The 461373-nt window shown below is 72.0% G+C and carries 424 protein-coding genes, 4 tRNA genes, 3 pseudogenes and 1 riboswitch (2 of these 432 running past the window's edge); of the genes and pseudogenes, 266 read left to right on the top strand and 165 right to left on the bottom strand.

Going from position 1 to position 461373, the window contains the following annotated elements:
- Positions 1-223, top strand: partial view of an HU family DNA-binding protein gene (locus RAN62_RS03395; RefSeq protein WP_305782926.1) — the 3' end only. 578 nt of this gene lie to the left of the window's left edge; 223 of the gene's 801 nt are visible here — the last part of the coding sequence; its start codon lies off the left edge, out of view; the stop codon is at positions 221-223.
- 146 nt (positions 224-369) lie between these two features.
- Positions 370-816, top strand: a complete 447-nt coding sequence (locus tag RAN62_RS03390; protein WP_305782925.1) for a hypothetical protein — start codon at positions 370-372, stop codon at positions 814-816.
- Here RAN62_RS03390 and RAN62_RS03385 read toward each other — a convergent pair.
- Genes RAN62_RS03385 through cofC form a run of 4 tightly spaced genes read right to left on the bottom strand, consistent with a single transcriptional unit; the run spans position 773 to position 4905 of the window.
- Entirely contained in the window at positions 773-1666 is an 894-nt protein-coding gene (locus RAN62_RS03385; protein ID WP_305782924.1) for an NUDIX hydrolase, read from the bottom strand. The genes RAN62_RS03390 and RAN62_RS03385 overlap by 44 nt on opposite strands.
- Positions 1663-3984 (bottom strand): RNA degradosome polyphosphate kinase, encoded by a 2322-nt coding sequence (locus RAN62_RS03380; RefSeq protein ID WP_305782923.1) that lies wholly within the window; start codon positions 3982-3984, stop codon positions 1663-1665. Before RAN62_RS03380 ends, RAN62_RS03385 begins: the two co-directional genes overlap by 4 nt.
- A gap of 45 nt (positions 3985-4029) precedes the next feature.
- The gene (locus RAN62_RS03375; RefSeq protein ID WP_305782922.1) at positions 4030-4227 is read right to left on the bottom strand and encodes a cold-shock protein; all 198 of its coding nucleotides are present in this window, start codon (positions 4225-4227) and stop codon (positions 4030-4032) included.
- Positions 4228-4236: 9 nt separating this feature from the next.
- The gene (gene cofC / locus RAN62_RS03370) at positions 4237-4905 is read right to left on the bottom strand and encodes a 2-phospho-L-lactate guanylyltransferase (protein ID WP_305782921.1); all 669 of its coding nucleotides are present in this window, start codon (positions 4903-4905) and stop codon (positions 4237-4239) included.
- 112 nt (positions 4906-5017) lie between these two features.
- Between cofC and RAN62_RS03365 the strand changes: the two genes are divergently transcribed.
- From RAN62_RS03365 to RAN62_RS03350, 4 genes are read left to right on the top strand one after another with little or no spacing between them, the layout of a single operon-like run.
- The gene (locus RAN62_RS03365) at positions 5018-5770 is read left to right on the top strand and encodes a lysophospholipid acyltransferase family protein (protein ID WP_305782920.1); all 753 of its coding nucleotides are present in this window, start codon (positions 5018-5020) and stop codon (positions 5768-5770) included.
- A complete protein-coding gene (locus RAN62_RS03360) occupies positions 5767-6762 on the top strand; it encodes an NAD(P)H-dependent glycerol-3-phosphate dehydrogenase (protein ID WP_305782919.1) in 996 nt (331 codons plus the stop codon). The genes RAN62_RS03365 and RAN62_RS03360 overlap by 4 nt, the downstream gene beginning before the upstream one ends.
- Positions 6759-7862 (top strand): cystathionine gamma-lyase, encoded by a 1104-nt coding sequence (locus tag RAN62_RS03355; protein WP_305782918.1) that lies wholly within the window; start codon positions 6759-6761, stop codon positions 7860-7862. The genes RAN62_RS03360 and RAN62_RS03355 overlap by 4 nt, the downstream gene beginning before the upstream one ends.
- Positions 7859-8236, top strand: coding sequence for a hypothetical protein (locus tag RAN62_RS03350; RefSeq protein ID WP_305782917.1), 378 nt, complete (start codon positions 7859-7861; stop codon positions 8234-8236). The genes RAN62_RS03355 and RAN62_RS03350 overlap by 4 nt, the downstream gene beginning before the upstream one ends.
- Here RAN62_RS03350 and RAN62_RS03345 read toward each other — a convergent pair.
- Positions 8221-8829, bottom strand: coding sequence for a DUF3515 family protein (locus RAN62_RS03345; RefSeq protein WP_305782916.1), 609 nt, complete (start codon positions 8827-8829; stop codon positions 8221-8223). The two genes, RAN62_RS03350 and RAN62_RS03345, sit on opposite strands and share 16 nt — an antisense overlap.
- Positions 8830-8832: 3 nt before the next feature.
- Entirely contained in the window at positions 8833-9066 is a 234-nt protein-coding gene (locus RAN62_RS03340; protein ID WP_067505352.1) for an Lrp/AsnC ligand binding domain-containing protein, read from the bottom strand.
- 165 nt (positions 9067-9231) lie between these two features.
- On the opposite strand from RAN62_RS03340, the gene RAN62_RS03335 reads away from it, so the two are divergent.
- Positions 9232-10170 (top strand): thiamine-phosphate kinase, encoded by a 939-nt coding sequence (locus tag RAN62_RS03335; RefSeq protein ID WP_305782915.1) that lies wholly within the window; start codon positions 9232-9234, stop codon positions 10168-10170.
- 181 nt (positions 10171-10351) lie between these two features.
- The gene (locus RAN62_RS03330; RefSeq protein ID WP_305782914.1) at positions 10352-10813 is read left to right on the top strand and encodes a GNAT family N-acetyltransferase; all 462 of its coding nucleotides are present in this window, start codon (positions 10352-10354) and stop codon (positions 10811-10813) included.
- A 656-nt stretch (positions 10814-11469) separates the two neighbouring features.
- Here the strand turns inward: RAN62_RS03330 and rpmB are convergent.
- Positions 11470-11661, bottom strand: coding sequence for a 50S ribosomal protein L28 (gene rpmB, locus RAN62_RS03325; RefSeq protein WP_023561910.1), 192 nt, complete (start codon positions 11659-11661; stop codon positions 11470-11472).
- An 854-nt stretch (positions 11662-12515) separates the two neighbouring features.
- Here rpmB and RAN62_RS03320 point away from each other — a divergent pair.
- From RAN62_RS03320 to RAN62_RS03310, 3 genes are read left to right on the top strand one after another with little or no spacing between them, the layout of a single operon-like run.
- Entirely contained in the window at positions 12516-14150 is a 1635-nt protein-coding gene (locus RAN62_RS03320; protein WP_438874462.1) for a DAK2 domain-containing protein, read from the top strand.
- A 17-nt stretch (positions 14151-14167) separates the two neighbouring features.
- Positions 14168-16648: an ATP-dependent DNA helicase RecG gene (recG, locus tag RAN62_RS03315; protein WP_305782913.1), complete on the top strand. Its 2481-nt coding sequence runs from the start codon at positions 14168-14170 to the stop codon at positions 16646-16648.
- The gene (locus tag RAN62_RS03310; RefSeq protein WP_305782912.1) at positions 16645-16995 is read left to right on the top strand and encodes a DUF952 domain-containing protein; all 351 of its coding nucleotides are present in this window, start codon (positions 16645-16647) and stop codon (positions 16993-16995) included. The genes recG and RAN62_RS03310 overlap by 4 nt, the downstream gene beginning before the upstream one ends.
- A 289-nt stretch (positions 16996-17284) precedes the next feature.
- Here RAN62_RS03310 and RAN62_RS03305 read toward each other — a convergent pair whose 3' ends face one another.
- Positions 17285-18286, bottom strand: a complete 1002-nt coding sequence (locus RAN62_RS03305) for an LPXTG cell wall anchor domain-containing protein (RefSeq protein ID WP_305782911.1) — start codon at positions 18284-18286, stop codon at positions 17285-17287.
- Between the two features lie 355 nt (positions 18287-18641).
- Between RAN62_RS03305 and rsmD the strand changes: the two genes are divergently transcribed.
- The 9 genes from rsmD to mutM all read left to right on the top strand — a co-directional run bounded on the left by rsmD (position 18642) and on the right by mutM (position 25396).
- Positions 18642-19217, top strand: a complete 576-nt coding sequence (gene rsmD, locus RAN62_RS03300) for a 16S rRNA (guanine(966)-N(2))-methyltransferase RsmD (RefSeq protein WP_305782910.1) — start codon at positions 18642-18644, stop codon at positions 19215-19217.
- A complete protein-coding gene (coaD, locus tag RAN62_RS03295) occupies positions 19214-19693 on the top strand; it encodes a pantetheine-phosphate adenylyltransferase (protein ID WP_305782909.1) in 480 nt (159 codons plus the stop codon). Before rsmD ends, coaD begins: the two co-directional genes overlap by 4 nt.
- Positions 19694-19783: 90 nt before the next feature.
- Positions 19784-20281, top strand: coding sequence for an ATP synthase subunit B family protein (locus tag RAN62_RS03290; RefSeq protein WP_305782908.1), 498 nt, complete (start codon positions 19784-19786; stop codon positions 20279-20281).
- Between the two features lie 206 nt (positions 20282-20487).
- Positions 20488-21081 carry a YceD family protein gene (locus tag RAN62_RS03285; protein WP_305782907.1) on the top strand — a complete coding sequence of 198 codons (594 nt, stop codon included), beginning with the start codon at positions 20488-20490 and terminating at the stop codon, positions 21079-21081.
- A gap of 5 nt (positions 21082-21086) precedes the next feature.
- Entirely contained in the window at positions 21087-21260 is a 174-nt protein-coding gene (rpmF, locus tag RAN62_RS03280) for a 50S ribosomal protein L32 (protein ID WP_067505321.1), read from the top strand.
- A 127-nt stretch (positions 21261-21387) separates the two neighbouring features.
- The gene (locus RAN62_RS03275; protein WP_305783060.1) at positions 21388-22539 is read left to right on the top strand and encodes a phosphate acyltransferase PlsX; all 1152 of its coding nucleotides are present in this window, start codon (positions 21388-21390) and stop codon (positions 22537-22539) included.
- A complete protein-coding gene (gene rnc, locus RAN62_RS03270) occupies positions 22529-23362 on the top strand; it encodes a ribonuclease III (RefSeq protein ID WP_305782906.1) in 834 nt (277 codons plus the stop codon). The genes RAN62_RS03275 and rnc overlap by 11 nt, the downstream gene beginning before the upstream one ends.
- Positions 23359-24531, top strand: coding sequence for a putative hexosyltransferase (locus tag RAN62_RS03265; RefSeq protein WP_305782905.1), 1173 nt, complete (start codon positions 23359-23361; stop codon positions 24529-24531). The genes rnc and RAN62_RS03265 overlap by 4 nt, the downstream gene beginning before the upstream one ends.
- A gap of 10 nt (positions 24532-24541) precedes the next feature.
- Positions 24542-25396 carry a bifunctional DNA-formamidopyrimidine glycosylase/DNA-(apurinic or apyrimidinic site) lyase gene (gene mutM, locus RAN62_RS03260; protein WP_305782904.1) on the top strand — a complete coding sequence of 285 codons (855 nt, stop codon included), beginning with the start codon at positions 24542-24544 and terminating at the stop codon, positions 25394-25396.
- Here the strand turns inward: mutM and RAN62_RS03255 are convergent.
- On the bottom strand, positions 25332-25919 hold the full coding sequence (locus RAN62_RS03255; protein WP_305782903.1) for a putative glycoside hydrolase: 588 nt from the start codon (positions 25917-25919) through the stop codon (positions 25332-25334). The genes mutM and RAN62_RS03255 overlap by 65 nt on opposite strands.
- Entirely contained in the window at positions 25916-27412 is a 1497-nt protein-coding gene (locus RAN62_RS03250) for a DUF3492 domain-containing protein (RefSeq protein ID WP_305782902.1), read from the bottom strand. The genes RAN62_RS03255 and RAN62_RS03250 overlap by 4 nt, the downstream gene beginning before the upstream one ends.
- Positions 27413-27835: 423 nt before the next feature.
- On the opposite strand from RAN62_RS03250, the gene RAN62_RS03245 reads away from it, so the two are divergent.
- From RAN62_RS03245 to RAN62_RS03230, 4 genes are all read left to right on the top strand, one after another.
- The gene (locus RAN62_RS03245) at positions 27836-28042 is read left to right on the top strand and encodes a hypothetical protein (RefSeq protein ID WP_305782901.1); all 207 of its coding nucleotides are present in this window, start codon (positions 27836-27838) and stop codon (positions 28040-28042) included.
- A gap of 311 nt (positions 28043-28353) precedes the next feature.
- On the top strand, positions 28354-28548 hold the full coding sequence (locus RAN62_RS03240) for a hypothetical protein (RefSeq protein ID WP_305782900.1): 195 nt from the start codon (positions 28354-28356) through the stop codon (positions 28546-28548).
- A gap of 799 nt (positions 28549-29347) precedes the next feature.
- Positions 29348-32929, top strand: coding sequence for a chromosome segregation protein SMC (smc, locus tag RAN62_RS03235; RefSeq protein ID WP_305782899.1), 3582 nt, complete (start codon positions 29348-29350; stop codon positions 32927-32929).
- 19 nt (positions 32930-32948) lie between these two features.
- Complete coding sequence (locus RAN62_RS03230) at positions 32949-33572, top strand: HAD family hydrolase (protein WP_305782898.1); 624 nt, start codon at positions 32949-32951, stop codon at positions 33570-33572.
- On the opposite strand, the gene RAN62_RS03225 is transcribed toward RAN62_RS03230, so the two are convergent.
- Both RAN62_RS03225 and RAN62_RS41340 read right to left on the bottom strand, forming a co-directional pair.
- A complete protein-coding gene (locus tag RAN62_RS03225; RefSeq protein ID WP_305782897.1) occupies positions 33529-34938 on the bottom strand; it encodes an FAD-dependent monooxygenase in 1410 nt (469 codons plus the stop codon). The two genes, RAN62_RS03230 and RAN62_RS03225, sit on opposite strands and share 44 nt — an antisense overlap.
- A gap of 50 nt (positions 34939-34988) precedes the next feature.
- Positions 34989-36791, bottom strand: coding sequence for an alkaline phosphatase D family protein (locus RAN62_RS41340; protein WP_305782896.1), 1803 nt, complete (start codon positions 36789-36791; stop codon positions 34989-34991).
- 127 nt (positions 36792-36918) lie between these two features.
- On the opposite strand from RAN62_RS41340, the gene ftsY reads away from it, so the two are divergent.
- The 10 genes from ftsY to RAN62_RS03170 all read left to right on the top strand — a co-directional run bounded on the left by ftsY (position 36919) and on the right by RAN62_RS03170 (position 49363).
- On the top strand, positions 36919-38103 hold the full coding sequence (gene ftsY / locus RAN62_RS03215) for a signal recognition particle-docking protein FtsY (protein ID WP_305782895.1): 1185 nt from the start codon (positions 36919-36921) through the stop codon (positions 38101-38103).
- 24 nt (positions 38104-38127) lie between these two features.
- Complete coding sequence (locus tag RAN62_RS03210) at positions 38128-38940, top strand: phosphotransferase (RefSeq protein WP_305783059.1); 813 nt, start codon at positions 38128-38130, stop codon at positions 38938-38940.
- A 24-nt stretch (positions 38941-38964) separates the two neighbouring features.
- A complete protein-coding gene (locus RAN62_RS03205) occupies positions 38965-39447 on the top strand; it encodes a type II toxin-antitoxin system HicA family toxin (protein WP_369077135.1) in 483 nt (160 codons plus the stop codon).
- 236 nt (positions 39448-39683) lie between these two features.
- Positions 39684-41048 (top strand): ammonium transporter, encoded by a 1365-nt coding sequence (locus RAN62_RS03200; protein ID WP_305782894.1) that lies wholly within the window; start codon positions 39684-39686, stop codon positions 41046-41048.
- Between the two features lie 24 nt (positions 41049-41072).
- The gene (locus RAN62_RS03195; RefSeq protein WP_305782893.1) at positions 41073-41411 is read left to right on the top strand and encodes a P-II family nitrogen regulator; all 339 of its coding nucleotides are present in this window, start codon (positions 41073-41075) and stop codon (positions 41409-41411) included.
- Between the two features lie 6 nt (positions 41412-41417).
- Positions 41418-43682 carry a [protein-PII] uridylyltransferase gene (locus RAN62_RS03190; RefSeq protein ID WP_305782892.1) on the top strand — a complete coding sequence of 755 codons (2265 nt, stop codon included), beginning with the start codon at positions 41418-41420 and terminating at the stop codon, positions 43680-43682.
- Positions 43683-43877: 195 nt separating this feature from the next.
- Complete coding sequence (locus tag RAN62_RS03185; protein WP_305782891.1) at positions 43878-45086, top strand: AAA family ATPase; 1209 nt, start codon at positions 43878-43880, stop codon at positions 45084-45086.
- A gap of 88 nt (positions 45087-45174) precedes the next feature.
- Entirely contained in the window at positions 45175-45687 is a 513-nt protein-coding gene (locus RAN62_RS03180) for an RloB family protein (RefSeq protein ID WP_305782890.1), read from the top strand.
- 65 nt (positions 45688-45752) lie between these two features.
- Positions 45753-48263 carry a glycosyltransferase gene (locus RAN62_RS03175; protein ID WP_305782889.1) on the top strand — a complete coding sequence of 837 codons (2511 nt, stop codon included), beginning with the start codon at positions 45753-45755 and terminating at the stop codon, positions 48261-48263.
- 62 nt (positions 48264-48325) lie between these two features.
- Positions 48326-49363 (top strand): O-methyltransferase, encoded by a 1038-nt coding sequence (locus RAN62_RS03170; RefSeq protein ID WP_305782888.1) that lies wholly within the window; start codon positions 48326-48328, stop codon positions 49361-49363.
- A gap of 62 nt (positions 49364-49425) precedes the next feature.
- Here RAN62_RS03170 and RAN62_RS03165 read toward each other — a convergent pair whose 3' ends face one another.
- The 4 genes from RAN62_RS03165 to RAN62_RS03150 all read right to left on the bottom strand — a co-directional run bounded on the left by RAN62_RS03165 (position 49426) and on the right by RAN62_RS03150 (position 55131).
- Positions 49426-49914 carry a CAP domain-containing protein gene (locus RAN62_RS03165; RefSeq protein WP_305782887.1) on the bottom strand — a complete coding sequence of 163 codons (489 nt, stop codon included), beginning with the start codon at positions 49912-49914 and terminating at the stop codon, positions 49426-49428.
- A 236-nt stretch (positions 49915-50150) separates the two neighbouring features.
- A complete protein-coding gene (locus RAN62_RS03160) occupies positions 50151-52172 on the bottom strand; it encodes an acyltransferase family protein (RefSeq protein ID WP_305782886.1) in 2022 nt (673 codons plus the stop codon).
- On the bottom strand, positions 52169-53416 hold the full coding sequence (locus RAN62_RS03155; RefSeq protein ID WP_305782885.1) for a nucleotide sugar dehydrogenase: 1248 nt from the start codon (positions 53414-53416) through the stop codon (positions 52169-52171). Before RAN62_RS03155 ends, RAN62_RS03160 begins: the two co-directional genes overlap by 4 nt.
- Positions 53413-55131 (bottom strand): stealth family protein, encoded by a 1719-nt coding sequence (locus RAN62_RS03150; RefSeq protein ID WP_305782884.1) that lies wholly within the window; start codon positions 55129-55131, stop codon positions 53413-53415. Before RAN62_RS03150 ends, RAN62_RS03155 begins: the two co-directional genes overlap by 4 nt.
- A 212-nt stretch (positions 55132-55343) precedes the next feature.
- On the opposite strand from RAN62_RS03150, the gene RAN62_RS03145 reads away from it, so the two are divergent.
- The 6 genes from RAN62_RS03145 (at position 55344) to RAN62_RS03120 (ending at position 60129) form a co-directional block, all read left to right on the top strand.
- Entirely contained in the window at positions 55344-55583 is a 240-nt protein-coding gene (locus RAN62_RS03145) for a hypothetical protein (protein ID WP_305782883.1), read from the top strand.
- A 65-nt stretch (positions 55584-55648) separates the two neighbouring features.
- Positions 55649-57205 carry a signal recognition particle protein gene (gene ffh, locus RAN62_RS03140; RefSeq protein WP_305782882.1) on the top strand — a complete coding sequence of 519 codons (1557 nt, stop codon included), beginning with the start codon at positions 55649-55651 and terminating at the stop codon, positions 57203-57205.
- Positions 57206-57279: 74 nt separating this feature from the next.
- Entirely contained in the window at positions 57280-57759 is a 480-nt protein-coding gene (locus tag RAN62_RS03135) for a Uma2 family endonuclease (RefSeq protein WP_305782881.1), read from the top strand.
- Positions 57760-57835: 76 nt separating this feature from the next.
- Positions 57836-58465, top strand: a complete 630-nt coding sequence (locus RAN62_RS03130; protein ID WP_305782880.1) for a Uma2 family endonuclease — start codon at positions 57836-57838, stop codon at positions 58463-58465.
- Positions 58462-59043, top strand: a complete 582-nt coding sequence (locus tag RAN62_RS03125; RefSeq protein ID WP_305782879.1) for a Uma2 family endonuclease — start codon at positions 58462-58464, stop codon at positions 59041-59043. The genes RAN62_RS03130 and RAN62_RS03125 overlap by 4 nt, the downstream gene beginning before the upstream one ends.
- Before the next feature lie 9 nt (positions 59044-59052).
- Complete coding sequence (locus RAN62_RS03120; protein ID WP_305782878.1) at positions 59053-60129, top strand: amidohydrolase family protein; 1077 nt, start codon at positions 59053-59055, stop codon at positions 60127-60129.
- Here RAN62_RS03120 and RAN62_RS03115 read toward each other — a convergent pair.
- Positions 60122-61552 carry an outer membrane protein assembly factor BamB family protein gene (locus tag RAN62_RS03115; RefSeq protein ID WP_305782877.1) on the bottom strand — a complete coding sequence of 477 codons (1431 nt, stop codon included), beginning with the start codon at positions 61550-61552 and terminating at the stop codon, positions 60122-60124. The genes RAN62_RS03120 and RAN62_RS03115 overlap by 8 nt on opposite strands.
- Positions 61542-62048: a SigE family RNA polymerase sigma factor gene (locus tag RAN62_RS03110; protein WP_305782876.1), complete on the bottom strand. Its 507-nt coding sequence runs from the start codon at positions 62046-62048 to the stop codon at positions 61542-61544. The genes RAN62_RS03115 and RAN62_RS03110 overlap by 11 nt, the downstream gene beginning before the upstream one ends.
- Positions 62049-62126: 78 nt before the next feature.
- Between RAN62_RS03110 and proS the strand changes: the two genes are divergently transcribed.
- The 14 genes and pseudogenes from proS to RAN62_RS03040 form a co-directional block, all read left to right on the top strand.
- Entirely contained in the window at positions 62127-63533 is a 1407-nt protein-coding gene (gene proS / locus RAN62_RS03105) for a proline--tRNA ligase (protein ID WP_305782875.1), read from the top strand.
- The gene (locus RAN62_RS03100; RefSeq protein WP_305782874.1) at positions 63533-64189 is read left to right on the top strand and encodes a ribonuclease FAU-1 family protein; all 657 of its coding nucleotides are present in this window, start codon (positions 63533-63535) and stop codon (positions 64187-64189) included. The genes proS and RAN62_RS03100 overlap by 1 nt, the downstream gene beginning before the upstream one ends.
- A 151-nt stretch (positions 64190-64340) precedes the next feature.
- The gene (locus tag RAN62_RS03095) at positions 64341-64961 is read left to right on the top strand and encodes a hypothetical protein (RefSeq protein WP_305782873.1); all 621 of its coding nucleotides are present in this window, start codon (positions 64341-64343) and stop codon (positions 64959-64961) included.
- 174 nt (positions 64962-65135) lie between these two features.
- Positions 65136-65681, top strand: coding sequence for a 30S ribosomal protein S16 (gene rpsP, locus RAN62_RS03090; RefSeq protein WP_305783057.1), 546 nt, complete (start codon positions 65136-65138; stop codon positions 65679-65681).
- Entirely contained in the window at positions 65659-65916 is a 258-nt protein-coding gene (locus RAN62_RS03085; RefSeq protein WP_015624940.1) for an RNA-binding protein, read from the top strand. The genes rpsP and RAN62_RS03085 overlap by 23 nt, the downstream gene beginning before the upstream one ends.
- Positions 65917-65936: 20 nt before the next feature.
- Positions 65937-66509 carry a ribosome maturation factor RimM gene (gene rimM, locus RAN62_RS03080; RefSeq protein WP_305783056.1) on the top strand — a complete coding sequence of 191 codons (573 nt, stop codon included), beginning with the start codon at positions 65937-65939 and terminating at the stop codon, positions 66507-66509.
- Complete coding sequence (gene trmD / locus RAN62_RS03075) at positions 66509-67273, top strand: tRNA (guanosine(37)-N1)-methyltransferase TrmD (protein ID WP_305782872.1); 765 nt, start codon at positions 66509-66511, stop codon at positions 67271-67273. The genes rimM and trmD overlap by 1 nt, the downstream gene beginning before the upstream one ends.
- A gap of 123 nt (positions 67274-67396) precedes the next feature.
- Positions 67397-67756 (top strand): 50S ribosomal protein L19, encoded by a 360-nt coding sequence (gene rplS / locus RAN62_RS03070; protein WP_305782871.1) that lies wholly within the window; start codon positions 67397-67399, stop codon positions 67754-67756.
- Between the two features lie 229 nt (positions 67757-67985).
- Positions 67986-68870: a signal peptidase I gene (gene lepB, locus RAN62_RS03065; protein ID WP_305782870.1), complete on the top strand. Its 885-nt coding sequence runs from the start codon at positions 67986-67988 to the stop codon at positions 68868-68870.
- The gene (lepB, locus tag RAN62_RS03060; protein WP_305782869.1) at positions 68867-69514 is read left to right on the top strand and encodes a signal peptidase I; all 648 of its coding nucleotides are present in this window, start codon (positions 68867-68869) and stop codon (positions 69512-69514) included. The genes lepB (RAN62_RS03065) and lepB (RAN62_RS03060) overlap by 4 nt, the downstream gene beginning before the upstream one ends.
- Before the next feature lie 30 nt (positions 69515-69544).
- Positions 69545-69997, top strand: a complete 453-nt coding sequence (locus RAN62_RS03055; RefSeq protein ID WP_305782868.1) for an NUDIX hydrolase — start codon at positions 69545-69547, stop codon at positions 69995-69997.
- On the top strand, positions 69997-70821 hold the full coding sequence (locus tag RAN62_RS03050) for a ribonuclease HII (protein WP_305782867.1): 825 nt from the start codon (positions 69997-69999) through the stop codon (positions 70819-70821). The genes RAN62_RS03055 and RAN62_RS03050 overlap by 1 nt, the downstream gene beginning before the upstream one ends.
- Positions 70818-71141 carry a DUF2469 domain-containing protein gene (locus tag RAN62_RS03045; protein ID WP_067505225.1) on the top strand — a complete coding sequence of 108 codons (324 nt, stop codon included), beginning with the start codon at positions 70818-70820 and terminating at the stop codon, positions 71139-71141. Before RAN62_RS03050 ends, RAN62_RS03045 begins: the two co-directional genes overlap by 4 nt.
- Before the next feature lie 84 nt (positions 71142-71225).
- Positions 71226-71654: pseudogene (locus tag RAN62_RS03040) on the top strand (murein hydrolase activator EnvC family protein); the annotation flags it as partial.
- Here the strand turns inward: RAN62_RS03040 and RAN62_RS03035 are convergent.
- The 3 genes from RAN62_RS03035 to RAN62_RS03025 form a co-directional block, all read right to left on the bottom strand.
- Positions 71631-72815, bottom strand: a complete 1185-nt coding sequence (locus RAN62_RS03035; protein WP_305782866.1) for an aminotransferase class V-fold PLP-dependent enzyme — start codon at positions 72813-72815, stop codon at positions 71631-71633. The pseudogene RAN62_RS03040 and the gene RAN62_RS03035 sit on opposite strands and share 24 nt — an antisense overlap.
- Positions 72816-73053: 238 nt before the next feature.
- Entirely contained in the window at positions 73054-73932 is an 879-nt protein-coding gene (locus tag RAN62_RS03030; protein ID WP_305783055.1) for a tyrosine recombinase XerC, read from the bottom strand.
- A gap of 1603 nt (positions 73933-75535) precedes the next feature.
- Complete coding sequence (locus tag RAN62_RS03025; protein WP_305782865.1) at positions 75536-75808, bottom strand: hypothetical protein; 273 nt, start codon at positions 75806-75808, stop codon at positions 75536-75538.
- A gap of 671 nt (positions 75809-76479) precedes the next feature.
- On the opposite strand from RAN62_RS03025, the gene RAN62_RS03020 reads away from it, so the two are divergent.
- A complete protein-coding gene (locus RAN62_RS03020) occupies positions 76480-76665 on the top strand; it encodes a DNA-binding protein (RefSeq protein WP_305783054.1) in 186 nt (61 codons plus the stop codon).
- On the opposite strand, the gene RAN62_RS03015 is transcribed toward RAN62_RS03020, so the two are convergent.
- From RAN62_RS03015 to RAN62_RS03000, 4 genes are read right to left on the bottom strand one after another with little or no spacing between them, the layout of a single operon-like run.
- Positions 76666-77964 carry a DNA-processing protein DprA gene (locus RAN62_RS03015; RefSeq protein WP_305782864.1) on the bottom strand — a complete coding sequence of 433 codons (1299 nt, stop codon included), beginning with the start codon at positions 77962-77964 and terminating at the stop codon, positions 76666-76668.
- Entirely contained in the window at positions 77961-78086 is a 126-nt protein-coding gene (locus tag RAN62_RS03010; protein WP_305782863.1) for a hypothetical protein, read from the bottom strand. Before RAN62_RS03010 ends, RAN62_RS03015 begins: the two co-directional genes overlap by 4 nt.
- Positions 78064-79602: a YifB family Mg chelatase-like AAA ATPase gene (locus tag RAN62_RS03005; protein WP_305782862.1), complete on the bottom strand. Its 1539-nt coding sequence runs from the start codon at positions 79600-79602 to the stop codon at positions 78064-78066. Before RAN62_RS03005 ends, RAN62_RS03010 begins: the two co-directional genes overlap by 23 nt.
- Positions 79603-79962, bottom strand: coding sequence for a YraN family protein (locus RAN62_RS03000; protein WP_305782861.1), 360 nt, complete (start codon positions 79960-79962; stop codon positions 79603-79605).
- 146 nt (positions 79963-80108) lie between these two features.
- On the opposite strand from RAN62_RS03000, the gene RAN62_RS02995 reads away from it, so the two are divergent.
- The 8 genes from RAN62_RS02995 to RAN62_RS02960 all read left to right on the top strand — a co-directional run bounded on the left by RAN62_RS02995 (position 80109) and on the right by RAN62_RS02960 (position 88026).
- The gene (locus RAN62_RS02995) at positions 80109-80924 is read left to right on the top strand and encodes a hypothetical protein (RefSeq protein WP_305782860.1); all 816 of its coding nucleotides are present in this window, start codon (positions 80109-80111) and stop codon (positions 80922-80924) included.
- 281 nt (positions 80925-81205) lie between these two features.
- Positions 81206-82099 (top strand): 30S ribosomal protein S2, encoded by an 894-nt coding sequence (gene rpsB, locus RAN62_RS02990; RefSeq protein WP_305782859.1) that lies wholly within the window; start codon positions 81206-81208, stop codon positions 82097-82099.
- 72 nt (positions 82100-82171) lie between these two features.
- Positions 82172-83002 carry a translation elongation factor Ts gene (gene tsf / locus RAN62_RS02985; RefSeq protein ID WP_305782858.1) on the top strand — a complete coding sequence of 277 codons (831 nt, stop codon included), beginning with the start codon at positions 82172-82174 and terminating at the stop codon, positions 83000-83002.
- 103 nt (positions 83003-83105) lie between these two features.
- Entirely contained in the window at positions 83106-83870 is a 765-nt protein-coding gene (gene pyrH, locus RAN62_RS02980) for a UMP kinase (protein WP_305782857.1), read from the top strand.
- Between the two features lie 81 nt (positions 83871-83951).
- Positions 83952-84473 carry a ribosome recycling factor gene (gene frr / locus RAN62_RS02975; protein WP_305783053.1) on the top strand — a complete coding sequence of 174 codons (522 nt, stop codon included), beginning with the start codon at positions 83952-83954 and terminating at the stop codon, positions 84471-84473.
- Positions 84473-85573, top strand: coding sequence for a phosphatidate cytidylyltransferase (locus RAN62_RS02970; RefSeq protein WP_305782856.1), 1101 nt, complete (start codon positions 84473-84475; stop codon positions 85571-85573). The genes frr and RAN62_RS02970 overlap by 1 nt, the downstream gene beginning before the upstream one ends.
- Positions 85574-85607: 34 nt before the next feature.
- Positions 85608-86786 carry a dual-specificity RNA methyltransferase RlmN gene (gene rlmN, locus RAN62_RS02965; RefSeq protein ID WP_305782855.1) on the top strand — a complete coding sequence of 393 codons (1179 nt, stop codon included), beginning with the start codon at positions 85608-85610 and terminating at the stop codon, positions 86784-86786.
- A gap of 40 nt (positions 86787-86826) precedes the next feature.
- The gene (locus RAN62_RS02960) at positions 86827-88026 is read left to right on the top strand and encodes a DivIVA domain-containing protein (protein WP_305782854.1); all 1200 of its coding nucleotides are present in this window, start codon (positions 86827-86829) and stop codon (positions 88024-88026) included.
- Positions 88027-88083: 57 nt separating this feature from the next.
- Here the strand turns inward: RAN62_RS02960 and RAN62_RS02955 are convergent, their stop codons facing one another.
- Complete coding sequence (locus tag RAN62_RS02955) at positions 88084-88311, bottom strand: DUF2631 domain-containing protein (protein ID WP_305782853.1); 228 nt, start codon at positions 88309-88311, stop codon at positions 88084-88086.
- 130 nt (positions 88312-88441) lie between these two features.
- Here RAN62_RS02955 and RAN62_RS02950 point away from each other — a divergent pair, with 130 nt between their 5' ends.
- Positions 88442-90088, top strand: a complete 1647-nt coding sequence (locus tag RAN62_RS02950; protein WP_305782852.1) for a Rieske 2Fe-2S domain-containing protein — start codon at positions 88442-88444, stop codon at positions 90086-90088.
- A gap of 149 nt (positions 90089-90237) precedes the next feature.
- Here RAN62_RS02950 and RAN62_RS02945 read toward each other — a convergent pair whose 3' ends face one another.
- Positions 90238-91845, bottom strand: a complete 1608-nt coding sequence (locus tag RAN62_RS02945; RefSeq protein ID WP_305782851.1) for a phytoene desaturase family protein — start codon at positions 91843-91845, stop codon at positions 90238-90240.
- A 101-nt stretch (positions 91846-91946) separates the two neighbouring features.
- Between RAN62_RS02945 and RAN62_RS02940 the strand changes: the two genes are divergently transcribed.
- From RAN62_RS02940 to RAN62_RS02930, 3 genes are all read left to right on the top strand, one after another.
- On the top strand, positions 91947-94103 hold the full coding sequence (locus tag RAN62_RS02940) for an MMPL family transporter (protein ID WP_305782850.1): 2157 nt from the start codon (positions 91947-91949) through the stop codon (positions 94101-94103).
- 225 nt (positions 94104-94328) lie between these two features.
- Positions 94329-95147 carry a helix-turn-helix transcriptional regulator gene (locus tag RAN62_RS02935; RefSeq protein ID WP_305782849.1) on the top strand — a complete coding sequence of 273 codons (819 nt, stop codon included), beginning with the start codon at positions 94329-94331 and terminating at the stop codon, positions 95145-95147.
- Between the two features lie 32 nt (positions 95148-95179).
- Positions 95180-95653 (top strand): DUF3291 domain-containing protein, encoded by a 474-nt coding sequence (locus RAN62_RS02930; RefSeq protein ID WP_305782848.1) that lies wholly within the window; start codon positions 95180-95182, stop codon positions 95651-95653.
- A gap of 144 nt (positions 95654-95797) precedes the next feature.
- On the opposite strand, the gene RAN62_RS02925 is transcribed toward RAN62_RS02930, so the two are convergent.
- Positions 95798-96655, bottom strand: a complete 858-nt coding sequence (locus RAN62_RS02925; RefSeq protein WP_305782847.1) for a YhjD/YihY/BrkB family envelope integrity protein — start codon at positions 96653-96655, stop codon at positions 95798-95800.
- Positions 96656-96737: 82 nt separating this feature from the next.
- On the opposite strand from RAN62_RS02925, the gene RAN62_RS02920 reads away from it, so the two are divergent.
- From RAN62_RS02920 to ispG, 4 genes are read left to right on the top strand one after another with little or no spacing between them, the layout of a single operon-like run.
- Positions 96738-97229: a YcxB family protein gene (locus RAN62_RS02920; RefSeq protein WP_305782846.1), complete on the top strand. Its 492-nt coding sequence runs from the start codon at positions 96738-96740 to the stop codon at positions 97227-97229.
- A 29-nt stretch (positions 97230-97258) separates the two neighbouring features.
- Entirely contained in the window at positions 97259-98470 is a 1212-nt protein-coding gene (gene dxr, locus RAN62_RS02915; RefSeq protein WP_305783052.1) for a 1-deoxy-D-xylulose-5-phosphate reductoisomerase, read from the top strand.
- On the top strand, positions 98470-99711 hold the full coding sequence (locus RAN62_RS02910) for a M50 family metallopeptidase (protein WP_305782845.1): 1242 nt from the start codon (positions 98470-98472) through the stop codon (positions 99709-99711). Before dxr ends, RAN62_RS02910 begins: the two co-directional genes overlap by 1 nt.
- 29 nt (positions 99712-99740) lie before the next feature.
- Entirely contained in the window at positions 99741-100913 is a 1173-nt protein-coding gene (ispG, locus tag RAN62_RS02905; protein ID WP_305782844.1) for a flavodoxin-dependent (E)-4-hydroxy-3-methylbut-2-enyl-diphosphate synthase, read from the top strand.
- Between the two features lie 421 nt (positions 100914-101334).
- Here ispG and RAN62_RS02900 read toward each other — a convergent pair whose 3' ends face one another.
- Positions 101335-101928, bottom strand: a complete 594-nt coding sequence (locus RAN62_RS02900; protein WP_305782843.1) for a PadR family transcriptional regulator — start codon at positions 101926-101928, stop codon at positions 101335-101337.
- A 122-nt stretch (positions 101929-102050) separates the two neighbouring features.
- Here RAN62_RS02900 and RAN62_RS02895 point away from each other — a divergent pair, with 122 nt between their 5' ends.
- The gene (locus tag RAN62_RS02895; protein WP_305782842.1) at positions 102051-102890 is read left to right on the top strand and encodes a GNAT family N-acetyltransferase; all 840 of its coding nucleotides are present in this window, start codon (positions 102051-102053) and stop codon (positions 102888-102890) included.
- Here RAN62_RS02895 and RAN62_RS02890 read toward each other — a convergent pair.
- Together RAN62_RS02890 and RAN62_RS02885 are read right to left on the bottom strand one after the other, a co-directional pair.
- Positions 102887-103855, bottom strand: a complete 969-nt coding sequence (locus RAN62_RS02890) for an LLM class F420-dependent oxidoreductase (protein ID WP_305783051.1) — start codon at positions 103853-103855, stop codon at positions 102887-102889. The two genes, RAN62_RS02895 and RAN62_RS02890, sit on opposite strands and share 4 nt — an antisense overlap.
- A gap of 49 nt (positions 103856-103904) precedes the next feature.
- Positions 103905-104285 (bottom strand): VOC family protein, encoded by a 381-nt coding sequence (locus tag RAN62_RS02885; protein ID WP_305782841.1) that lies wholly within the window; start codon positions 104283-104285, stop codon positions 103905-103907.
- Between the two features lie 96 nt (positions 104286-104381).
- On the opposite strand from RAN62_RS02885, the gene RAN62_RS02880 reads away from it, so the two are divergent.
- Genes RAN62_RS02880 through RAN62_RS02870 form a run of 3 tightly spaced genes read left to right on the top strand, consistent with a single transcriptional unit; the run spans position 104382 to position 107733 of the window.
- Complete coding sequence (locus RAN62_RS02880; RefSeq protein ID WP_305782840.1) at positions 104382-104939, top strand: ABC transporter ATP-binding protein; 558 nt, start codon at positions 104382-104384, stop codon at positions 104937-104939.
- Positions 104936-107155 (top strand): YhgE/Pip family protein, encoded by a 2220-nt coding sequence (locus RAN62_RS02875; RefSeq protein WP_305782839.1) that lies wholly within the window; start codon positions 104936-104938, stop codon positions 107153-107155. The genes RAN62_RS02880 and RAN62_RS02875 overlap by 4 nt, the downstream gene beginning before the upstream one ends.
- A 5-nt stretch (positions 107156-107160) precedes the next feature.
- Complete coding sequence (locus RAN62_RS02870) at positions 107161-107733, top strand: TetR/AcrR family transcriptional regulator (protein WP_305782838.1); 573 nt, start codon at positions 107161-107163, stop codon at positions 107731-107733.
- Here RAN62_RS02870 and RAN62_RS02865 read toward each other — a convergent pair.
- From RAN62_RS02865 to RAN62_RS02845, 5 genes are all read right to left on the bottom strand, one after another.
- Positions 107730-108785, bottom strand: a complete 1056-nt coding sequence (locus RAN62_RS02865; RefSeq protein WP_305782837.1) for an ABC transporter permease — start codon at positions 108783-108785, stop codon at positions 107730-107732. The two genes, RAN62_RS02870 and RAN62_RS02865, sit on opposite strands and share 4 nt — an antisense overlap.
- The gene (locus RAN62_RS02860; RefSeq protein ID WP_305782836.1) at positions 108782-109672 is read right to left on the bottom strand and encodes an ABC transporter ATP-binding protein; all 891 of its coding nucleotides are present in this window, start codon (positions 109670-109672) and stop codon (positions 108782-108784) included. Before RAN62_RS02860 ends, RAN62_RS02865 begins: the two co-directional genes overlap by 4 nt.
- 132 nt (positions 109673-109804) lie before the next feature.
- Positions 109805-110458 (bottom strand): response regulator, encoded by a 654-nt coding sequence (locus tag RAN62_RS02855; protein ID WP_305782835.1) that lies wholly within the window; start codon positions 110456-110458, stop codon positions 109805-109807.
- On the bottom strand, positions 110455-111750 hold the full coding sequence (locus RAN62_RS02850) for a sensor histidine kinase (RefSeq protein ID WP_305782834.1): 1296 nt from the start codon (positions 111748-111750) through the stop codon (positions 110455-110457). The genes RAN62_RS02855 and RAN62_RS02850 overlap by 4 nt, the downstream gene beginning before the upstream one ends.
- Positions 111747-112409, bottom strand: a complete 663-nt coding sequence (locus RAN62_RS02845; protein ID WP_305782833.1) for a DUF998 domain-containing protein — start codon at positions 112407-112409, stop codon at positions 111747-111749. Before RAN62_RS02845 ends, RAN62_RS02850 begins: the two co-directional genes overlap by 4 nt.
- A gap of 304 nt (positions 112410-112713) precedes the next feature.
- Between RAN62_RS02845 and RAN62_RS02840 the strand changes: the two genes are divergently transcribed.
- Positions 112714-112944 carry a dihydrofolate reductase family protein gene (locus RAN62_RS02840; protein WP_305782832.1) on the top strand — a complete coding sequence of 77 codons (231 nt, stop codon included), beginning with the start codon at positions 112714-112716 and terminating at the stop codon, positions 112942-112944.
- 41 nt (positions 112945-112985) lie between these two features.
- Here RAN62_RS02840 and RAN62_RS02835 read toward each other — a convergent pair whose 3' ends face one another.
- The gene (locus tag RAN62_RS02835) at positions 112986-113384 is read right to left on the bottom strand and encodes a MerR family transcriptional regulator (RefSeq protein ID WP_305782831.1); all 399 of its coding nucleotides are present in this window, start codon (positions 113382-113384) and stop codon (positions 112986-112988) included.
- A gap of 755 nt (positions 113385-114139) precedes the next feature.
- Between RAN62_RS02835 and RAN62_RS02830 the strand changes: the two genes are divergently transcribed.
- From RAN62_RS02830 to RAN62_RS02800, 7 genes are all read left to right on the top strand, one after another.
- Complete coding sequence (locus tag RAN62_RS02830; RefSeq protein WP_305782830.1) at positions 114140-115663, top strand: amino acid permease; 1524 nt, start codon at positions 114140-114142, stop codon at positions 115661-115663.
- Between the two features lie 15 nt (positions 115664-115678).
- Complete coding sequence (locus RAN62_RS02825; RefSeq protein ID WP_305782829.1) at positions 115679-117025, top strand: glutamine synthetase family protein; 1347 nt, start codon at positions 115679-115681, stop codon at positions 117023-117025.
- A 2-nt stretch (positions 117026-117027) separates the two neighbouring features.
- Positions 117028-118389: an aldehyde dehydrogenase family protein gene (locus tag RAN62_RS02820; protein ID WP_305782828.1), complete on the top strand. Its 1362-nt coding sequence runs from the start codon at positions 117028-117030 to the stop codon at positions 118387-118389.
- 6 nt (positions 118390-118395) lie between these two features.
- Positions 118396-119160 (top strand): 3-oxoacyl-ACP reductase, encoded by a 765-nt coding sequence (locus RAN62_RS02815; RefSeq protein WP_305782827.1) that lies wholly within the window; start codon positions 118396-118398, stop codon positions 119158-119160.
- 363 nt (positions 119161-119523) lie between these two features.
- Positions 119524-120219 (top strand): gamma-glutamyl-gamma-aminobutyrate hydrolase family protein, encoded by a 696-nt coding sequence (locus RAN62_RS02810; RefSeq protein ID WP_305782826.1) that lies wholly within the window; start codon positions 119524-119526, stop codon positions 120217-120219.
- 191 nt (positions 120220-120410) lie between these two features.
- Positions 120411-121166 carry a gamma-glutamyl-gamma-aminobutyrate hydrolase family protein gene (locus tag RAN62_RS02805; protein WP_305782825.1) on the top strand — a complete coding sequence of 252 codons (756 nt, stop codon included), beginning with the start codon at positions 120411-120413 and terminating at the stop codon, positions 121164-121166.
- Positions 121167-121286: 120 nt separating this feature from the next.
- Positions 121287-124865, top strand: coding sequence for a SpoIIE family protein phosphatase (locus tag RAN62_RS02800; protein ID WP_305783050.1), 3579 nt, complete (start codon positions 121287-121289; stop codon positions 124863-124865).
- Here the strand turns inward: RAN62_RS02800 and RAN62_RS02795 are convergent.
- Positions 124852-125166, bottom strand: a complete 315-nt coding sequence (locus tag RAN62_RS02795; RefSeq protein WP_305782824.1) for an STAS domain-containing protein — start codon at positions 125164-125166, stop codon at positions 124852-124854. The genes RAN62_RS02800 and RAN62_RS02795 overlap by 14 nt on opposite strands.
- A gap of 89 nt (positions 125167-125255) precedes the next feature.
- Between RAN62_RS02795 and map the strand changes: the two genes are divergently transcribed.
- On the top strand, positions 125256-126113 hold the full coding sequence (gene map / locus RAN62_RS02790; RefSeq protein WP_305782823.1) for a type I methionyl aminopeptidase: 858 nt from the start codon (positions 125256-125258) through the stop codon (positions 126111-126113).
- Here map and RAN62_RS02785 read toward each other — a convergent pair.
- Together RAN62_RS02785 and RAN62_RS02780 are read right to left on the bottom strand one after the other, a co-directional pair.
- Positions 126110-126535 (bottom strand): ferritin-like domain-containing protein, encoded by a 426-nt coding sequence (locus RAN62_RS02785; RefSeq protein ID WP_305782822.1) that lies wholly within the window; start codon positions 126533-126535, stop codon positions 126110-126112. The two genes, map and RAN62_RS02785, sit on opposite strands and share 4 nt — an antisense overlap.
- Positions 126532-126978, bottom strand: coding sequence for a hypothetical protein (locus tag RAN62_RS02780; protein ID WP_305782821.1), 447 nt, complete (start codon positions 126976-126978; stop codon positions 126532-126534). The genes RAN62_RS02785 and RAN62_RS02780 overlap by 4 nt, the downstream gene beginning before the upstream one ends.
- A gap of 287 nt (positions 126979-127265) precedes the next feature.
- On the opposite strand from RAN62_RS02780, the gene rimP reads away from it, so the two are divergent.
- The 10 genes from rimP to truB all read left to right on the top strand — a co-directional run bounded on the left by rimP (position 127266) and on the right by truB (position 138231).
- Entirely contained in the window at positions 127266-127928 is a 663-nt protein-coding gene (gene rimP / locus RAN62_RS02775; protein WP_305782820.1) for a ribosome maturation factor RimP, read from the top strand.
- Positions 127925-128941, top strand: coding sequence for a transcription termination factor NusA (gene nusA, locus RAN62_RS02770; protein ID WP_305782819.1), 1017 nt, complete (start codon positions 127925-127927; stop codon positions 128939-128941). Before rimP ends, nusA begins: the two co-directional genes overlap by 4 nt.
- Positions 128919-129278, top strand: coding sequence for a YlxR family protein (locus RAN62_RS02765; RefSeq protein WP_305782818.1), 360 nt, complete (start codon positions 128919-128921; stop codon positions 129276-129278). The genes nusA and RAN62_RS02765 overlap by 23 nt, the downstream gene beginning before the upstream one ends.
- Positions 129279-129410: 132 nt before the next feature.
- Entirely contained in the window at positions 129411-132536 is a 3126-nt protein-coding gene (gene infB, locus RAN62_RS02760) for a translation initiation factor IF-2 (protein ID WP_305782817.1), read from the top strand.
- A gap of 70 nt (positions 132537-132606) precedes the next feature.
- Complete coding sequence (locus tag RAN62_RS02755; RefSeq protein ID WP_305782816.1) at positions 132607-133626, top strand: TRM11 family SAM-dependent methyltransferase; 1020 nt, start codon at positions 132607-132609, stop codon at positions 133624-133626.
- Positions 133627-133668: 42 nt separating this feature from the next.
- A complete protein-coding gene (locus RAN62_RS02750) occupies positions 133669-133962 on the top strand; it encodes a DUF503 domain-containing protein (protein WP_305782815.1) in 294 nt (97 codons plus the stop codon).
- A 111-nt stretch (positions 133963-134073) separates the two neighbouring features.
- The gene (gene rbfA / locus RAN62_RS02745) at positions 134074-134541 is read left to right on the top strand and encodes a 30S ribosome-binding factor RbfA (protein WP_305782814.1); all 468 of its coding nucleotides are present in this window, start codon (positions 134074-134076) and stop codon (positions 134539-134541) included.
- The gene (locus tag RAN62_RS02740) at positions 134538-135584 is read left to right on the top strand and encodes a DHH family phosphoesterase (protein ID WP_305782813.1); all 1047 of its coding nucleotides are present in this window, start codon (positions 134538-134540) and stop codon (positions 135582-135584) included. The genes rbfA and RAN62_RS02740 overlap by 4 nt, the downstream gene beginning before the upstream one ends.
- Before the next feature lie 419 nt (positions 135585-136003).
- A complete protein-coding gene (locus RAN62_RS02735; protein ID WP_305782812.1) occupies positions 136004-137326 on the top strand; it encodes an MATE family efflux transporter in 1323 nt (440 codons plus the stop codon).
- Between the two features lie 23 nt (positions 137327-137349).
- Complete coding sequence (truB, locus tag RAN62_RS02730) at positions 137350-138231, top strand: tRNA pseudouridine(55) synthase TruB (RefSeq protein ID WP_305782811.1); 882 nt, start codon at positions 137350-137352, stop codon at positions 138229-138231.
- Positions 138232-138578: 347 nt separating this feature from the next.
- Here truB and RAN62_RS02725 read toward each other — a convergent pair whose 3' ends face one another.
- Entirely contained in the window at positions 138579-138974 is a 396-nt protein-coding gene (locus RAN62_RS02725) for a response regulator (protein ID WP_305782810.1), read from the bottom strand.
- Complete coding sequence (locus RAN62_RS02720; RefSeq protein ID WP_305782809.1) at positions 138971-141841, bottom strand: hybrid sensor histidine kinase/response regulator; 2871 nt, start codon at positions 141839-141841, stop codon at positions 138971-138973. The genes RAN62_RS02725 and RAN62_RS02720 overlap by 4 nt, the downstream gene beginning before the upstream one ends.
- Positions 141842-141921: 80 nt before the next feature.
- Here RAN62_RS02720 and RAN62_RS02715 point away from each other — a divergent pair, with 80 nt between their 5' ends.
- The 6 genes from RAN62_RS02715 to dapB all read left to right on the top strand — a co-directional run bounded on the left by RAN62_RS02715 (position 141922) and on the right by dapB (position 148813).
- A complete protein-coding gene (locus tag RAN62_RS02715) occupies positions 141922-142845 on the top strand; it encodes a bifunctional riboflavin kinase/FAD synthetase (protein WP_305782808.1) in 924 nt (307 codons plus the stop codon).
- Positions 142846-142959: 114 nt separating this feature from the next.
- Positions 142960-143229 carry a 30S ribosomal protein S15 gene (gene rpsO, locus RAN62_RS02710; protein WP_305782807.1) on the top strand — a complete coding sequence of 90 codons (270 nt, stop codon included), beginning with the start codon at positions 142960-142962 and terminating at the stop codon, positions 143227-143229.
- Positions 143230-143426: 197 nt separating this feature from the next.
- Positions 143427-145757, top strand: a complete 2331-nt coding sequence (locus RAN62_RS02705; protein ID WP_305782806.1) for a polyribonucleotide nucleotidyltransferase — start codon at positions 143427-143429, stop codon at positions 145755-145757.
- A gap of 8 nt (positions 145758-145765) precedes the next feature.
- Positions 145766-147100, top strand: coding sequence for a M16 family metallopeptidase (locus RAN62_RS02700; RefSeq protein WP_305782805.1), 1335 nt, complete (start codon positions 145766-145768; stop codon positions 147098-147100).
- Positions 147101-147186: 86 nt separating this feature from the next.
- Positions 147187-148077, top strand: coding sequence for a phosphatase PAP2 family protein (locus tag RAN62_RS02695; RefSeq protein ID WP_305783049.1), 891 nt, complete (start codon positions 147187-147189; stop codon positions 148075-148077).
- Complete coding sequence (dapB, locus tag RAN62_RS02690) at positions 148061-148813, top strand: 4-hydroxy-tetrahydrodipicolinate reductase (RefSeq protein WP_305783048.1); 753 nt, start codon at positions 148061-148063, stop codon at positions 148811-148813. Before RAN62_RS02695 ends, dapB begins: the two co-directional genes overlap by 17 nt.
- Positions 148814-148843: 30 nt before the next feature.
- Here dapB and RAN62_RS02685 read toward each other — a convergent pair whose 3' ends face one another.
- Genes RAN62_RS02685 through RAN62_RS02670 form a run of 4 tightly spaced genes read right to left on the bottom strand, consistent with a single transcriptional unit; the run spans position 148844 to position 150603 of the window.
- Complete coding sequence (locus RAN62_RS02685) at positions 148844-149134, bottom strand: helix-turn-helix domain-containing protein (protein WP_305782804.1); 291 nt, start codon at positions 149132-149134, stop codon at positions 148844-148846.
- Positions 149131-149529, bottom strand: a complete 399-nt coding sequence (locus RAN62_RS02680) for a type II toxin-antitoxin system RelE/ParE family toxin (RefSeq protein ID WP_305782803.1) — start codon at positions 149527-149529, stop codon at positions 149131-149133. Before RAN62_RS02680 ends, RAN62_RS02685 begins: the two co-directional genes overlap by 4 nt.
- Positions 149530-149573: 44 nt before the next feature.
- Positions 149574-150131 carry a GNAT family N-acetyltransferase gene (locus RAN62_RS02675; RefSeq protein ID WP_305782802.1) on the bottom strand — a complete coding sequence of 186 codons (558 nt, stop codon included), beginning with the start codon at positions 150129-150131 and terminating at the stop codon, positions 149574-149576.
- A 10-nt stretch (positions 150132-150141) separates the two neighbouring features.
- A complete protein-coding gene (locus tag RAN62_RS02670; RefSeq protein WP_305782801.1) occupies positions 150142-150603 on the bottom strand; it encodes a GNAT family N-acetyltransferase in 462 nt (153 codons plus the stop codon).
- A gap of 56 nt (positions 150604-150659) precedes the next feature.
- Here RAN62_RS02670 and RAN62_RS02665 point away from each other — a divergent pair, with 56 nt between their 5' ends.
- The 6 genes from RAN62_RS02665 (at position 150660) to RAN62_RS02640 (ending at position 156946) form a co-directional block, all read left to right on the top strand.
- Complete coding sequence (locus RAN62_RS02665) at positions 150660-151874, top strand: winged helix-turn-helix domain-containing protein (protein ID WP_305782800.1); 1215 nt, start codon at positions 150660-150662, stop codon at positions 151872-151874.
- Between the two features lie 37 nt (positions 151875-151911).
- Positions 151912-152394 (top strand): DUF2752 domain-containing protein, encoded by a 483-nt coding sequence (locus RAN62_RS02660; RefSeq protein ID WP_305782799.1) that lies wholly within the window; start codon positions 151912-151914, stop codon positions 152392-152394.
- Between the two features lie 41 nt (positions 152395-152435).
- Positions 152436-153332, top strand: a complete 897-nt coding sequence (gene dapA / locus RAN62_RS02655) for a 4-hydroxy-tetrahydrodipicolinate synthase (protein WP_305782798.1) — start codon at positions 152436-152438, stop codon at positions 153330-153332.
- Positions 153333-153348: 16 nt separating this feature from the next.
- Positions 153349-155037: a ribonuclease J gene (locus tag RAN62_RS02650; protein WP_305782797.1), complete on the top strand. Its 1689-nt coding sequence runs from the start codon at positions 153349-153351 to the stop codon at positions 155035-155037.
- Positions 155038-155125: 88 nt separating this feature from the next.
- On the top strand, positions 155126-156445 hold the full coding sequence (locus RAN62_RS02645) for a S1 family peptidase (protein ID WP_305782796.1): 1320 nt from the start codon (positions 155126-155128) through the stop codon (positions 156443-156445).
- A gap of 132 nt (positions 156446-156577) precedes the next feature.
- Entirely contained in the window at positions 156578-156946 is a 369-nt protein-coding gene (locus tag RAN62_RS02640; RefSeq protein ID WP_305782795.1) for a DUF2784 domain-containing protein, read from the top strand.
- Here RAN62_RS02640 and RAN62_RS02635 read toward each other — a convergent pair.
- Positions 156930-157355, bottom strand: a complete 426-nt coding sequence (locus RAN62_RS02635; RefSeq protein WP_305782794.1) for a type III secretion system chaperone family protein — start codon at positions 157353-157355, stop codon at positions 156930-156932. The genes RAN62_RS02640 and RAN62_RS02635 overlap by 17 nt on opposite strands.
- 76 nt (positions 157356-157431) lie before the next feature.
- Between RAN62_RS02635 and RAN62_RS02630 the strand changes: the two genes are divergently transcribed.
- From RAN62_RS02630 to pspM, 7 genes are all read left to right on the top strand, one after another.
- Entirely contained in the window at positions 157432-159969 is a 2538-nt protein-coding gene (locus RAN62_RS02630) for an FtsK/SpoIIIE family DNA translocase (RefSeq protein WP_305782793.1), read from the top strand.
- A 26-nt stretch (positions 159970-159995) separates the two neighbouring features.
- The gene (rimO, locus tag RAN62_RS02625; RefSeq protein ID WP_305782792.1) at positions 159996-161474 is read left to right on the top strand and encodes a 30S ribosomal protein S12 methylthiotransferase RimO; all 1479 of its coding nucleotides are present in this window, start codon (positions 159996-159998) and stop codon (positions 161472-161474) included.
- On the top strand, positions 161471-162058 hold the full coding sequence (gene pgsA / locus RAN62_RS02620) for a CDP-diacylglycerol--glycerol-3-phosphate 3-phosphatidyltransferase (protein ID WP_305782791.1): 588 nt from the start codon (positions 161471-161473) through the stop codon (positions 162056-162058). The genes rimO and pgsA overlap by 4 nt, the downstream gene beginning before the upstream one ends.
- 28 nt (positions 162059-162086) lie before the next feature.
- Complete coding sequence (locus RAN62_RS02615; protein ID WP_305782790.1) at positions 162087-162581, top strand: CinA family protein; 495 nt, start codon at positions 162087-162089, stop codon at positions 162579-162581.
- A gap of 179 nt (positions 162582-162760) precedes the next feature.
- Positions 162761-163228 carry a helix-turn-helix domain-containing protein gene (locus tag RAN62_RS02610; protein WP_305782789.1) on the top strand — a complete coding sequence of 156 codons (468 nt, stop codon included), beginning with the start codon at positions 162761-162763 and terminating at the stop codon, positions 163226-163228.
- A 618-nt stretch (positions 163229-163846) separates the two neighbouring features.
- Positions 163847-164704: a PspA/IM30 family protein gene (locus RAN62_RS02605; protein WP_305782788.1), complete on the top strand. Its 858-nt coding sequence runs from the start codon at positions 163847-163849 to the stop codon at positions 164702-164704.
- Between the two features lie 29 nt (positions 164705-164733).
- Positions 164734-165498 carry a phage shock envelope stress response protein PspM gene (gene pspM, locus RAN62_RS02600; protein WP_305782787.1) on the top strand — a complete coding sequence of 255 codons (765 nt, stop codon included), beginning with the start codon at positions 164734-164736 and terminating at the stop codon, positions 165496-165498.
- A 179-nt stretch (positions 165499-165677) separates the two neighbouring features.
- Here pspM and RAN62_RS02595 read toward each other — a convergent pair whose 3' ends face one another.
- Positions 165678-166487 (bottom strand): SDR family oxidoreductase, encoded by an 810-nt coding sequence (locus RAN62_RS02595; protein WP_305782786.1) that lies wholly within the window; start codon positions 166485-166487, stop codon positions 165678-165680.
- An 88-nt stretch (positions 166488-166575) separates the two neighbouring features.
- On the opposite strand from RAN62_RS02595, the gene RAN62_RS02590 reads away from it, so the two are divergent.
- The gene (locus tag RAN62_RS02590) at positions 166576-167451 is read left to right on the top strand and encodes an AraC family transcriptional regulator (protein ID WP_305782785.1); all 876 of its coding nucleotides are present in this window, start codon (positions 166576-166578) and stop codon (positions 167449-167451) included.
- Here RAN62_RS02590 and RAN62_RS02585 read toward each other — a convergent pair.
- The 3 genes from RAN62_RS02585 to RAN62_RS02575 are packed head-to-tail and all read right to left on the bottom strand — an operon-like array spanning position 167419 to position 169510.
- Complete coding sequence (locus RAN62_RS02585) at positions 167419-167856, bottom strand: winged helix DNA-binding protein (RefSeq protein ID WP_305782784.1); 438 nt, start codon at positions 167854-167856, stop codon at positions 167419-167421. The two genes, RAN62_RS02590 and RAN62_RS02585, sit on opposite strands and share 33 nt — an antisense overlap.
- A 17-nt stretch (positions 167857-167873) precedes the next feature.
- Positions 167874-168695 (bottom strand): DNA-formamidopyrimidine glycosylase family protein, encoded by an 822-nt coding sequence (locus RAN62_RS02580; RefSeq protein ID WP_305782783.1) that lies wholly within the window; start codon positions 168693-168695, stop codon positions 167874-167876.
- Between the two features lie 29 nt (positions 168696-168724).
- Positions 168725-169510: an SAM hydrolase/SAM-dependent halogenase family protein gene (locus RAN62_RS02575; RefSeq protein ID WP_305782782.1), complete on the bottom strand. Its 786-nt coding sequence runs from the start codon at positions 169508-169510 to the stop codon at positions 168725-168727.
- 49 nt (positions 169511-169559) lie between these two features.
- On the opposite strand from RAN62_RS02575, the gene RAN62_RS02570 reads away from it, so the two are divergent.
- Positions 169560-170486: an LLM class F420-dependent oxidoreductase gene (locus RAN62_RS02570; RefSeq protein WP_305782781.1), complete on the top strand. Its 927-nt coding sequence runs from the start codon at positions 169560-169562 to the stop codon at positions 170484-170486.
- Between the two features lie 90 nt (positions 170487-170576).
- Positions 170577-171098, top strand: coding sequence for a GNAT family N-acetyltransferase (locus tag RAN62_RS02565; protein ID WP_305782780.1), 522 nt, complete (start codon positions 170577-170579; stop codon positions 171096-171098).
- Here the strand turns inward: RAN62_RS02565 and RAN62_RS02560 are convergent.
- A complete protein-coding gene (locus RAN62_RS02560; RefSeq protein ID WP_305782779.1) occupies positions 171070-171459 on the bottom strand; it encodes a hypothetical protein in 390 nt (129 codons plus the stop codon). The two genes, RAN62_RS02565 and RAN62_RS02560, sit on opposite strands and share 29 nt — an antisense overlap.
- A gap of 120 nt (positions 171460-171579) precedes the next feature.
- The gene (locus RAN62_RS02555; RefSeq protein WP_438874453.1) at positions 171580-176163 is read right to left on the bottom strand and encodes an ATP-dependent helicase; all 4584 of its coding nucleotides are present in this window, start codon (positions 176161-176163) and stop codon (positions 171580-171582) included.
- Positions 176164-176286: 123 nt separating this feature from the next.
- Here RAN62_RS02555 and RAN62_RS02550 point away from each other — a divergent pair, with 123 nt between their 5' ends.
- The 8 genes and pseudogenes from RAN62_RS02550 to RAN62_RS02515 all read left to right on the top strand — a co-directional run bounded on the left by RAN62_RS02550 (position 176287) and on the right by RAN62_RS02515 (position 184636).
- A complete protein-coding gene (locus RAN62_RS02550; protein ID WP_305782777.1) occupies positions 176287-177093 on the top strand; it encodes a DUF4397 domain-containing protein in 807 nt (268 codons plus the stop codon).
- A complete protein-coding gene (locus RAN62_RS02545) occupies positions 177090-177689 on the top strand; it encodes a class F sortase (RefSeq protein WP_305782776.1) in 600 nt (199 codons plus the stop codon). The genes RAN62_RS02550 and RAN62_RS02545 overlap by 4 nt, the downstream gene beginning before the upstream one ends.
- A 52-nt stretch (positions 177690-177741) precedes the next feature.
- Entirely contained in the window at positions 177742-179283 is a 1542-nt protein-coding gene (locus RAN62_RS02540) for a serine/threonine-protein kinase (protein WP_305782775.1), read from the top strand.
- A gap of 100 nt (positions 179284-179383) precedes the next feature.
- Positions 179384-180385, top strand: a pseudogene (locus tag RAN62_RS02535) (M28 family metallopeptidase); the annotation flags it as partial.
- Between the two features lie 149 nt (positions 180386-180534).
- A complete protein-coding gene (locus RAN62_RS02530; RefSeq protein WP_305782774.1) occupies positions 180535-181869 on the top strand; it encodes a hemolysin family protein in 1335 nt (444 codons plus the stop codon).
- Positions 181866-182921: a hemolysin family protein gene (locus RAN62_RS02525; protein WP_305782773.1), complete on the top strand. Its 1056-nt coding sequence runs from the start codon at positions 181866-181868 to the stop codon at positions 182919-182921. The genes RAN62_RS02530 and RAN62_RS02525 overlap by 4 nt, the downstream gene beginning before the upstream one ends.
- 125 nt (positions 182922-183046) lie before the next feature.
- A complete protein-coding gene (locus RAN62_RS02520; RefSeq protein WP_305782772.1) occupies positions 183047-183793 on the top strand; it encodes a sporulation protein in 747 nt (248 codons plus the stop codon).
- A gap of 390 nt (positions 183794-184183) precedes the next feature.
- Complete coding sequence (locus tag RAN62_RS02515) at positions 184184-184636, top strand: DoxX family protein (protein WP_305782771.1); 453 nt, start codon at positions 184184-184186, stop codon at positions 184634-184636.
- A gap of 28 nt (positions 184637-184664) precedes the next feature.
- Here RAN62_RS02515 and RAN62_RS02510 read toward each other — a convergent pair whose 3' ends face one another.
- The gene (locus tag RAN62_RS02510; protein ID WP_305782770.1) at positions 184665-185921 is read right to left on the bottom strand and encodes a bifunctional pyridoxamine 5'-phosphate oxidase family protein/GNAT family N-acetyltransferase; all 1257 of its coding nucleotides are present in this window, start codon (positions 185919-185921) and stop codon (positions 184665-184667) included.
- Between the two features lie 46 nt (positions 185922-185967).
- Here RAN62_RS02510 and RAN62_RS02505 point away from each other — a divergent pair, with 46 nt between their 5' ends.
- The 5 genes from RAN62_RS02505 to RAN62_RS02485 all read left to right on the top strand — a co-directional run bounded on the left by RAN62_RS02505 (position 185968) and on the right by RAN62_RS02485 (position 190860).
- Entirely contained in the window at positions 185968-187314 is a 1347-nt protein-coding gene (locus RAN62_RS02505) for an aminotransferase class I/II-fold pyridoxal phosphate-dependent enzyme (RefSeq protein ID WP_305782769.1), read from the top strand.
- A 154-nt stretch (positions 187315-187468) separates the two neighbouring features.
- A complete protein-coding gene (locus RAN62_RS02500; RefSeq protein ID WP_305782768.1) occupies positions 187469-188128 on the top strand; it encodes a UdgX family uracil-DNA binding protein in 660 nt (219 codons plus the stop codon).
- 139 nt (positions 188129-188267) lie between these two features.
- On the top strand, positions 188268-188468 hold the full coding sequence (locus RAN62_RS02495) for a DUF3046 domain-containing protein (RefSeq protein WP_305782767.1): 201 nt from the start codon (positions 188268-188270) through the stop codon (positions 188466-188468).
- 195 nt (positions 188469-188663) lie between these two features.
- The gene (gene recA / locus RAN62_RS02490; RefSeq protein ID WP_305782766.1) at positions 188664-189710 is read left to right on the top strand and encodes a recombinase RecA; all 1047 of its coding nucleotides are present in this window, start codon (positions 188664-188666) and stop codon (positions 189708-189710) included.
- Between the two features lie 442 nt (positions 189711-190152).
- Positions 190153-190860, top strand: coding sequence for a regulatory protein RecX (locus RAN62_RS02485; RefSeq protein WP_305783047.1), 708 nt, complete (start codon positions 190153-190155; stop codon positions 190858-190860).
- Between the two features lie 63 nt (positions 190861-190923).
- Here RAN62_RS02485 and rny read toward each other — a convergent pair whose 3' ends face one another.
- The 7 genes from rny to RAN62_RS02450 all read right to left on the bottom strand — a co-directional run bounded on the left by rny (position 190924) and on the right by RAN62_RS02450 (position 198346).
- Entirely contained in the window at positions 190924-192648 is a 1725-nt protein-coding gene (rny, locus tag RAN62_RS02480; protein WP_305782765.1) for a ribonuclease Y, read from the bottom strand.
- A gap of 592 nt (positions 192649-193240) precedes the next feature.
- A complete protein-coding gene (locus RAN62_RS02475; protein ID WP_305782764.1) occupies positions 193241-194116 on the bottom strand; it encodes a hypothetical protein in 876 nt (291 codons plus the stop codon).
- Between the two features lie 133 nt (positions 194117-194249).
- A complete protein-coding gene (locus RAN62_RS02470; protein WP_305782763.1) occupies positions 194250-194897 on the bottom strand; it encodes a hypothetical protein in 648 nt (215 codons plus the stop codon).
- Positions 194898-195007: 110 nt separating this feature from the next.
- The gene (locus RAN62_RS02465) at positions 195008-195898 is read right to left on the bottom strand and encodes an amino acid ABC transporter permease (protein WP_305782762.1); all 891 of its coding nucleotides are present in this window, start codon (positions 195896-195898) and stop codon (positions 195008-195010) included.
- Positions 195895-196569, bottom strand: coding sequence for an amino acid ABC transporter permease (locus tag RAN62_RS02460; RefSeq protein WP_305782761.1), 675 nt, complete (start codon positions 196567-196569; stop codon positions 195895-195897). The genes RAN62_RS02465 and RAN62_RS02460 overlap by 4 nt, the downstream gene beginning before the upstream one ends.
- A gap of 61 nt (positions 196570-196630) precedes the next feature.
- Positions 196631-197488: a glutamate ABC transporter substrate-binding protein gene (locus RAN62_RS02455; protein WP_305782760.1), complete on the bottom strand. Its 858-nt coding sequence runs from the start codon at positions 197486-197488 to the stop codon at positions 196631-196633.
- Positions 197489-197596: 108 nt separating this feature from the next.
- Positions 197597-198346 (bottom strand): amino acid ABC transporter ATP-binding protein, encoded by a 750-nt coding sequence (locus RAN62_RS02450; RefSeq protein WP_305782759.1) that lies wholly within the window; start codon positions 198344-198346, stop codon positions 197597-197599.
- A 140-nt stretch (positions 198347-198486) separates the two neighbouring features.
- Here RAN62_RS02450 and RAN62_RS02445 point away from each other — a divergent pair, with 140 nt between their 5' ends.
- Positions 198487-198957, top strand: a complete 471-nt coding sequence (locus RAN62_RS02445) for a hypothetical protein (RefSeq protein WP_305782758.1) — start codon at positions 198487-198489, stop codon at positions 198955-198957.
- 20 nt (positions 198958-198977) lie between these two features.
- On the top strand, positions 198978-200465 hold the full coding sequence (miaB, locus tag RAN62_RS02440) for a tRNA (N6-isopentenyl adenosine(37)-C2)-methylthiotransferase MiaB (protein WP_305782757.1): 1488 nt from the start codon (positions 198978-198980) through the stop codon (positions 200463-200465).
- A 50-nt stretch (positions 200466-200515) separates the two neighbouring features.
- On the opposite strand, the gene RAN62_RS02435 is transcribed toward miaB, so the two are convergent.
- On the bottom strand, positions 200516-201724 hold the full coding sequence (locus tag RAN62_RS02435; RefSeq protein WP_305782756.1) for a DUF349 domain-containing protein: 1209 nt from the start codon (positions 201722-201724) through the stop codon (positions 200516-200518).
- Positions 201725-201888: 164 nt separating this feature from the next.
- Between RAN62_RS02435 and miaA the strand changes: the two genes are divergently transcribed.
- The 3 genes from miaA to RAN62_RS02420 are packed head-to-tail and all read left to right on the top strand — an operon-like array spanning position 201889 to position 204451.
- Positions 201889-202821, top strand: a complete 933-nt coding sequence (miaA, locus tag RAN62_RS02430) for a tRNA (adenosine(37)-N6)-dimethylallyltransferase MiaA (RefSeq protein ID WP_305782755.1) — start codon at positions 201889-201891, stop codon at positions 202819-202821.
- An 8-nt stretch (positions 202822-202829) separates the two neighbouring features.
- Complete coding sequence (dapF, locus tag RAN62_RS02425; protein WP_305782754.1) at positions 202830-203663, top strand: diaminopimelate epimerase; 834 nt, start codon at positions 202830-202832, stop codon at positions 203661-203663.
- Complete coding sequence (locus RAN62_RS02420) at positions 203663-204451, top strand: glycerophosphodiester phosphodiesterase (RefSeq protein ID WP_305782753.1); 789 nt, start codon at positions 203663-203665, stop codon at positions 204449-204451. The genes dapF and RAN62_RS02420 overlap by 1 nt, the downstream gene beginning before the upstream one ends.
- Here RAN62_RS02420 and RAN62_RS02415 read toward each other — a convergent pair.
- Positions 204412-205872: an NAD-dependent malic enzyme gene (locus RAN62_RS02415; RefSeq protein WP_305782752.1), complete on the bottom strand. Its 1461-nt coding sequence runs from the start codon at positions 205870-205872 to the stop codon at positions 204412-204414. The genes RAN62_RS02420 and RAN62_RS02415 overlap by 40 nt on opposite strands.
- Before the next feature lie 124 nt (positions 205873-205996).
- On the opposite strand from RAN62_RS02415, the gene hflX reads away from it, so the two are divergent.
- Together hflX and RAN62_RS02405 are read left to right on the top strand one after the other, a co-directional pair.
- Positions 205997-207439 (top strand): GTPase HflX, encoded by a 1443-nt coding sequence (hflX, locus tag RAN62_RS02410; RefSeq protein ID WP_438874452.1) that lies wholly within the window; start codon positions 205997-205999, stop codon positions 207437-207439.
- Between the two features lie 204 nt (positions 207440-207643).
- Positions 207644-209929, top strand: coding sequence for a hypothetical protein (locus RAN62_RS02405; protein WP_305782750.1), 2286 nt, complete (start codon positions 207644-207646; stop codon positions 209927-209929).
- A gap of 420 nt (positions 209930-210349) precedes the next feature.
- Here RAN62_RS02405 and lexA read toward each other — a convergent pair whose 3' ends face one another.
- Positions 210350-211102: a transcriptional repressor LexA gene (gene lexA, locus RAN62_RS02400; RefSeq protein ID WP_305783046.1), complete on the bottom strand. Its 753-nt coding sequence runs from the start codon at positions 211100-211102 to the stop codon at positions 210350-210352.
- A gap of 371 nt (positions 211103-211473) precedes the next feature.
- Here lexA and RAN62_RS02395 point away from each other — a divergent pair, with 371 nt between their 5' ends.
- The 7 genes and pseudogenes from RAN62_RS02395 (at position 211474) to RAN62_RS02365 (ending at position 222798) form a co-directional block, all read left to right on the top strand.
- Positions 211474-211788 (top strand): LysM peptidoglycan-binding domain-containing protein, encoded by a 315-nt coding sequence (locus RAN62_RS02395; RefSeq protein ID WP_305782749.1) that lies wholly within the window; start codon positions 211474-211476, stop codon positions 211786-211788.
- A gap of 914 nt (positions 211789-212702) precedes the next feature.
- A pseudogene (nrdR, locus tag RAN62_RS02390) lies at positions 212703-213161 on the top strand (transcriptional regulator NrdR); the annotation flags it as partial.
- A 532-nt stretch (positions 213162-213693) separates the two neighbouring features.
- Positions 213694-216585, top strand: coding sequence for a vitamin B12-dependent ribonucleotide reductase (locus tag RAN62_RS02385; RefSeq protein ID WP_305782748.1), 2892 nt, complete (start codon positions 213694-213696; stop codon positions 216583-216585).
- A gap of 181 nt (positions 216586-216766) precedes the next feature.
- Positions 216767-218158 (top strand): site-specific integrase, encoded by a 1392-nt coding sequence (locus RAN62_RS02380; RefSeq protein WP_305782747.1) that lies wholly within the window; start codon positions 216767-216769, stop codon positions 218156-218158.
- Positions 218158-220014 (top strand): hypothetical protein, encoded by a 1857-nt coding sequence (locus tag RAN62_RS02375; RefSeq protein ID WP_305782746.1) that lies wholly within the window; start codon positions 218158-218160, stop codon positions 220012-220014. The genes RAN62_RS02380 and RAN62_RS02375 overlap by 1 nt, the downstream gene beginning before the upstream one ends.
- Positions 220007-222232 carry a hypothetical protein gene (locus RAN62_RS02370; RefSeq protein WP_305782745.1) on the top strand — a complete coding sequence of 742 codons (2226 nt, stop codon included), beginning with the start codon at positions 220007-220009 and terminating at the stop codon, positions 222230-222232. The genes RAN62_RS02375 and RAN62_RS02370 overlap by 8 nt, the downstream gene beginning before the upstream one ends.
- Positions 222229-222798, top strand: coding sequence for a hypothetical protein (locus RAN62_RS02365; protein ID WP_305782744.1), 570 nt, complete (start codon positions 222229-222231; stop codon positions 222796-222798). The genes RAN62_RS02370 and RAN62_RS02365 overlap by 4 nt, the downstream gene beginning before the upstream one ends.
- Here RAN62_RS02365 and RAN62_RS02360 read toward each other — a convergent pair.
- Positions 222762-223451 (bottom strand): SDR family NAD(P)-dependent oxidoreductase, encoded by a 690-nt coding sequence (locus tag RAN62_RS02360; RefSeq protein WP_305782743.1) that lies wholly within the window; start codon positions 223449-223451, stop codon positions 222762-222764. The genes RAN62_RS02365 and RAN62_RS02360 overlap by 37 nt on opposite strands.
- Positions 223448-224179: a class I SAM-dependent methyltransferase gene (locus tag RAN62_RS02355; RefSeq protein ID WP_305782742.1), complete on the bottom strand. Its 732-nt coding sequence runs from the start codon at positions 224177-224179 to the stop codon at positions 223448-223450. The genes RAN62_RS02360 and RAN62_RS02355 overlap by 4 nt, the downstream gene beginning before the upstream one ends.
- A 187-nt stretch (positions 224180-224366) precedes the next feature.
- Here RAN62_RS02355 and RAN62_RS02350 point away from each other — a divergent pair, with 187 nt between their 5' ends.
- Positions 224367-224906, top strand: coding sequence for a DUF6817 domain-containing protein (locus RAN62_RS02350; protein WP_305782741.1), 540 nt, complete (start codon positions 224367-224369; stop codon positions 224904-224906).
- A 316-nt stretch (positions 224907-225222) separates the two neighbouring features.
- On the opposite strand, the gene RAN62_RS02345 is transcribed toward RAN62_RS02350, so the two are convergent.
- A complete protein-coding gene (locus RAN62_RS02345) occupies positions 225223-225579 on the bottom strand; it encodes a nitroreductase family deazaflavin-dependent oxidoreductase (protein ID WP_305782740.1) in 357 nt (118 codons plus the stop codon).
- Between the two features lie 124 nt (positions 225580-225703).
- On the opposite strand from RAN62_RS02345, the gene RAN62_RS02340 reads away from it, so the two are divergent.
- The 8 genes from RAN62_RS02340 to RAN62_RS02305 are packed head-to-tail and all read left to right on the top strand — an operon-like array spanning position 225704 to position 233906.
- Positions 225704-226582: a hypothetical protein gene (locus RAN62_RS02340; RefSeq protein WP_438874451.1), complete on the top strand. Its 879-nt coding sequence runs from the start codon at positions 225704-225706 to the stop codon at positions 226580-226582.
- Positions 226582-227634, top strand: a complete 1053-nt coding sequence (locus RAN62_RS02335; RefSeq protein WP_305782739.1) for a glycosyltransferase — start codon at positions 226582-226584, stop codon at positions 227632-227634. The genes RAN62_RS02340 and RAN62_RS02335 overlap by 1 nt, the downstream gene beginning before the upstream one ends.
- Positions 227621-228574, top strand: coding sequence for a glycosyltransferase (locus tag RAN62_RS02330; protein WP_305782738.1), 954 nt, complete (start codon positions 227621-227623; stop codon positions 228572-228574). Before RAN62_RS02335 ends, RAN62_RS02330 begins: the two co-directional genes overlap by 14 nt.
- Positions 228574-229623 (top strand): glycosyltransferase, encoded by a 1050-nt coding sequence (locus RAN62_RS02325; protein ID WP_305783044.1) that lies wholly within the window; start codon positions 228574-228576, stop codon positions 229621-229623. Before RAN62_RS02330 ends, RAN62_RS02325 begins: the two co-directional genes overlap by 1 nt.
- The gene (locus RAN62_RS02320) at positions 229620-230819 is read left to right on the top strand and encodes a hypothetical protein (protein ID WP_305782737.1); all 1200 of its coding nucleotides are present in this window, start codon (positions 229620-229622) and stop codon (positions 230817-230819) included. The genes RAN62_RS02325 and RAN62_RS02320 overlap by 4 nt, the downstream gene beginning before the upstream one ends.
- The gene (locus tag RAN62_RS02315) at positions 230816-231991 is read left to right on the top strand and encodes a hypothetical protein (protein WP_305782736.1); all 1176 of its coding nucleotides are present in this window, start codon (positions 230816-230818) and stop codon (positions 231989-231991) included. The genes RAN62_RS02320 and RAN62_RS02315 overlap by 4 nt, the downstream gene beginning before the upstream one ends.
- Positions 231988-233331: a glycoside hydrolase family 55 protein gene (locus RAN62_RS02310; protein ID WP_305782735.1), complete on the top strand. Its 1344-nt coding sequence runs from the start codon at positions 231988-231990 to the stop codon at positions 233329-233331. Before RAN62_RS02315 ends, RAN62_RS02310 begins: the two co-directional genes overlap by 4 nt.
- Positions 233332-233390: 59 nt before the next feature.
- Entirely contained in the window at positions 233391-233906 is a 516-nt protein-coding gene (locus tag RAN62_RS02305; protein WP_305782734.1) for a TIGR03086 family metal-binding protein, read from the top strand.
- On the opposite strand, the gene RAN62_RS02300 is transcribed toward RAN62_RS02305, so the two are convergent.
- The gene (locus RAN62_RS02300; RefSeq protein ID WP_305782733.1) at positions 233903-235300 is read right to left on the bottom strand and encodes a sugar transferase; all 1398 of its coding nucleotides are present in this window, start codon (positions 235298-235300) and stop codon (positions 233903-233905) included. The two genes, RAN62_RS02305 and RAN62_RS02300, sit on opposite strands and share 4 nt — an antisense overlap.
- Positions 235301-235382: 82 nt before the next feature.
- Between RAN62_RS02300 and RAN62_RS02295 the strand changes: the two genes are divergently transcribed.
- The 5 genes from RAN62_RS02295 to RAN62_RS02275 all read left to right on the top strand — a co-directional run bounded on the left by RAN62_RS02295 (position 235383) and on the right by RAN62_RS02275 (position 240419).
- Entirely contained in the window at positions 235383-236423 is a 1041-nt protein-coding gene (locus tag RAN62_RS02295) for an LCP family protein (RefSeq protein WP_305782732.1), read from the top strand.
- A gap of 70 nt (positions 236424-236493) precedes the next feature.
- Complete coding sequence (locus RAN62_RS02290) at positions 236494-237276, top strand: hypothetical protein (RefSeq protein WP_305782731.1); 783 nt, start codon at positions 236494-236496, stop codon at positions 237274-237276.
- On the top strand, positions 237267-237638 hold the full coding sequence (locus RAN62_RS02285; protein WP_305782730.1) for a Shedu anti-phage system protein SduA domain-containing protein: 372 nt from the start codon (positions 237267-237269) through the stop codon (positions 237636-237638). Before RAN62_RS02290 ends, RAN62_RS02285 begins: the two co-directional genes overlap by 10 nt.
- Positions 237639-237746: 108 nt before the next feature.
- Positions 237747-239234, top strand: a complete 1488-nt coding sequence (locus RAN62_RS02280) for a peptide-N4-asparagine amidase (protein ID WP_305782729.1) — start codon at positions 237747-237749, stop codon at positions 239232-239234.
- A gap of 9 nt (positions 239235-239243) precedes the next feature.
- Entirely contained in the window at positions 239244-240419 is a 1176-nt protein-coding gene (locus RAN62_RS02275) for an MFS transporter (protein WP_305782728.1), read from the top strand.
- Here the strand turns inward: RAN62_RS02275 and RAN62_RS02270 are convergent.
- Positions 240388-241290 carry an alpha/beta fold hydrolase gene (locus RAN62_RS02270; protein WP_305782727.1) on the bottom strand — a complete coding sequence of 301 codons (903 nt, stop codon included), beginning with the start codon at positions 241288-241290 and terminating at the stop codon, positions 240388-240390. The two genes, RAN62_RS02275 and RAN62_RS02270, sit on opposite strands and share 32 nt — an antisense overlap.
- Before the next feature lie 41 nt (positions 241291-241331).
- On the opposite strand from RAN62_RS02270, the gene RAN62_RS02265 reads away from it, so the two are divergent.
- Positions 241332-241562, top strand: a complete 231-nt coding sequence (locus RAN62_RS02265; protein WP_305782726.1) for a DUF5522 domain-containing protein — start codon at positions 241332-241334, stop codon at positions 241560-241562.
- 62 nt (positions 241563-241624) lie between these two features.
- Here RAN62_RS02265 and RAN62_RS02260 read toward each other — a convergent pair whose 3' ends face one another.
- Entirely contained in the window at positions 241625-242344 is a 720-nt protein-coding gene (locus tag RAN62_RS02260; protein ID WP_305782725.1) for an iron-dependent transcriptional repressor DtxR, read from the bottom strand.
- Between the two features lie 298 nt (positions 242345-242642).
- Between RAN62_RS02260 and RAN62_RS02255 the strand changes: the two genes are divergently transcribed.
- The gene (locus RAN62_RS02255; protein WP_305782724.1) at positions 242643-243827 is read left to right on the top strand and encodes an acetoin utilization protein AcuC; all 1185 of its coding nucleotides are present in this window, start codon (positions 242643-242645) and stop codon (positions 243825-243827) included.
- Positions 243828-244001: 174 nt separating this feature from the next.
- Positions 244002-246548: a bifunctional acetate--CoA ligase family protein/GNAT family N-acetyltransferase gene (locus RAN62_RS02250; RefSeq protein ID WP_305782723.1), complete on the top strand. Its 2547-nt coding sequence runs from the start codon at positions 244002-244004 to the stop codon at positions 246546-246548.
- A gap of 463 nt (positions 246549-247011) precedes the next feature.
- On the opposite strand, the gene sigB is transcribed toward RAN62_RS02250, so the two are convergent.
- Positions 247012-248004 (bottom strand): RNA polymerase sigma factor SigB, encoded by a 993-nt coding sequence (gene sigB / locus RAN62_RS02245; protein WP_305782722.1) that lies wholly within the window; start codon positions 248002-248004, stop codon positions 247012-247014.
- Positions 248005-248214: 210 nt separating this feature from the next.
- Here sigB and RAN62_RS02240 point away from each other — a divergent pair, with 210 nt between their 5' ends.
- On the top strand, positions 248215-249000 hold the full coding sequence (locus RAN62_RS02240) for a sporulation protein (protein ID WP_305782721.1): 786 nt from the start codon (positions 248215-248217) through the stop codon (positions 248998-249000).
- On the opposite strand, the gene dtd is transcribed toward RAN62_RS02240, so the two are convergent.
- The 5 genes from dtd to RAN62_RS02215 are packed head-to-tail and all read right to left on the bottom strand — an operon-like array spanning position 248997 to position 251405.
- Positions 248997-249419 carry a D-aminoacyl-tRNA deacylase gene (gene dtd / locus RAN62_RS02235; protein WP_305782720.1) on the bottom strand — a complete coding sequence of 141 codons (423 nt, stop codon included), beginning with the start codon at positions 249417-249419 and terminating at the stop codon, positions 248997-248999. The genes RAN62_RS02240 and dtd overlap by 4 nt on opposite strands.
- Complete coding sequence (locus tag RAN62_RS02230; protein WP_305782719.1) at positions 249416-250051, bottom strand: phosphotransferase; 636 nt, start codon at positions 250049-250051, stop codon at positions 249416-249418. The genes dtd and RAN62_RS02230 overlap by 4 nt, the downstream gene beginning before the upstream one ends.
- A 19-nt stretch (positions 250052-250070) precedes the next feature.
- Entirely contained in the window at positions 250071-250409 is a 339-nt protein-coding gene (locus RAN62_RS02225; protein ID WP_305782718.1) for a hypothetical protein, read from the bottom strand.
- Between the two features lie 51 nt (positions 250410-250460).
- Positions 250461-251051 carry a Fic/DOC family protein gene (locus RAN62_RS02220; RefSeq protein WP_305782717.1) on the bottom strand — a complete coding sequence of 197 codons (591 nt, stop codon included), beginning with the start codon at positions 251049-251051 and terminating at the stop codon, positions 250461-250463.
- A gap of 24 nt (positions 251052-251075) precedes the next feature.
- Positions 251076-251405 (bottom strand): antitoxin VbhA family protein, encoded by a 330-nt coding sequence (locus RAN62_RS02215; RefSeq protein ID WP_305782716.1) that lies wholly within the window; start codon positions 251403-251405, stop codon positions 251076-251078.
- A gap of 75 nt (positions 251406-251480) precedes the next feature.
- Between RAN62_RS02215 and RAN62_RS02210 the strand changes: the two genes are divergently transcribed.
- Positions 251481-252056: an HhH-GPD-type base excision DNA repair protein gene (locus RAN62_RS02210; RefSeq protein ID WP_305782715.1), complete on the top strand. Its 576-nt coding sequence runs from the start codon at positions 251481-251483 to the stop codon at positions 252054-252056.
- Here RAN62_RS02210 and RAN62_RS02205 read toward each other — a convergent pair.
- Complete coding sequence (locus tag RAN62_RS02205; RefSeq protein WP_305782714.1) at positions 252013-254373, bottom strand: putative bifunctional diguanylate cyclase/phosphodiesterase; 2361 nt, start codon at positions 254371-254373, stop codon at positions 252013-252015. The genes RAN62_RS02210 and RAN62_RS02205 overlap by 44 nt on opposite strands.
- 102 nt (positions 254374-254475) lie before the next feature.
- Between RAN62_RS02205 and RAN62_RS02200 the strand changes: the two genes are divergently transcribed.
- On the top strand, positions 254476-254826 hold the full coding sequence (locus RAN62_RS02200; protein ID WP_305782713.1) for a DUF3099 domain-containing protein: 351 nt from the start codon (positions 254476-254478) through the stop codon (positions 254824-254826).
- Here the strand turns inward: RAN62_RS02200 and RAN62_RS02195 are convergent.
- Positions 254823-255704 carry a carbohydrate kinase family protein gene (locus RAN62_RS02195; RefSeq protein ID WP_305782712.1) on the bottom strand — a complete coding sequence of 294 codons (882 nt, stop codon included), beginning with the start codon at positions 255702-255704 and terminating at the stop codon, positions 254823-254825. The genes RAN62_RS02200 and RAN62_RS02195 overlap by 4 nt on opposite strands.
- Positions 255701-256648 carry a pseudouridine-5'-phosphate glycosidase gene (locus RAN62_RS02190; RefSeq protein WP_305783043.1) on the bottom strand — a complete coding sequence of 316 codons (948 nt, stop codon included), beginning with the start codon at positions 256646-256648 and terminating at the stop codon, positions 255701-255703. Before RAN62_RS02190 ends, RAN62_RS02195 begins: the two co-directional genes overlap by 4 nt.
- Positions 256649-256841: 193 nt before the next feature.
- Here RAN62_RS02190 and RAN62_RS02185 point away from each other — a divergent pair, with 193 nt between their 5' ends.
- From RAN62_RS02185 to RAN62_RS02175, 3 genes are all read left to right on the top strand, one after another.
- Positions 256842-257066, top strand: a complete 225-nt coding sequence (locus RAN62_RS02185; protein ID WP_305782711.1) for a DUF3039 domain-containing protein — start codon at positions 256842-256844, stop codon at positions 257064-257066.
- A 22-nt stretch (positions 257067-257088) separates the two neighbouring features.
- The gene (locus tag RAN62_RS02180; RefSeq protein ID WP_305782710.1) at positions 257089-257703 is read left to right on the top strand and encodes a trimeric intracellular cation channel family protein; all 615 of its coding nucleotides are present in this window, start codon (positions 257089-257091) and stop codon (positions 257701-257703) included.
- Between the two features lie 91 nt (positions 257704-257794).
- Complete coding sequence (locus tag RAN62_RS02175; protein WP_305782709.1) at positions 257795-259522, top strand: DEAD/DEAH box helicase; 1728 nt, start codon at positions 257795-257797, stop codon at positions 259520-259522.
- Between the two features lie 663 nt (positions 259523-260185).
- Here RAN62_RS02175 and RAN62_RS02170 read toward each other — a convergent pair.
- Both RAN62_RS02170 and RAN62_RS02165 read right to left on the bottom strand, forming a co-directional pair.
- Positions 260186-260425, bottom strand: a complete 240-nt coding sequence (locus tag RAN62_RS02170; RefSeq protein WP_263024831.1) for a DUF7455 domain-containing protein — start codon at positions 260423-260425, stop codon at positions 260186-260188.
- A gap of 753 nt (positions 260426-261178) precedes the next feature.
- Complete coding sequence (locus RAN62_RS02165) at positions 261179-262729, bottom strand: RNA polymerase sigma factor (protein ID WP_305782708.1); 1551 nt, start codon at positions 262727-262729, stop codon at positions 261179-261181.
- Positions 262730-262983: 254 nt separating this feature from the next.
- On the opposite strand from RAN62_RS02165, the gene RAN62_RS02160 reads away from it, so the two are divergent.
- The gene (locus RAN62_RS02160) at positions 262984-263802 is read left to right on the top strand and encodes an inositol monophosphatase family protein (protein WP_305782707.1); all 819 of its coding nucleotides are present in this window, start codon (positions 262984-262986) and stop codon (positions 263800-263802) included.
- A 135-nt stretch (positions 263803-263937) separates the two neighbouring features.
- Here RAN62_RS02160 and RAN62_RS02155 read toward each other — a convergent pair whose 3' ends face one another.
- The gene (locus RAN62_RS02155) at positions 263938-264486 is read right to left on the bottom strand and encodes a LytR C-terminal domain-containing protein (protein WP_305782706.1); all 549 of its coding nucleotides are present in this window, start codon (positions 264484-264486) and stop codon (positions 263938-263940) included.
- 390 nt (positions 264487-264876) lie between these two features.
- Between RAN62_RS02155 and RAN62_RS02150 the strand changes: the two genes are divergently transcribed.
- Together RAN62_RS02150 and RAN62_RS02145 are read left to right on the top strand one after the other, a co-directional pair.
- Entirely contained in the window at positions 264877-265173 is a 297-nt protein-coding gene (locus RAN62_RS02150; RefSeq protein WP_014446959.1) for a DUF4193 domain-containing protein, read from the top strand.
- A 143-nt stretch (positions 265174-265316) separates the two neighbouring features.
- Positions 265317-266291, top strand: coding sequence for a hypothetical protein (locus RAN62_RS02145; protein WP_438874450.1), 975 nt, complete (start codon positions 265317-265319; stop codon positions 266289-266291).
- Here RAN62_RS02145 and RAN62_RS02140 read toward each other — a convergent pair.
- On the bottom strand, positions 266288-266776 hold the full coding sequence (locus RAN62_RS02140) for a DUF3093 domain-containing protein (protein ID WP_305782705.1): 489 nt from the start codon (positions 266774-266776) through the stop codon (positions 266288-266290). The two genes, RAN62_RS02145 and RAN62_RS02140, sit on opposite strands and share 4 nt — an antisense overlap.
- Positions 266777-266868: 92 nt before the next feature.
- Here RAN62_RS02140 and dut point away from each other — a divergent pair, with 92 nt between their 5' ends.
- The 4 genes from dut to RAN62_RS02120 all read left to right on the top strand — a co-directional run bounded on the left by dut (position 266869) and on the right by RAN62_RS02120 (position 269360).
- The gene (dut, locus tag RAN62_RS02135; RefSeq protein WP_305782704.1) at positions 266869-267312 is read left to right on the top strand and encodes a dUTP diphosphatase; all 444 of its coding nucleotides are present in this window, start codon (positions 266869-266871) and stop codon (positions 267310-267312) included.
- A gap of 28 nt (positions 267313-267340) precedes the next feature.
- Complete coding sequence (locus RAN62_RS02130; protein ID WP_305782703.1) at positions 267341-268039, top strand: DUF3710 domain-containing protein; 699 nt, start codon at positions 267341-267343, stop codon at positions 268037-268039.
- 143 nt (positions 268040-268182) lie between these two features.
- A complete protein-coding gene (locus RAN62_RS02125) occupies positions 268183-268563 on the top strand; it encodes an OB-fold nucleic acid binding domain-containing protein (protein WP_305782702.1) in 381 nt (126 codons plus the stop codon).
- Positions 268560-269360: a DUF3159 domain-containing protein gene (locus RAN62_RS02120; protein ID WP_305782701.1), complete on the top strand. Its 801-nt coding sequence runs from the start codon at positions 268560-268562 to the stop codon at positions 269358-269360. Before RAN62_RS02125 ends, RAN62_RS02120 begins: the two co-directional genes overlap by 4 nt.
- A gap of 80 nt (positions 269361-269440) precedes the next feature.
- Here the strand turns inward: RAN62_RS02120 and RAN62_RS02115 are convergent, their stop codons facing one another.
- On the bottom strand, positions 269441-270115 hold the full coding sequence (locus tag RAN62_RS02115; RefSeq protein WP_305782700.1) for a potassium channel family protein: 675 nt from the start codon (positions 270113-270115) through the stop codon (positions 269441-269443).
- Position 270116: 1 nt separating this feature from the next.
- On the bottom strand, positions 270117-270782 hold the full coding sequence (locus RAN62_RS02110) for a potassium channel family protein (RefSeq protein WP_305782699.1): 666 nt from the start codon (positions 270780-270782) through the stop codon (positions 270117-270119).
- 115 nt (positions 270783-270897) lie between these two features.
- Here RAN62_RS02110 and RAN62_RS02105 point away from each other — a divergent pair, with 115 nt between their 5' ends.
- From RAN62_RS02105 to RAN62_RS02075, 7 genes are all read left to right on the top strand, one after another.
- On the top strand, positions 270898-272931 hold the full coding sequence (locus tag RAN62_RS02105; protein WP_305782698.1) for an APC family permease: 2034 nt from the start codon (positions 270898-270900) through the stop codon (positions 272929-272931).
- On the top strand, positions 272928-274157 hold the full coding sequence (locus RAN62_RS02100; RefSeq protein ID WP_305782697.1) for a class I SAM-dependent RNA methyltransferase: 1230 nt from the start codon (positions 272928-272930) through the stop codon (positions 274155-274157). The genes RAN62_RS02105 and RAN62_RS02100 overlap by 4 nt, the downstream gene beginning before the upstream one ends.
- Before the next feature lie 72 nt (positions 274158-274229).
- Positions 274230-276152, top strand: a complete 1923-nt coding sequence (dxs, locus tag RAN62_RS02095) for a 1-deoxy-D-xylulose-5-phosphate synthase (protein ID WP_305782696.1) — start codon at positions 274230-274232, stop codon at positions 276150-276152.
- A 164-nt stretch (positions 276153-276316) separates the two neighbouring features.
- Complete coding sequence (locus RAN62_RS02090) at positions 276317-277546, top strand: outer membrane protein assembly factor BamB family protein (RefSeq protein ID WP_305782695.1); 1230 nt, start codon at positions 276317-276319, stop codon at positions 277544-277546.
- Between the two features lie 2 nt (positions 277547-277548).
- Positions 277549-278859, top strand: coding sequence for an outer membrane protein assembly factor BamB family protein (locus RAN62_RS02085; RefSeq protein ID WP_305782694.1), 1311 nt, complete (start codon positions 277549-277551; stop codon positions 278857-278859).
- 92 nt (positions 278860-278951) lie between these two features.
- The gene (locus RAN62_RS02080) at positions 278952-279638 is read left to right on the top strand and encodes a response regulator transcription factor (protein WP_305782693.1); all 687 of its coding nucleotides are present in this window, start codon (positions 278952-278954) and stop codon (positions 279636-279638) included.
- Entirely contained in the window at positions 279635-280855 is a 1221-nt protein-coding gene (locus RAN62_RS02075) for a sensor histidine kinase (RefSeq protein WP_305782692.1), read from the top strand. The genes RAN62_RS02080 and RAN62_RS02075 overlap by 4 nt, the downstream gene beginning before the upstream one ends.
- Here RAN62_RS02075 and RAN62_RS02070 read toward each other — a convergent pair.
- The 5 genes from RAN62_RS02070 to RAN62_RS02050 all read right to left on the bottom strand — a co-directional run bounded on the left by RAN62_RS02070 (position 280852) and on the right by RAN62_RS02050 (position 287155).
- Entirely contained in the window at positions 280852-281562 is a 711-nt protein-coding gene (locus RAN62_RS02070; protein WP_305782691.1) for a DUF2637 domain-containing protein, read from the bottom strand. The two genes, RAN62_RS02075 and RAN62_RS02070, sit on opposite strands and share 4 nt — an antisense overlap.
- Positions 281563-281712: 150 nt before the next feature.
- Positions 281713-282456 (bottom strand): hypothetical protein, encoded by a 744-nt coding sequence (locus tag RAN62_RS02065; protein WP_305782690.1) that lies wholly within the window; start codon positions 282454-282456, stop codon positions 281713-281715.
- Between the two features lie 57 nt (positions 282457-282513).
- Positions 282514-284574, bottom strand: a complete 2061-nt coding sequence (locus RAN62_RS02060; RefSeq protein ID WP_438874461.1) for a 3-hydroxyacyl-CoA dehydrogenase NAD-binding domain-containing protein — start codon at positions 284572-284574, stop codon at positions 282514-282516.
- Between the two features lie 2 nt (positions 284575-284576).
- Complete coding sequence (locus RAN62_RS02055; protein WP_305782688.1) at positions 284577-285773, bottom strand: thiolase family protein; 1197 nt, start codon at positions 285771-285773, stop codon at positions 284577-284579.
- Positions 285774-285838: 65 nt separating this feature from the next.
- Positions 285839-287155 carry an HRDC domain-containing protein gene (locus tag RAN62_RS02050; RefSeq protein WP_305782687.1) on the bottom strand — a complete coding sequence of 439 codons (1317 nt, stop codon included), beginning with the start codon at positions 287153-287155 and terminating at the stop codon, positions 285839-285841.
- A 177-nt stretch (positions 287156-287332) separates the two neighbouring features.
- On the opposite strand from RAN62_RS02050, the gene RAN62_RS02045 reads away from it, so the two are divergent.
- Both RAN62_RS02045 and RAN62_RS02040 read left to right on the top strand, forming a co-directional pair.
- A complete protein-coding gene (locus tag RAN62_RS02045) occupies positions 287333-288331 on the top strand; it encodes a S1C family serine protease (protein ID WP_305782686.1) in 999 nt (332 codons plus the stop codon).
- Positions 288325-289032 carry a YdcF family protein gene (locus RAN62_RS02040; protein WP_305782685.1) on the top strand — a complete coding sequence of 236 codons (708 nt, stop codon included), beginning with the start codon at positions 288325-288327 and terminating at the stop codon, positions 289030-289032. The genes RAN62_RS02045 and RAN62_RS02040 overlap by 7 nt, the downstream gene beginning before the upstream one ends.
- Here RAN62_RS02040 and RAN62_RS02035 read toward each other — a convergent pair.
- Positions 289004-289573 carry a DUF3000 domain-containing protein gene (locus RAN62_RS02035; protein ID WP_305782684.1) on the bottom strand — a complete coding sequence of 190 codons (570 nt, stop codon included), beginning with the start codon at positions 289571-289573 and terminating at the stop codon, positions 289004-289006. The two genes, RAN62_RS02040 and RAN62_RS02035, sit on opposite strands and share 29 nt — an antisense overlap.
- A gap of 86 nt (positions 289574-289659) precedes the next feature.
- Here RAN62_RS02035 and hemE point away from each other — a divergent pair, with 86 nt between their 5' ends.
- On the top strand, positions 289660-290688 hold the full coding sequence (gene hemE, locus RAN62_RS02030; protein WP_305782683.1) for a uroporphyrinogen decarboxylase: 1029 nt from the start codon (positions 289660-289662) through the stop codon (positions 290686-290688).
- A gap of 1 nt (position 290689) precedes the next feature.
- Here the strand turns inward: hemE and RAN62_RS02025 are convergent, their stop codons facing one another.
- The 6 genes from RAN62_RS02025 to RAN62_RS02000 all read right to left on the bottom strand — a co-directional run bounded on the left by RAN62_RS02025 (position 290690) and on the right by RAN62_RS02000 (position 293721).
- A complete protein-coding gene (locus RAN62_RS02025) occupies positions 290690-291154 on the bottom strand; it encodes a dihydrofolate reductase (RefSeq protein ID WP_305782682.1) in 465 nt (154 codons plus the stop codon).
- Positions 291154-291951, bottom strand: coding sequence for a thymidylate synthase (locus RAN62_RS02020; protein ID WP_305782681.1), 798 nt, complete (start codon positions 291949-291951; stop codon positions 291154-291156). Before RAN62_RS02020 ends, RAN62_RS02025 begins: the two co-directional genes overlap by 1 nt.
- A 181-nt stretch (positions 291952-292132) precedes the next feature.
- On the bottom strand, positions 292133-292402 hold the full coding sequence (locus RAN62_RS02015) for a hypothetical protein (protein WP_305782680.1): 270 nt from the start codon (positions 292400-292402) through the stop codon (positions 292133-292135).
- A gap of 64 nt (positions 292403-292466) precedes the next feature.
- Positions 292467-292673, bottom strand: coding sequence for a DUF397 domain-containing protein (locus RAN62_RS02010; protein WP_305782679.1), 207 nt, complete (start codon positions 292671-292673; stop codon positions 292467-292469).
- Between the two features lie 85 nt (positions 292674-292758).
- Positions 292759-293364, bottom strand: coding sequence for an NAD(P)H:quinone oxidoreductase (gene wrbA, locus RAN62_RS02005; protein WP_305782678.1), 606 nt, complete (start codon positions 293362-293364; stop codon positions 292759-292761).
- A gap of 81 nt (positions 293365-293445) precedes the next feature.
- Positions 293446-293721, bottom strand: coding sequence for an isoamylase early set domain-containing protein (locus tag RAN62_RS02000; RefSeq protein WP_305782677.1), 276 nt, complete (start codon positions 293719-293721; stop codon positions 293446-293448).
- Between the two features lie 75 nt (positions 293722-293796).
- On the opposite strand from RAN62_RS02000, the gene RAN62_RS01995 reads away from it, so the two are divergent.
- Positions 293797-294240 carry a GNAT family N-acetyltransferase gene (locus RAN62_RS01995; RefSeq protein ID WP_305782676.1) on the top strand — a complete coding sequence of 148 codons (444 nt, stop codon included), beginning with the start codon at positions 293797-293799 and terminating at the stop codon, positions 294238-294240.
- A 125-nt stretch (positions 294241-294365) separates the two neighbouring features.
- Here RAN62_RS01995 and hemQ read toward each other — a convergent pair whose 3' ends face one another.
- Both hemQ and hemG read right to left on the bottom strand, forming a co-directional pair.
- Positions 294366-295073: a hydrogen peroxide-dependent heme synthase gene (gene hemQ / locus RAN62_RS01990; protein ID WP_305782675.1), complete on the bottom strand. Its 708-nt coding sequence runs from the start codon at positions 295071-295073 to the stop codon at positions 294366-294368.
- Positions 295070-296467 (bottom strand): protoporphyrinogen oxidase, encoded by a 1398-nt coding sequence (hemG, locus tag RAN62_RS01985; protein ID WP_438874449.1) that lies wholly within the window; start codon positions 296465-296467, stop codon positions 295070-295072. Before hemG ends, hemQ begins: the two co-directional genes overlap by 4 nt.
- A 161-nt stretch (positions 296468-296628) precedes the next feature.
- Here hemG and RAN62_RS01980 point away from each other — a divergent pair, with 161 nt between their 5' ends.
- A complete protein-coding gene (locus RAN62_RS01980; protein ID WP_305782674.1) occupies positions 296629-296811 on the top strand; it encodes a hypothetical protein in 183 nt (60 codons plus the stop codon).
- A gap of 213 nt (positions 296812-297024) precedes the next feature.
- On the opposite strand, the gene msrB is transcribed toward RAN62_RS01980, so the two are convergent.
- Positions 297025-297429 carry a peptide-methionine (R)-S-oxide reductase MsrB gene (gene msrB / locus RAN62_RS01975; RefSeq protein ID WP_305782673.1) on the bottom strand — a complete coding sequence of 135 codons (405 nt, stop codon included), beginning with the start codon at positions 297427-297429 and terminating at the stop codon, positions 297025-297027.
- 222 nt (positions 297430-297651) lie between these two features.
- On the opposite strand from msrB, the gene RAN62_RS01970 reads away from it, so the two are divergent.
- Both RAN62_RS01970 and ligD (RAN62_RS01965) read left to right on the top strand, forming a co-directional pair.
- Positions 297652-298164 (top strand): LPXTG cell wall anchor domain-containing protein, encoded by a 513-nt coding sequence (locus tag RAN62_RS01970; protein WP_305782672.1) that lies wholly within the window; start codon positions 297652-297654, stop codon positions 298162-298164.
- 75 nt (positions 298165-298239) lie between these two features.
- Positions 298240-299265, top strand: coding sequence for a non-homologous end-joining DNA ligase (gene ligD, locus RAN62_RS01965; RefSeq protein WP_305782671.1), 1026 nt, complete (start codon positions 298240-298242; stop codon positions 299263-299265).
- Here ligD (RAN62_RS01965) and RAN62_RS01960 read toward each other — a convergent pair.
- On the bottom strand, positions 299249-299701 hold the full coding sequence (locus RAN62_RS01960) for a GNAT family N-acetyltransferase (protein WP_305782670.1): 453 nt from the start codon (positions 299699-299701) through the stop codon (positions 299249-299251). The genes ligD (RAN62_RS01965) and RAN62_RS01960 overlap by 17 nt on opposite strands.
- Before the next feature lie 24 nt (positions 299702-299725).
- Here RAN62_RS01960 and RAN62_RS01955 point away from each other — a divergent pair, with 24 nt between their 5' ends.
- Positions 299726-300199 carry a potassium channel family protein gene (locus tag RAN62_RS01955; protein ID WP_305782669.1) on the top strand — a complete coding sequence of 158 codons (474 nt, stop codon included), beginning with the start codon at positions 299726-299728 and terminating at the stop codon, positions 300197-300199.
- 361 nt (positions 300200-300560) lie between these two features.
- Here the strand turns inward: RAN62_RS01955 and RAN62_RS01950 are convergent, their stop codons facing one another.
- On the bottom strand, positions 300561-302084 hold the full coding sequence (locus RAN62_RS01950) for an alpha/beta hydrolase (RefSeq protein ID WP_305783040.1): 1524 nt from the start codon (positions 302082-302084) through the stop codon (positions 300561-300563).
- A gap of 237 nt (positions 302085-302321) precedes the next feature.
- Positions 302322-303389 carry an ATP-dependent DNA ligase gene (locus tag RAN62_RS01945; protein ID WP_305782668.1) on the bottom strand — a complete coding sequence of 356 codons (1068 nt, stop codon included), beginning with the start codon at positions 303387-303389 and terminating at the stop codon, positions 302322-302324.
- Positions 303390-303733: 344 nt separating this feature from the next.
- Here RAN62_RS01945 and RAN62_RS01940 point away from each other — a divergent pair, with 344 nt between their 5' ends.
- Positions 303734-304690, top strand: a complete 957-nt coding sequence (locus RAN62_RS01940) for an SDR family NAD(P)-dependent oxidoreductase (RefSeq protein WP_305782667.1) — start codon at positions 303734-303736, stop codon at positions 304688-304690.
- Between the two features lie 167 nt (positions 304691-304857).
- Here the strand turns inward: RAN62_RS01940 and RAN62_RS01935 are convergent, their stop codons facing one another.
- Positions 304858-305517, bottom strand: coding sequence for an ABC transporter permease (locus RAN62_RS01935; protein ID WP_305782666.1), 660 nt, complete (start codon positions 305515-305517; stop codon positions 304858-304860).
- Between the two features lie 70 nt (positions 305518-305587).
- Here RAN62_RS01935 and RAN62_RS01930 point away from each other — a divergent pair, with 70 nt between their 5' ends.
- Entirely contained in the window at positions 305588-305851 is a 264-nt protein-coding gene (locus tag RAN62_RS01930; protein WP_305782665.1) for a hypothetical protein, read from the top strand.
- Between the two features lie 73 nt (positions 305852-305924).
- On the top strand, positions 305925-306188 hold the full coding sequence (locus tag RAN62_RS01925) for a hypothetical protein (RefSeq protein ID WP_305782664.1): 264 nt from the start codon (positions 305925-305927) through the stop codon (positions 306186-306188).
- Positions 306189-306475: 287 nt separating this feature from the next.
- Here the strand turns inward: RAN62_RS01925 and RAN62_RS01920 are convergent, their stop codons facing one another.
- The 5 genes from RAN62_RS01920 to RAN62_RS01900 form a co-directional block, all read right to left on the bottom strand.
- On the bottom strand, positions 306476-306868 hold the full coding sequence (locus RAN62_RS01920) for a DUF3037 domain-containing protein (protein WP_305782663.1): 393 nt from the start codon (positions 306866-306868) through the stop codon (positions 306476-306478).
- The gene (locus tag RAN62_RS01915) at positions 306865-307611 is read right to left on the bottom strand and encodes a HipA family kinase (protein WP_305782662.1); all 747 of its coding nucleotides are present in this window, start codon (positions 307609-307611) and stop codon (positions 306865-306867) included. Before RAN62_RS01915 ends, RAN62_RS01920 begins: the two co-directional genes overlap by 4 nt.
- A gap of 240 nt (positions 307612-307851) precedes the next feature.
- Positions 307852-308412 (bottom strand): ATP-binding transcription factor AbmR, encoded by a 561-nt coding sequence (abmR, locus tag RAN62_RS01910; RefSeq protein ID WP_305782661.1) that lies wholly within the window; start codon positions 308410-308412, stop codon positions 307852-307854.
- 243 nt (positions 308413-308655) lie between these two features.
- Positions 308656-310140 (bottom strand): deoxyguanosinetriphosphate triphosphohydrolase family protein, encoded by a 1485-nt coding sequence (locus RAN62_RS01905; RefSeq protein WP_305782660.1) that lies wholly within the window; start codon positions 310138-310140, stop codon positions 308656-308658.
- Positions 310141-310326: 186 nt separating this feature from the next.
- On the bottom strand, positions 310327-310905 hold the full coding sequence (locus tag RAN62_RS01900; protein ID WP_305782659.1) for an LURP-one-related family protein: 579 nt from the start codon (positions 310903-310905) through the stop codon (positions 310327-310329).
- 118 nt (positions 310906-311023) lie between these two features.
- Between RAN62_RS01900 and RAN62_RS01895 the strand changes: the two genes are divergently transcribed.
- Positions 311024-312133 (top strand): MBL fold metallo-hydrolase, encoded by a 1110-nt coding sequence (locus RAN62_RS01895; RefSeq protein ID WP_305782658.1) that lies wholly within the window; start codon positions 311024-311026, stop codon positions 312131-312133.
- Positions 312134-312380: 247 nt separating this feature from the next.
- Here RAN62_RS01895 and RAN62_RS01890 read toward each other — a convergent pair whose 3' ends face one another.
- The 3 genes from RAN62_RS01890 to RAN62_RS01880 all read right to left on the bottom strand — a co-directional run bounded on the left by RAN62_RS01890 (position 312381) and on the right by RAN62_RS01880 (position 314497).
- Positions 312381-312593, bottom strand: coding sequence for a hypothetical protein (locus tag RAN62_RS01890; protein WP_305782657.1), 213 nt, complete (start codon positions 312591-312593; stop codon positions 312381-312383).
- A gap of 151 nt (positions 312594-312744) precedes the next feature.
- Positions 312745-313650 (bottom strand): diacylglycerol/lipid kinase family protein, encoded by a 906-nt coding sequence (locus tag RAN62_RS01885; protein WP_305782656.1) that lies wholly within the window; start codon positions 313648-313650, stop codon positions 312745-312747.
- Positions 313651-313918: 268 nt separating this feature from the next.
- Positions 313919-314497: a GAF domain-containing protein gene (locus RAN62_RS01880; protein WP_305782655.1), complete on the bottom strand. Its 579-nt coding sequence runs from the start codon at positions 314495-314497 to the stop codon at positions 313919-313921.
- Between the two features lie 151 nt (positions 314498-314648).
- Here RAN62_RS01880 and RAN62_RS01875 point away from each other — a divergent pair, with 151 nt between their 5' ends.
- Together RAN62_RS01875 and RAN62_RS01870 are read left to right on the top strand one after the other, a co-directional pair.
- Complete coding sequence (locus RAN62_RS01875; RefSeq protein ID WP_305782654.1) at positions 314649-315560, top strand: PfkB family carbohydrate kinase; 912 nt, start codon at positions 314649-314651, stop codon at positions 315558-315560.
- Positions 315553-317832 (top strand): glycoside hydrolase family 65 protein, encoded by a 2280-nt coding sequence (locus tag RAN62_RS01870; RefSeq protein ID WP_305782653.1) that lies wholly within the window; start codon positions 315553-315555, stop codon positions 317830-317832. Before RAN62_RS01875 ends, RAN62_RS01870 begins: the two co-directional genes overlap by 8 nt.
- Here RAN62_RS01870 and RAN62_RS01865 read toward each other — a convergent pair.
- Entirely contained in the window at positions 317792-318613 is an 822-nt protein-coding gene (locus RAN62_RS01865) for a CBS domain-containing protein (protein ID WP_369077134.1), read from the bottom strand. The two genes, RAN62_RS01870 and RAN62_RS01865, sit on opposite strands and share 41 nt — an antisense overlap.
- Before the next feature lie 93 nt (positions 318614-318706).
- Complete coding sequence (gene bioD, locus RAN62_RS01860) at positions 318707-319438, bottom strand: dethiobiotin synthase (RefSeq protein ID WP_305783039.1); 732 nt, start codon at positions 319436-319438, stop codon at positions 318707-318709.
- 313 nt (positions 319439-319751) lie between these two features.
- On the opposite strand from bioD, the gene RAN62_RS01855 reads away from it, so the two are divergent.
- Entirely contained in the window at positions 319752-320192 is a 441-nt protein-coding gene (locus RAN62_RS01855) for a hypothetical protein (RefSeq protein ID WP_305782652.1), read from the top strand.
- Between the two features lie 377 nt (positions 320193-320569).
- Positions 320570-321121, top strand: coding sequence for a GNAT family N-acetyltransferase (locus RAN62_RS01850; protein ID WP_305783038.1), 552 nt, complete (start codon positions 320570-320572; stop codon positions 321119-321121).
- 248 nt (positions 321122-321369) lie between these two features.
- On the opposite strand, the gene RAN62_RS01845 is transcribed toward RAN62_RS01850, so the two are convergent.
- The 3 genes from RAN62_RS01845 to RAN62_RS01835 form a co-directional block, all read right to left on the bottom strand.
- Complete coding sequence (locus RAN62_RS01845; protein ID WP_305782651.1) at positions 321370-322440, bottom strand: GNAT family N-acetyltransferase; 1071 nt, start codon at positions 322438-322440, stop codon at positions 321370-321372.
- Between the two features lie 91 nt (positions 322441-322531).
- On the bottom strand, positions 322532-323341 hold the full coding sequence (locus RAN62_RS01840) for an ACT domain-containing protein (RefSeq protein ID WP_305782650.1): 810 nt from the start codon (positions 323339-323341) through the stop codon (positions 322532-322534).
- Between the two features lie 150 nt (positions 323342-323491).
- A complete protein-coding gene (locus RAN62_RS01835) occupies positions 323492-324508 on the bottom strand; it encodes a LacI family DNA-binding transcriptional regulator (RefSeq protein WP_305782649.1) in 1017 nt (338 codons plus the stop codon).
- A 311-nt stretch (positions 324509-324819) separates the two neighbouring features.
- Between RAN62_RS01835 and RAN62_RS01830 the strand changes: the two genes are divergently transcribed.
- The 10 genes from RAN62_RS01830 to RAN62_RS01785 all read left to right on the top strand — a co-directional run bounded on the left by RAN62_RS01830 (position 324820) and on the right by RAN62_RS01785 (position 337133).
- On the top strand, positions 324820-325524 hold the full coding sequence (locus tag RAN62_RS01830; protein ID WP_438874460.1) for a pyrimidine reductase family protein: 705 nt from the start codon (positions 324820-324822) through the stop codon (positions 325522-325524).
- 24 nt (positions 325525-325548) lie between these two features.
- Entirely contained in the window at positions 325549-327315 is a 1767-nt protein-coding gene (locus tag RAN62_RS01825; RefSeq protein WP_305782647.1) for an ATP-binding protein, read from the top strand.
- Positions 327316-327324: 9 nt separating this feature from the next.
- On the top strand, positions 327325-328476 hold the full coding sequence (locus RAN62_RS01820; protein WP_305782646.1) for an exonuclease SbcCD subunit D: 1152 nt from the start codon (positions 327325-327327) through the stop codon (positions 328474-328476).
- Positions 328473-330962: an AAA family ATPase gene (locus RAN62_RS01815; protein ID WP_305782645.1), complete on the top strand. Its 2490-nt coding sequence runs from the start codon at positions 328473-328475 to the stop codon at positions 330960-330962. Before RAN62_RS01820 ends, RAN62_RS01815 begins: the two co-directional genes overlap by 4 nt.
- A 79-nt stretch (positions 330963-331041) precedes the next feature.
- Entirely contained in the window at positions 331042-332019 is a 978-nt protein-coding gene (locus RAN62_RS01810; RefSeq protein WP_305782644.1) for a hypothetical protein, read from the top strand.
- Between the two features lie 467 nt (positions 332020-332486).
- Positions 332487-333164 (top strand): sigma-70 family RNA polymerase sigma factor, encoded by a 678-nt coding sequence (locus RAN62_RS01805; protein WP_305782643.1) that lies wholly within the window; start codon positions 332487-332489, stop codon positions 333162-333164.
- Positions 333164-333946 (top strand): anti-sigma factor family protein, encoded by a 783-nt coding sequence (locus RAN62_RS01800; protein WP_305782642.1) that lies wholly within the window; start codon positions 333164-333166, stop codon positions 333944-333946. Before RAN62_RS01805 ends, RAN62_RS01800 begins: the two co-directional genes overlap by 1 nt.
- Before the next feature lie 254 nt (positions 333947-334200).
- A complete protein-coding gene (locus RAN62_RS01795) occupies positions 334201-334920 on the top strand; it encodes a COG4315 family predicted lipoprotein (protein WP_369077132.1) in 720 nt (239 codons plus the stop codon).
- Positions 334921-335055: 135 nt separating this feature from the next.
- On the top strand, positions 335056-335838 hold the full coding sequence (locus RAN62_RS01790) for a DUF4142 domain-containing protein (protein WP_305782640.1): 783 nt from the start codon (positions 335056-335058) through the stop codon (positions 335836-335838).
- Positions 335839-335921: 83 nt separating this feature from the next.
- Positions 335922-337133 carry a Pecanex-like protein 1 gene (locus RAN62_RS01785; RefSeq protein ID WP_305782639.1) on the top strand — a complete coding sequence of 404 codons (1212 nt, stop codon included), beginning with the start codon at positions 335922-335924 and terminating at the stop codon, positions 337131-337133.
- A gap of 358 nt (positions 337134-337491) precedes the next feature.
- Here RAN62_RS01785 and RAN62_RS01780 read toward each other — a convergent pair whose 3' ends face one another.
- Entirely contained in the window at positions 337492-337626 is a 135-nt protein-coding gene (locus tag RAN62_RS01780; protein WP_305782638.1) for a hypothetical protein, read from the bottom strand.
- Between the two features lie 223 nt (positions 337627-337849).
- Complete coding sequence (locus RAN62_RS01775) at positions 337850-340924, bottom strand: putative bifunctional diguanylate cyclase/phosphodiesterase (protein ID WP_305782637.1); 3075 nt, start codon at positions 340922-340924, stop codon at positions 337850-337852.
- Between the two features lie 80 nt (positions 340925-341004).
- Between RAN62_RS01775 and RAN62_RS01770 the strand changes: the two genes are divergently transcribed.
- From RAN62_RS01770 to RAN62_RS01740, 7 genes are all read left to right on the top strand, one after another.
- Positions 341005-341649 carry a class I SAM-dependent methyltransferase gene (locus tag RAN62_RS01770; protein WP_305782636.1) on the top strand — a complete coding sequence of 215 codons (645 nt, stop codon included), beginning with the start codon at positions 341005-341007 and terminating at the stop codon, positions 341647-341649.
- An 88-nt stretch (positions 341650-341737) separates the two neighbouring features.
- Positions 341738-342970 (top strand): NRAMP family divalent metal transporter, encoded by a 1233-nt coding sequence (locus RAN62_RS01765; protein WP_305782635.1) that lies wholly within the window; start codon positions 341738-341740, stop codon positions 342968-342970.
- A 4-nt stretch (positions 342971-342974) separates the two neighbouring features.
- Positions 342975-343736, top strand: coding sequence for a LamB/YcsF family protein (locus RAN62_RS01760; protein ID WP_305782634.1), 762 nt, complete (start codon positions 342975-342977; stop codon positions 343734-343736).
- Complete coding sequence (locus tag RAN62_RS01755; protein WP_305782633.1) at positions 343733-344476, top strand: putative hydro-lyase; 744 nt, start codon at positions 343733-343735, stop codon at positions 344474-344476. The genes RAN62_RS01760 and RAN62_RS01755 overlap by 4 nt, the downstream gene beginning before the upstream one ends.
- Positions 344473-345084 carry a 5-oxoprolinase subunit B family protein gene (locus RAN62_RS01750; protein WP_305782632.1) on the top strand — a complete coding sequence of 204 codons (612 nt, stop codon included), beginning with the start codon at positions 344473-344475 and terminating at the stop codon, positions 345082-345084. Before RAN62_RS01755 ends, RAN62_RS01750 begins: the two co-directional genes overlap by 4 nt.
- A 5-nt stretch (positions 345085-345089) precedes the next feature.
- The gene (locus RAN62_RS01745; protein ID WP_305783037.1) at positions 345090-345929 is read left to right on the top strand and encodes a 5-oxoprolinase subunit C family protein; all 840 of its coding nucleotides are present in this window, start codon (positions 345090-345092) and stop codon (positions 345927-345929) included.
- Positions 345930-345933: 4 nt separating this feature from the next.
- On the top strand, positions 345934-346578 hold the full coding sequence (locus tag RAN62_RS01740; protein WP_305782631.1) for a GntR family transcriptional regulator: 645 nt from the start codon (positions 345934-345936) through the stop codon (positions 346576-346578).
- On the opposite strand, the gene RAN62_RS01735 is transcribed toward RAN62_RS01740, so the two are convergent.
- From RAN62_RS01735 to RAN62_RS01720, 4 genes are all read right to left on the bottom strand, one after another.
- Positions 346533-347303: an HAD family hydrolase gene (locus RAN62_RS01735; protein ID WP_305782630.1), complete on the bottom strand. Its 771-nt coding sequence runs from the start codon at positions 347301-347303 to the stop codon at positions 346533-346535. The two genes, RAN62_RS01740 and RAN62_RS01735, sit on opposite strands and share 46 nt — an antisense overlap.
- On the bottom strand, positions 347303-348055 hold the full coding sequence (locus tag RAN62_RS01730; protein ID WP_305782629.1) for an ROK family protein: 753 nt from the start codon (positions 348053-348055) through the stop codon (positions 347303-347305). The genes RAN62_RS01735 and RAN62_RS01730 overlap by 1 nt, the downstream gene beginning before the upstream one ends.
- Positions 348056-348078: 23 nt before the next feature.
- Positions 348079-348996, bottom strand: coding sequence for a DNA-3-methyladenine glycosylase family protein (locus tag RAN62_RS01725; RefSeq protein WP_438874448.1), 918 nt, complete (start codon positions 348994-348996; stop codon positions 348079-348081).
- A 344-nt stretch (positions 348997-349340) separates the two neighbouring features.
- Complete coding sequence (locus tag RAN62_RS01720) at positions 349341-350420, bottom strand: NAD-dependent epimerase/dehydratase family protein (protein ID WP_305782628.1); 1080 nt, start codon at positions 350418-350420, stop codon at positions 349341-349343.
- Positions 350421-350479: 59 nt separating this feature from the next.
- Between RAN62_RS01720 and RAN62_RS01715 the strand changes: the two genes are divergently transcribed.
- The 6 genes from RAN62_RS01715 (at position 350480) to RAN62_RS01690 (ending at position 357255) form a co-directional block, all read left to right on the top strand.
- Positions 350480-350959, top strand: a complete 480-nt coding sequence (locus RAN62_RS01715) for a 2Fe-2S iron-sulfur cluster-binding protein (protein ID WP_305782627.1) — start codon at positions 350480-350482, stop codon at positions 350957-350959.
- Positions 350956-351921: an FAD binding domain-containing protein gene (locus RAN62_RS01710; RefSeq protein ID WP_305782626.1), complete on the top strand. Its 966-nt coding sequence runs from the start codon at positions 350956-350958 to the stop codon at positions 351919-351921. The genes RAN62_RS01715 and RAN62_RS01710 overlap by 4 nt, the downstream gene beginning before the upstream one ends.
- The gene (locus RAN62_RS01705) at positions 351918-353984 is read left to right on the top strand and encodes a xanthine dehydrogenase family protein molybdopterin-binding subunit (protein ID WP_305782625.1); all 2067 of its coding nucleotides are present in this window, start codon (positions 351918-351920) and stop codon (positions 353982-353984) included. Before RAN62_RS01710 ends, RAN62_RS01705 begins: the two co-directional genes overlap by 4 nt.
- A gap of 591 nt (positions 353985-354575) precedes the next feature.
- Complete coding sequence (locus RAN62_RS01700; RefSeq protein WP_305782624.1) at positions 354576-354923, top strand: histone-like nucleoid-structuring protein Lsr2; 348 nt, start codon at positions 354576-354578, stop codon at positions 354921-354923.
- 779 nt (positions 354924-355702) lie between these two features.
- The gene (locus tag RAN62_RS01695) at positions 355703-356107 is read left to right on the top strand and encodes a hypothetical protein (RefSeq protein ID WP_305782623.1); all 405 of its coding nucleotides are present in this window, start codon (positions 355703-355705) and stop codon (positions 356105-356107) included.
- Positions 356104-357255, top strand: coding sequence for a hypothetical protein (locus RAN62_RS01690; RefSeq protein WP_305782622.1), 1152 nt, complete (start codon positions 356104-356106; stop codon positions 357253-357255). Before RAN62_RS01695 ends, RAN62_RS01690 begins: the two co-directional genes overlap by 4 nt.
- On the opposite strand, the gene RAN62_RS01685 is transcribed toward RAN62_RS01690, so the two are convergent.
- Complete coding sequence (locus RAN62_RS01685) at positions 357256-357546, bottom strand: hypothetical protein (protein WP_305782621.1); 291 nt, start codon at positions 357544-357546, stop codon at positions 357256-357258.
- A 74-nt stretch (positions 357547-357620) separates the two neighbouring features.
- On the opposite strand from RAN62_RS01685, the gene RAN62_RS01680 reads away from it, so the two are divergent.
- Together RAN62_RS01680 and RAN62_RS01675 are read left to right on the top strand one after the other, a co-directional pair.
- Positions 357621-358430 carry a GNAT family N-acetyltransferase gene (locus tag RAN62_RS01680; protein ID WP_305782620.1) on the top strand — a complete coding sequence of 270 codons (810 nt, stop codon included), beginning with the start codon at positions 357621-357623 and terminating at the stop codon, positions 358428-358430.
- Between the two features lie 5 nt (positions 358431-358435).
- Positions 358436-360034: an AMP-binding protein gene (locus tag RAN62_RS01675; protein WP_305782619.1), complete on the top strand. Its 1599-nt coding sequence runs from the start codon at positions 358436-358438 to the stop codon at positions 360032-360034.
- On the opposite strand, the gene RAN62_RS01670 is transcribed toward RAN62_RS01675, so the two are convergent.
- Positions 360021-360296 carry a DUF1905 domain-containing protein gene (locus RAN62_RS01670; protein ID WP_305782618.1) on the bottom strand — a complete coding sequence of 92 codons (276 nt, stop codon included), beginning with the start codon at positions 360294-360296 and terminating at the stop codon, positions 360021-360023. The genes RAN62_RS01675 and RAN62_RS01670 overlap by 14 nt on opposite strands.
- Before the next feature lie 192 nt (positions 360297-360488).
- Here RAN62_RS01670 and RAN62_RS01665 point away from each other — a divergent pair, with 192 nt between their 5' ends.
- The 5 genes from RAN62_RS01665 to RAN62_RS01645 all read left to right on the top strand — a co-directional run bounded on the left by RAN62_RS01665 (position 360489) and on the right by RAN62_RS01645 (position 364889).
- Positions 360489-361238 (top strand): sugar isomerase domain-containing protein, encoded by a 750-nt coding sequence (locus RAN62_RS01665; RefSeq protein ID WP_305783035.1) that lies wholly within the window; start codon positions 360489-360491, stop codon positions 361236-361238.
- A gap of 33 nt (positions 361239-361271) precedes the next feature.
- Complete coding sequence (locus tag RAN62_RS01660; protein ID WP_305782617.1) at positions 361272-362435, top strand: glycosyl hydrolase; 1164 nt, start codon at positions 361272-361274, stop codon at positions 362433-362435.
- A 99-nt stretch (positions 362436-362534) separates the two neighbouring features.
- Positions 362535-363053: a hypothetical protein gene (locus tag RAN62_RS01655; RefSeq protein WP_305782616.1), complete on the top strand. Its 519-nt coding sequence runs from the start codon at positions 362535-362537 to the stop codon at positions 363051-363053.
- Positions 363050-364144: a sensor histidine kinase gene (locus RAN62_RS01650; protein ID WP_305782615.1), complete on the top strand. Its 1095-nt coding sequence runs from the start codon at positions 363050-363052 to the stop codon at positions 364142-364144. The genes RAN62_RS01655 and RAN62_RS01650 overlap by 4 nt, the downstream gene beginning before the upstream one ends.
- 25 nt (positions 364145-364169) lie before the next feature.
- Positions 364170-364889 carry a response regulator gene (locus RAN62_RS01645; protein ID WP_305782614.1) on the top strand — a complete coding sequence of 240 codons (720 nt, stop codon included), beginning with the start codon at positions 364170-364172 and terminating at the stop codon, positions 364887-364889.
- Positions 364890-364988: 99 nt separating this feature from the next.
- Here RAN62_RS01645 and RAN62_RS01640 read toward each other — a convergent pair whose 3' ends face one another.
- Positions 364989-365939, bottom strand: coding sequence for an NAD(P)/FAD-dependent oxidoreductase (locus tag RAN62_RS01640; protein WP_305782613.1), 951 nt, complete (start codon positions 365937-365939; stop codon positions 364989-364991).
- Positions 365940-366003: 64 nt separating this feature from the next.
- Between RAN62_RS01640 and RAN62_RS01635 the strand changes: the two genes are divergently transcribed.
- A complete protein-coding gene (locus tag RAN62_RS01635; RefSeq protein WP_305782612.1) occupies positions 366004-366504 on the top strand; it encodes a GNAT family N-acetyltransferase in 501 nt (166 codons plus the stop codon).
- A 24-nt stretch (positions 366505-366528) separates the two neighbouring features.
- Here RAN62_RS01635 and RAN62_RS01630 read toward each other — a convergent pair whose 3' ends face one another.
- Positions 366529-367224, bottom strand: coding sequence for a helix-turn-helix transcriptional regulator (locus tag RAN62_RS01630; RefSeq protein ID WP_305782611.1), 696 nt, complete (start codon positions 367222-367224; stop codon positions 366529-366531).
- A 131-nt stretch (positions 367225-367355) separates the two neighbouring features.
- On the opposite strand from RAN62_RS01630, the gene RAN62_RS01625 reads away from it, so the two are divergent.
- Positions 367356-367709, top strand: coding sequence for a hypothetical protein (locus tag RAN62_RS01625; protein ID WP_305782610.1), 354 nt, complete (start codon positions 367356-367358; stop codon positions 367707-367709).
- A gap of 77 nt (positions 367710-367786) precedes the next feature.
- Here RAN62_RS01625 and RAN62_RS01620 read toward each other — a convergent pair whose 3' ends face one another.
- Positions 367787-368773: a TAXI family TRAP transporter solute-binding subunit gene (locus RAN62_RS01620; RefSeq protein WP_305782609.1), complete on the bottom strand. Its 987-nt coding sequence runs from the start codon at positions 368771-368773 to the stop codon at positions 367787-367789.
- Positions 368770-370803, bottom strand: coding sequence for a TRAP transporter permease (locus RAN62_RS01615; RefSeq protein ID WP_305782608.1), 2034 nt, complete (start codon positions 370801-370803; stop codon positions 368770-368772). Before RAN62_RS01615 ends, RAN62_RS01620 begins: the two co-directional genes overlap by 4 nt.
- 94 nt (positions 370804-370897) lie before the next feature.
- Between RAN62_RS01615 and RAN62_RS01610 the strand changes: the two genes are divergently transcribed.
- Both RAN62_RS01610 and RAN62_RS01605 read left to right on the top strand, forming a co-directional pair.
- The gene (locus RAN62_RS01610) at positions 370898-371728 is read left to right on the top strand and encodes a CDP-alcohol phosphatidyltransferase family protein (protein ID WP_305782607.1); all 831 of its coding nucleotides are present in this window, start codon (positions 370898-370900) and stop codon (positions 371726-371728) included.
- A 53-nt stretch (positions 371729-371781) separates the two neighbouring features.
- Positions 371782-373437 carry an AMP-binding protein gene (locus RAN62_RS01605; protein WP_305782606.1) on the top strand — a complete coding sequence of 552 codons (1656 nt, stop codon included), beginning with the start codon at positions 371782-371784 and terminating at the stop codon, positions 373435-373437.
- A 4-nt stretch (positions 373438-373441) separates the two neighbouring features.
- Here RAN62_RS01605 and RAN62_RS01600 read toward each other — a convergent pair whose 3' ends face one another.
- The 4 genes from RAN62_RS01600 to RAN62_RS01585 all read right to left on the bottom strand — a co-directional run bounded on the left by RAN62_RS01600 (position 373442) and on the right by RAN62_RS01585 (position 376969).
- Entirely contained in the window at positions 373442-374170 is a 729-nt protein-coding gene (locus tag RAN62_RS01600; protein ID WP_305782605.1) for a class I SAM-dependent methyltransferase, read from the bottom strand.
- Between the two features lie 2 nt (positions 374171-374172).
- Positions 374173-374952, bottom strand: coding sequence for an LLM class F420-dependent oxidoreductase (locus RAN62_RS01595; protein WP_305782604.1), 780 nt, complete (start codon positions 374950-374952; stop codon positions 374173-374175).
- Positions 374953-375095: 143 nt separating this feature from the next.
- On the bottom strand, positions 375096-375731 hold the full coding sequence (locus RAN62_RS01590) for a response regulator transcription factor (protein WP_305782603.1): 636 nt from the start codon (positions 375729-375731) through the stop codon (positions 375096-375098).
- The gene (locus RAN62_RS01585; RefSeq protein ID WP_305782602.1) at positions 375683-376969 is read right to left on the bottom strand and encodes a sensor histidine kinase; all 1287 of its coding nucleotides are present in this window, start codon (positions 376967-376969) and stop codon (positions 375683-375685) included. Before RAN62_RS01585 ends, RAN62_RS01590 begins: the two co-directional genes overlap by 49 nt.
- 109 nt (positions 376970-377078) lie before the next feature.
- On the opposite strand from RAN62_RS01585, the gene RAN62_RS01580 reads away from it, so the two are divergent.
- Positions 377079-378089: a fatty acid desaturase family protein gene (locus RAN62_RS01580; protein WP_305782601.1), complete on the top strand. Its 1011-nt coding sequence runs from the start codon at positions 377079-377081 to the stop codon at positions 378087-378089.
- 123 nt (positions 378090-378212) lie between these two features.
- Here RAN62_RS01580 and RAN62_RS01575 read toward each other — a convergent pair whose 3' ends face one another.
- Both RAN62_RS01575 and RAN62_RS01570 read right to left on the bottom strand, forming a co-directional pair.
- Positions 378213-379295 carry a hypothetical protein gene (locus tag RAN62_RS01575; protein ID WP_305782600.1) on the bottom strand — a complete coding sequence of 361 codons (1083 nt, stop codon included), beginning with the start codon at positions 379293-379295 and terminating at the stop codon, positions 378213-378215.
- A 120-nt stretch (positions 379296-379415) separates the two neighbouring features.
- Entirely contained in the window at positions 379416-380474 is a 1059-nt protein-coding gene (locus RAN62_RS01570; RefSeq protein ID WP_305782599.1) for a WD40/YVTN/BNR-like repeat-containing protein, read from the bottom strand.
- 113 nt (positions 380475-380587) lie between these two features.
- Here RAN62_RS01570 and RAN62_RS01565 point away from each other — a divergent pair, with 113 nt between their 5' ends.
- From RAN62_RS01565 to RAN62_RS01550, 4 genes are all read left to right on the top strand, one after another.
- Positions 380588-381178: an antibiotic biosynthesis monooxygenase gene (locus tag RAN62_RS01565; RefSeq protein WP_305782598.1), complete on the top strand. Its 591-nt coding sequence runs from the start codon at positions 380588-380590 to the stop codon at positions 381176-381178.
- 103 nt (positions 381179-381281) lie between these two features.
- Positions 381282-383999, top strand: coding sequence for a diguanylate cyclase domain-containing protein (locus tag RAN62_RS01560; protein WP_305782597.1), 2718 nt, complete (start codon positions 381282-381284; stop codon positions 383997-383999).
- 543 nt (positions 384000-384542) lie between these two features.
- Positions 384543-385502: a non-homologous end-joining DNA ligase gene (gene ligD, locus RAN62_RS01555; RefSeq protein ID WP_305782596.1), complete on the top strand. Its 960-nt coding sequence runs from the start codon at positions 384543-384545 to the stop codon at positions 385500-385502.
- Between the two features lie 120 nt (positions 385503-385622).
- Entirely contained in the window at positions 385623-389147 is a 3525-nt protein-coding gene (locus RAN62_RS01550) for a S8 family serine peptidase (RefSeq protein WP_305782595.1), read from the top strand.
- Here RAN62_RS01550 and RAN62_RS01545 read toward each other — a convergent pair.
- Positions 389135-390127 carry a helix-turn-helix domain-containing protein gene (locus RAN62_RS01545; RefSeq protein WP_305782594.1) on the bottom strand — a complete coding sequence of 331 codons (993 nt, stop codon included), beginning with the start codon at positions 390125-390127 and terminating at the stop codon, positions 389135-389137. The two genes, RAN62_RS01550 and RAN62_RS01545, sit on opposite strands and share 13 nt — an antisense overlap.
- 166 nt (positions 390128-390293) lie before the next feature.
- Here RAN62_RS01545 and RAN62_RS01540 point away from each other — a divergent pair, with 166 nt between their 5' ends.
- Positions 390294-391211, top strand: a complete 918-nt coding sequence (locus tag RAN62_RS01540; protein ID WP_305782593.1) for a hypothetical protein — start codon at positions 390294-390296, stop codon at positions 391209-391211.
- Here the strand turns inward: RAN62_RS01540 and RAN62_RS01535 are convergent.
- A complete protein-coding gene (locus RAN62_RS01535) occupies positions 391204-391722 on the bottom strand; it encodes a hypothetical protein (protein WP_305782592.1) in 519 nt (172 codons plus the stop codon). The genes RAN62_RS01540 and RAN62_RS01535 overlap by 8 nt on opposite strands.
- Before the next feature lie 167 nt (positions 391723-391889).
- Between RAN62_RS01535 and RAN62_RS01530 the strand changes: the two genes are divergently transcribed.
- Together RAN62_RS01530 and RAN62_RS01525 are read left to right on the top strand one after the other, a co-directional pair.
- A complete protein-coding gene (locus RAN62_RS01530) occupies positions 391890-394001 on the top strand; it encodes an MMPL family transporter (RefSeq protein ID WP_305782591.1) in 2112 nt (703 codons plus the stop codon).
- A 10-nt stretch (positions 394002-394011) separates the two neighbouring features.
- On the top strand, positions 394012-394695 hold the full coding sequence (locus tag RAN62_RS01525; RefSeq protein ID WP_305782590.1) for a carbonic anhydrase: 684 nt from the start codon (positions 394012-394014) through the stop codon (positions 394693-394695).
- 568 nt (positions 394696-395263) lie between these two features.
- On the opposite strand, the gene RAN62_RS01520 is transcribed toward RAN62_RS01525, so the two are convergent.
- From RAN62_RS01520 to RAN62_RS01510, 3 genes are all read right to left on the bottom strand, one after another.
- Positions 395264-396049, bottom strand: coding sequence for a MerR family transcriptional regulator (locus RAN62_RS01520; RefSeq protein ID WP_305782589.1), 786 nt, complete (start codon positions 396047-396049; stop codon positions 395264-395266).
- Between the two features lie 63 nt (positions 396050-396112).
- Positions 396113-397240 (bottom strand): serine hydrolase domain-containing protein, encoded by a 1128-nt coding sequence (locus RAN62_RS01515; protein WP_305782588.1) that lies wholly within the window; start codon positions 397238-397240, stop codon positions 396113-396115.
- Positions 397241-397356: 116 nt separating this feature from the next.
- Positions 397357-398175: a DUF2268 domain-containing putative Zn-dependent protease gene (locus tag RAN62_RS01510; RefSeq protein ID WP_305782587.1), complete on the bottom strand. Its 819-nt coding sequence runs from the start codon at positions 398173-398175 to the stop codon at positions 397357-397359.
- 158 nt (positions 398176-398333) lie between these two features.
- On the opposite strand from RAN62_RS01510, the gene RAN62_RS01505 reads away from it, so the two are divergent.
- Both RAN62_RS01505 and RAN62_RS01500 read left to right on the top strand, forming a co-directional pair.
- Positions 398334-400013: a peroxidase family protein gene (locus RAN62_RS01505; protein WP_305782586.1), complete on the top strand. Its 1680-nt coding sequence runs from the start codon at positions 398334-398336 to the stop codon at positions 400011-400013.
- 128 nt (positions 400014-400141) lie between these two features.
- A complete protein-coding gene (locus tag RAN62_RS01500) occupies positions 400142-400834 on the top strand; it encodes a hypothetical protein (RefSeq protein WP_305782585.1) in 693 nt (230 codons plus the stop codon).
- An 88-nt stretch (positions 400835-400922) separates the two neighbouring features.
- On the opposite strand, the gene RAN62_RS01495 is transcribed toward RAN62_RS01500, so the two are convergent.
- Positions 400923-403037, bottom strand: coding sequence for an IPT/TIG domain-containing protein (locus RAN62_RS01495; RefSeq protein ID WP_305782584.1), 2115 nt, complete (start codon positions 403035-403037; stop codon positions 400923-400925).
- 284 nt (positions 403038-403321) lie between these two features.
- On the opposite strand from RAN62_RS01495, the gene RAN62_RS01490 reads away from it, so the two are divergent.
- Both RAN62_RS01490 and RAN62_RS01485 read left to right on the top strand, forming a co-directional pair.
- Positions 403322-404326: a glycoside hydrolase family 3 N-terminal domain-containing protein gene (locus RAN62_RS01490; protein WP_305782583.1), complete on the top strand. Its 1005-nt coding sequence runs from the start codon at positions 403322-403324 to the stop codon at positions 404324-404326.
- A 34-nt stretch (positions 404327-404360) separates the two neighbouring features.
- Positions 404361-405005, top strand: a complete 645-nt coding sequence (locus RAN62_RS01485) for a SanA/YdcF family protein (protein WP_305782582.1) — start codon at positions 404361-404363, stop codon at positions 405003-405005.
- A gap of 32 nt (positions 405006-405037) precedes the next feature.
- Here the strand turns inward: RAN62_RS01485 and RAN62_RS01480 are convergent, their stop codons facing one another.
- Entirely contained in the window at positions 405038-406666 is a 1629-nt protein-coding gene (locus RAN62_RS01480) for a CocE/NonD family hydrolase (protein ID WP_305782581.1), read from the bottom strand.
- 52 nt (positions 406667-406718) lie between these two features.
- Between RAN62_RS01480 and RAN62_RS01475 the strand changes: the two genes are divergently transcribed.
- From RAN62_RS01475 to RAN62_RS01460, 4 genes are all read left to right on the top strand, one after another.
- Positions 406719-407360 (top strand): TetR/AcrR family transcriptional regulator, encoded by a 642-nt coding sequence (locus tag RAN62_RS01475; protein ID WP_305782580.1) that lies wholly within the window; start codon positions 406719-406721, stop codon positions 407358-407360.
- 26 nt (positions 407361-407386) lie between these two features.
- Positions 407387-407462 (top strand) — tRNA-Gly (locus RAN62_RS01470).
- Between the two features lie 72 nt (positions 407463-407534).
- Positions 407535-408464 (top strand): NADP-dependent oxidoreductase, encoded by a 930-nt coding sequence (locus RAN62_RS01465; protein ID WP_305782579.1) that lies wholly within the window; start codon positions 407535-407537, stop codon positions 408462-408464.
- 41 nt (positions 408465-408505) lie between these two features.
- The gene (locus RAN62_RS01460) at positions 408506-409333 is read left to right on the top strand and encodes an SDR family NAD(P)-dependent oxidoreductase (protein WP_305783034.1); all 828 of its coding nucleotides are present in this window, start codon (positions 408506-408508) and stop codon (positions 409331-409333) included.
- Here the strand turns inward: RAN62_RS01460 and RAN62_RS01455 are convergent.
- Together RAN62_RS01455 and RAN62_RS01450 are read right to left on the bottom strand one after the other, a co-directional pair.
- Entirely contained in the window at positions 409309-409968 is a 660-nt protein-coding gene (locus RAN62_RS01455; RefSeq protein WP_305782578.1) for a response regulator, read from the bottom strand. The two genes, RAN62_RS01460 and RAN62_RS01455, sit on opposite strands and share 25 nt — an antisense overlap.
- Entirely contained in the window at positions 409965-411086 is a 1122-nt protein-coding gene (locus RAN62_RS01450; RefSeq protein ID WP_305782577.1) for a sensor histidine kinase, read from the bottom strand. The genes RAN62_RS01455 and RAN62_RS01450 overlap by 4 nt, the downstream gene beginning before the upstream one ends.
- A 587-nt stretch (positions 411087-411673) precedes the next feature.
- On the opposite strand from RAN62_RS01450, the gene RAN62_RS01445 reads away from it, so the two are divergent.
- From RAN62_RS01445 to RAN62_RS01435, 3 genes are all read left to right on the top strand, one after another.
- Complete coding sequence (locus RAN62_RS01445; protein WP_305783033.1) at positions 411674-417961, top strand: RHS repeat-associated core domain-containing protein; 6288 nt, start codon at positions 411674-411676, stop codon at positions 417959-417961.
- 18 nt (positions 417962-417979) lie between these two features.
- The gene (locus tag RAN62_RS01440) at positions 417980-418705 is read left to right on the top strand and encodes a HEAT repeat domain-containing protein (protein WP_305782576.1); all 726 of its coding nucleotides are present in this window, start codon (positions 417980-417982) and stop codon (positions 418703-418705) included.
- Between the two features lie 257 nt (positions 418706-418962).
- Entirely contained in the window at positions 418963-425292 is a 6330-nt protein-coding gene (locus RAN62_RS01435) for an NIDO-like domain-containing protein (RefSeq protein ID WP_305782575.1), read from the top strand.
- A 186-nt stretch (positions 425293-425478) separates the two neighbouring features.
- Here the strand turns inward: RAN62_RS01435 and RAN62_RS01430 are convergent.
- From RAN62_RS01430 to RAN62_RS01420, 3 genes are all read right to left on the bottom strand, one after another.
- A tRNA-Val gene (locus RAN62_RS01430) sits at positions 425479-425553 on the bottom strand.
- Positions 425554-425567: 14 nt separating this feature from the next.
- Positions 425568-425638: transfer RNA gene (locus RAN62_RS01425), tRNA-Cys, on the bottom strand.
- A gap of 39 nt (positions 425639-425677) precedes the next feature.
- Positions 425678-425750 (bottom strand) — tRNA-Gly (locus tag RAN62_RS01420).
- Positions 425751-425969: 219 nt separating this feature from the next.
- On the opposite strand from RAN62_RS01420, the gene RAN62_RS01415 reads away from it, so the two are divergent.
- Complete coding sequence (locus RAN62_RS01415) at positions 425970-427157, top strand: GNAT family N-acetyltransferase (protein ID WP_305782574.1); 1188 nt, start codon at positions 425970-425972, stop codon at positions 427155-427157.
- Positions 427158-427306: 149 nt separating this feature from the next.
- Here the strand turns inward: RAN62_RS01415 and RAN62_RS01410 are convergent, their stop codons facing one another.
- Genes RAN62_RS01410 through RAN62_RS01395 form a run of 4 tightly spaced genes read right to left on the bottom strand, consistent with a single transcriptional unit; the run spans position 427307 to position 430476 of the window.
- The gene (locus RAN62_RS01410) at positions 427307-428056 is read right to left on the bottom strand and encodes an FAD:protein FMN transferase (RefSeq protein WP_305782573.1); all 750 of its coding nucleotides are present in this window, start codon (positions 428054-428056) and stop codon (positions 427307-427309) included.
- A 9-nt stretch (positions 428057-428065) separates the two neighbouring features.
- Positions 428066-428437, bottom strand: coding sequence for a hypothetical protein (locus RAN62_RS01405; RefSeq protein WP_305782572.1), 372 nt, complete (start codon positions 428435-428437; stop codon positions 428066-428068).
- Positions 428434-428964, bottom strand: a complete 531-nt coding sequence (locus RAN62_RS01400) for an FMN-binding protein (RefSeq protein ID WP_305782571.1) — start codon at positions 428962-428964, stop codon at positions 428434-428436. The genes RAN62_RS01405 and RAN62_RS01400 overlap by 4 nt, the downstream gene beginning before the upstream one ends.
- A 27-nt stretch (positions 428965-428991) precedes the next feature.
- Positions 428992-430476, bottom strand: coding sequence for a ferredoxin reductase family protein (locus RAN62_RS01395; RefSeq protein WP_305782570.1), 1485 nt, complete (start codon positions 430474-430476; stop codon positions 428992-428994).
- A gap of 359 nt (positions 430477-430835) precedes the next feature.
- Here RAN62_RS01395 and cbiE point away from each other — a divergent pair, with 359 nt between their 5' ends.
- From cbiE to RAN62_RS01380, 3 genes are read left to right on the top strand one after another with little or no spacing between them, the layout of a single operon-like run.
- Positions 430836-432044: a precorrin-6y C5,15-methyltransferase (decarboxylating) subunit CbiE gene (gene cbiE / locus RAN62_RS01390; protein ID WP_305782569.1), complete on the top strand. Its 1209-nt coding sequence runs from the start codon at positions 430836-430838 to the stop codon at positions 432042-432044.
- Positions 432041-432784, top strand: a complete 744-nt coding sequence (gene cobM, locus RAN62_RS01385) for a precorrin-4 C(11)-methyltransferase (RefSeq protein WP_305782568.1) — start codon at positions 432041-432043, stop codon at positions 432782-432784. Before cbiE ends, cobM begins: the two co-directional genes overlap by 4 nt.
- A complete protein-coding gene (locus tag RAN62_RS01380; RefSeq protein WP_305782567.1) occupies positions 432781-433515 on the top strand; it encodes a cobalt-precorrin-6A reductase in 735 nt (244 codons plus the stop codon). Before cobM ends, RAN62_RS01380 begins: the two co-directional genes overlap by 4 nt.
- A 51-nt stretch (positions 433516-433566) precedes the next feature.
- Here RAN62_RS01380 and RAN62_RS01375 read toward each other — a convergent pair whose 3' ends face one another.
- The 3 genes from RAN62_RS01375 to RAN62_RS01365 are packed head-to-tail and all read right to left on the bottom strand — an operon-like array spanning position 433567 to position 437457.
- Entirely contained in the window at positions 433567-435234 is a 1668-nt protein-coding gene (locus RAN62_RS01375; RefSeq protein ID WP_305782566.1) for a precorrin-2 C(20)-methyltransferase, read from the bottom strand.
- Between the two features lie 26 nt (positions 435235-435260).
- Positions 435261-435878, bottom strand: coding sequence for a precorrin-8X methylmutase (locus RAN62_RS01370; protein WP_305782565.1), 618 nt, complete (start codon positions 435876-435878; stop codon positions 435261-435263).
- Between the two features lies 1 nt (position 435879).
- A complete protein-coding gene (locus tag RAN62_RS01365) occupies positions 435880-437457 on the bottom strand; it encodes a ferredoxin-like domain-containing protein (protein ID WP_305782564.1) in 1578 nt (525 codons plus the stop codon).
- Positions 437458-437585: 128 nt separating this feature from the next.
- Positions 437586-437660, top strand: a riboswitch (cobalamin riboswitch).
- 49 nt (positions 437661-437709) lie between these two features.
- Between RAN62_RS01365 and cobN the strand changes: the two genes are divergently transcribed.
- The gene (cobN, locus tag RAN62_RS01360) at positions 437710-441258 is read left to right on the top strand and encodes a cobaltochelatase subunit CobN (RefSeq protein ID WP_305782563.1); all 3549 of its coding nucleotides are present in this window, start codon (positions 437710-437712) and stop codon (positions 441256-441258) included.
- 152 nt (positions 441259-441410) lie between these two features.
- On the opposite strand, the gene cobF is transcribed toward cobN, so the two are convergent.
- The gene (cobF, locus tag RAN62_RS01355; protein WP_305782562.1) at positions 441411-442169 is read right to left on the bottom strand and encodes a precorrin-6A synthase (deacetylating); all 759 of its coding nucleotides are present in this window, start codon (positions 442167-442169) and stop codon (positions 441411-441413) included.
- Between the two features lie 167 nt (positions 442170-442336).
- Here cobF and RAN62_RS01350 point away from each other — a divergent pair, with 167 nt between their 5' ends.
- Positions 442337-442639 carry a DUF1905 domain-containing protein gene (locus RAN62_RS01350; RefSeq protein WP_305782561.1) on the top strand — a complete coding sequence of 101 codons (303 nt, stop codon included), beginning with the start codon at positions 442337-442339 and terminating at the stop codon, positions 442637-442639.
- Positions 442640-442659: 20 nt separating this feature from the next.
- Here the strand turns inward: RAN62_RS01350 and dinB are convergent, their stop codons facing one another.
- Entirely contained in the window at positions 442660-443850 is a 1191-nt protein-coding gene (gene dinB / locus RAN62_RS01345; RefSeq protein WP_305782560.1) for a DNA polymerase IV, read from the bottom strand.
- Positions 443851-443980: 130 nt separating this feature from the next.
- Here dinB and RAN62_RS01340 point away from each other — a divergent pair, with 130 nt between their 5' ends.
- The gene (locus tag RAN62_RS01340; protein ID WP_305782559.1) at positions 443981-444397 is read left to right on the top strand and encodes a cupin domain-containing protein; all 417 of its coding nucleotides are present in this window, start codon (positions 443981-443983) and stop codon (positions 444395-444397) included.
- A 341-nt stretch (positions 444398-444738) separates the two neighbouring features.
- Positions 444739-445137 carry an Hsp20/alpha crystallin family protein gene (locus RAN62_RS01335; protein ID WP_305782558.1) on the top strand — a complete coding sequence of 133 codons (399 nt, stop codon included), beginning with the start codon at positions 444739-444741 and terminating at the stop codon, positions 445135-445137.
- Between the two features lie 309 nt (positions 445138-445446).
- Here RAN62_RS01335 and RAN62_RS01330 read toward each other — a convergent pair whose 3' ends face one another.
- On the bottom strand, positions 445447-446202 hold the full coding sequence (locus RAN62_RS01330) for a tetratricopeptide repeat protein (RefSeq protein ID WP_305782557.1): 756 nt from the start codon (positions 446200-446202) through the stop codon (positions 445447-445449).
- A gap of 96 nt (positions 446203-446298) precedes the next feature.
- Between RAN62_RS01330 and RAN62_RS01325 the strand changes: the two genes are divergently transcribed.
- The 5 genes from RAN62_RS01325 (at position 446299) to RAN62_RS01305 (ending at position 450399) form a co-directional block, all read left to right on the top strand.
- Complete coding sequence (locus RAN62_RS01325) at positions 446299-446670, top strand: hypothetical protein (protein ID WP_305782556.1); 372 nt, start codon at positions 446299-446301, stop codon at positions 446668-446670.
- A 163-nt stretch (positions 446671-446833) separates the two neighbouring features.
- Complete coding sequence (locus tag RAN62_RS01320; RefSeq protein WP_305782555.1) at positions 446834-447508, top strand: DUF6766 family protein; 675 nt, start codon at positions 446834-446836, stop codon at positions 447506-447508.
- 191 nt (positions 447509-447699) lie between these two features.
- Entirely contained in the window at positions 447700-448659 is a 960-nt protein-coding gene (locus RAN62_RS01315) for a hypothetical protein (protein WP_305782554.1), read from the top strand.
- A gap of 29 nt (positions 448660-448688) precedes the next feature.
- Positions 448689-449450, top strand: coding sequence for a GNAT family N-acetyltransferase (locus RAN62_RS01310; RefSeq protein WP_305782553.1), 762 nt, complete (start codon positions 448689-448691; stop codon positions 449448-449450).
- Positions 449451-449493: 43 nt separating this feature from the next.
- Positions 449494-450399 carry a TIGR03619 family F420-dependent LLM class oxidoreductase gene (locus tag RAN62_RS01305; RefSeq protein WP_305782552.1) on the top strand — a complete coding sequence of 302 codons (906 nt, stop codon included), beginning with the start codon at positions 449494-449496 and terminating at the stop codon, positions 450397-450399.
- A 47-nt stretch (positions 450400-450446) separates the two neighbouring features.
- Here RAN62_RS01305 and RAN62_RS01300 read toward each other — a convergent pair whose 3' ends face one another.
- The 6 genes from RAN62_RS01300 to RAN62_RS01275 all read right to left on the bottom strand — a co-directional run bounded on the left by RAN62_RS01300 (position 450447) and on the right by RAN62_RS01275 (position 457215).
- Positions 450447-451649: a glycoside hydrolase family 64 protein gene (locus RAN62_RS01300; protein ID WP_369077131.1), complete on the bottom strand. Its 1203-nt coding sequence runs from the start codon at positions 451647-451649 to the stop codon at positions 450447-450449.
- Between the two features lie 314 nt (positions 451650-451963).
- The gene (locus RAN62_RS01295) at positions 451964-452611 is read right to left on the bottom strand and encodes an SDR family oxidoreductase (protein WP_305782551.1); all 648 of its coding nucleotides are present in this window, start codon (positions 452609-452611) and stop codon (positions 451964-451966) included.
- A gap of 4 nt (positions 452612-452615) precedes the next feature.
- A complete protein-coding gene (locus RAN62_RS01290) occupies positions 452616-453341 on the bottom strand; it encodes a hypothetical protein (RefSeq protein ID WP_305782550.1) in 726 nt (241 codons plus the stop codon).
- A 90-nt stretch (positions 453342-453431) separates the two neighbouring features.
- Complete coding sequence (locus RAN62_RS01285; protein ID WP_369077130.1) at positions 453432-454514, bottom strand: LacI family DNA-binding transcriptional regulator; 1083 nt, start codon at positions 454512-454514, stop codon at positions 453432-453434.
- A 98-nt stretch (positions 454515-454612) separates the two neighbouring features.
- A complete protein-coding gene (locus RAN62_RS01280) occupies positions 454613-455455 on the bottom strand; it encodes a DUF1996 domain-containing protein (protein WP_305782549.1) in 843 nt (280 codons plus the stop codon).
- A 77-nt stretch (positions 455456-455532) separates the two neighbouring features.
- On the bottom strand, positions 455533-457215 hold the full coding sequence (locus RAN62_RS01275; RefSeq protein ID WP_305782548.1) for a discoidin domain-containing protein: 1683 nt from the start codon (positions 457213-457215) through the stop codon (positions 455533-455535).
- A 218-nt stretch (positions 457216-457433) separates the two neighbouring features.
- Here RAN62_RS01275 and RAN62_RS01270 point away from each other — a divergent pair, with 218 nt between their 5' ends.
- The 3 genes from RAN62_RS01270 to RAN62_RS01260 all read left to right on the top strand — a co-directional run bounded on the left by RAN62_RS01270 (position 457434) and on the right by RAN62_RS01260 (position 459770).
- Positions 457434-458366, top strand: a complete 933-nt coding sequence (locus RAN62_RS01270; RefSeq protein ID WP_305782547.1) for an ABC transporter substrate-binding protein — start codon at positions 457434-457436, stop codon at positions 458364-458366.
- Entirely contained in the window at positions 458363-459289 is a 927-nt protein-coding gene (locus RAN62_RS01265; protein WP_305782546.1) for a substrate-binding domain-containing protein, read from the top strand. Before RAN62_RS01270 ends, RAN62_RS01265 begins: the two co-directional genes overlap by 4 nt.
- A 115-nt stretch (positions 459290-459404) precedes the next feature.
- Positions 459405-459770, top strand: coding sequence for an Rdx family protein (locus RAN62_RS01260; protein ID WP_305782545.1), 366 nt, complete (start codon positions 459405-459407; stop codon positions 459768-459770).
- A gap of 43 nt (positions 459771-459813) precedes the next feature.
- On the opposite strand, the gene RAN62_RS01255 is transcribed toward RAN62_RS01260, so the two are convergent.
- The gene (locus RAN62_RS01255; RefSeq protein WP_305782544.1) at positions 459814-459981 is read right to left on the bottom strand and encodes a hypothetical protein; all 168 of its coding nucleotides are present in this window, start codon (positions 459979-459981) and stop codon (positions 459814-459816) included.
- Between the two features lie 295 nt (positions 459982-460276).
- Between RAN62_RS01255 and RAN62_RS01250 the strand changes: the two genes are divergently transcribed.
- Positions 460277-461233 carry a Mom family adenine methylcarbamoylation protein gene (locus RAN62_RS01250; protein ID WP_305782543.1) on the top strand — a complete coding sequence of 319 codons (957 nt, stop codon included), beginning with the start codon at positions 460277-460279 and terminating at the stop codon, positions 461231-461233.
- Here the strand turns inward: RAN62_RS01250 and RAN62_RS01245 are convergent.
- Positions 461222-461373 carry the 3' end of a PfkB family carbohydrate kinase gene (locus RAN62_RS01245; RefSeq protein WP_305782542.1) on the bottom strand. The gene runs 1414 nt beyond the window's last position, so only the last 152 of its 1566 coding nucleotides appear in the window; its start codon lies off the right edge, out of view — the gene reads right to left on this strand; it ends in the stop codon at positions 461222-461224. The genes RAN62_RS01250 and RAN62_RS01245 overlap by 12 nt on opposite strands.

Raw genomic sequence — 461373 nt, 5'->3', positions numbered from 1 at the left:
CACCGCCACGAAGGCCGCCGCGGCCAAGAAGACCGCGGCGACCAAGTCGGCACCGGCGAAGTCCGCGGCCACCAAGTCGACGACGACTGCGGCCAAGAAGACCACCGCGACCAAGTCGGCCCCGGCCAAGAAGACGGCGACCGCCACCAAGGCCACCGCCACCAAGGCGGCCCCGGCCAAGAAGGCGACCGCCCGCAAGTCCGCGGCGAGCAAGACCCGCTGAGCAAGGCCCGCTGAGCGGGATCGGCTGAGCGAGACCCGCTGAGACCGCCTCAGCGGGCCCCGTAGCGACGAAAGGCGTCCACCCCAGGGTGGACGCCTTTCGCGTGTTCCGGCGGCACTACGGCCGCTGTGTCTACCGTCCGCAGCATGGAGACCAACAGCCGCCCGCGCGGCCTGGTGGGCCGGGCCCTGCTCGCGGCCGTCCTCTTCGCCGTCGCCGTGGTGCCGGCCTGGGCCCTGGGCGACGCCGCCGAGCGGTGGACCGGCTGGGCCCTGCTGGACTGGCTCGTCACGTGCCTGCTGACCGGCGCGGCCGTGGGCTGCATGGCACCGCACGGCTCCTACCGCCGGCGGGACGCGGTGCTCGGGCTCGTCCCGCTCTACGGCTGGTATCTGGTCGCCGTCCTCTCCTGGCGGCTGGCCCTGCTTCCGTTGCGTGACTGGGAGCCGCGTGCGGACGAGCTGTGGCGGGCGCGCTGGCTGACCGGTGACCTGGTGGGTCACTGGCGCACCGACACGGTGCCCCCGCCGGCCCCGAGGAGCCGGCCGGTCAGATCTGGCTCAGCCCCGCGAGCCGGTCGCCCGACCAGGTGAGCACCCAGCCGCCGCCCTTGGGCGTCTTGTAGGGCGCGCTGTCCGGCTCGTCGCGCAACTGCGCCAGGACGCCCGGGATCACCTTGCCCTGGCTGCAAATCGCGGCGCGGTCGCCCGTACGCAGATCATGCAGGCGGGTCGTCGCGGCCTTGACCGACTCGGCGACCCGCTCCGGGGTGACCTCGCCGTCGGGCGGCTCGGCGAAGGCGGCGTCCTCCTCGACCGGCAGGCCGAGCGCCGCGCCCAGTGGTTCCAGCGTCTGCCGGCAGCGCAGGGGCGTGGCCGCGTGCAGCCGCCGCGGCTCGAACAGAGCAGCCACCGCGCGGATCGTCTCGGCCTCGGCCCGGCCGCGTTCGTCGATCGGGCGCAGGACGTCGTCCCCGGCGAAGTGCTTCCGCTTGCCGGCGTGGGCGTGCCGGATCAGCAGCGTCACGCCGGTCACCGGAGGCAGCGTCGTAACGTGATCGACGAGGTCGCGGTCGACCTGATAGGTCAGCCGGGCCACCGCGTCGGCCGGCGACAGCCACACCACCGCGTCGACCTCGGTCGGATCCATCGGGTCGGCGGCCGGGCCGTCATCGGCGCGCATCAGCCAGAAGTCGACGGTCTTGGGCACGCCGTTGGGCATCGTGTAGGCCACCTGCGGCAGCCGCAGCTGCGGCTCGGCCCGGACGCCGGTCTCCTCCAGCACCTCGCGGACCGCGGCGACGAGCGTGTGCTCGGAACCGTCGAGCTTGCCCTTGGGCAGGACCCAGTCCCGCAGGTACGGCCGGTGGACGACGCAGATCTCGAAACTGTCACCCGCGGGACGCCAGACGACGCCGCCCGCGGTCCGGACTGGTTTGGTCACGCGGGCCGGACCGCCTTGCCGAGTGTCTGGCGCAACAGAGCCTCCTGGAGGTGGACGTGCGGGTCGCTGGGCGTCGACGCGCGGCGGTGCCAGGTGCCGTCGCCGGACAGGTCCCAGGCCTCGCTGTCGTCGCTCATCGACAACTCCAGCACATTGCGCAGGTCGTCCTGCGCGGAGGGCAGGGTCACGCGCACCAGCGCCTCGACGCGGCGGTCGAGGTTGCGGTGCATGAGGTCGGCCGAGCCGATCCAGTATTCGGCGTCGTCGCCGGCGCCGAACCGGAAGACCCGCGAGTGCTCGAGGAAGCGGCCGACGATCGAGCGCACCCGGATGTTCTCCGACAGGCCCGGCACGCCGGGACGCAGCGCGCACATGCCCCGGATGATCAGGTCGACCTGCACGCCGTCCTGCGAGGCGCGGTAGAGCGCGTCGATGCTCTCCTCGTCGACGAGCGAGTTCACCTTGAACTGCACGAGCCCCCGGCCACCGGCCCGGGCGATGCGCGCCTGCTCCTCGATGCGCTCGATGAGCCCCTTGCGGACGCCGTGCGGCGCCACGAGCAGCCGGCGGAAGTTGGTCTGGCGCGAATAGCCGGTCAGGACGTTGAACAGGTCGGTGACGTCGGCTCCCACCTCGGGGTCGGCCGTCAGCATGCCGAAGTCCTCGTACAGGCGGGCGGTCTTGGGGTGGTAGTTGCCCGTCCCGATGTGGCAGTAGCGCCGGATCTGGTTGCCCTCCTGCCGCACGACCAGGGCGGTCTTGCAGTGCGTCTTGAGGCCGACCAGGCCGTAGACGACGTGGCAGCCGGCCCGCTCGAGGGTGCGCGCCCAGCCGATGTTGGCGACCTCGTCGAAGCGGGCCTTGACCTCAACCAGCACGACCACCTGCTTGCCCGCGGCGGCCGCGTCGACCAGGGCGTCGACGATCGGGGAGTCGCCGCTGGTGCGGTAGAGCGTCTGCTTGATGGCCAGCACGTTGGGGTCGGCGGCGGCCTGCTCGATGAAGCGCTGCACGCTCGTCGAGAACGAGTGGTAGGGGTGGTGCACAAGGATGTCGCACTCGCGCAGCCGGTTGAAGACGCTGCGGGGCACCTCGCCGTCGGCCAGCTGCGGGTGGGTCGCCGGGACGAAGGGGCGGTCCTTGAGGTCGTCGCGGTCGCAGTCGGCGAAGACCTGCCACAGGGCCGAGAGATCGAGCAGCCCCGGCACCCGCAGGACGTCCTCGTCGTTCATGTCCAGCTCGCCGGCGAGCAGGTCGAGCACGTGGTCGCTGATCGAGGCGGCGACCTCCAGGCGTACGGGCGGGCCGAACCGCCGCTGCGCCAGCTCGCGCTCCAGGGCCTGCAGCAGGTCCTCGTCGCGGTCCTCGTCGACCTCGACCTCGGCGTTGCGGGTGACCCGGAAGACGTGCCACTCCAGCAGCTGCATGCCGGAGAACAACTGATCCAGGTGTACGGCGATGAGCTCCTCGACCGGCAGGAAGCGCACGCCCCGGCTGTCGTTCTGCACCACGACGAAGCGCGGCACGTTGTTGGGCACCTTGATCCGGGCGAACCGCTCGCTGGCCGCGTCGTCGGGGTCGCGCAGCACCACGGCGAGGTTGAGCGACCGGCTCGAGATGTAGGGGAACGGATGCGCCGGGTCCACGGCCAGCGGGGTGAGGACGGGGAAGACCTGCTCGCGGAAGTAGGTCCGGAGGCGCTCGCGGTCGGCGGCGTCGAGCTCGGCCCACTTGACGATCTCGATGCCTTCGGCCGACAGCTTGGGCCGGACCTCCTCGCCGAAGCAGGCGGCGTGCCGGGTGACCAGGTCGGCGGCGCGCTCGGTGATCATCTCGAGCTGGTTGCGCAGCGAGACCCGGTCGCCGCCGCGCATCGGCAGCCCGGCCTTGAGCCGCCGCTTCAGACCGGCGACCCGCACCATGTAGAACTCGTCGAGGTTGCTCGCGAAGATGGCGAGGAACTTGGCCCGCTCGAGCAGCGGGGTGCCCGGGTCCTCGGCCAGGGCGAGCACCCGCGCGTTGAAGTCGAGCCAGGACAGCTCCCGGTTGAGGAAGCGGTCCTCGGGCAGCTCGGGGCGGTCCGACTCCTCGTCGATGCCGCTGGAGCCTTCCCAGAACTCGGCGCCCGGCACCACGTCACCGCGCTCGGTGGCGGGCAGCTCGCCGGCGGGGGCCGGGGTGGCGGACACGGGCTCGATCGCGCTGGGCAAGTCCATCTCCTTTTCCGCCACCGCCGCACCGCTCAGCTGCTCCTCACGGGGGAGGAACCTGCCGTTGGGGCCGCGACGGCGTGAGGGGTTCCGGTGCGGGGTGGTCATGAATCCATCATTCCCCGTTCGAGGTGAACAGGAAATGAACGAAGCTCATGAGATTCCGGGAAGTTGGACCTTGGTCACAGTGGTGTCGTCGCTGGTGGTCACGGCGACCCGCTGCCCGAGGCGGAGCAGGCGCAGCCCGGAGGCCCGGAAGGCCTCGGCCCCGAACGTCAGCTCCGTGCCGTCGTCCAGCAGCAACGTGCCGGTGTGGTCCCGCGGATCGAACGTCGCAATCGTCCCCTGCATGCCATGACGCTACAAGGACGGGCCCGCGCTCACCGGAGAAGCGCTGCACTCCGTGACGAGTCCGAGATCACGTAGCAGCGCGCAGGTGTGAGCGCCGGCCCCCAGGGTCAGCACGGTCCGCAGATCGGCCGCGGTGTCGACGTCCTGGCGCAGCCCCGGCCACGGCCCGCCGAGCTCCGTGGCGCCCGACGCGGCGTGGGCGCGGGCGGAGCCGGGACCGAAGCGGGGATCGAGCGCGGCGCCCGCCCCGGCCGTCAGCAGCACCGTCCCGGTGCCGGCGGCGTCCGGCAGGAAGGAGCGCCCCGGGCCCGCGGCCAGCAGCGCCGCACCCAGCTCCTCGGGCCGCAGCGCGGGCAGGTCGCCGGTGAGCACCGCCCGTCGCCGGCCCGGCCCGGCGACGGCGTCGGCCCCGAAGCGCATGGCGGCGTTGAGGTCGCCGCCGGGATCGGGCACCACCCGGGCACCCAGGGCGTGCACGGCGGCGGTGACGCGCGGGTCCGCGGTCACCACGAGCACCTCACCGACCTGGGCGCAGGCCGTGACGGCCGTCACGGTGTCCAGGACCATGGCCAGCGCCAGCTCCTCGTGACGGGTCTCGGCCACCGCGCCGCGTAGTCTGCTCTTGGCCGTGGTGAGGCGCTTGACGGGTACGACCGCCGTCCAGTCCGCTCCTGACACGATCACCATCCTGCCACCGGCGCTCCCGGTTCGTCCGGCGCCGGACCCGCCCTGGCTCACCCGGGCGCGGGCAGGCATGATTTCGACCGGGTGTGGCAGACGAGGAGGCACGGTGGCGCAGCGCAAACTCGGGTTCTGGCGGCGGCTGGCGGTGTGCCTGGTCGTCCCCACGATGCGGGTCTGGACGAAGCCCCGCTGGAGCGGCATGGAGAACATGCCGGCGGGCGGCGGCTTCATCGTCACGCCCAACCACGTGTCGCAGTTCGACCCGCTCGTGGTGGCGCACTACCTTTACGCGTCCGGCCGCTGGCCGCGGTTCCTGGCCAAGGCGAGCATCTGGAAGATCCCGGTGGTCGGCTTCCTGCTCGACAAGACGTTCCAGATCCCGGTCGTGCGGGGCAGCGTCGAGGCCGCCAAGTCGCTCGACTCCTCGATCCAGGCCCTGCGCGAGGGCGGCGTCGTCGTCATCTATCCGGAGGGCACGACGACCCGTGACCCCGACCTGTGGCCGATGCGCGGCAAGACCGGCGCCGCCCGGCTGGCGCTGGCGACCGGCGCCCCGGTGGTGCCGATGGCCCAGTGGGGCTCGCAGCGGATCCACGACGTGCGCACCGGCAAGATCTCCTTCAAGCCGCGCGTGCCGGTCAGCGTCGTCGCGGGCAAGCCGGTCGACCTGAGCCGCTGGGAGGGCGAGGCGCCGACCCGCGCCGTGCTCGAGCAGATGACCGAGGCCCTGCAGTTCGCCACCCGCGACCTGCTCGCCGAGCTGCGCGCCGAGCCCGTGCCCGGCGGCGAGCTGTGGAACAGGCCCGCCCGCCGGTCCGGTGGCGAGTCCGCCGGCGGTTCGACGGAGCTGCCGGCATGACGCGCGCGGCGATGCTGGGCGCCGGGGCCTGGGGCACGGCGTTCGCGAAGATCCTGGCCGAGGCCGGCTCCGACGTCACCATGTGGGCCCGCCGCGAGCCGGTCGCCGCGGGCATCCGTGAGCGGCACGTCAACGAGGTCTCGCTGCCGGGGGTGAAGCTGCCCACCCGCGTCACGGCCACCAGCGACCTCGGCGAGGCCGTGGCGGGCGCGGAGTTCGTCTTCCTGGCCGTGCCGTCGCAGACCCTGCGCGGCAACCTCGCCGACTGGGCGCCGCACCTGCCCGGCGACGCGACGCTCATCTCGCTCATGAAGGGCATCGAGCTCGGCACCACCAAGCGGATGAGCCAGGTCATCGTGGAGACGGCGGGCGTCGACCCGGACCGCGTGGTCGTCGTGTCCGGCCCCAACCTGGCGCCCGAGATCGCCGCCGAGCAGCCCGCCGCCACGGTGGTCGCCGGCACCGACCCGGGCCGGGCCCAGGCCGTGCAGCAGAGCATCGCGCTGCCCTACATCCGGCCCTACACCAGCGACGACGTCATCGGCTGCGAGATCGGCGGCGCGGTCAAGAACGTCATCGCGCTGGCCTACGGCATGGCCTCCGCGATGGGCCTGGGCGACAACACCAAGGCGTCGCTCATCACCCGCGGCCTGGCCGAGACCACCCGGCTGGGCGTGGCCCTGGGCGCCGACCCGATGACCTTCGCCGGGCTGGCCGGGCTCGGCGACCTGGTCGCCACCTGCTCGTCGCCGTTGTCCCGTAACCACACGTTCGGCGAGCACCTGGGCCGCGGCGAGTCCCTCGAGGAAGCGCAGCGGGCCACCAAGCAGACCGCCGAGGGCGTCAAGAGCTGCCTCGCGATCCGGGACCTCGCCCGGGCGCACGGCGTCGAGATGCCGATCACCGAACAGGTCGAGCGCGTGTGCCACGAGGGTGTGGACCCGCGCGTCGCCGTGAAACTGCTGATGGGCCGGGAGATGAAGCCGGAGTGAGTGACAAGGGCGATGGCACGCTGGTCGTGCACGCGGGGCTGCCCGAGCCGGTGCCGGGCGAGCCGTTCCTGCCGGGGCCGGTGTTCGCGGCGCCCTATCACCTGGACCCGGTGACCGGGCCCACCGAGAACGGCTACGGCCGCCCCGACAACCCGACGCGACGCGCGCTGGAGTCGGCGATCGGCGAGCTGGAGGGCGGGGCCGTGCGGGCCTTCGCCACCGGGCAGGCCGCGATCACGGCGCTGTTGCTGTCGGTGCTGAAATCGGGCGACACCGTGGCGCTGCCCGCGGACGGCTACTTCACCGTGCGGGCGTTCGCCGAGGGGACACTGCGGGACCTGGGCGTCAGCACCGTTCTCGTGCCCACCGCCGGGCCCTGTCCGAGCTTCGACGGCGTACGGCTGGTGCTGCTGGAGACCCCGGCCAACCCGGGCCTGGACGTGTGCGACCTGGCCGCCGTGTCGGCCGCCGCCCACGCCGCCGGTGCGCTTGTCGCCGTGGACAACACGACCGCGACGCCGCTCGGGCAGCGGCCGCTGGACCTGGGCGCCGACCTCGTGGTGGCGTCCGGCACCAAGGCGCTGACCGGGCACTCCGACGTGCTGCTGGGCTATGTCGCCGCGCGGGACGAGGAGCTGCTCACCGGGGTCACGACGTGGCGGGCGCAGACGGGCGGCGTGCCGGGGGCGTTCGACTGCTGGCTGGCCCACCGGTCGCTGGCCACGCTCGACCTGCGGCTCGCCCGGCAGACCGCCAACGCGGCCGCCGTGACGGCGCTGCTGGCCGGTCGCGACGACGTGACCGGGGTGCGGTGGCCGGGGCTGGAGACCGATCCCTCGTACGAGATCGCGCGCGCCCAGATGCGCCGCGTCCCCGGCATCGTGTCGTTCGACCTGGGCAGCGCCGAGCGGGTCGCCGCGTTCCTGGGTGCGTCGGAGCTCGTGTTCGCGGCCACGTCCTTCGGCGGCCTGCACACCACGGCCGACCGCCGGGCGCAGTGGGGCGACGACACGCCGCCCGGGTTCGTCCGGCTCTCGTGCGGGATCGAGGACGAGGCCGACCTGCTGGCCGACCTCACCAAGGCGCTGGACGCCGCGTGACCGCTGAGTGGGGCAGTTTCACGGGGGCTCAGGTCGAGGCGCTGGCTCAGGGGGAGAGCTTCTTCCTGGCCCCGGGCGAGCGGGAGTGCCCGGCGTGCGGCAAGCAGGCGGTCCGCGCCTATGTGACGGCGCCGGAGAACGCCAAGCGGCCCACCCTGGTCTCGTACGTGTGGTGCACCGCGTGCCACCGCTTCGTCGGCACCCGGGCCAAGCACCCGGCGGGCCTGATCTTCTCCGACCCGCTGGCCGGGCTCTCCGTCGCCGAGCGGCGTGAACTGGAGGGGAGCCTGGTCGGCTTCCTGGAGCACCTCGACCGGTTGTGGGACGACGGGGTGCTGCCCCAGACCTTCACGGCCGATCAGACGCAGCCGTAGGGGACGCCGCTGGTGCGGGACTTGACGGTCTCGACGATCGGGGTGGAGAACTCGTTGGCCCACTGGGCCGGCTGCTCGTACACCTTGGGCACCGTGACCTGGACGGCAACCTCGCGGTCCATGGTGGTGAAGACGGTCGCGGCGCTCTGCTGATCGGCGAACCAGCAGACCTGGTCCATGTTCATGAGCTCGGTGTCCATGGGGACGCAGCCCCGGGTGTCCGTCATCGACACACAGGTGACCGGCTGGGTGACCCCGCAGGCGACGGTGACGGGCGGCTCCCCGTAGGCGGCGTTCTGCTCGGGGCCGGCACTGACCTGGCGGCTGCCCAGGTCACGCAGCTGGTTCGGCAGCTGGGAGGTCACCGCGAGGCAGACCTCCTTCTGCCGCGCCGAGAGCGCGGGCGCCGCCATCGGCACCGGGGTGCTGGGCAGGACGGACGGCTGGGTGGCCGACGGCTGGGCGGCCGGCTCCTTGTCGTCCGGCGTGAAGGCGGACACCGCGAAGAACGCGACGAGCACCGCCACGGGCACGGCGACCACCGTCGCCCAGAGAGCCGCGCTGCGGGCCGTCCGGTCCTTCTCCTCGGTCATGGATCAGAGGTTTACCACGGAGCAGGTGACGGTCCTCGTGATGCCCGGCACGTACTGGATTTTGCTCACAATCATCCGGCCGAGCTCGTCGACCGTGTGCCCCTCGGCCAGGACCACGACGTCGTACGGGCCGGTGACCGCGTCCACGCGCACGACGCCCTGAATTTTGTCGATCGCCGCGGCCACGTCACGGGCCTTTCCGACCTCCGTCTGGATGAGGATGTATGCCTGGACCACGACTGACTCCTATCCGCAGCGACGGCGACCCTCCGGCGCGGTGCCTTCCCCGGCGGCGCCGGGACCCTCCGGCGCCGGAGACTCGAACGTGAAACTACAGTACGGAACGCCATCCTTGCGGCGCGCATCGCTGGCCCGGTTCGCCCGGAAAGGAATGATCATCACGTGAGCATCGCTGAAGCCGGCGAGTTCGGCCTGATCACGCGGGTCGTCAACCGCCTCGGCGGCGGCCCGGCGGTCCTGCTCGGCCCCGGCGACGACGCCGCCCTGGTCGCGGCGCCCGACTCCCGGGTCGTCGCCTCCACCGACGTGCTGGTCGAGGGCCGCCACTTCCGGCGCGACTGGTGCGGCGCCGCCGACGTCGGCCACCGCGCCGCCGCCGCCAACCTCGCCGACATCGCCGCCATGGGCGCCCGCCCGACCGCGCTGCTCGTCGCCCTGTGCGTCCCGCCGGACCTCGACGTGGCCTGGGCGGAGGAGCTCGCCGACGGCCTGTCGGACGAGGCCGCCCGGGTGGGCGCGAGCGTCGTCGGCGGCGACATGTCCGCCAGCCCCACGCTGACGATCGCCGTCACCGCGCTCGGCGACCTCGGGGGGCGCGCGCCGGTGCTCCGGTCCGGCGCGCAGCCGGGAGACCTGGTCGCACTGGCCGGGCGTACGGGCTATGCGGCGGCTGGTTACACGGTGCTCTCGCGCGGGTTCCGTACGCCCAAGCTGCTCGTCGAGGCGTACCGGCGACCGGAGGTCCCCTACGCCGCCGGCCCCGAAGCCGCCGACCTGGGCGCGACGTCCCTCATCGACGTGTCCGACGGCCTCCTCCAAGATCTGGGCCACGTCGCCACGGCCAGCGTCGTGGGCATCGACCTGCACCGGGAGGCGTTCGCCGTGCCGACCCAGATGCGGGACGCCGCGTCCGCGCTCGGCGTCGACCCCTATGTGTGGCTGCTCGCCGGGGGCGACGACCACGCGCTGGCCGCGACGTTCCCGGCGGGGACGGCGCTGCCCGAGGGGTGGCGGGCCGTCGGCAGCGTCCATGACGGGACCGGGGTGACCGTCGACGGGAAGCCTTGGCAGGGTGGGCTGGGCTGGGATCACTTCCGCTGATCGGGTTCCTGTTCCGCTCTTCCGTCTCCGTCCCGCGCCTCATCTGTCTTCTCGGCCTCTTTCGCCTTCTTAGCCCCTTCCCCCTTCTCGGCCTCTTCTGCGTTTTCTCCCGGCGGCCGATTCGTGGGGGTGCTCACGGGTGGGCGCGGGCGGATCGCCCGGTCGGCTAGCGTGGGTGGACGTGGAGAAGATCAACATCCGCGAGGCCCGCTACGACGAGCCCGCGGCCCAGGCCCTCGTCACCCTCGCGATGGCCGAGCTCAGCAAGAGGTACGGCGGCAGCGGCGACGACACCCCCGTCGACCCGGCCGACTTCACGTCCCCGACGGGCGCCTTCCTCGTGGCCAGCGACGAGTCGGGCCGGCTGCTCGGCTGCGCCGGCTGGCGTACCCACGGCAAGGACGCCGAGCTCAAGCGCATGTTCACCATCGAAGCCGCCCGCGGCCGAGGCGTGGCCCGCCAGGTCCTCGCCGCCATCGAGGACTCGGCCCGCCGGCGCGGCTATGAGCGGGTGATCCTCGAGACGGGCGACAAACAGCCCGAGGCCATCGCCCTGTACGAGAAGTGCGGCTACGAGCGCATCGAGGACTTTGGCTACTACCAGGGTGAGGAAGGCGTACTCTCCTACGCCAAGCGCCTCTGACCAGCCCCCGTCCGGCGACGCCGAAGCGCTGGGGTCGGCGGCGCATCGAGCCGCAGCGCAGTAAGTAGTGCCGGACCCGCCATCTGCCGGGCTGTCGGCGCGGTGGGCGGGCCGAAGCCGAGGTCGGGACGGGCCGCACCACGCTCGGCGTGGGTGGTGCCCTCGACGCGCGGCAGCGTGTTCGGCGTGCGGGGGCGTGCTGCCGTGGCGACGGCGCGCTGGCGTGCTGCGGGATGCTCAGCGTGTGGCGAAGAGCTCGGCTTGCGGCCCCCGCTCGGCGCCGAGCGGCGTGCTGGCGTAGTGCGGCGCGGCTGGCGTGGGGCGGTGTGCTGGCGTAGTGCGGCGCGGCTGGCGTGGGGCGGTGTGCTGGCGTAGTGCGGCGCGGCTGGCGTGGGGCGGCGCGCCGGTGTGGGGCAGCGCGCCGGCTTGCGGCGGTGTGCTCGGCGGACGTGGCGCCGTCGGGCAGCCGGCAACACACATAGCCGTCGAGTGGCCGGCAACACACGTAGCCGCCGGGTCACGGGGACCCGGCGGCTACGGTGGTGTCTTGGCCGGACCGGCACCGGGGACCGTCGCTCGCGGGCGACGCTCCGCCGGACTGGTGTCAGGCGTGCGGTCGGGCTGGCGTCACGGGGAGGTGACGCGAGCGGCGACCGTCAGGCGCGGACGACCTTGCCGGCCTTGATGCACGAGGTGCAGACCTTGAGCTTCTTGGTGTTGCCGCCACCGGCCGGGGTGCGCACCGACTGGATGTTCGGGTTCCAGCGGCGGTTGGTCCGCCGGTGCGAGTGGGACACGTTGTGGCCGAAGCCCGGTCCCTTGCCACAGACGTCGCACACGCTAGCCACGGGGTACTCCAAGGATTGATACGCCGGCCAACGGAACACGACGGCCGGCTGCGAACTGAGGGTGCCCCGGACACACTGCGACCGGGCAACCCAGCCAGGTTACCCGATGCCCCGCCCCGACAGCCAATCGCCCCGGGCGGGCCCGGCGGCACCCGGCAAATGTCGGTGGGCGTTAGTAGGCTTTTCGCGTGCTGGAGACCCTGGATGCCGCCGCGGTGCGCCGCTGGTGCGGTGCTGGGCTGGCCGCGCTCCGGGCCCACCAGCGCGAGATCGACGAGCTCAACGTTTATCCGGTCCCCGACGGCGACACCGGCACCAACCTCGTCCTCACCCTGACTTCCGCCCAGGAAGCCCTCGAGGCCGCCGACACGGACACGGATACCGACACCGACACGAACACCGGCGCAGACCGGGACGGTGTGGTGGGCGCAGCCGACATCGACGGCTCGGCCGGCACGAGCAGCACGGCGAGCCTCGACGGCTGGGAGAGCGCGAACCGCTCGGCAAGCTCTGACGGCCCGGGCAGCGCGAACCGCTCGGCAAGCTCCGACGGCCTGGGCAGCGCGAACCGCTCGGCAAGTCCCATCGGCCCGGTCGACGCGCACAGCTCGACGGTCGCGGACGGGGAAAGCGGCACTGCCGAGACTGAAGCGGATGGCGCCGTCGAGGCTGGGACGGTCCACGCCGATCAGGCGAGCAGTGGTGTGGCCAGGGCCGGGGCTGGAGGGGCCGGCGCCGATCGGGTGAGCAGCGGTGCGATAGGGGCCGGAGCGGCCGGGGCCGACGGCGTGATCAGCGGTGAGATCGTGGCCGGTCGCGAGGCCGGGGTGCGGGGCGCGGCCCTGGGGCGGGTGATGCGGCGCATGGCTCGGGGTGCGCTGCTCGGGGCCCGGGGGAATTCCGGCGTCATCGTGTCGCAGATTCTGCGCGGGATGGCGGACGCGTTCGCGGAGAAGGCTTCGGTGCGCGGCGCGGAGCTGGCGCGGGCGCTGCGGAAGGCGAGTGAGGCGGCCTACGCGGCGGTGGCCCGGCCGGTCGAGGGCACCGTGCTCTCCGTGGTGGCGGCCGCGGCCGAGGGGGCCAGCCGGATCAAGTCGGACGACCTGCTGACCGTCGCGCGCGCCGCGGCGAAGTCGGCGGCGGAGGCGCTGGCCCGGACTCCGCAGCAGCTTCCCGTGCTGGCGCGGGCCGGAGTGGTCGACGCCGGTGGCCGGGGGCTCGTGGTTCTCCTCGAAGCGCTCGTCGAGGCTCTCAGCGCCGGCTCGGGCCCCGACAAAGCCGAGAAACCGGACAGCACGCCGCATGCGCAGGCCGACGAGAAGCTGTGCGGGCAGGCCAACGAGAAGCCGTGCGCGCAGGCCGGCGAGGAGTCGCGCGGGCAGGGCGGCGAGGAGTCGCGCGTGGAGGCCGGCGAGGAGTCGCGCGGGCAAGGCGACGAGCCACACACACCGGCCGGCGAATCGCACACCATCGGCGCCCCGACGCCCAGCGCCCCAGCGGACGATGAGCACGCCCACCCCGGAGACGACGAGCGCGCCCACCCCGAACGCGACAGAGACGAGCACGCCACCCCCGGCTACGAGGTGCAATATCTGCTCGACGCCGAGCCCGACGCCGTCGCCACGTTGCGGATCGTGCTCGACGGGCTCGGGAACTCGCTGGTGATCGTCGGGACGGGCGACGGGGAGCCGCCGACCTGGAACGTTCATGTGCATGTCGATGACATCGGGGCGGCGATCGAGGCCGGGATCCGGGCCGGTCGGCCGCACCGGATCTCGGTGATGCCGTTGTCGGCGCATCAGCGCGAGGAGCGCCCGGGCCGGGGTGCGGTTGTGGTCGCGGCGGGGGAGGGGCTGGCCCGGCTGTTCCGGGCGGAGGGCGCGGTCGTCGTCGAGCGGAACCCGTCCATCGCCGAGATGCTGACGGCCATCGCGGCCACCGGGGCGAATCGTGTGGTGCTGCTGCCCAACGACGCCAACACGCACGCGGTCGCGACGGCCGCCGCGCGGGAGGCGACGAGCGGTCCTCGGGACGGGGGCGGACCCGGGGAGGTGCGGGTCAGTGTCGTACCCACGCGGTCGCCGGTGCAGGCGCTGGCTGCCCTGGCCGTACGCGATGAGCAGCGCCGCTTCGACGACGACGTCATCGCGATGGCCGAGGCCGCCGGGGCGTGCCGCTACGGCGAGGTGACGACGGCCGCGCGGGAGGCGTTGACCGTGGCGGGCCGGTGCCGGCCGGGTGACCTGATCGGGCTGGTGGACAGTGAGGTGAATCTCATCGGCGGCGGTCTCGAGGAGGTGTGTCGCCGGCTGCTCGACCGGATGCTCGGAGGCGGCGGCGAGCTCGTGACGCTCGTGCTCGGGGCCGACGCGCCCGCGAGCCTCGAGCCGGCGTTGCGGGCGCATGTCGCCGAGGCGTGGCCCTTCGTGGAAGTGCAGTGTTATGCGGGTGGTCAGCCCCGCTATCACCTGCTGGCGGGCGTGGAATGACCGACGGCTGGAGTGAGATGACAGACGCGACCATGGCCACCGCGACGGCCGGACAAGCGACCGGGAAAGGACGAGCCGCCGACAAAGCCCAGTCCGCAGACATCGCCGAGTCCGCAGACATCGCCCGGGCCCCCGAAGAACCGCCGGCCGCCGAAAAAGCACAACCGGGCGAAAAAACCCGGGCCACCAAGAAAACGCCGGCCGCGGGAAAGACGCCAACAGCCGAGAAGACGCGAACAGCCGGCAAGACGCCAACGGCCGGCAAGACGACGACAGCCGGAAAGGCGACGGCCGCGGACCAGGGCGCCACCCCGACCACCGTCGACACCCCGCTCCGCAAGGTGCTCGGCGACCGCACCGCGAAGGCCCTCGCCGACCACCTCGACCTGCACACCGCGGGCGACCTGATCTATCACTTCCCCCGCCGCTACGACGAGCGCGGCGAGCACACCGACCTGCGCGAGCTGCAGATCGGCGAGCAGGTCACCATCCTGGCCCAGGTCAAGAACCGGACCGTACGCCCGATGCGCCAGCGCCGCGGCACCATGCTCGAGATCACCATCGGCGACGGGTCCGGGGCGACGCTGACGTGCACGTTCTTCAACCAGGCGTGGCGGGAGCGGGAGCTGACGACCGGCCGCTGGGGTCTCTTCGCCGGGAAGGTGACCGATTTCCGGGGCAAGCGGCAGCTCAACGGCCCCGCCTACCAGCTGTTGCGGGCCGACGCGACGCAGGACGAGGCGGCCGAGGAGATCGAGGAGTTCGCCGGGGCGCTGATCCCGGTCTATCCGGCGGCGGCCGCCGTGCCGACGTGGACGATCGCGAAGTGCGTACGGACGGTGCTCGACACGTTCCGGGCGCCGGACGATCCGTTGCCCGGAACGGTGCGCGCCAACCGGAACCTCATCGGCATCGGCAAGGCGCTGCACGAGATCCACCGGCCGACTTCCCAGGAGGATCTCTACCGGGCGAAGCACCGGCTCAAGTGGGACGAGGCGTTCGCCGTGCAGGTGACGCTCGCCCAGCGGCGGGCGCGGGCGGCGGCGGATCCGGGGCGGGCGCGGCCGCGGAGACCGGACGGGATCCTGGCGGCGTTCGATGCCGCGCTGCCCTACGAGCTCACCGAGGGGCAGGCGCGGGTCGGGGAGGAGATCGCCGCCGATCTCGGCGCGGCGCACCCCATGCATCGCCTGCTGCAGGGGGAGGTCGGTTCGGGCAAGACCCTGGTGGCCGTACGCGCGATGTTGCAAGTGGTCGACGCCGGCGGCCAGGCGGCGTTGCTGGCGCCGACGGAGGTCCTTGCCACGCAGCACCAGCGCAGCATCAGTGCCCAGCTCGGCGCGCTCGGACGGGCCGGGGAGCTCGACGGTGACCCGCGCGGGACCCAGGTGACGCTGGTCACGGGTTCGCTCGGGGCGAAGGGCCGCCGCGCCGCGCTGGCCAAGGTGGCCGACGGCACCGCCGGGATCGTCGTGGGGACGCACGCCCTGCTGTACGAGGGGGTCGACTTCCACGATCTCGGCCTGGTGGTCGTGGACGAGCAGCACCGGTTCGGTGTCGAGCAGCGGGACGCGTTGCGGGCCAAGGCGGCCACCCCGCCGCACGTACTCGTGATGACCGCCACGCCGATCCCGCGGACGGTCGCGATGACCGTGTACGGAGATCTCGAGACCTCGACGCTCTCCCAGTTGCCGCGCGGCCGGTCGCCGATCGCGTCGCATGTCGTCCCGCCCGAGCGGCCGGACTTCCTGGCCCGGGCGTGGGAGCGGGTGAAGGAAGAGGTGAAGAAGGGCCACCAGGCGTACGTGGTCTGCCCGCGCATCGGTGACGCCGACGGGGCCGAGGACGACGGGGAGCCGCCGAAGGACGACGAGCCGTCCCGGCGGCCGCCGCTCGCCGTGCTGGAGGTGGCGCCGATCCTCGAGGAGGGTCCGCTGCACGGGCTGCGGATCGGGGTGCTGCACGGCCGGCTGCCCGCGGAGGAGAAGGACGCCGTGATGCGCCGCTTCGCCGCGGCCGAGCTGGACGTGCTGGTCGCCACCACCGTGATCGAGGTCGGCGTGGACGTCCCCAACTCCACCGTCATGATCATTATGGACGCCGACCGCTTCGGCGTCTCCCAGCTGCACCAGCTGCGCGGTCGCGTCGGCCGCGGCTCGGCGCCGGGTGTGTGCCTCCTGGTCTCCGAGGCCCCCGAGGGTACGCCGGCCCGCGAGCGACTGGCGGCCGTGGCGTCGACGACCGACGGCTTCAAACTGGCCGAGCTGGATCTCGAACAGCGCCGCGAGGGCGACGTGCTCGGGGCCTCGCAGTCCGGCAAGCACAGCCACCTGCGGCTGCTCTCGCTGTTGCGGGACAGCAACCTCATCCGCGACGCCCGGGCCGAGGCGGCCGAGCTGGTGGGCGACGATCCCGACCTGACCCGTTACCCGGCGCTGGCGGCCTCGGTCGCGGCGCTGGTCGACGAGGACCGAGCCGAATACTTGGAGAAGGGTTGATCCTGCACTTCTGCCCGCGGGCCGACTGGGAACGGGCCGCCGAGACGGGCACCTACCGCGCGGAGTCCCTGGAGAGTCAGGGCTTCATCCACCTGTCCACCCCGGAGCAGGTGGCCGTTCCCGCCAACCTGCTGGCCCGGGGCCGCACCGACCTGGTGCTGCTGGTTCTACGGGAGGAACTGTTGCCGGTCCCTCCGGTCTGGGAGGACGGCGACCCGCCGGATCCCTCGGGCACGCAGTTCCCGCACCTCTACGCGCCGATCCCGGTGGCCGCAGTCGCCGCCGTCCACGACTGGCAACCCGGCCCGGACGGCACGTTCACGGCGCCCACCAACCTGACGCCCTGAGTCCAACCGCCCGCCCTGAGCCGCAGCAAAGCGGCGGCGACGCCCACCAGCCTGACGCCCCGACCCGCGGCGAAAGCGGCAAGCGGCGTCCACCTGCCTCACGCTCGGGTGGAATCGAAGAATCGCGCCGCTTCCCTCGAGCAGGGCGACGAAAAGCGAGCGGGGCGAAGAAAAGCGCGCAGGGCAACGAAGCGCGCCGGGCAACGAAAAGCGCGCAGGGCAACGAAGCGCGCCGGGCAACGAAAAGCGCGCCGGCGCAAACGAGCCGGCGCGCGTCTCAGGTGGTGTGTCAGGCGGTGAACTTCACCTTGCGGCGACGCGCCACGACGAAGAGCGCGATGCCCGCGCCGAGCAGGACGACCGCGCCGACCGCGATGCTGCCGGCGGCCGCACCCGTGAGGGGCAGGGTCGGCTCGTCGCTGTCGCCACCGCCGGAGCCGGCGGTGTCACAGTCCTCGGGCTGCTCGTACGTGATGGTGGCGGCCTCGTCCTCGTAGCCCTCGGGCGTGGCGGTGATCTCCATGCCGTCGGTGGCCGGGAGCTCCACCTTGGTCGTTTCGCCGACCTTGCCGGTGATGGTCTTGGTGACCCCGGTGCTGGTCTCGAACGTCACCTTGACGGCCTTGGGCCAGTCCTTCGGCACCGTGATGCCCAGCGTGACCGAGTCACAGTCGGCCTCGTAGACGAACTCCGGCTCCTCGGCGGGCGCCGACGGCTCGGAGCTGGCCGGGGTCGACGCCGACGGGCTGGTGGTCGGGGTGGCGGGCTGGGACGGCGCCGGCTTGGTCGGGGTGGAAGCCGACGGGGCCGGGGACTCCGGGGCCGGCTCCGAGGCGGACGCCGACGGCACCGGGGCGCCCTCCTCCGGCGCGCACTTCTCGGTCGGCTTGGTCTCCGAGCCGCTGTCGCCCTTGGTGACGTCCTCGCGGTCCTGGTAGTCCCAGAACGCGGTGATCGCCAGCTCGGCCTTCTGGGCGGAGGCCGGCAGCTGCTGGACGCCCTCGAGCGAGCCCGGCGCCTTGGGCTCGACGGCGTCCTTGAGGATGCCGGTGATGGTGCTGCCCTCGGTCAGCTTGACGTCGGTGAGCTTGGCCTCGAGGTTGTTCTGGCTGTTGAAGGCGGTCCAGGTGACCTGCCAGGTGCCGTCCTCGTTCACGCACGCGTCGGAGGGCTTGAGGGTCGTGTGGTGGGCGCTCGCGGGGCCGGCGAGGAACGCCACGCCCGTCAGGCCGAGCAGGGTGCCGGCGGCGATGGAAGCCGTGCGGCGCAGGGGGGAATTGCGGAGGATCACGCCTTCTCCTGTGGTGAGGACCGAGGGGAACGGCGCGGGGTCGGCGGCATGCCGGCGCGCGACAGGGGGGCTGTCAGCGCGGGCCGGCGACGATACCTCCCCGCATCGTCGTACCGACAGCGTTTCGTCGGCGGCACAGGGACCATAGCGAGCCGGGCCGATCCGTTGAACCCCGAAGCTGGCTCCGAGCTGACTGTTATGTATTTGAGATCTTCGTTGGACGGAACGCTTGTGTGCTGCTGCTCAACGTGGTTTTCGGGGCACGAAGAGGAGGGAAAAGTTCACTCTCCGGTGAGGCGCCGGGGGTGGTGAAGTAGCGTCGCAGCGTGCTGTCCGAACAACTCACCACGGCGCGATGACGCGCATCATCGCCGGGACGCACGGCGGCCGCCGGCTGGCCGCTCCGCCCGGTGCGCAGACCCGGCCCACATCGGACCGGGTGCGGGAGGCCTACTTCAGCGCCCTCGGCACCATGACCGATCTCGACGGTGCCCGGGTCGCCGATCTCTATGCCGGCTCCGGGGCGATCGGGCTCGAGGCCCTGTCCCGCGGGGCGGCTCATGCGCTGCTCGTCGAGTCCGACGCCAAGGCGGCCCGGGCCATCCGGGACAACATCGTCGCGCTCCGCGCCGGCAACGCCGCACGCCTGGTCACCGGCAAGGTGCTCACGCTGCTCGCGGCGCCCCCGGAGGGCGGGCCCTACGACGTCGTCTTCGCCGATCCGCCGTACGCGGTCGGCGACGACGAGGTCGAGGAGGTGCAGCTGAGCCTCGTGGCCCACGGGTGGCTGGCGGACGACGCGGTGGTGACCTTCGAGCGATCGTCCCGCACGTCGGTCAAGGGTGAGCCATTGAGCTGGGTGGACGGTCTCACAGCCGACCGCAGCCGGAAGTACGGCGAGACCACTCTTTGGTACGGTCGCCGATCATGAGACGTGCGGTCTGTCCCGGTTCCTTCGATCCGGTCACCAACGGGCACCTCGACATCGTCGGGCGCGCGAGCCGGCTCTTCGACGAGGTCATCGTCGGCGTCCTGATCAACCACTCCAAGACCGGCCTGTTCACCATCGAGGAGCGCATCGAGATGCTCCGCGAGGCCTCGGCCCCGTACCCGAACGTGCGGGTCGAGTCCTTCCATGGCCTGCTGGTGGACTTCTGCCGGGCCCAAGGGGCGGCCGTGGTGATCAAGGGTCTGCGCGCGGTGAGCGACTTCGACTACGAATTGCAGATGGCGCAGATGAACATCGGGCTCTCCGGCGTGGAGACGCTGTTCATGCCGACGAACCCGCTTTATTCGTTCCTCTCGTCCAGCCTGGTGAAGGACGTCGTCAAGTGGGGCGGCGACGCGTCGTCCTACGTGCCCGACTTCGTCCGGGAGCGGCTCGTGACGAGACTGCGGCAAAACTGACGGCGTGGCCTTCGCCGTCCGGTTGCCCGGTTCGGCATTACCGTGATCGGACCACTCACCGTGAGTGGCAGCTGACAGGAGTGAGGCGCCGTGGATCCGCTCGACCGCATCGACGAGATCATCTCCTTGGTGGAGCAGGCGAGGGCGGTCCCGATGTCCCGGACCAACTTCATGTTCGACCGGGCCGAGATGGTCGCGCTCCTGGACGAGCTGCGCTCGGAGCTGCCCGGTGACCTGCGCCGGGCGGTCGCGCTGCTGGAGGAGCGGGACAAGATCATCGACGCCGGCAAGCGCGAGGCCGACCGGATCGTCAGCGAGGGCGAGACCGAGCACGCCCGGCTGGTGTCGGTCAACGAGATCACCGTCTCGGCCGAGCACGAGGGTGCCCGGATCATCGCCGAGGCGCGGTCCGAGGCGCAGCGGCTGCGCGAGGAGGTCGACGACTACGTCGACACCGCGCTGGCCAACTTCGAGCAGTTCCTCACCCGGGCGCTGGCGTCGATAGAGCGTGGCCGGGACAAGATGCACGCGCTGCGCGAGATCGGCACCTTCCAGGGCGAGGAGAACGAGCGCCCGCTGCCCTTCTGAGCGGCGCCGGCCCGCCTCTCGCACGGCCGTGCCGGCCGGGGTGTGGCGCTGACCTCGCCGCGCCGGAACGGGTGATTTGTCCGGTGCGGGACGCGGTAGTCTTGGTCCCTCGCTCCGGGTGCGGCCCGCCATCCGGGGCGATTCGACGTCACCCCCGCTGCTCAGGTAACCTTTCCTGTCGGCCTACCCATGGCTGAGAGTTCACGATGCCCAAGATTTCGCAGAACCACCTCGATCCCAGGATGCCGCTGGTCGTCGACACGACGAAGCTCCCGCGCCAGCCTGGGGCGACGCGTGCCCTGAAGCGGGTCATCCCGGCACCGGCGGACCTCGGCCTGGAGTTGATCTCGGTGCCCGAGGGCTCCGACGTCGAGCTCGATCTGAGCCTCACGTCGGTGTCCGAGGGTGTTTACGTCAGCGGCAGGGTCCGCGGCTCACTCCAGGGTGAGTGCGGGCGCTGCCTCAACGAGATCGCGCAGTCGTTCGACGTCCCGATCGCGGAGCTCTACGCCTATGCGGAGAGCACCACGGAGGAGACGACGGACGAGGACGAGGTGGGCCGGATGCAGGGCGACCTGATCGACCTGGAGCCGGCGGTGCGGGACGCGGTGGTGCTGACACTGCCGACCAACCCGGTCTGCCGGCCGGACTGCCCAGGGTTGTGCCCCGACTGCGGGGTGCACTTCGACGACCTCCCGGCCGACCACAGTCACGAGGACGTCGACCCCAGGTGGGCCGCTTTGCGCAACCTGTCAGCTGAGGCGGCTTCGCCGCTCGACCAGCGTCATTCTGAGGAGTAGGTACCGTGGCCGTCCCCAAGCGCAAGATGTCGCGCAGCAACACCCGGTCCCGCCGGGCGAACTGGAAGGCGACCGCGGTGCAGACCGTGGAGTGCCCCCAGTGCAAGTCGCCGCACCTGCCGCACACCGCGTGCGGGGTCTGCGGCACCTACAACGGCCGTCAGGTCGTCGAGGTCTGAGCCTCGCGGAGTGACGCGCCCGATCAGCGGGCGGGTCGAGCCCGGGCCGCGGCGATCGTCCGGTGCCCCGGACCCGGCGGAGGGCGGCCACCAGGCCGGCACCGTCCGGGCCCCGGGCACCGCGCGGATCGCCGTCGACCTCCTCGGCGGGGACCAAGCTCCCGCCGTCGTGGTTGACGGCGCTCTGCGCGCCGCTCAGGCCGACCCCGCCCTTCAGTTGTTGCTCGTCGGCCCGCCCGAGGCCGCCGAGCTGGTTCTCGCTGCCCTGCCGCCGGAGCAGCACGCCCGCGTGCGCGTCCAGCCGGTGGCGCCCGCCCCGGACGACCTCGACGGACACGCCGCCGGACGCTCGGCGCACGCCCCCGCGGTCGGCCGCGCCCGGCAGTTCGCCGAGCCCGGGGTCCGCGCGGCCGTGAACGCCGTCGCGGCCGGTCTCGCCGACGCCGTCGTCTCCGCCGGCGACACCGGCGCCGTGGTCACCTCGGCCGCCATCACGCTCGGCCGCCTGATCGGCGTCCGCCGTCCCCCGCTCGCCGCGGTGCTGCCCAGCGCTGCCGGCCGGATCGTGCTGCTGGACGTCGGCTCCTCCGTCGATCCCGACGAGCACACCCTCGCGACCCACGCCCGGCTGGGCGCCGCCTATGCGCAGGCCGTGCACGGCATCGCCGCCCCGCGCGTGGGCCTGCTCACCATCGGCACCGAGCCCGGCAAGGGCGATCGGCTGCGCCGGGCCGCCCCCGAGCTCTTCGAGGAGATCGAGCTGCCCGCCGGCGCCCGCTACACCGGGCTGGTCGAGGGCAACGACGTGGTCACCGGCGCGGTCGCCGACGTCGTGGTGACCGACGGATTCGCCGGCAATGTGCTGCTCAAGGGGCTCGAGACCGCGTACGCGACGCTCGGCCCCCCGCCCTCCGATCCGCCCCGCAAGCCCCCGCCCCGAGCCGCCGTGCTGCTCGGCGTCGGCGGGCTCGTCGTCGTGTGCCACGGCGCCGCGAGCGGGCGGGACATGGCCGCGGGCATCGCCCTCGCCGCGACCCTCCACCGCATCGGCACGGTCGAGAAGGTCGCGAGCCTGGTCCGCGAGGAAGCGTCGGAAGCACCCGCGAAGGCCGCGAGCCCGGACGACGCCGATCGCAAGCCCGGTAAAACGCCCGGCGACATGCCCGGCGAAACGCCCGGCGAAACGGCCGGCGACACGACCGGCGGCGCGAAAGACATCGAGACCGTCGACAGGACCGAAGGAGAAGCACAAGTGCAAGAGGTGGTGCATGAGCAGTAACGACAAGCGGCGGGTACGCCCCTCGACCGAGCCGCTCGAGGAGGCGTTCGGCGTCCCCCTCGAGCCCGGCCTGCTCGAGCGCGCCCTCACCCACCGCTCGTACGCGTACGAGAACGGTGGCCTGCCCACCAACGAGCGCCTGGAGTTCCTGGGCGACTCGGTGCTCGGCGTGGTCATCACGTCGGCGCTCTTCCACAACCACCCTGATCTGCCCGAGGGCCAGCTGGCGAAGCTGCGCGCGAGCGTCGTGAACATGCACGCCCTCGCCGACGTCGCCCGGACCCTCGGACCGCAGGGGCTGGGCCCGCACCTGCTGCTGGGCAAGGGCGAGGAGACGACCGGCGGCCGGGACAAGGCGAGCATCCTGGCCGACACCCTGGAGGCGCTGCTCGGGGCGATCTATCTCGAGCACGGCCTGGACCTGGCCGGCGAGGTGATCCACCGGCTGTTCGACCCGCTGATGGCGGAGTCGGCCGGGCGCGGGGCCGCCCTCGACTGGAAGACCAGCCTGCAGGAGCTGACGGCCGCGCTCGGCCTGGGCGTGCCCGATTACGTGATCGACGACGCCGGGCCCGACCACGCCAAGACCTTCACCGCCTGGGTGATCGTCGCGGGCGAGCGCTACGGCGGCTCCGACGGCCGCAGCAAGAAGCAGGCCGAGCAGCGCGCCGCCGCGGCCGCCTGGCGCACCCTCACCGAGCGGGCCGAGTCGGAGACCCCGCCCCCCGCGGTGGCCGGTGGCGGCCACGCCGACTCCCCGAACGGATCGGTTCACGACACCGCGAACAAGGACGACAAAGCCGAAAGCGCAGCCGAGGGGTGAGCACCACGGCGGCCGACGCCCCCACGGCCACCACGTCCGACCGTCTCTGGGAGCTCGCCGGCCGCTGGCGGGGAGCCGGCGTCGCCGTCGGCATCCTCGCGCTGACCCGGGTGGTCCAGCTGCTCCTGCTCGTCGGGCTCGACCGGGCGACGGCCGAGCCCACGGGACTGCGCGCCAACCTGCTCATCTGGGACGGCGGCTGGTTCCTGCGGGCGGCGCAGGGCTATCCGGACGGCTACACGTACGGACCGACGGGCGCCATGGAAGGCAATGAGCTGGCCTTCTTCCCGCTCTACCCGACGCTCATCCGGATCCTGTCCGCGCTGGGCTTCAACCCGGGCAGCTCGGCGCTCGCCGTCAGCTGGCTCGCGTCGGCCGGGGCTGCCGTCGCCCTGCACCTGCTGGGCACGAGCCTGTTCAAAAGTCGCCGGGCCGGCTGGGCACTGGTCGGCATCTGCTGCGGGGCTCCGATGTCCGTCGTGCTCTCCATGGCGTACACGGAAAGTCTCTTCCTCGCCCTGCTGGCGGGCATGCTGGTGGCCGCGCACCGCAAGGTGTGGTGGGCCGCCGGCCTGCTCGGTCTCGGCTGTGCGCTGACCCGCCCGACCGGTGCCGCCGCCGCGGTCGCCCTGGCCGTCGCCGCCTACCTGGCGGTCCGCGCCGGTGAGCGGAAGGCGCCTCCGCTGCTGGCGGCGGGGGTCGCGCTTGCGGGCGTCCCGGCCTATCTGGGCTGGGTCGGCTGGCGGGTCGGCGAGTGGGACGCGTGGTTCAAGATCCAGACCGCCGGCTGGGGTACGTCCACCGACCTCGGCCGCAGCACGGTGACGTTCCTGGCCGACACGCTGACCGTGGCCGACGGCTGGGTGCCGATGAGCGTGGCTTTGATCCTGCTCGCGGCGCTGGTGGCGGCGGGAGTGGCGCTGGCGGGCCGGCCGTGGCTGCCGCTGGGCGTCTACGGGGTCGTGGCGATGGTGCTCGTCTACGGCCAGGCCGGCTATTACCACTCCAAGCCGCGGCTGCTGCTGCCCGTACTCTTGACGCTGCTGCCGGCCGTGGCCGCCGCGGCCCGGGCGCGTCCCCGCGTGGCGATCCTGGCGATCAGCGCGTGGGCCCTCTTCGGCCTCTGGTACGGCGCCTATCTGGTAGCAGTCTGGCCCTACACGATCTGAGCAGGAGCACATGCCTGAGCTTCCCGAGGTCGAGACCGTCCGCATGGGTCTGGACAAGTGGGTCACCGGCCGTCGCGTCGCGGCCGTGGAGGTGCACCACCCCCGGGCGATCCGCCGCCACCTGCCCGGCGACGCCCACTTCGCCGCCGTCCTCGCCGGACGCACGATCACCGGCACCCGGCGCCGGGGCAAATATCTCTGGCTGCCGCTCGACTCGGGCGACGCCGTCATCGCGCACCTCGGCATGAGCGGCCAGCTGCTCATGCAGCCGCCGGAGGCGCCGGACGAGAAGCACCTGCGGGTCCGGTTCGCCTTCGCCGACGACGGGCCGGAGCTGCGCTTCGTCGACCAGCGCACGTTCGGCGGGCTGTCCGTGTCGGAGGGTGGCGCCGAGCTGCCGGACGAGATCGCGCACATCGCCCGCGACCCGATGGATCCGCTCTTCGACGACGACCTGTTCGTCGAGCGGATGCGGGCCAAGCACACCGAGGTCAAGCGCGCGCTGCTGGACCAGACGCTGATCTCGGGCGTCGGCAACATCTATGCCGACGAGGCACTGTGGCGGGTCCAGCTGCACGGCGCCCGCCCGACGGACGCGCTGAGCAAGCCGGTCGTGCGGCGGCTGCTCGGGCACGTCCGCGACATCCTGGGCGAGGCGATCAAGGCGGGCGGGACGAGCTTCGACGCGCTCTATGTCAACGTCAACGGGGAGTCCGGCTACTTCGACCGGTCCCTCGACGCGTACGGGCGGGAGGGGCTGCCGTGCCACCGCTGTGGCACGGCGATGCGCCGCGAGCAGTTCATGAACCGGTCGTCGTACAGCTGTCCGCGGTGCCAGCCACGGCCCCGGAAGTCGCTGCGGTGACATAGGGGCTGGCGTCGGTGGCCAGCCCGAAGCCCGCGCCCCGGCGGCCCATCAGGCGGCGGGCGGCCGTGAGCAGCTCGACCGGGACGCCGTGCACGAGGTGTCCGTCGCCCGGGCGTACGCCGTCGCCCGCCCAGCCCTGATAGGCCGACCACGGCCCGTCGAAGGTGCAGATCTTCACGCCCAGGTCCCGGTAGAGCGGATGGGTGGGCACGCCCGGGTTGAGCACGATCCGGTGCAGGCCGCGGCGGGCCGCCAGGCGCACGGTCAGGGCCACCGGGCCGACGCCGCCCGAGCCGGCCGGCGCCCGGTCCAGGAACAGGCCCTCGGCGCCTTCCTCCCGCCACGCGTCCACGTCGGCGAGGACGTCGGCAAGCGATCGCCCGCCCCAGTCCAGGTCGACGCGGCCGAGGCGCTGGTGCCGGTTCCGGCGGCGGCCCGGCCGGTCCTGGATGAGCCACGTGTCGCCGTCGAGGGCGAGGCCGGGCGACGGGTGGGCGTACGGGGGGAAAAGGGTCCTCACGGGGATCCTCCGGGTGTCAGGGTTTCCTGGGCCAGCCATCGCAGGGTCGCCGGCTCGGTCTCGCGCGGGGCGGGAACAGCCAGCGGCAGCTCGTAGGTGGGCGCGGGGGGCGCGGTCGCCAGGTCGGTGTAGAGCGCGCCGTACGCACGCACGACCCGGTCGGTGGTGAAGTAGGCGAGCGCCCGGCGCCGGGCCGCGTCGCCCAGGGCCCGCCGGCGGGCGGGGGCCTTCAGCAGGGAGACGCAGGCGCCGGCGAGCGTTTCCGGATCGTCCTCCGGTACGACCACCCCGGCATCGCCCAGCGTCTCGGCGACCGGTCCGACGTCGACTCCCACGACCGCGCGACCGGACATCATGGCTTCGATCAGCCGGTACGGGGGGTCGGCCGGCCCGGGCAGGTGGACGACCAGGTGACCCGTGGCGTACCGGGCGCGCGGGTCGGCCGGGATCGGGTGCATCCGGACGGCGCGCCCGAGTCCTGTGCGGTCGATCAGCTCGGCGGCGTGGTCCTCGTGCGTCGAGCCGACGCCGACCAGGTGCAGCACGGTGCCCGGGACGGCGGTGGAGATCCGGGCGAAGGCGTCCAGCAGCTTGGGCAGCCCGCTGTCCGGCGCGCCGTTGCCGGCCCAGACGATCGAGGGGACCGTACGGGCCTCCGGCGCGCTCGGGAAGTCGCGCGGGTCGACGCCGGCGGGCACGGGCACCAGCCGCCCGGGCTCGGCGCCGTGCCGCAGCGCCCACGCGTGGTGGAACTCGCTGAGCGGCGCGATCAGTCCGGCCTCGGCATAGCCCGTACGCGCGACGGCCCGCCGGAAGCGCCGCAGCACCGTCTGCACGGCGGGGGAGAGCCGCTCCTCACTGGACCGGGGCCGGCTCACGGGCGCCCGGGCCTCGGTGAGCAGCAGCGGCGTGCCGGTGCGCCACCGCGCGGCGAGGGCGGCGAGCAGAGGCGTCGTACCGCCCACGCAGTGGATCAGGTCGGTCTCCGGCACCGGTACGGCCAGTGCCCGCGCGGCGTGCCGGAGCAGGGTCACCGCGGTCCGGGCGTCCCGCACGCTCAGCTTGGGCAGCCGCTCACCGTCCTCGGTGGCCCGCCCGGCCTTCCACGCGTCGAGCAGCACGTCGGCCAGCGGCACCGAGTGCAGCGGCGGCGCCTTCTCGGCCAGACTGGCCAGGGCGGCCAGGCCCCGGGCGAAGTCCTCGTCACGCCGCTCGGCCAGGCCCCGGCACAGCAGCACGGCGGCCGCGACGGCGTTCTCGTCCCGGTGGCTCTTCGGCGTGTCCCGGGGCAGGACGACGCAGCCGGCCGACGCGACGTGCGGGGGCAGCGGATAGGCGGGCCCGCCGAGCGGCTCGCGGTCGGACACCGTCACGAGGTCGAAGCGGTGGCCGGCGAGACCGTCGACGAGGGTCCGGCACCAGCCGGCGAGGGCGTCCCGGCGGAACGGGTAGCCGCCCCCGGTGAGCAGACAGATGCGCATGCCGCTCAGCACCGCGGGAACGTCGGGGGCGATATCACGATGGCTGCAACGAAGCAGCGGCGAAAAGTTACGGGAAGCCGGAGGTTTATGCTCCGTTAAAGGGTATTTATACCGATTTGCGGGCGGGGGATTTCACCCGTTCCGGCCCTTGCCCGGGCGGCGTCCCTGTCCGACGGCCCGCGGCGGGCGGGCCGCGGGGATGCCGGGCACCCCGCCACTGGCGCCCGGCATCCTCCAGGGGGATCGGCGAGCCGATCGTCGTCACGGTAAGCAGCCGGACGTTCACCGGCCAATCGGCGAAAGGAAGACCTAAGCCAGGCTTCAGGCCCGCCTCCATCGGCCGGGTTCCACCCTTCGTAGGGCATCCGCCGACGCTCGGGCCGTTCGGGCCCGCGGGGCGCGGTTCCGGCCGGGACTTGCGGTACCTCTGAGGGCATGCCCGACCCGAAGCACCTCGAGCTCCTCCTCGACTGCGACCGCTACCTCGACCGCCAGCAGGTGCTCCTCGACCGGCTCGCCGGCGACGACCGGCTGGCCCCGCTCCTCGCCGCCATGGACGCGGCCTTCGACCAGCTGCTCCAGGCCGTGACGGAGGGCTGGCGCACGGCGTGTGCCCAGGCCGAGCCACCCCGGAAGGCGTAAACCCCTTGATCCAACCGGGGGTTCCGTGCCAGGGTGGCGAGATTCACTGGAGTGCGGGGGCCGGCGCGGGGGCCACGGCTTGACGAGGCCTGGACATGGGCGCACCATAGAAGTGTCGCCAGTCGCGCCCATCTGCGTTCATGTCTCGTGAGCGCGGGTAAATCTGCATCTCGTGCACTGTCTTGAGGGCAGATCTCTGTGCCTACGCGTGTCCGTGGGCTCGGAAGTGCTAAGCCACTGTGCGCGCGTTTGGCCGGATTGACACGGCAGCGCTCAAGACAAAGAGACGCAGCGTCTCACAAGGAGAAGTCATGGCGAAGGCCCTCTACGGCCACGTAGGTGCGGCGCCCGATCGGCGCCTGCTCGACGAGGTCACCCGACTGCGTTCCAGGGTGCAGGCTCTGGAGTTCGAGGTCACCCGCCTCCGGGCGGAGAACGATCGTCTCGAGGCGGCGTCCGCCGACTCCGACGATCTGCGGCTGCTGAGCGAGCCCGCCCTCACCTGAGCTCCCCCGGGCGCCGCCTGACCACCGCGCGGCGCTCACCTTCCACCCCTCGGAACAGCAGAACACCAGCGCGCCTCCACCGACCGTGGCGGCGCGCAGCTTTTTGCCCGAAACCGTGCAAGCCCGGAAGTGCGCGAGCGCGGGATCGGCCGCTCCTGGAGGCTTTCGAGCCCGGAGTCGGCCGCGTCCAGTGATCCGTGAGCCCGGGATCGATCGCGCCCGGAAGTCCGCCGGCCCGGGGCCGGCCGCCCGGAAGTCCGCCGGCCCGGGGCCGGCCGCCCGGAAGTCCACCGGCCGGGGGCCGGCCGCCCGGAAAGCCGCAGGCCCGAGGCCCCGCGGGGCCGGAGCCCGGCTGGCGGGCCCGACGCGCGGCCGGCCCGGGCGCCGGGTCTTCGCCAGGTGCTCATTCGTCTGACCTTCGTCCCTCGGGAATGAGTTGCCCCGGTGTGCCCAAGGCGGGCCCGGTCCAAGCACCCCTCTCGATACCCGGCACCCCGAGGCCAGCCCCGGCGTTCGCCGCGCCGCCCGGCGGGCCGGCCCGGGGCGGCGTCCCACCAGGCGAGTCGCCCATGATCCGGGCGCCGGGGAAACGGCGCGGCGGACGTGCCAAATATCGGCCCGGCGATCGCGCACCGCATCGATGGCGTCGCTGTCGGGCGAGATCCCGGCGTCGTCGCGCGCGACAACCGGATGAAAAGCCTCACCAGGGCCGTAACCGGACGCGCGGCGTGCGCGCACATGCGGGGAACGGGCGGGTAACCTGCTGGCACGAGCCAACCCGCGCGACCCTCGGAGATCCGTGCACCTCAAGACCTTGACGGCCAAGGGCTTCAAGTCCTTCGCCTCCGCCACGACGCTGCGGCTGGAGCCGGGCATCACCTGCGTGGTGGGCCCCAACGGCTCCGGCAAGTCCAACGTCGTCGACGCCATCGCCTGGGTGCTCGGTGAGCAGGGGGCCAAGGCGCTGCGCGGCGGCAAGATGGAGGACGTCATCTTCGCCGGCACGGCCGGGCGGGCCCCGCTGGGCCGGGCCGAGGTGACGCTGACGATCGACAACAACGACGGCGCCCTGCCGATCGACTACACCGAGGTGTCGATCACGCGCCGGATGTTCCGCGACGGCGCCAGCGAGTACGAGATCAACGGCAACTCGTGCCGGCTGCTCGACATCCAGGAGCTGCTGAGCGACTCCGGCATCGGCCGCGAGATGCACATCATCGTCGGCCAGGGCCGGCTCGACGCGATGCTGCACGCCAAGCCCGAGGACCGCCGCGCCTTCATCGAGGAGGCCGCCGGCGTCCTCAAGCACCGCAAGCGCAAAGAGAAGGCGATCCGCAAGCTCGACGCGATGCAGACCAACCTCAACCGGCTCAACGACCTGACGGCCGAGCTGCGCCGCCAGCTCAAGCCGCTGGGGAAGCAGGCCGAGGTGGCACGCCGGGCGGCGGGCATCCAGGCCGACCTGCGCGACGCCCGGCTCCGGCTGCTCGCCGACGACCTGCACACGCTGCGGACCACCCTGGACAAGGAGATCGCCGACGAGTCGGCGATGCGCGAGCGCCGCCAGCAGGTCGAGGACGAGAATCGCGAAGTTCAGCGGATGCTCGCCGACCTCGAGTCGGCCCACGCCGACGACGCGCCGCTGCTGCAGGCCGCGCAGGACACCTGGTACAAGCTGTCCGCGCTGCAGGAGCGCTTCCGGTCCACCGAGCAGCTGGCCGCCGAGCGCCACCGGCACCTCTCCGCCGCCTCCGACGACGAGCGCCCCGGGCGCGACCCCGAGCAGCTGGCGGCTGAGGCGGAACGGGTCCGGGAGCAGGAGGAGGAGCTCCGCGAGGCGCTGACCGAGGACCAGATGCGGCTGGCCGAGGCGGTCGAGCACCGCCAGGAGCTGGAGCGTCAGCTGGCCGCGGCCGAGGGCGCGTTGCGTACCGCGGCGAAGGCGATCGCCGACCGGCGGGAGGGCCTCGCCAAGCTCACGGGGCAGGTGAACGCGGCCCGCGCCCGGACCGGGAGCGCCGCGGAGGAGATCGAGCGGCTCGCGGCGGCGCACACCGACGCCCTGATGCGGGCCGAGGCGGCGCAGGCCGAGGTCGACGCCGTGGCCGAGGTGTCCACCGAGGCCGACCGGGACAACGTGGAGCTCGACGCCCGGCACGCCGAGGCCGTCGCCGCCCACGACCGGGCCGCCGCCGTGGTCAAGGAGCTGTCCGACGCCGAGCGCGCCGCGGAGAAGGACGCCGCGAGCTGGAAGGCCCGCGAGGAGGCCCTCGCCCTCGGCCTCAAGCGCAAGGACGGCGCCGGCGCGCTGCTGGGAAAGGCGGACCAGGTTCCCGGCCTGCTGGGCAGCCTCGCCTCGATGCTCACCGTCCGCCCCGGGCACGAGGCCGCGCTGGCCGCGGCGCTGGGCGCGCTGGCCGACGCGGTCGCGCTCAGCGGCGTGGACGAGGCCGTCGAGGCCATGCGTACGCTCAAGATCGCCGACGCCGGCCGGGCCGCCCTGGTCGTGGCGTCCCCCGCGTCGCCCGGCATGCAGGGCACGCTCGACGCCCTCCGGCCGCAACTGCCCGAGGGTGCGATCTGGGCCCCGGATGTCATCGAGTGTCCGGAGTCGATCCGTCCCGCGCTCAACCGGGCCCTGCGCGACGTCGTCCTCGTCCCCGACCTGGCCGCGGCGACGCAGCTGGTCGCGGGCAACGCCGAGCTGCGCGCGGTCACGCCGGACGGCGACGTCCTCGGGGCCCACGCCGCGGCCGGTGGCTCGGGCAAGGCGACCAGCTACATCGAGGTGCAGGCGGCCGTCGACGAGGCGCACGCCAACCGCGAGACGGCCGAGGAGCAGATCGGCGTCCTCAAGGCCCAGCTGGCCGACGCGCGGGCCGAGGTGGCCGAGCGCAAGGAGGCCGTGAACGTCGCGGCCGCCGCCAAGCGGGCCGCCGAGGGCGAGCGCAACGCCGCCGCCCGCCGCCTCGCCGAGCTGGGCGCCGCCGCCCGGTCGGCCAAGGCGGAGTCGGAGCGGCTGGGAGCGTCCCGGCAGAAGGCGGAGGGCAACCGCGACCGGGATCTCTCCGGGCTGGCCGAGCTGGAGGAGCGGCTGCGGCTGGCCGAGGCGACCCCGATCGACGAGGAGCCGTCCACCGAGGAACGCGACCAGCTCGCCGCCATGGTGCCGCAGGCCCGGCAGAACGAGATGGAGGTGCGGCTGGCCGTCCGGACGGCGGAGGAGCGGGTCTCGTCCATCGCCGGCCGCGCCGACTCGCTGCTGCGCCAGGCCAACGCCGAGCGGCAGGCCCGCGAGCGAGCCGCCGCCCGCAAGGCCGCCCGGGCGCGGGGAGCCGAGATCGCGCGAGCCGTCGCCCTGGGCGCGGCCGCGGCGCTGACCCGGGTGCAGGTCTCGCTGGCGGCCGCGGTCGAGGTCCGCGACGAGCTGGCCCGCGCGCGTACGGCCCGGGAGGCCGAGCTGTCCGAGGTCCGCGCGACGGCCAAGCGCCTGGTCGCCGAGCTGGAGCGGCTCACGAACGAGGTGCACCGCGACGAGGTCGCCCGGGCCGAGCAGCGGATGCGCATCGAGCAGCTCGAGGCCAAGGCGGCCGAGGACTTCTCGCTCGACGTCGAGACGCTGGTCGCCGAGTACGGTCCGGCGCAGCTCGTGCCCCCGACGGCCGCCGAGACCGCGCAGGCGGAGAAGGACGGCAAAGAGCCGCCGGAGCCGTACCCCTTCCACCGCCCCACGCAGGAGAAGCGCGCCAACAAGGCCGAGCGCGACCTGGCCCTGCTCGGCAAGGTCAACCCGCTGGCGCTGGAGGAGTTCGCGGCGCTGGAGGAGCGCTTCAAGTTCCTCTCCGACCAGCTCGAAGATCTCAAGGCCACCCGCCGCGACCTGCTCACCGTGGTCAAGGACGTCGACGACCGGATCCTCGAGGTCTTCACGTCGGCGTTCGAGGACACGGCCCGCGAGTTCCAGACCGTCTTCCAGGTGCTCTTCCCGGGCGGCGAGGGCCGGCTCGTGCTGACCGACCCGGAGGACATGCTCACCACCGGCGTCGAGGTGGAGGCCCGGCCGCCGGGCAAGAAGATCAAGCGGCTGTCGCTGCTGTCCGGCGGCGAGCGCTCGCTGACCGCGGTCGCCATGCTGTGCGCGATCTTCCGGGCCCGCCCCAGCCCCTTCTACATCATGGACGAGGTCGAGGCGGCCCTCGACGACGTCAACCTGGGCCGGCTCATCACCCTCTTCCAGCAGCTCCGCGAGAAGAGCCAGCTGCTGATCATCACGCACCAGAAGCGCACGATGGAGGTCGCCGACGCCCTCTACGGCGTGACCATGCGCTCGGGTGTGACCCAGGTGATCAGCCAGCGCCTCAACCGGTCGGACGAGGACTGACGTTTGTAGTCTTGCGGGCATGCTGCGTCAACCTGCCCGGGCTCTGTTGATCGACCTCGACGGCGTGCTGCGCCGGTGGGACCCGTCCGTCGCGGCGGGCGTCGAGGAGTCGTACGGGCTCGAGGCGGGCGTGCTGGCGCGCACGGCGTTCGACTGGGAGCTGCTGCGGCCGGCGGTCGCGGCGGAGATGACCGACGCCGAGTGGATGTACCTGGTCGCGCAGCGCCTGCCGCTCGACGACGACACCGCGGCGGCCGCCGTCGCCGCCTGGCAGGAGCATCGGGGCACGGTCGACGAGGAGGTGCTGGGCTTCGTCCGGGAGGTGCGCGCGGCCGGCCGCAAGGTGGGGCTGGCCACCAACGCGACCGACCGGCTCCGGGGCGACCTCGACGCGCTCGGGCTGACGGACGAGTTCGACGCCGTGGTCAGCTCCTCCGAGCTGAAGGTCCACAAGCCGGCGCCGGAGTTCTTCGCACGGGCGTGCTCTTTGCTGGGGGAGCAGCCGCCCTGGGTGCTCTTCGTGGACGACGACGACCGGGTGATCCGGGGCGCCCGGGCCGCGAAGCTGCTGGGTTTCCGCTGGTCGGGGCCGCAGGACTTCACTTATCTGCGGAAGGCGCTGGGTCTCCGAACCAGCGTGTGAGGGCGGCGTCGAGCTCCCGCTGATCGTCTCCGGCCCAGGCGACGTGGCCGTCGGGGCGCAGGAGCAGGGTGCGCCCATCGCCGGTCATGACGTCGACGCGGTCAGCCCAGGCGGATGCCGACAGCCGGCCGAGCAGGAGGCCACGGCCGGCGTGCATCCGGTCGTACAGGCGGCCGTCTTCGAGCGGGATGTCCGGCATCCGCCGGCCGACGAGCGGGTCCTCGGCGCCGAAGTCGTAGTGGATGTCGATCGCGGCGGTCCGCTCGATCAGGAACCGGTTGACCGCCTCGATGTCCATCAGCTCGGTCAGGAGGCGGCGCACGGCCGAGGGCCCCGGCTCGGTCGAGAGCAGCTCGGCCTGGGCCCGGCTGAGAGACAGGACGTTCTCGGCGACCGGGCGGCGCTCGATCTCGTAGGTGTCGAGGAGGTCGATGTGGCCGGCGACCGCCGCGGCGAGCTTCCAGCCGAGGTTGAACGCGTCCTGGAGGCCGAGGTTGAGCCCCTGGCCGCCGGTCGGCGGGTGGACGTGCGCCGCGTCGCCGGCCAGGAACACGCGGCCCGTCCGGTAGCTGTCGGCCAGCCGCGTGGCGTCGCCGAAGCGGGACGTCCAGCGCGGGTCGTGCACGCCGAAGTCCGTACCGGCGTGGGCTCGAAGTTGACGTGCGACCTCGGCCACGGTCGGCGGCGCCGGGGTGTCGGCCACGCCCGCCGCGGGCACCACGAACCGGTGATAGCCGTCCGCGGCCGGGACCACGCCGAAGCCGCGCTGGGTCTTGCGGACCTCGGTCACGACGGCCGTCACGTCCTCCGCCGACGCCGTGATCCTGGCCTCACCCAGCAGCCACTCGTGGCGGGCGGGCTCGCCGGGGAAGCCGACGCCGAGCAGCTTGCGCACGGTGCTGCGGCCGCCGTCGCAGCCGATGAGGTAGCTCGCGCGCAGGCGGGTGCCGTCGGCCAGCTCGGCTGTCACGCCCTCGTCGTCCTGGGCCAGGCCGGTGAGCTCGCTCTCGTAGCGGACCTTCACCCCCAGGCTCTCGGCGTGCTCGCCCAGCAGGCGCTCGGTGGTTTCTTGCGGGATGCCCAGCAGGTACGGGTGAGCGGTGTCGATCGGGCCGGTCAGCGGCTTGACGATCCCGGCGAAGCCGCCCAGCGGGTACTGCTTGCCCTCGGCGAGGAACCGGCCGAGCAGTCCGCGCTGGTCCATGATCTCGATGCTGCGCACGTGGAGACCGAGCGAGCCCGAGTGCCTGTCCCGCTTCGGATCCTTCTCCAGGACCAGCACGCCGACCCCGTGGAGCCGGAGCTCCGCCGCGAGCATCGTGCCGGTCGGGCCGCCGCCGCACATGATGACGTCAGTGTCACGCATGGGGGCATTGTGCGAGGTCACCCGGGCCTTGCCGCAAGGCCCCCACCCGCTTATATGGTGGAGGTGGCGGGATCGTCGAGGCGCAGGTCGGCGACGGTGAAGAGGTGGCCGTCCTTGGCCGTGCCCTCCACGCGCACGTCGGCGCGCGGGCCCTCGGTGCGCAGCGTGCTGATCGCGTTGCCGAAATAGGGGCCGGCCAGGCGCCGCCACCGCAGCGAGGGCGCCGGCACGCCGGTCGAGCGGGCCAGGCCCCGCATCCCCTTGGCCGCGGCCCGGGACCAGCTGAAACGCATGAGCGGGCGCATGAAGGCCGGCACCTGGTTGTGGATCGGCGAGCAGGTCAGCTGGTGGACCGGGGTGCGGACGGTCGGGCCGAGGTCGGCGCGGGCGACGTAGGAGTGATGGACGTCGCCGGACAGCACGTTGATCGTCGCCGGCGCGGCGTAGGCGCCCCCGGCCCCGACACGGCCCCCGGCCGTGCCCTCGCCCCCGCCGCGTTCCTCGGCGGTGCCCTCGCCGCCGCGGCCCTCGCCGCCGCCGCGGCCCTCGCCGCCGCCGCGGCCCTCGGCGGTGCCTTCGCCCAGGCGGCGGAAGAGCTCGGTGAGCGCCTCGAAGGAGCGGGTGAAGGCGGCCCAGTGCTCGAGGTCGAACGCCCGGCGCAGCTTCTCGGCGTACTCCGCGCGGCGCGGGCCCCGGGAATCGGCCTGGAACTCGTTCCACGCCTCGACGTGGTGGATGGCCGGCGGCATCAGCCAGGGCAGGGACGAGCCGATCACCAGGTGGTCGTAGTCGCCGTGGGCCTGGTCGAGGAACCAGCCCCACTCCGCGGCCGGGAGCATCTCGCGGCGGCCCGGCGTGAGGACGCGGTTGCAGCGGTTGTCCAGCATGACGAGGCGCGTGCGGCCGACGTCGAGGGCGAAACTCCACTGGTACGGCCGGTCGGTGTTCTCCGCGGACTCCGGCGCGTCGACCCCGAGCCCGAAGTCGCGCAGCAGCTCGGTGGCGTCCTCGACGGCGGTGATCTTCGCGAGCAGCGGGTCGGCGGCCAGCGCATCCGGGCTCAGGTTGCCGAGGTGCTGATAGACCCAGTAGGACGCCAGGCCGCTGGAGATGCGCTCGCGCCACCACGGCTCGGCCGACATGTCCCGCCGCCAGGCCGCCGAGGTGTTCCAGTCGTCGATGATCTCGTGGTCGTCGAAGATCATGACGCTCGGCACGGTCGCCAGCAGCCAGCGCACCTCGGGGTCGCGCCACGACTCGAGATAGAGCTTCGTGTACTCGTCGAACGACACCACCTCGTCGGCCGGCCCGTCCTGCCCGGCCTCGCGGCGGCGGCGCAGGAACTTGCGGACCTTGGCCGACGTGTTGTCCGCATAGACCTGGTCGCCCAGCAGCGCGATGAGGTCCGGACGCAGCCGCGGGTCGCGGGGGTCGGTCATCAGGCGCCGGGCGTACGCGTCCAGCGCGTCCGGTGGCAACTTGCGCCCCGTGGCCTGCGGGGTCGCCTCCCGGCACGAGCCGAAGATCACGCTCACCGGCCGATCGGCGTCGGCGGCGGGCCGGGTCACGATCAGGCTCGGCGGATAGGGCGAGTCACCGAGGGGCCACACCCGGCGGTCGTCGAGATGCACCTCGTAATCCGTGGCGGCGCCCCGGGGCAGGCCCTCGACGACCACGATCGCGTAGTGGTGCCCGTACACGGAAAAGGTGCGCGCGGAGCCGGCGCCCCCCTCGGCGGCCGTCACCCGGACGGTGGCCGGGGCCGTGGTCTCGACCCAGACGGTCGCGCGGTCACCCACGACGCGCCGCAGGACCGGCCCGATCAGCAGGTGGGCGGGTGCGGCAGAACTCACGTTCCCATCGTTCCGCAGCGCCGGGTGCTCCGCCAGGGCGGTTTCCGGCACCTCTTGATCACAGCGGGTGGCCTTCGACACCCCGGGTGGCCCCACGCGTCCCGCGCGCATCTGTCAGGATTTCGGCATGGAATACGTCGTCGCCTCTCTGATCCTGCTGGCGGTGCTGATCGTCGGGGCCGTCGGCCTCGTCGTCCCGCGCTTCCGCCGGCGTGAGCTGCCGCCCGGCGAGCAGGGCGGAGGCACCACGACGCTCGAGCGGCCGCCGGTCGCGCCGCCGGTCACCGAGGACTCCCCTCCGACCGTCCTGCCGCCGGTCGCCCCGCCCCCGGTCGCCGAGCCGCCCGTGCTCGAGGAGCCGGGCGTGGTCCTCGAGACGCCCGAGCCCACCGCCGGCCGCCTGGTCCGGCTGCGGGCCCGGCTCAGCCGCTCGCAGAACGTCTTCGGCAAGGGCCTGCTCGCCGTCCTCTCCCGCGACCACCTCGACGAGGACGCGTGGGAGGAGATCGAGGACAGCCTCATCACCGCCGACGTCGGCGTCGAGGCGACCCAGGTCATCGTCGAGCGGCTGCGCGAGCGGGTGCGGGTGCTCGGCACGCGTACGGTCTCCGAGGTCCGCGCGCAGCTCGTCGAGGAGCTGACGGCGGCCCTCGACCCCGCGATGGACCGCAGCCTCCGGACGACCCCGCACGAGGGGCGCCCGGCGGTCGTGCTGGTCGTCGGCGTCAACGGCGCGGGCAAGACCACGACGTGCGGGAAGATCGCGCGGGTGCTGGTGGCCGACGGGCGTACGGTCGTGCTGGGCGCCGCCGACACCTTCCGCGCCGCCGCCGCCGAGCAGCTCGCCACCTGGGGTGAGCGCGTCGGCGCCGAGACCGTCCGTGGCCCCGAGGGCGGCGACCCCGCCAGCGTGGCCTTCGACGCCGTCAAGCGGGGCATCGAGACCGGCGTGGACACCGTGCTCGTCGACACTGCCGGCCGCCTGCAGAACAAGGTCGGCCTCATGGACGAGCTCGGCAAGGTCAAGCGGGTCGTCGAGAAGCACGGCCCGGTCGACGAGACGCTGCTCATCCTCGACGCCACCACCGGGCAGAACGGCCTCCAGCAGGCCAAGGTCTTCACCGAGGCGGTGGATGTCACGGGCGTGGTGCTGACCAAGCTCGACGGCACGGCCAAGGGTGGCATCGTCATCGCCGTCCAGCGCCAGCTCGGCATCCCGGTCAAGCTGGTCGGCCTGGGCGAGGGCCCGGACGACCTGGCCCCCTTCGAGCCGGGCGCCTTCGTCGAGGCCCTGGTGGGCTCGGACGCGTAGGCTCGGCATGTCCACCGACGACGACTGGGGAGGTCGTGCGTGACGCAGGAGCCCGTCCGGGAGATTCCTCTGCACGGCGGGAACGTCAGCACGGTCTCCAAGGTCGGCGACACCGTCCGCCGCAACGTGGGGCCGTGGACGCCCGCCGTCCACGCGCTGCTCAATCATCTGCAGCGGGTCGGCTTCACCGGGTCGCCGCACGTCCTCGGCATGGACGAGCGCAACCGCGAGGTCCTGTCATATCTCGACGGTGAGTGCGGGGAGTACCCGCTCGCCCCGCACTGGACCACCGACGAGGCGCTGGTCACGGTGGCCACGATGCTGCGCATGTTCCACGACGCGCAGTACGGCTTCCAGCCCCCGCCCAACGCGGTCTGGCGCAGCTTCGGCCCGCCCCCGCCGGATACCGAGGTCATCTGCCACCACGACGCCGCCCCGCACAACGTGGTCTGGCGCCCCGACGGCACCCTCGCCCTGATCGACTTCGACCTGGCGTCCCCGGGCGCCCGGATCTACGACGTGGCCTACGCCGCGTGGACGTGGGTGCCGCTCTTCAGCGACCGCGACTCCTACACGCTGGGCTGGAAGCGCCCCAACCGGCCCCGGCGCCTCCGGCTCTTCGCGGACGCCTACGGGCTGATCCCGCGCGACCGCCACCGGCTGGTCCGCACCATAAGGAAGCGCATCGTCGACCACGTCGAGGGCATCCGCCGCATGGCCGCGGCCGGCGACCCGGCCTTCGTCCGCATCGTGCACAAGGGCCACCTCCGCCGCCCGATGCGCGACCTCCGCCTCCTCGACTACGAGCGCCACACCTTGGAGTACGCCCTCCGCTGAGCGTTTGCCGTCTTGTCGCCGCGCATGGTGAGGGCGCTTCCGAGCAGGAGGCGCTCGACGATCTCCACGAGGCGCTCACCGCGCTCGTCGAGGAGTTCGGCGTGCGCGGGAGTTGTCCATCACCGTCGCTGCGTGATGCCGCCGGTTCCCTCACCCGGGCTTCGCATTGTCCGAGCGCTGGAGTCGCACGGGTTCGAGATGGCGCGCGTCCGAGGCAGTCACCATGTCGCGCGCCATCTCCACGGGCGCGGCACCTTGGCCCCGGTGCACGCCGGGCGTCCGCCTTCGAGTACGCCCCCGGGCTGTAGCGCGGCGCCTTGGGGCCGCCCGCAGCAGCCCATCGGCACACGGTCGAGTGGCGGGCTTTTGATCTTCGGGAGCTTGGATCACGCACGTGGCCCGGTGGGGCTCCGCGTTCTGGACGCGTCAGCGGCCAGCGGAGTCGTGCCGGGCACCTCGGCGGGAGCGACGGTCTGCAAGTGCCACCCCGCTACGACATCGTCTTGATGAATGTGATCTGTCTGGTGCCGACGCCCTCCTGGGCCATTTGTGGCGTTTCCATCAGCATTGTCGGCGCTCCTGTGAGAGTTTCTTCACACGTACGAAACAACCGGTCACGCGCTGGAAATCGCGCGTAGACCGTGGGTGAAACAGCTGACCGGGAGGCTCCTCGCACACACCGGTCGACCGGCGCGATGCTGCCCTGTGGACCGTGAGGAAGACATATTCCGAGAGGAGGCAGCGTGGAGATCAACGCCAGCAATACCGTCTGGTTGCTCGTGTCGTCTGCGCTCGTTTTGCTCATGACCCCGGGTCTGGCGCTGTTCTACGGTGGCCTCAACCGGTCCAAGGGCACACTCAACATGATGATGATGAGCTTCAGCAGTATCGGGCTCATCTCCGTACTCTGGATGCTCTACGGGTTCACGCTCGCCTTCGGCAGCAACGACTCGGACGGATTCAACAAGTTCCTCGGCTCCTTCACCCAGTACGCGGGCACCGGCACCAGCTGGCTGCCGGACATGTGGGGCGAGACCGGCATCCCGGTCTACGTGTTCATGGTCTTCCAGATGATGTTCGCCGTCATCACGGTGGCCCTGATCAGCGGCGCCCTGTCCGACCGCCTCAAGTTCGGCGGCTGGATCCTCTTCGCGTTCGGCTGGTTCACGCTGGTCTACGTCCCGGTCGCGCACTGGGTCTGGGGCGGCGGCTGGATCGGCGCGGGCGTGCACGCGCTCGACTTCGCCGGTGGCACCGCGGTGCACATCAACGCGGGTGCCGCGGCGCTCGGCCTCGTGCTCGTGCTCGGCAAGCGCATCGGCTGGCCGCGGGAGAACATGCGCCCGCACAACGTGCCGTTCGTCGCGCTCGGCGCCGGTCTGCTGTGGTTCGGCTGGTTCGGCTTCAACGCCGGCTCCGAGCTGACCGTCGACAGCGTCACCGGGGTCGCCTTCGTCAACACCCAGGTCGCCACGGCCGCCGCGCTGCTGGGCTGGATCATCGTCGAGTGGCTGCGGGACGGGAAGCCGACCCTGGTCGGTGCCTCCTCCGGCGCGGTCGCCGGCCTGGTCGCGATCACCCCGGCCTGTGGCTTCATCGCCCCGCTGGCCGCGGCCCTGCTGGGCATCGTCGCCGGTGTGGTCTGCGCCCTCGCGGTCGGCCTCAAGTACAAGCTGGGCTACGACGACTCGCTCGACGTGGTCGGCGTCCACTTCGTCGGCGGCTGGATCGGCTCGCTGTGGCTCGGCCTCTTCGCCGACAACGGCGTCAACTCGGCCATCAGCGACGTGCTCGGCGCGGACAACGGCCTGTTCTTCGGCGGCGGCGCCACGCAGCTCGGCCGGCAGTTCGTCGCCAGCCTGGCCGTGACCGTCTACTCCCTGGTCATCGCCGCGGTGCTCGGGCTCGTCCTCAAGGCCGTCAAGCTGCTGCGGTCGTCCGACGAGGCCGAGGTCGGCGGCATCGACATCGCCGACCACGGCGAGACCGCGTACGACTTCACGCCCGCCGGCGGCAACGGCGGCGCCTTCGCGATGGCCGGCCTGGGCTCGGGCAAGGCGGTCGACGCGGACGGCAAGGCCGATGTCAGCCAGAAGGTTGCCGGTTAGATTCTCGCCATGGAGGGTTTGAGCATGAAGCTGGTAACCGCGGTCATCAAGCCGTACCAGCTCGACGCGGTGAAGGAAGCGCTGCACGCCCTGGGCGTCGCCGGCCTCACCGTGAGCGAGGTGCAAGGCTACGGCCGGCAGAAGGGGCACACCGAGGTCTACCGGGGTGCCGAGTACACGGTGGAGTTCCTGCCGAAGATCAAGGTCGAGGTCGTCACCGACGAGATCGACGTGGAGAAGGTCGTGGACGCGGTCATCACCGCGGCCCGCACCGGCAAGATCGGTGACGGCAAGGTGTGGGTCACCAGCGTCGACGACGTGGTCCGTGTGCGCACGGGCGAGCGCGGACTCGACGCGCTGTAAGCAACGATGAGTTACACAGTGAGCGAGCCTTCGGCCGCACCCCGGGTGCCGGTCGGGGGCTCGCTCGCCGAGTTGCGGGAACACATCGGCGCCGCCGCCCGTCTGCGCCGCGCCGCGTCGCTGGACGACTGGCTGCGATCCATCTTCCCGAGCCACCTGCCGGGCGTCAGCCTCGTCGCCGTGGGCGGGCTCGGCCGGCGCGACTGCGCGCCCTACAGCGACCTCGACCTGGTCCTGCTGCACAACGGCACGGCCGGCATCGACCGCATCGCCTCCGGCCTGTGGTACCCCATCTGGGACGCCCGGCTCGGCCTGGACCATTCGGTACGCACGATCCCCGAGGCGCTGTCCGTGGCCGTCGACGACGTCAAGGTCGCCCTCGGACTGCTCGACGCGCGGCACGTGGCCGGCGACAAGGCGCTGTCGGCCGAGCTCGTCGCCGCGACCGGGGACCAGTGGCGGCGGACGGCCGTACGGCTGCTGCCGCAGTTGAAAGAGATCTCCCAGACGCGCTGGGCCACCCACGGCGAGCTGGCGTTCCTGCTGGAAGGCGACCTGAAGGAAGCCGCCGGCGGCCTCCGCGACCTGACCATCCTGCGGGGCATGGGCCGCGCCGGGATCGCCGACACCATGCGCCCCGCGGTGCGCGCCGCCGACCTGCGGCTGCTGGACACCCGGGACGCCCTGCACCTGGCTGTGGGCCGGCGCGTCGACCGGCTCGTCGCCCAGGAACGCGGCACCGTCGCCGAGCTGCTCGACCTGGACGACGGGGACGCCCTGCTGCGCCGGGTCGCCGGGGACGCGCGGACCATCGCCCACGCCCTCGACGACGCCTGGCGCGCCGCCGACCGCCTGCGCAGCGGCCGCCGCGGCCTGTCCCCGGCCGGCAAGTCCGTGCGGCGGCCGGTCGCCCGGGACGTGGTCGAGCACGACGGGGAGCTGGTCCTGGCGCGGACGGCCATCGGGCCCACCCCGGACCCGACATTGTCCTTGCGCGTGGCGGCCGCTGCGGCGACCGTACGGCTGCCCATCGCCCGTGCCACCGCCGAATGGCTCGCGACCTTCTCGCCGCCGCTGTCCGCCCCGTGGCCCCCGGCGGCCCGGGCGGCGCTGGTGTCGCTGCTGGGATCCGGCCCCGGCTTGCTGCCGACCTGGGAGACCTGCGACAGGTACGGGCTCATCGACGCGTGGCTGCCCGAGTGGGCGCGGATGCGGAGCCTGCCCCAGCACCACCCCATCCACCGGTTCACGCTCGACCGGCATCTCGTGCAGGCGGCGTACGAGGCCAGCTCCTTCGCCCGGGAGGTGGACCGGCCGGACCTGCTGCTGATCGGCGCCTTCCTGCACGACGTCGGCAAGGGACTCCCCGGGGACCACAGCACGGTCGGCGCCCCGATCGCCGCGTCGATCGCCACGCGCATCGGCCTGCCGCCCGCCGACGTGGCGGTGATCTCGTCGCTGGTCCGGCTCCACCTGCTGCTGCCCGACGTGGCGACCCGGCGTGACCTGAGCGACCCGATGACGATCTCGTCCGTGGCCGCCGAGGTGGGCGACGCCACGACGCTGGACCTCCTGCACGCCCTGGCCCGCGCCGACGCCCACGCCACCGGCCCGGCCGCCTGGTCGGACTGGAAGGAACGGCTGATGGCCCAGCTGGTCAGCCGGGTCCACACCGCGCTGGACACGGGCGCCCTGCCGGCCCCGCCGCAGCCGGACCCCGAGCTGCTGTCCGGCGACCTCCCGGCCCTCCACCTGGACGGCGACCGGGTGGCCGTGGCAACCGCCGATCGCCGCGGACTGCTGGGCTCGGTGGCGGCCTGCCTCGCCATGCACCGCCTCGACGTCCTGTCGGCCGACGCGTCCACGGTGGACGGCCGGGCGATCGTCGAATTCGTGACCCAGCCCCGCTACGGCTCCCCGGCCGACCCGATCGCCCTGGCCGCCGACCTCCGCCGCGTGGCCGCCGGCGACGTGTCTGTGACACAACGGTTGCGCGCCCGGCCGCCCCTGGGCCGCGAAGCCGCCGCCCCGCGCGTGGTCTGGCTGCGCGAGGTGGCAACGGACGCCGTGGTCCTGGAACTGCGCGCGGCCGACTCGGCGGGTCTGCTCTACCGGGTCGCGACGGCCCTGGACGAGGCGGGCGCACAGGTCCGCGCGGCCCGCATCTCGACCCTGGGCGGCGACGTGGTGGACGCCTTCTACCTGGAAGGCGCCTGGGCCGGCCCCGCCGACCGCGACCGCGTGGAAGCCGCGGTGCTCGCCGCCGTGTGAGGCTGCTCTTGGAGGTGCCTTGGGGGCCTCGATCGTGGTTTACTCGCATGGAAGAGCTTCTGGCTGTCCGTGGGAGGGGGTTGGGCCCCGATGTTGCAGAGCTTCCGGTTTGCGAACCATCGATCGTTCGCCGACGAGCAGCAGCTCAATCTGACGCCGGCTTACACCCAGCCGGAGTCCAGGGTCACGGTGCCCGTGGCCGGCATCTTCGGCGCGAATGCCTCGGGGAAGTCGAATGCGCTGGACGCCCTGTCCTTCATGCGGCGACTGGTCCTCCAGTCGGACAGGGCGGTGGAGCCCGGGCTGGCGTCATCGCTGACCAGGGAGCCTTTCCGGCTCGACCCGGAGGTCGCCGTCTCGCCTTCGCGCTATGTCGTCGATCTGAGCCTGGACGGTGTCCGGCACACGTACGGCTTCACCCTCGATGACGAGCGCATCGTCGAGGAGTGGTTGTACCACTACCCGTTCAAGAAGAAGCGTCGTGTCTTCGAACGCGACGGTGACTCCTTCGCCTGGGGCGAGGAAACCCGGAAGGACCCCGGCCTCGAGCGCATCTCGGCCATCACCGCTCCGGCCGCATTGTTCGTCTCCACGATCGCTCGCTTCGCTCCCAAGGCGCAGCCCGGTGGCGGCCTTCAGTCGCTGCACGACGTCTACAAGTGGTTCATGCGAGCCGTCACGAGGGATCGGCCGGGGCTGAACGCCGGGAACCTGCTGTCGCTGGGAAGCCGGTGGGCCGCCGAGACGAATGAGCGGCGTGCCGCCATCATCGAGCTGCTCAAGGCGGCGGATGTGGGGATTGTCGACGTCCTGCTGCTGGACGAGCCGGCTTACGACGGGCTGGGCCTGCTCGTCGGGCGTGACTCCCTCGGGGCGCCGGTCTTCGAGCCGAACAGTCCGCGCCGGTCGCTTCAGTTCGCGCATCGCGGCCCGTCGGGTCAGGTCCTGCTCGGCCTCCTCGACGAGTCGACGGGGACGCAGCAGCTTTTCGAGCTGGCGATGGACGCGACGACGGTGCTCGGTCTCGGCAGCACTCTGACGATCGACGAGATCGATGCCAGTCTGCATCCCATGCTGACCGCGAAGCTCATCGACCTGTTCCAGAGTCCGCGCACCAATCCGCTCGGCAGCCAGCTGATCTTCACCAGCCATGACGCAACGCTGCTGGGGACCTTCGACACCGAGGAGATCCTGGCCCGGGACGAGATCTGGTTCACCGAGAAGGCGAAGAACGGCACCTCCACGCTGTATCCGCTGACGGACTTCAAGCCGCGGCGAGAGGGGGAGAACCGACAGCGGCGCTACCTCAACGGAAACTACGGTGGCGTCCCGGAGTTGTCCTGGGCTCCCTTCGAGCGGGCCGTGGCGGCGCGAGAGGCGGCGAGCGGGGATGGCCAGGAGTAGCCGGCCGGGGCGTCGGCGACTCGACCCGGGTGCGGGGCGGGAAACCGATCTCCGGCGGCGGTCGCCGAGCCGCGATCAGCGGGCCAGCGTGCTGGTCGGCACCAACGGCAAGGTGACCGAGCGGTCCTACTTCTCCGGGGTCAAGGAGCTCGGCTGGATCACGGCGGGCCGGGTCGTGGTCGCTTATGAGCACGGGTCACCGATCGACGCCGTCAGGGCCGTCGGCCGCAGGAAGGCGGACAACGACTTCGACCATGCCTGGGTCGTCTGCGACGTCGACGACTTCGATACGGCGGCTGCCGACAGGGAGGCGCAGAAGCGGGACGTCCGGCTCGCGTGGAGCAATCCCTGCTTCGAGGTCTGGCTTCTTCTGCACCTCACCGGTCATACGGCCCATCTGGAGAGCGCGGGGAAGGCGTGCGAGCGGGTCGGCAAGGTGCTGGGCCGCGGCTGGGACAAGTCGAGGTTCGACTTCGCGGACTTCGAGGGCGGTGTGGCCGACGCGGTGAAGCGGGCGCGGGCGTTGGCGGCCGCGCCGGGCGGGAATCCGTCGACGGATGTGTGGCGGGTGCTGGAAGAGCTGGGATATCCGAGGCCGTGACCTCGGGCGGGGCGCTGGCGTTGGCCTAGTGACCATGCCAGGGCTATGAAGAGGTTGTTGCCGCGATGGGGGAACCAGCCGGTCTGCTCGACGATTATCTGCGGATTGCCCGGCACCATGTGCAGCGGGCGGTTCCGGCCATCGCCGTGCGGTTGCGGTCGCTGGAGATGCGGCGGTTGCAGGGGTACACGGCGCTGCGGGGGACCGGGGCGAGTTACGACGAGTTGATCGCGGCGGCTCGGGCGGCTGATGTGCCGTGGTTGCGGGGGTTGCCCGGTGGGGTGCGGCCTTCGGTCATCTCGGGGCTGGCGCAGACGCTGGCTCTGCAGGACATGCTGCCGACCGACCGTACGGACGCCCTCGCCCTTTATGAGCTGCTGCGGCTGGGGCTCGGGGCGGACGCCGTGCCCGGGTCGCATCAAGGGTTGCACGCGCAGCTGACGTTGGCGTGGCGCGGGGCGGACGCCGCGCGGGTGCTGCTCGGGGCGTACCGGTCGATGAGCCCGGCGGTGCGGCAGGACCTGGAGCTGGACGTCGCCAATCCGTTCGTGCACGCGGACCAGCCCGTGGCGCCGTGGCTGGCGCGGTTTCAGCGGCTCATGCCGCGGCCCTGTCCGGCGCTGGGGCCCGGCGACGGGAGTGAGCCCTTCGACCGGCTGACCACGTCGGCCGAGGCGGCGCCGGTGGAGGAGCCGCAGCGGATCTCGGTGATCGTGACGGCCTTCCATCCGGGGGAAGGGCTGATCACGGCCGTACGCAGCATTCTGGCCCAGTCGTGGCGGAACACCGAGATCATCATTGTGGACGACGCGTCGCCGGCGGAGTTCGACGAGGTGCTGGGGCGGGCGGTGGCGCTCGGGCCGCGGGTGCGGCTCGTGAAGCAGCCGGTCAACCAGGGCACCTATGCGGCGCGGAACGCGGGGCTGGACGCGGCCGGGGGCGAGTTCGTGACGTTCCAGGACTCGGACGACTGGTCGCATCCGCGGCGGCTGGAGCTGCAGGTGCGGCCGCTGCTGTCGGGGTCGCGCGTGGTGGCGACGACCAGTGACGGGCTCGGGGTCACCGACGAGCTGCTGCTCACCCGGCCGGCCGTACGGACGGGGCGGTTCAATCCGTCGTCGCTGCTCTTTCGGCGGGCGCTCGTCATGGACCGGATCGGCTACTTCGACACCGTGCGCAAGGCGGCGGACTCGGAGTACATCGGACGGATCCGGGCGGTGTACGGCGAACGGGCCGTCTGCCACGTCGAGTCGGAGCCGCTCGCGCTGATCCGGCTGTCGCACGGCTCGTTGTCGCGCTCTGAGATCCGGGCCTACTGGATGCATCCGGCGCGGGTGGCGTACTCGTCGGCCTATCAGCAGTGGCACAGCCGCGTCGCCGCGCGGACCGCCGGGCCCTACCGGCCGAAGGACGGCAGTGAGCGGCCGTTCGCGGCGCCGGACCATCTGCGGTACGCCCGGGACCAGGCGCCGGCGCGGCCGGAGTTCGACGTGGTGTTCGCCGGGGACTGGCGCTTCCTGCAGGGGGCGCAGCTCGGGGCGATCGAGGAGATGCGCGCGCTCGCCGACCGGGGGCTGCGGGTGGCCGTCCTGCACATGGAGTCGTTGCGGCCCATGGCCCGGCGGCGCTATCCGCTCTGCGAGCCCGTGCAGGAGCTGGTCAACGCGGGCCGGGTCACGCAGATCCTGCCCGGCGACGAGAACAGGGCGGCGCTGCTGATCGTGCGGCAGGCGGCGGTGCTGCAGTTCGCGGAGGGCGAGGAGTGCCTGCTGCGGCCGCGGCAGCTGCTGCTCGTCGCGGACCAGGCCCCGGTACGGCGCGACGGCTTCGACAACCGGTACGACGTGGCCGCCTGCACGCGCGTCGCCGAGCAGCTCTTCGGCGTGACGCCGGTGTGGTGCCCGCAGGACCCCGAGATCCGCGCGGTGCTGCGGGCCTACCGGCCGGCGGTGGAGCTGACCCCGTACGACCTGCCGGCCGTCGTCGGCACGGACCGCTACTCGGCCGTGCGGCGCGGGGCGGCCCCGGACGCGCCCGTGGCCGGCACCGACCTGTGCGACCAGGGCGTCTGGCCCAAGGACACGCGGGAGGCGCTGACCGTCCACGACCTGCTCGACGGCGTGGACGTGCGGCTGCGGCTGCCGGACTGGCCGCGTACGGACGTGGTCCTCGGCGGGCCGCGCTCCCACCTGGTCTTCGAGGCCACCGACCTGGACCTGCGGACGTTCCTGCACCAGCTCGACTTCTACCTGCACTTCCCGCACCCGGAGGCGGTCGAGACCTTCTCGCGGCCGGCGCTGGAGGCGGCCGGGCAGGGCGTGATCGTGCTGACGCCGGAACGGCACGCGGCGGTCTTCGGCGACGCCGCTGTCTACTGTGCGCCCGAGGAGGTCGCCAAGGTGCTGCGGCGCTACACGAGCGACCGGGCGCTCTACACCGAGCAGAGCCGCCGCTCCCGCGAGGTGGTAGCCAAGGCCCACCACCCCCAGCTGTACGTGGACCGGATCGCGTCCCTCGTGCACGCCCCACGTCCGGCGGCGCCGGTGCAGCGCATGCCCGAGCCCGCCCCCGCGTAACGACAGTGCCCCCGCAGCGTTAGCCCTAGGTTCTCGTAACGGCTTACAACGGAGGTCTTGGAATGAGCGACCTGACGCGGTTCGGCGGCCGGGTGGCCGTACGGCTGCAGAGCCTGACCCGTCCGCAGGCCGTGGTCCTCATGGCAGCGCTGGCGCTCGTCGCCGGCACCTGCGTGGCGGCCGCGACGGGCCGGGACGGCCTCGCCACCTCGCTCGTCGCGGTGCTGTTGCTGGTGGTGCTGCTGGGGATCCTGCACCTGTCGCGCTGGATGACGGGGCTGCACCGGGCGAACCAGGCGGCGAGCCGCGACCTGCGCACGGTCGTCGAGCAGATGCAGCGCCGGGTGGTGGCGACCGTCGAGAAGGAGCGGCTCAGCGCGGGCGACCGGCACCAGGAGCTGAAGGGGACCGTCACGCGCGGGCTCCGGCAGCACAGCCACGGCACCGATCTGCTGCTGCGTGGGCAGAGCCGGGAGATCGAGGCGATGTTCCAGCTGTTCGCCGACTTCACGCCGCGGGCGCCCATGCCGTCGTCGGGTGACTTCGCGCTCAACCCGTCGGACCTGCTCGACCTGCTGCACATCGTGCGGCTCCGGCGCCCGGGGCTGGTGCTCGAGCTGGGCAGCGGCACGTCGACGGTGTGGCTCGCGTACGCGCTGGAGCAGGCCGGCGGCCGGCTGGTCTCGCTGGACCACGACCCCGAGTACGCCGCGCGGACCCGGGACCTGCTCGACGCGCACGGGCTCGCGGCGGTCGCCGAGGTGCGCACCGCGCCGCTGACCGAGCTGAGCGCCGACGGGCGGACCTATCCCTGGTACGACATCGAGCAGCTCGCGGATCTGCACGACATCGACCTCGTGCTCATCGACGGCCCGCCCGCCGCGACCGGTCCCGACGCCCGCTACCCGGCCATGCACGCGCTCGAGAGCCGGCTGGCGCCGGTGGCGACGGTCGTGCTGGACGACGCGAACCGCACGGACGAGCAGGAAGCGGTCCGGCGGTGGACCGAGCGGATCGGCGGGCTGACCGTCGAGCCGCGGATGCTCGGGCGGCACGCGGTGCTCTCGTACACCCGGAGCGGAGCTCCCGTCAGCGCGTGAAAAAACGACCGGCCGGCATGCGGGGGCATGCCGGCCGGTCAGGGGGAGAGAGAAGCTTCAGATCAACGCGAGCCGAACTCCTGCGTGTAGTACGGCGTGCCGTTGGCGGAGTAGATGACGCCGACGGCGAACGACTTGGCGCCGCAGTCGAGCAGGTTCTTGCGGTGACCCGGGGACTTCATCCACGCGTTGACGACCTCGGCGGCGGTGCGGTAGCCCCAGGCGATGTTCTCGCTGCGCGGCGCGGTGTAGCCGGCGGCCTTGACGCGGGTGATGAAGGACGAGTTGCGGGCGCCGGTGTGGCTGAAGTTGCCGGTGGTGGCCATGTACTTGCTGTGGCCGCGGGCGGCGAAGAGCAGCTGCGAGTTGACCGGGAGGGCCTTGCAGCCGGCCTTGACCCGCTGGGCGTTCGAGAGGCTCGCGACCTGCGTCTGCAGCGTCGAGGTGGAGACGACCGCGGCCTGGGCGGGCGCGGCGAACATCAGGGCGATGAACGCGGCGGCGGGGAACAGCGCGAGAGTGGCGAGGCGACGGACCAGGGTCTTCTGCACGGGTCACTTCCTTCGTTGTCTCCGTCCCGGCGCATCTCGCTGGGTACGCCTATCCCTTCGTCGGTGGGCGGAGCGCTCTGACGCCGTTTCAGGTGCCTTGGAGTGAGTGCTGAGTTGCCGATCGGGTGCCTGCCCGAGCCGGGTTGCGGCTCGGTTCGCGGGGCGGTTGCGGAAGTGGTGCAAACAGCAGCGGCGGCCCGTTTTCACGGGCCGCCGCAGTGTGTTCCGGGTCTTTTCTAGCGGAGTTCCTCCGCCAGGAGAGGGGCGAGCAGCTTGCTGTACGCGGTCGTGACGTGATGCTGGTCCTTGTAGACGAGCAGGTTGCCGACCACCGCCGGGCAGAACGTGTCCGTGCAGAACCAGGGCGACGGGTCGACCACCGTGGCGCCCTCCGCCCGGACGGTCGCCATGACGAGGTCCCGCCGCTGCTGCTTGGCGATCGCCTGGTCCCGGGCGCGGCCGCAGGCGGCGGGGTCGTCCGGGTGCGCGGACAGGCACTCGGGGGTGTTACCGGCCATCCACGGGGTGTCGTTGACGAAGTACACCCGGGTGCCGTCGGCTTTCACCGCGCGCACGGATTTGCGCCAGCCGGCGACCCAGGCCTCCTCCTGCGTGCCGCTCACGCCCAGCAGCTCGCTGTTGGGATAGGTGGAGGCGAGCACGACCTTCGCCGGGCGCAGGGAACGTACGTAGTCCAGGGCGTCGCGGCGCCACCGGACGCACTCGGTGAACTCGCGCTTGAGCTCGGGCAGGAAGATCAGGCTGTCGGCGACCGTGCACGCGCTCTTGCTGACGACGACGAGCTTCCAGTGCTCGCGCAGCGCCGCCTCCTCCAGCGCCGGGAACCAGTGGCCCGCGTGCGAGTCGCCCATGAGCACGACCGTGGTGGGCGAGGCGAGGTCGCCGTACGCGCAGGGCTTCTTGACCTCCGCGTCGTCGAACCCGCCGGAGCAGCCCTCGCGATAGAAGCGGGGCTTGTCCTTGGCCGCCTTGGCCAGCGTCGGCGTCAGGTTCTCCGGGACGGCCCGGTCCGTCGCGCCGAGCAACGTCCGCAGATTCGTGGTCGTCACCGCCGGGGCGGCGTAGGTGCTGGGACCGTTCAGGCGTCCGGCGGCGGTGGTGATGCCCACGCACAGGGTGGCGCACAGCACCGAGATGCCGAACCCCGCCGCCAGCCCGCGCCACGGGCGGTTGCGCGCCATGTGCCGGACCGGGTTCTCGACGAGCGCGAACGTCAGCGCGGCCAGGATCAGGGCACCCAGCGCGGCGAGGACGTTCTCCCCCAGGGCCAGGGGCCGGCCGAGCGCGAAGGGCGCGATGAGCAGCACGGGCCAGTGCCACAGGTACCAGGAGTAGGACAGCCGGCCCACGGCCTGGAAGGGGGCGAGACCGAGGACGCCGGCGGGACGGCCGGTGCCGCCCGCGATCACGGCCGCCGTTCCCAGTACGGGCAGCAGGGCCGCGTACCCGGGGAAGGGGGTCTGTGCCGTGTAACAGACCGCGGCCGTGACGATCGCGGCCAGGCCGAGTGGCACGCACCACCGGGGGAGCTTGACGGCGCCCAGCGCGAGGAGCGCGCCGACGCCGAGCTCCCAGGCGCGGGTGTGGATGCCGAAGTACGCCCAGCCGGCGCTCGCCTGCGTCTGCCACACCGAGATCGCGAACGAGCCGGCCGTGAGCAGGCTCAGAGCGACGCCTCGGTGCTTCTTCAGCAGCAGGATCAGAAGCGGCCAGATCACGTAGAACTGCTCTTCGACCGCGAGCGACCAGAAGTGCTGCAGCGGCGACGGGTCCGCCTCCGCCTGCAGATAGTCGGTGCCGATCGCCGCGAGCCGGTAGTTCATCGCGTAGATCGAGGTGTGCAGCGCGTCCGACAGGATCCCGGTCAGGCGCAGCGGCGGCAGCCACAGCGCGGCCGCCGCGACCGTCGCCACGACCACCAGCGCGGAGGCGGGCAGCAGCCGTAGCGCGCGCCGGGCGTAGAAGCGCGGGAGCGAGATGGTGCCGCTGCTGGTCGCCTCGCGCAGCAGCAGACCGGTGATCAGGAAGCCGGAGATGACGAAGAAGACGTCGACCCCGACATAGCCGCCGGAGACGATCGGCAGACCGCAGTGGTACGCGACGACGAGGAGCACCGCGACCGCGCGCAGCCCCTCGATGTCCCGGCGGTGTCGCGCCGGGGCCGCTGTGTGCTTCCCGCCGCCGCCGGGCCGGTGCCGGCGTTGGGCGGGCGCGGACGTGGTCATCGTGTCGGTCACAGGCGGTGGGCCTCCCGCGTGCTGGTGACGCCCCGCGTGTCGAAGAAGCGCTTGGCCAGGCCGGCCAGGTGGTCGGCGTCGTAGTCGCGGTGGTGCGTCACGAGGATCACCAGGTCGGCGGCCGCGGCGGCACCCTCGAGGTCGTCGGTGCGCGGGACGTTCCACTCGGTCACGTACGGGTCGTGGAAGGTCAGCTCCGCCCCGAGCGACGCGAGCTGGCGGGCCAGCGGCGTGGCGGGCGACTCGCGCTGGTCGGCGATGTTCGGCTTGTACGTGACCCCGAGCAGCAGGATCTTCGCCCCGTGGACGGCTACGCCGTCGGCGTTCAGCAGGTTCTGCGCGCGCCGGGCGACGTACGCGGGCATGGTGGCGTTGATCTCCTGCGCGAGCTCCACGAACCGGAACGGGTAGCCGAGCTTGCTGCGCACGTTGTGGCTCAGGTAGTTCGGGTCGATCGGGATGCAGTGGCCGCCCACGCCCGGGCCCGGGTAGAACGCCTGGAAGCCGAACGGCTTGGTGGACGCCGCGTGGATCACGTCCCAGAGGTCGATGTCCAGCTCGTGGCAGAACCGCGCCATCTCGTTGACCAGCGCGATGTTCACGTGCCGGTAGGTGTTCTCGAGCAGCTTCGCCGTCTCCGCCTCGCGGGTGCCCCGGGTGCGCACGACGGTCTGGATGAACCGCCCGTAGAACTCGGCCACCCGGTCGGTGCACGCGGGCGTGAAGCCGCCGACGACCTTGGGTGTGTTGTGCGCCCCGAACCGCTCGTTGCCCGGGTCGATCCGCTCGGGCGAGAACGCCAGGTGGAAGTCGATGCCCGCGGTCAGGCCGGACAGCTTCTCGAGCAGCGGGCGGACGACGTCGTCGGTCGTGCCCGGGTAGGTGGTCGACTCCAGCACGACGAGCATGCCCGGCCGCAGGTTGCGCCCGACCGCCTCGGTGGCGCCGGTGACCGCGCGCAAGTCCGGGCCGTCGCCTTCGGACAGCGGCGTGGGGACGCAGATGACGGCCGTACGGGCCTGGGCGATCAGGCTTTCGTCGGTGGTCGCCCGGAACCCGCCGGCGGTCATCTCCGCGACATCGGCGTCGGACAGGTCGTCGACGTGGGAACGGCCGGCGTTCAGGGAATCGGCGACGCGGGCGTTCACGTCGAAGCCGAGCACGGTCAGGCCGGCCCGGGTGGCCTGCTGGGCGAGCGGCAGCCCGACGTATCCCAGGCCGAGGATGACGGCGTCGAAGCTCACGGGACTTTCTCCTTCTTCGTGGTCTGGGCGGGCACTGCTCGCACGGCGGCGGCCCGTTTCTCGTACGGGCTCGCGAAGGGCAGATAGGCGGGAAGGAACTCGCCGAGCAGGGCGCCCTGCTCGAGGGCGACGGCCGCGTCGGAGTCGGTGTCGTTGAGACAGAACGTGTCCAGGTCGCGGTGGCGCAGCAGCCGGGCGAGGCGCAGGGGCGTCGTCGGGTTGGCCAGGTCCGCGTACGTGTACTCGATCGTCCCGGGCGCGGCCTTGCCGGTCAGGTAGGCGTAGTACTGCTGCAGCGACGAGAGCAGCGCGATGTCGTCCGGGTGCCGGAACTGGTGGCCGGCGGTGGCGGTCACGTTCTCGGCGAACCGCTCCTCGATCTCGCGCAGCAGGCTGATCCGCGAGGGGTGCGGCGTGTGCATCATCTTGCGGGTCAGCACCCGGCCGAACGCCGCGCGGATGAGCTCGCGGTTGTTCTTGCCGGCCGAGTCGGCGGGCGGGTCGTCGGGCCGCCGCGGCGCCGAGTCCACCTGCGCCTTCGACGGGAAGAAGCGGGTCAGCCCGCCGGGCGTGAAGAACAGCTCCGGCGAGACCGGCCGGCCGAAGAACACGTCGTCGTTGAGATAGAGGAAGTGCTCGCTGAGCCCCTCGATCCGGTGCAGCCGCGATTCGATGGCCTGCGAGTTGAAGGTCGGCAGCCGCCCGGTGTCCCCGAAGATCTCCCGATGGCTGACCACGGTCAGGCCGGGGTGCTCGGTGTCGAGCCAGTCCGGCACCTGGTCCATGGTGACCAGCCAGATGTGGTTGACCCACGGCGCGAAGCAGTGCAGCGAGCGCAGCGAGTAGCGCAGCTCGTCGCGGGAGGCGAAGCGCGAGTCGTTGTGCGCGAGCCGGCTCGCCTCCTCCAGCCAGCCGTTCTCCGCGAGGGCCTGGGCCTTCGCCGCGCGCCAGGCCGGGTCCGCGCCGTCGACCCACGTGTAGACCACGTCGATCGGGAACATGATGCGGTCCGGCGCCGGCTCGGTGAGGCTTCGCCTGGTCCGGTACGCCGTCAGGTCGTGCGGCGACGCGAACGCGCCGAACGTGGGCTCGGGCGCGTGCACCTCGGGATCGTCGAGCGCGATGACGTCGGCCACGGGGTTGACCCGGGGGCCTTTCAGCACGCCGTCCTCCTCGACCCAGAACTCGACCTCGCAGCTCAGGTCGCGGCCGAGCAGGAGGCTGCCGTGGGGGTCGGTGACGGGCCGGCAGACGCGCAGGATCTTCGCCGCTTTGAGCTTCGCTGTGCGGGGCTTGACGGATTCGATCAAGCTCTCGCCCGTCAGCGCTCTAATCGCTGCCGGACGATCTTTCATGTGCACTGCCACGGCGGTGGGGCGCAGAGCACGGGTCGGGACGCGGAACCAGTCGATGCCGGCCGCGTCGAGGGCGGCGGTGACGCGGTCGAGGTTCTGACGGCGTACGGAGGTGGGGCTGGCGTAGGGGTCCCGGTGAGCTGTCACCCACCCGCGGCCGGTCCGCACCCGCATGGTCGGTGCATCGGGCTTGGCCCGCATCAGCGGGAGCCGGGGCGGATGGGACAGGGGCACCAGCCGCCGGGCGACGGCCAGGCGCCGCTGCTCGGGGACGCGGGGGAGCACCCGCTTCTGCACGCTCTTGAGGACGCGGGACCGCATGGTCCACGGGGCCAGTCGCAGGATCCGCCGCAAGGGCACGAGCTCGTCCTTCCGCCGGGTGTCGCATTTCCAGTGCCTCAACGGCGCGATATACCGGATGGTTGCGGTGCATGCCTTTACCTGCGGTATACGGCATTTGTCCCGTGTCGCGCCGGTCATTGGCGTGTCGCCACCCCTACGGGTCCGCCCCGATGCTTCGTTTGCGTCAGCGGCGCATGCTGGTTTCATCGCTTTTCGCTGAGGGGGATGGCATGGGCAAGGCAGTGGCGTACCTGGTGGCCTTCGCCGCCGGGCTGATCCTGGTCGGCTGGGCCGCGGCGGCCGTTCTGCAGTGGCTGATCGGCGGGATCGCGTACCTGATCGTGGGTGCGGTCGTGGTCGGCGGGGCGGTCTGGGTCTACGGCAAGGCCAAGAAGGGCCTGGAGCCCGGGACGCGCAACCAGCGGCGGATCGAGGCGGCCGTGAAGACGTACCGGATGCGGAACCGGTAGGGCTCGTTGCGTCAAGCTAGGCTTGGGGGCGTTTCCCACCCTCGCTATCAACGGGAAGAAGTGCCGTGTTTGACACCTTGAGCGACCGCCTCTCCGGGATCTTCACCAAGCTCCGGGGCAAGGGCCGGCTCACCGACGCCGACATCGACGCCACCGCGCGCGAGATCCGCCTCGCGCTGCTCGAGGCGGACGTCGCGCTGCCGGTGGTCAAGTCGTTCATCGCGAACCTCAAGGAGCGCGCCCGCGGCGCCGAGGTCTCGCAGGCGCTCAACCCGGCCCAGCAGATCATCAAGATCGTCCACGAGGAGCTCATCAACGTCCTCGGCGGCGAGGGGCGGCGGCTGCAGTTCGCCAAGCAGCCGCCGACGGTGATCATGCTCGCCGGGCTCCAGGGCTCCGGCAAGACCACGCTGGCGGGCAAGCTGTCGCGCTGGCTCAAGGGGCAGAGCCACCAGGTCCTGCTCGTGGCGGCCGACCTGCAGCGCCCCAACGCCGTCAACCAGCTGCAGGTCCTCGCGGGCCGGGCCGGCGTCGACGTCTACGCCCCGCAGCCCGGCAACGGCGTGGGCGACCCGGTGCAGGTCGCGCGCGACTCCATCGAGCACGCGAAGCGCACCGCCAAGGACATCGTCATCGTCGACACCGCCGGCCGCCTCGGCATCGACGCCGAGATGATGCAGCAGGCCCGCGACATCCGCGACGCGGTCGACCCCGACGAGGTCATCTTCGTCATCGACGCCATGGTCGGCCAGGACGCGGTCAGCACCGCCGAGGCCTTCCGCGACGGCGTCGGCATCACCGGCGTGGTCCTGTCGAAGCTCGACGGCGACGCCCGCGGTGGTGCCGCCCTGTCGGTCCGGCACGTCACGGGCGAGCCGATCCTCTTCGCGTCCACCGGTGAGAAGCTGGAGGACTTCGACGTCTTCCACCCCGACCGGATGGCCAGCCGCATCCTCGGCATGGGCGACGTCCTGACCCTCATCGAGCAGGCCGAGCAGGCCTTCGACGAGGATCAGAAGGAGAAGATGACCTCCAAGCTGCTCGGGGGCGAGCAGTTCACCCTGGAGGACTTCCTCGACCAGCTCATCGCCGTGCGCCGGATGGGCCCGATCGCCAACATCCTCGGCATGATGCCCGGCATGGGCCAGATGAAGGACCAGCTGGCCGAGCTCGACGACAGCCACTTCGACCGGGTCACCGCGATCATCCGCTCGATGACCCCGGGCGAGCGCACCAACCCCAAGATCATCAACGGCTCCCGCCGGGCCCGCATCGCCCGCGGTTCCGGCGTCACCGTCATGGACGTCAACCAGCTGCTCAACCGCTTCACCGAAGCGCAGAAGATGATGAAGCAGATGAGCGGCATGATGGGCCTCCCGGGCGGCCGCCGCAAGGCCACCAAGAGCCCCAAGAACAAGCGCAAGGGCACCAAGGGCGGCAACCGTCCCCGCGTCGGCGGCGCCGGGATGCCCGCCGGCTTCCCGGGCGGCATGCCGCAGCTGCCGCCGGGGCTGGACCCGAGCGCGCTGGCCGGGGGGCAGGGGCTGCCGCCGGGCTTCAAGCTGCCGAAACTCGACTTCAACAAGCTGTCCAACCCCAAGAAGGACGACGGCAAGCAGTAGTCACCATGACAGCTGACAAGTAGCGGCATGTCTCGTAGCGTGGGCGGCAGTTCGCATCCTTCCAGGAGGAGTCTGTGACTGCCGCTCCGCACTTTCCGGACGACGTGCCCCCGCCGCCTCCGGTGCACCAGTACATGGCCCGCGCGGTGGCCAACGCGCTCGAGACGAACGCGCCCGACGACGTCTTCGTCAACGGCCGGACGTCCGTCATGACGAGCGCCGGGACCGAGCTGATCCCCGACGTGACCGTGCTGCGGCTCGACCGTGCCGACCGGACGCCGGCGTTCCCCGAGGACGTTCTGCTGGTGATCGAAGTCGGCTCGAGCGGCTCGAGGGGCAAGGACTACTCCGAGGCCGGCATCCCGCTGTACTGGGTGATCGATCCGTTGCCCGGCCGGGTGACTTTCACCGGGTTCGAGCTGGGCGCCGACGGTGCCTATCGGCGGGGGCGCACCCATGTCGGCCTGGTCAGCCGCGAGCGGCCGTGGCCGGTCCTGCTCGACCTCGACGCGTGGACCGCGCGACGGGATCAGGTGCGGTCGCGCGGGCGCTAGTCAAGATGACAGGTGACGGGTTGCTTCATGTCTAGTATGCTGGGCGGCAGTTCGCATCCTTTCCAGGGAGGAACCCGTGACTGCCGTTCCGCTGTATGTGCCCGATGGCCTTGACCTGACGCCCCTGCTCGGCCGCGACGACCTGACGTTCGATGACGTGAAGAACCTTCCCGAAGACTTCCGTTACGAGCTTCGGGACGGGCGGCTCGTCCTCCTGCCGACCCCCTTCTACATTCACCAGCGCATCGCCTACGAGACTGTTGCCGCGCTCGATGCCAACGCGCCGGATGACGTCGCTGTCAGCCCCGAGATCTCGGTCTTCGTCGACGGCAGCGAGTTGCGTCCGGACGGGGCGGTCATCGACATCGGCGGAGTCGCTCGGATACCGGTGTTCGCCGCGGACGTTCGGCTCGTCATCGAGGTCGTGTCCACCGGCTCGAGCGAGTCGGCCGGTTCGCGCGAGGACAACTGTGGCTACAAGGCCGGCCGCTACGCCGAGGCCGGCATCCCGCTCTACTGGGTGATCGACCCGCTGGGCGAGCGCGTCACCTTCACCGAGTTCGTCCTCAGTGCCGACGGCAGCTATCGGAGGGGCCCGGCCCTGAGCGAGCTCGTCGAGCTCGATCGTCCGTGGCCCGTGACGCTCGACCTCCCGGTGTGGACGGCCTACCGGGACAAGGTGAGCACTCCGCGGAGGCGGCGGTGAGGGACACCGATCCGTTCGACCGGCGGCAGTGGACGCTCGCCGAGACCGCCAACATCGCCGGGGACATCGGGTACGAGTTGTGGGACGGCCAGCTGAGAGTGCCGTCTCCGTCGACCTTCACGGGCATTTGCGAGGACATTGTCATCGGGCTGTCGGCGCACTGCCCGCCCGGGCACTCGCCTTGTCGCGTCGGCTACTGGCCCGGCGACGGGAGCGCCGCGAGGCCGGACATCGTGGTGGTCCCGTGGGAGAGTTCGCGGTATGACGCCGGGTGCCTCGGGCGCGCGTTGCTGGGCGTCGATGTGCGCGGCTCCGGGCGGGGCAACGATCCGAGGTCCTATGCGCGGGCCGGCTTGGGGCGATATCTGGTCGTGGATCCCTTCGATCCGGCGGGCGCGACCGTCACGGACTTCCGGCTGGCGGGCGACGGGAGTTGCCGTGAGCTGCAGCGTACGCACGGCGTCTTCGTGACGGCGGACCCTTATCCGGTGTCGCTCGACCTGCCCTACTTCTCGGCGGTGCGCTGGCGGGCCGTGGTGGAGGGGTGTGCGGCAGCGGTGCGGCCCGCGATCCGGTAGGACTGACGCATGGCTTTGCATGTGCGTGGGGTCGTGCTGCCCGAGGGTGAGACGCGGGACCTGTGGCTCGTCGGGGACCGGGTGACGTTCGAGCCGGTGCGGGACGCGGAGACCGTGGCCGACGGCGGGTGGGTGGTGCCGGGGCTGGTGGACGCGCACTGTCACCTGGGGATCCGGTACGGGGCGGCGCCGATCGAGAGCGTCGACGAGGCGCGCGAGCTGGCGGGGCAGGATCGGGCGGCCGGGGTGCTGGCGATCCGGGACGCGGGATCACCTTTTCCCTATCCGGAGCTGGACGACGAGCCGGAGATTCCGCGGCTCGTGCGGGCCGGGCGGCACGTGGCGCCGCAGCGGCGCTATCTGCGGGACATCGGGATCGAGGTGGCCGCCGAGCAGGTGGCCGAGACCGTCACCGCGCAGGCGAAGGCCGGGACCGGCTGGGTGAAGCTGGTCGGTGACTGGATCGACCGGGCCGCCGGGGATCTCGCGCCGTCGTGGGATCCGGCGACCATGGCCGCGGCGGTCGAGGCCGCGCACGCCGCGGGGGCGCGGGCGGCCGTGCACACGTTCTCCGAGGAGGGCGTGGCGCTGATGGTGCGGGCCGGGGTGGACTCGGTCGAGCACGGGACCGGGCTGTCGCTCGACCTCGTCGACGAGATGGCGCGGCGCGGGACGGCGCTGGTGCCCACAATGATCAACATTCGGACGTTCGGGACGATCGCCGACCAGGCGCGGCCCAAGTTCCCCGGGTACGCGGACCACATGCTGGCGCTCCGGGACAGGTTCCCGTCCGTCGTCGCCGCGGCGCACGAGGCGGGCGTACCCCTCTATGTCGGCACCGACGCGGGCGGCAGCATCCGGCACGGTCTGGCCGCCGAGGAGATGCTCCTGCTGCACGAGGCCGGCATCCCGGCCGTGGACGTGCTGGCCGCGGCGTCGTGGAAGGCCCGGGAGTGGCTCGGCTTCCCGGGGCTGGTCGAGGGCGGGCTCGCGGACCTCGTCGTCTATGCCGAAGATCCGCGAGCCGACCTGCGCGTGGTGCGTCACCCCCGGCGCATCGTCCTCAAAGGCCGCGTCGTCAGGTAGGCGGCAGTTGGAAGATGCTCAATGACGTGGAGCCGGGGCAGATCAGCCGATACCCCGCGGGGAAGCAGCCGGCCCCCGGGACCGGGATGCTGCCGAGCAGCTGGCGCTGCCCGGAGCGGAAGACGACCCGGGTGACCGGGCCGCCCGCCGTGGCCGGCAGGGCCAGGACGGACCGGTCGGACTCGTCGTAGGAGGCGAGCGGTCCCGGCTCGGTCGCCACGAACCCGCCCGGCTGGAGGCGGAAGAGGGCGGTGCCCGCGTCGGTGGTCACGGCGAGGCCGCCGACGAGGATGCCGCCCGCCATGCCCGTCACCCGGCCCGGCAGGGGAGCGGACCAGTCCGGCGCGTTGGCGGCAGTGTCCAGGGTGTAGTCGACAGCGGTCACCTGGCCGGCGCCCGCGGCGTCCTCGTCGGCGACGCACAGCCGGTGCTGGCCGCAGCCGTGCATGGACTGGAACGTGCGGCCCGCGTCGCCGGTCCAGACGAGCTTGCTCTCCCCGGAGGCGTCGAGCTTGGTCATGACGATCTCGTAGCGGTCGCCCGGGCGCAGGATGAACAGCCGGCCGTCCCAGGCCGCGTACGCCTCGGTGCCGACGAGGGGTTCGGCGAGCGGCTGGTCGAACACGCGGTCGCCGGTCTCCGGTTCGAGGGCGACGACCCGGCCGCCGATGATCGTGACCGCCTGGGGACTGGGCTGCACGGGCCCGATCGATCCGGAGGCCGGCTTGCTCTGGCGGTCCCACGCGGTCACCGGCAGCAGCGGGACGCCGGGGCCCGGGTCACCCGGCGTGGTCCACATGACCTTGCCGGTGCCGACGGCCAGACCCGTGATCAGGCCCGACTGCCGGTCGCGATGGACGGCGTACTGGCTGAAGAGGGCAAGGTCCGCAGGGGACGCCACGGCGAAGTCCCAGCGCGTCGTCCCGGTGCCGGGGTCGAGGCCCCAGACGTGGTAGCCGGTGCTCTGGCGGGCGCCGGCGACCAGGGTGCCCTCGAGCGTATAGGCGCCGTCGAGGTCGCCGGTGACCGCGGTGGCGCGCATCGGGCCCGCGGCGGGCCGGTCGAGGGGAGCCGCGAAGAGACGTACCGTGCCGGCTGTGTCCTGCCACACGGTGTAGGCGCTGTTGCCGAGCAGGACTGTCTTCGCGGCGCGCGCCTGGCCTCCGTACTCGACAGGTTGGCCGGCCCGCGGAAGAGCGCGGGCGGTCGTCGTGGCCGTGGGGGCCGGTCTGGCCGGGGTCTGGGGGCGCAGGAACCACGCGGTGCCGCCGCCGACCAGGCAGACGGCCAGGGCGGCCGCGGCCATCGAGCGGGAACGGGTGCGCCGGGTGCCGCGCCGGCGGGCGGCGGCGGGGGAGGCCAGCGGCACGGTGTCGGCCTCGCCCCGGAGCTCGGCGAAGACTTGGTCGAGGTCAGCGGACATTACGGACTCCTTCCCGGTCGGTGAGCAGGGCGGCGGCGAGGGTCGTGCGGCCCCGGGACAGCCAGGACTTGACCGTGCCCTCCGCGGCGCCCAGCTCCCGGGCGATGTCGGCCACGGACCGGTCCAGCAGGTAGTGCAGCGCCAGGGCCCGGCGCTGGTCGGCCGGCAGCTCGCGCATTGCCCGGACCAGCAGCACCGTGTTCTCCGAGGGCGGGCCGACCGGGGGCAGCGGCGCGGCGGCCGCCTCCCGGGCCCGCCGGACGCCGATGCGCCGCCACCGGTCCGACGACAGCCGGTTGACCACCAGCCGCAGCCAGGCCTCCGGGTCGTCGTAGGCCGCGAGCCGGCGCCAGCGCTGCCAGGCCCGGGCGTACGCCTCCTGCACCAGATCCTGTGCTTCCCCCGCGTCGCCGGTCAGCCCGTACGCGTAGCGCGTCAGCCGCCGGGACGTGTCGCGGTAGAACGCGTCGAACGCGTCCGCCCGGGTCTCCGTCATGTGCACCGCCCTTCGCCAAGGGGACACGGGATGCCCACGCGGTCGGTTGCGGCCGGGCCCGGACTAGGATGCCTCCTCATGGCGCGCGTGCTCACTCCCCGGGCGGAAGACTTCCCCCGCTGGTACCAGGACCTGATCAACAAGGCCCGGCTGGCCGACAACGGCCCGGTGCGGGGCACGATGGTCATCCGGCCGGCGGCGTACGCGATCTGGGAGCGGATGCAGGCGGAGATGGACGCCCGCATCAAGGAGGCGGAGGCGCAGAACGCGTACTTCCCGCTCTTCATCCCGCAGAGCTACCTGAGCCGCGAGGCCGAGCACGTCGAGGGCTTCGCGCCGGAGCTGGCGGTCGTCACCCACGCCGGCGGCAAGGAGCTGGCCGAGCCGATCGTGGTCCGGCCCACCAGCGAGACGGTCTTCGGCGAGTTCATGGCCAAGTGGATCGACTCCTACCGGGACCTGCCGCTGCTGCTCAACCAGTGGGCCAACGTCGTGCGCTGGGAGCTGCGGCCGCGCACGTTCCTGCGGACCACCGAGTTCCTCTGGCAGGAGGGGCACACCGCGCACGCGACGCAGGCCGACGCCCGGGACTACGCGCGGCGCATCCTGCACGACGTCTACCAGGACTTCATGGTCAACCTGATGGCGCTGCCGGTCGTACCGGGGCGCAAGACCAGCCGCGAGCGCTTCGCCGGCGCGATCAACACCATGACCCTCGAGGCCATGATGGGCGACGGCAAGGCCCTGCAGATGGGCACGTCGCACGAGCTGGGACAGAACTTCGCCAAGGCGTTCGACATCACCTACACGTCGCAGGCCGGCGGGGTCGAGCACGCGTGGACGACGTCGTGGGGCAGCACCACCCGCATGATCGGCGGGCTGATCATGGTGCACGGCGACGACAACGGGCTGCGGCTGCCGCCCGCGCTCGCCCCGGTGCAGGCCCAGATCATGGTGATCAAGGCCGGCGAGGGTGTGCAGGAGGCGGCGGTCAAGCTGCGCGACGAGCTCAAGGCGGCCGGCGTACGGGTCAAGGTCGACGACCGGGCCGACATCCCGTTCGGCCGCCGGGCCGTCGACGCCGAGCTGCAGGGCATTCCCGTACGCGTGGAGGTGGGCCCGCGCGACCTGGCCGCCGGTAACGCCGTGGTCGCCCGCCGCACCGACGGCACCAAGTCGCCGATCGCGCTCGGTGAGGTCGTCAGCGACGTGGTCGCCGCATTGAAGGCCGACCAGCAGCGGCTCTACGACGCCGCCCTGCAGCACCGCGAGGACAAGACCGTCGAGGTCAAGACCCTGGGCGACGCCATCGAGGCCGCGCAGACCGGCTGGGCGCGGATCCCGTGGTCGGCGGTCGGCGCCGAGGGCGAGGCCGAGGCCAACGGCAAGGCGGTGACCGTGCGCTGCCTGGTCAACCCGGACGGCTCGGTGCCCGAGTCGGAGGACGAACCGGGCGTGCAGGCGATCCTGGCCCGCGCCTACTGATGACCTTCGCGCCCGGACGGACCGTCCTCTACCGCAACATCGACGGGCCGCGCCTGGCCACGGTGCGGCCCTGCCGGGTGGTCTCCGACGACGAGCGCGGGCTGCTGCTGTGGCTGGCCCGCGGCTCGGCGATCGTCCTGGAGGTGGCCGGCGACGACCGCGGCATCCGGGACATGCCGTTCACCGAGTGGGTGACCCTGCCGCACAAGGTGGTCCCGGCGACGTGGCAGGGGCCGGGGCTGCTCAAGTTCCTGCCGCCCGGCGCGGACTACTCGGTCTGGTTCTTCCGCGACGAGCAGGACCGCTTCCAGAACTGGTACGTCAACCTGGAGGCACCCGCGCTCCGGTGGGACGACGGGGAGGTCGCCGGGGTCGACACGATCGACTACGACCTGGACATCGTCGTGGCGCCCGACCGGTCGTGGGCGTGGAAGGACGAGGACGAGCTGGCCGAGCGGCTCGCCCTGCCCGAGCACTACTGGGTGCGCGACGAGGCCGCGCTGTGGGCGTCGGGGCGGGGCGTGATCAAGCAGATCGAGGCGGGCGAATTCCCGTTCGACGGGACGTGGACGGACTTCACGCCGGACCCGTCGTGGGGGCCGTTCGAGTCGCTGCCGCCGGGGTGGGACCGGCCCGCGGAGCCCCGCTCCTTCTGAGGAGTCCCGCTCGTTCCGAACGGGGAGTCCTGCTCCTTCTAACGGGGAGTCTTGCTCCTTCCGGACGGGGAGTCTTGCTCCTTCCGGACGGGGAGTCTTGCTCCTTCCGGACGGGGCGGCGAACTGAGGCGTTGATCTCTACGCTGCCCCGGTGACCGTTATGGCTCCCCTCGCGCCGCCTGTCTGGGACCCTGGTCCCCGCAAGCCCCGGCTGATCCTGTTCGCGCTGTCCCTGCTGGTGACGATCGCCACGACGGCGTACTCGGTCTGGTGGGTCTACGACTTCGTCGGCATCCGGCACCAGGCCCGCGCCGATGCGTGCCCGTCCCTCGATCTCGCGCCGATCGCCGCCGCGGTGGACGCCGTCGAGCTGAGCAAGCAGAACTACGTGGCCGCGGCGGACGACGGGTCGCGGGAGCTCGCCTGCACCTTCACGATCGCGTCGGGCGGTGTCGCCGTCGTGGTCGCGCAGTGGTACCGCAACGCCCCGGCCGCTCAGGTGCGCCACAGCCAGCATCGCACCGGCCAGTTCAAGAGCATCTACGACGAGACCGTCGTCCGGGACGTGCCGGCCGGCCAGGAGGCGTTCGGCAGCCACGACCCCGAGGGCGACACGCTCACCTACCGGGTCGAGGCCCGCGACCACAACCTGCTCGTGAGCGTGGCCGTCGCCCTCCGCGCCCCGGCTGGCGGCTGGAGCCGCGGCGTCTACGAGAAGCCCTTCGCCACGCTCGCCGCCGCCGCGGCGGCCGCGCTCACCGAGCTGGGATGACGCTTTCCCGGCCCGGTTGGGAAGAAGCGCTCCCCATCTGGCAGAATGGACGACTGGTATACGGCATCCGAGGCGCCCTCTAACCCCTCTGGTGCCGGTCCACGAGACTTCGGCCCCACTCCCCACGTGGGTTCCGTCCGGCTCACCCACGTCGTCATCTGGAGCGAAACAACCGTGGCCGTTAAGATCCGGCTCCTGCGGATGGGCAAGATCCGCAACCCGCAGTACCGCATCGTCGTCGCCGACTCGCGCACCAAGCGTGACGGCCGCGCCATCGAGTACGTCGGCATCTACCAGCCGAAGCACGACCCCTCGGTGATCGAGGTCAAGAGCGAGCGCGTGCAGTACTGGCTCTCGGTCGGCGCGCAGCCGAGCGAGGCCGTGCAGCGCATCCTGGAGAAGACCGGCGACTGGCAGCAGTTCAAGGGTCTCCCCGCCCCGCCGCCGCTGCTCGTGGCGCCGGAGAAGGCGAACCGTCAGGCCGCCTACGAGGCCGAGGCCAAGGCCGCCGCCGGCGTTGCCGACACCCCGGCCAAGGCGCAGACCCCGAAGAAGTCGAAGGCCGACAAGCCGGCCGCCGACGACAAGACCCCGGCCGCGCCCGAGGTTGCCGCCGACCGCCCGACCGACACCAAGGCTGTCGACCCGGCGGAGCCCAACCGCGAGGCCGTCGCCGAGGACGCGAAGGACCCGGCCGGTGCCGGCGCCGACGCGAGCTGACGGGGCGCTCCGGCCCGCGCTGGAGCACCTCGTCAAGGGCATCGTCGACAACCCGGACGACGTCCGGGTGCGGATGGTCGACTCGCGCCGCGGCAAGCGGCTCGAGGTCCGCGTCCACCCCGAGGACCTGGGAACGGTCATCGGGCGGGGCGGGCGCACGGCCAAGGCGCTGCGTCAGGTCATCGGGTCGATCGGTGGGCGCGGCATCCGCGTCGACATCGTCGACGCCTACTGATCGGCTGCTGTCACACGATGCTGCTGGTAGTCGGTCACATCGGTAAGCCCCACGGCATTCGTGGGGAGGTCCTGGTGACAGTCCGGACCGATGAGCCAGAGGCGAGATTCGTCGCCGGGGCGGTGTTCCACACGGAGGTCCAGCGCGACCGCCGGGTGACCACCGGCCCGGCGGTCGCCGCCGCTGCCGAGCCCGGCGTGCGCTATCAGGTGCCGCCGACGCTGACGCTCGAGTCGCTGCGCTGGCACCAGGGCCGGGTCATCGCCCAGTTCGAGGGCGTCCACGACCGCAACATCGCCGAGGAGCTGCGCGGCGTGCTGCTCCAGGTCGACAGCGCCGAGGTGGCCGCGCCGTCCGACCCCGACGAGTTCCACGACCATCAGCTGATCGGGCTCGCGGTCGTCGACCCGGAGGGCACCGAGCTGGGCACGGTCGACCGGATCGATCACGCCCCCGCCTCCGACCTCATCGTTCTGAAGAAGGCGGGCGGCGGCACGGCCCTCATCCCCTTCGTCACGGCCATGATCCCCACGGTCGACCTCCGCGCCGGCCGGATCGTGGCCGATCTGCCCGAGGGACTGCTGGATCTGTAGTGCGCGTCGACGTCGTCTCGATCTTTCCCGAGTACTTCGCCCCCCTGGACCTGTCGCTGATCGGCAAGGCCCGGGGCGCGGGCACGCTCGACCTCCACGTGCACGATCTGCGCACCTGGACCTTCGACGTCCACCGGACCGTGGACGACTCGCCGTACGGGGGCGGGCCGGGCATGGTCATGCGCCCGGAGCCGTGGGCCGCTGCTCTGGTGGCCGTCGCGTCGCCCGGTGCGACGCTGGTGGTGCCGTCGCCGGTGGGCAAGCCGTTCACTCAGGCGGACGCGGCCGCGCTGGCGACTCTTGATCATCTCGTCTTCGCCTGCGGGCGCTACGAGGGCATCGACCAGCGGGTCATCGACGCGGCCGCCGAGCGGATGCCCGTACGGGAGATCTCGCTCGGTGACTACGTGCTGTTCGGCGGCGAGGTCGCGGTCATCGTCGTCATGGAGGCGGTCACGCGGCTGCTGCCCGGGGTGCTCGGCAACGCGGAGTCGCTCACCGAGGAGTCGCACGGGGACGGGCTGCTCGAGGCCCCCGTCTACACCAAGCCGGCCGTGTGGGAGGGCCGCGAGGTGCCCGACGTGCTGCGGTCGGGTGATCACGGGCGGATCGCGCGGTGGCGGCGTACGCAATCTCTGCTGCGGACCGCGACCCGGCGGCCGGACCTCTTCGCGGCCTATCCGCCGGAGAAGCTCGACAAGAAGGACCGGGCGGCGATCGAGGACGCCGGATTTCGGGTCCCGGGCCCGGGTGTGGCAAAGTAGGGAGGTTGCCGTTCGTCCCCCACGCCGTGGGCGGGCGGGCGAGGATCTCCCCGCCGGGGAATCAGCAGTACCCATTCGCGCATCGAACTCCCGGTGCGCTTTGAGGAACACGAGGATGCAGCGATGAACACGCTGGACGCTCTCGACGCCCAGTCGCAGCGCACCGACATTCCCGACTTCCGGGCCGGTGACACGCTCAAGGTCTACGCCCGGGTCGTGGAGGGCAACCGCTCCCGCGTCCAGGTCTTCCAGGGCGTCGTGATCAGCCGTCAGGGCGGTGGCCTGCGCGAGACCTTCAAGATCCGCAAGATCAGCTTCGGCGTCGGGGTCGAGCGGACCTACCCGCTCAACAGCCCGGTGATCGACAAGATCGAGGTCGTGACCCGCGGTGACGTGCGTCGCGCCAAGCTCTACTACCTGCGCGAGCTCCGCGGCAAGAAGGCCAAGATCAAGGAGCTGCGCGAGAAGCAGACCGTCAGCTGAACTCCTTCGCGGTCCGAGCCGTAACTTCACTCGGACTGACGTTTTGTGCGCGGGCTGGCTAGGCTTGCGCACGTGACGGATGGGAATCAGTGCCGGTGGGGCATTCGCCCCGCCGGTGGGCCATTCGCACTACCGCCCGACCTGTTCCCCGCGGGGGACTGCGGGCGGTAGTGCTGTATCCGGGCTCGAATCGCCTGGACGGCGGCGGGAGAGACGTAGCGTGGAACCGATGCAGGGGTACCGGGGCTCCTCCTCCGGGCGGCGCCGTGGCCGGGTGCTCCGCCGCAAGGAGATGCCGCTGTGGCAGGAGCTTCCGCTGCTGCTGGTGGTGGCGTTCTGCCTGGCCGTGCTGATCCGCACCTTCCTGGTCCAGGCCTTCTTCATCCCCTCCGGGTCGATGGAGAACACCCTGCTCATCCAGGACCGGGTCCTGGTCAACAAGGTCGTCTACGACATCCGGGACCCGCAGCGCGGCGAGATCGTCGTCTTCCGGGGCACGGACAACTGGGCCCCCGAGCAGCCCGCCACGCCGCTGGACAACTCGTTCGGCGCCAAGCTCGGCCGCACGATCGGCGACCTGGTCGGCGTCTCCCGGCCGGGTGAGCGCGACTTCATCAAGCGGGTCATCGGCGTGGCCGGCGACAAGGTCGCCTGCTGCGACTCCGAGGGCCGGATCACCGTCAATGGCGTGCCGATCGACGAGCCGTACGTCGAGGAGAATTCCCCGCTCGACCAGCCGCCCAACCCGCGCCAGTGCAGCAGCCGCCGCTTCACCGAGGTCGTCGTCCCTGAGGGTGAGATGTTCGTCATGGGTGACCACCGGCTGGTCTCCCAGGACGCCCGCTGTCAGGGCCCGGTCCCGGTCGAGAACGTGATCGGCCGCGCCTTCGTCGTGGTGTGGCCCACGAGCCGCTTCACCAGCCTTTCCGTCCCCGACGTGTGGAAGGCCTACGACGCCGAGCACCCGGTCAGCGCGGCCCCGCTCGGCGGCCGCCGGGAGTCCGAGCCCGACCCGGGCACCACCGCGGCGGTCTTCCCGATGCTGTTGACCGTGGGTCTCTCCGCGCGTTCCGGACTGTCTTTGAGCCCGCGGCGACGTAGGCTCCGATCGTGATTGACGAGCAGACCGGCGAGCAGCGCCGTGGGTCCTTCTGGCGCGAGCTCCCGATCCTGGTGGGCGTGGCCATCCTCGTGGCGGTCCTGGTGCGGGCCTTCGTCCTGCAGACCTTCTACATCCCGTCCCCGTCGATGGAGCACACCCTCAACGTCTGGGACAGGGTGCTCGTCAACAAGCTCGTCTACGACTTCCGTGACCCGCACCGCGGCGAGATCGTCGTCTTCAAGGCGCCCACCGACTGGCAGAGCGGCGGCACCGAGGGCGAGGACTTCATCAAGCGCATCATCGGCGTCGGCGGCGACCACGTGATGTGCTGCGACGCCCAGCAGCGCCTGGTGATCAACGGGCACTCGCTCGACGAGCCCTACGTCTACACCGACGACGCGGGCAACCAGGACCCGGTGGCCGACGAGAAGTTCGACATCACCGTGCCCGCGGGCCGGCTCTGGGTCATGGGTGACCACCGCTCGCAGTCCGGCGACTCACTCGAGCACTGGGAGCAGACCGAGGACATCAACGAGGCCACCATCGAGGCGGACTCCATCGTCGGCCGGGCCTTCACCGTCTTCTGGCCGGTCAACCGCGCGACGTGGCTGTCCGTGCCCGAGGGCTTCGACAGCATCCCCGACGCCGCCAAATAAGATCGTCTTTCGCGCAATAAGCTGGCGGACGTGACACACATCGAACGACGGGCCGCGCGCGTGCTCCTGGTCGATGCGGACGATCGCGTGCTGCTGCTCCACGGCAGCGACCCGGCCCGGCCCGGCCACTTCTGGTGGTTCACGCCGGGCGGCGGGCTCGACGCCGGGGAGACGCCGGCCGAGGGCGCCGCGCGTGAGTTGTTCGAGGAGACCGGCCTGCGTGTCGACCCGGCCGCGCTGGGGTCGCCGGTGCACGACGAGGTGACGTCCTTCAGCTACGACGGGCGCGACTACCGGCAGACCCAGGAGTTCTTCCTGCACCGCGTGCAGAGCTGGGAGGTCGACACGGCCGGCTTCGACGCCGACGAGCGGGCCACGATCACCGAGCATCGCTGGTGGACCCTGGCTTCGCTGGCTGCTACGGATGAGCGGATCTTCCCGGTGGATCTGGTCCCGCTTCTGACTCCGCTGGTGGTGCGCTGATGCTGGCGCCGCCTCGCACCGTCGTCCGCCGCGAGGGCGGGCTCTATGCGCTGGAGCGGGCCCTGCAGCGGCGTGGCTTCCGTCACGTCGCCGGGGCCGATGAGGCCGGCCGGGGTGCCTGCGCCGGGCCGCTGGTCGCCGGGGCCGTGATCCTGCCCGAGGGCAAGCGCGGCGAGGTTCCCGGGCTGGCCGACTCCAAGCTGCTGACCCCGGCCGCCCGCGAGCGGGTCTACGACGAGGTGGTCGCCCGGGCGCTCACCTGGTCCGTCGTGATCATCCCGGCCACCGAGGTGGACGCCCGCGGCCTGCACGTCTGCAACCTCGCCGCAATGCGCCGGGCCCTCGCGTCGCTGCACACCCGCCCGGAGTACGTGCTGACCGACGGCTTCCCGGTCGACGGTCTCGGTGCCCCCGGGCTGGCGGTGTGGAAGGGCGACCGGGTCGCGGCCTGCGTCGCGGCGGCCAGCGTGCTCGCCAAGGTCACCCGGGACAGGCTGATGGTCGAGCTGGACGACAAGTTCCCCGACTACGGCTTCGCGGTGCACAAGGGCTACATCACCGAGGAGCACAGCACGGCGCTGACCCGGCACGGACCCTGCGCCGAGCACCGGTTCTCCTATGTCAACGTGGCCGCGGCGTCGGGCCGGAAGAACGTCCCCCCGCGGGCCCGGCGTCCCGTTTCGGCATCTTCGCGCAGCTCTTCCGCCGAGCCGCTGATGCTCTGGCCCGGCAGTGGGGGTACCGTCGGCGTGGCGTCCGGCGAGGAGCCTCGGCCGCCGGTGCCGGTGGGGGAAGATGAGGCCATGGAGGGCGAGAAGCGATGAGCGCAGAGGATCTCGAGAAGTACGAGACCGAGATGGAGCTGCAGCTCTACCGGGAGTACCGCGACATCGTCCGCCAGTTCTCCTACGTGGTGGAGACGGAGCGCCGCTTCTACCTGGCCAACCAGGTGGATCTGCACGTGCGCAACTCCGACGGCGAGGTGTACTTCGAGGTCGAGATGCACGACGCGTGGGTCTGGGACATGTACAGGCCGGCGCGCTTCGTCAAGAACGTGCGGGTGATGACGTTCAAGGACGTCAACGTCGAGGAGCTGGAGAAGCCGGACATCTCGTTGCCGGACGAGCCCGGTTTCGGGGGCTGAGAGTTATCCACAGATCGCCGTTGTCCACAGGGGCAGCGGCGATCTTTCTTTGTCCGGCGCAATCTGGCGGGCATGAGTTGGCTGCTGTCTCTCGTTCTCGCCTTCGGCTGGCCCTTGACGCCGGTCTCCGTGACGCGGCATTTCGAGCCACCCCCGGCCCCGTGGCTGGCCGGGCATCGCGGAGTGGATCTCGCGGCGGAGCCGGGCGCTGTCGTGCGGTCCGCCGGGGCGGGCACGGTGGTCTTTGCGGGGCAGGTGGCCGGGCGCGGCGTGGTGAGCGTTCGGCACGCCTCGGGGCTGCGGACGACGTACGAGCCGGTTCTGGCCGAGGTGCGTGCCGGCGATCCGGTTCACACGGGCAGCCGGCTGGGCACGCTCGCGGCTGGGCACGCGGGCTGCCCGGTGGCGGCGTGCCTGCACTGGGGGCTGCGGCGCGGTGCGGACTATCTCGACCCGTTGACGTTGCTCGGGGCCGGGCCGGTGCGGCTGTTACCCGTCCTTGAGGAGGGCGGGGAGGCGGTCGGCCAGGCGGTCGTACTCGTCGGGGCGGTTGTAGACCTGGGCGCTCAGCCGCAGCCAGCCGCGGCCGCCCCACGAGTTGAGGGCGACCTCGGTCGCCAGCTTGTCGGCGATGCGTCCGCGCAGGGCGTGCGCTTCCGGCCGGGTCGTCGCCACGCCGCTGGGCAGCGGCACGATCCGCATGGCGGCCTCGGGCGCGCCCGGGTCCGGCAGGTCGGCCGGGTCCAGGCCGAGGGCTTCGCCGACGACCTTTTGCCCGTACGCGGCCAGCGCGGCATTGTGGCGCCGCACAGCGCTCTCACCGAGGGTGCGCAGCGTGAAGAGTCCCGTGGGAGCGGCGAGCCACGCGGTGTAGTCCAGCGTGCCCTGATACTCGACGCTGAGCGGGAAGCCGGACTCCTGCTCCCACGACACGACCAGTGGCTCGATGCGCCGGCGCCACGGTGCCGCCACGGCGAGGAGCGCGGTGCCGCGCGGGGCAAAGGCCCACTTGTGCAGGTTGCCGACCCAGAAGTCCGCCCCGATCCGGTCCACCTCGACCGGCAGCATGCCCGGCACGTGCGCCGCGTCCACCAGCACCGGAATCTCGTGCTCCCGGGCCGCCGCCACGATCTGCGCCACGGGCAGCACGCGCGCCGTGGGCGAGGTGAGCTGGTCCACGATCACCAGCTTCGTCTTGCCGGGGCGCAGGGCGTTGCGGACCCGGGCGACCACTTCGGCGTCCGAGGCCGGCAGGGGCAGGGCGACCGTCCGCGCCGTCGCCCCGGACCGGCGGCACTGGCGCTTGGCGGCGAGCTCGTTGGCGCCGTACCCGTGATCGGTGAGCAGCACCTCGTCGCCCGGGCTGAGCCGCACCGACTGCAGCACGAGCGACACCCCGGACGTCGCGTTGGGCACGAGCGCGCTGCCCTCCGGGTCCGCCCCGAGAAACTGCGCGATGTGCCGTCGCGTGTGGACGATCCGGTCCATGATCCCCGGCGACTCGAAGAAGGTCATGGGGTTGCGCTCGGTCTCGTCGCGCAGCCGCTGCTGGGCCCGCTGGACGCCGATCGGGACCGCGCCGAAGGAGCCGTGGTTCAGATAGGCGGTGCCGGGGTCGAGCGAGAAGAGGAGGCGGGCTCCGGGAAGGGGCGGGGGCGGGTCACCGGCGCTCACGCTGCGATCGTACGGCACGGGGGAGGGCGGAATCGGTGTCTTGTCCCTCCTCCGCGTCGCTCCGGCGTTCTCCTCGTGCCGCCTGGAGCTTGTCCTGTTGTCGCGTGTCGGGTGGTCAGGCGCGGAGGTGAGCCCGGTGTTCAGGCGCGGGGTGGGTCTGGTGTTCAGGCGCCGGGGTGAGCCTGGCGTCCAAGCGCGGGGCGGGCTTGGCGTTCAAAGCGCGGGGCGGGCCTGGTGTTCAGGCGCGGGGGTGAGCCTGGTTGAAGGCGGCGCGGAGGCGTTCGGTGGAGACGTGGGTGTAGATCTGGGTGCTCGACAGCGAGGAGTGCCCGAGCAGCTCCTGCACCGCGCGCAGGTCGGCGCCCCCGTCGAGCAGATGGGTGGCGGCCGAGTGGCGCAGGTCGTGCGGGCTGGTGTGGGGCAGTCCCGCCGCCCGGGCCGCCGCGGCGACGATCCGGCGCACGACCGTCTGCTGCAGACGGCCGCCCCGGGCGCCGAGGAAGAGCGCGTCACCGCTCGCGGGCTGGGCCAGCCGCGGGCGGCCGTGGCGGAGCCAGTCGTCGAGGGCATGCTGGGCGGGCACCCCGTAGGGCACGGCGCGTTCCTTGGCGCCCTTGCCGAGCACGCGGACCACGCGGCGAGCCTCGTCCACGTCGGCGGTGTCGAGGCCGCACAGCTCACTCACGCGGATGCCGGTGGCGTAGAGCAGCTCGAGCACGGCCCGGTCGCGCGCCCCGTGCGGATCGGCCGTGGTCACGACCAGCTCCGCCGCCTGCTCGGCCCGCAACACGGACGGCAGATCCCGGTGGGCCTTGGGGCTCGCCAGCTGCGCCCCCACGTCCGACGCACAGAGCCCGGCCCGATGCGCCCACCCCGTGAACGTCCGCGCCGCCGCCGCCCGCCGCGCCTGCGAAGTCCGCGCGGCCCCGCCCGCCATCCGCCGCGCCAGCCAGCCCCGCAGCACGCCGATGTCCAGATCCCCCGGCGTCGCACACCCCACCCCGGCGGCATGCCCAAGCAGCGACACGACGTCGCCCACATAGGCCCGCACAGTGTGCGCCGACCTGTTCTCCACCCGCGCCAGGTGCACCCCGAAATCATCCACGGCCTGGCGCATGGCAGCGGGCAGCCCCTCATGAGCCCCACGAGAACTCTCCACACCCCCATCATGGCCCCCCACCCCACCCACCGCCGGTCCCCGCCTGCCGACCGCCACCCCCGAGCCGCCCATCACCCGCCGCTGGGTTGCCGTCGTCCGCTTGCCCGAGTCGCCCGCCGTCGCGCGCTTTCCCGGGTCACCCGCCGCCGGGTCGCCGTCGCCCGCTTGCCCGAGTCGCCCGCCGTCGCGCGCTTTCCCGGGTCACCCGCCGCCGGGTCGCCGTCGGGTCGCCCGCCGCTGGCTGCCAACCGAGCCGCGCGCCGCTGGTTGCCGCCTGCTCGTTGCCGATCGCCGGACTGAGGCGCGCGCCGGCTGCCGACTGTGCCGCGTGCCGCTGGTTGCCGGGTCGGGGCGCTGGTCGTGATCCCTGGGCCGAGCCGCTTGCCGTATTTCCCGAGTCGCGTCGCCGCGCTCCTGCAGTGCCGATCGTGTTGGGACGGCGGTCGGATGGCGCGGTCCGGCGATATGCCACACCGATTGGTCCCTACACGTGGCAACCTCGTCCGGCTCGCCGGGTCAATGTCCGGCGGCTGGTTCGGCCCGCCGGGTCGGCGTGGGACGGCCTCTTTGGCCTGCCCGGGTCGGCGTGGGACGGCCATTTTGGGCTGGCCGGGTCGGCGTGGGACGGCCTTTTTGGGCTGGCCGGGTCGACTTGCGTCAGCTCGTTCGGCCCCTCATTGAGGTGGGTGCCCATCGCTGCCCTCGCTCGAAGCTGCCTTGATTCCGTGGTGTCCTGCCGAATTTGCTGTCATCTCGATGGGCGTACTGGCGCTGGCTCGCGGGTGATGAGACCGGGGCGCTGTCTTACGCGGACCGCGGTTGATGGCGCTTCGGCGGGGCGGGGCAGGCCCGAAGAATTTTGTCCCAGCGGGGCCAGATCAGGGACACCTTCTGAGCGCGCCAGAAAAGGGAAGCGCATCCGAGAAGGGCAAAGCGCGCCCGAGAATGCGAGAACCGTTCGGGAAGGGCGTGCAGATGTAGGGGGAGTCGCTGAGGGCGGCGCCATTTTCGGCGGGTCGTCCCATCCCTGAAGAGCACGTCGATTCACCTGATCGAGTGATTTGCCGCCGAGGCAGCAGTAGGGGCTTCCCGCGTTTCAAGGGTCGCGGCCGGTGGTGCGGCCGGGGGAGGTGCGCCGATGGAGCCGGGTGGAAGCGGCGCAGTTGGCCGGTTCCGTGGACCCGTGGGGGCGTTGGAGGCGGAGCCCCGGCGAAGTTGTCGCGGCTGGGTGGGGGTGTGGGGGCGGGGCGGGTCCAGGCGATGAAGCGGGACCACAGGTCGGCCGGGGCGGGGTTGAGGTCGGCGATGGCGACGGCGAGGTGGCCGTGCATGTAGACCGTCAGGCTCGAGGGGGACTTGCGGTACTCGGCCAATAGTCGGGCTTTTGCCTGGTCACAGGGCCAGGGTTTGCGGCAGGCCGCGCAATCCCAGCCTGGTGGGACTCCGATGTGTGCGGCCGGCGGCGGCTGGTTGGTGGTGGTGTCGACCATGGGTGGCCCCCAGTTCGGTGACGGCGGGTGCTGTGTGCGTAGCGGCAACGGAAAGCCGGGCGACGTGGTGTTCAGAGGTCGGGTTCCGGGGTGGGCGGGTGGGAGCGGCATGGGGGTCGGGGTGTTGGGGGCTTGACGGCGGGCGGGTCGGTGATGGAGGCGGGGTAGGTGTGCTCGGCGCGGACGGCGGCGAGGAATTCGGTGGGGCGGTGGGGGCGGGGTGGGCCGGCGGGCTTGGTGGTGCGGGGGTGGGGCTTGCCGCGGGGCGGGCGGGTCAGGACGGCGGTCGGGCTGTAGACGGTGGACTGCGGGCGGAGCTCCGGCGAGAACGTCCAGGTGGTCATCGTCGGAGGATCGGGGCCGGCCGGCGGCGCGGGTGGGAGCCGGCCGGGCAGCCGGGCGCTCGGCTGCCCGGGGAATGGCGGCAGGGGATAGGGCTCGTCGGCCCCGGGCGAGAGCGTCGGCATGGCGCCGTGGGGGAAGGCGCCGGGGCGTTGCGGCCGGTCAGGTGGGAAGTCTCGCGAGGCCGGGGTGGTCGCCCCGGGGGCGGGTGACGGCATGCGGCCTGGGCTGGGCGGCGACGGCTCGGGCGACTTCTCGGTGGGGGAGTGTGAAGGTGCCTGGTTCGACGCTGGTGGAATGGGCAGCGTGGAGCTTTGCATCGGCCCGGACGCGGGCGGCTCGGAACCGGGAGCCGGGGGCGGCGGGCCGTCGACCGGCTTCGCGGAAGTGTCGGGGACGGGCCGTTGAGGAAAGGGATCGCCGGGATGGCGGGTGTCTTGGGTGGATCGGGGACACGGGGCCGGGAGGCCGCACACGCAGAGCCGCCAGAGGGCGCGCCAGTCTCGTTTGTGGACGGCGTGAATGCGGTGCATGGGCGGATCGGCTCCCTGGTCATGCGGGGTAGTCATGCGACGACAGTAGTTGACGGAAAGCTAGCTGTCTTTCACCGAGTTGACCCATGACCAATAGTCATACGCCTACGGTCGATCATGTGGCTAAAGCAATCAAACTCATGGGCGCTCATGAGATCCGGGTCCGGCTCGGCGGAGTGAGCCGGCAGCGGGCTTACCAGATCACCAGCCGGGCCGATTTCCCCGAACCGGTGGCGGACCTCGCGCAGGGCAAGGTCTGGCTGACCGAGGACGTCGAGGCGTGGATGAAGGTCCATCGCCGCGACGTCGACGAATCCGACGACTGATCATTCCCGCTCCTCCGGAGCCGCGGGCAGTTCCTTCGGGCCCGGCGGCGATTTCCGCGTGCCCGCCGTGAGCTCGGCCAGCGGAAACAACGCCGCCGGGGCGGACAGTGCGGCCGTGCGGGACTCGGCGGTGCGTGCGGCTTTCGTGAGGGCGAATCCGTCGTCACGGCGTACGACCAAGCCTTTGATCTCCAGCAAGGTCAGCCGCTGCAGGACCGTGCGCAGCCGCACCCCGGCCCGCGCGGCCAGCTCCTCCGGGCCCGCCGTGCCGCGGTCCGGCACGGCCTCCAGGATTAGGGCGCTCTCCTCGTCGAGCTCGTCCCGGGCGTGGGTGCGGGCCCGGGCCGGCTCCGCGTAGTACTCGCCGATGCGGCCCACCTCGTCCAGCACCTGGGCCGCGTTGGTGACGACGCGCGTGCCGGGGCAGGCGCGGAGCAGCTCGTGGCAGCCGACCGACATCGCCGACGTGACCGGGCCGGGGACGATCAGCGCCGGTCGGTTGAGCGCCAGGACGCGGCCCATCGTCTGGACCGCGCCGCTGCGGGCGGCCGCCTCGACGAGGACCGTGCCTGCCGTGGCGGCGGCGATGACGCGGTTGCGGATCAGGAAGCGGTGCCGCAGCGGGTCCGCGCCCGGCAGCCACTCGCTCATCAACAGGCCGGCCTCGGCGATGCGCTCGAACATCGCGGTGTTGCTCACCGGGTACGGCCGGTCGACTCCACAGGCGAGCACGGCGATCGTGAGCCCGCCTGCCGCGAGCGTCGTCCGATGGGCCGCCGCGTCGATGCCCGTGGCGCCGCCCGAGACCACCGTCCAGCCCTGGTCGGCGAGGCCGAAGGCGATGTCCATGGTCACGTGCAACCCGTACGCGGTGGCCGCCCGCGCCCCGACCACGGACACCGACCGCTCGAGGGCCGCCCCGAGGGAGTGCTCGCCGCGGACCCAGATGCAGAGCGGCGGGCGTACGTCGCGGTGGACCCTGTCCTTCCGCCCGAACTCCAGGGTCGCCAGTGACTCGACCCGGTCCGGCCACTCGGGGTCGCCGGGCACCACGACCCGGGCACCGAGCCGGCGCGTGTGCTCGAGCGCCCGCTCGGCCATCCGGATCGGATCGTCCTTCTGCAGGCGGGGGCGCGCCACGGTGGCCAGGGCCGGGGTCGCGAACTGCCCGGCCCGCAGCGCGGCCAGCGTCGCCGGCGCACCGTGCTGCTGGACCAGCTCCCAGACCCTGCGGTGACCCGGCTCCACGAGCCACGTCAGCGCCACCCGGGCCAGGCGGTCGTCGTCCTCGGCGCTCATGCCGCACGGTCCGCGGGCTTCTCGGGGGCCGGCCGGCGGATGCCCATGTCGCGGTCGGTGCGGCGGGCGAGCAACCGGTCGACGATCGGGCGCAGGCGGTCAGGGGCGGATTTGCCGGTCATGGGCGTCTCCCATTCTGAGTTGGGCGGCCTCGGCGACGTCGGCGGCGCCGGGGGTGTCTCGTCCGTCGAGGTCCGCGATGGTCCAGGCCAGGCGCAGCACGCGGTCGAACCCACGTGCCGACAGGGCGCCGCTCTCCAAGCCGCGCCGGAGGCTCGCGGTGGCCTCGGCCTCGAGCCGCCACGGCGGACGCCGTAAGAAGGGGCCGGGCACGTCGGCGTTGACCTGCCAGCCCTCGCCCGACCAGCGGGCGGCAGCCGCCGCACGGGCCTTGGCCACCCGGGCGGCCACCGCCGCGGACGGCTCGGCCGGACCCGTCGCGGTCAGGAGCTGAGCGGCGCCCAGCGAGGCGAGCTTGATGTGGATGTCGATGCGGTCCAGCAGGGGGCCGGTGAGCTTGCCCAGGTAGCGGCGCCGTGCCCCGGGGGAGCACTGGCAGTATTGGTCGCCGGCCGGGCTCGCGCACGGGCACGGATTGGCCGCGAGCACGAGCTGCACCCGGGCGGGATATTCGGTGCTGCCGCGGGCACGGGCCAGGATGACCCGGCCGCTCTCCAGCGGCTGGCGCAGGGCCTGCAAGGTTCGGGCGGCGAACTCGGGCGCCTCGTCGAGAAACAGGACGCCCCGATGGGCGAGGGACAGCGCACCCGGCCGGGCGAGGCCGGGACCGCCGCCGACGAGGGCGGCGAGGCTGGCGCTGTGGTGCGGCGCCTCGAAGGGCGGGCGCCGGACGAGGGCACCCTCGGGCGGCAGCACGCCGGCGATAGATCGGAGTGCGGTCACCTCGAGGGCGGCGGCGTCGTCCAGCTCGGGCAGGATCGAGGGCAGCCGCTCGGCGAGCATCGTCTTGCCGGCGCCGGGCGGGCCGACCAGGGCCAGGTGGTGACCGCCGGCCGCGGCGACCTCCAGGGCGATCCGGCCGAGCTCCTGACCCGCGACGTCGGCCAGGTCGGGGCCGCCGGGCGGGGGTGGGCCGGCCTCCGGCGGCGGCACCAGCAGCAGGTCGTTGCCCCGGAGGAAGCCGATGAGCCGGCGCAGCGTGTCCACGGCACCGACGGCGATGCCCGGCACGACGGCCGCCTCCCGGGCGTTGGCCCGCGGGACCACGACACGGCGGATGCCCGCGTCGGCGGCGGCCGCCACCATGGGCAGCACGCCCCGGACGGCCCGCACCGCCCCGTCGAGGCCCAGCTCCCCGAGGAAGACGACGCCGTCGAGGGCCTTGAGCGGCAGCTCGCCCGCCCCGGCCAGCAGGGCGATGGCGATGCTGAGGTCGAACGCGCTGCCGAATTTCGGGAGCATCGCCGGGAGGAGGTTGACGGTGATGCGCCGGTTGGGCCAGCCCTCGCCGGAGTTGAGGATCGCGGCGCGGACGCGGTCGCGGGCCTCGTGCAGTGCGGTGTCGGGCAGCCCGGTCAGGACGACCGCGGGCAGGCCCTGGGACAGGTCGGCCTCGACCTCGACCAGGTGACCGGTCACGCCGACCAGGCCGACGCACAGGACTCGGGCGTAGCTCATCTAGAACGCCGATCGCAGGTGGTCGATCCGCGCGGCCCCCCGGCGCTGGAGGAGCACCGCCACGACGTCGAAGCGCACCTCGCGGGCGCGCTCCGGGTTCGCGGTGAACCAGTGGGCGGCCAGCCGGCGCAGGCGGGTCACCTTGGCCGGGCCGATCGCCTCCGCGGGAGTGCCGAAGGTCTCCCCACGCCGGGTCTTGACCTCGCAGAACACCAGGTCGTCGCCGTCACGCAGGATCAGGTCGATCTCGCCGTCGGCACACCGCCAGTTGCGGTCCACCAGCTCGAACCCTTGCGCCAGGAGGTGCCGCTCGGCGAGCCGTTCCCCGTACGCACCGACCGCTCGTCTCTCGTTCGTCATGGCCGCAGACGATGGCCGATCGGCGCCCCGGGCGGCGGGCGCCCTGTGGACAGAGCCCTACTGTGGATGACGCCGGGGTCGCCCAGGTGGGGCGAGTACCGTTGAGCGGTGGCATGACGTGCGGATGTGACCTACGGTGCTGATTCGTGGACGGACATCGCCGTTATGCCGAGGACCCCGAGCCGAGCTTGTACGCGGGGCGCCCGTCGCCCGAGACGACCGGCTCGCACGCCGCCCCGTCACCCGGCGGCAGCGCCTGGGACTTCGGCGTGCACGAGCGGCCCAGCGGCGCTTTCCGGCTGCCCGAGCAGCGGCCGGCGGCGTACCCGTCGCCCGATCCCGTGACGTCGACCGGGAGCCACGCGACGTCCCCCGCCGACTCCGGCGTGCTGCGCGTCCCCGTGCGCGGCCCGGAATATCCGGCGGTGCGCCCGGCCGGCAGCACTCCCGCCCCACCGGCGTACACCCCGCCGCCCGCCTACACCCCGCCGACGCCGGCGGCGTCGCCCGCGCCCGCCTACACCCAGCCCGCGCCCGCCCACACCCCGCCCGCGCCGGCCGATGCGCCACCTGCCGCCACTCCCGCGCCGGCCCCGGAGCCGGCGGGCTACAACGATCCGACAAGCATGGTCCCGCTGGCCGCCCGCCCCACGGGTACGCCCGAAGCCGTCTACAACTCCCGCCGCCCGCTATCGGCGGTTCTGTTCGCGATCGCCACGCTCGTCCTTCTCGTCCCGGCTGTCCGCCTTCTGGTCCAAGCGACTTTCGTGGACGATCCGGCCGCCCGCGGCGTCGTCCCGGCGGTGCTGCTCGTGCTCGGACTGCCCCTCACGGGCACCGGTCTCTACTCGCTCGCCGCCGGCGGCAAGGTCAACGGGCGGGACGCCTGGCTCCGGCCTCCGATCGCGTACCTGCCGGTGGGCCTGCTGCTCCTGGTCGCCGCCGGGCTGGCCGTGGCCTGAGGCAATCCGGCGAGAAGGTACGGAAGAGGGCGTAACCGAGCCCACGTCCCGCCCGGAAGCGAGCCACCCCGCCCACGGCGTATGCTTGTCCCCGGCGACCGCCCCGCGCGGTCGACCTCGCGCGCCCTCTGCAAGGTTCCCGCTCGCCTCGAGATCGGGTCTTGCGGCGGCGGCCCTCCCTGGTCCTGATCATCTCGGGTCCACCCTGGGCCGGCGACCGGGCGCCAGGACGCCCACCGCCGGTGAGCGTGACAACCAGGGATGACAGGGAGCAATTCACCATGGCCGTCGTGACCATGCGCCAGCTGCTGGAGAGCGGTGTCCACTTCGGGCACCAGACCCGGCGCTGGAACCCGAAGATGAAGCGCTTCATCTTCACCGAGCGCAACGGTATCTACATCATCGACCTGCGCCAGACCCTCGACTACATCGAGAAGGCGTACAGCTTCGTCCGCGACACCGTCGCCGAGGGCGGCTCGATCCTCTTCGTCGGCACCAAGAAGCAGGCGCAGGAGGCGATCGCCGAGCAGGCGACCCGCGTGGGCCAGCCGTACGTGAACCACCGCTGGCTGGGTGGCATGCTGACCAACTTCCAGACGGTCTACAAGCGGCTGCAGCGCATGAAGGAGCTCGAGGCCCTGGGTGACCTGAGTGGCACCGCCACCGGGTACACCAAGAAGGAGACCCTGCAGCTCTCGCGCGAGAAGATCAAGCTCACCAAGACCCTCGGTGGTCTGCGTGACATGACCAAGACGCCGTCGGCGATCTGGGTCGTGGACACCAAGAAGGAGCACATCGCCGTCGACGAGGCCCGCAAGCTGGGCATCCCCGTCATCGCGGTGCTCGACACCAACTGCGACCCCGACGAGGTCGACTTCCCGATCCCGGGCAACGACGACGCGATCCGCTCGGCCGAGCTGCTGACCAAGGTCGTCGCCGCCGCCGTCGCCGAGGGCCTGATCTCGCGTTCCGGCCGCAACCGCGGTGACGCCGACGCCAAGCCCGAGCAGACGGTCGCCGCCGGCGAGCCGCTGCCCGAGTGGGAGCGCGACCTCTACGAGGGCGCCGAGAAGAAGGCCGCCGACGGCGAGCCCGCCGCTGTCGCGGCCACCCCCGAGGTGCCCGCCACCGCCGAGGCCCCCGCCGCCGAGCCGGTCGCGACCGCCGCAGAGTAAGTCCTGCCGGAAGCCGGCCGCCGCGAGGCGGCCGGCCCCCCAGATCACGACTTCAGAGGATCAGAGAGAGTCATGGCCAACTACACCGCCGCGGACGTGAAGAAGCTCCGCGACCTCACCGGCGCCGGCATGATGGACTGCAAGAAGGCCCTCGACGAGTCGGACGGCGACTTCGACAAGGCCGTCGAGTTCCTGCGCATCAAGGGCGCGAAGGACGTCGGCAAGCGGGCCGGCCGCACCGCGGCCAACGGCATCGTCAGCCACTCCGGCAAGGCGCTGCTCGAACTCAACTGCGAGACCGACTTCGTCGCCAAGACGCCCGACTTCGTGGCGCTGGGCCAGACGCTGGTCGAGCACGGCGCGAAGAACAAGGTCGCCGACGCCGCCGCGCTGCTCGCCTCCACGCTCTCCGACGGCCGCGCCGTCGCCGACGTGATCCAGGAGTTCTCCGCGAAGATCGGCGAGAAGATCGTCATCAACCGCTTCGCCGAGGTCGAGGGCAACGTCGCGGTCTACCTGCACCGCAAGGCGCAGGACCTGCCGCCGCAGGTCGGCGTCCTGGTCGAGTACAAGGGCAAGGACGACGAGGCCGGCGAGGACGACGCCCGCGCGGTCGGCATGCAGATCGCCGCCATGCGGCCGAAGTTCCTCACCCGCGAGGAGGTCCCCGCCGAGACGGTCGCCAACGAGCGCCGCATCGCCGAGGAGACCGCCCGCGAGGAGGGCAAGCCGGAGCAGGCGCTGCCGAAGATCGTCGAGGGCCGGGTCAACTCCTTCTTCAAGGACTTCGTCCTGCTGGAGCAGCCGTCGGTCACCGACAACAAGAAGACGGTCAAGCAGGTCGCGACCGAGGCCGGCATCGAGGTCACGCGCTTCGTCCGGTTCGAGGTCGGCCAGGAGTAATCCAGGCCCTCACGCACTGCGCGGGAGGTCGGGTGCTGGACAGGCGCCCGGCCTCCCCGTCACATAAGGTCTCGGAAGTAGCGTTGGAGAAGGCGGGGTCCGCATGACGATGGTGAGCGAGCAGACTGCCTCGGCCGAGGAAGTCCCGGTCCCGCGGCCCGAGCGGCCCCGGCGAGTCGTCCTGAAGCTGTCGGGCGAGGTCTTCGGCGGCGGTGGCGTCGGCGTCGACCCCGACGTGGTGCAGGGTCTCGCGCGCCAGATCGCCACGGTCACCCGGCGCGGCGTGCAGGTCGCCGTGGTCGTCGGCGGCGGCAACTTCTTCCGCGGGGCCGAGCTGCAGAAGCGCGGCATGGACCGCAACCGGGCCGACTACATGGGCATGCTGGGCACCGTCATGAACGCCCTCGCCCTGCAGGACTTCCTGGAGAAGGAGGGCATCGAGACGCGGGTGCAGACCGCGATCACGATGGCCCAGGTCGCCGAGCCGTACATCCCGCTGCGGGCCATCCGGCACCTCGAGAAGGGCCGTGTCGTGATCTTCGGCGCCGGCGCGGGCATGCCTTACTTCTCCACCGACACCGTCACCGCCCAGCGCGCGCTCGAGATCCACGCCGATCTCGTGCTGATGAGCAAGAACGGCGTCGACGGCGTCTACACCGCGGACCCGCGCACCGACCCCGGGGCCCGCAAGATCGACCACATCACCTTCGCCGGCGTGCTCCAGCAGGGCCTGCGCGTCGCCGATCAGGCCGCGTTCAGCCTCTGCGAGGAGAACGGTCTGCCGATGCTCGTCTTCGGGGCCCAGGGCGACGACACTATCGTCCGTGCCGTCAGTGGCGAGAAGATCGGCACCTTGATCACCGCGTGACGTCCTTTCCGTGAAGGACCTGAGAAGCAAGGAGGCGACGGAGTGGAGATCGACGAGATCCTCTTCGAGGCCGAAGAGAAGATGGAGAGCGCGGTCGAGCACGCCAAGGAGGAGTTCGCCGCGATCCGTACGGGCCGTGCCACGCCGGCGATGTTCTCCAAGATCGTCGTCGACTACTACGGCGCCCCGACCCCCGTGCCGCAGATGGCGTCGATCGGCATCCCCGAGCCGCGCATGGTGATCGTGAAGCCCTACGACGCCTCGCAGATCGGGGCGATCGAGCGCGCGATCCGCGACTCCGACCTGGGCGTCAACCCCAACAACGAGGGCACCCAGCTGCGGATCCACCTGCCGCAGATGACCGAGGAACGGCGCCGCGACATGGTGAAGCTCGCGCGCGGCAAGTCCGAGGAAGGGCGCGTGGCGATCCGCAACGTGCGCCGCAAGGCCAAGGAGCAGATCGACCGCTCGGTCAAGGACGGCGAGGTCGGCGAGGACGACGGGCGCCGGGCCGAGAAGGAGCTCGACGACACCACCGCCAAGTACGTCGCCGTGGTCGACGACCTGGTCAAGCACAAGGAAGCCGAGCTGCTCGAGGTCTGATGTCGTACCTCGAGCCCCGCGGCGGGCACCCCTCAGCCGGCGGCCGGGCGCCGGGATCTCCCGGCGCCTCCGGTCCGGAGGGTTTCGCCCCCGACGCGAGGTTTGACCGGTCCGCCGGTGTGGAAAGCACCGGTGCACCTGTCGCGGAGCCGGCGTGGGCTGCCCCCACCGCGGCGACCTCGACGTCCCAGGCGGAGTGGGAGTTGACGACAGCCGAGGCGACCGCGCGCCGGGGCCCGGGCAAGCGGCGCGCCGGGCGTGACGGCCGGCCCGCGCCCGCGAAGCCGGCCGGCAAGGCGGGCCGCAACCTGCCCGCCGCCATCGGCGTGGGCGTCGGCCTGGTGCTGGTCGTCTTCGCCTCCCTGTTCCTGTGGAAGCCGGCGTTCCTCGGTGTGATCGCCGTCGCGTCCGGCGTCGGCGTCTGGGAGATGGTCCGCGCCCTGCGCGTCGCCGGGCCCCGGCCGCCCCTGGTCCCGCTGCTCGGCGGCGCGGTGCTGATGACCGGCCTGGCCTGGTACGGCGGACCCGACGCCCTCCAGCTCGGCCTGCTCGCGACGCTGCTGGCCGCGCTCGTGTGGCGCTTCAGCGAGCACAAGGACGGCTTCCGGCGCGACCTGGGTGCCGCGGCGCTCATCGCCGTGTACGTACCCTTCCTGCTCGGCTTCGGCGTACTGCTCGTGCTGCCGGAGGACGGCCCGCAGCGGGTGCTCTGCACGCTGCTCGCGATCGTGCTTTCCGACACAGGTGGCTACGCGGCCGGCGTCTTCCTGGGCAAGCACCCGATGGCCCCCACGATCAGCCCCAAGAAGTCCTGGGAGGGCTTCGGCGGCTCGGTCGTCGGCGCCGGGGTGGGCGGTGCGCTGCTGCTGCACTTCCTGCTCGACGTGCCGTTCCAGTGGGGTGCACTGTTCGGGGCGGTGATCGCGGTGGTGGCCGTACTCGGCGATCTGGCCGAGTCGATGCTCAAGCGCGACATCAAGATCAAGGACATGAGCAACCTGCTGCCCGGGCACGGCGGGCTGATGGATCGCCTCGATTCCATCCTCTTCGCTGTCCCCGCGGCGTACCTGCTGCTCTCCCTCATCGCGCCGCCGGGGTAGGCATGCGCAGCCGACGTGGGAGACTGGAGAGGCCATGACGATTCTTCCGGTCATCCCGACCAGCCCCGACGCCCCCGACGCGGTTGCCACGCGCCGCCGCCCCGCCATGCCGCCGCGCCATTTCGCCGATCTCGACTCGGCCGGGCGCAAGGCGGCCGTGACCGAGCTGGGCCTGCCCGCCTTCCGGGCCAAGCAGCTCTCCACGCACTATTACGGGCGGCTGGTGCGCGATCCGGAGGCGATGACCGACCTGCCCGCCGCCGCCCGCGCGCAGATCGCCGGCGACCTGTTCCCTCCGCTGCTCACCCCGCAGCGCGAGCTGGCCTGCGACGACGGCGCGACCCGCAAGACGCTCTGGCGCCTGCACGACAACGCGCTGGTCGAGAGCGTCCTCATGGGCTATCCCGACCGGGTCACCGCGTGCGTGTCGAGCCAGGCCGGCTGCGGCATGGCGTGCCCGTTCTGCGCCACCGGCCAGGCCGGCCTCACCCGCAACCTCTCCGTGGCCGAGATCGTCGACCAGGTCGTCTATCTGGCCGGCGTGGCCGCCTCCGGCGCGGTCACCGGCTCCCCGCCGCGGCTGTCCCGGGTCGTGTTCATGGGCATGGGCGAGCCGCTCGCCAACTACCCCCGGGTGATCGAGGCCGTGCGCCGCATCACCGCGCCCGCGCCGGAGGGCCTCGGGCTCTCACAACGGCACATCACCGTCTCCACCGTGGGTCTCGTGCCCGCTATGCGCCGTTTGATCGCCGAAGAGCTGCAGGTGACCCTTGCGTTGTCCCTGCACGCCCCCGATGATGATCTGCGCGATGAACTGGTGCCCGTCAACCAGCGCTGGAAGGTGGCCGAGGTGCTCGATGCCGCGTTCGACTACGCGGCGCAGACCGGTCGCCGGATCTCCATCGAATACGCCCTGATCAGGGACGTAAACGATCAGCCTTGGCGCGCCGACCTGCTTGGCAGGCTGCTGCACGGCAAGCTGGCGCATGTGAACCTGATCCCGCTCAACCCCACGCCGGGCAGCAAGTGGGACGCCAGCCCCAAGCCGGTCGAGCGGGAGTTCGTCCGCCGGCTGCGCGAGGCCGGCGTGGCCACCACGGTCCGCGACACCCGGGGCCGCGAGATCGACGGTGCGTGCGGCCAGCTGGCCGCGAGTGAGCTGACGACGGTGGACGCGGGAAGCCCCGCCGCCGACGCGGAGGTGGCACGATGACTGGGCTCGAGTCCCAGCGGATGCGAATTTGGGAGACGTTGTGACGAGTCAGGGGCAGCGTTTCCGCCGTCGCGCCCTGCGCCGCGGCTACAAGGTCGACGAGGTCGACGCCTTTCTCGACCGGGTCGAGGCGACCCTCGCCGGCGAGCAGTCGGGCGCGCCCGTCGGGGCCCAGGAGGTGCACGACGTCGTCTTCCGCGTGCGCTTCGGGGGCTACGACGAGTGGCAGGTCGACCTCCACCTGGACCGGGTCGAGCGCCAGCTGGCCGAGTTCGAGGACCGCGGCGGCCGCCCGGCCGACAGTCGCATGTCCGAGCCGATGCGCGCCCCCGAGCCGATGCGGTCCGACCCGATGCCCCCGGCGCGGGGCGGCATGGCCGAGCCGATGCCTCCCTCGCGCGGCGGCATGGCCGAGCGCATGAACCCCGACCGGATGAGCCAGGCCCTCGGCCGCTCCGGCCCGCCCGTGGCCCCGCCGACCGAGCGGCTCCCGGCCCCGGTGCGCGACCAGTTCGCCGACGACCGCTACGGCCGCGAGGACCCGTACGGTCAGGGCGGCGGCCAGCAGTACGGCGGCCAGCAGCAGCAGTACGGCGGCGGCCGGGACGAGCAGTACCCGCCGCGGGACGACCGTTACGGTCACGATCCGTACATCCAGGAAGACCGCCTGCAGCCGCAGCAGATGCCGCCGCGGCCGCAGATGCAGCAGCCCGACCCCTACGGACGCTACGAGGAGCAGGGCTACGGCCAGCCCCCGCAGCCGCCGCGTCCCGGTCCGGGCGGGCCGGGCCAGCAGGGTTACGACACGGGCGGCTACGACCAGTTCGAGCCGGGCCGGCACGGCAAGACCGACATGACCGCCGAGATCCGCATGCCCGACCGTGATCGCGGCTTCGGCGGCCCCGCCCCGATGAGCGGCGCCCCGCAGATGGGTGGCGGCCCGCAGATGGGCGGCGGCCCCGGCCCGGGCCCCGGCCCCGGCGGCAGCCCCGAGGTCTATCACGTCGACCAGCTACGCCGCACGTTCCAGCCGCGGCGCTTCGGCAGCGGCTACGACCCGATGCAGGTCGATCGGCTCTTCGAGAGCATCCTGCAGGCGATGACGGGCCGCGGGCCGATGCCGGTGCCGGAGAACGAGCTCGATACCCTGCAGTTCGGGCTGGTGCCGGGCGGCTACTTCGAGGCCGAGGTGGACGCCGCGCTGCGCGAGGTCAAGGACATCCTGCTGCGCCGCCGCTGACAGACACGCGAAAGCCCGCTTCCTCACCGAGGGAGCGGGCTTTCGCGTACCCGAAGATTATTGGTCGTTGGGCTTGAGGCCGTTGCGCCGCAGGACGATGTCGGCGAGCAGCGCCACGAGCAGGCCGGCGGCCAGCAGGATCAGCCACAGGTTCTCGGTGTTGCCCTCGTGGTTGCCCCACAGCATCAGGAGCAGGACGGCCGCCGAGATGATGGCGCCCCGCCGCCAGCTCTTGCGGTTGCCCGGCTTGAGCTGGTCAGGTGCGTAAACCGGCTCTTCGGCCACGACTCGGTCCTCCCGGAAGAACGATCACTCAAGGGTCTCAGTGTCGCACGCCGCCCCCGCCCCGGACGCTGTCACCCCTCACCTTGTACCTTCGATGCCGTCGGAAACACCGCGGGACAGGAGCTAAACGGTGCGGATCACGGGCACTGGCCACGCCAGCATGCGGATCGACACGAGCGCGGGGAGCATTCTCTGCGACCCGTGGGTCAACCCGGCGTTCTTCGCGTCGTGGTTCCCCTTCCCGGACAACTCGCAGCTCGACTGGGAGACGCTGGGTGACGTCGATTACCTCTACGTCTCGCACCTGCACCGGGACCACTTCGATGCGGCGCACCTGAAGCGCTACATCAACAAGAAGGCGACGGTGCTCCTCCCGGAGTACCCGACCAGCCAGCTCGAGGACGAGCTGCGGGAGCTGGGCTTCACGAGCTTCCTGCGCACCAAGTCGGACGAGGTGCACGAGCTCGACGGCGGCCTCAAGATCATGATCCAGGCGCTGATCAGCCCGACCGACGGCCCGATCGGCGACTCGTCGCTGTGGGTCGAGCACGAGGGCATCCGCGTCCTCAACCAGAACGACGCCCGCCCGTCGGACCTGTCGCGCTTCGCCGAGCTGGGCCACGTGCACGCGCACATGCTGCAGTTCTCCGGCGCCATCTGGTACCCGATGGTCTACGAGCTGCCCAGCGCCGCGAAGACCGCCTTCGGCAAGCAGAAGCGCGACCGCCAGTTCGACCGGACGTGGCGTTACATCGACGACCTCAAGGCCGACCACGTCTTCCCGATCGCCGGGCCCCCGTGCTTCCTCGACGACGAGCTGTGGCAGTTCAACGACATCCACGGTGACGAGGGCAACATCTTCCCCGACCAGTCGGTGTTCCTGACCGAATATGCCAAGGTCGGCGGCACCAACGGCGTCGTCCTGCTCCCCGGCAGTGTTTCTGAACTCACGCTTCACGCGGCCGGCGCGGAGACAATCACCGGCGTGCCCGTCCACGACGGCACCGAGCCGCCCGTCGGCGGCGCCCCCGAGGTGGTCCGCACGTCGATCGAGACCACCCACCCGACCCCGGTCGACGAGTTCTTCGCCAACAAGAAGGCCCACCTCGAGGAGATGCGCGAGCGCAAGGCGCCGATCATCGCCGCCGAGAAGGCATCGTGGCGGCACCCCGAGATCGACGTGCTGGGCGAGCTCAAGAAGCGCATCGAGCCGCTGCTCGAGGAGTCGATCTACATGGCCAAGGGCGTCGGCGGCCCGGTCCGCTTCGACCTGGTCAGCTATGACGGCGACGCGGTCGAGTCGATCCTGGTCGACTTCCCCAACAAGCAGGTCCGCCCGGCCGCCGACGAGAAGGTGCGCTACCGCTTCCGCATGCAGCGCGAGCTCATCGAGCACCTGATCTTCATCAACGAGGGCGACTGGGTGAACTCGGTCTTCCTCTCGTGCCGCTTCTCGGCCGCGCGCATCGGCCAGTACAACGAGTTCGTCTACGCCTTCTTCAAGTGCCTCAGCGAGGAGCGCCTCCAGTACGCCGAGGGCTGGTACGACGAGCACGAGAAGGCCGTCGACGCCGAGGACATCCACATGGGCGACTGGACGGTGCAGCGGCGGTGCCCGCACCTGAAGGCGGACCTGAGCCGGTTCGGCATCGTCGAGGGCAACCAGCTGACGTGCCAGCTGCACGGGTGGAAGTTCGACCTGCCGAGCGGGCGGTGCCTCACCAGCGTGGGCCACAAGATCCGCGCGGAGAAGATAGCGGCCGAGGCGAAGAGCTAGATCGGCGAGGCTTTCCCGCCGTCAGCGGCTCACGGTCACACCGCCCATCGCGCGCCGGCCACTTGAGCATGTCGGCGGTGGCTGTGTCCGTCGCCGGGCCGGGCGGCGGCGGACATGGGCTGGTCGGTGGGCGGGTTCGCCGGGGTCTGTCAGTGGGCGGCGGGGAGGCCGAGGTCGGCGAGGATGCGCTGGGCGGCGTTGTGGCCGGCGGCGCCGATGACGCTGCCGGCGGGGTGGGTTCCGGCGGAGCCGGCGTAGAGGCCGTCGAGGCCGGTGGCGTAGGGCATGCGCTCGTCGAAGGCGACCGTGTTGTCGACGTGGTGGATGTGGCCGCCGGTGATGCCGAAGTGGCGCTCGATGCCGGGCGGGGTGAGGGGCATGGTGTCGGCGACCAGGGCGGAGGTGCCCGGGGCGTATCTGTCACAGATCTCCAGGAGCTTTGTCACATAGCCGGGCAGCGCCTCCTCCCACGTGGTGCCGGCCGGGGCGTAGGGGACCGACTGCACGAACAGCGCCGACGAGTGGTGCCCGGCGTCGTCCTGGAGGGACGGGTCGACGGTGGTGTGGAGGTACCACTCGATGGTCGGCTCGTCGGGCAGCCGGCCCGCCTGCACGTCGGCCCACATCGCGCGGAGGGCGGCCATGGGGGAGTCGCCCTCGGTGGTGCCCGCGAGACCCGCGGAGCCGGGCAGCAGGTGGATCGTCGACCCGAACGGGGACGGCGCCTCCTCCGGCAGGCACGAGAAGTGCGGGAGCCCCGTGAGCGCGAGGTTGAGCTTGAGGGTGGTGCCGGGGCGGCGTACGGCTGTCATGCGGTCGACGAGCCCGGCCGGCAGCGCGCCGTCGGGGACGAGGGACATCAGCTGGTAGGGGTCGCAGGCGCCCAGGACGACCCGGGCCTCGATCGATCGCCCGTCGGCGAGGACCACGCCGCCGGCTGTCCGGTTGTCGACGGTGACGCTCGCCACGGGTGCGCCGGTGACGATCCGGGCGCCGGCCGCGCGGGCCGCGGTGGCGAAAGTGGCGGCGACGGTGCCCATGCCGCCCGCCGCGATCATCCACGTGCCGTCGGCGCCGGGGAGGCGGCACATGTTGTGGACCAGGAAGTTGTGCCCCGTGCCGGGGTCGTCGGGGCCGGCGTTGAGGCCCGAGAGTCCGTCGGTCACCGCGTACATGCTGGTCAGTAGTTCGCTCTTGAAGCCGAACCGGGCCAGGTAGTCCGCGACGGAGCCCCGCACGAGATCGACGAAGGTGCTCTGCAGCTGCGGGCGGATGTGCCGGTCGGCGATCTCCTCGACGGAACCGGGCTCGGCGAGCCACGCGGGGGCCAGGTCGGAGCGCAGCGCGGCGATCTCGACCCGCAGCGCGTCGTCGGCCGCGATGTCGCGCGGCGAGAAGAACCGCTCCATCTGGGCCCGGGTGGCCTCGCGGTCGGTGCCGAAGAGCAGGTAGGGCGCGCCGGGGCCGCCGGGTGTCGGCAGGAAATAGTGCGGGTCGCGGCGCAGCACCGGGATGTCGACGTCGAGGACGCGCAGCAGCTCGGGCGGCATGAGGCCGAGCAGGTAGGACCCGGTGGACTGGCCGAGGCCGGGCACCTTGGCGAACGGGCGCTCGGTGCGCGTGGCGCCGCCCAGCACGTCCGCGGCCTCCAGGACGACCACGGACAGGCCGGCGCGGGCGAGCAGCACCGCGGAGACCAGGCCGTTGTGGCCCGATCCGATGATCACTACGTCAGCACGCGACGGCAGAGCGTTCATGCTGGCCGACTTTAGCGCGTCCGGGGCGGCTTGCAATTCCGGCATTTCGGGCTGTGGACAACGATTCGCGTTCGAAGGCGGGAACCGGGTAAGACAGACGGGTGTTCGAACGATGGGGCAACATCGTCCTCCGGACGCGATGGTGGATCATCGCGGCCGGGCTGGCGCTCGTGGTCGCCGGAGCCACCTGGGGCGCCGGCGTCTTCGGTGCGCTCACCGGCGGCGGCTACGACGACCCGGACAGCGAGTCCAACCGGGCCGCGGCCGCGATCGCCGAGCAGCTGGGCACCCGCGACCCGGAGCTGGTCGTCCTCTGGTCCGCCCCGGGTCCGGTCGACTCCCCGCAGGTCCGCGAGGCCGTGGCCGCAGCGGTCGCGCGCATCCGGGCGCAGAGCGACGTCGAGCAGGTCGCCAGCTATCTCGACCCGGGCGCCTCCCCGGCGTTCGTCAGCACCGACAAGCGGGCGACCTATGCGGCCGTCTATCTGCGCGCCCGCGACGAGGACGGGCAGACCGAGGCGCTGCACCGGATCGAGCCGGCCTTCGCCGCGGCCGGGCTGCGGACCCAGGTCGGCGGTCTGGTGGCGTTCTCCGACGAGGCCGCCACTCAGACGGAGAAGGACATCACGCGCGCGGAGATCTTCTCGCTCCCGGTGCTGCTGGTCCTGCTCGTGCTCATCTTCCGGGGCCTCATCGCCGCCCTGTCGCCACTGGTCATCGGCGGCATCGCCATTCTCGGGGCGTTCGTGGCGGTGCGGGCGCTGACATATGTCACCGACATCAGTGTCTTCGCGATCAACGTGATCACCCTGCTCGGACTCGGCATGGCGGTCGACTACTCGCTGTTCGTGGTCAGCCGGTTCCGGGAGGAGCTCGCGGGCGGGGCCGATGTTCCGGTCGCCGTGCGGACGACGGTCGCCACCGCCGGGCGTACGGTCATGGTGTCAGGTCTCACGATCGTGCTCGCGCTGTCGAGTCTGCTGATCTTCCCGCAGCCGTTCCTGGGCGGCATGGCGATCGGTGGCATGGCCGCCGTGCTGGTCGCGATGCTGGCGGCGCTGACCGTCCTGCCCGCCTCGCTCGCCCTGCTCGGCCGGCGCATCGACAAGCTGCGCATCCCCTGGCCGGGGCGCGCCGCCCGCGGTGCCGTCGGAGGCGAGGCGTGGGCCCGCGTCGCCCACTCCGTCATGCGCCGGCCGGTGCTCTATGTCGTGGGCGTGCTCGCCGTGCTGGTGGCGTTCGCGGCGCCGTTCCTGCGGGTGGAGTTCGGAGGCTTCGACGAGCGGGTGCTGCCACCGGGCAGCGAGGCGCGGGTGGTCGGTGCGACGCTCGACACCCGGTTCCCGGGCGGCGGGTCCGATCCGATCAATGTTGTCGTTCAGGGGACGGCGGGCGACCTTGCCGATCGGGTCGCGGCACTGCCCGACGTGACGGGTGCGGCCGTGACCGCGCAGCGCGGGGACGCGACGCTCATCACGGTGACATATGCGGAGGGGCTCTCCGGGGCGGAGTCGCGCGATGTGGTCGCCGGGATCCGCGGGCTGAGCCGGCCGGCGGGGACCGAGGTGCTGGTCGGGGGCCGGCCCGCGATCGACCTCGACCTGCTGGAAAGCCTCTCCGACCGGCTGCCGTGGATGGCGCTCATCATGGCGGTGGCGACGATGCTGCTGCTCTTCCTGGCGTTCGGCTCGGTGCTGCTCCCGGTCAAGGCCGTCCTGATGAACGCGGTGTCGATCGGCGCGTCCTTCGGCGTCGTCGTGTGGATCTTCCAGGAGGGTCACTTCGAGGGGCTGCTGCGCTACGAGTCGACCGGCTTCATCGAGCCGAGCAACATGATCCTCGTGCTGGCGGTGCTGTTCGGGCTGGCCACCGACTACGAGGTGTTCCTGCTGTCCCGCGTGCGCGAGGAGTGGGACCGCACGGGCGACAACACGACGGCGGTCGCCACAGGTCTGCAGCGCACCGGCGGCATCATCACCGCGGCGGCGCTGCTGTTGATCACGGTGGTGGCGGGCTTCGCCACGGGCGGTGTGACCGTCATCAAGACGATCGGCGTCGGGATGATCGTGGCCATCGTCATCGACGCGACGCTGGTGCGGGCGCTGCTGGTACCGGCAACGATGCGGCTGCTCGGGCGGTGGAACTGGTGGGCGCCGGGGGTGCTGGGTCGCTTCTACGCGCGGCACGGCATTCACGAGACCGAACGGGCGGTGCGGGAGGACGAGCGCTCCCGGGAGTCGGCTCGCGCGGTGCCTTAGGTAGGCGCGCGATTTGCGGCGAGCACTTCTTCGAGGCGGCTCGCTGTGGGTCGTGGGTTGGCGTGCGGTTTGTGGCGGGCGCTTGAGTGGGCGGGCGAAGCGAGGGGTGCGGGTTGCTTGAGTGAGTGAGGCGAGGGGTCCTGGTCGGTTGAGTCAGGTGGGCGGGAGATGGCGGGGCGGGGTTGAGGTTCTAGTGCCAAGTTGTGTTGGCAATACGATGGCGGGGTGACTGGTCCGGAGTTCCTCGGCGGCCTGGAGGCTGTGGCGAGTTTGGCTGACCGGGTTCGGCGGCAGGCGTACCGGTTCGTGGTGGATGCGGGTGCGGCGGTGGGCCGGGACGAGGTTGCCGAGGCGCTGGGGGTGGGGCGGACGCTGGCTGCCTTCCACCTGGACAAGCTGGTGAGCGCCGGGCTGCTCGAGACGTCTTATGCGCGGCGGTCGGGGCGGACCGGGCCGGGGGCCGGGCGGCCGGCGAAGTTGTATCGGCCGGCCGCGGGTGAGCATGCCGTCAGTGTGCCGCCGCGGGCTTATCGGGGCGCGGGCGAGCTGCTCGCGGAGGCGATCGAGGAGGCCGGGGTCGAGGAGACGCTTTACCGGGTGGCGGAGCGGCACGGCCGGCAAGCGGGGGCCGGCGCGACTGACGCCGGTGACGCCGCTGAGGGGCGGGGTCGGCAAGCGGGCGATGGCGGCGGGCCGGTACGGCGACGGGGAGAGTCTGAAGCCGGCGACCTGGGCGGTGCGGCGGTGCGGGGTGGTTCGCGCGGGGCGGACGGGGATGCGCGCCGGCGGGTGGGGGAGCTGCTGGCGGAGCAGGGGTATGGGCCCGTGTGGGCCGGGGCGGACCGGGTTGAGCTGCGTAATTGTCCGTTTCATCGGCTGGCGGAGCAGTTCCCGCCGGTGGTCTGCGGGATGAATCTGGCGTTGGTGAGCGGGCTGCTGGCGGGGAACGGCCTGGCCGGCGAGTGGGTGGCCCGGATGGACGCCGCTCCGGGGCGGTGCTGCGTGACGGTCGAGGGCGTCGCTTCTAAAAACAATTCTGATTGACGTTAGGTCATGGCTCTGGTGTGCTGGCGGGCATGAGCGCCTTTCACCTGGCCCAGTTGAACACCGCTCGCCTGCGTGCCCCGGTCGACGATCCTTCGATCGCCGAGTTCGTCGCGGGGGTCGCGCTGATGAACGCGCTGGCGGACCGGTCGCCCGGCTTCGTGTGGCGGCTGGCCGAGGGCGAGTCGGGGTACGACGCCACGTTCGAGGTTCCGGGGCTGCCCGGCACGATCCTCACCTACTCGCTGTGGGAGTCGGTGGAGGACCTCCGGGCGTACGTTTATCAGAGCGCCCACCTCGATTATCTGCGCCGCCGCCGGGACTGGTTCGTGCCGCACGAGCACCGCGAGTCGATGGTGCTGTGGTGGACGCCGGCCGGCCGGATTCCGCCCGTGGCCGAGGGGCTCGCGCGGCTCGAGCGGCTTCGGGCCGAGGGGGCGACGCCGGCGGCGTTCACGTTTCGCCGCTTGTTCCCGGCGCCGGTGCTGGAGCCCACCGTTCCCTGACGTGGCCTCCAGCTGCGGGGACTGATGAGCCTGCCGGTGGTCACTCGGACCGACACCCCGTCCCCGCCCGCGTCGGCGCGCAGGAGGCCTGGGTCCCAGCGCAAGCGCCCGCGCGTACCCCGGCCGGTGACGGGAAGAAAGGGGTCAGACGGCGGGCACCGGGTCGGGGTCGGGTTGCTCGGCGAGGTGGCGGGTGCGGCGGGCGCGCTGGTAGGTGCTGGCGCTCCGGGTGGCGGCGTAGCCGGCCAGGATGATGACGTGGAAGAGGTAGAGCCAGAGGCCGACGGCGACCACGCCACCGATCTCGGTGAAGCCGCCGAAGGGGACGCCCAGGTCCAGGGGCAGCGAGCAGAAGAGCACGAAGCCGTGCAGGAAGCCGGACAGGTTCGCGGCGGTGAAGGAGCCGACCAGGACGGTGGACAGCCACTCGGGGCGGCCCGGGGCGATGCCTCGGTAGACCCAGATGACGACCGGGGTGAGGACCAGCCACGCGGCCAGGAACGACAGGACCACGCCGAGGACGGAGTACCAGCCGCCGCGGACCCAGAGGCCACTGGTCACGGGAAGGGCCAGGAAGAGGCTGAGCAGCAGGGCCGGGGCGGCCGCGAGCAGCGGGAGCCACAGGATGCGGCCGCGCCAGCCGACCAGGGACTCGCCCGGTTCGCGGAGGGAGACGAAGGCGCGGCGGAGGCCCTCGCCGTAGAAGGTGGCGGGGAGGAGGCTGGCCACGGCGAGCCAGGGGGTCAGGTGCAGGCCGGCGTCGATCAGGGCGGCCAGGGCCTGGGGCGCCCCGATGGCGTCGGGGAGGGCGTCGATGGTGTGGCCGGTCAGGCGGCGTACGCGGTCCGCGCCGGCGATGAGGCCGGTGAGCCAGATGGCGAGCAGGGCCACCGGGACTACGGCGATTCCGGCGTAAAAGGTGACCGCGGCGGCGTGCAGGGCCAGGTCCCGGCCCCGTAACGGGCGGAAGGCGGTGGCCAGGAGCCGGCGGAGGGTTCGCATGGGTGTCTCATACCCAGCGGAGCACTACGATCCCGCACGGCGACGGTTCCTGATCTTGTGACCCGCGAACGGGGAGACACGGATGTCACTGACCTACACGGCGGCCTTCGACGAGCGATCGCTCACGGCGGCCGTCAAGCAGCTGCTGCGGACCGTGGTGCGGTCCATCTACGTCCTGGCGGCCCTGGCCGTCGCCTTCGGCCTGCTCGAGGGGATCAGGGGGAACTCCGGTCTGGCCGTGGGCTGTTTCGTCGCGGCGATCGTGGTCGTCGTCATCTTCCCGCGGTCGATGCTCCGCCGCTCCGTCGAGCTCAACATGCGCAGCGTCGGCCGGCCCACGACGTACGACTTCGGGCCCGCCGGCATCGGCACCCGCAACGAGCTCTACCAGACGCTGTGGTCCTGGGTCGCCATCACGACCGTGGACGAGCGGCCCGGATATCTCGTCGTCCGCCTGCACACGACGCAGAGCCTGCTCGTACCGACCGCGGGTCTGAGCCCGGAGCAGCTGGCCACCCTCCGGGCGATCCTCGCCGCACGGGGCGCCGGGGCCGTCGCGGAAAGGCAAGGCTGAGCGCGGCGGGGGTGCGCGCGTCCGGGATGATGGCGGGCATGCGTGAGCTCGTCCTGCTCGGTTCGACCGGGTCCATCGGCACCCAGGCCATCGACATCGTCCAGCGGAACCCGGACCGGTTCCGGGTGGTCGCCGTCGGCGCGGGCGGGGGGAACGTCGAGTTGCTCGCCGCGCAGGCGCTCGGGCTGGGGGTCGACGTCGTCGGGGTGGCGAAGGCGAGTGCCGTGCAGGATCTGCAGCTGGCTTTCTACGCCGAGGCGCAGAAGCGGGGCTGGGCGACCGGGGACTTCAAGCTGCCCAAGATCGTGGCGGGCCCGGACGCGATGACGGAGCTCGCCCAGTGGCCCTGTGACGTGGTGCTGAACGGCGTCGTGGGCAGCCTGGGACTCGCGCCCACGCTGGCGGCGCTGCGCTCCGGACGTACGCTGGCGCTGGCGAACAAGGAGTCGCTCGTCGCCGGCGGCCCGCTCGTGAAGGCCGCGGTGCAGCGGCCGGGGCAGATCGTCCCCGTCGATTCCGAGCACTCGGCGCTGGCGCAGGGTCTGCGGGGCGGGACCGAGCGGGAGGTACGCCGCCTCGTGCTGACCGCGAGCGGGGGAGCGTTCCGCGACCGGCGGCGCGAGGAACTCGTGAACGTGACGCCGGAGGAGGCGCTCAAGCACCCGACGTGGGACATGGGGCCGGTTGTCACGATCAACTCGGCCACCATGGTGAACAAGGGGCTCGAGGTGATCGAGGCGCACGAGCTGTTCGGCGTGGCGTACGACGACATCGAGGTGATGGTGCACCCGCAGTCGGTGCTGCACTCGCTCGTGGAGTTCACCGACGGGTCGACGCTCGCGCAGGCCAGCCCGCCGGACATGCGGCTGCCGATCGCGCTCGCGCTGGCCTGGCCGGAGCGGGTGCCCGGCGCCGCGGCCGGGGTGGACTGGACGCTCGCGCACAACTGGGAGCTGCGGCCGCTGGACACCGAGGCGTTCCCGGCCGTCGAGCTGGCCAAGGAGGCCGGCCGCACGGGACGCTGCCGGCCGGCCGTCTACAACGCCGCCAACGAGGAGTGTGTGGCCGCCTTCGCGTCCGGTCGGCTACCTTTCCTGGGCATCGTCGACACTCTGGCGGCGGTGCTCGCGGCGGCCCCCGAGTTCGGCGAACCGGGTACCGTCGAGGAGGTGCTGGCCGCGGAGGAATGGGCGCGCGCCCAGGCCCGGCGGATGATCGCGACTGCGGCTGAAGGAGCCTGATGCTGTACTGGTTGGGGACGGCGGCGTTCGCGCTCGCGATCCTGATCTCGGTGAGCCTGCACGAGCTGGGGCACATGATCACCGCCAAGCGGTTCGGCATGAAGGTCACCAAGTACTTCGTGGGCTTCGGCCCGACGATCTTCTCCTTCCACCGCGGTGAGACGGAGTACGGCCTCAAGGCCATCCCGCTCGGCGGCTTCTGCAAGATCGTCGGGATGACGCCGCAGGACGACGACGTCGAGCCGCAGGACCAGCCGCGGGCGATGTGGCGCTTCCCGGTGTGGAAGCGGACGATCGTGATGTCCGCGGGCTCGATCACCCACTTCATCCTGGCCGTGGTGGCCACGTGGTTCGCCGCCGTCTTCGTCGGCCTGCCCAACCCGGACCTGCCGCAGACCACCGACGAATACCGCGCCCTGCCCGCCCGGGTCAACGTCGCCGACTGCATCTCGGCCGGCGGCGCCGCGTGCGCGGCCACCGACCCGAAGGCGCCCGCCGCGATCGCGGGCCTGCGGGACGGCGACGTCATCACCCAGATCGGGAGCACCCCGATCCAGAACTACGGCCAGCTCACCGAGGTCATCCGGGAGCAGCCCGCCGGCCCGGTCACGGTCGCTTACACCCGCGACGGTACGCCCGGCAGCGTCAGCGTCGACCTCGTCACCGCGTCCCGCCCGCCCCTCGACAATCCCGACGGCACGCCCGTCCAGGTGTCGGTGGCCGGCGTGTCGCAGGACATCGACATGCCGGCGTCGGTCACCTACGGCCCGGTCGCCGGGGTGGGCGCGAGCTTCGACTACGGCTGGGACCTGGTCAAGGCGTCCTTCGCGGCGCTGGGCCGGATCCCGGAGAAGGTCCCCGCGCTGTGGCACTCGATCACCGGCGCCGAGCGTGACCCCGACACCCCGATCAGCGTCGTGGGCGCCAGCCGGCTCGGCGGCGAGGCGATCGAGCAGGGCGTGCCGCAGATCTTCCTGCTGATCTTCATCTCGCTGAACGTCTTCATCGGCCTCTTCAACCTGCTGCCGCTGCTGCCGGTTGACGGTGGTCACATCGCCATCGCGTGGTACGAGAAAGTGCGCTCCTGGATCTACGCTTGGCGCAAGAAGCCCGACCCCGGGCGCGTGGACTACTACAAGCTCATGCCGTTGACCTACGCCGTCATCCTGATCGGTGGCGCGTTCACCGTGCTGACCATCACCGCCGACGTCGTCAACCCGATCTCGATCTTCTCCCGGTAAGAGAGAGCTTCCTCCCAGGTGAGTGAGAAATGACCGCAATCAGTCTCGGTATGCCGGCCGTCCCCCCGCCGCCGCTGGCCCCCCGCCGGCAGAGCCGTCAGATCAATGTCGGCGGCGTGCTGGTCGGCGGCGGCGCCCCGGTCAGCGTGCAGTCGATGACCACCACGCTCACGTCCGACGTCAACGCGACCCTGCAGCAGATCGCCGAGCTCACGGCGTCGGGCTGCCAGATCGTCCGCGTCGCCGTGCCGTCCCAGGACGACGTCGAGGCGCTGCCCGCGATCGCCAAGAAGTCGCAGATCCCGGTGATCGCCGACATCCACTTCCAGCCGAAGTACGTCTTCGCGGCCATCGACGCCGGCTGTGCGGCCGTCCGGGTCAACCCGGGCAACATCCGCCAGTTCGACGACAAGGTCAAGGAGATCGCCAAGGCGGCCGGCGACGCGGGTGTGCCCATCCGCATCGGCGTCAACGCGGGCTCGCTCGACAAGCGCCTGCTGGAGAAGTACGGCAAGGCGACGGCCGAGGCGCTCGTCGAGTCGGCGCTGTGGGAGTGCTCGCTGTTCGAGGAGCACGGGTTCCGCGACATCAAGATCTCGGTCAAGCACAACGACCCGGTCGTCATGATCCGGGCCTACCGGCAGCTCGCCGAGCAGTGCGACTACCCGCTGCACCTGGGCGTCACCGAGGCCGGGCCGGCGTTCCAGGGCACGATCAAGAGCGCGGTGGCGTTCGGGGCGCTGCTCGCCGAGGGCATCGGCGACACCATCCGGGTCTCGCTGTCGGCGCCGCCGGTCGAGGAGATCAAGGTCGGTCAGCAGATCCTCGAGTCGCTGGGGCTGCGCGAGCGCGGGCTCGAGATCGTGTCGTGCCCGTCGTGCGGTCGCGCGCAGGTGGACGTCTACACGCTCGCCGAGCAGGTGACGGCGGCGCTGGACGGCTTCCCCGTGCCGCTGCGCGTCGCCGTCATGGGCTGTGTGGTGAACGGGCCGGGCGAGGCGCGCGAGGCGGACCTGGGGGTCGCGTCGGGCAACGGCAAGGGGCAGATCTTCGTCAAGGGTCAGGTCATCAAGACGGTGCCCGAGTCGATCATCGTGGAGACGCTGGTCGAGGAGGCGCTGCGGCTGGCCGACGAGATGGGCGCCGAGCTGCCGGACGAGCTGCGCGAGCTGATGCCCGGCCCGCAGGTCACGGTCCACTGACGCGGCGGCGAGAGCTGACCTGACGGCGCGCGCGACGAAAGCTGATGCAACGGCGCGCGCCGAAAGCTGACGCAGGGGTGCGCGCTGGGAAAGCTGACGCGGCGGCGCGCGGGAGCTGACGGCCGCACGCGCGCGAAGTGCAGACGTAAGCACGAACGGCCCCGGCTCGAGATCTTCCGAGATCCGAGCCGGGGCCGTCGTGTGTTGGGGGCGGGGAGCCACGTGAGCTGTCGGCACCAGGCGGGCGCCGGGCGGGTGAGTGGGCAGCTGCGCCCGGCGCTCGCGGCACAGGCTCGCACCGGCAGCGCCTCGCGCGGCAGCCAGCTAGCCCCGGGGTTGCTTCTGTCCGGCTGGTTGCCCGTACTTGAGAAGCAGCAGGGCCACCTGCAAGCGGAGGAAAGCCGCGAACCGCACCGCCGCCTCAGCTCTCGTCGGCCAGGACGCCGTAGAGCTTGCGCTTCGTCTCGTTGAGGATCTCGAGCGCCCGCTGGCGCTGCTCGGGCGTGCCGTTGAAGCCGACCTGGCGCAGCGCGTCCATGATGCCGACGGCCGCGTCGCGGAAGTCGGCGGCCTGGGACATGGTGTCCTCGCTGAACTGGGCCCACGGCGGGTTCTCGGCCGCGGTCTGCGCCTCGGGCCGCCCGTCCTCGGTGAGCGAGAAGCGCTTCCGCCCGCCGGTCGGCTCGGCCACGATCATGCCCTCGTCCTCCAGCAGTTGCAGCGTCGGATAGACCGACCCCGGGCTGGGGCGCCAGATGCCGCCGGTGCGGCTCTCCAGCTCTTGAATCATTTCGTAGCCGTGCATCGGGCGCTCCAGCAGCAGCGCCAGGACGGCCGGCCGGACGTTGGGCCGGCTGCCGCGGCCACCGCGGCGCCCGTGTCGGTGACCAGGGTTGGCCGGGCCCTGATGGCCGCCGAAGCCCCCGAAGCCGCCGAAACCGCCCGGCCCGCCGAACGGGAAACCGCCCCGTCCGTAAGCCGCTTCCTTCAGGTGACGCAGGTGTTCGTACCGCATGATGTTCTCCATTCGATCGTCGATAGTTAGACGATATATCGGCAACGTGTCGGGCGCAAGGTTTTTCGGAAGGGTCGGGTGCGCGGGGTGTCGGAGGCCCGACATCTGGCAATCTGTTACGTGTGCTGACGGTGCCCATTCGCCAACTCGGGGAGTCCGAGCGGAGCACGGTGGAGCGGATCCTCGACGAGGACCCGTACGCCGGTGCGCAGATCGCCGAGCGGATCGCGGCCCACGGCCTCAACTGGTGGCGGTCCGACGGGCGGGTCTACGGCTACGGCCCGGGCCGCCGCGTCGAGTCGATCGTCTGGTCGGGCGCCCACCTGGTGCCGGTGCGCACCACGCCGGCGGCGGTCGAGGCGTTCGCCGACCTGCTCGGCGCCGATCCCCGGATCTGCTCGTCCATCATCGGGCGCTCGGAGGCGGTCCTCGACCTGTGGAACAGGCTCTCGGTGCACTGGGGGCCGGCCCGCGACGTCCGCCCGGACCAGCCGCTGCTGGTCGCCGAGCGCGAGGCGCCCGTCGCGCCGGACCCGTCGGTGCGCCTGGTGCAGCCGCACGAGGTCGATCAGCTCTTCCCGGCGGCCGTCGCCATGTACACCGAGGAGGTCGGCGTCTCCCCGCTCATGGACGACGGCGGCCGCGGCTACCGGCGGCGGATCGCCGAGCTGGTCAAGGGCAAGCGGGCGTACGCCCGGTTCGACGGCGACCGGGTCATCTTCAAGGCGGAGCTGGCCATCGTGACCCGGCGCACCACCCAGGTGCAGGGCGTCTGGGTCGACCCGGCCTATCGCGGCCGGGGCCTGGCGGCCGGGGCGATGGCGACCGTGGTGCAGGACGCGCTGCGCCGGGTCGCGCCGACGGTCAGCCTCTATGTCAACGACTACAACACCGCGGCCCGCCGGGTGTACGCACGCTGCGGTTTCGTGCAGCAGGGCAGCTTCGCGACCGTTTTGTTCTAACGGGCCGGGCCGAGCTTGCCCAGAACGTCCCGCAGCGTCGCCGACCCGCCGCGTTCCAGCTCCGGCGTCGGCAGCAGTGCCATCACGGGTACGCCGACGCCCGCCTCGGCATAACGGGCCACGCGCTTGCGGCACTCCTCGGGCGACCCGTGGACGACCAGCTCGTCGACGACCTCGTCCGGGATGGCGGCCAGGGCGCCCCGCCGATCGCCCGCCGCCCACGCCTGCCACATCGGGCCGAGCTCCGACTCGCGGCCCAGCCAGCGATGGAACGCGGCGTAGGCGGGCACGGTCAGATAGGCGGCGATCAGGCGGCGGGCGGCGTTCCGGGCGTACGCCCGATCCTCGGTCGGGCAGACGAAGATGCGCGCCACGACCTCGAAGCCGGCCGGGGCGGGCTTGATCTCCGACAGTGCCCGGGACACGTCGGTGGCGGCGAGCCAGTTGAGGATCACACCGTCGGCGTGCGTGGCGGCGAGGCGCAACATGCCCGGGCGCAGGGCGGCGAGCAGCAGGCGGGGCGGGAGCGACGGGGGCCGCTCGAGCCGGAAGCGCCGGATGCGGAACGTCTCGTACTCCGCGTCGACGGTCTCGCCGGCCAGGGCGCTGCGCAGGAACGTCAGCATGTCGCGGCTGCGGGCCCACGGCTTCTCGAACTCCGCCGCGTTCCAGTCGCCGACGACCACGGGCGACGACGCGCCGATGCCCAGGCTGAACCGGCCCAGCGCGGCGTCGGCCAGGGCGGCGGCCGTCATCGCGAGCAGGCCCGGCCCGCGGGTGAAGACGGGGGTGATCGCCGTGCCCAGCCGTGCGCGGGGCTGCCACACCGAGGCGAGCGTGAGCGGCGTGAACGCGTCACTGCCGCTGACCTCGCTCGACCACAGATCGGTGAACCCGGCCTCGGTCAGCGTGGCGAGCAGCGCCGCGTGCTCGCTCAGCGGTACGCCACCCAGCGGAACGGTCATGCCCCATCGCGTCACCATGCCGAGATCCTGCCCGTGCGGTCGACGACGGTCAATGATTCGCCCACGTGCGAGAACTGAGCGCGAGGCGATAACCATCATGATCCCGTACGGTCACCGCCCACCGATCCCAGTACGGCCCCTGGGACACCACTGTCCCGCCGTACGCGACGAGCCGGGCGACCAGATCGTCCGGCGCCGGCTCGCCCAGGTAGAGCACGAGCAGATCCTCCTCGGACGGCGCCGGTGTCCCGCCCAGCACCAGCTCCAGGTGCCACGCGGCGTCGGGCGCGCCGACCATGAGCAGGTCGTGTTCGCCGGGGGCCGACGCCGTGCCTCGATGGAGCACCTCCAGCCCGAGCCCCTCGACGTAGAAGCGTTCGGCGGCGGCCAGGTCGGTGCACGGTCGCGCGATGCGCAGATGCGGAGTCATGGCGTCCATGGTGAGGTGCGCCACCGCGCGCGTCGATCGACAAGCGTGCGGGGTATGTTTTTGAACTGACCAGTCAGTTTAAAGTAGGTGGGCGTCATGCCGGTTCTCCACGCGACCGGGGCGGGCGTCAAGCACCGCCGCCGGTGGCTCTTCCGCGATCTCGACGTCGACGTCGACGCCGGTGAGGTGGCCGCGATCGTCGGCCCGCCGGGCAGCGGGCGCACCACGGTGCTGCTCGCGCTGGCCCAGCGCTTCCAGCTGAGCGCGGGCCGGGTGGACGTGACGGGACGCGTCGCGCTCGGGCACGTCCCCGGCGTCTCCGAGCCCGAACCCGTGCTGACGGTGGCCGAGCATGTCCGGGAGCGCTTTCTGCTGTCCGGGCGCAAACCGGCCGAAGTGGACCTTCTTCAGCTCAAGCCCGACGCGAAGGGCTTCGAGCTGAGCCCGTACGAGAGGCAGGTCCTGGGGTTGATCCTGGCCGGCATCGCGGAGCCCGACCTGATCGCGCTCGACGGGGTCGACGACGGTCTGGACGCGGCCGAGCGGGCCGCCCTGTGGGAACAAATCAGACAGTTGAGCGCCGCGGTGATCGTGACGGCGCGCGAGATCGACGCCGACGTCGCCACCGTGGTGCGGCTGGGAGGGGCACAATGAGGAGCTTCCGGCTGGCGGGCTTCGAGCTCCGCCGCTTCCTCCGCGGCCGCCTCCCCGCGGCCGCCCTCGCCGTCCTCTGCGTCGTGCCGCTGCTCTACGGCGCCCTCTACCTGTACGCGTTCTGGGACCCCTACGGCCGCCTCAACCACATCCCCGCCGCGCTCGTCATCGAGGACAAGCCGGCCACCGCGACCGACGGCACGCAGGTCCACGCCGGTCAGGACCTCGCCGACGAGCTGATCGAGCGGGAGGTCTTCGACTGGCACGTGACCGACGAGCGCGGCGCCGAGGCGGGCCTGGCCGACGGCAGCTACCAGCTCTCCCTGCGCATCCCGGGCGGCTTCTCCGCCAACCTCACCACCGGGCCCGACGAGCACGCCCAGCCCCGGGCGGCGGAGTTGCTGGTGGTCAACGACGACGCGACGAACTACCTGTCCGGCATCTTCTCCAAGACCGCCTTCGAGGAGGTACGGGCGGCAGCCGCGCAGTCCGCGCAGAGCGGCTACTTCGACAAGATGCTCATCGGCTTCACCGACGCCCAGTCCCAGACCGAGAAGGCCGCCGACGGCGCGCACAAGATCGACAGTGGCCTGACCGACGCCGAGTCCGGGGCGGGCCGGCTCAACGACGGGCTCGATGACGCGGAGTCCGGCGCCGACCGGCTCGCGAACGGTCTGGGCGACGCGGAGTCCGGCGCCGGTCAGTTGTCGAGTGGTCTCGGGACCGCGGCCGCGGGCGCCGACGATCTCGCGGACGGCCTGGTCGCGCTCCAGGCCGGAACGGCCCAGCTCGTCACCGGTACGCGGCAGGCGGCGACCGGCGGCCGGCAACTCGCCACCGCCGTCGACCAGGCGGCCGACCGCATCGAGCCGGTGCTGCGCGACAACGCCCAGGCGATCCAGGACGCCGCTCGCGAAGTCGCCGAGGGGGCCGATCTGCTCGCCCGCAACGTGGGGCGGCTCGACGACGCCGCGGACGACGCGGTCCGCAACGCGACGCGGCTGCAGGACTATCTGGCCGGCCTGCCCGACGAGACGCCCGGCATCGAGCAGGCGCGGGCGGATGCCGCTCAGCTCGTGGCGGCGGCCCGGCGGGTGCGTACGGCGGTCGACGACTCGGATCTCGCCGCGCTCAGCAAGCGGCTCAGCGCCGTGGCCGCCGACGCCCGGAAGGTGGCCGCCGCCGCGCCGCACCTGGCCGACGACGTCGCCGCCGCCCGGTCACAAGTGGACAAGCTCGCGTCCGGCCTCGGGCAGCTGGCCACCGGCGCGCAGCAAGTGAACCAGGGCGCGGCGGACGCGTCGGCCGGCGCCTCCAGTTTGCGCGGCGGCATCTTCCGGCTGGCGTCCGGCGCCCGGGAACTCGATTCGGGGCTGGGCACTCTGAGCGCCGGTGGTGCGCAACTCGCGGGCGGGCTGGGCTCGCTCTCCGCCGGGGGGAAGGATCTTGCCGGAGGGCTCAGCGACCTGCAGTCCGGCGCGGCCAAGCTGGCCTCGGGGCTCAGCGACGGCGCCGACCAGCTGCCCTCGTACGGCGACGATCCCTCGCAGCGCGCGGACCTGCTCGGCGACCCGGTGCGGCTCGACCGGACCGTACGCCACCCGGCGGCCACGTACGGGGTCGGCTTCGCGCCCTACTTCCTCAGCCTGGCCCTGTGGGTCGGTGCGATGATCACGTTCATGGTGCTGCGCCCGTTCAACCGGCGCTACCTGGTCTCGGGCACGCCGGCGTACCGGGTCGCGCTGGCCGGCCTGCTGCCCGCCGTCGCCGTCGGGCTGGTCCAGGCCACGCTGCTCTTCGCCGTCGTGGTGTTCGGGCTGGGGCTGAACCCGGTATCGCCGGTCATCACGCTCGGGCTGCTGATGCTGACCGCCACGGCGTTCGCCGCGATCATGCAACTGCTCGGTGCGGCGGTCGGACCGGCGGGACGGATCCTCGCCCTGGCGCTGCTCATGCTCCAACTGACGTCCTCGGGCGGCACCTACCCCGTGGAGACGTCGCCCGGCTTCTTCCAGGCGATCCACCCGCTGCTGCCGATGACCTGGACCGTCGGGGCGTTGCGGCACACGATCGACGGGGGTCCGGCGGGTACGGTGTGGGCGGGCCTGGTGGCGCTGCTGGCGTACGGTCTCGGGGCGCTTGCCCTGACGATCGTGGTGGCGCACCGCAAGCGCCGTCTGACCCCGTCCGCCCTGCACCCGGAGCTGGTGATCTGACAACCGTGGGACGCCGAGAAGCCACCCGGCAGAAGCTGTACGAAGCGGCCGTCGAGCTGATCGCGGAGCAGGGCTTCTCGGCGACCACCGTGGACGACATCGCCCTGCGGGCCGGGGTGGCCAAGGGCACCGTCTACTACAACTTCGCCTCCAAGACCGCGCTCTTCGAGGAGCTGCTGCGGCACGGCATCGGGCTGCTCACGGCGGCCTTCCGGGAGGCGGTGGCCGGCCTGCCGCCCCGGGAGGCGGTCGGCGCGCTGGTCCGGGCCGAGCTGGAGTACATCCGGCGCTACCGGGCCTTCGCGCAGCTGCTGCTCTCGGAGATGTGGCGGACCAACCGTGAGTGGCAGCAGACCCTCGTGTTGCTGCGCGAGCAGGCGATCGGGGTGATCGCCGAGACCGTCCGGGCCGGCGTCGACTCGGGCGACCTGCCGGCCGACCTCGACGTGCGGGTGGCCAGCTCGGCCCTCTTCGGCGTGGGGCTCGTCGTGGCGGTGGACTGGCTGGTCTTCCAGCCCGACCGCCCGATCGAGGACGTCGAGAAGAGCCTGCTGGCCATCCTGCACCGGCGTGTCTAGCTTCGCGCCAGCGCCGTCTTGAACGAGGTGCGGCCGTTGGTGCGCAGCAGCGAGCCCTCGTAGATCCGGGACCCCAGGGCGAGGAACACCGCCGCCGTGGCCGCGAGGATTACCAGCGCCACGATCGGCTCCCACACCGCCGCGTCGCCCCGGAAGAGCCGGATCGGCATGGCCATCGGCGACGACAGCGGGACGTAGGACAGGATCCGGATCACCGCGTCGTTGTCGCTGAGGAAGACCACCGCGAACATCGGCAGCATGACGATCATCTGCAGCGGCGTGGACGTGCCGGCCAGGTCCTCCTGCCGGGCGGCGAGCGCGCCGACGCCGGCCCACAGCGTCGCCAGCATGACGAAGCCGAGGATGAAGAACGGCAGGAACCAGGCGATCGTGGGCCCGAGCCGCCCCACCACCTCGGTGTCCATGTCCCCGACGCGGACGCCGACGATCGCCACGATCGCGATGAGCGCGATCTGCCCGAAGGCGAGCAGCGTCATCGCCGCCACCTTGCCCGCGAGCAGCGCCCGGACCGGCACGCTGGACACGAGGATCTCCACGATCCGGGTCTGCTTCTCCTCGGTCACACTCTGCGCGATCTGCATGCCGAAGGTGAACGACGTGATGAAGAACAGGAAGGCCAGCGCGAACGGCACCAGGTAGTCGAGGGCCGGATCGATCGCCTCCGGGTCGAGCAGCTGGACGGGCGGCGCCACGCTGAGCGCGCCCACCACGTCGGACGGCGCGTCGTCCATGGCGAGCACCCGGGGCCCGGAGACCACGGCGGCGGCCACGTCCCCGTCGCGGACCAGCTTCTCGGCCGCGGCGTCGTCAGGCACCGCGGTCACCTCGAAGTCGGCGCTCTGCAGCGGGGCCACGGCGGCCGGCAGGGAGACGGCCACCTTCGTCGGGCCGCCGTTCAGCAGGCTCGGGATCACGAAGCTGCCGATGGTGACGATGAGGAAGAAGGCCGTACTGAAGAGGAAGGTCTTGTCGCGCAGCTTGACGCGCACCTCGCGGGCGGCGACCAGCTTGGCGGCCTCGAACGTGGTCACTGGTTGACCTCCCGGAAGATCTCGGTGAGCGACGGGGTGACGGGTCCGAACGCGCGGACCGGACCCTTGGCGAGCGCGGCGCGCAGCACGGCCTGGTCGTCCTCGCCGGCCCTCAGGTCGAACACGGCGACCGGGCCGTCGAGGTCGACGAGCGTCACGCCGGGGTGGTCCCGCAGCCAGCCCGCGTCCCCGGCCACCTCGAGGCGGTAACGGGGGAGGGCATGGTCGGCCCGGATCTGCGTACGGCTGCCGGCCGCCCGGATCGTCCCGTCCGCGATGATGACCAGGTCGTCGCAGAGCCGCTCGACCACGTCCAGCTGGTGGCTGGAGAAGAGCACGGGGGCGCCGGCCGCCGCCCGGTCGCGCAGCACGGCCAGCACGACCTCGACGGCGAGCGGGTCGAGGCCGGAGAACGGCTCGTCGAGCACCAGCACCTCGGGGTCGTGCACCAGCGCCGCCGCGATCTGCACGCGCTGCTGGTTGCCGAGCGACAACTTCTCGACCTGCTCGCCGGCGCGCTCGGCCAGCCCGAGCCGCTCGAGCAGGGACTCGGTGGAGCCGCGGGCGGCCGCGGCCGACATGCCGTGCAGCCGGCCCAGATAGACAACCTGGTCGAGGATGGACATCTTCGGGTAGAGGCCGCGCTCCTCCGGCATGTAGCCGAAGCGCTGCCGCACCTCCCGGGTCAGCGGCGCGCCCTGCCAGGTGATCTCGCCGGCGTCCGCGGCCAGCACCCCGAGCATGATCCGCATGGTCGTGGTCTTGCCGGCGCCGTTCGCCCCGACGAACCCGGTCATCCGGCCCGCCACCACGTCGAACGAGATCTTCTTGAGCACCTGCCGATCCCCGAAGCTGCGGCTGACTTCGTCGACACTCAGCACGCTCATGCGCTCGTCCCTCGCCTGCTTCTGTCCTGCCGGGCGGCGGCCCCGCTCTTCCGCGACGTTGTCATGTCCACCACGCTAGGGGCCCGAACGGGCGCGCGCGTCGGGCTCGCGAAGGACCGCCGGCGTCCTCCGTCAGGAGGACCCCGGCCGCACCACCCCCAGCTCGTAGGCGAGGACCACGGCCTGCGTACGGTCCCGGGCGCCGATCTTCATCAACACCCGGCTGACATGGGTCTTCACGGTCGTCTCGCCCAGGCGCAGAGCCTCCGCGATCTCGGCGTTCGTGCAGCCCCGGGCCAGCAGCACGAACACCTCGTGCTCGCGCGGCGTCAACTCCGTGACCCGCGCCTTCTCCGCCCGATGCAGGTCCACGGTGGCGAACGCCTCGATCACCCGGCGCGTGATCTGCGGCGCGAGCAGGGCGTCCCCGCCGGCCACGACCCGGACGGCCTCGGTGAGCGCCTCGGGCGTCCCGTTCTTGAGCAGGAAACCGGACGCCCCCGCCTGCAGCGCCGCGAAAAGATAGTCGTCCCGGTCGAACGTCGTCAGAATCAGCACCGCCGGCCCGTGCGCCGCCGTGATCTCCCGGGTGGCCGCGAGCCCGTCGACGCCCGGCATCTCGACGTCCATGAGCACCACGTCCGGCGCCAGCCGCCCGGCCAGGTCGACGGCCTGCCGCCCGTCCGACGCCTCGCCGACGACCTGAATGTCGTCCTCGCTCTCCAGAATGACCCGGAACCCCGTCCGCACCAGAGCATGATCGTCCGCCAGCAGCACCCGGATCACGCTGTCACCGCCGCCTGGTCGAGGGGCAGCCGGGCGCGGACCCGGAAGCCGCCACCGGTGCGCCGGCCCGTCTCGAGCGTCCCGTCGTGCACCGCGACCCGCTCGCGCATCCCCGTCAGCCCCATCCCGGCGCCTCCCGCGGCGTCCGGCCCGGGACCGCGCCCGTCGTCGGCCACGTCGACCTCCAGCTCGCCGGCCAGATAGCGCACCCGGATGTCCAGGGTGGAGGCGTGCGCGTGCTTGAGCGTGTTCGTCACCGCCTCCTGCACAATCCGGTAGGCGGCCTGCGACACCGAAGCCGGCACCGGCGCCTCGTCGCCGTAGACGCCGTAGCTGACGTGGAGGCCGGCGGCCCGGACGCTCTCGGCCAGATCGGCGACCCGCTCGACGCCGGCTGCCGTCGCCGTCTCTCGCTCCTCCCGGGAGGCGCGCTTCTCCTCCTCCTGGGACGCGCGCAGGGCGCCGAGCATCTTCCGCAGCTCGCCCACCGCGGTCCGGGCGCCCTCCTCGACGGAGGTCAGCGCGGTGCTCGCCAGGTCGGCGTCCTTGCGGAGCACCCGGCGGGCCGCCGACGCCTGAATGCCCATCACGGACACATGATGGGCGACCACGTCGTGCAGCTCCCGCGCGATCCGCAACCGCTCGTCCAGCAGCGCGCGCTCCCCGGCCTCCCGCTGCGCCTCGACCAGCGCGGCCGACTGCTGCTCGACCACGTGCTGCCGGTAGCGCGACTGCCACACCGCCTCGCCGAACAGGTAGCCGAAGCCGAAGAACGCCGCGTTGACCAGCATGCTGCTGATCAGGTTGGCGATCAGCGGGGACAACTCGCCCGACCCGTGCTCGGGCGTGTGGTCCGCCACGTCCCGCCAGGAGATGATCCAGCTGATCGCCAGGTACGCGAACATGGCCACGACGATGACGATCCGGATGATCCTCGACCGCCGGTGGTCGCGCCCCCAGACGCCGAGCGTGTAGATCGCGGTCACGAGGGCGACCGACGCGGCGCTCTGCTCCTGGACATAGCGCAGCTGCGCCCCGATGAAGAGCGTGGCGACGGCGATCGCCACCACGTCCGGGTAGCGCCGCCGCACGCACAACGGCAGGCTGATGGCCAGCCCCCAGGCGATCTGCTCCGGCACGCTCGGGACGTCGAGGCTGCCCATGATGCCGACGCTGCGGGAGACATAGCCGTTCAGGACTGCGGCCGCCGCCACGGCCAGGCCGATCACGACGTCGATGCGCTGCTGCCGGGCGGTGGGCGGGGGCGGCTTCCACTGGTCGGCGGGGGTCATGACTCGACTCTCGCATGATCACGAGGACGCGGGCGACCCCCGATCGGCCCGGCCGGCAGGCTCGCGACCAGCGCGGTGCCGGTCAGCCAGGCCACGGCGACCACCAGGGCCACCCGCTCCAGCGCCGCACCGAGCGGATGGCGCCCGGCGATCAGCATCGTGAGCGCCAGCGCCGCACCCACCGGCACGATGACGACGCCCGACACCGCCGCCAGCCGTCGCTGCACCGGGCCCGTGCGATGGTCGATCACGGTCAGTCCCATGGCCCCGGCCAGCAGGACCAGGCCCACGATGCTGGCCCCGCCGTGCACGAGATCGGTCAGCGAGGCCCGCTCGTAAGGCGGCAGCGGGCACCCCACCGAGCACGGCACCGCCGCGGACGTCGCCGCCAGCCCCGCCGCGACCCCGAGCACCGGCCCCGCGAACCGCACCACCGGCCCGACCGCCCCGGCCAGCAGCGCCACCCCGCACGCCACGCCGAAGAACCCCCACCGGTAGGTGGCGGCGAACGGCAGCCCCGCCACGGCGGCCTCGCTGACATAGCCGGTGAGCCACGACCCGGGCGCCGCCACCAGCGCGACGAGCATGGTCACGGCGCCGGCGGGCACCAGACAGGCGGCCCCGGCAGCGAACCTGCGACGGTGATCATGATTGAGCACGCGATCAAGGCTAGGGCGCGTCTGGCGGATCACGGCGTCGCCGAGGCGAGGCCCAGGTTTCGCGTCGCAAGTGGGGTGGGTGGTCCGATACCGGGGTTGTATCGGGCCGCCCGCACCGCGCAGCGAGGCGGAAGCTGGGTCCGCCGCAGGCCGTCGTGATCCGCCAGACGTGCCCTGGGGGCGCGTCGGTGACAGGACCCCTGGTTATCCACAGCCGCGAGTTATCCACAGCGGGCGGCGATGAGTTTCGGTTCTTGTGGTGGCCTGAGTGGCGGAACCGAGGAAACGACCGGAGGAGGACATCGTGGCCACTACCTACACCGTCGACGTGTTCAGCAGCCTGGACGGGTTCGGCGGGGCGAGCTGCGGGGATTGGGGCGGTTACTGGTGCAAGCAGGGCCCGGAGCTGCTCGCGCGCCGCAAGAGTCAGTACGAGTCGCCGCAGCGCATGGTGTTCGGCGCCAACACCTACCGGGCGTTCACGCAGCTGCTCGACGCCGGCACCGAACGCTCGACGGCCGGACGCTGCAGCTGAGCTATCGACCGACCCTGCACTGACGGCGGCCGCGCCTCGCCCTAAGGGGCGGGAGTGGAGCGGCTGGTGCGGGGAGCGGGGTAGTACGTGGGGCGGGCGATGTCCGGCTGGGTGCCGGTCGGGAGGTCGGCGTCGTCCTCGGGGCTCACGGTGCCGCCGAGTTCCTCGATGTGGCGGTGGGCGGCGGCGAGGCGGTCCTCGAGGGTGACGATGCGGCAGGCCGCGGTCATCGGGAGGCCCTCGTCGAGGAGCTGGCGGGCGCGGCCGGCCAGCTGGAGCTGGTGGCGGGAGTAGCGGCGGTGGCCGCCGAGGGAGCGCTCCGGCTCGATCAGGCCGGCGGCGCCGAGGCTGCGGAGGAAGGCCGGGGTGACGCCGATCAGCTCGGCGGCGCGGCCCATCGTGTAGGCGGGGTAGTCGTTGTCGTCGAGGGCACTGCTCATGCTGCTGCTTCCCGGTGAGCGAGACGGCGGGCGAGGCGAGGGGGAACGGAACGGCGGGTGCGGCGAGGAGGACGAGACGGCGGGTGCGGCGAGGGGCGGAAGGCGAGACGGCGGGAGACCGAAGGCGAGACGGCGGGCGAGGCGCGAGAGGGGAGACGGGAGGGCGGGAGACGCAGTCCAAGGCCCCGGCGGGTCACCGGGGCCTTGGCTTTTCAGTTCTGCTGCCGGCCGTCGCCGGCGTGTGGTCAGTCCGCCTGCGTGCCGCTAGCGGATGGCCAAGTGATGGGCATCGGCTGCGATCACCTCTCGTCGGGTCGGGGACGGTCTGATTTCGCTTCGCTGCGGTATCTCGTCCTCCTTAGCCAACTCGGCGTCCGGGCCTGCCGGTGAACGTTCCACCGACTCCACGAATGCTATGCCGATCAAGACACGATTTCTAGCCTCGACACTGTAGATTTTCTGGGCTTTTCCGGACAGTCTGACGTTTTCCCTCCATGGGGGGCGATGGCGCGGGGCGGGCGCTTGGCCTGTGAGAGAGGTGACCGCGCCCCGCGCCGCCGTGGGCCTGCCGAGGGCCCGTACGCCAGGGGAGCCCGGCGTCAGCATGTCCCTGAGTGTGCGGTTCTGTCCCGGCCACCGGCAACGCAATTAACGCTCTGCATTGACTCTCGTAACACTCCGGCGAGATCATCACCGGATCACGTGGCGTGTGTCACAGCCACGGGTGTCGAAGCCCCTCGGCAAGGGAGCTCAGCATGAGTGCCGAACCCGCGTCCCACACCGACGAAGAACGCCTGGCTCAACTCGGCTACCAGCAGGAACTGCACCGCCGCCTGTCCGGCTTCTCCAACTTCGCCGTCTCCTTCTCGATCATCTCGATCCTCGCCGGCGCCATCACCTCGTACGGCATCGCCATGACCGCGGGCGGACCGCTCGCCATCACGCTCGGCTGGCTCTTCGTCGGCGTCATGGTGACCTTCGTCGCGCTGGCCATGGCGGAGGTGTGCTCGGCCTATCCCACGGCCGGCGCGCTCTACTGGTGGGCCGCCGCGCTCGCGAAACGCAACAAGGCCGCGTGGGCCTGGTTCGTGGGGTGGTTCAACTTCCTGGGCGAGGTCGCCGTCACCGCCGCCATCGACTTCGGCGCGGCGATCACCACGTCGGCGTTCCTCAGCCTGACCTTCGACATGGAGGTCACCACCGGCCGTACGTTCCTGATCTTCCTGGTCATCATCGTCGTGCACGGGCTGCTCAACACGTTCGGCGTCAACCTGGTCCGGCTGCTCTCCGACGTGAGCGCCTGGTGGCACCTGGTCGGCGTCGCGGTGATCGTCGTCGTGCTCGCGGTGGTGCCCGACAACCACAAGCCGATCTCCGAGGTCTTCTTCGAGGTACGCAACGAGACCGGCTTCACGTTCGGCGGCGCGGCCGCCTATGCGGTGCTCATCGGATTGCTGATGGCCCAGTACACGTACACCGGGTATGACGCCTCCGCGCACGTGGCGGAGGAGACCCACGACGCCGCGCGGGCAGCTCCCCGGGGGATCGTGATGTCGGTGGTGGTCTCCGTGATCGCCGGCTTCGTGCTGCTCTTCGCGATCACGTGGTCGATCCAGGATTACGACGCCGAGCGGACGACCGAGCTCGGCCTGCCGCCGGCGCAGATCTTCATCGACGCGGCCGGCCACGACACGGGCACGTTCCTGCTGCTCATCTGCATGGTGGCGCAGTGGTTCTGCGGGATGGCGTCGGTCACGGCCAATTCCCGGATGGCGTATGCCTTCGCCCGCGACGGCGCGCTGCCCGGCTCGCGGTTGTGGAAGCAGGTCAACCCCCGCACCGGTACGCCCACCAACTCCATCTGGCTCTGCGTGACGATCAGCACGATCCTGGTGCTGCCCTCGCTGTGGAACACGACGGCCTACCTGGCGGCGACGTCCATCGCGGTCATCGGGCTCTACATCGCGTACGTGGGACCCGTCTTCCTGCGCCGCATGAGTCCCGACTTCCGGCCGGGCCCGTGGAGCCTGGGCCGGTGGAGCGCCCCGATCGGCTGGATCGCGATCGCCTGGGTCGTCGTCATCTGCGTGCTCTTCGTCCTGCCGACCGCCAGTCCCGTGACGGCGTCGACGTTCAACTACACGATCGTCGCCGTGGCGGTCGTGCTCGGCGCGGCCACGATCTGGTGGTTCGCGAGCGCCCGCAAGTGGTTCACCGGCCCGAAGCAGAACCTGATCGAGAAGGCAGCGCACGGCGAGCAGACGATGCCGGACGCCTGAGATAGGACTGAACCCATGGATCTCGAGGACCTGGACGTCGCGGTCGGCAGCGGCAGCATCGACACGGTCGTGCTGGCGCTGACCGACATGCAGGGGCGGTTGCAGGGCAAGCGGCTGCACGGGCGCTACTTCATGGACGAGGTGGTGACCGGCGGCAGCGAGGGCTGCAACTATCTGCTGGCGGTGGACGTCGACATGAACACGGTCGACGGCTATGCGATGTCGTCCTGGTCGAGCGGCTACGGCGACTTCGTCATGAAGCCCGACTTCTCGACGCTGCGCGCGGTGCCGTGGCAGCCCGGCACGGCCATGGTCCTCGCCGATCTGGAGACCACCGGCGGGGAGCCCGTCTATGCCTCGCCCCGGCAGATCCTGCGCCGCCAGCTCGACCGGCTGGCGGCGCACGGCCTGACCGCCTTCGCCGGCACCGAGCTGGAGTTCGTCCTCTTCAAGGACAGCTACGAGGACGCGCTGACGAAGAACTACCGCGGCCTGACGCCGGCCAACCAGTACAACGTGGACTACTCGCTGCTCGGCACCGCCCGGGTTGAGCCGCTGCTGCGGCGCATCCGCAACGAGATGGCCGGGGCGGGCCTGGTGCCGGAGAGCGCCAAGGGGGAGTGCAACCTCGGCCAGCACGAGATCGCGTTCCGCTACGCCGACGCGCTCACCGCGGCCGACCACCATGTCGTCTACAAGAACGGCGCCAAGGAGATCGCGGCGCAGGAGGGCATGGCGCTCACCTTCATGGCGAAGCCGAACGAGCGCGAGGGCAACTCGTGCCACATTCACTTCTCGCTGCGCGGGGAGGACGGGCAGTCGGCGATGCTCGGGGACGGCCCGGCGCACCTGTCCGTGACCGGGCAGCGGGTGCTCGCCGGGCTGCTCGCCACGATGCGGGAGTTCAGCCTGCTCTTCGCACCCAACATCAACTCGTACAAGCGTTACCAGCCCGGCTCGTTCGCCCCGACGGCGCTGCGCTGGGGCGTCGACAACCGCACGTGTGCGCTGCGGATCGCCGGCCACGGCCAGGGCATGCGCGTCGAGAACCGGGTGCCCGGCGGCGACGTCAACCCCTACCTGGCGATCGCGGCGCTGGTCGCGGGGGCGCTCCACGGGATCGAGCGCGAGCTCAGCCTGGAGGACGAGTTCCACGGCAACGCGTACGACGACAGCACCGCCCCGCGCGTGCCGACGACTCTGCGTGACGCGCTCGGCCTGTGGGAGCGCGGCGGAGTGGCGGCCGAGGCGTTCGGGCCCGAAGTGGTCGCCCACTACGCGAACATGGCCCGGGTGGAGCTGACCGCCTTCGACGCCGCCGTCACCGACTGGGAGCTGCGCCGCGGCTTCGAGAGAATGTGATCATGGACAGCTATGACGTGATCGCCCCGGCGACCGGGGCGGTGCTCACCAGCGTGCCGATGGCCGGGTCGGCCGAAACAGATGCGGCCGTCGCGGCGGCGGAGCGGGCTTTCCCGGCGTGGCGGGCGGTGGCCCCGGGCGACCGGGCGCGGCTGCTGCGCCGGTTCGCCGCGGTGGTGGACGAGCACATCGAGGAGCTCGCCCAGCTGGAGGTACGCAACTCCGGCCACACCATCGGCAACGCGCGCTGGGAGGCGGGCAACGTCCGGGACGTGCTCGACTACTACGCGGGCGCGCCGGAGCGGCTGTCCGGGCGGCAGATCCCGGTGGCCGGCGGGCTGGACGTGACGTTCCACGAGCCGCTCGGTGTGGTCGGGATCATCGTGCCGTGGAACTTCCCGATGCCGATCGCGGGCTGGGGGTTCGCCCCGGCGCTCGCGGCCGGCAACACGGTGGTGCTCAAGCCGGCCGAGCTGACCCCGCTGACCGCCGTACGCCTGGCCGGGCTGGCCCTCGAAGCGGGACTGCCCGAGGGCGTGTTCACGGTGCTGCCGGGCCGGGGTGACGTGGTCGGGCGGCGGTTCGTGACGCATCCGGGCGTACGCAAGGTGTGCTTCACGGGGTCCACCGCCGTGGGCAAGTCGATCATGGCGGGGTGCGCCGAGCGGGTGAAGCGGGTGACCCTGGAGCTCGGCGGCAAGAGTGCCAACATCGTCTTCGCCGACGCCGACCTGGAGAAGGCCGCGGCGACGGCACCCGCCGGCGTCTTCGACAACGCGGGCCAGGACTGCTGCGCGCGGTCGCGGCTGCTCGTCCAGGAGTCCGTGTACGACCGCTTCCTCGAACTGCTCGAACCGGCCGTCAAGGCGTTCCGCGTGGAGGACCCGGCGCTCGAGTCCGCGCAGATGGGCCCGCTGATCTCCGCGGCGCACCGGTCCCGCGTCGAGGGCTACACCGCGGGCGCCGACGTGGCGTTCACCGGCAGCGCGCCCGAGGGGGAGGGCTGGTGGTTCCCGCCGACCGTGCTCCTCGCGCACGACCCCGGCGACCGGCACTGGCGCGAGGAGGTCTTCGGGCCGGTCGTGTCGGTGCTGCGGTTCCGCGACGAGGCCGAGGCGGTCGCGCTGGCCAACGACACCGAGTACGGCCTGTCCGGCTCGATCTGGACCCGGGACGTCGGCCGGGCGCTGCGGGTGTCGCGCGGGGTCGACAGCGGCAACCTCAGTGTCAACTCGCACTCGTCGGTGCGCTACTGGACGCCGTTCGGCGGGATGAAGCAGTCCGGCTTCGGCCGGGAGCTCGGCCCCGACGCGGTGCTCGGCTTCACCGACGTCAAGAACGTCTTCATCTCGACAGAGGAGTAACCGCCAGTGGAGCGTTTGCAGGATCGGGTCGCGGTCATCACCGGCGCCGGGAGCGGCATCGGGCTGGCCACCGCCCGCCGGTTCGCCGCCGAGGGCGCGAAGGTCGTGGCCGTCGACATCTCGGCCGACGCGGGCAAGGCGGCCGCCGACGAGGTGGGCGGCGAGTTCGTGGCGTGCGACGTCAGCGACGAGGAGCAGGTGCGCGCGCTCTTCGACGGGGTCGCCGAGCGCCACGGGCGCGTCGACATCGCGTTCAACAACGCCGGCATCTCGCCGCCCGAAGACGACTCGATCCTGACGACCGGCATCGAGGCGTGGGAGCGGGTGCTCAAGGTCAACACGACGAGCGTCTTCTTCTGCTGCAAGTACGCGATCCCGCACATGCGGCGGCAGGGCAAGGGCTCGATCATCAACACGGCGTCGTTCGTGGCGCTGCTCGGGGCGGCGACGTCGCAGATCGCCTACACGGCCAGCAAGGGCGGCGTGCTCGCGATGACCCGGGAGCTGGGCGTGCAGTTCGCCCGCGAGGGCATCCGGATCAACGCGCTGTGCCCCGGGCCGGTGGCGACGCCGCTGCTCATGGAGCTCTTCGCCAAAGACCCCGAGCGGGCGGCCCGGCGCCTGGTGCACGTACCCATGGGCCGCTTCGCCGAGCCGGAGGAGATCGCCGCCGCGGTCGCCTTCCTCGCCAGCGACGACGCGTCGTTCATGACCGCGTCCCAGTTCGTCGTCGACGGAGGTATCACGGGGGCCTACGTCACGCCTCTATAGAGACGTGCCACTTTCGACGGTTGCGCGAAACATGTGTTTAGTCCCCGCCGGGCGCGGGCACCGATCTTCGTACGCCCCCTGGCCGGGGGCGCAGGGTCGGATCTCCGCTGGTAGACGCTTCGAACGCTGTATCGGCGGAATGCATCGACTCAGCTGATGGCCTCGCCTTCGGCTCGGCGGCACCGCGCCCTTGAGCTGGTGGCTTGGACACCCAAAGATCCGCGAAGAACCCCACTTCGCGGATCTTGGGCGCCCAAACCACCAGCGGCGCAGTGCGGCGCGGCGTCTGCCCCTCGGGGCGGCGCCGCGAGCCTTGTCCGGTCGGGCGTTTCGCCGGGCCGCGGAAGAGATTAGGTTGGCCGGATGCGTCCCGTGATCGGCATCACCACCTATGTGGAGCAGGCGAGCTGGGGAGTGTGGCACGACCTGCCCACCGCCCTGCTCCCGTACGACTACGTGCGGGCCGTGACGACCGCCGGCGGCCGGGCCGTGCTGCTCCCGCCGGACGACCTCGACGCGGACGTGCTGGACGTGCTCGACGGCCTGGTGCTCTCCGGCGGCGCCGACCTCGACCCCGCCCTCTACGGCGCCGAGCCCGAGCCGCTCACCGTCACGCGACCCGAGCGCGACGCCGCCGAGGTGCTGCTGGCCCGCACGGCGCTCGAACGGGACCTGCCGGTGCTGGGCGTCTGCCGCGGCATGCAGCTCCTCGCCGTCGGGGCGGGCGGCCGGCTGCACCAGCACCTGCCGGACACGCTCGGCCACGAGAGCCACCGGCCGGCCCCCGGTGTGTACGGGGAGCAGGAGGTCACCTTCGAGCCGGGCAGCCGGATCGCGGCGCTGATGGGCGGTGACCGGTCGGTGCACTGCTACCACCATCAGGGGGTGGCCGACGCGGGCTCGCTCCTCGTGACCGGCCGGACGCCCGACGGCCTGCCCGAAGCCGTCGAAGATCCGGCCAAGGTGTTCGCCCTTGGCGTCCAGTGGCACCCTGAAGTGGTACGGGACAAACGCATCTTCGGCGCCCTGGTCGCCGCGGCGGGCCACTCCAGCGGGTGAACCGTCCGGAAATCGGAACAATAAGGGTCCTTGCGCCGCTTGTCCCCGTACAGGCGCGACGCAGCGCCACCACCCCCCAGCCGCATCGGATCCCCGGCCGTCTCCCGGCCCGGGGCCGGAGGCCGTCCGTCCTCAGAACCCGGGCGTCCCGGCCGATGACGGAGATCTGAACGAAGGAGGACCGCGATCCCATGCGCAGGCCTTTGATCGGACTGACCGCGTACGCGCAGCAGGTCCAGTACAACGGCAACGACCTGATGGCGGGCATGCTGCCCATGTCCTACGTCAAGGCCGTGCACGCCACCGGCGGACGCGCCGTGCTCATCACCCCGGACGACCCCGGCACCGACGTGATCGAGTCCCTCGACGGCATGGTCTTCGCCGGCGGCGGCGACATGGACCCCGCCCTGTGGGGTGCCGAGCCGCACCCAGCCACCGAGATCGACGCCGTCCGCGACACCTCGGAGATCATGCTCATGCGGGCCGCGCTCGAGGCCGATCTCCCGGTCCTCGGCGTCTGCCGCGGCATGCAGGTGATGGCCGTCGCCACGGGCGGCTCGCTGCACCAGCACCTGCCCGACCTGGTCGGCCACGAGCGGCACCGGGCCGCCGCGGGCACGGACCCGCTGGCCGCGGGCGCCGCGGACTTCGGCCGGCACGACGTCGAGCTCCAGCAGAACTCCCGGGCCGCCGCCCTGCTCGGCGACCGCCTCACGGTGAACTCCTTCCACCACCAGGCCGTCGACGACCCGGGCGCCTTCACGATCAGCGGCTGGTGCCCCGACGACCGGGTGGCCGAGATCATCGAGGGGCGGGAGCACGACTTCGCGCTCGGCGTCCAGTGGCACCCCGAGCGCACCGGCGATCTCCGCGTCTTCGCCGCCCTCGTCCAGGCGGCCGCCCAGCGCTCCGGTCTGGCCCACACCCCGGCGGCCCGGGCAGCGTAAGCTCCGGTCGGCAGCGAGCGGGCCCGAGTCGCGCGGTGCTCGCCGGAGCCGAGCGAGGAGGATGCATTGGGCGGGGGCCTGCCGGAGCGGCTGAGGGGCGCGTTCGAGCGCGGCGGCGAGATGGGCGGCCGCATGCGCGATCTCGACTGGACCGCCTCCCCGCTCGGTGACCCGGCCGGGTGGCCGCCCGAGCTGATCGGCGCCGTCGGCACGATGCTCGCGTCCAAGGCGCAGATCGTCCTCTTCTGGGGCCCGGACTACACCGCGCTCTACAACGACGCCTACATCACCACCATGGGCACCAAGCACCCGCAGCACCTGGGCCGCCCGGGCCGGGAGCTGTGGGCCGAGACGTGGGAGCTGCTCGAAAACCTCTTCGCCGGCGTGGTCGCGGGCGACGAGGCGTTCTGGGCGGCGGAGCACCCATTCCTGCTCGAACGGCACGGGTTCCTCGAGGAGACCTGGTTCGACATCTCGTACGACCCGATCCGGCTCGCGGACGGGTCGGTGGGCGGGGTGTTCTGCATCGTCAGCGACAAGACGAGCCGGGTGCTCGCCGACCGGCGGGTGCGCACGCTGGGCCGGCTCGGGTCGGGCCTGTCCGGCTCGGACGGCCAGGGCGGTCTCGGTGCTCGCGCGGCCCGGTTGCTCGGGGAGAACCCGGGCGACGTCCCGTTCGCGGCGCTCTATCTGAATGATCCGGCCGGCGGCCACGAGCCCGGCCTGGCCGGCGTGTGCGGGGCCCCGGCGGCGGACTGCCGGCCGTTCACCGGCGACCTGCGGAGTACGGTCACCGCCGTCATGCGCTCGGGCGAGCCGGCCCCGATCCCCCTTGACCGGGTGGTCGGCGGGAACCTGGCGGCGACCGAGGCCCTGGTGCTGCCGGTCGGCTCGGGCCTGAACACCGTCGGCGCGCTCGTCGTGGCGATCAACCCGCGGCTGTCCCTCGACGACGGCTACCGCGACTTCCTGCGGCTCGCCGCGTCGCAGATCGCCCAGGCGGTGGCGGGCGCCCGCGCGTACGAGCAGGAACGCAAGCGGGCCGCGGAGCTGGCGGCGCTGGACGCGGCGAAGACCAACTTCTTCTCGAACGTGAGCCACGAGTTCCGTACCCCGCTGACCTTGATCCTCGGTCCGCTGGAGGAGCTGCTCGACACCCCCGGCCTGGGCGACGACCTGCTCGAGCGGCTGCTGCCCATGCACCGCAACGGGCTGCGCCTGCTCAAGCTGGTCAACACGGTGCTCGACTTCTCGCGGCTGGAGTCGGGCCGGCTGCGCGCCGCCTACCGGCCGACCGACCTCGCCGACTACACCGCGCGGCTGGCCGGCACCTTCCGGTCCGCGACCGAGCGGGCCGGGCTGACGCTCGAGGTGCGGACGCCGCCGCTCTCCGCGCCCGTGCACGTCGACCGGGAGATGTGGGAGAAGATCGTCTTCAACCTGCTCTCCAACGCCGTCAAGTTCACCCCGGCCGGCGGCATCACCGTGCGGCTGGGCGAGCGGCACGGCTCGGCGGTGCTCGAGGTGAGCGACACCGGCATCGGCGTCGGGCCCGGCGAGCAGCGGTTGCTCTTCGACCGTTTCCACCGGGTCACCGGGGCCTGGTCCCGCAGCCACGAGGGTACGGGCATCGGCCTCGCCCTGGTCCGCGAGCTGGCCGAGCTGCACGGTGGCACCGCGTCCGCGGCGAGCGAGCCCGGCCGCGGCAGCACCTTCACCGTGACCGTCCCCCTGGGCACCGCGCACCTGCCGGCCGACCGGATCGTGGCCGGCACCGGGGCGGCCCGGCCCGACGACCAGGCCCGCCTCTATGTGGAGGAGGCGCACTGGTGGCTCGGGGACGTCACGCCCGAGCCGCGGGGCGGGGCCGACGAGCCGGGCCAGGTGCGTCAGGGGCGCCGGGGCCGGGTGCTGCTCGCCGACGACAACGCGGACCTGCGCGACCACGTGGCCCGGCTGCTGCGCCCGCACTTCGACGTCGTCGCCGCGGCCGACGGGCAGGAGGCGCTCGACCGGGCCCGCCGCGACCAGTTCGACCTGGTGCTGACCGATGTCATGATGCCGCGGCTGGACGGCTTCGGGCTGATCCGGGCGTTGCGCGCGGACGAGCGTACGCGGGATGTGCCGATCCTGGTCCTGTCCGCCCGGGCCGGGGAGGAGTCCTCGGTCGAGGGGCTGTCGGTCGGGGCCGACGACTATCTCGTCAAGCCCTTCTCGGCGCGCGACCTGACGGCCCGGGTGCGCGCGAACCTGGAGCTCGGCCAGCTGCGCCGGCAGATCATCAGCCGCCTGCGCGGGCTGGTCGACGCGGCGGCCGCGGTCAACACGGTACGCACGACCGACCAGGTGCTCGACGTGGCGGCCCGGCACGTGCGCGCGATGACGTCGGCCGGCCGGGTGATCGTGACCGTCCCGGGGGCGCGCGCCGAAGTGGACGGGGGCGCCCCGGCGGACGTACCCCCGGATGCGGTGTTGCCGTTGCCCGGCACCTCGGGTGAGCGGCTCGGCGAGCTCAGCGTCTGGTCCGGTCCCGACGGTGCGGCCGAGCCGGCGGTGCTCACCCAGCTCGCCCGGCTGATCGGCCTGCGGCTGGAGAACGCCCGGCTCTACGAGGCCGAGCACCGCATCGCCAGCACGCTCCAGCACAGCCTGTTGCCGCAGTCGCTGCCCCGGGTGCCGGGGGCCATCGTCGCCACCCGTTATCTGCCGGGCAGCTCCGAGGCCGAGGTCGGCGGTGACTGGTACGACGTCATCGCCGCCCCGGACGACCAGTTGTTCCTGGTCATCGGCGATGTGGTGGGCAAGGGCGTGCAGGCGGCGGCGGGCATGGGGCAGCTGCGCAACGCGCTCCGGGCGTACATCCTGGAGGGTTTCGACCCCGGCGAGGCCCTGACCCGCCTCAACCGGCTGGTCGACAACCTGGGCCGTCGGCAGTTCGCCACCGTGGTGTGCGTGCGCTTCGACCCGCGCAGCCGGGAGCTGAAGTTCTCGTCGGCGGGTCACCCCGCACCGATCGTCGTGGCGAACGGCGACACCGCTTTCCTGTACGAGTCGGCGCTCGGCCCGCCGATCGGCGCGCTGGGCGACTCGCGCTATCCGACCCGCGGCACCGAGCTGGCGCCGGGCGGCCGGCTGCTGCTCTACACCGACGGGCTGGTCGAGGACCGCCGGCAGGGCATCGACATCGGCCTCGCCGAGGTGCGCACCGACCTGGCCAAGCCGGCCGACCACGTCGAGGACCTGCTGGACAACCTGCTCGGCAAGGCGGCCCGGCGGCCCCGGCGCGACGACATCGCCCTGCTGGCGCTGCAGGCCACCGAGCCGCGCGAGTTCCTGCTGCGACTGCCCGCGGACCCGACCCGGCTGAGCGTGCTGCGGCGCCGGCTGGAGGACTTCCTGACCGCGGCCGGCGTCCCCGAGAACGACATCTTCGACCTGATGGTGGCGGTCTCCGAGGCCGCGGCCAACGCCATCGAGCACCCCATCGCCCCGGCCGAGCCGATGATCACCGTCGAGGTGTCGCTCCACGAGGACGAGGTGACGGCGACCGTACGCGACACGGGCAGCTGGCGGCCGGCGAGCGGGCCGGGCTTCCGGGGCCGCGGGCTGGCGCTGATCGGGGCGCTGTCCGAGCTGGAGGTCGTCCGCTCCGAGCACGGCACGGCGGTGACCCTGCGGCGCCGGCTCAGCCGGTCGTGAGCCAGGGCTGGGTGCTCAGGCCGGAGATGTCGAGCACCCGGCGGACCTGGGGGGAGGGGACCACGGTCAGCGCGCCCGGGTAGCGCTCGGCCAGCCGGATCAGCGCATGGATCGCGGCCGAGTCGAAGAAGGTGACGCCGCGCAGGTCGAGCGTCACGGCCCCCGGGCGGTCGCCGGTGGCAGCCTGGAACATGGCGTCGGCGGTCGACATGTCGACCTCGCCCGTCACCACCACGGTGAGGTGTCCGTCCGCCACCGTCGTGGTCGCCGAGAAGGGTGCCTCGGGGCCGTCTTGATCCACGCTGACACGATTACACAGGCGCCCAGGAGCGGCAACAACCGGTGTGCGGTCCCGGCCGGGCCGCCCGGGCGCGGAGCTAGTCTGGCGGTATGACCGTTCGCGCCCCGCTGACCCCGGGAAAAGTCTCGCCCTGGCGGTCGGTGCCGTCCTCGATCGCCCGTCCCGAATACGTCGGCAAGAAGCGCCCGAAAGAGTGGCGCGGCTCGCACGTGCAGACGCCGGAGACGATCGAGAAGATGCGCGTCGCGGGCCGGCTCGCGGCCCAGGCCACCCAGCTCGCCGGGGAGCACTGCAAGCCCGGCGTGACCACGGACGAGATCGACCGGGTGGTGCACGAGTTCCTGATCGACCACGGTGCCTACCCGTCGACGCTGGGCTACAAGGGCTTCCCGAAGTCGTCGTGCACGTCGCTCAACGAGGTCATCTGTCACGGCATCCCGGACACCACGGTGCTCTCCGACGGCGACATCATCAACGTCGACGTCACCGCCTTCATCGGGGGTGTGCACGGGGACACCGACGCCACCTTCCTGGTCGGGGAGGTGAGCGAGGAGGCCCGTCTGCTCGTCGAGCGGACCCACGAGGCGATGATGCGCGGCATCCGGGCGGTGGCGCCGGGCCGGCCGATCAACGCCGTCGGGCGGGTCATCGAGGCCTACGCGAAGCGCTTCGGCTACGGCGTGGTGCGCGACTTCACCGGGCACGGCATCGGCGAGACCTTTCACAGCGGGCTCTACATCCCGCACTACGACAACCCGCGGCTCGACACGGTCATGGAGCCCGGGATGACCTTCACCATCGAGCCGATGATCACCCTGGGCACCCACGAGTGGGAGATGTGGCGCGACGGCTGGACCGTCGTGACCAAGGACCGCAAGTGGACGGCGCAGTTCGAGCACACGCTCGTGGTGACCGACGACGGCTACGAGATCCTGACGCTGCCCTAGGAGGGGCGCCCGGGCCAGGTCAGTGTCACCGGGCTGGCCTGGTCGAGGCGGCGCCAGCGGGTGGCCTGCACGGCGGCGTCGGTCAGCGCGCTCAGGGCCGTCGACCGGTCGCCGCCCTCGGCGACGGGCAGCACGGCCCGCCACGCCTGGGCGACGCCGTCCTCCACCTGGGTCGCCAGCTTCCGGGCGCTCGCCGGGTCGGTCACCGGGAAGGGCAGCTCGTAACCGGCCGGGGCGGGCGCGGTGCTCGCCTTGAGCGCGGCCAGCTTCGCCACGAGCAGGTCGCGGCGGGCGCGGTGCTTCTCCTGGGCGGCGCGGGCCTCGGTCCGCTCGGCCTCGGCGGTCAGCTTGACGCCGAGGACTCCGTACGCGTAGATCGCCGCCTCCTCGGCCGCGAGGGCCGCCGCCAGCTCGGCGCTCACCGGAGGGCCTCCGCGTGCGTTGCGCGGGCGGCCGCGATCGAGCCCACCAGGGCGGCCCGCGTCGCCGGGGCTTGCAGACAGGCGGCGACGGCGGTCTTGTGCGCCGCCTGCTCGGCTTTGCGCAATGTGGCGAGCGTCTCGGCGCCGGCCGGAGCGCTCGAGGCCGCCGCCGACGTGGGGAGGGCCACACCGATCAGCTGCGCCAGCGCCGTCGCGTGCTCCCGATGGTCCCCGGCGAGCGGGGCGAGACGCCCGGCCTGGGTGGGATCGGTCACCACGGCCCGGTCGTACGCCCCCGCGAGCGCGAGTGCCTCGTCGAGCACGGGCTGCAACGGGTCCGGGGGCGGGACGGGCTCGGGGTCGTCGCGGAAGAGGCCGCACCCCGCGAGGCTCGTGACACCGGCGGTCCCCGCGGCGGCGGCGAGGAGCTGACGTCTGTTCATCAAGGCTAGTCAACACTATCGGCGCATGAAGTCACACGCACGGTGTCGCCGGGAGGCGTACCCGCGTCGTGAGCTGGACCGATGTCCCGGCGGGAGCGACCGCCGGGGGTGCTCGCGGGCTCCCCCGGGGGCCGGAATCGGTGCGGCGGCGGCCGGGCCCTTCGCGCGGCGCGTTACGCTCTGCGTCAGCCGCCGGGGAGATGGCCCCGGTGGCATGCCGGTGTTCCCGGCGAATTCCCGGCGGGCGCCTTTCACCCGCCGCAGGTGAGACAGAAGGGTTGGGCCCGATGACGCAGCGTGGTCGCGCCGGCGCCCGGCCGGTGAACCGCCGTCCCGGCAGCGGCCGGGGGCGGGCGGAGGACAGCGCGCCGCAGCAGCCCACGGCGCCCCGCATCGACCTGGTCGCCGCCCGCGCCCGGGTCCGCGAGGTGATCGAGCCCGTGATCGTCGCCGCCGGTTACGACCTGGAGGACGTCAGTCTGTCCCGGGCCGGCCGCCGGCACGTGGTGCGGGTGCTGGTGGACGGCGACGGCGGCATCAGCCTCGACGACGTGGCGATCGTCTCGCGGGCCGTCTCGGACGCGCTCGACGCGGCCGAGGAGACCGGCGGCGAGGTCCTCGCCGGCGAATACCAGCTGGAGGTGGGCTCGCCCGGCGTCGACCGGCCGCTGACCCTGCCCCGGCACTGGCGGCGCAACGTGACCCGGCTGGTCACGGCCGACGTCGCGGGCCGGTCGCTGACCGGCCGCGTCACCTCCGCGGACGAGACCGGTGTGGTGCTCGACGTGGACGGGAAGACCCAGGAGATCGCGTGGGGCGACCTCGGCCCCGGCAAGGTGCAGATCGAGTTCAAGCGGCTCGACGAGGCGGTCTTCGCGGACGAGGACGACGACGCGGACGACGACGAAACCGACGACGACGACGAGGATGGGGAGGGCGAGGACAAGTGAACATCGACCTCGCGGCGCTGCGCGCCCTGGAGCGCGAGCGGGAGATCCCGTTCGACACGATCCTCGCGGCGATCGAGACCGCGCTGCTCACGGCCTACCGGCACACGGACGGGGCCGAGGCCCACGCCCGGGTGGAGATCGACCGCAAGAACGGCGCGGCCCTGGTCTTCGCCCAGGAGCTGGACGCCGACGGCGCGATCGTGCGCGAGTGGGACGACACGCCGCACGACTTCGGCCGCATCGCCGCCATGACCGCCAAGCAGGTCATCCTGCAGCGGCTGCGCGAGGCGACCGACGAGGCCCACTTCGGGGAGTACGCCGGCCGCGACGGTGACCTGGTCACCGGCATCGTGCAGGCCGACGCCGCCCGGGCCGAGAAGGGCATCGTCATCGTCGACCTGGGCAAGCTCGAGGCCGTGCTGCCGCAGGCCGAGCAGGTGCCGGGGGAGGCCTACGACCACGGGTCCCGGATCCGGGCGATCGTGGTGCACGTGGCCAAGGGCTTCCGCGGCCCCCAGATCACCCTCTCCCGGTCGCACCCGGCGCTGGTCAAGAAGCTCTTCGCGCTCGAGGTGCCGGAGATCGCCGACGGCGTGGTCGAGATCGCGGCGATCGCCCGTGAGGCAGGTCACCGTACGAAGATCGCGGTCCGCTCGACGGTGGCCGGCGTCAATGCCAAGGGCGCCTGCATCGGACCGATGGGCCAGCGCGTCCGGGCCGTGATGAGCGAGCTGCACGGCGAGAAGATCGACATCATCGACTGGTCGGACGACCCCGCGCAGTTCGTCGGAAATGCCCTCTCACCTGCGAAGGCGTTGCGGGTGGAGGTCGTCGACCTGGCCTCGCGGACGGCCCGGGTGACCGTGCCGGACTTCCAGCTGTCGCTCGCGATCGGCCGGGAGGGGCAGAACGCCCGGCTGGCCGCGCGGCTGACCGGCTGGCGCATCGACATCCGCCCCGACAACGAGCCGGCCTCGGCCGCGGAGCGGGATGCCGCCGAGACCGGAAGCTGACCGGATACGCGAAAGCCGCGTCCGAGGAGTAGACTTTTCTGAGGCCGGTCCGGTGCGCACCTGCATCGGTTGTCGCATGCGCGCTCCGGCCTCCCATCTGCTGCGGTTCGTTGCGGTGGAAGCGGGGGATTCCCTCCGGCTTCAGCCTGATCCGGACCGCCGGCTGCCGGGGCGGGGTGCACATTTGCACCCCGATCCGGCTTGCTTCGCGCAAGCGGAGCGGCGACGCGCCTTCGGGCGTGCGTTGCGTCTCTCCGGCGTTGCTGACACCGGGCAGCTTGCCGAGCACATCCGTGCGGCCCCGCCGCACGGAACAACCGATGACGAGGCGTCGTAGCCCCGTCACGACCCAGCAAGGTAGGACGACCGACATGAGCACACGATGAAGTCCCTGAAATGACCAGGCTTCTAGTGCACGAGTGAGGTCGCTGCGGGTTCGCACTCGCACGGCCTCGAAGTGAGGAGTGCAGTGCCAGGAAAGGCCCGCGTACACGAGCTCGCCAAGGAGCTCGGGGTCGACAGCAAGACCGTTCTCGCCAAGCTCAAGGAGATGGGCGAGTTCGTCAAGTCCGCATCCAGCACGGTCGAGGCCCCCGTGGCCCGGCGGCTGCGAGTCAACTTCGACGCCCAGTCCGGCGGTGGCGCCCCCGCGGCGTCCGCCCCCGCGCCCTCGGCGCCGAGCACCGGGAGCCCCGCGCCCAGCGCGCCGCGTCCCAACCCCATGACGGCCCGGCCGCAGCCGCCGCGCCGTCCCACCCCTCCTCCGGCTCCGGGAGCGCCCAGCACGTCCGCGCCCTCGGCTCCGGCTCCCACGCCCGGCCCCGCCGCGGCGCCCCGCCCCGGTCCGGCCCGTCCGGGTCCCCGGCCGGGTCCCGTCGCGAAGCCGGCGAGTGCCCACGACATCGAGGTGGCGGCCGCCGAGGCCCGCGCCTCGGCGCTGAAGGCCGAGCAGGAGGCCGCGGTCAAGGCCGCCCAGGCCGCCCGCACCCGTGACGCCGAGCGCCGGGCGCAGCAGCCCCCGGCCGACGGCGGCGCGGGCACCCCGGGTGCCCCGGCCCGTCCGGCTCCGGGTGGTCCGCGCCCGGGTCCCGGTGCGGTTCCGCCGCGTCCGGGTTCGCCCGCGGCCAACCGCACGGCTCAGCCGGGCACGCCCGCGCCGGGTCGTCCCGGTCCGGGTGGTCCGCGTCCGGGTCCGGCCCGCGGTCCGGGCAACAACCCCTTCGGCGTCTCCGGTGGCGGCGGTCGTCCGTCCCCCGCGTCGATGCCGCGTCCCAACCAGGCCGGCAGCGGCGGTCCCCGGCCCAACCCGGCCGGCATGCCCCCGCGGCCGAGTCCCGCGTCCATGCCCCCGCGGCCCAGCCCCTCGTCCATGCCGTCGCAGCGTCCGGCTCGTCCGGGTGGCCCCGGCACGGGTCGTCCGGGTGGTCCTGGTGGTGGCGGCGGCCGTGGCGGTGCCGGTGGCGGCTTCCGTCCCGGCGGCGGCGCCGGCGGTGGCGGTGGCTACCGCGGCGGTCCCGGTGGTGGCGGCGGTGGCGGTGGCTACCGTGGCGGCCCCGGCGGCGGTGGCGGCGGTGCCGGTGGCGGTTTCCGTCCCGGTGGCGGCGGTCCCGTCGGTGCCGGTGGCGGCGGTCGCCCGGGTGGCGGCGGTCGTGGCCGTGGCGGCGGTGCCGCGGGTGCCTTCGGGCGTCCCGGTGGCCGGCCGACCCGCGGTCGCAAGTCGAAGAAGCAGCGGCGTCAAGAGTTCGACAACCTGTCGGCTCCGCAGATGAGCTCGGGTGCTCCGCGCGGTCAGGGTCAGGAGATCCGGCTGTCGCGTGGCGCCTCGCTGTCCGACTTCGCCGACAAGATCAACGCGAACCCCGGCTCGCTGGTCCAGGAGATGTTCAACCTGGGCGAGATGGTGACGGCGACGCAGTCGTGCTCCGACGACACGCTGCTGCTGCTCGGCGAGCACCTGGGCTTCGACGTGCAGATCGTCAGCCCCGAGGACGAGGACCGCGAGCTGCTCGCGCAGTTCAACATCGACCTCGACGCCGCGGTCGACGAGGACCGTCTCGTCACCCGGCCGCCGGTCGTGACCGTCATGGGTCACGTCGACCACGGTAAGACGAAGCTGCTCGACGCGATCCGCAAGACCAACGTGGTCGCCGGCGAGGCGGGTGGCATCACCCAGCACATCGGCGCCTACCAGGTCGGCTACGAGCACAACGGCGAGGAGCGGGCGATCACGTTCCTGGACACCCCGGGTCACGAGGCGTTCACCGCCATGCGTGCCCGTGGCGCCCAGGCGACGGACATCGTCATCCTGGTCGTGGCGGCCGACGACGGCGTCATGCCGCAGACGGTGGAGGCCCTCAACCACGCCAAGGCGGCCGAGGTGCCGATCGTGGTCGCGGTCAACAAGGTCGACAAGCCGGACGCCAACCCGGAGAAGGTCCGCCAGCAGCTGGCCGACTACGGGCTCCTCGCCGAGGAGTACGGCGGCGACACGATGTTCGTCAACGTCGCGGCGAAGCCCGGCATCGGCATCGACGACCTCCTCGAGGCCGTCCTGCTGACCGCCGACGCGTCGCTGGAGCTCACCGCCCCGACCGACGGCCCCGCCCAGGGTGTCGTGGTCGAGTCGCACCTCGACAAGGGCCGCGGTGCGGTCGCCACCGTCCTGGTGCAGAAGGGCACGCTCCGGGCCGGCGACTCGATCGTGGCGGGCGGCGCGCACGGCCGCGTCCGCGCCATGCTCGACGAGAACGGCAACAACGTCGCCGAGGCCGAGCCGGCCCGTCCGGTCCTGGTCCTGGGTCTGACGTCGGTGCCGGGCGCGGGCGACACGTTCCTCGCCGCCGAGGACGACCGCACGGTGCGGCAGATCGCCGAGCAGCGGCAGGCCCGCCGCCGCGCGGCGAGCTTCGCCAACTCGCGTGGCCGGGCGACGCTCGAGACGCTCATGGAGCAGCTCAAGGAGGGCGAGAAGACCTCGCTCACGCTGCTCATCAAGGGCGACTCCTCCGGTTCGGTGGAGGCTCTCGAGGACGCGCTGTTCAAGATCGAGATTCCGGACGAGATCCAGCTCAAGGTCATCCACCGCGGCGTCGGTGCGATCACCGAGAGCGACGTCAACCTGGCGTCGGCCTCGTCGGAGCAGATCGCGACGATCATCGGCTTCAACGTCCGGGCCAGCAACAAGGTCAAGGAGCTGGCCGACCGCGCCGGCGTGGAGATCCGCTACTACAGCGTGATCTACCAGGCCATCGAGGAGATCGAGGCGGCGCTCAAGGGCCTGCTCAAGCCGGAGTACGAAGAGGTCGAGCAGGGCACGGCGGAGATCCGCGAGATCTTCCGCTCGTCCAAGATCGGTCTCATCGCCGGTACGATCGTGCGCTCGGGTCTCATCAAGCGCAACGCCAAGGCCCGGGTCCTGCGCGACGGGGTCGTGGTGGCGGAAAACGTCACCATCAACTCGCTGCGCCGGTTCAAGGACGACGCCACGGAGGTCCGCGAGGGCTTCGAGTGTGGTGTGACGTTCTCGGGCTTCGGCACGCCGCAGATCGGCGACGTCTTCGAGACGTTCGAGATGCGGGAGAAGCCGCGCGCCTGATGACGCGAGGCTGAGACAAGCGGCGGCCCCCGGTGCGACAGCACCGGGGGCCGTTGTCTTTACTACTCAGATGTCCCGCTACGCCCTGCTGCTCGCCCCCTCCGCCAACCGCGTCTACGCCGATCAGGCCGGCCGCCTCACCCGCGCGGAGCTCGCCGCCTTCTCCGGGGCGCTGACCACGCCGCTCACGGACGTCGCGGAGGCGACCATCGGCGGCGTCGGCTACGTGACCTTCGAGGGCGTGCTGGAGCCCCGGGACGTCGCGCTGCTGTCGAACCTCTCCTCGGGCTACGCGCTCTTCGAGCTGCTGCCCGACGAGCTGCTGCGCCCGGTCACGCTGACCCCGCTGGCCCGCTACGACAGCGACCTGATCACGATCCCCAAGTACGCGGGCAAGACCAACGAGCAGTTCACCAAGCTCGTGCTCAATCTCGCGCTGCTGGCCTCCGCGTCGGCCGGGCGCATGCTCAATGCCCGGCTCACCGTCTGCGACCCGCTGGCCGGGCGCGGGACGACGCTCAACCAGGCCCTGATGTACGGCTACGACGGGCTCGGCATCGAGATCGACGGCAAGGACGTGGAGGCGTACAAGCTGTTCCTGCAGACCTGGCTCAAGCGCAAGCGGCTCAAGCACACCGCCGACCTGGTGCCCGTGCGGCGGCAGGGACGCCGGGCGGCGCGGCGGCTCGAGGTGACGCTGGCGGCCAGCAAGGAAGATCACAAGGCCGGCGACATCCAGAAGGTCACGCTGATCCAGGCCGACACCACCCAGCTCGACGGACTGCTCCGGCCGAACTGCGCGGACGTCATCGTGGCGGACCTCCCGTACGGCGTCGCGCACGGCAGCTACGACGACGCCGGCGGCATCCGGCGCAGCCCGCTCGACCTGCTCGAGCGCGCGGTGCCCGAGTGGGTGACGTTGCTGCGTCCCGGCGGCGCCATGGGGCTGTCGTGGAACACCAAGGTCGCGAAGCGGGAGCTGGCCGAGGACATCCTGCGGGCCAACGGGCTCGAGCCGGTCGCCCACGAGGACCTGAGCCACCGCGTCGACCAGGGCATCGAGCGCGACGTCATCGTGGCCCGCGCGTAACTCAGGTGTTCGCGTGCGTCGCCGGGCGTACGCTGCTCGCTGATGTACACCGAGACTGCGATCTTCGACCTGCTCCTGCCGGGTGACTCGCGCACCTTGAAGCAGAAGCGCTCCTATGTCCGGCCCATCCTCGCGATGCTGAAGAAGTTCGAGGTCAGCGCGGCCGAGGTGGGCATGCACGACCTCTACGGGCGGGCCCAGATCGGGGTCGCCGTGGTGGCCGCCGAGCCCGCCCAGGCCCGGGCCGTCGTCGACACCTGTGAGAACCAGGTCGCCGGGCGTCCCGAGATCGAGCTGCTGTCGGTCAAGCGGCGGCTGTACGGCGACGAGGACTAGGGACAGCCCTGGGGTCGGGGGCGCGTTCGGGGCCCGGGCTGCCTGGGTAGGCTTCGGGAGTTGGGCGGGGGAACCGGATCCCCGCAGGCACGGTTGTCGGAGGTGGGCGTTATGTCGGACCCGGCCAAGACGCGGCGGCACGCGGAGCGGGTGAAGGAGCTGGTGGCCTCGCTGGTGCGCGAGCTCAAGGACCCCCGCCTCGGCATGCTGACCGTGACGGACGCCCGGATCACCGGGGACCTGCGTGACGCGCAGGTGTTCTACACCGTCCTCGGCGACCCGACCGAGCAGGCCTCGACGGCGGCGGCGCTGGAGAGCGCCAAGGGCATGCTGCGCAGCCGGGTGGGCCACGCCCTCGGGCTGCGGCATTCGCCGAGCCTCACGTTCGTCCTGGACAACGTGCAGGACCACGCCAAGGAGATCGACGACCTGCTGGCGGCGGCGCGGCACCGGGACGCCGAGGTGCAGCGGCTGGCGGCGGGCAAGCAGTACGCGGGCGACGCCGACCCCTACAAGAGCGACGCCGACGAGGACGAGGACGACGCGGACGAGCGGGTGGGCGCCGAGGAGAATCGGTGACCGACACGGTCGCCGGCCCCTCCCTCGCCGCCGGGCCCGGGATCGCCGAGGACGACTGGGCCGCCGCCGTGGCGGCGGTCCGGGGTCTCGCCCCCGATGCCCGGGTTCAGCTCGTCTGTCACGTGAACCCGGACGGGGACGCGCTCGGCAGCATGCTCGGTTTCGGGCTGGGCCTGCGCGCACTCGGCGTCCGCGAGCTGCGGGCGTCCTTCCCGGGCCCGTTCGACGTCCCCGGCCCCTTTGCCGGCATGCCCGGCCTGGAGCTGCTGGTGCCCGAGGCCGAGGCGTACGCCGAGCCCGACCTGCTGCTGGTCTTCGACGTGGCGGCGGAGTCCCGGATGGGTCCCCTCGCCGCCCGGCTCGCCGGTCCCGGCACCTGCGTGGTGCTGGACCATCACGCCACGAACACCGGCTTCGGTGACGTGCGTCTCGTCGACCCGTTCGCGGCGGCCACCTCGGTGGTGGCGGTGGAGCTGCTCGACCGGCTGGGCGTCCCGCTCGACCGGGAGATCGCGGAGTGCCTCTACATCGCGCTCACCACGGACACGGGCTCGTTCCGCTTCGACATGACCACCCCGCGGGTGCACGAGCTGGCGGCGCGGCTGCTGGCGACGGGGCTGCGGCCGGGGGACATCTCGCGGCGGGTCTTCGACACCCGGCCCTTCGGGGCGACGAAACTGTTCGCCGACGCGCTCGCCCGGGCCGAGCTGGAGCCGGGGGCCGTGGGCGGCCTGGGGCTCGTGTGGACGTACGCGACGCTCGACGACCTGGCCCGGCACGGCCAGCAGCCGTACGTGCTGGACGCCCTGATCGACCCGGTCCGCTGCGTGGCGGAGGCCGACGTGTCGGTCGTCGTGAAGCAGACCGGCCCCGAGGAGTGGGCCGTCTCGCTGCGCAGCAAGGGGGCGGTCGACGTCAGCGCGGTCGCCATGGCGCTCGGCGGCGGCGGGCACCGGCTCGCGGCGGGCTTCACCGGGCACGGCACGCCGGACGACGTGATGGCCACCGTCCGGGCCCAACTGGATCAACGCTCGGTAACCTAGTCGTTACATTAAGTGGCGGCAGGTCGGCCCCCTGGGCTGGTCTGCCGCCATTTTTGCGTCCCGAGTCGTGAGACCGACTGCGCAGGGACCGGGATTGAACGATAGTTTGGGTGAACGGAAGTTAGGTTTTTGCACGGTCACAACCCTGGCCGGCGGTGAAGACCTCGAGCCGCGCTTCTCGCGCCGCGCCGCGCGCCACCGCCCGGAAACCCCGGGCCGGTCCCGCGGGGCCCGCTCGACCCGATCCTGTCCAGGAAGGACCCTTGTCATGGCCGCGAAGCCCAAGCCCCCGCCGTCCGACGACCCGCGCGAGCAGGCCCGCCGCGCCCTGCAGACCTCGCTCGACACGCGTCAGTAAGGTTCGGTAACCACCGAGCTGCGTTGCGCTCCTTACGGTCGGGCGGGCATCATGAGCACTCATGAGCCCGTCCGCCGCGAGGACCGCCGACGCCACGCTGACCCGCCGCATCGCCGGCCTCGCCCTGCCCGCGCTGGTGGTGCTGGCCGCCGAGCCGCTCTACGTGCTGGTCGACACCGCGGTCGTCGGTCACCTGGGCCGCCTTCCGCTGGCCGCGGTCGCTGTCGGCGGCACGGTCATGTCGCTGGCCGTGTGGTTCGGGACACTGATGGCGTACGGGACGACCGGTCGCGCCGCGCGCCGGTTCGGGGCCGGCGACCGTACGGGTGCGGTGTCCGAAGGCGTCCAAGCCTCCTGGCTGGCGCTGATCACGGCGCTCGTGCTGGTGGTCCTGGCGCAGGTGTTCGCCGGTCCGCTGGCCCGCGCGCTCGCGAGTGACCCCGAAGCCGCCCGCTCCGCCGAGACGTGGCTGCGCATCGCCGTCCTCGGCGTGCCCGGCCTGCTGCTCGCCGCGGCGGGCAACGGCTGGATGCGCGGCGTGCAGGACACCCGGCGCCCGCTGTGGTTCGTGCTCGGCGCCAACGTGCTGTCGGCCGCCCTGTGCCCGCTGCTCGTCTACGGCGCCGGCTGGGGCCTCGAGGGCTCGGCCGTCGCCAACGTGGTCGCCCAGACGGTGTCCGGCGGCCTCTTCCTGTGGGCCGTCGTCCGCGAGCGCGCGCCCCTGCGCCCGGTCCCCGCCGTCATCGGCAACCAGCTCGTCCTGGGCCGCGACCTGCTCATCCGCGGCGCGGCGTTCCAGGCGTGCTGGCTGTCCGCGACCGCGGTGGCGGCCCGCTTCGGCGTCGCCGCCGTCGGCGCCCACCAGATCGCCCTCCAGCTGTGGTTCTTCGCCGCCCTGGCCCTCGACGCGGTCGCCATCGCCGCCCAGTCGCTGGTCGGTGCGGCCCTCGGCGCCGGCGACATCACCGCCGCCCGGGAGGTCGCCCGCCGCGTCACCCTCGTGGGTGGCATCGCCGGAGTGGCCTTCGCCGGGCTCGCAGCAGCCGGCGCCGGCGTGATCCCGCAGCTCTTCACCAGCGACGCCGCCGTGCACGACCAGGCCGCCGTCGTGTGGCCGTGGTTCGTGGCGATGCTGCCCTTCGCCGGCGTGGTCTACGCGCTCGACGGGGTGCTGATCGGGGCGGGCGACGTCGGCTATCTGCGCACGATGACGCTGATCGGGGCGCTGGGCGGCTTCCTGCCGCTGATCTGGCTCGCGCACGCCTTCGCCTGGGGGCTGCCCGGCATCTGGGCCGGGCTGGCGGCGTTCACCCTCGTCCGGCTGGTGGCGCTGCTCATCCGGTGGCGCGGATCCCGCTGGGCGGTGGTGGGCGTCGCCCGCTGAGCGGCGTCTGGTTGGCTGGGGCGGTGAACGTCGACGGTCTCATCGTTGTGGACAAGCCGGCCGGGATGACCTCCCATGACGTGGTCGCCCGGATCCGGCGGCTGGCCAAGACCCGCCGCGTCGGGCACGGGGGCACCCTCGACCCGATGGCCACGGGCGTGCTCGTCATCGGCGTCAACCGGGCGACCCGCCTGCTCACCTATGTGATCGGGTCCCGCAAGAGCTACGCGGCGACCATCCGCCTCGGCCAGTCGACGATCACCGACGACGCGGAGGGCGACGTCACGGCGACCTCCCCGACCGCCGAGGTGACCGACGACGCCATCCGGGCCGGTCTCGCCGCCCAGACCGGGGAGATCGACCAGGTGCCCAGCGCGGTCAGCGCGATCAAAATCAACGGCGAACGGGCGTACAAGCGGGTCCGCGACGGCGAACAGGTCGAGCTCGCCGCCCGCCGCGTCACCGTCTCGCGCCTCGACATCCTCGCCGTCCGCCGCGACGCCGGCCTCATCGACGTGGACGTGGAGGTCGACTGCTCCAGCGGCACCTACATCCGGGCGATCGCGCGAGACCTGGGCGCCACGCTCGCGGTGGGCGGCCACTTGACTGCCCTCCGGCGTACGGCGGTGGGCGACCTGACCCTCGCCGCGGCGGCCACGTTGCCGGAGCTGGAGGAGCGCGCCCCGGACGTGATCAGCTTGCCGATGAGCGAAGCGGCCCGGCGCGCTTTCCCGGCGCGCGAGGCCACGCCGGACGAGGCCCGCGTGCTGAGCCACGGCGGCCCGCTGGCGCCGGTGGGCATCGAGGGCCCGTACGCGGTCTTCGCCCCGGACGGCGATCTGCTGGCCATCGTGTCGGAGCGCGAGGGCCGGGCGCGGGCCGAGATCGTCCTCGCCCCGGCCTGACTTGGTGGCCCGCTGTCGCCGGGCAGCCGCTGTCGGCCCGGACTCGGAGCGCGCCACCGCTTCGGATCCGGCCGTCACGGGGAGCGTCATTGCCGCGTCACACCCGATGCACAACGTCTGCTGCGACCGGTCCGAACTCGCTTTCGGCTGGGGATCGCCTCAGGGCTTCGCCCAACTCCTCGCCGGCTGCCAGCAGCCGGGCATCGAGGAACACCAAAGGCAGGCGATTGCCTGGCTCGAGGGATGGTAGGCACAGCGCTGCGAGCGGCGCGGTCACGCCGTCTCGTTCGATACGACACGGCCTCAGATCCGAGTCTCCGGAAGGGGCGGCACCCGCAGGCTCGTCCTCAGCGCTTCTGGAGGTATTCGGCGACGACGGCGACCAGGTCGGCGGCGGCGTAGGGCTTGTCGAGGAAGCCGTCGCAGCCGGCTTCGACCGCGGCGGCCCGGTCCTGGGGGAGGACGCTCGCGGTGACGGCGACGACCACGGGCTTGCGGCGGTCGGCGGCGATGCGGCCGGTGGCGAGGTCGCCGGCGAGGGTGAGGCCGTTGCCGTCGGGGAGGTTCATGTCGAGGAGGACCAGGTCGACGTCGGCGGTGTCGAGCTGGGTGCGGGCCGCCGCGAGGCTGTTCGCGTCGATGATCTCGGCGTCGCGGACGGCGGCGACCTCGGCGCGGGCCAGGACCGCCTTGACCAGGGTGCGGTTCAGTTCCTCGTCCTCGACCAGCAGGATGCGGCTCACAAATTCTCCTCAGCGACGGGCGAGTCGGCGGCGTGCGATTCAGCGGCGTGCGATTCAGCGGCGGGCGGCGAAGCAGCAGGCTGCGAAGCGGCGGGCGGCGAAGCGGCGGCGGATGGCAAAGGTGACCCGGCGGAGGGCGGCGACGCGGTGGGCGGCGAAGCAGCGGGTGCCCCGGCGGCGGGTGACAAAGGCGAAGCGGCGGCGGGTGACGAAGGCGACCCGGCGGCGGGTGACGAAGGCGACAAGGGCGGTGGCGAAGGCGGGTCGGTCGCGGGGACGCCCAGCAGCGGCGCCAGTTTCTCCGCCCCGGCGCCCCCGGCCATGGCGGTGGCCACGACGCCGCCCGCCATGGCCGTGGCGACCAGGGATGCTTCGCCGGCGGTCGCGGCCAGGCCGAGGACCGGGGTCTGGCGGGTGGCCGGGTCCTGTTCCATGGCGGCGAGCATGCTGAAGCCGTCGGCGGCCGGCGACTGGATGTCGCAGACGATCAGGTCGAACTGGCCCTCGCGGCTGCGGGCGAGCCCGTCCCGCCCGTCCGCCACGGCGACCACGTCGGCGCCCCCGGCGCGCAGGCCGTCCTCGATGGCGCGGCGGACGGCGTCGTCGTGATCCACGACCAGGACGCGGGGGACGGGGCGCTTGGCGACCGTACGGGCGAGGGCGCTCAGCATCGCGGCCGGCTCGACCGGCTTGACGAAGTAGTCGCTCGCGCCCAGGGCCAGGCCGGCCTGGCGCTCGTCGATGATGGTGGCGAAGAACACCGGGATGTCCGCCAGCCGGGCGTCGGCCTTGAGCCGCCGGATGACCTCGAAGCCGTCGATGCCGGGCAGGGCCACGTCGAGGACGATCGCGTCGGGCGGGTGGGCGCCGGCGGCGGTGAGCCCGGCCTCGCCCGTGCCGGCTACGTCGATCTGGTAGCCGGCGTGCTCCAGCTGGGTGCGCAACAGCTCGGCGGCTTGCGGGTCGTCCTCCACGAGCAGGATCCGGGCGCCGTCGCCGCGGCCGTCGGCGGTCACCGCTTCGACGACGGGTGCGGCCGGCAGCCGTACGGTGAAGGCACTGCCCGCACCCGGCGCCGACACCAGTGAGATCTCGCCGCCGTGGGCCTCGGCCAGGCGCTTGGTGAGCGCGAGCCCGAGGCCGGTGCCCGCGCGGGCCCGCTCCGGATCGCCGACCTGCTGGAACTCCTCGAAGACCCGGGCGTGGTCGGCGGGCTCGATGCCGACGCCGGTGTCCGCGACCGTGACGGTGACGCGGTCTCTGTCGAGCGCGGTGGTGACCGTGATCCGGCCGCCCTCGGGCGTGAACTTGATGGCGTTGGAGAGCAGGTTCTCGACGATCTGCCGGAAGCGCACCCGGTCGGCGTTCGCCGTGACCTGGGCCAGCTCGGTGACGACGGTCAGGTGCTTGGTGGCGAGCAGCGGCGAGAGCCCGGTGAGCAGCTCCTGGATCGCGGCGTCGGCGCGCAGCGGGGCGAGGCGCAGCTCCAGCCGGCCCGCTTCGACCTTGGCCAGGTCGAGGATGTCGTTGATCAGCCCGAGCAGGTGGCGGCCGCTGGTGTGGATGTGCTCGGCCCACTCGGCGGGCACCCGGCGCCGGTCGCCCTCCGGCTCCTCCTGCCGCATGAGGTCGCTGAAGCCGATGATGGCGTTCAGAGGCGTACGCAGCTCGTGGCTCATGTTGGCCAGGAACGCGCTCTTCGCCGCGCTGGCCCGGGTGAGCGCCTCCACCGACGCGCTCAGCTCGGCGGCGAGCCGGCGCTGGGCCGCGACGACCGCCTGCCGCTCGGCCAGGATGCCCGCCTCCCCGCCCAGCAGCGCGAAGAGTCGCAGGTCGTCGTCGTCGAAGAGGGTCCGGTGCCGGTTGAACAGCAGCACGGCCCCCTCGGCGTCGGGCGGGACGGGCATGCCGACCACGGTCACGAAGTCGTCGCCGAGGTCGTCGCCGTAGTGCTCGACCAGCGCCTCGCCGCCCTCGCGGAGCCGGGCGGGCCGGCCGCGGCGGATCAGCGCGGTGACCTCCGGCAGGCTCAGCTCCTGGGGGGTCGCCAGCGGCGGACCGGAGTACGCGGCCGTGGCGAGCATCCCGTCGGGGCGCGGCATGAGCACGGCCACGGCATCGGCGCCCGTCTGCACGCGCATGATCGCCGCGTACGTCTGCCAGACCTCCTCGGGCGACTCGACCTCGGCCCGCAGCAGCCGCTCGGTGACCGACTGGGCGGCCATGGCGGAGAACGCCCGGCGCAGCCACTTGGGCGGGGCGAAGGCGACGATGTAGCCGGCCGCGCAGACCAGGGCCAGGATCCGGTACGCGGTGATGTAGCTCTCGTCCAGCGGATGCGTCACGGCCAGCACCAGGACGACCAGCATGGTCACGGACGTCAGGGCGGTCGCTGCCGCGACGGACAGCCGGACGCGGTTGGCGCCCGTCCGGCGGCGGGCCTTGCTCAGCAGCAGGTAGCCGGCCGTGAGCTCCACCAGCACATAACCCGTGACCGACACGATCCACTGCCGGTTCGGGATCGGCTGCGGCGCCAGGATCAGCGGGCCCGCGGTGAAGACGGAGATGCCCAGGGCGCCCCACTCCTGCCAGGCCGGCACCGAGCGGAGCCGGGAGGCGAGGCGCAGCGTGAGGTAGGGCTGGGCGAAGAGCAGCACAACCGCGACCAGGATCACGCGGTAAGGAACCTGGACGGCGAGGCTGACCAGAACGAGCGTGAACCAGACCGCGCTGGGCAGGAACAAAAGGGTCACGTCGCGCTGCAGCGGGTCACGTCGTCGCAGGTAGCCGTACAGGGCGCGCAGAAATAGCACGGCGAACACGCAGCCCGCCGCGACGAGATCCAGGGGCAGCTCGTCGTCTCCCATATCGGGATCAACTGTAGCGTTTCAGGCAGTCGGGGTGGCCGATACTCTTACGCGTGGTCGACGCACAGGGGAGGCGTGCAATGCAGCGGTGGCGCGGCTACGAAGCGGTGCCGGGCGATCTGGGGCGGTCGGTGGTCACCATCGGCGTCTTCGACGGGGTGCACCGGGGTCACCAGGCCATCATCGGGCACACCGTGAAGCGGGCGAAGGACCTCGGGCTGCACTCGGTCGTGGTGACGTTCGACCCGCACCCCGCGGAGGTGGTCCGGCCGGGGTCGCACCCGGCGGTCCTGACCGAGCCCGTACGCAAGGCGGAGCTCATCGCGGAGCTGGGGGTCGACGCGCTCTGCGTGGTGCCGTTCACCCCGGCCTTCTCGCAGCTGGGCGCCGAGGAGTTCGTGCACGACGTGCTGGTCGAGGCCCTGCACGCCGCCGTGGTGGTGGAGGGCGACAACTTCCGCTTCGGGCACAGGGCGGCCGGCGACATGGCGCTGCTGGCCAAGCTCGGGCACACGTTCGGCTTCACGGTCGAGGAGGCGCCACTGGTGGCCGGCGAGGGGCTGGTCTACTCGTCGACGTACATCCGGAGTTGTGTCGACGCCGGGGACGTGAAGGCCGCGGCCGCCGCGCTCGGCCGGCCGCACCGGGTCAACGGCGTGGTGGTCCGGGGCGACCAGCGCGGCCGGGAGCTGGGCTTCCCGACGGCCAACCTGATGACCCACCGCTATGCGGCGATCCCGGCCGACGGGGTCTACGCGGGCTGGCTGCTGCGCGACGGCGAGCGGCTGATGACGGCCGTGTCGGTGGGGACCAATCCGACCTTCTCGGGCCGGGAACGGCGGGTGGAGGCGTACGCCCTCGATTTCGACGGTGACCTCTACGGCGAGCGGGTGGCCGTCGATTTCGTGGCCCACCAGCGTGGCCAGCTGACATTCACCGACATCCCGGCCTTGATCGAGCAGATGACCAAGGACGTCGCGGAGACGAGGACGCTGCTCTCCTGAGGGGCTGGTAGGGTTGTCGAGTATCGGAGTGTCCGATCGACGACCCTGCGTGCCTGCCCGACGCCGCGGGTGCAGGAGTTCGCTTTCACCCGGCAACACAGAAGTACGGAGAACATGGCGCTCGATCAAGAGACCAAGACCAAGATCATCGGTGAGTACCAGGCCGCGGAGGGCGACACCGGCTCTCCCGAGGTCCAGATCGCGATGCTCACCAAGCGGATCGCCGACCTGACCGAGCACCTCAAGGTGCACAAGCACGACCACCACAGCCGTCGTGGTCTGCTGCTGCTCGTCGGCCGTCGCCGCCGCCTGCTCAACTACGTCCAGAAGAAGGACGTCCAGCGTTACCGCTCGCTCATCGAGCGGCTCGGCCTGCGCCGATAGCTTCACCCGGGGGAGCGGCTTCTGGTCGCTCCCCCGCTGTACAACCCACGGACCCGCGCGGCCGCAGTAACTGACGGCACCGGTCCTCGGTAGTGGTTCCCGGAACCCGATTTCCGGGCACTTCGATCGAAGACCGGCCACCGCTGCAACCGCGCTGTAGAGACCGCCGGGTCCTCGACGAAGGAGTTCCGCACCACATGACAGAGCAGAAGACCGCTCTCGGCACCGAATCCCGCACCGCCGTCATCGACAACGGATCGTTCGGCACCCGGGAGATCACCTTCTCCACCGGCCGGCTGGCCAAGCAGGCCGGCGGCTCGGTCGTCGTCCAGCTGGGCGAGACGACCGTCCTCTCGACCACCACGGCCAGCAAGGCGCCGAAGGAGCACTTCGACTTCTTCCCGCTGACGGTCGACGTCGAGGAGCGCATGTACGCCGCGGGCCGCATCCCCGGCTCGTTCTTCCGCCGCGAGGGCCGGCCCAGCGAGGACGCGATCCTCACCTGCCGCCTGATCGACCGGCCGCTGCGCCCGTCGTTCACCAAGGGCCTGCGCAACGAGGTCCAGGTCGTCGAGACCGTCCTCGCGCTGGACCCGGCGCACCCCTACGACGTCGTCGCCATGAACGGCGCCTCGATGTCGACCAAGCTCTCCGGCCTGCCGTTCAGTGGCCCGGTCGGCTCGACCCGCGTCGCCTACATCGAGGGCCAGTGGGTCGCCTTCCCGACCATCGAGGAGCTCGAGCGGGCCGTCTTCGACATGGTCGTCGCCGGCCGCGTCACCGAGGACGGCGACGTCGCGATCATGATGGTCGAGGCCGAGGCCACCCCGCAGGCGGTCAAGCTGATCGCCGCCGGTGCCACCGCCCCGACCGAGGAGATCGTGGCGAGCGGTCTCGAGGCCGCCAAGCCCGCCCTCCGCGAGCTGTGCCGCGCGCAGAGCGAGCTGGCCGAGGTCGCCGCCAAGCCGGTGCAGGAGTTCCCGGTCTTCCTGGACTACCAGGACGACGTGTTCACCGCCGTCACCGAGGCCGTCCGCGAGGAGACCGCCGAGGCGCTCAAGATCGCCGGCAAGCAGGAGCGCGAGGAGGCCCTCGACCGGGTCAAGGCCAAGGCGCACGAGCTGCTCGACGAGCGGTTCGAGGGCCGGGAGAAGGAGATCTCCGCCGCCTTCCGCTCGGTCACCAAGAGCGAGGTGCGCCAGCGCGTGCTGCGCGAGCAGGTCCGCATCGACGGCCGCGGCCCGCGCGACATCCGCCCGCTGTCGGCCGAGGTCGGCATCCTGCCCCGGGTCCACGGCTCGGCGCTGTTCGAGCGGGGCGAGACCCAGATCATGGGCGTCACCACGCTGAACATGCTGCGCATGGAGCAGGCCCTGGACACCCTCGCCCCCGAGAAGTCCAAGCGCTACATGCACAACTACAACTTCCCGCCCTACTCGACCGGTGAGACCGGCCGGGTGGGCTCGCCGAAGCGCCGCGAGATCGGCCACGGCGCGCTGGCCGAGCGGGCCCTCGTGCCCGTGCTGCCCTCGCGCGAGGAGTTCCCGTACGCGATCCGCCAGGTCTCCGAGGCCCTGGGCTCCAACGGCTCGACGTCGATGGGCTCGGTCTGCGCCTCGACGCTGGCCCTGCTGTCCGCCGGTGTCCCGCTGAAGGCGCCGGTCGCCGGCATCGCCATGGGCCTCATCTCCGACGAGGTCGACGGCAAGACCGAGTACGTCGCGCTGACCGACATCCTCGGCGCCGAGGACGCGTTCGGCGACATGGACTTCAAGGTCGCCGGCACCAGCGAGTTCGTCACCGCGCTGCAGCTCGACACCAAGCTCGACGGCATCCCGTCCGACGTGCTGGCCGCCGCCCTGCAGCAGGCGCACGACGCCCGCGCCACGATCCTCGGCGTCATGGCCGCGGCGATCGAGGGCCCGGCGTCGATGAGCGAGTACGCCCCGCGCGTCACCAGCGTCAAGATCCCGGTCGACAAGATCGGCATGGTCATCGGCCCGAAGGGCCAGACGATCAACGCGATCCAGGACGAGACCGGCGCCGACATCTCGATCGAGGACGACGGCACGATCTACGTCGGCGCGACCAACGGCCCGTCGGCCGACGCCGCGGTGGAGCGCATCAACGCCATCGCCAACCCGACGCTGCCCAAGGTCGGCGACAAGTTCCTCGGCACGGTGGTGAAGACGGCCGCGTTCGGCGCGTTCATCTCGCTGCTGCCCGGCCGCGACGGCCTGCTGCACATCTCCAAGGTGGGCGACGGCAAGCGCGTCGAGAAGGTCGAGGACTTCCTCAACGTCGGCGACAAGGTCGAGGTCTCGATCGCGGACATCGACAACCGCGGCAAGATCTACCTCGACAAGGTCCGCCCCGAGGGCGAGGAGGCCCCGGCGGCCGCCCCGGCCGCGGCCGGTGGCGACAAGCCCCGCGAGGAGCGCGCTCCCCGCGGCGACCGTGAGGGTGGCGACGCCCCGCGCCGGCGGCGCTCGCGTCCGTCGGGTGACCGTGGCGGCGACCGTAGCTGACGCCACGCATGACAACGAGTAACAACCGCGGGCCGGCCGAGAGGCCGGCCCGCGTTTCTACCAAGGCCCTGGGCGACGGCGTCAAGCGTTCCGTCCTGCCCAGTGGTCTGCGCGTCATCACGGAGACGATCCCGACCACGCGCAGCGCCGCGCTGGGCATCTGGGTGGGGGTCGGCTCGCGGGACGAATCGGCCACGCTGTCCGGCGCGTCGCACTTCCTCGAGCACCTGCTCTTCAAGGGCACCGAGCGGCGCTCGGCCCTGGACATCTCCGCGGAGATCGAGGCGGTCGGCGGCGAGACCAACGCGTTCACCACCAAGGAGTACACGTGCTACTACGCGCGGGTGCTCGACGCGGACCTGCCGCTCGCCATCGACGTACTCTGTGACGCCGTGGCGCACTCGGTCATGGATCCCGCCGACGTGGAGACCGAGCGCGGCGTCATCCTCGAAGAGATCGCCATGCACGACGACGAGCCCGGCGACGAGGTGCACGACGTCTTCACCGAGGCGATCTTCGGGGCGGACACCCCGCTGGGGCGGTTGATCTCGGGCACCGAGGAGACCATCACGCCGATGACGCGGGAGCAGATCCACCGGTTCTACCGCAGCCGCTACAAGGCGCCGCAGATCGTCGTGACGGCGGCCGGCAACCTCGAGCACGCGACCGTGGTCCGGCTCGTGCGGCGGGCGCTGGCCGGAAGTCCGCTGGACACGCCCGGGGCGCCGGCTGCCGTGCGTACCGGGAAAGCGGCCCGGGTGAAACGGCCCGTCACCGTCGTCCGCAACCAGGACACCGAGCAGGCGCATCTGGTCCTCGGCACCGCCGGCCTGCACCGCGACGACGAACGGCGCTTCGCGCTCGGCGTGCTCAACAACGTGCTCGGCGGCGGCATGTCCAGCCGGCTCTTCCAGGAGATCCGGGAGAAGCGCGGCCTGGCCTACTCGGTCTACTCCTACGGCACGCAGTACGCCGACGGCGGCCTCTTCGGCGTCTATGCGGGCTGTGCACCGGGCAAGGCCGAGGAGGTCCTGGCGCTGATCCGCGCCGAGCTCGCCACGGTGGCCCGCGACGGGATCACCGCCGAGGAGCTCGTGCGGGGCAAGGGCATGGTCAAGGGCGCCTATGTGCTCGGGCTCGAGGACACCGGCTCGCGGATGAGCCGGCTGGCCAAGTCGGAGCTGCTCTACGGCGACTTCATGGACGTCGACGACATGCTGGCCAAGGTCGACGCCGTCACGCTCGGCGACGTCAACGCGCTCGCGGCGGACCTGCTCGCCCGCCCGATGTCGCTGGCCGTGGTCGGGCCCTTCGCCGACGACGCCTTTTCGCCCGCTGGCTAGCCTGGAGTGTTGTGACCATCGAAAGCCCCCCGGCGCCCGATGTGGATGTGAGCCCGGCCGACCGGCGCAAGCGGCGCATCATCGGCATGGCCGTCTTCGCGGTCGTCTTCGCGGTCGGCACGTACTTCATCGGCGTGCCGACCAGCGACCCGCTCATCGCCTTCGGCTGGCTCTGGCTGGCGACCATCGCGTGGCGCAACTATCTGCCCTGGAAGCAGCACCTGCTCTTCCTGCGCGACTGGCTGCCCATCTCGCTGCTGCTGGTCGTCTACAACGTCTCGCGCTCGTTCGCCGACGACTTCTTCGACCCGCACGTCACCGAGATGATCCACGCCGACATCGACATGTTCGGCTGGTTCACCGGCGGCCAGGTCCCGACCACGTGGCTGCAGGAGCACCTCTACCACCCCGGCGTCGTCCAGTGGTGGGAGGTCGTGGTCACTTTGGTGTACGTCTCCCACTTCCTGACCGTCCCGACGGTGGCCGTGATCCTCTGGGTCCGCACCCGCTTCCAGTGGGCCCGGTTCATCCGGCGGTGGTTCACGCTGTGCGTGTTCGGCCTGATCACCTATTTCCTCTACCCAGCCGCGCCGCCGTGGTGGGCGGGGGAGCGGGGCTACCTCAACGCCCCGGTCGAGCGCATCTCCACGAACGGCTGGGACGCCATCGGCCTGCACGGCGCCGGCAACACCCTCAACGCCCTGCAGGTCGAGCAGTCCAACCCGGTCGCCGCGATGCCGTCGCTGCACACCGCGTGGGCCATGATGGCGGTCGCCTTCTTCCTGCCCATGGTGCGCCGGCGCTGGTGGCCCCTGCTGCTCGCCTATCCGCTGGCGATGACCTTCACGCTGGTCTACACGGGCGAGCACTACGTGATCGACGTGCTGGTCGGCTGGGCGTACGTGGCGGCGGTCTTCGTGGTCGTCGGCCTGGTCGAACGCCGCTGGTTCCGTCCACTAGATTTGCCGCGTGACTGAAAACCTCCGCGTCGGCGTCATCGGATACCAGGGCCGCATGGGCTCCGAGGCGTGCAAGGCGATCTCGGCCGCCCCCGACCTCTCCCTGGTCGCCACGATCGGCCGCGGCGACGACCTGACGGCGGCGGCCGGGGCCGACGTGGTGGTCGACCTCAGCACCCCCGACGCGGTCATGGACAACCTGCGCTGGTCGGTGGCCCAAGGAATCCACGCGGTGATCGGCGTGAGCGGCTTCACCACCGCGCGCCTCGCATCCGTCGCCGATCTGCTCGCCTCCGCGCCGAAGGTCGGCGTGCTGATCGCCCCCAACTTCGGCATCGGCGCGGTGCTGATGATGCAGTTCGCCGAGCGCGCGGCCCGCTTCTTCGACTCCGCCGAGATCATCGAGCAGCACCACCCGCGCAAGCTCGACGCCCCCAGCGGCACGGCCACCCACACGGCCAGGCTGATCGGCGCCGCCCGCGCCGCGGCGGGCCTGGGCCCGATGCCGGACGCCACTCAGGCGGAGATGGCCGGCGCCCGGGGGACGGAGATCGACGGGGTGCGCGTCCACGCCGTCCGGGCGGCGGGCCTGGTGGCCCACCAGGAGGTCCTCTTCGGTACGGCCGGAGAGACGCTGACCATCCGGCACGACAGCCTGGACCGCGCGTCGTTCATGCCGGGCGTCCTGCTGGCCGTCCGCAACGTGGCGTCCCGCCCCGGCCTGACCGTCGGCCTGGACCCGCTGCTCGACTAGGACACGCCCTAGCTTCTCGGCACCCGCCGGTCAGGCGGCAACCGAGTTGTGGGGACGGAAGACGATGTCGAGCTCCGCGTCCAACGCCGCTGCCAGGCGGGCCAGCAAAGGCACGGTCGGTGTGGCTCCGCCGGACTCCAGGCGGGAGAGCTGTGGCTGTGTCATGCCGGCCCGCTCCGCGAGGTCGGCCTGCGTCATGGCGAGTTCGATGCGCCGGTCGTGGACCATCTGACCAAGCAGCAGTGCCGCCCGGGCTTCCTCATAGGCGGCGTTGTGCTCATCAGCGCCGGAGCGCTGCCAACGGGTATGACGCGTGCTCATCGTCCGGTCCCTCCGATCTCCCAGTGCCATTTCCGCTCATAGGTCTCAGTCGCCGGAGCGTGGGCTTCATGCCCTGATTCACACTCCTGCTGAGCGGCGATTGCCCGCGCCACCTCGCCGCGTTCGATTTGCCGAGTCTTGCGGAACACCGTCAGCAACACAGCTCGTGCCCCGGGAGCCAGCCAGTAGCTGATCCGGACGGCAGAACGGTCCAAATGGAATCGCAACTCGCGCGTCTTGCCGCTGAGATGTCGCGAGTATGGCTCCCCGAGCGTCTCGGCCCGGTCGGCGAAGATGTCCGCCATGGCCTCGACCTTCGCATAGTCCTTGAGCCTCAAAGTATCGAGCCATTCCCGCACCTCGGGTTCCAGCTCGATGTCGTAACGGGCACTCACCCAGCCCAGGATATACCGTGCCTGGTATAACGGCCAGGTCGTTGTCAGGCGAGGGCGACGTGGAGGCGGAGCTGGTTGACGAGCATGTCGTCGACGTCGAGGGCCCGGCCGGCGCCATCGGGCTGCCAGCCGGAGCCGGTCAGGAACTTCTGGGTGGACTGGTCGGCTTCGTAGGCCCAGGCGACCGCCGACGTGAAGCCGTCCTCGCGCCACAGGTCGACCGTGGCGGCCAGCAGGCGGCTGCCGTGGCCGCGGCGGCCCCAGCGCGGCTCGACCAGGAAGTCGGTCACGGCGGCGACGGTGTCGGCGAGGGGCGGCTCCTCGGGGGCCAGGGCCTGCTCGTCGGCCGGGCCGGAGGCCGCGAAGCCGACCACCGTCTGCTCCGACTCGCTCTGCTCGACCGCGATGAGCACCCGGTGGCGCGGGGACGGCGGCTGCTCGATCGCGAGGCTCCAGCCCCGGGTCAGGTACGCCTCGTCGAGGTTCTCGAGCACGTGCGGCGGGAACATCCGGCGGTAGGCCGTGCGCCAGGTGGAGAGCTGGATGCGGGCGATCTCCGAGGCCTCGGAGGGGCGGGCGGGGCGGACGAAGCCGAGAGCCATGCCCGGCAGCCTACAGAGGCTTGACGTAACGCAGCTCACGCAGTCGGACCGCCGTGCCGTGCGGCGTCCAGAAGTCACTCTCGCCGTCGTGGGTCATGCCCTGGCGCTCGTAGAAGCGGCGCGCCCGCACGTTGTCCTCCAGCACCCAGAGTCGCATGGTGCAGGTCATTTCCCGGGCGACGGCGTCGAAGAGCGCCTTGCCCGTCCCCTTGCCCCACTCCGACTCGTCCACATAGAGGGAGAGCAGCTCGCCGTCGTCCTTGTACGAGGAGTTGCCCACGATGACGCCGTCCCGCAGGGCGAGCAGAGTCGGATAAAGATGCTCCCGACGGCGGGCGGCCATCTGCACGGGGTCCATGGCGGCCAGGTAGTCGTCGGGGACGATGCCGGCGTAAGCCACTTGCCACGTGCGGGCGTGCATCTCACAGGTGGCTTCGATCTCGTCGTCGGCCATGGGGCGAATCTCGAACATGGCCGCCATCCTGCCCGGCCGGAAAATGTCGTACCACTGATATAACGTCCGGCTCGATGGGCGTACCCGAGAACCTCAGTGTCGCGCAGGCTCGCCGGATCGTGCTGGCCGCGCAGGGCTTCACCGACCCCGCTCCCGGCGGGGCCACCGATCTGCGCCATCTGCGCCGGGTGCTGCGGCGGCTGCACCTGATCCAGATGGACTCGGTCAATGTGCTCCAGCGGGCCCACTTCATGCCGCTCTACAGCCGGCTCGGGCCCTATCCGGCCGGGCTGCTCGATCGCGCCGCCTATCGGCACCCGCGGGAGCTCTTCGAGTTCTGGGGGCACGAGGCGTCGCTGATCCGCGTCGATCTGCAGCCGCTGTTCCGCTGGCGGATGGCCCGGGCCCGCGACTATGCCTGGGGCGGCATGGTGCGGATCGCCCGGGAGCAGCCCGAGCTGATCGAGCGGGTGCTCGGCGAGGTGCGCGACCGGGGGCCGATCACGGCCGCGGAGATCGAGCACGACGTGCCCCGGAGCAAGGACAACTGGGGCTGGAACTGGTCGGCGGTCAAGCAGGCGCTCGAGTGGCTCTTCTTCACGGGTGAGATCAGCGCGTCGGAGCGTACGACCTCGTTCGCTCGTCGTTACGACCTCACGTCGCGGGTGCTGCCGGCCGCGATCATGAACGCGCCGACGCCGTCGCCCCAGGACTCGTTCCGGGCGCTGGTCGAGCTGTCGGCGCGGGCGCTGGGGGTGGCCGCCGAGGCGGAGCTGCGGGACTATTTCCGGCTGCCGGTCGACGGGTTCAAGCAGGCCGTGCGGGAGCTCGTCGAGGACAAGGTGCTGCTTCCGGTGACGGTCCGGGGCTGGAAGCCGCCGGTCTATCTGCACCACGAGGCGAGACTGCCGCGCCGGGTCAACGCGTCCGCGCTGATCAGCCCGTTCGACCCGCTGGTGTGGGAGCGGGGGCGGACCGAGCGGCTGTTCGGCATGAACTACCGCATCGAGATCTACGTGCCGGCGGCCCAGCGGCTGTACGGCTACTACGTCCTTCCGTTCCTGCAGGGCGACGCGCTGACGGCCCGGCTCGACCTCAAAGCCGATCGCAAGGCGGGCGTGCTCCGCATCCCGGCGGCGTGGCTGGAGCCCGAGGGCGACGAGGACGGGACGGCGGGGGCGCTGGCGGTCGAGTTGCAGCGGCTGGCGGGCTGGCTGGGGCTCGACGCGATCGAGGCGCCCGAGCGGGGCGACCTGGCGCCCGCGCTCACCGCGGCCCTCAAATCGTGATCTTCGCCGGTGGGAGCGCCGGTGTAGCCTCGCAGTCATGACCGCGGGTTACCAGCCCTATTTCGAGCCGCAGGGCGACCGGTTCAGCCGTTTCCTGCAGCGCAAGTGGCACGAGTCCCCGGTCTGGCTGGCCCCGGCCGCCGCCCTGGTCTGCATGGCCGGCGCGGTCGGCTACACCTATGCCACCCACCCCGCCGACGCCGAGCCCGGTGCGGCCCCCTCGTGCCTGCTGAAATACGTCACCGGCTTCATCTGCCCGGGCTGCGGCGGCACCCGCGCCGCGTGGTACCTGCTGCACGGCGACCTCCCGGCGGCCGCCCGCCATCACGCGCTGTTCGTGTTCGCGGTGCCCTTCCTGCTCTGGATGTACGTCGCCTGGGCCGGCCGCCGCGTCTTCGGCTGGAACCTGCCCCAGCTGACCCTCTCGCCCCGGGTGCTCGGCACGTTCATCGCGGTGTGGGGCGTCTGGAGCGTGCTCCGCAATCTCCCGTGGGCGCCGTTCACCTACCTCTACGTCTGAGCCCGGGAGCGTCCCCGCGCCTCGTCCGATAAGTTGTCCTCATGACGCACGACCCCGTACGGCCCTTCGGGCGCTTGGTGACCGCCATGGTGACCCCCTTCACCGCGGACGGCTCCCTCGACCTCGACGCGGCCGGCTCGCTGGCGGAATGGCTCGTCGACGAGCAGGGCCACGACGCGCTCGTGATCAGTGGCACCGGCGGGGAGTCGCCCACGACCAGTGACGCCGAGAAGGAGGCGCTGCTGCGGGTCGTGGGGGAGGCCGTCGGCGACCGGGCCCGGATCCTGGCCGGCGTGGGCACCAACAACACCGCGCACACCGTGGAGCTGGCGCGCACCGCCGAGAAGGCCGGGGCGCACGGGCTGCTGGTCGTCACGCCCTACTACAACAAGCCCCCGCAGGCGGGGCTGGTGAGCCACTTCACCACCGTGGCCGACGCGACCGGGCTGCCCGTGCTGCTTTATGACATTCCGCATCGTTCCGGCGTGCCGATCCAGACCGAGACTCTCGTACGCCTGGCCGAGCACCCGAACATCGTGGGCGTGAAGGACGCGAAGGGCGACATCGCCGCCACCTCGGACGTGCTGCGGCGCACCGATCTCGCGTACTACTCGGGCGAGGACTCCGCCACGCTGCCGCTCCTGTCGATCGGGGCGGTCGGTGTCGTGGGCACCTCGACGCACTTCGCGGGCCCGCAGACCAAGGAGATGATCCTGGCGTACGAGCGCGGCGACGTCGCCGGGGCGCTCGCGCTGCACCGGCAGCTGCTGCCGCTCTACACCGGGATCTTCCGCACGCAGGGCACGATCCTCGTCAAGGCGGGCCTGCGCGCCCTGGGCCGCCCGGCCGGTCCCGTGCGGCCGCCGCTGGTCGACGCCACCGACGCGGAGCTGGACCAACTGCGCCGGGACGCCTCGGCGGCCGGCGTGGACCTCTGACAACGGAAAGAAACACATGAGCCAAGCGCACGTCGAGCTGAGCCCGCCCCCGCCACTGCCCGAGGGCGCCCTGCGCGTCATACCGCTCGGCGGTCTCGGCGCCATCGGCCGCAACATGACCGTCTACGAGTACGACGGCAAGCTGCTGGTCGTCGACTGCGGCGTGCTGTTCCCCGACGTGGAGCAGCCCGGCGTCGACCTCATCCTGCCCGACTTCGCGCCCATCCTGGACCGGCTGGACCAGGTGCAGGCGATCGTGCTCACCCACGGGCACGAGGACCACATCGGCGCGGTGCCCTATCTGCTCGCCCACAAGCCGGACATCCCGCTGGTGGGCTCGGAGTTCACGCTCGCGCTGGTGGAGGCCAAGCTGGCCGAGCGCCGGCTCGACCCCTACACCCTGACGGTACGCGAGGGGCAGGTCGAGCGGCTCGGACCGTTCGAGTGCGAGTTCTTCGCCGTGAACCACTCGATCCCGGACGCGCTCGCGGTGGCCGTGCGTACGCCGGCGGGGCTGGTCCTGCACACGGGTGACTTCAAGATGGACCAGGTGCCGCTGGACGGGCGGATCACCGACCTGGCCGGCTTCGCGCGGCTCGGGGCGGAGGGCGTCGACCTGCTGCTCTCCGACTCGACGAACGCGGAGATCCCCGGGTTCGTCTCGCCGGAGCGTGACATCGGCCCGGTGCTCAACGCGATCTTCGGCAAGGCCCGCGGGCGCATCATCGTGGCCAGCTTCGCGTCGCACGTCCACCGGGTGCAGCAGGTCTTCGACGCCGCGTACGAGTACGACCGCAAGGTGGCCCTCATCGGCCGCTCGATGGTCCGCAACATGGGCATCGCGCGCGACCTGGGCCTGCTCAACGTGCCGGACGGCATCCTGGTCAGCCTGGACGAGGCCACGCACCTGCCGGGCGACGAAGTCGTCTTCATGTCGACCGGGTCGCAGGGCGAGCCGATGAGCGCGCTCGGCCGCATGTCCACCGGTGACCACCGCCACATCACCATCGAGTCCGGCGACACGGTCGTGCTGGCCAGCTCGCTGGTGCCGGGCAACGAGACCAGCGTCTACCGAGTGATCAACCAGCTGGCCCGGGCCGGCGCCACGGTGGTCCACAAGGAGACGGCGAAGGTGCACGTGTCGGGTCACGCGCCCGCCGGCGAGCTGCTCTACCTGCTCAACGTGGTGCGTCCGAGCAACCTGATGCCCGTACACGGGGAATGGCGGCACCTGCGCGCCCACGCCCAGCTGGGCATCGATTCCGGGGTCGCGCCGGACCGGGTCGTGCTCTGCGAGGACGGCGACGTGGTGGACCTGGTCGAGGGGCACGCGCGGCACGTGGGCCGGGTCAAGAACCGCTATGTGTACGTGGACGGCCTCGCCGTGGGTGACGTCAGCGAGTCGCTGCTGACCGAGCGGCGCATCCTCGGCGACGGCGGGTTCATCTCGGCGACCGTGGTGATCGACTCGGTCACCGGCAAGGTCGTCGGGGAGCCGTCGGTCATGGCGAAGGGCTTCTCCGAGGACCCCGAGGCCTTCAATCCGGTGATTCCGCTTCTCACCGCCGCGCTGCACCGCTCGGCCGAGGAAGGCATCACCGACACGCACCAGTTGCAGCAGGTCGTGCGGCGTACGGTGGGTCGCTGGGTCAACGACGCGTACCGTCGCCGGCCGATGATCGTACCGACCGTCGTCGAGGTCTGACCGCGTTCTTTGAACTCTTCGCCGCTCCCCCTCGTATCGATGGGCACGGCACCGCCCCCACGGTGCCGCGATGCGAGGGGAGTAGCGAATGCAGCGCAGAACGGTCGTCGCGATCGCGGCGACGGTGACGGCAGCGGGCGCGGCGGTGGCCTTCACCCTGCCGTCCATGGCGGGCACCAACGACTCGGCCGGCGGCGCCTCGCCGCAGGCGACGGGCGCGGTGGCCCCGCAGCTGCTGGACGCGATGAAGCGGGACCTGGGTCTCGACGCGAGCGACGCCACCGCCCGCATCAAGCGCTCGGCGTGGGCCAGCGGGGTGTCGGCCCAGCTGCGCAGCCAGACCGGTGACGCGTACGGCGGCTCCTGGCTGGCCAAGGACGGCACCACGCTGAACATCGCGATCACCGACCCCGGGCTCGCCGACGTCGTCAAGGCCACGGGCGCGGTGCCCAAGGTGGTCGCGCGCAGCGTCGCCCAGCTCGACCAGGCCAAGAAGGCCCTCGACGCGACCGCGGTGAAGTCCGACCAGGACCTCCCCGGCTGGTACGTCGACGTGGCCGCCAACAAGGTCGTCATCCAGGCCCTCAAGAACGACGACGACCACGCCTGGGAGCTGGCCGAGGACGCCGGGCTGCCGAAGTCGGCCGTGGACGTGGTGACCGTCACGTCGGCGCCCCGCACCCTCGCCGCCGACGTGATCGGCGCCCAGCCCTACTTCGTCGACCTCGGCGGCGGCCAGCAGGCCCGCTGCTCGATCGGCTTCGCGGTCGAGGGCGGCTTCGCCACCGCCGGCCACTGCGGCGCCGAGGGCACCCCGACCATCGACTTCGAGGGCGACGCCCAGGGCGAGGTCGCCGCGTCGGTCTTCCCGGGCAACGCCGACATGGGCTTCGTCCGCACCGAGGCCGACGTCCCGCTGCAGCCCTTCGTCGACGACTTCGACGGCAACGCCCTCCCCGTGGCGGGCAGCACCGAGGCCCCGGTCGGCGCGGCGGTCTGCCGCTCCGGCTCCACCACCGGCACCCGCTGCGGCACGATCCTCGCCAAGAACCAGACGGTCAACTACCCGGAGGGCGCGGTCACCGGCCTCACCCGTACGGACGTCTGCGCCGAGGGCGGCGACTCCGGCGGCCCGTGGCTCTCGGGCGACCAGGCCCAGGGCGTCACGTCCGGCGGCTCGGGCGACTGCACGGTCGGCGGCGAAACCTTCTTCCAGCCGATCACCGAGATCCTCGAGACCAACAACCTGACGCTGCTCACCACGACCGCGGGCGGCACGGGCGGCGGCGCTGCCCCGGCCCCGACCGCCACGGCGACCACCGAGCCGCCCGTCGAGGCCACCGAGCCCCCGGCCGACAACAGCAACCAGGGCGGCCACCACCGCCGCGGCCACCGCCACCACGACTGACCCCACCCGGCCGGCCCTGGCCGGCCCGCGACGTGCTGCCCGCGCGAGTCATCCTCCGGCTCACGCGGGCAGCGCTGCATCTGAGTACGGCAACTCAGCCCGCCCCCGCCCCGGCTGGCTACCGTGGGACGCGTGTTCTACGAAGCCGTGATCTGGTTCGCCGTCGGGGCGCACTTCGCTTTTCTGGTGTTCGGCGTCTTCGGCGGGTTTCTCGCCTGGCGCTGGCCGAGGATCCTGTGGGTGCAGATCGTCGCCGCGGCGTGGCTGCTGGTCATTGTGGTTTTCGGGCTCTACTGCCCGCTCACCTGGCTCGAGGACCGCGGCCGCGAGAAGCTGGGGAGGCCGGCGCTCGAGGGCGGCTTCCTCGACAATCATGTGGCGGGCGTCTTCTACCCCCACGGGTACGAGTGGGTGGCCCAGATCGTCGTCGCGGTGCTGATCATCGTGTCGTGGGCCGGGTTCGCGCTGCGGCGGCGGCGCAAGGTCACGGCTGCTGCTTGAGCTCCTGGACGGCCTCGGCCAGCTCGATGCCCGTGGCGATGCCGCAGACCATCACCTGGTCGAGCTGCTCGGGCGTGACGCCGTGCTCGAAGTCGGCGCCGACCTCGCCGATGACGCGGACGATGCCGTCGTCGCCGGTGTGGACGTAGGCCTTGGGCCAGAGCCGGTCGTGGTTCCACGCGTTGCAGAAAGCGTAGAGCCGGGGCACGTCGTCGGTGGTGAAGCCGGCGTGGGTGAGGACTCTCACCTGGAAGATCTCCTCCTCGCGGCCCAGCCGGAAGAAGTAGATCAGGCACCCCTGCCAGTTGCCGCCGATGTCACCGTCCTCGTCGACGAAGTGCGCGAACTCGCGCGCCTTGAGGGCGTCGACGATCATGTCGTGGCTCAGCGGCTGCAGCACGGCGGACATGCCACTGATCGTAGTCATTCCGAAAAGCCGGTGCGGCGCGCGTCCCCACCGGCGCGTCCCGGTTACGGTATGGGGCATGGCCAGCCGTACTCCTCCGGCGAGCCGGGGCCGTACCGGCGCGTCGAAGGGCGGCGCCGCGACGACGCGTGCCCGTCAGGCCGCGCCGCGCAAGGCCGCCGCTCCCCGTAAGACCACGACCGCCCCGCGCGCCCGTGCCAAGAGCGCCACCCGGGCCCGGCCCACCGTCGGCGCCACGGTGGGCCGCGGCGCCGGTTTCCTGTGGATGAGCGTCGCCGGCAGCGTGGGCTGGCTGGCCCGCGGTGTCGGCACGAGCGCCCGGGAGATGGATCCCGAGCACCGGCGCGACGGGGCCGGGCTGTTCATGCTCGGCCTGTCGATCCTCATCGGCGTCGCGGTGTGGGCCGGCTCCGCCGGACCGGTCGGGACCTGGCTGGCCGATGCCCTGCACCTGTTCTTCGGCGGCCTGGCTGCTCTGCTCCCGCTCCTTTTCCTGTACGGCGCCATCCGGCTGATGCGCAAGCCGGCCGACCCGGAGCACCGGGGCCGGACCGTGGTGGGCTGGGCGGCGCTGCTGATCGCCACGGCGGCGCTGCTGCACGTGGCCCAGCAGCCGACCAACGACATCGGGCTGGACAGTGCCGGGGGACTGCTCGGCTACGGCGTCGGCGCGCTGCTGATCCGCGCGGTGACCGCCTGGGTGGCCGTACCCCTGCTGGTCCTGCTCTTCGTCTTCGGTCTCCTGGTCATCACCGCCACGCCGATCAACAAGATCCCGGAGCGTGTCCTGCTCCTGGGCGACGTGCTGCTGGGCCGGTCGACGACCCGCGCGCCGCTGCCCGGGGCCGACCCGGCGCTGCCCGACCTGGACGCACCGCTCGACGCGCCGCCGAAGACCCGCCGTCCCGCTCGTCGCCGGCAGGCCGCCCTGGTCGACGACGCCGACGAGGCCGACGGCTCGCTGGCCGACATCGGACTGGCGCCCGAGCCCGCCGAGAGCGAGATCCTGCACGACACGTTGTCGCTGAGCCCGGCCAAGCTGCCCAAGGCCCGCAAGGTCGCGCCGCCGCCCGAGCACTCGCCGGCGCCGGTCGCGGCCGAGCAGCTGGAGATCAAGCCGGTGCCCGGGGAGTACCGCCCGGCGCCCGCGGCGATGCTCGGCCAGGGCACCGCCCCGAAGTCGCGCAGCCGCGCCAACGACGAGATCATGGCCGCGCTGACCGGCGTGTTCGAGCAGTTCAACGTCGACGCGCAGGTCACCGGGTTCACCCGGGGCCCGACGGTCACGCGGTACGAGGTCGAGGTCGGGCCCGGCGTCAAGGTCGAGCGGATCACGCAGCTGTCGCGCAACATCGCGTACGCGGTCAAGTCGCCCGACGTCCGCATCCTCTCGCCGATCCCGGGCAAGAGCGCGGTCGGCGTCGAGATCCCGAACACCGACCCGGAAAATGTCTCCCTCGGCGACGTCCTGCGGTCGCGGGCGGCGCAGGCGGATCACCACCCGATGCTCGTGGCGCTGGGCAAGGACATCGAGGGCGGGTTCGTCGTCGCCAACCTGGCCAAGATGCCGCACATTCTCATCGCGGGCGCCACCGGAGCCGGCAAGTCCAGCTGCCTCAACTCGCTGCTGGTCTCGCTGCTGACCCGGGCCACCCCGGACGAGGTGCGGCTGCTGCTGGTCGACCCGAAGCGGGTGGAGATGACCGCGTACGAGGGAATTCCGCACCTCGTCACGCCGATCGTCACCAATCCGAAGAAGGCGGCCGACGCGCTCGAGTGGGTCGTGCGCGAGATGGACATGCGCTATGACGACCTCGCGGCCAACGGGGTCCGGCACATCGACGACTTCAACCGCAAGGTGCGTACGGGCGAGATCGTCGCGCCGCCCGGCAGCGAGCGCGTGATGAAGCCGTACCCCTATCTGCTCGTGATCGTCGACGAGCTGGCCGACCTCATGATGGTCGCCCCGCGCGACGTCGAGGACTCGGTGGTGCGCATCACGCAGCTCGCCCGCGCGGCCGGCATCCACCTGGTCCTGGCCACCCAGCGGCCGTCGGTCGACGTCGTGACCGGTCTGATCAAGGCCAACGTGCCGTCCCGGCTGGCCTTCGCGACCAGCTCGCTGGCCGACTCGCGGGTCATCCTCGACCAGCCCGGCGCCGAGAAGCTGCTCGGCCGGGGCGACGGGCTCTTCCTGCCGATGGGCGCCTCCAAGCCGACCCGCATCCAGGGCGCCTGGGTCGACGAGGCGGAGATCGCCAACGTCGTCAAGTTCTGCAAGGACCAGCGCGAGGCCGAGTTCACGCCCGGCGTCACCGAGGCGCCGGCCGGCAAGAAGAAGGAGATCGACGAGGAGATCGGCGACGACCTCGATGTGCTGCTCCAGGCGATCGAGCTGGTCGTGACCTCGCAGTTCGGCTCGACGTCGATGCTGCAGCGCAAGCTGCGGGTCGGCTTCGCCAAGGCCGGGCGGCTCATGGACCTCATGGAGACCCGGGGCATCGTCGGCCCCTCCGAGGGGTCCAAGGCCCGCGAGGTGTTGATCAAGCCGGACGAGCTGGAGGAGACGCTCGCCACCCTCCGACTCGACGACTGAGCGATGCATGCCGGTAACCTTGTCGGGTGTCCGTGACTCCTTCCCCCCGCCGTGTCGCCCTGCTCACCCTCGGTTGCGCCCGTAACGAGGTCGATTCCGAGGAGCTGGCGGCCCGCCTCGACGCGGGCGGCTGGCAGGTCAGCACGGATGCCGAGGGCGCCGACGTGGTGGTCGTCAACACCTGCGGCTTCGTCGAGAAGGCGAAGCAGGACTCCATCGAGACCCTGCTCGCCGCGGCCGACACCGGCGCCAAGGTGATCGCGGCCGGCTGCATGGCCGAGCGCTACGGTCAGGAGCTGGCCGAGAGCCTGCCCGAGGCCGAGGCGGTGCTGGGCTTCGACGACTACACCGACATCGCCGCCCGCCTCGACGGGGTGATGGCCGGCGAGAAGTTCGTCTCGCACACCCCGCGCGACCGCCGCGAGCTGCTCCCGCTGACCCCGGTCAAGCGTCAGGCGGCCAAGGTGGTCGTGCCCGGTCACGCCACGGTCGACGAGCACACCCCGGCCCACCTGCGCAAGGTGCTGCGCCGCCGGCTGGACACCGGCCCGGTCGCCAGCCTGAAGCTCGCGAGCGGCTGCGACCGGCGGTGCTCGTTCTGCGCCATTCCGTCGTTCCGGGGCGCCTTCGTCTCCCGCGACCCGCAGGAGCTGCTGGCCGAGGCTGAGTGGCTGGCGACGACCGGCGTGCGCGAGCTGGTGCTGGTCAGTGAGAACAGCACGTCGTACGGGAAGGATCTGGGCGACCCCCGCGCGCTGGAGAAGCTTCTCCCGCAGCTCGCCGCGGTCAGCGGCATCGTCCGGGTGCGCGCGAGCTATCTCCAGCCGGCCGAGACGCGGCCCGGGCTGGTGGAGGTCATCGCGACCACGCCGGGCGTCGCGCCCTACTTCGACCTGTCGTTCCAGCACTCCAGCGAGCCCGTCCTGCGCCGGATGCGCCGCTTCGGCTCCACCGAGCGCTTCCTGGAGCTGCTCGCCTCGGCCCGCGCCCTGGCGCCCGCGGCCGGCGCGCGCAGCAACTTCATCGTGGGCTTCCCCGGCGAGACCGAGGAGGAGTTCGAGGAGCTCGTCCGCTTCCTGTCGGAGGCGCGGCTCGACGCGATCGGCCTCTTCGACTACAGCGACGAGGACGGCACCGAGGCCGCGGGCATGGACCGCAAGGTGGACGAGGACACCCTCAAGCGGCGGTACGCCGAGATCAGCGACCTGGCCGACGAGCTGGTCGCCCAGCGGGCCGAGGAGCGGCTGGGCGCGCTGGTCGAGGTGATGGTCGACACGGTCGAGGGCGCCGAGGTCGAGGGCCGGGCCGAGCACCAGGCGCCCGAGGTCGACGGCTCGACGACGCTGGTGGCCGGGGACGCCGGGGTCGACCTGGCGGCGCTGCGCCCCGGCGACTTCGTGCGGGCCCGGGTCACGGCCACCGAGGGCGTCGACCTCGTGGCCGTGCCGGTGGAGATGATCTCGGCCGCCCCCGTGGTCCGCACCGCCGCCGCGGCGACGTCGTGACCGACGAGCCGGTGCCGGTCGCCGCGCCGCGCGAGGCCCCGCTGCACAACCCGGCGAACCTCCTCACGGCCGTCCGCATCGTGCTCGTGCCCGTCTTCGTGCTGTTCGTCGTCTTCTCGGAGATGACGCACCCCGCGTGGCGGATCGCCGCCTGTCTCGTGTTCCTCGTCGCCTCCGCCACCGACTTCGCCGACGGCTGGATCGCCCGGCGCTACTCGCTGGTGACCTCGGTCGGCAAGGTGGCGGACCCGATCGCGGACAAGGCGCTGACCGGCAGCGCGCTGGTGCTGCTCTCGCTCTACGGCGAGCTGTCCTGGTGGATCACCGGCCTGATCCTCGTCCGCGAGTGGGGCGTCACGCTGCTGCGCTTCTGGGTGATCCGCTACGGCATCATCCCCGCGAGCCGCGGCGGCAAGCTCAAGACCGCCCTGCAGATCGCCGCGATCGCGTGGTTCCTGTGGCCGATGCCCTCGCCGCTCGACGTGATCGGCCCCATCCTGATGCTTGGGGCGCTGCTCATCACCGTGATCACCGGCATCGACTACGTGCTCCAGGCGCTACGGCTGCGCCGATCGCAGGGTTGATCGCCGCGAGGGCGGTTATTCGATCTCCGTGACCGAGGGAAAGATCGTGAACGAGGACGTGGCCGCCGCCGCGGCGGTGCACCTGCTGGTCGAGCGCCGGGAGACCGTGGCGACGGCCGAGTCGCTGACCGGGGGGCTGCTCGCGACCACCTTCGTGGAGATCCCGGGGGTGAGCGCGGTGTTCCGGGGCGGGCTCGTCGTCTACGCCACCGACCTCAAGCACACGCTGGCCGGCGTGCCGGAGGAGCTGCTCGACGAACGCGGGCCGGTGGACCGGGACGTGGCCCGGGCGCTCGCCCAGGGGGTGCGCGAGCGCTGCGACGCCGACTGGGGGCTCGCCACCACCGGGGTCGCCGGGCCCGAGCCGCAGGACGGCAAACCCGTGGGGATGGTCTTCGTGGCAGTGGCGGGCGCCACTTCCACGACGGTCAAGGAGCTTTCGCTGAGCGGCTCCCGGGCGGAGATCCGGCACGCGACGATGCTCGAGGTGCTCGACCTATTTGCCTCTGAGCTGCGTAAATAAAGATCGGGAACAGGTTCGCGGCGTTTCGTGTTCGTGCCGTGCAGTGATCATCGTCGGCGGCCGCCCGGGCCGCGCCGCCCGAGAATTCGGCGGGGCGGGATGTCGGCGTGGCTCGCATTGGGTACGGTTGCGGGAAGCCTCCGGCGGTTGCCGGTGGCCCCGCCGCAGGAGGAGGTGCCATGGTCCTGCTACGCCGGGTTATCGGTGACGCACTTCGGGCGCGCCGGCAGGGACAGCACCGCACGCTGCGTGAGGTGTCGACCGCCGCCAACGTCAGCCTGGGATATCTCTCCGAGATCGAACGTGGCCAGAAGGAAGCATCCAGCGAGCTGCTCGCGGCCATCTGCGAGGCGCTGGGCGCCCGGCTCTCGGAGCTGCTCGGCGAGGTGAGCAGCACGCTCCAGCTCGCCGAGGGCATGGAGGGTGTGCTCGTGCCGGTGGAGCCGTCGCCGGTTCCCGCCCAGGAGGCCAAGCAGTCCTCGGGTGCGATGCGCGCCGCCGCGTCCGCTCCCGCCGGGGAGACCGCTCCGGTGCGCCAGGTCGCGACCGACGGCAAGGTGTCCGTGTCCGTCCACCAGGAGACCCCGCTCAAGGCCACGCTGCGCGCGACGCGCAAGCGCGATCGGGGCGTCGTCTACGCGGCCTGATCATCGTCGTTCCGTCCGGCCGGTCCGGGGCTTTGCCGCCCCGGGGCGGCCGTTCGCGTTCAAGCGGTGCGCTCGGCGTTCGCCGCGTGGCGCTTCCCGCGTGGCGTGGCGCTTCCCGCGTGGCGTGGCGCTTCCCGCGTGGCGTGGCGCTTCCCGCGTGGCGTGCCGCTTCCCGCGTGGCGTGCCGCTTCCCGCGTGGCGTGCCGCTTCCCGCGTGGCGTGCCGCTTCCCGCGCGCCGCTTCCCGCGAGGCGTGGCGTGGCGCGTGCGTCGGGCGGGCCTTTTGCGCTGCGTCGCTGTTCGTGCCCTTTCTGCTGCATCGACGCTTGCGTTTTTCGCGGTGCGCCGCCGCTCGTGCCTTTTGCGCCGTCGCGGCGCATTTGACCGCTGGGCCCCGGCGGATCGATCGCCGGGCCGGGCCGGGCGGGCGTCGCAGATACCGGCTCGCGCGCGTAACCTCGACGGTGGGGGATCGCTCCGGGTGACCCTGAGTTCCCCCCGAGGTCACGTGACGGCGGTGGCGGAGAGCTGACACGATGGAGCCCGCGCCATCGTGAAGACCCCTCGGGCCGCGTCGGTGGCGCAAGTCGAGCAGCGACATTGAGGGGATACCGCGGATATGGCGAACCCGTTCGTCAAGGGCTGGCGTTACATGATGGCGCTCTTCGGCGCGAAGATCGACGAGTACGCCGATCCCAAGGTGCAGATCCAGCAGGCCATCGAGGACGCCCAGCGGCAGCACCAGGCGCTCGTGCAGCAGGCCGCCGCCGTGATCGGCAACCAGCGTCAGCTGGAGATGAAGCTGTCGCGGCAGATGGGCGAGGTCGAGAAGCTGCAGGGCATGGCGCGGCAGGCGCTGGTCCTGGCCGACCGGGCGCGCGAGGGCGGTGACGAGTCCGAGGCCCAGAAATACGAGTCGACGGCCCAGACCCTCGCCACCCAGCTCGTCTCGGGCGAGCAGGCCATGGAGGACCTCAAGACGCTGCACGACCAGGCGCTCAGCGCGGCCGGTCAGGCGCGCAAGGCGGTCGAGAACAACGCGATGGTGCTCCAGCAGCGCATCGCCGAGCGTTCGCGCCTGCTGAGCCAGCTCGAGCAGGCGAAGATGCAGGAGACCGTCGCCAAGTCGCTCGAGTCGATGTCCTCGCTCGCCGCGCCGGGCAACACGCCGTCGCTCGATGAGGTGCGCGACAAGATCGAGACGCGCTACGCGAACGCCATGGGCCGCGCGGAGCTCGCCGCCAACTCGGTCGAGGGCCGCATGCTCGAGGTGCAGAAGTCGAGCCTCGACCTGGCCGGCTCGTCCCGCCTCGAGCAGATCCGGGCCAGCATGGCCGGCGACAAGCTCGGCGCGTCCCCGGCCCAGCCCGCCGTCGAGCAGGCCGCGCCGGCCGCCGACCCGGCCAGCGTCGCCCGGCTCGACGAGATCCGGGCCAGCATGAACAACAAGCGCGGCGACACCACCGCCGCGGGCTGAGGCCGGCAACGCTGAGGGGGAGGGGCACGGTGGACGAGCGGACCCGGTACTTCCGGCAGCTCAAGCGTCTGCGTGGGGCGGCCCGCCGATGGAGCGTCATCGGCGGCGGCCTGACCGCGGCGACCGCGGTGCTCACCCCCTATGCGGGGATCGGCATAGCCGACGCCGCCTGGGCCGCCGGCGCGGGCACGTCCGTGATGCTGGCCTGGTGGCGCTGGCGCGACCACCGGGAGCTGGCCGCCATCGAGCCGCCTCCACCCCCACCCGCGCTGCAACCGGGCGACCGGCTGCTCGCCGCCGTCGAGCGCTTCCCGGCCGGCCGCCAGGTCGTCCAGGAGGTGCGCCGCCAGCGCAACCGCCACGCCGTCCGCGGCTCGGCCGTCGCGCAGGCCTGGGACCGGCTCGACCGCGCCTCCACCACCATGGTCGGCCTGGCCGGCCGGCTCACCGGGCCGGGCGAGGCCGCCGTCCTCGAGGCTGCCACCGCCGAGCAGTGGCTCCGCGACCTCGGCCAGCGCGTCGCCGCCGTCGAGCGGGCCCTGCCCCTGACGCCGCCCGACCAGCGGGCCGGGCTGCAGGAGTCGCACGAGAGCCTGGCCGCGCAGTTCACCGAGGGCGTGACCGCCTTCGAGAACCTGGTCGCCTCGGCCGCGTCCTACGTCGCCGAGGACGGGCATCCGGTCGCCGCGGCGCAGCACCCGGCGCTCACCAGCTTGATCGACGCGACCGACCGGCTGCGCGGGATCGCCGAGGGCCTGTCCGAGCTGCGCCGCCCGCAGACCCCGGCCGCCTGAGCGAAGACCGCCTGCGAACCCGGCCGCCGGAGGGAGATCGCCCGCAGACCCCGGCCGGGCGAGCGAAGACCGCCCGCGAACCCGGCCGCCGGAGCGGAGATCGCCCGCAGACCCCGGCCGGGCGAGCGAAGACCGCCCGCAAACCCCGGCCGCCTGAGCAAAACCGCGCGAAGACCGGCTCACGCCAGGCCGAACTGGGCCTTGATGCCGGGGAGGAAGTCGGCGTCGCGGGCCGCTTCCCGGGCCGCGATCATCTGCTCGCCGTCCGGGCCGGCGGCATAGCGGAGCTGATCGGAGCCGTCCGTGACCGCCCGGAAGACGACCTCCGCGATCGCCGAAGGCTCCGAGCCGTCCGCGACCAGCGGGCCCAGCGCGCCGAGCACATTGTGCACGAGCGGCTGGTACTCGGGGATCGCCGGCTCGTTGCTGAAGTCGAGCGACCGCCCGCCGAAGTCCGTCTTGATCCCGCCCGGCTCGACGATCTTCACCCGGATGCCGATCGCCCCGAGCTCGTAGGCCAGGGACTCCGACAAGCCCTCGACCGCGAATTTCGTACCGTGATAGAGCGTGCCCAGCGGGAAGGCCAGCCGCCCGCCGATCGAGGAGACGTTGACGACGACGCCGCTGCCGTTCGCGCGGAAGTGCGGCAGGACCGCCTGGATCGTCGCCAGCGGGCCGAGCACGTTCACGCCGAACTGCCGCTCGACCGTTTCCCAGGAGGTCGACTCCAGCGGCCCGTACGCGCCGTAGCCCGCGTTGTTGACGATCGCGTCGATCCGTCCGAAGCGCGCGATCCCCGCCTCGACCGCCGCGTGGATCGACGGGATGTCCTGCACGTCGAGCCGCGTGACCAGCACGTTGGGCGCGTCGAAGAGCGGCGCGGGCGTCCGCATGGTGGCGACGACGTTCCAGCCCCGGTCGGCGAAGAGCTGGGCGGTGGCCCGGCCGAGGCCGCTGGAGGTTCCGGTGATGAGCACTGTCTGAGTCATAAACAAATCCTCGATCCCGGGCGGGACAGACCCTAGATCGTTCCGTGCAGGCTCTTGCCCGATCCGCTCAATGAGCCATACTCGGCCCGTGGACGCCCTGACCGAGCTGCGTGACCTGATTCCCCGGCTGGCCGGGAGCGCCCCGCGCGGCAGCTGGCTGCCCGGCTCCCTGGTGTCGGCCGTCACCACCGAGACCCAGCCCTACTGCTCCAATTTCGAGCCGCTCTTCGCCCTCGTCGTCGCCGGGGAGAAGCGCCTGTCCCTGGCGGGCAACGAGTTCCGCTACGGCGCCGGCGAGTACCTCATCTTCTCGATGGAGCTGGCCGTCTCCGCCCAGGTGACCCGGGCCGACCCGTTCCTGGCGGCCGGGGTGCGGCTGCGCCCCGAGCTCGTCGCCGAGCTGCTGCTCGAGGCGCCGGAGCCGGACCCGCGCGCCCCGGCGGGCCCCGGCGCCGGGGTCGCCGGGGCCGACGAGGAGCTGCTGGACGCCGTACGCCGGCTGTTGCGTCTGGTCGAACGGCCGCGCGACTTCGCCGTCCTGGCCGCGAGCCTCGAGCGGGAGATCCACTGGCGGCTGCTCACCGGTCCGCTGGGCGGGCTGGTGCGGCAGGTCGGGCGGGCGGACGACCGGTACGTGCTGGTGCGCCGGGCCGCGCGGTGGATGGAGGAGCACTTCGACCGGGCCATCCGCGTCGACGACCTGGCCCGGCACGCGGGCGTCAGCGTCGCCACGCTGAACCGGCACTTCCGGGAGGTCACCACGATGAGCCCGGTGCAGTACCAGAAGCAGCTGCGCCTGCAACGGGCCCGGATCCGGCTGGCGGCCGCGCCCGGGGACGTCGCCGCGATCGGGCACGAGGTCGGTTACGAGAGCCCGTCGCAGTTCAGCCGCGAGTACCGCCGGCTCTTCGGCTTCTCCCCGAGCCAGACGTCAGCCGGACGTGTTCCGGATCATGCGCTGTAGCACCCGTACGGTGGTCTCGTAGTCCGCGTCGTCGATGCCCTCGTGGATCGCCGCCCGGATCTCCGGCGCGTGACTGCGCATGTCGAGCCGCGCCCGCTCGCCCGCGTCGGTGATCGTCAGCCGCCCCACCCCGTCGACCGCCAGCCATCCGCGCTCGACCAGCACCTCCGCCTCGGCCCCGAGATCGTCCTCCCGGCGCAGATAGGTGCTCATCGCCCGGGTCAGCTCGGCGACCGTCATGCCTCGCCCGTCCGGTGAGATGTCGTGCGGCGAGAGGTTTCGCAGCAGCCAGAACTGCGGCTGGGTGCAGCCGAGCTCCGCCTGCCGCGCCCGGATGAAGGCGATCACCGATTCGTACGCGAGCCCGGTCCAGTACGCGACGGGCTCGGCCGCCAGAGAAGTCATGCGCCGACCGTAGGAACTCAACTCCGGTTGAGGTCAAGCCGCGACTCCGCAGCTGGCTGCTCCGGCTGGCAGTGCGGGCACCAGTACGTGACCCGGTCGTCGAGCTCCGCCTTCTGGATCGCGGCACCGCAGCGGCGGCACGGCTGGGCGCGCCGCCCGTACACATAGCTGGTCTGGCCGCGCCGCAGGGAGCCGGTGGTGGTCTGCGTCCAGCGCCCGCGGTTGGAGGCCACCAGCTTCTGGGCGAGCTTGACCGTGCCCGCGAGGTTCTTGACGTCGCGGACCGGGGTCCAGGGCCAGAGGCCGCGCAGAAACAGCGTCTCGGCCTTGTAGAGGTTGCCGACGCCGGCCAGGTTGCGCTGGTCGAGGAGGGCCTCGGCGATCGTCCGGCCGGGGTCGGCCTCGATCCGGCGTACGGCCTCGTCGGCGTCCCAGTCCGCGCCCAGCAGGTCGGGGCCGAGATGCCCGACCAGCGTGTCCTCCTGGGCCGTGGGCAGCAGCGCCACCTCGTGGATGTGATAGCCGACCGCCACCGACCGCGCCGTGCGCAGCACCACCCGGATCAGGTGCGCGGGACGGGTGAAACGCTCACCCGGACGGTACGCCCGCCACGCCCCCTCCATCCGCAGGTGCGAGTGCAGCGTGAGCGGCTCCTCGCCGTCCTTCGTCAGGCGCAGCAGGAGGTGCTTGCCGCGGCTGGCCGACTCGGCCACGGTCCAGCCCGTCAGGTCGGTCGTCGCGAGCTTGGGCACGCGGAAGTCGGAACCGGTCAGCACGTCGCCGGTCAGCGACTTCTCGAGCACGCGGGCCGTGTTCCAGACGGTGTCACCTTCGGGCATGGCTCACCTGTTCCCCCGGCGGACGGCGGCTAACGCTCCGCAATGCGGACGACGTCACCCGGCGTCACGGAGAGGACCACCACGGCCCGGCCGCCGTTGACCGCGACGGCGACGCGACCGGCGGAGTCCTCGTAGACGATCAGCTCGCCCGGCCCGACGTCGCCGAACGTCTGGCCGCGGCGGGCCTTGACCCCGCCCACCACCAGCTCCGGGCCGAGCCCGCTGAGCATCGCGCCGCCCGCGGCCAGCTGCACGTTGCCGAACCGGTCCACGGTCACCACCTCGGCCTCGACCCAGCCGTCGCCGACCGCCACGACCGGGTCGGGCAGCCGGACCACGGACTTCGGGTCGACCGCCCGGCCGGCCTCGGTCAGCGGCGCCCCGAGCGCGAGCCGCGCGGCGACCGGCGAGAAGATGTCGCGCCCGTGGAAGGTGCGCGAGACGTCGCCGAGGAACCAGTCGGTGTTGGTGAGCTCGACCACCTCGTCGAGCCCGCCCAGCGCCTCGGCGGCCCAGACGAGCAGGCCGTTGTCGGGACCCACGAGCAGGCTGCCGGGCGTACGGACGGCGATGCCCCGGCGCTCGGTGCCGACGCCCGGGTCGACGACCGCGACGTGCACCGAGGGCGGCAGGTGCGGGGCGGTCTGGGCCAGCACGGCGGCGCCCCGGGCGACGTCGGCCGGCGGGACGTGATGCGTGACGTCGATGACCCGCAGCTCCGGCGCCAGGCGGGCGATCACGCCGTGGCAGGCCGCCACGAACCCGTCGAAGGTGCCGTAGTCCGTGGTGAGGCTGATCCATCCATACGCGCCCATGAGCCCTACGGTACTGCCCGCGCTCCGGCCGTCTGGCAGAGTTGATCTTATGCGTCTCGTCATCTTCACCGAGCCCCAGCAGGGCGCCACCTACGACACCCTGCGGCGGCTGGCCGTGGCCGCGGAGGACGCCGGCTACGACGGCTTCTTCCGCTCCGACCACTACCTGACCATGGGTGGCGACGGGCTGCCCGGACCCACCGACGCGTGGGTCACGCTCGCCGGCCTCGCCCTGCAGACCTCCCGCATCCGCCTCGGCACGCTGGTCACCTCGGCGACCTTCCGCCACCCGGGCCCGCTCGCGATCAGCGTCGCGCAGGTCGACGAGATGAGCGGCGGCCGCGTCGAGTTCGGCCTCGGCGGCGGCTGGTTCGAGGCCGAGCACACCGCCTACGGCATCCCCTTCCCGTCCGTCGGCGAGCGCTTCGACCGGCTCGAGGAGCAGCTCGAGATCATCACGAACCTGTGGACCACGCCGGAGGGCGACACCTACAGCTACGAAGGCAAGCACTACCAGGTCGTCGACTCGCCCGGCCTGCCCAAGCCGGTGCAGAACCCGCGCCCGCCGGTCATCGTCGGCGGCCACGGCAAGAAGCGCACCCCCGCGCTGGCCGCCCGCTACGCGCAGGAGTTCAACACCCCGTTCGCCAAGATCGAAGACCTCCCTGCCCTGTACGGCCGGGTCCGCGCGGCCTGCGCCGAAGCCGGCCGGGACCAGCTGCCCGTCTTCTCGGCCGCCGCCGTCCTCTGTGTCGGCAAGGACGACGCCGAGGTCGCCCGCCGCGCCGCCGCGATCGGCCGTGAAGTGGAGGAGATGCGCGAGAACGGCGGCATCGTCGGCACGCCGTCCGAGGTCGTCGACACGCTGGGCCGCTACGCCGGAGTCGGCGCCGAGCGCGTCTACCTGCAGACGCTCGACCTCGCCGACCTCGACCACATCGAGCTCGTCGCCTCCGCGGTCATGCCGCAGCTGTGACTCCTCCCGGGGGAAGGGTAGCAGCGCCCTTCCCCGTTCGGGTGCTTTCCTTCCGGGACGGTTCCTGTTCCGGGACGTAAAGTCGGACCCGTGCGGATTGTCACTGATCGTCTGACCCTGCGCCGCCCGGCCGACTCGGACCTCGATGCCGTGTACGCGATCCACCACGATCCCCGCGCCTGCCACCACAACCCCTCCGACCTGCTCGACCGCCGGGCCGACGCCGAGCACCTGCTGCGCCGCTGGGACGAGCACTGGCAGCGGCACGGCTTCGGCTACTGGACGGTGATGCGCCACGACCCGGCCGGCCCGATCGGCTTCTGCGGCCTGAAGATCGTCCGCTTCCGCGGCCGCGAGGTTCTCAACCTCTTCTACCGCCTCGACCCCGCCGCCTGGGGCGCCGGCTACGCCACCGAAGCCGCCACCGCCGTCGTCGCCTGGGCCGGTGACCACCTCCCGGACTGGCCGGTCCTGGCCCGCGTCCGCCCCGCCAACCTCGCCTCCCAGCGCGTGGCGCAGCGCGCGGGCCTGACCCGCGACCCCGCCCAGGACGAGCCGGGCGAGGACGGCCCCGACTGGATGTTCACCCTCCGCTGGGACCGTCACCCCTGACCTCGCGCCGAGACGGGCCGGCCTCAGGCCGCGGCGCCGGCCCGCCGTCCCGGTCGCGCAGCATCTGCTCCCACGCCGCCAGCTCGGCCTTCTCCACGCCACTGACCCAGCGCAGGGCGGTCAGCCCGATCCCGCTGACCGACGCGAAGATCAACGCCCCGCCGAGCGCCTCGGCCGCCTTGTGCCACCGGTCCTCACCGCCGACGCTCAATCCCAGGAACCACAGCGCAACGAACACCCCGGCCACAGCGGCGATCAGATGCGCGATGCGATGCCGGAACCGAGCGTGCCGGAGGCCTGCGACGGCGGAATGCTCCTCAACGCTCCGGCCGCCGCCGGCGGTGTGCTGCTCGATGCCCATGACGTCCTCCCCGGGTCGGCGCGTCGCCCCTTCCCGCAGCCTGCGCGCGAAGCCGCGGTGAGCCCATCCGGCAACTCCCTGAAGCGTGCCGGGGGCGGGGGTGAAAGCGCTCCCACCGGCTCACCCTCGCAGGCGCAACCCCCGCGGCGTCGCGCGGAAGCCGGCTGCCGACAGCGCGTCCCGCAGCGGCGACGCCAGCACCGACTCGCCGTCGGCCCGTTCGACGGACATCGCGCCCAATGCGCCCGAGCGGACCGACCCCGCCAGCGCCTGCCCGGCCGCGACCAGCGCCTCGGTGTCGTCCGTGTAGGACAGCAGCGTCTTGCCGCCGCGCTCGACATAGAGGATGAGGTCTCCGCCGACCAGGACGACCAGGGCTCCCGCCTTGCGGCCGGCGCGGTGACCGGTGGCGGGGGCGGTCTCGCCCGTGCCGTTGTCCACCACACGGTCCGGCCAGGGGAGGGCCGCGCCATACGGGTTGGCGGGGTCGGTCGAGGCGAGGACCACGGCGGTCGTGCCCGTACGTTTCGCCAGCTCGGCCGGCTCGGACAGCGCCCGCAGCCGGTCGACCGCCCCGGGCACCGCGAACTGCGCCGCGCCCAGCCCCTCGACGAAGTAGCCGCGCCGGGCCGCCCCGCGCTCCTCCAGCGCGCTGAGCACCGGGTAGACCGCCGCGAACCCGCCCGTGACGCCCTCGGCCAGCACGGCGCCGCGGGTCACGACGCCGTGCCGCTCCAGCAGGAGGTCGGCGGTCGCGGCGGCGCGGCGGGTCGGGTCGAGGTCGCGGTCGGGCAGCCGGGACCAGCGGCCGACCATCTGGGGCGGACCCGAGCGGGCGGGCATGACGGGCCGGCCGGGCCTGCGATAACGGGTGCGGGCCGGGGCCGCCTTCGCCTTGTGGGCGCCGCTGCCGCCGAGCAGGGCCCGCAGCGGCGCGATCGTGTCGTTGGTGAGGTGGCCGGCCCACACGAGGTCCCAGACCACGGCGGCCAGGGCACTGTCGTCGGTGGAGTGCACACGGTCGGAGAGGCTGCGGAAGAAGAGCGCCTGCCCGTCGCCGAGCGTGTCGAGCACGGCCTGGTGCAGGGGCGTCAGGGCCAGCTCCTCGTCGGGCGCCGGGAGCAACAGCGGCGCAGTGTCCGCATAGGCCAGCGTGACCCAGCCGTCGCCGCCGGAGATGCTGCCCGAGCCCGCCCACAGCACCTCGCCGCCGGCGCACAGCTCGTCGAGCTGCGGCGGGGCGTAGTCGGCGACCCGGGCGGGCAGGATGAGGCGCTCCCACGCGGATGCCGGGGCGGCCACCCCCTGCAGCTGCTCCAGGGAGGCGGCGAGCGCGTCGACGCCGCGGGCGTTGCCGCCGATCTGGTGCCACCGGGGCAGGAAGGCGGCCAGCACACGCGGCGCCACCGGCTCGATCTCGCGGCGCAGGGCGGCCAGCGACCGGCGGCGCAGGAGCCGGAGGACCTCGGCGTCGCACCACTCGCTGCCGGCGCCGCCGGGGGAGAACTCGCCCGACACCACGCGGCCGGTGGCGCTCAGCCGCTTGAGGGCCTGCTCCACCACGAACACGCCCAGCCCGAACCGCGCTGCGCAGGTCGCCGCCGCGAACGGCCCGTGCGTGCGGGCATAGCGCGCCACCAGATCGCCGAGGGGGTCGGCCACCGGTTCCAGGTACGCCTCCGGCACCCCCACCGGCAACGCCACGCCCAGCGCGTCGCGGTAGCGCCCGGCGTCCTCGACCCCGATCCAGCGCTCCTCGCCGGCGACGCGGATCAGCAGCGCGCGCCGCGACGCGGACAGCTCCTCCATCCAGGACAGGTCGACCGAGCGCGCGGTCAGGTCGGCGGGCGACAAGTCGCCGAGGAGGCGCAGCAGCTCGGCCGCGTCCTCGGCGTCGCGGGGCGCCCGCTGCGTGGTGAGCCACTGGAGCTGACTCTCGCTCTCGGTGACGACCGCCGGGTCGAGCAGCTCGCGGAGGTCGACGCGGCCCAGCAGCTCGCCGAGCAGGGTCGAGTCGAGGGCCAGGGCGGCGGCGCGGCGCTCGGCCAGCGGCGCGTCGCCCTCGTAGAGGAACGCCCCGACATAGCCGAACAGCAGCGACCGGGCGAACGGCGACGGGCGCGGGGTCTCGGCCTCGACCAGGCGGACCTTGCGGCCGGCGATCTCGCGCATGAGCCCGACCAGCCCCGGCACGTCGAAGACGTCCTGCAGGCACTCGCGGGCGGCCTCGAGCGTGACCGGGAAGTCGGCGAACTCGCGGGCCACGTCGAGCAGCTGCGCCGAGCGCTGGCGCTGCTGCCACAGGGGCTGGCGGCGCTTGGGGTCGCGGCGGGGCAGCAACAGCGACCGGGCCGCGCACTCGCGGAACCGGGAGGCGAACAGCGCCGAGGTGCCCACCGACTCCTCGACGATCTGGGCGATCTCCTCGGGGTCGAACGCCACGAGGTCGGCGCCGGGCGGCTCCTCGGCGGTGTCCGGCAGGCGCACCACGATGCCGTCGTCCGAGGGCATGACCTGGCCGTCCACGCCGTAGCGCTCGCCGAGTCGCCGGCCGATGGCCAGGGCCCAGGGTGCGTTGACCTTGGCGCCGAGCACGCAGTGCACGGTCATGCGCCAGTCGCCCAGCTCGTCGCGGAACCGCTCGACCACGATCGTCCGGTCGTCGGGGAGGTTGCGGGTCGCCTCGCGCTGCTCCCGCACGTACGCCACGAGGTTGTTGGCGGCCCACTCGTCCAAGCCGGACTCGCGCAGCGACCCCACGGCGGCGTCGTCGCCGGCCCGCACCAGCCCCCGCAGCCGGGCGCCGATCGCGCGGCCCAGCTCGACCGGGCGGCCGAGGGCGTCACCCTTCCAGAACGGCATCCGCGCGGGCGCCCCGGGCGCGGGCGACACCAGCACCCGGTCGGGCGTGATGTCCTCGATGCGCCAGGAGGTCGAGCCGAGCAGGAAGACGTCGCCGACCCGGGACTCGTAGACCATCTCCTCGTCGAGCTCGCCGACGCGCGACGCCTTCTCCGAGCCGGCCAGGAACACGCCGAACATGCCGCGGTCGGGGATCGTGCCGCCGCTGGTGACGGCGAGTCGCTGCGCGCCGGGGCGGCCGGTCAGCACGTCGCTCGTGCGGTCCCAGACGAGGCGCGGGCGCAGCTCGGCGAAGGCGGTCGACGGGTAGCGCCCCGACAGCATGTCCAGCACGGCGTGCAGGGCGGAGTCGGGCAGCTCGGCATAGGGCGCGGCCCGGCGCACCAGGCCGGCCAGCTCGTTGACCTGCCACTCGTCGAGGGAGACCATGGCCACGACCTGCTGGGCCAGCACGTCGAGCGGGTTGCGGGGATAGCGCAGCTCCTCGATCGCGCCCTCGCCCATCCGCTCGGCGACGACCGCGCAGGAGACCAGGTCGCCGCGGTGCTTCGGGAAGACCACGCCGCGCGACACGGCCCCGACCTGGTGGCCGGCCCGGCCGATGCGCTGGAGCCCGGCCGACACCGACGGGGGCGCCTCGATCTGCACGACCAGGTCGACCGACCCCATGTCGATGCCCAGCTCGAGGCTGGAGGTGGCGACCACGGCCGGCAGCTGCCCGCTCTTGAGCGCCTCCTCGATCTGCTTCCGCTCCTCGCGCGACACGCTGCCGTGGTGCGCCCGCGCGACGACCGGCGGCGCCCCGCCCGCCTCGCCCGACTGCGCCATGACCTGAGCCGGCGGCCGTTTCGCCGGGATCGCGCCGGGCCCGCCGGCGGCCGCGGCCCCGGGAACCGCGCCGGAGGCTGCCTCGGCCCGCTCCAGCGCCAGCTCGTTGAGCCGCGCGCACAACCGCTCGGCCCCGCGGCGCGAGTTGGTGAACACGATCGTCGACCGATGGTCCTGGATGAGGTCGAGCACCCGCTCCTCGACCGCGGGCCAGATCGACGGCGAGTGCCGCCCCGCCCCGGGGTCGTCCGCGTCAAGCTCGGGCTGCTCGTCGAGCCGGGTCATGTCCTCGACCGGGACGGTCACCTCGACCTCGATGGTCTTGGCCGACTTGGGCTGCACGATCTCGACATCCTGCGCGCCGCCGAGGAACCGGGCCGTGTCCTCGATCGGGCGCACGGTCGCGGACAGGCCCACCCGCTGCGCCGGCTTGGCCAGCAGCTGGTCGAGCCGCTCGAGCGAGAGCGCCAGGTGCGCCCCGCGCTTGGTGGCGGCGACGGCGTGCACCTCGTCGATGATCACCGTCTCGACGCCGCGCAGGGACTCGCGGGCGGCCGAGGTGAGGATGAGGAAGAGCGACTCCGGCGTCGTGATCAGGATGTCGGGCGGCGTGCGGGTGAAGGCCCGCCGCTCGTCGGCCGGGGTGTCGCCGGTGCGCATGCCCACGGTGATGTCGGGCGGCGGCACGCCGAGCCGGCCCGACGCCTGCCGGATGCCGGTCAGGGGGGCCCGCAGGTTGCGCTCGACGTCGACGGCCAGCGCCTTGAGCGGGCTCACATAGAGCACGCGGCACCGGTGTTTCGGCTCCTCCGGCGCGGGCTCGTGGGCCAGCCGGTCGAGCGACCAGAGGAAGGCGGCCAGCGTCTTGCCGGAGCCGGTGGGCGCGACCACGAGGGCGTTGCGCCCCGCCCCGATGGCCTGCCACGCGCCGGCCTGGGCGGCGGTGGGCGCGGCGAAGGCGGCGCGGAACCACTCGCGGGTGGCCACACCGAACTGCTCCAGCACGTCCTGCATGACACCCATGGTGCCCCCGGGGTACGACAAAAATCGCGGATCGACCCGTCCGGACGGACCATGGTGTCGAACCATCGACGGTGGGCACATTGATGTATCGAAAATTGCCCCCGGGGAGGCGCCGTGATCAGGAGATATGCCCTCATAGTGCCGGTTGTGCTGGCCGCTGTGACGCTCGCCGCCACGCCCGCCCGGGCGGCCGGGGCCGGGTATGTCCGGCTCGCCCACCTCTCGCCGGACACGCCCGCTGTCGACGTCTATCTGCGGTCCGAGTCCGGCGCGACCGAGCCCCAGCGCTTCGACGGCGTCGCGTACGGCGCGCTGTCCGACTACATGCGGATGCCCGCCGGGACGTACACGGTGGCCATGCGCAAGGCGGGTGCCGCGGCGAGCACCCCGCCCGTCATCACGACGCAGGTCACGGTCGCGGACGGCGGCGCCTACACCGTCGCGGGCGTCGGGCGCTATGCCGATCTGGGCCTGCGGGTGCTCGACGACGACCTCGACCTGCCCGCGGCGGGCACTTCCAAGATCAGGATCATTCAGGCCTCCGTACGCGCCCCCGTGCTGGACGTGGCCGGCGCGGACGGCCGCCGGATCGCCGACGGTGTGCCCTTCGCCACGACCACCGGCTACCGCCAGGTCGACCCCGGGCGCTGGACGGTTCGCGTGAAGCCCACCGGCGGCGGCTCGCCGAGCGACCTGCCGTGCACGCTCGGCGCGGGCAACGTCTACTCGCTGCTGGTGCTCGACGACGGCAAGGGCGGCCTGGAGCCCGAGCTGCACATCGACGCCGCGCGACAGGGTGGAGTGCCCCAGGGCGGCGTGGCCACGGGCGGTGGCGGCACGGCTCCCGCCCCGACCGGCTGGGCGCTCGGAGTGGTGGTCGCCATCGCCGGACTGCTCGCGGTGCGGCGTCGTACCCGATGAGGCACTTGCTCTCGGCGGCAGTGGTGCTTCTCACGGTCAGCCTGGCCGGCGCGGCGTCGCCCCCACGGACCGAGCCGGTCGCTGTGCGCGAGGCGGCTGCCGCGGTGGTCGTACCGGGAAAATGGCCGGACCCCTTCCGGGAAAGTGAGCGAACGCTCAGCGGTCCGCCCACCCGCCTGCGCGTTCCGGCGGCGGGCATCGACACCGCGCTGGAGCGGCTGCACCTCGGCGCCGACGGCGAGCTCGTGCCGCCCACCGGCAACGACCGGGCCGGCTGGTACGCGGACGGCACCGCACCCGGCGACGTCGGCCCGGCCGTCCTGGCGGGACACGTCGACTCGCGCCGCGGGCCGGCCGTGTTCTTCCGGCTGAAGGAGCTGCGGCCGGGCGACACCGTCGAGGTGACTCGCGGTGACGAGCAGGTCCGCTTCACCGTCACGGGCAGTGCCTGGTATCCGAAGTCACGCTTCCCGGCCGCCCGGGTCTACGGCCCCACACCCGACCGGCAGCTGCGGCTCATCACGTGCGGCGGGAGCTTCGACCGCGGCGCCCGGTCCTATCGGGAGAACCTTGTCGTGTACGCGGTGGCCGGGTGATCGAGCTACCGATGGTGATCGGATCGGATCTACGCTGGCCGAGGGGGTGCGGATGACAGACAGGCAGACGCTCGTCGCGGGACGCTACCTCCTGCTCGACCTGGTCGGCGCCGGGGGCATGGGCCGCGTGTGGCTCGCCCGGGACGAGATGCTGCACCGCGAGGTCGCCGTCAAGGAGATCGTCCCGCCCGCCTGGATGACCCCTGCCGAGCAGGCCCGGCTGCGCGAGCTCACGCTGCGCGAGGCCCGGAGCGCGGCCCGCATCGACCACCCGCACGTGGTCAAGATCTACGACGTGGTGCACACGGGCGACCAGCCGTGGATCGTCATGGAATACGTGCCGTCCCGCTCGCTCTACGACATCATCGGCCGGGACGGCCCGCTGCCGCCGGAGGAGGTCATCCGGATCGGCACCGCCGTCCTCGAAGCGATCACGGCCGCGCACAGCGCCGGGGTGCTCCACCGCGACATCAAGCCGCACAACGTCCTCATCGGGCCGGGCGGCCGGGTCGTGCTCACCGACTTCGGCCTCGCCACGTTCGCCGACGACGGCGCGGTGACCGGCCCGGGCCCGGTCGTCGCCTCGCCGCACTACGTCGCCCCCGAGCGGGCCAAGGACGGGACGTTCACCCGCGAGTCCGATCTCTGGTCGTTCGGCGCGACGCTCTACGCGGCGGTCGAGGGCCGGTCCCCGTACGCCCGGGACAGCGCGATGGCCACGCTCACCGCGCTGGCGACCGAGCCGCCCGACCCCTTCGTCCGCGCCGGTCCGCTCGCGCCCGTGCTGACCGGGCTGCTCCGGCGCGACCCGGCCGACCGCCTCACCGCGCCGGAGGTGGCGCGGCTGCTGCGTACGCCCTCGGTGGGCCGGGCCTCCGTGCCCTCGCCACCGCCGCCGCCGGGACGCCGGGCCTGGAAACGGCCGGTGCTGGCCGGGGCGCTCGTGCTCGCGCTGCTCGGAGTGGCCGCCGGCGTCTTCCTGCGCGACGGCGGCGAGCGGGAGCAGGCGGCGCCGGTGGTGACGTCGGTCCCACCCTCGGGCACCGGCGGGGGCGGCGGCGGCTTCAGCCCGGTGGCCTGCCCGGGCGACGCGCCGGCCGGCCTGCCCACGACCCCGCAGCGCGGCGCGGACCAGCTGCGCAAAGGCTGGTCGCTGCTGGAAGGCTGGTCCTACTTCAGCCGCGACGGCTTCCGGATCGCGGTGCCCGACGGCTGGACCTACGAGACGGTCGGCACGACGATCTGCTTCCGCGACCCGGCGAGCCCGCGCGTGCTGAGCGTCGACGCCTCCCGCAACCCCCAGGGCGACCCGGTCAAGGCCTGCCGCGAGGAGGTGTCCCGGCTGCGGGGCGCCGGCGCGCTGCCCGGCTATCGGCAATATCGCCTCGACCGCGTCGGGTCGCTCACCCGGGCCGCGGACTGGGAGTACGCCTACGACGATCCCCGCACCGGGACCCGGATGCACGCCATGACGCGGTGGGTGGCGTCGGGCGGGGAGGGCTATGCGTACGGGCTGCTGGCGCGCGATCTCGACTGGCCGGCCACGTTCGCGACCTGGGGGATGATCGTCAGCACCTTCTCGACCGGCATCTGAGCGATCCGTCCCGGAGCGAGCCGCCCCTGGGCGGTCTTCCCTGGGCGGTATGTCCCGGCCGGGATTAGGCATCGACGGGCATCGTTGTGATGCTCGGGGCATGAGATCTCTCGTCCTCGCCGGTGCGGCCGCGCTCACGCTGACCGCCACCGCGGCAGTTCCCGCCTCGGCCGCGCTCGCCGCCCCCTCCCCGGCCGCGCCCGCCGCTTCCTCCGCCCGGGCCGCCGTCGCCGCTCCCGACATCGCCGTCGCCAGTGTCCAGGCTCACCTCACCCGGTTCCAGTCGATCGCGACGGCCAACGGCGGCAACCGCGCGCACGGCCGGCCCGGCTATCTCGCCTCCGTGACCTACGTCAAGGGCCTGCTGGACGCCGCCGGCTTCCAGACCCGCCAGCAGAGCTTCACGTACGGGGGAGCGACCGGCTACAACCTGATCGCCGACTGGCCCGGGGGCGACACGGCCGACACGCTCATGATCGGCTCGCACCTCGACAGCGTCACCGCGGGTCCGGGTATCAACGACAACGGCACCGGCTCCGCGGCGAACCTCGAGGTGGCCCTGGCCGTGGCGCGCACCGGCTTCACGCCCGCCCGGCACCTGCGCTTCGGCTGGTGGGGTGCGGAGGAGCTCGGGCTGCGCGGCTCGACGGCCTACGTCAACTCGCTCACCACGGCCCAGAAGCGGCAGATCACCGGCTACCTCAACTTCGACATGGTCGGATCGCCCAACCCCGGCTACTTCCTCTACGACGGGGACAATTCCGACGGTACGGGCGCCGGGGCCGGACCCGCGGGCTCGGCGGAGATCGAGGACGTGCTGGAGGCGTACTTCTCGTCGATCAATGTCCCCACCCGGGGGACCGACTTCGACGGCCGCAGTGACTACGGTCCGTTCATCTCGGCGGGGATCCCGGCGGGCGGCATCTTCACCGGGGCCGAGGGCCGCAAGACCGCGGCTCAGGTCCAGCTGTGGGGTGGCACACAGGCGGCCTTCGACCCGTGTTACCACCGGTCGTGCGACACCACCGCCAACGTGAGCGCCACGGCCCTCAACCGCAGCTCGGACGCCATCGCGAACGCCGTCTGGACCCTCGCCCAGAGCTGACCGTGACCGCCTGGTCCGCCCGCTGTGAAGATCGTTGTCTCACAGCGGGCACTCAGCGGACGCTGGTATTTTCTTCGGATGATTGGCAGTAGACGGCCGGGTACGGCCCGGCCCCTCGTCACTGATCCGCCTGCCCCCGTCACGCCATGTTGATCCTGGTAGGCCTCCTGCTCGTCATTCTCGTCACCGCGATCACGGGCTATTTCGTCGCCCAGGAGTTCGGTTACGTCGCGGTCGACCGCGGCAAGCTGCGCGCCGAGGCCGATCGCGGCGACAAGGCCGCGGAGCGCGCGCTCCAGGTGACCGAGCGACTCTCCTTCGTCCTCTCCGGCGCCCAGCTGGGCATCACGGTGACGGCCCTCATCGTCGGTTACCTCGCCGAGCCCTATCTCGGCGAGGGCTTCGCCGAGCTGCTCGGCCTGACCGGCCTGCCCGAGGGCGTCACGGCGGCCATCTCGGTGGTGCTGGCCCTGCTCATCGCCACCGTCGTGCAGATGGTCCTCGGCGAGCTGGCCCCCAAGAATTTCGCCATCGCCCGCCCCGAGGTGCTCGCCAAGGCGCTCGGCCGCTCGACGCTGATCTACCTGGCCGTCTTCGGCCCGATCATCAAGCTCTTCGACAAGGCCGCGGCCAAGCTGCTGCGCCGCATCGGCATCGAGCCGATCGAGGAGCTGCCCGAGGGCGCCACCGAGGAGGACCTCGAGCAGATCATCGCCGAGTCCCGCGCCGAGGGGCACCTCGACCCGGAGCTGTCCGCGCTGCTCGACCGCGGCCTCGACTTCCGGGGCCGGTCGGCCTCCGAGGTCATGGTGCCGCGGGTCGACGTGCACACGGTCAAGTCGACCGACACCGCCCAGCGGGTGGTCGAGCTGCTCGACACGGGCCGCTCGCGGTTCCCGGTGCGGGGCGGCGACGGGGTGGACGAGATCGTGGGCGTCGTCGGGATCGCGGACGTGCTGGGCGTACCCCCGAAGGAAAGGGCGACCCGGCAGGTGGGCGACCTGTGCGCGCCGCCGCTGCTGGTCCCGGCCTCGCTGCACCTGCCCGCGGTGCTCGACCGGCTGCGCGGCGGTCACCGGCAGCTCGCCATCGTCGTCGACGAGTACGGCGGCTTCGCCGGCATCATCACCCTCGAGGACATCGCCGAGGAGCTCGTCGGCCCGATCCGTGACGAGGACGACCTGCCCGAGCCCGCGCCGGCCCGGCAGGACGACGGCTCGTGGATCGTCCCGGCTCGCTGGCGCATCGACGAGGTCGCCGACGCGACCGGCGTCGACCTGCCCGAGGACGACGACTACGACACCGTGTCGGGCCTGGTCATGAGCCACCTCGGCCGGGTGCCGCAGGTGGGCGACGCGGTCGCGCTCGACTCGGGGGCCGGTCTCGCCGTGCTCTCCGTCGACCGGCACGTGCCGCAGTCCGTCCGCGTCACACCCGCCCCCGCCTCCGCGGTCCCGGCGGCCGAGGGGAGCGACCGATGAGCACCACGTGGGCCGTCGCCTGCTCCCTGCTGCTGCTCGCGGGCAACGGCTTCTTCGTCGCGGCCGAGTTCGCGCTGGTGGCGAGCAAGCGCTACCGCCTCGAGCACGCCGCGGCCGAGGGCAGCCGCGCCGCCAAGGCCGCCCTCGACGGCAGCCGCGAGCTGTCGATCATGCTGGCCGGCGCGCAGCTCGGCATCACCCTCTGCTCGCTGGGCCTGGGCGCCCTCGCCGAGCCGTCCATCGAGCACCTGCTGCACCCGCTGCTGCACGGGGTGGGCCTGCCGGACGTCCCGAGCGAGATCATCGCCTTCCTGGTCGCGCTGATCGTGGTCACCTTCCTGCACCTGGTGGTCGGCGAGATGATGCCCAAGAGCTGGGCCATCACCGACCCCGAGCGCTCGGCGACGATCCTGGCGCTGCCGTTCCGCGGCTTCGTCGCGCTGGTCCGCCCGGCCCTCATCGCGCTGAACTGGCTGGCCAACGCGGCGCTGAGCCCCTTCGGCGTGCACCCGCAGGACCAGCTGGCCCAGGCGCACGGCCCCGAGGAGATGAACATCCTCCTCGAGCGCTCCCGGGCCGAGGGCACCATCGAGGCCGAACAGAGCGAGCTGCTGACCAGCATGCTCAAGCTGCAGGAGACCACCATCGACCAGGTCCTCATCACCGACGACCACCTGGTCACGGTGCCGGTCACGGCCAGCGCCCTGGACATCGAGGCGGCGTCGCTGGCCAGCGGCCGGTCGCGCATGGCCGTCCTCGGCGCCGGGGGCGACGTGGTCGGCGTCGTCCACGTGCGCGAGGCCGTCCGGGCCACCACCGCGGACTCCGCGGTGACCGCGGCGCAGCTCATGGACCCGTCCTTCGTCCTCGCCGGCGGCGTCACGGTCACCGACGCGGTCACCCGGATGCGAGCGGCCCGCGCGCAGCTCGCCATGGTGACGCGCGACGGGAAGCGGGTCGGCTTCGTGGCGCTGGAGGACCTGCTCGAGCAGGTCATCGGCGAGTTCGACGACGAGACCGATCCGGTGCCGGTCGGGCGCCGGATGCGCTGAGTTCTTGCGTTCCTCGCGGCCCGGTGCGTTCTCGCGCGCCGGGCCGCTTTCCGCCCCACGGGGCGGCGTTGTGCCGGACAATTCGGTCAGGATTGCCGGAGCGGGCGGGCGGGAAGGGTTGCGGGATGGACTTCGAGACGGTGCTGCGCACGTTCCACCTGGGCGGGCCCCAGGTCAGCACGGTGCTCGCGACGGCCGAGACCTACCCGGGCACGCCGCTGATGGGCGCGGTCCGGCTCCAGGGCGGCGACTACGACCTCGCCGTCGACACGATCGCGGTCGGGCTGGTCACGCGGGTCGAGGCCGAGGACGGCGATGCGCTGCTCGAGTTCCACCGGGCCTGGGTGGCGGCCGGCTTCACGCTGGCGGCGGGCGAGCACCAGGACATCCCGTTCACGATCACGCCGCCGTGGGAGACGCCGCTCACCCACGCGTACGGGCATCGGCTCGCCGGCATGTCCCTGGCCCTGCGCACCGAGGTCGAGGCGGAGGACGAGGTCGACCGGGAGGACGCCGCCCTGCTGACCGTCCACCCGCTGCCGGCCCAGGAACTGGTGCTCACCGCGCTCACCGACGCGGGCTTCCACTTCCGGCACGCCGACGTCGAGCGGGGGGCGATCTATGGCGTACGCCTGGAGCTGCCCTTCTACCAGGAGATCGAGTTCACGCCGCCGGCTCGCTGGGCGCGCGCACTGGACGAGCTGGAGCTCACGTTCGTCGCCGACGGGGCGGGCGTCGAGGTGATCCTCGAGTACGAGAAGCACGGCGGGCTGTTCCGGGCGCCCCAGGACTCGTACGCCCGGTTCCGGCTGGACCACGGCTGCTCGGCGGCCGACGCTGCCGCGGCCCTGCACGGTGCCCTGCCTGCCTAGAGGACTTTCGCCGCCTCGCGGAGATCGCTGATCGCATGCCGCACCCGGGGCCGAGCACCGGATCGTGCTGCCGTGGCTGACCTTCCCGGCGGTCGTCGGCTCGGACGTCGCCGGCGCGGGGTGAAGGTCAGCGGGCCTGGAAGCTCGTGGTGCTCATTCCGTGATCCCAGCCTCTGGGACGCCCAGCAAATGCACAGCGCTTCCCGGCTCGCGCGGCGCCCTGCTGCCGACACGCCGCCCGAGCAGCCGCCCTAACGTGCCGGAAATCGAAGAACGACGCCCAGCTCGGATCGTCATTTCTATTAACAAACGTCTATGCCTTGTGGTTGCAGCTTCAACATTTTAGCGTCGGTCGAAGTACGTCTCTTCCCCGTCGCCGCAAGGAGAACCATGGACAACCACAAGCTCGCCGCCCCGGTCTGGTCGCTGTTCCGGGTGGTGATCGGTCTTCTCTTCACCTTCCACGGCGCGGCGACCGTCCTCGGCCTCTTCGGCGGGTCGCCGGCCACGGGCCAGGCCGTCGAGGTGGGCGTGTGGCCGAACTGGTACGCCGGCGTCATCCAGCTCGTCTGCGGCATCCTTGTCATGCTCGGCCTCGTCACCCGCCCGGCCGCGATCCTGGCCTCCGGCTCGATGGCCTACGCCTACTTCGTCGTCCACCAGCCCGAAGCCCTCACCCCCAACCAGAACGGCGGCGTCGGCCCCGCCCTCTACGCCTGGACCTTCCTGATCATCGCCGTCCTCGGCCCCGGCCCCTGGTCCCTCGACGCCCTCCTGCGCCGCCGCACCGGAGCCGCTCCGGCCCACGCCCCCGCCCCCGCAACGGAAACCGCCAGCGCCTGACGGCGCCAGCCCTCTACCGACGCGTCTCCTACTCCGAAGCGCCCCCTCCCGCGGCCAGGCGTGCCTCCAGCCGCTCGCGGGCGCCCGGCCACTCCTCGCGCGTCATCGCGAACAGCACCGAGTCCCGCCACGTGCCGTCCGGTCGCAGCCGGTGCCGGCGGATCAGCCCGTCGCGGCTCGCGCCCAGCCGGGCGATCGCCCGCTGCGATCGCTCGTTGCGAATGTCCGTGTACCAGAACACCCGCTCCGCGCCCAGCTGCTCGAAGGCCCGCTCGAGCAGCAGCAGCTTCGCCTCCGTGTTGACACCCGTCCGCCACCACCGGCGCCCCAGGACCGTGTGACCGATGCCGAGTGCGCGCCGGGCCGGGTCGATGTCGTGATAGCTGGTCATGCCCAGCACCTCGCCGGTGTGCGGGTCGCATTGGGCCCAGGCGACCCGCTGCCCGGCCCAGCGCTCCCGCTCGGCCTGCTCGACCAGCTCCGCCATCGCCGCCCGCTCCTGCGGCCGCGGCGACGGCAGGAACTGCCACACCTCGTCGTCGGCCAGCGCCGTCAGCAGACCGTCCACGTGCGACGGCGCGAGCGGCTCCAGCGCCACGTGGCGCCCGCGCAGAGGCGCCGCCGTGTGCCACGGGGAGGCCGGCGCCCCCGCCAGATAGAACGGTGTCGGCTGCCTCACCCCGGCGGCCGGCCCGGGGGGACCGGCGACCGTCCGCATCGGAAGCACGCCCGCCCAGTGCGGCAGCCCCTCGTCCTCGGGCTCGTCGATGACGTCTCCCGCGCGTACGCGTACCGAAACCTCGGTCAACGGCAGAGCCAGGACCGCCGTGCTCGCCATCTCGCGGGTTGTGGGTGGGCGGCTCTCGGCCGCCCGGCCCGGGCCGGTCTTCTCCACCAGAGCCGTCATGGCGGCACTCTTCTCGGTGTCGTTCGTCACGAGCCGGGCGGTGCCCAGGGCGACCAGCGACCTGTAGTTCGCACTGTGGTTGAACTGCGATCGCGCGAACACCAGCCCGTCGAGCAGCGTCACCGAGACGCACACGGAGGCGCCGCCCTCGCGCGCGATCAGCCCCAGCCGGCCGCCGGTGGAGGCGTGCAGATAGAGGGTCTCGCCGACGCGGACGTGCAGGGTGGGCAGCGCCCGGGGCTGGCCGTCGACGACGAAGGCGACGGAACAGTCGTAGGCCTCGTCCAGGATGGCGTGTGCCCGCGCGCGGTCGTAGTGCATGCGGCCCCGGTTGCGCGTCGCGGTGGTGCGGGAGGTGGGCTCGTAGAGATCGGTCACCGGAGCCTCCTTGTCAAAGGCTTTGTGCTAGTACAGAATCGTTCGTGTGGCAGAACAATATCAGGTCTCGGGCACGACCGCCGCCTCGATCGCGGCGAGCATCGAGGCGGGGGTCCTCAGCGGCGACTTCGCCCACGGGGAGAAGCTGCCGGCGATCCGCCTGCTGGCCCACGGCCTGCGGGTCAGTCCGGCCACGGTGGCGAAGGCCTACCAGGAGCTGCGGCAGCGCGGCATCCTGGAGGCGGCCGGGCGCAGCGGCACCCGGGTGCGCCAGCGCCCGCCGGTCGCCAGCCCGCGCTCGGCGCTGCGCATCGCCGCCCCGCCGGGCACGCTCGACCTTTCTTCCGGCGATCCCGACGTGCGTCTCATGGCGCCGCTCGGCCCCTACCTGCGGGAGGTCGCGGCCGAGCTGCGGGAGCCGGGCGACTATTCGGTGGGTGGCGTGCTGCCCGAGCTGGAGTCGGCGGCGCGAGCCCGGCTGGCGGCCGACGGCGTCCCGGTCGGCGACGGGCCGATCGCGCTCACCAACGGCGCTCTCGACGCGATGGAGTGCCTGCTCGTGACGCATCTGCGTCCCGGTGACACGGTCGCCGTCGAGGACCCGGGCTGGGCCAATCTCCTCGATCTCGTCGCCGCGCTGGGCCTGACGGCCGTGCCGCTCGAGGTCGACGACGAGGGCCCGACCACCGACGGTCTGGCGTCGGCGCTGCTGGCGGGCGTGCGCGCCGTCATCATCACCGCCCGCGCGCAGAATCCGACCGGGGCCGCCGTCACCGCCGAGCGCGCCGCGATGCTCCGGCTGCTGCTCACCGTGCACCCCGGCGTGCTGCTGATCGAGGACGACCACGCCGCCGAGCTGGCGGGTGTGCCGCTGCACTGCCTCGGCGGCACGACGGCGCGCTGGGCGTTCGTCCGATCGGCCTCCAAGCCCTTCGGCCCCGACCTGCGCATGGCCGTCGTGGCCGGCGACGCGACGACCATGGGCCGGCTGACCGGCCGCCAGCGCATCACCACCGGCTGGGTGTCGACGATGCTGCAGAGCCTGCTCCTGCGTCTGTGGCAGGCCGAGACCGTGGCCGAGCGCATCATCGCGGCCGGCGCGAGCTACGACCGGCGACGCCGAGCTCTGCGGGCGGCGCTCTCCGCCCGGGGAGTCCGGGCCCACGGCGCCACCGGCATCAACATCTGGGTACGTGTGGAGGACGAGACCCGCACCGTCACCGAGCTGCGGGACCGGGGCTACGCGGTGGCGCAGGGTGCCCTTTTCCGGCACGGGTCCCCTCCGGGCGTACGCGTGACCGTCAGCCGCCTCGACGACGCGGACGTGGAGCCGTTGGCCGACGCCCTCGCCGCCGCCGTCCTACCCGCCGGACCGGGGCTTTCGGGGAGGTGACCGGGCGCCCGCCCTGGTGACCGTGCCGTGCGCGGTCGCCGGTAGCCCCGTGTCTTCGCGACGTCGGCTCCCGGGCGACGTTCGGGGGCGGGTCGTACCCGATCGTGGGAGTCCGCCGGGCGTGGGTGCCGCGTGAGGGGGTAGACCGTGGGGCATGCCCAGGACCGAGGCGCCCATCGGCGCGCAGCATTTCGTTCCGGCCGACGCGCACGGGCTCGACGAGCTCAAGGCGGCCGCGGTGCACTGCCAGGGGTGTGAGCTCTTCGAGCCCGCGACCCAGACGGTGTTCGGCCGCGGGGCCGCCGACGCCCGGGTGGTGTTCGTCGGCGAGCAGCCCGGCGACGTGGAGGACCAGCAGGGCCTGCCGTTCGTCGGCCCGGCCGGCCGGCTGCTGCGCGAGGCGGTGGACGACGCGGGCATCGACCCGGGCAACGTCTACATCACCAACGCGGTGAAGCACTTCCGCTTCGAGCTGCGCGGCAAGCGGCGCATCCACCAGAGCCCCGGGCCCACGCACATCACGGCGTGCCGCCCGTGGCTGGTGGCCGAGTTCGCGCAGCTGCGCCCCGAGCTCGTCGTCGTGCTCGGGGCCACGGCGGCCAAGGCGCTGCTCGGCCCGTCGTTCCGGGTGACGCGGTCGCGCGGTCAGCTCATGCCGTGGCCCGCGTCCGCCCAGCATCCCGAGGACTTCCCGGTGGCCGAGGTGCAGGCGCTCGCCACGATCCACCCGTCCGCCGTGCTCCGGGCGGACGACCGCGATGCCGCGTACGCGGGACTGGTCGACGATCTGAAAGTGGCCGCCACGGTGCTCTAGTGTCCCGGCTCACCCCTTGTCCTGCCGGTCGTCGGAGGTGCTGTTCCGTCGTCGTCGCAGCACAGTGACGCACATCTCATCGATGGGGCCGCCGGTCCACGGATCGGGGCCGGCGGGCGGCCCGGAGTAGGCTTCACGGGTGCGGTTGACGGACTTCTGGCAGCGTCTTGAGCAGGCATTCGGTGGCGCTTACGCGCGCAGCATCGCGGCCGACCACTCGTTCGCGGACCTCGAGGGACGGACGATCGATCAGGCCATTGCGGACGGTGTCGACACGGTGACGGTGTGGCGAGCTGTGGTCGCCGCGTACCCCGATCGGGTGCCTGCGCGCCTGCGCTGAGCCGGTTTTTCGTACGTTTGTTCGGCGTGTCGCTCGATCGTCGTACAGGTGTTCGGCTATTGTCCTCAGCGGCGTGGTCATCCACAGGCCGCCACCGGGCGGCCGATTCTTGTCAGACCCAGCGTCTAGCGTGACCGCGTGGTGAAAAGCTCATCGGCGAAGACGCCTGCGAAGTCGAGTACAGGGGTGGCGGACATGGTGGCAGGACCTGACCGGGAGAAGGCTCTCGATCTGGCGTTGGCCCAGATCGACAAGCAGTTCGGCAAGGGCTCGGTGATGCGGCTGGGGGAGCGGCCGGTGGTGCAGACCGCCGTCATCCCCACCGGCTCCATCGCCCTCGATGTGGCGCTCGGCGTCGGCGGTCTCCCGCGCGGCCGCGTCATCGAGGTCTACGGGCCGGAGTCCAGCGGTAAGACGACGGTGGCCCTGCACGCGGTGGCCAACGCCCAGCGCAACGGCGGCATCGCGGCGTTCATCGACGCGGAGCACGCGCTCGACCCGGAATACGCCCGGGCCCTCGGCGTCGACACCGACGCCCTGCTGGTGTCCCAGCCCGACACCGGTGAGCAGGCGCTCGAGATCGCGGACATGCTGATCCGCTCCGGCGCGCTCGACATCATCGTCATCGACTCCGTGGCGGCCCTCGTGCCCCGCGCCGAGATCGAGGGCGAGATGGGCGACAGTCACGTCGGTCTGCAGGCCCGCCTCATGAGCCAGGCCCTGCGGAAGATCACCGGCATTCTCAACAACTCGGGCACCACGGCGATCTTCATCAACCAGCTCCGCGAGAAGATCGGCGTGATGTTCGGCTCGCCCGAGACCACGACCGGTGGCCGCGCGCTGAAGTTCTACGCCTCGGTCCGTCTCGACGTGCGCCGCATCGAGAGCCTCAAGGACGGCACCGACGTCGTGGGCAACCGCACCCGCGTCAAGGTCGTGAAGAACAAGGTGGCCGCGCCGTTCAAGCAGGCCGAGTTCGACATCATGTACGGCAAGGGCATCTCCCGCGAGGGCTCGCTCATCGACGTCGGCGTCGAGCAGAGCATCATCCGCAAGTCCGGCGCCTGGTACACCTACGACGGTGACCAGCTGGGCCAGGGCAAGGAGAAGGCGCGCGAGTTCATGAAGGAGAACCCGGACGTCGCCGCCGAGATCGAGAAGAAGATCCTGGAGAAGCTCGGCGTGGGCCAGACCACCGGCGACGCCGCGGGCGGCCCGGAGCTCCCCCCGGTCGACTTCTGACAGGTCCCCGTCCCGCGTGACGGATGGTCGATGCCCGGCCGCGGGTGACGCGGGGCCGGGCGCGAGGCGATGAGGAGGCGCTCCTTCGGTGGCGGGGCGACGTGGTGCACGGGCCGGGCGCGGCTGGGACGCGATCCCCGACCGCCCGGCCGACGGGGACGACCCTGGTGGCGGGCCCCGGCGTGGTGCTTCCCGGCGCGGCAACGCCGGCGCGGCGCGGCGCCGGGGTTCCCCGGAGGGCACCGACCCGTGGGCCGCGGCCGGCGACGACCTGGCCGCGACCGAGGACGCCGATCTCTGGGCGGGTGACCCCTTCGACACCTCGCCCGACCGGGACGCCACGCCCACTTGGTCCGAGGGGGACGGCTCGCGTGGCCGGTCCGTAGGGGACGCCGCGCCCGGCCGGTCCGTGGGTGACGGCTCGCCCGGCCGGTCCGGCGGGGTGCGCTCGCTTCCCTGGTCCAACGCGGATGGCGGAGCCGGCGGTCGTGGTGCGGGCGGTGCCGGGTCGCGTGACTCGGGCTCGCGCTGGGATTCGGGCTCGGGGGATGCGGCCGGGCGGTCCTCCGGACGACGCGGGCGTGGCGACAAGCGGGAGAAGCGCGAGAAGGAGCCCGATCCCCGGCCCGAGTCGGAGATCGCCCGGGAGATCTGTCTGCGGCAGCTGGCCGTGCGGCCCCGGACGCGGGCCGAGCTGGCCAAGGCGCTCGCCAAGAAGGAGATCTCCGACGAGGTGATCGCCGAGGTGCTCGACCGCTACGACGAGGTCGGCATCATCGACGACGCCGCGTTCGCCCGGGCGTGGGTGTCGAGCCGGCACCACGGCCGGGGGCTGGCCCGGCGCGCCCTCGCCAACGAGCTCCGCCAGCGCGGGGTCGACGCCGAGGTGGCCACCGAGGCCCTCGAAACCGTGGACGACGACGCCGAGGCGGCCGCCGCCCGGGCTCTCGTCGACCGCAAGCTGCGCACCGCCACGGGCACGCCCGACCAGATCTTCCGCCGGCTCGTCGGCATGCTGGCGCGCAAGGGCTACCCGGCGGGCACGGCCTTCCGCGCGGTCAAGGAGGCCCTCGCCGCCCGCGACGAGGAAGCCGCCGAGTTCGCCGACCAGATCGACGCCGACGCCCTCACCGACCAGCAGACCGACTGACCAACCACCGCGCCCCGGCTCGCCACGCTCGGTTCGCCGCGCTCGGCCCGCTCGTCGCGGCGGTCAGCGGGCCATTTCGGTCACGCGGGACTCGCGGACGACGGTGACGCGGATCTGGCCGGGGTAGGTCAGCTCTTCCTCGATCTGCTTGGCCACGTCGCGGGCGAGGACGGCGGCGCCGATGTCGTCGACGTCGTCGGGGCGGACCATGACGCGGATCTCGCGGCCGGCCTGCATGGCGAAGACCTTGTCGACGCCGGGCTTGGTGCCGGCGATCTCCTCGATGCGCTCGAGCCGCTTCACGTACGCCTCGAGGCTCTCCCGCCGCGCACCCGGCCGGCCCCCGGAGCACGCGTCCGCCGCCTGCGTCAGCACGGCCTCGATCGTCTGCGGCGGCACCTCGTTGTGATGCGCCTCGATGGCGTGGACCACGTCCTCGGACTCGCCGTACTTGCGGGCCAGGTCGGCGCCGATGAGCGCGTGGCTGCCCTCGACCTCGTGGGTGAGCGCCTTGCCGATGTCGTGCAGGAACGCCGACCGCTTCATCGTCGGGACGTCGAGGCCCAGCTCGGCGGCCATGATGCCGGCGATGTGGGCGGTCTCGACGAGGTGCTTGAGGACGTTCTGGCCGTAGCTGGTGCGGTAGCGCAGCCGGCCCAGCAGCGTGACCAGCTGGGGGTGCAGGTCGGTGATACCGACGTCGACGAGGGCTTCCTCGGCGGCGCGCTCGCAGAGGACGTCGACCTCGTTCTTGGCGGTCTCGTAGACCTCCTCGATGCGGTGCGGGTGGATGCGGCCGTCGAGGACGAGCTTCTCGAGGGTGAGCCGGCCGACCTCGCGGCGCACCGGGTCGAAGCAGGAGAGCAGCACCGCCTCGGGGGTGTCGTCGATGATGAGGTTGACGCCGGTCACCGACTCGAAGGCCCGGATGTTGCGGCCCTCGCGGCCGATGATGCGGCCCTTCATCTCGTCGCTGGGCAGGTGCAGGACGCTGACCACGCTCTCGGAGGTCTGCTCGCTGGCGATGCGCTGGATGGCGTCGACGACGATGTGCCGGGCGCGCGTGTCGGCGGTGGTCTTCGCCTCGCTCTCGATGTCCCGGACCAGGATGGCGGCCTCGCGCTTGGCCGACGACTCGATGCTCTCGATCAGCTCGGTGCGGGCCTGCTCGGCGCTCAGGCCGGCGACCCGTTCCAGCTCCCGCCGGCGCTGCTCGACCGCCTCGGCCAGCTCGTCCTCGCGCCGGGTCAGGGCGGACTCGCGCTTGGTCAGGTCGGCGTCGAGGGCGGCCAGCCGGCGCTCGCGCTCGACGAGACGCTCAACCTCCTCGGCGTGCAGGCGCTCGCGCTCGTCGATGCGGGCGGCGCGGCGCTCGACCTCGGCCGCCTGCTCCTTGGCGGTGGCGTTGAGCAGCGAGACCTCGCGTTCGCCGCTGCGCCGGGCGGCGGCGCGGACCTGCTCGGCGTCGGCCTCGGCCTGCCGGTGGGCATGCTCGAGGATCGTGTCGGCCTCCTCGTGCGCCGACTCGAGGACCCGCCTGGCCTCGGCCCGCGCGGCGGACGCCTCGGCCTTGGCGGCGGCGGCCTCCGCCCGTACGGACGCGGCCTTGGCATTGGCGTCGTCGACCTTGGCCTTCGCGGCGTGCAGCGTCTGCTCGCGGCTGCGCTCGTCGGCCGACCGGGTCTCCTGCAGCTGGCGCAGGGCCCGTTGGCCGAGGAAGATGCCTGCCGCCACGAAGGCGGCGAGAACGACGACAGCCAGTACGAGCACCCAGTCGAGGGGCGACATCTCGCCGTTTCTCCCTTCGCCGCGCCGCATGGGGATGCGGTGCCGGTTCGTTGTCCCGCGTGGCGGGCCCACGGCGAAGCGGGCGCGCGGTGCGCGGGTAGGGATGCCCGACCAAAGGCGGCTGACCACGGGTACGGTCCAGCGCCGGCAACGGGTGCCGCGGGCCGCCCCTGGGGGTGGCGGCCATGACATCGTCGTCGGCGAGGACCGCGGATGCTGCTGCGCCGGACGCCCGCGCGGTCAGCGGACGGCCGGTATGGGGACACGGCTGCTCGATCGGCCCGCCCGGGGCGGCGCCGACGCCAGTCGAAACCGAGGAGGAGCGGCGACGGACCCTTCTGTGGTCGTGACGAAGCCCGGGCCGGGGCGAGCTGACGGCGATGGTGTCGCCGGGCTCACTGTCCGAAGCCGGAAGTGATGCCGAAAAGTAATGCGATCTATGTTGTGCGCTTAGCCTGCGATGGTCGAACAAACCTTGGTAACGCGAGGCTAGGTCGCGAGAGCCGCTTCGGTCAAGGACTCATGATTCGCCCGGTGATGGGACGTACGGCACAGACCCACTCACGCCCAGCTCAGGACGCCAGGGGGCAATTCAGGCGTAGCGGGCCCAGACGTCGCGGATGGGCTCCCACTTCTGGCCGATGCCTTCCTTCCAGTACGCCAGCAGGTATCCGGCCACGGGAGTGCCGGCGTCGTCCCACCAGATCCCAGCCACCGTGCGACCGGAGACCTGATAGGCGTACTCCACGTAGTTGCCGTTCGTCCGTCCGGAGGGTGCGGCCTTCGGCCCGGCCTCGGCGGCGCCCGGGGTGAGGGTCCGCGCGTCGATGTTCTGCTTGAGCGTCGTGTCGCGGGCGGCGTCCCGCTCGGCCACGGTCGCGTACTCGACGAAGATCACACTCATGGCGTCCATCTCGCACCGGACGCGCGCCTTCTCGCCCCGGTTCAGCGCGGGACCGCCCTTCTCACCGTCGCGGGCGCAGCCTGAGAGATGCGGCAGCCAGCCCTGCGCCATCGGGGTGAGCCCGGCGGTGAACTTCGGCCCGTTGATCGCGATCTGGTTCTGCTCGTAGACGCCCGCCGGCCCCGTCGCCACCGGCGCGGGTGCGGCAGAGGCCGGAGCAGCGTCGGGAGCCGTGGCGCGACCGAGGAACCAGCCGCCCGTACCGAAAAGGAGGAGCCCTGCCGCCAGGCCCGCGAGGGCCGGGATGAGGAACCGGCCCCGGGGCTGCTTGGGTGTCGGCTCGATGCGCGGGCCGCTGTAACCGGCGCCGAAGCCGAAGGGGTCGGCGGGCGGGAGGCCGTATTGATCGACAGGCCCGGGAGAGGCGCCGCCCGAGACCGGGGAAGCGCCGCCGCCGGACGTGGGATAGGGCTCGCCGCTGGTGGGGGAGGCGTGGAAGGGCCCGTAGGCCGGGCCCGGCCGAGGCGCGTCGTGCGGTCCGCCGCCGTGGTCCGTCTCGTTCACCGGACCCATCCCCTCCGACCAGTGTTCTCGTGGCCTCGGGCACGGGCCACGACGTTGCACGCTACCAGCCGGCAGCGAACGGTGACGATGAGCGGACGGCGGACCCGGCACCCGGGCCCGCCGTCGTCGTGGATCAGGCCGGGCGCCGCCGCGAGACCAGGATGAGGCCCACGCCGCCCGCGACGATCACGAGGCCGGTGCCGGCGATGGCGGCCACGTTCGTCCCGGTGATCGGCAGGCTGGGCACGTCGGCCGCAGCAACTCCGGCACCGCGGGTCAGGGAGCTGCTCACGGCCGTTCCGGCGCCGCCACCCGTACCAGGATCAGCGTCCCCGGTGGGAGAGCCCCCGGCAGGGGAGCCGGTGGTGGGGGACGAGGCCGGGTCGATCGGTACGGCCGGGTTGCCGCCACCGCCGCCGGGCAGCTCACCCGGCTTCTCCGGCGGGCCCGCACCAGGGTCCGGGTCCGGTGCCGGTTCCTCTGTGGTCGGGTCCGGGTCGGGCGCCGGTTCCTCGGTCGTCGGGTCGGGATCCGGCTCGTCGGTCGTCGGATCCGGCGCGGGCTCGTCCGTGGTGGGCTCCGGAACGGGATCGGCCGGAGCGGAAGGCTCGTCGTCCGCTCCAGTAGCGTCCGGGCTGGCAGAGGGCGAGGCCGCGGCAGGCAAGGCGGCCGAGACAGGTGCGCCACCCGCGAAGGCGGCCATACCCACAGCGGCGGCGACAACTCCGAGACGCACCGCCATGCGCACACTGCGCCGGCGGGCAAGGTGATTGGTCAGCATGATCCTCCCCGTGTGATCGGGGCACGCTACCTAAGATCAGCGACGAGGATCTGTCCCGGGCTGACAAAAAGGACATACGGCCGGCCGGGCGTCCGGCCGGCCGTACGAGGTCAGCCCTGCGGCTCCACCACGGCGCCCGCGCCGGCCGGGACCGGTGTGCCGGGGGAGGCCTTGATGCGCGGCGCGCGGCCCGTCCGCCGGGTGCGCCGCTCCAGGAAGCCGGCGAAGAACGTCAGCGACGCGTTCAGCACGATGTAGATGATCGCCGCGACGATCGCCGCCGGGACCACGTTGCCGAAGTTCGCGCCGAGGGTGTTGACGCCGTTCTGGATCAGCTCGGTGTAGCCGATGATGTAGCCGAGCGCGGTGTCCTTCACGAGCACCACGAGCTGGCTCACGATCACCGGCAGCATCGCGCGCGCCGCCTGGGGGACGAGGATCTCGCGCATCACCTGGTTCTTGCGCATGCCGATCGCGTACGCGGCCTCGCTCTGGCCCCGCGGCACGGCCTTGATCCCGGCGCGGAAGGCCTCCGCCAGCACCGATCCGTTGTAGAGCGTGAGCCCGATCACGACCGCCCAGAACGGCGGCATGGGCTGCTCGGTGAGGAACGGGATGCCGAAGAAGATGAAGAAGATCATCAGCAGCAGCGGCACGGCCCGGAAGAACTCGACCACGATGCCCGACGGGATGCTCAGCCACCGGTGGTCCGACAGCCGCCCGACGGCGAAGACCACGCCGAACACCAGCGAGAGCACCATCGCGACGGCGGCTGCCTTCACCGTGCTCCACAGGCCCGGCAACACGTACGCGGTCCAGGTCTCGCTCTCGGTGAACGGCTCCCACAGCGGGCCGTCCCAGATGCCGTTCTCGTCGAACTGCCGGTAGATCCACCAGAGCAGCAGCACCAGGCCGATGCCGAACACGACGGTCAGCACCGCGTTACGGGCCTTGGCGCGGGGCCCCGGGTGGTCGTAGAGGACGCTGTCCGTGGTGCTCATCGCTTCACCGCCAGTCGGTTCGACAGCCATCCGAAGAAGTAGCCGGTGGGGATCAGGACGACGGCGAAGGTGCCGGCGAAGACCAGGAAGATCGGGATGACCGCATCACCGTTCGCGTTGATCAGGTCCTTCATGGCCGTCGAGGACTCCATGAGGCCGATCGTGCCGACGATCGTGGAGTTCTTGCAGAGGGCGATGAGGATGCTGCCCAACGGGGCGATCACCGCGCGGCCGGCCTGCGGCAGCACGATCAGGCGCAGGGTTTGCAGGAAGGACATGCCGATCGCGCGGGCCGCCTCGGCCTGGCCCACCGGCACGGTGTTGATGCCGGAGCGGATGGCCTCGCAGACGAACGCCGCGGTGTAGACCGACAGGCCGACCACGCCCAGCCAGAAGTTGTTCAGGTCGATGTCGTCGGCCAGCTCCAGCCCCAGCGCGGAGTAGAGGCCGAAGTAGCAGAAGAAGATGATCAGCGTCAGCGGCGTGTTCCGGAAGACGTTGACCCAGCCCGTGCCGAAGGCCCGCAGCACCGGTACGGGCGACACGCGCATCCCCGCGAGCAGCACACCGAGCACTCCCGAGCCGATCGCCGCCGCGACGGTCAGCTTCAGGATCCAGAGGAACCCGGTCGTGTAGGTCTCGATGTTGTCCGGATCGGTGAAGACGTCCATCGCGCTTCTCTCATGAGGAGGGCGGGACCGGCGTCCTGCCGGCCCCGCCCTGGAAACTCGGTCAGCTGCAGTTCGTCAGCTTGGTGACGTCGAGCTCCGGCGCCGCGGTGCCGCTCTTGCCGAGCGTGGCGTCCCAGGCGGCCTTGTACGAGCCGTCGGTCGCGGCCGTCTTCAGGATCTCGTTGATCTTGTTGCAGCCCTCGGTGTCGTCCTTCTTGACGCCGATGCCGTAGGGCTCGTCGCTGAACTTCTTGCCGACCACCTTGAACTTGCCCGCGTACTGGTCCTGGGCGGCGTACCCGGCGAGGATGATGTCGTCGGTCGTGACCGCGTCGACCGTGCCGTCGGCGAGCGCCTGCACGCACTTGGAGTAGGAGTCGAACTGCTGGAGCTTGGCGTCCTTGTAGTCCGTCTGGATCCGCTTGGCCGGCGTGGAGCCGGTGACCGAGCAGACCTTCTTGCCGGCCAGCGTCTCGGGGCCGGTGATCGTCGAGGCGGTCGGGACCAGCAGGTCCTGCCCGGCGATGTAGTAGGGGCCGCCGAAGTTGACGACCTTCTTGCGCTCGTCGTTGATCGTGTAGGTCGCGACGACCACGTCGACCTGGCCCTGCTGGATGAAGGGCTCGCGGTTGGCGGAGACCGTCGTCTTGTACTCGATGCCGGACTCCGGCACGCCGAGGCCCTTGGCGATGATCTTCGCGATCTCGATGTCGAAGCCGGTGTAGGCGGTGCCGGTCTGCAGGCCGAGGCCGGGCTGGTCGTTCTTGACGCCGAAGACCAGCTTCTTGTCGCTGCTCGCCTTGCCGACGATGCCCTGGGCCGAGCCGGAGCCGCTGTCGTCCCCGTCGCCGCCGCAGGCCGCCGCGGACAGGGCCAGGGCGAACGCCCCGGCGATGGCCGCCATTCGAGTGAAACGCATGGTCCTGCTCCTCCTGGTGGTGCGAATACAGCAATCAACGGAAAATCGTCTGTGGACTCTCACGGCTGTCGCCGGGTGAGATGCGGCCGGTATGCGTCCGGATACCGCTCAGTGCGTGAGGATCTTCGACAGGAAGTCCTTGGCCCGGTCGCTCCTCGGGTTGGCGAAGAACTCCTCCGGCTCGGCCTGCTCGACCAGCTGCCCGTCGGCCATGAAGACGACGCGGTTGGCGGCGTGCCGCGCGAAGCCCATCTCGTGGGTGACGACGACCATGGTCATGCCCTCGCGGGCCAGGGACGTCATCACGTCGAGGACCTCGCCGACCATCTCGGGGTCGAGCGCGCTGGTCGGCTCGTCGAAGAGCAGGGCCTTGGGCTGCATGGCCAGCGCGCGGGCGATCGCGACCCGCTGCTGCTGGCCGCCCGACAGCTGCGCCGGGAACTTCTCCGCCTGGCTGGCGATGCCGACCCGCTCGAGCAGGCCCATCGCGCGGTCCCGGACCGCCGCCGGCTTCTCCTTGCGCACCTTGACCGGGCCCAGCATCACGTTCTGCAGGATGGTCTTGTGCGCGAAGAGGTTGAACGACTGGAACACCATGCCGACCTCGCTGCGCAGCCGCGCGAGCGACTTGCCCTCGGCCGGCAGCGGCCGCCCGTCGAAGGTGATGGTGCCCGCGTCGATCGGCTCGAGGCGGTTGATCGCGCGGCACAGCGTCGACTTGCCGGAGCCCGACGGTCCGATCACGACGACCACCTCGCCGCGCGCGACGGACAGGTCGACGTCCCGCAGGACGTGCAACGGGCCGAAATGCTTGTTGACGCCTTCGAGGACGATGAGTGGCTCGCTCGTCGTCGTCACCGTCTGACCACCGTCCCGTCTGTGCCGTTCACTCGGATGGGGCCACTCTAGGGGGCCGCAAGTATCGGAACGCGCCGAGAATGGTCACGGAGGGGTAACACCGCAAGTGCGCACCGGAAGGGATGTCCACGATGAGCGGTATGGACGCTGAGCCCGCCGACGGCCTGTGGAGTTGGTGCTTCGCCGCGGAGCTGGAGGTCACGGCCGTGTGCGCCGCCGTCGCCGAGGTGCTGCGCCGGCCTGTGGCGACCCTGGGCGCCCTGGTCGACGACGCGGTTCTCTGCGACGTGTGGCACACCAGCGGTGACTTCCCGACCGAGCTGGAGTGTTTCCTCGCGCCCTCGGACGTGCCCGAAAGTGCCGTCGCGAGCGCCGTTGCCGTCCGCCTCGGCACCGACGTCCTGTTCGCGGACGACACGCTCAATCCCACCCGGTATGTCCGGGCCGGCGCGGACGGCACGCTGCGGCCGGTGCATGTCGACGAGACCGAGACCGATGACGGTACGGAACGACGCCACGCCCGCCCGTGCACAGGCAGCGACCCGGCGTGTGCCCTCGCCCCGGGCTGTTCACGATCCAGCTGGAAGCCCGAGCGACCGGCCGCCGCCTAGGGTCTACCCTTCAAATTGCTATGACTGACTTTGCTCCCGCGGCCGCCCGCACCTACGACGTGCGCACGTACGGCTGCCAGATGAACGTGCACGACAGCGAGCGCATCTCCGGCCTCATGGAGGACGCGGGCTACATCCGCGCCGCCGACGCCGACGCGGCCGACGTCGTGGTCTTCAACACGTGCGCGGTCCGGGAGAACGCCGACAACCGCCTCTACGGCAACCTCGGCCACCTGCGCCCCACCAAGCTCAAGAACCCGGGCATGCAGATCGCCGTGGGCGGCTGCCTGGCGCAGAAGGACCGCGGCGACATCGTCAAGAAGGCGCCGTGGGTCGACGTGGTCTTCGGCACGCACAACATCGGGTCCTTGCCGGCGCTGCTCGAGCGGGCCCGGCACAACCAGGAGGCCGAGGTCGAGATCCTCGAGAGCCTCGAGGTGTTCCCGTCGACGCTGCCCACCAAGCGCGAGTCCACGTACGCGGGCTGGGTCTCGATCTCCGTGGGCTGCAACAACACCTGCACCTTCTGCATCGTTCCGTCGCTGCGCGGCAAGGAGAAGGACCGCCGCCCGGGCGAGATCCTCGCCGAGGTCGAGGCGCTCGCCGCCCAGGGCGTGCTCGAGGTCACCCTCCTCGGGCAGAACGTCAACTCCTACGGCGTCGAGTTCGGCGACCGGCTCGCCTTCGGCAAGCTGCTGCGCGCCACCGGCACGATCGAGGGCCTCGAGCGGGTGCGCTTCACCAGCCCGCACCCCAAGGACTTCACCGACGACGTGATCGCCGCCATGGCCGAGACGCCCAACGTCTGCCACTCGCTGCACATGCCGCTGCAGTCCGGCTCCGACCGCGTGCTCAAGGCGATGCGCCGCAGCTACCGCTCGGAGAAGTACCTCGGCATCATCGACAAGGTCCGCGCCGCGATGCCCGACGCCGCGATCACCACCGACATCATCGTCGGCTTCCCCGGCGAGACCGAGGAAGACTTCGAGCAGACCCTCGAGGTCGTCCGCCGCGCCCGCTTCTCCAGCGCCTTCACGTTCCAATACTCCAAGCGCCCCGGCACCCCCGCCGCGACCATGGACGAGCAGCTGCCCAAGCAGGTCGTCCAGGAGCGCTACGAGCGGCTGATCGCCCTCCTCGAGGAGATCAGCTGGGCGGAGAACAAGCGCCTGGTCGGCGAGCGGGTCGAGGTCCTGGTCGCGGTGGGCGAGGGCCGCAAGGACGAGCGCACGGGCCGCCTGAGCGGCCGCGCCCGCGACGGCCGCCTGGTCCACTTCGCCGTCGGCGACACCGCCCCACGTCCCGGCGACATCATCGAGACCACCATCACGTACGCCGCCCCGCACCACCTCAACGCCGACGGCGCCCCGCTCTCCCACCGCCGCACCCGCGCGGGCGACGCCTGGGAAGCCGGCCACACCCCGAAATTCCCCGGCGTCTCCCTGGGCCTCCCCACCATCGGCGTCCCGGCCCCCCTCCCGGCCGCCGACGGCTGCGGCATCGGCTGACCGCACGAAAAAGGGCCCCCACGAGGGGGCCCTTCATCGTCTGACCGGTGTCAGTGCGCCTGCTCGGCCAGCGCCAGGAACTGCCTCTTCGTGGCGAGCGCCTGCTCGGCCTCCTTGATGCGGCGCTTGTCGCCGGCGGCCTGGGCGCGGGCCAGCTTCTCCTCGGCCTCGGCGACCTGGTCGCGCATCTGGCGCAGGAGCGGGTTGTCCTCCGGCGCGGTCTTGCGCCACGCGGAGTCCATCGCGACGCGGATGCGCTCCTCGGCGGCCCGCCAGCGGCGGTCCAGGGAAGCGGCCGACTCGCGGGGCACGCGGCCGGCGTCGTGCCAGGCGGCCTGGAGGTCGCGGAGCTTGTTCTGGGCGCCGCGCGGGTCGGCGTCGACGTCGAGCGCCTCGACCTCGGCCAGGACGGCCTGCTTCTTCTCGAGGTTGCCCTTGTACTCCGCGTCGCGGGCCGAGAAGACCTCGCTGCGGCGGGTGAAGAAGGCGTCCTGGGCGGCCCGGAAGCGTTCCCAGAGGCGCTGCTCGGCCTCCTTGGCCGCGCGGGGCGCCGCCTTCCACTCGGTCATGAGGTCCTTGAGCCGGGTGGCCGTGGGGCCCCACTCGCTGGACGTGGAGAGCGTCTCCGCCTCCTTGACCAGCTCCTCCTTGGCGGTCTGCGCCTGTTTGCGCTGACCGTCGAGGGTGGCGAAGTGCGCGCCGCGGCGGCGGGTGAAGCCGTCACGGGCGGCGGCGAAGCGCTTCCACAGCTCGCCGTCGGTCTTCTTGTCGACGCCGCGGATCGTCTTCCACTCGTCGAGGATCTCCTTGAGCCGGTCGCCCGCGCTCTTCCAGCCGGTCGCCTCGGCGGCGATCGTCTCGGCCTCCTCGACCAGCGCCGTCTTGCGGGCCAGGGCCTCGGTGCGGGCCAGCTCGCGGGCGGCCTTGGCCTCGTCCGCCTTGGCGTCGGCGAGCGTGGTCAGCGCGTCGAGCCGGGCGGCGAGCCCGTCGATGTCGCCGACCACGTGGGCCTCGTCGAGCGTCGTCCGCAGCCGTTTGACACTGCTCAGCGAGTGCGCCGCGTCGGCGGCGCCGGACTTCAGCCGGGCCTCCACCAGGTCCACCTCGGTGACCAGGTCGGCGAAGCGCCGCGCGAAGTGAGCCAGGCCCTCCTCCGGCGTGCCCGCCTGCCAGGAGCCGACGACCTTGTCGCCCTCGGCTGTCTTGACGTAGACGGTGCCGTCGGCGTCCACGCGCCCGAAGGTCGTCCAGTCGTTCATGAGCCCATCCTCGTCTTCCCGGTGTCTCGGGCTCCGTCGCCCGTACGCACCGCCATGGCGCAGTCGAATGCCATCATTCCATCGGCATTCTTTCTCGCGCATTGTCACAGGTCCAACCCGGTCAGGGGGAAGCCGCGGAAGATGACCGTGACCAGCCCGTTACGGTGGCTTGCGTGCCATTGCTCCCTTCTCCCGGCGTCGTCGCCGTCGTCGGCCCCACCGCGGCGGGCAAGACCGCCCTCAGTCTCGCCCTGGCCGAGGCCCTGGGCGGCGAGGTCGTGAACGCCGACTCCATGCAGCTCTACCGCGGGATGGACATCGGCACCGCCAAGCTGCCGCTCGACGAGCGCGCGGGCGTTCCGCACCACGTCCTCGACATCTGGGACGTGACCGAGCCCGCCAGTGTGGCCGAGTACCAGCGGGTCGCGCGGGCCGCCGTCGACGAGATCCTGGCGCGGGGGCGCGTACCCCTGCTGGTGGGGGGTTCGGGGTTGTACGTCCGGGCAGTGCTCGAGGAATTCGAGTTTCCCGGCACGGATCCCGCCATCCGGGAACGGCTCGAGGCGGAACTGGCGGTCGCCGGCGCGGAGACGATGCACGAGCGCCTGCGCACCCACGATCCGGAGGCCGCCGCGAAGATCCTGCCGACGAACGGACGGCGGATCGTGCGCGCGCTGGAGGTGATCGAGATGACGGGCGCCACGTTCACCGCGCACCTGCCCGCGCCGACGCCGCACTATCCCTCCGTACAGATCGGGGTGGACCGGGACACGACGGACCTGGACGCGCGCATCGCTCAGCGGGTGGACCTCATGTGGGCGCAGGGTCTGCTCGACGAGGTGCGTGAGCTGGACAAAGCCGGTCTGCGGGAGGGACGCACGGCGAGCCGGGCGCTGGGCTATCAGCAGGCGCTCGCGCAGATCGACGGAAACATGACAGAAGCCGAGGCCAAGGACGACACCGTACGCGGCACCCGCCGGTTCGTCCGCCGCCAGCGCTCGTGGTTCCGCCGCGATCCGCGCGTCGTCTGGCTCGACGCCGCAGGCCCCGACGTTGTCCACAGGGCGTTGGCGGCCGTTCGCGCCGCTGGGGAATGATGGACCGCGTGTTGTTCACCAAGGGCCATGGCACCGGCAACGACTTCGTCATCCTCCCCGACCCCGACGGCGCGCTCGAGCTGACTCCGGAGCTCGTCGCGGCGCTCTGCGACCGGCACCGCGGCATCGGCGCCGACGGCGTGCTCCGCGTCGTGCGCAGCGCCAAGCACCCCGAGGGGGCCGGCTTCGCGGCCGAGGCCGAGTGGTTCATGGACTACTGGAACGCGGACGGGTCGCTCGCCGAGATGTGCGGCAACGGCGTGCGCGTCTTCACGCGCTATCTGGTGACCCACGAGCTGGCGTCCTTCGGCCCCGGCGGCCTGCCGATCGCCACGCGGTCCGGCGTCGTGGTCGCGGTCGCCGACGGCGACCTCATCTCCGTGCACATGCGCACCCCTGAGGTGTACGCGGCCGGCACCGCGACCGTGGGCCCGCTGACCCTGCCCGGCATCGCCGTCAACTGCGGCAACCCGCATCTCGTCGCCGCCCTGCACGACGGGGTGCGCCTCGACTCCCTCGATCTGCACCTGGCGCCCGGCTTCGACCCGGTCGTCTTCCCCGAGGGGGTCAACGTCGAGTTCACCACCCCGGGTGACGCCGTGGCGGGCGCCGACCTGCACGTGCACATGCGGGTCTACGAGCGGGGCTCCGCCGAGACCCTGTCCTGTGGCTCCGGCGCCCTCGCGGTCGGTGCCGTGGCGCTGCGCAACGCCGGGCTCCCGACCGGCCGCGTCGCCGTCGACGTGCCCGGCGGCCGGCTGCTCGTGACCGCCGACGCCGAGGGGCGGTGGTGGCTGGCGGGGCCCGCGGTGCTCGTGGCGACCGGGGAGGTCACCCTCTGATGCCGCTCGATCGCCAGCCGGCCGGTGACACCGCGCACCGACCGGCGCTGCACCGCGTGGCACATCGCGGCTACTCGGCCGTGGCGCCCGAAAATACGCTGCCCGCCCTGACCGCGGGAGTGCTCGCCGGGGCGACGTTCATCGAGTTCGACGTGCGGACGACCGCGGACGGCGTCCCCGTGGTCATCCACGACCGCACCGTCGACCGCACCACCGACGGCTCGGGCAAGGTGTGGGAGCTGACGTCGGAGGAGATCGCCGCCCTCGACGCGGGGGCGTGGTTCTCCGCGTCCTACGCGGGTGTCGGCGTGCCGCGGCTGACCGACGTCCTCGACGCCCTCGCACCCGCCGAGGCGGAGCTGCTCCTGGAGATCAAGCCGCCCGCGACGCTGGACGAGGTCAAGAACATCCTGGGCCTGGTCGCCGACGCGGGCCTGATCGAGCGCACGGTCGTGCAGAGCTTCGATCCCGAGGTCGTGCGGCTGGTGCCTCCGGACGTGCGTCGCGGGCTGCTGCGCGACAAGTTCGACACTTCACAGCTCGAGGTCGCTCGGGAACTCGGCGTCAGTTACGTCAACCCGTCGATGAACGCGGTCCTGGGCTCGCCGTCCACCGTCGCGGCGTTGAACGACGCGGGCGTGCGGGTCATGCCGTGGACCGCGAACGACATGACCCTCTGGCCCGACCTGATCAGCGCCGGTGTGGCCGGTTTGATCACCGACCGCACCGGCGAGCTGACCGGGTGGGCTCAGAACGTCTCGGCGGGAGCCTCCGCGAGCTCCGCCTGAGGCGCGGCGGCCTCGTTGTGCGGCGCCGGGGTGCCCTTGACGGTCGCGCGGATCGCCGCGGCCACCGCCGGGGTCACCCGGGCGTCGAACACGCTCGGGATGATGACGGTCGGGTTGATCTTGTCCTCGCCGACCACGTTCGCGATGGCCATGGCGGCCGCGAGCGCCATCTCCTCGGTGAACTCCTCGGCGCTCACGTCGAGCATGCCGCGGAAGACGCCGGGGAAGGCCAGCACGTTGTTGATCTGGTTCGGCTGGTCGGAGCGGCCCGTGGCGACCACCGCGGCGTGCTTGCGGGCCTCCCGCGGGTCGACCTCCGGGTCGGGGTTGGCCAGCGCGAAGACGATCGACTTCTCGGCCATCCGCGCGATGTCGTCGCCGGTGAGCAGGTTCGGGGCGCTCACGCCGATGAAGACGTCCGCGCCCACGATCGCGCCCGGCAGGTCGCCCGAGTAGTTGTCGCGGTTCGTGTTCTCGGCCAGCCACTGCCAGGTGTCGTTGAGGTCGTCCATCCCGCGGTGCAGGGCGCCCTTCCGGTCGTACGCGATGATGTCGCCCACGCCCTGGCGCAGCAGCAGCTTCATGATCGCGGTGCCGGCCGCCCCCGCCCCGGAGACGACCACCTTGACGTCGGCGAGGTTCTTGCCGACCACGCGCAGGGCGTTCGTCAGGGCGGCGAGCACACAGATGGCCGTACCGTGCTGGTCGTCGTGGAAGACCGGGATGTCCAGCAGCTCGCGCAGCCGCGTCTCGATCTCGAAGCACCGCGGCGCGGCGATGTCCTCGAGGTTGATGCCGCCGTAGGCGGGCGCGATCGCCCGGACGATGTTGACGATCTCGTCGGTGTCCTGCGTGTCGAGCACCACCGGCCACGCGTCCACGCCGCCGAACCGCTTGAACAGCGCCGCCTTGCCCTCCATGACCGGCATCGCGGCGGCCGGGCCGATGTTGCCCAGGCCCAGGACGGCCGAGCCGTCGCTGACCACGGCGACCGTGTTGCGCTTGATGGTGAGGCGGCGGGCGTCGGCCGGGTTCTCCGCGATCGCCATGCAGACGCGGGCGACACCCGGCGTGTACGCCCGGGAGAGCTCGTCACGGTTGCGCAGGGCGACCTTCGAGGAGACCTCGATCTTGCCGCCGAGGTGCAGCAGGAAGGTCCGGTCGGAGACCTTGCGGACGTCGACGCCGTCCTGCTCCTCCAGGCTCTTGACGACCTGGTCGGCGTGGCTCGAGTCGGCGGTGTCGCACGTGAGGTCGACGAGCACGCGGCCCGGGTCGGAGTCCACCACGTCGAGGGCCGTCACGATCGCGCCGGCCTCGCCGACGCAGGTGGTGAGCCGGCCGATCGCGGACGCGTCGGCGGTCACAGCGATACGGATCGTGATCGAGAATCCTGCGCTGGGCAGGCGGGTGGTCACCACGGGAGTCCCTCCGTCGTTGGCGGGTGAATCCTCGCATTCTCGCCCCTGGCGGAATGTCGCATCCAGCGCGGTGGTTACTGAAGAGTCAAGCACTCAATCGAGAACGCTCGGCCCGCTTTTATGGATGCGCCCGGGAGCCCGGCGTGCCACCATCGGGCTGAGGAGGTCACTTTTGCGAACTGAGCTTTTCGAACCCGACGTAACGACAGGTGAGCTGGAGCTCGAGGAACGGCACTCGCTGCGGCGCGTGGCCGGGCTCTCGACCGAGCTCACGGACATCACCGAGGTCGAGTACAGGCAGCTGCGGCTCGAGCGCGTCGTCCTGGTCGGCGTCTGGACCGAGGGCAGCGTGGCCGAGGCGGAGAACTCGCTCAGCGAGCTCGCCCAGCTGGCCGAGACCGCCGGCTCCCAGGTGCTCGAGGGCCTCATCCAGCGCCGCTCGCGGCCCGACTCCGCCACCTTCATCGGCCGGGGCAAGGTCGAGGAGCTGCGTGACGTGGTCCTCTCGACCGGCGCCGACACCGTGATCTGCGACGGCGAGCTGTCGCCGTCCCAGCTGCGCAACCTCGAGCAGCAGACGAAGGTCAAGGTCGTCGACCGCACGGCGCTGATCCTCGACATCTTCGCCCAGCACGCGAAGAGCAAGGAAGGCAAGGCCCAGGTCGAGCTGGCCCAGCTGCAGTACCTGCTCCCGCGACTCCGCGGCTGGGGTGAGTCGCTGTCCCGCCAGGGCGGTGGCGCCGGCGGCGGGGCGGGCGGCGGCGTGGGCACGCGTGGTCCCGGTGAGACCAAGCTGGAGACCGACCGGCGCCGGATCAACCACCGCATCGCCAAGCTGCGGCGCGAGATCAAGGCCATGCGGACCGTACGCCAGACCAAGCGCTCGCGGCGGCAGACCAACGGGGTCCCCGCCGTGGCCATCGCGGGCTACACCAACGCCGGCAAGTCGAGCCTGCTCAACCGGCTGACCCAGGCGGGCGTGCTGGTCGAGGACGCGCTCTTCGCCACCCTCGACCCGACCACCCGCCGGACGGCCGCCGAGGACGGGCGCGTGTTCACGCTCTCCGACACGGTCGGGTTCGTGCGGCACCTGCCCCACCAGATCGTCGAGGCTTTCCGGTCGACGCTGGAGGAGGTCGCGTACGCGGACCTGGTCGTCCACGTGCTCGACGGCTCGCACCCCGATCCCGAGGGTCAGGTGTCGGCCGTGCGCGAGGTGCTCGGCGAGGTGGGTGCCGACCGCATCCCCGAGCTGCTCGTGGTCAACAAGGTCGACGCGGCCGACGAGGAGACGCTGCTGCGCCTCAAGCGGACCTGGCCGGACGCTGTCTTCGTGTCGGCGCACTCGGGTCAGGGCATCGCCGGGCTGCACGCGGCGATCGCCGAGCGGCTGCCGCGGCCGGCGGTGGACCTGCGGGTGCTGCTGCCGTACGACCGGGGTGACCTGGTGGCCCGGATCCACCGGCGGGGTCAGGTGCTCGACACCCGGCACACCGAGGTCGGGACCGAGCTGCGGGTCCGGATCGACGAGGCGCTGGCCGCCGATCTGGAGAACTACCGGATCTGAGCGGCCGCTGCCGTGGATCCTCGCGGCGGCGTCGGCTCCACTGTGGATATGAGGGCTACTGTGCGTTTCGCTGACACGCGCGCTATGTGACATCGACTCGCACAGTGGCCGCTTCCACCCGTTCCGTGCCTGCGTGGGCGCCGTTCCGCCAGCCTTGATCCACGCGTAACACCGATACTCGGCAGCGCATGCGACACTGATCGGATGCGGCGTCTCGTGTTCCCGATCATCGTGGCCTCCGGCCTCGTGATCGTGGGTGCCGGCCCCGCCTCCGCCGAGGACGCGTCCACGACGTCCACGGCGAAGGCAGCGGCCGGCAAGAAGGTGTGCAAGGTCACTGATCCGCTGCTCAACGAGCTGTCCGGGATCGTCGCGACCGACGACGGCTACATCGCCGTCAACGACAGCTCGCAGTCTGACGAGAAGAAGAAGATCTTCCTGCTCAGCAGCAAGTGCGCGATCAAGGACTCGGTCTCCTTCAGCGGTGACGGGCCCGGGGACACCGAGGACATGGTCCTGTCCCCGGACGGCGAGACCCTGTGGATCGCCGACACCGGCGACAACGCCATCCGCAACGACGAGCTCGAGCCGCGCCCCACGATCGCCCTGTGGAGCATGCCGGCCGACCTCTCCGCCAAGCCCAAGATCCACCGTCTGGCCTACCCGTCGGGCGACAAGCACGACGCCGAGACGCTGCTCCTCGACGGCGACGGCAAGCCGCTCATCATCACCAAGGAAGTCTCCGGCGCGGCCCAGATCTACAAGCCGACCGCCGCCCTCAAGACGAACAACAAGGAGGGCGTCCCGCTCGCGAAGGTCGGGTCGGTCGAGCTCCCGCGCACGGACACCGCCGGCACCCCGTTCGCCAAGCTCGCCCAGAGCGTCGCCACGGGCGGCGCGATCGCCCCCGGCGGCGGCAAGGTGGTCATCCGGTCCTACCTCGCCGCGTACGAGTGGGACGTCAAGGGCGGCGACGTCGTGGCCTCCCTCAAAAGCAAGCCGCGCGCGACCGGGCTCCCCAACGAGCCCTTCGGCGAGGCGATCTCCTACACGCCCGACGGCAAGAACTTCGTCACGGTCTCCGACCTGGGCAGCTTCACCAGCGACCCGCCGGACAACTACATCCTCCGCTACACCCCGGCCACCGAGGTCGTGAAGGCCGCGGCGGACAAGGGCGGCACGGGCGGCGGCGACGGCAAGAGCTGGTACTCCGACCTCACCCTCTCCGACATCACCTGGCTCGTCGCCGGCGTCGGCATCATCGGCCTCCTGCTGGTGGGCGCGGGCGTGCTCGGCATCGTCCGGCACCGCAAGAAGCACCCGGCCGAGGCGCCGTCCGCCCTCAAGGAAGCCGACGACGACCTCCTGGGCAGCCCGAAGCCGGCCGACGCCGCGACCGAGCTGCTGACCGTGGGCGGGCCGCCCGCCGGCACGTACGGCGCGGCGGCCTCCGGCCCGGTCTACGGCGCGAAGCAACAGGGCAAGGGCGTCTACGGCGGCGGACCCGGTGGCGGGCCCGCGGCCGGTGGCCCCGGGTCCGGTGGTCCGGGCGGGCGTCCGGGCGCTGCTCAGCCGGGTCGTCCGGCGGGTGCTGCTCAGCCGGGTCGTCCGGCGGGCGCCGCTCCGGCTGGTCGTCCCGGTGGCGCGGCTGCCGGCGCTGCTCAGCCGGGCCGTCCGGGTGGGGCGCAGTCCGGCCGTCCGGGTGGGGCCGCGGGTGCCGCCCGTCCTGCCGGGCCGGGCGGTGCTGCGCAAGGCGGTCGTCCCGGTGGGGGAGCCGCTCCGGTTCGCCCGGGTGGCGGGGCCGGTCAGCCCGGTCGTCCCGCCGGCGGTCCGCAGGGTCGTCCCGGCGGCGGTCCTCAGGGGCGCCCGGGTGGTGGCTCGGGCGGCGGTCAGCAGGGTCGTCCCGCCGGTGGTCCGGGCGGTGGTCCTCAGGGCCGTCCCGCCGGTGGCCCCGGTGGTGCCGGCGGTGGCCAGCAGGGTCGTCCGGCTGGTGGCGCGGGTGGCGGCCAGCAGGGCCGTCCGGCCGGTGGTCCTCAGGGTCGTCCCGGTGGTGGTCAGCAGGGTCGTCCGCAGGGTGGGCAGGGCCGGCCCGACGGCGGGCAGCAAGGTCGTCCCGCCGGGGGTCAGCAGGGTCGGCCCGCCGGTGGCCAGCCCGGTCGTCCCGCCGGTGGTCAGCAAGGTCGCCCGGCCGGCGGTCAGCAGCCCGGGCAGGGTGGTGGCCAGCCCGGCCGTGGCGCCGCGACTCCGCCGCCCAGCCGGGGTGGTCAGCAGCCCGGCGGCCGCCAGCCCCGCCCGGGAGGCGGCGTCTACGGCGGCAACCCGCAGGGCGGCGGCGGTGGTCGTCAGGCGTCCGGCTCGGCTCGCCCGTCCGGCTTCGTCGGCGGCGGCCCGGCCGGCGGCGGCCCGGCCGGGAACGGCCAGCGTCCCGGGCCGGCCAACCCGCCCCGCCGCCCCGGCGACGACCCGAACCAGGGCCGCAACCCTCGCTGACCTCCCGGTCCGCTTCCGTCGGCTCGCTCGTCACGTTCCGCCGGTCCGCTCGCCGCGATCCGCTTTTGCTGGTCCGCTCGCCGCGGTCTGCGTTCGCCGGTCCGCTCGCCGCGGTCTGCGTTCGCCGGTCCGCTCGCCGCGGTCTGCGTTCGCCGGTCCGCTCGCCGCGATCCGCGTCCGTCGGCCCGCTCGTCAGGATCCGCTTCTCCCGGATCGTGACCGGCTCCGCTCCAGACGCGTTGGGCGCTGCTTCTCCAGCAGCGCCCAACGTCATGTCCGGTCACCTTGGTCTACGCCTGCGGTGCATCCGGCCACCCCGGCCTTCGCTGCCGTGGTGGGGTCGCACCTGGCGGAGGGACACCGTGTGACGAAGGGCCCCTGGTGCGAAAGGGCGTTGCGGAGGGGCCCCGTGGTGAGGGGTCAGACGCGGCGGAGGACGGCGACCACGCGGCCCATGACGACGGCGTCGTCGCCGGGGATGGGGTCGAAGGCGGGGTTGGCCGGCATCAGCCAGACGTGGCCGTCGCGCTGGCGGTAGCTCTTGACCGTGGCCTCGCCGTCGATCATGGCGGCCACGATGTCGCCGACGTTGGCGGTGGGCTGCTGGCGGACGACGACCCAGTCGCCGTTGCAGATGGCGGCGTCGATCATCGAGTCGCCCTTGACCTCGAGCATGAAGACCTCGCCCTCGCCCACGAGCTCGCGGGGCAGCGGGAAGAACTCCTCGACGGCCTGCTCGGCGAGGATCGGGCCACCGGCGGCGATCCGGCCGACCAGCGGCACGTAGGCCGGGGCGGGCCGGGCCGAGCGCAGTGCCTCGTCGTCGACCAGGTCGCTGGGGGAGCGGACGTCTACCGCGCGCGGACGGTTGGGGTCGCGGCGGAGGAAGCCCTTCTTCTCCAGCTCCTTCAGCTGGTAGGCCACGCTGGACGGCGAGACGAGCCCGACGGCCTCGCCGATCTCGCGGACGCTCGGCGGGTAGCCGTAGCGCTCCACCCAGTCCTTGATGAACTCCAGGATGCGCCGCTGCCGGGCGGTCAGGTCGGCGCTGACGAGGTCGGGGAACTGGCTGACCACCGGGGTGACCGAGCGCAGCTGCGGCGCGTCGGCGCTGCGCGCCCGGGCGGGGGTGCGCCGGCGCACGGCCGCCTTGGCCCCGGCGGCTTCCGTCATGGCGTCCTGCTGTTGCCGGCTCGTCCGATCGTCGGTCGACACGTCGCGGCCCTTCCTGTCGGCCAGTGCCCATGGGCACGTGGTGCTCTCGCGGAGCCGGACAGTGGCCGTGGGGATGACGCAATGCCCGGCTGACCCCTCTTGGCGAGGATCTCCAGCGCGATCCGGACCCACGCGATGGTCCTGGACGGCCCGGAAACCCTCGTGCACGACCGTATAGGCGCGGTGCGACATTTTCAAACATCTGTACGACTTTCCTGCGGCGTGTCGCTCGGAAGTGCTCGACTTCCGTACGCCTGTTCTGATAGACCATCGGACAGGCGTTCGATCGAACGCGTGTCCTATCCGCAGTCCCGGAGAAGGTGAATGCCGTGGTAGCCACCGGTGTGCGTCCCCGGCCCGCCCCGTTGCGGCTGACCCGGCGCGGCCGCGTCGTCCTCCTGAGCCTCTTCCTCGCGGCTTGGTGCTCGGCCAGTGCCGTGTTGTGGGCCACTGCCTCCCGGGCCGACGAGGTGCCCCGCCCCGGCCCGTCGGTCGTGGTGCACGAGGGCGACTCGCTGTGGTCCATCGCCGAGCGGGTGGCGCCCGGCCGCCCCGCGAGCGAGGTCGTGTCCGACATCGAGCGGCTCAACGGACTGAGTGACCCGCTCCTGCGGCCCGGCCAGAGCCTCGTCCTCCCCGGTTGATGAGCGCCCGCCAATCCCTGTTGCCCCGCCGCGCCCCGCCCCGTCGCGCCCGGCCCCGCCTGGTCGCGCCCCGCCCCGCCCCGTCGCGCCCGGCCCCGCCCCGTCGCGCCACGCGTCGCCACGCGTCGCCCCGCCGCGCCATGCGCCGCGTCTCCCCGCCACGCCCTACGCCGCGCCGCCACGCCCTGCGCCGCCCTGCGTCGCGCCGCCACGCCATGCGCCGCCACGCCATGCCATGCCGCCCTGCGTCGCGCCGCCACGCCATGCGACGCCACGCGACGCCACGCCATGCGACGCCACGCTATGCGTCGCTGCGCCTCGCCACGTGCCTCGCGGTTGCGCTACGCCTCGCGTGCCGTGCGACGTGCGCCGTTGTCGGCGTTCTTGGGACGGGAGGGGTGCATGATCACTTTTGGGTGGCCGGTGTCCCCTTCGCGGAGGAGTTCTGTCCCGCCCGGGCCCGCGATCCGGGCCCGATGTCCGACCCTGGTGACCATCCCCACGCCGGCGTCGCGGGGGCCCGTGCGGTTCGTCCGGCGGCGACCGATTCATCCATGGCGATCATGGCGTCCGGCCGCCAAACGTGATGTGGATCAAGGACTTCGGGTGCTGCCCGTGACTGCCGTGGCACCCGTCGTGTCGAGCCGAAAAATACGGCGCGCCGACGCGCCGGTGAACTTGCGTCGGCGTACGCATCGGCCTAACGTCGACCCCAACATCTAGTAGTTACAAGGGTGTAAGTCGTCCACAGGTTGGGGTCTCGGCCCTTCGTCATCCACAGGCTCGTCCACAGCTCCGAGGCGGAAAACGATCACCTCGGACTGCGGTTCGGCGTGCCCGGATCACGGAGGCAGACCGTGTTTCACCGCCCGGGAACGGCGCCCTGGTGACGTTCGGGGGACGGGGGGATTGCCGTGCGGTGTCCGTACTGCCGGCACGCGGATTCGCGGGTCGTCGACTCGCGGGAGGCCGACGACGGCCAGCTGATCCGCCGCCGCCGCTCGTGCCCCGAGTGTGGCAAGCGTTTCACGACGGTTGAGGAGGCCGTGCTCGCCGTGGTCAAGCGCAGCGGCGTCACCGAGCCCTTCAGCCGCACGAAGATCATGAGTGGCGTGCGCAAGGCGTGCCAGGGGCGGCCCGTGGACGAGGACTCGATCGCGCTGCTCGCGCAGAAGGTCGAGGAGACGGTCCGGGCCAAGGGCGCCGCCGAGATCCCCAGCCACGAGGTCGGCCTGGCCATCCTCGTGCCGCTGCGGGAGCTCGACCAGGTCGCCTATCTGCGGTTCGCCAGCGTCTACAAGTCGTTCGACTCGCTCGACGAGTTCGAGCGCGAGATCACCGAGCTGCGCGCGGCCCGCACGAAGCAGACCGGCGCGAGCGAGGCCGCCGGCAAATCCGTGAGCGAGGCCGCCAGTAAGCACGCGAGCGAGGCCGCCGGCAAATCCGTGAGCGAGGCCGCCAGTAAGCACGCGAGCGAGGCCGCCGGCAAGGACACGAGCGAGGCCGCCGGCAAAGCCGCGAGCGAGGCCGGAAACAGAGGCGAGACCGCCGAGAGGCACATCGTCAGCACCAGGTCCGGGGGCAGCCGGGCGCCGCGGGTCACCGACCGGGCGCCCTGACCGGGCGAGCCGGCCGGGCGGAGGCGCACCGGTCGGCGAGCGGGCCGTGACCAGCACGGGACACGGGCCGTGAAACACCAACCGCCGGGAGCGCGCTGCGGGTCACGACGACCGCGGGCTGCCCGATCCCGGCAAGCGACACCTGCACCACCAGCGCGTGTACTGCACCGCCGCCACGGGGCGCCGCGCGGTTCCGGGACGCTTCGGGCGTACCGGGAGAAGAAGACGGCTGGAATGAATGGGATCGCGGTGGGGAAGCCGTGATCGTCGAGGGGGAGCACACACCATGGCCGGAGACGGCGTGACAGCAGGACGGCAGCGGAACCGCGCGGCCGCGAACAACGGCTCGGCAGTCGGGGGGCTGCGGGTCGAGCGGGTCTGGACCACCGAGGGTGTCCACCCCTACGACGAGGTCGAGTGGGAGTCCCGCGACGTCGTCATGACGAACTGGCGGGACGGCTCGATCAACTTCGAGCAGCGCGGTGTCGAGTACCCGTCGTTCTGGAGCGTCAACGCCGCCAACATCGTCACCACCAAGTACTTCCGGGGCGCGGTCGGCTCGCCGGAGCGGGAGCGCTCGCTCAAGCAGCTCATCGACCGGGTGGTGCACACCTACCGCAAGGCCGGCGAGGAGCACAGCTACTTCGCGACGCCCGCCGACGCCGAGCTGTTCGAGCACGAGCTGACCTGGATGCTGCTGCACCAGGTGTTCAGCTTCAACTCGCCGGTGTGGTTCAACGTCGGCACGAAGTCGCCGCAGCAGGTCAGCGCGTGCTTCATTCTGTCCGTGGACGACTCGATGGACTCGATCCTGGACTGGTACAAGGAAGAGGGCCTGATCTTCAAGGGCGGCTCCGGCTCCGGGGTCAACCTCTCCCGCATCCGCTCCTCCAAGGAGCTGCTCTCCTCCGGCGGCACCGCCAGCGGCCCGGTCAGCTTCATGCGCGGCGCCGACGCGAGCGCCGGGACGATCAAGTCCGGTGGCGCGACCCGCCGCGCCGCGAAGATGGTCATCCTCGACGTCGACCACCCCGACATCGAGGAGTTCGTCATCACGAAGGCCCGCGAAGAGGACAAGATCCGCGCCCTCCGCGACGCCGGCTTCGACATGGACCTGGGCGGCAGCGACATCGTGTCGGTGCAGTACCAGAACGCCAACAACTCGGTGCGCGTCAGCGACGAGTTCATGCGCGCGGTCGAGGAGGGCACCACCTTCGACCTGCGCGGCCGCCTGCACGGCGAGGTCATCGAGAGCATCGACGCGCGGCACCTCTTCACCGAGATCGCCAAGGCCGCGTGGGAGTGCGCCGACCCCGGCCTGCAGTACGACGACACGATCAACGACTGGCACACCAACCCCGAGACCGGCCGCATCACCGCGTCCAACCCGTGCTCGGAGTACATGTCGCTGGACGACTCGTCCTGCAACCTGGCCTCGCTCAACCTGCTCAAGTTCCTCAACGCGGACGGCAGCTTCCAGGTCGAGAAGTTCGTCAAGAGCGTCGAGTTCGTGATCACCGCCATGGAGATCTCGATCGCGTTCGCCGACTTCCCGACCCCGAAGATCGGCGAGACCACGCGGGCCTACCGCCAGCTCGGCATCGGGTACGCGAACCTGGGCGCGCTGCTCATGGCCAGTGGCCTGCCGTACGACTCGGAGGGCGGCCGCAGCGTCGCCGCCGGTATCACCTCGCTGATGACGGGCGTCGCGTACCGCCGCTCGGCCGAGATCGCCGGCGTCGTGGGCCCGTACGAGGGCTATGCGCGCAACGCCGAGGCGCACAAGCGCGTCATGCGCAAGCACGCCGCCGCCAACGACGAGATCCGCCCGAACGGCCCGGTGGCCGGTGCGCTCGTCAAGGAGGCCACGAAGCAGTGGCAGGACGGCATCAAGATCGGTGAGAAGAACGGCTGGCGCAACGCGCAGGCCTCGGTCCTCGCGCCGACCGGCACCATCGGCCTGATGATGGACTGCGACACCACCGGCGTCGAGCCCGACCTGGCCCTGGTCAAGTTCAAGAAGCTCGTCGGCGGCGGCTCGATGCAGATCGTCAACCAGACGGTCCCGCGGGCGCTGCGCAGCCTGGGCTACCCGGAGGAGCAGGTCGAGGCGATCGTCGAGCACATCGCCGACCACGGCAACGTGCAGGACGCGCCCGGCCTCAAGCCGGAGCACTACGCGGTCTTCGACTGCGCGATGGGCGAGCGCTCGATCGCGCCGATGGGCCACGTGCGCATGATGGCCGCGGTGCAGCCGTTCATCTCGGGCGCCATCTCCAAGACGATCAACATGCCGGAGTCGGCGACCGTCGAGGACATCGAGAACGTCCACTTCCAGGGCTGGAAGCTGGGCCTCAAGGCGCTCGCGATCTACCGCGACAACTGCAAGGTCGGCCAGCCCCTCTCGGTCGCCAAGCCGAACAAGGCCGCCGCTCCCGTCGAGGAGAAGGCCGAGGCCGAGAAGGCCGTCGAGAAGGTCATCGAGTACCGTCCGGTGCGCAAGCGCCTGCCCAAGAAGCGCCCGTCGGAGACGGTGTCCTTCTCGGTCGCCGGCGCCGAGGGCTACCTCACCGCGTCGTCCTACCCGGACGACGGCCTCGGCGAGGTCTTCCTCAAGATGTCGAAGCAGGGCTCGACCCTGGCCGGCGTCATGGACGCCTTCTCCGTCGCGATCTCGATAGGGCTGCAGTACGGCGTCCCGCTGGAGACGTACGTCAGCAAGTTCACCAACATGCGCTTCGAGCCGGCCGGCATGACCGACGACCCGGACGTCCGCATGGCGTCCTCGGTGATGGACTACATCTTCCGTCGCCTGGCGCTGGACTTCCTGCCCTACGACACCCGCGCCGAGCTCGGCATCTTCACCGCCAAGGAGCGCGCGGCCCAGGTCCAGGCCGAGGCGGCCGAGGTCGCCGGCGTCGACCTGGCCGGCATGGCCGCGTCGGCCCCGGTCTCCGCCCCGGTGGGTGCCGCGAGCGCCCCGGCCGCCGAGGTCCCGGCCCCGGTGGACGCCGAGAAGGAGGCGCCCAAGAGCGCCCACTCCTCGACCGAGCTCCTCGAGCTGGTCCTCGGCACCTCCGCCGACGCCCCGCTCTGCTTCACCTGCGGCACCAAGATGCGCCCCGCGGGCAGCTGCTACGTCTGCGAGGGCTGCGGCTCGACCTCCGGCTGCAGCTGAGTGTGACCATTCTCAGCGTGTCCCCTCCAGGGGCACGTTGAGATCCGCGAGTCATCGGCGAGTCTGACCAAAGGGATGTCCCCCGGGCACTACTGTCCGGGGGACTTTTCCGTTGCTCAGGCCGCGGACACGACCTGGGTTCGGCAGGCAACGACACCTGACCGGAGGAGGACCCACGCCCGTGCCGCACACCATCAAGGTCAACGAACCCATCGAGTACGACCCAGCCGTCGTGGCCGCCGTTCTCGGCGAGAACGCCCTGCCCGTCGACGTGACCGACCGAGTTCTCGCGCCGTTCATCACCGTTAACGGCCGTATCCACACCCCGACCAGCAACTTTCTGCGCCACCACTGCACCGTCCGGCCGAACCTCGCTACCGCCCGTCGCCTCGCCTCCGACCTCGCCGGCTGGCTCGACTACCTCTGCAACACCCGTGGCCTGCACCCTTACGAGGACAGCCGCGACCCCGTCCTCGCCGCCACCGAGGACCACTTCGCCGCCTACTACCGCCAGCGCCAGTACGGCACCGACGACGAGGCCCGGCTCACCTCCGGTGGCTGGGCCCACGCAGCGTCCGTGATCAAGCGCTTCTACGAGTACGCCCAACGCCGCTACCAGCACCTACCGCCGTTCGAGATCATCACGGTCACCCGGCGAGACGGCGGCACGGGCACCACGATCGCCAAGTACCAACCGCGCCGCCGCAACACCGGTTCGGCCGGCCTCCCCATCACACCCGAGTACGCCCAGTACCTGCTCATGGGCGCGCTCCGCACCGACCTCGACGGCAACCAGGACCCCTACCTCGGTGCCGACCGCGACCACGCAATCTTCGCGCTCGGCCTGGCCACCGGCGTCCGCCGCAACAACCTCGCCAACATCACCGTCTACGAGATCCCGCAGGTGAGCAGGCTCCCACTCACCACGATGCGCGTCGCCGACCACATCACCAAGGGCGACGCCGGTGGTGACGCTCTCGTGTTCACCCACCACCTCGCCGCGGTCCGGGAGTACCTCGACGGCGCACGCGCCGACCTGGTCGCCCGCACGACCTACCGCCCGGCTCAGCCGCTGCACATCGAATCGGCCGACTCCACCACGGTCCGCTACCGGACCGCGGACGAGCCCGGCACGGTCGCGAGCAAGCGATGGATCGACGCCGACGCGGACTTCCGCCGGCGCCTTGTCACGCCCGAGGGCGCGAGCCCGGTCCTGTTCTTGAACGAGTACACCGGCGAGCCGCTCGCCTACCGCAGCCTCCAGCACGCCATCGAAACGGCGCGCACCTTCGTCCGCGAACGCATCGACCGCGACTTCCCGGAGAACTACAGAATCCACGACCTCCGGCATACCTATGCCGTTCATCTCACCGTCGCGATCTACCGAGGCGTCGTCGCGGACATCGTCGAAAAGCAACGACGCGAAGACTGGAAGGTCGACCACATCGCCGCCGCCGTCGAACTCGTCAAGTTCTCCCTCGGCCACGCCAGCGAACAGTCCACCCGCCTCTACACCCAAACCGCTCACCGGTTCCTCAGCATTCCGGTCGACCACTTCCTCGGACGGTTCTGATGGCACACGCAACCCGCGGCCACCGCAGCGGCACGTACGAGATCGAGCGCATCAACAAGGTCGACAAGCGACGGCTGTCCATCACCTTCCAGCATGCTGCCGCCTACCAGCCGCAAGTCGTCACGCTGCACGTCGACCACACTCCCGCCGCTGAGCAAATGCTGCAGGCCATGGCCGACTCGATCAAGGTCGGCGACAACGGAGACGCGGACTCCGCGTGGGAGTCCTCAGTGACACTCACGAACAACGTCTTCAACGCGACGACAATGCTCCGACGGCTCTATGAAGAGGGATTCGAGACCTTCGCCGATGCTCGGCTCGACGTGGCGACACTTCGTTCGCTCTACGATCCGTTGAACAGCAACCGTAAGCGGTCCGCTTGCTGGCTCTTGGCGCGCACAGTTCGGGACAACCACCCGAATGGTGTCGCCATCAGCCGCGCCTTGAAGAACAGCCGCTTCCAGGCCGAGGAATCCACGCCGTTCATCTATGACGATGCGGTCAGCGACGCCATCGAGGCAGCGGCTAAGGCCGTCTACACCGAATACTTCGCTGCTCAGCGGGAGATCTTCGAGCGCCTCGGGTACGACGTGACCGGTCGCGGCTGGCTCCGCGTCCCGACCCAGGAACTCATTGACTGGGCTGAACGCGCACACCCTGACGTCTCCCGGCCCGGCGCTCCGCAACCATCGCTCGCCGCGCCCTACGAGCAGCAGATCGCCTGGGCCCTGACCCACCCGCGCATGTTCGGCTACATCAAGTACAACCGGACCAGCCCGCTCCGAGGACCGCAGATCAAGGCAATCGGCCGCGCGCTCTACCCGGACAACATCCTCATCACCGCCGCGCTGATCCTGCACTGCCTCGGCGAGAACAGCGGCTTCAACGCCTCCGTCCTGCTGCAGAAAGACGCCGACACCCTCACCTACCTGGGCAGCGACCACGCGCTCGAACACAACGTCAAGGCCCGCAACCACTCCGAGGACACCCGGCCCACCCGCCTGACCTCGATCTACACCGCGGGCGGGGTCGTCGAGACGATGACCGGCCTCACCCGCCTCGCACGATTTTCCCGGCGCGACCTGACCACTTCCGCCGGCACCCCGGCGGCCGTCGTCGACCGCATCTACGTCGAACACGCCTCCGAACCAGTCGAAGCGCAGGTCATTAACGAGTTTCGGCGCATCAACGCCTGGAAGTCGCCGGCCTTCGACAAACACTGGGACGAAGCCACGGCCGGCCCGCGCAGTGAAGTCTCCCTCCGACTGTCGGCGCTGCGCTATGTCGCCCAGCGCCGCGCGATGGGGGAGGGCCTCACGGCGGACGTCCACGGCCACACGCCGAGCACGAAACTGCACTACACCGCGCACGTGCTGCCCGACCACGTCTTCAACAAGCACGCCACGGCAGCACAGAACGCGTTCCACGACGATGCCGTCGCCGGATTCACCGTCGTCGCCGACGCCTCCGAAGGACCCGCCGCTGACCTGGCAGCCGTCGACCCTGGCAAGGTGATGGACGTCGAGATCGGCGTCTGCACCTCCGGCGGTAACGCCCCGGACGGCTCCGGCCGCCGCTGTGATCTGGGCATCGTCGCCTGCTTCACCTGCCCCAACGGCTACCGCACCGTCGACCACGTTCCGGGTCTGCTCGCCGCCGTCGAACTCGGCGACATCATCGAACGCAACGACCCCGTCGAATGGGAGCAAGGACAAGCCTCCCACCTGCGGTTCTACGCCCAAGCGTGCCTCGACAAGTTCCCGCCCATGGTGGTCGGCAACATCAAACGATCCACCGATCTCGTCCCTCACATCCTGACCGTCACCGGCATGTACATGGAGATGCGCCATGGCTGAGGTCCTGCCACTCTTCCCGCTCGACTGGGGCCGCAGTGCCAGCCTGTTGTTCCGCGACGACGAGCGACTCAACGACCTGATCCCCGGCGGGGAGGACCTCGAACGCGTTGTCCTGTTCAGCGAAGACGTCTGGGACCTCGCCGGTCACCGCACCTGGAAGGACAAGTCCGGGGCGATGACCCGCATCAACTTCACCGCGGTCGCCGAGCGCTGGCGTGACGCCGCGAAGGAGATGGCGGTGCTGCAGATGAACCCTGCTCTCGCCATCGACCGTGCCGACAACCCGATGGCTCAGACCTGGCCCAACGTGCAGGAGCCGGTCGCGCCCGTCACCGCGCAGGGCAACATCAAGATGCTCGGCCATGCCCTCACGATCATCGACCAGCAGCACATCACCCGGTTCGACAGCGACGACTGGGCACGACTGGTAGTCCTGCTGGTCCAGCCCCAGAGCGTCAAGGAGAAACAGGCCGGCAGCACCCTGTCCAACGCCACGGGCCGCGGCCGGGCTCAGCAACTCATCACCCTTTGGCAGGTCACCGAGATCGCCAACCGGTCCGGCTTGCTGGGCGACGCCCCGCCGTTCGACGGCCGCGAAACCGTCGAACTGTTCGGAGGCCGTACCAAGCAAAACGCGGTCCGCCCACACGAAGGTGTCGGCCACGCCCTCGGCTTCGTGGCATGGGTCTTCGACCACATCGCCGAGGACATCGTTGCCCACATCGAGTGGTGGACCGAGAACGCCAGCGCCGAACCGCCGATGAGCAGGCAAGACACCTTCGAGGCCATGCTCGACCTGACGGCCCGCATCGCGCACGAGAACAGCGGGAAGATCCCCGGCTCCCGCAACCTCAACGGCGGGCTCACCCTGGCACACGCCCCGCTGGCACGGCTGCTCGGCGTCTACGACGCCGACGAGGCATATCTCGCCGGACGGTGGACCATGTCGCAACTGCGCGACACCGTCCAACTGACCGCCACGCTCAGCCCCTGCCCTCTACCCGTCGGCGAACTGCCCAGCCGCACCGGCGAACGGATCGCCTGGACCGAACGGCTGATCGCCTCCAAGGAGAGCCTCGACATCTGGCAGCGACGCCTCGTCTACTACGCGATGTACTACCTCGCCGCCACCGTCATGCTGCGCGACAGCCAGTTGTCCGTCCTGCCCTTCGACCCGCTGAAAACTCAGGAGTTCACCCGGCCGGACGGCAGCACCTACATCAAGCACACCCTGTCGGCCTACAAGACCAAGAACCGGCACGCCGCCGTCCCCACCAGCGTCGTGGTCAACGGCCGCGTCGCCCGCATCATCGCCCTACTCCATCGGCTGCAGCGAGCACTCGGCTACGAACCTCGCCGCAGCGACACCACCGGAGTGCCCTTCCTGTTCGACCAGCTCCTCGCCACGCCGCTGGGCAAGAGAAGCCATGGGATGGCCCGTGACGGCCTCTACCTCGACCTCAGTTTCCTCAAAATGCTCAAGGAAGGAGCCCGGGAACTCTACGACCGCGGTGTCACCAAGCGATCCCTCGACGACATCGACATCTCCATGCGAAACGTCCGCATCACCAGCGCGCAGGCATACGCCGTCCGCGAGCATGGCCAAGCCCTCGCCGCCGCCTTCGGCCAGTGGGACACCGCCGCCGTCGCCCGCGGCTACGTCGGTGACGTCTACAAACTGATCACACCGATCGACCCCGACGAGGCCACCGACCTCGTCCACCAGGACGCCGGCCGCCGGCTGCACCGCGCCTACACCCACCGGCCCGAACTCACCGGCAAGGGGCAGGCACGCCTCGACCAGACCATCGAGACGAACCGGGCCGCGTTGTCCAACCCGCAGCCGCTGACGCCAGCCAGGCTCAAGACGCTGGGCAAACGCAACCGCAACATCGAGCAAGGTCCCTTGACGCTCTGCCTCTACCAGATCGAAGGCGCCCTCTGCGGCGGCAAGGGCAAGCCCGACTTCCGGCTCTGCCTGCCCGGCCAATGCCGCAACTCCGTCATGGCCCCCGCAGACCGGGCCCGCTACGAACTCATGCGCCGCCAGCATCTCGCGCTCAAGTCCGATGTCCTGCGCCGGGCCGCGGACAAGATGCACGACGCCAACCCCGACATCGCCGCGGAGTTCGCCGACACCACCGACGACGAACTGCAGGACATCATCACGGCACACATCGACGAGTACATCCGAGCCGCACTGGAAGACAGGGCATGAGCAGCGACGACATAGCAGCCCTCACCCGCGTCGCCGCCCGTATCGAGGCCGGCGAGGACCTGACCACCGACCTCATGGGCCAGGAAGGCGTACCCGTTGCGCTGCGCCTGGTCATCGCCGCGGTCACCCTCGCCGCGGCGGACATGCCGGTCAACAAGAAGTCCATCACCACGATCGCCCCCGCAGCCCGATCAGCGACTTACCGCGACCATGCCGACCTGCTCGATCAGGCCAAAGCCGTCGTCCCCGCCCTCGTCCAGGCGCAACTCGGCTTGGCCGGCGCCAAAGTTTCCGCCGCCGACCTCGCGCGGCAACTGGAAGCCGCCCACGCGACCATCGAGAAGGAACGCCGCCTCCGCGAGGAGGCCGAGGAACGGCTCAAGCACGTCGCCGCGTACGCCCGCGAGCTGCATTGGCAGCTCAAGCCGGAATACGAAGCCCGGCTGCGGGAACGAGAGGAGAAGGTCCGCTACCTCCACCTCGTGCCCGGCGAGCCAGACGAGAATGAGCCGGGTATCGGCGAGGGGGCTCACCAGCGAAGGTCAGCGCCCTCCAAGGAGATGTAGCGCGGTGACGTGGTGTCGGAGCTGTCCAGCAGATGACCGAGCCGGACGGCAGCCTCGTGGGACGACGTGTCCGCGTCGCCGGCTCCCATAGCGGTGGTGAGGCTGCCCGGATGGACAGCCCAGCACCGTACGCGACCGGCAAGTTCCTGAGCGAGGGCAACCGTCAGCATGTTCTGAGCGGCCTTGGAGATGCGGTACGCGTAGCTGGTCCGTCGGCCGGCGAAGTCGCCCGCGGCCTGCGCAGCCAGCGAACCGAGCCGGGACGACACGTTGATGATCAGCGGCGCGGGTGCGGCCAGCAGCATTGGCAGCAGGGCCTGAGTCAGGCGCATCGGACCCGCGACGTTGACGTCAACGGCGTCCAGGATCGTCTGGGAGTCGCAGTCCTCCAGCGGGCGGGCTGGTGCTCCGATGCCAGCGTTGTTGATCAGCGCGTCGATCGGCCGTCCGTGGACAGCCGCCATGAGGGCCTCGCTCACCGGGTCCCGGACGTCATGCAGAACAGGTTCAACGCCGGCCCGCTTGATCGACACGGCTGCGGACTCTGAACGGACACAGGCCACGACGTTCCAACTTTGGTCGGCGAGATGCTCGGTCAGGGCCGCGCCGAGCCCTCGACTGCTGCCGGTGACCACTGCCAACCGGGTGGTCACCGGAGTACCAGCAGGTCGAGGGCATCGACGACCGGGCCAGACTCGGTTCGTGCGGCCTCCTGCAGACGGACTACGCCCGCCGCATAGGCTTCATCGCTGATTAACTGCAGGGGCGTATGCGCCTCGCGCTGCAGAGCGGCGGCGGCATCGGTCACTGACGGGGCGGTCACTTGCGGGACCGGTTCGCAGCCGGTCGTCGCGAAGCCGGCGGTGGCGAACGCAGCCTCGACCCCGGGGATGCTCGGGTAGCGGTCCAGCACGGCGACAGCTTCCGGGAAAAAGCGGAACAGGTTGATCGCTTCATGCCGGCCGGCGAACGCGGAGCGGATCAACACCGGTGCGCCCGGCTTCAGCACCCGCCGGATTTCGCGGGCGGCGGCTTCCAGGTCGGGAACGTGGTGGATCACGGTGGAGAGCCAGACCCCGTCGAGGCTTGCATCCGGGAAAGGGATGTCGTCGGCCGCTCCGGCCACGACCGGCTGGAACATCGCCCGCTCCCGCATCGCTGCCGACGGCTCGACCGCCAGGACCTCGACGCTGGGCCACCAGGTGCAGAAGGCCCGCGCCCAACTGCCGGTGCCGCATCCGAGGTCGAGCAGGCGCGCCCCGGTGCGGGGCTCGAAGTGCCGGCCGATCGCGGCACGCCAGGTAGCGAGGTCATCATCTCGCAGGTGCCGGGTCTCCTCGAACGCCGCTGCGTCCACGTTGTCGTATGCGATGAGGGCCATGCGCCGACCCAACCCGGCCGACCACGCGGTGAGCAAGGCTGAGTGCACCGGTTCACATCGATCGAGGGCTCCGGGCGCGTGAAGACACCGGCGTCCTCGCACGTCAGCGAATCGCGGGGACGCACTGTGATTTATCAGGCAGCGCCCGGAGCACCCTGTGCGCGTCGATGCGCTTAGGGTCACGCCTATGACCTTCGGCAGCGCGGCGCGGGCGTTTCTGCGAGAGCACGGCACGGAAGCGGTCGAGCATCCGGGAGGCACTCTCTACTCCCACCTGTGCCGGGTCGAACAGCGTCTCGCGGCGGCCAGTGCTGCCCCATACGTGCAACTGGCCGGTCTCACCCACGCTGCCTACAGCACGGATGGTTTCGACCTGGCGCTCATCCCTTGGACCGATCGAGACCTGCTCCGAGCCGTGATCGGATCGGAAGCCGAGGAACTCGTTTACCTGTACGGGGCTTGTGACCGTGACCGCACGTGGCACGCTTTGGCCACCACCTCCACCGTGCATGATCGCTTTACCGGGCAGAAGAGGGTCCTCGAATCGCATCTCATCGTGCCGTTCGTGGATCTGAGCATCGTCAACGAACTCGACGTGATCGAGCAGAATCCGGCGTTGCTTGTCAACCACGGCGACTACTTCCGCGACCTCTTCGATCGCTGGGCGCCACTGACGTCGCCCAAGGTGGCCGATGAGATTCAGCGGCTGATGGGATCGCGTCAGTGAACTGGATGGCCTGACGAGCCTCGGCGCTGGGCATGGCCGGTAGCGCTCAGTTCGGGCACGGATCTACGCGCTGGTTGATTCTCGGCGGCATCTTGCAGGGTTCGTCCGCATGTCTTGCTTCCGTGAGGCGCAAGGGGACAGTATGCTGGGGAACGCCGACTCGGTGATCAAGGCCGCGACTTCCGTCATGGAGGGACATGCGCCGCACCGGAGGGGACCCCAAAATCCGGGGGACACCCCAAGATCGGTCAGGTACAGCTGATCCGAGCACGAACCGATGCCCCCGTCCGAGCGATCGGACGGGGGCATCGCCCGTTCACAGCAGAATCTCGACCAGGGGACTGCCGGCGAGCCAGGCGGTCAGACCTTCCCGCGCCCAGGACTGGCCCGGGACGATCTCGCCGAGGATCCGCTCGCGCTCGGCGGGATCGGTCACCGGCCTTGCCCGTACGGGCAGATCGTGGCCGGCCAGGTGCAGGGTGAAGGCCGGCTCGGCGAGCAGGTTGGCGTACCAGTCGCGGGAGCCCGGGCTGCCGGTCAGCCAGTAGCGCCCGTCCGCCCGGTAGCGCCACGTCTCGATCCGGCGGGGGTGGCCGGTCCGCCGTCCGGTGGTGGTGATCTCCACTGTCTGTTGCCGGTCCAGGGCCTGTCGCGCCTCATCCGTCACCGTCATGTGATCAGGCTGCGACCTCAACCGCACTCGAGGTCAAGGACGGCCGTATTTTGCCTGGTGGGTGACGCAAACCTCAAAGACCGCGGGACGCGAACGTGAGAGCCGCGCTGATATCGTGCCCCGCGTGACTGACGACGCGGCCCGCGACCGGGCGCCCCTGCCCGACGGCGGGAACGTGTACGGCCACCCCGCGTCGGCGCCCCCGGTGTCCGGTTCGCCCTATCCGGGGCAGGCCAGCGGCTCGCCCTATCAGACGAGCGGGTCACCTTATGGCAACCCGTACGGCCAGGATCAGTACGGCCTGGACGTCGCCCCCATGTCGGGCGGCGGTCCCGCGTACCCGCCGGCGATGCGCCGCATCGAGCCCTCGCCGCCCCCGCAGCGCGGCAAGCTGATCGTCGGCGCCGTGGCCGGCCTGGTCGCCGGGCTGCTGGTCGGCGGGGTCGGGGCGTTCTTCATCGGGCGGGCCACCGCGGGCGACAGCGACCCGGCTCCCGCGGCCGCGCAGCAGCCCGCGATCGTGGCGCAGGCGGCCGAGGCCAACAAGGCGAAGTTCGCGGGCGACGCCGACCTGGCCGCGCTCGGCGAGCCGTGGCTGGCCGACGTGAGCGGCTGCGCGGGCGACGCGGACAGCGGCGGCCCGAAGCTGGGCGACGGTCAGAAGACCCACGTGCTCTGCCGTTACGGCGGGATCTACCTGCACTTCGTCGCCTACGAGTCGGCCGATGCGAAGGCCGCCGACATGGGCTACCGGCAGCGGGTGGCGCTCAACTCGGCGGGCATCCTGCCGGGCGCGGAGCAGCCCGCGCGCAAGCTCGGCGGCGTGACCGGGGTGTCCGGCAACTACGTGGAGTACGCGACGAAGTCCGGCAAGGACCCGGCGCTCTGCGGCATCTACTGGAACCGGGACAACACCGAGGCCGCCGTCTACATGGACGTGATTTGCGACAGCCTGGGCGGCAAGTGGGATCCGCTGCGAGCCGTGTGGGAGCGGCACAGCTGATGGCCGATCTGCTCGCCGGCCGCCGGGTGGCGGTCGTGCACGAGTGGTTCAGCGCGGTGGGTGGCTCGGAGAACGTCTTCCTGGCCATCGCCGACCTGATCCCGCACGCCGAGCGGCACGTCCTGTGGGCGGAGCCCGACGCGCCCGCCGCGGACCTGCACGAGACGTGGCTCGCGCGCACCCCGCTGCGCCGGAGCAAGGCCCTCGCCCTCCCGCTCATGCCGCTGGCCTGGCGCACCACGAAGATCGACGCCGAGGTGGTCATCTCCTCGAGCCACGCCTTCGCGCACACCGTGAACGCGGGCGACGCGCGGCACCTCAGCTATGTGCACACGCCCGCCCGTTATGTATGGAGTCCCGACTTCGACGGCCGCGGCGCCAACCCGTTGTTGAACCTTCCCCGCAAGTGGCTGCAGCACGCGGACGTCAGCCAGAGCAGGCACGTCCACGCCTATGCGGCCAACTCACGGGAGGTCCAGGAGCGCATCCGCCGCTTCTGGAAGCGCGACGCCACGGTCGTCAACCCGCCGGTCGACGTCGACTTCTACCGCACGGAGAAGACGGGCGACGACTACCTGCTCGGCGTCGGGCGCTGGATCCCGTACAAGCGCTTCGACCTGATGATCGACATCGCCGAGGCGGCGGGCCTGCCCCTGATCCTGGCCGGCGGCGGCCCGGAAGAAGCGGCGCTCAGGGCCAAGGGCCGGAATGTCCAGTTCGAGGTGCACCCGACCAAGGCCAGGCTGCGCGAGCTCTACGCCGGAGCGAAGGCCCTGCTCTTCCCGGCCCACGAGGACTTCGGCATCGTCCCGGTCGAAGCCCAGGCCGCCGGCACCCCGGTCGTCGGGCTGGACCGTGGCGGCCTGCGCGAGACCGTCGTCCCCGGCGAGACCGGCTTCCTGGCCGACACGACCGATCCGCGCGTCTACGCCGGCCTGGTGACCGCGACCAAGGACCTGGACCCGCGGCGCATCCGTGAGCACGCGGCGACCTTCGGCCACGACCGTTTCGCCGCGCGCATGACCGAGTGGATCGGCGATGCCGTCCGATAAGACCACCGTCCTCGACGCGAGCGGCGTCGGCCCCGGCGGCATCACCCGCGTCCTCACCGAACTGGTCCGCCACTGGCCGGCCGGCCACGAGCTGCGCGTGATCGCGGCCCCGGAGAGCTGGGAAGGCGAGGCCGTGAGCCGCCAGTCCGGCGGCCGGGAACGTACCATCGCCGCGGCGACCGCCGCCCTGCGCAAGGAGACCCGCGGCCGCGTGCTGTCGCTGAGCCCGTCCCTCGCGATCGCCGGCGCCCGTCTGCCGGTCACCACGATCGTCCACGACCTGGCCTTCCGGCTCTGGCCGCGCGGCCTTTCCCGGGCCGTGCGCGAATATCGCCGGATCAGCTACGCCACCGCGATCCGCCGGTCGGCCGCGCTGCTCAGCGTCAGCGCGCGCACCCAGCACGACCTGCTCGGCCTGTACGAAGCCGCGTCCGCCGTCTGGCACCCGGGCAGTGACCTGGCCCTCCCTGGCACCCCGCCGCCGGGCCTGCCGGACAACTACGTCGTCGTCACCGGACACGCGGCGCACAAGGGCGTCGAGCTGGCCCTCGAAGCGATCCGCGCCTTCCCGCAGTACAGCCTGGTGGTCCTCACCGGCGACAGCCAGCGGTACCCGGATCAGGACCGTGTCGTTCAGCTGGGCCGCCTGGACGACGCGACCTACGCCGCCACTGTCGCGGGGGCGCGGGCCTTCCTCATGCCGAGCCACTTCGAGGGCTTCGGGCTGCCCGCCGCCGAGGCCTTGGCCCTGGGCGTCCCCACGATCATCTCGCCGGACCCGGCGCTGCACGAGGCGACGGCGGGCGCCGCGACCCGGATGCGGAGCTGGACGGCCGAGGCGCTGGTCGAAGCCCTCCACAGCCTCGACGCGCCACCGAGGCGCGGCGTGAGGACCTGGAAAGAAGCCACCGACGAGCTCGTCGAACGGCTGTGGTCGTGATGCGCATCGCCATGATCCACGCCTCCTTCGCGGTCCGCGGCGGCGCCGAGCTCTACGTCGGCGACCTCACCCAGAGCTTGATCGAACGCGGTCACGACGTGCGGATCTTCACGGCCGGCGACCACCCGCGCCTGTCCGCCCGGATCCGGCACAAGGCGGCCGTACACCTGGGGGATCTCGCCGATCCGACCGGCCTGGGCCCGGAGGACCTGCGCGACTTCGCGCCCGACGTCGTCCACGTGCACAACTGGCAGGGCCTCGGCGTGCGGGCGGTGGCCCGGATCGCGCGCGCCTATCCGACCGTGCACACCGTGCACGACTACGCCATCGTCGACCCGAACAACGCCATGCTCAGCCTGGGCAAGTCGCGGATCCTCGACGCCCTGCTGCGGGCCCGCTCGGCGTGGATCCTGCGCAAGTTCCACAACCTCACGCTCCTGTACGCCACCGAGCGCGCCCGCACCGCAGTGAGCAAAGGCACCCGCAAGCCCGCCCACCGTCTCGTGCCCCTCGCCGTGAGCCTCGACTGGGGCCGTCGCCCGTGGCCGCCCGGCGATCCGTCGACCTTCCTCTATCTCGGCGCCCTCGGGGTCCACAAGGGAGTCGACCTGCTCCTGGACGCCTGGGACGGCCGCGGGACGCTGCTCGTGGCCGGCGACGGGCCCCTGCGCCCGCTGGTCGAGCAGCCCCGCCCCGGCGTCGAGTATCTGGGCCGGCTGGACGAGGCCGGCAAGCGCGCGGCGTTCGAGCGGGCGGGGTGGCTGGTGTTCCCGAGCCGCCACGTGGAGACGTACGGGCTGGTGTGTGCCGAGGCCCTGCTCGCGGGCCGGCCGATCATCGCCGGGTCGCACGCGCCGCCGCCGATGGCCTCGGAGACGTCCAGCCTGCTCTACACCGGCGTCGACGGCCTGCGCGACACATTGCACCGCGCGGCCGCCATGCCCGCCGCCGAATACGCGGCGCTCGCGGTGTCGGCGGCGGCGGACGGCCGGAAACTCGACTGGGACGATCACGTCAGCGCGATCCTGGCTGCTTACGAGGTGCGATGAGCGACCGCCGCTGGGACCGGCTCTGCGAGTACGGCCTCCTCTTCATCCTCGTGACCAGCACCGCCCCGCTGCTGTTCTCCGGCCTCTCCTGGCTGGCCTTCGGCGGACGGTCCTGGGTGTTCAGCCTGGCCGGCGCGGCCGTGACGGTGCTGCTGGCCGTGGCGATCGTGCTGCGCCGCGGCGGCGACCTGCCGATCTTCTGGGCGCTGATCGGGCTGGCCGGGGGCGCGGTGGCCGCGATCTGGAGCCTGATCGGCAACGCCCACCACGGCGCCGCGCAGACGCTCACCGGGCTGCGGCTGCTCCTCGTCCCGGTGGCGTTCGTGGTGATCGTCGCCGCCCTGACCCCCGGGGCGGTGTCCCGGCTGCTCACCGTCCTGTCCGGCATGCTCGTCCTGAACGCGGCCGCGGGCGTGGCCGAGCTCGTCATCGGGCCGGCGACGCTGGTGGAGTGGGGGTTCAGCCCCGACTACAACGTGCGCTACATCGACGGCGTCTTCCGCGTGCCGGGCCTGACCGAGGTCAACGCGGAGCTGGGCCTGCTGGCCGGGGCGTTCCTGCTCGGCTACGTGCTGTGCTGGTTCACCCCCGGCGCCCGCCCGCGCGGCTGGCTGCGGCACGTCGCCGCCGTCGCCGCGGTGGGCAGCCTGGCCATGAGTACGAGCCGGTCCGGCGCCCTGCTCGTCGTCGGCGGCCTGGCCGGCGCGCTGATGCTGCCCCGGGCCCGCTCGCGGATCCGCCGGCTGCTCGCCATCGGTCTCGCCGGGGTGACCGCGGCCGGCGTGGCGGCCGTCTTCGTGCTGATCGGCGCGGGCAACTCGGACAGCCTCTTCCAGCGGTTCGAGGTCTGGGGCGACCTGCTCGGCTCGGTGCCCCTGGCCGGCGACGGCATCGGTGCGGCGGGCGGCGCGAGCTACTCGCGGGTGGCCGAGTCGGCGCCGCGGTTCGTCGACAACTACTTCATCAACATCGGGCTGCAGTTCGGGCCGATCGTGATGGTGCTGCTCCTGCTCCTCACCGTCCTCACGCTGGTGCTGCTGGTCCGCGAGTCGGGCCGGCGACCCGAGCTGATCATGCCGATCGGCCTGCTCGCCGGGCTGGCGTGCGCGTCGCTGACCTTGGACACGTGGGAGTTCAAGTCGGCGATGCTCACACTGATCCTTTTCGGCGCCCACGGGTTGCGGCCAGCGAAGTGAGGAAGCTCCAGGAGTCGCAGCTCTCCGTCCAGGCGCTGACCCGGCTGGCCAGCGTCGGCGTGTTCCTGCTCGCCTCCTGGGCGGACGGCGGGCACGTCGCGCTGATCGCTTTCCAGGGTGCGCTGCTCGCCATCCCGTACACCCTGGTCGAAGCCCTGGTGGGCCGCCCGCAGTCGGCGGGCGTCGTGCCGCGCGAGTGGGACTCGGAGCGGTGGGCTCTGCGGGCCGCGACGACGGTCACGCTGCCGGTCGCAGCGATCGCGTACGTGTCAATGTCCATCGCGCTGCCGCAGAGCAGCGTCCTCGACCGGCTCCTGGTCATTGTCCCCGTCCTGCTGCAGCTGCCGATCGAGGCGCTCTTCTGGTCGATGGCGGCGACCCGGACGCGCCGCCGGGCCAACCTGGTGCCGCAGACAGTGGCCGCCGGCACGCTGGTCACCGCGGCGATCCTCGCCCTCACCGGCGCACGGCTGGAGATCGCCGCGGTCCCGGCCCAGCTGGTCGTGCTCGCCTGGGCCCTGGCATCGCTGCGCCCGGGGAACGCCCCCGGCCCGATCGCCGCGATCCGCCCGGGGATCAGCTACTGCGTCGCCGCCGGGGTCGACCTCGCGTACGTCATCGCCCTGCCCGCGGTCGCCGGAGCCCTGGCCGGCCCGGAGGCGATCGTCGTGCTGCGCGCCATGGACCTGGCGTTCGGGCCGTTCCACGTGGCGCTCGCCGCGAGCACGCGCGAGGACATCGTGGCGGGGCGGGACGCGCGCTTCCGCACGAAGGTCCGCGCGCTCACCGTCGTCCTGTGGGCGGGCATCGCGGCGGTCGTGCTCGCGAGCCCGTGGGTGCGGGGACTGCTGGCCGGCGAGCTGGAGGCGGCGAGCTTCACGGCGGTGGCGCTCTATTGCGCGTACAAGGGGGCGGTCATGGTCTCGACCTGGCTCTCGACCCGGCACATGATCCGGGCGGCGCCGCGGACCTACCTGGTGTCGGCGATCGGCTCCCGGGCGATCGCCTTCGCCGGCCTGGCCCTCGCGTTGCTCTGGGTGAGCGTCGCCGAAGACCTGTTCCTCCAGCTGGCGGTGGCGGAAGCGCTGGTGGTGGCGTGGTTCGCCGGGCGGATGCGGAGCACGGCGTCGGCTACGCTCGTCCCTTTGCGTCACCCCCAGGAGACACCATGAACCCGCTGCCGCCCGGCTCGCGCTGGGCCAACCTGCCCCGCCGCCGGGCGATCGCCTCGGTGGGGGCGCTCATCGCGGGCGCCGGGGTGGTCGGCGCGGGTGCCGCGGCCTACGGCTCGTCGCCGGCCGACCGCGACTTCAACGTACGCGACTACGGCGCCACCGGCGACGGCAAGTCCGACGACACGAAGAGCCTGCAGAAGGCGCTCGACGCCGCGGCCGGCACCGGTGGCATCGTCTTCTTCCCGCCGGGCACCTATGTGACCGGCCGGCTGATCCTGCCCTCGCGCGTGCACCTGCGCGGCAGCGGCGGCGACGCCACGACACTGCGACTCGCCCGGGGCGCCAACTCCGCCATCCTCGAGTCGGACCGCTTCGAGCAGGAGTCGGCGGCCGGCAGCGACGCGGGCATCTCCGGCTTCAGCATCCGCGACCTCACCCTCGACGGCAACGCCGCACAGGACAACCCGGTCGGCGTCGGCCTGCGCATCTACGGCTACGGCTACGAGCTGGCCGACGTGACTGTCTTCAATTGCGGCGCCGACGGGGTGGTCAGCGCCTGGGGCACCGCCGGCGACCTGCCCGCCCCCTCGCATCAGATGGAGTCGCGCGTCACCGGGCTGCGCACCCACGACAACGGCGGCCACGGCGTCAACTTCGCCGGCCCGCACGACTCGATGTTCCTCAACTGCCTGTCCTTCCAGAACGCCGGGACCGGCTTCCACATGAACGGCAACGGCTACGGCACCCTGATGGTCAACTGCCACGCCTGGGGCGTCCGGCAGGACATCTCCTTCGAGCTGGCCGCCTCGGGCATCGGCTGCGTCAACTGCTACGCCGACCTGGACGGCGGCATCGGCGTCCGCATCTCGCGCAACGACTGCCGCTGGGTGGCCGGCTACGTCCAGGGCGCCAACCACGCCGGGGACACGCCGGAGATCGGCATCCAGTTCGTGCCGGGCGCCAAACCCGAGGAGCCCGCCTCGGCGACCATCGACACCCTGATCCGCAACTGCGCCACCGCCGCGGTCGACTTCGGCGCCGAGCGCGGCCTGTCCAGCATCCGCGCCACCCTCTCGCAGCCCGGCGTGGCCGGAGTCGCCGGCAGCGGCCGCGGCTGGATCGGCCAGCCCGCCGGCAACACCCAGGTCGAGATCACGCACGGCCTCGGCCACCCCAAGAACCTCGTCGTCCGCCCCGCCTTCGACCTCCGCGTCCAGGACACCCCGGCCGCCCCGGCGGACGGCCAGGTCCGCCTCTTCGCCCGCGACAACGACGGCGAGACCCAGCTCTGCGTACGCTTTCCCAACGGCGAGGTCCGCGTCCTCGCCGCCGAGTGACAATCCCTGGACGCGAGCCCGCGGGCCGGTAGGCTCGGCGCACCGACAAAGGAGTCCGGATGCGGGGACACGAGCTCATCGGCAAGGCCGCGGAGACGGCGACCGGGGTCGTCCGCGGGATCGCGCCCGGCCAGCTCGACCGGCCGACGCCGTGCGCGGAGTTCAGCGTGGGTGGGCTGCTCGGCCACCTCGGCGGAACGGTGCCCTACATGACGGGCCTCGCGGGTGCCGCCCCGGCGGAGGGCGACCTGGAGAGCAAGATCACCCAGCTGCGCGCCGCGTGGTCGGACCCCGAGGCGTGGGCGGGCGAGATCGAGCTGGGCGGTCAGCGGATGCCCGCCACGATGGTCGGCGGCATGGCCGTCACCGAGCTGGTCGTGCACGGCTGGGATCTCGCCACGGCCACCGGCCAGTCGCCCGAGTGGGATCCGGAGGTGCTGACGTTCGTGCACGACGCGGTGGCCGGGACCGCGGACCTGGGCCGGCGGATGGGCGCCTACGGCGATCGGGTCGAGGTGCCGGCGACGGCGAGCACACTGGACCGCATTCTGGGCCTGACTGGCCGCAGACCTTAGCGCCCGCCGCCGCGGAGGACTTCGAGAACCGTACGGACGATGACCTTGACGTCGAGCCAGAGGGACCAGTTCTCGATGTAGTAGTTGTCGAAGCGGGCCCGGTCGGAGATCGGCGTGTCGCCGCGCAGACCGCTGACCTGGGCCAGGCCCGTCAGGCCGACCGGCATCCGGTGGCGCATCGCATAGTCGGGGTAGTCGGCGGAGAACTGGTCGACGAAGTGGGGGCGCTCGGGGCGGGGGCCGACGACCGTCATGTCGCCGCGGAGGATGTTCCAGAGCTGGGGCAGCTCGTCGAGGGACGTGCGGCGCAGGAAGCGGCCGGCCGGGCCCACGCGCGGGTCGGCGGCGACGGACCAGGTGGTCTGCGCCTCGGTCTCGTCGGCCGGGCGCATCGAGCGGAACTTCAGCAGCTGGAAGGGCCGGCCGTAGCGGCCGATGCGCTCCTGGCGGAAGAGGATGCCGGGCCCGCCCTCCAGCCGCACCGCGAGCGCGCAGAGCAGCATGACCGGGCTGAGCAGAATCAGCGCCAGCCCCGCCGCGGTGACGTCGAAGACCCGCTTCACGAAGAACTGCGGGCCGGTCAGCGACGGGCGGTTGACCCGGCTGACCGGGATCGCGCCGATGTGGTCGGGGATGCCGTGGCGGGCGTGGAACTCGCGCAGGCGCGGCACCACCCACAGGTCGCAGCCGGCGAGGCCGGGATGGCGGGCGATGCGGAGCAGCTCGTCGTCGTCGCACTCGACGTCGGCGATGAGCAGCACCTCGCACCTGGTCAGCCGGACGATCTCGGGCAGCTCGCCGAGCGCGCCGAGGAGCGGACGGCTGTCGCCGCCGACGAAACCGGCGAAGTGGAGGCCGTACTGGGGATAGCGGCGCAGCAGACGGGCCAGCTCGGTGGCGATCGGGCCGTCGCCGACGACGACCGCGGAGTGCTCGACCCAGCGCCGCCGGCGGGCGACCACGACGGCCGTGCGGGTGAGGGCGCGGCCGATCAGGACGAGGACGGCCGACACCGCGATGAGGCGCAGGAAACCGACCACGTACGCCACCGAGTCGTGTCGCTCCGCCGCCACGATCGCGACGACCGCGGCGGCCGCCAGGAGGCGCACGCACAGCAGCGGCAGCTCGTCCAGGAAGCTGACGTGCCGCCGTCCCGCATAGAGCCCGGCCAACGCGAACGCGGCCACCGTGACCAGAGCGGCGGCGATCAGGCCCTTCCAGTAGTCCCGGTTCCACGTGAGCGGCACGAGGTACGCGGCGAGGTCGACCGGCAGGGTGAGCATCCAGGCCCGCAACGCCCGGGTACGGGACGCCCGCGCCGATGCCACGTACGGCAGCACGGCAGTCGACGCCGACCGTTGCCGCGGCACCACCGTGCGTACCCGCTGTTCCATCACTTCCCCCGTAAAACCCCTGCTGGCGGGCCTGAGCATACGGTGAACATGAATGTTTGCCCAGGCCGGTACCATCTCCGCCATGGCCGTGGACGTGAAGACCGCTCCGGATCCGGCGCCGCCCCGCAAGAAGCGGCGCCGGCGGCTCGTCGTCGTCATCGTCGCCGTGGTCCTCGTGGTGCTGGCCGGGGGCGGCGCGCTGGCGGCCACGCTCTACGCCCGGGACATCGACAACGACATCCAGCGGGTGCAGGCGTTCGACCAGGTGCCCGAGGCGGAGCGCCCGGTCAAGGAGCAGGCGGCCGGCGACGCCATGAACTTCCTGGTGCTCGGCAGCGACACCCGCGACCCCGAGTCGACCGGCGGCTCCCGCTCGGACACGATCATCCTGATGCACCTGCCGGCGGACCGCTCCGGCGCGCAGCTGGTGTCCATCCCGCGCGACACGTGGACCCACATCCCGAAGAGCGCCGACGGGCAGCACGGCAACACCAATGCCAAGATCAACGCGGCGTACGCATGGGGTGGCACGCCGCTCATGGTGCGTACCGTGGAGAACTACACCGGGGTGCGCATCGACCACGTCGTGATGGTCGACTTCGCGGGCTTCAAGGACATCGTGGACGCCCTCGGCGGCGTGGACATCGACGTGGAGACCGCGTTCACGTCGACGCACTCGCTCAACAAGGACAGCGTCCGCGAGTTCGAGGCCGGCCCGCAGACCATGGACGGCGCCACCGCGCTCGACTACGCCCGCGAGCGCTACGCCTTCAAGGACGGCGACTTCGCCCGCATCCGTCACCAGCAGCAGGTGATCAAGGCCATCCTCAACAAGGCGGCCTCCGGCGGCACCCTGACCAACCCGGCCAAACTCAACTCGTTCCTGCGCGCCACGGCCGACGCGGTCAGCGTGGACGAGACGCTCAACATCTTCGGCATGGCCGGCGACCTGCGCCACCTGCGCAGCGACAGCCTGACCTTCTACACGAGCCCCACCACGGGCACGGGCACCCGCGGCGACCAGAGCGTCGTCCTCCCCGACAAGCCCAAGGCCGAACAATTCTTCGCCGCCGTCAAGCGCGACGACGTGGCCGAGATCAAAGCCACCGGCACCGTCAAGTAGCTTTCTCTCACGCTGCACAGGCAGTCGTGTCAGACCTCGATGAGAGGCTCCCGGCATGCCTGGACCTCGCGTGCGCGTCCGATCCGACTTCGCCCTGCGCCTGCTGCTCGAGAAAATCGTCGAGTTCGGCCTTCCCGGCCATGTCCGCAACCTCGTCGAAGACGCACAGAGGCACATGGGTGACCGCAGCCCCTATCGCGGCGGCCGGACGCTCACCGACCTGTTGCGCCAGGCTCATGCCGCAGCCCGGGTCGAGGCCGACCATGACACCGCCGAACGGCTGGAGGATGCCCTCTCGTACGCGACCAACGTCATGCTCGCCCCGGATCTGGAGATCAAGTATCAGCTGCTCGGCGGCGCCCGCGGTCGATACGCAGCCATGTTGACCACGGTCATGTCGCACTCGATGACGTTCGTCACCGACCAGGTTCGCACGTATCTTGATGATCACCCGCAGGTGAGCCGTGATGAGCTCGCGGCTGTGCTTGACGAGACGAAGCGTCTGATCGTTACCGAGGTGGCCGGGGCGGCCGGGGTGTTCGAACTCGGTCGGGGCATGAAGGAGCAAGCGACCTGGATGACGGAGGTGCTGCTCGACCGCTTGCACACCGGCGGTCCCGGTGTCGGCGTCATGCCGGGCCGCGAGGCCTCGGCGGAGGAACTGGCCGAGGTTGTCTTGCTGCGGGCCCGGCGTCACGCGCTCCGGGAACTCGAAATCGTTGTCCTCAACCGGCACAGCAGCGAGCGTGACCTGCAGATGGCACTGGAGAAGAACCTCTGGATCTTCGGCGGGACGCAGTTGGCGGACAACTCGGGCCGCGGCGGCTCAGCCGGGGGATCGAGGTGGATCTGACGCTGCTTCGGCCGGACGGCACCGTATACGTGGTCGAGCTGAAGCGAGCCGCCGTTCCGCTGCTCACTCATCAGCGGGGCCGGTGGGTGCCGACCAGCGAGGTGCATCGGGCGGTGGCGCAGGCGATGAACTACCTCGTGGTTCTGGACGAGGATCGTCCCCGCCTCGCTGAGCAGGGTATCGACGTGCGACGGGCCTCGGCTGCAGTGATCATCGGCCATCCGTCATTCGAGGCGGAGGCGAGTGAGGAAGAGGTCGATGCGGCGCTGCGTGTCTACAACAGTCACCTTTCTCGGATCGAGGTGGTGACCTACAAGCAGGTGACGAGCCGGGCCGATCAGGTACTGCGGTTGTCGGACTGAGGACGGGCCTGCCCGGATGCGGCTGGATCTCCTCGTCGGCGGGCGCGTAACGTGCTCGCAACGCGGGAGGGGCTGGTGTGATCTTCGATATTTGCGATAGTGAATGCCGTGCAGATCCTCGCAGCCGCCGCGGCGGTGCTCACCCTGATCGGCGGGCCGACGCCGCCCGCCGAGTTCGGCAGTGACTGGGACGATCCCCGGACCGCCGCCCCGCCCGTCGCCGCCCCGCCCGCCCCGGCGTGCGAGTCGACCATTGTGGACACGGAGTTCCGTGACTTCACCCCTTACACCTCGACCTACGAGCCGACCTGCCGTGGCCCCTGGCAGAAGGTGGTGCTGCGGCTCGAGGGCTCGGTCGCCGGCCGCCAGTACGACCGGCTGGGCTACCTGGAGATCGGCGGGGTCACCGTCTTCAAGACCTCGACGCCCGAGCCCTCCCCGGCCGGCATCGCGTGGTCGGTCGAGAAGGACGTCACCGAGTACGCCGCCCTGCTCACCAAGCCGCAGCCGGTCGAGATGCTGATCGGCAACGTGGTCGACGACACGTACACCGGTGTGCTCGACGTGAAGGTGTCGCTGACGTTCTATCGGGGCGCTGCGAAGGCCCGGCCCGACATCCTGCCCGTCTCGCAGGCGGTGCCGCGCAACACCGAGAAGCTTTTCGCCGACGTGTACGCCACGGGCTCCGGTGGTGGCTGCGAGGAGTTCTGGTACCTGACCGTCCCGTCGGACGTCGCGTACTCCTGTCTCGCCGACGACGGGCCCTACCGTGAGGTGCAGGTCACGATCGACGGCCGGCTCGCCGGGATCGCGGCGCCGTACCCGCACATCTACACGGGCGGCTGGTCCAACCCCTTCATGTGGTACGTCCTGCCGGCGCCCCGGGCCTTCGACATCCGTCCCATCCGGTACGACCTGACGCCGTTCGCGGGGTTGCTCACCGACGGCAGGGTGCACGACATCGCGGTGGACGTGGTGGGCGTACCGGAGGGGCAGCCGGGGTGGGATGTGCCCACGACGCTGCTGGCCTATCGGGACGCGGGCAGCCGGCAGGTCACGGGCAAGGTGGTCAGCTCGAGTGCTTCCCCGCTGCGCAACGACTCGGCCTACACCGCGCCGACGCTCAGGGCCAAGGGCAGCCACTCGCTCACGACCACCGGGTACGTCGACACCTCGCACGGGCGTGTCACCACGACCGTGTCCCGGGCGGTGAGCAACGTGAGCACGCACACGTGGAACGCCGACGAGACGCAGGACGCCCTCGACGCCACGTGGACCGACCGTTCCGTGGTGACGAGCGGCCGGTCGCGGCAGACCTTCGACCACCGGTACGGCCTCGACGGGTCGATCGTCATCGACGCGGCCGACCGGCTGACGACGACGATCAAACTCACCGACGCGGGCACCTGGCCGGGGCACCGGCTGCTCGACACGTACGAGGGGGAGGCGTCGTGGCTGCTCAACGTGCCTCGCGACCAGCGGCACGCGACGGGCACCTCGGTCGAGCGCTACCGGCTGGAGCGGCCCGGCCGGGACTACGACCACACGATCAAGGTGGTCAACGGAACGGTGGTGACGGACCGCTTGCGCGGTTAAGTTGATCACGTGAGTGCTGCCACGCTGACCCGGGCCAGGATCGCCGTGGCGGTCACGTTCGCCACGAACGGCGTCGCGTTCGCGGGGTGGCTCGCGCGCACTCCGGCCGTACGCGAGGACCTGGGTCTGTCCTCGGCGGGTCTGGGCCTGTTCCTGCTCTGCCTGTCCGGGGCCGCCGTGGCGGCGATCCCGCTGGCCGGGCCGCTCGTGCAGCGGCTCGGTCCCGGGCGGGCGGTGCTGATCGGCAGCATGTCCGTGGTGGCCGGCCTGATCGGGCTGGGCACCGGGACGGCCCTCGGCTCGATCCCGGTCGCCGGCGTGGGCCTGGTCCTGATCGGCATGGGCAACAGCACCTGGGACGTCGCCATGAACGTCGAGGGCGCCGACGTCGAGCGCCGGGTCGGCCGCACCCTGATGCCCCGCTTCCACGCCGCGTTCAGCCTCGGCACGGTCGCCGGCGCCGGCCTCAGCGCCGCCATGGCCGCACTCGGCGTCTCGGTGACCGCCCAGGTGTACGGAACCGCGGTGGCCGCCGCCGCTGTCATGCTCGTCACCACCCGGCGCTTCCTGCCGCCGCACGCCGCCGACCATCCCGAGCAGCCCCGGGGCTCGGTCGCCGAGGCCTGGCGCGAGCCTCGGACCCTGCTCATCGGCGTCCTGCTGCTCGGCTTCGGGTTCACCGAGGGCGCCGCGAACGACTGGCTCGCCATCACCCTGGTCGACGGCTACGGCGCGTCCGAGACGACGAGCGCCGTCGGCTTCGGCTTCTTCGTCACCGCGATGACGCTGGGGCGGCTCTTCGGCGGGGCGGTCATCGAGCGCTGGGGCCGGGTCGTCGCGCTCCGCGTCACCGCGGTCTCCGCGCTGGCCGGGCTGCTGCTCGTGATCTCGGGCGCCGGGCTGCCCGTGGCGCTGGCCGGGGCGCTGCTCTGGGGGGCCGGCGCCTCGCTGGGCTTCCCGGTCGGCATGAGCGCCGCCGCCGACGACCCCACCCGTGCGGCGATCCGGGTCTCCGTGGCGGGCTCGATCGGCTACGGCGCCTTCCTGGCCGGGCCGCCGCTCATCGGCGTCCTGGCCGAGCACCTCGGGCCGTTCCGGGCGCTGCTCGTGGTGATCGCGGCGATCGGCCTGGGCCTGCTGGCCTCCGGCGCGACTAGGCCGTTGCAGCCCCAAGAAAGTCGCTGATCAGCGCCGCCACGACCTCCGGCTGCTCCAGGGGCATGGCGTGCGACGCGCCCTCCAGCGACAGGTAGCGCAGCTGCGGGTTCTCCTTGGCCGCCGTCGCGGCCTGGTCGACGAGGTGGCGACGGTACGCGGCGTACAGCTCGGCGAACGGCTCCTGCTCCGGCGTGTCCCGCGTCGCGAGCACGGCGAGGGTCGGGGCGGGCGTCGATGCGTACACGGGTCCGAGGTCGATCTCCGTGATCAGCTTGCGCAGCGCGGAGACGGTCGCCCCGGAGGGCCGTACGGTGGTCTCGCCGTCCTTGCTCACGACGTTGCGCCGGAAGGCCTCGATCCAGAGCTTCTCGTGGTAGCCGGCCTGACGCGCGATCGCCCGCTGCCGCTCGATCAGCTCGGGCAGCTCGGTGGTCGGCAGCGTGGGCCCGGCCATGGCCTCCATCGAGTCGAAGACCGAGGTGAGCCGGGCGAGCTCCGCCTCGAGCCCGCCCACCTGGCTGGCCCGGGTGGGCGGCGGATTGCCGTCCAGGTTGACGACGCCCGGCGCCTCGGGGTGCCGCTGACCCCACAGCGCCGCGAGCACCCCGCCGAAGGAGTGGCCCACCACGGCGGGCCGGTCCAATTCCATCTGTACGGTCACCGCGGCGATGTCGCCCAGCCCGGCGTCCCAGCTCCACGGGCCGTCCCCGGAGCGGCCGTGCCCGCGCAGGTCCACGGTGATGACACGGTGCCGGGGCCGGAGCGCCCGGGCCAGCGCGGTCATCCCGGCGAGGTTGCCGCCCGCGCCGTGCAGCAGGAGCAGGGGAGGCAGATCGCCGCCGAAGTCCCGCACCGCGACGGGCAGCTCACCCGCATCGACAAGCCGGTCATTGATCACGACGTTCTGCTCCCTCTGCTCCCGCGCGTACGGTTCTCCATGTGGACAAGCCGGCCCCCCGACCGTTGACCCAGCCGCACCCGGCCCGTCTGGCGCCGGCGCATCCCCGGCGGGCCGAGATCCTGGCGGCGCACGAGGCGGCCCTGGAGGCCGGGCAGCCCGGGTATCTCGACCCTGACACCGGCCTGTTCGTGCTCACCGCCGGGTTTCTCGCACGGCGCGGCACCTGTTGCGGCCGCGGTTGCCGGCACTGCCCCTACTACGACGACTGAGACCGCGATGCCGAACCCGGCGCCGCGGTCTCAGGACGTGCTGGTGCTGCTCAGTGCGCGTCTCAGTGGGCGTCGACGAACACGCGGGAGGCGACCTCGCGGGGCAGGCGGATCTTGTCGCCCGACCGGTCGATGGTCACGCCGTCGCGCTCCTGGGCCACGGTGACCGTGGCGCCCGGGTCGATGCCCGCGGCGTGCAGCTGGCGGAGCACACCCGCGTTGGTCTGGACGCTCTCGCAGATGCGCCGGACGACGACGCTGCCGCTCAGGCCGGGGAAGGCGAGGTTGCGCTCGCCCGTGCCCACGATCGTCGGCAGGGTCTCCTCGTCGGCCAGCTCCGTGGGCACGCCGAGGACCTCGAGACCGGGGATCGGGTTGCCGTAGGGCGAGCGGCTGGGCCGGTTGAGCAGCTCATAGACCCGGCGCTCGACCGAGTCGCTCATCACGTGCTCCCAGCGGCAGGCCTCCTCGTGGGCCTCCTCGTAGGGCATGCCGATGACGTTGACGAGCAGGAGCTCGGCCAGCCGGTGCTTGCGCATGACCGCGACGGCGGTCTCGCGGCCCTCCTCGGTCAGCACGAGGTGGCGGTCATTTTCCACGCTGAGCAGGCCGTCGCGCTCCATGCGGGCGACCGTCTGGCTGACCGTCGGGCCGCTCTGGTGCAGGCGCTCGGCGATGCGGGCCCGCAGCGGCGGCACGCCCTCCTCCTCGAGCTCGAGGATCGTGCGCAGGTACATCTCGGTGGTGTCGACCAGATCGTGCTTGTGCACGGACGCCTTCATGCGCCGACCTCCCCAACGGAGCGCGAGGCGCCGTTACATGCAGTGGTATCGACGGGAACGTTCACGGTTGTGGTCCTCCCAGCAGCGATATTACCTCGCAGCCGGGTCTTGACTTCATGCCGACGAGGTGGGTCACAAGACCTTACCGAACCGGACGGGCTCGCGCCGGTCCCGACTCGTCCGGCGCGGCCGGGGTTGCGCTTTTTGCCAGTTCTCCCAGGTCGTCCGGTGCATGGGAGGCGCAACGCCCGGGCCGCGCCGGGAATTCCTGTCGGGCCCCCGTGGCAGAGTGACTGCCATGGCCGAGGGAACGACAGCGATCGTGTGGGACGAGGCCCTGCTGCGCTACGACATGGGTGATCACCCGCTCGATCCGGTGCGGGTGGAGCTCACCATGGCGCTCGCGCGCGAGCTGGGCGTCCTCGACCGGCCGGGAGTGCGCATGATCACGCCCGCCATGGCCGACGACGCCGCGCTCACCCGGATTCACCGCGCCGACTATCTGGAGGCCGTGCGGATCGCGCCGCGCGACCCGTTCTTCCGCGGCTGGGGCCTCAATACGCCCGACAACCCGGTTTTTGAGGACATGCACGAGGCGTCGGCCCGGATCTGCGGCGCCTCGATCGCGGCCGCCGAGGCGGTCTGGTCGGGGGCCGCCACGCGTGCGGTCAACGTCTCCGGTGGGCTGCATCACGCCATGGCGGCGCGGGCGGCCGGCTTCTGCGTCTACAACGACCCGGCGGTCGCCATCGCGCGCCTGCTCGCCCAGGGCGCCGAGCGGATCGCCTACGTCGACGTGGACGTGCATCACGGCGACGGGGTGCAGGCGGCCTTCTACGACGATCCGCGGGTGCTGACGGTGAGCCTGCACGAGTCGCCGCTCACCCTGTTCCCGGGCACCGGCTATCCGGACGAGACCGGCGGGCCCGGGGCCGAGGGGCTGGCGGTCAACGTGGCGCTGCCGCCCACGACCGAGGACGCGGGCTGGCTGCGGGCCTTCCACGCCGTGGTGCCGTCGGTGCTGCGGTCCTTCCGGCCCCAGCTGCTGGTCACGCAGTGCGGCGCCGACTCCCACCGGCTCGATCCGCTCGCCGACCTGCAGCTCTCGGTCGACGGCCAGCGCGCCGCCTACGTGGCGTTGCGTGCCCTCGCCGACGAGCTGTGCGACGGGCGGTGGGTCGCCTTCGGCGGCGGGGGGTACGCGCTGGTGGAGGTCGTGCCGCGCGCCTGGACCCACCTCCTGGCCGTGGCCACGGGCGAGCCGCTCGACCCGGCGACCGCCACCCCGGCCGCCTGGCGCGAGCTGGCCGCCGAGCGCCGCCCGGGCACACCGGTGCCCGAGACGCTCACCGACGGCAGGCCGCCGCCCGTCGAGCGCTGGCAGCCCGGCACCACGCCCGACCCCGTCGACAAGGCCATCCTCGCCACCCGGATGGCCGTCTTCCCCCTGCACGGGCTTGATCCCCACGACGGCCGCGACTGACGCCGGGCAGCGAAGGGGGTGACCCACGTGACATTCGCGAGCGGTGGTCGCAGGTCAGGCGGTTCGGATTCGGCATGCGGGCGTCGAGCGGGAGCTGATCGGGACCAATGACCGTGCCGACCCGCCGGCCGGCGGCACACAATGACGACGAGCCATCGCAGGGAGGTGAGGATCATGGGCAGGGAGGCCGACGTCCTGCTGTCGGACGGCCGCGCCGTGCATCTGCGGCCGATCGAGCCGGCCGACGCGCAGGCGATCGTGGAGTTCCACTCGCGGATGAGCGACCGCACGCGCTACCTGCGCTACTTCTCGCCCTATCCGCGCATTCCGGAGCGTGACCTGGCCCGCTTCGTCACCGTCGACCATCGCGACCGCGAGGCGTTCGTCATCGTGTCCGGGCCGCAGATCATGGCGGTCGGGCGCTACGAGCGGCTGGGCCCGGAGTCGCCCGAGGCCGAGGTGGCCTTCGTGGTGGAGGACGCGCACCAGGGCCGGGGGATCGGGTCGGTGCTGCTCGAGCATCTCGCCGAGGCGGCCCGGGGCAACGGCATCACCCGGTTCGTGGCCGAGGTGCTCCCGCAGAACGGCGGGATGCTCCGGGTCTTCAGCGACTTCGGCTATCACGTGCAGCGGGAATACGCGGACGGCGTCGTGCACCTCAGCTTTCCGATCGCCCCGACGGAGCGTTCCCGCGAGGTCCAGGAGAACAGGGAGCAGCTGACCGAGTCCCGGTCGATCGCCCGGCTGTTGCACCCGCGGGGCGTCGCGGTCTACGGGGCGAGTGCCAGCGGGCAGGGCATCGGCGCCGCGATGCTCGGTCACCTGCGCGACGGCGGGTTCACCGGCTCGCTCGTGCCCGTGCATCGCAGTGCCGCGCGGGTGGCGGGCCTCCCGGCGTACCGGTCGGCGAAGGACGCGGGCAGTGACATCGATCTCGCCGTCGTGGCCGTGCCCCCGGACGGCGTCGCGACCGCCCTCGCCGACGCCGCCGCGGCCGGCGCGGGCGGGGTGGTGATCGTCTCCGCCGGCTTCGCGGAGGCAGGCGCGGAGGGCGTGCGGGCGCAGCGAGCCCTGGTGGAGGCCGCGCACGCTGCCGGGTTGCGCGTCGTCGGCCCCAACTGCCTGGGGATCGCCAACACCGATCCCACGGTACGGCTCAACGCCACGCTCGCGCCCCGCCTGCCCCCGCCGGGGCGGGTCGGCTTCTTCAGCCAGTCCGGTGCCCTCGGGGTCGCGCTGCTGGCCGAGGCGGAACGGCGCGGCCTCGGGCTGTCGAGCTTCGTGTCGGCGGGCAACCGCGTCGACGTCTCCGGCAACGACCTCCTGCAATATTGGCAGGACGATCCGCGTACGGACGCCGTGCTGCTCTATCTCGAGACGTTCGGCAACCCGCGGAAGTTCGCGCGGCTGGCCCGCCGGATGAGCCGCACCAAGCCGGTGGTCGCCGTGGCCTCCGCGACCCGCCCGCCGGGGCTGGCCGGAGACCTGCCGGGGCCCGACACCAAGGCCGTCACCGCCCTGTTCGCCCGCTCGGGCATGATCCGCGTCGACACCGTCGCCGAGCTCTTCGACGTGGGCGTCCTGCTCGCCCACCAGCCGTTGCCCGCCGGCCGCCGGGTCGGCATCGTCGGCAACTCCTCGGCGCTGTCCGGCCTGGCCGTGGCGGCGTGCCGGGGCAACGGCCTGACCGTGGCCGAGGGCTACCCGAGCGACCTCAGCCCCACGGCCGGCGCCCACGACTTCGCCGACGCCCTGGCCGACGCGGCCGTCGACGACCGGGTCGACGCCCTGGTGGCCGTCTTCGCGCCACCGCTGCCCGGCCAGCTCCCCGACGAGGACGCCGACTTCGCCGCGGCGCTGGCCAGCGTGGCCCTCGCCGGCGAGAAGCCGACCGTCGCCATGGTGCTGCTGGGCCCGCTGCCGCCCGGCGTGCCGTCCTACCCGTCGGTCGAGGAGGCGGTGCGCGCCCTGGGCCGCGTCGCGACCTACGCCGAGTGGCTCCGCCGGCCGCCCGGCGTCGTCCCGCCGTTGGCCGGCGTGGACCCCGGCGCCGCCGGCCTCGAGGGGGAGCCCGCCGAGCTGCTGGCCGCCTACGGCATCGAGATCGAGCCCTCCACCGCCGTGACCAGCGTCGAGCAGGCGCTGGTGGCGGCCCGTGACCTGGGCTACCCGGTGGCGCTCAAGTCGGCCGGGGGAGCGCTCCGGCACCGCATCGACCTGGGCGCCGTGCGTCTGGCGCTGGCCGACGAGGACGACGTCCGGGCGGCCTACCGCGATCTGGCCACGGCGTTCGGCCCCGAGGTCCTCGTGCAGTCGATGGTCGCCCCGGGCGTCGCGTGCACGATCGACGTGGTCGAGGACCCCGCCTTCGGCCCGGTCGTCGGCTTCGGCCTGGGCGGCGTCGCCAGCGAACTCCTCGGCGACCTGGCCTGGCGCGCGGCCCCCCTCACCGACCGCGCCGCCGCGGCCCTGGTCGACGAGCCCCGGGCGGCGCCGCTGCTGCAGGGCTACCGAGGCGCCGAACCGGTCGACCGCGCCGCCCTGATCGACCTCCTCCTCCGCGTCGGCCGCCTCGCCGACGAGCACCCCGCCCTCCGGACCCTCTCCCTCAACCCGGTCCTCGCCCGCCCCGACGGCTACGCCATCCTCCACGCCACCGTCGAAACCGGCACCCCAGGCACCCGCCCCGACACCGGCCCCCGCCGCCTCCGAACCGCCTGACCCCACCCCGCCCGGCCGCCTGGTCCGCCTGTGCGCCCGACTCGCCGTGAGCCCGCTCCGCCCGTGCACCCGGTCCGCCCGTGCACCCGTCAGCCCGGTCCGCCCGTGCACCCGGTCCGCCCTTCGTCCGACGGCCGCCTTTCCGGCTTGGCCGTCCCACTGGGCGCCGGACGTGACCTGACCGCCCGCCTTCGCTGCCGGCCGTCCCGCTGTTCGCTGTCCGGCTGTGCTCGACGCGGCGATGGGTTTGATCTTCGGGAGCTTGGATCACGCACGTGGCCCGGTGGGGCTCCGCGTTCTGGACGCGTCAGCGGCCAGCGGAGTCGCGCCGGGCACCTCGGCGGGAGCGACGGTCTGCAAGTGCCACCCCGCTACGACATGGCCCCTAAGAATTTGATCTTGATCGGCCGCGCACAAAGACAAAAGCCGGCCGCGAACCGCGACCGGCTTCTGCACACGAAAATCAGCTGGCGTAGGCCTCGAGGCGGCGGGCGCGCTCGGGGTCGCGGAGCTTCGACATCGTGACCTTCTCGATCTGGCGGATGCGCTCGCGGCTCAGGCCGAACTCGCGGCCCACCTCGTCGAGCGTGCGCTGGCGGCCGTCGTCGAGGCCGAAGCGGAGCCGGATGACGGCCGACTCGCGCTCGGACAGCGTCGCGAGCACGATCTCGACCTCGCTGCGCAGCTCGCCCTGGGCGACCGTGGCGCCGGGCTCGGCGTTGGGGTCGACCGCCGCGACGAAGTCACCGAGGGCGCTCTCGCCGTCCTCGCCGACCGCCTGGTCGAGGCTGACCGGCTCCCGGTCGTAGGAGATGAGCTCGATGATCTGGAACTCCGGCACGTCCATGGCCCGGGCGATCTCGGCGACGCTCGGCTCGCGGCCCAGCGAGGTGGCGAGGTCGCGGCGGGCGCGGACCATGCGGTTGACCTGCTCGACCATGTGCACCGGGATGCGGATGGTGCGGGCCTGGTCGGCCATGGCGCGGGTGATGGCCTGGCGGATCCACCAGGTGGCGTAGGTGGAGAACTTGTAGCCCTTGGTGTAGTCGAACTTCTCGACCGCGCGGATCAGGCCGAGGTTGCCCTCCTGGATGAGGTCCAGGAACGCCATGCCGCGGCCGGTGTAGCGCTTCGCGATGCTCACCACGAGGCGGAGGTTGGCCTCCAGCAGGTGGTTCTTCGCGGCGCGGCCCTCGGCGACGATCACGTGGTAGAGCTCGGCCAGGTCGGGCCCCGCGCCGGCGAGCTTCTCCTCGGCGTAGAGGCCGGCCTCGATGCGCTTGGAGAGCGTCACCTCCTCGACGGCGGTGAGCAGGCGCGTACGGCCGATGCCGTTGAGGTAGGCGCGGACCAGGTCGGCGGAGACTCCGCGCTCGTCGGTCGCGTCCAGGTCGGTCAGGTTCTCGACACCGTCGGCCATGATGTTCTCGGCCGCCGTGGACTCTGTCGCCTTCATCTCCAGGACCATCCCTCAGTCCCCTCCCCGCGTTCACCGTGAGTGGTGCGTGCCCGCCGCTCGTCGCGCCGGTGATCAAAGTCTGGACTCGGGGGCGTTAAGCGGAGGTGAGGAAGTGCCCCGGGTGGCATGAATCAGGGAGAACCCTGAGCCCGGCGACCGGTTTTGTCCCGTTCTGCCGGTGGCCCCCTGGCGGTAACGTGCGTAGTTATGGTCTTCAAGCGGTTGATGCAGGCGATGGGTGTCGGCGGCCCGTCCGTCGAGACGGTCCTCACGAACCCCAACTGCCGGCCCGGCGGATTCCTCGAGGGCCAGGTCCACGTGATGGGCGGGGAACACCCCGTCAACATCGAGTACGTCTCCGTGGGGCTGCTCACCCGGGTCGAGGTCGAGAGCGGCGACAGCGAGTACAACACCGACCAGGAGTTCCACCGGCAACGCCTGACCGGCTCGTTCAAGCTCGGGGCGGGCGCCCGTTACGACGTCCCGTTCAAGTTCGACGTGCCGTGGGAGACCCCGATCACCGAGGTGTACGGGCAACATCTGCACGGCATGACGATGGGGTTGCGTACGGAGCTCGAAGTCGCCCGGGCCGTCGACAAGGGTGACCTGGACGCCGTGGCCGTCCACCCGCTGCCGGCCCAGGAGCGCATCCTCGACGCCTTCCTGCGTCTGGGCTTCCGCTTCAGCCGGGCCGACGTCGAGCGCGGCCGGGTCTACGGAGTGCAGCAGCAGCTGCCGTTCTACCAGGAGATCGAGTTCTATCCGCCGTCGCAGTTCGCCGGCGGCATCAACCAGCTCGAGGTCACCTTCATCCCGACGCCCTACCAGCTGCAGGTCGTCCTGGAGATCGACAAGCGCGGCGGCCTCTTCACCGAGGGTCACGACGCGTTCGGGCGCTTCGACGTCGACTACACCACGGTCGACCAGGTGGACTGGACGTCGCAGCTCAACAACTGGCTCACCCAGTCGGCGCGGCGCCGCGGGTTCTTCTAGAGCTCCAGCAGGACGGTGTTCGGGCCCACGTTGACACTCTCCACGAGCATGTGGGTCCGGAACCGGCCCGTCTCCACGGTCGCGCCGCGCTGCCGCAGAGCGGTGACGACCGCCTCGACCAGCGGCTCGGCCACCTCGGCGGGCGCGGCGGCGGACCACGTGGGGCGCCGGCCCTTGCGCGCGTCGCCGTAGAGCGTGAACTGGCTGACCACCAGGATCGGCGCTCCCGCATCGGCGGCGGACCGCTCCCCGTCGAGGATGCGCAGCTCGTGCACCTTGCGCGCGATCGTCTCGGCGGTGGCCACCGTGTCGGTGTGGGTGACCCCGAGCAGGACGAGCAGCCCGTCCTTGATCTCTCCGACCACCTCGCCGGCGACGGTGACACTGGCCCGGCTGACTGTCTGGATCAGGGCTCTCATAGGCGTACCAGGTTAGCGGCCGTCCCAAGCAGTGCGATCTCACCGGCGGTCAGCGTGTTCGTCTGTCCGCTCCGCAACGCCACGGCGTCGTCCAGCAGCCGCCGCGGGTCGCCGGGCGCTCGCGCCTTGAACGCCTCGAGCAGCTCCCCGGCCCCGGCGGCGAACGGATGGTCCCAGAGCGAGACCTCGGCCAGGATCAGCGCGGTCAGGGCGAGATCGAAGTCGCCGTCCCCGAGCCGGACGTTGCACCAGTCGATGACGACGGGCCCGCGCTCGGTCAGCAGAATGTTGTCGGGGTGCAGATCCAGGTGGATCATCGAAACGCCGGGTTCGGGCTGGATGTCATGCAGCCGCCGGTGCAGATCGGCGAGCAGCCCGCCGCCCTCGGCGATGCTCAGCTCCCCGGCGACCAGGCTCTGCGCCATCGTCGGGCCGGTCAGCCGCTCCATGACCAGATCGGCGCCCGCGGCCTCGAACACCTCGGGCACCGGATAGCCCCGCCCGGCGAGGTAACGCATCGCGTCCGCCTCGCCGGTCACGTCCGCCTCGCGCCGATAGCGCCGAAGCACCTTGCCGGCGCCGAACTCATAGACGTCCGCCTCCCGTCCGGAGGCGATCAGCGGCCCGAGCATGGGCGCACTGTAGCGCGTCTCAGTCGATCGAGTTCGATGTCGCGTCGCTGGTCGCCCCGTCGGTCGGCGCGTCCATGCTCCCCGTGGTCGCGTCCCCGGTCGTCGTCGGCGCCACCCCCGGCCCGTGCCGCGCGGGCTGCCGGAAGCTGTTCGGCCCGGCCGTCCCGCCGGTGGTCGTCATCACGCCGCCGTCCGCCGGCCCCGGCCCACCGTTGAGCAGCTGCTCGGGGTCGGTCCCGGCCGCGTACGTGCTCGACAGCCCGCCCTCGTCGTCGCCCTTCTCGGGCCGGTAGCTGTTCGGCTCCTCGATGACGCCGTCGCCGTACTCGCCGTGGGTGATCTCGTCCCTGTCACTCATGGTCACAGAGTTGCCCGGACCGTCGCCGGGCAAACCGGGTCCGGGTGGCTCTCACAGCGGGCGAACGAGATCGTCGAGCAGGGCGAGCAAGGGCTCCTCGTCACCTCGCAAGGAGGCCGCCGACGCCTGGTCGTTCTCCGTCGCGTCGAGGGCGCTCCATGCGATCCGCCAGCCGGCCTCGCGAGCCAGCTGACCGAGAAAGGCGCGTTGTGTCCGTCCGTTGCCCTCGCGGAACGGGTGCAGAGCGTTGATCTCGCCGTAGAAATGCGCCAGCCGCGCGACGAAATTGCTCCGGGGAAGGCCGGTGAGCAGCCGTTCCGCCGCGAGTTCGCCGAAGACGCCGGCCGCGTACGACTCGAGGAAAGTCCATCGGCAGAACCGGTCGTTCTCGGTCCGGGCGAGGTCGACGGTGCGTAGCTCGCCGGCCCAGGGGTAGACCACGCCGAAGATCTGCCGGTGGAATTGCCGGAGGTGGTCAAGGTCGTATCTGCCGGGCAGCGGGTGGACGGAGAGGCGCAGGAGAGCGACGAGGCTCAGGTCCGCCTCGGCCTGGCTGAGCACGCTCGCGGAGGTGATGCCCAGCTTGTTGACGAGAACGCCATGGCGGTCGACGTATGGGTCTTCACTCGCGGCGTCGTCCACGCCGATCACTCTCGCAGCAGCGATCTAGTCAGGTGACCCGGCGTGGTGGTAGGCCAGCAGCATCGCTTCCATCTGGCCCGCGGTGATGCGGCCTTGGGCGAAGAGCCCGGCCAGCTCGGCTGCCACCGGAGACGGCTCGAGCCCCTCGGCCCGCACCGATCCGAGCGCGTCGCCGGTCGCCCGCTCGCGGTCGCCGCGCAGCTCGTCGTAGACCTGCACTGGCACGAGGACCCCGACCGCCTTGCGATGAGCGCCGAGAAACACCGACTCGCCGTTGCCCCGGCTGAAGCCGGCCAGCAGGTCGGGCAGCCGCCTGCGCGCCTCGGCGACGCCCAGCACTTCCTGCAGACTCATAACCTCAATGGTACGCGAACATGTACATCTTCGCTCTCCGTAGTCTCCGCCCGGCTCGGCTTCTAGGATGCAGGCATGACGCTCTCCCTGCCCATCCCGGCCGAGGCCAACGAGCTGCTCTCGACCGACCCGCTCGCGCTGCTCATCGGGATGGTGCTGGACCAGCAGATTCCGCTGGAGAAGGCGTTCACCTCGCCCCATGTGCTCGCGCAGCGGCTCGGCCACGCGCCCACCGCCGAGGAGCTGGCCGGCTTCGACCCCGAGGCGCTCGTCACGATTTTCGCTGAGCCGCCGGCGCTGCACCGCTTTCCCAAGGCCATGGCCGCCCGGGTGCAGGAGGTGTGCCGGGCGCTGGTCGGGACCTATGACGGCCGGGCGGAGAACCTGTGGGCCGGGGCGGCTGACGGCAAGGAGCTGGTCAAGCGGATCGCGGCGCTGCCCGGCTTCGGGAAGCAGAAGTCGCAGATCTTCGCGGCGCTGCTGGGCAAGCAGTACGGTGTACAGCCGCCGGGCTGGCGGGAGGCGGCGGGCGGCTACGGCGAGCAGGGGGCTTACCGGTCCGTGGCCGACATCGTGGACGAGGAGTCGCTCGGGAAGGTGCGGGCGTTCAAGAAAGAGATGAAGGCGGCCGCGCGGACGCCAGCATCCTGAGGGCCTCGTCGGCCGGCATGGGCTTGGCGAAGAGGTAGCCCTGGCCGATGCCGCAGCCCAGCAGCTGAAGCTCGGTGGCCTGGTCGGTGGTCTCGATACCCTCGGCGACGGTGGTCAGGTGCAGGGCGCGGCTGAGGCGGACGATGGCCTCGGCGATGCCCGCGCCCTCACCGGTGCCGTCGAGCTGGGCGACGAAGCTGCGGTCGATCTTGAGGATGTCGATCGGCAGCCGGGTCAGGTAGTGCAGGGACGAGTAGCCGGTGCCGAAGTCGTCGACGGCGATGCGGATGCCGTGGCGGCGCAGCTCGGCCAGCATCTCGATGCCCGCCGCATCGTCGACCAGGGCCGACTCGGTGATTTCCAGCACCAGGCGCGACGGTTCGAGGCCGGCCCGGCTCAGGGCGGCGAGGACGTGGTCGACCAGGCCGGGCTCGTGGAGCTGGCGGGGCGACACGTTGACGCTCACGTAGAGGCCGTCGCCCCAGGCAGCGATCTGCCGGCAGGCCTCGCGGAGGACGTGGAGGCCGATGGCGTCGATCATGCCGGTGCGCTCGGCGATGGGGATGAAGCGGGTGGGCGATACCAGGCCGAGGACCGGGTGCTCCCAGCGGACCAGGGCTTCGACCCCGACCGGGCGGCCGTCGGCGAGGTCGACGAGCGGCTGGTAGAGGACCGTCAGCTCGTCCCGCTCGACCGCCCCGGCCAGCTCCTCGCCGAGCTGGGCGTCGGCGGCGCGCTGGTCGGTCATCGCCGGGTCGTGCAGCCGTACGCCGTGAGTGCCCTCCTGCTTCGCCTCGTACATGGCCATGTCGGCGCGACGCAGCAGCTCCTTGGGCGACTCCCCGGACGACGGGGTGGCGACGCCGATGCTGACCCGTACCGGAATCAGGTCTTCACCGAGCGCGACCGGAGCAGCAGCCGCAGCGATGCGTTCCGCCGCGGCGACCGCCTCGCCGTCGTCAGCGATGCCGGTGAGAAGGACCACGAACTCGTCGCCGCCGATCCGCGCGGCGACGTCCTCCGCGCGTACGGCGGCCTGCAGCACCGCGGCGAACTCGGTCAGCACCACGTCGCCGGCCGCGTGCCCGTACGCGTCGTTGACCAGCTTGAAGTCGTCCAGGTCGAGCAGCAGCAGCGCGATGTCGGACCGGGTGCCCACGACCTCGGCCAGCCGCGCATCCACCCCCGCCCGGTTGGCCAGCCCGGTCAGCGGGTCCCGGAGGGCGAGCCGTTGCAACTCCTGCTCGCGGTCGCGGAGCCGGGTCTCGACCTCCTGGCGCCGGGCGATGTCCTCGCGCAGGGCGGCGGTGGCCGTGTCGACCTTGGCCATGGCCCGGTTGCGGGCGAAGGCGAGCAGGGCCACCAGGGCGGTCGCGAGCAGCACGATCACCGCGGAGACGCCCAGCGCGGTGAGGGTCAGGCCCCGGTCGGTCTCCTTCAGCAGGGGAGTGGCCGGGCGCACCCGCAATTCCCACGTACGATCCCCCGCCGCGATGTGCGTCACCCGGTCCAGCCGCGCCGGAGCGGCGGCGGGCGCGCCGGACGACGCCACGATCCGGCCACCGTCGGAGAGCTCGGCCGCCACCCGCCCGTACGTCTGGGTCTCCAGGGTCTGGCTCAACAGGTCCCGCCCGTGGACGCCCATGGCCAGCCAGCCCCGGAACGTGCCGCCGAGGAAGTAGACGGGCACCGCGAACGTGAACGACATCTGCCGGTCGGCGGCGGGCAGGGCGAGGTCGGCCGGGAGCACGTAGGCCGGGCTGACCGCGAAGGCGCCGGTGTCACGGGCGCTCGTGAGGGCGGCGTCGGCGGCGGGTACCCCGGCCAGGTCCCGGCCCGGGACGACGTCGTGGCCGTCGAAGGCGCGGGTGAAGACGGTGAAGCGGTGCTCGATGCCCGTACGCGCGGGGTGAAGCGTGAGGTCGGTGGCGCCCTGCTCCGTCCAGTAGTCCTCGAGCGCGGCGATGCCGGGGTCGGCCGTGGCCGCCACGAAGGCGAGCGCCGTGGCGCCGGGCAGCCGCCGCGTGCTGACCCGGGTGGTGACCCAGGTGAAGTCCTCGGAGGTCAGGTCGCGCTGCGCGCCGAGGGCGGTGGCGACGTCGGCGAGCGTGTCGCCGTACCGCTGGATCTCCGTGGTGATGGTCCGATCCAGGTCCGCCGTGTAGCGGTCCATGAGATGCGCGGCATAGCGGTGTTCGGCCCGATAGGCGCCGCGGGTGGCGACCGCCGCCAGGAAGCTGCCGATCAGCGCGACCACGACGACGAGCGCGACGCCGGCCCGGCGGCGGCGCTTCGACACGGCGGTGGGCTGCGACACGTTCTCCCCATCGGTCGCCGCGCGCGCCAGTCAATGATGCCCGGTGAAAAGCTCGTGAAAAGTGCGGTGGTCGCTGCCCCCGCGCAGTGCAAGGATGAAGTGGTGAAGAAGCAGTCGGAGCGGCCGGTCCTGATCACCGATGCCGCCCGCAGCCAGGGCGACCAGCTTCGCAGCCGCCAGCTCCGCTATGTCTCGATGATGGGCCTGCGCACGCTGTGCCTCGTCGCCGGGGCGATCCTCATCAGCCTCCAGCCGCCTCTCCTGCCCCTCTGGCTCGCGTTCTGCGCCCTCGGCATGGTGTTCCTGCCGTGGGCGGCCGTCTTGATCGCCAACGACCGCCCGCCCAAGAGCAAGGCCAACCCGGCCGTGCCGCAGCCCGGGCAGCGGGTCCGGGCGCTCGACCGCGAGAGCGCGGAGCAGCAGGAGCAGCGCACGATCGACATCGAGCCCTAAGGCCGCGCGCCGAGTTTCTGGACGGCCGCGGCGCCGAGGGTGGCCGCGGCGGCCAGGGCGGCTTCCGGCTGCTGCCCGCCCAGCCAGGCGTGGAGCAGGCCGGCGGCGAAGGCGTCACCCGCGCCGGTCGGATCGATCGACGGTACGGACACCGCGCGCCCGTGCCACGTCTGTCCCGTCCGCGAGCGCCACACTGCGCCGTGCTCGCCGCGTTTGACGATCACGTGGGCGGCGTGGCCGAGGAGCCGCCCGGCCTGCTCCTCGGCGGTGCCCGCCCCGGCGAGGGCCGTGGCTTCGTCGGTGTTGCACAGGAGCAGGTCGGTGTCGCGTACCAGGTCGAGAAAGCCCGGCAGCGAGCGCAACGGCGCCGCCGAGGCCGCGTCGACGCTGGTCGTGAGGCCCTTGTCCCGGGCCGCGGCAAGGGCGGCCAGCCCGCCGGGGCGAGACCCCGCGTGCAGCAGGGGGTAGCCCGACAGGTGCAGGTGGCGGGCCTGGGCCGCCGCGATCGCCGCTCGCACGTCCGCCGGGTCGAGCAGCAGCGCCGCGCCCCGGTCGGTGATCATCGTGCGCTCGTGCGGCGACGTGAGCACCACGATGCTGCCGGTCGTCGCGCCGGCGTGGTGACGCACGGCACAGCGCACGCCGCCCGCCTCCAGCTCCGCGACCCGCTCCCGGCCGGCGTCGTCGTCGCCCGCCGCGGCGATCAGCGTCACATCGGCGCCCGCGTGCGCCAGCCAGGCGGCCGTGTTGGCCGCCTGCCCGCCGCCGGAGATCCGGATCCGGGCGTCGGTGTCGGAGCCCGGCGCCGGCGGCCCGGCCTGCTCGACCAGGATGTCCGTGACCAGGTCTCCGACGACCACGACGGCGGCGGTGGTCACTGGGGGAGGGAGAAGCCCAGCGAGGCGTGCGCGGGGGTCGCAGCGGCGGCGATCCGGGCCGCCAGCGCCGCGTTGCGCAGGATGATCCGGACGTTGACCTCCAGGCTCTTGCCCTCGGTGCTGCTGTGGAAATGCGACAGCAGGAACGGCGTCACCGCCTTGCCGCTGACCCCGTGCTGGGAGAGCAGCCGCAGGCCCTCGGCGAGCGTGCGGTCGTGCAGCTCGGTGTCCAGCTGCTCGCCGACCGGCAGCGGGTTGCCCAGGACCAGCGCGCCCGCACCGGCGCCGTGGTCGTCGCGCGCGGCGATGGTGGCCGCGACCTGCTCCGGCGTGTCGAGCTGCCAGTCGACGTCGAAGCCGCCGTCGGTGACGAAGAAGCCCGGGAAGCGCCGCGTGCCGTAGCCCGCCACCGCCACGCCCAGGGTTTCCAGGCGCTCGAGGGTGGCGCCCACGTCGAGGATCGACTTGACGCCGGCGCAGACCACGACGATCGGCGTACGCGACAGCGTTGTCAGGTCGGCGGACTCGTCGAATGTGGTGTTCGCCTCGCGGTGCACGCCCCCGAGACCGCCCGTGGCGAAGACCTTGATCCCCGCCGCGGCGGCCACGGCGCTGGTGGCCGCGACCGTGGTGGCACCGTCGGCCCTCGTGGCGGCGCCGAGCGCGAGGTCCCGGACGGAGAGCTTCGCCACGCCGTCGGCGCCCGCCAGCTGTTCGATCTGGGCGTCCTCGAGGCCGACGATCAGCTCGCCGCCGAGCATGCCGATGGTGGCCGGCACGGCGCCGTTGTCCCGGACGGTCTGCTCGATCTCCCGGGCCACGCGCAGGTTGTCGGGCCGGGGGAGGCCGTGCGAGATGATGGTGCTCTCCAGCGCCACCACGGGACGGCCGTCGCGGCGGGCCCGGGTCACGTGGTCGCCGTAACGGATGGCAAAGCGGCCCAGCGGCCGCGTGGATTCGGTCACGATCACCAAGGTACGGCCCTCGTGCGGGCCGCCGCCGTTGGACCGACCACGCGTGAGGTGTCAGACTTGCTGGTTGACGCTTCCGCCGCGGAAGCCGGGGGGCTCGCGGCGGACATCAAACCGACTTTCACCGCGGCCTCGTGCCGCATCATCTTGACGAGAGGCAGACGCCGTGAGCACGGACATCCTCGAGCGCCCGGAAACCCAGGACCAGGACACCGACGATGCGCCCGACATGTTCCACTACGTGCGCAAGGAGAAGATCGCCGAGAGTGCCGTCATGGGCACCTTCGTGGTCGCGCTGTGCGGGGAGACCTTCCCGGTGACCAAGTCGCCGAAGCCGGGGTCGCCGGTGTGCCCGCAGTGCAAGGAGATCTACGAGTCGATGCAGCACTAGTTCTGATCCTGGAGCTCCTCCCGTGACGGGAAGTTACTCTCTGCTCGTCGCGGACCTGATCGGTGTGGCGGTCTTCGCGGCCTCCGGCGCCAGTGCCGCGATCGCGAAGCGTCTCGATCTGTTCGGCGTGGCCTTCGTCGGCTTCGTGGCGGCCCTGGGCGGCGGCATCCTGCGCGATCTCGTGATCGGCGCGGTGCCGCCGCTCGCCTTCGCCGACTGGCGTTACGCGATCGGGGCCGTGCTGGCGGCGGTCGCCACCTTCTGGCTGCATCCGCAGCTCAACCGGCTGCGTCGGACCGTGCTCCTGCTCGACGCGGCCGGGCTGGGCCTCTTCACGGTCACCGGCACGCTCAAGGCCCTGCACGCCGGCGTCCCACCGGTCGGCGCCTGCTTGGTGGGAATGCTCACTGCGATCGGCGGCGGACTCGCCCGCGACCTGCTCACCGGCGAGATCCCGGTCGTCCTCCAGCGGGACATCTACGCCATCGTGGCCCTCGGCGGCGCGGTCGCGGTTACCGTGCTGAACTGGGCAAACGTCGCCGACGTGATCACTCTGGGCGCGGCGGCGGCGGCCATGACGGGGGTGCGCCTCATCGCCCTGCGCCGGCGGTGGTCCGCTCCTGTGGCGGTGCCGTAGACCCCGGGTGACCGGCTTCCCGGTTTATGCTGGGGTCCGCCTCCGCGGCAATCCGCGGGGGTTGTTTTCATGGAGAAGGGGTCGTCGCAGCTTGAGTCCGACGTTGCCGAACCTGGACACTTTTCCTTCGCTGCGCGACTGGCAGCGCAAAGCCCTGGTGAAATATCTGCGCAAGCGCTCGCCCGACTTCATGGCCGTGGCGACGCCCGGCGCCGGCAAGACCACGTTCGCCCTGCGGATCGCCGCGGAGCTGCTCAACGACGGCACCGTCGAGGCCGTCACCGTGGTCTGCCCCACCGAGCACCTCAAGACCCAGTGGGCCCAGGCGGCCGCGCGGGTCGGCATCCAGCTCGACTCGGCCTTCCGCAACTCCGACGTGCACAGCTCGCGCGACTTCCACGGGGCCGTCCTCACCTACGCCCAGGTCGGCATGGCGCCGATGGTCCACCGCCGCCGCACGATGACCCGCCGCTCGCTGATCATCCTCGACGAGGTGCACCACGCCGGCGACTCGCGCACCTGGGGCGACGGCGTCAAGCAGGCCTTCGAGGAGGCCGAGCGGCGGCTGATGCTGACCGGGACGCCGTTCCGCTCCGACGACAACCCGATCCCGTTCGTCGACTACGAGCGCGGCGACGACGGATTGCAGCGCTCCCGCTCCGACTCGGTCTACGGCTACAGCGACGCGCTGCGCGACGGCGTGGTCCGGCCGGTCATCTTCCTCGCGTACTCGGGGGAGACCCGCTGGCGCACCAACGCCGGCGACGAGCTCGCGGCGCGGCTGGGCGAGCCGATGACCAAGGACCTCATCGCCCAGGCGTGGCGCACGGCCCTCGACCACCGCGGCGACTGGATGCCCCAGGTCATGCGGGCCGCCAACAATCGCCTCTCCAAGCTCCGCGCGCACGGGATGACCGACGCGGGTGGCCTGGTCATCGCGAGCGAGCAGCAGACCGCCCGGGCCTATGCGAAGCTGCTGGAGGAGATCACCGGCGAGAAGGCCGTCGTGGTCCTCTCCGACGACGACGGCGCCTCGAAGCGCATCGCCGAGTTCGCGACCTCCGAGCAGCGCTGGCTGGTCGCCGTCCGAATGGTGTCCGAGGGCGTCGACATCCCGCGCCTCGCCGTCGGCGTCTATGCGACGAGCGCCTCCACGCCGCTCTACTTCGCCCAGGCCATCGGCCGCTTCGTGCGATCGCGGCGCCCCGGCGAGACCGCCACCGTGTTCGTGCCCAGCGTGCCGCACCTGCTCGGCCTGGCCAGCGAGATGGAGGCTCAGCGCGACCACGTCCTCGGCGCCCCCAAGGACAAGGACGGCCTCGACGACGACCTGCTCGAGCGCGCCCAGCGCGAGGAGAAGGCCGAGGGCGAGCTGGAGAAGCACTTCGAGGCGCTCTCCGCGACGGCCGAGCTCGACCAGGTCATCTATGACGGCGCGTCGTTCGGCACGGGCGCCCGCACCGGCACCGCCGAGGAGGAGGAATACCTCGGGCTGCCCGGGCTGCTCTCCCCGGACCAGGTGGCCGTGCTGCTCAACAAGCGCCAGGCCGACCAGATCGCGGCCCAGAAGCGCACCGTGGCCACCGCCGAGCCCAAGGAGGCTGTGCCGGCGCCGCGGGAGGCGCCGATGAGCGCGGCCGAGCGGCGGGTCTCGCTCCGCCGTCAGCTCAACACCCTGGTGGCGGCGCACCACCATCGCACCAACCTGCCCCACGGCAAGATCCACGCGGAGCTGCGGCGGCTGTGCGGCGGTCCGCCGTCGGCGCAGGCCACGATCGAACAACTCGAAGAGCGCATCGCGACGATCCAGACGCTTTGATGCGGATGGTCCGGCTGAGAGGGAGACTCTCGCTCTTTTTATGAGTACGGGCACCGACAAGTCCCGTGGCTACACCGCGACCTGCCGTTGTCCGCACGCCTGTGCCGCGACCGCCGGGCGCAGCTGCCCGCCTCGCGCTCACCCCGTCCGGGGCCGGACGATCCCCGAAACAGACGGTCACCAGCCCCCATGTCGCCGGAGCCGCGACCGGCAGACCAGGCGCCGGGCCGGCTCGCGCGCGGGGGTCTTCGCCGTGACGCCGCCGAGAGCAGCGGGCCGGGCGCCGAGAACAGCGGACTCGGGCGCCGAGAGCAGCGGACCGGGGCGCCGAGAGCAGCGGGCCGAGCGCTGGGCTGCCGCCGGAACCAGCGGGCCGGGCGCCGGGCTGCCGCCGGCCAGTTGATCGGGCGCCGGGTTGCCGCCGGGAGCAGCGGGCCGGGCGCCGGGCTGCCGCCGGGACCAGCTGATCGGGCGCCGGGCTGGCGCCGGGCCGGCTCGCGCGGCCCGGCGCTCGGAGTCGTGGCGGCGCCGGTGATTCGCGCGTCGGCGGAGCGAATTGCCCGGGCCGTCGGGTTCGACGGGGCGCACGCGCTCGGGCTGTCCCCGGGACAGGAAAAGGGCGCCCCCACACCGGGACGCCCTTTTGTTGCCTGTCTGGGGGATCTAGTTGGAGTTAGACATCATGTCCGCGCCGCGCCACGTGAACTCGGGGTCGGCCGCGTACTGCACCGCGATCTTCACCAGGTCCTCGGCGTACCTGTTGGCGTGGTGTCCGCAGAACACCAGCTCGCCGCCACCAGCCAGGGTCAAACGGAGCTTCCCGGCTGCATTGCAGCGGTCGCACCGTTCATCGGCTGCTGGTCCGGCCACGCTTCCCGCCGGCGGCGTGAGAGTCGGGGTCATCGCCTTCCTCCTCTGGTCGTCACCGATGAACATGTTCCTCGGCTACTGCTCACCCATCGTGCAACACCCTCGGCCGTTGCCGCCTTCCCACTGTGCCCCGGGGGGATCCAAGTCACACGTGGTCCGGCTAGTGTGCCGTGCCCCAAGGGTGCCACGTCAACGATCATTTCTGCACAACGGTCTGATCACCACCTACGGATGTACGGTTGGTGACCAAAAGGGCACGGTCGGTTGACCGTGGCCCCGGTTCTCCGGTATTGATCAGGATGTCCGTGCCCAGGCCCGGAAAAGCGATCTTGAACCGTCCCGCCCGCGTCGGAGGCCCGCCCGCTCCGCCACGTAACGATGCGCCTGCCCGCAGAGTGACGGCCGCAGCCCCGATTTTCGAAAGTCCAAGTCCGCGGGCAACCGGGCCCGCCTCGGAATCGCCAGGAAGCCGCTGAGCGGGCCCCTGAGCCGCCGGACGCCCCCGGCGCGCAAGCTCCCACGGCGTCACCGTCCCGTCGCCCCTCGCGACGTCCCAGGCCCCCGGAAACGGCCGAGAGTCGACCCGCTCCGAGCCGGTGGAAAAGGCGGCCCGCTCGGACGCGACCGAGGGCGACTCGCTCCGAGCCGGCGGGAGAGGCGGCCCGCTCCGGCGCGGCCGAGGGCGACCCGCTCCCGGGCGGCCGGCTCCCCCGAAACGGCCGAAGGGCCGCAACCGGGGCGGATGCTCCCGGCGCGGCCCCTCGGGCGACGCAGAACGACGACGGCTCAGTCCAGGTAGTCGCGCAGCACCTGCGAGCGCGACGGGTGGCGCAGCTTCGACATCGTCTTGCTCTCGATCTGGCGGATGCGCTCGCGGGTCACCCCGTAGACCTGGCCGATCTCGTCGAGCGTGCGCGGCTGGCCGTCGGTGAGGCCGAAGCGCAGCCGGACCACGCCCGCCTCGCGCTCGGACAGCGTCTGGAGGACCTGCTGGAGCTGGTCCTGCAGCAGCGAGAACGAGACCGCGTCGACGGCCACGACCGCCTCGGAGTCCTCGATGAAGTCGCCGAGCTGGCTGTCGCCCTCGTCGCCGATGGTCTGGTCGAGCGAGATGGGCTCCCGGGCGTACTGCTGGATCTCCAGCACCTTCTCCGGGGTGATGTCCATCTCCTTGGCCAGCTCCTCCGGGGTGGGCTCGCGGCCCAGGTCCTGGAGCAGCTCGCGCTGGATGCGGCCGAGCTTGTTGATGACCTCGACCATGTGCACCGGGATGCGGATGGTGCGGGCCTGGTCGGCCATGGCGCGGGTGATGGCCTGGCGGATCCACCACGTCGCGTACGTCGAGAACTTGTAGCCCTTGGTGTAGTCGAACTTCTCGACCGCGCGGATCAGGCCGAGGTTGCCCTCCTGGATGAGGTCCAGGAACGCCATGCCGCGGCCGGTGTAGCGCTTGGCGAGCGAGACGACGAGGCGGAGGTTGGCCTCGAGCAGGTGGTTCTTGGCGCGCTCGCCGTCGCGGCCGATCCAGCGCAGGTCGCGCTCGAAGGTGCGGTCGAGCTTCTCCTCGCCCTCCTCGTAGGCCCGGAGGCGCTCGGCGGCGTAGAGCCCGGCCTCGATGCGCTTGGCCAGCTCGACCTCCTGCTCCGCGTTGAGCAGGGGGACCTTGCCGATCTGCTTGAGGTAGGCGCGGACCGAGTCGGCGGAGGCGGTCAGCTCGGCGTCGCGGCGCGCCTGCTTGAGCGCCTCGGACTCCTCGTCGTCCCACTCGAAGTCGCCGTCGGTGGCCGAGGCGGCGGCGTCGGTCGCGGCGGCCTGCACCATCGCGGCCGGCTCCTCGACCACCACGTCCTCGATGTCGGCGGCGAGCTCGGCGGGGTCGATCTCCTCGCCCTCGACCGGCTCCTCGCCCGGCTTGGCGGCCTTGGCGGGGCCGGCGGCCTTCTTCGCGACGGGGCCGGCCTTCTTGGCCGGGGCCTTCTTGGCCGGGGCGGCGGCGTCGCCCTCGCCGGCCTGCTTGGGGGCGGCCGGGGCGGCCTTCTTGGCCGCCGGGGCCCGGGTGGCCTTGGCGGTGGTGGCCTTGGAGGCCGGGGTGGCGGCGCGCGCGGCGGCCACCTTGCGGCGGTTGGTGGTGCCCGCCGAGCCGTCCACGACCACCGTGACGCCCGCCTCGACGAGCGCCCGGAGGATCTTCTTGGCCTGGGCCGGCGTCACCTCAGCGGACTCGACTGTCTGCACGACCTGAGCCGATGTGATCTGCCCGCCCGCGCCCTGCGCGTGGGCGATCAGGGCCTCGGCGAGAGAACGAACGTCGGCACCGGTCTGGTGGGCTTCTGTCACGGATGACCTTCCGGAGGGCGATGGAACACGGCCAAGGGCCCAGCGCAGCACGCGACGGAACGAGGCTGGCCGGTGTGGTGTGGGGGCCCCCGGGACGCGGACGGGCTTGCGGGCGGTTGTCCGTGAAGCGTGGGCAGGGGTGAATTGTAGCGCCGTTCGACGAGATCCTCCTGCCGCAGCACGCCGCGGGGGGCTGCCGACCTCGCTTCCGGCCCGGCGCGAAAGAATGGTGATCGCTGAAAGGGGGGTGTGAAGTGGCTGGAGAACAGGGCGGGACAACGCCTGCTGAGCTGCTCGGGGTGGCCGTGCGGATCGCGCGGGAAGCGGCGGAGACGGCCCGGCGCATGCGCGCCGAGGCGATCACCGACGTGGAGACGAAGAGCACCGACACCGATGTCGTCACGGCCGCCGACAAGGCCGTCGAGCGGCAGGTGGTCGATGCCCTCGGCCGCGAGCGCCCGGGGGAGAGCGTCCTCGGCGAGGAGTACGGCGACAGCGCGGGCGGCACGGGCCGGGTGCGCTGGATCCTCGACCCGATCGACGGCACGGTCAACTATCTGTACGGGCTCCCGCAGTACGCCGTCTCGCTGGCCGCCGAGGTCGACGGCACCGTGGTGGCCGGCGTGGTCCGCAACGCCGCGACCGGCGACGAGTGGACGGCCACGCTGGGCGGCGGCGCCTGGCGCGACGGGCGACGGCTCGGGGGCTCGGCGCGGACGACGCTCGACCAGTCGCTGATCGCCACGGGCTTCGGTTACGACGCGGCGCGGCGGAGGCACCAGGGCGCCGTACTCGCCGGATTGATCGCCGAGGTGCGGGACATCCGGCGGTTCGGAGCGGCCGCGATCGATCTCTGTCTCGCCGCCGAGGGCGCCGTGGACGCGTACTTCGAAAAGGGTCTGAACCCCTGGGACCACGCGGCCGGCGGTCTCGTGGCGGCGGAAGCGGGTCTGCGGGTGTCCGGACTCGACGGTGCGCCGGCGGGCCCGGACATGTTGGTCGCGGCGCCGCCGGCCATCTTCGGGGCGCTGCACGATCTGCTCGTCCGGCTGGACGCCGCCGGCGGCGCGTGACCCGCCGAGGCCATGTTTCCGGGCCGTGATCACATTGTCACGCAGTCGTGATCACTCGCCCTCGGAGCAAAACGGTCTTGCCGGATAAAGCGGAAGCCCCGCCTGGTCGCAGACGGGGCTTCCGGGGGTCCGGGCTCAGGACTTGTCGTCGTCCTTCTTGGCCGGAGCGGCGCACGCGCCCGGCGGCAGCTGCGGCTCGCCCAGCTCCACGAGCGACTGATTGACCTCGGTCGTCGTCGCCAGCTGCTGGAAGCCGGCGCCGATCACGATGTCGACGACCGCGCCCTTGCGCTTGGCGTCGTACTGGGCGTCGGCCTGATTGAGGAAGTACGCCCGGAGCAGCCACGCCGACCCGACCGCGTCCGGCCCGTACCGCATGATCGCGACGTCGTCGACCTTCTTCTTGTTCTCGCCCGGCTTCTGGGTCTTGAACTGCCGGTTCTTGAACTCGTTGGACACGTTCTCGGCGAGACCGGGCTGGCCGGTGCCGTTGTAGACCTTGATCGTGACCTCCTGCGGGCTCTCCGGCAGGGTCACGTTCGCCATGACCGATCCGTCGGGGCAGCCGCCCTGGGCGACGGCATCGCCCTGGGTGTCGCGCACCAGCGCGACCACGACGAAGACCACGGCCGCGACGGCCAGGACGCCGACCACCACGAGGGCTCGGACGCGCGCGAAACTCATGGGGCAGGTACTCCCGGGTTCACAGGTCAGGGCGCTGTCCGCAGGAGGCGGACGCTGTTCAGGGGTGAGGTTAGCGTCTGGGTGCATCCCGCACGGAAACCGGGAATCGCTCCGGCGCGGCGACGATGATCCACGGGCTCCTACCCCTACTTTGATGTCGCCTCAGTCACATCGGGAACAATTGGCTGCCCGCGGGCGTACAACCGTCCCGCGATGACGGTAACGTGCCGCGTCTGCCGGGGCAGTTCCACGAGGGGGTGGGGGCGCCTCGGCGGGCGGCGATCCCTGTTCGCAGGGGCTGGGAGAAAAGTCCGCCGGACCGGGAACCCAAACGTCGTCGCGGGCGTTACTTACGCCAAGTGACTCATCGATACAGGAGAGTGAAGACCGATGGCCACCGACTACGACGCTCCGCGTCGCGATGAGGTCGACCTCGGCGAGGACAGCCTTGAGGAACTCAAGGCCCGCCGCGCCGACTCGCAGTCGGGCGCAGTGGACGTCGACGAGGTCGAGGTGGCGGAGAGCTTCGAGCTCCCCGGCGCCGACCTGGCCGACGAGGAGCTGACCGTCAAGGTTCTGCCGATGCAGACCGACGAGTTCCGCTGCTCCCGCTGTTTCCTGGTGCACCACCGCAGCCAGCTGGCGACGGAACGCAACGGGGAACTGATCTGCCGCGAGTGCGCCTGACCGGCGCGCTCGTGACAGCGCAAGGAACCACCCACGCGAATCCGGGTTTTCTCCGGGTCGCGTGCGCCGGTTGATCCGTGTGCCCGCTTGCTTCACTGGGTACAGGGGTCGTCGATCGGCAGACGAAGGGGGAGGTCGACCACATGAGCCGCCCAGACGAGAACTCGGCACCGGCCGCAGCACAGGGGCCCGAGCTCATCGAGGTCGACCAGGCAGGGCACGACCCGGTGACACCACCGGGAGACACGGGGAAGGGCCTGGCGCCGGAGCCGGGCCTCCAGGACGCGGTCCCGAACGGGGCCGGCGGCCCACGGACGGCTTCACCGGCGGCGTCGCGTACCTCGGAGCTGGAGGTCAGCGGTTCGCGCTCGGCCGAGGAGATCCGTGAGGACGCCGAGATCGGGGCCACCGTCGCCGCGCTGACCGCCGACGATCTGGCGCCCGACAAGCGGCGTCACCTGCTCACCCGGCTGGTCGGCGACGTCCGCCGGCGGGGCCTGGGCCAGCTTTTCCGCCCGCGCGCCGCGATGCGCTGGATGGCCGACGTCGTCGCCGACGTCGCCCCGCACGTCCCGGTGCGCGACATCGACACGTTGCGCGCCCACTTCCCGGGGCTGGATGACGACGACCTCGCCGAGCGCCTGATCCGCAACGCCGCCCGCGCCACGGCCGGGGTCGGCGCCGCGGGTGGCGGCGTGGCCTCCGTCGAATGGGTGGCCACCCCGACCCTGCTCAGCGCGCCGGTGCTGCTGGCCGCCGAGACCGTCGCCGTGGTCGCCGTCGAGCTCAAGCTCATCGGCGAGCTCCACGAGGTCTACGGGCAGCCGGTCCAGGGCGCACCGGGCCAGAAGGCGATCGCCCTCATCCAGGCGTGGTCGGGCCAGCGTGGCGTCAACCCGCTGGTGCCCGGCGTCGGCCTGGCCGCGGTGCTCGGCACGGCCGCCCGCAAGGAGCTGCAGAACACGCTGCTGCGCCGTTTCGGGCGCCATCTGACCAGCCTGGGACCGATGCTGACGGGCGCGGCCGTGGCGGGCTACCTCAACCGCCGCGCGAGCCGTGGGCTGGGCGAGGCGGTCGTCAAGGACCTCAAGAAGCGCCGCAAGTCGATCGGCCGCTAGGAACGGCCGCGCTTCGCGGTGAGGATCGCGGTGGCGAGGTCGACCGGCCGGCGGGTGCTGACGACCCAGAAGGGGGTCGGGTCGGCCGGGTCGCCGAGGACGATCTGGACGGCGCCCTTGATCCAGGGGCGCTGGATGACGAAGGCCAGGGGATGGGCGCCGACGCCCAGGACCTCGCGCTTGCCGTCGGCGTCGAGGGCGACGACCTCGGAGATGACGTCGAGGGGCAGGCGGGCGTCGTCGGCGTGGAACTCGTCCGGGGTGACGGCGACGCGGATGCGGCCGAGCCACCACGGCGCGATCAGCGACACCGGCAGGAGGACCGCGAAGGGGACCCAGGCGCGCAGGCCGGCATAGCCCATCCAGACCTCGGCCGCGAGCAGGGCCGCCGTGAGCAGCGCCACCGGCCACATCCACCAGGGGGCACGCAGCCGTTCGGCATAGGCGGCGGGGGCCGTGGTGCGCGTCGTCGGCTCGGGTGTCACGCTGGTGAGCGTACGGCGCGCCGCCCGCTCCGGCCACGGCAGGATGGCAGGGTGGACCCCCTCCCCGCCTGCCCGACGTGAGGACTTCCGCCTTGGACATCCAGGTCCGTCTGCTCGACCCCGATCTGCCCGTTCCGGCGTACGCCCATCCCGGTGACGCCGGGGCCGACCTGCACGCGGCCGAGGGCGTCGAGCTCGCGCCGGGCGAGCGCCGGCCGGTCCGCACCGGCCTGGCGGTGGCGATCCCCGAGGGGTACGTAGGACTTGTCCACCCCCGTTCGGGCCTCGCCGCCCGTCTGGGTGTGACGGTGCTCAACGCGCCCGGTACGGTCGACGCCGGTTACCGGGGCGAGATCCTGGTCATGCTGATCAATCACGATCGGGCGAACACGGTCAAGATCTCGCGCGGCGACCGGATCGCCCAGCTGGTCGTCCAGCGGGTCGAGCGGGCGGTGTTCCACGTCGTCGACGAGCTGCCCGAGACCTCGCGGGGCGCGGGCGGGCACGGTTCCACCGGCGGCCACGCCGCCCTGTAGCTCTTACTTCGGAGAAGGTGACAAGCAGATGTTCTCCCGCAAGCGCGGAGGCCCGCGGCACGTACGCCCGGACGACGCCCCGCAGCCGGCAGCGCTCGCCCGGAGCATGGGCGCCCTCCCCGAGCGTGACTTCGGCCCGTGGGACGCCGCCCACGCGCCGGAGGGCGTCCAGCGGCTCGACCTGGGCAGCATGCTGATCCCGGCGGTCGAGGGCGTCGAGGTGCGCGTGCAGGCCGGCCCGGAAGGCAACGTCCAGCAGGTGGTGCTGGTCAACGGCGAGAGTGCCCTCAAGCTCGACGCCTTCGCGGCGCCGCGCACCGAGGGCATCTGGGACGAGCCCCGGGGCGAGCTGGCCGCGGCGCTCAAGTCCCAGGGCGCCGACCCGCAGGAGATCGAGGGCCCGTGGGGCGGGGAGCTGCTGGTCCGCCTGCAGACCCCGGAAGGCCCGGTCGACCTGCGCTTCGTCGGCGTGGACGGGCCGCGGTGGATGCTGCGGGCGCAGTTCCAGGGCCCGGCCGCGCTGAGCCCCGACAACGACGCGCTGCTGTGGGACTGCCTGCGTGGCGTCGTCGTGGTGCGGGACAACGAGCCCCGGCCGGTGCTCGAGGAGCTGCCGCTGCGGCTGCCGCGGGAGATGTCGGACGCCGCGCAGCAGCACGCGCACGACCACCCGCACGAGCACGTGCACGACGACCCCACGCCGCCGGACGTGTCCCGGCGCGGCTGATTCTTTCAGCATTTTCGCATTCACGTGATGTGGATCACGCGGGCGTGTGCGGCGTACCGTGAGTGGACGGCACCCCCAAGGGGCGGGTGCCGTCCGCCGGCAGACACATCCGCATGTCGCGATCAACGAGGTGGCACGGGGTCATGAAGACCGATGAGCACACCACCGGCCTGCGCCGGTTCCTCGCCCGGCTGACGGCCACCGAGGAGGAGCTGGATGCCGAGGAGCTCCAGCGCGACAGCGCCAAGTGCGGCGCTCAGCTCGCCGGGCAGTGCCGCCGGGGGCAGGTCGTCTCCGTCTCGGGGCGGCTGCGCACGGTGGCGTACACGCCGCGCACGAACCTGCCGACGCTCGAGGCCGATCTCTATGACGGCAGCGACGTCGTCACCCTCGTCTTCCTGGGCCGGCGCTCGATCGCCGGCATCGAGCCCGGCCGCCAGCTGACCGCGCGCGGCAGAATGGCCATCCGGGACGATCGCAAGGTCATTTACAACCCGTACTACGAGCTGGAGGCGCCCCGGTGACAGCCGGCAGCGAGCCCCGTCATGCCGCCCACGAGACGGAACCGGCGCGGCGCGTCGTCGACGAAGTGGCCGAGGAGGTCGTCGAGGAGCTCGACCTGCACAAGAAGCCGCGGGACGACGAGGAGGAGATCCCCTCGCTCAGCGAGCAGATCTCGGATCAGCTCGGCGGCGTCCGCGGCCTCATCGAGTCGAGCATCCCGGTGCTCGCCTTCGTGCTGCTCAACGTCCTGCTCGGCAACACCGTCCTGGGCCTGGAGAAGAAGACCGCCCTCTCCTGGGCGATCGGCGGCAGCGTCGGCTCGGCCCTGCTGATCGGCGCCTACCGGCTGGCCCGCAAGCAGCCGGTGCGGCACGCGGTCAACGGCATCTTCGGCATCGCGGTCGGCGCCTGGCTGGCCTGGCGCACCGGCGACGCCAAGAACTTCTACCTGCCGGGCATCCTGCTCACCTTTGCCCAGGTGGTCGCCCTGATCATCTCGGTCCTGGTCCGGCGGCCGATCATCGGCTACGTCTGGGGCGTCCTGGCCAACCGGGGCAAGCACGACTGGTTCGCCAACCAGCGCCTCTTCCGGACGTTCCAGTGGCTCACCCTGGTCTGGGCGGCCTCGCTCTTCGTCCGCGCGGGCGTGCAGTTCTGGCTCTACCTCGCCGACGAGGCCAACGCGATCGGCATCGTCCGCATCCTGATCAGCTGGCCCATCTACGCCGCGACCTTCGCCTTCACCGCCTGGGCCGTCCACCGCGTCACCGCCGACCAGGCCGCCCACGCCGAGACGCCGGCCGCCGAGCGCGCCTGAGCCGGGCCGCCGGGGCCGCGACGCCGCGTGAAGAGCGCAGCCGCCGGACGGCCCCGGCCGTCCGGCGGGCCGGAGGTTGATCAGCCGAGGTCGGTGGCCTTGCCCAGGACGACGGCGCGGACCTCGTCCTCGACCTCGGCCGTGCAGATGAAGATCAGCTCGTCGCCGGCCTCGAGCGGGTCGTCCGGGGTCGGCACCACGACGCGCTTGCCGCGCAGGATCGCCACCAGGGCGCTGTCGCGCGGCATGGGCACGTCGCGGACCGGCTCGCCGACGTAGGGCGCGGTCGCCGGGAGGGTGATCTCGACCAGGTTGGCCTCGCCCTGGCGGAAGGTCATGATGCGGACCAGGTCGCCGACCGTGACCGCCTCCTCGACCAGGGCGGCCATCAGGCGCGGCTTGCTGACGGCGACGTCGACGCCCCACTGCTCGGTGAAGAGCCACTCGTTCTCGGCGCGGTTGACCCGGGCGACGACGCGGTTGACGGCGAACTCGGTCTTGGCCAGGAGGCTGCAGACCAGGTTGACCTTGTCGTCGCCGGTGGCGGCGATGACCACGTCGCAGCCGGCCAGGTCGGCCTCCTCCAGGCTGCTGACCTCGCAGGCGTCGGCGAGCACCCAGTCGGCCTCGGGGACGCGCTCGGGGCGCAGCTGGCGGGGCTGACGCTCGATCAGCATGACCTGGTGGCCGTTGCCGATGAGCTCGCTCGCGATGGAGCGGCCGACGTTGCCGGCGCCCGCGATGGCGATGCGCATGTCAGCGTCCTCCCGGCTGGGTGCCCGCGGCGGCCGCGAGGACCTGGTCGACGATGTCGTCGGTGACCAGGACGAACACCTGGTCGCCGTCCTGCAGGACGGTCGAGGCCGTCGTGAGCGAGCCGATCCCGAAACGCATGAGGTACGCCACCCGGGCCCCCGTGGCATCCTCGAACGCCTTCACCGTCCGGCCCACCCAGTCGGGGCTGAACGGCGCCTCGACGATGGAGACGGCGCTGGTCGGGTCGCGGAAGACCTCGACGGTCCCCTCGGGGACGAGGTGGCGCACCATGCGGTCGGCGGCCCAGCGGATCGTGGCGACCGTCGGGATGCCCAGCCGCTCGTAGACCTGGGCCCGCTTGGCGTCGTAGATGCGGGCGACCACCCGGGCGACGCCGTAGTTCTCGCGGGCCAGCCGGGCCGAGATGATGTTGGAGTTGTCGCCGCTGGAGACCGCGGCGAAGGCGTCGGCGCGCTCGATGCCGGCCTCGCGGAGCACGTCGCGGTCGAAGCCGATGCCGGTGACCGTGGTGCCGCCGAACTCCGCGCCCAGGCGGCGGAACGCGTCGGCGTTCTGGTCGACGACCGCGACCGAGTGGCCGACGGCGTCGAGCTTGTGGGCGAGCGTCGAGCCGAGCCGCCCGCAGCCCATGATCACGACGTGCAAGGTATGTGCCTTCCCGCTCAGGGCGCGTATTCAGCATGAGGGTGCCACGTCGCGGCGAACGACGCCGAGCGGGGCGGTCGGCGGCGTGACAACCACGACCGTACGCTTGGACCTTGTGTCGAGTTCGACGTCTCTGGCGAAGCGGCTCCTGCTGGGCAGGCCGTTCCGCTCCGACAAGCTGCAGCACACGTTGCTGCCCAAGCGGATCGCGCTGCCGGTGTTCGCGTCGGACGCCCTGTCCAGCGTCGCCTACGCGCCCGACGAGATCCTCCTGACGCTGTCCATCGCCGGGGCGTCGGCCTACCTCTTCTCCCCGTGGATCACGCTCGCGGTGGCCGTCGTCATGGTCACCGTGGTCGCCAGCTACCGGCAGAACGTGCACGCCTACCCGTCGGGTGGCGGTGACTACGAGGTCGCGACGGTCAACCTGGGCCCCAAGTTCGGCGTCGCCGTGGCCAGCGCGCTGCTCGTCGACTACATCCTGACCGTGGCGGTGTCGGTCAGCTCCGGCGTCACCAACCTCGGCTCGGTCATCCCGTTCGTCGCCGAGCACAAGCTGCTGATCGCGCTGGCCGCCGTCTCGTTGCTGACCGCGCTCAACCTGCGGGGGCTGCGCGAGTCCGGCACCGCGTTCGCCATCCCCACGTACGCGTTCATCCTGGTCATCCTGGCCATGATCGCGACCGGCCTGATCCGCGTGTTCGTGCTCGGGCAGGACATTCAGGCACCCAGCGCCGGGCTGCAGATCCACGCCGAGGAGGAGCACCTCAGCAGCTTCGCCTTCGTCTTCCTGCTGCTGCGCACCTTCTCGTCGGGCTGCGCGGCGCTGACCGGGGTCGAGGCGATCTCCAACGGCGTGCCCGCGTTCAAGGCGCCGAAGAGCAAAAATGCGGCCACCACGCTGATGCTGCTCGGCGGGCTGGCGATCACGATGCTGGTCGGGATCGTGCTGCTGGCCCGGGCGACCGGCCTGCAGTTCGTCGAGGACACCTCGCAGATCATCAGCGGCCCGCCGGACTACGTGCAGAAGACGGTCGTGGCCCAGCTCGGCGAGGCGGTCTTCGGCAACGGCATCCTGCTCGTGCTGGTCGGCGCCGTGACCGCGCTGATCCTCTTCCTGGCCGCGAACACCGCCTTCAACGGCTTCCCGGTGCTCGGCTCGATCCTGGCCCAGGACCGCTATCTGCCCCGCCAGCTGCACACCCGCGGCGACCGGCTGGCCTTCAGCAACGGCATCCTCTTCCTGGCCGTCGCCGCGATGGTGCTCATCGTCGCGTTCGACGCCGAGGTGACCCGGCTGATCCAGCTCTACATCGTCGGCGTCTTCGTCTCCTTCACGCTCTCGCAGGCCGGCATGATCCGGCACTGGAACAGGCTGCTGCGCACCCAGCGCGATCCCGCCCGGCGCCGGCAGATGATCCGGTCGCGGGCGATCAACACCTTCGGCATGGCGCTGACCGGCGCGGTGCTGATCGTCGTGCTCATCACCAAGTTCCTGCTCGGCGCGTGGATCGCGATCGCCGCCATGATCGGCATCTACGTGCTCATGCTGGGCATCCGCAAGCACTACGTCCGGGTCGCCGAGGAGCTGCAGCCCACCGAGGAGCGCCCGGTGCTGCCGTCCCGCAATCACGCGATCGTGCTGGTCAGCAAGGTGCACATGCCGACCCTGCGGGCGCTCGCCTATGCGCAGGCGACCCGGCCGGACACGCTCACCGCGGTCACGGTCAACGTCGACGACAAGGACACCCGCAAGATCCAGGCGGAGTGGGAGCGGCGGCAGATCCCGGTGCCGCTGACCGTCGTCGACTCGCCCTACCGGGAGATCACCAAGCCGATCATCGACTTCGTCAAGGGCACCCGGCGCGACTCGCCCCGGGACGTGGTCACGGTCTTCGTCCCCGAGTACGTCGTCGGCCGCTGGTGGGAGAACATCCTGCACAACCAGAGCGCCCTGCGGATCAAGGGGCGGCTGCTCTTCGAGCCCGGCGTGATGGTGACCAGCGTGCCTTGGCAGCTGCGGTCGAGCCAGGACCGGGATCTCGACCGTTTCGACCGGGGGCTCGTGCACGCCCCGGCCCGCGGTCCGCGCACCCGCCCGGCGCCGCCCGCGCCCGCCCCGGCCCCCCAAGAAGAGAAGACTCAGTGACTGACTTCGTTGAAGGCGACCGCGTCGACGTGACGGTGGGGGCGCCGGCGCACGGCGGGCACTGCGTCGCCCGGATCGGCGACGAGCACGGGCGGGTCGTCTTCGTCCGGCACGCGTTGCCGGGGGAGCGGGTCACGGTCGAGCTGACCGAGCTGCACAAGGGCTATCTGCGCGGCGACGCGGTCGAGGTGCACGAGGCGTCCGCCGACCGGGTCGAGCCGCCCTGCCCGTGGGCCCGGCCGGGGCTGTGCGGCGGGTGCGACCTGCAGCACGTCGAGCCCGCCGCGCAGCTGCGGTGGAAGACGGACGTGGTGCGCGATCTGCTCGCCCGGATCGGCGGCTTCGACCAGGACACGATCAATGACCTGGGGGTACGCGTCCAGCCGCTGCCCGGGGGCCCGCTCGGCTGGCGCTCCCGCGTCCGCTACGCCGTGGACGCTCTGGACCGTCCGGGTCTCCTCAAGCACCGGTCGCACGAGGTGGTGCCCGTCGACCGGTGCCGCATCGCGCATCCGGCGATCCAGGAGCTCGACGTGACCTCGCGGACCTGGCCGGACGCGCTGTCGGTGGAGGCCGTGGCGTCGACCGGCGGAGACGTGACGGTCGCCGCCCGGAACGTGACGGTGGGCGACCTGCTCGACGAGGTGCACGACAGCTCGGGCGGCGAGGACGTCCGGGAGCTGGCCGGCAGGCGGGAGTGGCACGTCCCGGCCGAGGGCTTCTGGCAGATCCATCCGGCCGCGGCGGACACGCTGATCGGGGCGGTGCTGGAGCTGCTCGACCCGCAGCCGGGGGAGACGGCCTGGGACCTCTACGGGGGCGCGGGGCTCTTCGCGGCGGCAATAGCGGAACGGACCAAGGCGCCGGTCACGGTCGTCGAGTCGGCGCCGCTCGGCGTGGCGGCGGCCCGGCGGAACCTCGCGGACCTGACCGGCGTACAGGTGGTGGCCGCGAAGGTCGAGGCGGCGCTGAGCCGGCGGCGGGTCACCGGGCCGGTGGATCTGGTCGTGCTGGACCCGCCGCGGACCGGCGCCGGGGCCAAAGTCGTCCGGGAGATCGCGGCCGCGGGCCCCCGGGCCGTGGCCTATGTCGCATGCGACCCGGCGGCGCTGGCCCGGGACCTCAAGACTTTCGCGGGCCTGGGGTGGCAGGTGGGGCAGTTGCGGGCTTACGACTGTTTTCCCATGACCCAGCACGTGGAGTGCGTGGCGTTGCTCACCCGGTGAGCTTGTGCGAGTTCTGTGAAGGCCGGTCCGCGAATCGTGCGAAGTCGCAAGGCGCCGATAGACTGACGCCTCATGAGCGAGCGCAGTGATCAGACGACGACCGGCATCCTCGGCGGCATCACGTCCCCCGGCGACCTCAAGCGTTTGAGCGCTGAGCAGCTCACCCTGCTGGCCGCGGAGATCCGCGACTTCCTGGTGGCCAAGGTGTCGCGCACCGGCGGGCACCTCGGGCCCAACCTGGGCGTGGTCGAGACCACCCTGGCGCTGCACCGGGTCTTCGACTCGCCGCGCGACCGGATCCTCTTCGACACCGGCCACCAGGCGTACGTGCACAAGATCGTGACCGGCCGGCAGGACGGCTTCGACCTGCTCCGGCAGCGCGGGGGCCTCTCCGGCTACCCGAGCCGGGCCGAGAGCGAGCACGACCTCATCGAGAACTCGCACGCCTCGACCGCCCTGTCCTATGCGGACGGGCTGTCCAAGGCGTTCGCGCTGCGCGGCGAGGACCGGCACGTGGTGGCCGTCGTCGGCGACGGCGCCCTCACCGGCGGCATGTGCTGGGAGGCGCTCAACAACATCGCCGCCGCGAAGAACAAGCTGGTCATCGTCGTCAACGACAACGGCCGCTCCTACGCGCCGACCATCGGCGGGCTCGCGGACCACCTGTCGACCCTGCGGCTCAACCCGGGCTACGAGCGGGTGCTCGACCTGGTCAAGAACGCGCTGGGCTCGACCCCGGTGGTGGGCAAGCCGGCCTTCGAGGTGCTGCACGCGGTCAAGAAGGGCATCAAGGACGCGGTCAGCCCGCAGCCGATGTTCGAGGACCTCGGCATCAAGTACATCGGGCCGATCGACGGGCACGACACCGAGGCGATGGAGTCGGCGCTGCGCCGGGCCAAGGGCTTCAACGCGCCGGTCATCGTGCACGCGGTGACCCGCAAGGGCTTCGGCTACCGCCCGGCCGAGGACGACGAGGCCGACAACTTCCACGGCCCCGGCGCCTTCGACCCGGAGACGGGCGTGCTGACGGCCAAGCCCTCGGTGAAGTGGACCGCGGTGTTCGCCGAGGAGCTGGTCGCGATCGCGGACGAGCGCCCCGACATCGTGGGCATCACGGCCGCCATGGCCGAGCCGACCGGCATCGCCGCGCTGGCCCGGAAGTACCCGAAGCGGGCCTACGACGTCGGCATCGCCGAGCAGCACGCGGCCACCTCGGCGGCGGGCCTGGCGATGGGCGGGCTGCACCCGGTCGTCGCCGTCTACGCGACGTTCCTCAACCGCGCCTTCGACCAGGTGCTGCTCGACGTCGCGATGCACGAGCTGCCGGTCACCTTCGTGCTGGACCGGGCGGGCATCACCGGCCCGGACGGCCCGAGCCACTACGGCATCTGGGACATGAGCGTCTTCGGCGTGGTCCCGGGCCTGCGGATCGCCGCGCCGCGCGACTCCGCCACCCTGCGCGAGGAGCTGCGCGAGGCGGTCGCCGTGGAGAACGGCCCGACGATCGTGCGCTTCCCGACCGGTGCGGTGGCCGCGGACCTGCCGGCGCTGCGCCGGGTCGGCCCGGTCGACGTGCTGCGCGAGGACGAGCGCAAGGACGTGCTGCTGGTCGCCGTCGGCGCCTTCGGCAAGCTGGGCATGGAGGTCGCCGAACGGCTGGCCGGGCAGGGCTACGGCGTGACGGTCGCCGACCCGCGCTGGGTGCGCCCGGTGCCGATCGAGCTGGCCGCGCTGGCCGGGCAGCACCGGCTCGTCGTCACGCTGGAGGACGGCGTGCGCGCCGGCGGCGTGGGCGAGGCCGTGGCGGCCATGCTGCGCGACAACGGCGTCGAGGTGCCGCTGCGCGACTTCGGGGTGCCGGTGGGCTTCCACGCGCACGGGTCGCGCGCGGAGATCCTGTCCGCGCTCGGGCTGACCGCCCAGGACATCGCCCGCGAGGTCACCGAGACCGTCTCCCGGCTCGAAACTGACGCGGAGCCGCAGCCGGCCCCCTGATCGACGGGCAGTTTCGTTATCCCGCCGTTACCTTTGGAGTTATGGCGGGAGATGGAGAGCCTTCAGTCCGGTCAGGGGTGGTGGCGGGGTGGTCGGGTGGGGTCATTGATTTGGGGCTGTCGCGCGGGGAGCCGGACGACTACGCAAGACCGAACCGCTCGACAATGCCCGACTGGCTCGCCCCGGTCGTCGTCGCGCTGCTCGTGCTCGGCCTCAGCGGCTCCGCCGGTCCGCCGCCGCCCGCGCTGGCCACGATGCTGTCGGTGCCGGTCAGCGCGGCGGACCCGTACACGCTGACCAGCACCGGCGACCTGCTCGTGCAGAGCCAGGGCACGCTGGCGTCCTACGCGCTGACCGACGGCGGGGTGCACTGGCGGACCGGGGTCGAGATGCCGTCGTACCGGCTCAACACCGGCAGCGGATTGCTGCTGCTGCGCTCGGCGTCGGTCAGCGGGCGCAGCCCCGTCGCCGTGAGCACCCGGGCGCTGGCCCTCAACACCGGCGACGTCCGGTGGCGGCGGGCCGGCACGGTCGTCACCATCGCCGGCTCGACCACGCTGCTCGCCGTCTCCGGGGTCCGCAGCTTCGCCGGCGAGGGCCGCCGGGTGGAGGGCTCGATCGCGGCGCTCAGCTCGGCCACGGGCGAGGTCAGCTGGGAGGTCCCGGTGCCGCACACGGCGGTGCTGCTCGGCATCCCCGGCTTCAACGACGAGCCCGGGCGGATGCTGCTCGTGCACGACGACCGCACCGCCGCCGTGCATGACATGGGCACCGGCGCCCGGCTCGCCACCGGCGCGCTGCCGGCCGCCGACTACGGGCCCGACAACCCGGTCGTCACGGGCGGGCTGGTGCTGCTGCGGCACCCGACCCCGGAGGGCCGGATGGTGTCGGCCTTCGACGCCCGGACGCTCGAGCCGCGCTGGTCGCGTCCGTCCGGCTTCGCGTTCGGGATCTCGGTCTGCGGCCCGTACGCGTGCCTGACCGGCCCCGACGGCGTCCGCGCGGTGAACGTGTCGGACGGGGGTGTGCGCTGGTTCCAGCCCGGCTGGCGCCGCGTCGAGCAGCGCGGGGACCTGCTGGCGGCGTTCGGCACCGAGGAGGGCGGCGAGAACGACCTGGTCGGACTGGTCAACCCCGCGACCGGCGCCCTCGTCACCGATCTGCACGGCTGGCGGCCGGTGACCGGCGACGGCGGGGACCACCTGCTGGTGACGCGCACCGAGGGCGCGGCCGGCCGTACGATGGTCGCCGTCGCGACGCCGGACGACCCGCACCCGCGGATCTTCGCCGACCTGCCCCCGGGCGCCGCCGACTGCCGGTCCGTGCCCGGCCGGCTGGCGTGCCGGGAGGTGTCGGGCCGGCTGACGCTCTGGGCGTACCAGCGGAAGGAGTAGGCGTGGCAGTGATCGAGCTGAGCCCGGAGACGCCCGCTCACCTCGATCCCGGGGGACCCCCGCCCGCCTGGGTCTACCGCCGCCTCGGCCTGTTGCTGGCCGCCGTGCTCGTGCTCGCCCTCGGCGGCGCCGCGCCGGGCACGCCCGTGCTCTGGGAGCGGACCGGCGTGCTCACGACCGGGCAGAACAACGACGTCGTCACGTCGGGCGACGGCCGGTTCTACGTGCTCGACTTCGACCGGACGCCGCCCGTGATCACCGCCTGGTCGACCGGCCCGGTCGAGGAGCTGTGGCGGGTGACCGGGCCGCCGGGCGACGCCGCGGCGGTGCGCTATGCGATGACCGCTGTGCCCGGCGGCTCGTTGCTGGTCGACGTGGCGGGGAAGACCACGGTGCTCGATCCGCGTACGGGGAAAGAGCAGTGGCACGCCGACGCGCCGGTGACCGCGGTGGGGGCCGGGACCGCGCTGGTCCGGGTGGAGCACTTCCGGCCCGGCACCGAGTACGACGTCGACTCCGGCGACCCGGGCGCGCTCTACGGCACCGGGACCCTGCACACCGAGCCCGCCCAGCGGACCGAGCTGCGAGGCGTCGAGCAGGCCACCGGCAAGCAGCTGTGGTCGACCGTGCTGCCGGGGTCCGTCTACGCCACCGTGTCCGGGCAGTCGGTCGTCGTGGTCACCGCCACGTCGCTGCGCCTGCTCGACGCGCGGACCGGCCGGGTCGTCCGGGAGCGGGCCGTCGCCGGGCCCACGTGGGTGGAGACGGTGGCGGACAGCGTGCTGCTGCACTACGGCGCGTACGGGACCGGGGGCCGGGTCGTGGCCGTCGCCGCCGGGACCCTCGACGAGCGCTGGACGAGCGACCTGCCCGACTTCGAGGGCTCGTCCGTCAGCTGCGCCGGCCTGGTGTGCGCCAAGGGCCGGGACGACGTGGCGGTGCTGGACCCCGCCACGGGCGCCCGCCTCTGGACGCTGCCGTCCACCGAGGCGGTCGACCTCGTCGCCTTCGGCCGGAGCAGTGTGCTGTGGTCGCAGACGGGCGCGATCCGGTCGGTGGTCGACCGCCGGACGGGGAAGCCGCTGGCGGACACGCGCAGCTGGCCGGCGTCGGCCGCCACGCCGGGCGGGGAGGCGTACCTGCTGACCCGCAAGTCGCCGAGTCAGGGCATGGAGTTCGCGCTCCTGCGGCCCGGGCGCGCGCCGCAGCTGCTCGGGTCGCGGCCCGAGTTCGTGACCAGCTGCCGGGTGGACGCCGGCTTCGCGGTGTGCCGCGACGAGGACAGGCTGATGGTCTATCGCTACCGGGGCTGAATTGTGACCTGGCGGTAGCCTGCACTCACGGCCTCTTCACGCGCCGGCGGGAAAGCTGGGCGCGGGCCAGGAAGCTTCGGAGGGACCCGCGGGTGCGCGTGCTGGTGGTGGAAGACGAGCGCAACATGTGCGATGCGATCGCGCGGGGGTTGCGCCGCAAGGGATTCGCGGTCGACACGGCGTACGACGGCCTGAGCGGCCACGAGATGGCCTATGTCACCGACTACGACGTCGTCGTGCTCGACCGGGACCTGCCGGGCATGCACGGCGACGAGATCTGCGCCGCGCTGGCCGCCTCGGAGGACAACCTGGCCCGGGTGCTGATGCTCACGGCCAGCGCCGCCGTCGCCGACCGGGTCGAGGGGCTCGAGCTCGGGGCGGACGACTACCTGCCCAAGCCCTTCGCCTTCGAGGAGCTGGTGGCCCGGGTGCAGGCGCTGGGCCGGCGCTCGCCCCGCAAGGTGCCGCCGGTGCTGACGGTGGGCAACCTCACGCTCGACCCGACCCGCCGGGTGGTGACCCGGGCCGGCGCCACCGTCGACCTGACGAACAAGGAGTTCGGCGTCCTGCGTGAGCTGCTCGCGGCCCGGGGCGGGGTGGTCTCCAGCGAGGAGCTGCTGGAGAAGGTCTGGGACGCCAACACCGACCCGTTCACGACGACCGTCCGGGTGACGATGATGACGCTGCGCAAGAAGGTCGGCGACCCGCCGCTCATCGAGACCGTGGTGGGTGCCGGATACCGCGTGCCCGAACCCGTCGTAGAGACGCCGGGCGCATGACTGTCTACGCCTCCAAGCGCGAGCGGCTCCGGCTGCGGCCCACTCTGCGGCTGCGCCTGACCCTGCTCAACGGCATCCTGCTCATCGGGGCCGGGGCCATCCTGGTGCTGCTGGCCTGGCTCCTGGTCGGCGACGCGCTCAGCCCGACCGACGAGCTCCGCGCCGGCTCCCAGGTGCTGCTGGCCGACGGCACCCAGCTCGACGCCCGGGTGTGGCAGACCCAGCTGGTCGAGAGCGCCTCCCAGGAGCTGCTCATCAAGGGCCTGATCGCCCTGGTCGCGATCGGCATCATCGGCATCGCGGGCGCCTACGCCGTGGCCGGCCGCGCCCTGCGCCCGCTGCACCACGTCACCGCCACCGCCCGCCGCCTCGGCGAGGAGACCCTCGACGAGCGCATCCGCTATGCCGGCGCCGACGACGAGGTGGCCGAGCTGGCCCGCACCTTCGACGCCATGCTCGACCGGCTGGCGGGCGCCTTCGAGTCGCAGAAGCGCTTCGTCGCCAACGCCTCCCACGAGCTGCGCACCCCACTGGCCGTCATGCGCACCGAGATCGACGTCACCCTGAGCGACGACGAGGCCGACGTCGCCGAGTATCGCCGCATGGCCAAGGTCGTCCGCAATGCCTCCGAGCGGGCCAACGGCCTGGTGGACGCGCTGCTCGTGCTGGCCCGCAGCGAGGCCCAGTCGGGGCGCCGGCTGGTCCGCAAGGTGCCCGCCGACCTGTCCACCAGCGTCTACAACGCGTTGTCGGCGGTCAAACTGGAGGCCGAGCGGCTGAAACTGGACGTGACCACGGACCTGCAGCCCGCCCATGTCGTCGGGGACCCCAGCCTGCTCGACCGGCTCGCGGGCAACCTCATCGAGAACGCCATCCGCTACAACCACCTGATGGGCAAGCTCTGGCTCCGCACGTCGACCGTCGACGGCCAGGCGCGGCTCGTGGTCGGGAACACCGGTTACGAGGTCGAGCCGAAGGACGTGCCGGGGCTGTTCGAGCCGTTCCGCCGGGGCGGGTGGGAGCGGACCGGGTCCCGGGGGTCGGGGCTGGGGCTGTCGATCGTCCGGGCGGTGTGCGACGCGCACGGCGGAACGGTGTCGGCCGTGGCGCAGCAGGGCGGCGGGCTGGAAGTGACCGTGAGTCTGCCGGGCGCCGACACCACGCCGGTCGCGGCGGGGTCGGCCACCGTTCCGCGCGTCAAGAACGCGGCCGCTTAGGCAGCCAGGGTCAGGTCGGCGGCGGCCTGGGCGTCGCGGCGGATCTGGCGCCAGCGGGTGGCGCTGATGCCGAGTTCCTTCGCGAGTTGCGCCTCGGTCATCTTCGGCCGCGCGGCCCGGATCTTCTTCGCCGCGGCTACCGTCTCGGCGGGTGTGCGCTGCGTCTTCGCCGCCGCCGGGCGTTGCTTGGTCCGCGGCGCGGGGCGGACGACACTGTGCACCGCGGTGAGCGCGATCGGCGCCTCGCTCGGCGCCTTGGCCGGCTTGTCCGCCGGCGCCTCGGTGACGGGCGCGGGGGTGACGTCGGCGCGTTCGAGGGTGGCGATGCGGCCGCCCAGCTCGACCAGGCAGATGCTGGCCACCACGATCAGGCCGTCGACCGACAGCGGCAGCAGGTAGGGCGACGCTCCCGTCTCGCCGTAGCGGGCGGCCACGCCGACCATGTGCCAGTAAGACACCCACGCGGCGATGCCCGCGATGGTGGCCGTGGCGGCGAAGCGCGCGACCGCCAGCGAGCGGCGGTGCACCGGCACGCGGGAGATCAGCTCGACCGTGAGCAGCAGCGCGAGCGGCGGCCAGGCGGCGATGGCCTGACTGATCGGGTTGTCCAGGGCGTGCAGGATGTTGGCCATCACGGACGCCGCGACTCCCAGGACGAGCGTGGCGCGCACGGCCCAGCGGACGCGGCGTAGACGCGGGAGGATCACCGTACGCTCCTTCGGCAGACCGGAAATGACTCGGCCGATCATCCTGGCTGCCGGATGTTGCGGTACGGCATCGACGAGCGTGCCCCCGGGAGAACCGCGACGGGTTCGTGCCTTACTCGGAACACAGACGTGATCACGCGATACGGCGTGTCAGTTTGACTGCTTCTCGATCTGGGCGCGGAGCTTGGGGAACTCGGCCTGCGCGGTCTTGAGCGACGTGAAGTACCAGATGATGCGGCCCGTGCTGCTCGCGTCGGCCCAGCCGCACATGACCAGGTTGGCGCCGCCGGCTTCGGCCTTGCCGCACTTGGCGGAGCCGCCCAGGGTGCCCGGGGCCACGTCGGCCACGCCGGTGAGGGGGAGGCCGCCCACCGCGGCGTTGATGAAGGCGGTGTTCAGGGTGGCGGCCGGGGTGGCCAGGTCGGTGGCGGCCGCGGCGACGAGGACGACGTCGCCGGCGGTGGGTTCGCCGTAGACGCCGCCGACGGTGGCCGCGCCTGCGGGGACGCCGTCGAGTTTGATGTCGAGGCCGGCGCCGAGGCCGACGTAGTCGGGGTCGGTGAGCAGGGGGCGGTCGCCGAGCTTGGCGGGGAGGGCGACTGTGGTGCCTGTCTTGGTGGCGGCGCCCTTGCTCGTGGTGCCGGCCTTGACGGGCGAGTCCTTGGTCACTCGGCCGTCGGCGTTGATCACGTTGTCGCCGGCGGCGGGCGGGGCCACGGACGGGGTGGCCGGGGGCGCGGCGGAGGGCGACGTGGCGTTCCCGCGGCCGAGGAGGAAGACGGAGACGCCGAGGCCGAGAACGAGCACGGCGATGACCGCGATGAGCGGCAGGCGGGAGACGGGACGACGCCGGCGGCCCCGGAACCGGGGCGGTGGGGAGTCAGGCGTCGTCACGATCAGTCAGATCGGACGGCGGGGGCGCCACTTGAGAAGTGACGCCCCCGCAAAACATCAGACCGGGAGGCCGGCCACACCCCGCGGCAGGAAGCGCTTGCCGGTGACGCGCTCGGAGGTGCCACTGCGGTCCAGGTACGGGGACACGCCGCCGAGGTGCAACGGCCAGCCGGCGCCGAGGATCATGCACAGGTCGATGTCCTGCACCTCGGCCACCACGCCCTCGTCCAGCATCAGGCGGATCTCCTGGGCGAGCGCGTCGAGCGCCTTCTCGCGTACCTGGTCGGCTGTCAACGGCGCGGAGCCGGCCTCGACCAGCGCGACCACCTCGGGGTTGATCTCGTCGTCGACCATGAGCGGCTTCCCCGCCTCGACGATCTTCGCCAGGTTGGGCGAGAGGGCGAAGCGGTCGGGGAAGGCCCCGTGCAGGGTCTCGCCGACGTGCGCCGCGACGGCCGGGCCGACCAGCTGGAGCAGCGCGATCGGGCGCATCGGCAGGCCCAGCGGGTCGAGCGCGGTGTCCACGACCTCGAGCGGGGTGCCGGCGTCGATCGCGCTGAACACCTCGCTGGTGAAGCGGGTGAGCAGGCGGTTGACCACGAACGCCGGGGCGTCCTTGACCAGCACGCACGACTTGCGCAGCTCCTTGCCGACCGCGAACGCCGTGGCCAGCGTGGCGTCGTCGGTGCGGCCGCCCTTGACGATCTCCAGCAGCGGGAGCACGGCGACCGGGTTGAAGAAGTGGAAGCCGACGACCCGCTCGGGGTGCTCGAGGTCGGCCGCCATCTCGGTCACCGACAGCGAGGACGTGTTCGTGGCGAGGATCGTCTCGGGGCCCACGATCTTCTCGACCTCGGCCCAGATCTGCTTCTTGAGGTCGAGGTTCTCGAAGACGGCCTCGATGACGAAGTCGGCGTCGGCGAAGACGGCCTTGTCGACCGAGCCGCTGACCAGGCCCCGGAGCTTGGCTGCGGTGCCCTCGTCGAGCCGGCCCTTGCCGACCAGTTTGTCGATCTGGCCGCGTACGTAATCGACGCCCTGGTCGACCCGGGCCTGATCGATGTCGGTCAGCACGACCGGCACCTGCAGGCGCCGGGCGAAGAGCAGCGCCAGCTGGGAGGCCATGAGCCCCGCGCCGACGATCCCGACCTTGGTCACCTTGCGGGCCAGGGACTTGTCCGGCACGCCGACGGGACGCTTGGCGCGCCGCTGGACGAGGTCGAACGCGTACAGGCTGGCGCGGGACTCGTCACCCATGATCAGGTCGGCGAGGGCCTCGGTCTCGGCCGCCGTCCCGTCCTCGAACGAGGCGTCCTTGGCCAGGGCGAGCAGCTCGAGGGCCTTGTTGGCCGAGGGGACAGCGCCGTGCAGCCGCTCGTCGAGCTGCTGCTTGGCGAAGAACAGCACGCCCTCCCACATGTCCTTGTCGACCTCGGGCCGCTCGACCGCGACGTCGCCCTTGACGACGCCGGCGGCCCAGGCGAGCGAGCTCTCCAGGAAGTCGGCCGGCTCGAACAGCGCGTCGGCCAGGCCGAACTCGCGGGCCTGCTTCGGCTTGAGGGTCTTCTGGGTGAGCGGGTTCTGCAGGATGACCTGCGCCGCGCCGGGGACACCGATGAGGTTGGGGAGCAGCTGGCTGCCGCCCCAGCCGGGGACCAGGCCGATCGCGACCTCGGGCAGGCCGAGCGCGCCCGCGCCGCCGGACACCGTGCGGTAGTGGCAGTGCAGCGACACCTCGAGCCCGCCGCCGAGCGCCACGCCGTTGATGAAGGCGAAGGTCGGAATTGTCGAGCTGCGGAGGCGCGCGAACACTCGGTGGCCCAGCTCGCCCAAGGCCACTGCCTGATCGCGATCGGTGATGAACGGCATGCCGGTGATGTCCGCGCCGACACAGAAGATGTACGGCTTCCCCGTGATCGCGATGAACGCCGGCTCCGCCGCAGTGGCCTTCGTGATCGCCTCGTCGAGCGACCGCAGCCCGGCCGGCCCGAAACTGTTCGGCTTCTTGTGGTCGAAGCCGTTGTCGAGGGTGATCAGCGCGGCGGGCTTGTCCAGGCCGGGCACCCGAACTTCGCGGACGAGGGCGTGGGTGACAACCTCGTTGGGGTAGTCGGGCAATGTCACTTGTCGGCTCCCTCGAAGTGCGGGTTCTCCCAGATCACGGTGCCGCCCATGCCGATGCCGATGCACATGGCGGTGAGGCCGTAGCGGACCTCGGGGTGCTCCTCGAAGTGGCGGGCCAGCTGGGTCATCAGCCGGACGCCGGAGGAGGCGAGGGGGTGGCCCATGGCGATGGCGCCGCCCCACGGGTTGACCCGGGGGTCGTCGTCGGCGATGCCGAAGTGGTCGAGGAAGGCGAGGACCTGGACGGCGAACGCCTCGTTCAGCTCGAACAGGCCGATGTCCCCGATGGTCAGCCCGGCCAGGCGCAGGGCCTTCTCGGTCGACGGGATCGGGCCGTAACCCATGATCTCCGGTTCGACCCCCACGAAGCCGTACGACACCAGCCGCATCGCCACGGGCAGGCCCAGCTCGCGAGCCGTCTCCTCGTCGGCCAGCAGCGCCGCGGTGGCGCCGTCGTTGAGGCCGGCCGCGTTGCCCGCCGTCACCTTGCCGTGCGGGCGGAACGGGGTCTTGAGCGTGGCGAGCTTCTCCATCGACGTCTCGCGGGGCGCCTCGTCGACCGTGGCCAGCCCCCAGCCCTGCTCGGTGCTGCGGATCGCGACGGGCACCAGGTCGGGCTGGAACTTCCCGTTCGCGTACGCCTTGGCCGTCTTCTCCTGCGACGCCAGCCCGTACGCGTCGGAGCGCTCCTTGGTGATGCCCGGCAGCCGGTCGTGCAGGTTTTCCGCCGTGCTGCCCATGACGAGCGCCGACGGATCGACCAGCTTCTCGGCCAGGATGCGCGGGTTGGGGTCGACGCCCTCGCCCATGGGGTGGTGGCCCATGTGCTCGACGCCGCCGGCGATGGCGATGTCGTACGCCCCCATCGCGATGCCCCCGGCGACGTTGGTCACCGCGGTCATGGCGCCGGCGCACATGCGGTCGATGGCGTAACCGGGCACGGACTTGGGCAGGCCGGCGAGCAGCGCGGCGGTGCGCCCGATGGTCAGGCCCTGGTCACCGGTCTGCGTAGTGGCCGCGATGGCGACCTCGTCGACCTTCTCGGGCGGGAGCTGCGGGTTGCGGCGCATCAGCTCCCGGATGCACCGGATCACCAGATCGTCGGCGCGGGTCTCGGCGTACATGCCGCCGGCCTTGCCGAACGGGGTGCGGACGCCGTCGACGAAGACGACCTCGCGACTTACTCGGGGCACAACGAGCCTCCTTGCAGTCTCCTACGACCCCCCTATGTTACTCACGAGTAAACAAGGGGCGCCAGTCACTGCGCGGCCGGTGCGTCCGGCAGGACCGCGGCCACGCCGGCGGCGATGAGCCCGACCTGCCAGTTGCGGGCACCGAAGCCCCGGAGCGTGTCGCCGACCGTCTGCGCGGTGACGTCCTCCGGCGGCGCCCAGGCCAGCCTGCGAATGAAGTCCGGACTGATCAGATTTTCCGGCGGCAGCGTGTGGGCCTCGGCCGTGGCGATCACAACCTGCCGGCAGCGCTGCAGGCGGGCGGCCGCGATGGGGTCCCGCTCGGCCCAGCGGTGCGGCGGGGGCGGCCCCTCGACCGGCTGGTTGACGGGCAGCTCGTCGTCGGCGAGCGCACGGGCGCTGTCGAGGGCGTCCAGCCAGACCCGGGCCAGGCGGCGGACCGAGCGGCCGCCGAAACCGGGCAGGCCGAGCAGGGTGCGCTCGTCCTTCGGGTCCAGCTCGGCCGCGGCGACGATCGCCGAGTCCGGGAGTACGCGACCCGGGGCCGAGTCGCGGCGCGCGGCGACACCGTCCCGGGCGTACCAGAGCGCGCGCACCCGGGACTGGGCCCGGGCGCCGCGTACCTTGTGTATTCCGGAGGTGCGCCGCCACGGGTCGGGCCGGGTGCGCGGGGGCCGGTCGGCGCTCGCCACCAGCGCGGCGAACTCCTCGGCCGCCCACTCCGCCTTGCCCTGGCGCTCGAGCTCGGCCGCGAGCAGGTCGCGCAGGTCGGTGAGCAGCTCGACGTCGAGGGCGGCATAGGTCAGCCACGACTCGGGCAACGGCCGGGTGGACCAGTCCGCCGCCGAGTGGTGCTTCTCCAGCGAATAGCCCAGCAGCTGCTCGGTGAGCGCGGCCAGCCCGACCCGCTCGAAGCCGGCGAGCCGCGCGGCCAGCTCGGTGTCGAACAGCCGCCGCGGCTTCATGCCCACCTCGGCCAGGCACGCGAGGTCCTGGCTCGCAGCATGCAGGACCCATTCGGTGTCGGCAAGCGCGGCGTCGAGGGTCCGCAGATCGTCCAGGGGGACGGGGTCCACCAGGACCGTGCCGGCGCCCTGGCGGCGCAGCTGCACGAGATAGGCCCGCTGCGTGTAGCGGTAGCCGGACGCGCGCTCGGCGTCGACGGCGACCGGGCCGGAGCCGGCGGCCATGCGCGCGACGACCTCGGCGAGCTCGGCGGCCGTCTCCACGGGACGCGGCGTGCCCTCGCGGGGCGCGGTCAGCGGGACAGAGGTGCGGGCAGGCTCGGAACCGCCAGACGTCGGGTCGGGCGGCACGTCGTGCGGTCCGTCGTGGGCGTGGTCCGGCGCGTCCCGACGGGTCAGGGGTGCTTCGTCGGTCACTCCGTAACCGTACGGGGGTGTGTCGGTCCGTGTGTGCAGCCGGGTGGCGGCGCGCCGAAGCTCGATCGACTTGTGCCCGATTTGTGCCGTCTTCAAGAAAAAGGTGGCCGCCGGCACATCCGCGACGGCATCCGGTCCGTACTACCCGCCGGAGCAGGAGTCGACACCGGGAGCCTCATGACCACCGCCTACGACCCCTTCGGGGTGCCGGGCCAGCGCAGGCCGCCGCAGGACCCGTTGCTCAGCCTGCCCGACCACCCGTCCGGCGAGTGGTCGACGACCCGCCGGCCCGTGGCCCCGCACCAGCTGCCGCCGCTGCAGGCGCAGCCGATAGGGCATCCACGGCCGGCGCGCCGCGAGCCCGGGCCCTATCTCGTGTCGCCGAGCGGGCGGGATCCGTACCCGGTGGTCAGTGAGCCCCTCGAGCCGCGGCGCCGCAGCCGCCTGGCCCCCGCCCTGCTCGCGTTGCTCCTGCTCGGCGGGGGTGGCGTCCTCGCGTGGCGGATGGAGCACAACGACACCCGCCTCACCGACCAGCTCACCGCCTCCCAGCAGCGCGAGACCGAGCTGGCCGACCGCGCGGAGAAGCTGGAGCAGCAGCTGGCCGGGGTCTTCGACCCCGAGGCGATCTCGTCGAAGGTGCTGCCGAGCGTGTTCCGGGTCCGGGCGGGCGACTTCACGGGTACGGCGTTCGCGGTCGGCGATCCGGACGACGGCAAGACGAACCTGCTGACGAACTTCCACGTGGTCGAATCGGTGTGGGACGCGGGCACCAAGAAGGTCTTCCTCGAGCGCGGCAAGACCGAGGTGTCGGCCACGATCGTGAAGGTCAGCGAGAGCAAGGATTTGGCGCTGCTGCGCGCGAGCAAGGAGATCGCCGGGCTCGCCGTGGCCAAGGCGGCCGCGAAGCCGGGTCAGCAGGTGGTGGTCGTGGGCAGCCCGCTCGGGCTCGAGGACACCGTGACGACCGGCGTGGTCAGCGCGAACCGGGCCGCCTCGGACGACGGGCCGTCGCTGCAGTTCGACGCGCCGATCAACCCCGGCAACTCGGGCGGGCCCGTGGTGAACGGTGCCGACGAGGTCATCGGGCTGGCCACCGCCAAGGCCCGGGACGCCGAGGGCATCGGATTGGCCGTGCCCATCAAGACGGCATGTGACACGTTCAAGGTGTGCTGAACACGCTCGCTGCTTTTCTGGGCCGCCGGGACGTCCCTTCGTTGCCGCCCGCCGATGTGCTGGTGCTCTTCGGCGGGTGCCCGCCGCCGGGCTGGGACCTCGTCGGCTCTTTCCTGAAATCGGGAGATGTCCGGCATGTCATCCTGGTCGGCGGGGCCGGGCACACGACGCCGATGCTGCGTGCGGCTGTGGCCAGGCGCTATCCGGAGCTGGCGGCGGCGCCGACGGAGGCCGACATCATGGCCGCCTATCTGGCGTCCGTCCATGGCATCACCGGCTGCCTGCTGGAACGATCGTCGGCCAACTGCGGGAACAATGTCACCTTCGCCGAGCGGGTGCTGCGCGACGAGGGCATCACGCCGTCCCGGATGATTCTCGTGCAAGACGCGGCCATGCAGCAGCGGATGGACGCGGTGACCCGGCACGTGTGGACGCTCGGCACGCCCGAGGTGATCAATTTCGCCGGGACGCAGCCGCGGTTCGCCGGTGCCGCCTATGCCTCGACGCCGCACTGGGGTGCCTGGGACATCGAGCACTGCATCACATTGCTCATGGGCGAGGTGCCACGGCTGATCGAGTATCCGGCGCGGGGCTTCCAGGCTCCCACGGACATTCCGTCTTCCGTCTTGTCGGCCTACGAGCAGTTGCTACCGATTTACGGCGGCAGGCCTGCTATGGAGTCGAGGCCCGCTGGCGGTTGAAGGCCGTGATGCCCGGGGGCGGCAGGCCCGCGGTCGAGGCCAGCATCTCGCACCAGCCCTGCAGATGCGCCCCGAGATCGTCCGAGGTCGGGGTCCACGACGCCCGGATCTCCAGGTCGGCCGTGGGCGCCGGGCCGGCCAGCTCGCCGAAGCGCGTCGACTCGGTGCGGGTGATCGTGCCCCCGATCGCCGTGTACGCCGCCTCCTGCTGATCGAGCCCGTCGATGAGCCACGTCCACGCCACCTCGGGCACCATGGGGTCGCCGGCCAGCTCCTCCTCCAGCTCGGCGGTGATGAGCGTCACCAGCCGGAGGGTGCCCCGCCAGGCGTCGTGGCCCGCGGGCTCGTGCAGCAGAATCAGCCGGCCGCTGGCGACCTCGTCACCGTCGCGCAGGACGGTGGCGCTCAGCGCGAACGCATAGGGGGCCAGGCGCTGCGGGGCCTGGGTCTCCTCCAGCAGGATCTCCTCGCGCGGCGCGGCGGCCCGCAACCCGGCCACGGCGCGCGCGAACGCCTCGGGGGGAGCGGGCGCAGACGGCATGGGAGAAAGCCTATGCCGATCACTGCCTCGCCGCCGCGCGCGGCGCGCCGCACGGGCCGGTTCACTCACGTGGCACGATGTGGCGGGTGACCAACTCTCTCGCCGACTCCGCCCTCGTCCGCGCCTGTCGCGGGCAGGACGTGCCCCACCCGCCGGTCTGGTTCATGCGGCAGGCCGGCCGCTCGCTGCCGGAATACCGCAAGATCCGGTCGGGCGTGGGCATGCTCGAGTCCTGCCGCCGCCCCGAGCTGGTCACCGAGATCACCCTCCAGCCCGTCCGCCGCCACGGCGTCGACGCGGCCATCCTCTTCAGCGACATCGTCGTGCCGCTGAGCGCCGCCGGCGTCGACCTCGACATCGTCGCGGGCACCGGCCCGGTCGTGGCCGCCCCGATCCGCACCGCGGCCGACGTCGCCGCGCTCCCGGCCCTGGACCCGGCGCAGGTCGATTTTGTCGCCGAGTCGGTGCGCCTGCTGCTGCCCGAGCTCGGCGCCACGCCGCTGATCGGCTTCGCGGGGGCGCCCTTCACCCTGGCCAGCTATCTCATCGAGGGCGGTCCCTCGCGGACCTACCTCAAGACCAAGGCCATGATGTACGGCGACCCGCAGCTCTGGCACACCCTGTGCGCGCGCCTCGCGGACATCACCCTCGCCTTCCTGCGCGTCCAGGTCGACGCGGGCGTCAGCGCGATCCAGCTGTTCGACTCGTGGGCGGGCGCGCTGTCGGAGGCGGACTACCGGGCCTATGTCCAGCCGCACTCCGCCCGGGTCCTCAACGGCCTGGCGGACGCCGGGGTGCCGCGCATCCACTTCGGCGTGGGCACGGGCCTCCTGCTGTCCGCCATGGGCGAGGCCGGAGCGGACGTCGTGGGCGTCGACTGGCGCACGCCGCTCGACCGCGCGGCGGACATCGTCGGCCCGGGCCACTCGCTGCAGGGCAACCTGGACCCGGCCGTCCTGTTCGCGCCGTGGGAGGTCGTCGAGCGGGAGGCCCGGCGCGTCGTGGCCGAGGGCAAGGCCGCCCGGGGCCACGTCTTCAACCTCGGCCACGGCGTCATGCCCGAGACCGACCCGGACATGCTCACCCGGCTCGTCGAGCTGGTGCACTCCCTCTGAGTCAGCGGCAGAGGTCCTCGTAGCGGTAGCGCAGGCCACCTTCCGACACGTGCCACTCGCCGGCGTCGACCTGCCACTCCGGGCCGGGGACGGGCGCGCGGACGGCGCCTTCCACGTCGAGGTCGATCACCGTACGGGCGATGTGCTCGGCGTGCGGGAGGAAGGCTTCGTAGACCGTGGCGCCGCCGATGACCCAGAAGTCGGTGTACTTGGCGAGGACTTCGTCGACCGAGGCGGCGACCTCGGCCTCGTCGACGGTCTCCCGGCTGGTCAGCACCACGTTGTGGCGGCCGGGGAGGGGCCGGAAGCGGGGCGGGAGCGACTCCCAGGTGGCCCGGCCCATGACCACGGTCGAGCCGTTGGTGAGGCGGCGGAAGCGCTGCTGGTCCTCGGGGAGGCGCCACGGGATGCTGTCGCCCGTACCGATGACGTGGTTGCGGGCTTCGGCCCAGATGAGGTGGATCATCAGACGGCCACCGGGGCCTTGATCGCCGCGTGGTGCTTGTAGTCGACGAGCGTCAGGTCCTCGAAGCGGTAGTCGAAGAGGCTCGGGCGCGGGGCGATCTCGAGCGCCGGGAAGTCGTACGGGTCGCGGGTGAGCTGTTCGCGCACCTGCTCGACGTGGTTCGAGTAGATGTGGCAGTCGCCGCCGACCCAGACGAAGTCGCCCGGCTCGAGGCCCACCTGCGCGGCCATCAGCTGGGTCAGCAGCGCGTAGCTGGCGATGTTGAACGGCACGCCGAGGAACATGTCGGCGCTGCGTTGATAGAGCTGGCAGGAGAGCCGGCCGTTCGCCACGTAGAACTGGAACATCGCGTGGCACGGGGCCAGGGCCATCTCGGGCAGCTGGGCGACGTTCCAGGCGGAGACGATCATGCGCCGGGAGTCGGGGTCGCGCTGGAGTGTGGCCAGCACGTCCGCGATCTGGTCGGCGTGGCCGCCGTCGGGGGTGGGCCAGGAGCGCCACTGCTTGCCGTAGACCGGGCCGAGCTCGCCGTGCTCGTCGGCCCACTCGTCCCAGATGGTCACGCCCTGGTCGCGCAGCCACTGGACGTTGCTGTCGCCGCGCAGGAACCACAGCAGCTCGACGGCCACGGACTTGAAGTGCACCCGCTTGGTGGTGATGAGCGGGAAGCCCTGCGAGAGGTCGTAGCGCAGGCGCTCGCCGAAGAGGCTGACCGTGCCTGTGCCGGTCCGGTCGTCCTTCGCGGTGCCGGTCTCGAGAACCCGGCGCAACAGCTCTTCGTACTGGGTGTCGGCCATGGCCGTCACGGTAACGCGTCCGGCCGCCCGTGGCCGTCAGGGGCACGGGCGGCGCGGCTCACAACGGCCGGGGCCTGACCTGTTCGCGCAGATCGTGGCCTTCGTGTCGCCTCAAGTCCTGCCACCGCACATCGACTGGTGGGCGCCGCTCGCGCAGCTCGCGCCACTCCGCGATCAGCAGTCAGCGGGCCCAGGCCTCGCTCATCTGCGATATCTGCTGGTTGAGCTGGGCGAGGTCCCGGTTCGGCTCCTCCTTGTCGCCGGCCGGGCCCGCGGCCGGGGTGGCGTCGGTGGAGAAGCCGAGCTGGGCGCCGAGCATCTGCCAGCGATCGAACAGGATGGCCTCGATGAGGACGGTCTTGACTTCCTCGTGCGCGGCGGCGAGCTCCTTGACGGCGGCCTCGTACCGCTCCACCTTCTTCAGCAGGTCAGAACTCTGGTATTCGCTCATGGGAGTGACGGTAGAGGAAACCGAAGGTTGTTCGGGTTGATATGCCCGAAAGCAACCAGAGTTGTCAAAGGTCGAACTCGCCGTCCTTGGCCCCGCCCACGAAGGCGTCCCACTCGGCCGGCGTGAAGAAGAGAACGTCCCCGTCGGGGGACCGGGAGTCGCGCACGGCGACCCCTTCCTCCAGCAGGGCGACCTCGACGGCCGCACCCTCGGAGGATGCACTGCGGCGCCACTGTGCGCCGGTCAGATCCGCATCGAACTTCTTGACCACGGGCGACAGTCTGCCACCGGGAGCGGGCTCCGGCGCACTCGTCCCCACTCCGAAGAGTGAGGACGAGCCGTCGGAAATCCGTCACTCAGTCCTTGAGCTTGGCGGCGATCGTGACGATCCGCTGCGCCATGTGGTCGAGGGCCGCGATCTCGGCGTCGGTCAGGGGCGCGTCGTTCGCCGGGCCCGTGACGTGCGAGACACCGTACGGGTTGCCGTCGGCGAACTTCAGCGGGTCGGTGTAACCCGGCGTGACCAGGATGCCGCCGAAGTGGTGGATCGTGTTGTAGAGCGCGAGCAGCGTCGACTCCTGGCCGCCGTGGGCCGTCTGGGAGGCGGTGAAGCCCGCGTACGCCTTGTTCGCCAGCTGGCCCTGCGCCCACTGCGGGCCGAGCGTGTCGAGGAACTGCTTGAGCTGGCTCGCCACGTTGCCATAGCGGGTGGGGCTGCCGAACAGCACCGCGTCGGCCCAGACGACGTCGTCCGCGGTCGCCTTCGGCTCGTCCTTGGTGCGGTCGAAGTGCTGGCTCCACGCCGCGTTGGACGCGATCGCCTCCTGCGGCGCCAGCTCGGCGACCTGCCGGAGCCGGACCTCGGCGCCGGCCTTCTCGCCCGCCTGCTGCAGCCGTTCCGCCATGCCGTGGATGGTGCCGGTCGACGAGTAGTAGATGATCGACAGCTTGACGTTCGCCACGTGACTCCCTCTCTGCTTAGTTGTCAAATCAACCAAAGCTAAGTCGTGCCCCCGTGTCGCGTGGCGAAACGCGAAGTTTGGTCAGAGGTGCAGCTCGCTGCCGTGCGGACCGACCGCGTCGGCCTGGTCGTCGTCGAGCCAGACGTCGTCGGTGGCCAGGTAGCGGAAGCGGTAGTGGCCCGGGTCGAGGCGCAGCGTGATCGTGCGCGTGCCGTCGCGCCGGTCCTTGAGCTCGTGCGCGCCCGGCTCCCAGTCGTTGAAGGTGCCCACCACGCTCACCTTGCCGGGCGGGGTGTTCCTCGGCAGGCAGAACGTCACCCGGGTCTTGTTCCCGAACAACTTGCTCCGCTTGATCATTTTCGCTCCCAGGGTGGCGGGCTCCTGTGTGGCCAACGTCCGAGGGTACGAGAAGTGACGCATAAAGTGGTTTTCATGAGGCCGGAAGCACATGAGGAGATCCGGGTCGCTTCCTTCGCGAACCTGGACACGAGCACTCTCTACGCCCTGCTCAAGCTGCGGGTGGACGTGTTCGTGGTCGAGCAGAAGTGCCCGTACCCGGAGATCGACGGGCGGGACACCGAGCCGGGCACCCGGCACGTGTGGCTGGCCCGGGGCGAGGAGATCCTGGCGTACCTGCGGATCCTGGACGACGGCGACCACGAGCGGATCGGCCGGGTCGTGACGTCGCAGGCCGCGCGCCGGGGCGGTTACGGCAGCCGGATCATGGAGCACGCGCTGACGGTGATCGGGAACAGGCCGGCCGTGCTCCACGCCCAGGCGCATCTGACGGACTTCTACGCGCGCTTCGGCTTCGAGCCGGCCGGCCCCTCGTTCATGGAGGACGGCATTCCGCACGTCCCCATGGCCCGCCCCTAGGTTCTTCCTCGGCGGGCCGTCTTGGTCCGCTTTTCCTTGGCGGGCCGTCTTGGTCTGCTTTTCCTCGGCGGGCTGTCTTGGTCTGCTTTTCCTCGGTGGGCTGTCTTGGTCCGCCGGACAGACCCCTACGGCAGGCTTGCGACGATCTCGCTGATCGAGCGGCGGCGGCCGGTGAAGAAGGGCACCTCTTCGCGTACGTGCCGCCGCGCGCCCGACGCCCGCAGGTCGCGCATGAGGTCGACGATGCGGTGCAGCTCGTCGGCCTCGAAGGCGAGGATCCACTCGAAGTCGCCGAGCGAGAACGACGCGACCGTGTTGGCGCGCACGTCCGGGTAGGGGCGGGCCATCTTGCCGTGCTCGGCGAGCAGGGCGCGGCGCTCCTCGTCGGGCAGCAGGTACCACTCGTACGAGCGGACGAACGGGTAGACCGAGATGTAGTTGCGCGGCGTCTCGTCGGCGAGGAACGCCGGCAGGTGACTCTTGTTGAACTCGGCCGGCCGGTGCAGCGCCATGTTGGACCAGACCGGCGTGAGGTGCCGGCCCAGCGCCGTACGCCGGAACAGGCTGTACGCGTCCTGCAGCGCGTCCGACGTCTCGGCGTGCCACCACACCATCACGTCGGCGTCGGCGCGCAGGCCCGCGACGTCGTACGTGCCGCGGACCGTGACGTCCTTGCCGGCCAGCTGCCCGAAGAGGGTGTCCACCTCGCTCGCCAGCTCGTCGCGCAGCGCGGGCAGGGGCGTCGTGGCCCGGAACACCGACCACATGGTGTACCGGATCGTCGCGTTCAGTTCCTTGATCCGGGCGGCGTTCGTCTGCGCCTCGTCGCTCATCGTTCCTCCAGGTGTTTCAGGACGTCGTCGGCGGCCTTCTCGCCGCTGGCCACGCAGGCCGGCACGCCCACGCCGTCATAGGCGGCGCCGGCCAGCGTCAGCCCGGGGTGCTCCGTGAGCGCCGCGCGGGCGAGGGCGACCCGGTCGAGGTGCCCGGGGGCGTACTGCGGGAGGCCGCCGCCCCACCGCTGCACCCAGCCCGCGATCGGCGCCGGCAGCTCACGCCCGGCGAGACGGGCCAGCTCGGTGCGGGCGGTCGCGGCGAGCACCGCGTCGTCGTACCGCAGGCGCTCCTCCTCCCCGGCGCGGCCGAGCGAGACGCGGACGACGACCGGGCCGTCCTCCCGCGCCAGATGCGGCCACTTGCTCGTGAAGAAGGTCGCCGCCTTGACCAATGTCCCCTCGGACGGCGGGACGAGGAAGCCGGAGAGGCCGGGCAGCTCGGTGCCGGCCGGGAACGCGAACGCGGCCAGCGCCACGCTCGCATAGTCGAGCGTCTCCACCTCGGCGGCCGCGGTGAGGTCGACGCCGGCGAGGAGGCGGGCCGCGGGACGGGCGGGCACGGCGAGCACGATCGCGTCGACGTCGTCGACCTGCGGCTCCGGGACGGGCCCGAGGAGCAGGCGCCAGCCGTGGGGGGTGCGGGTCAGCTCGCGTACGGGCAGGCCGAGGCTGATGCGGGCGCCGCTGGCCTTGGCCGCCGCGCCGATCAGGCTGCTCATGCCGCCCTCGAGCGCGGCGAAGATCGGGCGGCCGGGCACGCGGACGGAGGCCCGCTGGGCGGCGCGGACCGCACCCTGGAGCGTGTGCTCGACGCGGGCGGTGCGGGCGAGGGCGGGCATCGTCGTGGCCAGCGAGAGGCGGTCGGCCCGGCCGGCGTAGACCCCGCCCAGCATCGGATCGACCAGCCGATCGGCGACCTGATCGCCGTAACGGGCCCGGACCAGCTCACCCACGGCGACATCCGCACCCGGGGCGAGCAGCGGGCGGCCTTCGTCGCGGTCGGCCTCCGCCGCCGGCTGCGCGACATTGCCGAGCAGGCTGAGATCGCCGGGTACGCCCACCAGGGTCCCGCCCGGGACACGCTCGAGTGCCCCGCCGATCGCCAGGGCGGCCGGGATGGCGGCCGGGTGCACGAGCTGGTCGCCGAGCCCGAGTCGCCGCGCGAATGCGACCGCCGCGGACTCGCCACCGTCGGGCGAGCCCATGAGCATCGACTCGGCGCCACGCTCGACCTGGGTGCCCGCGATCTCGCCGGTGCGCAGTTTGCCGCCCAGCCGGCCGCTCTGCTCGTACACGATGATCTCGGTGTCGGCCGGCGCCCGGTCGCGGAGGCGGACCGCCGCGGCCAGCCCCGCGATGCCGCCGCCGATGACCGCAACCCGCTTACGCACCCCGTCCAACCTTCCCGCCGGCTCGGCCTCCACCCTGTCAGGTCTTGCATCCGGTCGGCCACCGGGGTCTTTCGATGTGAGCGGCACGGCATCCACTGTGCCCGTCGTGATCACGGCGAGGCAGGGCCGAAGGTCCCGCCCTTCAGGATTACCCTGCGCGTATGGACTATCAGGTTTCCGTCAATGTGGAGCAGCTGGCCGAGTGGTACGTGCGGCTCAAGGGTCTTGCGGACGCCCACCACGGGCACAAGACGGGGGAGCACCTCTTGGACCTCGCGCAGGAGGTCTACGAGATGGTGCCGTCGGAGTGGTGGGCGACGCAGCCGAATCCTGTCCGGCAGTAGCCGTTCCCTCGGTTACTTCCCTCGTTCCGGGTCCGGCCCGGTCCTCGTCCTGGCCCGCGCACCGGCTCTCGTCCTGGCCCGCGCACCGGCTCTCGTCCTGGCCCGCGCCCCGGCTCTCCGCCGGCTGGGGGCGAGCTCGATCCCTGCTGCGGCCTTCACCGTGGCCTTCACCGTGGGTCGAGCTCGTCTCTCACTTCGGGTCGAGCTCGTCTCCTACTTCGGGTCGAGCTTGATCGACAGGCTGTTGACGCAGTGCCGTGTGTTCTTCGGCGTCATCATCTCGCCCTTGAAGACGTGGCCCAGGTGGCTGTCGCAGCGCGCACACCGGATCTCCGTGCGCACCATGCCGAGGCTGTAGTCGTCGATCTCCTTGACGGCACCCGGGATGGTGTCGTCGAACGACGGCCAGCCGCAGTGGCTGTCGAACTTGGTGTCGCTGGGGTAGAGGTCGGCGCCGCAGGCGCGGCACTGGTACATGCCCTCGGTCTTGGTGTTCACATACTCGCCGGACCAGGGCCGCTCGGTGCCGGCCTGCCGCAGGACGTGGAACTCGTCGGGGGTCAGGCGGACCCGCCACTCGTCCTCGGTCGTGGGCAGGGTGGTTCCGTCAGTTGCCATGCACTCCACGGTACTTCGGTGCGGGGGCGGCGTCCGGTGTCCTTCGTCGCTGCCTTCGCTGCCGTCCGTTCGCGTCCGTCACGTGTGTCCTCCGGGCGGGCAGACGTGTCCTTCGTCGCTGAGAGGAGTTGTTCGAGGGGGAGGTGCTGCGCGCAATTCGGGCATAAGGCGCTAAACTCCTCCGGACCATACGGACGTACCGCAACAGAACGGATTCTCCTCATGAGTTTTGCGCGCCGGCTGGCCGCTGGACTGCCCGTGGCCGGTGTCACCGCCCTCGCCGCCCTGGCCTTCACCGGAGCGCCCGCCGCGGCGACCGGTGACGAGGCGGCCCGGGTGGCACACCCCGCCGTCATGACGACGCCGTCCGCCGACGACCAGCGCACCGACGCTGACGGTTACGGCGGCGAGGCGCCCGACAGCGACACCCCCACCCGGGGCCAGCAGGGTTACGGCAGCGAGAGCCCGGCCACCACGCCGCCGACCACCCCGCCCACGGCCTCGCCGTCCCCGTCGACGCCGACCGCCAGCGTCGACACCGTCCCGCCGGGCGGCGAGCTCCCCGCGACCTCGCCCGCGCCCAGCCCGTCCGAGAGCACGCCCGGTGGCGGCGTGAGCGCGGGCGGCACGCTGCCCCTGACCGGTGCGCCGCTGGGCCTGACCGCCGCCGTCGGTGGTGCCCTGCTGGTCGCCGGCGCCGGTGCGGTGCTCTACGGCCGCCGTCGCAAGGCCTGATCTTTCCGCGACACGGACGGCCGCTCTCCCGCTGCAGGGAGGGCGGCCGTCGCCGTTTCTCCGTATGGTCAGGCCATGGCAGCTTCTCGCACGCCCGCGGAGGACATCGAGATCGCGGGCCACCAGGTCCGGCTCACGAGCCCCGACAAGGTGATGTTCCCGGAGCGGGGCTTCACCAAGCGGGACGTCTTCGACTACTACGTGGCGGCCGGCGACGGCATCATGCGCGCGCTGCGGGACCGGCCGACGACGCTCCAGCGGTTCCCGGACGGCCTCGACGGCGAGATGTTCTTCCAGAAGCGCATCGCCACACGGGGAGTGCCACCGTGGGTGCGGAAGGCGACTGTCACGTTCCCCTCCGGGCGTACGGCGGAGGAATTGTGCCCCGTGGATCTCGCCCACGTGGCCTGGGCCGCGCAGATGGGCACGGTCGTGTTCCACCCGTGGCCCGTGCGCGCGGCCGCGGCCGACCAGCCCGACGAGCTGCGCATCGACCTCGACCCGCAACCGGGCACGGGCTTCGGCGACGTCGTGCACACCGCGAGCGTGGTCCGGGAGGTGCTCGGTGACCTGGGCTGGACCGGGTGGCCCAAGACCTCCGGCGGGCGGGGCGTGCACATTTACGTACGCATCAAGCCGTCGTGGTCCTTCGTCGAGGTCCGCCACGCCGCGATCGCCCTGGCCCGCGAGGTCGAGCGCCGCAGCCCCGACCGGATCACCACCTCGTGGTGGAAGGAGGAGCGCGGCGAGCGGGTGTTCCTCGACTACAACCAGATGGCCCGCGACCGGACGATCGCCTGCGCCTACTCGCTGCGCGCCAACGCCCGGGCCACCGTGTCGACCCCGGTGACCTGGGACGAGCTGCCCGACATCGAGCCCGACGACTTCGACCTGCGCACGGTGCCGCCCCGGCTGGCCAAGACGGGCGACGCGCACGCGGGGATCGACGACGTCGCGTACGACCTCACGCCCCTGCTGGAATGGTTCGAGCGTGACGGCCTCGGTGACCTGCCCTACCCGCCCGACCACCCCAAGATGCCCGGCGAGCCGAAGCGCGTCCAGCCGTCCAAGGACCGCGACCGGCCTAGAGAGGCTTCTTGAACCCCACGTGGCTGGCCTCGTAGCCCAGTCGCTCATAGAACCGGTGCGCCTCGGTCCGTCGCTTGTTCGACGTCAGCTGGATCAGGCCGGAGCCGCGCTCGCGCGCCTGCCGCTCGACCCACTCCATCAGCTGCCGGCCCAACCCCTGACCCCGCAGATCCGCCCGTACGTGCACCGACTCGACGGTGAGCCGCTCCGCCCCGCCCCGGATCAGCGACGGGATGAAGGTGAGCTGGCACGTCCCGACAACCTCGCCGTCCCGTTCCATGACGATGAGCTCGTTGCGCGGGTCGGCGTCGATGGCCTCGAAGGCCGCCCAGTGCCGCTCGTCGGCGTGCTCGGGGACCGCGCCGGCATCGACGGCTCCACCGTTCATCAGATCAAGGATCACCGGTACGTCGGCGCGATCCGCCGTTCGGAAGGAGAGATCGGACACGGTCTCATCCTGCACCATGACCGGATGGGGATGCTGCTTGCGCCGTTCCGGGCGGTCTATCGCGGGCTGGTGTGGCTCGCGAACTCGCCGCGGACGCTGATGCTGTCGTACGCCTTGCTGATCGCGGTCAGCAGCGTGCTCTACCGAATCTTCGAGCCGAACGCCACCATGGGCGACGCCATCTGGTGGGCCGTGGTGACCGCCTCGACGGTCGGCTACGGCGACATCTCCCCCGAAACCTGGCCCGGCCGTCTCATGGCGGCCCTCCTCATCTCGGTCATGGTCCTCGTCGTCGTCCCACTGATCACCGCCCACTTCGCCAGCAAACTGATCGTCGACACCGACGCCTTCCGCCACGAGGAACAGGAAGAACTGAAAACCAACCTCCGCCAGGTCCGCCGCCTCCTCGAAGCCCTGGCCGAGCGCGAAGGCATCACCCCCACCGCCCCGGACGACCCCACCACCCCGGCCGCCGCCCGTTCCACCCCCAGCACCTGACAAGCGCCGCTCCCACCTTCGTCGCCCGCGCCGACCTCCCACGCGCGTCCGCTCCGACGTGCGTCCGCTCCGACGTGCGTCCGCTCCGACGTGCGTCCGCTCCCACGCGTGTAAAGGTGTCGTCCCGCAGCTTGCCCGTCAGAGGACGGCCTCCCGCAGGCGCCCACCCCCGTACATGGGATGGCGTTGCCGCGCTCTCTGCGTGCGTCGTTGTCTGCGCGGCTTCCCGCGGGCGCCAGCGGGCGGCCCCCCGCGCGACGGCCTCCCGCGGCGGCCTCCCGCGGCGGCCTCCCGCGGCGGCCTCCCGCGCGGCGGCCTCCCGTGGCGGCCTTGTGCGCGGCGGCCTTGTGCGGGTGGTGGCTCAGCGGGCGGGGCAGCGCAGCCCCTCCTGGGGCACCTCCAGGTTGATCAGATAGCGGTCGACGGCGGTGACGATGCACTGGGTGCTCGGGTACGCGGTGTGGCCCTCGCCCTCCCACGTCAGCACGTGGCCGGTGCCCAGCATCGACGCGAGCTTGGCCGTGTTCTCGTACGGCGTCGCCGGGTCGCCGGTCGTGCCCACGACCACGATCGGCGGGGCGCCCTTGGCCGCGCCCGTCGGATACGGGTCGCGCTTGCCCTGCCAGAACGAGCAGGTCAGCAGCCCGAGCGCCATCGAACCGCCGAACAGCGGGTACTTCTGGCGCCACTCGCCCTGCAGCTGACGGATCCGGTCGACGGTCAGGGTCTCGTCGGTGTCGGCGCAGTTGACGGCGAAGTTGGCGTCGAAGAGGTTGGAGTAGGTGCCGTCGGGACGCCGGTCCGCGTACTGGTCGGCGAGCTCGAAGACCGCCTCGGCGTCACCGGTCTGCAGGTCGGCGATCGCCTTGGCGAGCTGTTGCCAGCCGGTCTCGGTGTAGAGCGACGACACCACGGACAGGAACACCCAGCCCGACGTCGCCTCGCGCCCGTCCGGTCCGCGCACCGGGGAAGCCTCGGCCTTGGCGAGCGCGTCGGTGACCGCCTTGCGCGGGTCGGCGGCGATCGGGCACTTGGCGGCGGTGGCCTTGCACCAGTTGGTGAAGTTGGTGAACGCCCGCTCGAAGCCCTTGGCCTGGGTCTCCGACGCCGCCACGGTGTCCTGCGCGGGGTCGATCGCCCCGTCGAGCACGAGCGCGCGGATCTTGTCCGGATAGAGCTGGGCGTACGTCGCCCCGAGCAGCGTCCCGTAGGAGAAGCCCAGATACGTCGTCTTCTCGTCGCCGACCGCGGCCCGGATGGCGTCCATGTCCCGGGCGGCCTGCTCGGTGCTGAAGTTGGTGAGCTGCTCGCCGTACTTCTGGGCGCACCCGTCCGCGATCCGCTTGCTGATCCCGACGACCTCCTGGAAGCCGGCCTCGGTCCGCGGGTCCGGCGGCGCGGCGAAGGACGCGTCCTCATCCGTGGCCGAGATGCACTTCACCGGGCTGGACTTGCCGACGCCGCGCGGGTCGAAGCCCACGATGTCGAACTTGTCGGTCACCTCGGATGGCAAACCGCCCAGCGTCTGCCCGTACGACAGGTAGACGGCCGTCTCGATGCCCGACCCGCCGGGCCCGCCCGGGTTGATCAGCAGCGACCCGATCCGGTTGCTCTGCGTGCTGGATCGGATGCGGATGAGCGCGATGTCGTACGTCTGACCGCTCTGCGGCGAGCTCCAGCTCTGCGGGACGGCCACGGTGGCGCAGTCGTACGTCATGTTCGCGGCGCCGCGGCCGATCAGCTCCTCCGGGACCTCGGGGCAGGGCGTCCACTGCGCCTGGCTCCCCGGGGCGGCCGCCGGCGCCGAGCTGCTCCCGCTCGTGGGCGCGGCACGGTCGGCGTCGCCGGGCGCGAACGCCGGCAGCGTGCAGCCGGCCGTGGTCATGACGACGGCGACCAGAGCGGCTAAGACGAGGCGGGGGGTACGCGGCACGGTGCGCGGCCTTTCTCGTTCGGCGGAGCCACCTCGGCTTCGGCGGTTCCGGTTCACGAGGCTACGCGGTGCGGCTGACAGTTTCCTTGTCCGGCTCGTCCGGGCGCCGTTCTTCACGAGTTCTCATGACTTCTGTCATCAGTGCTCGTGCGGACGCCTTTCCTCAGCGGCTCCTGTGGAAGACTCGGTTCAGCGGCTCGTGAGGACATCGGCCAGGTTGAAACGGACCGGGCGTTCCAGCTGGTCGTACGTGCAGGAGCGCGGCTGGCGGTCCGGACGCCACCGTTCGAACTGCGCGGTGTGCCGGAAACGCTCGCCCTCCATGTAGTCGTAGCGCACCTCCACCACGCGCTCCGGCCGCAGCGGGGTGAAGGAGAGGTCCTTGCCGGCGTTCCAGCGGCTGACCTCGTTCTTGCGCGGGGTGCGCTCGCCCGACATGTGCGCCGCCCAGTTCCACGGGTGGCCCTCGAGCTCGGTGACCAGCGGCTGCAGTTCGACGAAGAGCTCCTCGCGCACCTTCATCGGAAAGGAGCCGATGACCCCGACGGAGACCAGGACATCCCGGTCGTCGTAGAGACCCAGCAGCAGCGAGCCGATCCGGTCGTCCCCGGACTTGTGCAGCCGGTAACCGGCAACGACACAATCGGCCGTGCGCTTGTGCTTGATCTTGGTCATGACCCGCTTGTCCGGCTCGTAGCCCAGGTCCTTGGCCTTCGCGATCAGCCCGTCGAGCCCCGCGCCCTCGAACTCGGCGAACCAGCGTCTGGCCGTCTCCAGGTCATCGGTGGCGGGCGTCACGTAGACAGGCGGCTTCGCGCTCGCCAGACACTCCTCCAGCTTCGCGCGGCGCTCGGCGAACGGCCGTACCGTCAAGTCCTCGTCACCGAGCGCAAGCAGGTCGAACGCGACGAAGCCGGCCGGGGTCTGCTCCGACAGCAGCGTGACCCGGCTCGCGGCGGGATGGATCCGCTGCTGGAGCGCCTCGAAGTCGAGCGTGTTGCGCCCGGTGTCCGCCACGATGATCTCGCCGTCGATCACCGCCCGCTCGGGGAAGTTCTCCAGCACCGCCCGCACCACCTCGGGGAAGTAGCGGGTCATCGGCTTCTCGTTGCGGCTGCCGATCTCCACCTCGTCGCCGTCCCGGAAGATGATCGAGCGGAAACCGTCCCATTTCGGCTCGTAGAGCTGCCCGGGCGGGATCTCGGCGACCGGCTTGGCCAGCATCGGCTTGACGGGCGGGTTCAGCGGCAGGTCCATGCGGTCAGTCTCCCTGCTCGTCCCGCATTTCGTGGCCCGGTGCGGCCGCCGTCCCCCGCTTCCCGCATCTTTTCGCGTACGTCCCCCCGCCGCACCCGTCGCCGATCCGCCGCAACCCGCATGTTGTCGTCCCGTGCTCGCGTTCCTTCCGGCCAGGCAGCGAGCGGGAATGCGCCAACTGCCGCTGGCCGGCGTGCTCAACGCCGTCGCGGGCAGCTGTCGTGGATCTTCTCCGCCGGCAGCGACCGCACGTCCCACGCAAGCTCGCCGGGGCCGGGCAGCCGTGGCGAATTCGATGCCCGGGTCGGCGTTCAGGCGCGGACCGTCCGGGTAGAAGCTGGGCCATGACGTCGCGTGTGGTGGTGCTGACCGGGGGATCGAGCGGGATCGGACGGGCCGCCGCCCATGCGTTCGCCGCCCGGGGTGACAAGATCGTGCTGGCCGCCCGGGGACTGGCCGACCTCGAGAAAGTAGCCGCCGAGTGCGGCGGGCAGGCCCTCGTCGTCCCGACCGACGTCACCGACCGCGCCCAGGTCGACGAACTCGCCGAGGCAGCAGTGGACGCCTTCGGCCGCATCGACGTGTGGGCCGACACGGCGGCCGTGGTGGCCTACGGCCGCTTCGAGGACATCCCGCCGGACGTCTTCGACAAGGTCGTCACCGCCGACCTGCTCGGCCCGGCGAACGTCGCCCGCGCCGCCCTCCGCGTCTTCCGCAAGCAGGGACGCGGCACTCTGATCCTGAGCAGCTCTCTCCTCGGACACGTCACCGTGCCGTACATGAGCACCTACGTGACCCCCAAGTGGGGTCTGCGCGCCCTGACCCGCATCCTGCAGCAGGAGACGCGTGACGCGCCGGACATCCACGTCTGCCAGCTCGTCCCGGGCAGCGTCGACACGCCCATCTACACCAGCTCCGGCAACTACGCCGGCTTCGTGGGCCGCCCGCCCCCGCCCGTCGACACCGCCGAGCGCATGGGCGACGCCATCGTCAGCCTCGCCGACCGTCCCCGCCGCTCCCGCTCGGTCGGCCTGGCCAACGAATTCGTCGAGGCCGGCTACAGCTTCATGCCGCCGGTCTACGACGCCCTCGTCGGCCCCCTGATGCGAAGCTTCGGCCTCTCCCGCCGCCGCACCGGCCCCGACAAGGGCAACGTCTTCGCCAGCAAGCCCCGCGTCTACGGCGGCCCCGCCCGCTACGGCCGAGCCCCCGTGAGCGCCGCAGCCCTCGCCGCCCTCACCGGCGCCGCCGCCCTGGCCCTCACCGGCCGCCGCCGCCTCAAACGCCGCACCACCGCCTGATCCCACCCTGTCGCTCCTGCCTTCTCCCGTTGCGCCCTGGTCCTGCCCGTCGCGTCTTGGTCCTGCCCCGTCGCGCCCTGCTTCGTCGCGGCGGGCGACGCTGTGTGCGTCGTATGCGTCCCGAGCGTTCGGTCGCCTCGGTTTCGGCCGTGCCGTAGCGGGCGCCCTCACGCGAAGGACAGATGACCCCGGCGACGGAGGCGGACCGCTGACGCCACGGCGATCACTGCCAAGCAGACGGCGACGGTGATCCCGGCGTGCACGCAACCGTTGACGATCCGATCGGTGCCGGCGTCGTGCTCGATGGCGTACACGCCGATCTCGCGGGAGAACCAGAACGGCAGCGCGTGAGCGACGGCCTGGTCCGGGTTCATCAGCATCTGGGTCGAGACGATGGTGAGCAGTACCAGCATGCCCTCCATCTCCCGGGGGAGCACGGCACTGACAGCCATCCCGAACGGCGCCGACACCGCCACGGTGAGCACGAGAATCAGCGCCACCCCGCCGCCTCGGACATCGTCCAGGTCAACGTGCATCAGCACGAAGTAGGGCACGACCAGCACCAGCCCGACCGTCCACAAGGCCAGCAGGCGACCGAACCACAACTGGTGCGGGGCGTATCCGGCGAGCCGCAATCGCTGCTCCACCGTCCGAGCCGCGTTGCCCGCGAACAGCGCCGCGGTGCTGAGCGTCCAGCCGATTCCGAGGGACGCGAAACGCACCGACTGCCAGTACGCCTCGCCGCGCCGCGAGAAGTAAGCCGCGAGCGGCAGCAACGCCAGCAGGATCAGCACACCCCGGCGGCGGCCGAGCTCGCGCAGCGCCATTTTCGGCAACGGTCATGGTCCGGGTCATTGCCGGCCTCCTCCGGAGACCGTCGCGCCCATCGAGGTGTGCGTGCCGTTCACCGGTGCCGTCGAGCCCGACCGCAATGTCGCCATCCGCCGGGAGCCCGCCCACGAGCAGCTATACGCGACGGTGGCCCGGGACGACTGCTTCTATCCGCGCATCATGTCCGCCTACTCCGCGGTCGAAGCAGCCGTGGCGGAGGCGGGGCTGCCGCTGTGCCTGCCCATCCGTGAGATCTATCTGAGTCCCTGGGTCGAGACCGGCGCCTCCGAGCCGTTCGTGGATGTCGCTCAGCCCGTCTCCGTCGCCTGACCTGACCGGAGAGCGTCCGCTTGCCCGAGCTGCTTCGTGCCTGTCGCCTGTCCTGTTGATGCCATGGCGACGGATGCTGCTGTGGGACCTGTTCGGTGCGATGGCACCCACGCTGGGGGAGGACGAAGATCTCATCTTCATTGATGAGATCGCCGCGCTGATCATCGCCGCCGATGAGGGAGAAGGTGCGGCGCAGCGCGTGCTGACAGCGCGCTATGCCTCGGACGCCCGACTTCACCCGGGACGCGTGGTCACGTCGCAGTCGCCTCGCGGTGTTGTCCTCGAGGCCGACCTCATGCGGGCCCCTGATCCTGCCATCGCGTTGGGGCTCCGATGATCACTGTCGATCAAGGAGTGGTCTGCCGGATGAGCAGCACCGTGTCGTCCCATGACGGTGCGCGCCGCTCCTCCCCGTGGGGTGCAGCTCTTCGTCTGCGCTTCGGACGGCGTGCCCGGGAGCCCCGGCGTGGCGGCATGGCCGCACACTGCGTCGTCGCGTCGGGCCTTGGTCTTTCTGCTCCGGCGACGAGTGGGTCAGCCACGAAGCGGCCGGCGCGGGCTCGGGAAAGCGGGCCGAGCGGCCGGCCGATGCCTACCCTCGGATGGTTTCCGCGACCGGTGCGGTCAGCGGACGAGGAGTTCGACGAGCCGGTCGAGCTCGGAGCCGGGATCTTCGGCGAGACCCATGTGGACCGGGCCGGCCTGCAGGATGGTGCTGCGGGGGGCCACCATCCAGCGGAAGCGCTCGCCCTGCTTCATGGCGCGGGCGGCACCCCCGTCGACGCCCCCGGCACAGGTGATCTCCCAGGCCTTCAGGGCCGCGCGGATCGAGTCCAGGTCGGCGTGGGGGTCGAGAGCGAGCAGCCGCGCCTCGTGCAGGTGGGTGCGGGCGGCCAGGAAGTCGCGGCGCTGGGAGTAGAGCACGACGCCGACATTGATCTGCTCGCCGCGCTCGACCCGGGGGACGGCGCGGATGATCGCGTACTCGTAAGGGGTCCGGGTGGGCTGGTCGCTCATGCCGGCACCCACGCGGTGGGGTCGGCAGCGCGGGCAAGCAGATGTTCGCGGTAGGCGACGCGAGCAGCCTCGGCGGTGTCGAAGTCGAAGGCCGCCAGCCACTCGTCGGGCACCAGGGCGAGCACCTCGTCCAGCAGCTCGGCGGTGAGCCGGGACACGATGAGGTCGGCCGCGGCCGGGACAGCGGTGGCGTAAGGCTTGAGCACGTGGTCGTCGGCCTTGTAGGGCCGGTGGACGACAGCCGTGGCCCGGGGCCAGTTGTGGTGGAAGTAGAGGGTGGCGCCGTGGTCGATGAGCCAGAGGTCGCCGTGCCAGATCAGCAGGTTGGGGTTGCGCCAGCTGCGATCGACGTTCTCGACGAAGGCGTCGAAGACGAGGATCCGGGAAGCGAGCTCCGCCTCGACGGGGTAGGCGACCGGGTCGTAGCCGAGCGCGCCGGGCAGGTAGTCCATGCCGAGGTTGGTGCCGGCGCTGGCCTTGATCAGCTCCTGCACCTCTTCGTCGGGCTCGGCGCGAGCCACGACCGGATCGAGGTGCGTGACGACGAGCTCCGGCACCGGGAGCCCGAGGCGGCGGGCCAGCTCGCCGGAGATCACCTCGGCGACCAGCGCCTTGGGGCCTTGGCCCGCGCCGCGGAACTTGACGACGTAGGTGCCCAGGTTGTCGGCCTCGACGATGCCGGGCAGGGAGCCGCCCTCCCGCAGGGGCGTGACGTAGCGGACGGCGGTTACCTCGGGCAGCACGCGACCACCCTAGCCGGGCTGCCCCGCCTCGCGAGCACGGACGGGTGGCTCCGGCGGCTCCGGGCCCGCCGCGCCCGGACGATCGGCGGCCGGAGCGGCGGGTGGACGTGGCTTCGCGCCCGCCATGCCCGGTCGGTCGACGGTCGGAGCCGTGGGCCGTGGTGGCTCCCAGCCCGCCGCGGCTGGTTGGGCAACGGCCAGGGCGGCGGGCTGTGGTGGCTTCGTGCGCGTCGCGGCCGGTCAGTCGGCAGTGGGAGCAGCGGGGCCGCGGCGGCGGAGGGTTTCCACCTGGGTGAGGGCTTGGCGGAGCTCGGTGAGCCAGTCGTCGCTGTGCTCGCCGACCAGGCGGACGCACCAGGCCAGCGCCTCGGAGCGGCTGCGGGCCACGCCGGCGTCGACGAGAGTGTCGAGGACCTGGCGCTCCGGCTGGCGCAGGCGGGTCATCACCGGCGCGGACAGGTGGGTGAAGAGCTCGTTGGTGTCGCCGCAGCGGATGCCCCAGCTGACCTTGCGCTGGTAACGGTGCTCGACCTGCCGGGCGATGCGGATGCGGTCGTCGCGCGTGTCCTCGCGGAACTGGTGGATGCGGCCGGCGTGGGCGGCGGCGCGGTCGGCCTCGGCGGCGTCGGCGCCCAGTTCCGGGGTGGGGACGCGGCCCCAGATGAGGATCTCGTCGCGGTCGACGACGACCTCCGGCGGCTCGGTGAACCAGGTGTCGGGGGCGGCGCCGGTGATCCAGGCGGCGGCGTCGTCGGCGGGTGGCGGCTCGGTGCGGGTGCCGGACGGTGGACGGTAGCGCATGACAGCCTCCCCAGGTGCTTCGTTGATTACATGCTTACACCGTTGCGAGCGTTGCGCCAGAAAAGCCGCTTCCGCTGTCAGCGGAAGCGGCTGGAGTCCCGAGAGATCGATCGAACAGGGGGCGGGCGGTGTTCCCGTGGGCCGCTCCGGACCAGGAGCGGGCAATATTGCGATGGGCCGCTCCGGGCGGGGAGCGGGCGCTGGTGCGATGGGCCGCTCGGGGCGGGAGCGGCTGAGCGGAGGTCAGAGGACGAACGAGTCCGTCCAGAGCTGGCGGCTGCGGCCGGAGAGGGCGTCCATCAGCGCGACCGCCTGGCTGTCCGTCAGCGCGGCCACGTAATCGATCACCGCCCGGCCCCGGGCCCGGGCCACGCGGTCGGGGGTGCCCTCGGGCAGCTCGGCCTCGGCGAGCTCGACCAGGTCCCGGATGCGGCTGGGCAGGCGCTCCGCCTCGGCGGGGTCGGCCAGCCAGGCCAGCAGCGCCTCGACCAGCGACTCGAGCAGGCGCGCCTGGCCGCGCTGATGCAGGGCCAGGTCGGGGCGGGCGAGGACGAAGCGGTTCTGGACGAACTTGAGGATCTGGACCTCGTGCCACTGGGCCGGGGCGAGCTGGACGTGGCCGGAGCGCACGGCGGGGGAGTCCGTGACGGCGATGGCGTCGACCAGGCGCTTGGTCCACATGGCGGAGAAGGCCGCGACCTGCGACTCGGCCTCCAGGGAGCCGTCGAAGGGCACGCTGAGGAGGCCGTCGACGAGTTCGGCGCGGACCTGCTCGACGGCGGCGGCGAAGGCCTCGTCGTCGGTGACCCAGCCGTCCTTGCGGTGCAGCTGCCGGCGGAGCGCCTCGATGGCGTTGCCGGGGCGGCGCTGGACGAGCTCCTCGTCGGCCGTGCCCGAGTAGGAGGTGCGCTGCCAGGCCATCAGCTCGCCCGCCACGGCGCCTTGCTGGAGGACGCCGACGCGGTGGACGTCCTCGAGGTCGTGGATGGCGTACGCGATGTCGTCGGCCGTGTCCATGACCGAGGCCTCGGCGGTCTGCTGCCAGTCGGCGACCAGGCCGGCGAAGGGGGCGCGGGCCTCGATCATGTCGTCGCGCTCGGTGGAGTAGGCGCCGAACTTGAGCGAGCCGCCGTCGGGATCCTCCGGGGGTGCCGCGGCGCCGCGCGGAGCCGGGTCCATGAAGCGCGGGTGCGGGTCCGGGTGGCTGCGGCGGGTCCACGGGTACTTGAGGATGGCGGCGCGGGTGGCAGCCGTCAGGTTGAGGCCGATGGTGGCCTCGCCGCGGATCTCGGTGCTGGTGACGATGCGGTAGGACTGGGCGTTGCCCTCGAAGCCGTCGCGCAGGCGCAGGTTGTGGCGAGCGAGGTTGTCGAGGACCCGTTCACCCAGGTGGCCGAAGGGCGGGTGACCGAGGTCGTGCGCGAGCGCCGCCGCCTCCACCACGTCGGGGTCGCAGCCGCCGAGCTTGGCGAGCTGGTCGGCGTACCGGGAATGCAGCCGCTCCGCGATCGCGCGGGCAACCGACGCGACCTTGAGGCTGTGGGTCAGGCGGTTGTGCACCAGCAGGCCGGCGCCGCCGGGGCTGATCACCTGGGTGACGCCGCCGAGGCGGGCGAAGAAGGGCGAGCTGACGATCCGGTCGCGGTCGACGCGGAACGGGCTGGCGGCGAGATCGCCGGGGGCGACGAGGCCGTCACCGAAGCGGCGCCGGGCGCGTGGATCTTCCATGCGCCCGACGCTAATACATCAGTGCCGGACCGGTTTCGCGGCCCGAGGCGAGAGAGCCAGCTCAGCGGGCCTGCGAGAGCGCGGGACGGCTGGCGCGGTCCGGCGGCGGGGACGGTCGTCGCGGTCGAACCGCGCGGACGTCCACACGGAGACGGCCAGGCGCGCGGACTTGAGCCGGGTGGTGGATCAGCGGGCCTGCAGGGCGTCGAGGGCGACGGCCATGGCGACCACGAGGCGGCGGTCCAGCGACTGGTCGTGCACGGTCACGACGTACTTGTCGCGCAGGCCCCACTTCTTGACCACGCTGAAGCCCGGACGGCCGTTCAGCACGAAGTCGAAGTGGTAGGGCAGCCACGACAGCGACTCGACGAAGCGGCGCAGGATGGCGACCCACTGGTTGGTCTCCTGACCGGTCAGCTCGCCGTACCCGGGCTGGTCGAGGTGCCACGTCGAGCGCAGCAGCGAAGCCCTGAAGTTCTTGCGGAAGGAGCCGATAGGAGTGCCGGTCGCGTCCGTGACGTCGTACGTGGCGCCGAGGTCCATGACCTGGCGAGCCTTGAACCCGAGCACGGGAGTGGACTTGGAGTCGTCGGTGTAGAGGGTCACCTGCTCCTTGAAGGCCATCCGCTTCTGCTGGGCGAAGGCGAGCAGCCCGGCCTCGGATCCGTCCGGGGCGGCGGCGTGCACCTCGTACTGGTTGACCATCAGGCGGATGCGCTGGCGGACGATGAATTGCTGCTGCTGTTGCAGGGTGTCGGCGGTCACGCGCGGCAGTGTGACATACATCCGAAGCTGAGGACGTCCTCAGGTCCATGTGGCGACCCGTGGCCCTCCACGGCCACACTTGAGTACCGGAACATCAATCCTGACGGAGGAAGCGCGCATGGCGAAGAAGAGGCGTACCGGGGCCTGGATCGCCCTCGCGGTGGGCGCCGCGGCGGTGTGGGCCGCGAAGGACATCCCGCTGCAGATGGGCTCGCGGCAGATCGGCAAGCGCGCGGCCGGCGAGCGGGCCGAGCGTTACCGTCGCTCACCCCAGTTCTCGGACGGCAAGTTCCGGAACACCCTGCCGGGCACGGAGATCGCGCCCGGCTCGATGCCGGCCCTGCTGGCGGCCACCCTGCGCGACCGCGACCGGCGGCGTCCCGGGTCGCCGGTGCCGCTCGTCACCCCGGAGACCGGTGGCGACGGGCTTTACGTGACTTGGTACGGCCACTCGTCCGCCCTGATCGAGATCGAAGGCCGCCGCGTCCTGCTCGACCCGGTGTGGAGCGACCGCTGCTCCCCGTCGCGGCTGCAGGGCCCGAAGCGGCTGCACGAGCCGCCGGTCGCGCTGCGCGAGCTCCCGCCGCTCGACGCGGTGCTGATCTCCCACGACCACTACGACCACCTGGACATGGAGACGATCCGCAACCTGGTGGACCTGCAGTCCGCGCCCTTCCTGGTGCCGCTGGGCATCGGGGCGCACCTGGAGCGGTGGGGCGTGCCGGCCACCCGGATCATCGAGCTGGACTGGGACGAGAAGGCCACGGTCGCCGGCATCGAGTTCATCGCCACGGAGGCGCGTCACTTCTCCGGCCGCGGCTTCTCGCGCGACGAGACGCTGTGGGCCTCCTGGGTGATCAACGGGCCGACGCGCAAGGCGTTCTACTCCGGCGACACGGGTTACCACCCGGGCTTCGCGCGGGTCGGCGAGCAGCACGGGCCGTTCGACGTGACGCTGGTGCAGGTCGGGGCCTACAGTGCCGAGTGGCCGGACATCCACATGTTCCCGGAGGACGGCGTGGCGACCCATGTGGACGTCCGGGGCAAGGTGATGATCCCGGTGCACTGGGCCACGTTCAACCTGGCGCTGCACGACTGGACCGAGCCGGCCGACCGCACCTGGCGCGAGGCGAAGGCGCGCGACGTGACGCTCGCGATCCCGCGTCCGGGCGAGCGGGTCGATGTGGACAACCCGCCGGCTGTGGACGGTTGGTGGCAGCAGCTCTGACGGGATGGTCTTCGTCGCCCGGCAGCGATGGCGGGCGGCGAGGCGACTTCCGGCGGCGGGTGGGCGGTCAGGTGCCAGCGGCATAGGCGGTGGACGGTCGGGTGCCGGCGGCATGGGCGGCGGGCGGGCGTCAGTCGGCGGCATGGGCGGTGGGCGGTCGGGTGCCCGTGGCGTGGGCGGTGCGATGGGCGGTCGGGTGCCGGCGGTGTAGGTGATGGGCGGTCAGGGGCGGCGGGGCCGTGGGCGGTCAGGTGCCGGCGGCGTAGGCGGCGGCGAAGAGGGTCAGCATCAGGACGGCGGTGCCTACGATGAGTGGGCGGGCGTTGTTCCAGAAGACTTTGCGCTTGGCCGGGACGTCGCGCTTGGCGGCGCGCAGGTCGCGGAGGGCGGCGTGGGTGCGGCCCGCGCGGTAGCCGATCGTGATCACGCCGACGGCCGTGATCAGCACTGCGACGCTCACTGCGGAACTCTGGTGGGACGACATGCGAAACCCCCTGGAGTGCGGCGTAGTGGTGCCGGATGACCTCAGTGTGGGGCTCCGGTACGTCCGCATCCAGGGGATATGTGGGCATGGACGGCTTATGCCGGGACGATGGTGACGCGCCGGGGTGTCAGCTATCCGATCGTTGGCGGGGCACCAGGACCTTGACAGCGGCGGGCGCCACTTCGACTCGGATCTTCTTGACTGCGTCGCGGGCGCCGCCGTCGAGTTCGTAGGTCAGGGGTTGCTTGAGGGTGACGTCGATGCGGCGGGCGCGGGTCATGTGCACGAAGGGCGATTTGTCCGAGCGGCCGACCGCCATCCGGCCCATGGTGCGGGCCCATTCGGTGGTGCCCCGGGCGGTGGCCACGCCGACGTCGAGCCAGCCGTCGTCCGGCTTGGCGTCGTCGAAGGCCGTGATGCCGCCGGTGATCATGCTGACGTTGCCGACGAGGACGCAGCTCGCGGTGTCGGCGAACCAGTTCGTACCGTCCACTTTGATCTTCGCCTTGGGGGCGGGGTCCTCGAGGTGGCGCAGGCCGGTCCAGACGTAGGAGAGCTTGCCCATCCGGTCCTTCAGCTTGCCGTCCGCGTCGTGGATCATGGCGCCGTCGAAGCCGATGCCGGCCATGACCGCGAAGTGCTCGCCGTTGAAGACGCCGAGGTCGAGCTTCCTCGGCGCGCCGCGGAAGGCGATGTCGACGGCCGCGGCCAGGTCGTGCGGGATGCCGAGGTTCGTGGCCAGCAGGTTCGCGGTGCCGGCCGGGATGATCGCGATCGGGATCTTCGCCTTGAGGCCGGCGAGCGTGTCGAGGCTGCGCTGCACCATGCCGTCGCCGCCCCAGACCACGATCAGGTCGGGCTTCTTCTCGACGGCGCGGCGCAGCTGTTTGGGCGCCTTCTTGCTCTTCGGCACCTCGTGCCAGAGGAGCTCCTCGATGCCCTCGTCGGTGATCCGGCGGCGCAGCTCGTCGAGCCCGCCGCCGAGGGTCTTGCGCCGGTGCGCGATGACGGCGACTTTCCGGGGGGTCCGCATAGGGACGCCGATACCCGAACCGCCCGAATTTGAAGCAACGGGAGGCGCGGGAGAAGCGGAGCAGGGAAGGCGCGGGAGACGGAACGGGAAGGCGCGGCGGAAGCGGAGCAGGAGCGCGAGGCCCCACGGAGGACCGCGGAGCCCCGCACATGAGCAAACGAGCAGACGAACGAACGAGCAAACGAGCAGACGAGCAAACGAGCAGACGAGCAAACGAGCAGATGAGCGAACGAGCGAACGAGCGAATGAGCAGAGGAACGCGACAAGGTCAGCTGACGGTCTGCCGCATCCGCTCCTCGGCGGCGGCGCTGCGGACGACCATGAGGCGCAGCTCGAGCTCGTCGGCGACCATGGCGGCGAGATGCTCCAGCGCCTGGAGCTGCCGGGGCGTCGTCTCGCGCGGGCGGTTGTCGATCACGTTGACCGTGCCGAGGCGGTAGCCGTCGTGGGTGCGGATGGGAGCGGCCGCGTAAAAGCGCAGCCCGAGCTCGCCCCGGACCAGTGGGTGCTCCAGCGTGCGCGGGTCGACGGCGGCGTTGTTGATCACGTAGACGTCGTCCTGGGCGATAACGGACGCGCAGAGCCCCGGCTCGCGGCCCAGCTCGCGGACGCCGGTGAGGCCCTGGCAGGCGGCCAGCCACACCCGGTCCTGCTCGACCAGGGACACCGTGGCGATCGGGGTCTCGAAGATGGCTCCCGCGACGAAGGCGATCCGGTCGTACGCGTCCTCGACCGGCTGGTCGACGAGCCGGTAGCGGCGGACGGCCTCGAGCCGGCGGCGCTCCTCCGGGCCGACGTTGTCCAGGTATTCGTAGGCGCCCCCGGACACCGGACTGCTGTTGGTCACAAGTCCCCCAGAGAGAAGAAAGTCAGCAAAGTCTCAGGAATGAGCGTAGTGAGCGCTCAGGGGCCCCGCGCAATGGCGTGAACGCGGAAAATCCGAGGTGGGGCGGCGTGGGCGCGGGAATGTCGCACAAACTGTCGGGTATCAGGGGAACGTGCACGCTCCCACTGCCGCCGTGGCCGGCCAACTAGCCCGTGACCTCGTCCTGTCCGTCGACGCCGCCCCCGGGGCGGGGGAGGCCGCCGACGCCTCCGCGCGGCGCGAGCAGCTCGGCGGAAAGGGCGCCAACCAGGCGGTGGGTCTGGCCCAGCTGGGTGTACGCCCCCAGCTGATCGCCGTGGCCGGCGACGACGTCATCGGGGACGTCCTGCTCGACCAGGCCCGCCGGGACGGGATCGGCGTCGGGGCGGTGGTCCGGCGCCCCGGGACGCTGACCGGGCTCATCGTCGAGGTGCTCGACGGCGACGGCACGTGGCGCTATGTTCAGCATCTCCCCGAGCCGGTGCTGCTCACCGAGGACGACGTGCTGCGGGCGCACGACGTGATCGCGGGCGCGGACGCCGTACTCGTGCAACTGCAGCAACCACCCGCTGCCGTGCTGGCCGCCGCCCGGATCGGCCACGACGCCGGCGGGCTGGTGGTTCTCGACGGCGTGCCGGACGAGGACACGCGCGACGAGTTGCTCGGTCACGCCGGCGTGTTGCGCGCGGACGAGCAGGAGGCCGACCTGCTGTGCGGCGGCGAGCCCACCGTGGAGCGGGCGCGGGAGCTGCTGGGGAAGGGCCCGAAGCTGCTGGCGCTCGGCGTCGAGGGGGGCAACTTGTTCGTGTGGGAGGACGGGCACGTACGGCTGCCGCTCACCAAGGAAGATGTGATGGACACCACCGGGGGCGGTGATGCGTTCACGGCGGCGCTCACGGCAGCACTACTGAGTGGCAAAGATTACGACTACGCCGCGCGGTGGGCGGTCGCGGCGTCCGGGGCGACCGTCGGGCACCCGGGCGGACGCCCCACCCTGACCGTGGCCGAGATCGAGCAGCGGGCGGGAGCGATCACCCGTGGCTGAGATCGGGCCCGCCGAGCCGTGGGCGGTGCGGGAGACGGCTTTGTCCGAGGGGGACCTGCGCCAGGTCGAGTCGCTGTTCGCGCTGGCCAACGGGCACATCGGGCTGCGCGGCAACCTGGACGAGGGTGACCCGGTGGGCATGCCCGGCACCTATCTCAACTCGCTGTTCGAGGAGCGGGACCTGGCGTATCCCGAGGCCGGGTACGGCTTCCCGGAGCGCACCCAGACGGTGGTCGACGCCCCGAACGGCAAGACGATCAGGCTCACTGTGGACGGCGAACCGTTCGACGTCCGGACCGGTACGGTGCACCGGCACGAGCGCGTGCTCGACTTGCGCGCCGGCACTCTGCGCCGGGAGGTCGACTGGACGAGCCCGTCCGGCGCGCGGATCCAGCTCACCAGCACGCGCGTGGTGTGGTTCACGCACCCCGCTGTCGCCGCGATCCGGTGGGAGGTGACCACGGGGGATGACGCGGTGACCGTACGCGTGGAATCTGATCTGGCGGCGAACGAGCCGCAACCGGAGCAGCGGGACGACCCCCGCGCGTCGGCCGTGTTCGAGTCGCCCTTCGAGGCCCTGTCGCACGCCGATGACGTGCTGCTCCACCGCACCAAGCGCAGCAAGATCGAGGTCGCGTCGGCCGTCGCGCACGAGGTCAGCACCGGCCGCACGGAAGTCAACGCCGAACCGGACCGCATCCGCACGGTGGTCACGGCCGAGCTGCCGGCCGGCGGCTCGCTGCGCCTCGACAAGATCATCGCGTACGCGTGGAGCGAGCCGGACCCCGTCCCGAAGGCGCGCGCCGACCGGGACGAAGCCGTGCACGTGGGCTTCGACACGTTGTGTGACGAACAACGCGCCTATCTGGACGACTTCTGGGCCGGCGCCGACGTCGAACTCGACGGTGATCCCGAGGTGCAGCAGGGCGTGCGCTTCGGGCTGTTCCACGTGCTCCAGGCCGGTGCACAGGCGGGGCCGCATCCGATCGCGGCCAAGGGCTTGACCGGCAACGGGTACGACGGACATACCCTCTGGGACACCGAGACGTTCGTGCTGCCCCTGTTGACGTACACGCATCCGGCCTGTGTGGGGTCGGCCTTGCGCTGGCGGCACCGGACCCTCGGCGCGGCGCGTGATCGGGCCAAGGAGCTGCGGCTGGCCGGCGCGGCGTACCCCTGGCGGACGATCTCCGGGCCGGAGTGCTCGGGCTACTGGCCCGCCGGGACCGCCGCGCTGCACGTCAACGCGGACATCGCGGCGGCGGTGCTGCGCTACGCCGGTGCCACCGGCGACGAGGACTTCCTCGAGGAGGCGGGGCTGGAGATCCTCGCCGAGACGGCCCGGCTGTGGGCCCGGTGGATCCACGTCGACGACCACGGCGTGGCGCACATCGACGGCGTGACCGGCCCGGACGAGTACACGGCGCTGGTCGACGACAACATGTTCACCAACCTGATGGCGCAGCACAACCTGCTCGGCGCCGCCTCCTACGGGTCGCGCATGCCGGGCGTCTCCGACGACGAGATCGCCCGGTGGAAGGAGCTGGCCGGGGCGCTCTTCATGCCCTACTCCGCCACCCGGAACGTGCACGAGCAGCACAGCGGCTTCACCCGCTTCGAGGAGTGGGACTTCAGCGCCGACGGCTATCCGCTGTTCATGAATTACCCGTACCTCGATCTCTATCGCCGTCAGGTTGTCAAGCAGGCGGACCTGGTGCTGGCGATGATGCTGCGCGGCGACGCGTTCACCGCCGAGGAGAAGTTGCGGAACTTCGTGTACTACGAGGCGCGTACGGTCCGCGACTCCTCGCTGTCGGCGCCGGCGCAGGCGGTCCTCGCGGCGGAGACCGGCCACCTGAGCCTCGCGCACGACTACCTGGCCGAGGCGGCCCTGCTCGACCTGCGCGGCGGCGGCGAGTCCAGCGGGGACGGTCTGCACATCGCCGCGTGCGCCGGGGCGTGGACGGCGCTGGTCATGGGCTTCGGCGGGCTGCGCGACCACGACGGGCGGCTGTCCTTCGCGCCGCGGCTGCCGCCCCACCTGCCCCGGCTGCGTTTCCGGTTGCGCCGGCGGGACAGCCGCCTGGTGGTGACCATCACTCCCGATCAGGCCACGTACGAAGTCAGCGGCGCGAAGCTGTCCTTCACCCACCACGGTACGGAGGTCACCGTGACCGAAAGTGAATCGGTGACGGTGCCGCTGCCGTCCCAGCCGGTGCGCGAGGCGCCGTTCACGCCGCGCCCGCCGTCGCGCGACTCCTCGCCGTCGTGACCGCCCGCAGTCGCACCCGGGTGATGGCCCGGCCCGTCACCTCCTCGACCTCGGCGGTGAAGCCGGGCCGGCGGACGACCTCACCCGGCCCGGTCGGGATGTGGCCGAGCTCGGCCAGCAGCAGCCCGGCGATCGTGGTGTAGTCGCCGTCCGCCCCGCCGAAGCCGATCCCGCGCAGCTCGTGGATCGGATAGGAGCCGGGCAGCAACAGGGCGCCGTCCGCCTCCTCGACGACGGCCGGCCGGGCCTCCCGGTCGGTCTCGTCGTAGATCTCGCCGACGATCTCCTCGACCAGGTCCTCCATCGTCACGATGCCCTCGACGGCGCCGCATTCGTCCACGACCAGCGCGAACTGCTGCCGCTCCAGCCGCAGCAGCCGCAGCGCGTCCGGCACCCTCGCCATGCCGAGCAGGGACAGCACCGGGTGCGCCAGGGCGTCGACCGGCTCGTCCGCCTTGTCCGCCCCCGCCAGGTCGCGCAGATGGACGAGGCCGGCCACGTCGTCGAGTCCGGCCGGCCCCACGACCGGGGCGCGGGAATGTCCGCCTTCGATCAGGGCGCGGAGCGCCTCGCGGGCCGGGGTGCCCGTCGCCAGCGTCAAGACGTCACGGCGGGGGATCAAAATCTCGCGCAGGGTACGGTCGGCGATCTCGAACGCGCCGGAGATGATCGTGCGCTGCTCGGCGGAGAAATCGTGGCGGGCGGCGACCAGGGCGCGGATGTGGTCCGTGCTCGCTTGCTGTCGTCCGGTCAGTCTGCTCAGGGCCCCGCGTAATCGCACGCCCTCGTTCTTACCTGGTCCCGCCCGCCTTTTTCAGCCGGTTTCCCCGGCCATCGGTGATCAGCCGCTCCTGGTGATCAGCCGCTCCGGCGGTCAGCCGCTTTCCTCGGCCCAGACGCGCCAGTCGTCGAGGACGCCGTAGAGCTCGGGGGTGAGCCAGCCCGGCGCCGAGCGCTGGAACACGCCGGGATCCATCCGGTCGGCGCCCTCGGGCAGCGCGCCGAGCAGGTGCGGGATCAGCTCGGTGAGGTTCGCCCAGTGCACCAGCTCCGGCTCCGCCGGCCACGCGCCCAGCACCACCTTGGCCGGGGCGCCGCGCCGATCGAGCGCCTCGAGCGTGAGCGCCGTGTGATTGAGCGCACCCATTCCGGCCCGCGCCACGACCAGCGTCGGCACCCCGAGCGTCGTCGCCAGGTCGGCCATCGTCCACGCCTCGCCCGACGGCCGCACCCCCATCGGCGTCAACACCCCGCCGACGCCCTCGACCAGCACGAGATCATGCCGCGCCGACTCCGCGCGCAGGGCGTCCACGACCTCGTACAGCTCCAGCGGCGCCAGCCCGGCGAACCGCGCCGCCGGCAACGGGGCCAACTGCTCCGGGTAGGAAGCCAGCGTCCGGCACGTGCGCGGGGCGGCCAGCCGGGTGATGCGGTCGACGTCGGTGGGGGCGCCGGAGGCCGTACCTGTCTGACCGGTCTTGATCACCGCCACCCGCAACCCGGCCGCCTGCGCCGCCGCCGCGACCGCCGAGGCCACCGCGGTCTTGCCGACGCCGTCCCCGGTCCCGCTCACCAGCACGATCCCGCGCCACTCACCATGATCCACCGGCTGCGGCGCGGGTCGGCCTTCCTTCCCGGGTACGCTCCCCGCCCGCGCCCCGCCCTCGTCAACCGCCCGCACCGGATCAGTCGCCGGGGTGCCGGCCGCGTCCTCGTCGCCCGGCTCCGCCGCCTCCGCCGGCGGGGGTTCTTCGGTTGGCTGGTCGAGCGGGGGTTCCTCCTCGTCCGGCTGGTAGTCGGGGGCCTCGGGAGGCGTCTCACCCGGCGCCGGGCTGACCGGCAGCGGAATCTCCGGACCGGCCGGGACCAGGGGCGCCGGGCTGACCGGCACGGGCGCCACCGGCACGGGCGCGGGGCTGATGGGCGCCGGCACGGTCGCGGGGCTGATGGGCGCCGGCACGGTCGCGGGGCTGATGGGCGCCGGGGCGGGCGCGGGGCTGACGGGCGCGGGGCTCACGGGCATGGGCGCCGGGCTGATAGGCGTGGGCGCGGGGCTCACGGGCATGGGCGCCGGGCTGATAGGCGTGGGCGCCGGGCTCAGGGGCACGGGCGCGGGGCTCACGGGCATGGGCGCCGGGCTGACGGGAGCGGGACTGATCGGCATCGGCACCGGGCTGATGGGGGCCGTCGGGGGAGCCGGGCTGATCGGCGTCGGTGCGGGGCTCACCGGGGCGGGCGCCGAACCGCCGTCACCGTCGGGGTCGAGCTCCGGCGCCGAAGGCTCAGCTGCCTCGACCGCGTCTTCCTCCGAGCCCGCCCCGAGTTCGCGCTCCGCAGGCTCCTCCACGACCGGTTCCTGATCGTGGTCCGCCGGGCTCGTGTCTCTCGCCGTTTCCTGGGCGACCGGCTCCTGGTCCTGATCCGCCGGGCTCGTGGTCTCCGCGGCGGGATCCTGGGCACCGTCGGCCGAGGTCGCGGCTTCCGCTGCGCGATTGTCGGCCCGGCGTTGCCGTGACCACCGCCAGCCCGCCACCGCACCTCCGCAAATGCCAAGACCCGGACCGTTTCGCGGGCGAAACTACCATTCCCCGCGGAGTAGCTTCGAGGCATGCCACCCCACCTCGGCGGCCACGAGGCGCTACCTGCGAAAGCTCAGCCCGGCAACCCCGGCCCCGGGCCAGGCGCCCCCGACCCCTGGACGGGCGGCCCCACGAGCGCGACCCTCCGCGGTGCCGCCGTGCTGCTCCGGCCGGCGACCGAGGCGGACATTCCGGCGCTCGCCGCCATCCGCGCTGAGCCCGAGGTGCTTGCCCGCTGGCGAGGCGGCCCTGACTTCGTACCCGAGTTGCGCGAGTCGATCGCCGACGAGGAAACCCGCTTCCTCGCGATCGTGCTTCCGGACTCCTTTCCGGCCGGCCCCTCACCAGCGCGGCCGACGCTGCAAGAGTCCGATCCACCAGCCGGACGGGTGGCCGGGGCGATTCAGTGGTCGGCCGAGCCGGAGCCCGACTACCGGCACGCGAGCATCGACATCTTCCTCGACCCCTCGGTGCACAACCGCGGCCTCGGCACCGACGCCGTGCGGGCGCTCGCCACCCACCTCGTGGACGTCGAGCGCTTCCACCGTCTGGTGATCGACCCGGCCGCGGACAACGAGGCGGCGATCCGCTGCTACGCGAAGGTCGGCTTCCGCCCGGTGGGCATCATGCGCCAGTACGAGCGGGACGCCGACGGCACCTGGCACGACGGCCTCCTCATGGACCTCCTCGCCGCCGATCTGGTCCGCTGACCGACCCTCCGCCCCGGCCCGAAGACAGCGCCGCCGAAAGGAGAAGCCGCGTGCCGGCGGGCTCTGCGGCTACACGAGGCGCCGAAGGCACGCGCACGGGCCGCGCGGAAGGCGTGCGCTCGCCGCGCGGAAGGCGTGCGCTCGCCGCGGAAGGCACGCGCGCGGCCCGGCAGCGCCGCCGAGCCACGGCGGAAGACCCATCGGCGACGGTGGACCCGGGCGGGGCCCACCGTCGCCGCTCTCACCCGTCACCCGGAGGTGGCAGGAGTTTCCTCGGCCGCGGGGTGGCGGCCGGTCACCGGCAGCGTGACGGTCAGCACGTCGCCGTCGCGATCGCGGGCGCCCGGGGCGGCGCCGAAGCGGCGGGCCAGGCGCAGCGCGGCCACGTTGTCGGCGGTCAGGTGGGCGGTGACGGCTTCGAGGTCGGAGCGGCGGGCGGCGGCGAGGAGGCGGCGGGTCAGGGCGGTGCCGAGACCGCGGCGCTGCCAGGCGTCGTCGACCAGGGCGGCGGCCTCGCCGAGGTCGCCTTCGGTGGACAGGGTCGCGACGGCGACGACGCGCTCCTCGCCGGTGGCCGGGTCGTCGTGGAGGGCGAGCAATGTGAGGCCGGTGGCCGGCTCGACCTGGCGGCGCAGGCGGGCCTCGGTGGGGGTGCCGGTCCGCAGGTAGCGCCGCTGCCGGCTCTGGTCGGAGCAGCGCGCGTGCAGGCGGCGGACGCCCTCGAAGTCGTCGGCGGTCGCCTCGCGGATCAGCAGCTCCGAGCCGTCCGGCAGGAGCAGCGTGGTCTGCTCGCCGGCCCGGCGCAGGCCGGCGCTGCTCACCTCGACCAGGGCCTGGGCGCGGGCGTATTCGGCCGGGGTGAACGCCGGGGCGGGGCGGTGCACCTCGTAGGTGCCGCCGGCCGGGTCGATCAGCGTCATGTGCTGCTCGTCGTAGCCGTGCAGCACCACCGTGCCGGCCGGGCGCCAGCGCACCTCGGACGCGTCGAGCAGGGAGACCAGCGCCTCGCCGAGGGCGTCGGGATCGTGCACCAGGCGCCCGGCGAGGGCCAGCGCGCGGGTCGGCTGGTCGGCCAGGCCCTGGGCCTCGGCCCGGGTGACGAAGGCGTTGCGCCCGCGGCCCCGGGCGATGGCCGCGTGCATCTCCCGCTCCGACATCGTGTCGGGCGCGTCGACCAGGAAGTCGTCGACCGCGCCCTCCTCGGTGGTGTGCACCTGGACGGCGAGGATGTTGACCGATCGCAGGGCCAGGCTCGCCGTCAGCACGGAGAGGTAACCCGGGCGGTCGTCCACCGTTGCCCTGATCCGCCACAGCGCCATGGCTGGCCCTTCCCTTCCGGCTCGCAACAACCCTTTCCGACTTCCAGGGTCTCTCGCCGGTGTTACCTGCGCATTGCTTGAGCTGCGACAACTATGAGGGGTCGATCACAGCGGAAGCGACCGGCGGCACACCGGCCCGGTCCAGCCGGTCGCCGAGGATCACCGCGGCGGCCCGGACCAGCTGAGCCGCCCGGTCGACCTCGGTGATGTGGAACGCGGCGGCGGGCAGATCCTCGTCCTCCCCGCGCGCGATCACGAGCACCAGCCCGGCCCGGCCGAACGGCGCCACGGCATAGCGGGTGCCGTCCGGACCGGTCATCGGCCGGGCGCGCAGCGGGGTGATCTCGGGCAGGCGCAGCGGATCCGGCGCGCGCCAGCTCGCGTACGCAACAGCGGGCTGACTCCCCGAAGACGGCTGCCCCAAAGGCGGCTGACCGGACGAGGGCTGACCGGACGACGGCTGCGCGGCCGACGGGCGAAGCGCCGGGGCGGGCCGGGGCGCGGCTGAGCGAGCGGCCCAGTCGGCCGGCACCACGGCGGCGGCCGCCCAGTCGGCGGCCAGCAACCCGGGCACGGCGTCGACGAGCGTGGCGAGCCCGTCGGCGGGGTTGGCGGCGACCTGGGCCAGCAGCTCGGCGTCATGACCGCCCGAGACCGGGGCGCCGATGGCCTGCCAGACGCCGTCGACCTGGACGCCGGGGATGGCGGCGAGGCCGGCGAGGAGCCGCTCGACGCGGGCCGCGCCCGGCCAGACGACGGTGAAGTCGTCGACGGCCCGGCCGCCGAGCCGCTCCAGCACCACCACCTGGACGATGTCGGCCCCGGCGACGCCCAGCGTGCGGGCGACCTGGCCGAGAGCACCCGGGCGGTCCGGCAGAGTGACCCGTACCCGCAGCAACATGCAGCTCCTCCCAACAGAGAGACGGCACGGCGGTGCCGTCCGAAGGCTGCGTCCCACCTTGCCGACCCGGCGTTTCACAGCCGTTGCGCCGCCGTGTCCCGGCCGTCAAGACGCATAGATATGCCCTGAATCACATCAGGCTAGGCCGGGTCAGGCCGACTGGCGACGGACCAGGTGGGTGTCGAGCAGAACGTGTGAATTGTCGACCGGCTCCCGCCGGATCCGGCTGATCAGCAGCTCGGCCATGCGCCGGCCCATTTCCTCGACCGGCTGGTGCACGGTCGTGAGCGGCGGCTCGCACTGCCGGGCCACCGGGGCGTCCTCGAAGCCGATGAGCCGCACGTCCTCCGGCACCCGCCGCCCGGCCGCGCGCAGCGCCCGCAGCGCGCCGCCGGCCATGAGGTCGGAGGCCGCGAAGATCGCGTCGAGCCCGGGCTCGCGCGCCAGCAGGGCCGTGGCCGCCCGGGCGCCGCCCTCCTCGCTGAAGTCGCCGATCTCGACCAGCTCACCGCCCTGGACGGCGGCCCGGTAACCGGCCAGGCGGGCCCGGCCGACCTCCATGTCCTGCGGCCCCGCCACCGTCGCCACCCGCTGCGAGCCGGTGGCCTGGAGGTGCTCGACGGCCAGCCGGGCGCCCGAGGCGTTGTCGACGTCGACGAAGTAGTCGTCCGGGTGCAGCTGCGCGGGCCGGCCGCCCAGCACGAACGGCATCCCCCGGTCGCGCAGGATGCCGGGCAGCGGATCTTCGTCGTGCAGAGAAAGCATCAGTACGCCGTCCACGTGCTGCCCCGTGAGGTGATGCACGACACGGTCGCGCTGCGCCGGGGTGGCCGCCATCGCCAGCCACAGCTGCAACGGCGTCTCGAGCAGGGCGCTGTTGATGCCGCGCAGCACGCCGGCGAAGAACGGCTCGCCGAACAGCCGCTCCTGCGACTCGGAGACCACGAGCGCGACCGAGTCGGTGCGCTGGGTGACGAGCGTGCGCGCCGCCCTGTTCGGCACGTAGCCGAGCTCCAGGATCGCCGCCTCCACGGCCGCCTTGGCGTGCTCGCTGACCTGCGAGGATCCGTTCAGCACGCGGGAGGCGGTGCCGCGGCCGACCCCGGCGCGCGCGGCGACGGCATCGAGCGTCGGGCGCCCCGGGGAAGGGTCGGGCTGCCGAGTCATGGGCCGCATTATTCTCCAGCCCGCCAAATTCTGTCTGCCCACCCTTAGGCTTGGGTCATGATCTGCCACGCGTGCCGTGAGCAGCGGCACAAGGAGTGCAAGGGCGGGTCGTGGTGCGACTGTCAGCACCGCCCGGTCAAGCCCACGCCCCCGGTGACCGGCCCGCCCGGTCCTTAAAAGAAAGCCCACCCTGCCCGGTCGCGGGGAGAAATGCCCCGGTCGCGGGGAGAAAGCCCCGGTCGCGGGGAGAAGCCCCGGTCCATAGACACGGCACACTCGCCTCGGACGACCGGCGCGCCGGCCGCCGTAGCCTGGGCGGCGTGTTCTCCACCGACGAGCTGCTCGAGCGTTATCCCCGCCACACCGAGCCCACGCTGCGCGTCAACTTCATCGCGAGCGCCGACGGCGCCGCCACGGTCGACGGCAAGTCCGCGGGGCTGGGCGGCCCGGGCGACAAGCAGATCTTCGACACGCTGCGGATGACGTGCGACGCGCTGGTGGTGGCGGCCGGCACGGTACGCGCGGAGAACTACGACGCCTTGCGGCTCGACGAGCCCGGGCGCGCCTGGCGGCGTACGCAAGGGTTGCCGGAATTTCCTTTGATGGTCGTCGTGTCGGCGTCGCTCGAGCTGGACCCCGCACAATTGGTCTTCGTGGACGCGCCGATCCGGCCCCTGGTCGTCACCCGCAAGGGGGGAACGCCCCCGCCCGGCCTGGCCGATGTGGCGGAGATCATTGAGGTGGGCGACGACGCGGTCGACCTCGCCGCTATGGTGGCCGGGCTGCACGCGCGCGGCGCCACCCAGCTGCTCTGCGAGGGCGGCCCGCATCTGCTCGGTGCGCTGGTCGCGGCCGATTTGATCGACGAGTTGTGCCTTACCGTCTCGCCCGTGCTGACCGGGGGCGGCGCGGGCCGCATCGCCACCGGTCCGGACGGTCCGCCGAGGCGCATGGCGCTGCGCAGCGTCCTGTCGCGGGAGGACATGCTCTTCCTGAGGTATGCCCGGAGCCGCTGAAGATTGTCGTACCCGTGGTGCACCATGATCCGCGTGTTCGAGGAGGGGTCGATGGAGGAAGCCAGTGAGCCGGTCGGTCGGGTGCTGGGCACCGCCGACGCCACCCCGTTGCAGTTCTGGACGGCGGTGACGCCGGGGAGCTACCTGCAGCTCGACGACGTCGTGGTGACCACCCGTGACCTGCCGGACCGCGAGCCGGTGACGATCGCGGGCGTGGTCACCCAGGTCCGCGCGCGGCACGAGGGCGCCCAGTTCGACTCGGACGTGTTCGCGATCGCCGACGGCACCCTGCCCGCGCTCGTGCAGGAGGCCGCCGAGATCACCACCACGCGCGTCGACCCCGAGCTCTACGTCCCGCCCGCGCCCGGGGCCGTGGTGCAGCGCGCTTCCGGCGAGGCCCGCGACGCCGCGCTGCACTTCGACCGCATGGAGCGGCGTGTGCCGATGGGCACCGGGCGCGACGGCGTCCCGGTCTTCCTCAACGCCGACTTCCTCGACGGCACCCGCGGGGCGCACGTCTCCATCTCCGGCATCTCCGGCGTGGCGACCAAGACCAGCTTCGCGACCTTCCTGCTCTATTCGGTCTTCCGGTCCGGGGCCCTGGGCGCCGACGGCACCAACGCCCGCGCGCTGATCTTCAACGTCAAGGGCGAGGACCTGCTCTTCCTCGACCACGAGAACACCAAGCTCGACGACAGCACGGTCGCCGGTTACAAGCTGCTCGGACTGCCGGCCGGCGCCTTCCCCGACGTGCGCGTCTATGCCCCGCCCCGGGCCGGCGACTCCTCCGGCGCGCCCGACGTCAACAGCCGGCTCACCGGCGTCGACAGTTTCTACTGGACGCTCGAGGAGTTCTGCGAGAAGCGGCTGCTGCCCTATGTGTTCGCCGACGCCGACGACGAGCGGCAGCAATACACGATGGTGGTGCACTCGGTCACCGCGCACCTGGCCCGGCACGCGGTCCCGGCCGAGGGCGGCATCAGCATCGACGGGCGACGGCTGGGATCGTACGGGGACATGGTCGACCACATCGTCGATCAGCTGACCGACGACGAGACCCGCTCCACGTGGGCCGGCAGCGCGGTCAACATGGGCACGGTCAACGCGTTCGCCCGCCGCCTGATCGGCAGCAAGCGTGACCTCTCCCGGCTGATCCGCGGCGACCTGGCCGCCCGCCGCCCGCACCAGATCAAGACGGCCGAGAGCGCCCAGGTGACCGTGGTCGACCTGCACAACCTGCCCGACCGCGCGCAGCGGTTCGTGGTCGGTGTGACGCTCAAGACCGAGTTCGAGGACAAGGAGAAGTCGGGCACCGGCCGCCCGCTGCTCTTCGTGGTGCTCGACGAGCTCAACAAGTACGCCCCGCGCGAGGGCTCGTCGCCGATCAAGGAGGTGCTGCTCGACATCGCCGAGCGCGGCCGCTCTCTGGGCGTGATCCTCATCGGCGCGCAGCAGACCGCCAGCGAGGTCGAGCGCCGCATCGTCACCAACTCGGCGATCCGGGTGGTCGGCCGGCTCGACCCCGCCGAGGCCTCCCGCCCGGAGTACGGCTTCCTGCCGCCCGCCATGCGCCAGCGCGCGCTGCTGGCCCGCCCGGGCACGATGTTCGTCAACCAGCCCGACATCCCGGTGCCGCTCTGCGTGGAGTTCCCCTTCCCCGCCTGGGCGACCCGCAAGTCGGAGTCCGGCCCGCCGCCCGCGGGCACGATGCGCTCGATCGTCCAGGGCGCCGATCCGTTCGCGGTCGTGGGGGGCCGCAGCGGCTCGCCGGACGACGACATTCCGTTCTAAGGTTCCGCGATGCGCATCCTGCACACCTCCGACTGGCATGTCGGAAAGGTCCTCAAGGGACGCGACCGGCGCGACGAGCACATCCGCGTCCTCGCCCAGATCGTCGAGATCGCCCGGGCCGAGCGGCCCGACCTGGTGATCGTGGCCGGCGACCTCTACGACACGGCCGCGCCGTCGCCCGCCTCGACGCAGATCGTCACCCGGGCCCTGTCGGCGCTGCGGCAGACGGGCGCCCGGGTCGTCGCCATCGGGGGCAACCACGACAACGGCGCCGCGCTCGACGCCCTGCGCCCGTGGGCCGACGCCGCCGGGATCGAGCTGCGCGGCTCGGTGCGCGACAAGCCGGAGGACCTGCTGATCCGGGGCAAGACGGCCGAGGGGGAGCAGTGGCAGCTCGCCGCCCTGCCCTTCCTGTCGCAGCGCTACGCGATCCGAGCCGTCGAGATGTACGAGCTGACGGCGGCGGAGACCGTGCAGACCTACGCCGACCACATCCAGCGCCTGATCGCCCGGATCGCGGAGAGCTTCGACGAGCCCGGCACGGTCAACCTGCTCTCCGCCCACCTGACCGTGGTGGGCGCGTCCACCGGCGGCGGCGAGCGGGAGGCGCACACGGTCATGGGCTACGCGGTGCCGGCGACGGTCTTCCCCGCCAACGCCCACTACGTCGCGCTCGGCCACCTGCACCGGTCGCAGCGGGTCATCGGCCCGTGCCCGGTGCGCTACAGCGGCAGCCCGCTGGCCGTCGACTTCGGCGAGGAGGAAAACGTCAGCTCGGTCGCGATCGTGGACGTCGGCACGACGAAGGCCGCCCAGGTGCGCGATGTGCCTGTCACGGCCGGGCGGGCTCTGCGTACGGTCCGGGGCAGCCTGGACCAGCTCGCGACGGTGAACCTTCCGGACGCCTGGCTCCGTGTCTATGTCCGGGAGGCGCCGCGGGTGGGGCTGCGGGAGGACGTGCAGGAGCTGCTGCCCGACGCGCTGGAGATCCGGATCGACCCGGACATGGTGCCCGACCGGGCCGGCGCCCGGATGGCCCAGCGGGCCGGCCGCTCGCCCCGCGAACTCTTCGGCGACTACCTGGACAGCCGCGAGAACGCCGAGGAAGGCGTGCGCGAACTCTTCGACGAGCTCTACGACGAGGTGAGCAGCCACTCATGAGACCGCTGCGGCTCGACATGGCCGGCTTCACGGTGTTCCGCGACGAGACCACCGTGGACTTCACCGACGCCGACTACTTCGCCCTGGTCGGCCCGACCGGCTCGGGCAAGTCGACGGTGCTGGACGGCATCTGCTTCGCCCTCTACGGCACGGTGCCCCGGTGGGGCGGTGCCCGCGGCATCAGCAACGCGCTCGCGCCCTCGGCCACCGAGGCTCGGGTGCGGCTCGTCTTCGAGTCGGCGGGCTCGCGCTATGTCGCCACGCGCGTCGTGCGCCGCGACGGCAAGGGCAGCGTCAAGACGGCGGGCGCGGCCCTGCAGCTGATGCCGCCCGGCTTCGACGTGACCCGGCTCGACACGGGGATGAGCCTCGACGACCTCGGGGACGTGCTCGCGGGCACCCCGGCGGAGATGGACCGGGCGGTGGCCGAGGCGGTCGGGCTGCCCTACGAGCAGTTCACCAGCTGCGTCATCCTCCCGCAGGGCCAGTTCGCCGACTTCCTGCACGCCAAGCCGGCCACCCGGCAGCAGATCCTCGTCAACCTGCTCGGCCTGCACGTCTACGAGGAGGTGCAGAGCCGCGCGAGCGCCCGGGCGACCGACGCCGAGGCGAAGCTGACCGTCGTCGACCAGGCGCTCGCCGGGCTCACCGACGCCGACGACGAGGCGGTCGCCGCGGCGGAGGCCCGGCTGACGGCGATGCGTGAGCTCACCGCGGCCGTCGAGGAGTCGGTGCCCCGGCTCAAGGCCGTCCGCGACCGGGAGGGCGAGCTGGCCGCGGTGCGCGACGCGGTGGCGGCCGAGCTCGCCGCGCTGTCCCAGGTCCGCACGCCGGCCGGCAGCACCAAGGTGGCCGAGGCCGCGACCGCCGCGCGGACCGAGGCCGAGCAGGCGGCTGCCGGCGTGCGCGCGGCGGAGGAGCACGAGGAGAAGGTACGCGGGGAGCTCGCCGCCGCGGGCGACGCCGGCTCGCTCGGGCTGCTGCTCGACCGGCACGTGGAGTACGACCGGCTCGTCGGCCAGGCCGAGTGGTTCGCCGGTGAGGTGTCCGTGGCCGAGGTCGAGCACAAGGACGCCGTGGCCGCGGCCGAGCTGGCCCGCGCCGCGCACCTGGGCGCCGATCAGCTGCTCGAGCAGGCCCGCCTGGAATACGCCGAGGCGCAGACGCGGGACCGGGCCGCCGCCCTGCGCGCCCACCTCACCGCGGGGCACGAGTGTCCCGTGTGCGAGCAGACCGTGGCGACCGTGCCCGCGATGCCCGCCGGGTCGGCCGTGCAGGCGGCCGAGCAGCAGGGCAAGGCCGCCCGGGCCGCGGCCGACGTGGCGGGGACGGCCTTCAAGCAGCGGGACGCCGTGGCCCGCGAGCTGGAGCGCGGGCTGGACCGCAAGCGCGCGCAGTACGAGCATCACAAGTCCCGGCTGGCCGAGGTCAAGGCGGGCCTGGCCGGCTCGCCCGGCCAGGAGGCCCTGCGGGCCCGGCTCGCCGAGCTGACCAAGCTGCAGCGCAAGCTCGACGACGCCGGGGCGGAGGTGCGGGCGGCGCGCGAGGCCCAGCGCCGGGCCCAGACCGCCGCCGCGCAGGCCGAGGAGCGGCAGCGTTCGGCGTGGCGGGCGTTCGACGTGGTGCGCGACGGGGTGGCCCGCTTCGCCCCGCCGCCCGCCGACCGCGACGACCTTGCCGGCGCCTGGAGCACGCTCGTCGACTGGGCCCAGGAGTCCGCGCGGCAGCGCGAGCAGGCCCGGGCCGAGGCCGCCGCCGCCGTCGAGACCGCGCACGCCGAGACCCAGCGGGTGCGGGCGGAGATCGTCGCCCTCTTCACCGACGCGGGGCTGCCGGCCCCGTCCGGGGCGGACGACGCCGGTCTGATCCGGGCGGCCGCGGTCGCGGCGGAGCGGGCCGAGGCGGCGTGGCAGCGGGTGTCGGACCGGCGGGAGCAGGCCCTGGCCTATGCGGAGCAGCGGGCCGGGCTGGTCCGGCAGAGCCGGGTCGCCAAGTCGCTCGCCGGGCACCTGCGGGCGAACAACTTCGAGCGCTGGCTGCTCGAGGAGGCGCTGGACCTGCTGGTCGACGGCGCGTCGCGGATCCTGCGCGAGCTGACCGGCGGGCAGTACGACCTCGAGCACGACAAGGGCGAGTTCTACGTGGTCGACCATCACGACGCGGGCCTGCGCCGCGGCGTGCGCACCCTGTCCGGCGGGGAGACCTTCCAGGCCTCGCTGTCGCTCGCGCTGGCCCTGTCGGAGCAGCTCGCGGGCATGTCGACCACCGCGGCCAGCCTCGAGTCGATCGTCCTCGACGAGGGCTTCGGCACGCTGGACGCGACCACGCTCGACGTCGTGGCGGCCACCCTGGAGAGCCTGGCCGCCCGGGGCGACCGGATGGTGGGCGTGGTCACGCACGTCAACGCGCTGGCCGAGCGGGTGCCGGTGCGCTTCGAGGTGCACAAGGACGCGCGGACGGCGTACGTGGACCGGGTGGGCTTGTGACAGGTGCACGCGGAGGCCCGCTCGCCGTGCGCCGGCCGGGTGGGCTTGTGATCGATTCCGAGGCTGAGGGGGCCGGCCGGTGACGCGGATGTTCGTGGACGCGTGGGACCCGTCGTACGGGGCGTCGTTCGAGGGCGGGGACGCCGGCGAGGGTCCGGCGTCGCCCAGCACCGCGCAGACGGACACGAACACGGACGTCGAGGTGCCCGCCGCGCAGTGGGCGCCGATCGACGTGCCGGCCGGGCTCCGGGCGCCCGACGTGGTGTTCCTGGTCGACGGGGTGCGCCGCAACGACGCGGGGTTGTGGACCGCGGAGGAGGACGGCCAGTCCTATGCGGGGCTGGCTGCTTCGTACGCGGCCGGGGTCGTGCGCTGCGACCTGCGCAACGGCGTCGCCGAGCTGGTGGGCGCCCGGATCGCGCGCGGGCTTTTCACCGCGAGCCCGTCGGCGGCCGATCTGCAGGCGGGATCCGTGCGCTACGAGGTGCACCGGGTCAGCGGGACGGGCGAGGCGAGCAAGCTGCCCGCGGCGGTCCAGCCCCCGCTGACGGCGTTCGAGATCGAGATCTCCGGCGACGCGCGGGCGCACGGCTCGGACGGCGCCGATCTGCTCGTCGTGGACGGCCCGCTGCGCAACCGGCGGCAGCTGCCCCGCACCATCGGGTACGTGAAGACGCAGCAGAAGCAGTATCTGCCCGCGTCACTGACCCCGGTCGTCACCTCGCTGCGACCCGGGCAGCGGACGCCGGTCTTCCACATCGGGACGACCTGGGGCAGCTGGTCGTGGTACCTCCGGCTGCCCGGGGCCTCGGGGGCGCCGTGGTCGGGCATCGTGCGCGTCGAGTGCTCGCCTGACCTCACGCCCGAGCAGGCGATCGAGCTGGCCGGGCTGTCGGGGGCGACGCTGCCGCGGTTCGCGTCGTCGGCGTACAAGGATCCGCGCGCGCCGCAGAATCTGGTGCCGATCGCCGGCCTGGAGCGGCGGCTGCGCGGCCTGCTGGGCGACGCCCGGGTGCTGCACCGCGCGCTGACCCTGGCCACCGCCCGCCTCCGATGATTCGGGCGGATTGGTACCTTCTGGCGGCAAGCGCTGGACCTGCTCACCGCTATCGGCGTATTACTCAATGCGAGTGCGGAAACGGCATTTTGCCACCCCCCGTGGCTGCCTCGTGACGCACCGCTGATTCAGTATCCGCCGAGCGTGTGGGATGCGCACCGAGCGTCTGTCGGCGGCGCCTTGTCGCTGAGTATTATTCGCAAGCCCCGCGGTCAGCATCGGCTGTTGTGGATTCATGGCCCCGTGAATTCCGCCGGACCCCGGGGTGGAAGCGCCCTTTCGCGCGCCTCCCGCCGGCCGCCTTTCGCGAGCTTGCGGGGCGTGCCCCAACGCGCCTGGAACCGGAGGAACCTCTTGCGACTGCGCGGACGGTCGATGGCACCGGAATTTTTCCCGCTCGCTTTGATCCCGGCCGGGCCCGCCGCCCGTACTAGGGGCGACGGGGAAAGCACCGGCAGGAGGAATCGATGCATGCGACAGTCATGGAGCGGCTCACGCCAGAGGGGGTGGGCGGCATGACGCCGCAGCGATCCGGAGGCCGGTGGCAGGCTCTCGACGGAGGCCGTAGTGCGGACAATGGTGACGCAGTGATGCCCCGACAGGCCCGCCATGAGGCCGGGTCGTCGACCGCGAGCCACGAGGACACCCTCGTGCGCATGCTCTATGAGGAGCACGCGGGGCCGCTGCTGATGTTCGTCCTCCGCCTGACCGGTGGTGACCGGCAGCGCGCCGAGGACATCGTGCAGGAGACGCTGCTGCGGGCGTGGCGCAACGCGCACCGGCTCGGTGCCCAGGGGCAGCAGTCGCTGCGGCCCTGGCTGGTCACCGTGGCCCGGCGCATCGCGATCGACGACCACCGCAGCACCAGCGCCCGCCCGCCGGAGACGTACGACCGCGAGCTGGAGAGCTTCCCCAGCCAGTCGGACGACACCGACCGGGTGCTCCAGATGATGACCGTCACCGACGCCCTCAAGGCGCTCAGTCAGTCGCATCGGGAGATCCTGGTGGAGACTTACTTCCGTGGCCGGACCGTTCCGGAGGCCGCGGAGGTGCTTGGTCTGCCGCTCGGCACGGCCAAGTCGCGTGTGTACTACGCCCTGCGGGCCCTGCGGACGGCCCTGCAGCAGCGGGGGGTGACTGAGTGATGACGCAGGATCAGCATTTCGACGTCGCGTCGTATGCGCTGGGGGTGCTGGACGAGCGTGACGCCGCGCGGTTCGAGGACCATCTCATCGACTGCCCGGCGTGCGCGATCGAGCTCGAGTCGCTGCTGCCGGTGGTCGACATCCTCTCCGAGGTCGACGCCGACGCGCTGGTCGCGACCGAGCAGTCCCGCAAGGACGGGGTGGTGCTCAAGCAGATGATCGGCGAGGTACGCCAGGAGCGGCGCCGGGCCAACAGCCGGCGGCTCTACTCCCTGGCCGCCGCGGTGGTCGTCTTCGCGATGCTCTCCATCGGCGCCCTCTTCGCCGGGGCCAACTGGCTCGCGCCGACGAAGACCGTCCCGGAGGCCGCCGCCAGCACCGCGCCGGTCGACGCGGGCAGCAAGGAGCTCGACCCGCTGCCCAATCCGGACGTCGGCCTCGGCGGCCTGGACCTCGGCGGCGACGTGCACGACGCCACCGACAGCCGCACCGGCGTCGCCGCGCTGGTCGGCTTCGAGGAGAAGGACTGGGGCACCCAGATCTCCTTCGCGGTCTCCAACATCAAGGGCCCCAAGGTCTGCAAGCTGGTCGCCACGCGCACCAACGGCGAGACCGAGACCCTGTCCACCTGGAAGGTGGGGGAGAAGGGCTGGGGCACCGCCGAGCAGGAGCAGCCGCTGCTGCTGCAGGCCGCCACGTCGCTGCGCCGGGACGAGATCGCTCTGGTCTCGGTCCAGGAGGTCACCGACAAGGGTACGGAGACCTTGGTCAAGGTGTCCTGACTTTCAGGGAAAGAAGTTTCGGAAAGCCCGGCCCCCGGCCGGGCTTTTTCGTGTTCACGAATGGCAGTCGGCCGATTACTCGGCGCCACGGAAAGCGTGACAGGGCCTCTTCTTTACGGACCACGGCGCCCCAGGGTTCAAAGAAAAATCCGGGAAATTGATCGGGCTGTTTTTCAACCTCCCCGGCGTCCCTCTGCGTACTACAGCGCGGACACGGATGTGACTGATCAAGGTGGAGGGCTCTCGTGGTACCGGTGAAGCGAAAGGTGATCGTCGTCAGCGCCGCGATCGCGGCGGCGTTCGCGCTGCCCGGTTGCGCTCCGACGGGCTACAGCGGCGACAGCGGTGGTGGCAGTGACGCCGCCGATTACGGTGCACAGCCGGCCGCCAACGCGGTCGACGCCACGCCGGGCGCGACTCCCGGCGCCACCCCGGGCGCGACGCCGGGGGCCGAGACGGACGAGGGCGCCGAGGCGGACAGCGACGCGCCCGAGCTCAGCGACGACGAGGTGACCACCGAGCTGACGGCCAAGAAGGTCGCGCGGATGGGCGAGACCGTCCAGAACCAGGAGGGCTTCGTCCTCTACCGCTTCGACAAGGACAAGGCCAAGCCCGAGGCCGTCTCCAACTGCTACGACGACTGCGAGAAGGTCTGGCCGCCGGCCGTCATCAACAAGGGCGAGACGCCCAAGCTGGAGGGGGTCGACGCGGACGCGGTCGGGACCGTCGAGCGCAAGGACGGCACGCTGCAGCTGACGCTCGACAACTGGCCGCTCTACACCTACATCGGGGACAAGAAGCCCGGCCAGTGGAAGGGCCAGAACGTGGCCTCGACCTGGTTCGTGATCACCCCGGAAGGCAAGAAGAACCTCACCTGCCTGCCCGCGCCCTCGAAGGCCGTTGCCCCGCCCGCGGACGACGCCGAGGACGACTCGGCCGACGCCGGGGACTCCGGTTCGGACTACAGCTACTAAGCCATAAGTTCGCCTTAATTCGTTTTCCCCGCGGCCCTTTTCCATTGCGGCGCCGCAGCACGGCTCCTAGCGTTTCCGGCGTTCGACGCAAGCCCGCCGGAATCGTTTCCCCCACCGTTGTCGGAGGTGTGAAAGATGACTCCCGTCCGCTCGTCCCGCCGGTCTCAGCGCTGGCTCGTGGGCGTCCTGGCGACGACCCTGGCCTTCCTGCTGGCCCCGGCCGGCACGGCCAAGGCCGCGGACGGGGTGCCGGTGCCGCCGGAGACCGGCCTCTCCAGCGACGGCAAGGGCACGGTGTCGGCCGCCGACCGGGACTTCGTCATCAAGGTCCGGCTCGCCGGCCTGTGGGAGGTCCCGGCGGGCAACATGACGCAGGAGAAGTCGGAGGACCCCACCGTCCGGAAGGTCGGCAAGGAGATCGCCCGGCAGCACGTCATCCTCGACAAGCTGGACGTCGCGGTGGCCAAGCAGCTCGGAGTGCAGCTGCCCAACCTGCCGAACAACGACCAGCAGGGCTGGCTCAACGAGATGGCGGCGGCGAAGACCAGCCAGCAGTTCGACCAGATCTTCATCGACCGGCTCCGGGCGGCCCACGGCAAGATCTTCCCGGCCATCGCGACGATCCGGGCCAGCACCCGCAACGACTCGGTGCGCAAGCTGGCCCAGCAGACGAACCAGTTCGTCGCGACGCACATGACGCTCCTGGAGAGCAGCGGCATCGTCGACTACGGCGCGCTGCCCACCGCTCCCGCCCCCGCGGCGGGCTCCGGCCCCGTGCCGGTCGACAGCGCGATGCTCGCCTCGGCGGCCAGCTCCGGCGGCGTACCCGGCGTGAGCACCTCGGTCATCCTGCTCGTCCTCGCCGGAGCTCTCGTGGCCGGCGTGATCACCACCATGCGCATCTTCCGAGCGCGCTAGCCCGCTCGGCCCAGCCAGATCCAGGCATCACCCCCGGCGGTCGGGAACGGCCCGCCATGTGTGGACACAGAAAGGTGTCAGCAATGCGAAGGTCGCAGTACCGGAGAGAATCCAAGTATTCGAAGTGGTTCACCGGTCGGCGCCGGATCATCGCCGCGGCGGCCACCCTGGTCGCTTTCGGTGGCATCGTCACCGTCACGCAGGTGTCGGATGCGAGCACGAAGCGGAACAACATCAAGCGCGCTTCCGCTGTGTGCGACAACATCCAGGCGCCCAAGCGCAGCAAGTTGTCGACGGAGACGAAGTCGGGCACCTACACCACCAACAAGGGGCGGGTCACCCAGCACGCCGACGACGGTGCCGGTGACGTTCCGACCACCGAGCAGCTGCGCACCCGCTGCCGCCAGTGGATGAACAACAACGGCGGCGGCAAGGGCAACAACGGCGGCAACGGCGGCAACAACGGCGGCGCCAGCCCGGCTCCCTCCAACAGCACCGCGGCCGGCGAGACCGGTGGCAACAACGGGGGGAACAACGGCGGCAACACCGGTAACAACGGCGGGAACAACGGCGGGAACAACGGCGGCAACAACGGTGGCGGCGCCACGACCCCGCCTCCCGGAGCCGGCCTGGGCATCCTGACCAACACCTGCGAGACCAGCCAGCTCGACCCGCACGACGGCTTCCAGATCGGCAACCGCTGCGTCTCCACCGAGTTCGGTGAGGTCGGCGTCGCCGCGAACAACCCGTCGCTGCTCATCACCGAGGCCCCGACCAACGTCGGCGTCAACGAGCCCTTCACGCTGCGGGTCAGCACCCGCAACCTGATCCGCGACCGCTTCCTCGCGGCCGGCCAGGGTGGCTACTACGTCGAGTCGGCGGTCCTGCAGGACGGTCTCACCCGCGGTCACTTCCACACCGCCTGCCGCATCCTCCCGAACACCAACGAGGCCCCCGACCCGTCGCCGGTCCCCGCGTTCTTCGTGGCGACCGAGGACAGCCAGGGTGGCGCGGCTCCCGACACCGTGAGCATCCAGGTCCCGGGCCTGCCGCAGGAGGGTCTCTTCCAGTGCGCCTCGTGGGCCGGTGACGGCTCGCACCGCATCCCGATGGCCGAGCGCGCCAACGAGACGCCCGCGTTCGACGCGGTCCGCATCGAGGTCGGCGGCGGCGCCGGCGACAACGGCGGGGACAACGGCGACAACGGTGGCGACAACAACGGTGGCGACAACGCCGGGGACAACAACGGCGGCGGCGACAACGGCGGCGACAACAACGGGGGCGGCAACAACTGACCCGGAGCCCTGTCGCACCCGGCCAGCCGAACCCGCGGGGGCCGCGCCTCACCCGGCGCGCCCCACCGGGACCCCCCATCGGTGACCCGGACGCCGTCCATCCCCCTGAGGACGGCACCCGCGGCAGGCGGGACGAGCGCGGAAACGGCTGACGAAAGGAGGCGCGGGACCGGCTCGGCCCGAGGCACCAGCTCCGCCACCGGGTGACGCGGACCGACTCGGGTGTCCGCCCACCCTCCCCGATGGCCCTGACCGGGAGCGCGGTCAGGGCCATCGGCATGCCCGCACCGAACAGCCTCCGGTGGTGAGCGGGAATATGTGACTGCCGTCGGCTCGAGGCACGTCTTCGAGGGCACCGTCACCTCTGTTCGACAGCCGGCTTTTCCAGGTCGGCCACCACCTCGTCGAGTTCGCGTCGGGCATTCGCAGCATCGATGCCCTGCCACCAGCGGGCACCATGGATGCGTCCGGCCAGTCGATCCGGATCCCGCACGAGCTCAGCCTGTCGATGTCCAGGGCGCGGAGAGATGACGACCGCGTAGATGCGAGTGCCCGCCAGCAGCACCTGCTTTGATAAGCGCCTGGGTACGTCGCGGCGTAGGTGCCGACGGAGTCGTGCAGCTCGGCCGCCAGGTTGCGCAGGCGCTCCTGCTGGCGCCGCCGGAACCTCGGCACCGTCGCGAGTGTCGGGTTGGAGTGCTGACGGCGACTGCCGGTCAGGCGGCCGCTTCGGTGTGGTCGCCGCTCACGCGGGGGTTGCGGAGCCAGGACAGCGCCTCGGTCTCGCCCAGCGGCGGGGAGTAGTAGTAGCCCTGGCCCAGCGGGCAGCCCAGGCGGCTCAGGATGCCGCGGTGGCGGGAGTGTTCGATGCCCTCGGCCACCACCGTGAGGCCCAGGGACTGGGCCAGGGAGACGATGCCGCTGACCAGGGCGAGCTGCTGCTTGTCGGAGACCATGTCGTCGATGAACATCTTGTCGATCTTGAGGACGTCTATCGGGCGCTGGCGGAGGTAGCCGAGCGACGAGTAGCCCGTGCCGAAGTCGTCGATGGCGATGCGGACGCCGAGGTCGCGGAGGGTCGCGAGGTCGGTCCAGATCTGCTCGTCGTCGCCCATGAGGAGGGTTTCGGTGATCTCCAGCATGAGGGCGTGCGGGGGCATGCCGACGTACTCGAGGGACTGCCGCACCTGGTCGACGAAGCCCGGCTGGCGGAACTGGCGCACCGAGACGTTGACGCTCACGTAGGGGCGGCGTACCCGGGGCAGGATGCGCCACCACTGGGCGACGGTGTGCAGGGCCTGGTCGAGGACCCAGCGGCCCATCGGGACGATGAGCCCGCTCTCCTCGGCGACCTCGATGAACTGGTCGGGCGAGATGATGCCGCGGACCGGGTGGGCCCAGCGCACGAGGGCCTCGAAGCCGACGACCTCGTCGTTGCTGAGCTTGACGATGGGCTGGTACTGCAGGATGAAGTGGCCCTCGTTGACCGAGTGCTCCAGCGCCGAGCGCAGCTCCAGCCGCTCGACCATGGCGGTGTGCAGGTCGGCGCGGTAGCGGCGCCACTGGTTCTTGCCGGCGCCCTTGGCGACGTAGAGGGCGAGGTCGGCCTGGCGCAGCAGCTCGTCGGCGTTGTCGGCCTCGGGCGTGGTCGTGATGCCGATGCTGGCGTTGGCGAAGAGGGTCGCGCCGCCGGCGACGGGAATCGGCTCGGCCAGCGCGGCCAGGATGCGGGCGGCGGTCTCCTCGACGGCGCCGGGGTCCTGGACGTTCTCGACCAGGGCCGCGAACTCGTCACCGCCGAGGCGGGCGGCCGTGTCGTCGGCCCGCAGGGCGCCGGCGAGGCGCTCGGCGACGGCCTTGAGCAGCAGGTCGCCGACCGCGTGGCCCTGGGTGTCGTTGACGATCTTGAAGTCGTCGAGGTCGAGGAAGAGCACGCCGACCACCGAGCCGTCGCGGGCGCCACGGGCCAGGGCGTGGGTGAGCCGGTCGGTGAAGAGCACCCGGTTGGCCAGCCCGGTCAGCGAGTCGTGGAACGCCTGGTGGGTCAGCTCGCGCTCCAGGCGGGCCCGCTCGGTCACGTCGCGCAGGGTGATGACCAGCCCGGCGACGGTCGGGTCGGCGCGCAGGTCACGGCCGTGGAGTTCGAGCATGACCTCCGTACGCCGCCGGCCCACCGCCCGGAAGTCCACGCCCTCGGCCACCATGTCCCCGGCCCGCACCGCCCCGAGCACCCCGTCGAGGCGCCGGCGGTCGCCGGGGTGCACCAGCTCGGGCAGCAGCACGCCCACGGGGTCGCCGCCGAGCACGTGGCCGGCGGACGGGCTCGCGTACCGGATGCGGTTGTGGTCGTCGACGATGAGGATCACGTCGGACGTGTTCAGGACCAGGGTGCGGAAGTAGGCCTCGCTGTTGCGCCGGATGACCTCCTCGCTCAGCGCGATGCGCTCGAGGGCGAGGGCGACCTGGGTGGCGAGCACCTCGACGGCGCTCTGGAGCCCGGCGAGCGCCCATTCGGGGCCGCCGACGTGCAGGACGCCGACGAGAGGGTCGCCGGCGGGCCGGTCGGAGAGCACGAGCGGGCAGCGCAGCACCGCGGGGAACTGGGACATGCGGGTGGCTACGGCCCAGTCCAGTTCGCGTACGGACACCAGCCGGGCCGCCGTCCCGGTCGCCCGGTCGAGGGCCATCTGGTTGGCGGTCTCCGGCGCGATCGGGGCGCCCGGGGCGGCGTACGACATCGCGAGCACGACCTGGTGCGGCGTGTCCGCGGGCAGCAGCTGGCCCAGCGCCCGGCGCACCGCCTCCCCGACCTCGTCGGCGTCGGCGGCCGACACGAGCGCCGCGGAGGCCTCGCGCAGTCCCCGCTCGCGGGCGATCGCCTGCCGGTGGCTGGCCATGACGCCCGCCATCCGGGCCAGCACCAGCAGGAACGTGACGGCGCTGAGCGCGGCGTTGACCATCAGGTCGGGGACCGTGCCGTCGGCGGACACCTGGACGACCAGCACGACCGGCGCGATCAGCGAGGCGACCGCGAGCGGGATCAGCCGGATGCGGCCGAGCTCGCCGGTGCTGGTGACGCCGGCCCGGGTCAGCTCGGTCATGGACGGGTGCAGCGCGGCCAGCCCGGCGGCGGCGAAGAACGGGATCCGGCCGAACGACGCGACCAGCGCGGCGTGGTCGCCGAACGAGGTGGCGTTGACGATGTCGGAGCCGAGGAGGGCGAGCGTGCCCAGGGTCAGCAGGGCCGCGGACGGGAGACGGCGGCCGGTGGCGAGCAGGAGCCGGGTGAGCGCGGCGAGGCAGAGCAGGTCGCCGATCGGGAAGAGGACGGCGAGGATCCGGTCGACGGTGTGCAGGCCGGGTTCGCGTACGTGCGGGCCGATGACGAACGCCCAGGTCAGCAGGGCCACGCCCGAGGTCAGGGTGAGCGCGTCGAGGAGGCCGCCGCGGTCGGGGCGCCCGCCGGTGCGGTAGCGCACGAACATCAGCAGGACGGCCGCGAGCAGCGGATAGATGCCGAGCAGCAGCACCATGCCGGCCGTCCGCAGCAGCCCCGCGCCGCCGGTGAACATCGTGGCGCCGAGCGCGGCGAGCCCGGTCCCGGCGGCCAGCAGGTACCAGGGCGAGCGGCGTTCCGGGTTCAACGCCCGGACAGCGAGCAGGATCACGGCTACCGTGGAGGCGCCCGCGAGCAGCCGGACCGGGCCGCGCGCGGCGTCCACGAAGGTGAAGGCCACGCCGAGCAGCAGCATCCAGACGCCGAAGACGGCGGCGGTGAGCCGTGTCGGCATGCTGCTCCTTCGCGAGTCGGCCGGGCGGGTGACACAGACCTGATCGGGTGCCCGTTCCGGCAGCTGAGGACAATCACCCTGTGTCGACGACTGCTGACTTCGTCCGGGCGAACACCCGGCTGGCGCCCGTACCCTTCCTGCCCGAGCTGGTGCTGCACCAGGCCGACGAGCCGATCGAGCTCTGGGAGCGGACCGAGGCCGGGGGCGCGCAGCAGCCGCCGCCCTTCTGGGCCTTCGCGTGGGCGGGCGGCCAGGCGCTGGCCCGGCACGTCCTCGACCAGCCCGACCTCGTTGCCGGCCGGGACGTGCTCGACCTCGCCACCGGCTCGGGCCTGGTGGCCGTCGCGGCGGCCAAGGCAGGGGCGCGCTCGGTGGTGGCCAACGACATCGACCCGCTCTCGCTTGCCGCGGCCGAGGCCAACGCGGCCGCCAACGACGTCCGGGTCGCGCTGATCGAGGGAGACCTCCTGACCGACGGGTACGCGGAAGCCGGCGTCATCCTGGCGGGTGACGTCTTCTACAGCCGGGAGATGGCCTCGCTCGTCCTGCCGTTCTTGCGCGCGGCCGCCTTCCGGGGCGCCTTGGTCCTGGTCGGCGACCCGGGCCGGGCCTATCTCCCCACCGAGGGGCTGGTGCTCCGTGAGACATACGAGGTCCCCGTGATCGAGTCCCTGGAGAGTGTGCCCATGCGCCGGACGAGTGTGTGGCAAGTGTTGACACACTAAGTTGTTGAACAACTCTTGCCGGATTGTTCAACAATCCCTACCGTGAGCGAAAGGCCTCATCGAGCTGCACCGATCAGAGGACAGGCTCATGACGACGGAAGCCACGGAACCCACCACCACCGCCCGGACCCGCCGCACCGCCCTCGTCGGGGCGATCTTCCTGATGGCCACGAGCGCCATCGGCCCCGGCTTCATCACGCAGACCACGACCTTCACCGCCCGGCTGGGTGCCGCGTTCGCGTTCGGCATCCTGATGTCGATCCTGGTCGACTTCGTCGTCCAGATGAACATCTGGCGGGTGGTCTCGATCAGCGGCAAGCGCGCCCACGAGATCGCCAACGCCGTCGTCCCCGGCGCCGGCCACCTGCTCGCCGCCCTGGTCATCCTGGGCGGGCTGATCTTCAACATCGGCAACGTGGCCGGGTCGGGGCTCGGCCTCAACGCCGCCCTCGGGCTCGACCCCAAGCTGGGCGGCCTGATCAGCGCCCTGATCGGCATCACCATCTTCGCCGTCAAGCGGGCCGGGATGGCGATGGACCGGCTGCTGATCGTGCTCGGGCTGGTCATGATCGCGCTGACCCTCTACGTGGCGATCGTCTCCGGCCCGCCGGTCGGGGACGCGCTCAAGCAGACCGTCGTGCCCGAGGACATCGACTTCGCCGCGATCACCACGATCATCGGCGGGACGGTCGGCGGCTACATCACCTACTCCGGCGCGCATCGGTTGCTCGACTCGGGCACCACGGGCCCCGAGCACGTCCGTGAGGTCACACGGGGTGCGCTCAGCGGCATCGCGGTCACAGGACTCATGCGCTACCTGCTGTTCCTGGCGATCCTCGGGGTCGTCGCCGGCGGCGTCGCGCTCGACACGAAGGGCAACGCCACGGCCCAGGCCTTCGAGTCGGCGGCCGGCGAGTTCGGCCAGCGCGCGTTCGGCGTCGTGCTCTGGGCGGCCGCGATCACGTCGGTGGTCGGGGCCGCGTACACGTCGGTGTCGTTTTTCGATGCCTTTTCCGCCCGCTTCGCCGAGCCGCGCGTGCGCTCCTGGGCCACCGTGGCCTTCATCGCGGTCAGCACCGTGATCTATCTGCTGATCGGCACCGCGCCGGCGGCCCTGCTGGTCTTCGCGGGCGGCTTCAACGGCCTGATCCTGCCGATCGGCTTCACCATCCTCCTGTACGCGGCGTGGCGCCGGCGGGAGCTCCTCAAGGGCTACCGTTACCCCGTGTGGCTGCTGGTGCTGGGCGCCGTGGTGGCCGCCCTGACCTGGTACATGGGGGTCGTCTCCGCCCGCACCATCTTCGACTACCTGGCCGGGTGATCCCATGGACCTCAACAGCGACCTCGGCGAGGGCTTCGGCACCTGGCGCCTGGGCGACGACGCGGCGATGCTCGACATCGTCAGCAGCGCCAACGTGGCGTGCGGCTTCCACGCCGGCGACCCGCGCACGCTGCTGGCCACCTGCGAGCGCGCGATCGAGCGGGGCGTCGTCATCGGCGCCCAGGTCGGCTATCGCGACCTGCCCGGCTTCGGGCGCCGGTTCATCGACTACGAGACGCCCGACCTCGTCGCCGAGATCATCTATCAGATCGGCGCGCTGGACGGGCTGGCCCGCGCGGCCGGCGACCGGGTGCTCTACGTGAAGCCGCACGGCGCCCTCTACAACACGATCGTCCACCACGAGCAGCAGGCCGCCGCGGTCGTCGACGCGGTGCGGCGCTACGACCCGGACCTGCCGGTGCTCGGGCTGCCCGGATCGGTCTTCCTGCACCTGGCCGAGGAGGCGGGGCTGCGGACGGTACGCGAGGCCTTCGCCGACCGTGGCTACAACGCCGACGGCACGCTGGTGTCCCGGCGGGAGCCCGGTGCCCTGCTGCACGATCCGGCCGAGGTGGCCGAGCGGATGGTCCGGCTGGCGACCGAGCACACGCTGGTCGCCGTGGACGGCACGGTGATCAAGATCGAGGCGGACTCGATCTGCGTGCACGGGGACTCGCCCGGGGCCGTGGACATGGCGTCGTCGGTGGCCGGGGCCCTCGCGGCCGCGGGCATCACCATCACCGCCTTCGGAGGTGAGATCCGGTGAACGCCGCTCTCCGCAAGCAGTTCCGCGACGGTCTCGTCCGGCCGACGGCCGGGCTGGCGCCGGGCTTCGCGCAGGCCAACCTCATCGCCGTGCCGCGCGACTGGGCCTGGGACATGCTGCTCTACGCCCAGCGCAACCCCAAGCCGTGCCCGGTGCTCGACGTCTCGGACCCGGGCTCGGCGACGACCGTTCTCGCCGACGGCGCCGACCTGCGCACCGATCTTCCGCTCTACCGCGTGTGGCGGGACGGGAAGCTGGTCGAGGAAGTGCCCGACGCCACCGGGCAGTGGCGCGACGATCTGGTGGCGTTCCTCATCGGGTGCAGCTTCAGCTTCGAGGCGGCACTGGTCGCGGAGGGCATCGACGTGCGGCACATCACCGCGGGCAGCAACGTCCCGATGTACCGGACCGCGCGCCAGTGCCGGCCCGCCGGGCGCCTGCGGGGCGAGCTGGTCGTGTCCATGCGGCCGATCCCGGCGGACCGGGTCGCGGACGCGGTCACGATCAGCGCCCGGTTCCCCGAGGTGCACGGCGCCCCGGTGCACGTCGGCGATCCCGCCGGGCTGGGCGTCGCGGACCTGGACCGGCCGGACTTCGGGGACCCGGTGGAGATCCGGCCGGGCGAGGTGCCCGTGTTCTGGGCGTGCGGCGTGACCCCGCAGGCGGCGGTCATGGCGTCGGGCGTGCCGTTCGCGATCACGCACGCGCCGGGGCACATGTTCGTGACCGACGTGGCATGACGCGTTTCCTGAGGTGTGGGCGGGAGGCCGTACTCGCCGAGGTGGACGACCTCGACGCGGCCCTCGCCCTCTACGCCGCGCTGCGGGAGGCCGCGCTGCCAGGGGTCGTCGACCTGGTGCCGGCCGCGCGGACCGTGCTGATCCGCCTCGATCCCGCTGTCACCAGCCCGCGCGAGGTCCGGATCGCCGTGGCGGGTCTCACCGTCGGCGCTGTCGACCGCGGGTTCGTCGGCACGGTCGAGATCCCGGTGGTGTACGACGGGCCGGACCTCGCCGACGTGGCGGGGCACCTCGGGATCTCCCCGGCGGACGTCATCGCCCGGCACACCGGCGCCGAGTGGACCGTGGCGTTCGGCGGGTTCGCCCCGGGCTTCGGTTACCTGACGGGAGGAGACTTCGACGTGCCCCGGCGTACGTCCCCCCGCACGCGCATCCCCGCCGGATCGGTCGGGCTGGCCGGCCGGTTCTCCGGGGTCTATCCCCACGACAGCCCGGGTGGCTGGCAGATCGTCGGCCGCACCACGGCGACGATGTGGGACCTGGACCGGGCCGAGCCGGCGCTGCTCGTCCCCGGCGCCCGGGTGATCTTCCGGGCGGTGCCGGCGTGACGGTGATGACGGTGCTGCGGACCGGGCCGCTGACCGTGTTCAAGGACGCGGGGCGGCCGGGGCACGCGCACCAGGGGGTGCCGCCGTCCGGGGCGGTGGACCGGGGGGCGTACCGGCGGGCGAACGCCCTGGTCGGGAACCCGGCGGGGGCCGCCGTGCTGGAGTGCACGCTGGGCGGGCTCCGGGTCCGTTTCGACGGGCCGGTCCTGGCCGTGCTGACCGGGACCGACGCGGTCCTGACCGTCGACGGGCGGCCCTCCGACGTCGAAAAAGTGGTCTCGATACCCGCTGGGGCCGAAGTCGGCGTGACGCAGCCCCGGCGGGGACTGCGCAGTTACTTCGCCGTGCGGGGTGGCTTCGACGTGTCGCCGGTGCTCGGTTCGCGGTCGAAGGATCGGCTGGCCGGCATCGGTCCCGTTCTCGGCACGACTGTGCGAATTACCGATTCGCCGGTGTCGGAGCCGGAACCGTCGTTCCCCGTGGGGCTGGGCGATCTCACCCTGGAAGTCGATCTCGGGCCCCGGGACGACTGGTTCACCGCCGCGGCCGTGCGGACATTGTTCAGCGCCGCCTATGTCGCCGCCCCGGCCAGCGACTCGGTCGGGCTGCGGCTGGAGGGGCCGGCCCTCGAGCGGGCGCGGACCGAGGAGCTGCCGAGCGAGGGCGTCGTCCGCGGCGCGGTGCAGATCCCGCCGAGCGGCCAGCCCATCGTCTTCCAGGCCGACCATCCGGTGACCGGCGGCTACCCGGTGATCGCGGTGCTCACCCCGGCGGCGGCCGACCTGGCGGCCCAGGTCCGGCCGGGAGCCCAGGTACGGTTCCGGCGGGCGAGGCTGATTGACTAGCCTCGTGACGAGCGTGGAGCACGAATCCGGGTCCGCCGCCCGCGCCGTGGCGAGGCTGCGCACGTGGATGATCAACGGCGAGCTGGCGCCGGGCACGCGGCTCTCCGAGACCGCCCTCACCGGGCCGCTCGAGGTGTCCCGCAACACGCTGCGCGAGGCGTTCTCCACGCTGATCGAGGAGGGGCTGCTCGTGCGGCAGCCGCACCGCGGGGTGTTCGTGGCCACGCTCAGCCCGGCGCAGATCGCGGACATCTATCGCGTACGGGCGCTGCTCGAATGCTCCGCCCTCGGCCAGGCCCCCACCGACCCGCCCCGCGCCGAAGGTCTGCGCGCCGCCGTCACCGAGGCCGAGCGGGCGGCGGCAGCCGGCGACTGGCGCGGCGTCGGCACGGCGAACATGCACTTCCACGAGCAGATCGTCGCCCTGGCCGGCAGCCCCCGGCTGGACGCCTGGATGCGCCAGCTGACCGCCGAGCTGCGGCTGGCCTTCGCGTCGGCGCCCGACCCTTCAGCGCTGCACCGGCCGTTCGTCGCGATGAATGCCGCGATCACCGCGAGCTACGAGGCCGGGGACGCCCAGCGCGCGGCCGACCAGCTGCGCGACTATCTGCTGACGTCGGAGCGGATCGTCCTGGGCAACCTGCCCTGAAGCAGGTCGCGCAGGCCGAAGCCGTCGTCGACCACGGCGTCCGGTCGGGGCCAGGCGGCGGGGTCTTCGCGGGCTGTGCGGGGCGAGCGCATCAGGACGGCGGCGGCGGTCTCGGCGCGGCGGGCGCACACGATGTCGCGCTGGTAGCTGTCGCCGACGTGCCAGCACTGCTCGGTCGGGACGCCCAGGTCGCGGGTCGCGCGCCAGATCATCTCCGGGTTGGGCTTGCGGACGCCGGCCTCGTCGCTGTAGATCTGCGCCGCGAACAGCCCGCCCACGCCCGCCCGGTCGAGGAACTCGCGGTGGGCGGAGCCGCTGAGCGTGTTGCTCACCACGGCCATGGGCAGACCGGCGGCGCGGGCCGCGCGCAACGCTTCCGGGATGCCGGGACGCAGGGCCCACGACGGCCGGTACGCCCAGTCGTGGCTGAGCCGGGCGGCCTGGGCGCGTACGGCCGCGCGGGCCGGACCGGGCCACCCGGCCGTGACGAAGCGTCCCCAGATCTCCTCGTGCCCCAGCTCGAACGGCTGGTCCTCGTCGCGCCACGCCCGGTAGCCGTCCTCGCCGTCGGTCAGCGAGCGGCTGATCTCGCCCGGGGTCAGCACCCCGCCGGTGAGGTTGTAGAGCCGCAGGACCAGCTCGGGCGGGGCGGGGTCGAACGGGCCGGCGCCCTCCGCGAGGACGCCGCCGAAGTCGAGGAGCAGCGCGGCCGGGGCGGGCAGCATCAGCGCGCGTTCAGGGTCCAGGCTCGCACGCCGCCCACGATACCGGCGGTGTTGGGCACCACGACGACTTCGTCGCCCATGCGGGCCAGCTGCGCCGCGGTGATCAGCCGCGAGTTGCCGCCGCCCAGGTAGAGCCGGTCCCACAGGAACACCGGCCGCAGCCCCTCGACGACGTTGCGGACCCGCCGCGACCAGAGGGCGTCACCCAGGCGGCGCCGCTCGTGCTCCCCGATGTACGTGTCGTAGCTCATGCCCCACCGCACCGGCGCCTGCGACATCTCCAGGTGCGGGGCGAGCGCTCCACCGTCGAAGAGCGCGCAGCCCAGGCCGGTCCCCAGCGTGAGCACCAGCTCGCAGCCGGTGCCCGCGACGACCCCGGCGCCGTGCACCTCGGCGTCGTTGAGCACCAGGGTCGGCAGCCCGAAGGCCTCGGCCAGCGCGGTCCGGGCGTCGTAGCCGCCCCACGCGTCGACCAGCTCCGGGTCGATCTTGGTCCGCGGTCCGAGCTTCGTCACGTAGTGCGGCGTCTTCACCACGACGCCGTGCCGCAGCATGCCGGGCATCCCGACGGTGACCCGGTCCGCGTGCGGCAGCCGCTCACCGAGCTCCACCAGCGTCTTCACGAACAGGTCGGGCGGCAGCGGATAGGGCGTGGGCACCCGGATGGGCTGCGCCCGCATGGTGCCCGCCTCGTCCAGCACGGACCCCTTGATCCCGCCGCCACCGCAATCGATCGTCAATGTGAATGCCACGTGTAGCAGTGTGACAGGCTGCTTCAGAACCGTGCGAAGGACCGGATCGGCATGCGGGGCCCGAACTTCGGCGCCGTGATGCCGCCGAAGGCCAGCAGCTCGCACACCCGCCCGCGATGCCCCGCGAACGGCTCCAGCAGCTCGAGCATCCGCGCGTCCGTCCCGCGCGCCTCGCCCGCCAGCGCCCACGCGACCGTGTTCGGAATGTGGAAGTCGCCGACACTGACGGCGTCCGCGTCCCCGTAGGCGGTGCGCACCACCTCGGCCGCCGTCCACGGCCCGATGCCCGGGATCGCGACGAGCCGCCGGGTCGCCTCGGCGCTGTCCACGCACTTCTCCAGCCGGGCCGCCGCCGCCGCGCCGCGCAGCAACGCCTGGGTGCGGCGCTGCTCGACCCCGAACGGATGGAACACCCAGTACGGCGTCGCCGCCACCGCCTCCGGGTCCGGCGGCAGCAGCAGATCGCCCGGCCCCGGCGCCGGCTCGCCGAAGTGCTTCACCATGGCCCGATAGGCCCGGTGCGCCTCGATCCCGGTCACCTTCTGCTCGAGCACCGCCCGGATCAGCCGCGGAAAGATCTGCCCGGTGGCCGCGAACCGCACCCCCGCGAACGTCTTCGCCAGCCGCGCGATCAACGGGTGCCGGCCCGCCAGCGCCGGAAAATCGCCGAGCTCGTCCCGCAGCCCCGCCACGGCGTCGGCCCGCTCGGCCAGCCACTCGGCGCCGGGCCCGTGGGCGGTCGCGGTGAGCCCCGCGCCGTCGCGCGCCAGATGCAAAGATCCAGGCCCGTCCGGCGTACGCACGGCCAGCCGGAAATCCCCGTCCACAAGCGTGCCGCACGGGTCGTAACGAACCACCAGAAGCGCCCGCAAAGTGCGCACGAACTGGTAGTTCGCCGGCGTCGCCAGCCGCCGCACCACCGTCCTCGTCACGGCCGCCACTATACGACCGCCGCCCGCCCCGACGGTTCAGCCTTGCTCCCGCGCCACCCGCAGCGGCGCGATCACGGGCTTGTCGCTCAGCACGTTCGCGAGCGCAGAAGACCGGCAGCGGGTGGACGTCGAGGACGTGAACGCCGGCCGTCAAGATCGCCGCGAGCCTCGCCGCGGCGCCGGCAATGATGGCCGTCACGGCAAGTCCATCGGCTCGCCGAAACGCACCAACACCAGGACCGGGCCGGGCAGGCGTGCCGGGTGCTGGTCCGGGGGAGCCGCAACTCCGCGCTTCTCGAATTCGAGGACGGCTTCCAGGTCATCACCAGCCGGGGCGGGCTGCGCCGGCGGGCTCAGTAGGGGTTGCCGCTGCCCGGCAGCCGACCGCGCAGCACTCCTCCCAGCCGGCCCGGCTTGCCCGGGGCGGCCGACAGCGGCGGGCTGTCCACCGAGCCGCGCTCGGCCATGCCGCGGACCAGCTCCTTCAGGGCGTGCACCGAGTCGGTCAGCGGGCGCCAGCCCAGCTCCGCCTTGATGCGGTCGCAGGACATCAGCGGTGCCTTGAGGCCGAGCTTGACCCAGCCCACGTCGACCGGCTGGAGCCTCAGGCGCCAGGAGAGGTCGGCGGCCGCCTTGAGGAAGGAGCCGGCGATCGGCACCTCGTGGCCGTGGAAGGCGCGGGCGGCGACGGCCGGGTCGAGGACCGGGCCGGCGGCGACGTTGAAGGCGCCGCGGGCGTCGGAGGCCAGGGCCCGGGCGTATGCGTCGGCGACGTCGTCGGCGTGCACGGCCTGGACGCGGAGGGCGGGGTGGGACGGGATGAGCGGGATGCGGCCGAAGCGCAGCATCCGCGCCGGGAGCAGCGGGCCGGCGAAGTAGCGGGCGATCTCCGTGCCGGCGTCGTGCTGGAAGATCAGGCCCGGGCGCAGGCGGACGACGCGGAGCGTGGGGTGGTCTGCCTCGACGCGGTCGAGCATGCTCTCGACCAGGGCCTTGTGCCGGCTGTAGGAGGAGCCGGGCACGCCGGTGCGGGGGAACGACTCGGTGACATAGGCGTGCTTGGGCCCCGGGGCGTAGACGCCGACCGAGGAGGCGAAGACGAAGCTGGGCACCCCGGCGCGCAGGACCGCGTCGACCACGTTGCGGGTGCCGAGGACGTTGGCCTCGAAGAGCCGGCGCTGGTCGTGGCTCGGCTGGATCTGCCAGGCCAGGTGGACGACCGCGTCGGCGCCGCGGAAGATCTCGTCCAGCCGGGCGGAGGCGCCGGGGGCTGCGACGTCGCAGGTGTGCCAGTCGACCGCGTCGTAGGGGGGCACCTCGCGGCGGGGCAGCCGGCGGACCACGCCGGCGAGGTCTGTTCCGGGCTCGTTGCGCAGCCGGCGCAGCAGGGCCGTGCCCGCGTTGCCGGTCGCTCCGACGATCACCACTCGCATGCTTCGGCGGTACCCGGTGGCCCGAGGTTGAATCATCCTTCCGGGGGTACGCCGGGACCATGAAGCTTGCCGTCAACGGAGTCGAGCACACCCTCGACATCGATCCGCGGACCACCCTGCTCGACGCCCTGCGCGAGCACCTGCACCTGACGGGCGCCAAGAAGGGCTGCGACCACGGGCAGTGCGGGGCGTGCACGGTGCTGCTGGACGGGCGCCGGGTCAACAGCTGCCTGGTCCTCGCCATCAGCCAGCAGGACGCCGAGGTCACCACGATCGAGGGGCTGAGTCCGCACCCGTTGCAGGAAGCCTTCCAGGAACATGACGGATTCCAGTGCGGCTACTGCACGCCGGGGCAGATCTGCTCGGCCGCCGGCATGCTCGACGAGGCGGCGAAGGGCTGGCCGAGCGCCGCGACTCCCGCCGGCGAGGAGCCGACCCTGAGCGACGCGGAGATCCGCGAGCGGATGAGCGGCAACCTGTGCCGCTGCGGCGCGTACGCGAACATGGTCCCCGCCATCGCCGAGGTGGCCGGCCGATGAAGACGTTCGAGTACACGCCCGCCACGGAGATCGGCGAGGCGGTCGGCGCCCTGGGGCCGGATGCCGCGTTCCTGGCCGGCGGCACCAATCTCGTCGACCTCATGAAGCTCGGCGTCGCCACCCCGGACACGCTGGTCGACATCAACCGGCTGCCGCTGCGCGACGTCGAGGAGCTGCCCGGCGGCGGCCTGCGCATCGGGGCCGGGGTCCGCAACAGCGATCTCGCGGCGCACCCGGTGGTCCGGCGCGACTTCCCGGTGCTCAGCCAGGCGCTGCTCGCGGGCGCGTCCGGTCAGCTGCGCAACATGGCGACGACCGGCGGCAACCTGCTGCAGCGCACCCGGTGCCGCTATTTCATGGACATGACCAAACCTTGCAACAAGCACGAGCCGGGTACGGGCTGCCCGGCGCGCGAGGGCGACCACCGGAACCTCGCGATCCTGGGCGCCTCCGAGCACTGTGTCGCCACGCATCCGTCGGACATGGCCGTGGCACTGGCCGCTCTCGATGCGACCGTTCACGTGACCGGGCCGGTCGGCGACCGAACCGTGCTGTTCGGTGATTTGCACCGGCTACCCGGCGACACGCCGCACATCGACACGACGCTGGAGCACGGCGAGTTGATCACCGGAGTCGACCTGCCGGCGCCGTCGCGCAACTCGGCGTATCGCAAGGCCCGTGATCGCGCCTCCTACGCCTTTGCCGTGGGCTCGGTCGCCGCGGTGCTCGATACGGCCGAGGGACGAATCGAAAATGTCCGGATCGCGTGGGGTGCCGTCGCGCACAAGCCGTGGCGCGCCACCAGGGCCGAGGAGGCGCTGCGCGGGCAGGCCCCGACGCGGGAGAACTTCCTCGCCGCGGCCGACGCCGAGCTCGCCGCGGCCGAACCGTTGCGGGACAACGGCTTCAAGCTCGCCCTGCTGCGCAACATGACCGCGACGGTCCTGGAGGGTCTCGCATGACCAGCACCGTGGAGAACACCGTCGGCCGCCCGCTCGGCCGGATCGAGGGCCCGGCCAAGGTCACCGGCGAGGCCCTGTACGCCGCCGAGTACCCGGTCAAGGACGTCACCTACGCGTGGGTCGTCCAGTCGCCGGTGCCCCGGGGCACGCTGAACGCCGTCGTCGTCGACCCGCTGACCGAGGACGACGACGTGCTCGCGGTCCTGTGGCACGGCAACGCGCCGGGGCTCGAGGACGCCGGCGACCCCGAGCTGGCCGTGCTGCAGTCGGACCGGATCAGCTATCGCGGGCAGGCCGTGGCGCTGGTCGTCGCCCGTACGCTGGAAGCCGCCCGCAGGGCCGCCCTGGAAGTCCGGCTCGACATCGCCGCCGAGCCCCACGACGCGTTGCTGCGGGCCGATCATCCCGAGCTCTACACGCCCGAGAAGGTCAATCCCGACTTCCCGGCCGAGAGCCGGATCGGCGACGTCGACGCCGCCCTGGCCGCGGCGCCGGTGACCGTCGACGTGCGCTACGAGACGCCGGCCCTGCACAACAACCCGATGGAGCCGCACGCGACGATCGCCGTGTGGGAGGGCGACGACCTGCTCCTGTACGACTCCAATCAGCACGGGCCGGGAGTGGCCGGCACTGTCGCGGCGGCGTTCGGGCTGACCCCGGATCGCGTACACGTGATCAATGAGCATGTCGGTGGTGGCTTCGGGTCCAAGGGCACCGCGCGCCCCAATGCCGTCCTCGCCGCGCTGGCCGCGAAGGTCGTCGGGCGGCCGGTCAAGCTGGCCCTGCCGCGGCAGGCGCTGTTCAGCATGGTCGGCTATCGCACGCCGACGATGCAGCACATCCGCCTCGGCGCCGAGCGCGACGGCCGGTTGACCGCCGTCTCGCACGAGGCGGTCGAGCAGACGTCGCAACTGTTCGAGTTCGCCGAGCAGACGACCACGATCACCCGCCACATGTACGCGGCCGCGAACCGCTACACCGGACACAAGCTCGTCCGTCTCGACGTGCCGACCCCGCGCTGGATGCGCGCGCCCGGTGAAGCGCCCGGAATGGTCGGCCTCGAGTGCGCCATGGACGAACTGGCCGAGCGGCTCGGCCTGGACCCCATCGAGCTCCGCGTCCGCAACGAGCCGGACGCCGAGCCGGAGAGCGGCGTCCCCTTCAGCAGCCGGCACTACGTCGAGTGCCTGCGCGAGGGGGCCCGGCGCTTCGGCTGGGCCGGCCGGGAGCACCGCCCGCGCCTGCGCCGCGAGGGCGACTGGCTCATCGGTACGGGAGTCGCGGGCGCGAGCTATCCGACCATGGCCCAGCCGTCGACCGCCCGGGTCACGCTCGGCGCGGACGGCACGGCGTCGGTCGCCATCGCCGCGTCCGACATCGGCACGGGCGCCCGCACCATCCTGACCCAGATCGCCGCCGACGAGCTCGGGCTGCCCGCTTCGGACATCCGGATGCGCATCGGGGACAGCACGCTGCCCATGGCGTCGGTGGCGGGCGGTTCGTCGGGCAGTGCCTCGTGGGGCTGGGCCGTGACCGAGGCGTGCCGCGAGCTGAGGCGTACCGGGAGATCGGAGGTCACCTTCGACACCAGCGAGCTGATCGCCCAGCAGGAGAAGGACGGCAAGCACGCCTTCGGCGCCCACTTCGCGGAGGTACGCGTCGACACCGTCACGGGCGAGGTGCGGGTGAGCCGCATGCTCGGGGTCTTCGCCGCGGGCCGCATCCTCAATCCGCGCACCGCCCGCAGCCAGTTCCTCGGCGGCATGACCATGGGCATGGGCATGGCCCTGCACGAGGAGGGCGTCCTCGACTCCCGCACCGGCGACTGGGTCAACCACGACCTCGCCGAGTACCACGTCCCGGTCCACGCCGACATCGAGAACATCGAGGCGGTGTGGCTGGAGGAGCACGACGCGGACGTCAACCCGATGGGCAGCAAGGGCATCGGCGAGATCGGCATCGTCGGGTCGCCGGCCGCGATCGTGAACGCCGTGTGGCACGCGACCGGCGTGCGGGTGCGGGACCTGCCGGTGCGGCTGGACAAGCTCCTGCCGCACCTCTGAGCCGGCCGTGCTCGTCTTGCCGGCCGTGCTCGTCTTGCCGGCCGTGCTCGTCTTGCCGGCCGCCGGGCTCGTCTTGTCCGGGCCGGGCTTGTTGTGCCGGCGGCCGGGTTCTCCCGCAGCATGGCCCGGTGGGCGAGGAGCAGTCCGGTGGGTTCGGTGGGCGTGGAGTTCGTCATGCCCGGAACTCTGCGGGACCGCACTTGCAGTCGGCCTGACGCCGGCTGAAGACGCCCCCGCAGCCTGATTTTTCCGGAAACCTTCGCACGGTTCGGTTCATTCGGTGCAACGGCGGGTGCGTGTTCGTGCACCCGTAAGCGTGATTGCGGGCACATTGATCGACGGTCTTGCGCGGCCGGCCCGTTTCCGGTTTCGCGCCCGCCGCCGCCCGCCCGGCCGCCATTTCCGCCGCAGCTGGGCCACGCGTTCCCGGACGCGGTGACGGCTTGTTTGCGGACGGGTGACAGCCGCGCCGAATGGCTTCACAGATCCGCGACATGCGCATGGTCACAATTTGCCTCGGCGCGCCGCGATCGACAGAATGAAAGCGCGGAAATATCCGACACAAAGGCACCGCCACGGGAGCGACCACACATGGCCAAGCAGGTAATCACCCTCCTCACCGACGACCTCGACGGCGGCGAGGCCGATCGCACCGTCGAGTTCGGACTCGACGGGGTCAACTACACGATCGACCTCTCGGAGAAGAACGCGGGCAAGCTGCGCAAGGCCCTCGACCCCTACCTGGCGGTCGCCACCCGGGTCGGCCGCAGCGGCCTCGACCCGCGGGCGCCGCGCCGGGGCACCGGGGTGAGCACCGGCCGCGCCACCCGCGACCAGAACCAGGCCATTCGCGAGTGGGCGAGCAAGAACGGCTTCGAGGTCTCCGAGCGGGGCCGCATCCCGAGCTCGATCGTCGAGGCCTACCACAGCAAGCACTGACCCGCCGCCGACCGGGCCGCCGACGACTGCCGGCCCTGTCCGCGGGTGACTGCGGCCCTGCTCGTGGGTGACTGCGGCTCTGTCCGCGGGTGACTGCGGCTCTGTCCGCGGGTGGCCGCCAGTTCTTGTTGCGCGTGACCACCGGGCTGCCCGCGGGTGACCGCCGGCGCCGGTTGCGCGTGACCGCCGGGCTGTTCGCGGGTGACCGCCGGCTCCGTTTGCGCGCGATCGCCTGGCCCGCGCGGGTGACTGCCGGTCCCGCCCGCGCGCCGGGACCGCATCGACGGCGTCGCCTCGTGCGGCGCCGTTCGAGTGACGCCCGGCCCGGCGGGGCCTTTCCGTCGCCGGGCGTCCGAGCCGCTATTTCCCGGCCATCGGCCGTGTGAGCTTTCCCGAGGCCCGTGCCGCCGGCTCTTTCCCGAGGCCTGTGCCGCCGGCTCTTTCCCGAGGCCTGTGCCGCCGGCTCTTTCCCGAGGCCCGTGCCGCCGGCTCTTTCCCGATCGGGGCGCAGCCGGTCTTGCGCGGCGGGGGCTGACCGTCTTTCCCTCGGTGGGCGCTTCCGGTCTTTCCGGGGCGGGTGTCGGCGGTCTTTCCCGGCGCCGGTCCTGAAGCGTTTTCTCTCGGCGAGGGGCCAGGCCGGCCGGGCCGGAACAGGCGGGCCCCGAAATGCCCCGGAGCATCGAGGGCGCGGCGGGTGAATGGTCCGCGCGGCGCACCGAAGAATTCGGGCTTAACCGGTTAAACTGGCCCGTCGTCCAATGCCGGGCCGGGGAGATCCGATGCCCTTTCTCACGCCCCATGCATGGGCCGCCGCCGTGCCGGGTGCGGATCAGACCGTGCCCTGGTGGCTGGCCGCGCTCATGGTGGTCGCCCTGCTCGTGGCGCCCGCCGCCTTCTGGTGGCAGCACATGCGCGCCGAGGACCACATCGCCGAGCTGCGCATCGCCCTCGACAGCTGCGAACGGGCCCTCGCCGGAGCCCAGCAGGCCGCCGTCCAGGCCCAGAACGTCGCCGCCCGCGCCCAGGTCGCCGCCGCCCGCGCCCAGCAGGCCGTCGACGAGGCCCTGACCAGCCAGCAGGCCCTCGCGGCGGAGCAGCGCCTCGTGTCGGTGGTCGTCCAGACGCTGCGGCAACGCCAGGACGACGCCGCCGAGTTCGAGACCCGTCACTACGGGCCGGCATGAGCGAAGGCGCGGGAGCGACCGGCCCGGACGGAGGGCTCACCGTCACGGTGCACTTCGACTGGCTGCCGGTGGGGGAGCGGGGGCGGCTGGTCGTGCACCGGCGTTTGACCGGGCCGGGCTGCCCGGCGACCGATCGCTGCTGGCTTTCCGACGAGCTTCCGTGGCACCGGCTCGCCGCACTGGACCCGGCCGCTGCCCTCCCGGCGGAGGCGGGCTTGTGGCGCGACTTGTTCACCGGTCGCTTCGTCGAGGGGCTCGGCCATCCAGTTCCGCTGCACGCCACGTCGGCCGACGGGGTGCGCGGTGTTCTGCACACCGTGCCGCCGGGCGTCGCGGGCCGGTCGCTCGTCGTCGTGGCGGCACAGCTCACGGACACTACTGTCGGCCCGGTGCTTGGGGCGGTCACGGCCACGGCGTCCCGGCACGACTATCTGGCCACGGCCCTCGCGCCGCTGGTCCGAGCCCGGCTGACCGCTCTCGGCCTGCATCCGCGCCCGGCCGCCCCCGCCCACGACGGATCCAGCGGGCACGGAGCCGCCGGGGACCCGGGCGAGCGGCTCGACGCGCTCACCGATGACATCGAGACGCGGGTTCTCGGCGGCGACCGGACGGTGCAGGTCAACCGCTTCGTCGCGTACCCGCCGGCGGCCGGCGCGGTCGGGCTGGCCGAGGCGGTGCGGCGCTCCGCCGTACGGGAAAGGCTGCTCGGCGAACCCGCCCGGCGGAAGCTGGCCGACCGGCTGGTGGACGACCTGGCCGGCCAGGGGTGGCGGTTCTGGTCGGAGCCGCTGCGCCTGACCGTGCCCCGCCCGCTCGCGGAGCTGCTGCACGGGCTGCTCTTCCTGCAGGTACGCCACCCCGGCCGCACCGTCACCACGCCGCTGTCCCCACGGCCCGGTTTCGCGGAGAAGCTCGGGCCCGGCCTCGAGGAGGCGCAAACAGCGGAGACGCCGGGAAATGTGACCGCGCTGCTCTGTCCGGCCTCCGGGCGGCCCCCGTCCGACGACAAGCTGCGCCGGGCGCTGGGCTCACTGCTGGCCGAGACGATCCAGCAACGCGGCCGCCGCCTGCTCGCGGCCGCCGACCTCGGCCCGGCACGGGCCCAGCCCACTCACGCGGACGATCACCCGCGCATTATGCGGGCTTGATCAGGCGTTCTGCGCGCCGTTGTACACCTGCCAGGCGACATCCCGGTAGTAGGCGAAGGAGGAATCACCCCAGCTGCCGAAGTAACTCGCGGTCTGCACGGCCGACCCGTCCGGCTGACAGTTCACGATGAAGGACCCGCCGCTCGCGCCGCCGGACAAGCCGTTGCAGTTCCGGATCTGCACCCCGCCGGACGGCCCGTCGTACGGCTGCCCCTCGCACCACACGGCATAGTCGACCGAGCCGGGCAGCCCGATCGCGTGCGCGGCCAGGATACGCGGAAGTACGCGCATGGGGACTCCCGCAGGCAGTCACGTACGTCGATATGTGAACAAGCCTGATCGACGGCCGGGGGAGAATGGGCGGCATGGACATCCGGAAGGCCGACGCCGGCGACGCCGCCGCGGTGGTCGCGTTGCGGTCGGTCGTCTATCCGTACCTCGTGCGCGGGGTCGAGGCGACGCGGCAGGGGATGACCGGGGCCGAGTGGGTCGCCGAGGCCGGCGGCCGCGTGGTCGGCTGGGTGGCGGCGCGGGGCCGGACCGTCTCGCTGCTGCACGTGCACCCGGAGCATCGCGGGCACGGGCTCGGCGGCGCCCTGCTCGACGTGGCCCTCGCGCATGTGGAGGAGCCGGCGCGGGCCTTCGCCACGACGGAGTCGCTCGGCTTCGCGCGGCGGCACGGGTTCCGGCCCAGCCGGGAGGTGCGCTACTCGGCGCTCGACCTGACCGGCTTCGCCACGGTGCGCAGCGACATGCCCCGGCTGCGCGACGTCGACCCCGTCGAGCTGCACCGCACCTACACGGAGGCGACCGCCGACGAGCCCGGTGACGTGCCGGCGACCCCGGTGCCGTTCGAGCGGTTCGTGTCGTGGTTCTGGGAGAACCCGGACGCCGACCGGGAGGCCGGGAGCGTGGCGTTCGCCGACGGGCGCCCCGTGGCGTTCTCGCTGGTGCTGCGGGACGGGGACAGGGTGTGGTCGGACATGACGGCCACGTTGCCGGCCTATCGGGGGCGCGGGCTCGCGTACCAGGTCAAGCGGGCGGCCCTGAGCCGGGCGCGCGGGCGCACGGCCTTCACCTCCAACGACGAGGCCAACAAGCCGATGCTGGCGATCAACGCCAGACTCGGATATCGGACAATCGCAGCACAGTGGAGTTGTGTGCGGGCATCGTAAAAGGCATGGTGTCCTACAGCTCCGGGACCTCCGGCACGCCGCTGCTCGGCGAGACGATCGGCGCCAACCTCGACCGCGCGGTGGCGGCGCACGGCGACCGGGAGGCGCTCGTCGATGTCGCGGCGGGGCGGCGGTGGACGTACGCGGAATTCGGCGCGGCCGTCGACGACGCCGCGCGCGGGTTGCTCGCCCGCGGGATCAGCCAGGGTGACCGGGTCGGGATCTGGGCGCCCAACCGCGCGGAGTGGGTCATCGTGCAGTACGCGACGGCGAAGATCGGCGCGATCCTCGTCAATATCAATCCGGCCTACCGGACCCACGAGCTCGACTATGTCGTCCGCCAGTCCGGGTTGAGCCTGCTGGTCAGCGCGCCCGCGTTCCGCACGAGCGACTACCGCGCGATGATCGACTCGATCGGGTTCCGCGACGTCGTCTATCTGGACACCGAGGACTGGCCCGATCTGCTGGGCTCAGGGGGTCACGAGTCCCTCGACATCCCGCTGGTGTTCGACGACCCGATCAACATCCAGTACACCTCGGGCACGACCGGCTTCCCGAAGGGCGCGACGCTCTCGCACCACAACATCCTCAACAACGGCTACTTCGTCGGCGAGCTGGTCGGCTACACGCACGAGGACCGCATCTGCATCCCGGTGCCGCTCTACCACTGCTTCGGCATGGTCATGGGCAACCTCGCCGCCACCTCGCACGGCGCGACGATGGTGCTCCCGGCGCCCGGTTTCGACCCCGCCGCCACGCTGCGGGCCGTGGAGCAGGAGCGCTGCACATCCCTGTACGGCGTCCCCACCATGTTCATCGCGGAGCTCGCGCTGTCCGGGCACGACCTGTCCAGCCTGCGTACGGGCATCATGGCCGGCTCCCCGTGCCCGGTCGAAGTGATGAAACGCGTCGTCAGCGAGATGAACATGGCCGAGGTGGCCATCTGCTACGGCATGACCGAGACCTCGCCCGTCTCCCTGATGACCCGCCGGGACGACGGCCTCGCCCGCCGCACCGAGACGGTCGGCCGCGTCCTGCCCCACCTGGAGTCGAAGGTCGTCGACCCCGCCACCGGCCGGCCCGTTCCGCCGGGCGCGCCGGGGGAGCTGTGCACCCGGGGCTATTCCGTGATGCTGGGCTATTGGGGTCAGCCCGAGGCCACGGCCGAGGCGATCGACGCGGCCCGCTGGATGCACACCGGCGACCTGGCCACGATGGACGCCGACGGTTACGTCGCCGTCGTCGGCCGCATCAAGGACCTGGTCATCCGGGGCGGCGAGAATGTCTATCCGCGCGAGGTCGAGGAGTTCCTGCACACCCATCCGGGCGTCGCGGACGTCCAGGTCGTCGGCGTCCCGGACGAGAAGTTCGGCGAGGAGCTGATGGCCTGGCTCATCCTGCACCCCGGCGCCGAGCCGCTCACGGCCGATGACATCCGCGACTTCTGCCGGGGCAAGCTGGCCCACTACAAGATTCCCCGGTACGTCCACCTCGTCGACGCGTTCCCGATGACCGTCACCGGCAAGGTCCGCAAGGTCGAGATGCGGGAGCAGGCGATCGACATCCTGGGTCTCCAGGCGGCCGCCGCGATCAGGACGGCCTGAGGTCCAGTTCGACGTCCACGTCGTGGGCGCGGCTCGCGGTTACCCGGGCGGCGGCCCGGCGCCAGGGGCTGACGCCGAGCCAGTACCCGCGGGGGGAGCGGGAGATCACCGTGCGGAAGCGGTGGCCGTTGACCGTGGCCACCACGCGGGGCCGGCCCCCGCCGAGCTGGGCGACGACGTCGTCGGGCACGTCGAACCCGGAGCCGTCGCCGGAGCGCCGCAACTCGGCGCGGAAGCGCGTGCCTGCCGCGAAGGGGTACATGATCGGATCATGGCGAACCCGGGCGGTGCCCCGGCAGATCCCCGGCTGCCGCGAAGTTGACATGGCGCCAAGTGGACAGTCGCCGCCCCGTTCTACACCGCATCGAAGCATAGAAATTTGTTGTTGACCAGACCATGAATCGGTCGTAATTTTCATCGGCAGGACAGCTCGATGAAAAGGATGACCATCGATATGACCATCTCCAGCGCCGCCTACGTCACCGCGATCCGGGACGCGATCGAGCGCGCCGGCACCACGCAGGGCGACGGGATCGCCCGCGCCGCCGATCTGATCACCGCGACGCTCCGGGCCGGCGGGGTCCTGCAGGCCTTCGGGTGCGGGCACTCCGAGGCGCTGGCCATGGAGTTCGCCGGGCGGGCCGGCGGCCTCGTGCCCACGAACAAGATCGCGCTGCGCGACATCGTCCTCTTCGGCGGGGACCCGGCCGCTGTCCTCACCGACCCCGAGCTCGAGCGCACCCCGGCCGTCGCCCATCGCCTGTACGAGCTCGCGCCGATCAAGCCCGACGACGCCTTCGTGATCGCCAGCAACTCCGGCGTCAACGGGGCCGTGGTGGAGCTGGCCCAGATCGTCAAGCAGCGGGGGCACGCCCTGATCGCCATCACGTCGCTGGCGCACTCGTCGCGGGTGGAGCCCCGGCACGCCAGCGGCCTGAAGCTCGCCGACCTCGCCGACGTCGTCCTCGACAACGGCGCCCCGTACGGCGACGCGGTCCTGCCCTATCCCGGCGGCGCCGTGGGCGCGGTGTCGTCGATCACCGCCGCGCTCCTGGCCCAGCAGATCGTCGCCGAGGTCGTGGCGCGGCTGCTCGCGGCCGGGGAGACGCCGCCCGTCTACCTCTCGGACAACGTGCCGGGCGGGCGGGAGCACAACAAGGAGCTCGAGGCGAGGTACGCCGGGCGGATCCGGCGCCTCGCCTGAGGCAGACAGTTCTCTCCCCCCATTGGAGGACTCGTGAAACCATCCCTCGCCCTGGCCGGCATAGCCACCCTGCTGGGCACCACCCTCGCCGTCTTCGCCAACTCCCCCTCGGCCCAGGCGGCGGACTGCGGCTACCTGTTCGACGACTTCTCCTACTCCTCGTCCAGTGACGCCAACCTGACCGCGCACGGCTGGACACCCCGGAGCTACTCCGGCGGTCCCGGCGTCGCGGGCGCCACCTGGTCCCCGAACAACATCACCTTCCCCACAGCCGACGGTCAGAAGGTCATGCAGCTCACCGCCTCCACGGACGGGACCGGCGGCGGCACCAACCACGCCGAGCTCTACAGCACGCAGAAGCGGTTCTTCGAGGGCACGTACGCCAGCCGGGTCCGCTTCACCGACACGCCTGCGAGCGGGGCGGACGGCGACCACATCAACCAGACGTTCTTCACCATCAGCCCGCTCAACGGCGACCTCGACCCCACGTACAGCGAGCTGGACATCTCCGAGTACCTGCCGAACGGCGGGTGGGGCGAGACCGGGCCGATCAACTACCAGACGACCTGGTACACGTACCGGAACGAGCCCTGGTACGCCGACAACGTCCACTCCGAGCAACGCTCGTCGCTGAACGGGTGGCATGACCTGGTGGCCACGGTGGCCAACGGCAACGTCACCTACTACATCGACGGCGTGCAGGTCGGGCAGCACGGCGGGAAGTTCTACCCGCGCCAGACGATGACGATCAACTGGAACCTCTGGTTCATCGACACCGCGGCTCACACGGGCGGGCTTTCCACGTACGTGGAGCAGGTCGACTGGATGTTGTTCGCCAAGAACCAGGCGCTGACGCCGGCGCAGGTCACCGCGCGGACGGCCGGCTATCGGAGCAGCAGCACGACCTTCTCCGACACGGTCGACTCGACGGGCGGGGGCTGCACGACCAACCCCACCACGCCGCCGCCCTCGGACCCGACCACCCCGCCGCCCGCCGGGAACTGCTCGTCGGCGCAGGAGTGGGCGTTCGGCACGGTCTACACCAGCGGGCAGACCGTCATCCACGAGAAGAGCCGGTACGGCGACCCGAGCGGCCCGCCCTCCGGCGACGGCAAGCACCTCTGGCGCGCCCGGTACTGGACGCAGGGCTCCGAGCCCGGCTGGACCGAGCAGTGGCAGGACCTGGGGCGCTGCTGATTCTCGTTGTCGTGAGGCCCGTCTCCACCCCCGGGTGGAGACGGGTTCTCCATCCGTGCGCCGATCCGCCCGTACGGGAAAATCGCGATCGTTGAAGACATGACAGCGACCCAGTACCTCATCAGCGCCGCCATCCTCGTCGTCGGCCTGCTCAGCCTCGGCACCCACGAGTTCAAGTGGTCCCGGATGCTCCGGCCGGTCATCATCGTGGCGGTGGTGGCGTCGATCTACCTGAAGTCGTTCCCGACCGCCGGCAACGACGTGCGGCTCGAGGCGGTGGGCGTCGGCGCCGGTATCCTGCTCGGCGTGATCAGCGGGCTGCTCGTCAAGGTCCGCCGCGACGCCACGACCGGTCGCGTGCTCACCACCGCCGGTTTCGGCTTCGCCGCGGTGTGGATCGGCGCGGTCGTCTTCCGCACCCTCTTCGCGTACGGGGCCGACCACTGGTTCGCCCGGGGCATCTACGACTTCTCCCGCGTCCACCTCATCACCGGTGGCGATGCCTGGACCGCGGCCTTCGTCCTCATGTCGCTGACCATGGTTCTCGTCCGCCTCGCGGTGACGGCCGTGCAGGTCAACCGGCTGAGCGTCCCCGCACAGGCCAAGATGTCGGTGTGAACCCCCGACTCGGACTCCGCTATCTGTCCTGGGCGGCCGCCGCGGTGGTCGCCCTGGACGTGCTCCTGACCGGCGACCCGTGGGCCGGGCCGGCCGTACCGATCGTCGCGGTCATCGGGCTGGTGCTGTGGCTGGTCGCCACGCGGTCGGCCCTGACCCGCCCGCTGCCGCTGGCCCTGTGTTTCGTGGGCGCCGGGCTGTGCGGGGCGCTGCTCGACCTGATCCGCTCGGAGGGGACCGGCTACACGCTCGGGTTCATGGCCGCGGCGGGGCTCGGGTTGCGCGTACCCCGGCGGCTGGCCCTCATCGCCGGCGGTCTGGTGATCGTCGCCACCGGCCTCGCCGAGGCGGCCATCTCCCAGGAGCCGATCGGCGCCTTCCTCAACCTGGCGATCGGCGGCGGCTTCCTCTTCCTGGCCTCCGCGCTGGCCGGGGCGTCCCGCCGCGAGGTCGCCGCCGCCGCGGCTCGCCAGGCGCTGTCCGAGGAGGCGGCCCGCCTCGCCGAGCGGGGTCACATCGCCCGCGAGCTGCACGACGTCCTCGCCCACACCCTCGCCGGCCTGACCGTGCAGCTTGAAGGCGCCCGGCTGCTCGCCACCAAGACCGGTGCCGACCCCCGCCTGGTCGCCCAGCTCACCGACGCGAGCGCGCTGGCCCGCGACGGCGTCGCCGGCGCCCGCACCGTCGTCGAGGCGCTGCGCGACGGCCCGTTGCCCGGCCCTGCCCGCATCCCCGACCTGGTGGCCAAGGCGGCCGGGATCCACGCGACGCTCGCGGTGCACGGCGAGCCGCGGCCGCTGAGTCCGGAGCGGGGGCTGGCGCTCTACCGTACGGTGCAGGAGGCCCTCACCAACACGGCCAAGCACGCCGGCCCGTCGGCGCGGGCCCGCGTCACCCTGACCTGGGCGGCGGATACGGTGACGGTGGAGATCGTCGACTCCGGCGGCAGCGGGCCGGCCGGGCTGCCGTCGGGCGGCCACGGGCTGACCGGGCTGGGCGAGCGGGCCGCCCTCGCCGGGGGCAAGCTCGACGCCGGCCCGTCCGGCGACGGCTGGCGCGTCCGCCTTTCCCTGCCTTTGGAGGTCGTGTGAGCGTCACTGCGCTGGGGGTTTCCTGATGACCGTCACTGTCCTCATCGCGGATGATCAGAAGGTTGTCCGTGACGGCCTGGCCATGATGCTCGGCCTCCTCGACGACATCGAGGTCGTCGGCACCGCCGTCGACGGCGCCGACGCGATCCGCCAGGCCGCCACCGCCGACCCCGACGTCATCCTCATGGACCTCAACATGCCGGTCACCGACGGCGTCGAAGCCACCCGCCGCCTCACCGCCGCGGGCTCCCGCGCCCGCGTGGTCGTCCTCACCACCTACGCCGACGACGACTCCGTCTTCCGCGCCCTCCATGCCGGCGCCCGCGGCTACCTGACCAAGGACGCCGGCGCCGAGGAGATCCGCGAAGCCCTCCTCACCGTGGCCGCCGGCGAGGCCCAGCTCGACCCCTCGGTCCAGCGCCGCCTCCTCGAAACTCTGGCCGCGGGGGCCCGCCTGGCCGTGGCCCCTGCCTCCGCGGACTCGCTCACCCAGCGCGACTCGATCACCCGGCGCGACTCTCTCACCCAGCGCGACTCGCTCACCCGGCGCGACTCTCTCACCCAGCGCGAGGAGGACGTCCTCCGCGAGATCGCCGGCGGCCACACCAACCAGGAGATCGCCGCCCGCCTCCACGTCTCCGAAGCCACCGTCAAGACCCACATCAACCACCTCCTCGCCAAAACCACCTGCCGCGACCGCGCCGCCCTGGTCGCCTACGCCTTCCGCACCGGCCGCGCCCACTGACCACCGCGCGAGCCGATCGTCGGTCCCGGCCCCGCCCGACGCGAGCGCCCATTCCTGGTACGTGCCGGGGGGCGTGGCGCTCGCGCTGCTGGTCGTGCCTCAGGCGGCGGGGCTTTCGGGGCTTGCGGAGCTTTTCGGGGCGGCGGTTGCGCGCCAGGGCGTTTCCAGCAGGGCCGCCGCTTCGCATTGCGGGCGGGCGTTGTCGCGTACCGGATCGGTCAGGAGTTCGGCCTGCCGGGCCGCGACCGTCACGCCCTGCCTCAGCCGCGGGTCCAGTGTGCACATTGCGTCACCCAGGACGACCAGATTCCCCGGTACGTCGATCCGCTCGTAGTAGCGCCGGAAAGCCCGCGGGAACCGCAGCGTCGCCGGCGCTCCGATCGGCTCGCCCGGCGGGGTGACGTTGCCGCTCACCAGGACCGTGTTGCCCTCCTGGGCGAGCACGCAGCGGCCGTCGGCCAAGATCTCGCTCGGCGCGCCGGACGCGCGGAAGCGTTGCGACACGTACGTCAGGCCGAGCTCGACGCTCTCCTCGGGCACCGGATCGAGGCCGAGCGCGGCGAGCCAGGCCGGGGTCCGCGACGCCCGGCCCGTAGCGTCGACGAGCAGATCAATGTCCTCGATCGCCCCCAACCGCCCGCCGGACGCGACGGTGACACCGGTCACCCGGCTCCGTCCGGCGTCGGTGAGGACGCCGGTCACCTCGCTCGACCCGGCGATCCGGACCCCGTCGAGCCGCTCGATGCGCCGCCGCAGGGTGCGCTCGAACAGCGGCCGGCTGCTCAACAGAGTCGCCGCCCCGGCTTTGACAGCTCCGGCGGCGGCCAGCTCGCCGTGGAAACCAGGCAGAAGCCGCTCGATCGCCTCGTAGCCGCCGGCCGGCACCACGTGCGGATGCCGTCCCTGCGGCACGCCGCGCCGGGGCCGCACCCCGGACGGCAGCACGTCCCGGTCGAGCACCAGCACCTCGCCGACGTGCTCCCGCAAGGCCCGCGCGGCCAGCAGCCCCGCCACCGAGGCCCCGGCCACCACCGCCCGTCTCCCACTCACGCCGGTCTCGTGGCCGACGACGGCGAAGGGGTTGCCACCCGATGGCCGACGTCACACTGAACCCATGACGCCCGCCTTCCGCCTCACCGCGATGACCGACGAGCACGCCGAGCCGGTGCTGGAGATCTACCGCCTCGGCATCGCCACCGGCAACGCCACCTTCGAGACCGAGCCCCCCGACTGGCCCGGCTTCACGGCGACCCGCCTGCCCGGCCACCGTTTCGTCGCCCTGGACCCCGGCGGCACGGTGCTCGGCTGGATCGCCTGCAGCCCGACATCGACCCGCCCCGTCTACGCCGGCGTGGTCGAGCACTCCGTCTACGTGCACCCCGAAGCCGGCGGCAGGGGAGTGGGCCGGGCCCTGCTGACGGCCCTGATCCACTCCACCGAGGCCGCCGGCGTCTGGACCATCCAGTCCGGCATCTTCCCCGAGAACACCGCCAGCCTCGCCCTCCACACCGCCTGCGGCTTCCGCCCCATCGGCACCCGCCACAAAATCGGCCGCCACCACGGCACCTGGCGCGACGTCACCCTCCTCGAACGCCGCAGCCCCGTCGTCACCTGACCGGGGCCCCGGCCCGCGCTTCGATCAGCCGGGCACCCGGTCGTACTCGGCGATCGTGGCCCGGTTGGCCGGAGCCAGATAGTCGAGCCGCCATGGGCCGGTGTTGACCTCGCCGTCCTTGCCGTGGCCGAGCCACTTCCCGGCGAGCCGGGAGCCGCCGGGATCGGCGATGAGCTGGATCGCGCCGATGTAGCGCTTGCCCCGGTAGTGACCGGTCCTGTCGGTGTCCTCCACCCAGCGGCCCGTCAGGATGACGCCGTCGACGATCAGATCCATCCCCATCGTCGAGGCGGCCGAGCCGGGCAGGCTCCGCACGCTGACCGTGCCCCGGTCCTGCTGAAGGACGACATGGTGCAGGCCGGCGTAGGTCTCCTCCCGTGACGACGAGAAATACTCGTAACGCGAGGCCCAGATGCCGGAGTAGTCACTGGCCGGCGGGCGGCTCGGTGCGGTGGACACCGGCGGGAAGCGCACCTCGAGATCGTGGCCGCCGCGGCCGTCCTCGACCACCATCGCGCTCCGGCCGGGCGGGAAGCCGAGTTGCTCGGCCGGCAGCCCGAAGACGGCTTGCAGCTGCCGGATCTGTGCCGGTTGGGGGCGGCCCGGCTCGTCGTCCTCCCAGCGCTGCACCGTCCGCTTCGAGACGCCCAGGCGCTTGGCCGCCTCCTCCTGGCTGAGGTTGTGAGCGACACGCGCAGCGACCAGAGCAACGTTCGACATCGATCGACGGTACCGCTGATGTCGCCGGAATGTCACCTCCTTAACGCTCCTCCGGCGCTCGGTTGTCGTCGCGGCCGAGGCCCTTCATCGGCGTCAATAGAAGTGGAGATAGCCTGCGAAAGGTGCACGTCATGTCGATCACGACGCCGTCCACGCACCCCGCCTGGTGCGACCCCCGCGAATGCGACGCGGAGTCGGTCTGTCACTTCTCCGCGTTGACCAGGGTCGAGGCCGCCAACGGCGAGGCGATCGGTGTGCAGTTGTCACGCGGGGACGGTCCGACCGGTCCCGGCTCCGCGCAGCCCACCTGTGTGGATCTGCTCGCCTACACCTGCCGGACCGGGGCGGCCGTGCAGCAGATCTCCCTCGCTCCCGAGGCTGCCCGGCGGCATGCCCGGGCCGTTCTCGCCGCGGTGGCGGCGGCCGAGGGCAGTGGGCGCGAGATGGTCGCGGGCCCCGTTGCCGAACCGGGCGGTGGCGGGTGAGCAGCCTGCGGAGGGCTTGCGGGAAGGCCGGGACCGGGACGAACTATTGAGCCGCCCGCGCCCCGCGTTCAGCGCGACTATCCGCCGAGGTCTTTGAGGGCCTTGTCGGCGCCGCGGTGCAGGACCACGGGGGCCGTGTCGCGCGCCTTGGCGATGTCGATCTCCTTGGCGGCCGCGTTGGCCTGTTCGAGTTGCGGCTTGCGGTCGAAGAGGGCCTTGGTCAGGACGCAGGCGACGTTCGCGTCGAGGTTGTCGCGGACGAGGAGGAGGTTGGGGACGATCACGGCCGGGATGTCGGCCGGGGTCTTGTACGTGGCGGCGGGGATGACGCCGGTCTCGTACACCGGGTTGATCTTCTGGAGGGCGGGCAGGAGCGGGGTGATGTCGAGGAAGGCGACCTTGGTGCCCTGGGTGGTGAGGAGGTCGCTGATGCCGGGGGTGGGCAGGCCGCCGGACCAGAAGAGGGCGTCGATCGTGCCGTCCTTCATGCCGTCGACGGTCTTGGTGAGGTCGAGGCGCTGGGCCTGGACGTCCTGGGCCGGGTCGAGGCCGGCGGCGGTGAGGACGCGGTTGGCGATGACCTCGGTCCCGCTCTTCGGGGAGCCGGTGGAGACGCGCTTGCCGCGCAGGCCGGCGACGTCCTTGATGCCGGCGCCGGCCCGGACGACGACCTGGGTGTAGTTGGTGTGGATGCGCGCGAGGGCCTGCACCGGCTGCGGCGCGGTGAAGCTGTTGCGCCCCTCGACCGCGTCGGCGGCGCTGTCGGCCAGCGCGAAGGCCACGTCGAACTCGCCCGCCACGAGCTGCTGGATGTTCTGCACCGAGGCGCCCGTCTCGGCGGCGGTCGCCTTCACCTTGCCGCCCGCGGCGCCGATCTGCTCCGCGTACGCGTTCCCGAGCGCGAAGTACACGCCGGTCGCGTTGCCCGTGGCGATGCCGATGCGCGTGTCGTTCGCGACGTCACAGGTGACCTCGCCGCCGGTGTCGGTCGCGGCCTGGTCCTGCTGACCGCCGCACGCGGCCAGCAGCCCTCCCACCAGGGCGAGTGCGAAGGCCTTTCTCATGTCAGGTGCCTCCTTCTCCACGAAAATGCGAGCGCCAGGGCCAGCGCGATGACGCCGGCGACGATGGTGAGCGGGGCCAGGTAGAGCAGCAAGAGCCCGGCCAGCCCGCTCAGCACCCGGGCAACTGTCCCGGCCGGCCCCACGCCGGGCACCCAGGCGCCGGTCGCGACGGCGAGGGCGGCGATGGCGAGCGCCGAGACGGCCGTCGTCCACACGATGCTCAGGACCGCGCCGCGGGCGAGCAGATGTTCGCCCTGCTCGGTGAGGACGAACGCGATCGGGGCGAGGAAGGCCGGCAGCGCGTACTTGAGGGCCTGCCACATCGTCGGCACCGTCCGGCCGCCGGTGATCGCGCTCGCCCCGACGGCGGCCAGCGCGGTCGGGGGAGTGACCTCCGAGAGCACCGAGTAGTAGAAGACGAACATCGCCGCGGCCGGGGCGGGCACGCCGAGGGCCAGCAGCGCCGGGCCGATGATCACCCAGCCGATGATGAAACTCGCGGTCACCGGCACGGCCAGGCCCAGCACGGACAGAGCGACAGCCGCGAGTACGACCGTGAGCGCGAGCACCGCCGTCGGGTTGTCCGTGATCGCCTGGGCGCCGCTGACGAGCAGCGAGGCGAGCTGGGCGCCGAGACCGGTCTTCGTCGTGGTGGCCGTGATGATGCCGGCGGCGGCGCAGACGGCGACGACGGGGAGCACGCCCCGGACGCCCGCTGACAACGCCTGGAACAAGCGGCGTGGCGTGAGCTTGTCGGGGCCGAGGAACGACAGAGCGAACGCCAGAAGGGTCGCGTAGACCACCGATCGTGTGGCGCTCTGACCGAGGGCGAGCAGGACAATGATCAGGACGAGGGACGAGAAGTGGTAGCCGTACCGGAGCAGCAGGCGCCGCGCGCTCACGTCCGGCATCTCGACCGCCCGGACCCCGAAGCGCCGCGCGTCGATCTCGACGGCGAGCACGATGCCCAGGTAGTAGAGCAGCGTCGGGATCATGGCCCAGCCGAGCACGGTCAGGTACGAGACCTCGAGGTACTCGGCGACGATGAACGCGGCCGCCCCGAGCGTGGGCGGGGACAGGATCGCGCCGACCCCGGCGGCGGCCAGCATTCCGCCCGCTTGTTCCGCGGGGTAACCGGCGCGGCGCAGGAGGGGCCAGGTGACCGCGCCGACGCTGACCGCGGTGGCCGTACCGGATCCGGAGACCGTGCCCAGCAGGAAGCCGGCGGCGACGGCGGTCCGGCCCGCGGCACCGCGCGACTTGCGGAAGGCCGCGACGGACAGGTCGACGAAGAAGCGGCTCGCGCCGGACAGGTCCAGCACGGCGCCGTAGATGGTGAACAGCACGATGTACGTGGCCGCGACGTCGAGCGGCGTGCCGTAGAACCCGCTGCCCGAGTTGAACAGCGCGTCGACGATCTGCGCGAAGTCGAGCCCCGAGTGGGCCACCCGCCAGCTTTGCGGTAGCAGGCCGCCGTAGTAGGCGTACGCGAGGAAGGCCAGGCAGACGATCGGCAGCGCGAGTCCCGTCGTGCGCCGGCACGCCTCGACGACGAGCACGAGCAGCACCGCACCGGCCAGCACGTCGGCGGAGCCGAGCAGTCCCTGCCGATCGAGGAAGCCGTTGTAGCCGCCGGTCGCCGGGTTGAGCGGGTACAGACAGACCAGCAGGCTGAGCGCGCAGAGCGCCCAGTCCACGACGGTCGGGCGGTCCTTCCCGCCGCCGCGCACCCGGTAGACCAGGAAGATCAACGGCAGAGTCCCGGCCAGGAAGACGATCAGATAGAACTGGCTGCCCTGCGCCAGGGGGCGGAAGACCTGCCACAGCACGAGTACGGCGACCAGCCCGGCCACCACGGCGACGCCCCGCCCCGTCACTCCGGTGAGTGATCTTGCGGGCAGCTCCTCGTCATCGAAGTGAACGGCAGGTGGGTCGGCGGTGATCGAATCAGGACTTTGTGGCAAACTGCCGCCGGGCTTCGCGGCGTCCGGGGGCGGCTGGACGTCACTCGGAGATCGACCGTCCTCCATGGAACGGACCGTACCGTGTCGCAGGCTCTTTGTAACGAGGCATAAAACGGACAAAAAGAGTATCCGGGGCGGGGCCGGAGCGTTGATTGGGGTTATGGTGCGACGCTCATCGCTGCAGGAGATCCGGGAGCTCACGTACAAGCCGAAGGACGCGTGGTGGACCGTCCTGCTCGTGGACCCGGTCGCCGTGCACCTGGTGCGGTTCGTGTCGCCGTACCGGTGGATCACGCCGAACGTGCTCACCGGGCTGGCCACGATCCTCGGGCTCGGATCGGCCTTCTGCTTCGCCCAGCAGGACCGCTGGTGGGTCGTCGCCGGCGCGCTGCTGTTCCACGTCAGCTTCATCGTCGACTGCATGGACGGCAAGATCGCCCGGCTCAACGGCACGGGGTCGATGTTCGGCACCTGGCTCGACTTCATGTTCGACCGGGTCCGCGTCTTCATCTGCGCCTTGGCGCTCTTCGGCGGCCAGTACGCGCGCACCGGGGAGATCGCCTATCTCTACGTCATGATCGGCATGGTCTTCCTCGACCTCTTCCGCTATGTGAACGGCGCCCAGATGGGCCGGGTCCGCGCCTCGATGCGCGAGCAGCTCGAGGCGGCCCGCGGTCCCGTCGCCGAGCCGGTCCTCGAGCCGGCGGCCGAGGGCGCGGCTGCCGGCCGCCCCGGCCTGCGCTCGCGGATCGGGCGCACGCTCGCCCAGTACCGGATCCGCACGCACCTGTTCAGCGGCATCGAGTTCGAGATGACCGTGTTCATCATCGCCCCGCTGACCGGCTGGATCATCCCGGTCTCGCTGGCGGCCGGCGTGCTCCTGCTGGTCTTCGAGCTGCGCCTGATCTACCGCCTGTGGCAGGCCACCCAGGCCTTCCCGGCCGCCCTGGCCAAGGCCGAGGCCGAGCGGGTCCTGACCCCGCAGATGTGATCATGGCGCCGGGGGCTGGCGCTGCTCCGCGTCGGAGGCGCAGGATGCTGGCCATGTCAAGCTTCCGGGCGGCCCGCGACTTCCTGCTCACCCACGCCGAGGACTACGACGCCGCGCGCGCCGGGTTCGCGTGGCCCGCGCTCGACGAGTTCAACTGGGCGCTGGACTGGTTCGACGTCATCGCCGCCGGGAACGACGCCCCGGCGCTGTGGATCGTCGAGGAGGACGGGAGCGAGGCCCGATACTCGTTCGCCGAGCTGTCGGCCCGGTCGAACCAGGTGGCGAACTTCCTGCGCGGGCTCGGGGTGGGCCGGGGCGACCGGATCGTCGTCATGCTGGGCAACCAGGTCGAGCTGTGGGAGACGCTGCTCGCCGCGATGAAGCTGGGTGCGGTCGTGATCCCGGCGACGCCGCTGCTCGGGGCGGCCGACGTGCGGGACCGGGTGGCGCGGGGCGGGGCCCGGTTCGTGGTCGCCCAGTCGGCCGCGGCCTCGCGGTTCGCCGATCTCCCCGGCGACATCTCACTCGTTTCGGTCGGGTCGCCGGTGCCGGGCTGGCACAGCTTTGGCTACGCCTCCTCTTCGTTCGAGCCGGACGGAGTGACCCGGGCGTCGGACACGTTGTTGCTCTACTTCACCTCGGGGACCACGGCGACCCCGAAGCTCGTCGAGCACACCCACGCGTCCTACCCGGCCGGCCACCTCTCGACCATGTACTGGATCGGCCTGCGCCCCGGCGACGTGCACCTCAACATCTCGTCGCCGGGCTGGGCCAAGCACGCGTGGAGCAACGTCTTCGCCCCCTGGAACGCCGAGGCGTGCGTCTTCATCCACAACTACACCCGCTTCGACGCCGCCCGCCTGCTCCGCGAGATGGACCGCTGCGGCGTCACCAGCTTCTGCGCGCCGCCCACCGTCTGGCGCATGCTCATCCAGTCCGACCTGAGCGCCCTGTCCACCCCGCCCCGCGTCGTCGTGGGGGCCGGCGAGCCGCTCAACCCCGAGGTCATCGAGCAGGTGCGCCGGGCCTGGGGCGTCACCATCCGCGACGGCTTCGGCCAGACCGAGACGACCGTGCAGATCGCCAACACGCCCGGCTCGCCGGTGCGACTCGGCTCGATGGGCCGCCCGGTCCCCGGCTACGACGTCGTCCTGATCGACCCGGTCACCGGCGCCGTCACCGCCGACGAGGGCGAGATCTGCCTGGTCACGTCGCCGCGCCCGCTCGGCCTCATGGCCGGCTACCACGGCGACGCCGAGCTGACGGCCCGGGCCATGGCGGGCGGCTGGTACCACACCGGCGACATCGGGGCCCGGGACGAGGACGGCTACATCACGTACGTGGGCCGTGCCGACGACGTCTTCAAAGCCTCCGACTACCGCATCTCCCCGTTCGAGCTGGAAAGCGTCCTCATCGAGCACGAAGCCGTCGTCGAAGCCGCCGTGGTCCCTTCCCCGGACCCGCTGCGCCTGCACGTCCCCAAGGCCTACGTCGTCCTGGCCGCCGGCTGGACCCCCGACGAAGCCACGGCCAAGGCCATCTTCGACCATTCCCGCGCCCACCTGTCGCCCTACCAGCGCATCCGCCGCCTCGAATTCACCGACCTCCCCAAAACCATCTCCGGCAAGATCCGCCGCGTCGAACTCCGCGAAGCCGAAAAGGCCAAACACGCCGACGGCGCCGTCCCGTCAGGCGAGTTCCGCGACTGACGCGTCAGGTCCGGCGCTCGGCTGTGAACACGAGCTCGCGCCCGGGCCGATCGGGCGCCTCGCGCACATCCAGCACCTGGTAGCCCTGGTCCGTCAGGCTGGAGGCCACCTCGTCGCGACCGCGGAACCGGAGCGTCGACGTCGAGGTGACCTCCGTGCCGTCCCGCAGGAACCGGTAGGTGTGCCGGAAGGAGACGGTGGGAAGGCTGACGCCGGTGACCTCGAAGCGGCGTTCCACCGGTCCGATGCCCGGGACGTCCCGGACGATTGGGACCGTGTCGGCGGCCCATCGCTCCCAGGCGCGATCCTCGGGGCGCCTGGTCTCGAACACGAGCCGGCCGTGCGGGCGAAGCGCCGAGTGAATGCCGCGCAGAGCCCGCGCCCAGTCGTCGTCGGTGACGAACACCTGCGCGACGTTGCCGGTCATCGTGGCCACGTCGGCGTCGAGGGCCGGGAGCGCGGTGGCGTCGCCGAGGATCCAGCGGACCCGACGGCCCCGGTCCTTGGCCCGGGCCAGCTCGAGCGAGGCCTCGGCCGGGTCGACGCCGACCACTCGGTGACCGTGCCGGGCCAGCAGGACGGCCAGCGAGCCGGTCCCGCAGCCCACGTCGAGCACGAGGCCGGCGCCCCACTCCTCGACGAGGGCGTGATAGACGGTCAGATCGTCGCGGTCTCCGTCGAACGCGTCGTAGAGCGGGGCGAGGCGACGGTCGGAGAAGATGGCGTCCGGCACGGTCAGGCGCCGGCTCGGGCGGAGTCCTGCGAGGTGGCGCGCCAGTCCAGCCAGCGGCGCAGCTCGTCCAGGTCGTAGTCGGGGCCGTAGGTGAGGACGGTGGCCATGCCGACGCCGTGCTTGAGGAGCTCGGGGCCGACGGTTTCCGGGTTGCCTTTGACGAAGGTCGAGCGGGTGATCTCCGCCGGGTCGCGGCCCAGGTCGTGGCAATAGCCGTCGAGTTCCCGGGATTTCGCGCCGAGGGCCTCGCCTTTAGCGAAGGTGTGCCAGATGTCGGCGTGCCGGGCCACGAGACGGAGGGCTTTCGGGCCGTCGGCGGCCACGAGGATCGGGATCTTACGGGTGGGGGGTGGATTGAGGACGGCGAGTCGGTGCTCGATGCGCTGCAGAGCTTCACCCAGCTCGCGTACGCGTTCCGCCGGCGAGCCGAATTCGTATCCGTACTGCTCCGCCTCCCATGCCCGGAATCCGGCGCCCAGGCCGAGGATCAGCCGGCCGCCGCTGATGTGGTCGACGGTGCGGGCCATGTCGGCGAGCAGATCCGGATTGCGGTAGGAGACGCAGCTGACCATTGTGCCGATCTCCGCGCGGCTCGTGGACTCGGCCCAGGCGCCGAGCATGGTCCACGCCTCGAAGTGCTTCCCGTCGCGGTCCTGGTGGAGCGGGAAGAAATGGTCCCAGTTGACGATGGCGTCGGCGCCGAGGGCGTCCGCTTTCCGGGCCGCCTCCCGGATGGCCGGGTAGTCGGCTCGTTCCTGGGCGATCTGGACCGCGATGCGCACGGGGTGACCTCTCCCGGACGCCTCCTGGAGTCGCGTGCGCCCGGCCGGACCACCGGGGGGATCGCGCCCGTCCCGATGGTGCCGCCCCGGGCTTCGCGGTCAAGGGGGCACCCGTAATCAAATCTTCCGGGTTCTGCGTCGGCTCATGCGTCGAGAAAGGCGAGCACCGCGAGCACCCGCCGGTTGTCGTCGTCGGACGGGGGCATGGCGAGCTTGGTGAAGATGTTGTTGATGTGCTTGCTCACCGCCTTTTCCGTGACGAAGAGCTTGGCCGCGATCGCCGCGTTGGAACGGCCCTCGGCCATCTGACCCAGGACCTCTTTCTCGCGTACGGTCAGAGCGGCCAGCGGCTCGCGGCGAGCGAGCAGCTGCGAGACTACCTCGGGGTCCATGGCCGTGCCGCCCCCCGCGACCCGGCGGACGGCGTCGATGAACTGGCTCACGTTGGCGACCCGGTCCTTGAGCAGATAGCCGACGCCGCCACGGGCATCGGTCAGCAGCTCGCGGGCATAGAGCGGCTCGACGTGCTGCGACAGCACCAGCACCGGCAGGCCGGGGATCTCGGCGCGCGCGGCGATGGCCGCCTGCAGGCCCTCGTCGGTGAAGGTCGGCGGCAGGCGTACGTCCACGACCGCCACGTCCGGGCGATGGCGCAGCAGGGCCGGGAGCAGCGCGGGTCCGGTGTCGACCGCCTCGGCCACCTCGCAGTCAAAGGCCTCGAGGATGCGGATCAGACCGTCCCGGAGGAGGGCGAGGTCCTCGGCGATGACAACACGCACGGCAGCTCCAGGGTCACGACGGTCGGCCCGCCCGGCGGGGAGGACAGCGTCATCGTGCCATCGAAGGCGGCGAGCCGGCGTTCGATGCCGCGCAGCCCGGTGCCCCCGGCCGCGTCCGCGCCGCCGCGCCCGTCGTCGAGCACCACCATGAGCAGCCGGTCGTCGGCGTGGCGCAACGTGACCGCGGCCGTGTGGGCGCCGCTGTGCCGCACCACGTTGGTGAGCGCCTCGGCCACCGCGAAGTAGGCCGCCGACTCGACCGGAGTCTCCGGGCGGCCGGGCAGATCAATGTCCACACTGATCTGGAGTGGCAGGCTCATCGCCAGGGCGCGCACGGCGCCGTCGAGCCCGCGCTCGGCCAGCACCGGCGGGTGGATGCCCCGGACCAGGTGCCGCAGCTCGGTCAGGGCGTCGCCGCTCGTCTCGCGCGCCTCGCTCAGCAGCTTGCGGGCCGCGGCCGGGTCACGTTCGAGCAGCTCCTCGGCCAGCCCGATGGTCATGCCCAGCGACACCAGCCGGGCCTGCGCGCCGTCGTGCAGATCCCGCTCGATCCGTCGCAGCTCGGCGGCCTGCGCGTCGACCGTGTCGGCCCGGCTCTCGGTCAGGTGCGCCACCCGCAGCCGCAGCCCGGCGGCCCGGGTCGGCGCGAGGAACAGCCGGGTGAACTGGGCGTCGGTCCACCGCAGCCACGGCGCCGCGGCCACGCCCAGCGCCAGGATCACGACACCCTGCGGCAGCGACAGCAGCCCCTCCTGGAACGACTCGATCGGCCAGAAGAGCCCGTAGCCGTACCAGTCGACGCCCAGATAGAGCCAGAGCGGCAGCAGCGTGATCCCCTGGAAGCCGTAGAGCGGCAGCACCAGGCCGACGATCCCGAGCACGAGCCCCGAGACCGCGCCCGGGATCAGCCACGCCAGGTCACGCCACGTCGCCGGGTCGGTGAGGATCCACTTGTAGCGCCGCCAGCCGCCGGGGAGCGACTTCTGCGGCCGGGGCGCGTACGGCTCGGCGATCGGCACGCCGGCGCGGGCGGCCAGCCGGCGGGCGAGGTTGGCCCGGCCGCGCACGGCCGCGGTCATGAACGGCAGCGCCACCATGCCCACCCCGGCGACCGGGGTCAGCGCCAGCGCCACCACCCAGAGCACCAGCAGCGGGAAGTTGAGCACCGCCAGCAGGATGCCGAGCGTGCCGTACCCGACGGCCCGCGCCCCGTCCGTCACCCACGACCGTGTTTCCATGCAGTCATTCTCGGGGGTGAACCCGCCCCCGGTCGGTAGTGCTGGCACCCCTCTCCGCGGGGACCCTGCACTCCTGACGCACAGTCCGCGGTCCGGGACCGTCAAGGGCATGACAACTTCCACCCTTCCCCGTACGACGGGTAGTGACTTCGCCGAGCTGGCCCGGCGCATCAACCGGGCCGGTCTGCTGAACCGCAGGCCCGGCTACTACACCGTGCGTCTGTCCCTCGTGGCTTTCCTGCTCGGCGCCGGCTGGACGGCTTTCGCCCTGGTCGGCGCCTCCTGGTGGAGCGTGGCGGTCGCCGTGCTGCTCGCGGTCGCGTACGCCCAGGTGGCGCTGGTGGCCCACGACCTGGCGCACCGGCAGGTCTTCCGGCGGGCCGGGGCGAGCAGCCGGGCCGGAATGATCGCGGCGAACCTGGCGATCGGCATGAGCTACGGCTACTGGACGGACAAGCACACCAAGCACCACGCCAACCCGAACCACGACGATCTCGACCCGGACGTCGCCCCGGCCGTCCTGGTCTGGTCCCGCGAAGCCGCCCGGGCTCGCCGGGGCCGCTTCGACCGCTGGCTGACCCGGAACCAGGCGTGGCTGTTCTTCCCGCTGCTGACGCTGCTGGGGCTGAGCCTCCGCAAGGACAGCATCCGGGCCCTGGTCAGCGGCCCGATCAAGCACCGTGTTCGGGAGAGTCTCCTGCTGGGCACGCACGTCGTCGCTTACGTGGCGGCGCTGGCGCTGGTGCTGACGCCGTGGCAGGCGCTGGTGTTCTTCGCCGTCCACCAGGGAGTGTTCGGGGTGTACCTGGGCCTCACCTTCGCCCCGAACCACAAGGGCATGCCCCACCCGACCGGCACCGAAGACTTCCTCCGCAAACAAGTCCTGACCAGCCGCAACGTCCGAGGCGGGCGACTGACCGATGTCGCTCTGGGTGGCCTCAACTATCAGATCGAGCACCATCTGTTCCCGAGCATGCCCACCCCGAACCTCCGCCGCGCCCAGCCCATCGTCCGCGCGTACTGCACCTCGATCGGCGTCCCCTACGAAGAAACCGGCCTGGCCGAGTCGTACGCCATCGCCCTCCGCCACCTCCACGAGGTCGGCGCCGATCTCCGCTGACCCGAAGCCGCCTCGTCGGGGCGCGGCTCTCGCCCCCGCCGGGCCTTTCGTCGTCGCCGGTCTCTCGTTGTCGTCGGCTACTCGTGTCGTCGGCCTCTCGTTCCTCGAAGCGTGAGTCGCTGCTCAGAGGCTGTCGCCCGTGGGCGGGGCTTGCCGCCGCAAAGGCAACGTGGCTGCATCCGCGTCCTTGTCGGCTGTCGGGTCGCCGGGCGGGATAGCTGTCGGGTTGCCGGGCGGGACAGCTGTGGGGTCGCCGGGCGGGACAGCTGTCGGGTTGCCGGGCGGGACAGCCGTGGGGTCGCCGGATGGGGCAGCTGTCGGGTCGCTCGGTAGGGGCGCGGCGGCCGGCGTGCCCGGGCCGGCGAAGAGGCTGTGCCACTCGGGCGCACCCGCATCGCCCGGCCGGTCCGACGGGGAACCGCCCGCACCGGGCGATGGGGCAGGCGACCCGGCGGCACCCGCATGCGCCGACGTGGCCGGCGACTCGGACGCTTCGGCAGTGCGCAGGCGGGAGTCGTTGAGCAGCAGCAGCTGGGCGACCCACGCGGCCCGCTGGGCGGCGTCCCGGATGTGCCGTGGCCGCACCGGCTCCTTGATGCGGACGACCAGGACGAGCTCGTCGCCGCCCATCGACCACGGCGGCACGGTCTCCTCGAAGTGGACGTGGCGCAGCACGTCGTCGACCAGCCGCCCCTCGCCCACGACGTCGAAGCGTTCCTCGAACTTCTTGCCGCTCGCCTGGTTGCGGCGCAGCACCGCCACCCGGGGCAGCGTGCGGGGGAGGCGCACCGCCGCGAAGACGCCAGTGCCCTCCTGGTCCGTGAGGCGGGGCAGCGCGTCGCCCGACCAGGCGATCTCGCCGGCCACGACGCGCAGCCCGTCCACCGTGCCCATCCGCGCCTGCAACGGGGTGGCCGCGTGTCCGAGGAGCGCCGAGGCCCACGGCCACGGCCCCGCGGCCGGCAGCTCCTCCCACTCGACCCACGCCGCCAGCTCGCGCCGGGCCCGCCACGACGAGAACGCCCGCCAGCCCAGCGCCAGGAGCCCGGCGGCCACGACAGCGGCCAGGGTGGCGAGGCCGGCGTGCGGCGTGGTCTCGTACATGTCCTCGATGCCCGACAGCAGCGAAGAGCCGCAGCAGGCGCAGAGAGCCAGACCGGCCACGCCGCCGGCGATCCATCCGGCGCTCTTGAGGTTCTCGTTCATCGCTTCCCGATCGGTGGCTGGCGGGGCGAAACCGTGCGGCCGGCGCGCTCGCGCTCGGCGACCGCTGGCGGCTCAGGCTCCGCGGAGATTCCGTGGATCATCGCTGCATGGCATTGTCGGTCATCGCTTCCAGGTCAGTGGGGCCACGCGGCCCTGCTCGCCGCTGGCCCAGCACGACTTGCCCGCGCACAGGACGGCGTCGAAGCTGCCGCCGTCGAACTCCCGCCACGTGCGTCCCCCGTTGTAGCTGATGTCGCTGCCGGTCGGGCCGACAGCCAGTGCGGTCGACGAACTCAGCCAGGCCGCGCCCGAACGGTATTCGCCCGGCTCGGTGCGGGCCGACTGCCAGGTGCGGCCGCCGTTGCGGGTGGTGGCCGCGGCGTCCGGGGCGGTCTCCGGCACCGCGTAGTCGCCGCCGACCGCGATGCCGTGCCACGGGTCACGGAACGCCAGGCTGTAGACGCCGGCGCTCGGGCCGCTGGGGATGCCGCTGTCGGTGACCCGCCACGTGCGTCCGCCGTCTCTCGTGGCGAACACCCGGGCGCGCTCCCCGCCGCCGGTCGCGAACCACGCCCGGCCCGAGCCCGCCCGGTCCGCGGAGACCAGGCAGGTGCCGCTCGCCGCGAAGGCGAACTCCCCGGCCAGCGCCGCGGGCATGCCGGTGGACGGGCGCACCGCCCACGTGCGGCCCCCGTCGGCGGTCGCGAGGATGCGGAACTTGCCGCCGACCGGGTCGGATAGGGCCAGCCCGTGCCGCCGGTCGAGGAAGGTCACGCAGTCGTAGAACGCCGCCGGATCGTCGTTGCGGAACGTCTCGGCCCAGGTGCGCCCGCCGTCCGACGTCGCGTAGAGACGGGACTGGTCGCCCTCGCCGATGGTCAGGGCGACGGCGTGATCGGCGTCGAAGGCTTCGATGTCACGGAACTGCAGGTCGGCGGTGCCCGGCGGGTCGACGCGCTGCCAGGTGCGCGCGCCGTCGACCGTACGCAGGATGGTGCCGCCGGAGCCGGCCACCCAGGCCACGCGGTCGCTGACCGGGGCCAGGCCGCGGAAGCGGGCGGTGACGCCCGTGTCGGACAGCCGCCACGCGGGCGCCGGGGCGGACGAGGTGAAACCGCTGGTCGCGGCGAGCACGAGCAGACCGGCCGCGGCCATCGAGAGCTTTCGAAGGCGTGTCATGGTCAGCGAACCTACCGGCCGCCGGCGATCTTCGCGGAGGGCCTGTGGATAACTTCGGCAGTGAGGCGATCATCACGGCGCGGCGTGCTCGTCGTGCGGTCCAGAATGTGGGAATGGAAACCGCCTCCCCGCCGCTCGCCGTGACCGTGGCCATCACCCGCCGGGCCGACCCCTCACGCAACGCGGAGATGCTCGCCTGGGTCCGGGCCGGCACCGCCTTGGCCGAGCACTTTCCCGGTTTCCTCGGCGTCGGCTGGGTCCGCCCCGCGCTCGGCTCCACCGAGTGGCACATGCTCTACCGCTTCGCCGACGCCGACGCCCTGCACGCGTGGGAGGAGTCACCGCAACGGCAGTGGTGGCTCTCGTCGGCGCAGGGCATGGTCGAGCACACGCGCGTCGAGCGGCGTACCGGAATCGAAGGGTGGTTCGACCCGCCCCGCGAGCACTCGGTCGACGACCTCACGCCGCAGCCGTCCCCGCCGCCGCGCTGGAAGCAGGCGGTGACGATCTGGCTGGGCTTCTTCCCGCTCAGCGTGGTGGCTGCGATCACGCTCGGTCAGATCCTGGCCGACTGGAATGTGGTGCTGCGCACTCTCGTCACCACCCTGTGCCTCACCCCGCTGATGACCTACTTCGTATTGCCGCAGGTCACCCGGTCCCTCCAGTGGTGGCTCCAGGGTCAGCCGCCGCCCTGGCGCCGCTGACCGCGATTTGCACCTCCCGTAACGAGAGGGCGCATCAATGGACCCGGCGGGTTTCCTCCAGATTCGCCGCCGCCGTCCGATGGGCTCAGCCGAGGGAGGACCGATGCGCCTGCGCAACTGGATCGCCGTCGTCGTCAGCGTGGTGCTGCTGATGGCCGTCGGGGTCGTCGGTGTGCTCGTCAACCGGTCGGCCCTCCGCGCCGCCGACACCGTGCACCGCACCGACACCGAGGCCCTCGCGGTCAACAACGCCACGCTCGCCGGCCAGATGCAGCTGCTCGCGGCCAAAGACCTCGCGGCCTTCGCCGCTGGTCACGCTTTCCGCCTCGCCGCCGGCGACGTGGATGACAGAGCTGCCCTCGAGGGGTACGTGGCCGAGTCCGCACTGTTTCCCTATGGCGCCATGTTGTCGGGGCCCGACGGCACCGTCCTCACCACCACACGCGCCAACCCGTTGCCCGCCGCCGCGGACGACGGCTATCAGGTGCTCCGCACGTTGCTGACCGAGGGCAAGCCGGCCTTCTCGCCCGTGATGACAGCGACCGCCGCGGACGGCACCCCCGTCGCCGTGCAAGGCGTCGCCGTGCCCGTCGTGGTGGACGGGGCGACCGCCGGCATCCTCACCGGGTTCAGCCGGCTGACGACCACGACGCTGCAGGCCTACACGGCGAAGCTCAAGAGCACCGCCCACCTCACCACGATCGTCGACAGCACCGGGACAGCCGGCTTCAGCAGCGAGGCGGGCGTGGTCGGCACCAAGGTCGACTCCGCGATCGTCGCGGCGGCCGTGGCCCACCCCGGCGGCTCGACCTACGTCGAATACACGGCGGGCGGCACACGCCAGATCGCCGTCGTCGTCACGGGCGATCTGCTGCCGGGCGGCTGGGCCTATGTGCGCACACAGTCCCGGGCCTCGTTCGACGGCGCGGTGCACAGCCGCAGCCAGACCATCAACCTCGCGCTGCTGGCCATGCTGGTGATCGGCGCGGTGGGCATCCTGATCCTCGGCTATCGCTCCCAGGTCCAGCGGCGCCGGGCCGACGAGCGGTTCCAGGCCCTCTTCCAGCACGCCCCAGACATGGTCGCCGTGCTCGACGAGGAGGGGCACGTGGCCTTCTCGAGCCCCAGCGCCGCGTCGGTGCTGCACTTCCCGCCGGGCTCGCTGCAGGGCAGCAACGTCTTCGACCTGGTCCATCCCGACGACCGCGCCCGCATGGAGGAGGCCTTCGCCGGCCTGCGCAGCCGCCGCGCGGGAGTGCTGCGGCTGCAGACGCGCATCCTCAACGCGGCCGGCCAGCCGACCTGGTTCGAGTTCACCGCTTCCAACCAGATGCACAACCCGGCCCTCGCCGGCATCGTCATCAACGCCCGCGACATCTCCGAGACCCGCGCCTTCCAGGAACGGCTCGCCCACGAGGCCCAGCACGACGCCCTCACCGGCCTCCCCAACCGCCGCCGGCTCCAGGACGCCCTCGGCTCCTCCCTGCGCGACTCCCCGGTGGCTGTGCTCTTCGTCGACCTCGACGGCTTCAAGCCCGTCAACGACCGCTACGGCCACGAAGCCGGCGACGACCTCCTCCGCCAGGTCGCCGGCCGCCTCACCGCCTGCGTGCGCGACCGGGACGTCCTCGCCCGCGTCGGCGGCGACGAGTTCGTGGTCCTCATGCCCGGCATCACCACCCCCGCCGACGCCCGCTCCATGAACGCCCGCGTCCGCGAAGCCCTCGAACACCCCTTCCGCGTCCTGGGCCACGAGGTCCGCATCAGCGCCAGCGTCGGCATCCACCTCGCCGCCGCCACCGACGACCCCGACCAGGCCCTCCGCGCCGCCGACCACGCCATGTACACAGCCAAGCGCCGCAACGGCGGCCGCGCCGCCCTCCCCGCCGCTCCCGCTCCCGCCCCGGCCCCCGCGTCGACGTCGGCGTCGGCCCCGCACCCGGCGTCGGCCTCGGTCCCGGTATCGTCGCCGCCGTTCCCCGCCTCCCCGACACCGCCTCCCGCGTCGTCGTCGGCCCTCTCCGCCGTTGCCGCGTCTGCCCTCGTGCCCTCGTCGACCCTCCCGCCCGCGCCGGCACCCGCAGCCCCGCCTGGCTTCGGCGCCGCGCAGGCTACTGGTGCCGTTGCCACCTCGGCTCCCACGGCATCGTCGAGCTTCATCGCCACATCGGGTCCGAATGCCGCGCCGAGTTTCGCTGCTACAGGGCAGCCGGTTGACGGCTATGAGCTGCTGCAGTCCTCCGATGAAGGGTTCGCCTCTGCCGCCGCGCCCCGCTTCGTCGCCACGGTGACTTCCGCCCAGGCTCCGTCGGCCCGCCTCGCCGCGGACGACCGAGACTCGTCCGGCTGGCCTGTAACAGCTTCGACGTCCGGCGGCTGGCCTGTGACAGGCGCGACGTCCGGCGGCTGGCCTGTAACGCGTTCGGCGGCGAGCAGCTGGCCCGCGGCTGATTCGGCGGGAAGCGGCTGGGGTGCGGGCAGCCCGAGGCCCGCGGCCTGGAGCGCGAACGCCTCGAACACGACGGCCTGGCGCGCGAACGCCTCAACCTCCCCGGACCGGAGTGCAGACGGATCTGCCTCTGCGGGTTGGCGAGCAGACGAGTCGCGAGTTGCCGGTGCGGGGCGTGACGGGGTGCGACCTGCGGTTGGGGGTGCGGGCGAGCTGGTGTCCCGGACGGCGTCCGCGATTTCCGGGGACGCGACGGACTTCTCGGCAGCGGCTGTCGGTCATGTGAGCGGCGAGGTTGTGCCTGTGGGGCCGTTGCGGGTGGCCGGCTTCGTGCGTGATGGGCGCAGCGGGCGGCATCGAGCTGGGGACTGATCGCTCACGAAAATTGTGAGCGAGTCGGCCGCGAGCGCTGCCACCGCGAGCGCTGCCGCCGCGAGCGCTGCCGCCGCGAGCGCTGCCGCCGCGAGCGCTGCCACCACGAGCGCGCCGTCACGAGCGCTGCCGTCACGAGCGCTGCCAGCGCGGGGCGTCGTTGCGGGCGCCGGCGCCGTGAGGACTGCTTGACTGGGGCCTTGTCGCGAATGTTGCCGGCGCGAGCGCGCTATCGCGGGGCGTCGTTGCGGGTGCCGCCGTTGCCGGCATTGCCACCACGGGCGCCGCCGTTGCTGGCACTGCCACCAGCGGGCGCCGCTGCTTACGTTGTTGGTGCGGACGTTGCCGTCAGCGAGATTGTTTCGGCGGCCGTGGCGGGGACGGCTTTTGCGAGTCGTTCGGGGGACGGGGTCTTCGGGGGCTTCGGGGGTCTTTGGGCTGGCGGGAGTTGGTGCGGGCGTGGGGCGGCCGGGGGTGGGGTTCGGCGGGGTGGAGGTGGGGCGAAGGGGAGCGGCGGGCGGGGGGAGCCGATACGTTGGGGGCATGGCCTCGAAGACGCCCGCGGTGGAGGTGGAGGCGGGGGAGCACTCGGTGCGGATCTCCAATCCGGACCGGATTTACTTTCCCGAGCTCGGCCTCACCAAGCTGGACCTCGCTCAGTATTACCTCTCGGTGGGCGACGGCATTGTGCGTGCGCTGCGGGAGCGGCCTTGCATGCTGCACCGGTTCCCGGACGGGCTGGCCGGGGAGAAGGTGCATCAGAAGCGGGTGCCGCACGGGGCGCCGCCGTGGTTGGAGACCGTGCGGGTGACGTTTCCTCGGTACAACCGGCATGCCGACGAGTTGTGTGTGACCGGGGTCGGGGCGGTGGTGTGGGCGGTGCAGATGTCGACCGTCGAGTTTCATCCGTGGAATTCGCGGCGGGCGGATGTCGAGCGGCCCGACGAGTGGCGGATTGATCTGGATCCTATGCCCGAGTGCGACTTCGCGACTGTGCGGCGGACGGCGCATGTGGCCCACGAGGTGCTCGACGAGCTGGGGATCACCGGCTTTCCGAAGACGTCGGGCGGGCGGGGGATGCACATCTATGTGCGCATCCGGCCGGACCGGGACTTCGCGGACGTACGCCGGGCTGCTCTGGCCTTTGCTCGTGAGGTCGAGCGGCGGGCGCCGGAGGAAGTGACGACGACGTGGTGGCGGAAGGACCGGGATCCGAAGGCGCTGTTCGTGGACTACAACCAGAACGCGCGGGACCACACGATTGCCAGTGCTTATTCGGTGCGGGGCAACCAGCGGGGGACGGTGTCGACGCCGATCCGCTGGGACGAGGTCGACGACGCCGAGCCGGACGACTTCACGCTGCTCACGGTGCCCGCCCGGTTCGCGGAGCTGGGTGACCTGCACGCGACGATCGACGACACCGCGTACGACCTGGGCCCGCTGCTGGAATGGGCCGAGCGCGACGAGCGGGCCGGTCTCGAGGGGCCCGCCGCGCCCGACTGAGCGCCCGGGCGTCTTTGTCCACATCGCGTCATGGCTACTTGTGACCAGCGAGACGAAACATGGATGTCGATTCAGGGACCGCATGATGCGTGGCAGTGAACCACGCATGAAGGAGTCCCTATGCTCGGCCGTCTGCTAGCCGGCGTCCTGATCGGCGCCGCCGCGATACCGGCCCCCGCCGTCGCGGGCCCCCTCGATGCCACCCCGTCACCCAGCCAGCCGGCGACGAAAAGCCAGCCGGCAACGACCGGCCAGCCGGCGGCAAAAGGCCAGCCGGCTGCGAGCAGCCAGCCGGCGACGAAAAGCCAGCCGGCAGCACAAGGGACAGGCGCGAAGACGATCACCCTGGTCACCGGCGACCAGGTCCGGCTGACGCCCGCGGGCGGGAAGGCCGCCGTCGCGATCACCCCGGCGCCGGGCCGCGAGCGGATCACGTTCCACACCTTCGAGAACGACGGCGGCCTGCGGATCGTCCCGGGCGACGTCATCCCGCTGCTGGACGCCGGCCGCATCGACGCCGAGCTGTTCGACGTCGAGCACCTCCTGGCCGAGGGCTACGGCGACGCGGACTCCGCCACCCTGCCGCTGATCGTCACCGGCGCGGCCGCCGACCAGCGCGTCATGAGCACGATGAGCAGCATCGCGCCGGCGAAGACCGAGCTGGCGGCTTGGTGGCAGCGCCAGGCGTCGGCCCGCACCACGGGCCGCACCATCTTCCTCGACGGCAAGGTCAAGGCCGTCCTCGATCGCAGCACCGCCCAGATCGGCGCCCCCACCGCGTGGCAGCAGGGGCTCGACGGGCGCGGCGTCAAGGTCGCCGTGCTCGACACCGGTGTCGACGCCACCCACCCCGACCTCGCCGGGAAGATCGCGGCGGCGGCGAACTTCAGCACCAGCCCGGACACCGTGGACCGGTTCGGCCACGGCACGCACGTCGCGGCGACCGTCGCGGGCACCGGCGCGGCGACGACGACCGGGACGAAGCGCAAGGGCGTCGCGTACGGCGCGGACCTGCTGATCGGCAAGGTGCTCGGCGACGACGGCTACGGCCAGGAGTCGGACATCATCGCCGGGATGCGGTGGGCCGTCGCCCAGGGCGCGAAGGTCGTCAACATGAGTCTCGGCGGCGGCGCCACCGACGGCCTCGACCCGATGAGCCTCGCGGTCGACGAGATCAGCGCGTCGAGCGGCGCGCTCTTCGTCGTCGCCGCGGGCAACGACGGGGGCGAGTCCACGGTCGGTACGCCCGGAGCCGCCCCGGCCGCCCTGACGGTCGGCGCCGTGGATCGCGACGACAAGCTCGCCGGCTTCTCCAGCCGGGGCCCGCGCCTCGGCGACATGGGTCTCAAGCCGGAGATCACCGCCCCGGGCGTCGGCATCGTGGCCGCCCGGGCCGAGGGCACCGCGATGGGCGACGTGGTCGACGACAACTACACCGCCGCGTCCGGCACGTCGATGGCCACCCCGCACGTCGCCGGGGCCGCCGCGATCCTGGTCCAGCAGCACCCGGACTGGTCCGCCCCGCAGATCAAAGAGGCCCTGATCAGTACGGCCAGGACGGCCACGGACGTCAACGTCTACGGCCAGGGCGCCGGGCGCACCGACCTGGGCCGGGCGACCACCCAGCAGGTCGTGGGGACCGGCATCCTCGACTTCGGCCAGAGCGACAAGCGGACCGGCACGATCACGTACCGCAACTACGGCGCCGCGCCGACGACGTTGACGCTGGCCCGGAAGGGGCAGATCACCCTGGACAAGGCGCAGGTCACGGTCCCCGCCCACGGCACGGCCAATGTCACGGCGACGGTGGACACCAGGACGCCGGGCATCTTCAGCGGCTGGATCACCGCCACGGCCACCGGCGTCAGTGTCACCACGGCCGTCGGCGCGGTCGTCAACGGCCCGATCCACCAGCTGACGGTCAAGGCGATCGGCCCCGACGGCAAGCCGGCCCTCGTCCCGGCCCTCGAGCTGCGCGGCGACGACAGCCGCTTCGACACGCTCGCGTCGCAGGGCGGTCAGGCCACGTACGACCTGCAGGAAGGCTCTTACATCGTCGACGCGACCATCGAGTCCTCGACGTCGCAACCGCAGAACGAACAGTCGTGGTTCGTCGCGTTGCCGGAGGTGAAGGTCACCGGCGACATGACCGTGGTCCTGGACGCCCGGAAGACGAAGCCGATCGTCATCGAGACGCCGAAGCCGTCCGAGCAGCGGGCGATCCTGAACTACTACTACCACCGCGAGACCGCCACGGGCCGGCGGCTCTCGCACGGCGTGATGCACTTCAGCGCGGTCGAGAAGGTCAATGTCGCCGCGACGAAGCCGGTGACCGAGGGCAGCTTCGAGTTCTCGTCGCGCTGGCAGCTGGTCGCGCCGCTGGTCCGGACCAACCAGGCGATCGACGCGAACCTGCTCGGCCTGTCGCCCTCCTTCGACGGTACGCGGCGCTACCCGCTCGTGAAGGAGGGGACGAAGGACCTCCGGGGCAAGGCCGTGGTCGTCCAGGGCAGCTGGGAGAAGGACGAGAGCGAGCAGGTGGCCGCGGCGGCCGAGGCGGGCGCGCAGGCGGTGCTGCTGATCCGGCCGGCCGACTTCACCACGTGGACCGTCTTCGACCCGACGATCGAGGAGCGCCTGCCGATCGTGACGCTGGTGCTCAAGGACGACGAGGGACAGCGGCTGCTCAAGAAGCTGCCGTCGACGCTCGACCTGACCCTCACCCCGTCGAGCCCGTACCTCTACGACGTGCTGCAGGTCTCCGCCGGTCGCATCCCCGAGCAGATCGTCCACAAGGTCACCACCGCGAACAGCAAGCGCATCACGACCACGTACGCGGACAACGGCGGCTTCGGCTGGGTCCGCGAGCAGCGCTACGGCTGGCGCCCGTGGCAGGACTACACCCTCGACGAGTCCCGGCCCGTCCGGACGCCGTCGGTGCGCGAGGAGTGGGTGACGACGGGCGACACGACGTGGCAGCACCAGGTCCACGACGCCTATCCGACGATGATGCTCGGCGGCGCCCTGCAGGGTGGCTTCTTCGACGAGCCGCGCAGCTTCAAGCCCGGCACGGCGAGCGAGTCGTGGGCGGCTCCCGTCGTACGCCCGGCCGACCTCGGCACCACGCGCACCGGTGACGTGCTCAACCTCCACGTCGGGCTCTTCGTCGACCGCGACGGCCACGTGCAGGCGGCGAAGCCGTCCGACACCGTCACGGCCACGCTGGAACGCAACGGTACGAAGCTTGCCGACCTGCCCACCGGCACCGCTGACGTGGTGACGGGCAAAGAGCCGGCGAGCTACCGGCTGACGGTCACCACGGCTCGGAGCAACGAGGATTGGCGACTTGCCACCCGTACGCAATCGGTGTGGGGTTTCTCCTCCGCCCAGGGCAAGCCGCCGCACCTGCTGGGGATCGGTTATGAGCCGGGCGTGCTCGGTGTCATGCTCAAGCCGTCCGCCAAGCTGGCCAGGCTGGAAGTCGAGTTCTCGACCGACGGCGGGGCGAAGTGGCGGCAGGCGGTGATGCTCGGCACCACGGCCCTCGTCACGCCGGGCCGGACACCGGTGTCGCTGCGGGTCACGGCCAAGGACATCAGCGGTAACACGCTCACCCAGACGGTGATCGACGCCTACGGACGCTGACGACCGGGGTCCGCCGGGGTGGGCAACCAGCCCCGGCGGGCCGCCTGGAACGCGAGGCCGGTGCGGGTGTCCACCCCGGCCAGGTCCATCAGCCGGTCGATGCGCCGCTGCACGGTGCGCTTGCTCACGCCGAGATGGGTGGCGATCGACTTGTCCGGCATGCCCGACACGAAGAGCGACAGCAGCAGCACCTCGGATTCCCCCAGGTCGGAGCGCGGCGAGCCGTCGGTGGTCAGCGGCGTCGCCCGTTCCCAGTAGCTCTCGAACAGCGCCACCAGCGCGTCGAGCAGCTCGCTGGACCGGATCAGCGCCGCCGTCGGCTCGCCCACCCCGCGCGACTCGTCGGGCACGAGCGGGCAGATGGCCAAGGAGCGGTCGGCGATCGCCAGCCGTACGGGCAGCACGGGCAGCGTCCGTGACTCCTCGCCCGCCCGCCCCGACTCGAGGATGCTTTCCAGCTCGCCGGGCCGCTCGAGCAGCTCCCGCTCGTAGATGGCGCGATAGCGCACGCCGCGGGCCAGGGCCGAGCTCTCCTCCGCGTTCTCCGGACCCGCCATGGCGAGCGGGTTCGCGCGGCAGAACCACAGGATCTCCTCGCGCGCCGAGTCCTGCATCTCCCGGATCCGCTGCCGCAACGCCTTGGCCCCGACCACCAGCTCGACCAGGTGCTCCGCGTCGCGCCGCCGCGCGTGGGCCCGATAGTCCTCGCTGAGCGCGGCGACCACCTGCCGGGCGTTCTCCAGCTCCTGCTGGCGCCGCAGGAGCGAGTCGCCGAGCGCCACATCGGGCGGCAGCGGGTGGAAGACCGGCCCCGGACCGGCCAGGCCCTTGAGCCGCAACGCCTCGAGCACGGTCGCGGCCTGCTCGGGCGGCATCGCGTCGTGCGCGGACAGCTCCTCGGCGCCGGCTGCCCCGAGCCGCACGAGCAGGCGGTAAGCATGCTGCTCCGCCGGCGACAGCAGGCCCAGATCAACATCCATGCGGCCCACTGTACGAAGACCGGGCACCGCCGCGGAGGTTCCCCCGAACGGAGTACTCGCCGGGGTCCACCCAGCGGGAGATCGTCCAGCTCAGGAGCGGTTTCGGGGCGCTCGGCGGGGCGCCGGGCGGGTGGCCGCCGACTGGTCACGGTGCCAGCATGTGTCAATGCGCCCCGACCCCCGCGAGACCTCGCCCGAGCCACCGTCCTGGTTCGCGCCCGACGGGCCGGTGGCCGGGCAGCCGCCGCCGAGCTGGCCGGTCCCCGCGGCCCCGCCCACCGGCCCGGCCGCGGCGCCCGCCGAGCCGGACGCCGGCGTGGTCCGGTCGCGGGCGGCGGCCATCCGCGGGGTGGCGGCGGCGTCGGGCGGCCGGCGGGTCTTCGCGGGGGAGCTGCCCGACCGGCCCCAGCAGCGCCGCATCTCGGAATGGTCCGCGGCCCGCTGCGACGAGGTCGCCGGCGACGTGGCCCGGGGCGGCCTGTGGCGCTTCACCGAGGTGGTCGCCGACGTCCTCTATCCGGGCCTCGGCGCCGCGGTGGCCGCCGCCCAGCGGGTCACCAAGTGGGGACCCCAGCTGCTCGGCCTCAACGACGACCGCGGCGCCGACGTCAAGGTAGGGCTGGTCGGCTCGGACAACCTGGGCCTCTGGGTCCTCTTCCGCACCCGGCTCGGCCAGTCCGACCCCGGCCCGCGCCCGCCCTGGTGCACCGACCTGCCCGTCGGCCCGGCCGGCACGCTCGGCGGCGAGGGCGTACGCCGGGAGTCCGCCGTCATCTCCGGCATCGAGGACGTCAAGCCCGCCGACGTCGCCGGCCTGCTCCTGATCCCGCCCGCCGCCGGCGCCGACACCCGCCTGCTGGCCCGTGTCGACGTCGGCCGCCGCGCCGGCATCGTCGCCGTGGACTCCGGCGACGGCAGCTGGCAGCGCCGCCTCTTCTTCACCGTGGTGCATCCGCCGCGCCGGGGCGACCGGCACCACGAGCGCTACCGCGTGGTGTGCCCGACCTGCGGCCGCCGCCGGCTCGCGCAGTTCCGCGGCTTCGACGTCTGCTCGGACTGCGGCTGGCTCGACCTGGCTAGCTGATCCGCAGGAGGGCAGGATCCACGCCGAGCAGGCGCAGCAGTTTGTCGTGGCGTTCCTCACCGCTGAGATCCGTGGCGGCCAGCACGGCGGTCAGCCTCGCCTCGTCGACCGGCCCGGCGGCCAGGGGTGCGAAGGCCGACGCGTCCACTCCGTAGGGTCCGGACGGCACCACGGCGCTCCGCGGATAGGTGCGGCCCAGCCCGTCGAAGAGGACGTCCTCGTCCTCGTCCTCCTCGACGATCGACTGCTCGCTGAGATAGTCGTGCACCGACCGGCCGTCGCGGAACACCCCGGCGACCAGGAGCTCGGAGTCGATCACGTCGAAGGTGGCGGCCACCGCGCCCGGCGCCCGGGTCAGCCGGCGGGCCAGGCCGGCCGTGTCGGCGTACCCCTGGTGGGCAAGCGGGACAACCGCCCAGAGCTTGTCGGTGACGGCCCGGACCACCGCGACGTCCGCCGGAATGTCGCCGGGCTCGCCGGTCGTCAGTATGGTCTGGAAGCTGCTGCCCATCGCCGCAGCATAGGTGGGGTCATCGGCCGTTCGGGGGACCACCCGGCGATGATCGGAGCGAGTCGGAGATCAACGCCCCTGAATTACCCCTGAGCTGTCGGTTTCCGGCCAGGTCCGGACCCGGAGCGAGCCTAGGCTCGGCCACTCGTCTAGCTCGGGGGAGCGTCATGGCTTGGCTGGTGTGTGGACGGTGGACCAAGTGGGTCGTCCTGGGGTTGTGGGTGGTGGTGCTGGCGATCGCCGGGCCGCTGGCCGGGAAGCTCACCGGGGTCCAGAGCAACGACAACGAGGCGTGGCTGCCCGGGGCGGCCGAGGCGACGCAGGTCGCGGATCTGCAGGCGCGGTTCGGGCCGGACGACATCGCGCCCGCGGTGGTCGTCTACGAGAGTGACGCGGCCGTCACGCCCGCGGACCAGGCCGCCGCGAAGGAGGCCGTCGCGCGGCTGCAGCGGGTGCCGGGCGTCGAGGGCCAGGTGACCGGGCCCGTGCCGTCGCAGGACGGCAAGGCGCTGCAGATCATCGTGCCGGTCAAGTTCGACGAGGACGGCTGGGAGAAGCTCGCCGACGTCGCCGACGACATCAAGACCGCCGCGGGTACGGGCACGGGGCTGGACATGCACCTCGCCGGGCCGGTGGCGACCGCCGCCGACAGCGCCGAGGCGTTCGAGGGCATCGACGGCACGCTGCTCTACACCACGCTCGCCATCGTGACGATCATCCTGCTGATCACGTACCGGAGTCCGGTGTTGTGGCTCCTCCCCATCGTGTCCGCCGGCGTGGCCCTGATCACGGCGCAGGCGGTGATCTATCTGCTGGCCGAGTACGCGGGCCTGGTCGTCAACGCGCAGAGCGCCGGCATCCTGACCGTGCTCGTCTTCGGCGCCGGGACCGACTACGCGCTGCTGCTCGTGGCGCGCTATCGCGAGGAACTGCGGCGGCACCACGACCGGCACGAGGCGATGGCCCTCGCCCTGCACCGGGCCGGTCCCGCCGTCATCGCCAGCGCCGCCACCGTCGCCATCGGCATGTCGTGCCTGATCCTGGCCGAGGTCAACTCGACCAGCGGGCTCGGGCCGGTCGCCGCGCTCGGCATCGTCGTCGGGCTGCTCGCGATGATCACGCTGCTCCCGGCGCTGCTCGTCATCTTCGGCCGCTGGATCTTCTGGCCGATCCGGCCGCGCGAGGGCACCCCGGAACCGACGGCGACCGGCTTCTGGGCGCGCCTGGGCACGCGGATCGCGCGCCGGCCCCGTACCGTGTGGATCGCCACCGCCCTCGCGCTCGGCGCCATGTCCCTGGGGTTGTTCCAGCTCAAGGCGGACGGGCTGCCGCAGGCCGAGCAGTTCGTCAACACGCCGTCGTCGGTCACCGGCGAGGAGGCGCTGGCCCGGCACTTCCCGGCCGGTCAGGGGCAGCCGCTGGTCGTCATCGGCGCGAGCGGTCAGAGCGCGCAGATCCGCGCGGCGGTCGCGGCCACACCCGGCGTCAGCGAGGTCGGGCCACCCGTGACCAACGGCGACCTCGTCATGTACGAGGCGGTGCTCGCCTCCGCCCCGGACAGCGACGAGGCGATGGCCACCGTCGAGCGCGTCCGCGACGCCGTGCACCCGATCGGCGACGCGCAAGTGGGCGGCATGACGGCGATGGTGCTCGACATCAACAACGCCAACTCGCACGACAACCGGCTCATCATCCCGCTCGTACTCCTCGTGGTCCTGGTGATCCTCGGCCTGCTCCTGCGCGCGGTCGTCGCGCCGCTGCTGCTGATCGCCACGGTCGTGCTGTCCTTCGCGGCCGCGCTGGGCGTGAGCGCCCTGGTGTTCCGGCACGTGTTCGGCTTCTCGGGCGAGGACACGTCGTTCCCGCTCTACGTGTTCGTGTTCCTGGTCGCCCTGGGCATCGACTACAACATCTTCCTGATGACCCGCGTACGGGAGGAGGCCCAGCAGCACGGCACCCGCCGCGGCGCCCTCATCGGCCTCGGGGCCACCGGCGGCGTCATCACGTCCGCGGGCATCGTCCTCGCCGGCACGTTCGCGGCGCTGGGCAGCCTGCCCCTGGTGGCCTTCGCGGAGATCGGCTTCGCGGTCGCCTTCGGCGTGCTGCTCGACACCTTGATCGTCCGCTCGGTGCTGGTCACCGCCCTGACCCTGGACATCGGCCGGGTGATCTGGTGGCCCAGCAGGCTCGCCCGCCACCCGGACTCCCCGGCGCCGGTCTCCCCGGCCCCGGCGGACCGCGACCGTTTGATTGAATCGACGATCATCCCTCCCTCCTGAGGAGACCGTCGTGCTTCACTCCCGTCGTTCGCTGCTGCTCGCCGGTGGTGTCGCCGGTGCCGGTCTGCTCGTCGGCGCGTCCCCCGCGCCGGCGGCCGATCCGGCACCGGTCACTCCCGGCGCGGCGCTCGCCCGGCTGCTCGCGGGCAACCAGCGCTTCCTCACCGGCCACGCCCGGCACCCCCACCAGACCCTCGCCGACCTGCACGAGCTCGCCGCCGGCCAGCACCCGTTCGCGATCACCGTCGGCTGCGCCGACTCCCGGGTGTCGCCCGAGGTCCTCTTCGACCAGGGCCTCGGCGACATCTTCGACAACCGCGTCGCCGGCAACATCGTCGACGACCTGCTTTTGGGCAGCACCGAGTTCGCCGTCGAGGAGTTCGGCACCCCGCTGATCGTCGTCCTCGGCCACGAACGCTGCGGCGCGATCAACGCCACCATCGACGCCATCGAGACCGGCGCCACCGCCCCCGGCCACATCGGCACGATCGTCGACGCCCTGCGCCCCGTCGTCGAGCCGATCCTGGACCACCCGGGCGACGTCGTCGACAACGCCGTCCGCGCCAACGTCCGGGCCCAGGTGAGCGCCCTCCTGCGCCGCAGCGAGCCGATCGCCGCGCACGTCCGCGCGGGCACCCTGCGCGTCGTGGGGGCGCGCTACGACCTCGACACCGGAGCCGTCACACTGGTCTGACCATGGCTGCCCCGGACGACGCGAGCGACGCCGCGAACTGGTCGGGCGGCTTCTACGAGCTGTCCCTGACTCTCGGCGCCGCCGACGACGCCCGGCTCGACCGTGCGGTGCGTCACCTGTGGCGCGCCGCGGCGGTCCAGGGCCCCGAGCCCCGCGTCGTCCTGGGCGATCACCTGCGCGGCACACTGACCCTGCCCACCGGCGCCCGCGTCGTCTGCGGCAGCTACGCCTCGCGCTGGGAGGACGTGGACACGCTGCTGCTCTACCTGCCGCTCGGGGCGCTGGCCCGCACCGACCGGCGCATCGGCGGCTTCCCCTTCGACGCCCGCAGCGGCGCCGAGTCGCTGGCCTGGCGCGCCGCTGGACCGCTGGCTGGCCGACATCGCGCTCGCGCTGCACGCCGAGGTCCCGTGGCAGCGCGCCCTCATCGGCTTCGAGGTCGACGAGGACCACGACATCGCCGGCGACCGCCGCTGGGCCGCCGTCCTCGAGCCCGGCGCCGACGGCATGACGTATCTCCCGGCGAACACCTGAGCCCTGTGTCCAGGCAGGCATCGAGCCGGTGGGGTCAGCGGGAGCGTGGTCCGGGAACGGGAATGCCGGCCTCGCGCAACTTGGTCTCGAACAGCGCAACAAGCCGTTCCGCGGTGGGCGTCGGCTCTTCGCCGTGCTGGGCGATCAGCATGTATCGGGTCGCGGCCTCGCTGCGGGCTTGCAGGCCCGTCACGGTGTTCAGCAGTGCGGGGTCGGCGAGGTAGTGATCGGCCACGGCGGAGGCGAACGCGGGGATCCGGGGGTCGTCCGGTTCCCAGGTCGCGGCAACGGCCGCGCGCCTGGCCAGGGCGACGAGCCGGGTGTCGTGCAGAGCCCGCGCGAAGTTGGTGAGGTAATCGTCGAAGCCCTCCGGGGCCAGAGCCTGGGCCAGCACCCAGCCGTCCCTGGTGGCGGCGACCTCGTCAGCGGTGAAGCCGAGGCCGGGCATCCGCGCCAGCAATGCCACCGCACGCTCGGGCAGCAGTGCCCGGTCGCCGTCGGCGAGGCGGTGCAGCATGTCACGCCGCGCGGTCAGCTCCTCGATCCGTGACGTGAGCTGCCGCTCGACGTCGGCGAGGGCGACGGTGAACCGCGTGGCGTCGGCGTCGAGCATGGGCGCGATCCCGGCCAGCGGCACCCCGGCTTCGGCCAAGGTCCGGACCCGCACCAACCGCAGCAACTCGGCCGAGCCGTACCGCCGGTAGCCGGAGCCGTCGCGCTCTGGCTCGTCGACCAGGCCAAGCTTGTGGTAGTGCCGCACCGTCTTGATCGTGACGCCGACGAACGCCGCCGCTTGCCCGATCGTGACTCCGTTGGTCATCCCTCGGCCTGCCTTCCCCCATCGGGCTCATCGATCTCGACGTGGCCACGGTCCGCATACGAGTCACAGGTGCGCGGCCTGCCGGTCGTCGAAGACCACGCTGAGCAGACGACGCTGGGCGTCCTGGAACGCCGGTCCGATGGACAGGGCGGCGTCGTCGACACAGTTGAGCACGGCGGTCAGGGTCTTGCTGCCGTCCGGAGTGCTGCCCATCAGCGCCGCGTGTCCGATGGCGGCGCCGTTGTGGGAGATGACGGTGCCGCCACCATCGGTGGTGACCACGAATACGCCCAGGCCGTAGTCCATGGCCGGTATGCCGGTCGGATGGGGCGTGCACATCTCGGCCAGCAGCGGCGCGGGGAGGAGCCTGCCACCCAGGAGCGCCGAGATGAACGTGTGCAGGTCCTGGGTGGTCGAAATCATGTCGCCGCCGGTGGAGAGCCAGGAGGGGTTCTGACGGGTGACGTCGACGGTCATGTCACCGTGGCGGTAGTAGGCGTGCGCGTACGGCTCCGGAAGCTCCGGCGAGGCGTCCGGCACCACGGTGCCGGAGAGCGCGAGGGGCCCGAGGATCAGCCGGTGCATCTCTTCGGGGAAGGGGCGGCCGGTGACCGCTTCGATCAGCAGCCGGGCCAGGACGTAGTTGGTGTTGGAGTAGCTCCAGCCCGTTCCCGGCTCGAACCGCGCCGGCTTGGCCAGTGCCAGGTCCACCAGGTCCTGCGGCCGGTGGACCGTGAACCGGTTGTCCAGCCAGTCTCCGCCCGCCGGGCCGTAGGGGATGGTGACCCCCGGCGTGAACGTGCCGTCCTCGTCGACCTCGCCGGTGAAGTTGAACACCCCGCTGGTGTGCTGCAACAGCATCCGTACCGTGATCCGTTCGTCCAGCGCGGGCTCGGGCAGGTACGTGGCGACCGGGTCGTCCAGCCCGAACCTGCCCTCGGCCACCAGCCGCAGCACGAGTGCCGCAGTGAACGTCTTGGTGGTGCTGCCGATCCGGTGATGCCCGTTCGCCGGTGGCTTCTCGGTCCCGCCCCACTCGGCTGCTCCGGCGCTGCCGACCCACTCGCCTCGCTCGTCGTTCACGCGTAGCGACACCCCAAGGAATCCGGAGTCGACGATGTCCTGGATCGCCGCGCCGTACGCGGCGGTCCGCATGCTACTGCTGTCCTGGTCGGAAAGGATCCTGATCATCGTGGTTGCTCCCAGAGGTCGGTGCCGTCGGGCTACGACAACCTTCGACCCTGCCCTCGGGTCAACCTCAACGATGACCTGAATCACAGCTTGGACTGTCGCGACCGGACCGGGAGTCAACCCTCGAGGAGACGCCGCAGCTTCCGTGACACGTCGGCCAGCGACCAGTTCATGGCCGTCTCCAGAGACACGTCCGCCGTCAGCTCGCGGACCAGGTGCCGGCCGAGCCAGTAGCCACACCTGCCCGGAAGATCGCCGTCACCGTCCGGCCCGCCGGTGAACCACCGGGAGGAGGCATCGTCCCGGGCCAGATCGGCCGCCGCTTGCCGCCGCAGGGCCGGCTCCTGCCGCTCGCAGCGGGCGACCCACTCATCGAATCCCGGGGCGAACCACAGCTGCCCGGCGGCGTCGATGCCGGGCAGGAGCTGCGCGGTGACGTGGACCGCCAGCCCCTCCCGGAAGAGGTCGGCGTCGACCCGATCGTGCGGCCAGTCGCGGGCGGCCCGCCGCAGGTGCTCCGCGTGCACCAGCTCGTGCAACGCCAGCAGGACGTCGAACCCGGGCTCGGGCAACCGCTCGACCGCCAGGAAGAGAGTCGGCTCGCCGTCGACGGACGTCGCCCAGCCGTTCGCCTGGCCGAGCCCGGCGAGGATCACCGCATCGACCGGGCCGGCGCCGGGCAGGATCCGGCGCAGCAGCGCCTGCGCCTCGATCACCGCGGCGTGGGCGCGCGGCGTCCGGCCGAGCAGCTCCGCGCGCCGGCTCACCAGCCCGGGCAGGGCGTCCGCGGCGCGGGCCGGGTCGATCCACGCTTCCACCGCGCGGAACACGGCGGCGTGGGGCGTGACCACTCTCTCGTGCCACTGCGCCACGAGGCTGTCGCCGGGAAGATCGGCGTCCAGCTCGGCAAAGGGCGCCACGAGATCGCGGATCACCGGGACCACTCTACGGTCGGCTTGCCGACAAGGGGTGCCGTATCTCGGCGGCGGGGCGGGCGCTCTTCCTGTGTGGACGCGACCGAGGGGGACGCGTCCAGCCGCCCGCCCGCGGCGCCGGGCGGGCGGCGTCAATTCACGGCGGGAAGGTGCGCACCTTGAAGCGGCACAAGCGCGAGAACTACTACGTGGTCGGCGAGGGGATTCTGACCACGGACGGCAAGACCGGGATCTGCGAGCGCCCGTCGACGGAGGCGTCGCTGCGCAAGTTCCGGTTCTCCCGGCTCGGGCCGAAGGGCGAGGCGGTCGATCCGGGGCTGCTGGAGAAGGTCGCGACGGCGATGACCGCGGCGCCGACCGGGACGCCGCCGGTGCAGCCCGTGGCGGATCCGCCGGTGCCGGCCGGGTTCACCTATCTCGGGCAGTTCGTCGACCACGACCTGACGCTCGACAACACGGCGACCGCGCTCGGCGACCGGGTGACGGTCAGCGAGCTGCTGCAGGGGCGGTCGCCCGCGCTCGACCTCGACTCGCTCTACGGGCGGGGCCCGGAGGACGCCGACGACGACCGGTTCTACGCGCCGGACAAGCTCAAGCTGCGCGTCGGGATCACCGCGGCGATCGACGGGGCCGGGACCAACGTCAACCTCAACGGGTACGACCTTCCGCGCGTCACCCAGGGCTCGACCAAGGCGGAGCGGCAGCGGGCGTTGATCCCCGACGCCCGTAACGACGAGAACCTGGTCGTGGCGCAGACGCACCTGGCGTTCATCCGCTTCCACAACGCCGTGGTCGACCGGCTCGCCGACCAGGGCGTGCCGGGGCAGATCCTCTTCCGGCGGGCGCGCGGGCTCGTGGTGCGGCACTACCAGTGGATGCTGCGCACCGACTTCCTGCCCCGGCTGGTGGATCCCGCGATCGTGGAGGACGTGTTCACGACCGGGCGCAAGTTCTTCGAGATCCCCCACAGCGGCAACGACTCCGGGCCCTATCAGCACAGCAAGGCCGGGGACACGCCCACCATGCCGATCGAGTTCTCCGTGGCGGCGTACAGGCTGGGTCACAGCATGGTCCGCGCCGCGTACGACTGGAACCGCATTTTCGCCGGGCGGGCCGGGACGCTGGCTCTGCTGTTCACCTTCAGCGGCACGTCGGGCAACTTCGATCCGTTCGGGCCGGACCCGTCGGACCCGGAGACGGGCCTGTTCGAGCGGCTGCCCACCAACTGGGCGGTGGACTGGCGCCGGATGTACGACTTCGCGGAGGCGGGCCGGGCCGACCTCGCGCCGCCGGCCGGGATCAACAACGCCCAGCGGATCGACACGCTGCTGGTCAACCCGCTGGCGACGCTGCCCAAGGGCTCGTTCGGGGGCGTGGGGACCAACCCGCCGCCGATCCAGCTCAACCTGGCCTTCCGCAACCTCGTCCGGGCCAACATGGTCAACCTCGCGAGCGGCCAGCAGTTCGCGAAGTTCCTCGGGCTCGAGCCGCTGACCCGCGAGCAGATCCTGGGCGGCGACCGCGGTGCCGTCCTCGACGCGCTCACCGACGGGGAGAAGGACGCTTTCGCGGAGCGTACGCCGCTGTGGTTCTACGTGCTCCGCGAGGCCGAGCTCAACGGCGGCCGGATGACCGGGGTGGGCGGCCGGATCGTGGCCGAGGTCTTCCACCGGGCGATGGAGGGCAGCCGCGTCTCGATCGTGCGCGAGCCGGGCTGGCGCCCGTCGCTCGGACCGGACGAGCAGACGTTCCGGATGGTCGACCTGCTGCTGCTCGCTTTCGAGGGGCGCAAGGAGCTGCTGGCACCTCTCGGCGACGAGGCACCCACGCCGGCGTGATGCGTCCGGCGGGCCGGGAGCAACGACGCTTCCGGCCCGCCGGCATCCAGGCCCTACTTCGAGTAGCGGGGTGCGTACCCTCGGAAGGTCTTTGGGGGTGCGGGCCCGGGGTCTGCCATCATGGCCGGGTGCTCGAGTCAGGTCGGATCATCCGCAGCGCTGTCGCCGTCGTCGCCGTAGCCGCCTTCGCGGGCTGCTCCTCGGACGACGACCCGCCGGCGCCCGACACCACGATCAGCGTCGACACCGTGCGCAACGCCCTGCTCAAGGCGGCCGACATCGGCCCCACCTGGGCCGCCCCGCAGGAGTCCGCCGCCCCGAACCAGCTGGTCAGCATCTGCGGCGCCGACACCGCCCCGGCCGGCGTCCCGGGCAGCCCCCAGGTCGTCGCGAGCCCGCTCTCCGACGAGGGCACCCAGGGTGTGCAGAGCCTCACCCAGTACGGCCTCGTCTACGAGGACGAGGTGAGCGCCACGACCGCCGTCGCCACCCTGCGCGCGGTCGCCGACGCCTGCCCGGCCAGCACGCAGCGCCCCGCGAAGACCGGCGACCGCGAGGAGCCGGCCTTCACCGAGGCGGTGGCCACGTCCAACCTCGAGCAGGACGCCTGGCTCGGCTTCGTCACCACCCGCAACCGCCAGTACGACAAGGCCCACCCGGCCACCGCCGACACCGCCGTCGCCGTCCTGAGCCGCGCCAACGTCGTGCTGGTCGACCAGTACGCGATCTATCGCCTGGGCAAGTCCGACGCGAGCGCCAACCCCCAGTTCTCCGCCGACTGGCAGAAGCTCGTCGGCACCACCCTCAAGCGCGTCGGCTGAGAGGCCGCAACGCCCGCCGGGTGGCGCGTGAACGCGGAGCGGCGGCCGCCACACACCCTGGACGGCCGCCGCTGATCCCGTACGTGAATCAGGCGAAGGTGAGTGGCACGCCGGTGCTGGTGCCGCCCGGGGTGACCACCGTGATGGTCGTGGTCGTGGCCGCGCGCGGCGGGATCGTCACGCGGAGCTGGGTGTCGGAGAGCTTGGTGAAGCCGACAGCCGCCGGGCCGACCAGGACCTTGGACGCCCCGGTGAGTCCGGTGCCGGTGACGGTGATCGTGGTCGTCGACTTGGTGGAGGCGGTTGTCACGCTCAGGCCGGTGATCTCGGGGACGGGCGGCGCCTCGTAGGTGAAGGCCGTGCCCGCCGCCGAGGTGCCGCCGGGGGTGGTGATCCGCAGGTCGGCGGGACCGGCCGCGCGGACCGGGAGGGTCAGCTTGAGCTGGGTGTCCGAGACCTTGGTGTAGGGGACGGTGACGCCGGCGACGGTGACCCGGGTGCTGTCGGTGAAGCCGGTGCCGGTGACGACGACCGGGGTGCGGACATAGGTGAGGCCGCTGCCCGGGGTGATGTCCGTGACGACCGGGACCGGCGGGGCCGTCCAGGTGAACGTGCCGGCGGTGCTGGTGCCGCCCGGGGTGGTGAGCTGCAGCGCGCCGGTGCCCGCGGCGTGGGCCGGGAGGGTCAGCTTGAGCTGGGTGTCCGAGACCTTGGTGAAGCCGACGGTACGCCCGTCGAGCGTCATCTTCGTCGCCCCGGCGAAGTCGGTGCCGGTGAGGGTCACGGCCGTGGACTTGTAGGTGAGGCCGCTCGCCGGGGTGACCGTCGTGATCACGGGGGCGGGCGGGAGCGCGTACGTGAGCTGGCCCGCGGGGTTCGACGTGCCCCACGCGTTGGTGACCGTGACCGGATAGGTGCCGGCCGGGCGGATCGGGGCGGCGAAGGTCAGCGACGACGCGGTGACCTTGGTGGCCGGGGCGGTGACGGTGCCCACCTTGACGGAGGTGACGCCGGCGAGGTCGGAGCCGGCGAGCGTGACCGTCTGGCCGCCCAGGACCGTGACGGTCGCCGGGTCGAGGCGGGTGATGCCGGGCGCCGGCGGGACGTACGTGAACTTGCTGGTCTTGACGGCCGCGCTGGTGCCCGCCGCGTTGGTGACCGTCACGTCGACGAGACCCGTGGCGTGCGCGGGCGCGGTGGCGACGAGCTTGGTGACACCGTTGGTGACCTGCGGCTGGAACGTCGCCTCGGTCCCGCCGAACTTGACCGACGTCACGCTCGCCAGGCTCGAGCCCGTGATCGTGACCGCCGTGCCCGCGGGCGCCTTGGTCGTCGACAGCGCCGCCACCGAGGGCATCGGGACGGTGGGCTGCGCCGGGGTGGTGACGCCGCTGACCGCGTACGCCCCGGTGGCCGCCTTGGTCACGAACGCCCACGAGAGCTTGGCGTCGCCGCCGTTGCCCCAGCCCGTACCCCACGAGTTGCGGATGAAGACGCCCTGGGCGTCGTAGCCGTACACGGCGATCATGTGCCCGCCGAGGTTCGTGCCGCTCGTGGTCGTGTAGAGCGAGTGCTGCCGCAGGTACATGAAGTCGCGGAACACCGGGATGCCCAGCGCCACCGGGTTGCCCGACGCCAGCGACTGCATGACCGCGGCCTGCGCCCCGGCGCCCTGGTTGGCGCCGTTGAAGAGCCGCGTCCAGCCGCTGACCCGGTAGTTCCTCGCGTTGTCGATCTGCGTCTGGCTCGGGGCGTCCTGCCAGTTCGTGGTGCCCTGCCAGTAGTCGTCCTGCGTGTCGACGCCCGCGGACTGCGCGTTGGCGAGCACGTAGTCGGGGACCAGCCCGGCGGACGGCGCCCCGCCCTTGGCGACGTTGCGCATGTAGAGGAAGAGCGGTGCGTACGGGGCGCCCGCGCCACCGGTGTGCTTGGCCCAGTAGCCCATGATGCTGTAGCCGACGGTCCAGGCCACGCAGGCGCCGATCTGCCCCTGGTCGCCGGGGCTCGGGGCGTCGGCGCGGAGGTCGACGCTGTCGGGGAGCACGTCCAGCGCGCGGACCTTGGCGACCGTACGCCCGGCCGCCGGCACGTAGCCGCCGGCGGTGTGCGGCAGCGGCTTGGCCGCCGGGGCGGCGAGGGCCGGCGCGGGGAGAGCGGCCGGGAGAGCGACGAGGACGGCTGCAGCTAGCAACAATCGGCGCATCGATGGGTCCTTCCTGTGATGCGAGGCCCGCCCCATCGGCCCGGGGTGCCGCCGGTTGAGAGAAGTTCAAGATCCGATGTCGTCGCGGGCGTCGGATAGCGTTGCGGGCGATGCGTCCCGTCTTCCGCCTTCTGGCCGTCTCCGTCCTGCTGCTCGCGGGCGCGTGCTCGTCGCGCGCCGCCGCCCCCGCGCTCTCGGCGCCGTCCGTTTCGCCGTCTTTGTCGGCGTCCCCCGCGCCGTCGTCGTCCCCCTCCGCCGATTGCGTCGGCCGGATACTCGGCGGTATGCCGGTGCCGGAGCAGGCGGGTCAGGTGCTGATGATCGGCACCCCCGTCGCGAAGCCGCGCACGATCACCGGCGACCTCGCCCGCCTCCACCTCGGCGGCGTCTTCCTGGCCGGCCGCAGCACCCGCTCCGCCACCGCCCTGCGCGCCGACATCAGCGCCGTGACCCGGGCCGGCGGCACGATCCCGCCGCTGGTCGCGCTGGACCAGGAGGGCGGCAGCGTCCAGACCCTCAAGGGCGACGACTTCCCGGTCCTCCCGTCGGCGCAACGCCTCGGCGCCCGCTCCGCCGCCGAGCTGCGCGACACGGTCAGCGGCAGCGCCCGCCGCCTGGCCGCCATCGGCATCACGCTCAACCTGGCCCCGGTCGCCGACACCGTGCCCGCCGACATCGCCGAGGCCAACCCGCCCATCGGCGCCTTCCGCCGCCAGTACGGCTCGGATCCCGCCCGGGTCGCGGCGGCCATCCGAACGGCCGTCCCCGCCTCCCAGGACGCGGGCGTGCTCACGGTCCTCAAGCACTTCCCGGGCCTGGGCCGCGTGCGCGCCAACACCGACGTGACCGCCGACGTCATCGACGGCCGCACCAGCGCCGACGACCCCTACCTGGAGCCCTTCCGCGCGGGCATCGCGGCCGGCTCCGCCGCGGTGATGATGTCGTCGGCCCGCTACCCGCGCCTCGACCAGCAGACCATCGCCGCCTACTCCGAGCCGATCATCACTGGCCTCCTCCGCGAGAAGCTCGGCTTCCAGGGCCTCGTCGTCTCCGACGACCTGGGCGCCGCCGACGCCGCCGCCATCGCCCCGGTCGGCGAGCGCGCGGTCCGCTTCATCGCCGCGGGCGGCGACCTCGCCCTGACCATCCGCCCCGGTGACGCGGAGCCGATGGCATCAGCCTTGGTCGCCGAGGCGGCCCAGGACAATGACTTCGCCGTACGACTGAAGGACGCCGCCGGCCACGTATTGCGCGCCAAGGACCGCGCCGGCCTCCTCACCTGCGGCTGACTCCACCCTGGCGCGGGCCTTCTAAGGTCGGCACGTGCGTCGGCGTCTGATTCTCGCGGTTGGTGCTGTGGTGGTGCTCGTCAGCCTGCCGTGGTTGTGGACGACGGGCGCCGCGTGGGGTCATGTGCACGACGCCGGCGACGCCCCGGAGGCCGATGTGGTCATCGTCCTGGGGACGCAGGTGGGAGCGGATCGGCATACGCCGGAGGCTCGGCTGGCCGGGCGCCTGCGCACCGCGTCGGAGCTGGTGACCAGCGGGCGCGCGCGGGCGATCCTGGTGTCGGGCGACGGGGGTGGCGAGTCGGGAGACGAGACCGCCTCGATGACCGGCTACCTGACCGGTGAGCTGGGCATCGATCCGGCCCGGGTGGTGGCCGACCCGTACGGGCTCGACACCTACGACAGCTGTCGCCGGGCACGAGACGTCTACGGGGTGCGGTCGGCCCTGATCGTCACGCAGGCCTACCACCTGCCCCGCGCAGTGACCGTCTGCCGGCAGCTGGACGTGGACGTGGAAGGCGTGCGCGCCGACTGCACAGGCTGCGGAGCAAGGCTGCTCGCCGGCAAATGGGTCCGCGACTACTTCGCCAGCGGCAAGGCAGCATGGGACGTCCTCCGCGGCCGCGCCCCCGCCGTCACCTCCCCGGCCACCACGGCACTCACCGACGCCGCCGGCTGACGCGGCCGGCGAGAACCCCGGCGCCGGACGCGTTACCCCGGTGCCGCGCTCGGCATGGCCTCGTCGGACCCTCGGGCGGTCGGCTCCGCGCGCGCCGTGACGACCGGGAGGGTCAGCACCGAGGTGTGGCGGACCGTGGTGTCGGTGGCGATGAGGCGGGTGGCGGGGCCCGGGGGCTCGCCCGTCCCGTAGTTGCGCAGGTAGCGAGGGTGCGCGCCCCCGCTCACCTGAAGGCGCAGGCGGTGGCCGGGCTTGAAGTGGTGCGCGGCCGGGCCCAGCTCGACCACGGTGCGGCCGTCGGTCATGCGGGTCAGGCCGTCGCAGATGTTGAGTGAGCGGCCGGACGGGTCGACGTCGCAGAGGCGGGCGAAGAGGTCGCCGCTCGCGGCGGTGGTGGTCGCGTCGAAGGTGGCCCGGACCGGACCCATGATCTCCAGCGGCTCGGTCAGCGGCGGGCTGGTGAAGAGCAGGACGTCGGCCCGCTTCTCCAGGGGCGCGTTGTCGCGCTGGCCCTGCGTCGGGGACTGCAGCGCCCCCGCATAGGACGGCGTCGGGTCGGCCGGGTCGTAGTGGAAGCTGCTGGCGCCGAGGCCCGCGGACAGCGCCTCCTCGAGCGTCCAGTCGTGGGGGACGGCCGGGGGTGGCCAGTCGGGCAGGTCGCGCCACTCGTTCAGGCCGCCGACGTGGACCCGGACGCGATAGGCCGGAGGCTCGCCCCGCAGCCGGCGCAGCGCCTGGGCGAACGTCTCGGTCCAGCCGCGATCGAGCGCCGACGTGTGCGTCCACGGCCCGATGAGCAGGTCGACATCGGCGCCGGCCGCGCGCAGGCCGGCGTAGTGCTCGATGGTCCGGCCCGGCTCGAGGTCCCACCAGCCGGTGCAGAGGCTGACCGGGACGGGGATCTTCGGCACGACGCCGCTGACCGTCGTGTCGGCCCAGTGCTCCGCCTCGGGGTGGGCCAGCCACTCCTCGAACACCGGGCGCCGGCCGCCGAACCCCCGCGGATAGGCGTCGAGCAACGGCAGCTCATGCGTCATGCGCTTCAGGTGGCGCATCAGGCGGAGGGTGCCGCGGAAATAGTCGCGGGTGCGGGCGTTGTCGAGGAACAGCAGCGCCCCGCCGATCAGCGCCCGCTCGAGCCGGAAGACGCCGCCGCCCCAGAAGAACTCGTGTGTGTCGCCGAACCCGACCTGCAGCACCGCGCCGCGCCACTCCGGCGGCGGGTCGTGGGCGAGCACCGCCTGCGTGTAGGCCATGTAGCTCGCGCCCAGGGTGAACAGGTCGCCGGTGAACCAGGGCTGGTCGCGCAGCCAGCGAACCGTCGCCTGCCCGTCGGCCGCCTCGTCGCGCACCCACCGGTAGTCGCCCTCCGAGCCGCCCGTGCCACGGCTGCTCTGCAGGATCACGTGGAAGCCCTGCTCGGCGACGAGCACGCCGTAGAGATAGTTGAATGGGAAGCCACTGCGGACATAGGGCGCCCGGACCAGCACGGTCGGGCACGGCTCGGACGTGACGGGGGCGTAGTGGTCGGCGCGCAGGATCACGCCGTCGGCGGCGGGCACCGGCAGACCGGACTCGCGCCGGACGTCGTACCGTGCGGACAGCCGGCCCTTCCGGGGCCGGCGGCGCATCGCTCGGAGGAGAAGTGGCAGTTCACGCATGGCGGGACCTCTTTCCCGTACGTTGTACCGGAAATGCTATCAGGAGATGCCGATGACGCGGGGTCGTCCGCCCGCTCACACTCTGGAGCGGGTGATCGAGGCGGCGATCGCGGTCGCCGACGCCGACGGGCTCGCCGCGGTGACCATGCGCCGGATCGCCGGGGAGATCGGGGCCGGGGCGATGTCGCTCTACACGTACGTGCCGGACAAGGACCGGCTCGTCGACGCGATGGTCGACCGGGTCGGGGCGGACGTGCCGGCGATCACTCCTACAGGTGACTGGCAGGGCGATCTGCTGGCCATCTGCCGCGCGCAGCGGGCGTCGATGCTCGCGCACCCCTGGCTGCCCGGGGCCCTGGCCGCGCGGCGGATCACCGGCCGGCACATGGTGGCGTACCTCGAGCAGGGGTTGGCGGCCCTGGCCCCGACGCGGCTGGACGGCAGCACCAAGCTGGAGGTGATCGCCCTGCTCACGGGCTTTGTGGCGAACTTCGTGGCGAACGAGCTGGCCGGCCCGCCGACCGAGGAGCAGGTCGCGCTGATCGGCGAGGCGGTGCTCAGCGGCGACTATCCGCACCTGGCCGCGGCGCTGGCGGAGGGCGGCTCGCGGGTGCCGACCTTCGACGCGATCGCGCTGCGGATGATCCGCGGCCTCGCCGACCCCGTTTTGTGGCCGGGGCCCGACATCCTCTAGAGTCTGTGTCGTCGCCACGGCGGCACGCGGACGTAGCGCAGCTGGTAGCGCATCACCTTGCCAAGGTGAGGGTCGCGGGTTCGAATCCCGTCGTCCGCTCCACTTTCTTCCCCGGCGGGCCTTTTCCCGGCGGAGACGCTTTCGCGGAAAAGCCGCTGATCTAGACTTTCCGGCATGAAAGCCATCGCGCTCGACGAGTACGGCGACGCTGACGTCCTGCAGTGGCGTGACCTGCCCGACCCGCACGTGGGCATGGACTCGGTCCGCATCCGCGTCCGCGCCGCCGGGGTCAACCCGGTCGACGCCGGCATTCGGGCGGGCGCGCTGTGGTCGGCCTATCCACACCACACCCCGCTGATCCCGGGCTGGGACGTGGCGGGCGTCGTCGACACGGTCGGGCCCGCGGTGACCCGGTTCAAGCCGGGCGACGAGGTGATGGCCTATGCGCGCAAGGACACCGTGCAGCACGGCACCTACGCCGAGCTGGTCACCGTGGCCGAGCCGGCCGTCGCGCACAAGCCCGCCGCACTGACGTTCGCGCAGGCCGGCGGGCTGCCGCTCGCGGGCCTGACGGCGTATCAGGCGCTGGCCGCCCTGCGCGTCGGCCCGGGCGACGTCGTCCTCGTGCACGCGGCGGCCGGTGGCGTCGGTCACCTCGCCGTCCAGATCGCCCGCGCCCTCGGCGCCGCGCGCGTCATCGGCACCGCGTCGGCCGCCAACCACGACTTCCTGCGCGGCCTCGGCTGCGAGCCGATCCCCTACGGCGACACACTGCCCGACGACCTCGCCGATCTGGCCGGCGGCGACGGCCGCGTCGATGCCGCCCTCGACCTGGTCGGCGGCTCGGCGCTCAAGCAGTCCGCCGCACTGGTCCGCAGCCCCGCCCGGCACGCGTCGATCGTCGACCCCGCGGTGAAGGAGCAGGGCGGGCGCTACGTCTTCGTGCGGCCCGACGGGCTGATGCTGGAGGGCCTGGCCGATCTCGCCATCGTGGGCAAGCTGTGCGTGGAGGTCTCGCGCGAGGTGCCGCTCGCCCGCGCCGCCGAGGCCCATCGCCTGATCGAGCAGCGCCATGTGCGGGGCAAGATCGTGCTGACGAACTGAAGACAGATGTCGCAGTGGTCCAATGGGGGATGCGCCGGACTGTGGTGGTGACGGGGGCGAGCTCGGGGATCGGGCTCGCCGCGGCTGTCGCTCTCGCGCGGGCGGGCGACGACGTCGTGCTGCTCGGGCGGGATCCGCAGCGGCTGGAGGCTGCCGTCGCGCAGGTGCGGGAGGTCAGCGGGCGCACGCCGGCCTCGTATCGGGCCGACTTCGCGGTGCTGGACGAGGTGCGGGCGGTGGGGGCGGCGATCGCGGCCGACCATGAGCGGGTGGACGTGCTGGCGAACAACGCGGGGTTGCTGACGTCGGTGCGGCGGCCCACCGGGGACGGGCACGACGCGACCGTACAGGTCAATCATCTGGGTGGGTTTCTGCTCACCCAGCTGTTGCTGGATCGGCTGCGGGCCGCCGCCACGCCGGAGGCGCCGGCTCGGATCGTGACGACGTCGTCGCTGGCGGAGGCCTGGGGGACGCTCGATGTGGACCGGCCGGGCCGGCGGCAGTTCAGCCGGTGGCTGGCCTACGGGGCGAGCAAACAGGCGAACATTCTCATGACCGTCGAGGCCGCCCGCCGCTGGACCGGGCTCGGCATCGTGGCGACGTGCTTCTTTCCCGGGCTGATCCGCAGCGGGTTCGGGCTGAGGAGTCCGGTCTTCACCTTGGGCAAGAGCTTCTTCCGAACCAGTGAGCAGGGCGCCGACACGCTCGTCTGGCTGGCCACCGATCCGGCCGCGCTCGTTCCCGGCGGCTATTTCGCCTGCCGTACGCCCTTCGCGGCGACCGGCCGCTCGACCGACCCGGCGCGGGCCCGCCGCCTGTGGCAGTCGAGCCTGCGGGCGGTGGGTCAGGTGACCAATCCGTTGCGGTAGGCGTGGACGACGGCCTGGACGCGGTCGCGGAGGCCGAGTTTGGTGAGGATGCGGGAGACGTACGTCTTGACGGTCTCCTGGCTGATCACCAGCGTCGCCGCGATCTCGCTGTTGGACAGGCCGTTGGCGATCAGGCGCAGCACCTCCAGCTCGCGGGTCGTCAGCGCGCTGCCCTCGGGCGCGGTGCCGGCGGGGCGGATGCGCGCGGCGTAGCGGCCGACGAGCTGACGGGTCACCTCGGGGGCGAGCAGGGCGGCGCCGGTCGCCACGGTGCGGATGCCGTGGAGGAGCTGGGGCGGCGGCGCGTCCTTGAGGAGGAAGCCGCTGGCTCCGGCGCGCAGGGCCTCGTACACGTACTCGTCGAGGTTGAAGGTCGTGACGACGAGCACCTTGACGGGGTCGGTGACGCCCGCCCCGGCCAGGTGGCGGGTGGCCTCGATACCGTCGAGCACGGGCATGCGGACGTCCATCACGACCACATCCGGGCGCAGCTTGCCGGCCAGGTCGACCGCGGCCCGGCCGTCGCCGCACTCGCCGACGACCTCCATGTCCGGCTGGGCGTCGATGATCGTGGCGAAGCCGGTGCGGATGAGCGCCTGGTCGTCGGCCACGAGCACGCGGATGAGATCGCTCACCTCGGGATCCTCGCCGCCACCGAGAAGCCGCCGCCGGCCCGGCGCCCGGCGCTGAAGTCGCCCCCGAGCGCCTCGACGCGCTCGCGCAGCCCGGCCAGCCCCCGTCCGCTGCCGCCCGGTGACGCCGCCCCGGAGCCGGTCCCGTCGGTCGTGACTTCCACTGTCAGCTCCCTCTCGCCGTGGCGCACGCGGACGGCCGTGGCGCCCCCGTGGTCGTACTTGAGCGCGTTCGTGAGAGCCTCCTGCACCACCCGGAACGCGGTCAGCTCGGTGCTGCCGGCGCTCTCCGCGCGCACGCCTTCCTCACTGAACTCGACCGGCTGCCCGGCGCGGCGCGTCTGCTCCACCAGCGCGGGCAGGTCACCGGCGGAGGGTGCGCGGGGTTCCGTACCGTGATCGGGGTTGAGCAGGTCGAGCAGCTGCCGCAGGTCGGCGATGGCCCGGCGGCCGGTGTCGGTGACCGCGGTGAGCGTCTCCTCCAGCTTGCCGGGCGCGGCCGTCAGATAGCGCGCGGACTCGGCCTGCACCACCATCGCCGTCACGTGATGCGTCACGACGTCGTGCAGCTCCCGCGCGATCCGGGAGCGCTCGGCGGCCCGGGTGGCCTCGGCGACACGCAGGCGCCGCTCCGTCTCGGCAAGCCGCGTCTGCCGCACCCACGACCCTATGCCCCACGCGAGCGCCATCGCCAAATAGAAGGTCACGAACCCGACCACGCCCTCGCCGGAGCCGAGCCGGTCGAGCCCGATCGCCAGCGGCACATAGGCCGCGGTGAGAAAAATCATGACCGTACGCCGCCGGTGCCCGATGTGGACACTCGCACTCACGAGCGCGAGGGGCAGCGCCCAGCCCCCGACCGTGTGATACGCACGAAGCTGGTCCACCGCAAACCCCACGACCACGAGCGCGAGGCCGAGGGCCGGCCATTTCCGGCGTACGACCAGCGGTGCGCACTCGAAAGCGAGCACCGCAACGGTCAGGACGTCGTACGGCCGATCCGGCAGATCCCCGACCTGGGTCGCGTACCGGTGCAGCGCCGGCACGACCGCCGCGACCAGGATGACCAGGGCCGGCGGCGCATCCCGGACCGTGACGGGCAAACGCCGGAAATCGATCACCAGGGCAGCGTAGCCGTCCCGTCCCGGCCCGATCGTCACCCGGCGGAGGACACTTCCGGGTAGCTCGCCCGGGGGACAAGCGCGGCGTGCGAGCAGGTTCGACAGGGAGGATGCCGCGCTGTTTCCATGGGTGCCGGGCGGTCGCCGCAGTCACGTGGACATGCGAGCCGGAGATGCCCAGGGGTGGGTGGTTCTTGTGATCTGAGACACAATAAGCGGTCTCATGTGGCGGAGTGTCACCTTGCCGTAACGAAGTCTCGCCAGGCCGGTGGCCGTGCCCGTCCCGGCGCCGGGATGCAGTCGATCACGTTGAGTGTCCACTTAGGTGCACCCGGCGTGATCCGGTCTTTACGGCGATCATCGTCGATCCCTAGAGTCCACGCCTAGCTGGCGTCGTGGATTGCGGGGAATCGACGGTGCTTCCGGTCCTGGGCTGATGCTTCCCAGCCGATCTCGCGGCCAGTTCCGCCCCTCTGCGAGTATCGGAGTGTCAGGTGAGTTCACCCGTTCCCGCGGGATCGGCCCCCGCCAGGAGATCCGTCCACCGGCGTCGTACCGCTGCTCTGGCGGCGGGTCTGTCCGTGCTGATGACCGCCGGACTGTTGCAGGCTCCCGCGTTCGCCGGCCCCGCGCCGTATGTGCCGCCGGGTGTGCAGAAGATTCCCGACGTCCCGGTCAAGCCCGCGACGATCGTGCCCGAGGCGAAGCTCGCGGAGCCCGCGCCGGCGTCCGCCCGCCCGGCGCCGAGCTGGCCGCGGGCGGCCGGCGAGATTCTCGAGGTGCCGTCGACCGGCGAAGCAGTCGCGGCCACGACCATGCCGGTGCGGGTCGAGCCGGCGCAGGCAGCCACCGCGCGGTCGGCGCGACCGGTGCCGACCCGGGTCCGCGCGGAAGTCGTGAACCGTGCGGCGACCGAGCGAGCCGGGGTCCGTGGCGTCCTGCTGCGGCTGGGCCGGGCGGACGGCGTCACGACCGCGGGCAGCGTCAAGGTCACCTTGGACTATTCATCCTTCGCCACCGCCTACGGCGCGGACTGGTCGAGCCGGCTCAGGCTCACGACGCTGCCGGCGTGCGCCCTGGAGGCTCCCGGCACGACGGCATGCGCGGCCCGGCCGCTGGACACCGAGAACGATGTGGCGGCCCGAACGCTGTCAGCGGAGGTCGCTGTCTCCGGCGGCCCGACGCTCGTGGCGGCCACCGCGGCGGCCGCGGGCCCGGCCGGCGACTACAAGGCCAGCACGTTGAGCGCGTCCTCCACCTGGGCGGCCGGAGGCAACACCGGTGCGTTCACCTGGAACTACCCGATGCGCGTCCCGCCGGCGCTGGGCGGCCCGGTGCCGGGCGTGGCGCTGGCGTACTCCTCGCAGTCGGTCGACGGCCGGCACGCGGCGACCAACAATCAGCCCTCCTGGGTGGGCGAGGGTTTCGAGACCTCCGCGGGTGGCTTCATCGAGCGCCAGTACATGTCGTGCCAGGACGACATGAACGGGGACGCGAACAACAAGGAGAAGACCGGGGACCTGTGCTGGGAGACCGACAACGCCACGCTGTCGCTGGCGGGTCACTCGGGCGAGCTGCTCTGGAACGCGAGCGAGAAGCGCTGGCATCTGCGCAGTGACGACGGCACTCGCATCGAGCGCAAGACCGGCGCCACCAACGGCGACAACGACGGCGAGCACTGGGTCGTCACCACCACCGACGGTGTGCAGTACTGGTTCGGGATCAACCGCCTGCCGGGGTGGAGCACCGGCAAACCGGTGACGAGCTCCGTGCTCACCGTCCCGGTCTTCGGCAACGACCCGTCCGACGCCTGCCACGCGGAGAAGTTCGCCGACTCCGACTGTGTGCAGGCATGGCGCTGGAATCTCGACTATGTCGTCGACCCGTCCGGCAACTCCATGTCGCTCTGGTACGAGAAGGAGACCAACAAGTACGCCCGCAACATGAAGACCGACGACGCCGCCTCCTACGATCGCGGGTCCTCGCTCACGCGTATCGACTACGGCACCCGTCAGATCAGCGGTGCCGACTCGGTGCACGACAAGCTCGCGCCGATGCGGGTCGACTTCGCCCTCGCGAACCGCTGCCTGAGCGACTGCGACACCCACAACGCGACGAAGTGGCCGGACGTCCCGTGGGACGAGTTTTGCACCGGCGACAAGTGCGAGGACAACTACTCGCCGACCTTCTGGAGCACGAAGCGGCTGGCCGGCGTCACCACTCAGGTGCGCACCACCAGCGGCACCGGGTACCGCAACGTCGACCGGTGGACGCTGACCCACACGTTCCCGGATCCCGGTGACGGCACCCGCGCGGGCCTCTGGCTCTCGAAGATCTCGCACGCCGGCCTCGTGGGAGGCACCGAGGAGCTGCCCGACATCGAGTTCTCGTCGGTGCAGATGGCGAACCGGGTGGACAAGATCGGGGACCATTCGGCGGCGATGAAGTGGATGCGCATCGCCAGGATCCGCAACGAGAACGGCGGGTCGATCAGCGTCCTCTACTCTGCGCAGGACTGTGCGGCCGACGGACCGAAACCGGACCCGGCAACGAACACCACCCGGTGCTACCCCGTCAGGTGGAACCCGGAGGGCTACGACGAGCCGGTCACCGACTGGTTCAACAAGTACGTCGTCACGACGATCTACGAGAACGACAACACCGGCGGTGCGCCCCCGATGGGCAGCCCGCGGGTCGTGTACTCCTACGACTACTACGACGGTGCCGCCTGGCACTACACCGATGACGACGGGCTGGTCAAGAAGAAGTACAAGACCTGGTCGGACTATCGCGGCTACGGCAGGGTCGGCGTCACCGTCGGCGATGCCGGTGACCGGCCGACGTACAAGGAGACCCGCTATTTCCGCGGTATGAAGGGCGACCGGCTGAACGCCGGCGGCGGGAGCAAGCCCGTGGATGTCGACGGGATCGCCGACGAGGACTGGTTCGCCGGTGCCGTCCGTGAGCAGAAGGTCCTGGACGGGCCCGGCGGCGCCGTGGTGTCCCGTGTGGTCAACACCCCGTGGGCGTCCGACCCGACCGCCTCGCGCACCGTCAACGGCGACACCGCGACCGCACGGTTCGTTGCTGTGGGGACCGCCACCACCCACGTCACCCGCGACGGCGGGCGCGGTGAGCGGGTGACCCGGAAGGTCACCACCTATGACGAGTACGGCATGGCGGTCCAGGTCGACGACTTCGGCGACGACGCGTCCGCCGGTGACGAGCAGTGCACCAAGATCGATTACACCCCGCGCAACACCACCGCGTGGATCCTCAACCAGGTTCACCGCACCCAGCGGTACGCGGTCAAGTGCTCGGCCGGCACCGGCACTCTGACCGAGGAGCAGGTGGCGGGGGAGACTCGCATCTCCTACGACGGCCATGCCTTCGAGGCGATGCCGACGAAGGGTCTCGCCACCCAGGTCCAGACCATGTCCGCCTGGAACAACGGCACGCCGGCGTTCACAGTGACCGGCAAGACCGGCTACGACGTGCACGGCCGGCCCACATCCACCACGGATGCCCGCGGCGGGACGACCACGACCGCCTACACCCCTGCCACGGACGGGCCAGTCACCTCCACCCTCACCAAGAACCCGCTGCTGCACGAGCTGACGACCGTCATCGAGCCCGCGTGGGGTACGACCACTGCGACAGTCGATCCCAACGACAAGCGCACCGATTTCGCGTTCGACGCGCTGGGCCGGCTCACCTCGGTGTGGCAACCGGGGCGGGACAAGGGCAGCGACACGCCGGACGTCAAGTACGACTACGACCTCAACATCGACGCGCCGTCGGTGGTGACGACCTCCACCTTGAACGCGGCCGAGGGCTACGTCACCTCGTATGCGCTCTACGACGGCCTGCTGCGACCCCGGCAGACCCAGACTGCGTCGCCGTCCGGCGGCCGCATCGTCACGGAGTCCTTCTACGACTCCGCAGGCCGTGAAGTGCTGAGCTACGGTGCCTATCACACGACGGGGAACGCGGGCGGCACGTTGCTGGCGACCACGGACCGGGCATTCGTCGCGAAGCAGACCCGGACGGTCTACGACGGCGCCGGTCGCGTCACGGCGAGCGTCTTCCAGCCGTACGGCTTCGAACGCTGGCGCACCACCACGGCCTACGGCGGTGACCGTACCGATGTCACTCCGCCCGCCGGGGGCACCGCAACCTCGACGATCAACGACGCCCGGGGTCACACGGTCGAGCTGCGCCAGTACCGCGGCACGGTTCCGACCCCCTGGACCGCCGGGTCGTACGACGCCACGACCTACAAGTTCGACGCCCGGGGTTACCAGACCGCGGTCGTCGACACGTCGAAGAACGACTGGACGTACAAGTACGACGTCCGCGGTCAGCAGCTCGAGGTGGACGATCCGGACCGCGGCCTGACGACCTACACGTACGACAACGCCGGTAACGTCGCGACCAGCACCGACTCGCGGGGCGAGAAGATCGCGTACCTCTACGACTCGCTCAACCGCAAGCGAGCCGCCTACGACGACAAGCTCAACGGCGTCATGCGGGTCCAGTGGATCTACGACACGGTCGCCAAGGGCTATCTGTCCCAGTCGACGCGATTCGTGGGCTCGGCGCCCTACCAGACCAAGATCCTCGACTACGACGACGGCTACCGCCCGGGCACCACACAGATCATCATCCCGGAAAGCGAGACCGGCCTCGCCGGCACGTACGACTACACCAACACCTACAACGCCGACGGCTCCACGGCGTCGATGAGCGTCCCCGGCGTCAACACGGACCTGCAGGCCGAGACCGTCACCTTCGGCTACAACGCGTTCGGGCAGGCCACGACTCTCAACGGTCTCTACGGCACCGCCAGCCAGCAGTACGTCATCGGCACCGACTACAACGCGCTCGGCGAGCTCGACCAGATCAAGCTGCGCACCGGCACCAACACCGGCCCGGACACCGCCGGGCGGGTCCTCACCAAGTACGAGCGCGACCTGGCCACCGGCCGGATCAAGAACGTCCGGACCGACCGGGACACCGTCGCTCCCTACATCCTGGCCGACACCACCTACGAGTACGACGACGCCGGCAACGTCATCAAGATCTCCGACGTGGCCCCTGAGGCGGGCGCCGACAACCAGTGCTTCACGTACGACCACTTGACCCGGCTCACCGGAGCGTGGACACCCGCCGACGGCAACTGCAAGGCCGCGCCCGCGGTGGCGGGGCTGGGCGGTCCCGCCCCGTACTGGAACAGCTGGCAGTTCGACGCGATCGGCAATCGGACGCAGGAGGTCGTCACGTCGGCCGCCGGCACGGCCACCACCACGTACACCTATCCCGCCTCCGGAGCCGCCAGCGTCCACCCGCACGCCGTCAGCAGCGTCTCGGGTGCTCGCACCGGCAGCTACGGCTACGACCTCGCCGGCAACACGCAGACCCGGCCGACCCCGTCCGCCGGCACCCAGACCCTCAGCTGGGACGCCGAGGGGCACCTGGACACTGCCACCGACAGCACGGGCAAGACCACCTACATCTACGACGCCAACGGCGACCGCCTGATCCAGCGCGACCCCACCGGCCGCACTCTCTATCTGCCGAACCAGGAGATTCGCTACACCACCGCCACTGCCAAAGCTTTCTGTACGCGCTACTACGGTCACGGCGGGAGCACGATCGGCACGCGGACGAGTGCCGGGGTGACCTGGAAGACCGCCGATCACCAGGGCACCGCCACCCTCGCAGTCAACGCTTCCAGCCAGCAGGCGACCGTCCGGCGGCAGACGCCCTACGGCACGCCGCGCGGCACCACGGCGACGCTGTGGCCCGACAACCGTGGCTTCGTGGGCGGCATCAAGGACAACACGGGGCTGACTCACCTGGGCGCCCGGGAGTACGACCCGGTCCTCGGCCGGTTCACGTCTGTCGACCCGATCCAGGATCTGCTCGACCCGCAGCAGTGGAACGGGTACGCCTACGCGAACAACAGTCCCGTCACCTTCAGCGACCCGGACGGGCAGTCCCCGACGCCCGACATGTTGCCGGGCTACGACGGCGACGGCAGCGACAGCGGTGGCGGCGGCATTCCGTGCCCGCAGTGCGACGGCACGTCGGGGGGCGGCAACGGCGACGACGACTACAGCGGCGGCAGCTCGACGCCCAGCCCCACGCCGACGCCTACGGCGGGCAGCGGCACGGGCACGAGCTCATCGGCCAAGCCGGTGGCGACTCCCGCCCCGGCGCCGAATCCCAACGAGGACCCGGCCAAGCTGGCGGACAAGTCCCGGCGCTTCCAGGAGATGTGCTCGAGCCCTATCTTCGCGGAGCTTTGCTCGGACTGGGAGAAGCGCGGCTTCGCCAATGCCGTCAGCTGGGTCCCCTGGATCGGTGTCCTCGGCGACGCATACCTTGCCAAGGACGCGTGGAAGTACGGCGACTACGTCGGCGCCGCTCTTTCCGGGGTTTCCGTCGCGGCGGCGGTGGTGCCGGGCGGCGGTGCGCTCGGTAAAGGCCCCAAAGCGGCTGCGAACATTCCGCTCAAGCGTGACCTGAGCAATGTCAAAGTGGTCGAGAGCTGGGACGCCGAAAAGTGGAAGAACTTTCTCCACGATGCATATCGAGATCACCTCGCGGAGCACTTCTATCGCATGGGTTTGCAGGTCGAGACCGAGGCGACCAATAAAGCTGCGCTGACTTTCCCGGTGCCCGGGAAAAGGAAGTCGAGGATCTATGACATCCGCGTGACGGACAAGAACGGAAATCACACCTATATCGAGGTGAAGTCCGGCGGCGCGAAAAAAGTCAAGGATCAGAAAGCCGCCGACCTCTATCTGGAGAGAAAGTACGGCATCACCGTGAACTATGTGTACGATGATCTGCCCAATATTTTCTACTAGAACGGTGAGCGGTGGCGCATGAGCCTCGAGAGCGATCTTCTCGACGACGACTACGACGTGTTCGAGTCCGCGTTGCGCCGGGCGGTCAGATCCGGGCCGTCCGGCGAGCGGAAGCTGCTCGACGCCCTCGCGGTCGTGCGGGACGACGAAGTGGCGGCCGGCCTCGTGGCGGCGCTCGGTGAGGCCGACGGGCCCGAGGGGGTGGCGGCGCTGCGGGAGATCTTCACACGACCCGAGGACCCCCTCGGTCTGCGGACCAACGCTGTTCTCGCCCTGGCCAAGAGGCAGGGGCCGGCGGCGAGCGACGTGCTGTTCGCCTGTCTCGGTGACGCGGACGAGGATGTCCGGAGCATGGCCATGATCGCGTTCGCGAGTACGGGCGACGATCGGGGCCGGGCCGAGGTGCTGGAGCGCCTGCGCGGTGTGCTGGACGGTCGGCCGTCGCCGGCGCCGTACGAGATGGACGACCGTACGCTGGTCATCCATTCCGACGTCCTGCCGGCCGTCTGTTATCTGGCGCGCCATGCCGCGGTCAGCTGGGAGCGGCAGGAGCCCGTTGTGCGGCTGCTGCGCTCGCACTGGGACCGGCTGTTCGCGGCCGAGCAGCGCTGGCTGAGTGTGCACTGGCCGGCATGTGACCCGGCGCAGCCGGAGGTGTTCGGCGAGCTGAACCCGACATGGTTCGCCGACTGGGTCAGCGCACCGATGCTCGACGCTCTCTACCTCGAGGGCGCCGACCTCTGAGGCGGTTCACGAGCGAGCCCGGCGTCCGAGGACGCCGGGCTCGCTCGCCGTGGCCCCCAGCGAGCCAGGGTCCCAAGTGATCTGAGTCACCTTCACGGGGGCCCGCATCCCAATGTCGCTGTGTACGTCCCTCTTCACGCTGTGCAACGCCGGAGCGCCCGGAGCGACTATTTACAGCGATGATCAGCGCGCTCTACAGTCCGGTGGCTCACCACTGTGGACTACGGGGGACGTCGATGGTTCGAGTAGCTGGACCGGTGCGCGCGCGGATCGCCGCGACGCTTGTCGCGGTGGTGACCGCGGCGGGTCTGCAGGTGCTGACGATGCCCGGAGCCGCGGTCGCCGCGCCCGCGCCGGCCACGGGCTGCGTGCCGGAGCAGGCCGACGCGGCCGCAGCGCAGCGCATGGCCGGCATCTGCGGCAAGCGGGTGGAGATCCTGGCGGAGCGCACCGAGTACGCCCAGGTGTTCCTCAACCCCGGCGGGACCCGGACGCTGGAGCAGTCGATCGAGCCCGCCCGGGTGCGCCGGGGTGACTCGTGGGTTCCCGTCGACACCGATCTGCGGCGCACCCGGGAAGGGGTTGTGCCACGGGCGACGGTGCTGCCCATGACGTTCTCCGCGGGCGGCGACAACCTGGTGGGACGGCTGCGGGACGGTGGCCGCGAGCTGGCCGTCACCTGGCCCGGCACGCTGCCGGAGCCCCGGCTCGACGGCCCCACCGCGACCTATCCCGAGGTGCTGCCCGGCGTGGATCTGCGCGTGACCGCGACGGCGACCGGATTCTCGGAGATCCTGGTCGTCCGCGATCGGGCAGCCGCGGCGAACCCGGATCTGGCGGCTGTGCGGTTCGGGATGTCGGCCAAGGGCGTCCGGATGAGCGCCGCGCCAGGCGGTGGCCTGGTGGCCCGTGACAGCAAGGGCGCCCCGGTGTTCCAGGCGCCCGCGCCGCTGATGTGGGACTCCTCGGCGACACCCGAGTCGGCGGGGGCGGGACCGGCGGAGACGACCGCCGCGGAGGGAAGCGGCGCGGCACGTGAGCGCGGCGGGAGCGCCGGAACGGTTCCCGGCGGCGGGGAGCGGGTCCGGCGAGCGGCGATGCCGGTCAAGGTGGAGAGCGACGCACTGACAATCACACCGCATCACGGCATGCTGACCGATCCGCGAACGCAGTTTCCGGTCTACATCGATCCGTCGGTGACCGGTGGCCTGGTGAGCAACGAATGGACCTCGGTCTGGAGCAAGTATCCGACCCAGTCCTTCTGGAAGAACTCCGACGCCCTCACCGATGGCAAGGTCTTCGGCGCGGCAGGCGCCGGGCGGACCGAGGACTGTGCCGGCTGTGCCGACCACATCATCCGGTCGCTGTTCCGGATGGACACCAGCAAGGTGAAGAAGACGAAGATCGAGTCCGCCGAGTTCCGCATCGAGCAACGGCACGCGTGGACGTGCAATCCGGTGTCGAACGCGAAGCTCTGGATGACCGGTAACTTCTCCGCCGCCACCACGTGGAAGAAGCAGCCCACCTGGTACAGCAAGTCGACCGCGCAGACCAAGGGCAACCACAAAAACGGCGGAGTCCACGGCTGCCTCGGCACCGGAACCATCGAGTTCAATGTCACGTCAATTGTCGACCAAGCGGCCAAGGGCGGCTGGAACAGTGTCAGCGTCGGGCTGCGCGCGATCGACGAGGGCACGAAGACCCAGTGGAAGCGGTTCAACCCCACGACGGCCAAGCTCGCGATCACGTACGACCGGGCGCCCAACGCCGCGACCGACCGCAAGTCGGACGGCAAGGCGTGCGTGGTGGGCAGCAAACGGCCCTACGTGCTCTGGACCAACCCGACGCTGTCGGCCAAGCAGTCCGACCCCGACGGGGACCAGGACTTGACCACGGACTTCTACTGGTGGGTCAAGGGTGGCACGCGCAGCGAGTCGAACAAGGTGTCGCAGGCCAACGGCAACAACGCGATCGTGTCCAAGCAGATCCCCGCCGGCCGGCTGACGGACGGCGCGACGTATGTGTGGCAGGCGAAGACCACCGACGGCGGCAACCTGTCGACGTGGTCCGGCACGTGCGAGTTCACCGTGGACGCGACGCCGCCACCACAGCCGGGTGCCATCACGTCGACCGACTACTCGAACACCACGCCCAAGGGCGGGGTCGGGCTGCCCGGCTCCTTCGCCATCGCCCCACCCACGGTGCGGCCCTACGAGGTCGTCGCGTACGCCTGGACGCTGGACTCGGGCAAACAGATCGCCTCGCAAATCGTGAAGGCCGACGCCACCACGTACGCCGGGTCCGTCACGCTGAAGCCGGTGCATGACGGCATCAACACGCTGAGGGTGTGGTCCAAGGACCACGCGGGCCGCTTCTCGCTCAACCCGGCCACCTTCACCTTCCAGGTGCGGGCCGGTTCCGGTCCCGCCGCGGAGTGGACCTTCGACGAGACCGAGGGCGACGCCACCGACATCAGCGGGCACGGCAACACGGCCGTGCTGGGCAACTCCGTCTCCCGCGTCGCCGGCCGCGGCAATGACGGGTCGGCCCTGGCGCTGACGGGCATCGCGCCGTCGTCGGCCACCGCGGCGGCCGTCACTTACCCGCACCCCGACACGGGCGTCAAGACCGCCATGCGTACCGACCAGAATTTCACTGTCGCCGCCCGGGTCAAACTGCCTTCGACAAGCTTCACCAACCAGCGGGTCGTCGTGGCGGCGTCGGGCACCCGCGCTTCGGCTTACACGCTCGGCTACTCGGCCACCGACAACCGCTGGCGCTTCACGATGGCCGGCTCGGACGTCGACAACCCGGCGCTCTTCAGTGTGCTGTCCAATGCCGCTCCGGCCACGAACAAGTGGACCCACCTGGCCGGCGTCTACAACTCCGCGACCAAGAAGCTGACCCTCTACGTCAACGGGGTCGCGCAGACCGCCACCGCGACCCTGACCGGCGGGTTCCACGCCACCGGCGCGGTGACCATCGGCAAGCGCAAGTGGAACGGCGCCGACGACGGCTACCTGACCGGAGAGGTCGACGACGTCCGGGTCTACAGCTTCGCCGAGACGGCGGCCAATCTCGCTCTGCTCGCGTTGCCGCTGCAGCCCACGCTGAGTCTGCCCGCGGGCGAGGACGCGAAGTACGGCGGTACCGTTCCTGTCACGTTCGACGCCGGCGGGGACAGCAATGTGACCAAGTTCCGCTACAGCGTCGGCGACACCACACTGGGCACCACGGTGAACGCCGCCGGGGCGGGCGGCACGGTGACCGTGAATGTTCCTGTCGGAACCGTCTCCGGTCAGCGGCCGGTGCACGCTGTCGCGGTCGACGACGGCAACAGGGTCAGTCCGCTGACTCAGATCCTGGTGAAGGTCGGACCACCGGAGGCCCTGGACGGCACCGTGCTCGACATGGTGACCTGGCTGCCGGTGAGCGGTGCCGTGGTCACCCTGCAGCCCGGCGGGCGCCAGGTCACCACGGACGCGGACGGCGCGTACGCCTTCGACGACCTCGCCGTCGGCACGTACTCAGTGAAGGCTACGTCGGGCGGCCGATGCGGAGTGGCCGGAAGTCAGTCGTACGAGGTGGACGGTCAAGGCCTCACCCTCGACCTGTACCTGATGCGGGCGTCCGACGTCCTCGGCCACACCTGTTCCGAGCGCGCCGTGACCTTCGAGGCCGGCACGACCCTCCTGCCGCTCACCGGCGACAACGCGGTCACCACGGTCGACCTGCCGTTCGCCTTCCCGTTCTACGGCAGCTCCTACCGGTCGGCGTGGGTGGACACCAACGGCCTGCTGTCCTTCACCGATCCGGAGGGCTCCCGCCCGTACGACGGCACCAGCGACCTGATCAACGCCGCCGCGCCCAACGGGGTCATCGCGCCTTTCTGGGACGACCTGGTCGTCGACGCTTCCGCCGGCGTGCGCACCTCGATCACCGGAAGTGGTAGCGACCAGCGTTTCCTCATCGAGTGGCGCAACGTCTCCCGCAAGGCGAACAGCGCGCAACGGATCAGCTTCGAGCTCTCACTCGCCGCCGACGGCACTGTCACCGCTAACTACAGCAGCCTGGACAATGCCGCCGAGCAGGGCAGCGGTGCTCTGGTGGGCCTCGAGTCGCCCGAGGGCGACGACGGGCTCAGCTACTCGACGCGGGAGGCCGCACTGGCTTCGGGACGGGCCGTCGTCTTCACCCGTCCGGACATGAGCGGTGGGTTCGAGACCTACAACCTGACCGGGACACTCACCGACTCGGCGGGCGCACCCGCCGCCGGCGTCCCCGTCAGCCTGGACCCGGGTGGGCTCGTCGCCACCACCGCAGCCAACGGTGTCTACTCGTTCTACGGCGTGGAGGCCGACAGCTACAGCGTCGTCGCCCGCAAGCCGGGACAGAAATGCGGCACCGCGGCGGAGGCGGTGGTGGACCTCGGTGAGAACACCACCCGTGACCTCCGCCTGGGAACGGACTACGGCGACATCGGATATGCCTGCGCCACCGGCACGGCGAGCTGGGTCGCGGCATCGACGGTGGTGCCGTTGACCGGCAACGGTGTTCGCGCCCCGGTCACCTTGCCCTTCCCCGTGCGCCTGCACGGACCGGCCGCCACCACCGCCTCGGTCTCCGAGGACGGCTATCTCGTCTTCGGGTCCAGCTATCTCGTGCCGTTCTTCACCGACTTCACCGTCGACGGCTCGGCGAGCGTCCGGACGCAGGCCGGCGGCACCGCCCCGAACCGCACCTTCGTCGTCGAGTGGCGCAACGTGCTCTTCACAGGCACCACCGAGCGGGTGAGCTTCGAGGTCGTGCTCCACGAGGACGGGCGGTTCGTCTACCAGTACGCGATCGGAGGCACCACCGACCGGCAGAAGGGCAGCACGGCGACTGCCAGCCTGCAGGCTCCGAACGGAATCACGAGGTTCTACTCGGGCCGCGAGGCCCTTCTGACCCCGGGAAGTTCGCTGACCTGGACACCGGCCGCGCCGGGCGCTGTCACAGGAGTCCTCACCGAGGCGGAGACCACCGAACCGGTCGCCGGCGCCACCGTGACGCTCACCCCCGGCAACCTGAGCGTGACGACAGCCGACGACGGCAGCTTCCGGTTCGACGGGGTGACCGTCGGGCAGTACACCCTGCAGGTCACCGGCGGGAACAACCGCTGCTGGGGCTCGTACGCCGCCACGACGATCGTCAAGGCGTACCTGGACGAGAAGGCGGACCTGTCCGCCCTGGCACCGCGCGACTTCTATTACGACTGTGCCACCGCGCGCCAGGCGTTCACCCCCGCGGCCGACGTCCAGCCGGACTGGACCGGGGACGAGCAGACCTGGCGATCCGCCATTCCCTTCCCGGTCAAGTTGTACGGCGAGTCGTACAACGTGGCCTACGTCAGTGACAACGGCGTGCTCACCTTCCAGCCGCCGGGTGACCCGATCTCCGGGACTGACCGTGCCGGAGCCATCGTGCGTAGTTCCGTGAAGGTCTTCTACGACGACTGGGTGGTCGACAGCCAGGCGGCGGTCGCCACCGGCGTGACCGGGACGGCCCCCGACCGGCGGTGGACTGTCGAGTGGCGCAACGTGCAGGCTGCGGGTGACCCCGCGACCCGGGTCAGCTTCGAGGCGATCTTTGAGGAGACTGGTGGCATCACGCTGAACTATGCCGGGATCAATCCGGCGAGCCCGCGTGAGCAGGGCCGCTCAGGAGTCGTCAGCGTGACCGATGACACGGGCGACTACGACTTCGCCTATCTCGACGACGGGGAGATCCTGGCCGATGACCTGAGCGTGCGTCTCGTTCCCGCGGCGGAGCGGAACACCGTCACCGGAACGGTCACGTGCTCCGGCGCCCCGGTGGCGGAGGCGGTCGTGACGGTGGCGGGACGGTCCGGCACCACGGGGACCGACGGCGCTTACCAGGTGGACGAGGTGCCGGCCAAGACCCTGGCGGCCGTCGCCACGCTGCCCGCCGGAGCCTGTGCGGGGTCGCACGTCCTGACCGGCCTGCTGGGCCGTGACCCGCAGGTGATCGATTTCGCGACCGGTCCCACGCCGCCGGGAGCCGGGCACAAGTTCGCGGAGGCCGAGGTGCCCTACGTCCCGCTCGGCGACGCGGACGTCCTGCCCATGGACGACTGGTACGAGGTGGTCGACCTGCCCTTCCCCGTGACACTGCAGGGGCGTACGAGATCGCAGGTCCAGATCGAGGACGACGGAGCCCTGTACTTCGGTGCCGAGGACGGCTCGCCGCTGTGGCTGGACGTGCTCTGGAGCTACTGGGACCGTGACGAGCAGTCCGATGTCCGGGTCGCCACGCGCGGCACCGCACCGAACCGGCAGTACGTCGTGGAGTGGCGCAATGTCGGATACGCCTACGACCCCGAGGTGCGCGCCACGTTCCAGGTGACACTCGACGAGGGCGGCGGCATCCGGTTCGCGTACCCGGACAACGACGGCACCTATTTCATGATCGGCGGCGACGCCATCATCGGCATCGAGGATTGGACCGACGCCGAGGTGCTCTTCGCTGATCACGAACCCACCATGCGTCCCGGGCTCGGCATGCGGATCGATCCGCCGATCGCTTGACCGCACCGCTCCGCCCGGTGGCCGTGCCGCTGGGCGGAGCGCTCTGCGCAGTTCATCGTCGTGCCGGCGTCTCGGCTGCTCGGCGCGGATCGCCCGGGTCGGACTTCCGGGGGCAGACTCTCCAACGGGAAACGGGAAACGGGCCTCGACCCGGTGGGCGAGACCCGTTCTGACTTGCGGTGTTGCTGGTGGGCGATACTGGGATCGAACCAGTGACCTCTTCCGTGTCAAGGAAGCGCGCTCCCGCTGCGCCAATCGCCCTCGTTGTACTGCCGAGGTGGAGACGGGATTTGAACCCGTGTAGACGGCTTTGCAGGCCGTTGCCTCGCCTCTCGGCCACTCCACCGAGTCGGCCCCGCACGTTCCTGCTGTCGCGGCCTCTCCGAGCGGACGACGGGATTCGAACCCGCGACCCTCACCTTGGCAAGGTGATGCGCTACCAGCTGCGCTACGTCCGCTTGTCCTTCCGGGTTTCCCCGGCGACGGAAGAAACATTAGCTGGTCGCCCTGTCTCTTGCCAAACCGGGGTCCCCCCGCGCGTCGTGCCGGAGGGAAACCGCAGGTGAACAGGGGTGCTCGGGGTTCGGGCGCTATGTCCGGTCCGCGGTGCGCCGGAGTTGTCCACAGGCCCGGGAAACGAGTGGGCGGGCTCGGGAAGATCCGAGTTGGATGGGCCCATGCAGATCCGACAGGTCTCCGCCGGCGAGCGGCCCGGCACGTTCTTCCCGCTCGCGACCTATGCCTTCATGCCGTCGCCGTGGGAGGACGAGGCCCGGGAGAAGTATGCGCAGCGCATGCGGTTCTACGAGACGGCCACGAGCCTGCTCGCCGAGGAGGACGGGCGGCCGCTGGCCGGGGTGGGCGCGCTGGCCATGCGGCAGAACGTGCGCGGGGCCGTGCGGGACATGGCGGGTGTGTTCTCGGTCGTCAGCGATCCGGACGCGCGGCGGAAGGGCTATGTGCGGGAGCTGATGACCCGGCTGCTCCGGCAGACACGGGAGCAGGGCAGCTCGGTGAGCGCGCTCTACCCGTTCCGGCCGTCGTTCTACGAGCGGTTCGGCTATGTCGGCGTGCCGCGGTTCCGCACTGCCACGTTCGCGCCTGAGGGCCTGGCACACCTGCTGAAAGCGGATCTGCCGGGCGAGGTGCGGCGCCTGCACATGACGGAGGGCTTCGACGACTACAACGCGCTGACGCTGCGGCTGCTGGGGGAGCAGCACGGTTTCGCGGTGTACGACGAAACGAGGGCGGCCGAGTTCCGCGAGAAGCCGTCCGCCTGGGTGGCGATCGCCCGGGTGGACGGCGAGGTGGTGGGCGCGGTCACCTATCGGGTCGACAGCTACGGCGGGGACCTCGTGGCCGGTGACCTGCTGACGACGGGTCCGCTCGGGCGGGCGCTGCTGCTGCAGTTCTTCGCGCGGCATGTCGATCAGGTGGCCAGGGTCGTCGTCCGGCTGGGCACCGACGAGGTCCCCGAGCTCTGGGGCACGGACTTCTCGGTCACCACGGAGGGGCGGGTCGACCACCCGCGGCGGGGCGGGCCCATGGTGCGGCTGCTCTCGATCGACGCGCTCAACGGGCTGCACACCCCGGCCGAGCTGGCCGTGACGGTGGAGGTCATCGGCGACGACCTGCTGGCCGGGCGCTACCGGATCTCGGGGGAGGCGGGCACTCTGGCGGTCGGGAAGAGCACGGACGAGCCCGGGGCCACCCTGACGTGCGCCGGGCTCAGTGCGCTCGCCTACGGCGTCCTGGACCCGGTGGAGGTCGTGATCCGGGGCTTCGGGCAGGTGGACGCGGCGGCGGGTGAGGTGCTGGGTGCGCTGTTCCCGAAGCGGATGCCGTACCTGTTCGCCGACTTCTGAGCGAGATCGGCGGTCCGAGGCGCGCGACGAGGGGTCGAGGCCGGGCCGCCCCCCGGGGCGCCGCCGGGCGGCCGAAGGGTGATGAGGGCCGGGGCCGGGGCGCCGCCGGGCGGTCGAAGGGTGGTGAGGGGCCGGGCGCCGGCGGACGGTCAGAGGGCGACGGGGAGGCCGGCGGTGGTGAAGGCTCGGGTGTCTTCGGTGACGACGGCGGACTCGTAGCCGTCCGGGACGAGCTTGGCCAGCCACGCGATGCCGGGCTCACCCATCGCCAGGGCAGCCGTGGCGTAGGAGTCGGCCAGGGCGAGGTCGGGGCCGGCGACGGTGACCGAGCGGAGGCCGCGGGCCGGGGCGCCGGTGCGGGGGTTGCGGACGTGGTCGCCGCGCTCGTAGGTGCCCGAGGTGGCGACGGCGCCGTCCGTGATCGCCAGGACCCAGCTCAGCTTGTCCGGCTGCCACGGATGGCGGATGCCCACGCGCCACGGGGCGCCGGCGGCGGTGCGGCCCCGGGAGCGGATGTCGCCGCCCGCGTTCAGGCAGTGGTTGACCGAGCCGGCTTCGGCGAGGCGGGCCGACGCGACCTCGACGGACCAGCCCTTGACATAGCCGGAAGGATCGAGCAGGCCGCCGGCATAGGCGTCGAAGTAGCCGTCCGTGGCTCGCCACAGGTCGGCGCACGCGTCCAGGACGTGGCGCAGGTCGGGCGAGCAGCCGGCCAGGTCGAGTTCGCCGCGGCGGAAGCGGCTGACCTCGCTGTCCTCCCGGTACGTGCTGAAGCGCGCGTCGACCTCGTGCAGCCATGCGCACGTGTCGGCGACGAGGGCGCGCAGCGTGGGCTCGGGGAGGTCGTCGGCGAGGTCGATGCTGACGACCGTGCCCATCACGTGTTCGACGTGGCGCATGGGCCGAACCTACGCGCCCGTGTCGCCGGGGCGCGTGCGGCGGGAGTCGCCCGGAGGCCGGCGACGCGGGCGCGGGTGGTGGCCGGCGTTGTCCCGCGAGACGCGAACGCTGCCCGGCTCGGGGCGATCGCCCGGCCCGGAGGGGTCGCCGAGGTCGAAGAGGCGGATCACGTCGCGCTCGGTGAGGCCGAGCAGGTCGCCGAGCCCGGAGTCGACGAGCCCGAGCAGATCGTCGAGCGCCGGGGAGGCGGCGCGCGGGGGCCGGTGCAGAGCCGTGGTCCGCGCCCGGGCGTTGGCCACGAGCGGCGGGTGGGCGGCGGGACCGGACGGCCGGGCGCTGTTCCCGGGCCCGGCGACCCGCGTGAAGCGGCTGGACGTCACGCGCCGGCCTTGTCGAGGGCGGCCTGGAGGGACTTGACGTACGACTCGCTGGTGAAGGTGGCGCCCGACACGGCGTCGATGTCGGCGCTCTGGGCCTGGAGCGTTTCCTGCTTGAGGGTGGCGATGGCCGGGGGGTTGATCGTGGCGCTGTCGGCGGTGGTCGGATACGTGGCACCCGCCGCGGTGATCTTGCCGCCGGAGACGCGGATGGTGACCTGGATCGTGCCGTACGGGTTCTTGACGGCGGTGCCCTGATGGTCGCCGTTCTTCAGGCCGGTGCCCGCGGCGGCCTCCTCGTCCGAGGAGCCGGCCGCCTCGCCCGACGAGTCGGACTCGCCCTTCTTGCCGGACTTGCCCGCCGCCGCGGTGCCGGTCGCGGCGGGCTCCGCGTCGAGGTTCGGGTCGGCGAGGTCGACCGAGGCGGACGAGGCGACAGGAGCCGCCGGCGTGGCCACGCTCAGCCGCACGCCGATGATCAGGGCGGCGCCCGTCAACGTCCCGACTGCTGCTGCCGTACTGCGTCGCATCGCGAAACTCCAGATCAGAGAGGGGGATCAGAACTCGAACGGGTCCAGGTGGAGCTGGCTGTCAGGCACGTCCAGCCCCTTGAGCGTGGCCACGGCCGCGGTCACCAGCCCGGGCGGCCCGCACAGATAGACGTCGCGGCGGTTGACGTCGGGGACCAGTCCGAGCAGGCCGTTGGGGGTGAAGAGCCGGCGCGGGCCCGGGTCGTTGCGCGAGCCCACGATGTAGCGGACCCAGGCGTCGCGGCGCTCGGCGAGGTCCTCGAGCTCCTCGCGGAAGACCAGCTCGTCGGGGCGGCTCGCCCGGTAGATGACGATCGTGTCCGGCGGCATGTCCTCGAGCAGGGCCCGGATCGGCGCGATGCCACTGCCGCCGGCGATCAGGAGCGCACGGCGACGCGTACGCCGCTGCGCCGTGAACGTTCCGAACGGGCCTTCCGCCCAGATCCGCGTACCCGGGCGCATCTGGGCCAGGCGAAGGGTGTGCCCGCCGACCGCCGTCACGGTGAGGCGCAGCCACTGGGAATTGGGCGCCGCGGACAGGGAGAAGGGGTGCGACTGCCACCAGCCGTTGGCCGTGAAGAAGCGCCACCGCATGAACTGGCCGGCCCGCGCGGGCAGCTTGTCGAGGCGGTTGCCGTCGATGTAGATCGAGAACGTGTTCGCGCCCTCGCCCACCACCTCGGCCACCTCGAAGCGGTGCCGCAGGTTGAGCCACAGCGGCTCGATCAGCCGGCCCCAGACCAGGGCCGCGATGACCAGGGCGCCGAGGCCGGGCCAGAAGATGTCGGCGAAGCGCCCGGAGAGGTTGGCGCCCGTCGCGACCTGGTGGCCGTAACCGAGGACGAGCACCAGGTAACCGGTCAGGTGGATCAGGTGCCAGAGCTCGTACGGCATCTTCGTGCGCGCCGCCCGGATCGAGATCAGGCTGATGAAGACGAGGATGCCCGTGGCGACGGTGGCACTGATCATGTCCGGGAGCGTGGTGATGATCGAGATGCCCTGGTCGACGACGCCGGTGCCTGCGGTGAGCGCGTACCCGTAGGTGATGAAGACCGCGTGCGCGCCGATCAGCAGGACCAGCGACGTGCCCAGCCAGCGGTGCCAGCGCAGCAGGTCGCGGGCGCCCACCCACTCCTCGAGGAAGGAGACGCGGCTCATCATCAGCAGCTGGATGAAGAGCACGTAGCCGCCGGCGAGGCCGGTGAGGCGGCCGATCGCCATCATGAGGGTGGCGGTGTCGTTGACCGCGCCGGCCTCGGTCTCGAAGAGCCAGAGCGACAGGCTGGTGGCCAGCCCGGAGAAGAACAGCAGGATCGTGAAGAGGCGGTTCCCCGAGGTGGCCTCGGCCGGCGGGCGGTCGTCGACCGCGACCGGCGGCCCGCTGCTCTGCCAGCCCGAGGTCGTGTCCGGGTCCTCGACCACGATGTCGCCGCGCGGCACGCCCCGGTTGAGCTCCGGCTCGTCCCAGAAGCCGGGGGCCGGCCTCTGGTCCTCGAAGGTCTGGAACGCCATCGACCTCACCCGTTCGGCAGTCGTCTCGGCGCCTGCCACCCCCCAGCGGCCGGCGTGACGACCGGGTCTCGGGTGGCCGTCGAGGGGTACTACGCGACGGGCCGCGTAAACGCTCAACCGGCGTGCAAAAACTTAGTCGTACGAGATGATCTATTCGGCAGGCCGGCGCCTCCGGGAATCGGCGCACCGATCCCTTTTTCGTGGACCTTGACCTCGATATCGGATGAGAGGTAATCGTCCCGGACATATGTCAACTTCACGTGGCGAAGTGCATGACCCGGCCTCGGCACGAAGCGAACGCTGTCGATGAAGGGGGGACGGCGGACGAACATGAGAAGGCCTCCGGCTAACGTCACGGAGTGACTGACAACCCCGCCGTGCTCACCGTCGTCGGCATCGGCGCCGACGGGTGGGCGGGATTGGCGGGTACGGCCACCGCCGCGCTCGCCGCCGCCGAGGTGATCATCGGCAGCTCCCGGCAGCTCGACCTGCTCCCCGCCGACGTCCGCGGGCAGCGGGTCCCGTGGCCCTCGCCCCTGCTCCCGGCGATCCCCGGCCTCCTCGCCGCCTCCGCCGGAAAGCGCCTCGCGGTCCTGGCCAGCGGTGACCCGATGTTCCACGGCATCGGCGCGACCCTGCGCCGCTTCGCGCCGGACCTCACCGTCATCCCGCACCCGTCCTCGATATCCCTCGCCGCCGCCCGCCTCGGCTGGCCGCTCGCGGACATCGACACGGTGAGCCTCGTCACCGCCCCGGTCGAGGAGCTGCACCCGCTCGTCCAGCCCGGCCGCCGCGTCCTGATCCTCGGCCGCGACGCCGGCACGCCCGCCCAGGTGGCTGCACTGCTCGTCGAGCGCGGCTACGGCGACAGCACGCTCACCGTGCTCGCCCAGCTCGGCGGCCCGGCCGAATCGATCGTCTCCGGCCCCGCTCGGCAGCTCGACCTGACGGACATGGACCCCCTCAACGTCATCGCCGTAGAGTTCGGCCCGGGGGGCCGAGCGTTGTCCCGAGTCCCCGGACTCCCCGACGACTCCTACGACAGCGACGGCCAGCTCACCAAGCGTGAGGTCCGCGCGGTCACGCTGGCGCTCCTCGGGCCGCGACCCGGCGAGCTGCTCTGGGACGTCGGCGCCGGCTCGGGCAGCATCGCCATCGAGTGGATGCGGACCCATCCGGCCTGCCGGGCGGTAGCCGTGGAGTCGGATCCCACCCGCGCGGCGCGCATCAGCGCCAACGCGCGCGCTCTGGGCGTACCCAAGCTGTCTGTGATCGAGGGCCGCGCCCCCGCCGCCCTCGCCGGCCTGCCCGCGCCCGATGTGATCTTCATCGGCGGCGGCGTGACGCGCGGCGGCGTGCTGGACACCGCCTGGGCCGCGCTCCCCGCGGGTGGCCGCCTCGTCGCGAACGCCGTCACACTCGAGTCCGAGGCCGTGCTCGCCGCCTGGTACGCCAAGCTCGGCGGCAACCTCACCCGCGTCGCGGTCAGCCGCGGCGCGCCGGTCGGTGGCTTCACCGGCTGGAAACCGATGATGCCCGTCACGATCTGGTCGGTGAGAAAACCATGACAGTGCACTTCATCGGCGCCGGCCCGGGAGCGGCCGACCTGATCACCGTACGCGGCCAGCGCCTGCTCGCCGCGTCACCGGTCTGCCTGTACGCGGGCAGCCTCGTCCCGCCCGAGCTGCTGTCCGACTGCCCGCCGGGCGCCCGCCTGATCGACACGGCGAACCTCGACCTCGACCAGATCGTCGCCGAGATGGTCACCGCCACCGGGAAAGGCCAGGACGTGGCCCGGCTGCACTCCGGCGACCCGTCGGTGTTCAGCGCGGTCGCCGAGCAGATGCGCCGGCTCGATGCCGCCGGGGTCCCGTACGACGTCACGCCCGGGGTCCCCGCCTTCGCCGCGGCCGCCGCGTCCCTCGGTCGCGAGCTGACGGTGCCCGAGGTCGCGCAGACGGTGATCCTCACCCGCACCGCCGAGCGCGCCACCGCCATGCCGCCGGGCGAGGACCTCGCCACGCTCGGTGCCAGCCGGGCCACGATGGTGCTGCACCTGGCCGTCCAGCGGATCGACGCGGTGGTTGCGTCGCTGATCGAGTCGTACGGCGCCTCCTGCCCGGTCGCGGTCGTCGCCCGCGCCAGCCGGCCCGACGAGCTGATCCTCCGCGGCACGCTGGCCGACATCGCCGGCCGGGTGCACGAGGCCGGCGTCCGCCGCACGGCGGTGATCGTGGTCGGGGCGGCGCTGACCGCGTCGCAGTTCCCCGACAGCCACCTCTACTCGACCACGCGCGCCCGGCCGTGAGGGTCCTGGCCCTTTCCGGTACGACCGAAGGCCGCCACCTGGCCTCGCGGAGAACCGTGATCAGTTCGCTGGCCGGCCGCACCCGGTCACCGCTCCTGCCCCCGGGCGAGGTCCGCATCGGCGGCTTCGGCGGCGTCGCGGGCCTGACCAGCTATCTCACGTCCACGGGCATCGACGCCGTGATCGACGCCACCCACCCGTTCGCCGCGACCATGACCTCCCACGCCGCCGCCGCGTGCGCCGCCACGGGCACGCCGCTGCTGATCCTGCGGCGCCCCGGCTGGACGGCCGGCCCGGGCGACCGCTGGCATCGCGTACCGTCCCTGTCCGCCGCCGCGGCCCTGCTCCCGTCGCTGGGCGAGCGCGTGTTCCTCACCACGGGCCGCCAGAGCATCGCCGCGTTCGCCGACGTGCCCGGGTGCTGGTTCGTGTCCCGCTCGGTCGAGCCGCCCGCGCCCCCGATGCCGGCGCGCCTGGAAGTCATCCTCGACCGGGGTCCGTTCGGTTTCGAGGCGGAGCGCTCACTGCTGCTCTCGTACGCCGTCGACGTCCTGGTCACCAAGGACAGCGGCGGATCCACGGCCAAGCTCGACGCCGCCCGGACTCTGGACGTCCCGGTCGTCGTGGTCGACCGGCCGCCCCTGCCCGACGGCGTCCCCGTGGTCGCGACCGTGGACGCCGCCGTGCAGTGGCTCGATCAGCTCGAAGCCCTCACTCAGTCCGGAACCTGAGCGCTCGCCGTCCTCGCTCTGCCGGGGCGGCCCTCTTTTCCGGCCGTGGCGTCAGCACCCTCGGGCGGTCGCCTCCGAGGTGGCGCTCGGGTAGGTCCTCGGCGTGTAGACCTGGGCGTCGCCGGTGCCGCGCTCGACGATGCGGGTCTGGCTCGAGCCGATGATGAGCAGGCAGCGCATGTCGATCGTCGCCGGGTCGAGGTCACCGAGCGTCGTGACGGTGACCGTCTCCTCGGGGCCGCCCACGTCCCGGCCGACCACCACCGGCGTGCTCGGGGCGCGGTGCCCGAGCAACAGCTCCCGCGCCCGGACCAACTGCTCCCGCCGGCTGCGCGAGGCCGGGTTGTAGAGCGCGATCACCAGGTCGGCCCCCGCCGCCGCGTCGAGCCGGGCCGCGATGACGTCCCACGGCTTGAGCCGGTCGGAGAGCGACATGATGCAGAAGTCGTGCCCGAGCGGCGCCCCCGCCCGGCTCGCCACCGCCTGGGCGGCCGTGAGCCCCGGCACGATCCGGACCGGCACGTCCTTCCACTGCGGGTCCTCGCTGACCTCCAGCACGGCGGCCGCCATCGCGAACACGCCCGGGTCGCCGGACGACACCACCGCCACCCGCCGGCCCCGCTTCGCCAGGTCCAGCGCGAACGCCGCCCGCTCCGCCTCGACCTTGTTGTCGGAGGCGTGCCGCTGCTGCCGCGGGTTCACGGGCACCCGGTTCACGTACGTCGTGTAGCCCACCACGTCGTCGGCCTCGGCCAGCGCCGCCTGCGCCTCCGGGGTGAGCCATTCCCGGGCGCCCGGCCCGAGCCCCACGACCGTGACCTGCCCGCCCGGCGCCTCGTCGGCCCGGGCGCCCGCAGCTTCGTCGCCGACCGCCTCGGTCGTCGCTATGCCGGCCTGACCTGCACCGGTCGCCCCCGCGCCGGTGGGAACGTCGTCCTCGGCGAGAGCCGTGGCGGCCCTGCTCGGCAACAGCGCCAGCGAGAAGTACGGCACAGTCGCCGGGTCGATCTCCGCGACGCGACCCTGGCGCTCCTTGTCGGTGGTCGCCCGCTCCACGTACCAGGCGTCGTCGAGCCGCCCGGCCCGCTCGAGCGCCTCGCGCACCCCGGCGAACGTCCGGCCCAGCTTCATCACGGCGGCCGAGTCGGTCGTGGCCAGCCGCGCCGCGAGCTCGTCGGGCGGCAGGGTGCCCGGCAGGACCGTGAGCGTCTCGTCGCGTTCCATCAGCGGGCGGCCCAGCACGGCCGATGCCGCGCTGACCGAGGTCACGCCGGGGACGACCGAGGTCTCGTACCGGTCCGCCAGCCGCTTGTGCATGTGCATGTAGGAGCCGTAGAAGAACGGGTCGCCCTCGGCCAGCACGACCACGTCCCGCCCCGCGTCGAGGTGCGCGGCCAGCCGGGCGGCGCTCGCCGCGTAGAACTCGTCGATCGCCCCCTGGTAGCCGCCGGGGTGGTCGGTCGTCTCGGTGGTCACGGGGTAGATCAGCGCCTCCTCGATCTGCCCCTCCCGCAGGTAGCCGGCCGCGATCGCCCGCGCGTTGGACCGCCCGTGCCGCGCCGCGTGATAGGCCACCACGTCGGCCGCCGCGATCAGCCGGGCCGCCTTCACCGTGACCAGCTCGGGGTCGCCCGGCCCGAGCCCGACGCCATAGAGCCGCCCCGGTCTCGACGTGCCCGCACCGGTCCCGTGGGCGTCGCTTCCGTCGGTCTCGTGCACGTCGTCTCCCGGCCGGCCCGCCACCGTCACTCCTTCTCCGAGGCGAGTGCGTTGACCGCCGCCGCCGTGATCGCACTGCCGCCCCGCCGCCCGCGGACGACGAGGTACTCCAGGTCCGACGCCGCGAGGGCGTCCTTCGACTCGGCCGCCCCGATGAACCCCACCGGAATGCCCAGCACAGCCGCCGGCCGGGGCGCCCCGGCCTCGATCATCTCCAGCAGCCGGAACAGTGCCGTGGGCGCGTTGCCGATCGCCACCACGGCCCCGGCGAGCCGGTCGCCCCACAGGTCGAGGGCGGCCGCGCTGCGCGTGTTCCCGATCTCGGCGGCCAGCCCGGGCACGGCCGGGTCACGCAACGTGCAGATGACCTCGTTGCCGGCCGGCAGCCGTTTGCGGGTCACGCCGGACGCCACCATCTCGGCGTCGCACAGGATCGGCGCCCCGGCGAGCAGGGCCTTCCGCGCCGCGGTCACCACCCCGGGGCTCCAAGCGATGTCGCGCACCAGGTCGACCATCCCGCAGGCATGGATCATGCGTACGGCCACCCGGGCCACGTCCGCCGGCAAGCCGGACAGATCGGCCTCGTCCCGGATCGTCGCGAACGACCGCCGGTAGATCTCCGCGCCGTCCTTCACGTACTCCATGTCAGCCTTCCCTCGTCCCTGCCGTGCTTCCATCCACCGAACCGCGCCGGGCCGCCGCCACCGCCCGCGCCAGCCGATCACCTCGCACCACGCCGCCGGTCGTCCCGCCATCGCCCGTCCCGATGCTGCCGTCCGTCGCGTCGCCGCCCGCGGATCGCCCGGTGCCCGTCGCGTCGCCGCGGCCGGATTGCCCGGTGCCGCCGCCCGCCGTGCCGTCGCCCGCGGATCGCGCGGTGCTGTTGCCCGTGGTCTCACCGTCGCTCACTCGTCCGGCGCTGCTGCCGCTCCGCACGGTCACCGCGTAGCCGCCGACGGTCGCCTCGACTCGCACGTGCGCCGCCGCCGGACTGCCGCAGCCCCGGGCACACCCCACCCAGTGCACAGGCAGCCCGTCGCCGGCCACGGTCGCCGCGTCGGCGTCGTGCCGCACATCTGCCAGGGACTTCGCGCACCCCGGCCGCCCGGCGCACGCGGTGACCCCGACCCAGCGTGAACCGGCGCCGACCTCGAGCCCGGCCCCGGCGAGCGCGTCCAGCCACTCGTCGGCCGCCTCCGGCGCCACCCCGGGCAGCACCACTCCGCGCCACGGCGTGAAGACCAGCTCGTCCGCCCCGGCCAGAACCCGTAACTGCCGGTCGTCGAGCCGCCCCAGCGGCACGAGCGCCGCCACGGCCACGCGCCCGTCACCCTGCGGGACAACCCCGATCGGCTCCTGTACGCCCGGCCGCCGCAGCTCCGGATCAACCTCACCGAGCGTGATGTCGAGGGCCCGTGCCGTGTCTCGTCCGAGCAGGCCCGGCCCGTCCGTCAGCTCGCGCACCCGCCACGAGCGGCGCGCCCCCGTGGCCACCGCGCCCTCGACCTGCACCAGGAAAGCACGAGCCGCCGTGAGCAGCGCAGACACGACAGTCGCCCGCCCCACCCGCAGCCCGACGTCCCGCCCCGCGAAGAGCATCGCGAACCGCCCCGCGCCCCCCGTCCCGAGCCGCAGCGCCGCCACGTCAGCCGCATACGCAACGTCACCGGCGCCGTCATCGATCGCGAACAGGAACCGTCCCGGCAGCCCCGCCAGCCCTGCGTCCGCGCACAGCGCCTCGTCCAGCTCCCGGACCAGCCCCGCGTCACGACCGCTGATCAGGGGCGATGCCGCGATGTTGCGGACCAGCTCATGCGTGTCGGAGGGCAGCAGCCCGGCCGCTGCCAGACGGTCGGCGAGCCGCGTCTCGGGGACGCCGGTCAGGGCTCGGAGCTGAAGGTTGGCCCGGCTGGTCAGCTCGACGTGCCCGTCGCCCCACGCGGCGGCCAGCTCACGTAGCGTTCCGAGCTGGGCTCCGCTGATGCGGCCGCCGGGCACCCGGATCCGCGCGAGCGGCCCGTCCGCGGCCTCGTGCAGCCGCAGCGCCCCGGGACAGGCGTCGCGTTCCGCCCGGCCGCCCATGACCTGGATTCCCGCCTCCACTACCACCGGCGACAGCGCCCGCCCCGATGCGCCCGCCTCTGATCCCGGAGATCCCGCGGGCGGGAACGCCCGGGCGGCGGGGCCGTTCGGGGAGGCGGGGAGGGAGCCGGGGGAGGACACGGCCCGGATACTACGGATCGGTGCCGACATTTTCCTGCCGGCGGTCGGCATCGTCACACCGGCCGCCTCACGTTGACGTGGGTGCGGTCCGGTCGGCAGAGTGGGAGTCCACGTGCGGCGACGCCGCGGAGGAAGCCGGTGTGACTCCGGCGCGGTCCCGCCACTGTCACCGGGTCTGGCAACAGCCCGGGAGCCAGGAACTCCGGTCGCCGTGATCCTTCGACCCGGGGCGCGGACCCCGAGGGGAGAGCCGTGTTTCTGCTGCTGTCGACGTCCGACACCGACCTGCTGAGCGCCCGTGCGAGTGGCCGGGAGTGGCGGCTGGGCAACCCCGCCCGCACCGCCGTCGAGGACCTGCCCGGGCTGACCGAGGGCGTCGACCTGGTGGTCGTCCGCATCCTCGGCGGGCGCCGTGCCTGGGAGGAGGGGCTCGACGCGCTGCTCGCCGGGCCTGTCCCCGTGGTGGTGCTGGGCGGTGAGCAGGCGCCCGACGCGGCCCTCATACAGCTCTCCACCGTGCCCGCCGGGGTGGCGGCCGAGGCACACGGCTACCTCGCCTACGGCGGGGCGGACAACGTCGCCGCGCTGCACGACTTCCTCTCCGACACGATCATGCTGACCGGCACCGGCTTCGCCCCGCCGGTGCCCGCACCCGAGTGGGGCGTGCTCGAGCGGACGGCCGCCGAAATCACCGGCCCGACCGTGGCGGTCCTCTACTACCGGGCGCACCACATGGCCGGCAACACCGCCTTCGTGGACGCGCTGTGCCGGCAGCTCGAGGCCAAGGGCGCGCGGCCGCTGCCGATCTTCACGGCCTCGCTCCGCACCGCCTCGCCGGAGCTGCTCGCCGAGCTGCGCAAGGCGGACGCCCTGGTCGTCACGGTGCTCGCCGCGGGCGGCACCAAGCCGGCGACGGTCTCCGCGGGCGGCGACGACGAGGCCTGGGACGTCGGTGTGCTCGCCGACCTCGACGTGCCCATCCTGCAGGGCCTGTGCCTGACCAGCAGCCGCGCGGCCTGGGAGGCCAGCGACGACGGCCTCTCCCCGCTCGACGCCGCGACGCAGGTGGCCATCCCCGAGTTCGACGGGCGCATCATCACGGTCCCGTTCAGCTTCAAGGAGATCGACCCCGACGGCCTTTCCGTGTACGTGGCCGATCCCGAGCGCGCCGCCCGCGTGGCCGGCATCGCCGTGGCGCACGCGCGGTTGCGGCACGTCCCACCGGCCGAGCGCCGGATCGTCATCATGCTGTCCGCCTATCCGACCAAGCACTCGCGGATGGGCAACGCCGTGGGGCTTGACACACCCGCGTCGACCGTGCGGCTGATCCAGGCCATGGGCGAGCGCGGCTATCGGGTCGGCGGCTTCCCCGGCGTCGCCGAGCAGGACGGCGACAAGCTGATCCACGCGCTGATCGCCGCCGGTGGCCAGGACCCCGACTGGCTCACCGAGGACCAGCTGGCGAGCAACCCGGTCCGGATCAACGGCGACAAGTACGCGGCCTGGTTCGCCACGCTGCCCGAGGACCTGCGCGAGGCGATGACGCAGCACTGGGGTCCGCCCCCGGGCGAGCTCTACGTCGACGGCGGTGACATCGTGCTCGCCGCCCTCCGCGACGAGAACACCGTGGTCATGGTGCAGCCGCCGCGTGGTTTCGGCGCCAACCCGGTCGCGATCTACCACGACCCGGACCTGCCGCCGAGCCACCACTATCTCGCGGCCTACCGCTGGCTGGCCGACGAGTTCGGCGCGCACGCGGTGGTGCACGTGGGCAAGCACGGCAACCTGGAGTGGCTGCCCGGCAAGAACGTCGGCATGTCCGCCTCGGACGGCACCGACGCGGCGCTCGGCGACCTGCCGCTGATCTATCCGTTCCTGGTCAACGACCCGGGCGAGGGCACCCAGGCCAAGCGGCGGGCGCACGCCACGCTGGTCGACCACCTGATCCCGCCGATGGCCCGCGCCGAGTCCTACGGCGACATCGCCCGCCTCGAGCAGCTGCTGGACGAGCACGCGAACATCGCCGCCCTCGACCCCGCCAAGCTGCCCGCCATCCGCGCGCAGATCTGGACGCTCATCCAGGCCGCCAAGATGGACCACGACCTCGGCCTCGCCTCCCGCCCCGGCGACGAGGAGTTCGACGAGTTCATCATGCACGTCGACGGCTGGCTCTGTGAGGTCAAGGACGTCCAGATCCGCGACGGCCTGCACATCCTCGGCCAGGCGCCCACCGGCGAGCCGCGCGTCAACCTGGTGCTCGCGATGCTGCGCGCCCGGCAGATGTGGGCCGGTCAGGTCGCGGCCCTCCCCGGCCTGCGCGAGGCTCTCGGCCTGTCCGAGGACGCCTCCACCGCCGAGACGGACGCCGTCGAGGAGCAGGCCCGCGCCCTGGTCACCGCCATGGAGGAGGCCGGCTGGCCCACCACGGTCCCCGATGGCCTCACGGACAACGACGACGTACGCCGGGTGCTCGAGTTCGCCGCGGCCGAGGTCGTCCCGAGGCTCGCCCGCACCACCGACGAGCTGACCCACGTGCTGCACGCCCTGGACGGCGGTTACGTGCCGGCGGGCCCGAGCGGCTCGCCGCTGCGTGGGCTCATCAACGTGCTGCCGACCGGGCGCAACTTCTACTCGGTCGACCCGAAGGCGATCCCGAGCGCCCTGGCTTGGGAGACCGGCCAGTCGATGGCGGAGTCGCTGCTCAAGCGCTACCGCGAGGACTACGGCGACTGGCCCAAGTCGGTCGGCCTCTCCGCCTGGGGCACCAGCGCCATGCGCACCGCGGGCGACGACATCGCGGAGATCCTGGCGCTGATCGGCGTACGCCCGGTGTGGGACGCCGCCTCCCGCCGGGTGACCGGCATCGAGCCGATCTCGCTCGACGAGCTGGGCAGGCCCCGCATCGACGTGACAGTGCGCATCTCCGGCTTCTTCCGCGACGCCTTCCCGCACGTCGTGGCGATGATGGATGACGCGATCCGGCTGGTCGCCGAGCTGGACGAGCCCGACGAGGTCAACTATGTCCGCGCGCACGCCCGCGCCGACGAGGCCACCCACGGCGACCACCGCCGGGCCACGACCCGCATCTTCGGCTCCCGCCCGGGCGCTTACGGCGCCGGCATCCTCCCGCTGATCGACAGCCGCAACTGGCGCGGCGACGCCGACCTGGCCGAGGTCTACGCGGTCTGGGGCGGCTTCGCCTACGGACGCGGCCTCGACGGCGTGCCGGCGCGCGGCGACATGGAGAACGCCTACAAGCGCATCGAAGTGGCGGCGAAGAACATCGACACGCGCGAGCACGACATCGCGGACTCCGACGACTACTTCCAGTACCACGGCGGCATGATCGCCACGGTGCGGGCGCTGACCGGTCGCGCCCCGGCGGCGTACATCGGCGACTCCACCAACCCGGACGCCACGCGCACCCGCAGCCTGACCGAGGAGACCGCGCGGATCTTCCGGGCCCGGGTCGTCAACCCGCGCTGGATCGCCGCGATGCGCCGCCACGGCTACAAGGGCGCCTTCGAGCTGGCCGCCACCGTCGACTACCTCTTCGGCTACGACGCGACGGCCGGCGTGGTCGCCGACTGGATGTACGAGCAGCTGGCCGCCAGTTACGTGCTCGACCCGGAGAACCAGAAGTTCATGACGCAGTCCAACCCGTGGGCGCTGCACGGCATCACCGAGCGCCTGCTCGAAGCGGCGGACCGCAAGCTCTGGGAAGCGCCCGACCCGGACACGCTGGCCGCCCTGCAGCAGGTCTACCTGGAGACCGAGGGCGACCTCGAGGGCGACGAGTAGGGCGACCGCTCGCACCCGCAGCGACATCACCCCGCCGGCCGGACCGGTCGGCGGCGCGGCATGTGCGGTCGCTGCGGCACGCCCGGGCGCCGCGCGCGGGGTCGTCCCGGCCGACGCCGCCGCTGCACGTGGCGGCGCCTGGCGCGGGAAGGTCAGGTGCGTCGGCGCAGGAGATAGGTGTCCATGATCCAGCCGTGGCGCTCGCGGGCTTCGGCTCGCACTCGCCGGATCTCGTCGGCCACCTCGTCCAGCGGGCCAGAGATCAGCAACTCGTCGGGCGTGCCCAAGTAGGCGCCCCAGAAGATGTCGACCTCGTCCGGCCGCTCCACCGCGCCGAACGTCTGGTGCGCGTCCAGCATCACGATCACGTCGCCGACCTGCTCCGGCCACCCCTCGGCGAGCCGGCGTCCGGTGGTCACCTGGAACGGCCGGCCGACCCGGTTGAGCCCGACCCGGTGCTTCGCGGCCAGGGAGGAGACGCTGCTGATGCCGGGAATCACCTCGTACTCGAAGGTCGTCAGCCCGCGCGCCAGGATCTCGTCCAGGATCGCGATCGTCGAGTCGTAGAGCGAGGGGTCGCCCCACACCAGGAAGGCGCCGATCTCGTCGTCGAGCAAATATTCGCCGATGAGGGCCTCGGTCACCTCCGAGCGCCGGTGCCGCCAGTCGGCGATCGTCCCGGTGTAGTCGGCCGGCGTCCTGTCCCGATCCGGGTCGCGGCCCTCGGCGATGCGCCGGCTCGGCTTCCCGTACGCCTTCAGCATCGAGCGCCGCAGCTCGATCATGCTCTCCTTGGCCTCGCCCTTGTCGAGCAGGAAGAACACGTCGGTCCGCCCGATCGCCTTCGCCGCCTGCAGGGTGAGGTGGTCGGGGTCGCCTGCCCCGATCCCGATGACATAGATCTTCCGCACGGGAGAAAGTCTCGCAGGTCACCGCCGAGCCCTTCGCCCGGTCCCACATCCCCGCCGTCGCATCGGCCAGCCCGTGCTCGTATTTGTGCTGCGCTGCAGCGTCTGCGGGGCCGTGCTCGCGCTTGTGCAGCGGTGGATGTGTCGCACCGGCATGCGATGCTGCGCGGGTGATCGTCGCATTCGATGCCGAGCTGTGGCTGTGGGACGCCCGGCGGCTCGACACCTGGACCTTCGTGCGCTTGCCGGTCGACGCCTCCGACGAGATCCGGGACGTTGCCGACGGGCTGCGCCGCGGCTTCGGCTCCGTGCGGGTCCGCGCGACGCTGGGCTCCAGCACCTGGCGCACCTCGATCTTCCCGGAGAAGACCACCGGCGCGTACGTGCTGCCGGTCAAGCGGGCCGTCCGCACCGCCGAGCAACTCGAGCCCGGCGATGTCACCACGGTGACGGTCGAGCTCGTCGACTTCTGAATCATCCGGATCACGCCTCCTCAGTCCGGCAGCATCGGGACGGAGGGATGCAGCTCCCGGCCGAGCGAAGCGGCCCGGGTCAGCGACGACGACCCGAACCGGTCCCGCACCGCGTCGAGGGCCGCGTCGAGCCCGTTGTCGTGCTGCTCCTCGAAGGGCAGCTCGAGCTGCACCGTGCCGTCGCCGTCGAGGTTGCCGACCGAGACGCCGACCAGGGTGAGGCCCCGGTCGTCGATCAGCGGCCGGGCAGCGGTGAGCAGGGCCTGCGCGGTCTCCAGGATCGGGCGGGTGTGGAGCGTGGGCTTGAGCAGGCTGTGCGAGCGGGTGACCCGGGTGAAGTCGCCGAAGCGCAGCCGCAGCGTGATGGTGCGCCCGGCCCGGCCCGCCGCCCGCATGCGCCGGGTGACCCGATCGACCAGCGCTGCCAGCGTCGCCACGATCTCGGCGAAGGGACGCTCCCGCCGGCCGAGCGCACACTGCGCCCCCATCGACCCGCGACGGTGCCCGATGCGGACCCGGCGAGGATCACGATTGTGGGCGAGCGCGTGCAAATGCCGGCCCGCCCCGGCGCCCAGCATGGTCACCAGGGCGGCCTCGCCGACGCGTGCGACATGCCCCACCGTACGGATGTGGTGGTCGCGCAGCTTGCCCGCGGTGACCGGGCCGACCCCCCACAGCCGCTCGATCGGCAGCGGATGCAGAAACGCCAGCTCCTCGCCCGGCGGCACCACCAGCAGCCCATCGGGCTTGCCGACGCCGCTCGCCACCTTGGCCAGGAACTTCGTGCGGGCCACGCCGACCGTGATCGGCAGCCCGGCCCGCTCACGCACGTCGGCCCGCAGCCGGACGGCGATGTCGGTGGGCGTGCCACTGATCTTGGCAAGCCCGCCCACCTCGAGGAAGGCCTCGTCGATGGAGATGCCCTCGACGATCGGCGTGGTGTCGCGGAAGATGGCGAACACCGCCCGGCTCGCCTCGGTGTAGGCCCGCATCCGCGGCGGGACCACGATCGCGGACGGGCAGAGCGCCCGCGCCTGGGCAATGCCCATCGGGGTGCGCACGCCGCACGCCTTGGCCTCATAACTCGCCGCCAGCACGACTCCGCCGCCGACGAGGACCGGCCGGCCGCGCAGGCCAGGGTCGTCGCGCTGCTCGACCGACGCGTAGAACGAGTCCAGGTCGGCATGCAGGATCGTTGCCAGCTCTGTCATGGCGACGACTCTAGAACGTTTGTTCGAAGATTGGGGCGGGCTGTGGATAACTTCGGGTGTGACGTACGCGGCTGATCCGGGGCTGTGGACAACCGCCTCCGGGCCTTGCGGGAGGGGTAGAACTGTCCGCATGACGAAGCGACCCCCGCTGGCCGAGACCCTCGATCTGCAACCGCACCCGGAGGGCGGCTGGTTCCGCGAGACCTACCGATCGACGACCGAGCTTCAACCCGACGGGTACGCGGGCCCGCGCGCGACGGCGACCGCGATCTACTTCCTCCTGCAGCCGGGGGAGTCGTCCGCGTGGCACGTCGTGAAGTCGGACGAGCTGTGGTTCCTCCACTCCGGCGAGCTGGAGCTGCGGTTCGGAGGCGCCGGGGCGGAGCCGGTGGAGCCGGGTGAGGTGGTGCGGATCGACCGGAGCAACCCGCAGGCGCTGGTGCCGGCCGGGGTGTGGCAGGCGGCGTTCCCGATCGGGGGCGAGCCGGTGCTGGTGAGCTGCGTGGTGTCGCCCGGCTTCGACTACGAGGACTTCCGGCTGGCGTGACCGCCCGGTTCGGCCCGTCGGTTTGGCCTGACCAACTGGTTCGGCCCGTCGGTGTGACCGCCCGGCGTGCTTTGGCGGCGTGACTGCGCGTCGTGACTGCGCGGCCTGGCCTGGCCTGCATGCCGGCCTGTCGCGGCTTGTCGGCGTCACGGGCGGCGCGGAACGGCTGGGTGGTCGCTGCGGGGAGATCGTGTTCGGCGCCTTGGTCCGTCGGGCGGGGGCTTGGTGGAGGGCTGCGGATGTGGTGGTGGAGGTCACGGGGCGGGGCGGAGGGGCCAGGGTGGTGGGGTGGTTGTGAGACTTGAGCGTCCCACGCTCAAGTTTGTACCCGGAGGATTTCCATGTTGCTGCGTAACGATGCGTTCCGTGACTTCGACCGCCTCACCGCCCGGGTCTTCGAGACTGCGACCCGGACGTCGGGGGCGCGGCTCGATGCGTACCGGGTGGATGACACGTTCTTCATCGACATCGACCTGCCCGGTGTCGACCCGGCCAGCATCGACATCACCGTCGACCGGAAGGTGCTCACGGTCAAGGCCGAGCGGAAGCGCTCCGCCGCCGAGGGCGTGCAGTATGTCGTGACCGAGCGGCAGGTGGGTGCGGTCAGCCGGCAGATCTTCCTGTCCGACACGCTGGACACCGACCGGCTCGAGGCTCGCTACGAGAACGGCGTGCTCACGCTGAGCATCCCGGTCACCGAGCAGGCCAAGCCGCGCAAGATCGAGGTTGCTGCCGCCTGACGGCGACAGTGCCACCTGCCGTCGGGGGCGCTGCCTGACGGTCGGCTCGCCGAGGCGCTGGGCGGCGGGGCGCTGCCCGACGGTCAGCTGCCGGAGTGGCGGACGGCGGGGCGCTGCCGGAGTAAGCCGCTTGACGGCGGAGACAAGTGAATGACGGAGCCCGGGGTCCTCTGACCTCGGGCTTTGTTGTTGCCGAGGCAGCTCGGATCGAGCGTGCGCAGCGACGGCAGCAGCCGAAGGGACTCGGCGGAGGGGCAGCGAGGGGCCTGGGCGTCGCGCGGGGCCTGGAGGCGCGGCGTCGCGGCGGGGTCAGCGGGTGGCTTCGGCGTCGCGGAGGAAGTCTTCGATCCAGGCGATGCGCTGGGGGGTGAGGTTGGCGTCCCTGGCTTGCTGGAGGGCTTCGCGGATGTGGGCCAGGCCCTGGTCGCGCAGGCCGTCGGCGATCTCGGCCAGGCCCAGGGCCACCGTGCCGCCGGGGATCCAGCGGGGGTCGGCCAACTCGGTGCGGAGGTCGTGGGAGATGCGGAGGTGGTGGAGGGCCTGGTCGGACTGCAGGTCGCTCGCCGTGTAGTAGAAGCCGATGTGGCGGTGGACCTCGGAGCGCAGCAGCAGGTCGCCGTGGTGCTCGGCCAGGTCGAGGGCCTCGCGGTAGAGGGGCATGGCGGTCTGCCAGTCGTTGCGGAAGACCTGGTGGACCAGGCCCAGGCCGAAGAGGGACTCGGCGACACCGGCCGAGTCCTCGAGCTCGCGGCGGATGGCCAGCGCCCGCTCGAAGAGTTCCTGCTCGGCGCCGAAGCCCGCCGGAGCCGGAGAGGCGGAGGAACCCGAAGGCCCGGAAGGCGCGGACTCGGAGGGCGCGGGCCCGGACGAGCCGACGGAGTCGAGGGCGCGGAAGTGGGCGAGCATCCCGAGCCGGTCCAGCGCCGCCGCCTCCAGCGCCCGGTCGCCCGACTCGCGGGCCTGCTCGAGAAGCCGCTGGAAGGTGCTTTTCGCCTCCGCGTAGTCGCCCGTCCGGAAAGCCGCCTCGTACAGGGCCTCGTTGCCGGCCTGCAGTGTCGTCCCCATATGCGCAGGTTACTGACTTTCCGCCCGGAACAGGCGGGGTTGGAATTCCGTGGCATGGGGAATGCGCTTCCGGTGTTGACACGGTGGTTACCGGCTGTGCTGGTGCTGACGCTGGCCGGGTGCGGCGAGGTGCGGCAACGCAGTGACGCGGCCGCGGACGTGGCGGTGGGGATGCTGACGGCGGTGGCGGCTCGGGACGGGGCGCGGGCCTGCGAGATGCTGGCGCCGGGCACGCGGTCGGAGCTGGAGGACTCGGCGGATCAGGGCTGCGAGCAGGCGATCCTCGACCAGGGTCTGCCCGCTCCGGGGCAGGTCACCGGCTCGGACGTCTACGGGCAGTGGGCCCAGGTACGCCTTCCCGGCGACACGCTGTTCCTCGCCGTCTTCCCCGAGGGGTGGCGCGTCGTGGCGGCCGGGTGCGAGCCGCGGACGGACCGGCCCTACGACTGCACGGTGCAGGGAGACTGACGGTGCGTATCCAGTTCACGTTGTTACTGCTCGTGGTTGCGGTCGGGGTTGCGTACGTAATCGCTCTGGGGGTGTTGCACCGGTGAAGCGGCTCGGGCGGGAAAAGCCGGTGAAGCGGCTCGGGCGGGAAAAGCCGGTGAAGCGGCTCGGGCGGGAAAAGCTGGTGAGGCGGTTCGTGCGTGAGAACTCGCTGGGTCTCGCGTTCGGGGGTGCCTTCCTGATCGTGCTGGTGCTGCAGGCGTTCGCCGGCCACGCGGACTACAACCAGCAGCAGCTGACCGAGGGGCTGGCGCCCATCTCGTTCGGCCGGTATGTGACGTCGGCCAGCTTCGGCGTCGACGTGGCGGAGAACTGGCAGTCCGAATACCTGCAGTTCTTCACGTACATCTTCCTGACGGTGTGGTTGTTGCAGAAGGGCTCGCCCGAGTCGAAGACGCTCGACCAGGCCGGGCGGGAGACGGAGAAGGAACAGAAGATCGGCCGGTACGCCGACGCGGACTCGCCCCGGTGGGCCAAGGTGCACGGGGTCCGGCTGGTGCTCTTCTCGAACTCGCTCGGACTGGTCATGGGCGCGCTTTTCCTGCTCTCGTGGCTGGCGCAGTCGATCGCCGGGTGCGCCGCCTTCAACGAGGAGCAGCTCAGCGACCTGCAGGATCCGGTGAGCTGGGGGACGTACCTCACGGAGCCGGACTTCTGGAACCGCACCCTGCAGAACTGGCAGTCCGAGCTGCTGGCCGTCGCCTCGATGGCGGTGCTCTCCATCTATCTCCGGCAGCGCGGTTCGTCGCAGTCCAAGCCGGTCGGCAGCCCCCACACAGCGACCGGCGTCGACAGCTGAGGGCGAGCCGGCCGGGAAAGATCGACGCAGCGATATCGATCATGAACGCTGCGCGAATTTCGTCGCCCTTTCGGGCAAGTTGTTTTCCGTGTCCGGATTCCGGGGTAATTCCTGACAACCGTGAGCCGTGCCTGATCCGTATTCCCCCTCGGTCAAGGTCATCATCCGTGCCACGCGAGAGGAGAACCCCCATGGCGAGCTGGGTCCTGGTGCCCTGCTTGGTCTCGCTGCGAACCGAGTTCAACAAGCTCGCGCCCAGCCGGGACAAGGCCAGTGACGGCTCCATCGGGGACACGAGTCACGCCGCGTCGTCGTCGGACCACAACCCCGACGAGACGGGCAACACCCCCTACGAGGACGCCGACAGCAAGAACGAGGTCCACGCCATCGACGTGGACACCAACCTGCGCAAGTCCGGCTGGACGATGCAGCGCGCGGTCAACATCATCGTCGCGAAGCACAAGTCCGGCGCGGACAACCGGCTGCAGTACGTGATCTACAACCGCAAGATCTACAGCCGGTCCTGGGGCTGGACGGCGCGCGACTACACCGGCGCCAGCCCGCACACCGAGCACGCGCACTTCAGCGCCCGCTACACCACCGCCCAGGAGAACGACACCAGCCCGTGGGGGCTGCTCGAAGCCGAGGAGGACGAGATGCCGAGTGCCGCCGAGGTGGCCGCCGAGGTCATGAGGCAGATGAAGGCCCAGTTCCCGGGCATGCTGCTCAACGCCAAGATCGGCGACAAGGCGTACCCGTCGCGGACAGTCGGCACGCACCTGCGCGACCTGCAGGTCATGCGGGACTACATGACGGGCGACGGCAAGGGCGCCAACCAGAACCCGCCGAGGAAGGGCAGCTACCTCAACATCGTCTCCGGCGTCCCCGGCACCCTGAGCCAGCACGGCCAGGTGCTCGCCGCGATCGCCCAGGCGGTGCAGAACTCGGAGAACAACGCCGAGGTCAAGGCCGCCCTCGACGCCCTGGCCCAGAGCCCGGAGCAGAGCGCGCAGACGGTGCTGGCCGGGATCACCATGTCCCGCAGCGACGAGGAGGCCGCCGCGATGCTGCGCGACCTCTACGGCCCCGAGCGCGCCGCCTCGATCGGCAATCTGCTGGCCACCGGCGACACCGCCACCGAAAGCGCCTGAGCGCCCGCCGTGGCGGTGATGATGAGCGCATGCTCGTGATCACCGCCACGGACGACGGCCTCCTCACCGCCGTTGTGGACGGTTGCGAGGCGGGCCGCGTCCGGGTGAGGCCCGGCACAAGCACGATCACCGACCTGTACGTGACCCCCGCGCACCGTGGTCGAGGACACGGCCGCCGCCTCGTCGCCGCAGCCGAGTGTCGGCTTCGTGAAGCGGGGATGACCAGGGCCGATGTCGACGTTCCCGGCCCGGACGACGGATTCTTCGCGCGGCTCGGCTATGACGTCGCCGCCCAGCAGCGGGCCCGTGACCTGGCCGGGCCGCTCGCGCCGGAGGGCGTCGCGCTGGTCACCTTGACCGATCCGGGACGCCGGCTCGCCGCTCTTGCCGACGAGTACGCGCTGGATCTCCAGGAGGACGAACACCTCACACCCCGGGCCGCGCGTCACGCCGCCGAGCGCCGGCTGTCCGAGCTGCGAGACCCGCGGGACCACATGTGTACGGTCACCGCGCGCGACGAAGAGGTCGGCTGGGCGTGGCTCGGGGCGCCCCGGCGCGCGTACCCGGAAATGGGGCGGCTCGTCCAGATCGAGATCGACGAACCGTACCGTGGCTCGGGGTTCGGGACGCGCGCGCTGGCCGCCGTACAGGGAAAGATGCGGGACCAAGGGCTGAGCCGGATCGGGCTGAACGTGCATGGGGCCAACGCCCGGGCTCGCCGCCTTTACGACCGGCTCGGGTTCGCCGTGACGTCGCAGCAAATGGTGAAAGATCTGCGCGGCCGATGGTGAGCGAGCGAGGGGCGAACCGACCGGGCGGCACTACGGTGAGGGCATGCTGATCAGCTGTGCGTGCCCGGTGTCCGGCGTGTGGGCGACGCCGTTGTCGATCACCGGCTTCGCCATGCGGGCCGAGGAGCTGGGCTATCACGGGCTGTGGTCGTTCCAGCGGCTGCTCGTGGGCGCCGATCAGCAGCTCGCGCCGGTCTATCAGAGCGTGCTCGATCCGCTGCTCGCCCTGACCTGGGCCGCCGCGCGCACGACCCGGATCCGGCTCGGCGTCGCCGTGATCAACTTGCCGTTCGTCGCGCCCGCCTATCTCGCGAAACAGGCGAGCACGCTGGACTTCCTGTCCGGCGGCCGGCTCGATCTCGGGCTCGGCACGGGCTGGTCCGATGTGGAGTTCGCGGCGACGAACTCCGACCCGCGCCCGCGCGGCAAGCGCACCGAGGAGTATCTCGCCGCGCTCGCGACGCTGTTCAACGACAAGGTGGCGGCGTTCGACGGGGAGTTCTACCGGGTGCCGCCGAGCACGATGGCCCCGGCACCGGTCCAGCCGGGCGGGCCGCCGATCCTGCTCGGCGCGAAGGCCGACAGCGCGCTGCGCCGGGCCGGGCGCCTGGCCGCCGGCTGGGTGAGCAGCAGCACAGCCACGCTGCAGGACATCGAGCGCGGCACCCAGATCGTGCGCCGGGCCGCCGAGGAGGCCGGCCGCGACCCCGACACTGTCCGGATCGTCGTGCGGGGCGCGGTGCGCCCGGGGCTGCGTGAGGAAGGCAATGTGCTCTCCGGCACCTGGGGACAGATCAAGGGCGGAGCCCAGCTGTACGCCGAAGCCGGCGTCACCGAGCTCTTCTACGACCTGAACTGGGACCCGTTCCTCGGCTCGCCGGACGGCGACCCGCGCGCGGCCGGCGAACGGGCCGAGGAGATCCTGACCGCCCTGGCCCCGGCGCGCTGAAAAGGGGGGCGGCGCCGTGGCACCGCCCCCCCCGATCGCTCAGCGGATCACTCGAAGGACGTCAGCGTGATGCCGATCGACGTCGGGTCGCCGTTGTGCACGAGCGACTCCTGGTTCGCGACGTCGTCGAAGGCGAACGCGTACGCCTTGCCGTCGACCATGTTCTCGTGGATGGCCTTGGCGTACTCGTTGGTCGGCTCGTTGCGGTAGAACGTCGCCGGGTCGGTGCTCGGCTCGACGGCCTGCGTGCCCAGGGTCGTGCGCTGCAGGGCGGCGCACAGGCTGCGGGCGATCGGACCGACGACCAGGTCGTTCGGGGCTCCGAGGGCGCCGTCGCAACCCCAGACGTTCGCGGTGCTCGGCTTGGTGAAGGTCGCCACCTGGGCGCCCGTCGAGTCGGTGAAGTTCATCGCGTCACCGGAGGTGCGGCCCTTGAAGATCTTGTCCGGCTGGTCGGCGAAGGGCTTCACGGTCAGGTCGGTGCCCGCGTAGGCGGCCCACGCCTGGTCGATGTATCCGGCCAGGTAGTCCGGGTCGAAGCTGCCGCCGTCCGCGCCCTTGCCGGGGGACAGGACGCGGAGGACCGTACCGTCGGCGCGGGTCTGGATCAGACTGCTGAAGTCGGCGTCGGCCTTCATCGCGTCGATGACGGCGTTGCGACCGCCGGGCTTGAGCTCGCCGGTCCTGGCCGTGGTGCCGTCGGAGCCGGTGACACTGACCGCGTGCGGCACGCCGAACATGTCCACCTGCGAGCTGTTCAGGAACACGCCCGCGTCGTTGTAGGTGAACTCGGACCAGTCGAACAGGATGTCGCTGTTCGCGTCGCCGGCCGCCCAGGGCGCGGGCTGCACGAGACCGCCGTCCTGCGCGAGCTTGAAGTCGAGCTTGTCGCCGAACGACATGTACATGCGCCCGGACAGGCCCTTGGGCACCTCGATCGTCTTGCTGGCGCCGTTCGCCGGGCCGTCGATCGAGACGTCCGGGGCGGGCACGGGCGGGTTCGCGCCGCCGGTCCACGGGGTGAACGTGCCGCTCTCGGTGACGTAACCCAGCTTGCCGCCGGATTCGCCAAGCACGTAGAGGTGGACGGCCTCGCCGCGGCCGGAGTTGTTCGTCACGGTCAGCGGGAGCAGGTCGAGGGAGGCGGCGCTCGCGTTCGGGATCACCGCGATGGCCGCGGGGACGGCCACAGCGGCGACGGCGAGGCCGAGCCAGGTCTTGCGATGGCGCTTGATGCGGTGGTTGCCCACAGTCACTCCTTGTCGGCCCCCGCGTGGCACGGGCCCGGCCGGAGTCGCCGGGAGGGATCCCGCGCCGGCCGGGGACGCTTCGGGGGCGGACAAGGAAGGGGGATGCGCCCCGGCCGTGGCGCTCCCGGTTTCGTCGGTGAGAGCGCTCTCTGGGACCACCATGGTCGTCTGTTCCCACGCTGTCAATCGATGACAATGCCCCGTAGCACATCGGTCGCGGGGCCCAAACGGGGGTCGTTCGCGCAGGTCAGCGAGTTACTCAGGGAAATTCGGGCAAATCTTGAGCGGGCGCGCGGGCCTCAACCGGCCGACGGTCACTTGCCGAGCGCGGCGATCGCCTCGGGGATCGGGTCGTCGCCGTTGAACAGCTCGAAGGTCAGGCCCGCGGTCTCCGGCGCCTCGAGGACATGGGCGAGGACAGCCGCCACGTCGTCCCGCGTCACCGGCCCCCGGTGGCCGAGCTCGGTGGTTGCCCGGATGCGTCCGGTCGCCGGCTCGTCGGTCAGGGACCCCGGCCGGACGATCGTCACGTCCAGATCGGCCGCCAGCACGTACTCGTCGGCGGCGGCCTTGGCCTCGAGGTAGGGCCGCATCGACTCGCCCCCGGCGACCGGATCGTGAGCGCCGATCGAGGAGACCATGACATATCGGCGTATGCCCAGGGCTGTGGCCGCGTCCGCGAGCTTGACGGCACCGCCCAGATCGACCGTCTGCTTGCGCGCGGCTCCGCTGCCCGGACCGGCGCCCGCCGCGAAGACGACCGCGTCGGCCCCGCGCACGTACTCCTCGAGCGAAGCGTCATTTTCCAGATCGCCCACCACCGGCACCGCGCCGGCCGCGCGCAAGTCGTCGGCCTGCGCGGGCGAGCGGATCAGCCCGCGCGCGGTGTGTCCCTGATCGGCGAGCAGCTTGAGCAGGCGGAGCGCGACCTGGCCGTGGCCGCCCGCAACGAGAATGTCCATGCCCTCAGTCTTCACCCGGAACGGCCGCTTCGAACGCGACCTCGGTCACGTCGGCCACGACCTCGGTGAAGTCGGTCCCGTAGGCCTGCGGTTCGCGCACGCACAAGACCAGGGCAAACCTTCCTTCCCCGTACGTCTTGAGCAGCTCACCGTGGTGTGCGCCCAGGTAGCGCGCCGCCGCGAGGTTGGCCAGCGCCGTCAAGCCCCCGATGAAGAACACCGGCCGGGTGCCCGCCGGCGGCGTGAAGCGGGCCAGCACGGCATAGCGCTCGCTGACCCCGGAGACGAACTCCCGGCCGCCGACGACGAGGGTCAGCTTCGGCCAGCGTCCCCCCGGCGGCGGCTCCTCGCCCCGGAACTCGACGCCGCGCAGCACGGCCCGCAGATGCACGGCGGCGCGTGGGTTCGTGGTCGGCCCGCCGACGCTGAACTCGGTGACCCGGCCCAGCTCGCGGGGCACGTCCGCGCCGGTCGCGAAGTCGGGGCGGCCGCCGCACTCGCGGACCAGCGTGGCCAGCTCGATCAGCGCGCCGGCGTCGTCGCGGTGGACACTGTGCTCACTCGGCGACGCGTAGTGCCGGGAGGTGACGAGGAGGCTGGTCGAGCCGCCGGTCACGCCGAAGAAGGCGCGCTTGCGGTCGAGGCGGCGGCGCCGGAGGCCGAACTGGGCCAGCCACACGGCCGTTCCGGCGATGACACTGGCGAGAAGGTTGATCAGCAGGTCGCCCACGCGTTCATGGTGACCGATGCGCGCGTCTTTTTCGTACGCGGGGCTTTGGGCGGTTTCTGCTCGTAGTTTCGCGGCTTTTGTGCGGGGTGTTCAGGCTGAGTCGCGTACGACGAGGGTGGGTTGGAATGTCACCGACCGCGGCAGGCGGCCGGGCGCGGCGATGTGTGCCATGAGCAGCTCCGCCATCTCGGCCGCCATCTCCTCGACCGGCTGGCGCACGGTGGTCAGCGGCGGCCGGCAGTCGAGCGCGGCGCTGCTGTCGTCGAAGCCGACCACCGCGACATCGCCGGGCACGCGGCGCCCGAGGTCCTGCACGGCCCGCAGCGCGCCTTCCGCCATGAGATCGGAGGCCACGAACAAACCGTCAATTCCCGGGTACGCCTCCAGCAGTCGCCGCGCGCACTCCTCCCCGCCGCGCCGGGTGAAATCCCCCTCGAGGCTCGGAACTTCGGAAAGTCCCCGCTCCGCCAGCGCCGCCCGGAAACCCTCGAGCCGGTCCAGCCCCGACGGAATGTCGAGCGGCCCGCTGATCGTCGCGAGCGTCCGGCACCCGCGGGCGAGCAGGTGCTCGGCGGCGAGCCGGGCGCCCAGCCGCTGGTCCACGTCGACGAAACTGGCCGCCAGCGGAGCCGCCGGCCGCGCCGACACCACGGCCGGGATGCCGAGATCGTGCACCTGCCGGGGCAGCGGGTCCCGCTCGTGACTGCTGATCAGCAGCACGCCGTCCACATGCCCCTGCCGCAGGTAACGCAGCACATGACGATGATCCGCCGAGTCGGTCGGAATGATCACCAGATGAATGTCGTGCGGCCGCAGCGCCGCGGTGGCGCCGGCCGTGATCCGCCCGAAGTAGGGATCCGTGAAAACCCTGTTCAGAAACGACGAGTCGTGCGGCCGGTCGGGCTCGGAGATGACAAGCGCCACGGAATTCGACTTCCGGGTGACCAATGACCGTGCGGCCACATTGGGCACATAGCCCGTCTCGGCAATGGCCCGCTCGACAATCTCCCGAATCTTCGCGTCCACCGTCGGCGCGCCGTTGATGACCCGCGAAACCGTGGCCCGCGAAACCCCGGCCGCCTCCGCCACCTGATCCATCGTCGGGTGCTGACCGCCCCGGCCGCCCCGGCTGCTCATGCGCTCTGTTATAGCACCGGCATCGATCTTGCTCATGCGCTCTCCACAGCCGCGGGTTGTCCACGGACCACCCGGTGAGCGGCGCCCGCACACCGGCCGCAGGACCGGTGCGCGGGTCGTCCGGCACTCACATGTCAGGGACGGCCGTTGGTGCCGCATTTGACGATGATGCGGATGCAGTCGTTGACGCGGCGGGCGAGTTCGTCGACCGGCCAGGCGTTGAAGAAGTCGCCGTGCATGGTGTAGCCGCGGCCCGAGGCGAGGCGGAAGTTCGCCGGGTTGCCGTTGACCGGGTAGCGCATGACCTGGCGGAGCTTCGGGACGACGACCGGGTGGGAGGCCGGGCAGGCGTTGCCGACCGGGTACGCCATGTGGCTCTTGTGATTGGGCGAGTCGAGGTTGACGCCGTCCCAGCAGTGCGGGAAGTCCAGGTACGACTCGAGCATCGTGCCGGGCGGGCAGGTGACGAAGTCCTGGGAGGGTGCCACCTCGCCGGCGTGGAGGCAGGACCAGCGGGCGAGCGGGTTGTCCGCCGGACCGGCCGCCGTGGCGTTGCCGGCGACGATGCGGAGGCCGAGGGGGAAGGGCTGGGTCTGGGCGATCAGGTCGTCGCGGACGCCCTCGCCCAGGTAGTAGAAGATGCCCGTGGTCGGCTCGACCGGGACGTTGTTGTTGTAGAAGGTCGGGATCCAGTACGCGGACTTGTCGATCGACGGGTTGCAGTTGCTGTTCGCGTTGATGAGATCCGTGACGGTCGTGCTCGCCTTGGTGGTCGAGCTGCCGAAGAAGCTGTGCATGTGCGAGGCGCCGGGCAGGTTCGGGAAGATGATCGGGTCGTCGGGGAGCCGGTGGCTGGCCGGGCAGTCGGCGAGGAACTCGGCCACGCGGACGGCGCCGGGCGGGATGTCGGGAGCGGCGGCGGCGGGAACGGCCGGCACGAGCAGGGCGAGGGCAGCCAGGAAAGCGAGCTTGCGCATGGGGGATCCCTTCCTGTGAATGAGACGCCGGGGCAGGGATGGGGGCCCTGCCCCGGCGATCCGGAGACCCGTCGGGACTACTGGTAGACGCGCACGTAGTCGACGAGCATCCGGGAGGGGAACGGGGTGGAGGCATCGATGGGGCCGGGGAAGTCGCCGCCGACCGCCAGGTTGAGGATGACGTAGAACTTGTGGTCGAAGATCCACGGCCCGCGGGTGGCTTCCACGGTCGCCTTGGCCGCGTTGAAGACCTGGGTGCCGTCGAGGAAGAAGCGGATGCCCTTGCTGTCCCACTCCGCCGCGTACGTGTGGTAGTCCAGTGACAGGTCCACCGGGGCCGTGTACTTCTGGCCGTACCCGCCGGCGCCGTTGTACTGCGGGGCGTGCAGCGTGGAGTAGCCCTCGTTGGTGTTGCGGCCGAGGATCTCCATGATGTCGATCTCGCCGTTGTAGGGCCACGGGCGCCCGGTGAGGAAGTCGGAGCCCATCATCCAGAAGGCCGGCCACAGCCCGTTGCCCTTCGGCACCTTGATGCGCGCCTCGACCCGGCCGTACTGGAAGTTGAAGCTCTTGCTGGTGTTGAGGCGCCCGGACGTGTAGTCGCGGCCGTTCGAGGCCTCCTTGCGCGCCTCGATGACGAGGTGGCCGGCGCCGTCCATGGTCGCGTTGTTGAAGTTGTCGGTGTAGTACTGCACCTCGCCGTTCTGCGGGACGCCGAAGTCGGAGTACCAGTTGGCCGTGCTCGGCTTGGTGCCGGCGCCGGTGTCGAACTCGTCGTGCCACACGAGCCGCGTCGCCGGGAACGTCGGGTCGGCGGGCTGGGCGGGCGGCGCGGTCGGGCTGCCGCCGGTGCCGTAGACGTCGAAGTCGTACAGCGAGTAGCCGTACGGCCCGACGCGCGCGGTGCCGTACATGCGCACGTACCGGCCGGTGCCCGAGACGTTCAGGACCTCCTTGAAGCCCTTGCCCGTCGTGGTCGAGTAGATGTCGTTCCAGGTGGTCGCGTCGGGCGAGACCTGGATCCTGTACGCGGTCGCGTACGCGGGATCCCACTGCAGCTCCACGCGGCTGATCGTCGCCGTGGCGCCCAGGTCGACGTAGATCCAGCCCGGGTCCACCCAGCCGGTCGTCGAGCTGGTCGCCCAGCGCGTCGCCGGGTCACGGTCGAATGCCTTGTCGGCCGTGCACGGGTTGCAGTTCACGTCGTTCTGCTCGCTCGAGGCGACACCCCGTTTCCCGTACGACAGGAGCGTCCCGCCCCCGGTGGGAGGCGGCGTGGAACCGTTCGCGAAGACCTGGAACTCCCACAGCGAGTACCCGTACGCGGGAAGTGCTTTCGAAGTGAGGTTGAGCCGCACGTAGCGCGCGTTGCCGCTGACCGTGATGCTCTGCGCGCCGGCGTTCCCGCTCAGGGTGGGGGTCGCGTTCGTGAAGGTCTGGTTGTCGGTGGAGAACTGCACCGTGAAGGCCGACGCGTACGCGGCCTCCCAGTTCAGCGCGACGCGCGTGACGGCGGTCGTGCTGCCCAGGTCCACTTTGAGCCACTCGGTGGCGTTGGTGAAGGCGCTCGACCAGCGGGTGCCGGTGTTGCCGTCGGTGGCGGCGGACGCGGGCGTGCCGGACCACTCGTCGGACGACGACGTGGTCACCTTGCCCTGCGACACCACCACCTCGGCGGCGGCCGCCGGGCCGGACGGGAGAACGAAGGCGCCGAGCAGGCCGGTCAGCGCGAGGCCGAGGGTGGCCAGGCGTCTGTTCATGCGGGGTCCCTCCTTGACGGGGAACAAGGGGACTGTGTGAAGCGGGGGTTACAGCGCTGCTACAAATCAGGGAAAGCGCTCTTTGAGTTGCCACTCTGAACCCCCGCCTCGACGGGTGTCAATGCCTGGTGAGAGCCTCGGGAAGCGCTTTCTCCGTTGCCGCAGGTGGCGGCAGGTTCCGGAACTGACATCGACAATCTCCGATGTAAGCTCCCGGCATGAACCGTCGCCTGGTTCTCCTCCTGCCCGCGCTGGTCGCCGCGGGCTGCCGCAGCTCCACGGACGACGCCGGCCGCACGGCCCTGGAGGTCGGCATCGTCCCGGTCATCGACGTCGCCCCGCTCTACCTCGGCATCGAGCAGGGGTTCTTCACCGCCGAGGGGCTCGACGTGACGCCGCGGCCGGGCCAGTCGGGCGCCACGATCGTCGCCGGCGTCGTCTCGGGCCAGCAGAAGATCGGCTTCTCCAACAACACGTCGCTGCTCATCGCCGCGTCGAAGAAGGCGCCCGTCCGCATCGTCGCCGCCGGCAACCAGGCGGCCGCGGGCGACTACGCCGTGATCTTCGCGCCCGCCGGCGGCCCGATCCGCACCGCGAAGGACCTCGCGGGCAAGAGCATCGCCGTCAACAACCTCAACAACGTCGGCTCGCTGTCCATCAACGCGGCGTTGCAGGCGAGCGGCGTCGACATCACGACGGTCAAGTTCGTCGAGATCCCGTTCCCGCAGATGCAGGCCGCCCTGGCCCAGAAGCGCGTCGACGCGGCGTGGGCCGTCGAGCCGTTCGCGAGCGCGATCAAGGCGGCGGGCGGCGTCACGGCGGTCCTCCGCCCGTACCCCATGATCGCCCCGCACTTCCCCGTGGCCAGCTACTTCACGAGCACCGCGTTCGCCGGCTCCGACCCGGACGTCGTCGCGAGCTTCCGGACGGCGATGAACCGCTCCCTCACGTACGCCCAGGATCATCCGGACGACGCCCGCCGCATCCTGCCCACCTACATCGAGATCGGCCCCGAGGTCGCCGCGCGCGTCGTCCTGCCGGAGTGGAGCCCCGACGTCGGCGCCGCGCTGCTCACGCGCACCGCCGAACTGGCCCGCGACTACGGCTATCTGACCACGCCGCCCGACGTCACCGCCCTGGTCGGCGGATGAGCCGCGTGCCCCTCACGCTGGCGATCAGCGATTACGACCACGTACGCGATCTCGTCGCCGGCCGGGTGCCCGTCGAGGGAGTGGATCTCACGTGCCTCCAGCTCGACGTGGAGGAGATCTTCTACCGCTTCACCAGCTTCCGCGAATGGCACGTGTCGGAACTGTCCCTGACGAAATATGTCGCCCTGGCCCGCGACGGCACACTCGCCGCGATTCCCGTCTTCCCGTCGCGCGTCTTCCGGCACTCGGCCGTCTATGTGGCCCGCGATTCCGGCGTCACCGATCTGGCCGGGGCCCGGGTGGGCGTCCCGGAATGGTTCCAGACCGCCGGCGTCTGGGTGCGGGGCATTCTGGCCGATGAGTACGGGCTGAGCCTCGACGCCATTCGCTGGGTCCAGGCCGGCGTGCGCGAGCCGGGGCGCCGCGAATTGTTCACCCCGCCCGTGCCGATCGACGTCATTGCCGATCGCACGCTGACCGACATGCTCGTCACCGGCGACCTCGACGCCGTCATCACCGCGCGTCCGCCGGCTCACCCCGATGTCGTGCCGTTGTGGCCGGACGCTTTCGATCGGGAACGCGACTGGCATCGGCGTACCGGAATCTTCCCGATCATGCACGTGGTCGTCGTCCGCCGCGACATCCTGGACGCTCACCCGTGGCTCGCCGCGAATCTGGTCACCGCCTTCACCGAGGCGCGCGATCGCAGTCTCGCCCGCCTCGCCGACCTCAACGCGTCGCGTTTCCCGGTGCCCTGGCTGCCGTCGTTCGCCGCCGGCACCACTTTTCCGTACGGCGTCGAGCCCAACCGCCGGACCCTGGAAACCTTTCTCCGGTACGCCCACGAGCAGGGCATCACCCCGGAGAAGCTGACCGTGGACGAGTTGTTCCCCGCGTCCGTACGGTCGGCCTATCGCATTTGATTCACGGCTTCCGCGCGACGTGCCCACTCGTCGCCGGACTCCCGCCTCGGCGGCAAGGTCCACCATCCATAGACGACACCCTATCCATGCAGCCCGGGCCGTGCATACTGGCAACGTGACCACTCGCCGCCCCCGCCTGGAAATCGAATACTGCACCCAGTGCCGCTGGCTCCTCCGGGCCGCCTGGACGGCGCAGGAGCTGCTGACCACCTTTCAGAAGGAGCTGGGCGAGGTCGCCCTGATCCCCGGCACGGGCGGCATCTTCGACGTCCGCCTCGACGGCGAGCTCCTCTGGTCCCGCGCCGCGAGCGGCCATCCCGAGCTGGCCGACCTCAAGGTCCTGGTCCGCGACCGCATCGCCCCGGGCCGCAGCCTCGGCCACTCCGACCGCGCCGCCGCCAGCTCCGACGCGCAGCCGGCCGGCCGTTCGTCCGGCGAGATCAGCGAGGCAGGCGGAGCCGCCCACGACGGCTCCGCCTGACAGGTGGCGGCCGGACCAAAGGTGACCCGGCGGCTTCGTGGTCTCAGGCCTGAGTCAGCTGAGTGACCGCCCGCGCGAGGTCGAAGACTCCGTAGAGAAACACGGCGATAGCAGCGGAGAGCAGCAACAAGATCACTTTCCGCCATTGTGTCACGACGATGAAGGCGGCGACTGCGAGAGCGACGAGAATCAGCAGCTCGGTTGCGGACATTGCTCCTCCTTGCAGGGGGTTGCCGGGCCCCGGCCGTCGGTGCACACTTCGGCCGGAAACTCCATGCGGTCCATACAACCGGAGGGCAAACGGCGGTCAACACGAAATTCTGGCGCCCGGTTCCAGTTCAACGCCCGGCGCCGAGGCGGCATTCACGCCGAGGGAAGCGACCTTTATCTATGCCATTCACGGATGAACTCCGCCAGCTGCCGCCAAAGTTTCGCAATTGTCGATCTTTTGGCAGGGTGCTGCGGTGCAGCATCATTTGCCAGCCGGGAGGCTTACTATTCCTGCCGTGTCAGTGCCGACCAAGTCCGGGGGTGCCGTTCCCATGGCGGGACCAGCTTTCTCCGCGCCCACGAGCCGGCGCGTCCGGTTGAGCGAGTGCGTCGCTGCCGAGCCGCCGTTCAGCGACTGGGCCGCCGAGGTAGCCAAGAACTTCGCTGTTGACCTCCGCACGCTCACCGTGCGCGCCCTGTTGTTGCTGCCCCGCATCGCGAGCCGGCGGAAGGGCACGATCGGCGAGCGGCAGATCCGCGCCGAGCTCAAGGCTGCTGCCCGGCAGCTCCGCGCCGATGAGAGGCGCACTGATCATCTCGTGCCGAATACCCGGTTCGAGCTGCGCGACCTCAAGTTCGCGGAGATCATGCCGGAAGCCGCGAACGCGGTCCTTGCCGCACGGCACTACCTGCGCAGCGCCCGCCCCGGGTCCACGTGTTACGCCTTGCTGGAGCCGCGAGCCGGTCTGCCGGTGAGCATCTGCACCGTCTCCCCGTTGCAGTGGCGGCGTGTGGGCGTTCAACTTCGTGGTCAATTCGGCATGGTCCAAGAGGAGATCCTCGAGATCTCCCGGGTCTACTCATGCAACACCGCTCCACCTAACGCGATCTCCTATCTGCTGTCCCGGGTGCGAGCTGAGGTGCGCCGGTCGCAGCCGCGCATCGACCTGCTGACGACCGTGGTCGACACCAATCTCGGCTTCACCGGTGCGAGTTACCGGGCGGCCAATTGGCAGCATTGGGTCACCGTCGGGCCGCGTCCCTACCTCTATCGCAACAAGCAGTACGTGACTCCGCGCCAACTGCGGTCGCAGTACGGCACTGCGTCGCTGCCGGAGCTTCAAGAGCGGTTCCCGCATGACAGATACGAACAGAACCGCGTCGAGCTGGCGGACTCGTTGATTTTCTGCCTCCGGGTGCGGGGAAGAACCGAGACTCTCGCCCCGGAGTCACGCCGGCGTCTACTCCGCTGAGCCGGTGTTGACGTCACGGGGGAAGCGTGGGACCGCGCTGAGGCGACTGCGGGTGAGCATCTGATCGATGCGTTGCCGATCTGGCATCGGATTGATCCCGCCGTGGTCCGCAGCCGCAGCCGCCATCGCTGCTGTCGCCC

This window comes from Symbioplanes lichenis (assembly GCF_030709675.1).
GTDB classification, from domain to species: domain Bacteria; phylum Actinomycetota; class Actinomycetes; order Mycobacteriales; family Micromonosporaceae; genus Actinoplanes; species Actinoplanes lichenis.
The sequence above is the reverse complement of the archived record's forward strand: the minus strand, read 5'-3'. Positions and strand labels throughout refer to the sequence as shown.

Coding starts and splice junctions, on each gene's coding strand:
- lexA (WP_305783046.1), bottom strand. CDS start 211,102: ATGACGGAAGCCGCCGGGGCCAAGGCGGCCGTGCGCCGGCGCACCCCC.
- RAN62_RS01545 (WP_305782594.1), bottom strand. CDS start 390,127: ATGGATGTTGATCTGGGCCTGCTGTCGCCGGCGGAGCAGCATGCTTAC.
- RAN62_RS01440 (WP_305782576.1), top strand. CDS start 417,980: ATGAGCCTCGAGAGCGATCTTCTCGACGACGACTACGACGTGTTCGAG.
- RAN62_RS01970 (WP_305782672.1), top strand. CDS start 297,652: ATGAGTTTTGCGCGCCGGCTGGCCGCTGGACTGCCCGTGGCCGGTGTC.
- RAN62_RS02455 (WP_305782760.1), bottom strand. CDS start 197,488: ATGCGTTTCACTCGAATGGCGGCCATCGCCGGGGCGTTCGCCCTGGCC.
- RAN62_RS01550 (WP_305782595.1), top strand. CDS start 385,623: ATGCTCGGCCGTCTGCTAGCCGGCGTCCTGATCGGCGCCGCCGCGATA.
- RAN62_RS02385 (WP_305782748.1), top strand. CDS start 213,694: ATGGCCGGAGACGGCGTGACAGCAGGACGGCAGCGGAACCGCGCGGCC.
- RAN62_RS02090 (WP_305782695.1), top strand. CDS start 276,317: ATGCCCGACTGGCTCGCCCCGGTCGTCGTCGCGCTGCTCGTGCTCGGC.
- RAN62_RS03285 (WP_305782907.1), top strand. CDS start 20,488: ATGCCCAAGATTTCGCAGAACCACCTCGATCCCAGGATGCCGCTGGTC.
- RAN62_RS02715 (WP_305782808.1), top strand. CDS start 141,922: ATGCAGCGGTGGCGCGGCTACGAAGCGGTGCCGGGCGATCTGGGGCGG.
- RAN62_RS02555 (WP_438874453.1), bottom strand. CDS start 176,163: ATGCAGGACGTGCTGGAGCAGTTCGGTGTGGCCACCCGCGAGTGGTTC.
- RAN62_RS01570 (WP_305782599.1), bottom strand. CDS start 380,474: ATGACACGCCTTCGAAAGCTCTCGATGGCCGCGGCCGGTCTGCTCGTG.
- RAN62_RS02250 (WP_305782723.1), top strand. CDS start 244,002: ATGGGCAGGGAGGCCGACGTCCTGCTGTCGGACGGCCGCGCCGTGCAT.
- RAN62_RS02215 (WP_305782716.1), bottom strand. CDS start 251,405: ATGAGTCTGCAGGAAGTGCTGGGCGTCGCCGAGGCGCGCAGGCGGCTG.
- RAN62_RS02910 (WP_305782845.1), top strand. CDS start 98,470: ATGCTGTACTGGTTGGGGACGGCGGCGTTCGCGCTCGCGATCCTGATC.
- RAN62_RS02705 (WP_305782806.1), top strand. CDS start 143,427: ATGACAGAGCAGAAGACCGCTCTCGGCACCGAATCCCGCACCGCCGTC.
- RAN62_RS03190 (WP_305782892.1), top strand. CDS start 41,418: ATGAGTTACACAGTGAGCGAGCCTTCGGCCGCACCCCGGGTGCCGGTC.
- dxs (WP_305782696.1), top strand. CDS start 274,230: ATGAGCGAGCGCAGTGATCAGACGACGACCGGCATCCTCGGCGGCATC.
- RAN62_RS02170 (WP_263024831.1), bottom strand. CDS start 260,425: ATGACCCCGACTCTCACGCCGCCGGCGGGAAGCGTGGCCGGACCAGCA.
- RAN62_RS01815 (WP_305782645.1), top strand. CDS start 328,473: ATGAGACCGCTGCGGCTCGACATGGCCGGCTTCACGGTGTTCCGCGAC.
- RAN62_RS02405 (WP_305782750.1), top strand. CDS start 207,644: ATGCGGCGTCTCGTGTTCCCGATCATCGTGGCCTCCGGCCTCGTGATC.
- RAN62_RS02355 (WP_305782742.1), bottom strand. CDS start 224,179: ATGGCCCTCATCGCATACGACAACGTGGACGCAGCGGCGTTCGAGGAG.
- RAN62_RS01885 (WP_305782656.1), bottom strand. CDS start 313,650: ATGCGGACCCCCCGGAAAGTCGCCGTCATCGCGCACCGGCGCAAGACC.
- RAN62_RS02900 (WP_305782843.1), bottom strand. CDS start 101,928: ATGCGGTACGAACACCTGCGTCACCTGAAGGAAGCGGCTTACGGACGG.
- RAN62_RS02460 (WP_305782761.1), bottom strand. CDS start 196,569: ATGGACGTCTTCACCGATCCGGACAACATCGAGACCTACACGACCGGG.
- RAN62_RS03050 (WP_305782867.1), top strand. CDS start 69,997: ATGCTGGCGCCGCCTCGCACCGTCGTCCGCCGCGAGGGCGGGCTCTAT.
- RAN62_RS01950 (WP_305783040.1), bottom strand. CDS start 302,084: ATGACCACGGCCGGCTGCACGCTGCCGGCGTTCGCGCCCGGCGACGCC.
- RAN62_RS01275 (WP_305782548.1), bottom strand. CDS start 457,215: ATGAACAGACGCCTGGCCACCCTCGGCCTCGCGCTGACCGGCCTGCTC.
- RAN62_RS01585 (WP_305782602.1), bottom strand. CDS start 376,969: ATGGAAACACGGTCGTGGGTGACGGACGGGGCGCGGGCCGTCGGGTAC.
- RAN62_RS02525 (WP_305782773.1), top strand. CDS start 181,866: ATGAGCACCACGTGGGCCGTCGCCTGCTCCCTGCTGCTGCTCGCGGGC.
- RAN62_RS02920 (WP_305782846.1), top strand. CDS start 96,738: ATGTCACTGACCTACACGGCGGCCTTCGACGAGCGATCGCTCACGGCG.
- abmR (WP_305782661.1), bottom strand. CDS start 308,412: ATGCGCTACCGTCCACCGTCCGGCACCCGCACCGAGCCGCCACCCGCC.
- RAN62_RS02445 (WP_305782758.1), top strand. CDS start 198,487: ATGGACGCTGAGCCCGCCGACGGCCTGTGGAGTTGGTGCTTCGCCGCG.
- RAN62_RS02575 (WP_305782782.1), bottom strand. CDS start 169,510: ATGGGCGCGTATGGATGGATCAGCCTCACCACGGACTACGGCACCTTC.
- RAN62_RS01825 (WP_305782647.1), top strand. CDS start 325,549: ATGATCCGCGTGTTCGAGGAGGGGTCGATGGAGGAAGCCAGTGAGCCG.
- RAN62_RS02820 (WP_305782828.1), top strand. CDS start 117,028: ATGGACAGCTATGACGTGATCGCCCCGGCGACCGGGGCGGTGCTCACC.
- RAN62_RS02860 (WP_305782836.1), bottom strand. CDS start 109,672: ATGAGCGTGCTGAGTGTCGACGAAGTCAGCCGCAGCTTCGGGGATCGG.
- RAN62_RS02945 (WP_305782851.1), bottom strand. CDS start 91,845: ATGAACGCTCTGCCGTCGCGTGCTGACGTAGTGATCATCGGATCGGGC.
- RAN62_RS01520 (WP_305782589.1), bottom strand. CDS start 396,049: ATGACCAACGGAGTCACGATCGGGCAAGCGGCGGCGTTCGTCGGCGTC.
- RAN62_RS01945 (WP_305782668.1), bottom strand. CDS start 303,389: ATGGACCTGCCGCTGAACCCGCCCGTCAAGCCGATGCTGGCCAAGCCG.
- RAN62_RS01495 (WP_305782584.1), bottom strand. CDS start 403,037: ATGCGCCGATTGTTGCTAGCTGCAGCCGTCCTCGTCGCTCTCCCGGCC.
- RAN62_RS01285 (WP_369077130.1), bottom strand. CDS start 454,514: ATGAGCAAGATCGATGCCGGTGCTATAACAGAGCGCATGAGCAGCCGG.
- RAN62_RS03230 (WP_305782898.1), top strand. CDS start 32,949: ATGCTGCGTCAACCTGCCCGGGCTCTGTTGATCGACCTCGACGGCGTG.
- RAN62_RS02420 (WP_305782753.1), top strand. CDS start 203,663: ATGCCGCTCGATCGCCAGCCGGCCGGTGACACCGCGCACCGACCGGCG.
- RAN62_RS01920 (WP_305782663.1), bottom strand. CDS start 306,868: ATGAGCGACCAGCCCACCCGGACCCCTTACGAGTACGCGATCATCCGC.
- RAN62_RS01400 (WP_305782571.1), bottom strand. CDS start 428,964: ATGCGACGCAGTACGGCAGCAGCAGTCGGGACGTTGACGGGCGCCGCC.
- ligD (WP_305782671.1), top strand. CDS start 298,240: ATGGCAGCTTCTCGCACGCCCGCGGAGGACATCGAGATCGCGGGCCAC.
- RAN62_RS02605 (WP_305782788.1), top strand. CDS start 163,847: ATGGCGAACCCGTTCGTCAAGGGCTGGCGTTACATGATGGCGCTCTTC.
- RAN62_RS02310 (WP_305782735.1), top strand. CDS start 231,988: ATGAACCCGCTGCCGCCCGGCTCGCGCTGGGCCAACCTGCCCCGCCGC.
- RAN62_RS02635 (WP_305782794.1), bottom strand. CDS start 157,355: ATGTCCGCCGTGCTGCAGCCGCTGAGCCACGACATGATCGTCGACGCC.
- map (WP_305782823.1), top strand. CDS start 125,256: ATGACCGTTCGCGCCCCGCTGACCCCGGGAAAAGTCTCGCCCTGGCGG.
- RAN62_RS02015 (WP_305782680.1), bottom strand. CDS start 292,402: ATGAGCGAATACCAGAGTTCTGACCTGCTGAAGAAGGTGGAGCGGTAC.
- RAN62_RS01845 (WP_305782651.1), bottom strand. CDS start 322,440: ATGGCGCTGTGGCGGATCAGGGCAACGGTGGACGACCGCCCGGGTTAC.
- RAN62_RS02685 (WP_305782804.1), bottom strand. CDS start 149,134: ATGAGCACGCGTCATACCCGTTGGCAGCGCTCCGGCGCTGATGAGCAC.
- RAN62_RS02375 (WP_305782746.1), top strand. CDS start 218,158: ATGGCACACGCAACCCGCGGCCACCGCAGCGGCACGTACGAGATCGAG.
- RAN62_RS01580 (WP_305782601.1), top strand. CDS start 377,079: ATGACAACTTCCACCCTTCCCCGTACGACGGGTAGTGACTTCGCCGAG.
- RAN62_RS02675 (WP_305782802.1), bottom strand. CDS start 150,131: ATGGCTCTCGGCTTCGTCCGCCCCGCCCGCCCCTCCGAGGCCTCGGAG.
- RAN62_RS01295 (WP_305782551.1), bottom strand. CDS start 452,611: ATGGACATTCTCGTTGCGGGCGGCCACGGCCAGGTCGCGCTCCGCCTG.
- RAN62_RS02435 (WP_305782756.1), bottom strand. CDS start 201,724: ATGAACGACTGGACGACCTTCGGGCGCGTGGACGCCGACGGCACCGTC.
- RAN62_RS01635 (WP_305782612.1), top strand. CDS start 366,004: ATGACGCCCGCCTTCCGCCTCACCGCGATGACCGACGAGCACGCCGAG.
- RAN62_RS01895 (WP_305782658.1), top strand. CDS start 311,024: ATGGCGAAGAAGAGGCGTACCGGGGCCTGGATCGCCCTCGCGGTGGGC.
- RAN62_RS02470 (WP_305782763.1), bottom strand. CDS start 194,897: ATGCTGACCAATCACCTTGCCCGCCGGCGCAGTGTGCGCATGGCGGTG.
- RAN62_RS01750 (WP_305782632.1), top strand. CDS start 344,473: ATGACGCGTTTCCTGAGGTGTGGGCGGGAGGCCGTACTCGCCGAGGTG.
- RAN62_RS03375 (WP_305782922.1), bottom strand. CDS start 4,227: ATGCAGGGGACGATTGCGACGTTCGATCCGCGGGACCACACCGGCACG.
- RAN62_RS02700 (WP_305782805.1), top strand. CDS start 145,766: ATGACAACGAGTAACAACCGCGGGCCGGCCGAGAGGCCGGCCCGCGTT.
- RAN62_RS02925 (WP_305782847.1), bottom strand. CDS start 96,655: ATGCGAACCCTCCGCCGGCTCCTGGCCACCGCCTTCCGCCCGTTACGG.
- RAN62_RS02025 (WP_305782682.1), bottom strand. CDS start 291,154: ATGATCCACCTCATCTGGGCCGAAGCCCGCAACCACGTCATCGGTACG.
- rpsO (WP_305782807.1), top strand. CDS start 142,960: ATGGCGCTCGATCAAGAGACCAAGACCAAGATCATCGGTGAGTACCAG.
- RAN62_RS03205 (WP_369077135.1), top strand. CDS start 38,965: ATGGTGAGGGCGCTTCCGAGCAGGAGGCGCTCGACGATCTCCACGAGG.
- RAN62_RS02885 (WP_305782841.1), bottom strand. CDS start 104,285: ATGACTCCGCATCTGCGCATCGCGCGACCGTGCACCGACCTGGCCGCC.
- RAN62_RS03045 (WP_067505225.1), top strand. CDS start 70,818: ATGAGCGCAGAGGATCTCGAGAAGTACGAGACCGAGATGGAGCTGCAG.
- RAN62_RS03360 (WP_305782919.1), top strand. CDS start 5,767: ATGACGCGCGCGGCGATGCTGGGCGCCGGGGCCTGGGGCACGGCGTTC.
- RAN62_RS02805 (WP_305782825.1), top strand. CDS start 120,411: ATGCGCAGGCCTTTGATCGGACTGACCGCGTACGCGCAGCAGGTCCAG.
- RAN62_RS02075 (WP_305782692.1), top strand. CDS start 279,635: ATGACTGTCTACGCCTCCAAGCGCGAGCGGCTCCGGCTGCGGCCCACT.
- RAN62_RS02695 (WP_305783049.1), top strand. CDS start 147,187: ATGGCCGTCTTCGCGGTCGTCTTCGCGGTCGGCACGTACTTCATCGGC.
- RAN62_RS02240 (WP_305782721.1), top strand. CDS start 248,215: ATGGTCTTCAAGCGGTTGATGCAGGCGATGGGTGTCGGCGGCCCGTCC.
- RAN62_RS01715 (WP_305782627.1), top strand. CDS start 350,480: ATGAAGCTTGCCGTCAACGGAGTCGAGCACACCCTCGACATCGATCCG.
- RAN62_RS02210 (WP_305782715.1), top strand. CDS start 251,481: ATGACGCTCTCCCTGCCCATCCCGGCCGAGGCCAACGAGCTGCTCTCG.
- miaB (WP_305782757.1), top strand. CDS start 198,978: ATGACTGACTTTGCTCCCGCGGCCGCCCGCACCTACGACGTGCGCACG.
- RAN62_RS03000 (WP_305782861.1), bottom strand. CDS start 79,962: ATGACGAACGAGAGACGAGCGGTCGGTGCGTACGGGGAACGGCTCGCC.
- RAN62_RS03145 (WP_305782883.1), top strand. CDS start 55,344: ATGGGCAAGGCAGTGGCGTACCTGGTGGCCTTCGCCGCCGGGCTGATC.
- RAN62_RS02890 (WP_305783051.1), bottom strand. CDS start 103,855: ATGACCGTTCCGCTGGGTGGCGTACCGCTGAGCGAGCACGCGGCGCTG.
- RAN62_RS01805 (WP_305782643.1), top strand. CDS start 332,487: ATGCATGCGACAGTCATGGAGCGGCTCACGCCAGAGGGGGTGGGCGGC.
- RAN62_RS02810 (WP_305782826.1), top strand. CDS start 119,524: ATGCGTCCCGTGATCGGCATCACCACCTATGTGGAGCAGGCGAGCTGG.
- rimP (WP_305782820.1), top strand. CDS start 127,266: ATGACGCAGCGTGGTCGCGCCGGCGCCCGGCCGGTGAACCGCCGTCCC.
- sigB (WP_305782722.1), bottom strand. CDS start 248,004: ATGAAGGCGACAGAGTCCACGGCGGCCGAGAACATCATGGCCGACGGT.
- rbfA (WP_305782814.1), top strand. CDS start 134,074: ATGTCGGACCCGGCCAAGACGCGGCGGCACGCGGAGCGGGTGAAGGAG.
- RAN62_RS02665 (WP_305782800.1), top strand. CDS start 150,660: ATGGGCGTACCCGAGAACCTCAGTGTCGCGCAGGCTCGCCGGATCGTG.
- RAN62_RS02325 (WP_305783044.1), top strand. CDS start 228,574: ATGCGCATCGCCATGATCCACGCCTCCTTCGCGGTCCGCGGCGGCGCC.
- RAN62_RS03170 (WP_305782888.1), top strand. CDS start 48,326: ATGAGCGACCTGACGCGGTTCGGCGGCCGGGTGGCCGTACGGCTGCAG.
- RAN62_RS02145 (WP_438874450.1), top strand. CDS start 265,317: ATGAGCCGCCCAGACGAGAACTCGGCACCGGCCGCAGCACAGGGGCCC.
- RAN62_RS02660 (WP_305782799.1), top strand. CDS start 151,912: ATGACCGCGGGTTACCAGCCCTATTTCGAGCCGCAGGGCGACCGGTTC.
- RAN62_RS03030 (WP_305783055.1), bottom strand. CDS start 73,932: ATGCGCCAGGCCGTGGATGATTTCGGGGTGCACCTGGCGCGGGTGGAG.
- RAN62_RS01315 (WP_305782554.1), top strand. CDS start 447,700: ATGGCGAGCTGGGTCCTGGTGCCCTGCTTGGTCTCGCTGCGAACCGAG.
- RAN62_RS02520 (WP_305782772.1), top strand. CDS start 183,047: ATGGACTTCGAGACGGTGCTGCGCACGTTCCACCTGGGCGGGCCCCAG.
- RAN62_RS01530 (WP_305782591.1), top strand. CDS start 391,890: ATGGCTTGGCTGGTGTGTGGACGGTGGACCAAGTGGGTCGTCCTGGGG.
- RAN62_RS01310 (WP_305782553.1), top strand. CDS start 448,689: ATGCTCGTGATCACCGCCACGGACGACGGCCTCCTCACCGCCGTTGTG.
- RAN62_RS02610 (WP_305782789.1), top strand. CDS start 162,761: ATGGTCCTGCTACGCCGGGTTATCGGTGACGCACTTCGGGCGCGCCGG.
- ligD (WP_305782596.1), top strand. CDS start 384,543: ATGGCCTCGAAGACGCCCGCGGTGGAGGTGGAGGCGGGGGAGCACTCG.
- RAN62_RS02155 (WP_305782706.1), bottom strand. CDS start 264,486: ATGAGTTTCGCGCGCGTCCGAGCCCTCGTGGTGGTCGGCGTCCTGGCC.
- RAN62_RS02585 (WP_305782784.1), bottom strand. CDS start 167,856: ATGACTTCTCTGGCGGCCGAGCCCGTCGCGTACTGGACCGGGCTCGCG.
- dtd (WP_305782720.1), bottom strand. CDS start 249,419: ATGAGAGCCCTGATCCAGACAGTCAGCCGGGCCAGTGTCACCGTCGCC.
- hemQ (WP_305782675.1), bottom strand. CDS start 295,073: ATGAGCGACGAGGCGCAGACGAACGCCGCCCGGATCAAGGAACTGAAC.
- RAN62_RS02295 (WP_305782732.1), top strand. CDS start 235,383: ATGGCCGTGGACGTGAAGACCGCTCCGGATCCGGCGCCGCCCCGCAAG.
- rpsB (WP_305782859.1), top strand. CDS start 81,206: ATGGCCGTCGTGACCATGCGCCAGCTGCTGGAGAGCGGTGTCCACTTC.
- RAN62_RS01335 (WP_305782558.1), top strand. CDS start 444,739: ATGTTGCTGCGTAACGATGCGTTCCGTGACTTCGACCGCCTCACCGCC.
- RAN62_RS03175 (WP_305782889.1), top strand. CDS start 45,753: ATGGGGGAACCAGCCGGTCTGCTCGACGATTATCTGCGGATTGCCCGG.
- RAN62_RS03380 (WP_305782923.1), bottom strand. CDS start 3,984: ATGACCACCCCGCACCGGAACCCCTCACGCCGTCGCGGCCCCAACGGC.
- RAN62_RS03015 (WP_305782864.1), bottom strand. CDS start 77,964: ATGAGCGCCGAGGACGACGACCGCCTGGCCCGGGTGGCGCTGACGTGG.
- RAN62_RS02780 (WP_305782821.1), bottom strand. CDS start 126,978: ATGAACAGACGTCAGCTCCTCGCCGCCGCCGCGGGGACCGCCGGTGTC.
- RAN62_RS03195 (WP_305782893.1), top strand. CDS start 41,073: ATGAAGCTGGTAACCGCGGTCATCAAGCCGTACCAGCTCGACGCGGTG.
- RAN62_RS02305 (WP_305782734.1), top strand. CDS start 233,391: ATGCGGGGACACGAGCTCATCGGCAAGGCCGCGGAGACGGCGACCGGG.
- RAN62_RS02365 (WP_305782744.1), top strand. CDS start 222,229: ATGAGCAGCGACGACATAGCAGCCCTCACCCGCGTCGCCGCCCGTATC.
- msrB (WP_305782673.1), bottom strand. CDS start 297,429: ATGGCAACTGACGGAACCACCCTGCCCACGACCGAGGACGAGTGGCGG.
- RAN62_RS02545 (WP_305782776.1), top strand. CDS start 177,090: ATGAGGCACTTGCTCTCGGCGGCAGTGGTGCTTCTCACGGTCAGCCTG.
- RAN62_RS01995 (WP_305782676.1), top strand. CDS start 293,797: ATGAGGCCGGAAGCACATGAGGAGATCCGGGTCGCTTCCTTCGCGAAC.
- ispG (WP_305782844.1), top strand. CDS start 99,741: ATGACCGCAATCAGTCTCGGTATGCCGGCCGTCCCCCCGCCGCCGCTG.
- RAN62_RS02130 (WP_305782703.1), top strand. CDS start 267,341: ATGTTCTCCCGCAAGCGCGGAGGCCCGCGGCACGTACGCCCGGACGAC.
- RAN62_RS01490 (WP_305782583.1), top strand. CDS start 403,322: ATGCCGGTGCCGGAGCAGGCGGGTCAGGTGCTGATGATCGGCACCCCC.
- frr (WP_305783053.1), top strand. CDS start 83,952: ATGGAGAGCGCGGTCGAGCACGCCAAGGAGGAGTTCGCCGCGATCCGT.
- RAN62_RS02765 (WP_305782818.1), top strand. CDS start 128,919: ATGCCGCCGAGACCGGAAGCTGACCGGATACGCGAAAGCCGCGTCCGA.
- RAN62_RS02800 (WP_305783050.1), top strand. CDS start 121,287: ATGGGCGGCCGCATGCGCGATCTCGACTGGACCGCCTCCCCGCTCGGT.
- RAN62_RS01480 (WP_305782581.1), bottom strand. CDS start 406,666: ATGCGTGAACTGCCACTTCTCCTCCGAGCGATGCGCCGCCGGCCCCGG.
- RAN62_RS01695 (WP_305782623.1), top strand. CDS start 355,703: ATGCCCTTTCTCACGCCCCATGCATGGGCCGCCGCCGTGCCGGGTGCG.
- RAN62_RS03100 (WP_305782874.1), top strand. CDS start 63,533: ATGACCTTCGCGCCCGGACGGACCGTCCTCTACCGCAACATCGACGGG.
- RAN62_RS01710 (WP_305782626.1), top strand. CDS start 350,956: ATGAAGACGTTCGAGTACACGCCCGCCACGGAGATCGGCGAGGCGGTC.
- RAN62_RS02875 (WP_305782839.1), top strand. CDS start 104,936: ATGAGGAGCTTCCGGCTGGCGGGCTTCGAGCTCCGCCGCTTCCTCCGC.
- RAN62_RS01680 (WP_305782620.1), top strand. CDS start 357,621: ATGGACATCCGGAAGGCCGACGCCGGCGACGCCGCCGCGGTGGTCGCG.
- RAN62_RS01940 (WP_305782667.1), top strand. CDS start 303,734: ATGACGTCGCGTGTGGTGGTGCTGACCGGGGGATCGAGCGGGATCGGA.
- RAN62_RS01670 (WP_305782618.1), bottom strand. CDS start 360,296: ATGTACCCCTTCGCGGCAGGCACGCGCTTCCGCGCCGAGTTGCGGCGC.
- RAN62_RS02230 (WP_305782719.1), bottom strand. CDS start 250,051: ATGCTCGGGCCGCTGATCGCCTCCGGACGGGAGGCGGACGTCTATGAG.
- RAN62_RS02850 (WP_305782834.1), bottom strand. CDS start 111,750: ATGACCCCCGCCGACCAGTGGAAGCCGCCCCCGCCCACCGCCCGGCAG.
- RAN62_RS01840 (WP_305782650.1), bottom strand. CDS start 323,341: ATGTTGCTGCGGGTACGGGTCACTCTGCCGGACCGCCCGGGTGCTCTC.
- RAN62_RS01610 (WP_305782607.1), top strand. CDS start 370,898: ATGGTGCGACGCTCATCGCTGCAGGAGATCCGGGAGCTCACGTACAAG.
- RAN62_RS01630 (WP_305782611.1), bottom strand. CDS start 367,224: ATGTCGAACGTTGCTCTGGTCGCTGCGCGTGTCGCTCACAACCTCAGC.
- RAN62_RS01775 (WP_305782637.1), bottom strand. CDS start 340,924: ATGCCGACACGGCTCACCGCCGCCGTCTTCGGCGTCTGGATGCTGCTG.
- RAN62_RS02000 (WP_305782677.1), bottom strand. CDS start 293,721: ATGATCAAGCGGAGCAAGTTGTTCGGGAACAAGACCCGGGTGACGTTC.
- proS (WP_305782875.1), top strand. CDS start 62,127: ATGGCGCGCGTGCTCACTCCCCGGGCGGAAGACTTCCCCCGCTGGTAC.
- coaD (WP_305782909.1), top strand. CDS start 19,214: ATGAGACGTGCGGTCTGTCCCGGTTCCTTCGATCCGGTCACCAACGGG.
- RAN62_RS02035 (WP_305782684.1), bottom strand. CDS start 289,573: ATGCCGTCTGCGCCCGCTCCCCCCGAGGCGTTCGCGCGCGCCGTGGCC.
- RAN62_RS01980 (WP_305782674.1), top strand. CDS start 296,629: ATGGACTATCAGGTTTCCGTCAATGTGGAGCAGCTGGCCGAGTGGTAC.
- RAN62_RS03345 (WP_305782916.1), bottom strand. CDS start 8,829: ATGACCGAGGAGAAGGACCGGACGGCCCGCAGCGCGGCTCTCTGGGCG.
- RAN62_RS01785 (WP_305782639.1), top strand. CDS start 335,922: ATGCGAAGGTCGCAGTACCGGAGAGAATCCAAGTATTCGAAGTGGTTC.
- RAN62_RS01575 (WP_305782600.1), bottom strand. CDS start 379,295: ATGAACGAGAACCTCAAGAGCGCCGGATGGATCGCCGGCGGCGTGGCC.
- RAN62_RS02300 (WP_305782733.1), bottom strand. CDS start 235,300: ATGGAACAGCGGGTACGCACGGTGGTGCCGCGGCAACGGTCGGCGTCG.
- RAN62_RS01655 (WP_305782616.1), top strand. CDS start 362,535: ATGACAGCGACCCAGTACCTCATCAGCGCCGCCATCCTCGTCGTCGGC.
- RAN62_RS03120 (WP_305782878.1), top strand. CDS start 59,053: ATGGCTTTGCATGTGCGTGGGGTCGTGCTGCCCGAGGGTGAGACGCGG.
- RAN62_RS01760 (WP_305782634.1), top strand. CDS start 342,975: ATGGACCTCAACAGCGACCTCGGCGAGGGCTTCGGCACCTGGCGCCTG.
- RAN62_RS01665 (WP_305783035.1), top strand. CDS start 360,489: ATGACCATCTCCAGCGCCGCCTACGTCACCGCGATCCGGGACGCGATC.
- RAN62_RS02540 (WP_305782775.1), top strand. CDS start 177,742: ATGACAGACAGGCAGACGCTCGTCGCGGGACGCTACCTCCTGCTCGAC.
- RAN62_RS02045 (WP_305782686.1), top strand. CDS start 287,333: ATGACCACCGCCTACGACCCCTTCGGGGTGCCGGGCCAGCGCAGGCCG.
- RAN62_RS01790 (WP_305782640.1), top strand. CDS start 335,056: ATGACTCCCGTCCGCTCGTCCCGCCGGTCTCAGCGCTGGCTCGTGGGC.
- RAN62_RS01690 (WP_305782622.1), top strand. CDS start 356,104: ATGAGCGAAGGCGCGGGAGCGACCGGCCCGGACGGAGGGCTCACCGTC.
- RAN62_RS01645 (WP_305782614.1), top strand. CDS start 364,170: ATGACCGTCACTGTCCTCATCGCGGATGATCAGAAGGTTGTCCGTGAC.
- RAN62_RS02320 (WP_305782737.1), top strand. CDS start 229,620: ATGAGCGACCGCCGCTGGGACCGGCTCTGCGAGTACGGCCTCCTCTTC.
- RAN62_RS01820 (WP_305782646.1), top strand. CDS start 327,325: ATGCGCATCCTGCACACCTCCGACTGGCATGTCGGAAAGGTCCTCAAG.
- RAN62_RS03320 (WP_438874462.1), top strand. CDS start 12,516: ATGCGGCGCATGGCTCGGGGTGCGCTGCTCGGGGCCCGGGGGAATTCC.
- RAN62_RS01700 (WP_305782624.1), top strand. CDS start 354,576: ATGGCCAAGCAGGTAATCACCCTCCTCACCGACGACCTCGACGGCGGC.
- RAN62_RS01720 (WP_305782628.1), bottom strand. CDS start 350,420: ATGCGAGTGGTGATCGTCGGAGCGACCGGCAACGCGGGCACGGCCCTG.
- RAN62_RS02465 (WP_305782762.1), bottom strand. CDS start 195,898: ATGAGCACCACGGACAGCGTCCTCTACGACCACCCGGGGCCCCGCGCC.
- RAN62_RS01675 (WP_305782619.1), top strand. CDS start 358,436: ATGGTGTCCTACAGCTCCGGGACCTCCGGCACGCCGCTGCTCGGCGAG.
- RAN62_RS02560 (WP_305782779.1), bottom strand. CDS start 171,459: ATGGGCATCGAGCAGCACACCGCCGGCGGCGGCCGGAGCGTTGAGGAG.
- RAN62_RS01475 (WP_305782580.1), top strand. CDS start 406,719: ATGACGCGGGGTCGTCCGCCCGCTCACACTCTGGAGCGGGTGATCGAG.
- rny (WP_305782765.1), bottom strand. CDS start 192,648: ATGTCGCCCCTCGACTGGGTGCTCGTACTGGCTGTCGTCGTTCTCGCC.
- RAN62_RS02345 (WP_305782740.1), bottom strand. CDS start 225,579: ATGACGGTGACGGATGAGGCGCGACAGGCCCTGGACCGGCAACAGACA.
- RAN62_RS02835 (WP_305782831.1), bottom strand. CDS start 113,384: ATGAGCAGTGCCCTCGACGACAACGACTACCCCGCCTACACGATGGGC.
- lepB (WP_305782870.1), top strand. CDS start 67,986: ATGCAGGGGTACCGGGGCTCCTCCTCCGGGCGGCGCCGTGGCCGGGTG.
- RAN62_RS02595 (WP_305782786.1), bottom strand. CDS start 166,487: ATGACTCAGACAGTGCTCATCACCGGAACCTCCAGCGGCCTCGGCCGG.
- RAN62_RS01935 (WP_305782666.1), bottom strand. CDS start 305,517: ATGGCGCTGCGCGAGCTCGGCCGCCGCCGGGGTGTGCTGATCCTGCTG.
- RAN62_RS02125 (WP_305782702.1), top strand. CDS start 268,183: ATGAAGACCGATGAGCACACCACCGGCCTGCGCCGGTTCCTCGCCCGG.
- RAN62_RS01685 (WP_305782621.1), bottom strand. CDS start 357,546: ATGCGCGTACTTCCGCGTATCCTGGCCGCGCACGCGATCGGGCTGCCC.
- RAN62_RS01625 (WP_305782610.1), top strand. CDS start 367,356: ATGTCGATCACGACGCCGTCCACGCACCCCGCCTGGTGCGACCCCCGC.
- rsmD (WP_305782910.1), top strand. CDS start 18,642: ATGACGCGCATCATCGCCGGGACGCACGGCGGCCGCCGGCTGGCCGCT.
- RAN62_RS01735 (WP_305782630.1), bottom strand. CDS start 347,303: ATGCTGCCCGCCCCGGCCGCGCTGCTCCTCGACTTCGGCGGCGTCCTC.
- RAN62_RS01535 (WP_305782592.1), bottom strand. CDS start 391,722: ATGGGCAGCAGCTTCCAGACCATACTGACGACCGGCGAGCCCGGCGAC.
- RAN62_RS02755 (WP_305782816.1), top strand. CDS start 132,607: ATGTCCCGCTACGCCCTGCTGCTCGCCCCCTCCGCCAACCGCGTCTAC.
- RAN62_RS01835 (WP_305782649.1), bottom strand. CDS start 324,508: ATGACTCGGCAGCCCGACCCTTCCCCGGGGCGCCCGACGCTCGATGCC.
- RAN62_RS02530 (WP_305782774.1), top strand. CDS start 180,535: ATGTTGATCCTGGTAGGCCTCCTGCTCGTCATTCTCGTCACCGCGATC.
- RAN62_RS02880 (WP_305782840.1), top strand. CDS start 104,382: ATGCCGGTTCTCCACGCGACCGGGGCGGGCGTCAAGCACCGCCGCCGG.
- rlmN (WP_305782855.1), top strand. CDS start 85,608: ATGACGATTCTTCCGGTCATCCCGACCAGCCCCGACGCCCCCGACGCG.
- RAN62_RS02720 (WP_305782809.1), bottom strand. CDS start 141,841: ATGGGAGACGACGAGCTGCCCCTGGATCTCGTCGCGGCGGGCTGCGTG.
- RAN62_RS03025 (WP_305782865.1), bottom strand. CDS start 75,808: ATGACCACCTGGACGTTCTCGCCGGAGCTCCGCCCGCAGTCCACCGTC.
- RAN62_RS03020 (WP_305783054.1), top strand. CDS start 76,480: ATGGGCGCTCATGAGATCCGGGTCCGGCTCGGCGGAGTGAGCCGGCAG.
- RAN62_RS02645 (WP_305782796.1), top strand. CDS start 155,126: ATGCAGCGCAGAACGGTCGTCGCGATCGCGGCGACGGTGACGGCAGCG.
- RAN62_RS01415 (WP_305782574.1), top strand. CDS start 425,970: ATGCAGATCCGACAGGTCTCCGCCGGCGAGCGGCCCGGCACGTTCTTC.
- RAN62_RS02830 (WP_305782830.1), top strand. CDS start 114,140: ATGAGTGCCGAACCCGCGTCCCACACCGACGAAGAACGCCTGGCTCAA.
- rnc (WP_305782906.1), top strand. CDS start 22,529: ATGAGCAGTAACGACAAGCGGCGGGTACGCCCCTCGACCGAGCCGCTC.
- pyrH (WP_305782857.1), top strand. CDS start 83,106: ATGACGATGGTGAGCGAGCAGACTGCCTCGGCCGAGGAAGTCCCGGTC.
- RAN62_RS03110 (WP_305782876.1), bottom strand. CDS start 62,048: ATGACGGAGACCCGGGCGGACGCGTTCGACGCGTTCTACCGCGACACG.
- RAN62_RS01370 (WP_305782565.1), bottom strand. CDS start 435,878: ATGGAGTACGTGAAGGACGGCGCGGAGATCTACCGGCGGTCGTTCGCG.
- RAN62_RS02825 (WP_305782829.1), top strand. CDS start 115,679: ATGGATCTCGAGGACCTGGACGTCGCGGTCGGCAGCGGCAGCATCGAC.
- RAN62_RS02970 (WP_305782856.1), top strand. CDS start 84,473: ATGTCGTACCTCGAGCCCCGCGGCGGGCACCCCTCAGCCGGCGGCCGG.
- RAN62_RS01270 (WP_305782547.1), top strand. CDS start 457,434: ATGAACCGTCGCCTGGTTCTCCTCCTGCCCGCGCTGGTCGCCGCGGGC.
- RAN62_RS03390 (WP_305782925.1), top strand. CDS start 370: ATGGAGACCAACAGCCGCCCGCGCGGCCTGGTGGGCCGGGCCCTGCTC.
- RAN62_RS03245 (WP_305782901.1), top strand. CDS start 27,836: ATGCCCGACCCGAAGCACCTCGAGCTCCTCCTCGACTGCGACCGCTAC.
- RAN62_RS01410 (WP_305782573.1), bottom strand. CDS start 428,056: ATGCGCCACGTCGAACACGTGATGGGCACGGTCGTCAGCATCGACCTC.
- RAN62_RS01745 (WP_305783037.1), top strand. CDS start 345,090: ATGACGGTGCTGCGGACCGGGCCGCTGACCGTGTTCAAGGACGCGGGG.
- RAN62_RS01705 (WP_305782625.1), top strand. CDS start 351,918: ATGACCAGCACCGTGGAGAACACCGTCGGCCGCCCGCTCGGCCGGATC.
- RAN62_RS01615 (WP_305782608.1), bottom strand. CDS start 370,803: ATGGAGGACGGTCGATCTCCGAGTGACGTCCAGCCGCCCCCGGACGCC.
- mutM (WP_305782904.1), top strand. CDS start 24,542: ATGCCTGAGCTTCCCGAGGTCGAGACCGTCCGCATGGGTCTGGACAAG.
- RAN62_RS01855 (WP_305782652.1), top strand. CDS start 319,752: ATGGGCGCCGGCACGGTCGCGGGGCTGATGGGCGCCGGCACGGTCGCG.
- RAN62_RS03115 (WP_305782877.1), bottom strand. CDS start 61,552: ATGTCCGCTGACCTCGACCAAGTCTTCGCCGAGCTCCGGGGCGAGGCC.
- RAN62_RS01265 (WP_305782546.1), top strand. CDS start 458,363: ATGAGCCGCGTGCCCCTCACGCTGGCGATCAGCGATTACGACCACGTA.
- RAN62_RS02260 (WP_305782725.1), bottom strand. CDS start 242,344: ATGAAGGCGTCCGTGCACAAGCACGATCTGGTCGACACCACCGAGATG.
- RAN62_RS01800 (WP_305782642.1), top strand. CDS start 333,164: ATGACGCAGGATCAGCATTTCGACGTCGCGTCGTATGCGCTGGGGGTG.
- RAN62_RS02150 (WP_014446959.1), top strand. CDS start 264,877: ATGGCCACCGACTACGACGCTCCGCGTCGCGATGAGGTCGACCTCGGC.
- RAN62_RS02115 (WP_305782700.1), bottom strand. CDS start 270,115: ATGCGCATCGCCATCGCGGGCGCCGGCAACGTCGGCCGCTCCATCGCG.
- RAN62_RS01395 (WP_305782570.1), bottom strand. CDS start 430,476: ATGGCGTTCCAGACCTTCGAGGACCAGAGGCCGGCCCCCGGCTTCTGG.
- RAN62_RS02370 (WP_305782745.1), top strand. CDS start 220,007: ATGGCTGAGGTCCTGCCACTCTTCCCGCTCGACTGGGGCCGCAGTGCC.
- RAN62_RS02500 (WP_305782768.1), top strand. CDS start 187,469: ATGCCCAGGACCGAGGCGCCCATCGGCGCGCAGCATTTCGTTCCGGCC.
- RAN62_RS01540 (WP_305782593.1), top strand. CDS start 390,294: ATGCGCCCCGACCCCCGCGAGACCTCGCCCGAGCCACCGTCCTGGTTC.
- cobM (WP_305782568.1), top strand. CDS start 432,041: ATGACAGTGCACTTCATCGGCGCCGGCCCGGGAGCGGCCGACCTGATC.
- RAN62_RS01955 (WP_305782669.1), top strand. CDS start 299,726: ATGGGGATGCTGCTTGCGCCGTTCCGGGCGGTCTATCGCGGGCTGGTG.
- RAN62_RS02350 (WP_305782741.1), top strand. CDS start 224,367: ATGACCTTCGGCAGCGCGGCGCGGGCGTTTCTGCGAGAGCACGGCACG.
- RAN62_RS03010 (WP_305782863.1), bottom strand. CDS start 78,086: ATGACCGGCAAATCCGCCCCTGACCGCCTGCGCCCGATCGTCGACCGG.
- RAN62_RS01605 (WP_305782606.1), top strand. CDS start 371,782: ATGTCAAGCTTCCGGGCGGCCCGCGACTTCCTGCTCACCCACGCCGAG.
- RAN62_RS02630 (WP_305782793.1), top strand. CDS start 157,432: ATGGCCAGCCGTACTCCTCCGGCGAGCCGGGGCCGTACCGGCGCGTCG.
- rplS (WP_305782871.1), top strand. CDS start 67,397: ATGAACACGCTGGACGCTCTCGACGCCCAGTCGCAGCGCACCGACATT.
- RAN62_RS01560 (WP_305782597.1), top strand. CDS start 381,282: ATGCGCCTGCGCAACTGGATCGCCGTCGTCGTCAGCGTGGTGCTGCTG.
- RAN62_RS02330 (WP_305782738.1), top strand. CDS start 227,621: ATGCCGTCCGATAAGACCACCGTCCTCGACGCGAGCGGCGTCGGCCCC.
- ftsY (WP_305782895.1), top strand. CDS start 36,919: ATGGAATACGTCGTCGCCTCTCTGATCCTGCTGGCGGTGCTGATCGTC.
- RAN62_RS01445 (WP_305783033.1), top strand. CDS start 411,674: ATGACCGCCGGACTGTTGCAGGCTCCCGCGTTCGCCGGCCCCGCGCCG.
- RAN62_RS02335 (WP_305782739.1), top strand. CDS start 226,582: ATGGCCGATCTGCTCGCCGGCCGCCGGGTGGCGGTCGTGCACGAGTGG.
- RAN62_RS02255 (WP_305782724.1), top strand. CDS start 242,643: ATGGCCGAGGGAACGACAGCGATCGTGTGGGACGAGGCCCTGCTGCGC.
- RAN62_RS02670 (WP_305782801.1), bottom strand. CDS start 150,603: ATGTTCGAGATTCGCCCCATGGCCGACGACGAGATCGAAGCCACCTGT.
- RAN62_RS01620 (WP_305782609.1), bottom strand. CDS start 368,773: ATGAGAAAGGCCTTCGCACTCGCCCTGGTGGGAGGGCTGCTGGCCGCG.
- RAN62_RS01280 (WP_305782549.1), bottom strand. CDS start 455,455: ATGCGCAAGCTCGCTTTCCTGGCTGCCCTCGCCCTGCTCGTGCCGGCC.
- dapA (WP_305782798.1), top strand. CDS start 152,436: ATGACGCACGACCCCGTACGGCCCTTCGGGCGCTTGGTGACCGCCATG.
- dinB (WP_305782560.1), bottom strand. CDS start 443,850: ATGACAGAGCTGGCAACGATCCTGCATGCCGACCTGGACTCGTTCTAC.
- RAN62_RS02580 (WP_305782783.1), bottom strand. CDS start 168,695: ATGCCCGAAGGTGACACCGTCTGGAACACGGCCCGCGTGCTCGAGAAG.
- RAN62_RS03005 (WP_305782862.1), bottom strand. CDS start 79,602: ATGAGCTACGCCCGAGTCCTGTGCGTCGGCCTGGTCGGCGTGACCGGT.
- RAN62_RS01340 (WP_305782559.1), top strand. CDS start 443,981: ATGACGAAGCGACCCCCGCTGGCCGAGACCCTCGATCTGCAACCGCAC.
- RAN62_RS02750 (WP_305782815.1), top strand. CDS start 133,669: ATGTACACCGAGACTGCGATCTTCGACCTGCTCCTGCCGGGTGACTCG.
- RAN62_RS01465 (WP_305782579.1), top strand. CDS start 407,535: ATGAAAGCCATCGCGCTCGACGAGTACGGCGACGCTGACGTCCTGCAG.
- RAN62_RS01765 (WP_305782635.1), top strand. CDS start 341,738: ATGACGACGGAAGCCACGGAACCCACCACCACCGCCCGGACCCGCCGC.
- recA (WP_305782766.1), top strand. CDS start 188,664: ATGGTGGCAGGACCTGACCGGGAGAAGGCTCTCGATCTGGCGTTGGCC.
- RAN62_RS03240 (WP_305782900.1), top strand. CDS start 28,354: ATGGCGAAGGCCCTCTACGGCCACGTAGGTGCGGCGCCCGATCGGCGC.
- RAN62_RS02225 (WP_305782718.1), bottom strand. CDS start 250,409: ATGAGTGACAGGGACGAGATCACCCACGGCGAGTACGGCGACGGCGTC.
- RAN62_RS02020 (WP_305782681.1), bottom strand. CDS start 291,951: ATGGCCGACACCCAGTACGAAGAGCTGTTGCGCCGGGTTCTCGAGACC.
- RAN62_RS01565 (WP_305782598.1), top strand. CDS start 380,588: ATGGAAACCGCCTCCCCGCCGCTCGCCGTGACCGTGGCCATCACCCGC.
- RAN62_RS01305 (WP_305782552.1), top strand. CDS start 449,494: ATGCTGATCAGCTGTGCGTGCCCGGTGTCCGGCGTGTGGGCGACGCCG.
- RAN62_RS01330 (WP_305782557.1), bottom strand. CDS start 446,202: ATGGGGACGACACTGCAGGCCGGCAACGAGGCCCTGTACGAGGCGGCT.
- dxr (WP_305783052.1), top strand. CDS start 97,259: ATGGCGGGCATGCGTGAGCTCGTCCTGCTCGGTTCGACCGGGTCCATC.
- RAN62_RS01515 (WP_305782588.1), bottom strand. CDS start 397,240: ATGATCAGGATCCTTTCCGACCAGGACAGCAGTAGCATGCGGACCGCC.
- RAN62_RS01925 (WP_305782664.1), top strand. CDS start 305,925: ATGCTGCTGTGGGACCTGTTCGGTGCGATGGCACCCACGCTGGGGGAG.
- RAN62_RS03225 (WP_305782897.1), bottom strand. CDS start 34,938: ATGCGTGACACTGACGTCATCATGTGCGGCGGCGGCCCGACCGGCACG.
- hflX (WP_438874452.1), top strand. CDS start 205,997: ATGCGCCCGGGAGCCCGGCGTGCCACCATCGGGCTGAGGAGGTCACTT.
- RAN62_RS01255 (WP_305782544.1), bottom strand. CDS start 459,981: ATGTCCGCAACCGAGCTGCTGATTCTCGTCGCTCTCGCAGTCGCCGCC.
- RAN62_RS02570 (WP_305782781.1), top strand. CDS start 169,560: ATGCGTCTCGTCATCTTCACCGAGCCCCAGCAGGGCGCCACCTACGAC.
- tsf (WP_305782858.1), top strand. CDS start 82,172: ATGGCCAACTACACCGCCGCGGACGTGAAGAAGCTCCGCGACCTCACC.
- RAN62_RS02735 (WP_305782812.1), top strand. CDS start 136,004: ATGAGCCCGTCCGCCGCGAGGACCGCCGACGCCACGCTGACCCGCCGC.
- RAN62_RS02515 (WP_305782771.1), top strand. CDS start 184,184: ATGGACAACCACAAGCTCGCCGCCCCGGTCTGGTCGCTGTTCCGGGTG.
- RAN62_RS01905 (WP_305782660.1), bottom strand. CDS start 310,140: ATGGAAGATCCACGCGCCCGGCGCCGCTTCGGTGACGGCCTCGTCGCC.
- RAN62_RS02650 (WP_305782797.1), top strand. CDS start 153,349: ATGAGCCAAGCGCACGTCGAGCTGAGCCCGCCCCCGCCACTGCCCGAG.
- RAN62_RS02930 (WP_305782848.1), top strand. CDS start 95,180: ATGAGCGCCTTTCACCTGGCCCAGTTGAACACCGCTCGCCTGCGTGCC.
- recG (WP_305782913.1), top strand. CDS start 14,168: ATGACAGACGCGACCATGGCCACCGCGACGGCCGGACAAGCGACCGGG.